Origin of the sequence: Pseudoduganella aquatica (assembly GCF_020865585.1) — a bacterium.
GTDB classification, from domain to species: domain Bacteria; phylum Pseudomonadota; class Gammaproteobacteria; order Burkholderiales; family Burkholderiaceae_D; genus Rugamonas; species Rugamonas aquatica_A.
Genome location: NZ_CP086370.1, coordinates 3,644,960 through 4,103,773, shown reverse-complemented (window position 1 = coordinate 4,103,773; position 458,814 = coordinate 3,644,960). Strand labels below are relative to the sequence as shown.

General features: G+C 65.0%; 403 protein-coding genes, 2 pseudogenes and 1 riboswitch (2 of these 406 only partly in view). Of the genes and pseudogenes, 210 read left to right on the top strand and 195 right to left on the bottom strand.

The window, feature by feature from the left end; genetic code table 11:
* Nucleotides 1-1,721, top strand: partial view of a PHA/PHB synthase family protein gene (locus KT882_RS18245; RefSeq protein WP_228892943.1) — the 3' portion only. It extends 31 nt beyond the left edge of the window; 1,721 of the gene's 1,752 nt are visible here — the last part of the coding sequence; its start codon lies beyond the left edge, outside the window; the stop codon is at nt 1,719-1,721.
* A gap of 23 nt (nt 1,722-1,744) precedes the next feature.
* Here the strand turns inward: KT882_RS18245 and KT882_RS18240 are convergent, their stop codons facing one another.
* Nucleotides 1,745-2,500 carry a LysR substrate-binding domain-containing protein gene (locus tag KT882_RS18240; protein ID WP_228892941.1) on the bottom strand — a complete coding sequence of 252 codons (756 nt, stop codon included), beginning with the start codon at nt 2,498-2,500 and terminating at the stop codon, nt 1,745-1,747.
* On the opposite strand from KT882_RS18240, the gene KT882_RS18235 reads away from it, so the two are divergent.
* Nucleotides 2,480-3,205, top strand: a complete 726-nt coding sequence (locus tag KT882_RS18235) for an oxidoreductase (RefSeq protein WP_228892939.1) — start codon at nt 2,480-2,482, stop codon at nt 3,203-3,205. The genes KT882_RS18240 and KT882_RS18235 overlap by 21 nt on opposite strands.
* Before the next feature lie 117 nt (nt 3,206-3,322).
* Nucleotides 3,323-4,183 (top strand): MBL fold metallo-hydrolase, encoded by an 861-nt coding sequence (locus KT882_RS18230; RefSeq protein WP_228896697.1) that lies wholly within the window; start codon nt 3,323-3,325, stop codon nt 4,181-4,183.
* A gap of 112 nt (nt 4,184-4,295) precedes the next feature.
* Here the strand turns inward: KT882_RS18230 and KT882_RS18225 are convergent, their stop codons facing one another.
* From KT882_RS18225 to pelA, 3 genes are read right to left on the bottom strand one after another with little or no spacing between them, the layout of a single operon-like run.
* Nucleotides 4,296-7,286 carry a TonB-dependent receptor gene (locus KT882_RS18225; RefSeq protein ID WP_161071167.1) on the bottom strand — a complete coding sequence of 997 codons (2,991 nt, stop codon included), beginning with the start codon at nt 7,284-7,286 and terminating at the stop codon, nt 4,296-4,298.
* A 25-nt stretch (nt 7,287-7,311) separates the two neighbouring features.
* Nucleotides 7,312-8,718 carry an oligogalacturonate lyase family protein gene (locus KT882_RS18220; protein ID WP_228892937.1) on the bottom strand — a complete coding sequence of 469 codons (1,407 nt, stop codon included), beginning with the start codon at nt 8,716-8,718 and terminating at the stop codon, nt 7,312-7,314.
* Nucleotides 8,715-12,683, bottom strand: coding sequence for a pectate lyase (gene pelA / locus KT882_RS18215; RefSeq protein ID WP_228892935.1), 3,969 nt, complete (start codon nt 12,681-12,683; stop codon nt 8,715-8,717). Before pelA ends, KT882_RS18220 begins: the two co-directional genes overlap by 4 nt.
* A 158-nt stretch (nt 12,684-12,841) precedes the next feature.
* On the opposite strand from pelA, the gene KT882_RS18210 reads away from it, so the two are divergent.
* Complete coding sequence (locus tag KT882_RS18210; RefSeq protein WP_228892934.1) at nt 12,842-15,190, top strand: hypothetical protein; 2,349 nt, start codon at nt 12,842-12,844, stop codon at nt 15,188-15,190.
* On the opposite strand, the gene KT882_RS18205 is transcribed toward KT882_RS18210, so the two are convergent.
* The 5 genes from KT882_RS18205 to KT882_RS18185 are packed head-to-tail and all read right to left on the bottom strand — an operon-like array spanning nt 15,185 to nt 22,246.
* Nucleotides 15,185-16,948 carry a glycoside hydrolase family 28 protein gene (locus tag KT882_RS18205; RefSeq protein WP_228892933.1) on the bottom strand — a complete coding sequence of 588 codons (1,764 nt, stop codon included), beginning with the start codon at nt 16,946-16,948 and terminating at the stop codon, nt 15,185-15,187. The genes KT882_RS18210 and KT882_RS18205 overlap by 6 nt on opposite strands.
* Before the next feature lie 17 nt (nt 16,949-16,965).
* Nucleotides 16,966-18,282, bottom strand: a complete 1,317-nt coding sequence (locus tag KT882_RS18200; RefSeq protein ID WP_228892932.1) for a TonB-dependent receptor domain-containing protein — start codon at nt 18,280-18,282, stop codon at nt 16,966-16,968.
* Nucleotides 18,283-20,727 carry a TonB-dependent receptor gene (locus KT882_RS18195; protein WP_228892931.1) on the bottom strand — a complete coding sequence of 815 codons (2,445 nt, stop codon included), beginning with the start codon at nt 20,725-20,727 and terminating at the stop codon, nt 18,283-18,285.
* On the bottom strand, nt 20,728-21,675 hold the full coding sequence (locus tag KT882_RS18190) for a FecR family protein (RefSeq protein ID WP_228892929.1): 948 nt from the start codon (nt 21,673-21,675) through the stop codon (nt 20,728-20,730). It abuts the gene before it with no gap.
* On the bottom strand, nt 21,662-22,246 hold the full coding sequence (locus KT882_RS18185) for an RNA polymerase sigma factor (RefSeq protein WP_161071172.1): 585 nt from the start codon (nt 22,244-22,246) through the stop codon (nt 21,662-21,664). Before KT882_RS18185 ends, KT882_RS18190 begins: the two co-directional genes overlap by 14 nt.
* Before the next feature lie 202 nt (nt 22,247-22,448).
* Between KT882_RS18185 and KT882_RS18180 the strand changes: the two genes are divergently transcribed.
* A complete protein-coding gene (locus tag KT882_RS18180; RefSeq protein WP_228892928.1) occupies nt 22,449-23,870 on the top strand; it encodes a glycoside hydrolase family 88/105 protein in 1,422 nt (473 codons plus the stop codon).
* 88 nt (nt 23,871-23,958) lie between these two features.
* On the top strand, nt 23,959-27,057 hold the full coding sequence (locus KT882_RS18175; RefSeq protein ID WP_228892927.1) for a glycoside hydrolase family 2 TIM barrel-domain containing protein: 3,099 nt from the start codon (nt 23,959-23,961) through the stop codon (nt 27,055-27,057).
* 10 nt (nt 27,058-27,067) lie between these two features.
* Here KT882_RS18175 and KT882_RS18170 read toward each other — a convergent pair whose 3' ends face one another.
* From KT882_RS18170 to KT882_RS18115, 12 genes are all read right to left on the bottom strand, one after another.
* Nucleotides 27,068-28,270, bottom strand: a complete 1,203-nt coding sequence (locus tag KT882_RS18170; RefSeq protein WP_228892926.1) for a YbfB/YjiJ family MFS transporter — start codon at nt 28,268-28,270, stop codon at nt 27,068-27,070.
* Nucleotides 28,271-28,279: 9 nt separating this feature from the next.
* Complete coding sequence (locus KT882_RS18165; RefSeq protein ID WP_161071176.1) at nt 28,280-29,689, bottom strand: aspartate kinase; 1,410 nt, start codon at nt 29,687-29,689, stop codon at nt 28,280-28,282.
* 49 nt (nt 29,690-29,738) lie between these two features.
* Nucleotides 29,739-30,461: a ribonuclease activity regulator RraA gene (locus KT882_RS18160; protein ID WP_228892925.1), complete on the bottom strand. Its 723-nt coding sequence runs from the start codon at nt 30,459-30,461 to the stop codon at nt 29,739-29,741.
* Complete coding sequence (locus KT882_RS18155) at nt 30,458-31,273, bottom strand: polysaccharide lyase family 7 protein (protein WP_228892924.1); 816 nt, start codon at nt 31,271-31,273, stop codon at nt 30,458-30,460. The genes KT882_RS18160 and KT882_RS18155 overlap by 4 nt, the downstream gene beginning before the upstream one ends.
* Complete coding sequence (locus KT882_RS18150; RefSeq protein ID WP_228892923.1) at nt 31,273-32,109, bottom strand: fumarylacetoacetate hydrolase family protein; 837 nt, start codon at nt 32,107-32,109, stop codon at nt 31,273-31,275. Before KT882_RS18150 ends, KT882_RS18155 begins: the two co-directional genes overlap by 1 nt.
* A complete protein-coding gene (locus tag KT882_RS18145) occupies nt 32,106-32,945 on the bottom strand; it encodes a GDSL-type esterase/lipase family protein (protein WP_228892921.1) in 840 nt (279 codons plus the stop codon). The genes KT882_RS18150 and KT882_RS18145 overlap by 4 nt, the downstream gene beginning before the upstream one ends.
* Nucleotides 32,942-34,222, bottom strand: a complete 1,281-nt coding sequence (locus KT882_RS18140) for an MFS transporter (RefSeq protein ID WP_228892920.1) — start codon at nt 34,220-34,222, stop codon at nt 32,942-32,944. The genes KT882_RS18145 and KT882_RS18140 overlap by 4 nt, the downstream gene beginning before the upstream one ends.
* Before the next feature lie 79 nt (nt 34,223-34,301).
* Nucleotides 34,302-35,249 (bottom strand): sugar kinase, encoded by a 948-nt coding sequence (locus tag KT882_RS18135; RefSeq protein WP_228892916.1) that lies wholly within the window; start codon nt 35,247-35,249, stop codon nt 34,302-34,304.
* 10 nt (nt 35,250-35,259) lie between these two features.
* Nucleotides 35,260-37,263 carry a DUF4962 domain-containing protein gene (locus KT882_RS18130; RefSeq protein WP_228892915.1) on the bottom strand — a complete coding sequence of 668 codons (2,004 nt, stop codon included), beginning with the start codon at nt 37,261-37,263 and terminating at the stop codon, nt 35,260-35,262.
* A 17-nt stretch (nt 37,264-37,280) separates the two neighbouring features.
* Nucleotides 37,281-38,036 carry an SDR family NAD(P)-dependent oxidoreductase gene (locus KT882_RS18125; protein WP_228892913.1) on the bottom strand — a complete coding sequence of 252 codons (756 nt, stop codon included), beginning with the start codon at nt 38,034-38,036 and terminating at the stop codon, nt 37,281-37,283.
* A 51-nt stretch (nt 38,037-38,087) separates the two neighbouring features.
* Entirely contained in the window at nt 38,088-39,140 is a 1,053-nt protein-coding gene (locus KT882_RS18120) for a LacI family DNA-binding transcriptional regulator (RefSeq protein ID WP_228892912.1), read from the bottom strand.
* Between the two features lie 19 nt (nt 39,141-39,159).
* Nucleotides 39,160-41,526: a TonB-dependent receptor gene (locus tag KT882_RS18115; protein WP_228892910.1), complete on the bottom strand. Its 2,367-nt coding sequence runs from the start codon at nt 41,524-41,526 to the stop codon at nt 39,160-39,162.
* 351 nt (nt 41,527-41,877) lie between these two features.
* Between KT882_RS18115 and KT882_RS18110 the strand changes: the two genes are divergently transcribed.
* The gene (locus KT882_RS18110; RefSeq protein ID WP_228892908.1) at nt 41,878-43,671 is read left to right on the top strand and encodes a DUF885 domain-containing protein; all 1,794 of its coding nucleotides are present in this window, start codon (nt 41,878-41,880) and stop codon (nt 43,669-43,671) included.
* Here KT882_RS18110 and KT882_RS18105 read toward each other — a convergent pair.
* On the bottom strand, nt 43,655-43,825 hold the full coding sequence (locus KT882_RS18105) for a DUF3606 domain-containing protein (RefSeq protein WP_161071188.1): 171 nt from the start codon (nt 43,823-43,825) through the stop codon (nt 43,655-43,657). The genes KT882_RS18110 and KT882_RS18105 overlap by 17 nt on opposite strands.
* Before the next feature lie 166 nt (nt 43,826-43,991).
* Here KT882_RS18105 and KT882_RS18100 point away from each other — a divergent pair, with 166 nt between their 5' ends.
* Together KT882_RS18100 and KT882_RS18095 are read left to right on the top strand one after the other, a co-directional pair.
* Nucleotides 43,992-44,327 carry a hypothetical protein gene (locus KT882_RS18100; RefSeq protein WP_228892906.1) on the top strand — a complete coding sequence of 112 codons (336 nt, stop codon included), beginning with the start codon at nt 43,992-43,994 and terminating at the stop codon, nt 44,325-44,327.
* Between the two features lie 78 nt (nt 44,328-44,405).
* Nucleotides 44,406-46,391, top strand: coding sequence for a TonB-dependent receptor (locus KT882_RS18095; protein WP_228892904.1), 1,986 nt, complete (start codon nt 44,406-44,408; stop codon nt 46,389-46,391).
* Here the strand turns inward: KT882_RS18095 and KT882_RS18090 are convergent, their stop codons facing one another.
* The 3 genes from KT882_RS18090 to KT882_RS18080 are packed head-to-tail and all read right to left on the bottom strand — an operon-like array spanning nt 46,392 to nt 49,427.
* Nucleotides 46,392-46,595 carry a hypothetical protein gene (locus tag KT882_RS18090; RefSeq protein WP_228892902.1) on the bottom strand — a complete coding sequence of 68 codons (204 nt, stop codon included), beginning with the start codon at nt 46,593-46,595 and terminating at the stop codon, nt 46,392-46,394.
* Between the two features lie 26 nt (nt 46,596-46,621).
* Nucleotides 46,622-48,283 (bottom strand): glycoside hydrolase family 43 protein, encoded by a 1,662-nt coding sequence (locus KT882_RS18085; RefSeq protein WP_228892901.1) that lies wholly within the window; start codon nt 48,281-48,283, stop codon nt 46,622-46,624.
* A 19-nt stretch (nt 48,284-48,302) separates the two neighbouring features.
* Entirely contained in the window at nt 48,303-49,427 is a 1,125-nt protein-coding gene (locus tag KT882_RS18080; protein WP_161071193.1) for an endo-1,4-beta-xylanase, read from the bottom strand.
* Nucleotides 49,428-49,524: 97 nt separating this feature from the next.
* On the opposite strand from KT882_RS18080, the gene KT882_RS18075 reads away from it, so the two are divergent.
* The 3 genes from KT882_RS18075 (at nt 49,525) to KT882_RS18065 (ending at nt 56,945) form a co-directional block, all read left to right on the top strand.
* Nucleotides 49,525-50,604, top strand: a complete 1,080-nt coding sequence (locus tag KT882_RS18075) for a LacI family DNA-binding transcriptional regulator (RefSeq protein WP_161071194.1) — start codon at nt 49,525-49,527, stop codon at nt 50,602-50,604.
* A gap of 172 nt (nt 50,605-50,776) precedes the next feature.
* Entirely contained in the window at nt 50,777-53,500 is a 2,724-nt protein-coding gene (galB, locus tag KT882_RS18070; protein WP_228892900.1) for a beta-galactosidase GalB, read from the top strand.
* A 259-nt stretch (nt 53,501-53,759) separates the two neighbouring features.
* On the top strand, nt 53,760-56,945 hold the full coding sequence (locus KT882_RS18065; RefSeq protein WP_228892899.1) for a TonB-dependent receptor: 3,186 nt from the start codon (nt 53,760-53,762) through the stop codon (nt 56,943-56,945).
* Nucleotides 56,946-56,952: 7 nt separating this feature from the next.
* Here KT882_RS18065 and KT882_RS18060 read toward each other — a convergent pair whose 3' ends face one another.
* Nucleotides 56,953-57,276, bottom strand: a complete 324-nt coding sequence (locus tag KT882_RS18060) for a hypothetical protein (RefSeq protein WP_228896833.1) — start codon at nt 57,274-57,276, stop codon at nt 56,953-56,955.
* On the opposite strand from KT882_RS18060, the gene KT882_RS18055 reads away from it, so the two are divergent.
* Nucleotides 57,157-57,972 carry a transposase gene (locus tag KT882_RS18055; protein ID WP_228896694.1) on the top strand — a complete coding sequence of 272 codons (816 nt, stop codon included), beginning with the start codon at nt 57,157-57,159 and terminating at the stop codon, nt 57,970-57,972. The genes KT882_RS18060 and KT882_RS18055 overlap by 120 nt on opposite strands.
* Before the next feature lie 137 nt (nt 57,973-58,109).
* On the opposite strand, the gene KT882_RS18050 is transcribed toward KT882_RS18055, so the two are convergent.
* The 3 genes from KT882_RS18050 to KT882_RS18040 form a co-directional block, all read right to left on the bottom strand.
* The gene (locus KT882_RS18050; RefSeq protein WP_161071198.1) at nt 58,110-59,132 is read right to left on the bottom strand and encodes a glycoside hydrolase family 43 protein; all 1,023 of its coding nucleotides are present in this window, start codon (nt 59,130-59,132) and stop codon (nt 58,110-58,112) included.
* 41 nt (nt 59,133-59,173) lie between these two features.
* Nucleotides 59,174-60,661 (bottom strand): MFS transporter, encoded by a 1,488-nt coding sequence (locus KT882_RS18045; RefSeq protein WP_228892898.1) that lies wholly within the window; start codon nt 60,659-60,661, stop codon nt 59,174-59,176.
* Between the two features lie 194 nt (nt 60,662-60,855).
* The gene (locus KT882_RS18040) at nt 60,856-61,017 is read right to left on the bottom strand and encodes a hypothetical protein (protein ID WP_161071199.1); all 162 of its coding nucleotides are present in this window, start codon (nt 61,015-61,017) and stop codon (nt 60,856-60,858) included.
* A 203-nt stretch (nt 61,018-61,220) separates the two neighbouring features.
* Here KT882_RS18040 and KT882_RS18035 point away from each other — a divergent pair, with 203 nt between their 5' ends.
* The 3 genes from KT882_RS18035 (at nt 61,221) to KT882_RS18025 (ending at nt 65,146) form a co-directional block, all read left to right on the top strand.
* Nucleotides 61,221-61,928: a hypothetical protein gene (locus tag KT882_RS18035; RefSeq protein WP_228892897.1), complete on the top strand. Its 708-nt coding sequence runs from the start codon at nt 61,221-61,223 to the stop codon at nt 61,926-61,928.
* The gene (locus KT882_RS18030) at nt 61,898-62,860 is read left to right on the top strand and encodes a hypothetical protein (RefSeq protein ID WP_228892895.1); all 963 of its coding nucleotides are present in this window, start codon (nt 61,898-61,900) and stop codon (nt 62,858-62,860) included. Before KT882_RS18035 ends, KT882_RS18030 begins: the two co-directional genes overlap by 31 nt.
* Nucleotides 62,855-63,072: riboswitch (cobalamin riboswitch) on the top strand. Its footprint overlaps the gene before it by 6 nt.
* Before the next feature lie 76 nt (nt 63,073-63,148).
* Complete coding sequence (locus KT882_RS18025; protein WP_228892894.1) at nt 63,149-65,146, top strand: TonB-dependent receptor; 1,998 nt, start codon at nt 63,149-63,151, stop codon at nt 65,144-65,146.
* Between the two features lie 4 nt (nt 65,147-65,150).
* On the opposite strand, the gene KT882_RS18020 is transcribed toward KT882_RS18025, so the two are convergent.
* The gene (locus KT882_RS18020) at nt 65,151-65,333 is read right to left on the bottom strand and encodes a hypothetical protein (RefSeq protein WP_228892892.1); all 183 of its coding nucleotides are present in this window, start codon (nt 65,331-65,333) and stop codon (nt 65,151-65,153) included.
* A gap of 151 nt (nt 65,334-65,484) precedes the next feature.
* On the opposite strand from KT882_RS18020, the gene KT882_RS18015 reads away from it, so the two are divergent.
* From KT882_RS18015 to KT882_RS17985, 7 genes are all read left to right on the top strand, one after another.
* Nucleotides 65,485-66,501 (top strand): IS30 family transposase, encoded by a 1,017-nt coding sequence (locus KT882_RS18015; RefSeq protein ID WP_267478617.1) that lies wholly within the window; start codon nt 65,485-65,487, stop codon nt 66,499-66,501.
* Nucleotides 66,502-67,869: 1,368 nt separating this feature from the next.
* A complete protein-coding gene (locus tag KT882_RS18010) occupies nt 67,870-68,331 on the top strand; it encodes a hypothetical protein (RefSeq protein ID WP_228892875.1) in 462 nt (153 codons plus the stop codon).
* A 257-nt stretch (nt 68,332-68,588) separates the two neighbouring features.
* The gene (locus KT882_RS18005) at nt 68,589-68,768 is read left to right on the top strand and encodes a hypothetical protein (RefSeq protein ID WP_161071202.1); all 180 of its coding nucleotides are present in this window, start codon (nt 68,589-68,591) and stop codon (nt 68,766-68,768) included.
* Between the two features lie 76 nt (nt 68,769-68,844).
* Complete coding sequence (locus KT882_RS18000; RefSeq protein ID WP_228892873.1) at nt 68,845-69,444, top strand: LysE family translocator; 600 nt, start codon at nt 68,845-68,847, stop codon at nt 69,442-69,444.
* Between the two features lie 72 nt (nt 69,445-69,516).
* Entirely contained in the window at nt 69,517-70,074 is a 558-nt protein-coding gene (locus KT882_RS17995) for a DUF1003 domain-containing protein (protein ID WP_161071203.1), read from the top strand.
* 115 nt (nt 70,075-70,189) lie between these two features.
* Nucleotides 70,190-70,651 (top strand): (2Fe-2S)-binding protein, encoded by a 462-nt coding sequence (locus KT882_RS17990; RefSeq protein ID WP_223149310.1) that lies wholly within the window; start codon nt 70,190-70,192, stop codon nt 70,649-70,651.
* 5 nt (nt 70,652-70,656) lie between these two features.
* Nucleotides 70,657-72,813, top strand: coding sequence for a xanthine dehydrogenase family protein molybdopterin-binding subunit (locus KT882_RS17985; protein WP_228892870.1), 2,157 nt, complete (start codon nt 70,657-70,659; stop codon nt 72,811-72,813).
* Nucleotides 72,814-72,821: 8 nt separating this feature from the next.
* On the opposite strand, the gene KT882_RS17980 is transcribed toward KT882_RS17985, so the two are convergent.
* The 3 genes from KT882_RS17980 to KT882_RS17970 all read right to left on the bottom strand — a co-directional run bounded on the left by KT882_RS17980 (nt 72,822) and on the right by KT882_RS17970 (nt 75,079).
* The gene (locus tag KT882_RS17980; RefSeq protein ID WP_161071206.1) at nt 72,822-73,229 is read right to left on the bottom strand and encodes a hypothetical protein; all 408 of its coding nucleotides are present in this window, start codon (nt 73,227-73,229) and stop codon (nt 72,822-72,824) included.
* Between the two features lie 66 nt (nt 73,230-73,295).
* Nucleotides 73,296-74,714, bottom strand: coding sequence for an amino acid permease (locus tag KT882_RS17975; RefSeq protein WP_321170261.1), 1,419 nt, complete (start codon nt 74,712-74,714; stop codon nt 73,296-73,298).
* A 152-nt stretch (nt 74,715-74,866) separates the two neighbouring features.
* On the bottom strand, nt 74,867-75,079 hold the full coding sequence (locus tag KT882_RS17970) for a hypothetical protein (RefSeq protein ID WP_228892867.1): 213 nt from the start codon (nt 75,077-75,079) through the stop codon (nt 74,867-74,869).
* Between the two features lie 223 nt (nt 75,080-75,302).
* Between KT882_RS17970 and KT882_RS17965 the strand changes: the two genes are divergently transcribed.
* Nucleotides 75,303-76,082 (top strand): Crp/Fnr family transcriptional regulator, encoded by a 780-nt coding sequence (locus tag KT882_RS17965; RefSeq protein ID WP_161071208.1) that lies wholly within the window; start codon nt 75,303-75,305, stop codon nt 76,080-76,082.
* Between the two features lie 375 nt (nt 76,083-76,457).
* On the opposite strand, the gene KT882_RS17960 is transcribed toward KT882_RS17965, so the two are convergent.
* The 4 genes from KT882_RS17960 to KT882_RS17945 all read right to left on the bottom strand — a co-directional run bounded on the left by KT882_RS17960 (nt 76,458) and on the right by KT882_RS17945 (nt 80,096).
* Nucleotides 76,458-77,231, bottom strand: coding sequence for a ferredoxin--NADP reductase (locus KT882_RS17960; protein WP_161071209.1), 774 nt, complete (start codon nt 77,229-77,231; stop codon nt 76,458-76,460).
* Between the two features lie 194 nt (nt 77,232-77,425).
* Nucleotides 77,426-77,650, bottom strand: coding sequence for a hypothetical protein (locus KT882_RS17955; protein ID WP_228892864.1), 225 nt, complete (start codon nt 77,648-77,650; stop codon nt 77,426-77,428).
* 73 nt (nt 77,651-77,723) lie between these two features.
* Entirely contained in the window at nt 77,724-79,088 is a 1,365-nt protein-coding gene (locus tag KT882_RS17950) for an amino acid permease (RefSeq protein ID WP_228892861.1), read from the bottom strand.
* A 72-nt stretch (nt 79,089-79,160) separates the two neighbouring features.
* Entirely contained in the window at nt 79,161-80,096 is a 936-nt protein-coding gene (locus KT882_RS17945) for a LysR family transcriptional regulator (protein WP_228892859.1), read from the bottom strand.
* Between the two features lie 103 nt (nt 80,097-80,199).
* Between KT882_RS17945 and KT882_RS17940 the strand changes: the two genes are divergently transcribed.
* A complete protein-coding gene (locus KT882_RS17940) occupies nt 80,200-81,060 on the top strand; it encodes a type 1 glutamine amidotransferase domain-containing protein (protein ID WP_228892856.1) in 861 nt (286 codons plus the stop codon).
* Nucleotides 81,061-81,187: 127 nt separating this feature from the next.
* Nucleotides 81,188-81,376 (top strand): hypothetical protein, encoded by a 189-nt coding sequence (locus KT882_RS17935; protein WP_161071214.1) that lies wholly within the window; start codon nt 81,188-81,190, stop codon nt 81,374-81,376.
* A 95-nt stretch (nt 81,377-81,471) separates the two neighbouring features.
* Here KT882_RS17935 and KT882_RS17930 read toward each other — a convergent pair whose 3' ends face one another.
* Together KT882_RS17930 and KT882_RS17925 are read right to left on the bottom strand one after the other, a co-directional pair.
* A complete protein-coding gene (locus KT882_RS17930; protein WP_228892791.1) occupies nt 81,472-82,431 on the bottom strand; it encodes an IS110 family RNA-guided transposase in 960 nt (319 codons plus the stop codon).
* Nucleotides 82,432-82,728: 297 nt separating this feature from the next.
* Entirely contained in the window at nt 82,729-84,078 is a 1,350-nt protein-coding gene (locus KT882_RS17925) for an MFS transporter (RefSeq protein ID WP_161071215.1), read from the bottom strand.
* A 128-nt stretch (nt 84,079-84,206) separates the two neighbouring features.
* Here KT882_RS17925 and cyoA point away from each other — a divergent pair, with 128 nt between their 5' ends.
* The 8 genes from cyoA to KT882_RS17885 are packed head-to-tail and all read left to right on the top strand — an operon-like array spanning nt 84,207 to nt 92,303.
* Entirely contained in the window at nt 84,207-85,208 is a 1,002-nt protein-coding gene (gene cyoA / locus KT882_RS17920) for a ubiquinol oxidase subunit II (protein ID WP_161071216.1), read from the top strand.
* Nucleotides 85,192-87,186 (top strand): cytochrome o ubiquinol oxidase subunit I, encoded by a 1,995-nt coding sequence (cyoB, locus tag KT882_RS17915; protein ID WP_161071217.1) that lies wholly within the window; start codon nt 85,192-85,194, stop codon nt 87,184-87,186. Before cyoA ends, cyoB begins: the two co-directional genes overlap by 17 nt.
* On the top strand, nt 87,179-87,790 hold the full coding sequence (gene cyoC, locus KT882_RS17910) for a cytochrome o ubiquinol oxidase subunit III (protein WP_228892854.1): 612 nt from the start codon (nt 87,179-87,181) through the stop codon (nt 87,788-87,790). Before cyoB ends, cyoC begins: the two co-directional genes overlap by 8 nt.
* Nucleotides 87,787-88,191 (top strand): cytochrome o ubiquinol oxidase subunit IV, encoded by a 405-nt coding sequence (gene cyoD / locus KT882_RS17905; protein WP_056390311.1) that lies wholly within the window; start codon nt 87,787-87,789, stop codon nt 88,189-88,191. The genes cyoC and cyoD overlap by 4 nt, the downstream gene beginning before the upstream one ends.
* Complete coding sequence (locus KT882_RS17900; RefSeq protein WP_161071218.1) at nt 88,188-89,018, top strand: SURF1 family protein; 831 nt, start codon at nt 88,188-88,190, stop codon at nt 89,016-89,018. The genes cyoD and KT882_RS17900 overlap by 4 nt, the downstream gene beginning before the upstream one ends.
* 48 nt (nt 89,019-89,066) lie before the next feature.
* A complete protein-coding gene (locus KT882_RS17895; protein ID WP_161071219.1) occupies nt 89,067-90,386 on the top strand; it encodes an ATP-binding protein in 1,320 nt (439 codons plus the stop codon).
* Nucleotides 90,387-90,390: 4 nt separating this feature from the next.
* Nucleotides 90,391-90,933, top strand: coding sequence for a response regulator transcription factor (locus KT882_RS17890; protein WP_161071220.1), 543 nt, complete (start codon nt 90,391-90,393; stop codon nt 90,931-90,933).
* Between the two features lie 56 nt (nt 90,934-90,989).
* Nucleotides 90,990-92,303 (top strand): TonB family protein, encoded by a 1,314-nt coding sequence (locus KT882_RS17885; RefSeq protein ID WP_161071221.1) that lies wholly within the window; start codon nt 90,990-90,992, stop codon nt 92,301-92,303.
* A 174-nt stretch (nt 92,304-92,477) separates the two neighbouring features.
* On the opposite strand, the gene KT882_RS17880 is transcribed toward KT882_RS17885, so the two are convergent.
* The 22 genes from KT882_RS17880 to KT882_RS17775 all read right to left on the bottom strand — a co-directional run bounded on the left by KT882_RS17880 (nt 92,478) and on the right by KT882_RS17775 (nt 120,718).
* The gene (locus tag KT882_RS17880; RefSeq protein WP_161071222.1) at nt 92,478-93,266 is read right to left on the bottom strand and encodes a trypsin-like serine peptidase; all 789 of its coding nucleotides are present in this window, start codon (nt 93,264-93,266) and stop codon (nt 92,478-92,480) included.
* A 20-nt stretch (nt 93,267-93,286) separates the two neighbouring features.
* Complete coding sequence (locus tag KT882_RS17875) at nt 93,287-93,640, bottom strand: hypothetical protein (RefSeq protein WP_161071223.1); 354 nt, start codon at nt 93,638-93,640, stop codon at nt 93,287-93,289.
* Nucleotides 93,641-93,747: 107 nt separating this feature from the next.
* Entirely contained in the window at nt 93,748-95,262 is a 1,515-nt protein-coding gene (locus KT882_RS17870) for an ATP-binding response regulator (RefSeq protein WP_161071224.1), read from the bottom strand.
* A complete protein-coding gene (locus tag KT882_RS17865; protein ID WP_161071225.1) occupies nt 95,259-97,064 on the bottom strand; it encodes an ATP-binding protein in 1,806 nt (601 codons plus the stop codon). Before KT882_RS17865 ends, KT882_RS17870 begins: the two co-directional genes overlap by 4 nt.
* On the bottom strand, nt 97,061-98,101 hold the full coding sequence (locus KT882_RS17860; RefSeq protein WP_228892851.1) for an ATP-binding protein: 1,041 nt from the start codon (nt 98,099-98,101) through the stop codon (nt 97,061-97,063). Before KT882_RS17860 ends, KT882_RS17865 begins: the two co-directional genes overlap by 4 nt.
* A complete protein-coding gene (locus KT882_RS17855) occupies nt 98,086-98,502 on the bottom strand; it encodes an ATP-binding protein (protein ID WP_228892850.1) in 417 nt (138 codons plus the stop codon). Before KT882_RS17855 ends, KT882_RS17860 begins: the two co-directional genes overlap by 16 nt.
* Complete coding sequence (locus tag KT882_RS17850; RefSeq protein WP_161071228.1) at nt 98,499-98,855, bottom strand: STAS domain-containing protein; 357 nt, start codon at nt 98,853-98,855, stop codon at nt 98,499-98,501. The genes KT882_RS17855 and KT882_RS17850 overlap by 4 nt, the downstream gene beginning before the upstream one ends.
* 7 nt (nt 98,856-98,862) lie before the next feature.
* Nucleotides 98,863-99,726: an STAS domain-containing protein gene (locus KT882_RS17845; protein ID WP_161071229.1), complete on the bottom strand. Its 864-nt coding sequence runs from the start codon at nt 99,724-99,726 to the stop codon at nt 98,863-98,865.
* Between the two features lie 138 nt (nt 99,727-99,864).
* Nucleotides 99,865-101,991 carry a TonB-dependent receptor plug domain-containing protein gene (locus KT882_RS17840; RefSeq protein ID WP_228892842.1) on the bottom strand — a complete coding sequence of 709 codons (2,127 nt, stop codon included), beginning with the start codon at nt 101,989-101,991 and terminating at the stop codon, nt 99,865-99,867.
* A gap of 103 nt (nt 101,992-102,094) precedes the next feature.
* A complete protein-coding gene (locus tag KT882_RS17835) occupies nt 102,095-102,934 on the bottom strand; it encodes a citrate synthase family protein (protein WP_228892838.1) in 840 nt (279 codons plus the stop codon).
* Nucleotides 102,931-103,788, bottom strand: coding sequence for a citrate synthase family protein (locus tag KT882_RS17830; RefSeq protein ID WP_228892835.1), 858 nt, complete (start codon nt 103,786-103,788; stop codon nt 102,931-102,933). Before KT882_RS17830 ends, KT882_RS17835 begins: the two co-directional genes overlap by 4 nt.
* A gap of 9 nt (nt 103,789-103,797) precedes the next feature.
* Nucleotides 103,798-104,547, bottom strand: coding sequence for an SDR family oxidoreductase (locus KT882_RS17825; RefSeq protein ID WP_161071232.1), 750 nt, complete (start codon nt 104,545-104,547; stop codon nt 103,798-103,800).
* A 10-nt stretch (nt 104,548-104,557) separates the two neighbouring features.
* Nucleotides 104,558-106,414, bottom strand: a complete 1,857-nt coding sequence (locus KT882_RS17820; protein WP_228892833.1) for a thiamine pyrophosphate-binding protein — start codon at nt 106,412-106,414, stop codon at nt 104,558-104,560.
* 215 nt (nt 106,415-106,629) lie between these two features.
* Nucleotides 106,630-108,741 carry a TonB-dependent receptor plug domain-containing protein gene (locus KT882_RS17815; protein ID WP_228892830.1) on the bottom strand — a complete coding sequence of 704 codons (2,112 nt, stop codon included), beginning with the start codon at nt 108,739-108,741 and terminating at the stop codon, nt 106,630-106,632.
* A gap of 126 nt (nt 108,742-108,867) precedes the next feature.
* Nucleotides 108,868-113,346 (bottom strand): EAL domain-containing protein, encoded by a 4,479-nt coding sequence (locus KT882_RS17810; protein ID WP_228892827.1) that lies wholly within the window; start codon nt 113,344-113,346, stop codon nt 108,868-108,870.
* Nucleotides 113,347-113,373: 27 nt separating this feature from the next.
* On the bottom strand, nt 113,374-114,528 hold the full coding sequence (locus tag KT882_RS17805) for an ABC transporter substrate-binding protein (RefSeq protein WP_161071235.1): 1,155 nt from the start codon (nt 114,526-114,528) through the stop codon (nt 113,374-113,376).
* A 180-nt stretch (nt 114,529-114,708) separates the two neighbouring features.
* A complete protein-coding gene (locus KT882_RS17800) occupies nt 114,709-115,668 on the bottom strand; it encodes an ABC transporter substrate-binding protein (protein ID WP_228892825.1) in 960 nt (319 codons plus the stop codon).
* A 103-nt stretch (nt 115,669-115,771) separates the two neighbouring features.
* Nucleotides 115,772-116,404, bottom strand: a complete 633-nt coding sequence (locus KT882_RS17795; RefSeq protein ID WP_161071237.1) for a hypothetical protein — start codon at nt 116,402-116,404, stop codon at nt 115,772-115,774.
* 40 nt (nt 116,405-116,444) lie between these two features.
* Nucleotides 116,445-117,305 (bottom strand): DMT family transporter, encoded by an 861-nt coding sequence (locus KT882_RS17790; RefSeq protein ID WP_161071238.1) that lies wholly within the window; start codon nt 117,303-117,305, stop codon nt 116,445-116,447.
* A gap of 9 nt (nt 117,306-117,314) precedes the next feature.
* On the bottom strand, nt 117,315-118,754 hold the full coding sequence (locus KT882_RS17785; RefSeq protein ID WP_228892823.1) for a PA domain-containing protein: 1,440 nt from the start codon (nt 118,752-118,754) through the stop codon (nt 117,315-117,317).
* Nucleotides 118,741-119,781, bottom strand: a complete 1,041-nt coding sequence (locus KT882_RS17780) for a choice-of-anchor J domain-containing protein (protein ID WP_228892820.1) — start codon at nt 119,779-119,781, stop codon at nt 118,741-118,743. The genes KT882_RS17785 and KT882_RS17780 overlap by 14 nt, the downstream gene beginning before the upstream one ends.
* Nucleotides 119,782-119,905: 124 nt before the next feature.
* Nucleotides 119,906-120,718: a crotonase/enoyl-CoA hydratase family protein gene (locus KT882_RS17775; protein ID WP_228892819.1), complete on the bottom strand. Its 813-nt coding sequence runs from the start codon at nt 120,716-120,718 to the stop codon at nt 119,906-119,908.
* 88 nt (nt 120,719-120,806) lie between these two features.
* On the opposite strand from KT882_RS17775, the gene msbA reads away from it, so the two are divergent.
* Entirely contained in the window at nt 120,807-122,651 is a 1,845-nt protein-coding gene (msbA, locus tag KT882_RS17770) for a lipid A export permease/ATP-binding protein MsbA (RefSeq protein ID WP_161071241.1), read from the top strand.
* On the opposite strand, the gene KT882_RS17765 is transcribed toward msbA, so the two are convergent.
* Complete coding sequence (locus tag KT882_RS17765) at nt 122,648-123,736, bottom strand: AI-2E family transporter (RefSeq protein ID WP_228892817.1); 1,089 nt, start codon at nt 123,734-123,736, stop codon at nt 122,648-122,650. The two genes, msbA and KT882_RS17765, sit on opposite strands and share 4 nt — an antisense overlap.
* Nucleotides 123,737-123,781: 45 nt before the next feature.
* Nucleotides 123,782-124,627 (bottom strand): c-type cytochrome, encoded by an 846-nt coding sequence (locus KT882_RS17760; protein WP_228892816.1) that lies wholly within the window; start codon nt 124,625-124,627, stop codon nt 123,782-123,784.
* A gap of 131 nt (nt 124,628-124,758) precedes the next feature.
* On the opposite strand from KT882_RS17760, the gene KT882_RS17755 reads away from it, so the two are divergent.
* Genes KT882_RS17755 through KT882_RS17745 form a run of 3 tightly spaced genes read left to right on the top strand, consistent with a single transcriptional unit; the run spans nt 124,759 to nt 128,632 of the window.
* On the top strand, nt 124,759-125,106 hold the full coding sequence (locus KT882_RS17755; protein WP_161071244.1) for a c-type cytochrome: 348 nt from the start codon (nt 124,759-124,761) through the stop codon (nt 125,104-125,106).
* 2 nt (nt 125,107-125,108) lie between these two features.
* Nucleotides 125,109-126,116, top strand: coding sequence for a cytochrome c oxidase subunit II (locus KT882_RS17750; RefSeq protein ID WP_228892814.1), 1,008 nt, complete (start codon nt 125,109-125,111; stop codon nt 126,114-126,116).
* On the top strand, nt 126,113-128,632 hold the full coding sequence (locus KT882_RS17745; RefSeq protein WP_228892813.1) for a cbb3-type cytochrome c oxidase subunit I: 2,520 nt from the start codon (nt 126,113-126,115) through the stop codon (nt 128,630-128,632). The genes KT882_RS17750 and KT882_RS17745 overlap by 4 nt, the downstream gene beginning before the upstream one ends.
* Before the next feature lie 6 nt (nt 128,633-128,638).
* Here KT882_RS17745 and KT882_RS17740 read toward each other — a convergent pair whose 3' ends face one another.
* Nucleotides 128,639-129,382 carry a DUF481 domain-containing protein gene (locus tag KT882_RS17740; RefSeq protein WP_161071247.1) on the bottom strand — a complete coding sequence of 248 codons (744 nt, stop codon included), beginning with the start codon at nt 129,380-129,382 and terminating at the stop codon, nt 128,639-128,641.
* A 104-nt stretch (nt 129,383-129,486) separates the two neighbouring features.
* On the bottom strand, nt 129,487-130,251 hold the full coding sequence (locus tag KT882_RS17735) for an SDR family oxidoreductase (protein ID WP_161071248.1): 765 nt from the start codon (nt 130,249-130,251) through the stop codon (nt 129,487-129,489).
* Nucleotides 130,252-130,360: 109 nt separating this feature from the next.
* On the opposite strand from KT882_RS17735, the gene KT882_RS17730 reads away from it, so the two are divergent.
* On the top strand, nt 130,361-131,290 hold the full coding sequence (locus KT882_RS17730; protein WP_161071249.1) for a LysR family transcriptional regulator: 930 nt from the start codon (nt 130,361-130,363) through the stop codon (nt 131,288-131,290).
* A 13-nt stretch (nt 131,291-131,303) separates the two neighbouring features.
* Here the strand turns inward: KT882_RS17730 and KT882_RS17725 are convergent, their stop codons facing one another.
* The 5 genes from KT882_RS17725 to KT882_RS17705 form a co-directional block, all read right to left on the bottom strand.
* Entirely contained in the window at nt 131,304-131,774 is a 471-nt protein-coding gene (locus KT882_RS17725) for an Lrp/AsnC family transcriptional regulator (RefSeq protein ID WP_228892812.1), read from the bottom strand.
* A 351-nt stretch (nt 131,775-132,125) separates the two neighbouring features.
* Nucleotides 132,126-133,424, bottom strand: a complete 1,299-nt coding sequence (locus tag KT882_RS17720) for an NCS2 family permease (RefSeq protein WP_228892811.1) — start codon at nt 133,422-133,424, stop codon at nt 132,126-132,128.
* A gap of 33 nt (nt 133,425-133,457) precedes the next feature.
* A complete protein-coding gene (locus KT882_RS17715; RefSeq protein WP_407682051.1) occupies nt 133,458-135,140 on the bottom strand; it encodes an ABC-F family ATP-binding cassette domain-containing protein in 1,683 nt (560 codons plus the stop codon).
* Between the two features lie 194 nt (nt 135,141-135,334).
* Complete coding sequence (locus tag KT882_RS17710) at nt 135,335-137,251, bottom strand: phytase (RefSeq protein WP_228892806.1); 1,917 nt, start codon at nt 137,249-137,251, stop codon at nt 135,335-135,337.
* The gene (locus KT882_RS17705) at nt 137,251-139,788 is read right to left on the bottom strand and encodes a TonB-dependent receptor (protein ID WP_228892805.1); all 2,538 of its coding nucleotides are present in this window, start codon (nt 139,786-139,788) and stop codon (nt 137,251-137,253) included. Before KT882_RS17705 ends, KT882_RS17710 begins: the two co-directional genes overlap by 1 nt.
* A gap of 163 nt (nt 139,789-139,951) precedes the next feature.
* Here KT882_RS17705 and KT882_RS17700 point away from each other — a divergent pair, with 163 nt between their 5' ends.
* The 3 genes from KT882_RS17700 (at nt 139,952) to KT882_RS17690 (ending at nt 143,828) form a co-directional block, all read left to right on the top strand.
* Complete coding sequence (locus KT882_RS17700; RefSeq protein WP_161071253.1) at nt 139,952-140,890, top strand: GGDEF domain-containing protein; 939 nt, start codon at nt 139,952-139,954, stop codon at nt 140,888-140,890.
* Nucleotides 140,887-141,921: an AraC family transcriptional regulator gene (locus KT882_RS17695; protein ID WP_228892803.1), complete on the top strand. Its 1,035-nt coding sequence runs from the start codon at nt 140,887-140,889 to the stop codon at nt 141,919-141,921. The genes KT882_RS17700 and KT882_RS17695 overlap by 4 nt, the downstream gene beginning before the upstream one ends.
* Nucleotides 141,922-141,983: 62 nt before the next feature.
* Nucleotides 141,984-143,828, top strand: a complete 1,845-nt coding sequence (locus tag KT882_RS17690) for a sensor histidine kinase (protein WP_228892800.1) — start codon at nt 141,984-141,986, stop codon at nt 143,826-143,828.
* Here the strand turns inward: KT882_RS17690 and KT882_RS17685 are convergent.
* Nucleotides 143,818-145,095: an iron-containing redox enzyme family protein gene (locus tag KT882_RS17685; RefSeq protein WP_228892797.1), complete on the bottom strand. Its 1,278-nt coding sequence runs from the start codon at nt 145,093-145,095 to the stop codon at nt 143,818-143,820. The genes KT882_RS17690 and KT882_RS17685 overlap by 11 nt on opposite strands.
* A 199-nt stretch (nt 145,096-145,294) precedes the next feature.
* Here KT882_RS17685 and KT882_RS17680 point away from each other — a divergent pair, with 199 nt between their 5' ends.
* From KT882_RS17680 to KT882_RS17660, 5 genes are all read left to right on the top strand, one after another.
* The gene (locus tag KT882_RS17680) at nt 145,295-145,654 is read left to right on the top strand and encodes an STAS domain-containing protein (RefSeq protein WP_161071256.1); all 360 of its coding nucleotides are present in this window, start codon (nt 145,295-145,297) and stop codon (nt 145,652-145,654) included.
* On the top strand, nt 145,651-146,616 hold the full coding sequence (locus tag KT882_RS17675; RefSeq protein ID WP_228892795.1) for an MBL fold metallo-hydrolase: 966 nt from the start codon (nt 145,651-145,653) through the stop codon (nt 146,614-146,616). The genes KT882_RS17680 and KT882_RS17675 overlap by 4 nt, the downstream gene beginning before the upstream one ends.
* 21 nt (nt 146,617-146,637) lie before the next feature.
* A complete protein-coding gene (locus tag KT882_RS17670) occupies nt 146,638-148,767 on the top strand; it encodes a CHASE2 domain-containing protein (RefSeq protein ID WP_228896686.1) in 2,130 nt (709 codons plus the stop codon).
* Nucleotides 148,768-148,797: 30 nt separating this feature from the next.
* A complete protein-coding gene (locus KT882_RS17665; RefSeq protein WP_228892793.1) occupies nt 148,798-150,468 on the top strand; it encodes an alkaline phosphatase family protein in 1,671 nt (556 codons plus the stop codon).
* Nucleotides 150,469-150,692: 224 nt separating this feature from the next.
* Entirely contained in the window at nt 150,693-151,652 is a 960-nt protein-coding gene (locus KT882_RS17660; RefSeq protein WP_228892791.1) for an IS110 family RNA-guided transposase, read from the top strand.
* An 84-nt stretch (nt 151,653-151,736) separates the two neighbouring features.
* Here the strand turns inward: KT882_RS17660 and KT882_RS17655 are convergent, their stop codons facing one another.
* Complete coding sequence (locus tag KT882_RS17655; protein WP_228892788.1) at nt 151,737-152,330, bottom strand: OmpA family protein; 594 nt, start codon at nt 152,328-152,330, stop codon at nt 151,737-151,739.
* Complete coding sequence (locus KT882_RS17650; protein WP_161071260.1) at nt 152,330-152,809, bottom strand: FecR family protein; 480 nt, start codon at nt 152,807-152,809, stop codon at nt 152,330-152,332. The genes KT882_RS17655 and KT882_RS17650 overlap by 1 nt, the downstream gene beginning before the upstream one ends.
* Before the next feature lie 39 nt (nt 152,810-152,848).
* On the opposite strand from KT882_RS17650, the gene KT882_RS17645 reads away from it, so the two are divergent.
* On the top strand, nt 152,849-153,298 hold the full coding sequence (locus KT882_RS17645; protein ID WP_161071261.1) for an ATP-binding protein: 450 nt from the start codon (nt 152,849-152,851) through the stop codon (nt 153,296-153,298).
* Between the two features lie 13 nt (nt 153,299-153,311).
* On the opposite strand, the gene KT882_RS17640 is transcribed toward KT882_RS17645, so the two are convergent.
* Both KT882_RS17640 and KT882_RS17635 read right to left on the bottom strand, forming a co-directional pair.
* Nucleotides 153,312-154,793: a methyl-accepting chemotaxis protein gene (locus tag KT882_RS17640; RefSeq protein ID WP_161071262.1), complete on the bottom strand. Its 1,482-nt coding sequence runs from the start codon at nt 154,791-154,793 to the stop codon at nt 153,312-153,314.
* A 121-nt stretch (nt 154,794-154,914) separates the two neighbouring features.
* Nucleotides 154,915-157,233 carry a diguanylate cyclase domain-containing protein gene (locus tag KT882_RS17635; RefSeq protein WP_228892783.1) on the bottom strand — a complete coding sequence of 773 codons (2,319 nt, stop codon included), beginning with the start codon at nt 157,231-157,233 and terminating at the stop codon, nt 154,915-154,917.
* 200 nt (nt 157,234-157,433) lie between these two features.
* Between KT882_RS17635 and KT882_RS17630 the strand changes: the two genes are divergently transcribed.
* From KT882_RS17630 to KT882_RS17620, 3 genes are read left to right on the top strand one after another with little or no spacing between them, the layout of a single operon-like run.
* Nucleotides 157,434-160,163, top strand: a complete 2,730-nt coding sequence (locus KT882_RS17630) for a polysaccharide deacetylase family protein (protein WP_228892781.1) — start codon at nt 157,434-157,436, stop codon at nt 160,161-160,163.
* Entirely contained in the window at nt 160,163-160,825 is a 663-nt protein-coding gene (locus tag KT882_RS17625) for an HAD family hydrolase (RefSeq protein ID WP_161071337.1), read from the top strand. The genes KT882_RS17630 and KT882_RS17625 overlap by 1 nt, the downstream gene beginning before the upstream one ends.
* 3 nt (nt 160,826-160,828) lie before the next feature.
* On the top strand, nt 160,829-162,022 hold the full coding sequence (locus KT882_RS17620; protein WP_161071265.1) for a glycosyltransferase: 1,194 nt from the start codon (nt 160,829-160,831) through the stop codon (nt 162,020-162,022).
* A gap of 2 nt (nt 162,023-162,024) precedes the next feature.
* On the opposite strand, the gene KT882_RS17615 is transcribed toward KT882_RS17620, so the two are convergent.
* The 3 genes from KT882_RS17615 to KT882_RS17605 form a co-directional block, all read right to left on the bottom strand.
* Nucleotides 162,025-163,092, bottom strand: a complete 1,068-nt coding sequence (locus KT882_RS17615; protein WP_228892779.1) for a coiled-coil domain-containing protein — start codon at nt 163,090-163,092, stop codon at nt 162,025-162,027.
* 76 nt (nt 163,093-163,168) lie between these two features.
* Complete coding sequence (locus tag KT882_RS17610) at nt 163,169-164,239, bottom strand: flavodoxin family protein (RefSeq protein ID WP_161071267.1); 1,071 nt, start codon at nt 164,237-164,239, stop codon at nt 163,169-163,171.
* Nucleotides 164,240-164,322: 83 nt separating this feature from the next.
* Nucleotides 164,323-166,026, bottom strand: a complete 1,704-nt coding sequence (locus KT882_RS17605; RefSeq protein WP_228892771.1) for a methyl-accepting chemotaxis protein — start codon at nt 166,024-166,026, stop codon at nt 164,323-164,325.
* Nucleotides 166,027-166,199: 173 nt separating this feature from the next.
* On the opposite strand from KT882_RS17605, the gene KT882_RS17600 reads away from it, so the two are divergent.
* The 3 genes from KT882_RS17600 to KT882_RS17590 all read left to right on the top strand — a co-directional run bounded on the left by KT882_RS17600 (nt 166,200) and on the right by KT882_RS17590 (nt 168,191).
* Nucleotides 166,200-167,579, top strand: coding sequence for a GAF domain-containing sensor histidine kinase (locus KT882_RS17600; RefSeq protein WP_228892767.1), 1,380 nt, complete (start codon nt 166,200-166,202; stop codon nt 167,577-167,579).
* 65 nt (nt 167,580-167,644) lie between these two features.
* A complete protein-coding gene (locus tag KT882_RS17595) occupies nt 167,645-167,833 on the top strand; it encodes a hypothetical protein (RefSeq protein ID WP_161071269.1) in 189 nt (62 codons plus the stop codon).
* Nucleotides 167,834-167,843: 10 nt separating this feature from the next.
* Nucleotides 167,844-168,191, top strand: a complete 348-nt coding sequence (locus KT882_RS17590) for a GFA family protein (RefSeq protein WP_161071270.1) — start codon at nt 167,844-167,846, stop codon at nt 168,189-168,191.
* An 8-nt stretch (nt 168,192-168,199) separates the two neighbouring features.
* Here the strand turns inward: KT882_RS17590 and KT882_RS17585 are convergent, their stop codons facing one another.
* The gene (locus tag KT882_RS17585) at nt 168,200-168,898 is read right to left on the bottom strand and encodes a LysE family translocator (protein WP_161071271.1); all 699 of its coding nucleotides are present in this window, start codon (nt 168,896-168,898) and stop codon (nt 168,200-168,202) included.
* A gap of 110 nt (nt 168,899-169,008) precedes the next feature.
* Between KT882_RS17585 and KT882_RS17580 the strand changes: the two genes are divergently transcribed.
* From KT882_RS17580 to KT882_RS30810, 10 genes and pseudogenes are all read left to right on the top strand, one after another.
* On the top strand, nt 169,009-169,932 hold the full coding sequence (locus KT882_RS17580; protein ID WP_321170260.1) for a helix-turn-helix transcriptional regulator: 924 nt from the start codon (nt 169,009-169,011) through the stop codon (nt 169,930-169,932).
* Between the two features lie 32 nt (nt 169,933-169,964).
* The gene (locus tag KT882_RS17575) at nt 169,965-170,732 is read left to right on the top strand and encodes a DNA/RNA non-specific endonuclease (RefSeq protein ID WP_161071273.1); all 768 of its coding nucleotides are present in this window, start codon (nt 169,965-169,967) and stop codon (nt 170,730-170,732) included.
* 11 nt (nt 170,733-170,743) lie between these two features.
* Nucleotides 170,744-170,995, top strand: a complete 252-nt coding sequence (locus KT882_RS17570) for a hypothetical protein (RefSeq protein WP_161071274.1) — start codon at nt 170,744-170,746, stop codon at nt 170,993-170,995.
* Between the two features lie 55 nt (nt 170,996-171,050).
* Nucleotides 171,051-171,527, top strand: a complete 477-nt coding sequence (locus KT882_RS17565; protein ID WP_161071275.1) for an Lrp/AsnC family transcriptional regulator — start codon at nt 171,051-171,053, stop codon at nt 171,525-171,527.
* On the top strand, nt 171,524-172,186 hold the full coding sequence (locus KT882_RS17560; RefSeq protein WP_161071276.1) for a LysE family translocator: 663 nt from the start codon (nt 171,524-171,526) through the stop codon (nt 172,184-172,186). Before KT882_RS17565 ends, KT882_RS17560 begins: the two co-directional genes overlap by 4 nt.
* Complete coding sequence (locus KT882_RS17555; protein ID WP_228892766.1) at nt 172,183-172,629, top strand: hypothetical protein; 447 nt, start codon at nt 172,183-172,185, stop codon at nt 172,627-172,629. The genes KT882_RS17560 and KT882_RS17555 overlap by 4 nt, the downstream gene beginning before the upstream one ends.
* Before the next feature lie 21 nt (nt 172,630-172,650).
* A complete protein-coding gene (locus KT882_RS17550) occupies nt 172,651-173,400 on the top strand; it encodes a YoaK family protein (RefSeq protein WP_161071278.1) in 750 nt (249 codons plus the stop codon).
* A gap of 21 nt (nt 173,401-173,421) precedes the next feature.
* Nucleotides 173,422-174,015, top strand: a complete 594-nt coding sequence (locus KT882_RS17545) for a helix-turn-helix domain-containing protein (protein WP_161071279.1) — start codon at nt 173,422-173,424, stop codon at nt 174,013-174,015.
* Nucleotide 174,016: 1 nt separating this feature from the next.
* Nucleotides 174,017-174,529, top strand: a pseudogene (locus KT882_RS17540) (N-acetyltransferase family protein); the annotation flags it as partial.
* A 57-nt stretch (nt 174,530-174,586) separates the two neighbouring features.
* On the top strand, nt 174,587-175,219 hold the full coding sequence (locus KT882_RS30810) for a GNAT family N-acetyltransferase (protein WP_321170367.1): 633 nt from the start codon (nt 174,587-174,589) through the stop codon (nt 175,217-175,219).
* A gap of 8 nt (nt 175,220-175,227) precedes the next feature.
* On the opposite strand, the gene KT882_RS17530 is transcribed toward KT882_RS30810, so the two are convergent.
* On the bottom strand, nt 175,228-178,062 hold the full coding sequence (locus tag KT882_RS17530; protein ID WP_228892764.1) for a M16 family metallopeptidase: 2,835 nt from the start codon (nt 178,060-178,062) through the stop codon (nt 175,228-175,230).
* A 145-nt stretch (nt 178,063-178,207) separates the two neighbouring features.
* On the opposite strand from KT882_RS17530, the gene KT882_RS17525 reads away from it, so the two are divergent.
* On the top strand, nt 178,208-179,914 hold the full coding sequence (locus tag KT882_RS17525) for a DUF4214 domain-containing protein (protein WP_228892761.1): 1,707 nt from the start codon (nt 178,208-178,210) through the stop codon (nt 179,912-179,914).
* On the opposite strand, the gene KT882_RS17520 is transcribed toward KT882_RS17525, so the two are convergent.
* The gene (locus KT882_RS17520; protein ID WP_228892758.1) at nt 179,911-180,900 is read right to left on the bottom strand and encodes a sensor domain-containing diguanylate cyclase; all 990 of its coding nucleotides are present in this window, start codon (nt 180,898-180,900) and stop codon (nt 179,911-179,913) included. The genes KT882_RS17525 and KT882_RS17520 overlap by 4 nt on opposite strands.
* A gap of 46 nt (nt 180,901-180,946) precedes the next feature.
* Nucleotides 180,947-181,723, bottom strand: coding sequence for a sensor histidine kinase (locus KT882_RS17515; protein ID WP_161071281.1), 777 nt, complete (start codon nt 181,721-181,723; stop codon nt 180,947-180,949).
* A 170-nt stretch (nt 181,724-181,893) separates the two neighbouring features.
* Between KT882_RS17515 and queE the strand changes: the two genes are divergently transcribed.
* From queE to KT882_RS17455, 12 genes are all read left to right on the top strand, one after another.
* Nucleotides 181,894-182,529, top strand: coding sequence for a 7-carboxy-7-deazaguanine synthase (gene queE / locus KT882_RS17510; protein WP_161071282.1), 636 nt, complete (start codon nt 181,894-181,896; stop codon nt 182,527-182,529).
* A 9-nt stretch (nt 182,530-182,538) separates the two neighbouring features.
* Nucleotides 182,539-182,985 carry a 6-carboxytetrahydropterin synthase QueD gene (queD, locus tag KT882_RS17505; protein ID WP_161071283.1) on the top strand — a complete coding sequence of 149 codons (447 nt, stop codon included), beginning with the start codon at nt 182,539-182,541 and terminating at the stop codon, nt 182,983-182,985.
* Complete coding sequence (gene tadA, locus KT882_RS17500) at nt 182,978-183,496, top strand: tRNA adenosine(34) deaminase TadA (protein WP_161071284.1); 519 nt, start codon at nt 182,978-182,980, stop codon at nt 183,494-183,496. Before queD ends, tadA begins: the two co-directional genes overlap by 8 nt.
* Nucleotides 183,497-183,590: 94 nt before the next feature.
* A complete protein-coding gene (locus tag KT882_RS17495; protein WP_161071285.1) occupies nt 183,591-184,403 on the top strand; it encodes an esterase/lipase family protein in 813 nt (270 codons plus the stop codon).
* Nucleotides 184,404-184,405: 2 nt separating this feature from the next.
* Nucleotides 184,406-185,317 (top strand): alpha/beta fold hydrolase, encoded by a 912-nt coding sequence (locus tag KT882_RS17490; protein WP_228892755.1) that lies wholly within the window; start codon nt 184,406-184,408, stop codon nt 185,315-185,317.
* A gap of 60 nt (nt 185,318-185,377) precedes the next feature.
* Complete coding sequence (gene ldcA / locus KT882_RS17485; RefSeq protein ID WP_228892752.1) at nt 185,378-186,295, top strand: muramoyltetrapeptide carboxypeptidase; 918 nt, start codon at nt 185,378-185,380, stop codon at nt 186,293-186,295.
* A gap of 73 nt (nt 186,296-186,368) precedes the next feature.
* Nucleotides 186,369-186,992, top strand: coding sequence for a hypothetical protein (locus KT882_RS17480; protein ID WP_228892744.1), 624 nt, complete (start codon nt 186,369-186,371; stop codon nt 186,990-186,992).
* 75 nt (nt 186,993-187,067) lie between these two features.
* Complete coding sequence (locus KT882_RS17475; RefSeq protein ID WP_161071288.1) at nt 187,068-188,669, top strand: ABC-F family ATPase; 1,602 nt, start codon at nt 187,068-187,070, stop codon at nt 188,667-188,669.
* A gap of 106 nt (nt 188,670-188,775) precedes the next feature.
* Nucleotides 188,776-189,912 carry a quinolinate synthase NadA gene (nadA, locus tag KT882_RS17470; RefSeq protein WP_161071289.1) on the top strand — a complete coding sequence of 379 codons (1,137 nt, stop codon included), beginning with the start codon at nt 188,776-188,778 and terminating at the stop codon, nt 189,910-189,912.
* On the top strand, nt 189,909-190,787 hold the full coding sequence (gene nadC / locus KT882_RS17465; RefSeq protein WP_161071290.1) for a carboxylating nicotinate-nucleotide diphosphorylase: 879 nt from the start codon (nt 189,909-189,911) through the stop codon (nt 190,785-190,787). Before nadA ends, nadC begins: the two co-directional genes overlap by 4 nt.
* A 267-nt stretch (nt 190,788-191,054) precedes the next feature.
* Complete coding sequence (locus KT882_RS17460; RefSeq protein ID WP_228892743.1) at nt 191,055-194,018, top strand: EAL domain-containing protein; 2,964 nt, start codon at nt 191,055-191,057, stop codon at nt 194,016-194,018.
* Between the two features lie 83 nt (nt 194,019-194,101).
* Nucleotides 194,102-197,188, top strand: a complete 3,087-nt coding sequence (locus KT882_RS17455; RefSeq protein ID WP_228892740.1) for an EAL domain-containing protein — start codon at nt 194,102-194,104, stop codon at nt 197,186-197,188.
* Nucleotides 197,189-197,254: 66 nt separating this feature from the next.
* Here KT882_RS17455 and KT882_RS17450 read toward each other — a convergent pair whose 3' ends face one another.
* Complete coding sequence (locus KT882_RS17450) at nt 197,255-198,958, bottom strand: MFS transporter (protein ID WP_161071293.1); 1,704 nt, start codon at nt 198,956-198,958, stop codon at nt 197,255-197,257.
* A gap of 223 nt (nt 198,959-199,181) precedes the next feature.
* On the opposite strand from KT882_RS17450, the gene KT882_RS17445 reads away from it, so the two are divergent.
* The 6 genes from KT882_RS17445 to KT882_RS17420 all read left to right on the top strand — a co-directional run bounded on the left by KT882_RS17445 (nt 199,182) and on the right by KT882_RS17420 (nt 205,530).
* The gene (locus KT882_RS17445; RefSeq protein WP_161071294.1) at nt 199,182-200,360 is read left to right on the top strand and encodes an acetyl-CoA C-acyltransferase; all 1,179 of its coding nucleotides are present in this window, start codon (nt 199,182-199,184) and stop codon (nt 200,358-200,360) included.
* A gap of 61 nt (nt 200,361-200,421) precedes the next feature.
* On the top strand, nt 200,422-202,302 hold the full coding sequence (locus KT882_RS17440; RefSeq protein WP_228892737.1) for an acyl-CoA dehydrogenase: 1,881 nt from the start codon (nt 200,422-200,424) through the stop codon (nt 202,300-202,302).
* A 33-nt stretch (nt 202,303-202,335) separates the two neighbouring features.
* The gene (locus tag KT882_RS17435) at nt 202,336-203,118 is read left to right on the top strand and encodes an SDR family oxidoreductase (protein ID WP_228892736.1); all 783 of its coding nucleotides are present in this window, start codon (nt 202,336-202,338) and stop codon (nt 203,116-203,118) included.
* A 10-nt stretch (nt 203,119-203,128) separates the two neighbouring features.
* A complete protein-coding gene (locus tag KT882_RS17430; RefSeq protein ID WP_228892733.1) occupies nt 203,129-204,124 on the top strand; it encodes an NADP-dependent oxidoreductase in 996 nt (331 codons plus the stop codon).
* 11 nt (nt 204,125-204,135) lie between these two features.
* Nucleotides 204,136-205,050 (top strand): SDR family oxidoreductase, encoded by a 915-nt coding sequence (locus KT882_RS17425; RefSeq protein ID WP_161071298.1) that lies wholly within the window; start codon nt 204,136-204,138, stop codon nt 205,048-205,050.
* 48 nt (nt 205,051-205,098) lie between these two features.
* Nucleotides 205,099-205,530, top strand: coding sequence for a GNAT family N-acetyltransferase (locus KT882_RS17420; RefSeq protein WP_161071299.1), 432 nt, complete (start codon nt 205,099-205,101; stop codon nt 205,528-205,530).
* Here KT882_RS17420 and KT882_RS17415 read toward each other — a convergent pair.
* A complete protein-coding gene (locus KT882_RS17415) occupies nt 205,481-206,887 on the bottom strand; it encodes an MFS transporter (RefSeq protein ID WP_228892731.1) in 1,407 nt (468 codons plus the stop codon). The two genes, KT882_RS17420 and KT882_RS17415, sit on opposite strands and share 50 nt — an antisense overlap.
* 129 nt (nt 206,888-207,016) lie before the next feature.
* Between KT882_RS17415 and KT882_RS17410 the strand changes: the two genes are divergently transcribed.
* Nucleotides 207,017-207,964, top strand: coding sequence for a LysR family transcriptional regulator (locus tag KT882_RS17410; RefSeq protein WP_228892730.1), 948 nt, complete (start codon nt 207,017-207,019; stop codon nt 207,962-207,964).
* On the opposite strand, the gene KT882_RS17405 is transcribed toward KT882_RS17410, so the two are convergent.
* Genes KT882_RS17405 through ygfZ form a run of 5 tightly spaced genes read right to left on the bottom strand, consistent with a single transcriptional unit; the run spans nt 207,917 to nt 210,538 of the window.
* On the bottom strand, nt 207,917-208,192 hold the full coding sequence (locus KT882_RS17405; protein ID WP_161071302.1) for a type II toxin-antitoxin system RelE/ParE family toxin: 276 nt from the start codon (nt 208,190-208,192) through the stop codon (nt 207,917-207,919). The genes KT882_RS17410 and KT882_RS17405 overlap by 48 nt on opposite strands.
* A gap of 2 nt (nt 208,193-208,194) precedes the next feature.
* Nucleotides 208,195-208,461, bottom strand: a complete 267-nt coding sequence (locus KT882_RS17400; protein ID WP_161071303.1) for a CopG family ribbon-helix-helix protein — start codon at nt 208,459-208,461, stop codon at nt 208,195-208,197.
* A 28-nt stretch (nt 208,462-208,489) separates the two neighbouring features.
* Nucleotides 208,490-209,239, bottom strand: a complete 750-nt coding sequence (locus KT882_RS17395; RefSeq protein WP_161071304.1) for an NRDE family protein — start codon at nt 209,237-209,239, stop codon at nt 208,490-208,492.
* A complete protein-coding gene (locus KT882_RS17390; RefSeq protein WP_161071305.1) occupies nt 209,230-209,520 on the bottom strand; it encodes a DUF4936 family protein in 291 nt (96 codons plus the stop codon). Before KT882_RS17390 ends, KT882_RS17395 begins: the two co-directional genes overlap by 10 nt.
* 1 nt (nt 209,521) lies before the next feature.
* On the bottom strand, nt 209,522-210,538 hold the full coding sequence (gene ygfZ / locus KT882_RS17385) for a CAF17-like 4Fe-4S cluster assembly/insertion protein YgfZ (protein WP_161071306.1): 1,017 nt from the start codon (nt 210,536-210,538) through the stop codon (nt 209,522-209,524).
* Nucleotides 210,539-210,655: 117 nt separating this feature from the next.
* Here ygfZ and mltG point away from each other — a divergent pair, with 117 nt between their 5' ends.
* The 10 genes from mltG (at nt 210,656) to KT882_RS17335 (ending at nt 218,321) form a co-directional block, all read left to right on the top strand.
* Nucleotides 210,656-211,642 (top strand): endolytic transglycosylase MltG, encoded by a 987-nt coding sequence (gene mltG, locus KT882_RS17380; RefSeq protein WP_187358623.1) that lies wholly within the window; start codon nt 210,656-210,658, stop codon nt 211,640-211,642.
* A gap of 15 nt (nt 211,643-211,657) precedes the next feature.
* Nucleotides 211,658-212,275, top strand: a complete 618-nt coding sequence (gene tmk / locus KT882_RS17375; RefSeq protein ID WP_228892729.1) for a dTMP kinase — start codon at nt 211,658-211,660, stop codon at nt 212,273-212,275.
* On the top strand, nt 212,272-213,297 hold the full coding sequence (locus KT882_RS17370) for a DNA polymerase III subunit delta' (protein WP_228892728.1): 1,026 nt from the start codon (nt 212,272-212,274) through the stop codon (nt 213,295-213,297). Before tmk ends, KT882_RS17370 begins: the two co-directional genes overlap by 4 nt.
* A gap of 11 nt (nt 213,298-213,308) precedes the next feature.
* A complete protein-coding gene (locus KT882_RS17365; protein ID WP_161071309.1) occupies nt 213,309-213,686 on the top strand; it encodes a PilZ domain-containing protein in 378 nt (125 codons plus the stop codon).
* 21 nt (nt 213,687-213,707) lie between these two features.
* Nucleotides 213,708-214,223 carry a GNAT family N-acetyltransferase gene (locus KT882_RS17360; RefSeq protein ID WP_228892724.1) on the top strand — a complete coding sequence of 172 codons (516 nt, stop codon included), beginning with the start codon at nt 213,708-213,710 and terminating at the stop codon, nt 214,221-214,223.
* Between the two features lie 95 nt (nt 214,224-214,318).
* Nucleotides 214,319-215,443, top strand: coding sequence for a tetratricopeptide repeat protein (locus tag KT882_RS17355; RefSeq protein WP_161071311.1), 1,125 nt, complete (start codon nt 214,319-214,321; stop codon nt 215,441-215,443).
* A 38-nt stretch (nt 215,444-215,481) separates the two neighbouring features.
* Nucleotides 215,482-216,261 (top strand): TatD family hydrolase, encoded by a 780-nt coding sequence (locus KT882_RS17350; RefSeq protein WP_228892721.1) that lies wholly within the window; start codon nt 215,482-215,484, stop codon nt 216,259-216,261.
* A gap of 16 nt (nt 216,262-216,277) precedes the next feature.
* A complete protein-coding gene (locus KT882_RS17345; RefSeq protein ID WP_228892719.1) occupies nt 216,278-216,940 on the top strand; it encodes an ankyrin repeat domain-containing protein in 663 nt (220 codons plus the stop codon).
* Nucleotides 216,941-217,022: 82 nt separating this feature from the next.
* Nucleotides 217,023-217,946 carry a methyltransferase domain-containing protein gene (locus KT882_RS17340; RefSeq protein ID WP_228892716.1) on the top strand — a complete coding sequence of 308 codons (924 nt, stop codon included), beginning with the start codon at nt 217,023-217,025 and terminating at the stop codon, nt 217,944-217,946.
* 129 nt (nt 217,947-218,075) lie between these two features.
* Complete coding sequence (locus tag KT882_RS17335; protein WP_161071315.1) at nt 218,076-218,321, top strand: hypothetical protein; 246 nt, start codon at nt 218,076-218,078, stop codon at nt 218,319-218,321.
* Between the two features lie 7 nt (nt 218,322-218,328).
* Here KT882_RS17335 and KT882_RS17330 read toward each other — a convergent pair whose 3' ends face one another.
* Entirely contained in the window at nt 218,329-219,312 is a 984-nt protein-coding gene (locus tag KT882_RS17330) for an NAD(P)H-dependent flavin oxidoreductase (protein WP_161071316.1), read from the bottom strand.
* 81 nt (nt 219,313-219,393) lie between these two features.
* Here KT882_RS17330 and KT882_RS17325 point away from each other — a divergent pair, with 81 nt between their 5' ends.
* Nucleotides 219,394-220,035 carry a TetR/AcrR family transcriptional regulator gene (locus KT882_RS17325; RefSeq protein WP_228892714.1) on the top strand — a complete coding sequence of 214 codons (642 nt, stop codon included), beginning with the start codon at nt 219,394-219,396 and terminating at the stop codon, nt 220,033-220,035.
* 133 nt (nt 220,036-220,168) lie between these two features.
* Nucleotides 220,169-220,369, top strand: coding sequence for a hypothetical protein (locus tag KT882_RS17320; RefSeq protein ID WP_161071318.1), 201 nt, complete (start codon nt 220,169-220,171; stop codon nt 220,367-220,369).
* Here KT882_RS17320 and KT882_RS17315 read toward each other — a convergent pair.
* Nucleotides 220,366-221,472: a phospholipase A gene (locus KT882_RS17315; RefSeq protein ID WP_228892711.1), complete on the bottom strand. Its 1,107-nt coding sequence runs from the start codon at nt 221,470-221,472 to the stop codon at nt 220,366-220,368. The two genes, KT882_RS17320 and KT882_RS17315, sit on opposite strands and share 4 nt — an antisense overlap.
* 170 nt (nt 221,473-221,642) lie before the next feature.
* Here KT882_RS17315 and fusA point away from each other — a divergent pair, with 170 nt between their 5' ends.
* Nucleotides 221,643-223,757 (top strand): elongation factor G, encoded by a 2,115-nt coding sequence (gene fusA, locus KT882_RS17310; protein WP_161071320.1) that lies wholly within the window; start codon nt 221,643-221,645, stop codon nt 223,755-223,757.
* A gap of 24 nt (nt 223,758-223,781) precedes the next feature.
* Here fusA and KT882_RS17305 read toward each other — a convergent pair whose 3' ends face one another.
* Entirely contained in the window at nt 223,782-224,231 is a 450-nt protein-coding gene (locus KT882_RS17305; protein WP_228892708.1) for a hypothetical protein, read from the bottom strand.
* Nucleotides 224,232-224,443: 212 nt separating this feature from the next.
* On the opposite strand from KT882_RS17305, the gene KT882_RS17300 reads away from it, so the two are divergent.
* Nucleotides 224,444-226,174 (top strand): methyl-accepting chemotaxis protein, encoded by a 1,731-nt coding sequence (locus tag KT882_RS17300; RefSeq protein WP_228892704.1) that lies wholly within the window; start codon nt 224,444-224,446, stop codon nt 226,172-226,174.
* 157 nt (nt 226,175-226,331) lie between these two features.
* Nucleotides 226,332-228,302: a family 43 glycosylhydrolase gene (locus KT882_RS17295; protein WP_228892702.1), complete on the top strand. Its 1,971-nt coding sequence runs from the start codon at nt 226,332-226,334 to the stop codon at nt 228,300-228,302.
* A gap of 146 nt (nt 228,303-228,448) precedes the next feature.
* Here the strand turns inward: KT882_RS17295 and KT882_RS17290 are convergent, their stop codons facing one another.
* The 6 genes from KT882_RS17290 to KT882_RS17265 are packed head-to-tail and all read right to left on the bottom strand — an operon-like array spanning nt 228,449 to nt 235,362.
* Nucleotides 228,449-229,828, bottom strand: coding sequence for an FGGY-family carbohydrate kinase (locus tag KT882_RS17290; protein WP_228892700.1), 1,380 nt, complete (start codon nt 229,826-229,828; stop codon nt 228,449-228,451).
* Nucleotides 229,825-230,847, bottom strand: coding sequence for an ABC transporter permease (locus KT882_RS17285; protein WP_228892699.1), 1,023 nt, complete (start codon nt 230,845-230,847; stop codon nt 229,825-229,827). Before KT882_RS17285 ends, KT882_RS17290 begins: the two co-directional genes overlap by 4 nt.
* A gap of 11 nt (nt 230,848-230,858) precedes the next feature.
* Entirely contained in the window at nt 230,859-231,863 is a 1,005-nt protein-coding gene (locus tag KT882_RS17280; protein ID WP_228892696.1) for an ABC transporter permease, read from the bottom strand.
* Nucleotides 231,860-233,482 (bottom strand): sugar ABC transporter ATP-binding protein, encoded by a 1,623-nt coding sequence (locus KT882_RS17275; RefSeq protein WP_228892694.1) that lies wholly within the window; start codon nt 233,480-233,482, stop codon nt 231,860-231,862. The genes KT882_RS17280 and KT882_RS17275 overlap by 4 nt, the downstream gene beginning before the upstream one ends.
* A gap of 12 nt (nt 233,483-233,494) precedes the next feature.
* Nucleotides 233,495-234,499: a rhamnose ABC transporter substrate-binding protein gene (rhaS, locus tag KT882_RS17270; protein WP_228892692.1), complete on the bottom strand. Its 1,005-nt coding sequence runs from the start codon at nt 234,497-234,499 to the stop codon at nt 233,495-233,497.
* On the bottom strand, nt 234,496-235,362 hold the full coding sequence (locus KT882_RS17265) for a DeoR/GlpR family DNA-binding transcription regulator (RefSeq protein WP_161072970.1): 867 nt from the start codon (nt 235,360-235,362) through the stop codon (nt 234,496-234,498). Before KT882_RS17265 ends, rhaS begins: the two co-directional genes overlap by 4 nt.
* Before the next feature lie 319 nt (nt 235,363-235,681).
* On the opposite strand from KT882_RS17265, the gene KT882_RS17260 reads away from it, so the two are divergent.
* The 6 genes from KT882_RS17260 (at nt 235,682) to KT882_RS17235 (ending at nt 244,946) form a co-directional block, all read left to right on the top strand.
* The gene (locus KT882_RS17260; RefSeq protein WP_161072969.1) at nt 235,682-237,781 is read left to right on the top strand and encodes a bifunctional rhamnulose-1-phosphate aldolase/short-chain dehydrogenase; all 2,100 of its coding nucleotides are present in this window, start codon (nt 235,682-235,684) and stop codon (nt 237,779-237,781) included.
* A gap of 71 nt (nt 237,782-237,852) precedes the next feature.
* On the top strand, nt 237,853-239,148 hold the full coding sequence (gene rhaI, locus KT882_RS17255; protein ID WP_161072968.1) for an L-rhamnose catabolism isomerase: 1,296 nt from the start codon (nt 237,853-237,855) through the stop codon (nt 239,146-239,148).
* 20 nt (nt 239,149-239,168) lie between these two features.
* Entirely contained in the window at nt 239,169-242,003 is a 2,835-nt protein-coding gene (locus KT882_RS17250) for a glycosyl hydrolase (RefSeq protein WP_228892690.1), read from the top strand.
* Nucleotides 242,004-242,011: 8 nt separating this feature from the next.
* The gene (locus tag KT882_RS17245; protein ID WP_228892689.1) at nt 242,012-243,448 is read left to right on the top strand and encodes a glycoside hydrolase family 28 protein; all 1,437 of its coding nucleotides are present in this window, start codon (nt 242,012-242,014) and stop codon (nt 243,446-243,448) included.
* Entirely contained in the window at nt 243,448-244,635 is a 1,188-nt protein-coding gene (locus KT882_RS17240) for a glycoside hydrolase family 88/105 protein (protein WP_228892688.1), read from the top strand. The genes KT882_RS17245 and KT882_RS17240 overlap by 1 nt, the downstream gene beginning before the upstream one ends.
* Nucleotides 244,632-244,946, top strand: a complete 315-nt coding sequence (locus KT882_RS17235; RefSeq protein ID WP_161072965.1) for an L-rhamnose mutarotase — start codon at nt 244,632-244,634, stop codon at nt 244,944-244,946. Before KT882_RS17240 ends, KT882_RS17235 begins: the two co-directional genes overlap by 4 nt.
* Before the next feature lie 242 nt (nt 244,947-245,188).
* Here the strand turns inward: KT882_RS17235 and KT882_RS17230 are convergent, their stop codons facing one another.
* Nucleotides 245,189-246,067 (bottom strand): alpha/beta hydrolase, encoded by an 879-nt coding sequence (locus KT882_RS17230; protein WP_228892687.1) that lies wholly within the window; start codon nt 246,065-246,067, stop codon nt 245,189-245,191.
* Between the two features lie 59 nt (nt 246,068-246,126).
* Here KT882_RS17230 and KT882_RS17225 point away from each other — a divergent pair, with 59 nt between their 5' ends.
* Complete coding sequence (locus KT882_RS17225; RefSeq protein ID WP_228892686.1) at nt 246,127-246,759, top strand: 3-keto-disaccharide hydrolase; 633 nt, start codon at nt 246,127-246,129, stop codon at nt 246,757-246,759.
* Between the two features lie 5 nt (nt 246,760-246,764).
* On the opposite strand, the gene KT882_RS17220 is transcribed toward KT882_RS17225, so the two are convergent.
* A complete protein-coding gene (locus tag KT882_RS17220; RefSeq protein ID WP_228892685.1) occupies nt 246,765-248,114 on the bottom strand; it encodes an oligogalacturonate lyase family protein in 1,350 nt (449 codons plus the stop codon).
* A gap of 124 nt (nt 248,115-248,238) precedes the next feature.
* On the opposite strand from KT882_RS17220, the gene KT882_RS17215 reads away from it, so the two are divergent.
* Genes KT882_RS17215 through KT882_RS17205 form a run of 3 tightly spaced genes read left to right on the top strand, consistent with a single transcriptional unit; the run spans nt 248,239 to nt 251,169 of the window.
* Nucleotides 248,239-249,972 (top strand): rhamnogalacturonan acetylesterase, encoded by a 1,734-nt coding sequence (locus KT882_RS17215; RefSeq protein ID WP_228892684.1) that lies wholly within the window; start codon nt 248,239-248,241, stop codon nt 249,970-249,972.
* On the top strand, nt 249,969-250,694 hold the full coding sequence (locus KT882_RS17210; RefSeq protein ID WP_228892682.1) for a DUF6250 domain-containing protein: 726 nt from the start codon (nt 249,969-249,971) through the stop codon (nt 250,692-250,694). The genes KT882_RS17215 and KT882_RS17210 overlap by 4 nt, the downstream gene beginning before the upstream one ends.
* Before the next feature lie 4 nt (nt 250,695-250,698).
* Nucleotides 250,699-251,169: a nuclear transport factor 2 family protein gene (locus KT882_RS17205; RefSeq protein ID WP_228892681.1), complete on the top strand. Its 471-nt coding sequence runs from the start codon at nt 250,699-250,701 to the stop codon at nt 251,167-251,169.
* 49 nt (nt 251,170-251,218) lie between these two features.
* On the opposite strand, the gene KT882_RS17200 is transcribed toward KT882_RS17205, so the two are convergent.
* From KT882_RS17200 to KT882_RS17180, 5 genes are read right to left on the bottom strand one after another with little or no spacing between them, the layout of a single operon-like run.
* Nucleotides 251,219-253,507: a TonB-dependent receptor domain-containing protein gene (locus tag KT882_RS17200; protein ID WP_228892680.1), complete on the bottom strand. Its 2,289-nt coding sequence runs from the start codon at nt 253,505-253,507 to the stop codon at nt 251,219-251,221.
* A 1-nt stretch (nt 253,508) separates the two neighbouring features.
* Nucleotides 253,509-254,210 (bottom strand): GDSL-type esterase/lipase family protein, encoded by a 702-nt coding sequence (locus tag KT882_RS17195; RefSeq protein WP_228892678.1) that lies wholly within the window; start codon nt 254,208-254,210, stop codon nt 253,509-253,511.
* A gap of 21 nt (nt 254,211-254,231) precedes the next feature.
* Complete coding sequence (locus KT882_RS17190; RefSeq protein WP_161072958.1) at nt 254,232-256,436, bottom strand: GDSL-type esterase/lipase family protein; 2,205 nt, start codon at nt 256,434-256,436, stop codon at nt 254,232-254,234.
* A gap of 30 nt (nt 256,437-256,466) precedes the next feature.
* Nucleotides 256,467-258,326 carry a rhamnogalacturonan lyase gene (locus tag KT882_RS17185; protein WP_228892676.1) on the bottom strand — a complete coding sequence of 620 codons (1,860 nt, stop codon included), beginning with the start codon at nt 258,324-258,326 and terminating at the stop codon, nt 256,467-256,469.
* Nucleotides 258,327-258,337: 11 nt separating this feature from the next.
* On the bottom strand, nt 258,338-259,495 hold the full coding sequence (locus KT882_RS17180) for an alpha-hydroxy acid oxidase (RefSeq protein WP_161072956.1): 1,158 nt from the start codon (nt 259,493-259,495) through the stop codon (nt 258,338-258,340).
* A 173-nt stretch (nt 259,496-259,668) separates the two neighbouring features.
* Here KT882_RS17180 and KT882_RS17175 point away from each other — a divergent pair, with 173 nt between their 5' ends.
* Complete coding sequence (locus KT882_RS17175; protein WP_161072955.1) at nt 259,669-261,228, top strand: alpha-L-fucosidase; 1,560 nt, start codon at nt 259,669-259,671, stop codon at nt 261,226-261,228.
* A gap of 114 nt (nt 261,229-261,342) precedes the next feature.
* Nucleotides 261,343-262,113: a fumarate/nitrate reduction transcriptional regulator Fnr gene (gene fnr, locus KT882_RS17170; protein WP_161072954.1), complete on the top strand. Its 771-nt coding sequence runs from the start codon at nt 261,343-261,345 to the stop codon at nt 262,111-262,113.
* Between the two features lie 34 nt (nt 262,114-262,147).
* Here fnr and KT882_RS17165 read toward each other — a convergent pair whose 3' ends face one another.
* A complete protein-coding gene (locus KT882_RS17165) occupies nt 262,148-262,411 on the bottom strand; it encodes a TraR/DksA C4-type zinc finger protein (RefSeq protein WP_228892675.1) in 264 nt (87 codons plus the stop codon).
* Between the two features lie 149 nt (nt 262,412-262,560).
* Between KT882_RS17165 and KT882_RS17160 the strand changes: the two genes are divergently transcribed.
* From KT882_RS17160 to KT882_RS17145, 4 genes are read left to right on the top strand one after another with little or no spacing between them, the layout of a single operon-like run.
* A complete protein-coding gene (locus tag KT882_RS17160; RefSeq protein WP_228892673.1) occupies nt 262,561-264,042 on the top strand; it encodes a sensor histidine kinase in 1,482 nt (493 codons plus the stop codon).
* Nucleotides 264,039-264,452 carry a response regulator gene (locus tag KT882_RS17155; protein ID WP_161072951.1) on the top strand — a complete coding sequence of 138 codons (414 nt, stop codon included), beginning with the start codon at nt 264,039-264,041 and terminating at the stop codon, nt 264,450-264,452. The genes KT882_RS17160 and KT882_RS17155 overlap by 4 nt, the downstream gene beginning before the upstream one ends.
* On the top strand, nt 264,453-265,952 hold the full coding sequence (locus KT882_RS17150) for a hybrid sensor histidine kinase/response regulator (protein ID WP_228892672.1): 1,500 nt from the start codon (nt 264,453-264,455) through the stop codon (nt 265,950-265,952).
* Nucleotides 265,942-266,580: a response regulator gene (locus tag KT882_RS17145; protein WP_228892670.1), complete on the top strand. Its 639-nt coding sequence runs from the start codon at nt 265,942-265,944 to the stop codon at nt 266,578-266,580. The genes KT882_RS17150 and KT882_RS17145 overlap by 11 nt, the downstream gene beginning before the upstream one ends.
* Before the next feature lie 4 nt (nt 266,581-266,584).
* On the opposite strand, the gene KT882_RS17140 is transcribed toward KT882_RS17145, so the two are convergent.
* Nucleotides 266,585-267,028 carry a universal stress protein gene (locus KT882_RS17140; RefSeq protein WP_161072949.1) on the bottom strand — a complete coding sequence of 148 codons (444 nt, stop codon included), beginning with the start codon at nt 267,026-267,028 and terminating at the stop codon, nt 266,585-266,587.
* Nucleotides 267,029-267,046: 18 nt separating this feature from the next.
* Complete coding sequence (locus tag KT882_RS17135) at nt 267,047-267,775, bottom strand: helix-turn-helix domain-containing protein (protein ID WP_161072948.1); 729 nt, start codon at nt 267,773-267,775, stop codon at nt 267,047-267,049.
* Between the two features lie 194 nt (nt 267,776-267,969).
* Here KT882_RS17135 and KT882_RS17130 point away from each other — a divergent pair, with 194 nt between their 5' ends.
* The 5 genes from KT882_RS17130 (at nt 267,970) to KT882_RS17110 (ending at nt 276,773) form a co-directional block, all read left to right on the top strand.
* Nucleotides 267,970-270,000, top strand: a complete 2,031-nt coding sequence (locus KT882_RS17130) for a putative bifunctional diguanylate cyclase/phosphodiesterase (protein WP_228892669.1) — start codon at nt 267,970-267,972, stop codon at nt 269,998-270,000.
* A 71-nt stretch (nt 270,001-270,071) separates the two neighbouring features.
* On the top strand, nt 270,072-272,654 hold the full coding sequence (locus KT882_RS17125) for an EAL domain-containing protein (RefSeq protein WP_228892667.1): 2,583 nt from the start codon (nt 270,072-270,074) through the stop codon (nt 272,652-272,654).
* A gap of 99 nt (nt 272,655-272,753) precedes the next feature.
* Complete coding sequence (locus tag KT882_RS17120; protein WP_161072946.1) at nt 272,754-273,296, top strand: TRAP transporter small permease subunit; 543 nt, start codon at nt 272,754-272,756, stop codon at nt 273,294-273,296.
* Nucleotides 273,293-275,065 carry a TRAP transporter large permease gene (locus KT882_RS17115; RefSeq protein ID WP_161072945.1) on the top strand — a complete coding sequence of 591 codons (1,773 nt, stop codon included), beginning with the start codon at nt 273,293-273,295 and terminating at the stop codon, nt 275,063-275,065. The genes KT882_RS17120 and KT882_RS17115 overlap by 4 nt, the downstream gene beginning before the upstream one ends.
* Nucleotides 275,066-275,093: 28 nt before the next feature.
* A complete protein-coding gene (locus tag KT882_RS17110; RefSeq protein ID WP_228892664.1) occupies nt 275,094-276,773 on the top strand; it encodes an FAD-dependent oxidoreductase in 1,680 nt (559 codons plus the stop codon).
* Nucleotides 276,774-276,788: 15 nt separating this feature from the next.
* Here KT882_RS17110 and KT882_RS30910 read toward each other — a convergent pair.
* Nucleotides 276,789-277,170: pseudogene (locus tag KT882_RS30910) on the bottom strand (NADPH-dependent FMN reductase); the annotation flags it as partial.
* An 89-nt stretch (nt 277,171-277,259) separates the two neighbouring features.
* Between KT882_RS30910 and KT882_RS17100 the strand changes: the two are divergent.
* The 3 genes from KT882_RS17100 (at nt 277,260) to KT882_RS17090 (ending at nt 279,134) form a co-directional block, all read left to right on the top strand.
* A complete protein-coding gene (locus KT882_RS17100; protein WP_161072943.1) occupies nt 277,260-277,814 on the top strand; it encodes a hypothetical protein in 555 nt (184 codons plus the stop codon).
* Nucleotides 277,811-278,317 (top strand): DUF4123 domain-containing protein, encoded by a 507-nt coding sequence (locus KT882_RS17095; protein ID WP_161072942.1) that lies wholly within the window; start codon nt 277,811-277,813, stop codon nt 278,315-278,317. Before KT882_RS17100 ends, KT882_RS17095 begins: the two co-directional genes overlap by 4 nt.
* A 73-nt stretch (nt 278,318-278,390) precedes the next feature.
* A complete protein-coding gene (locus KT882_RS17090) occupies nt 278,391-279,134 on the top strand; it encodes a DNA-binding protein (RefSeq protein ID WP_228892661.1) in 744 nt (247 codons plus the stop codon).
* A 111-nt stretch (nt 279,135-279,245) separates the two neighbouring features.
* Here KT882_RS17090 and KT882_RS17085 read toward each other — a convergent pair whose 3' ends face one another.
* Both KT882_RS17085 and KT882_RS17080 read right to left on the bottom strand, forming a co-directional pair.
* Nucleotides 279,246-282,395, bottom strand: coding sequence for a di-heme oxidoredictase family protein (locus tag KT882_RS17085; protein ID WP_228896679.1), 3,150 nt, complete (start codon nt 282,393-282,395; stop codon nt 279,246-279,248).
* Between the two features lie 277 nt (nt 282,396-282,672).
* Nucleotides 282,673-283,941, bottom strand: a complete 1,269-nt coding sequence (locus KT882_RS17080; RefSeq protein WP_228892659.1) for a glycosyl hydrolase family 8 — start codon at nt 283,939-283,941, stop codon at nt 282,673-282,675.
* Nucleotides 283,942-284,169: 228 nt separating this feature from the next.
* Here KT882_RS17080 and KT882_RS17075 point away from each other — a divergent pair, with 228 nt between their 5' ends.
* Both KT882_RS17075 and KT882_RS17070 read left to right on the top strand, forming a co-directional pair.
* Nucleotides 284,170-284,952 carry a helix-turn-helix transcriptional regulator gene (locus tag KT882_RS17075; RefSeq protein WP_228892657.1) on the top strand — a complete coding sequence of 261 codons (783 nt, stop codon included), beginning with the start codon at nt 284,170-284,172 and terminating at the stop codon, nt 284,950-284,952.
* A gap of 344 nt (nt 284,953-285,296) precedes the next feature.
* Nucleotides 285,297-285,800, top strand: coding sequence for a DUF2938 family protein (locus KT882_RS17070; protein ID WP_228892655.1), 504 nt, complete (start codon nt 285,297-285,299; stop codon nt 285,798-285,800).
* A gap of 95 nt (nt 285,801-285,895) precedes the next feature.
* On the opposite strand, the gene torT is transcribed toward KT882_RS17070, so the two are convergent.
* Both torT and KT882_RS17060 read right to left on the bottom strand, forming a co-directional pair.
* Nucleotides 285,896-286,966, bottom strand: a complete 1,071-nt coding sequence (gene torT / locus KT882_RS17065; protein WP_228892653.1) for a TMAO reductase system periplasmic protein TorT — start codon at nt 286,964-286,966, stop codon at nt 285,896-285,898.
* A gap of 173 nt (nt 286,967-287,139) precedes the next feature.
* On the bottom strand, nt 287,140-288,222 hold the full coding sequence (locus KT882_RS17060; protein ID WP_228892651.1) for a DMT family transporter: 1,083 nt from the start codon (nt 288,220-288,222) through the stop codon (nt 287,140-287,142).
* A gap of 77 nt (nt 288,223-288,299) precedes the next feature.
* Here KT882_RS17060 and KT882_RS17055 point away from each other — a divergent pair, with 77 nt between their 5' ends.
* The 6 genes from KT882_RS17055 (at nt 288,300) to KT882_RS17030 (ending at nt 294,230) form a co-directional block, all read left to right on the top strand.
* Complete coding sequence (locus KT882_RS17055; protein WP_228892649.1) at nt 288,300-288,962, top strand: response regulator transcription factor; 663 nt, start codon at nt 288,300-288,302, stop codon at nt 288,960-288,962.
* Complete coding sequence (locus KT882_RS17050; RefSeq protein WP_228892648.1) at nt 288,959-290,281, top strand: ATP-binding protein; 1,323 nt, start codon at nt 288,959-288,961, stop codon at nt 290,279-290,281. Before KT882_RS17055 ends, KT882_RS17050 begins: the two co-directional genes overlap by 4 nt.
* Nucleotides 290,282-290,448: 167 nt before the next feature.
* The gene (locus KT882_RS17045; RefSeq protein ID WP_228892646.1) at nt 290,449-292,017 is read left to right on the top strand and encodes an ArnT family glycosyltransferase; all 1,569 of its coding nucleotides are present in this window, start codon (nt 290,449-290,451) and stop codon (nt 292,015-292,017) included.
* Entirely contained in the window at nt 292,017-293,027 is a 1,011-nt protein-coding gene (locus KT882_RS17040) for a glycosyltransferase family 2 protein (RefSeq protein WP_161072932.1), read from the top strand. The genes KT882_RS17045 and KT882_RS17040 overlap by 1 nt, the downstream gene beginning before the upstream one ends.
* Complete coding sequence (locus KT882_RS17035; protein ID WP_161072931.1) at nt 293,024-293,422, top strand: GtrA family protein; 399 nt, start codon at nt 293,024-293,026, stop codon at nt 293,420-293,422. Before KT882_RS17040 ends, KT882_RS17035 begins: the two co-directional genes overlap by 4 nt.
* Before the next feature lies 1 nt (nt 293,423).
* Nucleotides 293,424-294,230 carry a ChbG/HpnK family deacetylase gene (locus tag KT882_RS17030; protein ID WP_228892644.1) on the top strand — a complete coding sequence of 269 codons (807 nt, stop codon included), beginning with the start codon at nt 293,424-293,426 and terminating at the stop codon, nt 294,228-294,230.
* 13 nt (nt 294,231-294,243) lie between these two features.
* Here the strand turns inward: KT882_RS17030 and KT882_RS17025 are convergent, their stop codons facing one another.
* From KT882_RS17025 to KT882_RS16975, 11 genes are all read right to left on the bottom strand, one after another.
* A complete protein-coding gene (locus tag KT882_RS17025; protein ID WP_161072929.1) occupies nt 294,244-295,476 on the bottom strand; it encodes a putative glycoside hydrolase in 1,233 nt (410 codons plus the stop codon).
* On the bottom strand, nt 295,473-296,303 hold the full coding sequence (locus KT882_RS17020; RefSeq protein ID WP_161072928.1) for a polysaccharide deacetylase family protein: 831 nt from the start codon (nt 296,301-296,303) through the stop codon (nt 295,473-295,475). The genes KT882_RS17025 and KT882_RS17020 overlap by 4 nt, the downstream gene beginning before the upstream one ends.
* A gap of 69 nt (nt 296,304-296,372) precedes the next feature.
* Nucleotides 296,373-297,560 carry a thiolase family protein gene (locus KT882_RS17015; protein WP_228892642.1) on the bottom strand — a complete coding sequence of 396 codons (1,188 nt, stop codon included), beginning with the start codon at nt 297,558-297,560 and terminating at the stop codon, nt 296,373-296,375.
* A gap of 201 nt (nt 297,561-297,761) precedes the next feature.
* Nucleotides 297,762-298,451 (bottom strand): ABC transporter ATP-binding protein, encoded by a 690-nt coding sequence (locus KT882_RS17010; protein ID WP_161072926.1) that lies wholly within the window; start codon nt 298,449-298,451, stop codon nt 297,762-297,764.
* Nucleotides 298,448-299,692: an ABC transporter permease gene (locus tag KT882_RS17005; RefSeq protein ID WP_161072925.1), complete on the bottom strand. Its 1,245-nt coding sequence runs from the start codon at nt 299,690-299,692 to the stop codon at nt 298,448-298,450. The genes KT882_RS17010 and KT882_RS17005 overlap by 4 nt, the downstream gene beginning before the upstream one ends.
* A gap of 10 nt (nt 299,693-299,702) precedes the next feature.
* Nucleotides 299,703-300,719 carry an efflux RND transporter periplasmic adaptor subunit gene (locus tag KT882_RS17000; RefSeq protein ID WP_228892640.1) on the bottom strand — a complete coding sequence of 339 codons (1,017 nt, stop codon included), beginning with the start codon at nt 300,717-300,719 and terminating at the stop codon, nt 299,703-299,705.
* A gap of 69 nt (nt 300,720-300,788) precedes the next feature.
* Entirely contained in the window at nt 300,789-301,520 is a 732-nt protein-coding gene (locus KT882_RS16995; RefSeq protein WP_161072923.1) for a lipid-binding SYLF domain-containing protein, read from the bottom strand.
* A gap of 48 nt (nt 301,521-301,568) precedes the next feature.
* Complete coding sequence (locus KT882_RS16990; protein WP_228892637.1) at nt 301,569-302,402, bottom strand: universal stress protein; 834 nt, start codon at nt 302,400-302,402, stop codon at nt 301,569-301,571.
* An 84-nt stretch (nt 302,403-302,486) separates the two neighbouring features.
* Nucleotides 302,487-302,906 (bottom strand): universal stress protein, encoded by a 420-nt coding sequence (locus tag KT882_RS16985; RefSeq protein WP_161072921.1) that lies wholly within the window; start codon nt 302,904-302,906, stop codon nt 302,487-302,489.
* 112 nt (nt 302,907-303,018) lie between these two features.
* Complete coding sequence (locus tag KT882_RS16980) at nt 303,019-303,798, bottom strand: Crp/Fnr family transcriptional regulator (RefSeq protein WP_228892636.1); 780 nt, start codon at nt 303,796-303,798, stop codon at nt 303,019-303,021.
* A gap of 140 nt (nt 303,799-303,938) precedes the next feature.
* Nucleotides 303,939-304,658, bottom strand: a complete 720-nt coding sequence (locus KT882_RS16975; protein ID WP_228892633.1) for a Crp/Fnr family transcriptional regulator — start codon at nt 304,656-304,658, stop codon at nt 303,939-303,941.
* A 216-nt stretch (nt 304,659-304,874) separates the two neighbouring features.
* On the opposite strand from KT882_RS16975, the gene KT882_RS16970 reads away from it, so the two are divergent.
* The 7 genes from KT882_RS16970 to KT882_RS16940 all read left to right on the top strand — a co-directional run bounded on the left by KT882_RS16970 (nt 304,875) and on the right by KT882_RS16940 (nt 309,122).
* Nucleotides 304,875-305,063: a YgaP family membrane protein gene (locus KT882_RS16970; RefSeq protein WP_161072918.1), complete on the top strand. Its 189-nt coding sequence runs from the start codon at nt 304,875-304,877 to the stop codon at nt 305,061-305,063.
* A 78-nt stretch (nt 305,064-305,141) separates the two neighbouring features.
* Nucleotides 305,142-305,594 carry an Hsp20/alpha crystallin family protein gene (locus KT882_RS16965; protein ID WP_228892631.1) on the top strand — a complete coding sequence of 151 codons (453 nt, stop codon included), beginning with the start codon at nt 305,142-305,144 and terminating at the stop codon, nt 305,592-305,594.
* Nucleotides 305,595-305,605: 11 nt separating this feature from the next.
* Nucleotides 305,606-306,655 (top strand): zinc-dependent alcohol dehydrogenase family protein, encoded by a 1,050-nt coding sequence (locus KT882_RS16960; RefSeq protein ID WP_161072916.1) that lies wholly within the window; start codon nt 305,606-305,608, stop codon nt 306,653-306,655.
* 12 nt (nt 306,656-306,667) lie between these two features.
* Nucleotides 306,668-307,105 carry a hypothetical protein gene (locus tag KT882_RS16955; RefSeq protein WP_228892629.1) on the top strand — a complete coding sequence of 146 codons (438 nt, stop codon included), beginning with the start codon at nt 306,668-306,670 and terminating at the stop codon, nt 307,103-307,105.
* Nucleotides 307,106-307,160: 55 nt separating this feature from the next.
* Complete coding sequence (locus KT882_RS16950; protein ID WP_228892628.1) at nt 307,161-307,775, top strand: LemA family protein; 615 nt, start codon at nt 307,161-307,163, stop codon at nt 307,773-307,775.
* 1 nt (nt 307,776) lies between these two features.
* Complete coding sequence (locus KT882_RS16945; protein ID WP_161072913.1) at nt 307,777-308,622, top strand: TPM domain-containing protein; 846 nt, start codon at nt 307,777-307,779, stop codon at nt 308,620-308,622.
* Between the two features lie 2 nt (nt 308,623-308,624).
* Nucleotides 308,625-309,122 carry a TPM domain-containing protein gene (locus KT882_RS16940; protein WP_228892627.1) on the top strand — a complete coding sequence of 166 codons (498 nt, stop codon included), beginning with the start codon at nt 308,625-308,627 and terminating at the stop codon, nt 309,120-309,122.
* 87 nt (nt 309,123-309,209) lie between these two features.
* On the opposite strand, the gene KT882_RS16935 is transcribed toward KT882_RS16940, so the two are convergent.
* From KT882_RS16935 to KT882_RS16900, 8 genes are all read right to left on the bottom strand, one after another.
* The gene (locus KT882_RS16935) at nt 309,210-312,266 is read right to left on the bottom strand and encodes a ligand-binding sensor domain-containing protein (RefSeq protein ID WP_228892626.1); all 3,057 of its coding nucleotides are present in this window, start codon (nt 312,264-312,266) and stop codon (nt 309,210-309,212) included.
* Between the two features lie 126 nt (nt 312,267-312,392).
* Complete coding sequence (locus tag KT882_RS16930) at nt 312,393-313,028, bottom strand: pyridoxamine 5'-phosphate oxidase family protein (RefSeq protein WP_161072910.1); 636 nt, start codon at nt 313,026-313,028, stop codon at nt 312,393-312,395.
* A 13-nt stretch (nt 313,029-313,041) separates the two neighbouring features.
* Complete coding sequence (locus KT882_RS16925; protein ID WP_228892624.1) at nt 313,042-313,722, bottom strand: isochorismatase family protein; 681 nt, start codon at nt 313,720-313,722, stop codon at nt 313,042-313,044.
* Nucleotides 313,723-313,732: 10 nt separating this feature from the next.
* Complete coding sequence (locus tag KT882_RS16920; RefSeq protein WP_228892621.1) at nt 313,733-314,632, bottom strand: alpha/beta fold hydrolase; 900 nt, start codon at nt 314,630-314,632, stop codon at nt 313,733-313,735.
* Between the two features lies 1 nt (nt 314,633).
* Nucleotides 314,634-315,368: an alpha/beta fold hydrolase gene (locus KT882_RS16915; RefSeq protein WP_161072907.1), complete on the bottom strand. Its 735-nt coding sequence runs from the start codon at nt 315,366-315,368 to the stop codon at nt 314,634-314,636.
* Complete coding sequence (locus KT882_RS16910) at nt 315,365-316,345, bottom strand: alpha/beta fold hydrolase (RefSeq protein ID WP_161072906.1); 981 nt, start codon at nt 316,343-316,345, stop codon at nt 315,365-315,367. Before KT882_RS16910 ends, KT882_RS16915 begins: the two co-directional genes overlap by 4 nt.
* 216 nt (nt 316,346-316,561) lie before the next feature.
* Nucleotides 316,562-317,206: a response regulator gene (locus tag KT882_RS16905; protein WP_187358728.1), complete on the bottom strand. Its 645-nt coding sequence runs from the start codon at nt 317,204-317,206 to the stop codon at nt 316,562-316,564.
* A gap of 835 nt (nt 317,207-318,041) precedes the next feature.
* A complete protein-coding gene (locus KT882_RS16900) occupies nt 318,042-319,058 on the bottom strand; it encodes a YeiH family protein (RefSeq protein ID WP_075791083.1) in 1,017 nt (338 codons plus the stop codon).
* 55 nt (nt 319,059-319,113) lie between these two features.
* On the opposite strand from KT882_RS16900, the gene KT882_RS16895 reads away from it, so the two are divergent.
* From KT882_RS16895 to sorB, 8 genes are all read left to right on the top strand, one after another.
* Nucleotides 319,114-320,088: a LysR family transcriptional regulator gene (locus tag KT882_RS16895; protein WP_228892619.1), complete on the top strand. Its 975-nt coding sequence runs from the start codon at nt 319,114-319,116 to the stop codon at nt 320,086-320,088.
* Nucleotides 320,089-320,169: 81 nt separating this feature from the next.
* A complete protein-coding gene (locus KT882_RS16890; protein ID WP_075791082.1) occupies nt 320,170-320,598 on the top strand; it encodes a nuclear transport factor 2 family protein in 429 nt (142 codons plus the stop codon).
* Nucleotides 320,599-320,626: 28 nt separating this feature from the next.
* Entirely contained in the window at nt 320,627-321,133 is a 507-nt protein-coding gene (locus tag KT882_RS16885) for an RNA polymerase sigma factor (RefSeq protein WP_075791081.1), read from the top strand.
* Complete coding sequence (locus tag KT882_RS16880) at nt 321,130-321,927, top strand: anti-sigma factor family protein (protein ID WP_075791080.1); 798 nt, start codon at nt 321,130-321,132, stop codon at nt 321,925-321,927. The genes KT882_RS16885 and KT882_RS16880 overlap by 4 nt, the downstream gene beginning before the upstream one ends.
* Nucleotides 321,928-321,932: 5 nt before the next feature.
* Complete coding sequence (locus KT882_RS16875) at nt 321,933-322,376, top strand: DUF305 domain-containing protein (protein ID WP_051306793.1); 444 nt, start codon at nt 321,933-321,935, stop codon at nt 322,374-322,376.
* Nucleotides 322,377-322,379: 3 nt separating this feature from the next.
* The gene (locus tag KT882_RS16870; RefSeq protein ID WP_075791079.1) at nt 322,380-323,774 is read left to right on the top strand and encodes a YVTN family beta-propeller repeat protein; all 1,395 of its coding nucleotides are present in this window, start codon (nt 322,380-322,382) and stop codon (nt 323,772-323,774) included.
* A gap of 119 nt (nt 323,775-323,893) precedes the next feature.
* A complete protein-coding gene (gene sorA, locus KT882_RS16865; protein WP_370660048.1) occupies nt 323,894-325,093 on the top strand; it encodes a SorA family sulfite dehydrogenase catalytic subunit in 1,200 nt (399 codons plus the stop codon).
* Nucleotides 325,094-325,104: 11 nt separating this feature from the next.
* Entirely contained in the window at nt 325,105-325,743 is a 639-nt protein-coding gene (gene sorB / locus KT882_RS16860; protein WP_228892616.1) for a SorB family sulfite dehydrogenase c-type cytochrome subunit, read from the top strand.
* A gap of 146 nt (nt 325,744-325,889) precedes the next feature.
* On the opposite strand, the gene KT882_RS16855 is transcribed toward sorB, so the two are convergent.
* The gene (locus tag KT882_RS16855) at nt 325,890-326,906 is read right to left on the bottom strand and encodes a tyrosine-type recombinase/integrase (RefSeq protein WP_083684450.1); all 1,017 of its coding nucleotides are present in this window, start codon (nt 326,904-326,906) and stop codon (nt 325,890-325,892) included.
* 186 nt (nt 326,907-327,092) lie between these two features.
* On the opposite strand from KT882_RS16855, the gene KT882_RS16850 reads away from it, so the two are divergent.
* Together KT882_RS16850 and KT882_RS16845 are read left to right on the top strand one after the other, a co-directional pair.
* The gene (locus KT882_RS16850; protein WP_228892615.1) at nt 327,093-328,061 is read left to right on the top strand and encodes a DNA-binding protein; all 969 of its coding nucleotides are present in this window, start codon (nt 327,093-327,095) and stop codon (nt 328,059-328,061) included.
* Between the two features lie 107 nt (nt 328,062-328,168).
* A complete protein-coding gene (locus KT882_RS16845; protein ID WP_228892609.1) occupies nt 328,169-331,129 on the top strand; it encodes a Tn3 family transposase in 2,961 nt (986 codons plus the stop codon).
* 8 nt (nt 331,130-331,137) lie between these two features.
* Here the strand turns inward: KT882_RS16845 and KT882_RS16840 are convergent, their stop codons facing one another.
* The gene (locus KT882_RS16840; protein WP_219881139.1) at nt 331,138-331,710 is read right to left on the bottom strand and encodes a hypothetical protein; all 573 of its coding nucleotides are present in this window, start codon (nt 331,708-331,710) and stop codon (nt 331,138-331,140) included.
* Between the two features lie 214 nt (nt 331,711-331,924).
* On the opposite strand from KT882_RS16840, the gene KT882_RS16835 reads away from it, so the two are divergent.
* From KT882_RS16835 to KT882_RS16815, 5 genes are all read left to right on the top strand, one after another.
* Nucleotides 331,925-332,656: a DUF6602 domain-containing protein gene (locus tag KT882_RS16835; protein ID WP_321170259.1), complete on the top strand. Its 732-nt coding sequence runs from the start codon at nt 331,925-331,927 to the stop codon at nt 332,654-332,656.
* A 226-nt stretch (nt 332,657-332,882) separates the two neighbouring features.
* Complete coding sequence (locus tag KT882_RS16830) at nt 332,883-333,425, top strand: hypothetical protein (RefSeq protein ID WP_228892606.1); 543 nt, start codon at nt 332,883-332,885, stop codon at nt 333,423-333,425.
* The gene (locus KT882_RS16825) at nt 333,422-335,449 is read left to right on the top strand and encodes a Mu transposase C-terminal domain-containing protein (protein WP_228892604.1); all 2,028 of its coding nucleotides are present in this window, start codon (nt 333,422-333,424) and stop codon (nt 335,447-335,449) included. Before KT882_RS16830 ends, KT882_RS16825 begins: the two co-directional genes overlap by 4 nt.
* A gap of 11 nt (nt 335,450-335,460) precedes the next feature.
* Nucleotides 335,461-336,438 carry an AAA family ATPase gene (locus KT882_RS16820; protein ID WP_228892602.1) on the top strand — a complete coding sequence of 326 codons (978 nt, stop codon included), beginning with the start codon at nt 335,461-335,463 and terminating at the stop codon, nt 336,436-336,438.
* A 170-nt stretch (nt 336,439-336,608) separates the two neighbouring features.
* Nucleotides 336,609-337,973, top strand: coding sequence for a hypothetical protein (locus KT882_RS16815; protein WP_228892600.1), 1,365 nt, complete (start codon nt 336,609-336,611; stop codon nt 337,971-337,973).
* Nucleotides 337,974-338,079: 106 nt separating this feature from the next.
* Here the strand turns inward: KT882_RS16815 and KT882_RS16810 are convergent, their stop codons facing one another.
* The gene (locus KT882_RS16810; RefSeq protein WP_228892599.1) at nt 338,080-339,354 is read right to left on the bottom strand and encodes a tyrosine-type recombinase/integrase; all 1,275 of its coding nucleotides are present in this window, start codon (nt 339,352-339,354) and stop codon (nt 338,080-338,082) included.
* 174 nt (nt 339,355-339,528) lie between these two features.
* Here KT882_RS16810 and KT882_RS16805 point away from each other — a divergent pair, with 174 nt between their 5' ends.
* Nucleotides 339,529-339,876, top strand: a complete 348-nt coding sequence (locus KT882_RS16805; protein ID WP_407682016.1) for a YnfA family protein — start codon at nt 339,529-339,531, stop codon at nt 339,874-339,876.
* Here the strand turns inward: KT882_RS16805 and KT882_RS16800 are convergent.
* From KT882_RS16800 to KT882_RS16785, 4 genes are read right to left on the bottom strand one after another with little or no spacing between them, the layout of a single operon-like run.
* The gene (locus KT882_RS16800) at nt 339,861-341,105 is read right to left on the bottom strand and encodes an MFS transporter (protein WP_228892598.1); all 1,245 of its coding nucleotides are present in this window, start codon (nt 341,103-341,105) and stop codon (nt 339,861-339,863) included. The genes KT882_RS16805 and KT882_RS16800 overlap by 16 nt on opposite strands.
* Before the next feature lie 31 nt (nt 341,106-341,136).
* Entirely contained in the window at nt 341,137-342,564 is a 1,428-nt protein-coding gene (locus KT882_RS16795) for an FAD-dependent oxidoreductase (RefSeq protein ID WP_228892597.1), read from the bottom strand.
* A gap of 11 nt (nt 342,565-342,575) precedes the next feature.
* On the bottom strand, nt 342,576-343,034 hold the full coding sequence (gene arsN2, locus KT882_RS16790; RefSeq protein WP_228892596.1) for an arsenic resistance N-acetyltransferase ArsN2: 459 nt from the start codon (nt 343,032-343,034) through the stop codon (nt 342,576-342,578).
* 46 nt (nt 343,035-343,080) lie between these two features.
* On the bottom strand, nt 343,081-343,395 hold the full coding sequence (locus tag KT882_RS16785; RefSeq protein WP_228892595.1) for an ArsR/SmtB family transcription factor: 315 nt from the start codon (nt 343,393-343,395) through the stop codon (nt 343,081-343,083).
* Between the two features lie 133 nt (nt 343,396-343,528).
* On the opposite strand from KT882_RS16785, the gene KT882_RS16780 reads away from it, so the two are divergent.
* The 6 genes from KT882_RS16780 (at nt 343,529) to arsH (ending at nt 347,384) form a co-directional block, all read left to right on the top strand.
* Nucleotides 343,529-343,858 carry an ArsR/SmtB family transcription factor gene (locus KT882_RS16780; protein WP_228892593.1) on the top strand — a complete coding sequence of 110 codons (330 nt, stop codon included), beginning with the start codon at nt 343,529-343,531 and terminating at the stop codon, nt 343,856-343,858.
* Between the two features lie 14 nt (nt 343,859-343,872).
* Nucleotides 343,873-344,373, top strand: coding sequence for an arsenate reductase ArsC (locus KT882_RS16775; protein WP_228892591.1), 501 nt, complete (start codon nt 343,873-343,875; stop codon nt 344,371-344,373).
* A 21-nt stretch (nt 344,374-344,394) separates the two neighbouring features.
* Nucleotides 344,395-344,874: an arsenate reductase ArsC gene (locus tag KT882_RS16770; RefSeq protein ID WP_228892589.1), complete on the top strand. Its 480-nt coding sequence runs from the start codon at nt 344,395-344,397 to the stop codon at nt 344,872-344,874.
* Between the two features lie 78 nt (nt 344,875-344,952).
* A complete protein-coding gene (locus tag KT882_RS16765; protein ID WP_228892587.1) occupies nt 344,953-346,233 on the top strand; it encodes an arsenic transporter in 1,281 nt (426 codons plus the stop codon).
* 13 nt (nt 346,234-346,246) lie between these two features.
* Nucleotides 346,247-346,675 (top strand): arsenate reductase (glutaredoxin), encoded by a 429-nt coding sequence (gene arsC / locus KT882_RS16760; RefSeq protein WP_228892586.1) that lies wholly within the window; start codon nt 346,247-346,249, stop codon nt 346,673-346,675.
* The gene (gene arsH, locus KT882_RS16755; RefSeq protein ID WP_267478616.1) at nt 346,668-347,384 is read left to right on the top strand and encodes an arsenical resistance protein ArsH; all 717 of its coding nucleotides are present in this window, start codon (nt 346,668-346,670) and stop codon (nt 347,382-347,384) included. The genes arsC and arsH overlap by 8 nt, the downstream gene beginning before the upstream one ends.
* A 33-nt stretch (nt 347,385-347,417) precedes the next feature.
* Here arsH and KT882_RS16750 read toward each other — a convergent pair whose 3' ends face one another.
* From KT882_RS16750 to KT882_RS16740, 3 genes are read right to left on the bottom strand one after another with little or no spacing between them, the layout of a single operon-like run.
* Nucleotides 347,418-350,585: an efflux RND transporter permease subunit gene (locus tag KT882_RS16750; RefSeq protein WP_228892584.1), complete on the bottom strand. Its 3,168-nt coding sequence runs from the start codon at nt 350,583-350,585 to the stop codon at nt 347,418-347,420.
* 36 nt (nt 350,586-350,621) lie between these two features.
* On the bottom strand, nt 350,622-351,827 hold the full coding sequence (locus tag KT882_RS16745; RefSeq protein ID WP_228892581.1) for an efflux RND transporter periplasmic adaptor subunit: 1,206 nt from the start codon (nt 351,825-351,827) through the stop codon (nt 350,622-350,624).
* A 3-nt stretch (nt 351,828-351,830) separates the two neighbouring features.
* Nucleotides 351,831-353,147: a TolC family protein gene (locus KT882_RS16740; RefSeq protein WP_228892579.1), complete on the bottom strand. Its 1,317-nt coding sequence runs from the start codon at nt 353,145-353,147 to the stop codon at nt 351,831-351,833.
* Here KT882_RS16740 and KT882_RS16735 point away from each other — a divergent pair.
* The 9 genes from KT882_RS16735 to KT882_RS16695 all read left to right on the top strand — a co-directional run bounded on the left by KT882_RS16735 (nt 353,146) and on the right by KT882_RS16695 (nt 364,965).
* Nucleotides 353,146-353,550: a MerR family transcriptional regulator gene (locus KT882_RS16735; protein WP_228892577.1), complete on the top strand. Its 405-nt coding sequence runs from the start codon at nt 353,146-353,148 to the stop codon at nt 353,548-353,550. The two genes, KT882_RS16740 and KT882_RS16735, sit on opposite strands and share 2 nt — an antisense overlap.
* 58 nt (nt 353,551-353,608) lie before the next feature.
* A complete protein-coding gene (locus KT882_RS16730) occupies nt 353,609-354,694 on the top strand; it encodes a cation transporter (RefSeq protein WP_228892576.1) in 1,086 nt (361 codons plus the stop codon).
* Nucleotides 354,695-354,749: 55 nt separating this feature from the next.
* The gene (locus KT882_RS16725; RefSeq protein ID WP_228892575.1) at nt 354,750-355,145 is read left to right on the top strand and encodes a hypothetical protein; all 396 of its coding nucleotides are present in this window, start codon (nt 354,750-354,752) and stop codon (nt 355,143-355,145) included.
* A gap of 72 nt (nt 355,146-355,217) precedes the next feature.
* Nucleotides 355,218-356,534 (top strand): TolC family protein, encoded by a 1,317-nt coding sequence (locus KT882_RS16720; protein ID WP_228892574.1) that lies wholly within the window; start codon nt 355,218-355,220, stop codon nt 356,532-356,534.
* Complete coding sequence (locus tag KT882_RS16715) at nt 356,531-358,048, top strand: efflux RND transporter periplasmic adaptor subunit (RefSeq protein ID WP_228892573.1); 1,518 nt, start codon at nt 356,531-356,533, stop codon at nt 358,046-358,048. Before KT882_RS16720 ends, KT882_RS16715 begins: the two co-directional genes overlap by 4 nt.
* A complete protein-coding gene (locus KT882_RS16710; protein WP_228892572.1) occupies nt 358,045-361,209 on the top strand; it encodes an efflux RND transporter permease subunit in 3,165 nt (1,054 codons plus the stop codon). Before KT882_RS16715 ends, KT882_RS16710 begins: the two co-directional genes overlap by 4 nt.
* Nucleotides 361,210-361,434: 225 nt before the next feature.
* Nucleotides 361,435-362,772: a hypothetical protein gene (locus KT882_RS16705; RefSeq protein WP_228892571.1), complete on the top strand. Its 1,338-nt coding sequence runs from the start codon at nt 361,435-361,437 to the stop codon at nt 362,770-362,772.
* A gap of 118 nt (nt 362,773-362,890) precedes the next feature.
* On the top strand, nt 362,891-363,562 hold the full coding sequence (locus KT882_RS16700) for a heavy metal response regulator transcription factor (RefSeq protein ID WP_228892570.1): 672 nt from the start codon (nt 362,891-362,893) through the stop codon (nt 363,560-363,562).
* Between the two features lie 17 nt (nt 363,563-363,579).
* Entirely contained in the window at nt 363,580-364,965 is a 1,386-nt protein-coding gene (locus KT882_RS16695; RefSeq protein ID WP_228892569.1) for a heavy metal sensor histidine kinase, read from the top strand.
* Here KT882_RS16695 and KT882_RS16690 read toward each other — a convergent pair.
* A complete protein-coding gene (locus KT882_RS16690) occupies nt 364,962-366,251 on the bottom strand; it encodes a type II restriction endonuclease (protein ID WP_228892568.1) in 1,290 nt (429 codons plus the stop codon). The two genes, KT882_RS16695 and KT882_RS16690, sit on opposite strands and share 4 nt — an antisense overlap.
* A gap of 128 nt (nt 366,252-366,379) precedes the next feature.
* Between KT882_RS16690 and KT882_RS16685 the strand changes: the two genes are divergently transcribed.
* Nucleotides 366,380-366,721 carry a CzcE family metal-binding protein gene (locus KT882_RS16685; protein ID WP_228892567.1) on the top strand — a complete coding sequence of 114 codons (342 nt, stop codon included), beginning with the start codon at nt 366,380-366,382 and terminating at the stop codon, nt 366,719-366,721.
* 29 nt (nt 366,722-366,750) lie between these two features.
* On the opposite strand, the gene KT882_RS16680 is transcribed toward KT882_RS16685, so the two are convergent.
* Nucleotides 366,751-367,179: a YybH family protein gene (locus tag KT882_RS16680; protein WP_228892566.1), complete on the bottom strand. Its 429-nt coding sequence runs from the start codon at nt 367,177-367,179 to the stop codon at nt 366,751-366,753.
* 625 nt (nt 367,180-367,804) lie between these two features.
* On the opposite strand from KT882_RS16680, the gene KT882_RS16675 reads away from it, so the two are divergent.
* The 10 genes from KT882_RS16675 (at nt 367,805) to KT882_RS16630 (ending at nt 376,344) form a co-directional block, all read left to right on the top strand.
* The gene (locus KT882_RS16675) at nt 367,805-368,149 is read left to right on the top strand and encodes a hypothetical protein (protein ID WP_228892565.1); all 345 of its coding nucleotides are present in this window, start codon (nt 367,805-367,807) and stop codon (nt 368,147-368,149) included.
* Between the two features lie 2 nt (nt 368,150-368,151).
* Nucleotides 368,152-369,522, top strand: a complete 1,371-nt coding sequence (locus KT882_RS16670) for a TolC family protein (protein WP_228896671.1) — start codon at nt 368,152-368,154, stop codon at nt 369,520-369,522.
* A complete protein-coding gene (locus tag KT882_RS16665) occupies nt 369,519-370,910 on the top strand; it encodes a multicopper oxidase family protein (protein WP_228892564.1) in 1,392 nt (463 codons plus the stop codon). The genes KT882_RS16670 and KT882_RS16665 overlap by 4 nt, the downstream gene beginning before the upstream one ends.
* A 30-nt stretch (nt 370,911-370,940) precedes the next feature.
* Nucleotides 370,941-371,270 carry a copper-binding protein gene (locus KT882_RS16660; RefSeq protein WP_228892563.1) on the top strand — a complete coding sequence of 110 codons (330 nt, stop codon included), beginning with the start codon at nt 370,941-370,943 and terminating at the stop codon, nt 371,268-371,270.
* A 16-nt stretch (nt 371,271-371,286) separates the two neighbouring features.
* Entirely contained in the window at nt 371,287-371,655 is a 369-nt protein-coding gene (gene copC, locus KT882_RS16655) for a copper homeostasis periplasmic binding protein CopC (RefSeq protein ID WP_228892562.1), read from the top strand.
* The gene (locus tag KT882_RS16650; protein ID WP_228892561.1) at nt 371,656-372,555 is read left to right on the top strand and encodes a copper resistance D family protein; all 900 of its coding nucleotides are present in this window, start codon (nt 371,656-371,658) and stop codon (nt 372,553-372,555) included.
* Between the two features lie 28 nt (nt 372,556-372,583).
* Nucleotides 372,584-373,105 carry a cupredoxin domain-containing protein gene (locus tag KT882_RS16645; RefSeq protein WP_407682015.1) on the top strand — a complete coding sequence of 174 codons (522 nt, stop codon included), beginning with the start codon at nt 372,584-372,586 and terminating at the stop codon, nt 373,103-373,105.
* Nucleotides 373,106-373,167: 62 nt separating this feature from the next.
* Nucleotides 373,168-373,551 carry a hypothetical protein gene (locus KT882_RS16640; protein WP_228892560.1) on the top strand — a complete coding sequence of 128 codons (384 nt, stop codon included), beginning with the start codon at nt 373,168-373,170 and terminating at the stop codon, nt 373,549-373,551.
* Between the two features lie 103 nt (nt 373,552-373,654).
* A complete protein-coding gene (locus KT882_RS16635) occupies nt 373,655-373,984 on the top strand; it encodes a four-helix bundle copper-binding protein (RefSeq protein WP_228892559.1) in 330 nt (109 codons plus the stop codon).
* Between the two features lie 143 nt (nt 373,985-374,127).
* Nucleotides 374,128-376,344, top strand: a complete 2,217-nt coding sequence (locus tag KT882_RS16630; RefSeq protein ID WP_407682014.1) for a copper-transporting P-type ATPase — start codon at nt 374,128-374,130, stop codon at nt 376,342-376,344.
* A gap of 97 nt (nt 376,345-376,441) precedes the next feature.
* Here KT882_RS16630 and KT882_RS16625 read toward each other — a convergent pair whose 3' ends face one another.
* The 3 genes from KT882_RS16625 to KT882_RS16615 form a co-directional block, all read right to left on the bottom strand.
* Complete coding sequence (locus KT882_RS16625; RefSeq protein ID WP_228892558.1) at nt 376,442-378,109, bottom strand: UvrD-helicase domain-containing protein; 1,668 nt, start codon at nt 378,107-378,109, stop codon at nt 376,442-376,444.
* Complete coding sequence (locus KT882_RS16620; protein WP_228892557.1) at nt 378,106-380,010, bottom strand: ATP-dependent nuclease; 1,905 nt, start codon at nt 380,008-380,010, stop codon at nt 378,106-378,108. Before KT882_RS16620 ends, KT882_RS16625 begins: the two co-directional genes overlap by 4 nt.
* A gap of 114 nt (nt 380,011-380,124) precedes the next feature.
* Complete coding sequence (locus KT882_RS16615) at nt 380,125-380,892, bottom strand: hypothetical protein (protein WP_228892556.1); 768 nt, start codon at nt 380,890-380,892, stop codon at nt 380,125-380,127.
* Between the two features lie 318 nt (nt 380,893-381,210).
* On the opposite strand from KT882_RS16615, the gene KT882_RS16610 reads away from it, so the two are divergent.
* The 4 genes from KT882_RS16610 to KT882_RS16595 all read left to right on the top strand — a co-directional run bounded on the left by KT882_RS16610 (nt 381,211) and on the right by KT882_RS16595 (nt 383,040).
* Complete coding sequence (locus KT882_RS16610) at nt 381,211-381,402, top strand: hypothetical protein (protein WP_228892555.1); 192 nt, start codon at nt 381,211-381,213, stop codon at nt 381,400-381,402.
* A gap of 44 nt (nt 381,403-381,446) precedes the next feature.
* Entirely contained in the window at nt 381,447-381,746 is a 300-nt protein-coding gene (locus tag KT882_RS16605) for a hypothetical protein (RefSeq protein WP_228892554.1), read from the top strand.
* 38 nt (nt 381,747-381,784) lie between these two features.
* Entirely contained in the window at nt 381,785-382,345 is a 561-nt protein-coding gene (locus KT882_RS16600) for a hypothetical protein (protein WP_228892553.1), read from the top strand.
* A 329-nt stretch (nt 382,346-382,674) separates the two neighbouring features.
* Nucleotides 382,675-383,040 carry a hypothetical protein gene (locus KT882_RS16595; protein ID WP_228892552.1) on the top strand — a complete coding sequence of 122 codons (366 nt, stop codon included), beginning with the start codon at nt 382,675-382,677 and terminating at the stop codon, nt 383,038-383,040.
* On the opposite strand, the gene KT882_RS16590 is transcribed toward KT882_RS16595, so the two are convergent.
* The 20 genes from KT882_RS16590 to KT882_RS16500 form a co-directional block, all read right to left on the bottom strand.
* Nucleotides 383,024-383,395, bottom strand: coding sequence for a DUF6232 family protein (locus KT882_RS16590; RefSeq protein WP_228892551.1), 372 nt, complete (start codon nt 383,393-383,395; stop codon nt 383,024-383,026). The two genes, KT882_RS16595 and KT882_RS16590, sit on opposite strands and share 17 nt — an antisense overlap.
* A gap of 102 nt (nt 383,396-383,497) precedes the next feature.
* The gene (locus KT882_RS16585; protein WP_228892550.1) at nt 383,498-383,662 is read right to left on the bottom strand and encodes a hypothetical protein; all 165 of its coding nucleotides are present in this window, start codon (nt 383,660-383,662) and stop codon (nt 383,498-383,500) included.
* A gap of 16 nt (nt 383,663-383,678) precedes the next feature.
* Complete coding sequence (locus KT882_RS16580) at nt 383,679-383,915, bottom strand: hypothetical protein (RefSeq protein WP_228892549.1); 237 nt, start codon at nt 383,913-383,915, stop codon at nt 383,679-383,681.
* A 3-nt stretch (nt 383,916-383,918) separates the two neighbouring features.
* Complete coding sequence (locus KT882_RS16575; RefSeq protein ID WP_228892548.1) at nt 383,919-384,206, bottom strand: hypothetical protein; 288 nt, start codon at nt 384,204-384,206, stop codon at nt 383,919-383,921.
* Nucleotides 384,206-384,541: a hypothetical protein gene (locus KT882_RS16570; protein ID WP_228892547.1), complete on the bottom strand. Its 336-nt coding sequence runs from the start codon at nt 384,539-384,541 to the stop codon at nt 384,206-384,208. The genes KT882_RS16575 and KT882_RS16570 overlap by 1 nt, the downstream gene beginning before the upstream one ends.
* Nucleotides 384,538-385,197, bottom strand: coding sequence for a glycoside hydrolase family 24 protein (locus tag KT882_RS16565; RefSeq protein ID WP_228892546.1), 660 nt, complete (start codon nt 385,195-385,197; stop codon nt 384,538-384,540). Before KT882_RS16565 ends, KT882_RS16570 begins: the two co-directional genes overlap by 4 nt.
* On the bottom strand, nt 385,197-385,985 hold the full coding sequence (locus tag KT882_RS16560) for a hypothetical protein (RefSeq protein ID WP_228892545.1): 789 nt from the start codon (nt 385,983-385,985) through the stop codon (nt 385,197-385,199). Before KT882_RS16560 ends, KT882_RS16565 begins: the two co-directional genes overlap by 1 nt.
* A complete protein-coding gene (locus KT882_RS16555) occupies nt 385,985-386,788 on the bottom strand; it encodes a hypothetical protein (protein WP_228892544.1) in 804 nt (267 codons plus the stop codon). The genes KT882_RS16560 and KT882_RS16555 overlap by 1 nt, the downstream gene beginning before the upstream one ends.
* A complete protein-coding gene (locus KT882_RS16550; RefSeq protein ID WP_228892543.1) occupies nt 386,785-387,162 on the bottom strand; it encodes a hypothetical protein in 378 nt (125 codons plus the stop codon). Before KT882_RS16550 ends, KT882_RS16555 begins: the two co-directional genes overlap by 4 nt.
* A complete protein-coding gene (locus tag KT882_RS16545) occupies nt 387,159-387,455 on the bottom strand; it encodes a hypothetical protein (RefSeq protein WP_228892542.1) in 297 nt (98 codons plus the stop codon). Before KT882_RS16545 ends, KT882_RS16550 begins: the two co-directional genes overlap by 4 nt.
* A gap of 1 nt (nt 387,456) precedes the next feature.
* On the bottom strand, nt 387,457-387,726 hold the full coding sequence (locus KT882_RS16540; RefSeq protein ID WP_228892541.1) for a hypothetical protein: 270 nt from the start codon (nt 387,724-387,726) through the stop codon (nt 387,457-387,459).
* Nucleotides 387,727-387,739: 13 nt separating this feature from the next.
* Nucleotides 387,740-388,591: a major capsid protein P2 gene (locus tag KT882_RS16535; RefSeq protein WP_228892540.1), complete on the bottom strand. Its 852-nt coding sequence runs from the start codon at nt 388,589-388,591 to the stop codon at nt 387,740-387,742.
* Nucleotides 388,592-388,855: 264 nt separating this feature from the next.
* Complete coding sequence (locus KT882_RS30665) at nt 388,856-388,987, bottom strand: hypothetical protein (RefSeq protein WP_267478615.1); 132 nt, start codon at nt 388,985-388,987, stop codon at nt 388,856-388,858.
* Between the two features lie 110 nt (nt 388,988-389,097).
* On the bottom strand, nt 389,098-389,721 hold the full coding sequence (locus tag KT882_RS16530; protein ID WP_228892539.1) for a hypothetical protein: 624 nt from the start codon (nt 389,719-389,721) through the stop codon (nt 389,098-389,100).
* Nucleotides 389,718-390,227 (bottom strand): hypothetical protein, encoded by a 510-nt coding sequence (locus tag KT882_RS16525; protein WP_228892538.1) that lies wholly within the window; start codon nt 390,225-390,227, stop codon nt 389,718-389,720. The genes KT882_RS16530 and KT882_RS16525 overlap by 4 nt, the downstream gene beginning before the upstream one ends.
* The gene (locus tag KT882_RS16520; RefSeq protein WP_228892537.1) at nt 390,224-390,544 is read right to left on the bottom strand and encodes a hypothetical protein; all 321 of its coding nucleotides are present in this window, start codon (nt 390,542-390,544) and stop codon (nt 390,224-390,226) included. Before KT882_RS16520 ends, KT882_RS16525 begins: the two co-directional genes overlap by 4 nt.
* Nucleotides 390,545-390,634: 90 nt before the next feature.
* Nucleotides 390,635-390,991 (bottom strand): hypothetical protein, encoded by a 357-nt coding sequence (locus tag KT882_RS16515; RefSeq protein WP_228892536.1) that lies wholly within the window; start codon nt 390,989-390,991, stop codon nt 390,635-390,637.
* Nucleotides 390,985-392,754 (bottom strand): replication endonuclease, encoded by a 1,770-nt coding sequence (locus KT882_RS16510; RefSeq protein ID WP_228892535.1) that lies wholly within the window; start codon nt 392,752-392,754, stop codon nt 390,985-390,987. The genes KT882_RS16515 and KT882_RS16510 overlap by 7 nt, the downstream gene beginning before the upstream one ends.
* A complete protein-coding gene (locus KT882_RS16505; protein WP_228892534.1) occupies nt 392,754-392,999 on the bottom strand; it encodes a hypothetical protein in 246 nt (81 codons plus the stop codon). Before KT882_RS16505 ends, KT882_RS16510 begins: the two co-directional genes overlap by 1 nt.
* A gap of 38 nt (nt 393,000-393,037) precedes the next feature.
* Nucleotides 393,038-393,253 (bottom strand): hypothetical protein, encoded by a 216-nt coding sequence (locus KT882_RS16500; protein WP_228892533.1) that lies wholly within the window; start codon nt 393,251-393,253, stop codon nt 393,038-393,040.
* 223 nt (nt 393,254-393,476) lie between these two features.
* Here KT882_RS16500 and KT882_RS16495 point away from each other — a divergent pair, with 223 nt between their 5' ends.
* A complete protein-coding gene (locus KT882_RS16495) occupies nt 393,477-393,806 on the top strand; it encodes a DUF3693 domain-containing protein (protein ID WP_228892532.1) in 330 nt (109 codons plus the stop codon).
* A gap of 230 nt (nt 393,807-394,036) precedes the next feature.
* Nucleotides 394,037-395,569, top strand: coding sequence for an alpha-L-fucosidase (locus KT882_RS16490; protein ID WP_161072905.1), 1,533 nt, complete (start codon nt 394,037-394,039; stop codon nt 395,567-395,569).
* Here KT882_RS16490 and KT882_RS16485 read toward each other — a convergent pair.
* From KT882_RS16485 to KT882_RS16410, 17 genes are all read right to left on the bottom strand, one after another.
* Nucleotides 395,566-397,770 carry an OsmC domain/YcaO domain-containing protein gene (locus tag KT882_RS16485; RefSeq protein ID WP_228892531.1) on the bottom strand — a complete coding sequence of 735 codons (2,205 nt, stop codon included), beginning with the start codon at nt 397,768-397,770 and terminating at the stop codon, nt 395,566-395,568. The two genes, KT882_RS16490 and KT882_RS16485, sit on opposite strands and share 4 nt — an antisense overlap.
* 62 nt (nt 397,771-397,832) lie before the next feature.
* Nucleotides 397,833-398,972 (bottom strand): tyrosine-type recombinase/integrase, encoded by a 1,140-nt coding sequence (locus tag KT882_RS16480; RefSeq protein WP_228892530.1) that lies wholly within the window; start codon nt 398,970-398,972, stop codon nt 397,833-397,835.
* A gap of 139 nt (nt 398,973-399,111) precedes the next feature.
* Nucleotides 399,112-399,531 (bottom strand): organic hydroperoxide resistance protein, encoded by a 420-nt coding sequence (locus tag KT882_RS16475; protein ID WP_161072902.1) that lies wholly within the window; start codon nt 399,529-399,531, stop codon nt 399,112-399,114.
* A 55-nt stretch (nt 399,532-399,586) separates the two neighbouring features.
* Entirely contained in the window at nt 399,587-400,510 is a 924-nt protein-coding gene (locus KT882_RS16470) for an NmrA family NAD(P)-binding protein (protein ID WP_228892529.1), read from the bottom strand.
* Between the two features lie 54 nt (nt 400,511-400,564).
* A complete protein-coding gene (locus KT882_RS16465) occupies nt 400,565-401,062 on the bottom strand; it encodes a MarR family winged helix-turn-helix transcriptional regulator (protein WP_228892528.1) in 498 nt (165 codons plus the stop codon).
* 6 nt (nt 401,063-401,068) lie between these two features.
* Nucleotides 401,069-401,974 (bottom strand): LysR family transcriptional regulator, encoded by a 906-nt coding sequence (locus KT882_RS16460; protein ID WP_161072900.1) that lies wholly within the window; start codon nt 401,972-401,974, stop codon nt 401,069-401,071.
* Between the two features lie 41 nt (nt 401,975-402,015).
* On the bottom strand, nt 402,016-404,313 hold the full coding sequence (locus KT882_RS16455; RefSeq protein ID WP_228892527.1) for an FdhF/YdeP family oxidoreductase: 2,298 nt from the start codon (nt 404,311-404,313) through the stop codon (nt 402,016-402,018).
* A 100-nt stretch (nt 404,314-404,413) separates the two neighbouring features.
* Nucleotides 404,414-405,949 (bottom strand): MFS transporter, encoded by a 1,536-nt coding sequence (locus KT882_RS16450; RefSeq protein WP_161072898.1) that lies wholly within the window; start codon nt 405,947-405,949, stop codon nt 404,414-404,416.
* Between the two features lies 1 nt (nt 405,950).
* Nucleotides 405,951-407,171 carry an HlyD family secretion protein gene (locus KT882_RS16445; protein ID WP_228892526.1) on the bottom strand — a complete coding sequence of 407 codons (1,221 nt, stop codon included), beginning with the start codon at nt 407,169-407,171 and terminating at the stop codon, nt 405,951-405,953.
* A 5-nt stretch (nt 407,172-407,176) separates the two neighbouring features.
* On the bottom strand, nt 407,177-408,631 hold the full coding sequence (locus tag KT882_RS16440) for an efflux transporter outer membrane subunit (RefSeq protein ID WP_228892525.1): 1,455 nt from the start codon (nt 408,629-408,631) through the stop codon (nt 407,177-407,179).
* Between the two features lie 52 nt (nt 408,632-408,683).
* Nucleotides 408,684-409,136, bottom strand: coding sequence for a MarR family winged helix-turn-helix transcriptional regulator (locus KT882_RS16435; protein WP_161072895.1), 453 nt, complete (start codon nt 409,134-409,136; stop codon nt 408,684-408,686).
* A 105-nt stretch (nt 409,137-409,241) separates the two neighbouring features.
* Nucleotides 409,242-409,451 (bottom strand): hypothetical protein, encoded by a 210-nt coding sequence (locus KT882_RS30905; protein WP_407682013.1) that lies wholly within the window; start codon nt 409,449-409,451, stop codon nt 409,242-409,244.
* Nucleotides 409,448-409,675: an FAD-dependent oxidoreductase gene (locus tag KT882_RS30900; RefSeq protein WP_407682012.1), complete on the bottom strand. Its 228-nt coding sequence runs from the start codon at nt 409,673-409,675 to the stop codon at nt 409,448-409,450. The genes KT882_RS30905 and KT882_RS30900 overlap by 4 nt, the downstream gene beginning before the upstream one ends.
* Nucleotides 409,676-409,870: 195 nt before the next feature.
* Entirely contained in the window at nt 409,871-411,052 is a 1,182-nt protein-coding gene (gene hmpA, locus KT882_RS16425) for an NO-inducible flavohemoprotein (RefSeq protein WP_161072893.1), read from the bottom strand.
* Nucleotides 411,053-411,095: 43 nt separating this feature from the next.
* Nucleotides 411,096-411,527: a hemerythrin domain-containing protein gene (locus KT882_RS16420; protein ID WP_161072892.1), complete on the bottom strand. Its 432-nt coding sequence runs from the start codon at nt 411,525-411,527 to the stop codon at nt 411,096-411,098.
* Nucleotides 411,528-411,550: 23 nt separating this feature from the next.
* Nucleotides 411,551-412,312: an aquaporin gene (locus KT882_RS16415; RefSeq protein ID WP_228892524.1), complete on the bottom strand. Its 762-nt coding sequence runs from the start codon at nt 412,310-412,312 to the stop codon at nt 411,551-411,553.
* An 81-nt stretch (nt 412,313-412,393) separates the two neighbouring features.
* Nucleotides 412,394-414,700 (bottom strand): PAS domain S-box protein, encoded by a 2,307-nt coding sequence (locus KT882_RS16410; protein WP_228892523.1) that lies wholly within the window; start codon nt 414,698-414,700, stop codon nt 412,394-412,396.
* 208 nt (nt 414,701-414,908) lie between these two features.
* On the opposite strand from KT882_RS16410, the gene KT882_RS16405 reads away from it, so the two are divergent.
* The 6 genes from KT882_RS16405 to KT882_RS16380 all read left to right on the top strand — a co-directional run bounded on the left by KT882_RS16405 (nt 414,909) and on the right by KT882_RS16380 (nt 421,316).
* Nucleotides 414,909-415,619 carry a YdcF family protein gene (locus tag KT882_RS16405; RefSeq protein ID WP_228892522.1) on the top strand — a complete coding sequence of 237 codons (711 nt, stop codon included), beginning with the start codon at nt 414,909-414,911 and terminating at the stop codon, nt 415,617-415,619.
* A 17-nt stretch (nt 415,620-415,636) separates the two neighbouring features.
* Nucleotides 415,637-417,106, top strand: a complete 1,470-nt coding sequence (locus KT882_RS16400; protein WP_228892521.1) for a right-handed parallel beta-helix repeat-containing protein — start codon at nt 415,637-415,639, stop codon at nt 417,104-417,106.
* Between the two features lie 97 nt (nt 417,107-417,203).
* A complete protein-coding gene (locus KT882_RS16395) occupies nt 417,204-418,631 on the top strand; it encodes a circularly permuted type 2 ATP-grasp protein (RefSeq protein ID WP_161072888.1) in 1,428 nt (475 codons plus the stop codon).
* A complete protein-coding gene (locus tag KT882_RS16390) occupies nt 418,625-419,587 on the top strand; it encodes an alpha-E domain-containing protein (protein ID WP_161072887.1) in 963 nt (320 codons plus the stop codon). The genes KT882_RS16395 and KT882_RS16390 overlap by 7 nt, the downstream gene beginning before the upstream one ends.
* A gap of 21 nt (nt 419,588-419,608) precedes the next feature.
* The gene (locus tag KT882_RS16385; RefSeq protein ID WP_161072886.1) at nt 419,609-420,412 is read left to right on the top strand and encodes a transglutaminase family protein; all 804 of its coding nucleotides are present in this window, start codon (nt 419,609-419,611) and stop codon (nt 420,410-420,412) included.
* Between the two features lie 73 nt (nt 420,413-420,485).
* Entirely contained in the window at nt 420,486-421,316 is an 831-nt protein-coding gene (locus KT882_RS16380; RefSeq protein ID WP_228892520.1) for a peptidase, read from the top strand.
* A gap of 1 nt (nt 421,317) precedes the next feature.
* Here the strand turns inward: KT882_RS16380 and KT882_RS16375 are convergent, their stop codons facing one another.
* The 3 genes from KT882_RS16375 to KT882_RS16365 all read right to left on the bottom strand — a co-directional run bounded on the left by KT882_RS16375 (nt 421,318) and on the right by KT882_RS16365 (nt 424,910).
* Nucleotides 421,318-423,510, bottom strand: a complete 2,193-nt coding sequence (locus KT882_RS16375; protein WP_321170257.1) for a heavy metal translocating P-type ATPase — start codon at nt 423,508-423,510, stop codon at nt 421,318-421,320.
* A 69-nt stretch (nt 423,511-423,579) separates the two neighbouring features.
* Nucleotides 423,580-423,750 (bottom strand): hypothetical protein, encoded by a 171-nt coding sequence (locus KT882_RS16370; RefSeq protein ID WP_187358727.1) that lies wholly within the window; start codon nt 423,748-423,750, stop codon nt 423,580-423,582.
* On the bottom strand, nt 423,747-424,910 hold the full coding sequence (locus tag KT882_RS16365) for a PepSY-associated TM helix domain-containing protein (RefSeq protein ID WP_228892519.1): 1,164 nt from the start codon (nt 424,908-424,910) through the stop codon (nt 423,747-423,749). Before KT882_RS16365 ends, KT882_RS16370 begins: the two co-directional genes overlap by 4 nt.
* Before the next feature lie 127 nt (nt 424,911-425,037).
* Between KT882_RS16365 and KT882_RS16360 the strand changes: the two genes are divergently transcribed.
* Entirely contained in the window at nt 425,038-427,224 is a 2,187-nt protein-coding gene (locus KT882_RS16360; RefSeq protein ID WP_228892518.1) for a TonB-dependent receptor, read from the top strand.
* Nucleotides 427,225-427,231: 7 nt separating this feature from the next.
* Here KT882_RS16360 and KT882_RS16355 read toward each other — a convergent pair whose 3' ends face one another.
* Complete coding sequence (locus KT882_RS16355) at nt 427,232-429,232, bottom strand: ATP-binding protein (RefSeq protein WP_228892517.1); 2,001 nt, start codon at nt 429,230-429,232, stop codon at nt 427,232-427,234.
* 231 nt (nt 429,233-429,463) lie between these two features.
* Here KT882_RS16355 and KT882_RS16350 point away from each other — a divergent pair, with 231 nt between their 5' ends.
* The 11 genes from KT882_RS16350 (at nt 429,464) to KT882_RS16300 (ending at nt 443,044) form a co-directional block, all read left to right on the top strand.
* The gene (locus KT882_RS16350; protein WP_228892516.1) at nt 429,464-429,952 is read left to right on the top strand and encodes a pyridoxamine 5'-phosphate oxidase family protein; all 489 of its coding nucleotides are present in this window, start codon (nt 429,464-429,466) and stop codon (nt 429,950-429,952) included.
* A gap of 312 nt (nt 429,953-430,264) precedes the next feature.
* On the top strand, nt 430,265-430,672 hold the full coding sequence (locus tag KT882_RS16345) for a hypothetical protein (protein ID WP_187358726.1): 408 nt from the start codon (nt 430,265-430,267) through the stop codon (nt 430,670-430,672).
* Between the two features lie 15 nt (nt 430,673-430,687).
* Complete coding sequence (locus tag KT882_RS16340) at nt 430,688-431,593, top strand: LysR family transcriptional regulator (protein WP_228892515.1); 906 nt, start codon at nt 430,688-430,690, stop codon at nt 431,591-431,593.
* Between the two features lie 64 nt (nt 431,594-431,657).
* Complete coding sequence (locus tag KT882_RS16335) at nt 431,658-432,377, top strand: YoaK family protein (RefSeq protein WP_321170256.1); 720 nt, start codon at nt 431,658-431,660, stop codon at nt 432,375-432,377.
* Between the two features lie 131 nt (nt 432,378-432,508).
* The gene (locus KT882_RS16330; RefSeq protein ID WP_228892514.1) at nt 432,509-433,168 is read left to right on the top strand and encodes a LuxR C-terminal-related transcriptional regulator; all 660 of its coding nucleotides are present in this window, start codon (nt 432,509-432,511) and stop codon (nt 433,166-433,168) included.
* Between the two features lie 9 nt (nt 433,169-433,177).
* A complete protein-coding gene (locus KT882_RS16325) occupies nt 433,178-434,620 on the top strand; it encodes a catalase (protein WP_161072880.1) in 1,443 nt (480 codons plus the stop codon).
* Nucleotides 434,621-434,822: 202 nt separating this feature from the next.
* On the top strand, nt 434,823-436,751 hold the full coding sequence (locus KT882_RS16320; protein WP_161072879.1) for a serine protein kinase: 1,929 nt from the start codon (nt 434,823-434,825) through the stop codon (nt 436,749-436,751).
* Between the two features lie 10 nt (nt 436,752-436,761).
* Nucleotides 436,762-437,925, top strand: coding sequence for a DUF444 family protein (locus KT882_RS16315; protein WP_161072878.1), 1,164 nt, complete (start codon nt 436,762-436,764; stop codon nt 437,923-437,925).
* Nucleotides 437,922-439,148 carry a SpoVR family protein gene (locus KT882_RS16310; protein WP_187358725.1) on the top strand — a complete coding sequence of 409 codons (1,227 nt, stop codon included), beginning with the start codon at nt 437,922-437,924 and terminating at the stop codon, nt 439,146-439,148. The genes KT882_RS16315 and KT882_RS16310 overlap by 4 nt, the downstream gene beginning before the upstream one ends.
* A 69-nt stretch (nt 439,149-439,217) precedes the next feature.
* Entirely contained in the window at nt 439,218-441,989 is a 2,772-nt protein-coding gene (gene prsT / locus KT882_RS16305; protein ID WP_228892513.1) for an XrtA/PEP-CTERM system TPR-repeat protein PrsT, read from the top strand.
* Nucleotides 441,990-442,138: 149 nt separating this feature from the next.
* The gene (locus KT882_RS16300) at nt 442,139-443,044 is read left to right on the top strand and encodes a PEP-CTERM sorting domain-containing protein (protein ID WP_161072875.1); all 906 of its coding nucleotides are present in this window, start codon (nt 442,139-442,141) and stop codon (nt 443,042-443,044) included.
* Between the two features lie 41 nt (nt 443,045-443,085).
* Here KT882_RS16300 and KT882_RS16295 read toward each other — a convergent pair whose 3' ends face one another.
* Together KT882_RS16295 and KT882_RS16290 are read right to left on the bottom strand one after the other, a co-directional pair.
* Nucleotides 443,086-444,735 carry an FAD-binding oxidoreductase gene (locus KT882_RS16295; protein WP_228892512.1) on the bottom strand — a complete coding sequence of 550 codons (1,650 nt, stop codon included), beginning with the start codon at nt 444,733-444,735 and terminating at the stop codon, nt 443,086-443,088.
* Nucleotides 444,736-444,737: 2 nt separating this feature from the next.
* A complete protein-coding gene (locus KT882_RS16290) occupies nt 444,738-445,484 on the bottom strand; it encodes an N-acyl amino acid synthase FeeM domain-containing protein (RefSeq protein ID WP_161073491.1) in 747 nt (248 codons plus the stop codon).
* Between the two features lie 288 nt (nt 445,485-445,772).
* Between KT882_RS16290 and KT882_RS16285 the strand changes: the two genes are divergently transcribed.
* The 5 genes from KT882_RS16285 to KT882_RS16265 all read left to right on the top strand — a co-directional run bounded on the left by KT882_RS16285 (nt 445,773) and on the right by KT882_RS16265 (nt 451,101).
* Nucleotides 445,773-446,702, top strand: coding sequence for an EDSAP-1 family PEP-CTERM protein (locus tag KT882_RS16285; RefSeq protein WP_161073490.1), 930 nt, complete (start codon nt 445,773-445,775; stop codon nt 446,700-446,702).
* Between the two features lie 135 nt (nt 446,703-446,837).
* Nucleotides 446,838-448,361 carry an XrtA system polysaccharide chain length determinant gene (locus tag KT882_RS16280; RefSeq protein WP_228892511.1) on the top strand — a complete coding sequence of 508 codons (1,524 nt, stop codon included), beginning with the start codon at nt 446,838-446,840 and terminating at the stop codon, nt 448,359-448,361.
* 12 nt (nt 448,362-448,373) lie between these two features.
* Nucleotides 448,374-449,159 carry an XrtA-associated tyrosine autokinase gene (locus tag KT882_RS16275; RefSeq protein ID WP_161073488.1) on the top strand — a complete coding sequence of 262 codons (786 nt, stop codon included), beginning with the start codon at nt 448,374-448,376 and terminating at the stop codon, nt 449,157-449,159.
* Nucleotides 449,143-450,294, top strand: coding sequence for a glycosyltransferase (locus KT882_RS16270; protein ID WP_228892510.1), 1,152 nt, complete (start codon nt 449,143-449,145; stop codon nt 450,292-450,294). Before KT882_RS16275 ends, KT882_RS16270 begins: the two co-directional genes overlap by 17 nt.
* A gap of 30 nt (nt 450,295-450,324) precedes the next feature.
* A complete protein-coding gene (locus KT882_RS16265; RefSeq protein WP_228892509.1) occupies nt 450,325-451,101 on the top strand; it encodes a class I SAM-dependent methyltransferase in 777 nt (258 codons plus the stop codon).
* On the opposite strand, the gene KT882_RS16260 is transcribed toward KT882_RS16265, so the two are convergent.
* Genes KT882_RS16260 through KT882_RS16240 form a run of 5 tightly spaced genes read right to left on the bottom strand, consistent with a single transcriptional unit; the run spans nt 451,098 to nt 458,546 of the window.
* Complete coding sequence (locus KT882_RS16260) at nt 451,098-452,270, bottom strand: hypothetical protein (RefSeq protein WP_228892508.1); 1,173 nt, start codon at nt 452,268-452,270, stop codon at nt 451,098-451,100. The genes KT882_RS16265 and KT882_RS16260 overlap by 4 nt on opposite strands.
* 2 nt (nt 452,271-452,272) lie before the next feature.
* The gene (locus KT882_RS16255; protein ID WP_228892507.1) at nt 452,273-453,778 is read right to left on the bottom strand and encodes an MBOAT family O-acyltransferase; all 1,506 of its coding nucleotides are present in this window, start codon (nt 453,776-453,778) and stop codon (nt 452,273-452,275) included.
* Nucleotides 453,768-454,886, bottom strand: coding sequence for a glycosyltransferase (locus tag KT882_RS16250; protein WP_228892506.1), 1,119 nt, complete (start codon nt 454,884-454,886; stop codon nt 453,768-453,770). Before KT882_RS16250 ends, KT882_RS16255 begins: the two co-directional genes overlap by 11 nt.
* A gap of 59 nt (nt 454,887-454,945) precedes the next feature.
* A complete protein-coding gene (locus KT882_RS16245) occupies nt 454,946-456,448 on the bottom strand; it encodes an oligosaccharide flippase family protein (protein ID WP_228892505.1) in 1,503 nt (500 codons plus the stop codon).
* 4 nt (nt 456,449-456,452) lie between these two features.
* Nucleotides 456,453-458,546, bottom strand: coding sequence for a glycosyltransferase (locus KT882_RS16240; RefSeq protein WP_228892504.1), 2,094 nt, complete (start codon nt 458,544-458,546; stop codon nt 456,453-456,455).
* Nucleotides 458,547-458,723: 177 nt separating this feature from the next.
* On the opposite strand from KT882_RS16240, the gene KT882_RS16235 reads away from it, so the two are divergent.
* Nucleotides 458,724-458,814, top strand: the 5' end (the start) of a protein-coding gene (locus KT882_RS16235; protein ID WP_228892503.1) for a tetratricopeptide repeat protein. Its footprint extends 542 nt past the window's final position; only the first 91 of its 633 coding nucleotides appear in the window; it begins with the start codon at nt 458,724-458,726; its stop codon lies off the right edge, out of view.

Genomic DNA, 458,814 nt, shown 5'->3' with positions numbered 1-458,814 from the left:
AGCTCGCCGCCCAGGCCGCCGCGCCGGCCACAGGCAGCCGCAACGCGCTGGATCTGTATCTGCAAAGCCTGGCCGCGCGCGTGACGGGCGGCATTTCGCCCATCGCCATGCAGCTGGCGTTTCAGGACTGGTGGCAGCATTTGGCGGTGGCGCCCGGCAAGCGCGCCGAGCTGGCCAGCGCCTGGTGGCGCATGCTGGCCATCCCGGTGCCCCAGGCCGACGCCGGCGCGGACAGCCGCTTTGCCGATTCCGCCTGGCGCGCCTGGCCGTTTGCCGCCTACGCCCAGGGCTTCAAGCAGCTCGAGCAGTTCTGGAGCCAGGCCACCAGCGGCGTGCCCGGGGTCGCCCCGCACCATGCGGACGTGGTGGCGTTCACCGCGCGCCAGCTGCTTGACATGTTGTCGCCGTCCAACTACCCGTGGACCAATCCCGAAGTGATGCGGGCCGCACAGGCCAGCGGCGGCCGCAGCCTGATCGACGGCGCGCTCAACTGGCGCAAGGACTTGTGCCGCCGCCTGGCTTTGCCCGGCGCGGTGGTGGCGGAACCCGTGGGCGCGTCCTATACGCCGGGCAAGGAGGTTGCGGTCACGCCGGGGCAGGTCGTGTACCGCAACGCGCTGATCGAGCTGATACTGTATGCGCCGCAGGGCGAAAAAGTGTACCGCGAGCCGGTCCTGCTCGTGCCGTCGTGGATCATGAAGTACTACATCCTCGACCTGTCGCCGCACAATTCGCTGGTGCGCTACCTGGTGCAGCAAGGCCATACGGTGTTGATGATCTCCTGGTGCAATCCCGGCGCGGAAGCGCGCGACATGGGCATGGAGGACTATTTGCAGCGCGGCCTGTTTGCCGCGCTCGACCAGGTCCACGCCCTGTGCGGCGGCGCGCCGGTGCACGGGGTGGGCTACTGCCTGGGCGGCACGCTGCTGTCGATAGGCGCCGCCGCGATGGACTCGGGCGAGCATCCCGCGCACGGCAAACTGGCCACGCTGACCCTGCTCGCGGCGCAGACCGATTTCAGCGACCCGGGCGAGCTGGGCCTGTTCATCGACGACAGCGAACTGGCTTTCCTCGACGCCCTGATGTGGGACCAGGGCTACCTGAACGGCGACCAGATGTCGGCCTCCTTCCAGCTGCTGCACGCGCGCGACCTGGTATGGTCGCGCATGATGCGGGAATACCTGCTGGGCGAGCGCAGCGCGCCGAACGACCTGATGGCGTGGAACGCCGACAGCACCCGGCTGCCGTTCCGCATGCACAGCGAATACCTGCACGGCCTGTTTTTGCATAACGACCTCGCCGAAGGGCGCTACCTGGTGGCTGGCAAGCCCGTCGCGCTGTCCGACATCCATACGCCGCTGTTTGTGCTGGGCACGGAGCGCGACCACGTCTCGCCCTGGCGCTCCGTGTACAAGATACATCTGCTCTGCGGCGCGCCGTTCGACTTTGTGCTGGCTTCCGGCGGCCACAATGCGGGTGTCGTCTCGGAGCCGGGCCATGCCAACCGCAGCTACCGCATCCGGCCTGCGCATCGGTCGCCGAACGGCTACAGCAGTCCGGACGAATGGCTTGGGCAGTCCGAGTCCATCGAGGGCTCATGGTGGCCGCACTGGCAGCAATGGTTGCTGCGCCATTCGGACCGGCAGCGCGCCGCGCCGCCGGTGGTGGCGCCGGAACAGGTGCTGGGCCAGGCCCCAGGGAGTTTCGTGGTGCAGCGCTGAGGCCGGCCCGCCGCGCGCGGCCCTCAGATGCGCATGTTCTCGACCATGTAATCGATGAACACGCGCAGCTTGGGCGAAGCGTAGCGGCTTGCGGGCCACAGCATGGAGAAGGTCACCGTCTGGTCCATATAGCCCTCCAGGATGGTCTGCACGCGGCCCGCCTTGAGGTCGTCGGCAATGATGAAAGTGGGCAGGAAGGCGATGCCTTCGCCGCGCAGCAGCGCGTAGGCGATGGCTTCGATGGTGCTGCAGGTCATGCGCTCCTTGAGCTGCGGCTCGGCCTCGCCGGCGGCCAGCTTGAAAGGCCAGCGCTCTATGCGTCCGCTGGCGGGGAACTTGTGCAGCAGGCAGGCGTGCTGCGCCAGCTCGCGCGGATGGGATGGCGCGCCGTGCCGCTGCAGATAGGCCGGCGCGGCCACCACCACCTGCGGGCAGCTGCCGTTGCGGCGCGCGGCCAGGCGCGAGTCCTCCTGGGTGCCGGTGCGTATCACGGCGTCGAAGCCTTCTTCTATGATGTCCACCATGCGCTCGGACAGGTCGATGTCCAGCGCGATGTCCGGATAGCGCTGCATAAAGCCCGTCAGCGCGGGCATCACCAGGCCGGTCAATTGCGGCGTGCTGACGCGCAGGCGTCCGCGCGGCGCGCCCGACATCTCGGATAGCTCCGCCTCCGCCGCCGCCACCTCGCCGAGTATGCGGCGGCAGCGCTCCAGGAACAGCTCGCCCTCCGTGGTCAGCGTGATGCTGCGGGTGCTGCGGTGGAACAGGCGCATCGCCATCTTTTCCTCCATGCGCGCGATGCTTTTGCCCACCGCCGAAGAGGACACGCCGAAATCGAAGCCCTGGTCGAGGCTTTCCGCCTGGCCGCCATCCGTGGCAAGGAGGCCGGTTTCGACGGCGTTGAAATCCACGCCGCCAACGGCTACCTGTTCGACCAGTTCCTGCAGGACGGCAGCAACAAGCGCACCGATATCTACGGCGGCTCCTTCGAAAACCGCGCCCGCTTCCTGCTCGACACCACGCGCGCCATCATCTCCGTCTGGGGCAGCGACAAGGTGGCCGTGCGCATGGGCCCGAGCGGCAGCTGGGGCGACATGTCGGACAGCGACCCGGAAGGCCTGTTCACCTACGTGGCGCAGCAGCTTGCGCCGCTGAAGCTGGCCTATCTGCACCTGATCGAACCGCGCATCGCGGGCAATATCGAGGACGAGAGCAGGGACCAGGCGCCGGTGGCCGCTCAGCTGATACGCAAGCACTACAAGGGCGCCATCATCGCCGCCGGCGGCTTCAGCCAGGCTTCGGCGGAAGCCATTTTGCAGGCGGGCGACGCCGACATGGTGGCTTTCGGCCGCCACTTCATCGCCAACCCCGACCTGCCCGAGCGCTTCCGCAACGGCTGGGCGCTGAACGACTACGATCGCCCCAGCTTCTTCGGCGGCTCGGAAATCGGCTACACCGACTATCCCTTCCACCAGGCTGCTTGAGTTGTGGGGGGGCGAGCCGTGTTTTGCCTTGGTGCTTTGTTGCGTATCAGGCACCACTGTGAGCCCCTGTACAGGCCTGCCGGCTCGCCCCCTTACTCTCTACGATGAAGACGTGCAATTTGTTGCCAGTCATTGCAGGTTGGCGAGATCGACGTGCTGGTGGTCAGCGACGGCGTGCTGCCGCTGCCCACCTCCACCATGGCCACCAACGCCACGAAGGCCGACTTGTCGGCCTGGCTGGATCACATGTTCATGCCGCAGGAGGCGTTCGACTGGCCGCTCAATGTGCTGGTGGCACGCAGCGGCGAGCAGATCATCCTGGTGGATACTGGTCTCGGTTCGCAGTTCTCCGGCTTCCCGCGCGCCGGCCAGTTCCCCGCGCGGCTGAAGGCCGCCGGCATCGATCTGGCGGCCGTGACGGACGTGGTCATCACCCATATGCACATGGACCACGTGGGCGGCTTGCTGGCCGAAGGCGTGAAAGAGCAGCTGCGCCCGGACGTTCGCATCCACGTGGCGGCCGCCGAAGTCGAATTCTGGGACGCGCCCGATTTCACCCAGACCGTCATGCCCACGCCAGTGCCGAACGTGCTGCGCTCAACGGCCGCCAGCTTTTTGAAGGAATACCGCAGCAATCTGCATATCTTCCAGGATCGCCATGAAGTTGCGCCGGGCGTGGTGGTGCGCCTCACGGGCGGCCACACGCCGGGGCATAGCGTGGTGGACCTGGCTTCCGAAGGCGAACTGCTGACCTTCGCCGGCGACGCCATGTTCCCGGTCGCCTTCGACCACCCCGAATGGCACAACGGCTTCGAGCACGACCCGGTGGAATCGGAGCGCGTGCGCGTGGGGCTGTTCCGCGAACTGGCCCGGAACGGCGGCCTGCTGGTAGCCAGCCACCTCCCATTCCCATCCGTCGGCCGCGTGGCCATCGACGGCGACGCCTTCCGCTGGGTGCCTGTCATCTGGGATTTCTGAGCGCCGGACGGCGAAACGCGCCGCCCAAAAAAAAGACGCGGGACTATGCCCGCGTCAAACACCGCCGAGAGGGAGTCAAGGCGGGGGACGGAAGATCTGTTCAGTGCTGCGCTCAGAACTTGTAGTTCGCTCCCAGCACATAGGAACGGCCGGATTTGCCGTACAGCAGAGTGTCGTTGCGCTCGGTGTCTTTGCCGTAGCGCAGCGGCTCGTCGGTCAGGTTCTGCGCCTCGAACGACACGCGCAGCTGCGGCGTCACGTTGTAGGACATGGACAGGCCAACCTTGGTCGACGGATCGGCGAAGGAGTGGTCGCTGCCGTTGGCGTTGCGCAGCACGTCGCGGATAAAGCTGGAGCGGTGCGTGGCCGACACGCGCGCGCTGAACTTCTTGTCCTCGTAGTATACGGTCAGGTTGTAGGCGTTGGGCGACAGGCCGATGAAGTTGGCTTCCTCGGTCAGCTGCTCGTTGGCCGGCGTGCGCGGATTGTCCACCCGGGTGATGTAGGTGATGCGCGATTTGACCTTGGTGTAGTTGGCCAGCGCGCCGAAGTTGCTCCATGCGCCGGGCAGGAAGGTGAACGGCACCTGCCAGTTCACTTCCAGGCCGTCCAGCGGGCCGCCCTTGGTGTTGACCATGCGGCTCACGCTGACCTGCGTGTCCGGCTGGATGGCGCAGGCCGGCACGGCGCCGGTGATCGAGCAGCCGGTGGCGGTCAGGTAGGAGTTGGACAGGCCGGTCTCGGCATACGTCATCAGCTCATTGGTGCGCTGGATGAAGGTCTTGATGTTCTTGTGGAAGGCGCCCACCGAAATCATTGCGTTCTTCGCGTAGTACCACTCGGCCTGCAGGTCGAAGGTGTTGGCGCGGATCGGGTCCAGCGTCGGATTGCCCACCGTGACCGACTGGCCGGTCAGGTTGATCGAGGCCGACGGCGCCAGGTCCACGTACTCGGCGCGCGACAGGGTCTTGCCGGCAGAAAAGCGCACCAGCAGGTCTTTCGGCAGCGTGGCGGTGATGTTGAACGCCGGCAGCCAGTCGCGGTAGCTGTGCTCGACCACGCGCGGCACCAGCTGGCCGGCCGGGTCTTTGATCAGCTGCATGGCGGTGGTGGTGGTGTCCGCGCCGCGCACGCCCAGGTTGCCGCGCAGCGGCAGGCCCCAGGCGTTGACCTTGAAGTCGCCCGACAGGTAGAGCGCGTTGATCTTCTCGTCCACTTGGCGCTTGACCTGGTTGGCCAGCACGTAGTCCGACAGCGGCACGGCGGCGCAGTGGCATTCGGTGTTGTAGACGGCCTGGAACTTGTCCATGTCGACCGCCGCCCACGACGACGGCACGCCCTCGCCCAGACCGCTGCCGAAGCCGGAGATCTGGCGCGTCAGGCTGGCCAGCGTGGTGCCGGCCGGCAGGCCCAGGGTGGGAATGCCGCCGGACGCCACCTCGTAGTTGAACCAGCTGTTGCGGCGCGCGGACAGGCCGGTGCGGACGGTGAACTTGTCGTTCACCTCCCAGGTCAGGTTGGCCGTGTTGGTTTTCAGCTCGTTCGAGGTGCGCAGGTAGCGGCCCACGAAGTTGCCGTGCACGGTGCCGTTGGCCTCCTGCGGGCCGAAGGAGAAGTTGTTCGGATTGGTGATATCCATGCCGAAGCCCAGCGCCGGCACGCCGCCCTTGGAGAAGTCCCAGGTGAAGCCGTTCACATTGGGCGCGTCGATCTGCACGGTGGTGCGGTGCGGATTGCTCAGCAGGGAGTTCGATACGCCGCTCATCACGTCCAGCGTCAGGCCTTCGGTCAGCTCGCGCTTGAGCGACAGCACGCCTTGCTTGAACAGCGTGCTGTATTCGTCCACCAGGCCTTCGCTGCGGATGTCCACGCCGTTGAATTTGCCGTACACCCAGCTGCCCTTGCTGTCGAACTTGGCATCGACGATGGAGGTCTGGCCCTTGCCGTTTTCCGTCATGTCGCGGCCGAAGGAGATGGCCTGGATGTAGTTGTCGTAGCGCTTGTTGTTGTAGCGGCCGCCCATCAGGTCCAGATTCAGCTCGGTGGCGCGGTCCGGGCGCCATTGCAGGGTGCCGGTCAGGCCGGTGCGGTCGTATTCGGTCTGCGAGCGGCGGTAGCGCGGAATGCGCGGGTGGAAGGCGCCCGAGCTGCCGGGGGGAGCCGCCACCGTGCCGCCGAAATCGTCCTTGCGGCTCATAATGTCGTTGTAGACGGCCAGGTTGCCCGAGCGCGGCACGCCGAAGCCGCAGTTCTGCGCGTCGATGCCCTTGACCGCGTTGGTGGCCGGGTACTGCGTGGCCGCGCCGATGGGCGAGCAGAAGCCGCCGTTGACGGAGCCGGCGATATTGTCCACCGACTCATAGCCTTCCTCGATGGCGCTGCGCTTGGCGTAGGCCACCGCCACCAGGGCGCCGACCTTGCCGATGGGCGTATCCCAGCGGTTCGAATACAACGCGGTCAGGCGTGGCTGGGTTTTGCGGGAAACCGTGTTGTACAGGCCCTGGCCGCCGATGCTGGCGGTCTCGCCCTTGAAGTCGAAGGGACGGGCGGTGCGCAGGTCCACGGTGGCGCCCAGCGAACCTTCCTCCACGCCGGCCTCGGAGGTCTTGCGCACGGCCAGGCTGTTGAACAGCTCCGCCGCGAACACGCTGAAGTCGAAGGCGCGGCCGCGGTTGGTGCTGCCGTTGATGTCGGACGCGCCGGTGGCCGTGGTGCCTTCAATGCCGTTGATGCGCACGCGCGTAAAGCCGGCGTTCAGGCCGCGCACGGTGATCTGCTTGCCTTCGCCGCCGTCGCCCTGGGCCACGGACACGCCGGGCACGCGCTGCATGGACTCGGCCAGGTTGGCGTCCGGGAACTTGGAAATGTCCTCGGCCTTGATGACGTCGATAATGCCGTCCGAATTCTTCTTGATGTTCAGGGCGTTGTTCAGGCTTTCGCGGAAGCCGGTGACGACCACCGTGTTATCGGCCGCCGCTTCCTTGCCAGCTTGCTGGGCCTGGGCCTGCGCCTGGGTTGCTCCCACCAGGGCGATAACGCCAAGCGCTATTTGCCGCAGCCGGGCGTGGGGAATCTGTGCCTTGGGGTGTGTTGCTACTGCCATGTTGTCTCCTCTTTTTTGTTATGGCTTAAATGCCGGCCTTGGCGGCCGGCGCGTGCGCCTCGACGGCGTAGACGTGGTTTGCTCCGTGCATATTGGAGGCGAACACCAGCCACTTGCCGTCCGGCGTGAAGCGCAGATTCGGCTCGAGCCGGTAGTCATGCGCGGACATGTCGACCAGCCGGGTCGACCGGAACTGCTCGATCGTGACCAGCTTGTCGTTGTAGGAATCCAGCTCGGCGTCGACGATGGTTTCCGCCTGCAGCAGCGAGATCCATTTACCGTCCGGGGCGTGGGCCACCATGTCGAAGTCTCCGCCGTCGCTGGCGAAGGTCTTGTTGTCCGGGGCGATATTGAAGTGCACGCCCCAGTCGTTCTGCTCCACGCGCTTCCACACGCGCTTGCCCGTGGCCAGCTCCAGCCCCGCCACCCAGAACACCTGGCCGCGCGGCGTTTGCAGGTCGTACCACAGCCACTTGCCGTCCTGGCTGAAGAACTCGTGGCCCCAGATTTCCATGTTCATGGTGCGGGTGTGGACGCTGCGCAGGCTTGTGCCGTCGGCCTGGATCAGCTTGATGCGGTCCACGCGGTGCCATGGGCCTTCCATGCAGAAGCGGATCAGCTTCGGGTCGGTCGGCGAAAACTGGGCGTGGCCTATCCATTCCTCGGTGGTGTACAGCACCGTGCGCTGGCCGGTCCTGATATCAAGCGTGAACAGCTCGGCGGGCACGCGCGAAGCCCAGCGTTCCAGCATGCGCACGCCCTTGGCCTTGGCGAAGTTGAGCGGCTTGCCGTCCGGGCCGAGGGCCGCGTATTCGGCCTTGCCGAACTTTTCTATGCTAGCGGCATCCCTGGGCTGCAGCGGCTTGGCTCCATAGGTGACGGAGCCGAGCAGCAGCGTGTCGTCCGCATTGGCGCCGCTGATGCCGCCGGACGGAATGCGGGCCAGCTTGCGCACTTTTTTGGTATCGACGTGGATGGCGTAAATGGTCTTGGGCCGCTCCGCCGCCTCGCCGTCGCCCGCGTCGGTGACGGCGTAGACCGCCTCGCGGGTGTTGCGCAGCATGAACAGGAGTTCGTTCTCCTTGCCCTTCACCAGCAGCGTGGTGCTCCAGTCATTCAGGCGCACGGCGGCGATGCCGGCGGGGGACTTGAGCACCATCACGTCGCCTTCGGGCGTGTAGGCCTGGCGGTAGAAATAAAGCACGCCCGAGCCTTCCTGGTCCGAAATGCGCAGGATGCGGCGGCCGGTTTTCGGGTCCGTCCATTGCTTGGGCGCCGGGCCTTGCGGCGCGGCCGGTGCGGCCTGCGCAGGCGATGCAGGCTGGTCAGCCTGCGCCATCGCCCGGCCCGGCGCGGACGCCATCGCCATCGGCAGCAGGGCGGATGCGCCCCACAGGCCTTTCAATACGGTGCGGCGGCGTGCTTGCGTCATGGCTGGCTCCTTGCTGGCTGCTTGAGCGCAGCCGGGTCATAGGCGAGGGCGCGCGTGGCGCGCATTTCCTGCTCGCGACGGGCTTTCTCGGCTTCGCCGATCACGGTGCGGGGAAGGACGGGCTGCGGCGTGGTGGCCAGGATGGTGGCTTCGTCGTCGCGCGCGACGGCCGGTTCGGGCAACGCTTGCACCGGGCCGTGCAGGTCCATCACTTCCAGCCCTGCCAGCAGGTAGGCGCCGGTGGCGTAAGGGCCAACATCGTCCGCGCTGGTCGGCACCGGGCGGTCGCCGGTCTTCTGCGCCGCGCCTATCAGGCCATTGGGCAGCACATGGCGGTTGAGCGCAGCCCAGCCTTTCAGTACGGCCGGCTGGTAGGCCTGCCTGTCCAGCAGGCCATGGTTGACGCCCCAGGCCAGCGCGTAGACGAAGAAGGCCGAACCCGAAGTTTCCGCCTCGGGGAAGCTCTTGGGATCGTTCAGGTCGCTGCGCCACAGGCCATCCGCCTGCTGCAGTTCGGCCACGCGGCTGGCCATCTTGCGGAAGATGCCGGTATAGAAATCGCGTCCCTTGAAGCTGGCGGGCATGGACTCCAGCGTGCGCGCCAGGCCGCCCATCACCCAGCCGTTGCCGCGCGCCCAGTACACCGGTTTGCCGCCGGCACCCTTGTGGTCCGCATCCTTGAAGCGTTCATCGCGCAGGAACAGGCGGTCCTGCTCAACCCACAGGCGGGCGGCGGTGCGGCGCCATTCCTTGTCCATGGCGCGCAGATACTTAGGGTCGCCGGTCAGCGCCGACTGCCGCGCCAGCACGGGTGGGGCCATGTACAGCGCGTCGCACCACCACCAGATCAGGGACGCGGTTTCCTGCGGACGGCTGAGATGGGGCGTCATGAAATCGAGGCGCTGCTGAAGCGGCATCAGCACGCCCTGCTGGCGGCGGCGCGCATACAGCTCCTGGTACAGATCGCCGATGGCCACTTCGTCGGCATTCAGCAGCGCGCGGTCGGCGCGCGCGCCCCGGAATGCGTAGTTGTAGTGCTCCGCCGTGGCGGTCAGGAAGCGCAGCGTGTTCTTGTCTTCGGAAACGCGCGCCAGGCGGGCTGCGCCCACGTAGAAGGTCGCGGCCACCCAGTTTGAGGAAATCTCGGACAGGTTGGAGCCGGTGGAGAGCTGGATGGGGCGGCGGCTCATGTCCGCGATCTGCGCGGCGGCCACGTATTCGAGCACCGGCAGCACGGCTGCGCGGGCGGGCAGCTGGTCCGCGGTGAAAGCCGTGTTGGGCCGCTTCGGCGCGGCGAGCCAGTTCGTTTCCACGCCCGCCACGTCGGCGGCGACGGGAGCGAAGCCGGTGATGTTGTCCGCGTCTTCCAGCGCGATAGGCACGCCGTTGCGGCTGACAATGCGGCTGCGCGCAAACTGGATATTGCGCGCATGGCGGATGGCGCCCAGCGCGTCCGCTTCCAGGTCCACGTCTTCAATGCGGATATTGTTCAGCGGCGCGTCGGCATAGCCTTCCAGCTCGACCGCCGTTTTCAGGCCCTTGGCCGTAACGCGGCTGATGCGGATGTCGCGCACCTGCGGCAGCCCCTGGGCGCGCGGCACCTGGGCCGTCAGCGTGTTCCAGTAGGCCGGGTAGTCCTTGATCGCGTCCGGAATCTTGGCGTAGCTATAGGCCGGGAACCAGTTCAGATTGATGCGGATGCCGGTTTCGGCCTGCTGCACGTCGACGTCGCGGATATCAATGTCCGAAGCGCCGCCGCCGCGCGTGGCGGCCGACTTGAACAGGATGCCGTAGCGTACCGGCCCCACCACCTTCAGGCCGTAGACCCGCACCTTGCGGATGCCGCCCGAGGTTTCCGAGCCGAAGGTCACGCCCGCATAGGCCGAGCGCACGGTCGAATTGCGGATGACCACATTCTCGGTGGGGCGGTTCACGCGCAGGCCGTCCGCATCGCGCCCGGCCTTCAGGCACAAGGCGTCGTCATTGGCGTCGATGTCGGCGTTCTCCACCAGCACCGTGTGGGAGGAGTCGATATCCACGCCGTCCGTCGAAGGGCCTTTGCCGTCGACGTTGTTGCGCACGGTGATGCCGGAGACTTTCACGTCGTGCGAATAAACCACCTGCACGGTCCAGAAGCCCGAGCGCTCCAGATTCAGCGGCGCGCCCTGCGGACCGTTGCCCAGTTCGATGCGGCTGGAATTGTAGACCTGGATCAGGCGCGGGCGCTGCGCGTCGTAGTCGGCGGCCCAGCGCAGGCCGCGCGCTTCGTAGTCGTAGCGAATGGCCTGGAAACGGTCCCAGAACACCTTGCCGTTGCCGTCCACCGTGCCTTCGCCATACACTTTGACGTCCTTCTGCTCGTAGATATTGAGCAGCGCCGCCGGCCAGGACAGCTCCACGCCCGCGATACGCGTCGGCATCACTGGATAAGCCTTGATGTCCTGCGCGCCCACCAGCTTCACGCCTTTGTCGATGCGCAGCGCCATGCCGGACTTGAGGAACAGCGAACCGGTAAGGTAGACGCCGGGCTGCAGCACCAGCGTGCCCTTGCGCGCCGCCGTCGCGTCGATGGCGTTTTGTAGCGCGGCCGTGTCGTTGCTCACACCGTCGCCCTTGGCGCCATAGGTTTCGGCGTGCACGATCACGCCGCTCAGGCCCTGCGGCGCGGCGATAGCGATGTCCTTGGCCGCCATCTCGGCGTGGACGTCCAGCGCCTTCTGCGGCGCGGCGTTGTACCAGGAATAGCCGTTGCGGCGGCCCTTGGAGATGTTGTTGACGTCGTCCTGTATGGACTTGTCCCAGTCGCCGAAGATAGGCTTGCCGGTACGGATGTCATAGTTGCGCGACCAGATGGGGCCTGCGCCCGGCTTGTCCACCAGCTTGCGGCCTTCCTCTTCGCTCACCTTGGTGAAGGCCTTGCCGTAGATGGCGTTCGCCTTGAGCCAGGCGATGCCCGCTTCCACCGAGGCCTTGATTTCCGGCGACGGATTCGGCTGGCGCATCAGGAACAGCAGTACCTCGCTGCTCTCCGCGCTGGCCAGCGAGCGCATCTCGTAGTTGCGCGCTGAAATGGGCTGCAGCGTGATGGCGTCCACCTGCTGCGGCCAGACGGTCTTTTTGCCGTCCACCACAACCTGCGCGTCAAGAATGGGTTTGATGGCGCGGGCGCTGGCGGCGCCTGCCTGCTGGCGCAGGTCCTGGGCCACAAAGGCGAAGTCCGCATGGCCTTCGGCGATATCCTCCAGGATCATGGCCGCTTCGGCCACCGCGTTGTCGTTGAAGGTGATGCCGTCGTGGAAGCCGCCTTCCAGCGGGTAGTTCTGCGGCCAGCCGCCGTTCGGGTACTGCGCCATCAGCAGATATTTGACGCCCTTGATGATGCTGGCGCGGTAGGCGTCGCCATCCTTGCCGGGGAAGCGTGCCTGCACGCGGCCCAGGAAGCGCATCTCGGTGGTGGTGGCGCCATTGTCCAGCGTGCCGACGAAGGTCCAGAAGCGGTCATGCGGCGCGTCGAAGCTGCCGGTGTTGAGCGCCATGGTTTCGGCGTCGTTGGCATAGCGCTGGCCGCGCAGGCGCGCAGGCTTGGTGCGGTCCTGGTTCTTGCTCCAGCCGCCCGACGGGGTCTGGAAGCTGGCGATGGTGTCCGCAATGGCGCGCGCTTCTGGCGTGCCGTACCAGGCGGCGTCTTTATTCAGCGGCATCTTGCTGCTGCCCGCCAGCGGAGGCGGCGGCGTCTCGCCGGGCTGGAGTTCGGCGGCCAGGGTGTCGCGGTCGTACCGTTCCTGCTTCTGCGACCGCGCAATATAGTCGGCCCACGCGGCGCGCTGCGAGGCGGGTAGTTCGGCCAGGCGCGCCGCCGTCACTTCCGGAGCGGGGGTGTTGATGCCGACCACCGCGCTGAACGCCGGTGCGGCGAGTGCCAGGCACACGGCGCCGAACGCGCCCGTCCTTGTTGAAAATATCATTCTGTCTCCATCATCTTGTGCCGGGAACGCTGCCCCGTTAAGAGATAAGACTAGCGAAGACGAAGTTTCCTCAACCAAAACAGCAAACACGCAAGAACTTGATTAATTGGAGCCCTGCAGCGTATAAATCTTCACTTTCCGGCGCGCCCTATGGTTGAATGGCCAGCCCTGAATTGAAGATCAAGGCCAGCGACATGCGTCCCATCCTGCTTTCCCGCCGCCGTCTCATGCTCACCGCCGCCGCCGCCGCGTCCGCGCTGGCCCTGCCTGCGGCCGGCCACGCCGCGGCGCGGCGGATAGGCCCGGGGGAGCGCATAGACCGCAAGGCGCTGGTCACGCGGCACAATCCGGTGCTCACTGCGGTTGACCGTTCGGCGCCGCTCATGCTGGGCAACGGGAATATCGGCTTCACGGCGGACATCACCGGCTTGCAGACCTTCACCGAGGCCTACAGCAAGATCGCGCCCCTGCTCACGGAAGCGCAGTGGGCCTGGCACAGCTTCCCCAATCCACAGGGCCATACCGTGCGGGACACGCAAATCGACATCCCCGTGCAGGGCCACACGCGCCGCTATGGCTATATCAAGGACTGGGCCGAGGCCGCGAACAACCCGGCAGTGGCGTGGATACGGGAAAACCCGCACCGCTACTCGCTGGGCCGCCTGTCGCTGGACCTGCGCGCGAAAGATGGCTCGGCGGCGCGCTTTGCCGACATCAAGGAGACGCACCAGTCGCTGGACCTGTGGACCGGCACGCTGACCAGCCGCTTCGTCTACGACGGCGAGGCCGTCACCGTCGTCACCCGCGTGCTGCCTGAGCAGGACACCGTCATGGCCGAAGTAAGCTCCGCGCTGGTGGCGCAGGGGCGCCTGGCCGTGGCCGTGCGCTTCCCTGGCGTGTCCAAAACGCTCAATCCCGACCCTTCGGACTGGAACAATCCGGCCGCCCACAGCACCAGCGAGCTGCCGGGCAAGGCCGGCGAGCTGCGCCTGCAGCGCCGGATAGACGCCACCACCTACTACGCGGCGATCGCAGCGCCGGGCGCAGTGATAGAACGGACGGACGCCCACGCCTACCGCGCCGGGTCGATATCCCGCACCCTGACGGTGATGGCGCAGTTCTCTCCCGAGCCCGGCGCCGCCATGCCTGCTCCTGCTGCTGCGGCGGCGTCCGTGCAGCGGCACTGGCTGGATTACTGGAGCAAGGGCGGCATGGTCGATTTCTCGGGCTCCGCCGATCCCCGCGCCCATGAGCTGGAGCGCCGCGTGATCCTGTCCCAATACCTGATGGCGGTGAACGCCGCCGGCAGTTTCGCGCCGCAGGAGGAGGGGCTGTTTTCCAATAGCTGGAATGGCAAGTCGCACCTGGAAATGCATCCCTGGCACTCGGCGCACTTTGCGCTGTGGGGCCGCCCGCAACTGCTTGAACGGAGCTTGGGCTGGTACGCCGGCTTCCTGCCCAAGGCGAAGGCGCGCGCGGCGGAGCAGGGCTTGAAGGGCGCCTGGTGGCCAAAAATGATAGGGCCGGATGGCGCCGACAGCCCATCCAAGGTCTCGCCCTTCATCATGTGGCAGCAGCCGCACCCTATTTATATGAGCGAGCTGCTGTACCGGGCCGGTGGCGGTGGCGCGCGCGTGCTCAAGGCTTACGGCGAGCTGGTGGAGGAAACCGCAGCCTTGCTGGCGACCCTCGCGCATCTGGATGAACAGAGCGGCAAGGTGCGCCTCGGCCCGCCCATCATCCCGGTGCAGGAAAACTTCCCGCCGCTGAGCACCTTCGATCCGGCTTTCGAGGTGGCCTACTTCCGCTGGGGTATCGAGACGGCGCAGGCCTGGCGCGAGCGCGCGGGCAAGGCCCGCCGCGCCGACTGGGACGCCGTGCTGGCAAACTGGCCGGACCTGCCGCAGAAGGATGGCGTGTACCTGCCGGTGCGCTCCGAGCCGGACTTCTGGAACAAGGCGGCGGGCGCCTGCAAGTCGAACGCGCTGGAGGAGGACTGCCAGAACCGCGACCATCCTTCCTTCCTGATGCCGCTGGGCTGGCTGCCGGGGCGCGGGGTGGACAAGGCCGCGATGCGCCGCACGCTGGACCGCGTGAAGCGCGACTGGGACCTGCGCCAGACCTGGGGCTGGGACTATCCGATGATGGCCATGACCGCCGCGCGCCTGAACGCACAGGAGGAGGCGCTGTCCTGGCTGTTCTTCGACGCGAAAAACAACCAGTTCGGCAGCAGCGGCATGACGCCGCGCGTGCACCTGGACGCGCACGCCGCAGCCTTCGTGCCCACGGCCACGGGCGCCGGTGCGGAAGCGGGCGCGCGGCAGGACGCCGGCCCGGACGGTCCCGGCTACCAGCGCGCGGCGGAGACCTACTTCCCGTCCAACGGCGGCCTGCTGCTGGCCGTCGCGCTGATGGCCGGCGGCTGGGACGGAAACGCGGGCGCCGCGCCGGGCTTCCCTAAAACCGGCTGGAAAGTCCGGGCCGAAGGCATATTGCCGTCGCTATGACAGCGTTTCGCTGATTGTCCTGCCGTTGATTTTGACGTTCTTCAGCACCACGTTGCGGGCGTTGTGCAGGAATACCGGCTGGCCGGCGTTGCGTGCGGTGCCAAAGTCGCAGTCGGTGATGGAGATGTTCGTCACCGGCAGGATGGCAGTTCCCGCCGGCCCGTTGAAGCTGGCCGCGACAGGACCGAGTATCACCACGGCCTGGTAGCAGGAGTAGTCGCCGTCCGCCATGTTGACCGTCCCGGCCCGCAGGTTGGAGATGTGCACGTCCGACACGCTGGGTGGCCGCGTGCGCACGCCGTCGTCTCCCGTTGCGTAGTTGCAGTCTATGGTGACGATGGCGCCGCCGCCGGTGGCCGGCTTGCCGCGCTTGTCGCGCGCGTCCACGCCATTGGGCAGCCGGACGTCGCGCACATACAGGTGGCGCAGGAAGCCGCCACGGTTCATATTCGTCTTCAGCCGGATCGCGCTGCCCAGCGGATCGGTGGCCCAGTGCGCATTGCGGAATTCGATCTTCTGCGCGTACACATGCTCGATGCCGGCCGCCATCTCGCTGCCCAGCGTTACGCCGCCGTGGCCGCTGTTCATGATGCAGTTCTGGATGACCACGTTGCGCGTCGGGCCGAACTGCGTGTCGCGGTTCTTGCCGGACTTGATGGCGATGCAGTCGTCGCCGGTGTTGAAGGTGCAGCCGTCCACCAGCACCGTGTCGCAGGATTCCGGGTCGAAGCCGTCGTTGTTCGGGCCTATGCTCTCCATGTTCACTTTGCTGAAGCGGACATTGCGGCAGTCGACCGGATGGTGCATCCAGAACGGCGACGCGACGGCCTGGTAGCCTTCCATCACCACTTCGCTGCAGCCGATGAATTCGACCAGGCATGGCCGCAAGTGGTGGCCCACGCCGAACACACGCCGCGCCAGCGGCACGCCGGCCTCGGACAGCGCCGGCAGGTAGCGCGTGTCGCCGTTCCAGCGCGGGTGCTCGCCCTGTATCAGCGCGCGTTCGGCAGGGCCCAGGCCCGGCGCCACCGCGTCGAGCGGCAGGTTGAGCGGATTGACGGTGGCGGCGCTGACTTCGTCGCCTCTGCGGTCCACCCAGCCCCACCAGGAGCTGTCGCCGGATTCAAACGGCACGCCGGCCTGCCCATTGAGCACGCTGGTCCAGTCGGCGCCGGTCAGGGCGATGTTGGTCTGCTTGTAGGCATACACCAGCGGCGAATAGTTGAGCACGTCGTTGCCTTGCCAGCGCGAGACCACCAGCTTGCCGCGTTCGCCGCAGTCGATATCGCCGTATTTTGCGTAGTCGGCCGGGTTGGCGCTGAAGTAGACCTGCGCGCCCGAGGCCAGGTGCACGTGCACATTGGAGCGCAGCACGATGGGGCCTTTGCAGTACCAGCTTCCCGCCGGGATCAGCACGCGGCCGCCGCCCGCCTGGTGGCAGGCCGCGATGGCGGCGGCGATGGCGGGATGGCAGTCGTGCGAACCGGGCGCGGGCGTCTTCACTTCCCACTGCACTTTGCGCCAGGTGGACGTGGCGGCCACCAGCCGGCAGGACTTCGCGCCGAATGCGGTGACAGGGAAGTCCTCGTTGCGGAAGCTGGGCGGCCTGCTGCAGCGGGCGATGATGTCCTGCGCGCGCTGCCAGGGATCCGCGCTGGACTGGGCCGAGGCGAAGGGAACAGCAGTTGCCGTGGCCGCCGCGAGGGCGCTGGCATTGCGCAGAAAGGTGCGGCGGTGCGGATTGCTTGCGTCGTTCATGGTCAAGGTGGCCTTGTCTACATGGTGCGGAAGGTGACGCCGGCCATGATGCGGCGGCCGGAGTAGTTAAAGTCGAGCAGGTTGGGCGTGCCGTCGGCAAAGGGGGCGAACCGCCCCTGGCTATTGGACGTGGTGGCGTTGGCCAGGTTGCGTCCTTCGATGAAGAACTCTATGTTGGGACGCCATTTGTAGGACAGCTTGGCGTCCACGTAGCGCGTGCCGTCCTTGAAGTTCGGCGAGCCCGGGTTGTAGGGGAAGCCGGTGCGCACCGGCGCCGCGTTGGGGTAGTTGTTCACGCCCGCAGCGCCGCAGGAGGCGATGCAGTTGAAGTAGGCCGCCACCGCCTGCACCGCCACGCGCGCGGCCAGCTTGCCGTCGTCGTACCAGAGCGCCCAGTTATAGGTGTACTTGGATTCGCGCGCCGGCGGCAGCGGTGCGCCGGTCAGCAGGTCCACGATGTTCTCGGTGCTCGACTTTGAGCGCTGCTTGCTGTAGTTGGCGTCGATGCCGGTATGGCGCAGCAGCGAGGGCAGGAAGGTGAAGGCGGTCTTGGCGCCCAGTTCCAGGCCGGTGCGGCTGGAGGCCGCGCCGTTCATCCAGGTGGAGTAGTCGAACAGCGTGTCCGTGAAGGGGGCGCCTGCGCCAGCCGCCAGCGGCGCCTGCAAGGGGACGTGCGATACGCCCTGCGGCACCGCCGCGCCAACCTTGCCGCGCTGACGGAATACGGCTGCGCTGAACATGGTGTCGCGGTTGGGATAGTATTCGAGCGAAAGGTTCTGGTTCACATTCTGCTGCGCCCGCAGCAGCGGATTGCCTATGGTGCCGGAGCACTTCTGGAACACTTCGCTGTCGTCCTCGCTGCGCTCGTCGAAGGTGCAGACGCCGGACGGCAGCAGGCGGGAGACCGGCGGCCGCGCCACGGTGCGGGCCGCGCTGTAGCGGGCCACCAGCTGGTCCGGCACCAGCCACAAGGCCAGGTTAAGGCTGGGCAGGATGTCGCTGGCCTCCGCGTCCGTCCGGGTGGCTTGCGAAACACGCGTGGTGACGATGCCGCCGGGCGCGTCGCGGTTGAGCGGGTCGTAGGCGTCGGTCTTGGTGATGGCCACGAAGGTCATCATGCCGGTGCCGTTGACGCGGGTGCGCACGTAGCGCACGCCCACGTTGCCGTCCAGTTCCAGGCCGAAGGGCAGGGCGCTGAAGTCGCCCATCAGGTAGAACGCGGAGGCGCGCTCCTTGAGCTGCGCGTAGGGCTGGTCGTAGACTTTGCCGTCGCTTGCCTTGCAGCGCTTCACGCAGTCGAAGTTGGCGTTCGGGATGCCCACCAGAGAGAACACCTATTCCACGTCGATCTGGGTCCAGTTGTCCATCAGCCCTTGCGGACTGTCCTTTGCGCCGTGGAAGAAGCTGGTGGGCGTGGCCTTGAGTATCATGGTCTGCCGCAGCAGGTCCATAAACTGCGGCATGGTCATGACGGCCAAACTGTCGAAGGCCTGGCGCGTGTTGTCCTTCATGATGAGGCCATACTGGCACTTGTTGCCGCCGGGCGCCAGCGAGCCAGGCGTGTCCTGGCAGCCGTACAGCGTGCTGCGCAAGGTGGGCGAAGGCAGCACCAGCGGCGCCACGTAGCCGGGCTGGCCGTACACGCCCACCGGATCGCGCAGGATGTAGCCGCCGTTGTTGATGGTCCAGCTCTTGCTGCCGGTGTCGCGCAGATTGAAGCCGGACTTGATGCGCTTGAAGAATGGGACACTTTCCGGCATGGCGTAGGCCATGTCCAGCTTCGCGGTGCGCTCCCCGCTTTCGCGGATCTGCGGCTCCCACGTCACGTTGGGCGACGAGGTTACCGCCTGCTGCTGCTCGGCGGTATAAGCCGGCACCGCCTGCGTATTGTAGGGACCGGGCAGGATGGCCGCGCTGGCGCCGTTCGGGAACAGCTTGGCGTAGCGCTCGAAACTCTGTTCCTTGATGGGGTCCGTCTCGGGGAAGTTGTTGCCCCACAAGCCGTTCGACAGCAGCCTGGCGGTGGCCGGGCCGTAGTAGTCGGTGAAGGAAAGGCGCTTGGCGCCGCGCCGGAAGTCGGAGCCCGCGTCGCCCACGAAGAAGTCTGCAGACAGGCCGCCGCGCTTGAAGCTGCCGCCCAGCTGCAGGTATTTCGCGGTGGTGAGGCCGATGTCGTGCAGCTGGTCGGTCCGCGCCGCGCCGCCCTGGAAGGTGTATTGCGTGAGGTGGTGGGCGGCGTCCACCACCACCGATCCCGGCACCGTGTTCGGCACGCCGTTGACGATGGCAAGGTTGCCCAGGCTGTAGGCCAGCACGTTGATGTCGTTGTGGCGCTTGTTGTAGCTGGCTTTGGCGTAGACGGTCAGCTCGTCGCTGACCTTGAAGTCGGCGCGCAGGTCGAGATTCTTGCGGCGGTCGATTTCGCGCTTGACCAGATAGCGCGGAGCGGACGGGGTGTAGTCGTTCCACTGGTTCAGGCACGTTGCCAGCTCGTTGCCGCGCTGGGTCTGCGCCGCAAGGCGGGCCGCCGGCGAGATGGCGTTCAGCTGGGCCGCGCCCAGGGCCGGGAAGGCGGTGGCGCAGTCTTCCTTGGTCCGCGCCGCCGCCGAACGGGTGACGATGTCCAGCGGGGTGCCCGAGTTGAAGAAGCCGCCGCCGGACAGCGGCGATTGCAGCAGCGGCGTGCTTGCGGCCAGGTCCGCCTTGTTGACGGTGCCGGGCTGGAAGCTGAAGGTCTTGTCCGGCGAGTTGTCGAAGTCATACAGGCGGAAATAGCCTTGGTTGCCGTTGCCTGCGGCCTGCGCCGAGTGGCCTTCGTTGAGCAGGGTGGTGCTGGAGGCGTTGAGCAGCAGGCCAAGGCGGCCGTCCAGGTACTTGTCCGACAGGATGACGTTGGCGTCCGGCTGCCACTGCCTGTTCAGCGAATGCTGGGTCGCGCCCAGGCGCAGCGATGCGTAGGGCTTCTTGAAATCCAGGCCGGTGCGGGTCTTGATAATGATGCTGCCGCCCAGCGAGCCTTCGACCATGTCTGCGGTGGAGCCCTTGACCACGTCCACGCTCTTGATCAGGTCCGCCGAGAGCTGGCGGAACTCGACGGCGCGGCCGTCGCCGCCGCCGTTCATGTCTGAGCCGCCGGCCGATTGCACGGCTTGGCCGTCCAACTCCACGCGGGTCAGCTCCGGGCCGTTGCCGCGCACCGCGACGTTCACGCCTTCGCCAAAGTCGCCCCGGTCCAGCGCAATGCCTGCCATGCGCGAGATGGCTTCGCCGATATTGCGGTCCGGGAGCGAGCCCACGTCCTCGGTGACAATGGAGTCCATGGCGGTGGCGGCGTTCTTCTTGCGCTCTATGCCCGACTGCTGCGCAGCGCGCGTGCCCACCACCAGCACCGGCGGCAGTTCCGGCAGCGCGGGCGCCGCGCCGCATGCCGTTGCCGCGTCGCTGGAGTCGGGTTCGGACGGCGCGCGCTTCAGTATCACCACGGTGCCGCTGGCGCCAACCCTGCCCGCCAGGTCGGTGCATGCCAGCAGCCGGGTGACAGCCTCGGAGGTGGTCAGTGCGCCCGCCAGCGCATTGGTAGCGACGCCGTCCAGAATGTCGGCCGACACCAGGATGTTGATGCCGGCCTGGCGCGCAAACTCCGGAATGGTGTCCGTCGCGGGGCCGGCCTGAATATTGTAGGGCCGCGCAGTCTCATGCGCTGCCTGGGCAGCCGCCGGCGCCGCGTGCGCCAGCGCGCCCACGGCGACGATGCCTACTTGCGCAACGATTGCACGCATTTACTGGCGGCCAATGAAAATCGTGTCCGCAGTAATGGTCACCGGCACCGCCAGCACCGTGCTCACATCGTTGGCGAACAGCTCGGGCTCGTCCAGCTTGTACTGCCCGAACAGGCGTTTTCCGCCCAACGCTGCATCGGCGATGACGATGGGTTTGGCGCTGTAGCGGTTGAAGTCGGCGACGGCGTCGCTCAGTGTCTGGTTCTTCAGTACCAGCTTCCCCTCGCGCCAGGCCAGCTTGCGGCTGACTTCCGCAGGCTGGCGGCTCACGGAAATGGGGCTGGCGCCAGGCGCCAGGAAGGCCCGTTCGCCCACGGTGAGCTGGCGCCGTTCCGCATTGCGGCCCTCGCTCCAGACCTCCACCGTGCCCTCGGTCACCAGCACTTCCGTCCCTTGCTCGAAGCGCCGCACCGAGAACGCGGTGCCCACCGCGCGGATGCGCGCGTCCCCCGATGCAACGATGAAGGGCTTGGACTTGTCCTTGGCCACCTCGAACCAGGCTTCGCCCTGCTGCAGTTCGATCTTGCGCTGGTGCTGTGTGAACTCCACCGCGATCCGGCTGCCGCTGTTGATGGTGGCAATGGACTTGTCCTGCAGCGGCACCTTGCGGAATTCACCCTTGGCCGTGGCCAGCACCTTGTCATCGTGGACGGCTGAAAAGCTCATCACGCCCACGGTCGCGGCGACGCAGGCTACCATCGCGGCCGCCATCCAGCCGCGCCGGGACGACAGGGGCCGTTTGGCCGCACGCGCGTGTTCCGGCGCAAGCGATTGCGGCGCCGTCGCGAGATCGATCGCGTTGTAAATTGCCATGGCGCGCACATACGCGCCCTGGTGCCGCGTATCGGCCGCATACCATGCGTTGAACTGGGCGCTTTCCTCTTCGCTGAGGCCGCGCGCAAATTTGCGCGTCACCCATTCGAAGGCTTCGTTGTCAATCTTTGGCATTGATTCTCTTGGCCGGGCGCTTGCCCGGGATGAAATTGCTGACCACAGCTTCCTGCTGCATGCCGTACTGGGCGATCATTTCCGACATCAGCCGCATGCCCTTCATCATCTCGTGTTCCACCACGCCGCCGGTCAGGCCCAGCGTTTCGGCGGTCTCCTGCTGCGAAAGGCCATGTATTCTACGCGCCCGGAACACGCTTTTGCAGCGGTCCGGCAGATTGGCCACCAGTCCTATCACCCATTCCAGCTCTGAGCGCGCAAATACCACGCGTTCGGGCGAGGGCGCCGTGTCCGCAATGTCCAGCTCTTCCAGGTTGGCCAAGGCCTCGATGTGGACCACGTTGTCGCGCTTGATGCGGTCCAGGACGATGTTTTTCGCGGCGCGGAACACAAAGGGCTTGGGATCGCGTACATGGTCCAGGCTGGGCATGGACAGGATGCGGTAGCAGGTCTCCTGCACCACGTCGTCCACCTCCGCCGGTCCAATGCAGACGCGGCGCAGCATGCGGCGCAGTTCCGCTTCATGCGGCAGAAAATGTATTGTCAGCCAGTCAACCACTTCAGTGTGCATAAGCCCGCCCATTCATGCTTCCCCGGATTTGCTTGCGCTTCCGTTTGCGCTTCCATTTAATGGCTATCATGCCCGTTTTTGTCCGCTCCTTATGAAAAGTGTCGCGGATATGATTCCATTAGTCATAAAGTTGATTGTTCTGATCATTTTTTGTGGCATATCCTTGGCAAACATTTTCATTCCAATCAAGGAGACGTATTTAATGAATGCCTCGAAGCTGCGCCGCTGTGTGACCAGTGCGCTCGTCGCCGGCCTGTTCCCGGCTGCGTTCAACGTATCGGCCCAGGAAGCGCCAGTCGCCCAGGAAAAAGGGCCGGCTGCGGCCGACGCCATGCTGCACGCGCTGGTGGTGGACTATCCCACCCCGTACCGCGCCATGGACACGGCCGAAGTGAAGGCGGTGCTGGACCGCGTGTTCACCTACCTGGACCGCACCACGCCGGCGGAACTGGTCCACAAGGCCGACGGCTCGCCGGTGACCGACCTGACCCGGCCCGATCCGGATGCGGTGATCAAGCCGGGCGACTTCCGCCTGACCAGCTACGAATGGGGCGTTACCTACATCGGCATGCTCGCTGCCGGCGCGGCCACCGGCGACAAGCGCTACACCGACTACACGATCAAGCGCCACCAGCTGCTGTCCCAGCTGACCAAGACTTACTATCCGGTGGTGCAGGCCGACCCGAAGAATGCGCACGCGCCCATCAAGAGCTTCCTGAACCCGCACGCGCTGGATGACGCGGGCGCGCTGTGCCACAGCTTCATGAAGGCCAAGCTGGGCGGCTCGACGGTCGATTACTCGCAGATGATAGGCATTTGCGGCGACTTCGTGACCAAGAAAGAGTACCGCCTCAAGGACGGCACGCTGGCGCGCGGCGGCCCGGATGGCAAGGGCGGCGTGAAAATGCGTCCGCTGCCGAACACCATGTGGCTGGACGATATGTTCATGGGCGTGCCGACCATGGCTTACCTGGGCGCCGTCACCGGCGACCGCAAGCACTTCGACGACGCCACCAAGCAGGTGCTGCAGTTCTCCAAGCGCATGTTCAATCCCAAGCTGGGCCTCTACATGCACGGCTACGTGGAAGGCCTGCGCGACCATCCTGAAATGCGCTGGGCGCGCGCCAACGGCTGGGCTGTGATGTCCATGGTTGAAATCCTGGAAGTGCTGCCGAAGAACCACAAGCAGTACAACGCGGTGCTGGAGCAGCTGCGCGCCCACATCAAAGGCCTGGCCGGATACCAGACCCGCGACGGCTTCTGGCACCAGCTGATCGACCGTCCGGACACCTACCAGGAAACCTCCGCCACCGCGATCTACACCTACGCCATCGCCCGCGCCGTCAACCGCGGCTACGTGGACGCGCAGATGTACGGCCCGATGGCCAACCTGGCCTGGAACGCGGTAGCCAGCAAAGTGACGGCCGTTGGCCAGATCGAAGGCATCTGCGTGGGCACCGGCATGGCGTTCGACCCGGCGTTCTACTCCTACCGTCCAACCAGCGTGAAGGCGGCGCACGGCTATGGCCCGGCACTGCTGGCCGGCGCCGAGATCATCGAGATGAACAAGAAATACAAGTTCGGCTTGAACGACAGCGGCCTGATGTTCCAGGGCGCGCGCTAAGCAGCCCGGCCGGCCCGGTATTCAACCGGGCCGGCTAGTTCGTGGCAACCAGCCGCCGCCTTGGCGGCTTCTTACTGGATTGCGTCACATGTTCCCCTTCAAACTCGCCCCGGTGGCGGCCATGCTGGCTGCCGCATTCATGGCAGGCGGCGCAGCTTCCGCCGCCACCTCCGCTTCAGCTTACCCCTCCAGCGAAGCCGCCTATACGCGTACACTGAACGGCAACTGGTCCTTCAAATACCTCCCCAGCCTGGAGATAGGCGCCGATGGCGGCTTTGCCGCGCCTCAGTTCGACGCATCTGCCTGGGCGACCATTCCGGTGCCCGCCAACTGGGAGCTGAAGGGCTTTGCCGAGCCGTCCTATGCGGACGAACTGAAGGACGGGCTGGGCCTCTATCGCCGCAGCTTCCGCGTGCCTGCGGACTGGCGCGGCCGGCGCGCCTTCCTGCGCTTTGAAGGCGTGGCCTTCGGCTACGAGGTCTGGGTGAACGGGAAGAAGGCGGGCGAGTCCTCTGCCAGCGCTTTCAATCGCCATACTTTCGACGTGAGTGCGCTGCTGCTGCCGGATTCCAATGCGGACAACGTGCTCGCCGTGCGCGTCACCACCAAGCCGCACGGCTTTGAATTCGACCTGAATGACGACTGGTCCTTGTCCGGCATCTACCGCGACGTTACGCTGTTCTCGCTGCCCGCCGTGCATTTGCAGGACTACAGCACCAGGACGCGCTTGCTGGACGGTGGCGCAGCCGAACTGACCGTGCAGGCGGAGCTGAGCCAGTCGGACGCCGACGTGCGCGCCGTGCTGCTGGCGCCGGACGGCCGCACCGTGGGCGAGTTCTCCTTGCCCCGTTCGGGCGACGCGCACCGCGCAGGCGTCATCCGCATTGCCGCGCCCCGGCTGTGGACTGCCGAAACACCGTCGCTGTACCGGCTGCGCCTTACCGTGTCCGCCGGCGGCAAGACCTTGCAGACGGTGGAGGAGCGCATAGGCCTGCGCGAAGTCAGCATAGCCAACGGCGTGCTGCTTCTGAACGGCCGCCCCATCAAGCTGCGCGGCGTGAACCACCATGATCTGGATGCCAAGACCGGCCGCGCCGTCACGGAAGCGCAGATGCGGCAGGACCTGGCGCTGATGAAGCAGGGGAATGTCAACTTCGTGCGCACCTCGCATTACCCGCCGCACCCGCGCCTGCTGGAACTGTGCGATGAGCTGGGCTTTTACGTGATGGACGAAGTGGCCATCGGCCATGGCGAGAAGAACCTGGAAAAACCGGATTACCGCGATGCCATCCTGGCGCGGGTGGAGCCCACCATTGCGCGCGACAAGAACCGGCCTTCGGTGCTGATCTGGAGCATAGGGAACGAGAATCCCATCACGGACGCGGAGATGGAAGCCGGGCGCATCGCCAAGCGGCTCGATCCGACGCGGCCCATCACCTATCCCAAAATAGGCAGCTACTTTGCCAAGAACTACGAGCGCATTCCGGATTTTGTGGACCTGTACTCGCCGCACTACCCAAGCAACGCCACGCTGGCGGGCTACGCGCAGAAGCTGAAGCGGCCCACCATACTGACCGAGTACGCGCACGCGCTGGGTCTGGCCACGGACCGCATCCAGGTGCAGTGGGACATCATCCAGGCCAATCCCGTCTTCGCGGGCGGCGCCATCTGGCACTTCCACGACCAGGGGCTGCTGCGCGCCAGCAGCCGGCCGGTGGACACCGGCAAGCCCACGCAGACGGCGTGGCTGGACCAGTATCACCACTACGACACCCACGGCCTTGATGGAGCGGACGGACTGACCTACGCAGACCGCACGCCTCAGGTGGACTTCTGGCAGATGCGCAAAGTGTATGCGCCGGTGCAGTTCGCCGAGCGTTCCGCAGCCGTGCGGCCGGGTGCGCAGGAGATCGCGCTGACGGTGGAGAACCGCTACGACTTCCGCGCGCTGCGCGGCGTAAAGCTGCTGTGGGCATTGCAGCGCAACGGCAAAAGCATCCAGCAGGGCAGCCAGGCCCTGAGCGCCGCCGCGCGCGGGCAGCAAACCGTGCGCATCCCGGTTTCCGTGCCGGCCGGCACAGATGGCGACGTGCTGGCGCTGCATGCGCGCGCCGTGGACGAGCAAGGCTTGCAGATTAACGAGCGCACGGTGCGGCTGGATCTGGCAGGCGCGCGCAGCGGCTGGACCGCCAGCTTACCGGTGCAAGGCGAACCGGCGGTGAGCGAAAGCGCGGACGGCGTGACGGTGGCGCTGCCGCAATGGACGCTATCCGTGCAGCGCGCTTCGGGCGAACTCACCATCCGCGACCGCGCGGGCAAGGTGCTGGTGGCCGGGATTTATCCCCACAGCGGCCGCAAGCCGACGATGGCGGAAGCGCTGCGCGCCAAGACGTCGCCCCTGTGGCTGTCGTCCACGCTGACCAGCCTGGAGCAGCCGGTGGTGAAAGTGGAGCAGGGGGGCGGCAAGGTGCGCCTCGCTGTTTCAGGCCGCTATCCGCTGCATGACGAAGCCGCCGCGCGCTTCGCCGCCATCCAGGCGGCCGCACCGGCGGCTGGCGCCGACGACCTGCTGCCCGGCGCAAGCGGCGCAGCCAGCGCGTCCAAACTGGGCAGCGGCAAGGGCGGCCTGGCAGGCGGCTATCAGCTGGAGATCGCCGCCAACGGCAGTATCGCGGTCAGCTACGATTACGCGTCGTTTGACGCCGTGGGCAGCATGTCCGAAGCCGGGTTATCGGTGCTCGCCCCCGCCGGTACGGACGAATTCCGCTGGATAGGCCAGGGGCCGTATGCAGGCTATCCCGGCAAGGACAGGCTCAACGAATTCGGCCTGTACCACGTGAACCGCGCCGACCTGCGCTTCCAGGGCAACCGGCGGGAGACCGAACTCGCCGTGCTGAGCACCGCCGGCGGCGCCGGCTTTGCGCTGGCAACGCCCGCAGCGGACGTGGCGGTGGAGCGCAATGCCGACGGCACGCTGCTAAGCCACAACACCCTGATCGCCAGCCCCGGCAACAAGGGCACAACGCCGGAAATCGCCATTCCGCTGGATGCGCCGCGCCGGATTGCAGGCTCGTTCACGCTGCTGCCCGTGTCGGACGCGTGGCCGTCGCCGCTGGTGCGCTGGTTCGGCAAGCCTGTCGCGGCCAAGGACGTGTTCAAACCCTTCGTCCACAGCTACGATCAATAAAGGGCAGGCGTCAAGGCAGGGCTTTTTGCCGCGACGCCAGCGCCGCGCCGATAAACAGGGCCACTGCGGAAGCAATGAGGCCGCGCTCCAGGCCGGACGGGCCGTCGGCAATCCAGCCCACCACGGTCGGGCCTATGATCTGCCCGAGCGCGAACACCGTGGTGAATGCGCTGATGCCCGCCGACCAGGATTCCTGCGGCAGGTTGTGCCGCACCAGCGCCGTGGTCGAGGCCACGGCCGACAGGAACACCCCGCCGAATACAATGCCGGAAATGAAGACGATGGGCGCCGCGCTGGTCAGCGCGGGCAGGATGGTGACTGCGCCGAGCAGGCCATTCAGTATCGCCAGCGACTCGCCGCCCTTGAAGCGGTCCAGCATGCCCGCCCAGATCCGCGAAGACGCCACAACCGCCAACCCCAGCAAGGTATAGAACAGCGTAATCAGATCGGCGCGCATGCCTTGCTGCTTGAGCAGGGCGATCACGAAAGTCATGTAGCCGATATAGCCAACGCCGAACATGAAGTAGCCGCTCAGGCCAAAGGCAAAGTCGCGTACCGCGAAGCGCTGCTTGCCGCCCTGGCCGGGCGGAGCCTCGCCGATGGCGCGCGCCGGGGCGGCCATGACGGCGGTCGCCAGCAGGCAGGCAATGCCCAGCGCCAGCCAGGGCCATTGCCACGCGTGCGCCACGCCGTGCTGCTGCGCGGAGCCCAGCGCCGCAGGCACCAGCAAGGCCGACAGCGCGATGCCGAAGCCCGTGCCGCCGTAATACAGGCCAATATAGAAACCCGCGCGCTCGCTGCGCATGGAGCCCAGCCGCGCCGCCAGCACGCCGCCCGCAATGAAGACGAAAGCGCTCGCCACGCCTGCGCACAGGCGCTGCAGGAACAGGGCTGCGGCGCCGGTCACCGCGCCGGAAACCAGCATGAACAGGCTGGCCAATATGCAGCCCGCTATCATCAGCCGCCACACGCCCAGGCGGCGCATCAATGCCGGCGTGGCCAGCGCGCCGAGGAAGTAGCCCAGCGCATTGCAGGTGTTCATTGCGCCGGCCTGCAGATAGGACCATTCCAGGTCCGCCCGCATGGGCGGCAGCAGCAGTCCATACGAAAAGCGCGACAGCCCGAGGGCGACGGCCGCCGCCAGCGACAGCGCGAGCGCGGTCATGAGCGGATGCGGCAGCGGGTTGGGCCGCGAGTGCGGGTGGCCAGTCATGCAGGCACTTCAGCCGGGCCGGGCGAAGAACTCGTCATGAATCAGGCGCAGTGCCAGGCGGCGGTCGTCGCGGTCCACCAGCATATAGGCCGCCACTTCGCTCGCTCCAGCAGCGGCCAGCGTGACGCGCACGCCGCCCGCCAGCGCAGCCGACAAAGCCCGGCTGGCGATCGCGCTGCCCACATTCGACGCGTCCAGCACGCCGTCGCCCACCACGGCCACGATGGCCACCGCGTCGTTGCGGCTCACTTCGACCACGCCAGCCAGGTGGTGCTCCATCAGCGCCTCGTAGGCCGCCTCCAGGTGGCCGCGCGCCAGCAGCACGTTGATGGCGGTCTGCGCCGTCAGCACGCTCTTGATGTTGATGCCGTGGCGGTCCAGCGTGGTGGTCACCTCGGCCAGGATGCCGGGCTTGAAACCCACGCCCGGACCATGCAGCTTGAGGATGGCAACGTCGTCGCTGGAAGACACGCTCTTCACCACGTCGTGCGTGACGGTGCGCTCGGCGTCGATGACGGTGAAGGGATGCAGGCCAAGTTCCGGCTTGGTGATGTTCAGGATGCGGATGGGGATGGCCTGGTCGAACAGCGGCTCCACCGTGCGCGGGTGCAGGATCTTGGCGCCGAAGTAGGACAGCTCGGCCGCCTCCAGATAATGCAGTTTGGCGATGGAGTGGGGCGCGTCCACGGCGCCTGGATCCGCGCTGAGGAAGCCGTCCACGTCCTTCCACACGTCCAGCGATTCCGCGCCGATGCAGCGCGCGATGGAGGCGGCCGAGTAGTCCGAGCCGCCGCGACCGAACAGGGTCGATTTGCCGTCCCGGCTCACGCCGTAGAAGCCCGGCACAACAACCACGCCGTCGCCCGCCAGCGCCTGCGACACTGGACCGGTGCTGGCGTCGAAATCGCAGGCGGCGTTGCCGAACACGCCGTCGGTGAGCAGGCCGATGTCCTCGGGTAGCGCTTCGCGCGCGGCGATGCCACGGCTTTGCAGCACGTCCGTGAGCAGCAGGCTGGAAAGCCGTTCGCCGTAGCTGAGGATGACGTCGTTGACGAAGTCCGGCACGTCGCCGATGTAGTGGATGCCGGTCAGGAAGCGCGTCAGCTGGTCCAGGCGGGCGTTCAGCGCGGCCTCGGTGCGGGCGCGCAGCGCGGGGTCTGCGATGTTCGCTTCAAGAATCTGCTTCTTCAGGGCGCGCAGCGCCAGCGTGTAGTCCTGGCTTTCGGCTAGCGCCGACATGGTGCCAGCGCCTTCGCGCGCGGCCTGCACGCAGTCGACCAGTGCATTGGTGATGCCGAAGAATGCGGACACCACCAGCACCAATGGCCGGTTGTAGGTTTGCACGACATGGACCACGCGGTCGATGTCTTCTGGCCGCCTGAGGTTGGAGCCGCCGAATTTGACAACGATTTTTTTCATGATTTGGATTCCCGGATAGACCGGGATATCATAGCCGATGGCGCGCCTGCTAGCCAGCGGCCTTCTGCGCCACCCATGCCTCGTAGCGCGAGCGGGTGTCGGGCGCCGTCGGCGGATACAGGCCGATGATGGACACGCCGCGCGCCACTTCCTCCAGCACGAATTCCTCGAAACGTTCCATCTCGACGGCCTCGCGCGCGAGTTCGCCGGCCAGATGGCGCGGGACGCAGACCACGCCGTCGTCGTCGCCCACCATGATGTCGCCGGGGTAGACCGGCACGCCGCCGCAGCCGATGGGCGCGTTGATGTCCAGCGCGTGGTGGCGTATCAGATTGGTCGGCGCCGAAGGGCCGGAGCACCATGCCGGCATGTCCAGCGCGGCGATGCCCGCCGCGTCGCGCAGGCCACCGTCCGTGACGATGCCGGCCGCGCCGCGCACCTGCATGCGCGTGGCGAGGATGCTGCCGGCCGACGCCACCGACACGTCGCCCCGGCAGTCCATCACCAGCACCGCGCCCGGCGGGACTTCTTCCACCGCCACACGCTGCGGATGGCGCGGGTCGCGGAATGCCTCTATGCCGTCCAGGTCTTCGCGCGAGGGGATGTAGCGCAGCGTGTAGGCCGGGCCCGCGAGGCGCTGGCCCGGCTTGAGCGGCCGTGCGCCCTGGATGAAGACGTTGCGGAAGCCGCGCTTGTACAGCAGCGACGTGAGGGTGGCGGTGCTGACGGTCTTCAGCGTTGCGAGGGTGTCGGGATGCAGTTCCTGGGTCATGGCTGGCTCCTGCTGCGTTGGAAAATGGTGTGGCTGAACTGGACCTGGCTGCTACCGATGCGGCTTTGCTGGTAGTACTGGTCCCATTTCTCGCGGCTGGTGGTGTGGGTCAGCGTGGCCGGATCGAGGGCCTGCAGGTAGTCGCCGAGCTTGAAGTAGATGTTTTCGCCGGTGCTCTTGATGCGCGTCGGCGCGGTCTGCATGGCGCCGTGCTGGGCGGTGCTGACGGCGACTTTCGCCTCGCCGCCGGAAAAACTGATGTCCAGGCCAAAGCTTTCGCCGGAGCGCACCGTGCCCAGTGCCGTCATGGTTTCCTTGGCGTCCGGGCCTTTGATGCGGGCCAGCACGTCGAACAGGCCATTGCCCGCTTTACCGTCGATGGCCTTGCTGTCGGCCGTGTCCTGCACGTAGACCTTGAGCAGCGTGTCCAGTCCTTCGGCGTGGTACTGGGCAACGATGGTCTTGGCGCCTGCCGGCAGAGTGGCGGTGACGATGGCGGAAAAGCGTTCGTCCGTCGCTGCCACGCCCAGCCTGTGCCGGGACATGACTTTCAGCTCATTGCGGTAGCCGTGGCCATGGCCGGAATCGTACTTCGACTGCAGGGCGCTGAAGGTGAGCGTGCCCGTGTAGGGCGACGGATAGGGCGACTTGCCTTCGGCTTCGAACATGGCCTGCAGCGCGGTGGCGGGCGTGAAATCCGCTGCGGCCGGCGCTGCGGACAGCGGAGTGCAGAGCAGCGGCATCAACAGCATCGGCAGCACGCGGCCGCGCACTGCCAGGCCCCCGGCGGGCGTGCGGCATGGCGCGCGCATCAGGCAACCACCTGGGTTTGCGTGCCCAGCTTGTCCATCGCCAGGCGGACCACGTCGCCGCGCTTCAGGTACTGGGGCGGCTTCAGGCCCATGCCCACGCCGCCGGGCGTGCCGCTGACGATCACGTCGCCGGGCAGCAGCGTCATGAACTGGCTGACGTAGGAGACGATGTAGGCGACGGGGAAAATCATGTCCGAGGTATTGCTGGCCTGCTTGCGTTCGCCGTTCACGCTCAGCTCCATGTCCAGCGCCTGCGGATCCGGAATGTCGTCGGCGGTCACCAGCCACGGGCCGATGGGGCCGAATGTGTCGAAGCTCTTGCCCTTGCACCACTGGCCATTGCGGTGGTTCTGCCAGTGCCGCTCCGACAGGTCGTTGGCCAGGCAATAGCCCGCCACGTGCTCGAGCGCCTTGTGCTGGGCCACGCTGCGCGCGGCGGTGCCGATGACGATGCCCATTTCAATTTCCCAGTCCGTATGCTCGGACCCCGGCGGCATGACGATGGCGTCATTCGGACCGCTCAGCGAGGTGATCGCCTTGTTGAAGACGATGGGCTCCGCAGGAATGGCCTGGCCGGATTCCTCGGCGTGCTTGCGGTAGTTCAGCGCTATGCCGATGAACTGGCGGATACCGGCCACGGGTACGCCGATGCGCGCGTCCGCGCTCAGCACCGGCAGCCGTTCGAGGTCGATGGCGGCCAGCGCCCGCAGTTTTTCCGGCGCCAGCCAGTCCGGCGTGAGGTCCGGCACCAGCGCGGACAAGTCGCGGATGATGCCTTGCGCATCCAGCGCCGCAGGTTTCTCGGCGCCCGGAGCGCCTACGCGTAGCAGTTTCATTTGTCGTCCTTTCTGGCGTCTTTCATCATGCTGTCGAGCAGCGGCTGCATGGCGTCGGCCCAGAGCTGGTAGCCTGCGGCGACGGGATGCAACTGGTCCGGCATGATGGTGTGCGGAATGCGGCCGTCCTGGCCCAGGAATACGGCGCCGATGTCGAGGAAGCGTATCGTCCTGCCATCGTCCAGCGTGGCCAGCTCGCGGTTGACTGCGGCAATGGTGGCCATGCGTTTCGCCGCTTCTTCCACCGCGGCAGGCGTGACAGGGCCGCCCTTGGCGTCGCGCGGGCCGCGCGGGAAGATCCCCAGCACGAGAACGCGGGTGTCCGGCAGCCTGGCGCGCACCATGGCGACGATCTTCCGGTTGGCGGCGGCGATTTCCTCCGCGCTGTAGTCAAGGCTGTTGTTGGTGCCCATCATCAGCACGGCCACCTTGGGCGCGATACCTTCCAGTTCGCCGTGCTCGATCTGCCAGATCAGGTTCTGCGTGCGCGCACCGCCGATGCCGAAGTTGGCCGGCTGGTACTTGCCGTAATAGGCATCCCAGATGTGCGGCGCGCGCTGCCAGCCCGCCGTGATCGAATCGCCAAGGAACAGCAAGCCTACGGGGCCGCTCTTGGCGCGCGCCAGGAAGCGCGCATGGTACTGCAGGAACTGGCCGTTGTCCTGCTTCTCGAAGGCTTCGGAGGCACTCAGGCGCTTGGCCGGCGCCGCTGCCGCTGCCGGGGCGCCCGGCTGGACGAGCGCTTGCGCCACGGCAGGCGGCAAGGTGGAGGCGACGGCGAGGGCGCACGCCGCTGCCAGCGCCGCCAGCAGATGCTTGCGTGGAAGGCGGCTCATCGCGCCACCCCGCTGCGCGGCTGCACCGGCGCCACTGCGCCGCCAAGCCAGATCGACAGGAACACCAGCGGCACCAGCAGCGCGCCCAGCACAAAGAAGGGCGTGTAGTTACCGCCGGCGGTGATCGACGGCACCAGCTGCATGCAGATGATCACGCCCAGCACGGCCGAGGTGCCGCTCAGGCCTGCCAGCGAGCCGACGGTTTTCCCGGAGAAGAAGTCGCTCGGCAGGGTCTGGATATTGGTGATGGCGGCCTGGAAGCCAAACAGGATGACCGCAATCGACAGCACGGCCAGCAGCGGCGTGTCCGCCGTTGCGCTGAACAGCAGGGCGGGCAGCATCAGCGCCAGCCCGAGGGCGATCACCGTCTTGCGGGCCCGGTTCACGCTCCAGCCGAGCTGCAGCAGGCGTCCGCACAGCCAGCCGCCGGACAGCGCGCCTATCGCGGCGCCTACATAGGGCACCCATGCGAAGATGCCGATCTGCTTCACGTCGAAGTGGAATTTCTCGTTCAGGTACAGCGGCAGCCACGCCACGAACAGCCACCAGATCGGGTCGATGAAGAAGCGCGCGGCGATCACGCCCCAGCTCTGGCGGTGGCGCAGCAGCTGCGGCAGCGTCGGCACGTATTCCGCCTGCCTGGCCGCTTCCGTTTTCTGGCCGGTGAGGATGTAGCTGCGTTCCTCCTCGCTGATCCAGGGATGGGCGGCGGGACCGGACTTGTAGATGATCAGCCAGGGCACGACCCATAAGAAGCCGAGGGCGGCGATCAGGATGAAGGTGGTTTTCCAGCCCACATAGGCGTACAGCCAGGCGATCAGCGGTGGCGCGATAATGGAGCCGAGCGATGCACCGGCGCCGAAGATGCCTTGCGCCAGCGCGCGCTCGCGGACCGGAAACCATTCGGCTACGGCCTTGGTGGCGCCGGGCCAGTTGCCCGCCTCGCCCACGCCCAGCAGCGCACGGAACAGGCCGAACGACAGGGCCGAGCGCGCGACGAAATGCAGGCCGATGGAGACCGACCATACGAGGATGGACAGGATGAAGCCGATCCGGGTTCCCAGCGCGTCGAACAGCTTGCCGAACAGCGTCTGGCCGATGGCGTAGCCGATCAGGAAGACGGTGACGATATTGGCGTAATCGCGCTTGTCCAGGCCGAGATCCGCGGCAATGCCCGGCCACATGACCGCGAGGGCCGAGCGGTCGATGTAGTTGATAATTGTTGCGGCGGCCACCAGCGTCATGACCAGCCAGCGCAAACCTTTAGTCGTTCTCATGCGCGCTTCTCCAAGATGTCTCTGTCTCTCTATTTTTTGTTCTGTGCGCCCGCCCTCGCCGGGGCGGTGCGCGCTCTTGTTATTGCAGGCCAAGCTCGCTGCGCGTCGGCAGCCCTTCACAGTCCCCCCGGAACTGCACCACGCGCGCGCCCACCGCGTTGCCGCGCGCCGCAGCCAGGGCCAGGGGCAGCCCTTCCAGCAGCGCGCTGATGACGCCCACCGCGAAGCCGTCCCCGGCGCCCACGGTGTCCACCACCTTTCGCACCGGCACGCCGGGCGCAATGCCCCGGCCTTCCGGACCGGCGTAGTACGCGCCCTGCGGCCCGAGCTTGACCACCACCTGCCGCGCGCCGCGCGCCAGATAGAAGTCCGCGATGCCGGCCGCGTCGCCGCAGCCGGTCAGTAGCTTGCCTTCCCCCAGGCCCGGCATCACCACATCGGCCAGGCTGGCCAGCGCGTTGACGGTTTCTATCATCGCCTCCTGCGTGGGCCACAGACGCGGCCTGAGGTTGGGGTCGAAGGTGACCATGCGGCCGGCGCCGCGCGCCTGCGCGGCCATGGTCAGCGCCATGTCGCGGCAGCTGTCCGACAGCGCCGGGGAGATGCCGGTCAGGTGCAGCAGGCGCGCCTGCTGGTAGGCGCCGGACGGTATGTCGGCGCGCGACAGGTGGCTGGCGGCCGAACCGCGACGGAAGTACTCCACTTCCGGATCGCTGCCGTCGAGCGCCATGGACTTGAGCATGAAGCCGGTCGGATGCTGCTGGTCCAGCCGCACATGGCGCAGGTCCAGGCCTTCGGCCTGCATGAAGTCCAGCAGGTTGCGGCCCAGGCTGTCCTTGCCCAGCGCGCTGACGTAGCCCACCTTGTATCCCAGCCTGCTCAAGCCCACCGCCACATTGAGCTCCGCGCCGGCGGTGGCGCGCTCGAACTCGCTCACCTCCGCCAGCGGCAAGGGCTGGCGCGCCATCAGCAAGGCCATGGCCTCGCCGACGGTCACCACGTCGGGTATCTGCAGCGTCTCGTCCATAGCGTGCCCCTCAGAACTTCATGCCGGTGACCAGCGTGGCCTGCCGGCTGGCCGGCAGCGAGATGCGCAGCACATTACCGCGCTGCTGCTTCGGCCCCTTGTCGACATTGCCCGGAGGGCCGGCGGAGACCACAAAGCCCGGTTCCACCACGGCTGCCGCCGCCTTGGTGCGCGCTTCCACCTTCAGCGCGGAGGGCTGGCCCTCCACAAGGAAGCTGCGTTCGTCCAGCTGCCTGATCTCGCGGTCGCCGTGCACTTGCGCCGTCAGCACCACCGGCTTGCTGGCCCTCATGGTGTCGCTGGTGGTCCAGGCGCCGCGCGCAAAGCTCAAGCGCCGCTCCAATTTCTCGATGCCCAGCTCCAGGCGGTAGGCGCCCGTCAGGTCGGCCACGATGTCGGCGTGGTCCTTGCCCAGCGTGAGCTTGGTGATGCGGATGCTGTCCAGGCGCGCATAGGGATAGCCCTCGAAAGCATCGTGGCCGCCGCCTTCGTTGGCCTGGCCCTGGCCGTCCACCAGCAGCGTGTTGCTGATTTTGCTGCTCGGGATGCCCGCATAGCCTTTCGGACCGGTCAGGTAGCTGCCGCCGCCAAACAGGATGAAACTGCCCGCGTCCGGGTGCGAATGGCCCATGGACAGGTGCCAGTCCGGCATCTTGCCGATCAGCGAGGCGGCGTGGTGGCCCTCCGGCGGGCCTGCGCGGAAGGCGAAGGCGGTGGCCTTGCTGCTCCAGTCGCTGCGCCAGTACACCGTGCCCAGGTCGTCGAAGTGGTGGTGCGGCGGAATGGCCGACATCGGCGTTGGCTTGATCGAAGGCTCGTACCATTGCAGTGACCAGAAGTCCTCCGCGCAGATATGGCCCAGCGAGTCCATCCAGGCCGCCACGCCCTGCGCCTCCGGATTGCCGAAGCGCTGCGCCAGGCGGTACAGCAGGTTGTAGTTGGAGTGCAGCTTGCCGCCCGGGTGGGTGCGGTCAGGCTCGTGGCCGACGCGCGAGCGCGTGACCGGACCTTCGAAGGCGTCGCCGAAGTCGAAGATGTCCTGGCCGTTCGGCGTGATCGAGTGCGCCATATAGAGGTGGGCCTTGCGCAGCGCGGGCAGGTCGTACATATCGTCGCCCGCCGCGTGGGCGAAGGCGTCCAGCCCGTGGATAATCCACGGCATGGAGAAGATCCAGTATTCCACGCCTTCGTAGAAATAGCCGTCCGGCGAGGCTACCGACAGTACTTGCGTGAAGATGGCGCGCGACAGCGCGGCCCAGCCGGCCGCCTCAGGCACTTCGTCGAACACCGCGTAGGCGGCGACGGCCAGGCCGGAGATGGGGATGAAGCAGTGGTTCTGGCTGTAGGAATACGACTTGCCCGGCTTGGGGCTGAAATGCGCGGCCATGATGCGCGCGTGGCGCACCAGCTTTTCGCGGTAGCGCGTGCGCTCTTCCACGCTCAGCACGTCGAACAGCAAGTCGTAGGCGGTGCCCAGGCCGTACAGCAGGTGGCCCGCCGCCAGGTCGATGTCCGGCTTGCTGAAGGTATAGCCCCAGACAGGATAGCTGACCGCCGCGTCCATATAGCGCTTGGCCGCTTCCAGGTAGCGCGCGTCGCCTTCTATCTTGTAGGCGAGGGCGGCGCCCACCATGCCGATGCCGACCGTGTTCTGCGCGCGGCGCGTCTGCGCCGGCGAGGCCTCCGGCTCGGCGCGCATGGCCACCAGGCCCGACAGCGCCTTCTGCCAGATAGCGCTATGGCTGCCGCGCGCGCGCTGGCGCAGCTGCTCCAGTCCCGCCGCCGTGGTGAACACGCGCGGATGCACGCCGCTCAGTTCCGCGCGCAGCGGCGCGGGATGCGCCTGCATCAGCTTCGTCAGCGGATGGACGCCGCCGGTGGCCGCGCCGCCCTGTTTGGTGCCCAGCGCCTCGCGCGCATCCTGCGCAAAGGCGGATGGGATGCCGCCACCGAGGGCTGGCAAGGCGAGGGCGGCGGTGCCGAGCAGGCGGCGCCGTTTGAAGTTAGGTTGCATGGGATCTCCGTTGCGGATCAGTAGATGCCGAGGCCGCCGTTGACCTGGATGATTTCGCCGGCCAGGAAGGCTGCACGCTCGGAAGCGAGGAAGACCACGACATTGGCCACGTCGCTGGGCTGGCCCTCGCGGCGCGCCGGGGTGCGCTCGGCGATGGCGAGGCGGTTGGCCGGGGTGTTGAAGGTGTCGTGGAAGCGGGTGGCGATCAGGCCGGGCGCGACGCCGTTCACGCGGATGCCCAGCGGGCCCACTTCCTTGGCCAGCGCACGGGTGAAGGTGGCCACGGCCGCCTTGGACGAAGCGTAGTGCGCCGAACCCGGACCGCCGCCGTCGAACGCGGCCAGCGAGGACATGGTGACGATCACGCCGCTCTTGCGCGGCTCCATGCGCTTCAGCGCGGCCTGGCAGATCAGGAAGGTACTGGTCAGGTTCAGGTTCATGGACTCGTTCCACAGCGACAGCGGCATGTCCACGATGCGGCAGCGCTGTATCAGGCCGCCGATGTTGGCGAACAGCGCGTCGATCTGGCCGATGGCCCCTTCCGCTTCGGCATATACCTGTTCGGCCGCGTCGGCGCCGGTCAGGTCGGCCTTGATAGCCTGGGCGCGGCGGCCCATGGCGCGGATCTGCGCCACCACTTCCTGCGCCTCCGCGTCGCTGCTCCAGTAGGTCAGCACCACGTCCGCGCCGGCTTCCGCCAGTGCCAGCGAAGTGGCTTTGCCGATGCCCGATGCGCCGCCCATGACGAGTGCGCGTTTGCCGATCAGTTCCATAATAGTCTCTCTTATAAGGTTAGGTTGTAGTTGCGTAGGGCGTAGGGCGGGTTAGCGCAGCGCGCGTAACCCGCCAAGCGGCGCCGCCGTTGACGCCCTGACGATCAGCTCCGGCGCAAACAGCTCGCCGCCCGGCGCCGCCGACGGCGCCAGGATGCGCTGCACCGCCGCATCCGCCATGGCCTGTATCGGCTGGCGCAGCGTGGTCAGCGGAGGGTCATGCGCGGCCGAGAAGAAAATGTCATCAATGCCGATCAGCGAGAAGTCCTGCGGGATGTGCCTGCCCAGCTGCTTCAGGCCGATGCCGATGCCGATCGCCATCATGTCGTTGATGGCGATGGCCGCCGTCGGCTTGCCGGGTGCCGCCAGCAGGCGCGCCGCTGCGCTGCGCCCCATTTCGAACAGCTGGGTGTCGCCGTGCGGATCGCTGGGCGCGTCGGTGGAATCCGCGATCACCAGTTCGCCCGCAATGCCGGCCTGCGTCACCGCCTGCTGGAAGCCGCGCACGCGCTCCTGCCGGTTCAGCGTGTACGGCGGCGGCGTGACCAGGGCGATGGAGCGGTGCCCTAGCGCCGCCAGGTGCGCCACCGCCATTGCGGTGGCGGCCGCGTTGTCCACCGAGATGGTGCTGATCTTCTTGTGGTGCTCGTCGGTCTGCTTGATGTCGAAGGCCACCACCGGGCAGCGCGCGGTGATCGCGGCCAGGTGGTCCGTGTCGCTCAGCGCCGAGCCGGTGATGATGCCTTGCACCCCGTAGGCAAGCAGGTCGGCCATCACCGCGCGCTCCCGGTCCGGATCGCGGAAGGTGCTGAAGGTCATGACGTGGCATTGATGCCGCGCGGCGGCGGCTTCCACCGCGCAGGCGAGCGAACCGAAAAACTGGTTGGCCAGGGATGGCACCAGCAGCCCCACCATTGCCGCCACCCCGGTCTTGAGCTGGCGGGCCGCGTTGTTGGGCCGGTAGCCCAGCTGCTTGATGGCCTGCTCGATCTTGAGCTGGGTGTCCGGCCGCATCTGTCCCATCCTGTTGTTCAGGTAGTTGGAGATGCTGGAGGTGGACACGCCGGCGAGGCGCGCTACATCCTGAATTTTTGGTTCGCTCATGATTCCCTTGATTGCTAGCTTAAAATGCCGCGTCCAGGCGGACAGTGAAATAGCGGAAGGCGTCGCGCGCAGGCTGCCAGCCTAGGGACTTGATGTCCGGACCGGAGGTCTTCTTGAAGTTCAGGAAGGAGCCCACGTTGCCCGACGCGTAGTGGTGGTCGGCCACGTTCTTCACGCCGACGGACAGCTTGTATTTGCCCTTGTCATCCGACATGGACGCGCCCAGGTCGACGATGCCATAGCCCGGGCGGTTCAGGCTTGGATCCTGGCTGATGGCGCCCTGCACGCGCGACTGGGTGCGCCATTGCACGTTGAAGGCGGTGCGGAACGGCAGCATGCCCTGCGGCAGGCGGTATTCGGCCCCCGTGCTCAGCTTCCACTTGGGCGCGTTCGGCATGCCGCCGCCGCTGGCGTCGCGCAGGAAGGCGCCGGGCACCAGCGCGTTCGGCACGGTGCAGTCGGTGGCGCCGCTGTAGCACGGCCCCTGCGTCCAGTTCAGGATGGTGGCGCGGGTGAAAGCCAGGCTGGCGTTCAGCTGCAGTTCGCGCGTCAGCAGCACCGTGGTGTCGGCTTCGAAGCCCTTGGTCTGCAGGGCAGGGATGCTGTACAGCACACTGGCCTGGCTGCCGTCGGAGAAGCGCTCGGTGGCCGAGGTCTGGTAGTCGTGGAAGCGGGTGCGGAAGGCCGCCGCGTTGAACGTGGCGCGGTTGTTCCACAGGTTGGCCTTGAAACCGAGCTCGAAGCTGTCCGCCGTTTCGGCGGCCAGCGGCAGGCGCTTGAACACGTTGACGTTGTTGGCGCCGCTGGTCATGTCATACGCCACGCCCTTGCGGCCGGTGGCGGCCGAACCGTAGGCCATCACGTCCGGAGTGAAGTGGTAGGTGTAGGCCAGCTTGCCCGTGATGCCGTTCTCGTCGTGCTGCGGCGCCACGTACATGTTCTCGCCGGTGTGGATGTTGTTCGGCGCGCTCGACGACAGGCTGTCGATGGTGTGGAACATATAGTTGTTCGATTCGCGGTTCAGGCGCACGCCGGCCGTCAGCGTGTTGCGCGATGCGAATTCCCAGCTGCCGTTGGCGTACAAGGCGCGGTTCAGGTTGGACGACGAGGTTTCGTAGTTGGTGAAGTTGGTCTCCTTCACGAACGGATTGCCGCGATAGTAGGTGCGGAACAGGCTGTTGCGCGCAAACCAGAGGCCCACCAGGTAGCGCAGCTGGCCCTCGTCCGGGGACGTGAGACGGAACTCCTGCGTGGAGGTCTTGCTGTCGCTGGTGCCGTTGATTTCGGCCTTGGCGTTGATGCCGGAAGGCTTGCCCGCGTGGTTCAGCTGGTAGAAGGTGGAAACCAGGTCGATATTGTCGTTGTCGCGGAAGTCGTTGGAGAGGTTTTTGACGACGGAGGAAATCGACGTCAGCGCATGTCCGGCCAGCGGTGTGCGTTCCGGGAACTGGTAGTTCACGCGCACGCCAACGCCGCGGTTGGTCGACTCCAGGCCGGACGGCGAATCGTTGCGGATGTCGCGGTTGGTCGGGCTGGGTGTGATGCCGCGCAGGACTTCGGTATTCGACAGCGCCGTATAGGCCTTGTTGTACAGGTAGCCCACGCCCGGATCGATCGAGGTGATGGCGGCGGTGTTGCCGGTCGAGAGCGAGTGGTCGTACTGCGGCGTGACCATCACGTCCACGTCGCTGTTGACCTTCCACAGGAACTTGGTGACGAAGCTCTTGCCGCCGGAGCCGTTCTGCTTGCGGCCGGTGGTGAGGTTGTTCAGCAGGCCGGGGAAGTTGGTCTTGCTGGCGAACAGGCGCATGGCCACGTCGTCGCTCAGGCGGCCGCTGAGGGCGGCGGTGGCGCGGTATTCGTCGTCGCTGCTGCGGAACAGGCTGACATTGGTCTTCATCGGACCGGCGCCGATAGGCTTGGTGGTCATCACCACCGCGCCCGCGATGGCGCTCTTGCCGAACATGGTGCTTTGCGGGCCTTTCAGCACCTCCACGCGGGCCACGTCGGCCTGGTCCTTGAAGGCCTGCTGCGGCTGGGCGTAGGGCAGGTCGTCGATGATGACGGCGATGTCGCCCTCGATGCCCAGGTTGTTGGACGTGGTGCCGATGCCGCGCATATTGATGCTGTTGGTGCCGACCTGGGTACCGACCGAAATCGACAGCGCGGGCGTGAGGTTGACGATGTCGTTGAACTCGCGCACGTTGTTGCGCTGCATATACTCCTCGCCCAGCACCGTGATGGACTGCGGCACGTCCTCCAGCTTCTCGATGCGGCGGTTGGCGGAAACCACCACGGTCTCCAGTTTCAGCGGCTCGCCGGCGGCAGGCGCTTGCTGCGCCCGGCCGGGTGCGGCCGCGCCCATCAGCAGCAGTGCGGCTGCCATGGCGATCGGGGTGAGGCGATGCTGCGTGGCATCTGGCCTTCCTTTACTTATCATCTCTGTCTCCCTTATAGGTCTTTTTGAATGAGTATAAGCTGCTTTGACCGTTTGTGTAACGGTTTACTGTATCGTTACAGTAAGGTGTTGAAAAAAAACCCGTTCAGGAAAAACTGACCTTCGACTTCGAAGATTTCCCTGGTGGGCAGTTGGTAAATCGTTTTACTGTAACGTTGCAGTGAATCTTAAAGCAAAGAAAAACGAAGTCAACAAGAATTTCGCAGGATGTTTTCTTGTTTCCACAATGATGGTTCTATGCAAATATATACAGTTCAGCCACTCTCACCGCTACCGCTCATGAAAATTTCGCTCTCCAGTCTCCTGTTCAGCGCCGGACTGCTCGCCTTTGCGCCGACGCTGGTGCATGCCGCCACGCCCGCCACGCCCGAGAAAATGAACCAGATCTACGCCGAGTACTGGGAGGAGTATTCGAAAGCGAACCCGATCAGCGCCACCTTCAACGGCGACAACCGCTTCAACGACCGCTTTGGCCCGGTGACCTCGCAGGAAGCGCTGGCCGAGCGCAAGCGCCTGGCGGACAAATACCTGGCCCGCACCGCCGAATACGACCCCGCCAAGCTGGGCGCCGAGGACCGCATCAGCTACGATCTGCTGCGCTACAAGCTGCAGCAGTCTCTGGACGACATGCGCTTCCCATCGCAGCTCATCCCCATCAACCAGACCTTCAGCCTGCACCTGCTGTTCGCGCAGCTGGGCTCCGGCAAGCTGGCGCAGCCTTTCGCCACGGTGAAGGACTATGACAACTGGCTGGCGCGCGCCGCCGCCTTCGCCCCGGCGGCGGACGCCATGATCGCCGACATGCGCGCCGGTATGGCGCGCGGGGTGGTCCAGCCCAAGATCGTCACCAAGCAGATCCTGCCGCAGCTGGAAAACCTGGGCACGGCCGACCTGGCCAAGAGCGTCTACATGTCGCCGGTGCGCCAGTTCCCGCAGGACTTCAGCGAAGCAGACAAGGCACGCCTGACCGCCGCCTATTCCAAACTGGTGAGCGAGCAGATCGCCCCGGCCTACCAGCGCCTGCTGGCCTTCATGCGCGACAGCTACCTGCCCGCCAGCCGCGAAACTGTGGGCCTGGGCGCGCTGCCGGAAGGGAAGGCGTGGTATGACTCTAAGGTGCGCAGCTCCACCACCACCTCGCTGACGGCGGACGAGATCCACACCATAGGCCTGATCGAAGTGACCCGCATCCGCGCGCTGTTCGAGCAGGCCAAGGAACGCGTGGGCTTCAAGGGCACGCTGAAAGAGTTCTTCGTGCACCTGAACACCGCGCCTGAGCAGCGTTTCAGCACCCGCGAGCAGATCCAGGCCGCCTACGAAGGCCTGCGTCCGCGCGTGGAAGCGAAGACGCCGCAGTTCTTCGGCAAAATCCCCAAGACCCCGTTCGAAGTGCGTCCGGTGGAATCGTTCCGCGAAGTGAGCGCCGCGCCGGCCCAGTACTTCGCCGGCCTGCCGGACGGTTCGCGTCCCGGCATCTTCTACTACAACGCCTACAAGCCGGAAACCCGCACCCGTTTCACGACGGTGGCTTTCTTCCTGCATGAAGCCATTCCCGGCCACCACTTCGAGATCAGCCTGGCGAAAGAGCAGACCGGCTTCCCGGCCTTCCGCCGCAACGAAGGCACCGGCGCCTTCAGCGAAGGCTGGGGCCTGTACAGCGAAATGCTGGGCCAGGAGATGGGCTTGTACGACGATCCGTGGCAGTGGTGCGGCCGCCTGTCGGCCGAGATCTGGCGCGCGGTGCGGCTGGTGGTTGATACCGGCATCCATTCCAAGGGCTGGACGCGCGAGCAGGCCATCGCCTACTTCGTCGACAACGTGCCGCAGAACGAAGTGGTGGCGGTGCAGGAAGTGGAGCGCTACATCGCCGCGCCGGGCCAGGCGCTGAGCTACAAGATCGGCGAACTGAAACTGCGCGAACTGCGCGCCCGCGCCGAGAAGCAGCTGGGCGCCAGGTTCGACCTGCGCGCCTTCCACGACGAAGTGCTGTCGCACGGCTCGGTGCCGCTCAGCGTGCTGGAAGCGGCCGTGGAGCGCTGGCTGGCCCGCCAGAAGGCTAGTGCAGGCTCTTAATCTTCCGCACCACGTTTTCCACTACCGGACCAACCTCGTTGACGATCTCAACGAGGGTTTCCCTCGGTATGCCGAGCTTCTTGCTCCAGTAGGCCACTTCCCATTCCTTGTCCACGTGAATGTGCGAGCGGTCCCGCTGAAACAGATCTACCAAATTTTCCGCCATGTGTGCTCCTGAATTTTGGGGCATCACTTTATCGCTGCATCCCAGCCGCTTCTGTGCGTTACCTCACATTGCGGGCATGCCGGTCAAAAGGCAAAGCACAGAAAGCGCAATCGCGGTTAGAATACGCGTTTTCCATCCCAGCGAATTGACCGACGTGTTACGCCGCATAGTGCCCCTGCTGATAGCTTATCTGTTGCTGATGTCGCAACAGGTGGCGATGTCGCACGGCTATACGCACTGGACGCCGGCGCAAAAAACCATCGCAGGGGAGTTGCTCACCGCTTCGGGCGCCACGTCCGACAGCCCGGTGGTCGACCACATCTGCCTGCAGTGCGTGGCCGCTGCCGAGCTGGCCTTCGCCATCAACGGCTCGCTGCTGCGCTTCGAGCCGCAGACGAGCAAGCCGCTGTTGCCTGCGCTGCTGTTCGTGCAGGCGCGCGAGCGCTTCGCCACCGTCGTATTCCAATCCCGGGCTCCCCCGGTCCTCTGACAGAAATCGCACTTAGCAAGGCTATGCGCGCCGGGAAGGCGCGCGGCCGCTTTACGTCAATTCTTGTTTGAGGTTCACATGATGTTCACCCGTACCCTGATCGCCACGGCGGTCCTGTCCACCATTTCGTCCATTGCTTCCGCCCAGACAAGCGACCCTGTCGTTCCCAAGGTCGTGGTCACCGCCAATCCGTTTAAAACCGCCGAGGGCGACCAGATCCTCACGCCCGCCAAAGTGCTGGCCGGCGACGAACTGCGCGACAAGATGGGCAGCTCGCTGGGCGATACGCTGTCGCAGGAACTGGGCGTGTCCGCGTCCGCTTTCGGCGCCGGTGCATCGCGCCCCATCATCCGTGGCATGGAAGGCGCTCGCGTGAAGATGCTGGAGAACGGCATGGCCGTGTCGGACGTGTCCGGCCTGTCCAACGACCACGCGGTGGCGGCCGAAGGCGCGGTGGCGCGCCAGATCGAGATCCTGCGCGGCCCTGCGGCGCTGCTGTACGGCTCCGGCGCCATTGGCGGCCTGGTCAACGTGGTCAACGAACGCATTCCCACCGCGCTGGAAAAGCAGCTCACCGGCCAGATCGAGGCGCGCTACAGCTCGGTCGATAGCGGCAAGAACCTGTCCGGCACCGTCGACGGCGCAGCGGGCCAGTTCGCGCTGCACGTGGACGGCAACCTGCGCAACGCGGACGACTACAAGATTCCGGAAACCCGCATCGCCAACGACCCGGCCTCGGGCTCCGGCCGCCTGGCGCATTCGGCTACGCGCGAACGCAATGTCGGCGCGGGCACTTCCTATATTGCCGACTGGGGCTTTGTCGGCGCGTCCGTATCCCACCTGGACAACATGTACGGCATCCCGAGCGCGGAAGGCTCGAAGATCGACCAGAAGCAAACCCGCTACGACGTGGACAGCCTGGTGCACAAGCCGTTCAGCGGCTTCGAGACCTTCAAGTTCAAGGCCGGCTACACCACCTACGAACACGCGGAACTGGACGAGAGCAATGCGCCGGTCGTGATCTTCAATAACCGTTCGCTGGAAACGCGCGCCGAACTGGCGCACGAGCCTATCGCCGGCATGCACGGCACCTTCGGCTTCCAGACCGAGAACACGCACTTTTCCGCGCTCAGCCCGGACGGTGCGGCCGACACCGTGCCTGTCACGCATTCCACTTCCACGGCGGGCTTCCTGGTGGAAGAGGCGAAAGTCGGCGCTGTGCTGCTCAGCGCGGGCGGGCGCGTGGAGTCCGTCAAGCGCAAGCCGGTCACCGGCCAGGACCGCTCCTTCAACCTGAACTCCGGTTCGCTGGGCGCGTTGTGGACCTTCACGCCGGGCTACGGCGCGGGCGCCACCTTCTCGTACTCCGAGCGCGCGCCGGCCACGGAGGAACTGTACTCCGGCGGCCCGCACGACGCCACGGTCACCTTCGACGTCGGCAACCCGGACTTCAAGAAAGAGGCTTCGCGCAATGTGGAACTGAGCCTGGAGAAGAACACGGGCCTGGTGCGCTGGAAGGCCAATGCCTACCGCAACAAGGTGCGCGACTTTATCTACGGGCATATCACCGGCAGGCTGCTGGATGAGGAAGGCAATCCGGGCGACGAACTGCGCGAGCGCATCTTCGAGCAGGCCAAGGCCACCATCAAGGGTGCGGAAGCGGAGATCACCTACAACGCGCAGGGCAGCGGCTGGTCCGGCCGGTTGTTCGCGGACACGTCCAAAGGCAAACTGGATGGCGCGGGCAGCCTGCCGCTGCAGCCTGCAACGCGCGTTGGCGCCAGCGTGGGCTACCGCGAAGGCGCATTGCGCGGCGGACTGTCGCTGGTGCATGCGAATGGCCAGGATCGTCTCGCATCCTTCGAGACCACGCCGACCGGTTCCTACAACCAGCTGAACGCCAACTTCTCCTACACGCAGCGCCTGGGCAGCCAGGATCTGACGTGGTTTGTGCTGGCGAAGAATCTGCTGAACGAAGACATCCGCATGTCGACGTCGGTGCTGAAGGATATCGCGCCTCTGCCTGGCCGCAATTTCGTGCTGGGCGTGCGCGCCAAGTTCTAACTAGGGTTTGGGGGCGCGCCTGCGCCTGGGCCTGCGCTTGGTGTAGGAACCCGAGCGCGGCGGTTTCTTCGCGCCGCCGCCTTTGCGGTGCGCGCGGTAGCACCACCATCCAAAAGCAAGGAACACCAGCAGCAGCAAGGCGGCGGACCAGTAAGTGGCCCAGATCATGGGGAGAGGGGGCATGCGGAACAGCTTCTTTTTCAAGAGGCCATTCTAGCATGCCCCCAATCTCAATTTGCCTTCGCGCGCCAGGTGTAGGGGCCGATGATGGTACCTACAAAACCGCCTGCCTTGCGGGTGGACAGGAAGGTGGTGTCCACCTTGTCCGCCAGCGTTTCGGTCTTGCCGCCTGCGGTGTAGCTGAACGCCATCTTGCCGCCGTCCGCCTGCACGGACAGCGCGACGCTGTCGCCTTCAAACGGAGCGCTGGCGACCAGCACATCCTCACTGGCCTTGGCACGCGTGTACAGGGCCAGCACATTCTTGCCCGCGATGCGGCTGATCCCATAGAACAGATACGACTCGTCGCTCTGGTAGGCCACCAGGCCGGCACGGTCGCCGTCCCGCTGCGGCTGGAAGCTCAGCGTGGTCGACACCTTGGCGATATGGTGCTGCTGGCGCCGGCCGATAAAGGACGGCGTGCTTTTCAGGTCGCCCAGCTGGCCGCCGGCCGTCAGCGCCAGTGCGCCTTGCTCGAGTTTGTAGAACGGCGCGGCGGGCGTGCGCACGCCTATCCATTGCGTTGACAGGGCGGCGCCGGTGAATTCGTCCGTGTAGGCGATGTCGCCGGACATGGGCAGCTCAGGGCGCGGCTGCTCCGGCAGCTTGGGCTTGGGCGCGGTGAAGGGAATGCGTTTGCCCGCTTCCAGCACCATAGGCCAGCCGTCTTTCCACGTCACCGGCAGCAAGAAGGTTTCGCGGCCGATGTTGTACAGGTCCGCGTCGTAAGGGCGCGTGGCCAGGAAGGTGGCCCACCAGTCGCCGTTCTGCGTCTGCACGAACTTGGCGTGGCCGGCCGACGTCACCGGGTTGGCGCGCTTGCCGTCCAGCGAGCGCTGGCTCAGGATGGGATTGTGCTCGTAGGGCTTGAACGGCCCGCGCACGCTGGAGGAGCGGAACACCACCTCGGAATGCTGGTCGCCGGTGCCGCCTTCGGCCGCGATCAGGTAGTAGTATTCGCCGCGCTTGAGCAAATGCGGCCCTTCGATCCAGATAGGCTTGGCGCTGATGTCCACGCCGCCGTTCACGATCAGCGTGCGTTCGCCGACCATGGACAGGGTCTTGGGATCGAACTCCTGCACCCAGATGGCGCGGTGGCCGTCGTAGCGCGGCTTTTCAATCGGATCGCCGTTGTTCACCATATAGGCTTTGCCGTCCGTGTCCCAGAAGATGGACGGGTCGATGCCGCCGAATTTCACCGGCTTGGGATCGGACCACGGGCCGGCAGGATTGGACGCGGTCATCACCACGTTGCCGCCGCAATCAACGCAGGTGGTGACGATGTAGAACACGCCGTTGCTGTAGGAGATGTCCGGCGCGAAGATGCCCCGCGAGGAGCGCAGGCCCTGGAAGTTGAATTGGCCGGGGCGGTCGATGGCGTTGCCGATCTGCTTCCAGCTCACCAGGTCGCGCGAGTGGAACACCGGCAGGCCGGGGTAGTGCGTGAACGATGAGTTGATCAGGTAGTAGTCCTCGCCCACGCGGGTGATGGACGGGTCCGGATAGTAGCCCGACAGGATGGGGTTGCGGAATTCGCCGGCGGCCGGCTGCGCTATCTCCTGCGTGCGGCCCTCGTAGCTGAAGCGCTCGAAGCGAGCGTCGCTGGCCTGGGCTGCGGTGGCGATCAGCGCGCAGGCGAGCGCTGTGTAGAGCGGTATGTTTTTAAGTCGCATGGTTGATGTCCAAGTGGTTTCAGGCGGCGCGCTGCGGCATGTCCTGCATGGCCTTGGCGATGGCGTCGCGCAGCGGCTTGGCGCGCAGCTGGTCGTCGAACGGGGCGGGGCGCTGGGCCTTGCCGTCCGGGCGTGCGGCTTCCTTCCAGGTCTGCAGCCAGTTCACGTGGTCCGCCATGCCCCACAGCAGGAAGTCGCGGCAGCGCGGATAGCTCAGCGTCAGGTCCAGGTAGTCGCGCGCCAGCGCGGCCACGCCTGCGTCGCGCTGGGCGAAATCGACAGGCAGCTTGCGGTCGTTCACGTCGAACTCCGTAATCAGCAGGTCGTAGCCCATGCCGGTCACTTCATCGAGGAACTTGCGCCATTCGCTGCCGGCGGCGGTGTTCGCAGGCGGCAGCGCGTCGCCGATATGGCTTTGCAGGCCGAGCGCGTGCACCGGCGTGTCGCGCGCGCGCAAGTCCTGCAACAGCTTGAGCACGCCCGCGCGGTGCTTGGCGCTGCCCGCGCCTGGGCCCATATAGTCGTTGTAGACCAGCTGCGCGTGTGGCGCGTGCTCGTGCGCCAGGCGGAAGGCCAGGTCGATCTCGCCGACTGCGCCCAGGCGCTGGCTGAACACGTTTTCGATCAGCGCACCGTCGGCGGGGTTGACCGCCTCGTTCACCACGTCGTAGCTGATGATGTCCTTGCCGAAGTGGCCGCACACGGCCTTGATATGTTCCGCCAGCAGGCGCTCGGCGGCCTGCTTGGGCTGCGCGCCGAAGTCGTAGGCGTTGACCCAGGCCGGCAGCCATTTCGGCGACTGCCAGATCAGCGTGTGGCCGCGCAGCGCCATGCCTTCCTTTTTCGCCCAGGCGAACATCTCGTCCGGAACCCCAAACTGGTGCGGACCGGGGCGCGGCTGTAAGGCTGGCCATTTGGTCTCGTTTTCGGCGACAATCAAATTGCACTCGCGCGCCATCAGTTCGCGGTAGGCCGGCCCGCCGACCTTGCCAAGCGCATTCCCGAAGCGCATGCCTTTCCTTGCGGCGATGTCTTTCAGCGGTTCGGGACCGGCGGCAGCGGGCGCCGCAAGCGCTGTGGGCGGCAGTAGAAGGGCGCCGGCTGCGGCGCCGAGCATGTGGAGGGTGCTGCGTCGGGTAGTCATATGTCTCCTTGTTGGATTTTTTATACGCAATGATAGCGCAATTCATTTTATTTCGGATTATGATGTTATATCAATTTTTTTCATAAAGATTTGCCGAATGGACTCGGAAAGCAAACGCATCCCCAACATGATGGATGTGGCCAAACTGGCCGGCGTGTCGCCGATGACGGTGTCGCGTGTCATGAACGGCAAGGACACGGTGCGCGGCAGCACGCGCAAGAAAGTCGCCGCCGCCGCCGCCGCGCTCAGCTACGCCCCCAATCCCGAGGCGCGCAGTATCGCTGGGCAAAAGCCCATACGCGTCGGTTTCCTCTACAGCAAACCGAGCGGCGCCTACCTGGCGGAATTCCTGCTTGGCTTGCTCAGCCAGGCCAGCCTGAATAATGTGCAGCTGTTTGTGGAAGCGTGCGAGGAGGGCGCACAGGCCCTGGAGCAGGCGCAGCGCTTCACCGACAGCAATCTGGACGGCATGATATTGCCGCCGCCGCTGTGCGACCGGGCCGACATCGTCGAGTTGCTGGCCGAGTCCGGCGTGCCGCTGGTGGTGGTGGCCTGCGGGCAGCCCGATCCCCGCGCCAGCGCCATCGGCATCGACGAGCATGCCGCCGCCTACCAGATGACGCGCCACCTGATCGAGCTGGGGCATGCGCGCATCGGCTTCGTGATGGGTAATCCGGCCCAGTCCTGCAGCGCGCTGCGGCTGGCCGGCTACCAGGCCGCGCTGCGCGACTTCGGCGGCCAGCTGGATCCGGAACTGGTGGTGCCCGGCCTGTTCAACTACCGCTCCGGCCTGGACGCGGCGGAGCGGCTACTGGCCCTGGGCGACAGGCCGACCGCCATTTTCGCCAGCAATGACGACATGGCGGCGGCCGCCGTGGCGGTGGCGCACCAGCAGCGCCTGGACGTGCCGGGCGACCTGACCGTGGCCGGCTTCGACGATACCGCGCTGGCCGTCACCATCTGGCCCGCGCTGACCACGGTGCGCCAGCCCACGGCGGCCATGGCGGAAGCGGCCGTGCGCTGCCTGGTTCGGCAGGTGCAGGCCATGCGCAACCATACACCGTGCCCGGCGGAGCAGCTGTCCGTCGATTTCACGCTGGTGCGCCGCCAGTCCGACGCGCCGCCGCGTGTGCGGCCGCCTGCGCGCGCCTATGCGCCCACGCTGTTGTCGTATTAATCGGCCAGCCGTCTTGACAAGCTCCCTTGCAAAGGAATAGACTGAAATGGTTGCGCTATCTATTTCCTGTTATTCCCAGATTTCTTGGGTGGTCGCGTAACTCATAAGGTCTTTTCGCCGGGTTGCCAGTCATGGCCCCGGCGATTTTTTTATCCGGACTGCCTGAAGAAAAATGAACCCACTATCCAACCGAAACATACTGGCCCGGCTGATGCTGTGCGCCGGCTTTTTTGCCATGGCCGCCACCGCCGCCACGGCCGCCGCCCCGCAGCGCGAACGCGTGCTGATCAACGCCGACTGGCGCTTCCAGATGGGCGACCCGGCCGGCACGTCCGATTCGCTGCGCTACGACGTCCGTCCCGAAGTGAAAACCAGCGAAGACGGCAAGGCGGCGGACGCCATGCCGGATGCCGCCGTCAAAGCCGGCGCCGCGCAGACGCCGGTGCTCAAGCCCTGGATACTCCCGAGCGGCAATGCCTTTATCCGCGACCCCGCGCGCCGCTACCAGCGCCCCGCGCAGGAGCCGAAGCTGGACGTGGCCTACCTGAAGGCGGGCTACGACGACAGCGCCTGGAAGCGCGTCAACCTGCCGCACGACTGGGCCATCGCAGGGCCGTTCCTGGAGCAGGGGCCGTACGGCGGCGTGGGCCGCCTGCCCAGCTGGGGCATAGGCTGGTACCGCAAGCAGCTCGCCATTCCCGCGTCCGACAAGGGCCGCTCCATCTTCCTCGACGTGGAAGGCGCCATGTCTTACGCGTCGGTCTGGCTGAATGGAAAACTGGTGGGCGGCTGGCCATACGGCTACAACTCCTGGCGCGTGGATCTCACGCCCTACGTGGTGCCCGGCGGCGCCAACACGCTGGCGATCCGCCTCGATAACCCGCCGGAGTCTTCGCGCTGGTATCCGGGCGGCGGCATCTACCGCAACGTGTGGCTGACCAAGACCAACCCTGTCCATGTGGGCCAGTGGGGCACGCAGGTGAAGACGGCCAATGTGGGCAAGGCCTCGGCCGACGTGGCGCTGGAAGTGGCGCTGGATAACGATTCGGTCGCCGCAGCCAGCGTGGAAGTATCGACCGCCATCTACAACCTGGACGAGAAGGGCGCGCGCATCGGCGGCGTGGTGGCGTCCATCGCGCCGCAGCGCATCGACCTGGCGCCGCACGCCAGCGGCAAGAGCACCGGTTCCGTCACGATCGCCAATCCCCGCCTGTGGGGACCGCCGCCCATGCAGCGCCCCAACCGCTACGTGGCCGTCACCACCGTGAAGCGCGACGGCGCGGTGGTGGACAGCTACGAGACCAAGTTCGGCCTGCGCGACGTGCGCATGGACCCGGACAAGGGCATGTTCGTCAACGGCGAGCATATCGCCTTCAAGGGCGTGAACAACCACCACGACCTGGGCGCGCTGGGCGCCGCCTTCAATGTGCGCGCCGCCGAACGCCAGCTCGAGATCCTGATCGAGATGGGCACCAATGCGCTGCGCATGAGCCACAACCCGCCCGCGCCCGAGCTGCTGGAACTGACCGACCGCATGGGCATCGTCGTCATCAACGAGATCTTCGACGTGTGGGAGCGCAAGAAGACCGCGCTGGACACCCACCTGATCTTCCCCGACTGGCACGAGCAGGACCTGCGCTCCATGCTGCGCCGCGACCGCAACCACCCATCGGTGCTGATCTGGAGCATAGGGAATGAAGTGGGCGAGCAGTATTCGGGCGAGGCCGGCGCGGTCATCGGCAGCAGGCTCACCGCCATCGTGCGCGAGGAAGACGCCAGCCGTCCCACCATGACGGCCATGAACTACGCGCGCGCCGACATGCCGCTGCCCACCACGGTGGACATGATCAGCGTGAACTACCAGGGCGCGGGCATCCGCACCAATCCCGGCCGCTTCCCCGAGTTCCGCGCGCGCTTCCCGGACAAGGTGATCTTCAGCAGCGAGAGCGCCTCCGCCTTGAGCAGCCGGGGCGAGTACCAGTTCCCGGTCACCGGCGCGCTCACGTCCCCGGTGCGCCCGGACGCGGGCGGCGACTGGACCACGCACCAGGTCAGCGCCTACGAGCTGTACGCGGCGGACTTCGGCACTTCGGCGGACCGCTCCTGGGCGGCGCAGGACCAGTATCCCTACGTGGCGGGCGAATTCGTCTGGTCCGGCTGGGACTACCTGGGCGAGCCCACGCCGTTCTACTCCTCGCGCAGTTCCTACTCCGGCATGATAGACCTGGCCGGCTTCAAGAAGGACCGCTACTACCTGTACCAGGCGCGCTGGCGTCCGGAACTGCCGCTGGCCCACATCCTGCCGCACTGGACCTGGCCCGGACGGGAAGGCAAGGTCACGCCGGTGCACGTGTTCACCTCGGGCGACGAGGCCGAGCTGTTCGTCAACGGCAAAAGCCAGGGCCGCAAGAAGCGCACCGAGTTCGAGTACCGCCTGCGCTGGGACCTGGTGACGTATGAGCCGGGCGAAGTGAAAGTGGTGGCCTACAAGCAGGGCAAGGAGTGGGCAACTTCCACCGTGCGCACCGTGGGCGCGGCCGCCAAGCTGGATGTGTCGCCGGACCGCAAGCAGATTGCGGCGGACGGCCTGGACCTGTCCTTCATCACCTTGCGCGTGGCGGACAAGGACGGCAGCACCGTGCCGACGGCGAACAACGCCGTCAAGTTCAGCATCGAAGGCCCGGGCGAGATCGTGGCGACCGACAACGGCGACCCGACCAGCTTCGTGCCTTTCCCCTCGGCCGAGCGGCCTGCGTTCAACGGCCTGTGCCTGGTCATCGTGCGCGCCAAGCCGGGGCAGGGCGGCGCCATCACCGTGCGCGCCGAATCGCCGGCGCTGCAAAGCGCCTCCGTCACGCTGCAGGCGCAGCCAGTGTCACACACCGGCAAGCGCTGAGTTCACTATCCGTGTCCATGTAACAACGCATGGACACGATGGTTGTTGACTCAGCATTGCTTAAAAGGTCACAATGAAATGGTAGCGCTATTCATTTCAATGTCGCTACCATCTGATTCTAACCGGGGAGGGTAAAAACAACTCACAGCGCAAGCATGGTTTGCGCAACCAACAATTTGCTTTTCCTGACATAAGAAGATTGATGCGCTTTGCGGCGCAGACAACCAAGGCACTAGAGGCCATAAATAGAGGAGACAGTATGAACAAGCATCTGGGGGGCGCCGTCCGGCGTCTGGGCTCGGGAGGAGAGGTCTTTGTCATGACCATGCTCGCGGGCTTGATTTCCACCGCCTACGCGCAGCAAACCGAGCCGGTGGCGCCGCCGGCAGCGGCCACCGCGGCGGCCGACAGCAAGGACACCGCCGCCGTCGCCAAATCGCCCGCCGACAAGGCCGTGGTCACAGTGAGCGGCTTCCGCAGTTCGCTCGGCCTGTCCGCGATGGAAAAACGCGACGCCATCGGCCTGAGCGACACCGTGTTCTCCGAGGACATGGGCAAATTCCCCGACCCTAACATCGCCGACGCGCTGGCCCGTGTGCCGGGCGTGACCGTGCGCCGCGCCGAGATCGACGGCGAAGGCCTGAACATCTCCATCCGCGGCATGGGCGCGGCCTTCACGCGCGTGCTGCTGAACGGCGCGCCGATGGCGTCGGCCTCGGCCGGCAGCTGGGGCGGCTCCATCAGCGCCAACCGCGAAGTGGACATGGACTTCCTGCCGTCCGAACTGTTCCGCAGCGCCAGCGTCTACAAGAGCCAGCAGGCCAGCCTGATCGAAGGCGGCATTGCCGGCACCGTCAACATGCGCAGCGTGCGCCCGTTCGACAAGTCCGGCTTCCGCAGCGCCTTCACCCTGAGCGGCAACTACCGCGAACAGAACAGCAAGACCGGCAGCACCGGCTCCGCGCTGATCAGCAACACCTGGAACGACAGCACCTTCGGCAAGATCGGCGCGCTGGTCGGTGTGGCCTGGGGCGACACCAAATACAAGACCGACGGCTTCCAGACCGTGGACATGCGCAACTTCCAGCTGAAAGCCAACCAGGCCACCGCAGCCGACAAGCCTAACAGCACCGGCGGCGGCAACCAGTCCACGCCGGACAATGTGCCGTCCGGCCTGGCGTACGGCTCTTTGCCGTCCTACGCCAGTTCCGTCCTGGTGGCAGGTAAGCCGATCGACCGCGCCATGCTGCTGGCGCTCAATCCCGGCGCCACCATCCAGCAGATCGACAACGGCCTGTTCGGCCGCCTGGGCCGCCACCTGGTCTACGAAGGCGAGCGCAAGCGCGCCGGCGAAGTCATCAGCCTGCAATGGCAGCCGAACGACATGTGGGACGTCTACCTGGACACCGTGCTGGCCCAGAAAAAGAACAGCATGGTCTACGAGGCGATGAACGCCGGCACCCGCGCCAACACCGTGATCCCGGTCGGCATGGAGTTCGACCGCACCGACTGCACCATAGGCTGCACCATCACCAAAGCCACCTTCGCCAACACCTTCTGGTCGCTGGAATTCCGGCCGATGGAAGAGAAGACCAACTTCCGCAGCTTCAACCCCGGCTTCGAGTTCCGTCCGTCCGACAAATGGACCATAGACGCGCACTTCAACTCCACCAACAGCACCTTCTCGCGCGACATGCCGACGGTGCTGCTGGCCACCACGTCGCCGAACTCGGTCATCAACTACGACAACACGGTGCCGGGCCGCGCGCCTATCTACACCGGCAACCTGGACATCAACGATCCGAAAAACTTCGGCTGGAACCAGGCAGGCCAGGGCCTGTCCGGCCTGCGCATGGACCTGTACGAGCGCAACAACAAGACCAAGGGCTCGCGCCTGAACGTCAACTGGGGCGACACCGCCTTCAGCGTCAAGGTCGGCGGTTCCTGGGACGACATCGAGCGCCGCTACCGCAGCTACTCGGTGGCCGACGCGTGGATGAATGTCGCTTGCGGCAACAACATGAGCTACCGCTTCTTCCAGCCCAACACGCAGATCCGCACCCCGGGCTGCGACGGCCGCAGCACGCCGGGCGCCGTGGCCGACGTGAAGACCGCCTATCCAGGCTACGGCACCGGCTCCACCGTGGGCGCCGCGCCGCTGACCTACCTGGGCTCGGTGGTGCCAAATTCCGCCGTCACCAGCTACGCCAAGCCATCGGGCAACGGCTTCATCACGGTGGACTGGCCGAAATTCGCCGCCGCGACGGACTACCAGTACTTCCGCGACAACATCTACAAAGGCTTCCAGAACGGCAGCGGCGGCTACATCCGCGAAGTCGTGAACGCAGCCTATGTGGAATCGACCGGCCGCACCGAGCTGTTTGGCGGCTTGCTGCGCTACAACGCCGGCGTGCGCTATGCCGAAACCAAGCAGACCATCGGCGCGCTGACGGTCGGCGCCGACCCGCGCAACGCCACCCTGCAGAACGGCGGCCTGTACGACAACATCGGCGTGTGGGCCTACGAGTCCACCAAGTACGGCAACGCGCTGCCGTCGGCCACGCTGGCCTACAACATCACGCCCAAGCTGATCTTGCGCGCCTCCGGCTCCAAGTCGCTGACGCGCGCCAATCCGGCCGACCTGCGCCAGACCCAGCTCACGCTGGGCGACCAGGGCGCGCGCCAGGGCAGCGTGACCAATCCGAAGCTGAAGCCGTTTGAAGCGCAGAACCTGGACATCGGTCTCGAGTACTACATGACACGCGAATCCTATATTTCTGCCAGCGGCTTCGCCAAGGACATCATCAGCCGTCCGGGCCAGCGCATCACCACCTACTCGCTGGCGCAGCTGGACCAGATGTTCGGCACCATCGGCCTGACGGACGCCCAGCAGCAGTCGGTGACCGCCAGCGGCGGCCGCGACAAGCACCTGGTCGAAATCACCGAGCCATACAACATCGACACCAAGCTGAAAGTGCGCGGCGTCGAGCTGACCTGGCAACAGCCGCTGGACATGCTGCCGGTGAAAGGTTTCGGGCTGACGGCCAACTTCACGTACGCCAAGCAGACCGACTCCGCGCTGAACGCGCCGCCGGTGGCCGGCGTGCCGCCGCGCACCAACAACCTGACCTTCTACTATGAGCGTGGCGGCCTGAACTTCCGCGTCTCGCGCCAGTACACGGCCAGCCACGTGGTCAACACCAGCACGGGCCTGAACGTGCCGGGCGGCGCCTACGCCTACACCACCGAACGCGCCCAGGTGGACGCCTCGGCCGGCGTGAACCTGAAGCAGATGTTCAACTTCCGCTACAACACCGACCTGACGTTCAGCGTCTGGAACGCCAACAAGGCGATCAGCCAGACCTACACCCAGTTCAGCAACGCCATCTTCGACGAGTACAAGCCGGGCGCGAGCTACACCGTGTCCCTGCGCACCTCGTTCTAAGCGCAAGCTAGTCCCCCCAGCCCGGCAGCTCACCCTGCCGGGTTTTTCCCATTGTGGGGTCAGTTCTCGCATCACGCCATTTGACGTCCGGGGTCAGATCCACCATCGCGTCACGAGCTGAACCGTAGCTGAGGCAGATCAAGATGTGATCGTTGCGCTGCTGTAACGTAGGCGCATGACACGCCCACTTCGACTTGAATTTCCCGGCGCGCTGTATCACGTCACAGCACGTGGTGACCGCAGCGATCTCGTCTTCCTTGATGACCAGGACCGCCTTGCCTGGCTCGATATCATGGCGCGTGTGTGCAATCGCTTCAACTTCGTCGTTCATGCCTTTTGCCAGATGGGTAACCACTACCACTTGCTGGTGGAAACCGTCGAAGCGAACTTGTCACAGGGAATGCGGCAGGTGAATGGGCTTTACGCTCAGCACTTCAATCGCCGGCACCAACTGGTGGGGCATCTCTTCCAAGGCCGCTATCACGCCATCCTGGTGCAGAAGGAGAACTATTTGCTTGAAGTTGCGCGCTACCAGGTATTGAATCCGCTACGCGCGGGCATGATCCGGGCGCCAGGCGAGTGGGCTTGGAGCAGCTACTGCTATATGTTGGGGATTAACGAAGCGCCTGAATGGCTGGAGACGGACTGGATGCTCTCGCAGTTCAGCTCGACGCGCGCCAAGGCCGTGCAGGCCTACATCCGATTCGTGATGCAGGGCATCGGCCTGAGCAGTCCGCTTCTACATGTGAGCCATCAATTGATACTGGGCGATGCTGAATTTGTGGAGCGGCATCGCGCCGTGGCTGGCGAGCTCCCCCTGCGCGACGTGTGCAAGGCCCAGCGGCGGACTGCTGCGCTCACCTTGGCCGAGTACCAGCAAAAATACCCGGACCGCGACGAGGCGATGGCTAGGGCCTATTTCTCCACTGTCTTTACGATGGCGCAAATTGCTGCGTTCTTCAACGTCTCCTTGAGCACGGTAAGCCGGGCAGTACAACATTTCGAGCGCAGGGACAATATGACGTGATGCGAGAACTGACCCCATGTATGAAATGACGTGATGATAGAACTGACCCCGGCAGTGACCGATGCCGGACCTGACCCAGGGTGAAAAAAAACCCAGCGGGCGCGGGCCGGCTGGGCTGAAACCACGTTGGGCCGCGTTTATGCGGCGTCGCCGTAGGGAGAGATGGGGAGGATGTTGCCGTTGGCGTCGTAGTGCAGCTCGGTCATCTTGACCGAACGCAAATGGGTCACGCCGTCCGACAAGCTGCTGTCGTGGTAGAACAAATACCAGCGGCCTTCGACTTCGCAGATCGAGTGGTGGGTGGTCCAGCCGATCACCGGGCTGAGAATGCGGCCTTTATAAGTGAACGGACCGTAGGGGCTGTCGCCGGTGGCGTAGCACAGGTAGTGCGTGTCGCCGGTGGAGTAGGAGAAGTAGTATTTGCCCTGGTATTTGTGCATCCACGGGCCTTCGAAGTAGCGGCGGCCGTGGTCGCCCGCCAGCAGCTCTTTGCCGTTTTCGTCGAGGATGACGACGGCGCGCGGCGCTTCGGCGAACTGCTTCATGTCGCCGCCCAGGCGGGCTACGCGCGCTTGCAGCGCGGGCTCATCGTCGGCGGGTTCTTCGTTTCCGGCGCCATACACGTTGTCGCGGTATTTCTGCAGCTGCCCGCCCCAGATGCCGCCGAAGTACATATAGTGCTCGCCGCCGTCTTCAAACACGGCCGGGTCGATCGAGTAGCTGCCTTCGATAGGCGCCGCTTCCGGTACGAAGGGGCCGGCCGGATCGTCGCCCACCGCCACGCCGATCTGGAAGATGCCGTCCGCTTTCTTGGCCGGGAAGTAGAGGTAGTATTTGCCGTCCTTGAAGGCGGCGTCCGGCGCCCACATCTGGCGCTCCGCCCAGGGCACATCGTTCACGTGCAGGGCCACGCCGTGGTCCACCGTCTCGGCGCCCGGCGCGTCCATCGACAGCACGCGGTAGTCTTCCATGGCGAAGTGGTCGCCGTTGTCGTTGAAGGCGATGCCCGCTTCAATGTCGTGCGAGGGGTAGATGTAGATGCGGCCGTTGAAGACGTGGGCCGAGGGGTCGGCCGTGTAGATGTGGCTGACCAGCGGCTGCGAGATGGCGCGCGCTTTCATTTGCTGCAGGTCGTCCTGCGTCAGTTCTTGTTCTGGCATGGTGCTTGTTACCCGGTTCTAAGTTGATATTTTTGCTTGCATTAGCGCTGCGCGGCGGCGCGGCGCAGGCCCAGTTCCTGTTCGATGGTGCGCTCGGTCGCCTTGCGGATGTCGTAGAACGCCAGGCTGGCCACGCCCACCAGGAAGGGGATGGAGGCGTAGATGCTGACCGACAGCTTGATGCCGTGCGCCACGCTCTCGCTTTGCACCGCTTGCAGCGCGTCGTAGCCGATCATGGACAGTAGGGCCGCGACCAGCGCGCCGCCTATGCTCAGGCCGGCTTTCAGGCCGAAGATCATGGCCGAGAACAGCAGCGCGGTGGCGCGGCGGTTGTTTTTCCATTCGGAGTAGTCGGCCACGTCGGCGATCATCGCCCACAGCAGCGGGATGGTGATGCCATAGAAGAAGCCGTGCAGGGTCTGGGACATGAACACCAGGCCGATGGAGCTGGGCGCGTAGCAGTAGAAGGCCAGCATGAACAGCGTGGACACCAGCAGCGCCGCGCCGAACACGTCGCGCTTGCCGTAGCGGTCGGCCAGCGGCTTGGAGAAGCCGATGCCGATGATCATCATCAGGATGCCGGCGGCGTTGAACAGGCTGAAGCCGGAGGTGGCGGCGTCTTCCGGCCATTGGAACTTGGTCAGGCCGACGCTGGTGAGCACGGAATTGAGGCCGTGGATGAAGCTGTTGAAGCCCACGTCTTGCAGGAAAGCGGCCAGCGAGGCTTCGTTCAGGTAGGTCTTGAAGTAGAAGATGTACATGCCGCCCTTGAGGGCCAGCGTGATGAAGACCAGGATGGTGAGCACCAGCATGACCACCCACGGGCGGTTGCCCAGCAGGTCGGCGATGTCCTGCTTGATGCTGGAGCGCTGTTCGGCGGTGGGCACGATGCGCTCGGTGGTGGTGAAGAAGGTGACCAGGAAGCAGATGGTGCCGGCCACGGCGAAGATGATCATGGTGTTCTGGAAGCCTTGCACCTTGTCGCCGCCGCCGAGGATGAGCACCAGCGGCAGCAGCAGCACCTGGATGATGAACTGCGCCACCATCACGGCCACGAAGCGGTAGGCCGACAGGCTGTTGCGCTGTTCCATGCTGCCGGTGAGCACGCCGCTCAGGGCGGAGTAGGGCAGGTTGTTGGCCGAGTAGATCAGCATCAGCAGCACATAGGTCAGCGTGGCGTAGATGAACTTGCCTTGCGGGCCGAGATCGGGGACGCTGAAGGCGAGGATGGCGACCAGGCCGAAGGGCACCGAGGTCCACAGTATCCAGGGGCGGAACTTGCCCCAGCGGGTCACGGTGCGGTCGGCGATCAGGCCCATGATGGGGTTGAAGCAGGCGCCGACCAGGCCGCCGACGAAGATAATGGTGGCGGCGGCGTTGGGCGCTATCTTCGCCACGTCCGTGTAGAAGAAGGCGATGAAGGTCAGCAGGGTCTGGAAGATCAGGTTGGCGGCGAGGTCGCCGAGGCTATAGCCGATTTTCTCCATCGTCCCCAGCTTGGCGGCGGAGCTGTCTGCGGTGCTTGTCATGTCGTCTCATTTATCGTTATCAGTGCGTAATTCGAAATGAATAGCGCAACCATTTTGCGATGGTGACTGATTTAGCACCGGGCGTCAACTATGCCGGCGATGAGAATTGCACATTTGCGAAGAAGGGGGCTGCCGCGCGCAGAACGCGCGCGGCCGATGGTGCTGAGTTGCTACTGAAGCGGGCGGTTTGCCGCTTAGAACGGAGGGTAGCGGCCTTCGACGAACGGCGAGCCGATGTGCTCGACGATCTTGCGCAGCTTGGCTTTCAGGATGCGCGTCCAGCGGCGCACGTCCGAAGGCGACGGGCTGTTGGTTGCTTGGGTCACGCCATATGGGCTGTAGGACGAGAAATTCATGCTGTTTCTCCTGCTGTTGGATTTCGATGTGTCCAGAATACTGCGCTGCAACATATAAATCCAATTGCATTTTTCGATGGCTGATATTCTCAGTGTGAATGCGATATTCAAACCGCCATTATGCTAAATTGGTCACATTGTATAAAAACTAAAGCGTGGAGGCGGCCATGCGGGCGAGGCAAGGGAATTCCTGGCGCTGGGCTATGCTGATGCTGGGCGTGCTGTACGCGGCCGCGGTGCTCTACGTTTTGCCCTTCGCCACCAATGACGGACCGGTGCATATGAGCTTCGGCCATATGCTCGGCGGGACGCCCGATGCCGGGGGATTGCAGGCGCAGCATTATCAGCGCAATGGCGCCCTGCATCCCAATCTCGCCGTGTACGGGCTGATTGTGCTGTTGCTGAAAGCCGTCGCGCCGGACGTGGCGGAGGCGGTGGTGCAGCTTGCTTGCCTGCTGGGGCCGGTGGCCGGCATGGCGGCGCTGCTCCAGCAGTTCCGGCGGCGCCAGGTCTGGGTGGCGCTGTTTGCCTTTCCGCTGGGCTTGCATCAGCTGTTCTTCCTTGGGTTGTACAACTATTGCCTGTCGGTGACCGGGTTCCTGTTGAGCATGGCTGCGCTGCTGTGGATGCAGAAGCGGGCCGGAGCCTGGCGCGCGGCAGCGCCGGTGGCGGCGTTGTACTTCACCCATTTTTCCCACGCGTCCGGCTTCCTGGCCGCCATGCTGGCGCTGGGCGTGCTGACGATGGTGTCTTGCGCGGCCGCCTGGCGCACGGGGGGGCGGTGCAGGCTTTGCGGGCGCATGCCCGGCACGCGGGGGTACTGCTGTCGCCGCTGCCTCTGGTCGTTCTGTCCTTGGGCGGAGCGCGTGGCGCAGCGGTCGTGTTCGGTGCGCCGCTGGAGGAGAGGCTGAAGAGTTTCGTCATCCTGTCGCCGCTGAACCTGCAGCACACGCCGATGGACCGCTACCTGGCCCCGGCACTGGCGGCCGCCATTCTCGCCAGCGTCCTGCTGCTCGCCCTCCGTTGCGCGATGGCGCTCGGCAGCCGGCGCGCCGATACCCGCAGTTGGGCCGCGCTGCTGCTGTTTGCATCCTTGCTCGCCCTGGCCTTGGCCTTCCCGGATACCATGGGCGGTGGCTGGACCCATTACCGCCGCATGCAGATGTTTCCCTATTTTGCAGGCCTGCTGTGCATGGCCTGTTTGCCCTTGCCGGCCAGCGCAAGGCGCGCAATGGCGGCGCTGGCCGTCGTGGTGTCGCTGGCGCTGATGGCGGGCGGCACCTGGCGCCAATACCGCATCAAGCAGCAGCTGGCGCCGTTGGCGGAGGTGGAACAGCTGGTGCCGCCGCATTGCACGGTGCTGCCGCTGGTGCTGGACGACGGAGGCGCCTGGGCCACGGGCATGTCCTTGCCGCCCAAGTATCGCCCGTTCTTCCAGGCCGCCAGCCGGCTGGAGTTGCGCGGCGACCGCGTGGCGCTGTTCAACTATCTGGCGCGGCTGCAAGTCTATCCGGTGCACTTCGTGCCGGGGCAGGACACGCAGGCGCTGCTGTTCCATTGGCGCCCGCAGCAGGAAGCCACGGACTTGGCGCGCATCGATATTGCGGGATACGAGCAGGCCAGCGGCCAGGCGGTGGACTACGTGCTGCAATGGGGCGCGCTGGCGTCGGCGCCGGCGCCCTTGCAGGCGGAAGTGCTGCGCGCCACGGCAAGCTACACGCCGGTCTATGCCACGCCTGACGGCAAGGTGAGGCTGTTCCGGCGCAATGCGGCCAGGGCCTCCTACGCCACGCCCCGCAGCCGCTGCACCGCACTGGACTCGCGCAGCTTGCCAACCGTATAATGCGCCCGCTCTGGTGCCCGCGCGCGAAATCTCGCCCGCAGTTAAACGGGAAACACAGGCTGCGCAAGCGGCCGGGTGTGCTGCCCCCGCAACGGTTAGCAAGCGCCGTCTCTTGACGGCAGGCTGTCTCTCTACACCACTGTGCTTAGGCATGGGAAGGTAAGACAGTCACGCTTGCGAGCCCGGATACCGGCCAGGGCAGGTGGAAGCGGCCGCGCAGGCGGCGCTTTCTTACGCAATCGCGCCTACGGGGAAGTGGGGAGGATTGCCGTTCCGTAGGATCATTCCATGTTAGATTTTCCAATCGAAGGCCCGGTTGCGACCGTGCAGGTGCAAGCGCATTACAACAACAGCGTCGGCACCTCGGACGCCGCCAGCCAGGGCGTCGTCACCGCCGCGCTGATCGCCAACCGGCCCGCACTGCGCCCCGGCGAGCTGCTCGAATTCGTGCCCGGCGTGATCGTCACCCAGCACAGCGGCGACGGCAAGGCCAACCAATACTTCCTGCGCGGCTTCAACCTCGACCACGGCACCGACTTCGCCACCTACGTGGATGGCATGCCCATCAACATGCGCACCCACGCGCACGGCCAGGGCTACACCGACCTGAATTTCCTGATCCCCGAACTGGTGGACCGCATCAGCTACAAGAAGGGCGCTTACTATGCCGATGAAGGCGACTTCGCTTCTGCCGGCGCGGCCCGCATGGCCCTGGCCAACAAGCTGAAAGACGGCACCGCAACGCTGACCGCAGGCGAGGGCCAGTACCTGCGCGGCCTGGTGGCCAACTCCACGCCGCTGGCAGGCGGCAACCTGCTGTACGCGCTGGAACTGGCGCACAACAACGGCCCGTGGCAAGTGCCCGAATCGTTCCGCAAGCAGGCCGGCGTGCTGCGCTACAGTGCAGGCCCCAAGGACGACCAGTACAGCGTTACCGCCATGGCCTACAAGGGCGCATGGTACGCCAGCAGCCAGATCCCGCAACGCGCGGTTGACAGTGGCGATCTCGATCCTTACGGCACGCTGGATCCTACAGACGGCGGCGTCACATCCCGCTACAGCCTGTCCTTCGGCATGAACAAACGCAGCGCCGACAGCCAGTTCCAGGCCAGCGCCTACGCAGTCCGTTCCGCCCTCACGCTGTACAACAATTTCACCTACTTCCTCGACGACCCGGTCAACGGCGACCAATCGCGCCAGACCGAGCGCCGCAAGATGCTGGGCTTCGACGTGTCGCAAACCTGGTTCGGCAAGCTGGGCGAGCGGGACATGAGCAACCGCATCGGCCTGCAGGTGCGCCACGACGGTATCGCACCGCTGGCGCTGTACAGCACCGTGCGCCAGCAGATCCTGCGCACCATCACCGAATCGGCGGTGAAGGAGGACAGCGCCGGTCTGTGGTTGGACAACACCGTGCAATGGACGCCCTGGCTGCGCACCGTGGCCGGCGCGCGCTACGACAGCTACCGTTTCGACGTGGCCAGCGACATCGCCGAGAACTCCGGCAAGGTCAACGCGCACATCGCCTCGCCCAAGCTGGCCGTGGTGCTCGGCCCATGGAAGCAGACCGAGTTCTTCCTGAACGCCGGCTCCGGCTTCCACAGCAACGACGCGCGCGGTACCACCGTGCACCTGACGCCCAAGGAGCGCGAGCCTGCCGAGCCGGTCACACCGCTGGTGCGCACGCGCGGCTCCGAAGTGGGCCTGCGCACCGAGCTGGTGCCCGGCCTGCAAAGCTCGCTCGCCTTGTGGCGTTTGCGCTCGGCCTCCGAACTGGTGTTCTCGGGCGACGCGGGCGACACCAGCGCCAGCCGGGGCAGCAAGCGTTCGGGCGTGGAGCTGAACAATCATTACATCGCCAGCAACTGGCTGCTGTTCGACCTGGACCTGGCCTACTCGCGCGCCCGCTACACCGAGCGAGACGAGGCCGGCGACTACATCCCCGGCGCGGTGGGCAAGGTGGCCTCGTTCGGCGCCACCATTACCGAGCTGGGCCCGTGGTCCGGCGCCTTCCAGATGCGCTACTTCGGCCCGCGCCCGCTGATCGAGGACAACAGCAAGCGTTCCGCCTCCAGCGCCATCGCCTACCTGCGCACCAGCTACCGCATCGACCGCCGCTGGCAACTGTCGCTGGACGTGTTCAACCTGTTCGGCCGCAAGATCAACGACATCGACTACTACTACGATTCGCGCCTGCCCGGCGAGCCGGCGGAAGGCGTGGGCGACATCCACTACCACCCCGCCGAGCCGCGCTCCTACCGCCTCACGCTGCACACCACGTTCTGACGCTTCACGCCCACAAGCGCCGGCGGATCATGCCGTGCCGGTCCAGGTAGGCGCTGGCGGCGGAATGGTACAGCGTGTGCAAGCTGGCGAACCAGTAGGAGTAGCGGTTGATGGCGGCGCCGCGCCAGTGCAGCACAGACCACAAGCCAGCGAGTGCGGCGATGCTGTAGGCGGCGCTGGTGATCATGACTGTTACCGTGAATGGCGATATCAGGCCCAATTCGCTTTCCAGTGGCTTCATGACTGGCAGGATGAATACCAAGACAGCCAGCTTTCGGATAAGCAAGATGGGTGTTCTCAAAGACCAAGTGCAACACCTTTTGCTGTAAGGTGCCGCCATGGCGAGAATCTACAAACATTTGACAACCCAGGAGCGCGCTGTCGTCATGACCATGCGCGACGACCAGTGCTCCACCCGATCCATTGCTAAACGCCTTTGTCGTTCTGCCAGCACGATCAGCCGCGAACTCAAGCGCACCAGCGGCGTCGGAGTCTATGACGCCGACGCCGCCCATGCGCAGTGTCAAGCCCGGCGCGTGCTGCCACGCCGCCTGCCGAAACTGCATCCGGACGGCGTGTTATTCCAGGTGGTCCGGCATCACCTGAATCTTTTCTGGTCACCGCAGCAAATAGCGCGCAAACTCAAGGCCCTTTGGCCAGACGACCCTACCGCGACCGTGTCCCACGAGACTATCTACAACGCCATCTACGTGCATCCGCGCGGTGAACTCAAGCGCGAGTTGATCGCCTGTCTGCGCCACCACAATCAAGTCCGCAAACCCCGCAGCCGGGGCACTGACCGGCGCGGCCAAATCCCGGATATGCAAAGCATCCATATCCGTCCAGCAGAGGTTGAGGACAGGCTCATCCCTGGCCACTGGGAGGGCGACCTCATCAAAGGCGCCGCCAACCGCTCGTCGGTCGGCACGCTGGTCGAACGCACGACCGGCTTTGTGGTGCTCGCCAAGATGGACAACGCCACCACCAAGGCGGTCATCGACAGCTTCTCCGCTGTGCTCAACCGCGAGCCGGCGGCGATGCGCAAGACCATGACTTACGACCAGGGCCGCGAGATGCACGGCCATAAAATCCTTACCGCGCGCACCGGTGTCCAGATCTATTTCGCCGACCCGCACAGCCCTTGGCAGCGCGGCTCGAACGAGAACACCAATGGGCTGCTGCGCCAATACATGCCGAAGGGGTCCGACCTGTCGATCTACTCGCAGGACGAGCTCGACGCCATCGCCTTATCGCTCAATACGCGCCCCAGAGCAAGGCTCAATTACGAATCGCCACTCGTCGTTTATACTCAACACATCGAACTGCTACAACATTCAACTGACACTGTTAATTAACCCAGTGTTGCGCTTGGTATTTGAAACCGCCATGTTATCCTTCATGGTCACCGGTCCCTTTCGGCCAACAGCCGACGTCGGCAATCAACAGTGTCCCTTCTTGTCTAACTGCCGATAATTATGATTTCACTCCTGATAAACAATCCGGTCGCCGATGCTGATGCAAGCGACGAAACTAGATTCGGCGGTCAACCGGCTGCACCGGAAGGGTTCTTAGAGTGGCCTACTTGTACTACATGCAAGGGGAATATGCAGTTTCTTTGCCAACTCCAGACACAAAGCCAAAGTTGTAGTAACTCGCTACTATTGTTATTCATGTGTCAGAATGACCCTGGGTTATGCGCCGAGTGGGATGCTGACGCAGGGGGAAATAAAGTGGTTGCGGTTGGATGCGAATCTCTGAAACTGGTTGAGCCGCCAGAGGTTGGTGAAGTCGTTCGTCCTCTTCGCCATGGTGCAAAAATTAAACGTATTGGCAGCGAGAGTTACGATAGCGCCCGGGAAGATTGGAGCAACTCGGCAGGCATAAATATGCGGGAGGTTCTCGGCCAAATGGGAGGGAGTCCTTCCTGGATTCAAGGTGAGGAAGTACCTTCCTGCAATTCGTGCGGTTCCCAGATGTCGTTTGTTGCTCAGCTAGAAGAAGGGCCGGATTGGAAAACAGCTATGAATTTCGGGGGCGGCGGTTGCGCGTATGTTTACCGGTGCAACTGCGACACGAATCAAGCGAAGTTGTTCTGGCAGTGCTGAAGAGGCGTCAATCGGCCAGTGGATTAGGCGCAATAAAGCGCATAGACTATTACAACGAATTCAAATCATGGCATTTTTCGATACTCGTGATCGGAATTTAAGAAGAGTTGGCGCAAACAAGAATGAATGATCGAGTTGACTTTGAGGGGGTGTTTCATTTATTGCCCGTTCATGGAGCGGTAAGGTCAGGTTATCGTCCCCAGCATTTGTTGCACGAAAATTACCAAAGTAGCGGCAATCACATTTATCCGGAACTGGAATTTGTAGAGCCTGGGCAGAGCACGCCCGTGCTGGTGCGCTTGATTACGCCGGAGGTCTATCCTTGCTGCATTTGGGAGGGACGCGCTTTATCGATATTTGAAGGCCCACGTCTTGTTGGGACACTAAGAGTAGACCGAATCATGAACGAAATTTTGCGGGTAGCTCCTGAGCACTATAACCCCTTATGGGTAGAGCCGTCGCACTTGTTTGAAAAATAGTAAGCCTGCCTGTGTGCATTGCCGCAGCAGGTATCCAGCCTACAATTAGGCCGAGTGCGGCCATTGCGGCTCGGCAGAGAACTGACCCATTGTTCCCGAGTTATTTGTCGGGACTAGTAGTACGAGTGGAGACCAACGTATGCCTAGAAGGGCTCGCCTGTCGAACATCGCCAGCGGTTTGTGCAACTCGTTCGCCAGCCGGAACAATGACCTGGATGGTTACTGGTCAATAGGAAAACTGTGTTTGCTGGCCGAGCAGTATGGTCGGCCCGCAGTGTCACTCGACCTATTGATGTCATCCATGCAGCCGTATTCTTCCGAGTTTGCTCCTGTATTCGCGCGTTACCGCCGTCTTCTTGAAAAGTTGGCATACATCTCCCGCATCCGACTTGAGGAAATAACGGCGGCACAAGTCACACTTGATTTTGCGCCGCCACCTTGGCCCAGAATCAGCTACTACATGCCGCATTGGGGCGAGCAGTTTGTCCTGACCGTGACTGTTAGCGCGGAAGGCAGGGCCGATGGCATCATGCGTCACGCTGGCTATTGCCGGCCGCACGATCCCGCCAGGGAGCGCCAGTCAACACGCCGGGCGTGCTAATGCGAAGACTGCTTTGGGGGCGGAAGGGGGCCGTGCCCTCAAGCAGGCCGCAAGTACGCGCCTTGGACGTGCAATTTCTGTAGCGATTACGAGTGGTCAACAAACGATGCGGCAAGTAATGGAGCATGTGCCCGCCGCTACTAGACGCGTTTTGAGGCATATCCATTTTGATATAGCTTATAAGAAAATAGGAATTGGTAAGACATACGCTGGGCTCCTAAGATGAAATCCGCAGCTTATGTGGATGGGAGACAGTGATGGCACAGCAGCAACAGCCGAGCAAGGAACAGATTCGGCAATATATGGAAGCGCGGCAGGCACAGCAGTGTCCGCCGCCGTCGATGCCGGAAATCCGGCGCCAGCTTGGCTGGGGATTGATCGCGGCAAACGAGGCGCCGGCCGAGGCTTGTATTGGCCGGGAGGCCAGTACGGTTTAGCAGGCTTTCTGGGAAAGTGTACCGGTACTGTATTGGATGGCTGGGCTAGCATGGGCTTCTTGATAAGGAGAGTTCCATGGACTTGCTGCTGCCGCTGGCCCCGCTGATGACGTTTGCTTTCGTTTCCTCCATCACGCCCGGACCCAACAACATCATGCTGGCCTCGTCCGGCATCTGGTTTGGTTTTCGCCGCTCCATCCCGCACATGCTGGGCATTACCATTGGCTTCGGCGTGCTGCTGGCGATCTGCGCGGTGGGCATAGGCACGCTGGTGATGGCGGTGCCGGCCATGCAGACCATGCTCAAGGTGGCGGGTTCGGCCTATCTGCTCTACCTGGCCTGGCAGATGCGCGCCATGAACTTCGACCGCGAGGCGGAGCAGGCACACCAGCCCATGGGCTTTATGGCGGCGGCCATCTTCCAGTTCGCCAATCCGAAGGCGTGGATCATGGCCATCACCGGCGGTTCGGCCTTCCTGCCGCAGATGGCGCCGGTGTCGCTGGCGATTACGGTGTATTGCCTGGTGTTCTGCGCGGTGAATCTACCGTGCATCTCGGTCTGGGCCGGCGCGGGCGCCTTGCTGCGCCGCTTCCTGTCCCGTCTTTTCTGGCAGAAGGTATTTACCGCCGTAATGATCTTGCTGACGGCGTATTCCGCGCTGGCGATCTGGCTCTAGCGCAGTCTGCGTGATTGCCTGCGATGGGGGATTGGATTAACCTGCATATCCATTCCCACTTCAAAGGACGCCATGAACCATTCCGTGCAAGCCCCTTCTTCCGGCCACGAGCCGTCCCACGCGGAGCTGGACGCCGCATGCAAGCGGGTGGCGCGGCACTTGGCGGCGCGCCAGCATGTTTCCCGCAACCTGGCGCGCGAGAGCGACGATAGCGCCACGCGCGGCCAGAAGGCGGCCGATGCGGTGGCCGCTTTCGGCGGTTCGTGGACCTTTATCTGCCTGTTTGCCGCCACGCTGGTGGCCTGGGTCGTGCTGAACTCGGTCATCCTGGTGCGGCACGGTACGCCTTTCGATCCCTACCCCTACATCCTGCTCAACCTGTTCCTGTCCATGCTGGCCTCGGTGCAGGCGCCCATCATCCTGATGTCGCAGAACCGCCAGGCGCAAAAGGACAGACTGAGCGTGGAGCACGACTACGAGGTGAACCTGAAGGCGGAAGTGGAGATCCTGCTGCTGCATGAAAAGATAGATCATCTGCGCGAGGTGCAATGGCGCGAGCTGCTGGCCATGCAGCAACAGCAGATCGATATGCTGAGCAAGATGACCGAGCAGCGCTCCGCCGGACGCTAGCGCGCGGCCCGCCTCTGTCAAAAGGCAGAGATGGCGCAAAATGGCCTTTTGATCCCGCCGGGCATCGTCCAATAATGTGTTTGCATGTGGACAATAATGCGAACCCCGGGGGATGATGATGAGCTATGTAATCAATGTGAACGGCAAAAACCGGACCGCCGACGTGGATGCCGACACGCCGTTGCTGTGGGTGCTGCGCGACGTGTGGCAAATGACGGGCACCAAGTTCGGCTGCGGTATGGCCTTATGCGGCGCCTGCACCGTGCACCTGAACGGGCAGGCGGTGCGCTCCTGCGTTACGCCCGTGAGCAGCGTGGGCAAGGGCAAGGTGGTCACGATAGAGACCATAGGCGCCACGCCGGCGGGCAAGCGCATCCAGGCCGCCTGGGTGGCGCACGACGTGCCGCAGTGCGGCTACTGCCAGTCCGGCCAGATCATGTCGGCCACGGCGCTGCTGGCCGCCAATCCCAAGCCCAGCGACAGCGATATCGAACAGGCCATGTCCGGCAATGTGTGCCGTTGCGGTACTTATGGCCGCATCCGTGCCGCCATCAAAACCGCTGCGCAGAAAGGGTGAACGCCATGGATACCCAAACTCGGCAAAGCACCGGCCGGCGCGCCTTCCTGAAAACCAGCCTGGGCACGGCGGGCGGCCTCGTGCTGTCCTTCTATCTCCCATCCGCCGGGGCTGCGGAGAAGATGGCGCCGGCCGCCGTCTTTGCGCCCAACGCTTATCTGCGCATCGCCGCCGACGGCGCTGTGACCGTGGTGTGCCCCTTCGTGGAAATGGGGCAGGGCGCTTACACCGCCATTCCCATGCTGCTGGCCGAAGAACTGGAAGTCGATCTGGCCAAGGTGCGCGTGGAGCATGCCCCCGCCGACGAGAAACTGTACGGCCACCCCCTGTTCGGCGCGCAGCTGACCGGCGCCTCGGCCAGCGTGCGCGGCGCGTGGGAGCCCATGCGCAAGGCCGGCGCGGCGGCGCGCATCATGCTGGTGTCGGCCGCCGCGTCCACCTGGGGCGTGGAGCCGTCCAGCTGCGCGGCGGCGCAGGGCGTGGTGACGCACCAGGCCAGCGGCCGCAAGCTGTCCTACGGCGAGTTGGCGGCCAAGGCTGCGGGCATGCCGGTGCCCAAGGACGTGCCGCTCAAGCCGGCCGCCAGCTTCCGTCTGGTTGGCACGGCGGCCAAGCGGCTGGATGTGCCGTCCAAGACCAACGGCACGGCCAAGTTCGGCATCGACGCGCAAGTGCCAGGCATGAAAGTGGCGGCGGTGGCGGCCTGCCCCGTGTTCGGCGGCAAGCTGGCCTCGGTGGACGACAGCAAGGCGCGCGCGGTCAAAGGCGTGCGCCAGGTCGTCAAGCTGGACAACGCGGTGGCCGTCATCGCCGACCATACCGGCGCGGCGCGCAAGGGCCTGGCCGCGCTGGCCATTACGTGGGACGAGGGTCCGAACGCCAAGTTCTCCGGCGCGGAATGGGAACGCCAGCTGGAAGCGGCCATGAAGGGCAAGGGGCAGATGGCGCTGAACGAGGGGGCCTACGCCAAGCTGGTGGAAGGCGGCGCGCGCCAGGTCGAGGCGACGTATGTAATGCCCTTCCTGGCGCATGCCACCATGGAGCCCGTGAATTGCACTGTGCAGGTACGCAAGGACGGCGTCGACGTCTGGACCGGCACCCAGGCGGCGGGCCGCGCGCAGGCTTTCGTGGCCAAGGCGCTCAATGTGGACCCGGCGACGGTGCGCATCAACAACTTCCTGCTGGGCGGCGGTTTCGGCCGCCGGCTGGAGGTGGACTACATCGTGCAGGCGGCGCTGATTGCGCGCCAGGTAGCATATCCGGTCAAGGTGATCTGGAGCCGCGAGGAGGACATGCAGCACGATCTTTACCGTCCGCTGTACCGGGACGAGCTGGCCATGGCGCTGGATGCGCAGGGTAAGCCGGTAGGCTTCCGCCACCGCTTCGCCGGCTCAGCCATCGAAGCGCGCTATGCGCCGATGTGGATGAAGGACGGCATCGACACCGACGCCATCGACGCCGCCGCCAGTCCCTACGACTTCGCCCACAAGGTGGTGGAGTTCCATCCGGTGGAAACGGCCGTGCCGACCGGCTTCTGGCGCGGCGTGGGGCCGACGCACAATACCTTCGTCATCGAAGGCTTCATGGATGAGCTGGCCGTCGCCGCCAAGGCCGATCCACTGGCCTACCGGCGCGCGGTGCTGAGCAAGGAGCCGCGCGCGCTGGCGGTGCTGGAGCTGGCAGCGCAGAAGGCGGGCTGGGGCAAGACCATGGCGCCGGGCAGCGGCATGGGCATGGCGTTGGCGGTGGCCTGGGGCAGCTACGCGGCCTGCGTGATCGAGGTGGCGGTGGACCCGGCCGGCCAGGTCAGCCTGAAGCGCGTGGTGGCGGCGATAGACTGCGGCCAGGCCGTGCATACGGACGGCGTGATTGCGCAGATCGAGAGCGGCAGCGTGTACGGGCTGACGGCGGCGCTGTACGGCAAGCTGACGCTGGAGAACGGCCGCGTCGCCCAAAGCAATTTCCACGACTACCCGGTGCTGCGCATGAACGAGGTGCCGCCCATCGAGGCGCACCTGGTGAAAAGCGGGGAGGCGCCCGGCGGCGTGGGCGAGATCGGCTGCGCCATGGTGGCGCCGGCGCTGGTGAACGCGGTGTTCGCGGCCACGGGAAAACGCCTGCGCCGCCTGCCGGTGGAGGCGGAACAGCTGAAACAGGCGTAAAGGGGAGCTTAGTCGCGCGGGGCTGCCGGCAGTTGCGCCAGCACCTTGCGCAGCGCGCCGTGGGCCATGGCGACCTCGGGCGAGTCGTGCAGCATGGCGTTGTAGCGCTGGCGGAAATCGTCGTCGGAGGCGGGCAGGGGGCCGACCAGGCCTTCGACTTCGGTGCGGAAGCGGCGTTCCAGGTCGACAACCAGCGCTTCCTCGTCGTCCAGGCATTCGTCCAGTGTGCTGATCACGCCGGACAGCTTTTGCAGCCAGGCGAAGTGCGGATGGCTGGTGACGAGCTGCAGGTGCTCCAGGGCGCTGCCCACATTGCCGAAATACTGGGTTTCCACATCGAGCAATGCTTTGTGCAGCGTCCTGAGGGCGCGCGACAGGTGTTGCAGGTCGCTGCGCAGGGTTTTTCCTTCGATCATATCCGGCTCCGGCTTAATGTTGACTGAACCGCCATCATAAGCCATCGCCGGATTTGCGGCGCTCTGCTATTTGGCAGGGACGCCGGCGGGCACGGTCTGGTTGAGCACCGAGTTGTGGCGCGCATAGCCGAAGTACACGGCCAGGCCGATGATCAGCCAGATGCCGAAGGCCACCCAGGTGAACCAGGCCAGGAAGCTCATCAGCGCCAGGCACAGCACCACGGCGATCGCCGGGACCACCGGCACGCCGGGGCAGCGGAAGGCGCGCGGCAGTTCGGGACGCTTCTTGCGCAGCACCACCACGGCGATGGACACCAGGCAGAAGGCGGCCAGCGTGCCGATGTTGATCAGCTCGGTCAGCACGTTCAGCGGCACCAGCGCGGCGATGCCGCCGAACACCAGGCCCACCATCCAGGTGGCGAAGAAAGGCGTATGGTGTTTCGGGTGCACTTCCGACAGCTTCTTCGGCAGCAGGCCGTCGCGCGACATGGCGAAGATGATGCGGGTCTGGCCGAAGGCCATCACGAGGATCACGGTGGTCATGCCCAGGATGGCGCCCATGTCCACAAAGCGGGCCACCCAGTTTTCACCGGCGTATTGCAGGGCCAGCGTGACCGGATGGTCCACGCCCAGGAATTTTTGGTAAGGCACGATGCCGGTCATGATGGCCGACACGATCACGTACAGCACGGCGCAGGCGCCCAGCGAACCGATAATGCCGATGGGCAGGTCGCGTTCGGGGCGCTTCACTTCTTCAGCGGCCGAGGTCACGGCGTCGAAGCCGATAAAGGCGAAGAACACCAGCGCGGCGGCGCTCATGATGCCGCTGGCGCCGAACGGCGCGTAAGGACGCCAGTTGCTCGGCTCCACGTGGCCGGCGCCAACGGCGATAAACAGCAGCACCACGCCGATCTTGATGGCCACCATCACGTTGTTGAGGCGGGCCGATTCGCGCACACCCAGCGCCAGCATGGTGGTCAGCGCCAGCATGATGAGCAGCGCGGGCAGGTTGAACCAGGTGGTCACGCCGGGCACCGCGCCGGGGGCGGCGGTCAGCACGGTGGGCAGCTTGTAGCCTACGCTGGCGAGCAGCGATTGCAGGTAGCCGGACCAGCCCACGGACACGGCGGACGTGGCAAGGCCGTATTCCAGCAGCAGGTCCCAGCCTATCATCCAGGCCACCAGCTCGCCCATGGTGGCGTAGCTGTAGGTGTAGATGGAGCCGGCCACCGGCACGGTGGAGGCGAATTCAGCGTAACAGAGGGCGGCAAAGCCGCAGGCGATGGCGGCGACCACAAAGGAGATGGTCAGGGCCGGGCCGGCGGTCAGCGCGCCGGTACCGGTCAGGACGAAAATGCCGGTGCCGACGATGGCGCCTATGCCCATCAGAATAAGGTCGAGGGGGCCGAGTACTTTGGCCAGGCCACCCGGCTTGCGGCTGGCGGCGACCATGTCGTCTAGATTCTTGGTTCTAAAGATGCTCACTATCTTGGTTCTCCAATGGGTCTCTGTCTTGAGATTTTTGTAAGTATGGCGGCCGTGCCAGATCATGGCCGGACGCTGCCGCATACTAGCATACGGCGCCGTGCTGGCACCATGACAAGAAAAGAGAGTTGGATAGCCTGTTGTTAAGCGTATCAGTGCAGCAGGCGGCCGGCCCGGTCCCCATAGCGGCTGGGCGCGGCTTGCGCGGCCAGATTGCGGTCCAGCCGAGCCTGGACCAGCTTCTGCCAGGCGCCGACCCAGCGCGAGGCCACCACGCACTCCTCGTTGGAGCGGGCGCCCAGCGTGCGCTCGACGGCGAGTTTCTGACGTTTCAGGGCGCGCAGGGCTTGAGAGTAGTTGTCCACGGAGATGTCCATCTTTGAGGCTCGGTGTGTTGGGCGTTGGGCTGCCATGAAGTGAATTATCCGCGAGGCCCGGGCGGCTGAATGTGCGTTACCTCGCACTACGTAGGAATAAGACGACATTTTCGCCTGCTTATGTACTACACGCGGCCATCTCCTCCTCCGATACTGCTGAGCAGCACTAACTTCTAAAGTGGAGCCTGAATAACAACAACACAGGTGCCCCATGTTCCAAGCCTACAATACCGTCTCCAGCGCAGCCTCCGCTCCCCTGGCCATTCCTGCCCCGGCCGCGCGCCGCACCGCCGCGCCTGCCATGTCGCTGACCGGCGCCCGCCAGAACGCGCTGCTGCAGGCTCTGCCGGACGCGGACCTGGAACGCCTGTTCGCGCACATGGAGCTGGTGCCGCTGAAAGCAGGCCAGCGCCTGTACGACTTCGGCGACCAGCTGGAATACAGCTACTTCCCCACCAACGCCATCATTTCCCTGCAATACATCAGCGAAGAAGGCTCCACCACCGAGATCGCCGTTGTTGGCCGCGAGGGCGTGGCCGGCGTGGCCATGTACCGTGGCGAACGCGCCAGCAATACCGCCATGGTGACCGGCGCCGGCTACGGCTACCGCCTGCGCGCCGAGGCCCTGCGCGGCATGTTCGCCGAGGGCGGCATGCTGGCGAACCAGCTGATGCGCTACACCAGCAGCATGTTCGCGCAGCTGGCGCAGAACGTGGTCAGCAGCCGCCACGCCAGCATAGACCAGAAGCTGTGCCGCTGGCTGCTGGAACGCCTGGACCGTTCGCTGGGCACCGAACTGAAAGCCACGCAGGAAAATATCGCCAACCTGCTGGGCGTGCGCCGCGAGAGCATTACCGCCAGCGCCGCCAAGCTGCAAGCCGAGGGCGCCATCCAGTGCCGCCGCGGCGTGATCGACGTGCTGGACCGCGCCATCCTGGAATGCAATGCGGGCGGCTGCTACTTCACTCCGCGCCTGGCTGACATCATGTAATTGAGCAGCCTCCGTCTGGAACCTTTCCGGGTTTTTGCTGTCTTACCTGGACAAGGAAAAAAACGGAGGCTGACATGGGCGCTGCATATAACGGACCCTGGGAAGGGGACGTGCCGCTGGCCTCAACGGCGGTGGTGAAACGCATCGAGGGCTTCTACGCCCATCCCTACGACGACAACGGCGCGCTGCCCGGCGGCTGCTGCGCTGGCGCTGGGCCGAGGCCGCCATCTTCTAGGGCATGGACGCAACGAACGCTTGCGTGCTGGCCTGGAGGAATATCGAACATCTTGAGGACTGGCCGCCGTTTGCGGCCTGACGCGCGTGGCGGGTTGCGCGTGATGCGCGAACCCGCCTACGGTGCGATTTGCGGTGCGATTATTTTTCGGCGAAGGCGCGCTCGATGACGAAGTCGCCCGGGGTGGACGTGTTGCCTTCGTTGAAGCCGCGCGCTTCCAGCATTTCCTTCAGGTCGCGCAGCATGTCGGCGCTGCCGCAGATCATGACGCGGTCTTCGTTCGGGTTCAGCTCCGGTACGCCCAGGTCTTCGAACAGCTTGCCGCTCTCGATCAGCGCGGTGACGCGGCCCATGTTTTTGTACTCTTCACGGGTGACGGTCGGGTAGTAGCGCAGCTTGCTGGTCACCAGCTCGCCCAGGAACTCGTGGTTGGGCAAGTGCTCCACCAGCAGGTCGTGGTAGGCCAGCTCATCGACCTGGCGCACGCCGTGCACCAGGATCAGCTGGTCGAATTTCTCGTAGATTTCCGGGTCGCGCACGATGCTCAGGAAAGGCGCCAGGCCGGTGCCGGTCGACAGCATATACAGGCGCTTGCCTGGCAGCAGGTAGTCGGACACCAGGGTGCCGGTCGGCTTGCGGCCGACGATGACGCTGTCGCCCACTTGCAGGTGCTGCAGGCGGGAAGTCAGCGGACCACCCGGCACTTTGATGCTGAAAAATTCCAGATGGTCTTCGTAGTTGGCGCTGGCGATGCTGTAAGCGCGCAGCAGCGGCTTGCCGTCGACGCGCAGGCCGATCATGGTGAAGTGGCCGTTCGAAAAGCGCAGAGCCGGGTCACGCGTGGTGGTGAAGGAGAACAGGGTGTCCGTCCAGTGGTGCACGCTTAAAACCTTCTCCTCGTTCATGTTGCTCATTGTCTGAATCCCGATTGACTTAATAGTGAAAGCACCAGGCCCCCGCGCACATGGGCGTTTGCTTGGCAATCGGCTGAGCAGGGGAAGGCGCCGTAGAAATTAGTGGCGTAGGCGGCATTGTAACGGATCGCGCCCCATCCTGTCTCGGGGGCGCTCCGACTTCATACTTATATGCTTATGTCCGGAACCCGGTGTTAGCGGCTGGGGATGGCGGCGGGAATGCGATCCATCGCGTCGCGCGCGGCGTCGCCGGACAAGACCGTCTGCTTGGCGGCCTTGTCCGGTCCCTTGCGCGGAATCAGGCTGCCGGTCGGCGTGTAGGCGTCGTTGTCGAAGCCTTCGTTGGCGTCGACCGGCGGGTTGATGGAGCAGGCGCCGAGCAGGGCCGAGGCGGCAATCATGATGCAAATACTTTTCATGCGAGTTTTCCTTTGGTGGGTGGTTGCGCTTAAATTGTAACTTGCAGTCACTTGCGATGCCAGCCTTTTAGCCTTACGCGCTGGCCGGCTGCGATTTACGCTGCTTGCTCCAGTAGCCCAGGCCCAGCGCCAGCAGCCATACCGGGATCAGGTAGACCGACAGGCGCAGGTCCGGCGTCAGGTACATCACGACCAGGATGGCGGCCAGGAAGCCCAGGCACAGATAGTTGGTGAACGGGTAGCCCAGGCTGCGGAAGGCGGTGGACTGGCCTTGCTGCTGCTTCTGCGCGCGGAAGCGCAGGTGTATCCAGCTGATCATGCCCCAGTTGATGATAAGCGCGGAAACCACCAGGCCCATCAGCATGCCGAAGGCCTGGCCCGGCAGGAAGTAGTTGACCGCCACGCAGATGCCGGTGGCCAGCGCGGACACGCCCAGGGCGGCCAGTGGCACGCCGCGCTTGTTGACTTTCAGTAGCGAACGCGGCGCGTTGCCTTGCTTGGCCAGGCCGAACAGCATGCGGCTGTTGCAGTACACGCCGCTGTTGTACACCGACAGCGCGGCCGTCAGCACCACGATATTGAGCGCGTTGGCCACGGCATTGCTGTTGAGCGCGTGGAAGATCAGCACGAAGGGGCTGCCGCTGGTCACGACCTTGGTCCACGGATACAGCGACAGCAGCACGCCCAGCGCGCCGATGTAGAAGATCAGGATGCGGTAGATGGCCTGGTTGGTGGCCTTGGGGATGGTTTCCGACGGGTTGCTGGCCTCGGCGGCGGTGATGCCCACCAGCTCCAGGCCGCCGAAGGAGAACATGATGACGGCCATGGCCATCACCAGGCCCGAAATGCCGTTCGGGAAGAAGCCGCCGTGCTGCCACAGATTGGCCACGGTGGCTTCCGGGCCGGCATTGCCGGAGCCCAGCAGGTAGACGCCGAAGCCGATCATGGCGACGATGGCCACCACTTTGATAATGGCGAACCAGAACTCCATCTCGCCGAAGGCCTTCACGTTGGACAGGCTGATGGAGTTAATGATGAGGAAGAAGGCCAGCGCCGACACCCAGGTCGGAATGGCGGGCCACCAGTACTGGACGTAGATGCCCACCGCCGTCAGCTCGGCCATGCTCACCAGCACGTACAGCACCCAGTAGTTCCAGCCGGCCACGAAGCCTGCCATATTGCCGCAGTATTTGTCGGCGAAATAGGCGAAGGAGCCGGCCACCGGCTCGTCCACCACCATCTCGCCCAGCTGGCGCATGATCAGGAAGGCAATAAAGCCCGCCACGGCGTAACCCAGCAGCACCGAGGGGCCGGCCATTTGTATGGTCTGCGCAATGCCCAGGAACAGGCCGGTGCCGATGGCGCCGCCCAGCGCGATCAGCTGGATATGCCGGCTCTGGAGGCCGCGCTTCAGTTCGTTCTTCCCGTCTTCAATCATGTCTCTTGGTCCCTGATTTTTTGAAAAGCGCGTCAATGTGGATAATCATGCAACACGCTGAAGTCAGTGATTCTAAAGCATAGGGAGCGCGGCGTGGGAAGCCAACATGCCTGCCTTGTCCGTCAGTGTTGCGATCAGCGCGCGGGAGGCGGCGGAAAGGCTGCGGTGCGGCGGGTAGATCAGCGAAAACGGCCTGCTGCGGCCCCAGTGCTGGGGCAGCACCGCCACCAGTTGGCTGCTGCGCAGGCGCTCGTCGGCCACGAAGCGGTAGGTCTGGCAGATGCCCAGGCCTTGCTGCGCCATGGTCACCACGCCCAGCACGTCGTCGGCGATATGCATGCGCGGGAGCGGCTGCCAGTCCACGTCCGCGCCCTTGTCGCGCAGATGCCAGGCGGCCGGCTTGCCGGTGCTGGGCATGGTGAAGGACAGGCAGGCGTGCCGCTCCAGGCTGGCGATGTCGGCGGGCACGCCGGCGCGGGCCAGGTAGGCGGGCGCGGCGACCAGGCAGAGCTGGGCGTCCTCCAGCGGCCGGGCGATCAGGCCGCTGTCCGGCAGCGCGCCCTGGCGGATGGCCATGTCGTAGCCCTCCTGCACCAGGTCCACATTGCGGTTGGCGATGCTCAGCTCGATCAGCACCTTGGGATGCAGCTCCATGAATACTTGCAGCAAGGGCGGCAGACGGTAGTGGCCGTAGGTGGTGGGCGCGCTGATGCGCACCGTGCCGGACAGCTCGCCGCCCTGGTCGCGCATGGAGCGCTCGGCGTCCGCCATCAGCGCGAAGGCGCTGCGCGACTGTTCCAGATAGGACTTGCCCGCGTCGGTCAGGCTCAGGCGGCGGGTGGTGCGGCGCATCAGCTGCACGCCCAGGCGGGCTTCCAGGCGCGCTACGGCGCGGCTCAGCACGGACGCGGTAGTGCCCAGCGACACGGCGGCGGCGCTGATCGTGCCTTTGTCGGCGATGGCGAGGAAGGCCTCCACATCGCCCAGGTAATCAAATTGGCGCGGCATTACACTCTCTTGAGAACAAATGATTTGATGTTTAGGTGGTTTATTGTTTCATGGGGCATGAATAGAGTAGCGGCTATCCACCAACCCTACAAGGAGTTCCGCAATGAAACCATTCATCCGCACCGCCGCCGCTGCCGCCGTTCTGGCTCTGAGCGCCGCAGGCGCCCAGGCCGCCAATGTGCTGGTCGTGCTGTCCGACGCATCCAGGCTGGAGCTGCGCGATCAGCGCAGCTACGACACCGGCTTCTACGCCAACGAGCTGATGCAGCCTGTGAAAAAGCTGCTGGACGCGGGCCACACCATCACCTTCGCCACGCCGCTGGGCAAGGCGCCGTCGGTGGACCGCAACTCGCTGGACGCCTCGCTGTTCGGCGGCGAAGTGGCCATGAAGGAGCACATCGCCCTGCTGGACAAGCTGAAGCTGACTTCGGTGTCCGCATCGCCGGTCGTGAGCCTGGCGCGCGTGGAACAGGGAGGCTACGCGCAGTTTGACGCGGTCTACATCCCCGGCGGCCACGCCCCCATGCAGGATTTGATACGCAGCCCGGCTGTGGGCCGCCTGCTAAGCTACTTCCACAACGCCGCCAAGCCGACCGCGCTGGTCTGCCACGGCCCGGCCGCGCTGGTGGCCACGCTGGACCAGCCGGAGGCGTTCGTGGCCAAACTGGAGGCGGGCGGCGCTACGCCAGCCAAGGGCTGGATCTACGCCGGCTACCGCATGACGGTGATCAGCAATGCCGAGGAAGAGGCGGGCAAGGGCTATTTGAACGGCGGCGTGATGAAACTGACCCCGCAGACCGCGCTGGAGCGCGCGGGCGGCAAGTACAGCAGCGGCCCGAACTGGGCGGCGCATACCGTGGCGGACCGCGAGCTGATTACCGGGCAGAATCCGGCCTCGGCCGTCGCCGTGGCGGACTTGTTGCTGGCGCGCCTGCCCGCAACCGCACTCAGCAGCACTAAATAGCAATCGCGTACTGACACCCGGGTGGGGGCGTGCTACTATTTTCAGGCGCCCAAACGACCGCGCATCCTCCGTGCCGAAGTAGCACATGCCTACCCAGCTCCGTAGGCAGTCCGAGGGAGTCAGTGCCATGTGCTGTTGCAAGAGAAGCGATCACGAGCTTGCCCAAATCATCGAAGAGGGCCGCCGCATCGACGCGGCGAAAGGCGCGGCCAACGCCTGGGCCTATTTGCTGGCCCATTCAGTCGATCCCCACACCATACTTCGCGTCCTGTCCGGCGCCGCCGTGCGCCGCGAGGAGGGCTTGCGGGTGGGCTGACGCGGCGGCGCTCGCGGGTTACGCAGCTTCGCTGCTAACCCGCCCTACGAGATAAGATCACGGACGTTTCGGTACCGTAGATACTGTTATGCCGGTCAAGCGTTTTGAAGCTCCTGATTGAATGGTTTGCCAGATTTTAAGACGCCGAAAGCAACGTGGACGAGCTTGCGCATCATGGCGCCGATCACCAGCTTGGCCGGCTTGCCTGCTGCTTGTAGGCGGGTGCGGAACTGGCGCCCCCAGTCGGTGCGGTACAGCGCCACCATAGCCGGCATGTACAGATTTTTGCGCAGATGCGCGTGGCCGATCTTGGACATCCGGGGCCGCTGCTTCACGCTTGATCCGGACTCATGTTGGCGCGGATCGAGGCCTGCAAAGGCGGCAGCCTGCCGACCGTTGTCGAAGCGCCCGGCATGCATGCCATAGGCCAGCAGTAACGCAATGGTATTGTCCCCGACACCGGGAATGGTATCGAGTAAGTCGCGTCTGCCGCGCATGTCGGGATCGTCGTTGATGTGATCACGTACGCGCTTGCGCAGCTGTTTAATCTGCTCGCCGAGCCAGGCAATATGCTGTTCGATATCGGCCCGGACCGATTCGCGCGCCACGTCCAGGCGGTTCGTTTCCTGCGTCTGCATGGCCAGCAGCGCATCCAGGCGCAGCACCATCGCTTTCAATTCCTGTTCGCTCAGCGGCGGCGGCTGCCATGCTTCCGGACCATGCTTGGCGCAGAACTCGGCAATGACCTTGGCGTCGACCTGGTCGGTCTTGGTGCGCACCAGCTGCGCCTGGGAAAACGCCTTGATCTGGGCCGGATTGACGACACTGACGCGGTAGCCCCGACGGGCAAAGAACTCCGCGATCGCCTCCCAATAGACGCCAGTGGCCTCCATGCAGATATGGGGCAACCCGTCCGTATGACTCTGCAGCCACGCTTCCAGTTTGGCAAAGCCAGCCTGGGTGTTTTCTACAACTTTCGCACGGTGTTTGCCCGTTTCCAGGCGCAGTGCGCAATCGACCTTCAATTTGGCGACATCTATACCAAGACACAACATTACTCTTCTCCTGATCAACCTTGCAAATGCGGGCTCACGGCACGCCGGGCCAAAGATACTGTTCGATCTTTAATGGAATAAGAGCAACTGCTGCGAAATCTACATCACGGTCTTGGCGACCAAGGGCGGGTACGGCATCCAGTTGCTCTGCCCCGACGTTCCGTTTTCGGGGCAGATGGAATAATACAAGGGCGGGTTAGGGCGGCGCAGCCGCACGTAACCCGCCGTGCTTGCGGACTGTGAAATGTAAAAAAGCCCTGCAGTGTGAATGCAGGGCTCTGATTCATGCGGCGGCGCTTAGTCGCGGATTTCCAGCGCGCGGTTCAGGCTCAGGGCGGCGAGGGAGCCGACTGCGCCGGACAGCAGGTAAAGGCTGACATAGGCCAGGCCGAAGTTGGCCGACAGGCCCAGCGCCACCAGCGGCGCGAAGCCCGCGCCCACCAGCCACGCCAGGTCGGACGTCAGCGCCGCGCCGGTGTAGCGGTACTTGGTCTGGAAGTTGGCGGTCACGGCGCCGGCGGCCTGGCCATAGGACAGGCCCAGCAGCGTGAAGCCCACCATCAGGAAGATGTTCTGCCCGGCTTCGCCGCCGTCCATCAGCATCGGCACGAAGCCGCTGAAGACGGCGATCAGCGCGGCCAGCGTGCCCAGCGTGGTGCGGCGGCCGAAGCGGTCCGCCAGCAGGCCGGAGGCGATAATGCCGCCCGCCGCCAGCACGGCGCCCACCATCTGCAGGCCCAGGAAGTCACTGATCGAACGCGTCGAATACAGATTAATCCAGGACAGCGGGAACACCGTCACCAGGTGGAACAGCGCGTAGCTGGCCAGCGCGGCCAGCGCGCCGATCAGCACGTTGCGCCCTTGCGAACGGGCCAGTTCCATCACCGGCGTGGCGTCCAGCTCGTGGTCGTCCAGCAGCTTGGTGTATTCCGTGGTGGACACCAGGCGCAGGCGGGCGAACAGCGCCACCACGTTGATGGCGAAGGCCACGTAGAAGGGATAGCGCCAGCCCCAGTCGAGGAATTCCAGCGTGGTCAGTGCCGACAGCAGGAAGGAGAACAGGCCGGCGGCCAGGATGAAGCCGACCGGGGCGCCCAGCTGGCCCAGCATGGCGTACCAGCCGCGCTTGTTCTGCGGCGCGCTCAGCGCCAGCAGCGAGGGCAGTCCGTCCCACGAGCCGCCTTGGGCGAAGCCCTGGCCGACGCGCAGCAGCGACAGCATGATCACGGCGGTCATGCCCCAGTCCGCATATTCGGGCAGGAAGGCGATGCCGGCGGTGGAGGTGCCGAGCAGGAACAAGGCCCCCGTCAGCTTGGCTTCGCGCCCGAAATGGCGTTGTAGCGCCATAAACAACACCGAGCCGATGGGGCGGGCGATAAATGCAAACGAGAAGATGACAAAGGAGTAAAGTGTGCCGTCGAGGCGGCTTTCGAAGGGGAAGAAGACCTGCGGGAAGACCAGCACCGAGGCGATGGCGTAGACGAAGAAGTCGAAGTATTCGGATGCTCGGCCTATCACAACCCCGATCGCTATTTCTCCGGGTTCGATGTGCCCATCCCTGGCATTGATATTCCGCGCCCCTTGACTGGTTTGACGCGATGGATGTTCGGCGGGAAGATCGCCGTTGAATGTTGTCGTCGTGGCCATATTCCTTGTCTCGCTTAATAGTTGTACAACGGTCCGCCCCCAGGGGTAGGACAAAGTGTCCAATGTCCAAGAGGAGCCGTTGTGGTTACAGTACCATGTTATTCATTTTATGTAACGTACATTACCGCATGAAATCTCCCTTGAACCATCGTGGATTGGCTCTTTTGCCACTGTTGTTGCTTGCAGGCTGCAACACCGTGGTAATGAACCCGTCCGGCGATATCGCCGCGCAGCAGGCCCGCCTTGTGGTGGTGTCCACTTTGCTGATGCTGCTGATAGTCGTCCCAGTCATCGCACTGACCCTGTTCTTTGCGTGGAAGTATCGCCAAAGCAACACTAAAGCCAAATATGAACCCGATTGGGATCATTCCACCAAGCTCGAACTGGTGATCTGGGGCGCTCCGCTGCTGATCATTATCGTGCTGGGCCTGCTGACCTGGATCAGCACCCACAAGCTCGACCCTTATCGTCCGCTGGACCGTATCGACGAGAAGCGTCCGCTGGCCGCCGGCGTCAAGCCTCTGGAAGTGCAGGTCGTGGCGCTGGACTGGAAATGGCTGTTCATCTATCCGGAGCAGGGCATCGCCACCGTGAATGAGCTGGTGACCCCGGTCGACGTGCCTGTACGTTACAAAATCACCGCCTCGAACGTGATGAATGCCTTCTACGTGCCAGCCCTGGCCGGCATGATTTACGCCATGCCGAGCATGGAGACGCAGCTGAACGCGGTCATCAACAAGCCCGGCGTGTACGACGGCTTCTCGGCCAACTACAGCGGCGCTGGCTTCTCGCACATGCGCTTCAAGTTCCACGGCGTGAGCAATGCCGACTTCGACGCCTGGGTTGCCAAGGTCAAGGCCTCCGGTTCCACCGGCAGCGTTGCGCTGGACCGCGCCAGCTACCAGGTCCTGGAAAAGCCGAGCGAAAAAGAGCCGGTGCGCTACTACAACGCCGTGTCGGCCGACCTGTACGACGCCATCCTGAACCGCTGCGTCGGCGACGGCGCCACCTGCATCAACAAGATGATGGCGGATGACATCGTTCGCGCGAAAACCGCGGCCGAGCTGTGCAATACGCCGACTCCCGTGCCTAATCTTTCCATGAAGAGCAACAATGCAACACGATACTGATCTCATCTTCGGACGGCTGAGCTGGGAAGCGATTCCCTTCCACGAGCCTATCCTGCTGGCGACCTTCGCCGGCGTCGTGCTGGGCGGCATAGGCCTGCTTGGCGCCATTTCCTACTTCCGCCTGTGGGGCAATCTGTGGACGAACTGGATCACCAGTATCGACCATAAGAAAATCGGCATCATGTACATGATCCTCGGTTTGATCATGCTGCTGCGCGGCTTTGCCGACGCGCTGATGATGCGCGCCCAGCAAGCCTTCTCCTTCGGCGATTCGGCCGGCTTCCTGCCGCCGCACCACTACGACCAGGTCTTCACCGCCCACGGCGTGATCATGATCTTCTTCGTGGCGATGCCGTTCGTGACGGGCCTGATGAACTACGTGGTGCCGCTGCAGATCGGCGCGCGCGACGTGGCTTTCCCATTCCTGAACAACTTCTCCTTCTGGATGACCGCCTTCGGCGCCGTCCTGGTGATGGCGTCGCTGTTCGTGGGCGAATTCGCCCGCACCGGCTGGCTGGCCTACCCGCCGCTGTCCGGCATCCTCGCGTCGCCCGACGTCGGGGTGGATTACTACATATGGTCATTACAGGTGGCCGGGGTCGGGACATTGCTGTCCGGCGTCAACCTGGTCGTCACCATCGTGAAAATGCGCGCGCCTGGCATGGACATGATGAAGATGCCAGTGTTCACCTGGACCGCCCTGTGCACCAACGCGCTGATCGTGGCCGTGTTCCCTGTGCTGACCGCCGTGCTGGCCATGCTGTCGCTGGACCGTACCTTCGGCACCAACTTCTTCACCAACGAGCTGGGCGGCAACCCCATGCTGTACGTGAACCTGATCTGGATCTGGGGCCACCCCGAGGTGTACATCCTGGTGCTGCCGGTGTTCGGCGTGTTCTCGGAAATCGTGTCGACCTACTGCGGCAAGCGCCTGTTCGGCTACACCTCCATGGTGTACGCAACCGTCGTGATCACCATCCTGTCCTACCTGGTATGGCTGCACCACTTCTTCACCATGGGCTCCGGCGCATCGGTGAACTCCTTCTTCGGCATTACGACGATGATCATCTCGATCCCGACCGGCGCCAAGATCTTCAACTGGCTGTTCACCATGTACCGTGGCCGCATCCGCTTTGAAGTGCCTATGCTGTGGACCATCGGCTTCATCATCACCTTCGTGATCGGTGGCATGACCGGTGTGCTGCTGGCGGTGCCTCCGGCCGACTTCGTGCTGCACAACTCGCTGTTCCTGATCGCCCACTTCCACAACGTCATCATCGGCGGCGTGGTGTTCGGCGTGTTCGCGGCCATCAACTACTGGTTCCCGAAAGCCTTCGGCTACAAGCTGAACAGCTACTGGGGCAAGTGGTCGTTCTGGCTGTGGTTCGTGGGCTTCTACTTCGCCTTCATGCCGCTGTACGTGCTGGGCCTGATGGGCGTAACCCGCCGCATGAGCCATTTCGACGATCCTTCGCTGCAGATCTGGTTCCAGATCGCCGCCCTGGGCGCGGTCATGATCGCCGGCGGTATCGGCGCCATGCTGCTGCAATTCTGGGTTTCGTTCCGCGACCGCAAGCAGAACATGGACGTCACCGGCGACCCATGGAACGGCCGCACGCTGGAATGGTCGACCTCGTCGCCACCGCCGGACTACAACTTCGCGTTCACCCCGCGCGTGCACGACAACGACACCTGGGCCGACATGAAGAAGAACGGCTACCAGCGTCCGCTGAAGGACTACGTCGCGATCCACATGCCGAAGAACACCTGGGCGGGCTTCGTGATCGCCGCGATCAGCGGCCTGATCGGCTTCGCGCTGATCTGGCAGATGTGGATCCTGGCCGGCGTGTCCTTCGTGGCCATGATGGCTGCCATCATTACGCATACGTTTAACTACAAACGCGACTACTACATTCCTGCGGACGAAGTTGTCCGTACCGAAGATGCTCGCACTCAACTGCTGAATGCCCATGTCTGACGCTACTTTGAACCCAAGCTCGCGCTACTTCGTGCGCGAGCACCATCCGGAAAACGGCACCTTGCTCGGTTTCTGGATCTACCTGATGAGCGATTGCCTGATCTTCGCCGTCCTGTTCGCAACCTACGCCGTGCTGGGCCGCAACTACGCGGGCGGCCCGACCGGCGCCGAGCTGTTCGACCTGAAGCTGGTGGCATTGAACACCTCGATGCTGCTGCTGTCGTCGATCACCTACGGCTTCGCCATGCTGGAAGCGGGCCGCAAGCGCCTGGGCGCCACCATGGGCTGGCTGATCGTCACCGGCCTGTTCGGCGCGGCCTTCATCTCGCTGGAACTGTACGAGTTCGTGCACCTGCTGCATGAAAACGCCGGTCCGCAGCGCAGCGCCTTCCTGACCTCGTTCTGGTCGCTGGTGGCCACCCACGGCCTGCACGTGACCTTCGGTATCGTGTGGCTGACCACGCTGCTGTTCCAGCTGAAGAAGCATGGCCTGACGCATGAAAACATGCGCCGCCTGACCTGTTTGTCGATGTTCTGGCACTTCCTGGACGTGGTCTGGATCGGCGTGTTCACCTTTGTTTACCTGATGGGAGTTCTGCCATGAGCGATCACAACCACGAGCACCATGGCCATGACGATCACGGCCACGGCCACCACGGCCATGACGACCACAACCACGGCAGCCTGAAGTCCTACACCATAGGCTTCATCCTGTCGGTGATCCTGACCGCCATTCCGTTCTGGCTGGTGATGGGCAATGTGTTCGCCAATCCGGCCACCACGGCCTTCACCATCCTCGGCTTCGCGGCCGTGCAGATCGTGGTCCACATGGTCTACTTCCTGCACATGAACGCGAAAGTGGAGGGCGGCTGGTCCATGCTGGCCATGATGTTCACGCTGATCCTGGTGGTTATCGTGCTGTCGGGCTCGATCTGGGTCATGTACCACATGAACGCCAACATGATGCCGGGCATGGACGCGCACCAAATGCGCAACATGCCATGATGTCCGCACCGCGCACTGCCGCCGCGCCGCGCCTGCGTTCCGCAGGCCTGCGCTACACGCTGGCGGCTTGCGCGGTGCTTGTCATCGTAGTACTGCTCGCGCTGGGCACGTGGCAAGTCCAGCGCCTGCAATGGAAACTGGCTCTGATCGAACGCGTCGACGCACGCGTGCACGCGGAGCCGGTTCCCGCGCCCGGTCCGCAGGACTGGGCCAGGGTGTCCGCAGACACCGATGAATACAAGCACGTCTTCCTGACGGGCAGATTGCTCCCCGAATACTCCACCAAGGCGCAGGCCACCACCGAGCGCGGCCCCGGCTATTGGCTGCTCACGCCGCTGTGCCAGGCCGACGGCGGCACCGTCATTGTCAACCGCGGTTTCATTCCGCTGGAGGCGGCTGCCGGGCTGGAAGGCAGCCTGAACGCCGTGGTCCCTGCCGGCACCGACGCCTGCGCCGCCGCCGCGCTGGCCGGCCGCGCCCCGGTGCGCCTGAACGGCTTGCTGCGCATCAGCGAAGTGGGCAAGGGGCCGATGGGCCTGCGCGCCAACGACCCGGCGCAGAACCGCTGGTATGCGCGCGACGTGCACGCCATCGCCACCGCGCGCGGCCTGCAGCCTGCGCGCGTGGCGCCATACTTTGTCGACGCCGATGCCGGCCAGTACGTGGCCGATCTTGCCGAACCGCTGCGCCCCTATGGCGGCATGACGGTTATTTCCTTCCCGAACAATCACTTGGTTTATGCTCTCACCTGGTACGCGCTGGCTGCTATGATGGCGGCCGCGCTGGCGTGGGTGATACGCGACGAGCGCCGCCGCGCCGGCAAGTAGCGCGGCAAGCAGGCCTGCACGCAGGCCGCATAACTCAGGCGAGGATGAATGTCGGGCCAACTACTTTCAATAGCAAAATTGCCGTCCTTCCTGGCGGCGGCCCGCGCCGGCCAGGCGGCAGGGCATCAGAACATGCAGCAGCTGATACAGCTGCGCTGGATCGCCGTGGCCGGGCAGATCACCACCATCCTCGTGGTGGCCTGGGGCATAGGCATCAAGCTGCCGCTGGTCTACATGCTGGAAGTGCTGGCCTGCCTGATCGCCTTCAACGTCGCCAGCCAGCTGCGCTGGCATGAGAAATGGGCCGTGTCGAACGGCGAACTGTTTCTCGCCATCCTGGTGGACGTGGCCAGCCTCACGGCCCAGCTCTACCTGAGCGGCGGCACCTCGAATCCCTTTGTCTACCTCTACCTGCTGCAGGTCATCCTCAGCGCGGTGCTGCTGGAGGCCTGGTCCACCTGGACCATCGTCGCCATCGCCAGCGCCTGCCTGGCCGGATTGTCCGTGTGGTCCAAGCCCATCGCGCTGCCGCTGTTCCACGAGCGTGGCTACTTCAGCCTGTATATCCAGGGAATGCTGATCTGCTTCGCGCTGAACGCCGCGCTGCTGGTGGTGTTCATCACCCGCATCATGAGCAATTTGCGCGCCGGCGACGCCATGCTGGCCAGCATGCGCCAGCGCGCCGCAGAGGAGGAGCATATCGTCCGCATGGGCCTGCTCGCCTCGGGCGCGGCGCACGAGCTGGGCACGCCGCTGGCCACGCTGTCGGTGATACTGGGCGACTGGCGCCGCATGCCGGAGTTCAGCAAGAATCCGGAACTGCTGGAGGAAATCGGCGAGATGCAGGCCCAGCTGGCGCGCTGCAAATCCATCGTCAGCGGCATCCTGCTGTCGGCGGGCGAGGCGCGCGGCGAATCGTCGGCGCGCACCACCATCAACACCTTCCTCGACGAGCTGGTGCAGGAATGGTGCGCCAGCCGGCCGGTGGCGTCCTTCGATTACCGCAACACCATCGAGGACATGCCGGTCGTGTTCGACACGGCCTTCAAGCAGATGATCTGCAATGTGCTGGATAATGCACTGGAAGCATCGCCCGAGTGGGTGCGGCTGGAGGCGCGCTGCGAGGACGGCGCCATCAAGCTGCTGGTCAGCGACAGCGGCCCGGGCTTCGCGCCCGACATCCTGGAGCAGTTCGGCAAGCCCTACAATTCAAGCAAGGGCAAGCCGGGCCGTGGGCTGGGCCTGTTCCTGACGGTGAACGTGGCGCGCACCCTGGGCGGCACGGTGGAGGCTGGCAACCGGCCGGAGGGCGGCGCCGCCGTCTTGCTGAGCTTGCCGCTGACGGCCATTGCAGTGGAAGAGGAATAGAGGAATGACCGAAGAAGAAGTACGCCAGCTCATCATCATCGAGGACGACGCCGCCTTTGCGCGCACGCTGGGCCGTTCCTTCGAGCGGCGCGGCTACCAGGTGCTGCTGGCGGCCAGCCTGGAGGAGGCCGAGGCGCTGCTCGAAGAGCATACGCCGGGCTACGCCGTGGTGGACCTGAAACTGAAGAACAACACCTCCGGCCTGCTGTGCGTGCAGATGCTGCACGCGCACGACCCGGAGATGCTGATCGTGGTGCTGACCGGCTTCGCCAGCATCAACACGGCGGTGGAAGCGATCAAGCTGGGCGCCTGCCAGTACCTGGCCAAGCCGTCCAACACCGACGACATCGAAGCCGCCTTTGCCCACGTGGCCGGCAGCGCCGAGGTGGAAATGACCAACCGCTCCACATCCATCAAGACGCTGGAGTGGGAGCGCATCCACGAAGTGCTGGCCGAGACCGACTTCAACATCTCCGAGGCCGCCCGCCGCCTCGGCATGCACCGCCGCACGCTGGCGCGCAAGCTGGAAAAGCAGCGCGTGAAGTAGACAGGGGCATATCAAGCCGGTAAGATGGTTTTTTTACTAACCGGCAGGGTGGCACCATGGATACGGCACGTTTGAAGCAAGCTGCGGCGCTGGCCGTGGCCATCTCCACCCTGCATGGCCCGGCCCGCGCCGAAACGCCCGCCGCGCCCGCCAAGGCGACCCGCGCCGTGGCCGATTTCAGCAAGTGCGACAAACCGGTCTGGCCGCAGGAAGCGCTGCGGCGCGAGCAGCAGGGCACCGTCACGATGGCGTTCAAGATCGGCGAGGACGGCACGGTGGTCGAGTCCAAGGTGAACAAATCCAGCGGCTATCCGCTGCTGGACGAGGCCGCGCGCTTCGGCCTGGCCAAGTGCAAGTTCAAGCCCGGAACGGTAGGCGGCCAGCCCACGACCACATGGATGCAGATGCAATACAAGTGGGTACTGGACCTGCCCGAGAAAGATCCCGCCTTGCAGGCGGCGTTCGCCGAGGCGCTGGCGGCGGCCGAGGGCGGCGACCCGCAGGCGCAATACAAGGTGGCGGAACTGATCCGTACCGGCAAGGGTGTGAAGCACGACGATGCGCAGGCGATGGCGTGGCTGAAGAGGGCGGCGGAAACCGGCTATGCCGAGGCGCAGTTCATGCTGGGCAGCTACTACCTGGCCGGCAAGGGCAGCGAAGCGGACGTCGCGCTGGCGCATCCCTTGCTGATGAAAGCCGCCGAGCAGGGCCATGCGATGGCGATGATGGCGGTGGGCGGGCAATATATGACGGGCAAGGGCGTCGAGCGGGATCCTGCGCAGGGCTATGCCTGGGTGCGCAAGGCGGCCGATGCGGGTTTGCCGATTGCGTACACCGGCCTGGCTTCCATGTACTTCGGCGGCGTGGGCGTGGCGCGCGACCCGGACGAAGCGCAGCGCATGCTGCGCCGGGGGGCGGAACTTGGCGAGCAGACCGCGCTGCAGGGGCTGGGCATGGAGCTGCTGCGCTCGCAGTCGCCACGCGACCAGGCGGAAGCCTTGCCCTTGCTGGAGAAGGCTGCGGCGAAGGGTTCGCCGGTTGTGCAGTACTTGCTGGGGAATGCCTATGCAGAAGGCAAGGGCACGGAGGCTGATACGGCCGTGGCTGCCGAATGGTACCGAAAGGCTGCTGCGCAGAGCTACCCGGTGGCGCAGTTCGCGCTGGGCGGCATGATGGAGCAGGGCAGCGGCGCGCGCAAGGACGAGGCGGAGGCGCTGCGCTTGTATGAGCTGGCCGCGCAGCGCGGGTATCTGCCGGCGGTGCAGCGCATGCTGAAAGTGGCGGAGCGCGGCGAACTGGGCCGTCCGGTGGATGTGGCTGCGGCAGCGCAGTGGCGCGCGCAGTTGAGCGGATTGAGCGGCAAGAAATAGCGGGGCGGCGGCGCTGGCGGGTTACGCGGCTGCGCCGCTAACCCGCCCTACGAGCCCGCAGAATTGGCGGCGGAATTGCGGCGGAATTGCGGGGGAATTGCGGCGGGATTGCGCTGGGCGTAGGGCGGGTTAGGCGGCGACAGCCGACGTAACCCGCCATGCCTGAGCCGCCGCTCAGCACCCCTGCGCCGTGCACAGCGTGGCGATATTCCCGCTGGTGAAGCGCGCGCCGTTGAAGGTCTGGCCGAAGGTGCCGGTGCAGCTGGCGCTGTCGTAGCCGTGCACCACCGAGTCCACATGGTTGCCGCCCCGGTAGTCGCGCAGCCACGGTCCGCCGCTGGAGCCGAAGGTCATCGAGCAGCCGGTGTTGAGCACCGAGGTGCCGCCGCAGCTCCCACTGGGACTGAAGCTCTCGGACGCGCAGGCCTGCAGCGTATTCCCGCCGCCCAGATTGCCCGGATAGCCCAGCGCATGCTGGCTGAGCACGCTTCCGTAATTCCACGACCGCCCCAGCCATCCCGTGTAGAAGGTCACGCCGCGCCCGGCCGAGTCGTTCTGCAGCGCGATCAGGCAGACGTCGGAAGCCACATCCCCATTATTGATCCAGCTGGTCAGTATGCGCGCCTGCGACCAGGTGAACATGCCGAAGGGCGCATTGCCGCTGTTGTAGGCCGGCGCGAAGGACCAGCCGCCTATCCAGTTGTTGCGCGAGCGGTCGTAGCAGCAGTGCGCCGCCGTCACGATGATGTTGTTGCCGCTGATGACGGACGCCGAGCAGGTGCCCGCGCTGGTGAACAGCTTGCCGATCGCGCGCGGCGTATTGGCGTTGTTCGTTTCCTGGTATTGCGTGAAGATGTCGACCGTGGCGCCGGCCGGGCCGGCGAAACCGAGCCCTGCCAATGCAGCCAGCGCCGCCCATGCCGCCGAGCCCGCCAGCGCCTTCTTGCCTGTGTGCTTGTCCATTTCAGATCTCCCTGCCGTGGTTAGCGTTGCTTTTGGTCCGCTGCCTTCCAGTCGTCCGGATGCAGGCGGCGCGCCTCCTCGTCCGCCTTGGGATCGGGCGCGCCGCCTTCGGACAGCTCGGGCTTGGCGCCGGCCAGCGCCTTCTTCTCGGCCGCCGTCTGCGACTGGCGTTTGGGCTTGCCCTTGGTCACGTTCCAGTCCAGCGGCTTGGCGCTGAGCCGCTCCTCGCGCGTCTGGTAGGACGGCTCGGCCGCGGCGCGCTGCGGGTCGGCGTCGCGCTTGATGCTGGTGGTGGTGTCCTGCGGCGCTGCAAAAGCCGAGCCCGCCATGAACAGGGCGGCCAGCGCAGCGTGGGATGGTGAGTTGATCAACATAGTCGCCTCCTTTAGGTGAAGCGGACAGGCCTGCCCCGCTTGCTAAAGTTCAGCCTATGCCGGCCCGGTGGATATGCAATGTTTTGTGGGGACTGCCTTGACGCAGGTCATGGCAAGTGCAGATCGCGCACCGCCGCTTCCAGCGCCTCGAATGTGGCCGGCTTGGTCAGGTGGCGGTCGAAGCCGGCGGCCAGGGCGTTTTCGCGGTCGCGCTCCTGGCCGTAGCCGCTGAGCGCCACCAGGCGCACGCCGGCCAGCTCGGGCAGCTTGCGCATGGCGCTGGCCGCTTCCGTGCCGGGCATGTCCGGCAGGCCGATGTCGAGGAACACCAAGTGCGGCCGGAACGCCAGCGCCAGGCGGATGGCGTCCGTGCCGGTGTGGGCGGTGACCACCTCGTGGCCGCAAAAGCTGAGCAGCGAGGCCACCATGTCGGCCGAGTCGACGTTGTCGTCCACGACCAGCACACGCCTGCTCGGCCCGGCTGCCGGGCTGTCTTCGGCGGCGGCGGTGCTCGCCACGCCCTCCGGCGCGGCGCACAGCGGCAGGCGGATCTCGAACGTGCTGCCCTGGCCTTCGCCGGGGCTTTCAGCGGCCACGCTGCCGCCGTGCAGGTCCACCAGCGTGCGTACCAGCGACAGGCCGATGCCCAGGCCGTCCTGCACGCGGTCCGACGCATGCCCGGCCTGCGCGAACAGCTTGAAGATGTTGCCGATCTGCGCGGCCGGAATGCCGATGCCGTTGTCGCGGATGCGTATCAGCGCCGTGTCGCCCTCGCGCGTCAGGCTGGCGGTGACGACGCCGCCCAGCGGCGTGAACTTGCAGGCGTTGTTGAGCAGGTTGCCGGCGATCTGCGCCAGGCGCACGCCGTCGCCGGCCACCCACAGCGGCTCGTCGGGCAGCTCGACGGACAGGGCGTGGCGCCGCCGCTCGCACGCCTCGCGCGCGGTGTCGAGCACCGAACGCAGCATCTCGCCCAGCTCCACCGGCGCCACCCGCAGCGTGATCTTGCCCTGCGAAATGCGCGACACGTCCAGCAAATCGTCCACCAGGCGCACCATGTGGTCGGTCTGCCGGATGATCATCTGGCGCGCGCTCTCCTGCGGCTGCGGCGCGTACGGGTCGAGATTGCGCAGCACCTCCACCGCGTTGCGGATCGGCCCCAGCGGATTGCGCAGCTCGTGCGCCAGGATGGCCAGGAACTCGTCTTTCAGGCGGTTCGCCTCGCGCAGCTCGCGCTCCGCCTTGGCCAGCCGCAGCAGGGCGCGCACATTGGCCACCAGCTCTTCCGGTTCGATCGGCTCGATCAGGTAGTTGTCGGCGCCGCTGTCGAGCGCCCGCACGCGGTCCGGCGAGGCCACGTAGGACGCCGAAGTCTGCAGCACCAGCACCATGGCGGTGTGCGGGTTCTGTTTCAGGCGGCGGCACACTTCAAAGCCGCTCAGGTCGGGCAGCTTGGTGTCGAGCAGCACCAGGGCCGGGTTTTCGCTGGCCGTCTTGGCCAGGGCCTCGCCGCCGCTGGCCGCTTCGATGACCTGGAATCCGGCGCGCTGCAGGATGCGCGACTTGGCGTAGCGCGCCGCTTCGGTATCGTCCACATTGAGGATCAGGTCGTGCGACATCATGGCGCCTCGTGCTGGTTGGGTGGCGGCGCGCCGGCGCCGGACGCAGCCAGGTAAAGGGCATTGAGCTGGGCCAGCAGTTCGGCGCGCGGCACCGGCTTGACGAAATAGGCGTCCGCCCCCAGCGCATAGGCTTTCTGGCGGTCCGCCACTTCGGACGCGATAATCACCGGCACATGGCGGCGCCGCTCGTCGTTCTTGGTCTGCGTCAGCCAGCGCCAGGTGTCGGTGCCGTTCAGGTACAGGTCGAGGATGACGGCGGCCGGCGGCGTGGTGTTCCAGACCTGCTCGGCCTCCCACAGGCTGCGCGCCCACACGGCGCGGTAGGGGGTGTTGCGGAAGAAGCTGCGGTACAGCAGCATGGCGGTGCGGTCGTCCTCGACCACCAGCACCGGGATGCCGCCGTCGGCGCCGCCGGGCGCAGGGCCGGCGGCCAGTCCATCGTGCAGCGGCGGAGCGGATTCGCGCAGCATGCGCGGCAGGGTGGCGAAGAAGGTCGAGCCCACGCCAGGCGTGCTGGTCAGGCCGACCCTGCCGCCCAGCAGCCCGGCCAGCTTGCGGCACAGCGGCAGGCCCAGGCCGGTGCCCTTGGCGCTGCGCTGCAGGTGGCCCGCCACCTGGCTGAATTCTTCAAACACCATCTGCTGGTCTTCGGGCGCGATGCCGATGCCGCTGTCCTGCACGGCAAAGCGCACGCCGGCGCCGTCCGGCAGCAGCTCGGCCGACACGCGCACCTGGCCCGCCTCGGTGAACTTGAGGGCGTTCGAAATGAAGTTGCGCAGGATCTGCGACAGCTTGGCCTCGTCGCTGAACATATGCAGCTCCGGCTCCGGCATGTCGAACACCAGGTCCACCTTGGCGCTCACCAGCAGCGGGCGCAGCATGCCGCGCAGCGCGCTGAACATCTCGCCGACGTCGAAGTCGGCGCTGTGGATGTCGATCTTGCCCGCTTCGATCTTGGCCAGGTCCAGCAGGTCGTCCACCAGCTCGGCCAGCGACTCGGCGCTTTTCAGGATGTAGCCGACCTGTTTTTCCTGCTCGCTGCCCAGGTCGCCGTCGATGCGGTCCAGCAGCAGCTTGGACAGCGCGCGTATGGAATTGAGCGGGGTGCGGAACTCGTGGCTCATATTCGACAGGAAGCGCGTCTTCATCTCGTCGGCGCCGCGCAGGTGCTCGGCTTGCTGGTCCAGCTCGGCGTACAGCGCCACCACGCCGCGGTTGGTGTCCTCCAGCTCGCGCGTGAGCTGCAGCAGCTCTTCCTGGCGCGCGTTCAGTTCGGCCAGCGTGGCCAGCAGTTCCTTGTTCTGCTGCTGCATTTCCGACAGCGCAGCGTCCGGCGGCAGGGCGTGCAGCTGGGCGCCGAGCGCGCCCACCGCCGCAGCCGTCAGCAGCGGCGCCTCGGCCGGCAGCAGCTTCTTCAGCAGGATCAAGGTGCCCTTGCCGGGCTCGGTATTGATGTCGCACTGGTCCATCAGGCGGCGCGCGCCCAGCAGGCCCATGCCCATGCCGGTGGGGGACTGGTAGCGTCCCGACAGCACCAGCTGCAGGTTGGCGATGCCCGGCCCCTGGTCCTCGATGCGTATCACCAGCAGCTGCGGCGCGGTGCCGCCTTCCACGCTGAACTCGATGCGGCCGCTGCTGGCGTAGTTGTAGACGTTGCGCGCCAGTTCGGACACGGCGGTGGCAATGCGGGTCTGGTCCTGGCCGCCGAAGCCGCACAGCGCGGCGATCTGGCGCGCGCGCTGGCGCGAGGCCACCACGTCCACCTCGGCCACGATGGCCATGCTGAGGATGCGCAGGCTCATGGCTGGCCTCCCTGGTGGTCGCGCAGCACCAGCACGGTGACGTCGTCGCGGCGGCGCGAAAAATCGCGGTACAGCACGGCGGCGATCACTGCGGGATGGCGCCGGGCCAGGCCGGGGTAGTCGTCCAGGTTCCAGCGAGAGCCCAGGCCGTCGCTATGCAGTATCAGCATACCGTCATGGTCCCAGGGCGCGGGGAATTCCTGCACCTTGCGCATATTGCTGCCGACGATGCCGTTGTGCGACACCAGCTGGCGCCGCGCGCCGTCGCTCCAGGCGTGGCAGGCAATATTGCCCACCCCGGCCAGTTGCAGCTGCCCTGCCAGCATGTCGATGCGCACCACGGCGGCGGCCGCGCCGCGCGTGGCGCGCAGCGCATCGTGCACGTCCCGCAGCAGCACGGAAGCGGGCTGGGCCGGATTGGCCAGCACAGTCTGCGCGGCCAGGCGCGAGGCGTCGGCCGCCAGCGGGCCGTGGCCCAGGCCGTCGGCCACCAGCACCGTGGCGCTGGTGGGGCCGCAGGCCAGGGCCCAGCCGTCGCCGCAGGCGGTTTCGCCGTGCATGGGCAGGCAGACCACGCCCACGTCCAGCGCTAGCGGCGGCGCGGCCGCGTCGGCCTGGCTCGGCTGCGGCCATAGCGTCAGCCAGACCACCGTGCCTTGGCCGGGCGCGCTGTAGGCGTCGAAACTGCTCGACAGGCGCTGCATCGCGCCCAGGCCCACGCCGTAGCTGCCCGCCGTGGTGCGCCCGTCCTGCAGGCTGGTGGCCAGGCTGGCCATACCGGGACCGTTGTCCAGTGCCAGCACCTCCACACCGGCCCGGCCGCCGGCGTGCAGCGCGCGCAGCAGGATCTCGCCGTGGCCGGCGTGTTTCAGGATGTTGCTTGCCGCTTCGGTCACCACGATGGCCAGCTCGCCGGCGCGCACCGGGTCCAGCCCGGCTTGCGCGCCCAGTTCGGCGGCGGCGCGGCGCGCGGCGGCCACGTGGGTGGCGTCGGATACCGGGCAGCACTGCTGCGGCGGATTTAGAAAGGTTTCCATTTGGTGATGCTGACGGTGGTGCCGGCGCCGGGCGCCGAAATAATGTCGAACTCGTCCGCCAGCCGCTTGGCGCCGGACAGTCCCAGGCCCATGCCGCCGCCGCTGGTGTAGCCATCGGTGAGGGCGCGGGGAATATCGTCGATGCCGGGACCATCGTCGGTGAACACCAGCTGCAGCCCGCGCCGCATGCCGTTGTTGACGTGGAGCAGGTGCGCCTCGCCGCCGCCGCCGTAACGCAGCGTGTTGCGCGCCAGCTCGCTGGCCGCCGTCACCATCTTGGTCTGGTCGACCAGGCTGAAGCGCTCCGCCACCAGCTGCTCGCGCACCTGCTGGCGCAGCCGCACCACGTCCTCGTCGAGCCGCAGCGGCAGCACCACGGCGCCGGGAGGAGGCGCGTTCATGCGATCTGGCGCTGAAGCAGCTGTACGCCTTTTTCGACGTTCAGCGCCGTCTGTACGCCTTCCAGCTTGAGGCCCAGCTCCACCAGCGTGATGGCCACGGCCGGCTGCATGCCCACCAGCACGGTGTGCGCGTCCAGCACGCGCGCCATGGCGGCCGTGTTGCTGATCATGCGGCCGATAAAGGAGTCCACGATGTCCAGCGTGGAAATGTCGATCAGCACGCCGCGCGCGCGGTCCTGCACGATGCGCGCGGTCAGGTCGTCCTGCAGGGTCATCGCCAGCCTGTCGTGCATGTCGACCTGTATGGTCACCAGCAGCAGCTGGCCCATCTTGAGTATCGGGATGCGTTCCATGCGGGCCTCACACTGCCTGGTGGTAGGTGACCGAGGCGCCCAGCCGCTTCATGGCGGTCTGGAAGGCGTCCGCCAGCGTGGCCTTGGTGGTCACGTCCTCCAGGTTCACGCCCAGGTGGACGATGGTTTGCGCGATCTGCGGGCGGATGCCGCTGATGATGCAGTCGGCGCCCATCAGGCGCGCGGCGGCCACGGTCTTGAGCAAATGCTGGGCCACCAGCGTGTCCACGGTGGGCACGCCGGTGATGTCAATAATGGCGATGGAGGCGCTGGTGTCGATAATCTTCTGCAGCAGGTTCTCCATCACCACCTGGGTGCGCGCGCTGTCGAGGGTGCCGATCAGGGGCAGGGCCAGTACGTCGCGCCACAGCTGCACCACCGGGGTGGACAGTTCCAGCAGCTCCTGCTGCTGGCGCAGGATCACGCCTTCGCGGTTGCGCTGGTATTCCTCGACGGTGTACAGGCCGAGGCGGTCGAACAGGTTGCCGGTCTCGGCGAGTTCCTCGCCCAGCGCGGCGCTGTCGTGCGCCAGTTCGGCACGCAGGCCTGCGAACAGCGGCTCTTTGAGCGAGAACACGAAGGTGGCCGTCTCGGTCGGGGTGTAGCCTTGACGCACGCGGTTGGCGGAGATATCACTGAGCAGCTGGCGCACCTCGCCCCAGGCCGGGCCGTCGATTTCATAGCTGGCGCCGGCTTCGGTGGCCTTGACCAGCAGCGGCAGCAGGCGCATGGCCTGTTGCCGCATTTCGGCCTCGGCCCCCTTGTCGCGGCGCACCGTGCGCGACAGCATGCCGCTCAGCCAGCCCTCCAGCAGTGCTTCCTGGTTTTTGCTCAGGATGTTGGCGAGATTTCCGGTGCTCTGCTTGCTCATGCGTACCCCACAAAAATGGATAAAGAGAAAACAGTCTAGCAGGAAAACTTTAAAACCTTGGTTAAATTGAAATGTGGCGTGCCCAGCCGCATACAGCGGCCGGGCAGGCAGGACGGGAGAGGGAAGCGGAGCGGGGAATTACAGCTTGTAGCTGGCCTGGACCGAGAACGAGCGCCCGGCCAGGGGCAGGTCGAAGGGCAGCGCCAGGCCCGGCGCCAGCGTCGGCTCGCGCGCGTCGGCGTCGAAGATGTTGCGCACGGCGGCCGAGAAGTTCCACTGGTTCTTGCCGCGCCGGGTCGACAGCGTCAGGTCGAAGGTGCGGTAGTCGGCGATGGGCTTGCGCAGGTCGCCGGTGGCGCGCTGGCGGCCGGCCACCCAGTTCAGCTGCGGCGACAGCGTGTAGTTGCCGCCGAACTGCCAGTCGGCGCGGCCGAACAGATGGTGGCGCGGCGCGTAGCCGGCGTCCTTCTGCGTGGCCTCGTCCACCGAGCGTTGCCAGGCGTAATTGCCCACCAGGCGCAGCTCGCGGTTGACGTTCCAGTTGCCTTCCAGCTCCATGCCGTGGCCGGTCTGGTCGCCCTGGTTGGCAAAGGTGGAGCCGGTGCCGGCCATCATGTTCGGCACCAGGCGGATGATGTTGCTCATCTCGTAGCGGTACAGCGTCAGGTTGATTTGCGCGTCCGCCTGGGCTTGCCAGGAGAAGGCCGCTTCCAGCGTGCGGTCGGTTTCCGGCTTCAGGTTGGCGTTGCCGCGCGCCACAGGGTTGGCCAGGCTGTAGGCCTCGTTGAAGGACGGCGCGCGGAAGGCGCGGCCGTACAGCAGCTTGGCGGTCAGGTCGAAGGTGGCGTCCCACACCAGCGCGAAGCGCGGGTTGGTGGTGCCGCCAAAGTCGGAATAGCGGTCGTGGCGCACGCCGGCGGTCAGGGTCCAGTCGGTGGCCAGGCGCCATTCGTCCTGCGCGTACAGGTAGTCGATGCGGCGCTTGTGCGGCCGCATAAAGGGATTGCTGTCGCTGAAGTCCGCCAGGCCCGGCAGCGGCACGGGGGTGCCGTTGGCCGTGTAGGTGAAATTGCGGCGCTCGCGCGTGCGGTACAGGTCCAGGTCGTCGTGGCCTATGCCCACGCGCACGTGGTGGTCCGCGAAGCCGCTGTAGTCGGCATAGGCGGTGAGCCGGGTCGAGCGCTCCCAGGTTTCCGGGATGCCTATCATGCCGTTCGGGAACAGCCCGGTCGGGAAGCGGGTGCCCGGCGGCAGCAGGATGTAGCCGTCCAGCTCCTGCGCGTAGGACTGGGTGCTGATGCTGGCCCCCAGGCCCCAGTTGCGGCTGAACTGCGCGTCCGCCCAGCCCAGGCTGGTGTTGATGCGTTCGCTGCGGCCCACGCCCACCGGGTCCAGCGCGGAGGCGATGCCGGCGCCGCTGCCCTGGCGGTCGCGCAGCTTGTAGCCGAAGCGCGCGCGCCACTGGCCATAGCCGGCTTCCAGGTTCAGGTCCACCGCGTCGCCGCCGGTGTTTACGCCGCCCGGGGCCAGGCTGGCGTGGGTGCCGAGCAGGGTGTCGTTGCGGGTCTGCGCGTCCGCTTCCAGCGTGCGGTGCTGGCCGTCGGTGGTGCCGGTGCGCAGGTAGGCGGCGATCTCGATGGGGCCGAGCTTGCCGCCGTGCTGCACCCAGGCGTCGCGCGCCTGGAAGGAGCCGAGGCGCAGGCCGACTTCGGTTCCCGCCGCTTCGGCCGGACCCTTGGTGATGATGTTGATTACGCCGGAGAAGGCGTCCGAGCCGTACAGCGCCGAGCCGGGGCCGCGTATCACCTCGATGCGCGAAATCTGCTCAACCGGGAAAGTACCCCAGACATTGCCTTTGTTGCCGATGTAGAGCGTGGTGACGGGCACGCCGTTCTGCAGCACCAGCACCTGCGGCGCATACTGGCTGAACACGCCGCGCATGATGTACAGCGGCGTGTAGCTGTTGGGGCTGCGGGAAATATGCAGACCGGCCACGGTTTCCAGCACATGGTCGAGGTCGGCGGCGCCCATGGCGGCGATGTCGGCCGCCGTCACCACGGAGGCCACGGCCGGCGCGCGGCGCAGCGTCTGCAGATTGCCGGTGGCGATGCTGACGCTGTCGGCGTCGCCATAGACCATGGTCAGTTCGTCTTCTTCGCTGCTGGGGCCGCCTTGCGTTTGAGCCTGGGCCTGGGTTTGTGCGATCAGGGCAGGCAGGGCGAAAGCCACTGCCAGCCAGATACGTGATGCGCGGGAAGACTTCAAGAGCTATCTCCAGAGTGTGATATTTTTCCCATTGTAGCGTGGCACGATTTGCTCATGGGACAAAAAAGCACGCACTGTTGCTAGCGTGCAGCTTGCAAGTTACTTAATTAGGCGAGGCAACCGTTCGCCATTCCCTTGGCGCGCGACCGCTGTACTCGACGGCGCTGCAGGGCGTGGCGAACAGCACGCGCTCCGGCTTTTCCGCTGCCTCCACCACGCAGGGAGCCATGCCTGCTATAAAGATAGGCATACGCAGCAGCTGCAGTTCGCGCACCGACATGCCCATGTCGGCAATGATGGCCGCATGCAGGCCCGAGTAGTTCATATGCAGCTGGGCGTAGCGGCTCAGCAGCACCCGCTCGACCTGCCAGGCCAGCGCCAGGTGCGGGCCGTTGTGCAGGCCCAGGCGCTCGGCCAGTTCCATAATGAAGGGAATGCGCTCGTCGTGCGAGTTGATGGGGCGGCCAAAACCGTAGATCTTGCTGCGCGCGGTTTCCTCCCACACCACGTCGGCCAGCGCCTCGCCGGCCTGCACGCGGCGCAGTGCGGTCTGCAAAAAAGTCATGCACAGCATGGTGGCCTGGCCGCCGTAGGTCGTCGCTTCCGACACGGCCATGCCGGCCACCATGGCCAGCGAGGCGCTGCTGCGCGCATTGCCGGCCAGCGCCGCCACGCGGTTGTTCCACAGGCGGGCGTCCGGGTAGGAGGTATGGGTCCACATGGCTTGCACCAGCTCGGCCTGTTCGGCGCTCAGGTGGCGGCCGGTGATGCCATAAGCGTAGAGCTGCACCCATTCCAGGCTGCACAGGTCGCGGTGCAGGTCGTGGCCGCGGAATACGGCGTGGCTGCCGGGGAAGGCGGCGCCCACCTTGGTGTGCAGGCGGCCTGCGTGGTGCTGCAGCAGGGCCGGGCCTTGCAGGACTTCTTTTAGGTGAGCGCTCATGCTGCTTCCTTTTCAATGGCGGCCGATGCCGGAACCGATACGGGCACCGGCGGCGTGGCGGCCGGGTCGAGTTCCAGCTTGTAGAAGGGGAAACGCTTGAAGCCGACGGCCTTCTGTTCCAGCGCGTGGGCGGCGGCGCCGGGCAGGCGCAGCAGCAGGTACAGCATTTCGCCTTCGTCCGGGCTGAAGCCCAGGTCGTGCAGCACGCAGGCGGCCACGCCGCACATGGCGAGCGGCAAGCCGGCGGCGGCGCGCGCATCTTCCAGGCCGGCGTGCAGCCAGGTCGTGCCGGGGCCGGCGCCCATGCGGTCCAGCGTGGCGAGCAGCTGGCGCACCGGCAGCGGGGTGGCGGCGCCGTGCGGATCGAAGCCCGGCAAGTGGCTTTGTTCGGGCCAGACGTCGACCGGGTCGTGTGCGCTGGCGGCGTGGAAGGCGCGCCAGGCGGCCAGGTCCGCGCCGCAGCGCTTCCACATGGTCATGGCGTCGTGCACTTCGCGCGCGCCGCCGGAGCGGCCGGCGCCCACGGCCAGCGCGGCCATCAGCGAGGAGGCGGCGGTCGAACCGCCCACGCCGCCGCACATGGCGGCGTGCACGGACGCGTCGCGCGGGCCGGGATTGGCCAGCGCCACGGCCAGCGCTTCCAGGATGTCCAGCTCGGGGCCGGCGGGCAGCTCGGCGCGCAGCAGCAGCCAGAGCATTTCCATCCAGCGCGCATTGCCGGCCATGGCGCCGTACACGTCGTAGCCACGGCAGTAGGCGGCGCGCGTGGCGAAGGGATTGTCCGCTTCCGGCGTTTCCTGCCAGATGGCGGTGTGGATCAGGTCTTTGGATGAGGGGGTTGCGTTGTTCTTCATGTTTTCTCCTTACAGCAGGCTCATGCCGCCATCGACCACGATTTCGTCGCCCACCATATAGGACGAGTCGTCGCAGGCGAGGAAGAGCGCGGCCTTCGCGACTTCGTCGGGCGAGCCGAAGCGGCGGCTGGGCGATTTCTCGGCAATGGCCAGCTTCTTGGCGCTGGCCACCTCGGCAGGCAGGCCCAGGCGGTCGAACATGGGCGTGGCGATGGGGCCGGGACTGATGGCGTTGACGCGGATGCCGCGCCCTACCAGTTCCAGTCCCAGCGACTTGACCAGCGAGCGCAGGCCCGCCTTGGCGGCGCCGTACACGCTGAACATTGGCGAGCCCATCTGGTTGGCGATGGAGGTGGTGACGATAATGCTGCCGCCCGCGCCAAACAGCGGCAAGGCTTTCTGCACGGTGAAGAACACGCCCTTGAGGTTGACGTTCAGCTGCTCGTCGAACGCCGCCTCGGTGGTCTGCTCAATGGGCGCAGGTTTGGCCACGCCGGCATTGATGAACAGCACGTCCAGGCGCCCGTAGCGCTCGCGCACCTGCGCCATCACGCTGTCGATGGCGGCCAGGCCGCCCGCGTCGCTGCGTATCAGCAGCGCCTTGCCGCCCAGCGCGGCGCCGGCCTGTTCCAGCTTGTGCGGATCGCGGCCGGTGATGGCGAGCTGCGCGCCCTGCGCCTGGAACAGCTGCGCGCTGGCCAGGCCGATGCCGCTGCTGCCGCCGGTAATGAGTACAACCTTGTCCTGTAGTTTGAGCATGGCCGTCCTCTTATTGTCCGTCGTCCATCAGCACGCGCAGGCGGCTGCCCATGGGCGGCACTTCCTCCGGATCGATGTAGACGTCCAGCAGGGTAGGACCCGGGTAGTTGCAGATGCCCTTGATGTCCAGCGCCTGCATGTCCTTGGCCGAGCGTATGGTGTGGCCGCGGCCGCCGAGCGCGCGCGACAGGGCGGCGAAGTCGGTGGCGGGCAGTTCGTAGCCGATCTGCTCGGCGCCGCCCAGGCGTTGGCCGTGCTTGACCATGCCCAGCGCGCGGTCGTTCAGGATGACGAAAATCACGCACTGCTGCTCGGCCACGGCCACCGACAGTTCCTGGCCGCTCATCAGCATGCTGCCGTCGCCGGTGATGCAGACCACGGGCACGTCCGGGTTGCCCGCCGCCGTGCCGATGGCCGCGCCGATGGCCCAGCCCATCGGCGCGAAGTGGCTGGTCAGGCGCAGCCAGCCGCCGGTGCTGCGGCGCTTGCCCAGGTCGCGCGCGCGCTCGCCGTCGGCGTTGCGGCGCTCGCCCATGCGGCGGTCCTGCGGCTGCAGGTAGTGCGCGGCCCAGGCGATGCTGTTGCCTGCGTCTGCCAGGAAGCGGGTGGTGGGCGGGAACAGGTCGCCCAGTTCCTTCATCAGGCGCTGCGGCTTGATGGGGGCGGCGTCGCTGAAATAGGCGTGCGGCGCTTCCAGCATGTCCGAGGTGCGCCAGGCCTTGAAGGACAGTTCGCGCATGGCGCGGCGGTGCGCGGTAGCCTGGTCGTCCTGCGGGTTTTCGCGCTGGATATGGCTCACCAGGCGGTCGAACACCAGGCCCAGGCTGCCGCGCAGGTGCAAGCGCGCCATCGGCGTGCGCGCCAGGTGCTCTTCGGATTCATCGATATGCACGAGGCGGTTGTTGAGCAGGCTGTCGCACCAGCCGCCGGTGTTCCATTCGCCCATGCTGGTGCCGGCCGCAACGATCAGGTCCACGGACGGATCGCGCAGCGCCGCCTCGGCCGTGGCATGGCCGCCGAAGCCGAATACGCCCCGGTACAGCGGATGCTGCGGGCTGACCAGGCCCTTGGCGTCCGGCGTGGTGACGAAGGTGGCGCCTTTCAGCGTGGCGAACTGCAAGATGGAATGGATGGACTCGCCGCAGCCGGAGCCGACCAGCACCACCACGTTGCGGGCGCGGGCCAGCAGGGCGCGCAGGCGCTCGATGCCGGCGTCGTCGATCAGCGCGGCGGGCTGGAGCAGGCTGTTCATGTCGTAGCTGGGGGCGCGCACATTGCTCGGCGCGCGGAACACGTCCACCGGCACGCTCAGGTGCACCGGTCCGGCGGGCGAGCGGGTTGCATGCTGCAATGCAGTAATCAGCTTCCATTCCAGCTGCATTGGGTGTGAAATCAGCGAGTTGTAGCGCGTGCAGTGGCGGAACATGCCCAGCACGTCGATGCCCGTGCAGGAGGACTCTTGCAGCGTGTGTTTGCCGAAGGAAGGCAGGGCCGGCTGGCCGGAAATGACCAGCATGGGCACGCCGTTGCCGTAGGCGGTGGCGACGGCGGTGAGCATATTGGTGGCGCCGGGGCCGGAGGTGGCCACGCAGACGCCGATCTTGCCGGTTTCGCGGGCGTAGCCGTCGGCCATGAAGGCCGCGCCAGCCTCGTGGCGGGCCACGATATGGCTCAGATTGCCGCCTTTGCGCAGGTTGCGGGCGATGGCGTCGTACAGCGGCTCGATGGCGCCGCCGGGCACGCCGAACACGTAATCCACGCCCATTTGTTCCAGGTAGGCGACCAGCAGGTCGGCCATGTCCATGGTGCGTTGGGCGGCGGCAGGACGTGACTTCTCCTGTCGATTGAATTCGACATTGTCAAACATATAAGCTCCTCAATATGGGCGAATCGGCTTTCCGATAAGCCGATATTTACTAGCGTTAAAGCAACAATGTATTCCTAAATGCAATAAATGTTGCAGCGCGAGATAATAGCTTAAATTTCAGGCAATGTGTGAGATTTGGAGAGAATTAGTTAAAAAATTCTATTGCCGATTTAAGAACGTGGCTTCGAGTGGATGGCCGGGACGGCCATCCATGTTTATTGCCGGTTCAAGAACACGGCGCGCACGTAGATCGAGCGCGGCGCCATCGGCAAGTCGTTGGGGATGACGCCGGGGGCCAGGCTGGGCTCGCGCACGTCGGCGTTGAAGAGGTTGCGCAGCGCGACCGAGATCTCCCAGTTGCGCAGCAGGCGGCCGCTGCTGAAGGCCAGGTCCAGGGTGGTGTAGTTCGGTATCGGCGGCCGCGTGTCGCCCGGCGCGCGGTGGCGGTCCGCCACGCGGTTGAGCTGCGGGCTGAACACGCCCATGCCCGGCACTTGCAGGTCCAGCCGGCCGTTGAGGTGGTGGCGCGGCGCATAGCCCGCGTCCAGGCCGGTGGCGGAGTCGATGGAGCGCTGGTAGGCGTAGTTGCCCGCCAGTTGCAGCGAGCGCGACGCCTGCCACACGGCCTCCAGCTCCAGCCCCTTGCTGCGCTGGTTGCCGGTGTTGTGGAAGGTGGCGCCGGTGCCCGCCTGCGGATTGGGCACGCCCCGGATAATGTCCTGCAACTCATTGCGGAACAGATTCAGGTTCAGCTGCAGATGCTGGCTGGCCTGCCAGCCCAGCGCCGCTTCCAGCGTGGCGATGCGTTCCGGCTGCAAGTCCGGGTTGCCGCGCTGGACGGGATTGTTGATGCCGTACTGCTCGTTGAAGGAGGGCGCGCGGAAGGCGCGGCCGTAGAGCAGCTTAGCGGTCAGGTCCAGCGCCGCGTCCCACACCACGGCCACGCGCGGATTGGTGGTGGCGCCGAAGTCCGAGTAGCGGTCGCGGCGCACGCCGGCGGTCAGCGCCCAGTCGCGCGCGAACTGCCATTCGTCCTGCACGTTGAAGTAGCTGACCTGGCGCCGCTGCGGCAGCAGGAAGGGCTGGATCCGCGAGTAGTCGATCACCGGGCCGGTGGGCACGGGCACGCCGGCCGGGTTGAAGATGTAGTTCTTGAAGGTGGCCGTGTGGTACATGTCCAGGTCGTCGTGGCCGGCGCCGAAGCGCAGCTTGTGGCCGCTGAAGCCGTGGTATTGCGCGAAGGCCGACAGCCGGATCTGCCGCTCGGAGGTGTCCGGGTGGCCGATAAAGCCGTCCGGGAACAGGCCGGTCGGGAAGCGGGTGCCGGGCGGCGACAGGCGCAGGTCGGTGGTGATGCGCTGCTTGAACTCCAGCACGCTGGCGGTGGCGCCCACGCTCCAGTTGGCGCTGAAGTCGGGCGCGGCCCAGCTCAGGTCGGCGTGGAGGCGCTCGCTATGGCCCTGGCCCACCGGGTCCAGCGCCGAGGCCGTGCCTGCGCCGGTGCCGATATGGGAGCGCAGCTTGTAGCCGGCGCGCAAGCGCCACTGCTCCAGCGCCAGGTCCAGGTTGGCGTCCACGGCGTCGCTGCCGGTGTTGACCGGGCCGGGCGCCAGCGAGGCGTGGGTGCCGAAGGTCTTGTCGCGCGCGCTCTGCGCATCGGCCGTCACCAGCGAGCGGAAGCCGTCCGTGCCGCCCACGCGCAGATAGGCCGCCACCGCCACCGGTCCCAGGCTGCCGCCGTGCTGCACACAGGCGTCGCGCGTGCCGAAGGAGCCGCCGCCGGCCGCGAAGTGCGTGCCCGGCGTGTCCGCCGCGCTCTTGGTGATGATGTTGATTACGCCGCTATAGGCGTCCGCGCCGTACAAGGCCGAACCGGGGCCGCGGATGATTTCGATGCGGGCGATATGCTCCACCGGATAGCCGGCCCACAAGGTGCCGCGGCTGCCGGTGAGCAGCGTGGTCATGGGCACACCGTTTTGCAGCATCAGCATTTGCGGATTGTTCACGCTGAAGATGCCGCGCGCGATATACAGCGGTTCGTAGTTGATGGCCGAGCGCGCCACATGCAGGCCGGGCACGGTCTCGAGCACCTGGTCCAGGTCGTTCGCGCCGATGGCGGCAATGTCTTCCGCCGTAATGACGGTGGCCACGGCGGGCGCGCGGCGCAGCGCCTGGGCCGCGCCGGTGGCGATGCTGACCGAGGATTTGTCGCCGTACACCAGGGAGAGTTCTTCTTCCTCGCTCAGGTCTCCAGGGCCAGCGGCCAAGGCGGGAGGGAAGGGCAGCGCCGCAAGCAGGAGCGCAGAAACGCAAGGCAGAAACCGCATGGCAGGAAGCAGTAAGGAAACCGGATTGGTCCCCTGCGATTTTCGCATGGTGCCCATGTTGCGCCAAGGACTTGATGTCAAAATACTACAACCCCTGGCGCATTTGCAATGTGCTTCAGTGCATGTTCAGTGTTTGAGCGGAATGGACTCGCGCTGCTGTATCAGGGCGGCGAACTGCTCGGCGGGGATGGCGGGGCTCAGGTGGTAGCCTTGCATCAGGTCGCAGTTGCGGCCTTTCAGGAAGTTCAGCTGGGCCTCGGTCTCCACGCCTTCGGCCACCACTTCCAGCCGCAGGCTGTGCGCCAGCGCGATGATGGCGGTGACGATGGCCACGTCGTCCGCATCCATCGGCACGTCGCGCACGAAGGAGCGGTCGATCTTGATGATGTCGACCGGGAAGCGCTTCAGGTAGGACAGCGAGGAATAGCCGGTGCCGAAGTCGTCGATGGACAGGCGCACGCCCAGGCTGCGCAGGCGGTGCAGCGCCTTCAGCGTGTCCTGCGCGTTTTCCATCAGCGTGCTTTCGGTGATCTCCAGTTCCAGCAGGTGCGGCGGCAGGCCGGTGTCGGCCAGCACGGCTTCCACGGTGGCGGCGAATTCCTTTTGCAGCAACTGGCGCACGGACAGGTTGACCGCCACGCGCAGCGGCGGCAGGCCTTGCTCCATCCACGCGCGCAACTGGGCGCAGGCGGTGCGCAGCACCCAGTCGCCGAGTGGATTGATCAAGCCGGTTTCCTCGGCCAGCGGGATGAACTCGTTGGGCGGCACCATGCCGCGCGTGGGGTGGCGCCAGCGCACCAGCGCTTCCATGCCCATGATCTGGCCGTCTTCCAGGCTGGCCTGCGGCTGGTAATACACTTCCAGCTGCTCCTGCTCCAGTGCGCGCCGCAGGTCGCTTTCCAGGCGCACGTGCTCGGAGATGGACTGCTCCATGGACGCTTCGTAGAACTGGAAGCCGGTGTTGGTCTTCTTGGCGCGGTACATGGCGCTGTCGGCGTGCTTGACCAGGGTGGCGACGTCCGCCCCGTCGTGCGGGTACATGGCGATGCCGACGCTGCTGGTGACGAAGATGTCGTGCCCGTCGATCTGGAAGGGCGCGGCCAGCACGCGGCAGATGTTGTGCGCGGCGGTGGCGGCGGCGGCCGGGCCATCGAGGTCGCTCAGCACCACGGTGAATTCGTCTCCGCCGAGGCGGGCCACGGTGTCCACGTTGCGCACGCTGTGGCGCACGCGCTGGGCCACGGCCACCAGCAGGCGGTCGCCCACGTCGTGGCCCAGGTTGTCGTTGACGTATTTGAAGCGGTCCAGGTCCATGAACAGCACGCCGAGCAGCTTGCCGTCGTTGCTGGCCTGGGTGATGCCTTGCGCCAGCAGCTCGAAGAACAGGGTGCGGTTGGGCAGGCCGGTCAGCAGGTCGTTATAGGCCAGGTGGCGGATGCGCTTCTCGGCGCGGTTGGCTTCGATAATGCGGCGCACGCGCTGCGACAGCACGGCGTAGTGGATGGGTTTCGGTATGTAGTCGCTGGCGCCGGCGGCGAAGGCGCGCTCCACCGAGGAGTTGTCCTGCAGCGCGGTGATCATCAGCACCGGGATGGAACTGCCGCCCGGCAGCTCCTGCAGGCGCGCGCAGGCGGTGAAGCCGTCCATCACCGGCATGACGGCGTCCATCAGGATCACGTCGGGATGGAAGCGCTTCAGCATGGCCAGCGCCTGCACGCCGTCGGCCGCTTCTTCCACCTGGAAGCCGTCGCGCTGCAAGGTATAGCGCAGCGTGCTGCGGGTGCTGCGGTCGTCGTCGACCACCAGCACGGAGGCCAGCTCTTCCTGCGGCGTGGGCGAGTCCTGGTTGTCGGCGCTCATTTCGGCGCTCAGGAAGCTGGCCACGGCGGCATATTGGGCGCGCAGCGCGGGCAGCAGCGGGCCGATCTGCGCCAGCTTGCGCTCGATGGCCAGCGCTTCGATCTGCTGCGCCAGCTGGGCCAGCGCGTTGGCGCCCAGGTTGCCGGACGAGCCTTTCAGCGCGTGGGCGCGGGCGCGCGCGGTGTCGCTGTCGCCGTCGTGGACGGCTTGTTCCAGTTCGTTCAGGTAGGCCGGAGAGTCTTCCAGGAAGGGCGATACGGCGTGCGGCAGGGCCGAGCCGAGGATTTCGCGCAGCTTGTCGAAGACGTCCATGTCGATGGGCGCGGAAGGCGGCGCGCTGAGCAAGCCGCCGGACAGGGCCTCGCCCTGCGCATCGCTTGCGGAGGCGCCGGGCGCGGTGCCGTCGGCGCCGTGCGGCAGCCATTTCTGCAGCTTGTGGCGCAGTTCGACCAGCGTGATGGGCTTGGCCAGGTAGTCGTCCATGCCGGCCGCCATGCATTTCTCGGCGTCGCCGCGCTGGGTGTTGGCCGTCATGGCCAGCAGCGGCGTGCGCAGCCCGGCGGCTTCCTCCGCCACGCGGATGTGGGCGGTGGCTTCGTAGCCGTCCATCTCCGGCATGCTGCAGTCCATCAGTATCAGGTCGAAGCGGCTGCGCTTGGCCGCTTCCACGGCTTCGCGGCCGTTGGCGGCGAATTCGCACACGCAGTTGTTCATGGCCAGCATGCCGGCCGCCACCATCTGGTTGGTGCGGTTGTCTTCGGCCACCAGCACGCGGAACTGGCGCACCGGCATGGCGCCGGGCGCTTGCGTGTGCTGCGGCTCGGCGCGGCTGCGTCCGGCCAGCAGTTCGTGCAGCGCGTCCAGCAGGCGCGCCTGGCGCAGAGGCTTGGGCAGCACGGCGTGGCTGCTGGCCTGCGCGCCGGGCGGCGTGCCGGTGCCGCCGTGGCGGTCCATCAGCAGCAGGTGCGGCGCCAGGCCGGCGGCGGCAATGCGGCCGGCCAGGTCGCTGCCCTGGTCGTCGGCCGCGCCGACGTTCATGATGACCACGTGGTAAGGCTGGCCCGCTTCGGCCGCTTCCTTCAGTTCCACCATGGCTTCGCGCCCGCAGCCGCTCAGGTAGCAGGTCATGCCCTGGCGCGTGAGGGCCAGCTTGAGGAAGTCCAGCACGGTGCTGCTTTCGTCCAGCGCCAGCACGCGCACATTCGCCAGCGCGGGGTCGGACTCGAAGCTGAACTGGGTCTGCGCGGGCTGGCATCGCACGCTGACTGTGAAGGTGGTGCCGGATCCCGGCGCGCTTTGCACGCTGATGTCGCCGCCCATCAGGCCGACCAGTTGGCGGCAGATGGCCAGGCCCAGCCCGGTGCCGCCGTAGCGGCGCGTGGTGGACGGGTCGGGCTGGACGTAGGACTCGAACAGGTGGTCCTGCACTTCCTGCGTCATGCCGATGCCGGTGTCGCGCACCTCGAACTGCAGGCCGAAGGGCGCTTGCACGCCGGCTTCGGTGGCGGGCGCCAGCGCCACGCGCAGCGTGACTTCGCCTTTTTCGGTGAACTTGACGGCGTTGCCCAGCAGGTTGATAAGGATCTGGCGCAGGCGCAGCGCGTCGCCGTTGATGCGTTCCGGGACGCCCGGCGCGATGAAGTAAGCCAGCTCCAGGCCTTTCTGCTGCGCCGGACGGGCCACCAGTTCAATCACTTCTTCCAGCAGCTTGCGCAGCTCGAAGTCGGTTTCCTCCAGGGCCAGCTTGCCGGCGTCCATCTTGGAGAAGTCCAGCACGTTGTTGATCAGGTCTATCAGCGTGCGCGAGGAGTTCCACGCCACGTCCACGCATTCCTGCTGGCGCTGCGTGAGCCGCATTTCCTTGAGCATGTCCAGCATGCCGACCACGCCGTTGAGCGGCGTCCGTACTTCATGGCTGACGGTGGCGGCGAACTGCGCCTTCATTTCCGCCATGTTGACGGCGGCGTCGCGCGATTCCTTCAGTTCGGCCTCGCGCTGTTCCAGCACGTTCATCATTTCGTTGAAGGCCTGCGCCATGTCGATCAGGTCGCGCGGGCCGGCCGGCGCGGCGCGCATGCCGGACTCGCCCGCCTCGGCGCGGCGCATCAGGTTGGACAGGGCGTTGAGCGGGTTGATCATGTGGCGCGTGAGCAGGCGCACCAGCGCCAGCAGGATGGCGGCAAACGACAGCGTCAGCGCCATATTGCCCACCAGCAGAGACCAGGTCAGGCGGTTCAGCGTGTCCTTGCCCACCTGGACGTGGACGTAGCCCAGCAGCTGCGGTTTTTGCTCCTGCATGTCGAAGGGCGAGGCTTCGCTCTGGCCGCCGTAGACCGGCGCGCCGAACAGCCAGGCGTCCGAGTTTTCGCCCACCATGCTGGCGCTGGCCGGGCTGGCCTGGGCCGCGTTCATGGCGGCCAGCTTGGCGCTCAGCGGGCCTTGCGACAGCAGCGGCTTGTGCTTGGCGTCGGCGATCTGCACGCCCACCACGTCGGGGAAGGCCAGCGTGGTGCTGACCACGTCGCGCGCGTTTTCAGCGGAATGGAACAGCAGCGCCAGGGTGCTCTGGCGGGCCAGGTTGTCGGCAATGCGCTGGCCTTGCTCGGTGAAGTGGTCGCGCATGCGGCCGCGCGCTTCCCAGGAGTTCATCAGCGAGGAGAACAGGGCCAGGCCGAGAATGGCGGCCGAAACGATGACGGTCAGCTGGCGGCGGAATCCTGTACGGCGCAAATAATTATGAAACATAGTCCACCGGAAGAAATCTTCAATAAATCAGGGCTGCGGAAACACGAAATCAAAATTGCGCTGCTGCTGGTGGCCCAGGTTCAGGCCCATGTGGCTGGCGGTGCGCAGATTGATGGCCGTCTGCAGTTCGCGCAGCGGCGTCAGGCTGCGGCGCTTGCCGTCGCCGGCGATCACGCCCAGCGCGGAGCTGGCCAGCGTGCGGCCCAGCTCCACATTGTTGGGCGCCATGGCGAACAGCGCGCCCTTCTTCACATGCAGCATATTCGACGAGAACACCGGCACCCCGCTGTTCCACGATTCCTTCAGCACCAGCGGCAGGATGGTGCTTTCCTCCACCGTGGTGCTGTCGTGCGGCAGCCAGAGCGCGTCGCGCCGGTTGTCGGCCGAACCGATCACTTGCGGATAGAGCTGGGCGGCCCGGGCCAGGTCGTTGGCCACGTGGGCCACCAGTTCCAGGCCCTGGGCGCGGGCGGCGTCGCGCGCCAGGCGTATCAGCCAATCGCTCTTGGCCGGGTCGTACACCACCACCACGCGGCGCAGGTCCGGCAGCAGTGCGCGCAAGCGGGCGAACAGCACCGCCGGGTCTGGCGTGAGGCTGATGCCGGCCACGTTCTCCGCATCCGACAGCAGCAGCACGCCGCCCACCAGCACGGTGATTTCACGGTCCAGGCCGGCGGTGGCGTTCAGGCCCTGGCGGCCCAGCGCGATCACCACCTTGGTGCCGTTTTGCTTGAGCGTGGCGTTCAGCTCGGCGATATCCATCTTGGGGTCGACCGGGTAGCTGCGCACGCGCAGCTTGGTGCGTTCCTCTATGCCCTGGATGATGCTGGTGAAAGCGGGCCGGAATTGCGGCTCCACGTTGGGGTAGAGCACGGCGATGGTGCCTTTGCCGATGGAGGCCTGCACTTCGGGGCGGCGCAGCTGGTCTTCCAGCTGGGCCAGGGTGATGGGGCGCATGAACGGCCGCTGGTCGGCCGCCGGCACGCTGCCGGACTGGATGCGGGCCATTACCTCGCTCACCGTGGAGCGCGCGTCGGCGCCCGGGCCGGGCAGCTCGATGGCGCCGTCGCCTTCGTCCAGCACAGCATAGGCGGCCTGCGGCGCGATGCCCATCCCCAGCGTCAGCAGCAGCGCGGCGCAGGCGCGCAGACGGCGGCTGGCGTTAATTGTCGTTTTAATCATTATTCTATCCGGTGCGGCCTCGGCGCGGTCTCATACAGCTAGCGCCATGCAACGGCCAAATTACTGCCGGTAGTATATTCCACTTAGCACATGGATTTCTTGGTGGATTGGAAAGAAATTCAATTGCCAAGAAGAATAATTAACAAATACAAAATATTTCTGCCTGGCAGGCCCGGTGGATCAAGGCTCGGGGAAAATCGAGTCAAAAGTGCGCTGTTGTCCGAGGGCAACGGAGAGGCCGAAGTGGCTGGCCGAACGCCAGTTGAAAGCGGTGCGCACGGCGCGCAGCGGGGTGACGCCGGGGCGGGGATTCTCGCCGTTCAGGACGCCGATCGCCAGGGTGGCCAGGTCGCGCCCCAGCTCGAAGTTGTTCGGGTAGAGCGCGAACAGCGCGCCCTTTTTCACGTGCAGGATGCTGCTCGAGAAGATCGGCACGCTGCGGTTCCATGATTCCTTCAGCACCAGCGGCACGATGGTCGATTCGTCCACCGTCACCGGGTCGGACGGCAGCCAGACCGCGTCGGTGCGGCTGTCGGCCGAGGCGAAGGCGCTTTCATAGCGGCGCGCGGCGATGGCCAGGTCGCCCGCTTCCAGCGCCAGCAGCTCCAGGCCGTGGCTGCGCGCCGCCTCGCGCGCCAGCTTGATCATGGCGGCGTTGGTCTGCGGGTTGTAGACCACGATGACGCGCCGCACATGGGGCATCATGCTTTTCAGGTTGGAAAACAGCAGCGCCGGGTCGGGCTGCAGGCTGATGCCGCGCAGGCGTTCGCTGTCCGGCACCGAGCTGACGCAGCCAACCACCACGCCGGTGGAGGCGTCGAAGGCGCTGGCCGCCTGCAGGCCCTGGCGGCCGAGCGCGATCACCACTTTGCCGCCGTTGCGCTTGAGCAGGGCTTGCAGTTCGGTGAAATCGGCATTGGCGGCCACCGGGTAGCCGCGCACGCGCAGCTTGGCCTGCTCCTCGATGCCTTCGATGATTTCGGTGAAGATCTTGCGGTGCGGCTGGCCGATGTCCGGGAAGATCACGGCGAGGGATTCCGCCGCAGGCGCGCCAAGCGCACGGCCGCTCGCCAGCACTGCGCACAGCGAAGGCAGCAGGGTCAGCACAAGACGGCGATGGCGAAAGTCCAGGTCAGGCAAGGGGCGGCGGCGGCGTTGTGGGGGTTGTCGTGTACAAAAATGTACCACGGCAGGGGCTATTGCTCAAAAACATCTTCATTTTGCTGTTGTATAGACATCCGGCCTACCACTTGCAGCCGGAGTCCTTTTTGTCGGTCAATATCATGACGGGCACGATAATGAGCGCCAGGATGCCGGTGCCGGCCGCCACGTTCTTGCAGTCGGCGCGGGCGGTGCGGGCCACCGAGCTGCCCAGCGGCGTGTCGCCGGGCAGGCCGTACAGGGGCTTGTCGTAGATTTGCGCCACCGGCGGATCGCCCTTGGTGGACTTGGCTGTGGCGAGTTTTCGGGCCGATTTCATGGCGGCGTTCACGTCGAAATTGCCCTGGGCCGGCGCCGGGGCGGCCGCGAACGGGTCGGCCGGCAGCTGGACTTCGGCCTGGGCCGGCGCTTGCGGCTGCGGCTGAGTTTGCGCTTGGGGCTGGGCGGCAGCCACGGTTTCTTCGGGCCGGGTGCTGCGCTGCTGCGGGCTCGTGCTAGTTTCTGCCTTGGGCTGGCGGACGGCGGCGACGGCTGGAGCCGGTTTGACCGGCTGGACCGGGGTAAGGGGCTTGGCGGGCAGATTCAGCCAGACCATCATGCGCCGCGCGTCGGCCTGCGGCTCGGGACGGCTGGGCGCGATGAACATGGCGATCAGCACCGCGTGCAGCAACAGGGAAACCGCCACCCCGGGCAATAGCGTCCGATTTTTAGCCATGATTCATCTGTGTCGTCTTTAATGGGACGTATTTTACCATTTAAACAAGTTTTTTCGGCTGAAGCGAGGACAGCAGTACCGCACCGACCACCAGCGCGCCGCCCAGCAGCACGGTCCCGCCGGGCGCGGCGCCGAACAGCAGCCAGGCCAGGGCGATGGCGTACACCGGCTCCATGCAGATAACGATGGCGGCGGTCTGCGCCTTCACCTTTTCCAGCGCATGGATCAGCATGGTGTAGGCCAGGGCGGTGCAGACGGCGCCCAGGCAGGCCAGCAGCAGCCACTCGCTGGCGGGCAGCGCGGCCGCTTCGCGCCAGCCGAAGGGCGCCAGCAGGCAGGCAGCCGCCAGGCACTGCCACCAGCACGACTGCGTGCCGCTCGCGGCGTTCGACAAATAGCGGTTGAATACCGCGATGCAGGCGTAGATGGCGCCGGAAAGGATGCCCCACAGCAGGCCCTCCGTGGATGCGTTGCGCAGGTCGAAGGCCGGGGTGATGAGGAACAGCCCGGCCAGCACCAGCAGCAGGACGGCCACGTCGCGGGAGCGCAGGCGCTCGCCGAGTATGGCCAGTTCCAGCAGCGCCACGAAGACCGGGAAGGAGGCGAAGCCCAGCGTGGCCAGCGCCACGCCGCCGCTGCGCACGGCCATGAAGAAAGTGACCCAGTGCAGGGCCAGCACCAGGCCGGCCGCGATCAGCCTGGCGATGTCGCGCGCCGCCAGGCCGTGCCACGGCGCGCGCCGGCCATGCAGCGCAAACAGGCCGAGCGCCAGCACCGCAAACGCCGTGCGCCCCAGCACGATCATGGTGGGGCTGGCGCGCATGGCGTGGCCGAAGAGTGCGGTACTGCCGAACAGCACGGCGGCGAAGTGGAGTTTGAACAGGGCGCTGGATCGGGACATGCGCCCATATTACCAGCCGATATCCTTCAGCAGCGGCAGGGTCAGGTCGCGCGGCGGCGCCACGTCGTGCGTCAGGTCGCCGTTGATGGCCGGTTCCATCAGCTGGTTGGGCTTGGCGGCGGTGCTGTAGTGCGAGACCGACGAGCCCGGCTCCACCGGGTTCGGCGCGTACATCAGGATGCGCTTTTGCGCGTCGGCCCCGGCCAGCTTGGCGGGATTGACGCCCAGGCTGGCCGTCACGCCGGACCGGGTGCGCGAACGCCGCTGCAACTGTGCGCGGATGTCATTGCCGTCCGCCTGCGACACGCGCACGGAGGGGATGGTGATGGCCGGGTCCGCGCCGCCCAGGCCGGTAACCGGTCCGGGCGCGTTGTCGACCACGATCATGGCAATGGCGCCCGCGTCCTGGACGTTGCGCGCCTTCAGCACGAAGGTGCAGCTGCCCCGGTCCACCAGCGCCACGTTGCCGTTGACGGCCAGCGCGTTGAGCGGGGACAGCGGGTTGCAGGCCAGACCGCGGCCGTCGGTCTGGTCCACCACCGGCATCACTTGGCCCAGCAGCGGCGGATTGGCCAGCGGCGGGCCGAAGGAGGCGTCGCCCACCTCGTAGTCGTGCGCGGCGGGGCCGGCCGCCGGCCCGGCGATGGCCAGCCGCGACACCGGATCCAGCACGCCCGGCACGGCGGCGGTGACCAGCGGGCCGTTCCACGACAGGCCGTCGCTGCTGATGGCCGAGGCGGCGCGCTGGCCCGCCGTCATTTCCACCCATTCGTGTTCCAGCCTGTTGTCCAGCAGGTAGTGGTCCCATATGGAGGGGGTGCCGGCGTGGTAGTCGCCGCTGGTCTCGTCGGTGAAGGTCTGGAAGCCCAGGCCGTGGCCCATTTCATGCAGCAGCACGGTAACGAAGTCGGTGCCGTTGCCGAAATTGCCGTCCAGGCCGAGGTAGAAACCGGCGCCGGGCAGGCAGTCCGAGGCCAGTCCGAGGCGGGAGTTGAAGGTGGCGCCGATGTGCGGGTCGCTGGGGGCGGACAGGTCGGCCCCGTGCAGCTTGTTGGCGAGTGCGGCGGGATACCAGGTGTTGGGCTTGGGCGCGCCGGGGAAGTCGGAGAACACGTCCCAGGCGCCGGCCGAGCCGAGCACGCCGCTGTTGACGGTGCAGGGCAGCGGTTCGAAGCTGGCCAGGATGCGCACCGGCACGCTGCTGGTGAGCTGGCTGCCCCAGATATTGGCGGCGTAGGTGAAAGCGATCAGGCGCTGCTGGCCCAGCGTGGTGCCGCTGTTGCCGCCCACCGGCGTGGCGGGCGTGGGATCGTTGAAGCCTACTCCCGGGCCGTTGCCGTTGATGATGACGATGGGCACGGCGGCCAATGCGGCGCCCAGTCCGGCGCAGCCCAGCAGCGCGGCTGCGGCCGCTGCGCGCAGGGTGTGCATGAAGTTAGCGGCGTTCATGGCTGTGCTCCCCGCTTTGATGCTTGCTTTGTTCTGCGGCGGGCCGGGCATCGCCCTTGCGCAGCGCCGCCTCGGCCGCCTGGGCGCCCTGCACGCAGATGCTGGAGATGGCGCCGTCGGCGCCGCGCGCGGCCACCGAATAGACGGCGCGCGTGCTGACGCGCGACTGCCGGGTTCCGTCCGAACGCTGCTGGACCTGGGGCGGTACTATCGGCCCGCGCAGCTGCTGCGCCCGCAGCGCCGCGAATTCGGCCGGCGTGGCGGGGCGCATGGCGCCCGTTTCCTCGTCGCGCACCATGATCATGCCGTCCTGACCGGCTGCGGTGGCGCTTGTAGCAGCTTGCGCGCCAAGCAGCAGCGCCGCAGCCGCAAACAGGCGTGTCGGCAGAGCTGCGCGCCGCCTTGCCCGCCATCGCACCAGCAGCAAGCCTGCGGCCAGCATCAGCCACTCGGCCGGTTCGGGCACGGCGTTCACCACCAGCGTGTCCAGCCCGATATAGTCGGCATTGGCCGCCGCGCCCGTGTAGCGGAAGGCAAAGCGCACGCTGCCGCCGGGATCGGCGCTCAGGGTGTATTGCTGCCAGTCAGCCGGATAAGCGCTGGCGCCGCCCACCGTCATCAGCAAGTGGCTGAAGTCGCCGATCGACGAGCCGCCGCTTGAATAGCGTATCTCCAGCTGGTCGCTGAAGCCCGGCGTGCCCGCGCTGCGTGTGTAGAAGCTCAGCGTGGCCGCGCCCGGCAGGCTCAGCTGCGGCGTGATCAGCCAGTTGTCTATGGTGCCGCTGCCTTGCGCGGCGCTCAGGAAGTTGGCGGCGGCGTAGGCGTTCCCGCCGCCCGCCTGGGCCGGGAAGATGCCGCCATTGCCCTGGAACCAGGGCATGCCGGCCGGCGAACTCTGGTTGACGAACAGCCAGCCGCTGAGCGCCCCCACGTTGTCAAACCCGGCGCTCAGGACGGTCACCCCGGCCTGCGCCGGCGGTGCGGCCGCCAGGGCCGCCGCCGCAATGAGCGCGTAAAATATTTTCATGATGCACTCTCCTTTTCACTGAGAAATTTCGCGTGGCGCAAGGTGCAGCGCTACGGTCCAGTGTGTAGGGAAGTGCAACGTTTATATATTGCTATTCGTCCGGTGTTTGAGGGAGATCAACTGATCAGTTGTCGAATACCGGGGCCTGCTTGCTCATATTGGCCATCATGGCCGCCTGCAAGTCGTTCGACATCAGCATGGCCGCGTTCCAGGTGGCGATATAGTTCAGGCCGTCGGTCACGCTGTGGTCGCGCGCGTAGCTGATCATTTCCTTGGTGCCGCGCACGGCCAGCGGCGACTTGGCGGCGATGCCGGCGGCGATCTCGCGCACCCCGCCGGCCAGCGCCTCGCGCGACTCGAACACGCGGTTCACCAGGCGGATCTCGCGCGCCTCCGCCGCGTCCACCTTGCGGGCGGTGTAGGCCAGTTCGCGCGCCATGCCTTCGCCGATCAGCCTCGGCAGGCGCTGCAAGGTGCCCACGTCCGCCGTCATGCCGATATCGATTTCCTTCACGCTGAACCAGGCGTCCGCCGAGCAGTAGCGCATGTCGGCGCAGGTGATGAGGTCGATGCCGCCGCCTATGCAGGCGCCGTGGATGGCCGCCAGCACCGGCTTGCGGCAGCGCTCCAGGCTGCTCAGGCAGTCCTGCAGGTCGAGGATGGTGCGGCGCAGGTTCTCGCGGGTGCGGCCGTCGCAGTCGTTGCGGATGGAGGCGGCCAGGCCCATCATCATCTGCAGGTCGATGCCGGAGGTGAACAGTTTGCCTTCGCCTTCCAGCACCACCGCGCGCACGTCCGGCGTGCTGTCGGCCCACTCGAAAGCGGTGCGGATGTCGTGCCACATGGCCAGGTTCATGGCGTTGGCCTTGTCCGGGCGGTTCAGGCGGATCACGGCGACATGCTGTTCCAGGGTGACTTGCAGGGTTTCGTAGGTCATGGAGGTCTCTTTTATTAGGATGATGGGGTGCCGTGGGCATTTTAATGCGATTACAATGCAGGCTTCCGTTATTAGAAACAGTGCTCTAGTGCAAAGCCGCCAACTCTACTTCCGCCTGCTCAGGCAGTTCCGTCCCTACCTCGGCGCCGTCCTGGCCACGCTGGCCGCCATCGGCGTGGCGGCTGCCACCGACGTGCTGTTGATCCGCCAGTTGCAGAATGTGGTGGACGCCTTGCGTCCGGCCGGTCCGGAGAGCGGTCCGCTGGGCGGCATCCAGGGTGCGACGGGCGGCATGATGCTGACGGTGCAGGGCTGGCTGGACTCGCTGTTGCCGGGCAACCCGACCGAGGCGGCGCTGTGGAGCATTCCGCTAGTCATTACCGGCCTGGCGCTGCTGCGCATGGTCAGCACGTTTTCCGGCGATTATGGCTCGGCCTGGCTGACCAGCCGGGTGCAGGCTAATCTGCGTGAAGAAATGTTTGCGCGCCTGCTGCACCTGCCCAACAAGTACTACGACCAGACCTCCACCGGCGCCACCCTGTCGCGCGTGGCCTACGACGCGGCCCAGGTGGCCCAGGCCGGGCTGAGCGTGCTGAACGTGTTCGTGCGCGATTCGGTGGCCTCGGTTGGCTACCTGATCCTGCTGATCAGCTACGACTGGCAGCTGGCCTGCTTCTGCTTCGGCCTGCTGCCGCTGGTGGCGGTGGTGGTGACCGTGGCCGGGCGCCGCATGCGCCGCCTGGCGGGCGACGCGCAATCGGCCATGGGCGAATTGAGCAGCGTGCTGGACGAAAGCATAGGCGGCCAGCGCGTGGTGAAGATTTTCGCCGGCGAGGAATATGAGCAGCGCCGCTTCCACAGCGTGGTCAAGCATAACCGCCACCTGGCGGTCAAGCACGCCGCCACCGCCGCCATCAACTCTGGCGCGATCATGATGCTGGTCGGTATCACGCTGTCGGCGGTGATCTATTTCGCGCTGTTGCGCGCCCGCGCCGGCCACCTGACTCCGGGCGCTTTCGTCGGCTTCATGGTGGCGCTGATGTCCATGCAGTCGCCGATCAAGAACCTGACCAAGATTAACGAGCCGCTGCAGCGCGGCCTGGCCGCGGCCCAGTCGGTATTCGGCCTGATCGACGCGCCGGCCGAAGTGGACGAGGGCAGGCGCGAGCTGAAACGCGCCAGCGGCGGCATTTCGCTGCAGGGCGTGGGCTTCCAGTACAACCCGGCGGACTCGGACGCGGCGCCGGCCCTGCGCGACGTGTCGCTCGACATTGCCGCCGGCGAAACGGTGGCGCTGGTGGGCGGTTCGGGCAGCGGCAAGACCACGCTGGCCGGCCTGCTGCCGCGCTTCTACGATGTGAACCAGGGCCGCATCCTGCTTGACGGCCACGACCTGCGCGACTACCGCCTGGCCGACCTGCGCTCGCAGATCGCGCTGGTGAGCCAGGACGTGGTGCTGTTCAACGACACGCTGGCCGCCAACATCGCCTACGGCGACCCGGCGCCGGATCAGGCGCGCGTGGAAGCGGCGGCGCGCGCGGCCTACGCGCACGACTTCATCATGAAGCAGCCGCAGGGCTACGCAACGCAGGTGGGTGAGAATGGTTCGCGCCTGTCCGGCGGCCAGCGCCAGCGCATGGCGATTGCGCGCGCGCTGTACAAGAACGCGCCCATCCTGATACTGGATGAGGCAACCAGCGCGCTGGATACCGAGTCCGAACGCCAGGTGCAGGCCGCGCTGGAAGTGCTGATGCAGGGCCGCACCACGGTGGTCATCGCGCACCGCCTGTCCACCATCGAGAAGGCGGACCGGATTGTGGTGATGGAGTCCGGCCGCATCGCCGAATCCGGCAGCCACGACGCGCTGCTGGCGCGCGGCGGCCATTACTCCCGCCTGTACCAGACGCAGAAACAGGCGCCGGTGCCGGGCTAGTCCTTTATCCGCGCGGGCGGCCGGGCATCGTCGCCCAGCACGTCCTGCACGTAAAGCATCACCACCAGCACCATCAGCACCGCCGTCATCGGCGTGGCCAGCGCCACGCCGGCCATGCCGAACACCGCGCCGAAGGTCACCTGCATGGCGATGGTGAGCGCGGGCGGCAGCGCCACGGTGTGCTGGTCGATCAGCGGTTCCAGCAGATAGCCCTGCACCAGCTGGATGCCGCCGAACAGCAGCAGCACGTAGAGCGCCAGCGCTGGGCTGTCCGGGAAGGCGATCAGCAGGGCCGGTACGCCCGCCATCAGCGGTCCCACATAGGGAATGAAGTCCAGCAGGCCCGCGATAATCCCCAGCAGCAGCGCCATCGGCACGCCGAGCAGGCTAAGGCCGATGGCGGTCATGGCGCCGGCCGCCACCATCGAGCAGGCTTTCCCCACCAGCCATTTGGACAGCGTGCCGCCGATTTCGTCGAGCACGGCGCGGGCGCGCGGGCGGCGGCTGGGCGGCACCAGCCTGACGATGCCGTTCACATAAAGCTGCGGGCGCATGGCGAAGTAGATGCCCACCACGATGATGATGAGGGCGTTGCCCAGCGCGCCGAATACGCCCGAGAAGAACAGGCCGGCGTTGGGCACCAGGGCGGACATCTGGCGCGTGAGCTCCTTGTTGCTGGGCAGTTCGCTGAGCAGGGCGCGCAGCCTGGGGTAGCGCGCCAGGTCGGTGCGCACCTGGTCGAGCGAGGTGGGCACCACCTGCGCAAGGTGGCTGGCCTGCTCCGACAGCTGCGGCGCCATCAGCCAGCCGCCCACGCCGAGCAGCAGCGCCAGCAGCGCCAGCACCAGCGCCAGTGCAAGGCGCTTTGATGGCAGGTGCAGGCGCCGGCAGGCGATGCGGGCCAAGGCGTTGAGCAGGATGGCGAACAGGATGCAGGCGAAGATGAGCAGCAGGGCGTCGGCCGCGAACCACAGCGCGGCAAGGGTCAGCAGGAAGAGGGCGGCGATGCCGTCCATTAGCACAACGCGGTGCAGGAAGCCGCGCTGGCCGGTATCGGCCGCCTGCGGGGGATGGTCGTTGCTCATCCGTATATGATTGCGCATTTCGCGAATGCGTGACGCACGGCGCGTTCAATACAGCGTTTGCAGGTAGGCGGCGATGTCCAGCGCGTCCTGTTCGGAGACGCCCAGCACGGGCATGGTGGTGTTGGCCTCGACGTGGCGCGGGTCGCGTATCCAGAGCACCAGGTTGGCCGTGGAATTGGGCAGGCGCCCGGCGATCAGCGCACGGCCGGCGATGCCTTGCAGCGGCGGGCCGACGTAGACGCGCGAGCCGGTCACGCCGGGAACCATGTGGCAGGCGTACTGCGTCAGCGCGACGCGTCCGCGCCCGGCCCGGCCGGGCAGCATCGCGGCCGGAGCTTGTGCGGAAGCGGGCGCGCGCGGCGGGCCGCCGCTGCCGGCGGTGCCGGCTTCCGCCATCCAGTTGCGGTAGCCGGCCTGCGTCATCCTGGGCAGCTCGGCCAGGAAGGCCACCGTGGCCCACAGGTCCTGCTCTTCCATGTGGTACTCCCACGCCGGCATGCCGCTCATCTTGATGCCGTGCCGGATGATCCAGTACATCTCGGCCGGGCGCCAGCGGCGCGCCGCGTCCACCAGCGGGCCGGGCACGGGCTGCATGCTCTGGCCGAACTTCTCCTGCGCCACACCGGGGCCGCCGTGGCAGGCCACGCAATGGCTGCGGTACATGGCCGCGCCGCGACGTATCAGCGCCGGCTCGTCCAGCGGCGGCGCGGCGATATCGCGCGCATGGCGCCGCACCGACGCGTGCATGGCCTGTTCCAGCACCATGTGCACCGGCTGCAGGTGCTGGCGGTTGGCGGCCACGTCGTACCAGCCGCCTTCCACCACCACGTAGGCCCCCAGCGCGCCAAGCGCAGCCAGCCCGGCCGCTGTCGCAGCCACAGTGTTGAGCATCAGCCGGCGCCGGTTGGATGGCATTGTGTGTGGTCAATAGAAATTAGCCAATTTTGGCATTCTTGTATTATAGCCAGTGACCTCATCAGCACAGGAGTTCTACGGTGCGCACCTACCGGACAGTCGGCTGCATGGCTTTGACCCTGGCTACACTGGCCGGGTGCGGCGACGACGGTCCGGCCGGCATTCCCGTGCCCGGTGGCAATGCAGGTGTGGGAAGGGTACTGCTGGAGCGCTACCACTGCGCGGCTTGCCACAGCATTCCAGGCGTCGAAGGCGCGCAAGGCAGAACCGGCCCGGCGCTGGATACCTTCGGGCGCGCGAGCTATATCGCCGGAGACCTGCCCAATTCGCCGGACGTGCTGCAGCGCTGGATTGCCAACCCTGCGGCCATGAAGCCCGGTACCGCCATGCCCGCCATGGGCGTTTCGCCGGCCGATGCGCGTGACATGGCGGCCTATCTTTACACGCTGCGCTGACCATGGACGGCGTCCTCGCCCCCGCCAGCGCCGATGCCGCCATCATCGCGCAGATGGCATGGGTGCTGATCGCTGGCGCCGCGCTGGTCTTCGGCTGCGTGATGCTGCTGATGGGACTCAGCCTGCGCCGGCGTGCCGGAACGCTGCGGCCTGGCCTGTGGATCGTTGGCGGCGGCCTGTTGCTGCCCATCGCCGTGTTGTCGGCCTTGATGGCCTACAATGTCCGGCGCAGCACGCAACTGGCCACGCAGACCTCGCAAGGCGCGCTGGTGGTGTCGGTGACGGCCAGGATGTGGTGGTGGGAGGTGCGCTACCGCGATCCATCCGGTGGCACGGACATCGTGCTGGCCAACGAGCTGCACCTGCCGGCAGGCCGCCCGGTGTACCTGGCCCTCACCAGCACGGACGTGATCCACAGCTTCTGGGTGCCCGCGCTGGCGGGCAAGATGGACATGGTGCCGGGCCGGATGACCGGCCTTGCGCTGCGGCCGTCCAGGCCGGGCGTGTATCGCGGCCAGTGCGCCGAATACTGCGGCCTCCAGCACGCCAGGATGGCGCTGCACGTGGTCGTCGAGCCGCCTGCCGCTTTCGGCGCCTGGCTGGCGCACCAGGCCCGCCCGCAGCCGTCGCCGTTCACGCGCGCCACGGCCGCAAATGGCCATGATGGCCGCAGCGTGGCGGACGGCGAAGCCAGCGCGCGCCTGGCGCTGGGCCGCAGCGCGTTCGAGCGGCATTGCGCCGCCTGCCATGCCGTCCGCACCGCCATCAGCAGGTCCGAATCTGGGGCAGCGCCGGCGCGCGCAAGCTTGCCCGGCGCCGGTCCGGACCTGACGCACGTGGCCAGCCGCATGTACCTGGCGGCCGGGACGCTGCGCAACGATCCCGGCGCATTGGCAGCGTGGATAGCCGATCCCCATGTCCACAAGCGGGGAGTGCGCATGCCCGCCGCCGCAGGCATGGACCCGGCATCGCTGCAGGCGCTGGCCGCCTACCTGGAGCAACTGAAATGAGCCGCCTGCCCAGCAGCCTCCCGCGCCCGCCCGGCGAACTGGAACAGCTGGAGCGCGTGTGGCGCACGCCCGCCGGCTGGCGCCACTTCAGCACCGTCAACAACACCAATATCGGACGGTTGTATCTTGCCACCGCGCTGCTGTTCTTCCTGCTGGCCGGCGTACTTGGCCTGCTGATGCGCCTGCAACTGGCCGTGCCGGACAACACCCTGCTGGACGCCGCCACCTACAACCAGGTCTTCACCATGCACGGCACGGTGATGATGTTCCTGTTCGCCATCCCCGTGGTGGAGGCGTTCGCCGTCTACCTGCTGCCCGCCATGCTGGGCGCGCGCGACCTGCCGTTCCCGCGCCTGTCGGCCTACGCCTACTGGGCCTACGCCATAGGCGGCCTGGCTTTCTTCTGCACGCTGTTTGCCGGCCTCGCACCGGACGGTGGCTGGTTCATGTATCCGCCGCTCACCGGCAAAGCCTGGTCGCCGAGCCTGGGCGCCGACTTCTGGCTGCTCGGCATAGGCTTCATCGAGATATCCGCCATCGCCGGCGCCATCGAGCTCGTGATCGGCATCCTGTTCACCCGCGCGCCCGGCATGACGCTGGCGCGCATGCCGGTGTTCGCCTGGGCCATGCTGATCGTCGGCCTGATGATCGTGTTCGCCTTCCCGGCGGTGATCGCCGGCACCGCGCTGCTGGAGCTTGAACGCGCCTGGGACTGGCCGTTCTTTATCCCGGAACGCGGCGGCGACCCCGCCTTGTGGCAGCACTTGTTCTGGTTCTTCGGCCATCCCGAGGTGTATATCATCTTCCTGCCAGCCGCCGGGCTGGTGTCCACCATGCTGCCCGCCATTGCCGGCACGCCGCTGGTGGGACGGCGCGCCGTGATCTGGTCCATGGCCGCCACCGGCATCGTCAGCTTCGCGCTGTGGGCCCACCATATGTTCACCGGCGGGCTCACCTTGCTGTCCGCCAGCCTGGTCTCGGCGGCCAGCATGGTGGTGGCGATACCCGCCTCGGTGCAGGTGTTCGCCTGGATCGCCACCATGTGGCGCGGCAGCGTGCGGCGCGGCGCGGGCATGAACGGACCCGCCTTGTTCATGCTGGGCTTTCTGTTCATCTTTGCGCTCGGCGGGCTGACCGGCGTGATGGTGGCGGTGCTGCCCTTCGACTGGCAGGCGCACGACAGCTACTTCATCGTCGCCCACTTGCATTATGTGCTGGTGGGGGGCATGCTGTTCCCGGTCTTCGCGGGCATCTGCTACTGGCTGCCGCTGCTGAACGGGCACACCATGTCCGAACGCTGGACGCGCTGGTCATTCTGGCTGATGTTCGGCGGTTTCAATCTCGGCTTCTTCACCATGCACATCACCGGCCTGCAAGGCATGCCGCGCCGGGTCTACACTTATCCGGCGGACCTGGGCTGGAATGGCCTGAACGTGGTGTCCACCATCGGTTCCTTCGTGTTCGCGGCGGGCGTGCTGCTGTTCACTGTGGACGTGGTGCGCACGCTGTGCCGCCCAAAGAAGGACAAGGGCAACCCCTGGGGCGCACCGACCATGGAATGGCTGCCGGAAAAGGAGTACGGTCCGCGCAGCATTCCGCTGGTGGCGTCCACCGAGCCGCTGTGGGAGCAGGAAGGGCTGGCGGAACAGGTGGAGCAGGGCGCGCATTTCCTGCCCGGCACCGCCACCGGGCGGCGAGAAACCATGTTCACGAGCTGGAAGGATGCCAGCCCGCGCTACCTGCTGGTGCTGGCGGGTGACAGCTGGTGGCCGCTGGCGGCGGCCGCCGGCACGGCAGGCTACTTCCTGCTGCTGACCGTGAAATGGACCGCGACGGCATGGCTGTGCGGCCTGCTGGCGCTTGGCGCGGTGATGGCATGGCTGTGGCAGACCGACCGCATTCCGCCGATGGCCAGCGCCAGGGTGGCCGACAATCTGCTGCTGCCGGTGGGCGAGCGCGGCGGCAGGGGACATGCGTGGTGGGCTTGCGTCATCATGCTGGTGGTGGACGGCTGCATCTTCGCCTCGTTCGCGTTCGCCCACATCCATCTGGCGATGCGGCTGGAGGTGTGTCCGCCGCCGGGCGCCAGCCTGGCAGGGGCGCCATGGGCATGGCTGTCCAGCGCATTGTGGCTGGCCTCGGCGGGTCTGATCGCGCTGGCGTGCCGTCCGGCGCGCATGCAGGAAGGCGTGTCGCAGCGCGGCTTGCGGCTGCTGGTGATGGCGGCGCTGGCTTGCACGCTGGCTGCCATGGGTTGCGATATCGGAAGCCAGATGGAAGCCGGGCTGTCGCCGAGGCGGGATGGGTGGAGTGCGTCGGTTGCGGTGCTGACTTCTTACCAGGGGCTGCACGTGGTGCTGCTGGCGCTGGCGGGGCCGTATCTGTGCGCGCGCTCCTGGCGCCGGCATCTCACCGCCGCCAGCCGGGCCACGCTGAACAATGTGGCGCTGATCTGGTACTGCACGGCGGCGCAGGGCGTGCTGGCGGCATGGCTGCCGCGCATGATGGCGGATTGATGGGACTTAGAACGAATACACCAGCGTCAGCGAGGTTTGCGTATCGGTATTCTTCTTCTCGTCGGGCACGTTGGTGTCGCTGCGGGCGCTGAAGGCGGCCTTCATCTGCATGGTGCCGTTGATCTTGGTGCTGAGCGCCGTTTCAGCCTGCGAGTGCAGGTTGGACGTGCCGCGTTCCATGCTCACCGTTTGCGTGAACATAGCCGAAGGGCTGAGCTGCCAGCGCATCGATGCCGCGCCGCGCACGGTCATGCCGTTCTCGGACTCGCCGGTGGCGCGCGTGCCGGTGAAGTAGCCCGGACCCAGCTCCACATCCAGCGTCTTGTCGCGCGATTTGTACCAGCGCGAGCTGTGACCGACCGACAGCGAACTGTAAGTGGTGTAGGCGCCGAACTTGTCGTCCACATGGGAGCCGAGCACGAACAGCTTCTTGTTATCGTCCAGCAGCTTGTACGCGGCCTTGGCGGACAGTGCGAAACGCTCGGCCGAGCGCTCGCGCAGCTTGCTGCCGTTGTCGGTGTGGGTTTCGTCTTCCTTGAAATAGCCGCTCAGGATGTACTCGTTGCTCCAGTTTTCCAGCTCCTGGCGCGCGTCGATCTTGCCGGTGACGGAGGTGCCGACGGTGTTGCCGGTGGTGGTGATGGCGCCGAGTTCTGCGGAGGTGGACCAGGTGCGTTCGGGAATGTCTTGGGCGGCTGCGCCGCCGTGCGCGACGGCCAGCGTCAGCGCGATCAGGGATATCAGTTTCATGTGCGAAGTGCCGTGCCGGCGGGCCGGTCTGAATACGGTGAGCCAGCATTGTACCCGATTGATACTGGCCCAGCCGCACATGTGACATTCCGTTACGATACTGCTTAGGCTGCGAAGCCGCCGTCGATGGTCAGGCTGGCGCCGGTGACGAAGGCTGCTTCAGGGCTGGCCAGGTAGGCCACCATGCCGGCGATTTCTTCCGGACGGCCGTGGCGCTGGATGGCCATCAGGGCGTGCAGGGCTGCGCCGAAGTCGCCGTTCTCAGGGTTCATGTCGGTGTCCACCGGGCCAGGCTGCACGTTGTTGATAGTGATGCCGCGCGGAGCCAGGTCACGCGACAGGCCTTGCACCAGGCCGGTCAGGGCGGATTTGCTCATGGCGTAGGCGGCGCCGCCGGCGAACGGCATGCGCACGGCGTTGGTGCTGCCGATGTTGATGATGCGGCCACCCTTGTCCATGAACGGCAGCACCGATTGCACCGCCACGAACACGGCGCGGATGTTGACGGCCACGGTGTCGTCGAAGTCCTTCAGCGAAAACTCGGCCACGTCGCCCATGCGCAGCACGCCGGCGTTGTTCACCAGGATGTCGATCTTGCCGAATTGCGCGGCGGTCTGCTTGATGGCGGCGATAACGGCATCGGAATCGGCTGCATCGGCTTTCAGGGCCAGCGCGCGGCCGCCGGCGGCGGTGATGCTGGCCACCAGCGCGTCCGCCACGGCGGACGAGGACTGGTAGGTGAATGCGACGGCGGCGCCGCCTTCGGCCAGGCGGCGGACGGTTGCTGCGCCGATGCCGCGTGCGCCGCCGGTCACGAAGGCGACTTTGTTAGCGAAGGTGGTAGCGGTGGTGATGGTTGCGGTGGTCATTTTGAATCTCCTTGGGGTTGGTTGATGAATCCAGTATGTCCCACGCATTAGGCTTGCGCTAGGTGGTAATCTGCCGTATCAGTTTCAACCAATGGTATAAAATAGCCTGATGGAACCGCTCAACTACCTTGAATCCTTCATCCAGGCTGCGGAAACCGGCAGTTTTTCGGCCGCCGCGCGCCGTTTGGGGCTGACGCCCGCCGCCGTGAGCAAGAACGTGGCGCGGCTGGAAGCTAGCCTGGGCCTGCGCCTTTTCCAGCGCAGCACCCGCAGCCTGACGCTTACCAGCGGCGGCGAGCGCTTCCTGCACCAGATAGGCGGCGCCTTCGCCACGGTGCAGGACGCCATCGTCAATGCGGCGGCGGACGAGGGCCAGCCTTCGGGTGTGCTGAAGGTGGGCATGGCGCTGGCTTTCGGCCGCGAATATGTGCTGCCCATGCTGGATGGCTTCCTGGAGCGCTATCCTGCCGTGCTGCCGGACTGGCACTTCGACAACCGCGCGGTGGATTTGATCGGCGACGGATTCGACGCCGCCATCGGCGGCGGCATAGAGCTGACGCAGGGCGTGGTGGCGCGCGAGCTGGCTCGGGCGCACGTGGTGGCCGCCGCGTCGCCGGCCTATGTGGCGCAGCGGCGCATGCCGGAGCACCCGTCAGAGCTGGCGGAGTTCGACAGCATCGTGCGCCGTTCGGCGGGCACGGGCCGCGCCAAGGTGTGGACGCTAAGGCACGAGAACGGCGACGAAGCGCTGGCCGCCGGCCGCCCCCGCATCATCTTTGACGACCCGGAAGCGATGGCCTACGCGGCCATGCGCGGCCTGGGCGTGGCGCTGCTGCCCATGCCGCATGCGGCGCGCTGGCTGAAAAGCGGAGCGCTGGTCAGGCTCCTGCCCGGCTGGCGCGGGGACGCGGGGCCGGTATCGGTCTACTACCCGAGCAAGAAGCTGCTGCCCGCAAAGACGCGGGTCTTTGTCGACCACGTGGTGGAGCATTTCCGGAAGCCGGAAATGGTGGCCTTGCTTGACAGCCGGAATTATTAGGCAGCCGCAACGCCTAAGGCTCCACCGAGTGCGCGCGCTTGAGGCAGCGCAGCACGAAGGTGGAGCGGCTGTGGCGCAGGCCGGGCAGCTTGTACAGTTTGCGGCGCAGGAATTCCTCGTAGCCCGCCGTACCCGCCACCGCCACCTTGATCAGATAATCGTACTCGCCGGTGAGCAGGTAGGCCTCGATTACTTCCGGCAGTCCCGCAAGCGCCTGGCCGAACTTCTCGAAGATGTCGTCGTCGTGCCGGTCCAGCGTTACTTCGATGATGACGGTATCCGGCAGGCCGAGCGCCTGCTGGTTCAGCACCGCCGTATAGCTTTCGATCACGCCGCTTTCCTCCAGTGCCCGCACGCGGTTCCAGCACGGCGTGGTGGACAGGCCAACCTGTTCGGCCAGTTTGGTGTTGCTCAGCCGCCCGTCGCGGCGCAGCGCGCGCAGGATGCGGCGGTCGGTTTCATCGATGCTTGGTGAACTATTCACGTTTCCGCCTGGAATGAAGAAGAATGTTCTTCATTCTAGCTAAAACTAGGTAATTTCAGGAAGCCTATTTTTACCTTGCGGCCGTATAGTTCTTACATGAACACATCCACCGCCACCGCCCTGAAAAACCTGCGCTTCACGATAGAAGCGGAAGCAGCCCTGTCCACGCTCGAGAACGCGCTCGCGATTGTGCGCCGGGCCGGCATTACCTTGCGCGACATGCGCATCAGCCAGTGTGCGCAAGGGATGGAGGTCTGGATGCGGCTGGCCGCGCCGGAGGAGGATCTTCTGACGTTGTGCCGCATGCGGCTGCACAACGTCGTCGGCATCCTGGCCATCAAGGAGACGGGATTAAGCCGGAAGGTAGGCGTACTTGAACGTGAACACGGCGGCGATGATCCACACAATGGGTTTCACCTCGCGGGCGCGGCCGGTCAGCAGCTTGAGCACCGCGTAGGTGATGAAGCCGAAGGCGATGCCGTGCGCAATCGAGTACGTGAACGGAATCAGCATGGCGGTGATACCGGCCGGCACGCTTTCCGTGGTGTCGGACCAGTCTATGTCCGCCAGGTCGCGCAGCATCAGGCAGGCCACGAACAGTAGCGCGGGCGCGGTGGCGTAGGCCGGCACGGCACCCGCCAGCGGCGCAATGAACAAACAGGCCAGGAACAGCGCGGCCACCACCAGCGCGGTCAGCCCGGTGCGACCGCCGGCCTGCACGCCCGCCGCGCTTTCCACGTAGGCGGTGGTGCTGGAAGTGCCCAGCAGCGAACCGGCCACGATGGCGGCGCTGTCGGCAAGCAGGGCCTTGTTCATGCGTTCCATCTTGCCCGGCACCAGCAGGCCTGCGCGGTTGGCCACGCCCATCAGCGTGCCGGTGGCGTCGAACAGTTCAACCAGGAAGAACACCAGCACCACGTTGACGATGCCGACTGACAGCGCACCCTTGACGTCCAGTTTCAGCAGCGTTGGATCGAGCGACGGCGGGGCGGAGAAGACGCCCTTGAACTGGTTGCCGCCAAAGACGAAGCTGAGCAGGGTGACCGCGACGATGCCGATCAGGATGGCGCCCCGCACTTTCAGCTTGTCCAGCGCGACGATGAGCATGAAGCCGAAAATGGCCATCAGCGCGGGCGGCTTGTGCAGGTCGCCGGCCGTGACCATGGTGGCTGGATTGGCGGTGACGATGCCCGCGCTCTTGAGCGCGATCAGCGCCAGGAACAGGCCCAGGCCGACCGTAATGGCGGTGCGCAGCGCGTGCGGAATGCCGTTGACTATCATGCCGCGCAGTCCGAGCAGGCTCACGACGACGAACAGGCAGCCCGAAATAAACACCGCGCCCAGCGCGGATTGCCAGGGAATGCCCATGCCCAGCACGACGGCATAGGCAAAGTAGGCGTTCAGGCCCATGCCGGGGGCCATGCCGATGGGGTAGTTGGCGTACAGCGCCATGACGGCGGTGCCCAGCGCGGCAGCCAGGCAGGTGGCGACAAACACGGCTTCCTTGGGCACGCCGGCGTCGCCAAGGATGGCGGGATTGACGAAGATAATGTACGCCATGGTGAGGAAGGTGGTGATGCCCGCCACCGTTTCCGTCCGCACGTCCGAGCCGGCTTCTTTTAGTTTGAACAGCTTTTCAGCGATGGACATTGCGGCTCCCGTGATTGTGTTGGAAGAAGCATATCATTTCCCGGCCAGCGACCAAATGCCGTTTTGGTAATTCAGCGCATGGGTAGCTCGCAGCGCTTCGAGGAAGCGGGCGTCGTGCGAGACCACGGCCAGCGCGCCGGTGTAGGCTTGCAGGGCGTGTTCCAGCGCCCGCACCGAGGCCAGATCGAGGTGGTTGGTGGGCTCGTCGAGCAGCAGGAACTGGGCGGGCTGATTGCGCCACAGGGCGCAGGCCAGGGCGGCTTTCAGTCTTTCGCCGCCGCTTAGACGTTCTGACGGGGTATGGACTTGCGCGGCGTGGAGGCCGAGCAGCGCCAGGCGGCTGCGCAACTCGCCTTCCGGCAGCGGGCTATCGAGCTCGCGCAGGCGCTCCAGCACCGTCATGTGCGCAGGCAGCAGCGCGGCGGCGTGCTGGTCCAGCCAGGCATGGGGCACGCTGACGCGGCAGGCGCCGGACAGCGGCGGCAGCAAGCCTGCCATTATCTTCAGCAGCGTGGTCTTGCCGCAGCCATTGGGACCAGTGATGGCCAGCCGCACAGGGCCGGACAGCGTGAAGTCCAGCGTTGCCGGCGCGTCGCCGAGCGAGCGCTGTTCGGGCGCACGCGGATCTCGCGGCAGAGGAAAAGGGGGCATTAGCGCGTCAAACTCGAGCACGCGTTTGCCCGGCGGGACTGTGCTCGCCGGCAGCAGCAGGGCCACCGGCGCAGGCGCGTTGACGCGGGATGCGGCTTCGCGCACCGCTTCGTCGTGCGCGGCGATGGTCTCCGCGCGGCGCTGCGTGTCGCGGCCCGCCGTCGCTTCGGCCTGGCGTTTCAGTTTGCCGCGCAGGATGGGGGCGATGTTGGCTTCCTTGCCGGCCCTGGCGTTGCGGGCGGCACGTGCCTGCTGCGTGTCGTGCTGCTTGCGCAGTGCGCGCTGGGCGGCGTCCCGTTCGTTGCGGGCGTGTTCCAGCGCGCCGTGCGCCGCATTTCCTGCCGCTTCGCGCTGTGCTTCATAGTGGCTGTAGTTGCCGCCGTAGCTGTGCAGGCCTGCGGCGTCCAGCTCCACGATGCGCTCCATGGCCTCCAGCAGTTCGCGGTCATGGCTCACGATGACGGCGCCGCCGCGCCAGGCCAGCAGGCGCGCCTGCAGCCACGCGCGGCCTGCGCGGTCCAGGTGGTTGGTCGGTTCATCCAGCACCAGTCCGTCCGCCTGGGACAGGAAGGCGCCCGCCAGCGCAATGCGCATCAACTCGCCGCCGCTCAGGCTTGCGGCTCTGTCGCCGGGCCGCAGACCGGGCATGCCGGAATCGGACAGCGCTTGCGCAAACTCGGAGGCGATGGACCAGCGGCCTTCCAGCAGGTCCAGGTCTTCGGCGCGGACCTCTCCTGCGTCCATGCGCGCCAGTGCATCGAACAGCGGGGCCAGGCCGGCGACTGCGGCCACAGTGTCTCCGGCAGCGGGGCGTACCTCCTGCGGCACGTATGCCAGGCTGCCGGACCGCAGCACCGTGCCGCTGCCGGGCGCCAATTGGCCAGCCAGCATGCGCGCGAACAGGCTTTTCCCCGTGCCGTTGGCGCCCACAAGGCCGGTGCGCTCGGCGTGGAAGCAGGCTTCCAGGCGGTCGAAAAGCAGCCGCCCTGTGGGAAGCGCGAAGGATACGTCTCGCAGGGAGATGGAGAACGCGCCCGAAAACGCGGGCGCATTGGATTGCGCCATTGCCACCGCAGCGGTGGCGTGGATATGATTTGCCATAAGTAAGCTCCAGACGGGTCATGCAGCCGCATGGTGCGGACGCATCGTCACTCGCATGCCGCGTTGCGGACTTGCGATCTCTTGCTGAGGGGGCTTACTTGCGCATCGGCGTTTACTCCTGAAAAAGCGCTGCCCGAAAATTGGGCAGCGCACGCATTCTAGCGCAGCTTCAGGGCGCTGGCAATGTCGGACCAGGCAACATACTTGAAGTTCTGCGGGCCGTCCGGCAGGCGCTTGTAGCCGTCCTGCACCACCAGCATGCCTTCGGCGTATGGCCCGCCCAGATTGGCCGAGCTGACATCCAGGCCATCGGTTTCCGACGCGCCGTCTATGCCCGCCGCCACGTTCACGCCGATGCGGAAGCTGCCGCGCACCTTGTGCGGCGCGTCCGCGTCCAGCACCACGTAGCTGTTGCTGCCCTGGCTGGAGACCACCAGGTAGCTCGCCTGTGCGCCGTGATAGAGCGACATGCCTTCCACGTCGGCGGTCAGCACGCCGCCCACCGGCAGTATCATGCGCATGGCCGAACCCTGGTCCGCCGCTGCGGGCAGCGTCCACACGCCGCGCTTTTCCTCGCCCACGAACAACCGGCCGCTGCGGTCGTCCGCGACGCAGCCTTCCGGCTGGGTGGCGACCTTGAAGCTGCGCAGCAGGGTGCTGGTAAAAGTGCCGTCCTTGCGGCCTATGCGGTAGTGCTGGAAGGTGCCGTCCTTGTCGTTGACGAATGCTTCCAGGCCGCCGCCCGCTGGCTGGTAGACGCAGATGCCGTAGATTTTCTCCAGGCCGGTGGGGAAGCGTACAGCCTCGGCCACTGTACCGTTGGGGTCTATCGTGAACAGCACCATGGTGTTGTCGTCGCGCTGGGTGGCCAGGGCGAGGTCATGGCGGGCGCCGTCCAGCAGCACGTTCTGGCGCAGGTCCACATTGTTCAGGCGGCCGGACTCCAGCAACTGGGTCTGTTCGCCTTGCATGTCGTAGACCAGCAAGCCTTGTTTCTTGTTGGTGCCGAGCACGCGCGACGCGGCAGGGCTGGATGGATGGACCCAGATGGCCGGATCGTCCGCAGCGTCGCCCAGGCGGGCCATGGGTTCGGTCTGTGCGCGCGGGAGCACGATGGCCGGCGCTGCGGAGGCAACTGCGGCGGTGCGGGAGGCGCCTGCCTGCGCTGGCAGGCCGGCGGGCACCGCGCGCCAATGTTTTGCGTCCTCGCTGTTCAGCAGCAGCTCGGCGGCGCCGGCGCCGGATATGCGGCTGGCCAGTGCGCGGCTGTTGGCTGCGTCGGCCAGAGCGCGTGGCGCCTGCGCCTGCCATGCGCCGTCGCGCTGGCCGAACACGTAGAGCTGCTTGCCCTTGGCGTCCAGCATGGCGACGCCGCCGGGCAGCAGCGCCAGCGCGCCCGGGCCGCCGGACAGTTTGCCGTAGGGCTGGCGCAGGGCCAGCACATGGCGCTCGCCCGCGCCTTCCGCTTCCGCCCGGTAGGCCCACAGGCCCATGCCGGATTCGCTGACGAACAGCGTGCCGGTGGCGTCGTCCACGCGGCAGTGCCGCACGTGCGTCGGCAGGGCGAGCTTGCGCACCAGCTTGCGCTCGGCGCCGTCCAGCAGCCACTGTTCGCTCTGGCCGTCCTTGGCGATCAGGAACTGGTAGCTGATGTCCTGGGCGTCGCGGTACAGGCAGGCCGCTTCGGCGGCGAAGGAGGGCGCAGGGAAGGGCGCTTGCAGGCGCAGCGTGCCTGCCGCCAGGTCCGCGTCGATGGCGACGGCGCGCTCGGTATTCGAGTCCACCAGCGTGGCGAGCACGCCGCCTGACTGGCTGCGCGTATCGAGCTGCTTGCCGCGCACGGCGTAGCGGGCGCGCTCCTTGCCGCCGGCGTCCAGCAGGCGCAAGGCGTTCTTGTCGAGCGCCAGCCAGCCGCCGTCGGGCAAGGCCGCCAGTTCGGCGGCGCCGGCCACGGTGCTGATGGCGGCGGCCACGCCGTTGGCCTGGGCGCCGGATGCCGCCGCCGGCTGCGCGGCGGCGATTCCGGACAGCGCAGCGATCAGCGCTGCAATCGTAGTTGTTTGAGTCTTCATCATCAGAACAGGTTGGCTTTCAGGGAGATTTTGTAGGTGCGGCCATACTGTTCGTACTGCGCGTTGTGGTTTTTCACGCCCTGGTAGACGTAGTACTTCTCGTTGTTCAGATTGGACGCCTCGAACTGCAGTTGCAGCTGTTTGCTGATCTGGTAGGCGAACGAGAAGTCGAGCTGCTTCTGGCTGTCCACGATGCGGTCCTGCGCCGGGTTCAGGATGTCGCTCCCCATTTCAAGCAGGTACTCGGACTTGTAGTTCAGCGCCAGGCGGGTGCTGACCGGGCCTTGTTCGTAGCCCAGCATCACATTCATCACGCGGTCCGACTGGCCCGGCATGGTGATGTTGCGCGACAGGACCTTGCCCGCCCTGGTGTCGAAGCGTGCCACGTTGGCCTTGGAGTCGCTCAGCGTGGCGTTCACGCCCGCCAGCAGGTTGTTGAACGGCGCCGGCAGCATGCGCAGCGGCTGGGTCCACGCCAGCTCCAGGCCCTTTACGCTGGCCTTGTCGCCGTTGGCGTAGGACGTGGCGGTGGTGTAGCCCACCCATTTGCCGGTGCCCGCCAGGTTGGTGGTGTAGGTGAAGTTCTTGATGTCCTTGTGGAAGGCATAGGCGGAAATGGTGCCATCGGTGCCGAGGATGCGTTCCACGCCCAGGTCCAGGTTGCGCGCCTGCAGCGGCGCCAGGTCCGGGTTGCCGATGGTTGCTTCGGTGGCGCTGGCCAGGGTCACGCCCGGGGCCAACTGGCTGAAGTTGGCGCGCACCACGGCCTTGGTGACGGCGGCGCGGATGCTGGTGTGTTCATCGGCGTCGTAGCGTGCCTGCAGCGACGGCAGCCAGTTGGTGTAGGAGCGCTCGCGGGATAATGGCGTAATGGCCGTGCCGTTGATCTGCGAGCCTGCGGCGTCGAAACTGGTGCGCTCGGCGCGCACGCCGGCCAGCACGCGCCATGCGTCCCAGGACAGCGTGTTTTGCGCATAGGCCGAATCGATGTCCTCGTTCATGCGGTAGTCGTTGATGGCGGACTCGGACGCCAGGCGTGCGGCGTTGCGGTCCAGGCCTGCGATGCGGGCGCGCACGGCGGCCGGGTCGATGGCGGCGCCGATGCGGCCCAGTTTATAGTCCAGCTCATTCGCGCCCACAAAGGCCGTCATGGCAGTCGAGCCCGTGCCCCAATAGTTGCCGCTGGTGGCCTTGCTGCTGTTGTAGGCCCACTGGTTGGTGTCGTTGGTCTTTTCGCGGCGGCTGGTCTTGGCGCCGACCTTCAGCGTGGAGCGCATTTCGCCCAGCGGGAAGGTGTGCGACAGGTCGATGCGGGCGTGGTGTTCCTTGTCTTCCGAGTAGCGCTGCTGCAGCGTGATGGCGTTCAGGCTGTAGTTGGCCGGATCGTAGATGCCGGCCGGCGCCACCAGCTGCGGCTTGCCGCCGTCGGTAAAGCCCACGCCTGCGAAGTTGGCGTTGCCGCGGAAGCGCGCGTCGTTGATGGATTCCGGCGTGTCCTCGTTGGCGCGGCTGGCGCCGCCCTCGACGTTCAGCTGCCAGTCGCCGAATTTCTGTTCCGTGCCCAGCACCGTGGAGCGGATCTCCTGCGTGTATTTGCGCTGGCGCAGGCGGCGTTCGCCGCGCGCGCCGGCCGTGGCGCCATCGGTGACGCTGCCGCCGGTGATGCTGCTGATGGTGAGGCGGTCGCGTACTTCGTCATCGCTGAAGCGGCTCAGCAGGTTGCGCATGAACCAGTTGCTGCCGGCGGCGGGGCGGTAGTCCAGATTGACGGCGGCGGCGCGGCGTTCGCGCACGGGCAGGTAGTCGCGGAATTCAAAGCCGCTCAGTTTGTCGCCGTCCCAGGCGCCGCCGGTTTCCACGTTGTCGGAGCCGAACTTGCGCTTTTCGCCGCTCAGTCCGACGGCCACGCCCAGCTTGCCGTCCATGAAGCGCTGCGCCCACAGCAGGCCGGCGCTCGGGCTGGTCTGCTCGGTGTTCTGGTCGCGGCTCGCCGCCGCCGTGACGGACAGCACTTTGCCCGGCAGGTCGAAGGCGGACAGCGATTTCACTTCCACGGTGGCGCCCAGGGAGTTGGCGTCCATGTCCGGCGTCAGCGTCTTGCTCACTTCCAGAGAGCGGATCAGGCCCGCCGGCAGGATGTCCAGCGCCACGGCGCGGCGGCCCGATTCAGGCGACGGCACCAGTGCGCCATTGATGGTGACGGCGTTCAGGTCCGGGCCGAGGCCGCGCACGGTGATATAGCGGCCTTCGCCCTGGTCGCGCTGCACCGACACGCCCGGCAGGCGGGCCAGCGCTTCGGCGGCGTTCTTGTCCGGCAGGCCGCCGATGTCGTCGCTGCTGACGACGCTGATGATGTTGTCGGCCTTGTCCTGCGCGGCGATGGACTTGCGCATGCTGGCCTGCTGGCCGGTGACGACCACGACGCCCGCAATGGCGGTCGATTCGACGACCTGGGCGTGCACGCCCAGGGAAGTCAGCATGGCCAGTACGCCCATGCTGAGGGCGGACAAGCGGAACGTTGGCGCAGTTGGGATATTCATGATTTTTTTGCTTGGTTGAATAGTTGAGAGAACGCTGCGCATTGTAGGAATCGAATATGTCGCTTCTGTTACAAAGAGGGGGCGGCGAGTGAGCCGTTTGCACCTCCCCCTTGTGTGACGAGGCTGTCACACTGCGGTCACATCGCGCGGCTATGCTGCCGCGATGCTAAAACTGCACCGTCCCTATCTGATCCTGTCGGCCCTTGGCCTGCTGCTGTTCCCCATGCTTTACGCCAGCCTGGGCGTGGCCAAGCCACTGTCGCACTGGAAGTGGCTGGATATCTTCTGCGAGGGCGGCACCGCCGCCATGGCGGGTATCTGGCTGCTGATTACCCTGAGCAGCAGGCCGGGCGGCCTGGTCACGCGCCTGCTGGCGCTGGGGCTGGCGGCCATCATGCTGGGTTCATGGGCGGACTGCCTGGACGAGTTTTTCCACATCGCCAAGGACCAGGTGTGGGACAACTGGCTGGAGGCGCTGATGCCGCTGGGGATGCTGACGCTGACGGCCGGCCTGTATTACTGGCGCCAGGAGCAGTTCAACCTGAACGAGCACTTGCAGAAGCGCGAACGCCTGTTCCGCGACCACCGCGCTTTCGACCGGGTGACGCAGCTGGCCGGCGCGGACTATCTGCGCGCGCAGATAAGGCTTGAGCACGAGCGCGCGCCCGGCACGGCCTGTGCGCTGGTGCTGCTGGATATAGACGGCTTCCATAAAATCAACCGCGAACTGGGGCAGCGCGAGGGCGACCGGGTACTGCAGGCGGTGGGCCATATGCTGCTGCTCAACCTGCGCAATGAAGACCTGCTGTGCCGCTACGCGGGGGACCGCTACGCCATCCTGCTGCCGGGGATGGGACAGGCCGAGGCGCAGGAACTGGCCGAGCATGTGTGCGCCATGGTGGGCAGCATGCGGCATTCGGCGCCGGGCGGGCGGGTCCGGGTCGGCCTGCGGCACGCCTGCACGATGGCCGAAGGCAATCCCGAGGCGCTGCTGGCCGAACTGGGCAAGGCGGTCGACCTGGCGTCCGCGCAGGCAAGCGGCAAGGACGGTGAGGCGGACCGCATGCACGCCGACGTGCGGCGCAAGCCGGCGATGGCGTGATCCACCCCGACGATGGCGCGGTCGCATATCACGGCGCCGGCGACGCGGTAATCCCTGCGCGGCACCAGCCCTGGCTGGTCCTGGACTACGCGGCGAGCCGCGACGCCGCCTTGCCTGCCTTGTGGCGGGGAACCGGGCTTGCTGGCCCCGAGCCGCCGCCCGAAGACCTGCAGCTGGCGCCGCAGCAGTACCTGCAACTGCTGCAAAACGCGGCCCGCGTGCTGGACAGCGCGGACACCGCCTTCATGCTGGGCCAGCACATGCTGCCGGGCCAGTACGGCGCGGCCAGCGCGGCGCTGCTGGCGTCGGGCAGCCTGCGCGAGGCGCTGGAGACGCTTGCGGGCAGCCAGCGCGCGCTCTCGCCGCTGCTGTGCCCACGCTTCCGGCAGGAAGGGGAACTGGCGGCACTGTACTGGACCGACTGTTATGGCGCGCCCAGCCAGCTAGCCTTCCTGGCCGAGATGCATATGACCGCGCTGGCGTCGATGTGCCGCTGGCTGAGCGGCGAGCGGCTGCCGTGGCGCTTCTGCTTCAACCGCACCCGCCCGCGCTACACGGAACAGCATGAAGTACACCTTGGCGCCGACCTGCGCTTCGACTGCCATCTGGACGCCATGCTGATCGACAGCGCCTGGCTGGACCGCCCGTGGCCCGCGACGGCAGCACCGGCGGCCCCGCCTGCAAGCCCGGCTTCAGCAACGCCCCCCAGCCTGCTGACCGCGCTTTATGACTACCTGCTGGCCCGTGTACGCACCGCGCCCACGCTGGAGCAGACGGCGGCGGACTTCGCGGTCAGCCCGGCCACGCTGAAACGCCACCTGGCGCGCCACAACACCCATTTCCAGGCCGAGCTGGACCAGGTGCGCACCCACGTCGCGCTCTACCTGTTCCAGACCCGCCGCGCCGACAACGAGGACGTGGCCCGCCACCTCGGCTTCCACGACGCCACCAACTTCCGCCGCTCCTTCAAGCGCTGGACCGGCCAGACGCCTGGGGTGCTGCGCGCATCCCTGCTGGGCGCCGCACGATAATCATCTCTGCGGCTGGGCTGCATTGTTATAGAATAGGCACCCACCCGAACCACGAAGCGGCGATGCGATTACGGACTCACTACTGGCTGCTTGCTATTTCCATCGTGCTGCCGGTGGCCGTGTTTTGCAGCATCGCCCTCGATATGCTGTTGACGGCACAGCGGGCCACGGCCATGCGGCATATCGAAGAAAGCGCGCGCTCCGCCGCGCTGGAGATCGACGCCGAAATCCGGCGCGCCCAGTCCGTACTGCGGGTGCTGGCGAATTCGCACTCGCTGGCCTCGGGCGATTTGCGCCGCTTCCACCAGGAGGCCAGCGCCGCCAACGCCGGCCACGGCGGCTGGATCATCCTCTACGAGCGCAGTGGCCAGCAACTGGTCAACACTCGTTTGCCGTTCGGCGGCCCGTTGCCCGTGCGGCCGGACCCCGGTGTGGTGGCGCAGCAGATCGATACCGGCAACGGCCTGGTGTCCGGCGTCAAATGGGGGCTGGACCTGAAACGCACTTTTGTCACCGTCGAACTGCCGGTGGTCACGGCCGCAGGCGACCGGCGCGTGATCGCGCAGGCATTTACGCCGTCCTACTTCGCGCAGAGTTTCAAGGGCCGCATCATACCACCGAGCTGGATGGGACGCGTGATCGACGGCAGCGGCGTGCTTATCGCGCAGGGCGGCGGAGTGGACGGGGTTTCCGGCATACGCATGCCTGCCGACCAGTTGGCGCGCCTGCACTCTGCGGCGGCCGGTACGCTGCGCCACGAGGCCGATTCCGGCACCGCCCTGGTTGCCTACTTTGTGCACTCGGCCTTGTCCGACTGGACGGTGATGGTGTCCGCCCCGGAGGAAGAGATTAACGCCGCCGTGGTGCAGGGCATGTCGGTGGCCATTGCTGGCTTTGTGCTCGCGCTGGGCATGGCCTTGTTGCTGGGCGTGTACACCGGGCGCCGGCTGGTGCGTTTTGTGTCCAGCGCATCGAAGGCGGCGCGCACGCTGGGCGGACCGAAGCCTGTGTCCGGCCTGCGGCATTCCAATATCGGCGAGATGGAAGCGCTGAACGACGCGATCCGCGACGCGGACATGCGGCTGCGGGCAGAGATGGAGACCCGCGCCAATGTGGAGCTGGAGCGCAACGAGCTGCTGGTGCGCGAACGGGCGGCGCGCGAGCACGCCGAGCGGCAGAACGCGGCCAAGGACGAATTCCTGGCGCTGCTGGGCCACGAGCTGCGCAATCCGCTGGCGGCCATCGTCAGCGCTGTGGCGGTACTGGACCACAGCGGCCAGGCGGGCATGCCGGCCCAGGCTGCGGATGCCGCGCGCGGCGTGCTGCGCAGGCAGTCCGCGCACCTGCGCTCGCTGGTGGATGACCTGCTGGAAGTCAACCGCGCGCTGATGGGCAAGCTGGCGCTGAACCGGCGCGAGCTGGACCTGGCGGACACCACGCGCGGCTGCCTGGAAACCCTGCAAACCGGCGGCCGGCTGGACAACCATAGCCTGGAATTGCGCGCCGCGCCGGCGCCGGTGTTTGCGGATGCAACCCGGCTGGCCCAGGTGATCGACAATATTCTGGACAATGCCCTCAAGTACAGTCCCGCCGGCACTGCCATCGAGGTTCAGGTGGCGCAGCAGGACGGCATGGCCGAACTGACCGTGCGCGACCAAGGCCTGGGGATTGCGCCCGAGCTGCTGCCGCATGTCTTCAATGCGTTTGTGCAGGGCGAGCAGACCTTGCAGCGCGCGCAGGGCGGGCTGGGCATCGGGCTGACGCTGGTGCGCCGCCTGGTGGAAATGCACGGCGGGACCATCAGTATCGCCAGCCCGGGGCGCGGACGGGGCACCAGCGTGGCGGTGCGGCTGCCGCTCCGGCCCGGGAATGGTTCCGAGCCGGAGTCCCGACCGCCTACAAATTGAACAGCTGCGTATAGATGCGCGCCGCCATCAGGCCGGCCGGGCTGTGCTGCAAGGCCGGGGCGAGCAGGCGCGATAGCGTGGCCATTGCTTCTTCCTTGCTGTCCGAGGCGGCCAGCCGCGCTTCCAGCAGGCGCAGTTCGCAGCCTATCGCTTCCCAGGCGTGTTCGTCGGCAGGGAAATGGTGGCGGATCACCGGCCGCTCGGCGCGTACGCGCTGCTGCGGCTCGGCTGCCAAGCCGTGCTCGCTGCTGCCCGCCTGCTCGGCGCGTCCGGCTTGCATGCCCGGCCCGGCTTGCGCGGCCTGGCCGGAGCGAGCGATGTGCGGGCCGTGATCGTCTCCGGCGGAGGCTTGCGGGGGCTGTGGGACGGGCGGCGGAGCCGCGCGGTCTGCAACGGCATCCGGCGGCAGGACCGGTTCGGCGCCCAGCGGCGCCATGGCGTCGGAGGCGGCGGGCAAGGGCAGGCGGGTGGCCAGCGCGTGCAGACGGTAGCCGTCGGCCACGCGGCGGTAGAACGCGGCCGGGTCGCCAACCCGCGCCATGATGCCGCGCAGGCTGAGCAACGCGGACGGCCCGCTGCCCGCCGCCACGCCGGCGGACGCAAAGGCATCCGCGTTCAGGCCCAGTTCTGCCAATTCGTGGCGCGCCACCAACAGATCCGTGCAAGGCTGCTGGCGGCCAAGGTTGTAGCCGATCAGTTCTGGCAGGAAATCCTCCCCGCTATGCGCCAGGGCCAGTTCCAGCGCTCCGCTGCGCCAGCGGTCCGGGGCCGTCGCGCCGCCGACCGGGCCGGCGTCCGCTGCGCCTGATCCCGAGGCCAGCAAATCGCGGTACAGCAGATAGCGGTTGCGGTCCGGCACACCGTGGCCCAGCTGCTCCAGATAGCTGGCGATCATGGGCTGGAAATCGACGTCGTCCCAGCGCTCCACCACGCCATACAGCGAGGCGCCGTCGGCCAGGCGGCCGGGAGCGGCTTCACGCAGGAAATGGCGTGCCTGCGCAATGGTGGCGAAATGGCGGCGCGGCGCACCGTACTCGCGCGCCACCTGGTAGCGGTGATAGGCGTCCGCCGCCGCCTGGGCATGGTGGCCGATCCACGCCGCCAGCTCATCGTAGCGCAAAGGCAACAGCGGCGGCTGGGCGGCCGCCGCGTTCAACTGGCTGCGCAAATAAGCGGCGGCATCGCCCACCGGCAGGGATTCGTTCGCCGAGGACAGCACGGCATAGATACGGGACGGTGTATCGGAGGAGGCAAGTTGACTCAGCATGAAGATCTCGCTCTGGCTAGAATTTTTCCAGTATGCAAAATTGTTGCGCCTGTGCGTAGCGGTGATATTCCCGCCACTCTGTAAGACTAGACTGACAATGGTAAAAAGTCATGTAAGGAAGCTATTTTCAGCGCGCCGGTGGTACACTTCCTGAGGGCAATCTATTCCCATACGCATACAAGCATAGCGAGGCAACATCATGGAACTCCGGCCTCTGGCAGCAGGCGGCGCGACCGTGCTGCGTCCGCAGGGACGCATCGACCACACCCATGCGGACGCATTCCAGCAGGCGCTCGCGCCGCATTTGCGCGATTGCATCGCGGGCGGCACCAGCCTGGTGATCGACATGGCGGACATCAGCTACATCAGCAGCATAGGCTTGCGCGCGCTGATGCTGGCGCTCAAGCAGGTCAAGCCGCAAGGCGGCCGGCTGGTGCTGGCCGGGCTTACGCCGCTGGTGCTGGAGGTGTTCAAGATCAGCCGCTTCGACCTGCTGTTCGAGATCTTCTCCGACCAGCAGGCCGCCGTCGCCGCGCTGACGGCCGGCCGCGCGGCATGAAAGCCCGCATCTGGGGCGCGCGCGGTTCGCTGCCGGTGGCGCTCACCCATACGCAAATCCGGGCCAAGCTGGTGGCCGCGCTGGAAGGCGCCATAGGCCGGGATCTGGACAACAGCGAAAAGATCGCCGGCTATGTCGACAGCCTGGGCTTCGACGTGCGCGGCACCTTCGGCGGCCACTCCAGCTGCGTCGAAGTGCAGGTATGGGATCCGGACAACTGCGCCGAACACGTGATACTGGACATGGGCAGCGGCGTGCGTCCGCTGGGCGGCGCCAAGCTGGCGTGCTACGGGCCGGGCAAGCCGCAGACCTACCATGTGTTCATGTCCCACCTGCACTGGGACCACATCATGGGCTTCCCCTTTTTCACGCCCGCCTACATCCCCGGCAACCGCATCATTATTTACGGCTGCCACGCGCAGCTGGAGACCGCGTTCCGCCGCCAGCAGGAGTCCATCAGCTTCCCGGTGAGCTTCGACCAGCTGGGCGCGAAGATCGAGTTCCGCCAGCTGGAGCCGGGCGTACCCATCGAAATCAACGGCCTGCGCATCACCGCCAAGCTGCAGCTGCACGCGGGCGACTCCTACGGCTACCGCCTGGAGCACGGCGGCCGCACGCTGATCTACACCACCGATTCCGAGCACAAGCTGGAGGACAGCGCCGCGCGCCAGGGCTTTGTCGACTTCTTCCGCAACGCCGACCTGGTGATCTTCGACGCCATGTACTCGCTGGCCGACTCCATTTCCGTCAAAGCCGACTGGGGCCATTCCAGCAACGTGGTGGGCGTGGAGCTGTGCCAGCTGGCGGGCGCGCGCCAGCTATGCCTGTTCCACCACGAGCCCATCTACGACGACGCGCAGATCGCGCGCGTGCTGGCGGAAACCCGGCGCTTCGCCGAGCTGACCGGCGAGGCGCCGCTGGACGTGGTGGCCGCCTACGACGGCATGGAAATTGAACTCTAGGGCGCCGCGCCCGTGGCCGCCATGCGCCGCTTCCTGAAGCGGCTGGTCATCGGCCTGCGCGTGCGCGGGCGGGCGCTGGCGCTGGTCCTGGCGCTGATCTTCGCCTGTATCCTGGCGGTTCCCGGCGACGGCCTGCTGCCAGGTTTGCGGCTGGCCTTGTTCGACGGCTACCAGCGCGCCATGCCGCGCGAGCGCCTGTCCGGCCCGGTGGAGATCGTGGCCATCGACGAAGCGTCGCTCAAGCGTTACGGCCAGTGGCCCTGGCCGCGCACCCGGCTGGCCGAGCTGATCGACCGGATGAACGCGCAGCGGCCGCTGGCGATCGGCCTCGACATCTTTATGCCCGAAGCGGACACCAGTTCGCCGGAAGCCCTGGCCGCGCGCCTGCCGGACGGCGAGGCGGCGCTGAAGGCCAGCCTGCTCAAGCTGCCCGGCTACGACGACGTGCTGGCCGCGTCCATCCAGCGCGCGCCGGTGGTGCTGGGCGCCGCCGGTTTCGACGTGCCCACGCCGGGCGCCACAGCGGCGCTGCGCACCTGGCCGGTGGTGACGCGGGGCGGCGAGCCGCAGCGCCATCTGCGCAATTTCCCGCTGGCGCTGGGCAGCCTGCCCGCGCTGCAGGCGGCGGCCAGCGGGCAAGGCCTGCTGTCGGCGGACCTGGAGCACGGCGTGGTGCGGCGTGTGCCGCTGGTGGCGCGCATAGGCGGGGCCGTGCTGCCTTCGCTGTCCGTGGAAATGCTGCGCGTGGCCACGCGCGCGCCGGCGGTCCGGCTGGAACTGGGGCCGGAAGGCGCGCGCAGCGTGAACCTGGGCGACCTGCACGTGCCCAGCCAGCCGTCCGGCACGGTGTGGGTGCATTTCTCGCGCCCCGCGCCGGAGCGCTATATTTCAGCCAGCGAGCTGCTGGACGGCAGCGCGCCGCCGGACTTCCTGAACAACAAACTGGTCATCGTCGCGCTGACCGGCCTGGGCCTGATGGACTACAAGACCAACGCGCGCGGCGACTTCATGCCGGGCGTGGACGTGCACGCGCAGCTGATCGAAAGCTTCTTCGACGGCCGCTTCCTGCTGCGCCCGGACCACATGCGCTGGGCCGAGTCGGGCGCGCTGCTGGCGTGCAGCCTGTTGCTGGTGTGGATGCTGCCGCGCCTGCGGCTGCGCTTCGCCGCGCTGGCCTGGGCGGCGCTGTCGCTGCTGCTGTTCGGCGGCGGCGCGTTGCTGTTCGCGCGCGCAGGGCTGCTGTTCGACGCGCTGGCGGTGTGGCTGGCCATGAGCCTGACCAGCGTGAGCCTGCTGGCCAGCCTGTTCGTCAGCGAGAAGGCCGCGCACCGGCGCAGCGACGCGGCCCTGCAGCTGGCGCGCGAGGGCGCGGCCAAGGCGGCCGGCGAACTGGGCGCGGCGCGCCGCATCCAGATGGCCAGCCTGCCGCAGGCGGCCAGCGTGTTCCCGGCCGAGACGCGTTTCGCCGTGGCGGCGCTGCTCGAACCGGCGCGCGAGGTGGGCGGCGACCTGTACGACTTCTTTATGCTGGACAAGGAGCACCTGTTGTTCCTGATCGGAGACGTGTCCGGCAAGGGGCTGCCGGCCAGCCTGTTCATGGTGGTGGCCAAGGCGCTGTCCAAGAGCATCGCGCTGCGCGAAACGGCCGCCGTGCCGGACCCTGGCGCCATCCTGAACCGCGCCAATCGGGAGCTGCTGCGGGAAAATCCTGAAATGCTGTTCGTGACCGCGATTGCGGGCATCCTGCACGCGGGCAGCGGTGAGCTGGTGCTGTGCAACGCCGGGCATGACGCGCCGCGCGTGCTGCGCGCAGGCGGCGCGCTGGAACGCCTCCAGGCTGCCGACGGCCCGCCGCTGTGCGTGATCGACAACTTCGAGTACCCGGTGCAGCGCTATCGCCTGGCGCCGGGCGATACCCTGTGCCTGGTCACCGACGGCATCCCGGAAGCGATGGACGAGGGCGGCAAGCAGTACGGCATGGAGCGGATGGATGCCTTGCTGGCCGGCGCGGGCGGCATGCCGCCGCAAGGGCTGGTGGACGCCATGCGAGAAGACGTGCGCAGCCATGTCGGCAGCGTGGAGCCGTGGGACGACATCACGGTGCTGGTGGTGCGCTGGCATGGTCATCATCCTGAAACATTGGCCGTATAACATCGCGCGCTAGTTCACCATCGAGCCACCATGATCCATAAATTTTCGCATTCTATTTTCGTAGCCGCCGCCCTGGCCGCTGCATTCCAGGCCCAAGCGGCTGCACCAACCGCCGCGCCGGCCCAGCCCAAGCTGGTCGTCGTCCTGGTGGTGGACGGCCTGCCCAACGAGCAAGTGCTGCGTTACCGCGACCAGTTCGGCCAGGGCGGTTTCCGCCGCCTGCTGGAGCAGGGCGCCTGGTTCAGCAACGCGCACCAGGCCCATGGCATCACCGTAACGGCCGTGGGCCACGCGGCGGTGCTGTCCGGCGCCTATCCCTACCAGCATGGCGTCATCGCCAACAATTGGATTGATGCAGCCACCGGCGAGCAGGTATATTGCACGGACGACGCGTCCTATTCCTACATCGGCGAAGAAACCAAGCGCCTGGACGGCACCTCGCCCGCGCGCCTGCGTGTGAGCACGCTGGGCGACGAGCTGCGCTACGCCAGCGGCAACCGCGCCAAAGTGGTGACCGTGTCCGGCAAAGACCGTGGCGCGATTCTGCTGGCGGGCAAAACCGGCACGGCCTATATGTACATGGACAAGACCGGCAACTTCGCCAGTTCGACTTACTATATGGCCCAGCATCCGGAGTGGGTGCAGCGCTACCAGGCGGGCAAGCCGCAGAACCGCTACTACGGCAAGAACTGGAATCTGCTGCTGCCCGAATCCGCCTACGCAAACGACATGCCCGACCCGGCTCCGGTGGCGGGCGGCGCGCGCAACGGCTTCCCATTCTCGTACTACAGCGAAAGCGGCGAGCTGGACAGCGGCTACTACGCGCGCCTGCGTACCGGTCCCTACCTGGACGAGCTGACACTGGAGTTCGCGCGCGCCGCCGTGGAAGGCGAAGACCTGGGCAGGAACGCGGCGGGCGTGCCCGACCTGCTGGGTGTGAGCCTGTCCTCGCACGATTACGTCAACCACGCCTACGGCCCGGAAAGCCGCATGTCGCATGACCACCTGCAGCGCCTGGACCGCATGATCGCCGGTTTCTTCAGCTATCTCGACAAGCGCATCGGCATGGATAACGTGATGGTGGTGCTGACCGCAGACCACGGCTTCGCCAACACGGCCGAGTTCTCGCAAGGCCGCCGCGTGGAAGCGCAGCGCATCGACGGCAACAAGTTGATGCAAGGCCTGGATGCGCAGCTGGCCAAGGTGTTCGGCGTGGAAAAACTGGTGGTCGGCTCCGCCAAGGGCAATGTACTGCCGAATATCTATCTGGACCACGGTCTGATGGAAAAGAACAAGCTCAAGCCGGACGATGTGGAGAAAGCCGCCGCCGCGTGGCTGGAAGCGCAGCCGGGCGTGAACGAAGTGTACCGCCGCCAGCAGATCGAAAACGGCGGCGCCAACGGCACCCGCCAGTCGCTGCTGATGCGCCGCGCCTTCAACCACCAGGCCTCGGGCGACCTGATCCTGGTGCACAAGCCGTTCTGGTACGTGGGATCCGGCACGTCCGGCACCACCCACGGCTCGCCATACGCCTACGACACCAACGTGCCGTTGATGGTGATGGGCAAGCAGTGGATCAAGCCGGGCGCTTACGGCCAATACGCGGAAGTGGTGGACATTGCGCCGACGCTGGCGCACCTGCTGCGCGTGCGTCCGCCCGCCGGCGCCGAAGGCCGCGTGCTGACCGAAACGCTGCGTTAATGCACTGGCGGGTTACGGCTCCGCCTAACCCGCCCTTGTATTATTCCATCTGCCCCGAAAACGGAACGTCGGGGCAGAGCAACTGGATGCCGTACCCGCCCTTGGTCGCCAAGACCGTGATGTAGATTTCGCAGCAGTTGCTCTTATTCCATTAAAGATCGAACAGTATCTTTGGCCCGGCGTGCCGTGAGCCCGCATTTGCAAGGTTGATCAGGAGAAGAGTAATGTTGTGTCTTGGTATAGATGTCGCCAAATTGAAGGTCGATTGCGCACTGCGCCTGGAAACGGGCAAACACCGTGCGAAAGTTGTAGAAAACACCCAGGCTGGCTTTGCCAAACTGGAAGCGTGGCTGCAGAGTCATACGGACGGGTTGCCCCATATCTGCATGGAGGCCACTGGCGTCTATTGGGAGGCGATCGCGGAGTTCTTTGCCCGTCGGGGCTACCGCGTCAGTGTCGTCAATCCGGCCCAGATCAAGGCGTTTTCCCAGGCGCAGCTGGTGCGCACCAAGACCGACCAGGTCGACGCCAAGGTCATTGCCGAGTTCTGCGCCAAGCATGGTCCGGAAGCATGGCAGCCGCCGCCGCTGAGCGAACAGGAATTGAAAGCGATGGTGCTGCGCCTGGATGCGCTGCTGGCCATGCAGACGCAGGAAACGAACCGCCTGGACGTGGCGCGCGAATCGGTCCGGGCCGATATCGAACAGCATATTGCCTGGCTCGGCGAGCAGATTAAACAGCTGCGCAAGCGCGTACGTGATCACATCAACGACGATCCCGACATGCGCGGCAGACGCGACTTACTCGATACCATTCCCGGTGTCGGGGACAATACCATTGCGTTACTGCTGGCCTATGGCATGCATGCCGGGCGCTTCGACAACGGTCGGCAGGCTGCCGCCTTTGCAGGCCTCGATCCGCGCCAACATGAGTCCGGATCAAGCGTGAAGCAGCGGCCCCGGATGTCCAAGATCGGCCACGCGCATCTGCGCAAAAATCTGTACATGCCGGCTATGGTGGCGCTGTACCGCACCGACTGGGGGCGCCAGTTCCGCACCCGCCTACAAGCAGCAGGCAAGCCGGCCAAGCTGGTGATCGGCGCCATGATGCGCAAGCTCGTCCACGTTGCTTTCGGCGTCTTAAAATCTGGCAAACCATTCAATCAGGAGCTTCAAAACGCTTGACCGGCATAACAGTATCTACGGCCTGCGGCGTCGATGTTTCGTAGGGCGGGTTAGCGGGCCTTGCCCGCGTAACCCGCCAGGCGGCTAGCGTACCCGCACCTCCACGCGCCGGTTTGCCTGTTCCGCCTTGCCGTCCGCAGTCTGCACCGCCAGCTCGCGCTCGCCGCGTCCGGACACGGCGATGGCGTCGGCCGGCACGCCGCCTTCCACCAGCCAGCGCTTGACCGACTCGGCCCGCTTCAGCGACAGCGCGTCGTTGAACGCCATGGTATCCACCCGGTCGGTATGGCCGATCACGAGCACCTCGGCGGCGGGCCGCGCCGCCAGTTCCGCCTTGATCTGCGGCAGGCGCGCGGCGGACTCCGGCACCAGGGTGTCGCCGCCCGTTTCAAAGAACAGCATGAACACCGCCGCGCGCTGCGGCAGGGCGGCAAGCTGCTCGCGGTAGCGCTGCTGGATATCGGCCGGGTTGCCCGCGCCCACCAGCAGCACGGCCGCGCCGTCCACGGCGGCGCTCTGGTAAGGCTGGTCCAGCAGGGCTTCGCCTTTGGACGAGGTCACCACCACGGCGCTGGCCCGCCCGTCCTGGCTGGGCAGCAGCGTGATGCGCTCCTTAGGCCCGCTGCCATGCTGCGACAGCGCGGCCACCAGGCAGACTATCCACAGTAGCGCGGCCATTATTGGCCGGCTCCGTCGCCCACCTCGATCACGAACTCAGTGCCGCGCACGGCCAGCACGGTGCTGGGCGTGGAAAATTTCACCGCCTTGGGCGACTGCTTGGACAGTTTGCCGGAAATGACGGCCAGCGTGCCGCGCCGCACCGAAGCGTCCAGTTCCCCTTCGTGGGTGGTGGCGTTGAAGGCGAACTTCTGCAGGGCCAGCGTGGTGTTGGGACCGAGCGCCAGCAAGGTCTCGTCGCGCAGGGTGATGCCCGCGCTGCCGTCGGTGCCGGTGATGACGGAGTCGCTGGCCAGCACGGCCGCACCGACCGGCGCGCCCATCTTCTTGCCTTCGCGCTCTATGCTGACGCTGCCTTTGGCGGTCTTGATCATGCCGGCCGGCTCGGCGGCCTGGGCGGGCAGGGCGGTAGCAAACAGCACTGGCAGTACCGGCGCCAGCAGCATGGCCGCGACAGTCCGCAGGTTTATTGTGCGCATGATGCCCTCCATCACTAGACATTCCGATAATATGCTTGAATGGAGGAAAAGGAAACCAATTCTGCCGCTGGCGGTTGTGAAATTGGCACGCGCTTTGAGGCCAGGCTGGCGTGCGTCCCAGCCGCCACGGCATGCCTTGTTGCAGGCATGCACGCCGCCGGCGCGCCTCCCGAAGCGGTGCTGCGCGCCGAGCTGATATTGGAGGAACTGGTGCGCAACACCATCCTGCACGGTTACCGGGGCGACAGCGGCCAGCCACTCTGGATCGCGCCGGATGCCGGCGGTTTCTGCTACACCGACGCGGCCCCGGCCTTCAATCCGCTGGCCGACGGCCCGTCCGGAATTGCGCCCGATCCGGCCAAACCCGTGGCGGACCAGCACGTGGGCGGCGCAGGCCTGCCTTTGATACGCCAGCTTTCATCCAGCATTGCTTATGAACGGGTAGCCGGATGCAATCGGCTGCGCGTGGCTGTATCGGCCAGCGCCTGAGGGCCGGCGCCGCTCAGAACTTGGTGAATTGCGACTCGTCCAGTCCGGCCGCGCCGGGCGCCAGGCCGGCTGGCTGCACGGCGCTGCGGTGCGCGCGCGGCTTGCCGGATTTGACCGAGCGCACATTGGAACGGTCCGGCTGGCCGTCGATGGCGTAGCGTTTGAACAGGGCCATCAGCTGCGCCAGGTGGTCGGCCTGGGTATTCATTTCTTCCGACGTGGCGGCCAGTTCCTCCGAGCTGGCGGCGTTGGTCTGGGTGGCCTGGCTGAGCTGCACCACGGCCGAATTGATCTGGCCCACGCCGGCGGACTGCTCCTCGGAGGCGGCGGCAATCTCCTGCACCAGGTCCGAGGTGCGGCGGATATTGGGCACCATGGCTTCCAGCAGCACGCCGGCCTGTTCGGCCAGCTCCACACTGTTGGCCGCCACTTCGCCTATCTCCTGCGCCGCCACCTGGCTGCGCTCGGCCAGCTTGCGCACCTCGGCGGCCACCACCGCAAAGCCTTTGCCGTGCTCGTGCGCGCGGGCCGCCTCGATGGCGGCGTTCAGGGCCAGCAGATTGGTCTGGTAGGCGATGTCGTCGATGATGCTGACTTTTTTCGCGATCTGGCGCATGGCCGCCGCCGTGGCTTTCACCACCTCGCCGCCCTTGGCCGCTTCCTGCGCCGCCTTGGTGGCGATGCCGTCGGTGACGCGGGCGTTCTCGGCGTTCTGGGAGATGGAGGCCGTCATCTGTTCGATGGAGGCGCTGGTTTCCTCCACGCTGGCGGCCTGTTCGCTGGACGCCTGCGACAGCGACTGCGCCGTGGCGCTGACTTCGCCGGAAGCGCTGGCCAGCACGGCGGCTACCTGCTGGATGTCGCGCACGATGCTGCTCAGGCTGCGCGAGATCCACACCGCCAGCCCGCAGCCCAGTACCGCGATCACCACCGCGAAGCCCAGGATCACGCGCTTGGCTTGCTGGGCTATGTCGCTCATCTCGTCGGACTCGGCCTTGGTCTCGGCGGCGTTGACCTCGCGCAGCCGGGCGCTGGCGCCGGTAATGGCGGCGTCCGCGCCTTTCACCGCCTTGTCCAGTTCGGCCACCGTGGCGCCTTTTTCGCGCAGCGCTTCCAGGTGCGCCATCTGCACGCTGTACTCCTTGGTTGCCGCGAGGATGTCATTGAGCAGGGTCTGCTCCTCCCGCGTGAGGTCGGTGCCGGACAGGTAGCCGTTGACGGCCTTGTCGATCTCGGCGATCTCCGCCCGGAACTTGCCTGCGTAGTCGCCGCCGCGCAGCACATAGTTCTTGAAGTTGTGAGTGGCGCGGCCGTGCGACGCCACGATGGCCATGACGGCGTCCTTGCGCGCCAGCGTCACCGTTTCAATGCTGTTCCAGTGGCCGTGCAACGAGGTCAGGCTGGCGAAGGCCGTCAAGCCCAGCAGGATGACCAGTATCACGATGCCGCCCAGCCCTACGTGCAGCCGGGTTTCCATTTTCATGTGCTTGAACATGCTTCCTCCTGATGGCGCGTGCCGGTGGGATCATTGTGACGCGTTCCGGAGGTACAAATATCACCAATTCTCACAGTGGCAGAATTACGTCACATTTTTACATTCGGCCACGGCGGGACCGTCACACCGCCTGCGCGTCCACCACGTAGCAGTCGCGCCCGTTGCGCTTGGCGGCGTACAGGGCGTGGTCGGCGCGCGCGATCAGGCCCGATTGCGTGTCGTTGTCGCTGCCGCCGTCAAACAGCGCCAGGCCCACGCTGGTGGTCACTTGCATGGCTGCACCAGCCACGGTGAAGGGATCGCGCACGGTGGCCACGATCTTGGCCGCAAGCTGGGCCGCTTCGCCCACCTCGTCCACGTTCTCGAACACGATAATGAACTCGTCGCCGGCCAGGCGGGCCACCAGGTCGACCACGCGCACCGCGCCGGTCAGGCGGCCGGCGAACTCCTTCAGCACCTCGTCGCCGGCGCCGTGGCCCAGGCTGTCGTTGATGGTCTTGAAGTTGTCGATATCCAGATAGGCCAGCGCCATGCGGCGGCCCAGACGCTGGCTGCGCGCCATGGCCTGCTGCAGCACTTCCTCGAACTTGCGGCGGTTGGCAATGCCGGTCAGCGGGTCGATGCGCGCCAGTTCGATCAGCTGCTGCTCGACCGCCTTGATGTGGCTCATGTCGCGCGTCAGCGAGTACACGCCGGCCACGCTGCCGTCGGCGCGCTGGTCGGGCACGAAGGTGGTTTCCAGCGTGCGCAGGTCGCCGTGCAGGCGCGCGCGGTGCTCGAAGCTCACGTGCACGCCGCTGAAGGCCTGCTCCAGGTGGGGCAGCGTCTTGGCAAAGGCGGTGGCGCCCATCACGTCCGCCAGCGGCCGGGCCACCAGGCTGGCAGGTTCCAGGCCCATCCAGTGCTTGAAGGTGGCGTTGCCAAAACGCAGCAGGTACTCGCGGTCGATATAGGCCACCAGCGCGGGCAGGTGGTCGGTGATGAGGCGCAGGCGCTTTTCACTGGCAGCCTGGGTCAGCTCGGCATTGCGGCGCTCGGTGATGTCCATCGACATCAGGTAGAAGCCCTGCACGGTGCCGTCGGCGTCCATGTCCGGCACCAGGTCCACCATCAGATGCAGCATGCGGCCCATTTCCAGGCTGTCGCGCTCCTCGTGCACGCGCTCGCCGCGCAGTGCAGCATCGATGCGGTCTTTCCAGTGCGCGTACACATCTGCGCCAAACACTTCGCTGATGGTCTTGCCCAGCATGGCGGCCGGGTCCACGCCCAGCAGTTGCTGATAGTGCTCGTTGGTGAAGCGGTAGCGCAGGTCGCAGTCGATATAGGCCACCAGCGCCGGCATATTGTCGGCGATCATGCGGCTGCGGCGTTCGCTGGCCAGCACGCGGTCCTGCGTGACGGCGCGCTCTGCGGTGAGCTGGTAGAACGCCTCGCCCAGTTCGCCGATCTCGTCCTTGCGCATGGAGCGCAGCGAGGCGATGTCGCCGCCGCCCTGGCGCAGCGTGGCCACCCGGCTGTGCAGGCGCTGCAGCGGCGCCAGCAGGCGGTGGATGACCAGCCAGGCCAGCAGCCCGGCCACCGCCGCGAACACGCTGGCGGCGAAGATGGCTTGCCGGCGCAGCTCGATCAGCGGCGCGAAGGCCTCGTCGGTGGGAAAGCGCGCGGCGACTATCCAGCTGGTGGTTTTCAGGCGTTTGTAGGAGTAGATGCCTTCGCTGCCGTCCTTGTTCCTGGCCTCGGTCCAGCCCTCAAAACCATTCAGCGCCATTTCCGTTGCGCGGTTGTGGCCGGGGCGTTCGTTAATATGGTGCAGCAGGCGTTCCTGCGTGGGGTGGTGGATCAGGATGCCGCCGGCCGTCATGATGAACATGAAGCCGGTCTTGCCGGGTTTGAGCGCGTTGATGGGGCCGAAAAAGTCGGACTGCTGCAAATCGATGCTGGCGGCGATCACGTAGGCCACTTCGCCTTGCTGGTCGAGCACCGGCTGGGTCATGACCACGATGGGGCGGCCGGACAGCCGGCTCATCAGCGGCGCGGAGATCAGCCCCTTGCGCTGGCGGATGGTCTGGTCGAAGTAGGGGCGGCCGGTGGCGTCCACGCTGGGCTCCTTGGAGTCCGAGCGCAGCGTGGCCACCATCCTGCCTTTGCGGTCGAACGCCACCACATTGTAGAACTCGGCGCTCACCGCAGGCCGCGCCAGCAGCAGGGCCTGCAGCGCGGACGGATCGCTTTGGGCGCCGGGCGGCAGGCCCTCGGGCAGGGTGGAGAGCAGGGCGCGCTTGGTTTCCAGCTGCTCGTCGACGTAGGCGGCTGCGCTGGACAGCACCGCGTATTGCTGGGAGCCGATGACGGCCTTCATGTCGCGCTCGGCCAGCATCAGGGCCAGGATGGTGACGATCGTGGTGGCAGCCAGCACCAACAGGATGACTACCGCGGTCATCCGGGATTTAAGGGTGCGTGGCAGGAAGCCGGTTGTGGCCATGTGTCGTAGCAAGTCGTTCGGTAGCGTGGAGTATTGCACACCCGGCCCCGGCTAGCTATGGATTTAGCAAGGCTGTGCACGCCGCAGGATTGCCAGTTTTGCAAAAAGCCGCGCATGCCATACAATTGCTGCACTGCATCTAAATCAGGTCATGCCCCGTGATTTCCAAGCCCAAGCTGTTGGCCCTTGTTGCCGCCGCCTCCCTGTCCGCCGCCGGCGCAGGGTATTTCTACACCCACCGCGCGCAGCCCGCGCCGGCTGAGGGGACGGCTTCCAGCGCCCCCGGGCTTGGCGGCGCCGCCACCGCGCAGTCCCAGCAGCAGGCCATCGCGGGCCAGCTTGGCGAGGTGCTGGCCGCCTACCGCAAGACCATCGTGCTGCTGGCCGACGAAAAATCGCTGGGCGAGGGGGAAAAGGCCCAGGCCAACCGTGTGGGGCAGGGGCTGTTCCATGACAACCAGCTGCGCATCGCCCGCGCGGACGAGGCGCTGGCGGCGCTGGCGGCCTCGCCGGACAGCGGCCGCTTCGCGTCCCTGGGCGCGCTGCTGGACTATATCGAGGCCGACCCCGGCCTGTACGACGCCGACCGCCTGGCCTTCCGCGAGCTGCTGCAAGCGCTGCGCGGCCATGTGGCCAAGGACGGCTCGCTGCCCGCCATCAAGCTGCACAAGCGCATTTCGGAGGATATGGACGCGCTGGCCGAGATCGAGCGTAATTACGACCAGGAGATCAGGCAGATCTTCGGCCGCTTCGAGGCGCGCGGCATAGAACTGAAGCGCGAGCGCTGGGAAGACTACGTGGCGCGCCTGAAAAAGCTGTACAGCCGCGAGCAGATCCTCAAGGAATACGGCGTGGTGCTTCCATACCCAACGCCCCCGGCTGCGCCAGCCGCCGCTTCCGCCGCCGGTGCCGAGGACGGCGAAATCTTCGGCAAGTCCCTGCCCAAAAAGACCGTGGTGCTGACCTTCGACGACGGTCCGCACAAACGCTACAGCGAAGAAATCGCCGCCATCCTCAAGCAGTACGGCGCGCCGGCGGTCTTCTTTTCCGTGGGCCGCAACCTGGGCAGCGTGGACGCCTCGCACCAGGCCAAGCTTAACAGCGGCGCGGAAGTGAGCCGCAAGCTCAGCGCGGCGGGCTATACGCTGGCCAACCACAGCTACAGCCATGCCCAGCTGTCCAAGGAAAGCGGCGACAAGCTGCGCGCCGAAATCCTCGATACCGACCTGCTGCTGAAAGCGGTGGACGCCGGCCGCTCGCCGCTGTTCCGCTTCCCGTATGGCGCGCGCAACGGCGAGGGGCTGGCCGCGTTGCATAAAGCCGAGCTGAAATCGGTCATGTGGAATATCGATTCGCTGGACTGGGCCGATCCGGTGCCCGCTTCCATCGCGGGACGGGTGCTGCAAGCGGTGGAGAAAGAAGGGCGCGGCATTATCCTGTTCCACGATATCCATGAGCGCACCGTGAAAGCGCTGCCCGTCATCCTGGACCGGCTGGTGGCCGAGGGCTACCAGTTCGCAGGCTGGGACGGCAGCACCTTCAAGGTGGCGCAAGGCACGCCCGCGCAGGGCCAGGCCGCAGCGGCGCCGGTGTCCGCCGGGTATGGCAATTCCTGGGCCATCGTGATCGGCATCGACGACTACGCCAAATGGCCCAAGCTGCAATACGCGGTGCGCGACGCGCAGGGCGTGCGGCAGACCCTGATCGACAAGTTCGGCTTCGCCGCCGAGCGCGTGGTGACGCTGAAGAATGGCGAGGCGACCCGCGCCGGCATCCTGGGCGCCTTCCACGACAGGCTGGCGCATGGCGGCGTGCAGAAGAACGACCGCATCTTTGTGTTCTTCGCCGGCCACGGCGCCACCCGCAAGCTCAGCTCGGGACGCGACCTCGGCTATATCGTGCCGGTGGACGCGGCGCCGGACCAGCTGGCCACCGATGCGATTCCGATGACGGAAATCCAGAACATCGCGGAAAGCCTGAGCGCCAAGCACGTGCTGTTCGTGATGGACGCCTGCTACAGCGGCCTGGGCCTGACGCGCGGCGGCTCCTCGTCTTCCTTCCTGCGCGACAACGCCAAGCGTATCGGCCGCCAGATGCTGACGGCCGGCGGCGGCGACCAGCTGGTGGCGGACGGCGGCCCGAACGGCCACTCGGTGTTCACCTGGACGCTGCTGCAAGGCCTGGGCGGCAAGGCCGACCTGAACGGCGACGGCCTGATCACGGCGACCGAGCTGGCGGCCTATGTGGCGCCGGCGGTGGCGGGCGTGTCCAGCCAGACCCCGGCCTTCGGCAGCCTGCCGGGGTCGGAAGGCGGCGACTTCGTGTTCGAGCTGCCGGCCGAAACGGAGTTCCTGGGCGCGGCCACGGTGCAGCTCTCCAACGACGCCATCGCGCTCAATTCCAAGCTGGACGTCAGGCTGGACGCCAAGCCGGACGGCAAGCCCGACGCCACGCCGGCCGCCGTCACGGTCAAAGACCTGCACGGCAAGGAGCAGGCGATTACGCCGCCGCCCGCAGTGCCCATATCCGCGCGCCAGCTTGCGCAGCGCGCCAACGACAGGGGCTTGCAGCTCTACAAGGAGAAGCAGTACGCGGCGGCCGAGGCGCAGTTCACCGAAGCGCTCAAGCTGCGCGCCGACTTTGCGCTGGCGGCGAACAACCTCGGCTTTGTGTTCTACAAGCAGGAGCGCTATCCGGAGGCGGCGCGCTGGTTCGAGAACACCATCAAGATGGACCCGTCGCGCGCCATCGCCTACCTGAACCTGGGCGACGCCACCGCGCGCGCGCGCGACGCGAAACGGGCGCAGGGCGCTTACAAGACCTACCTTGAGCTGGCGCCGAACGGCAGCGGCGCGGCTTATGCACGGCAGCAGTTGGAGAAGCTGTGATGCGGCTGGAAGGCATCCTGTGGGACAACGACGGTGTGCTGGTCGATACCGAGCGGCTGTTCTACCAGTCCAACCGCGAGCTGTTCCTGCCTTTCGGCATAGACTTGTCCGAGCTGGACTTCTTCAACTGGTATCTGGCCGATAACTGCGGCGCCTGGCATCTGCTGGAGCACCTGGGCATGAGCGGGGAACGCATCGCCGAACTGCGCGAGGGCCGCAACCGGCGCTACTCGGAGCTGCTGCTGGGCGCGGCCGTGGCGCCGATAGCCGGCGTGGCGCAGCTGCTGTCCGCGCTGTCGCCACGGCTGGCGATGGGCGTCGTGACGAGCTCCATGGGCAGCCATTTCGAGCTGATCCATTCCAGGCTGGACTTGCTGCGCCACTTCCGCTTCGTGCTGACGGCTGAGCACTACGCCAACAGCAAGCCGTCACCGGAACCGTATTTGCTGGGGCTGCAAAAGCTGGGGCTGGCGCCGGAGCAGTGCGTGGTGGTGGAGGATTCGCCGCGCGGCTTGCAGGCAGCCAAGGCGGCCGGCCTGCGCTGCATCGTGCTGCGCAACGAGCTGACGCGCCATTACGATTTTCCAGGCGCCTGGCGCATCGCCGACGACGTGGGTGCGCTGCATGCCGAACTGGCGGCGCTGGCTGACGCGGAGCACTGAACCGTGGCGCGCTTCCATCTGTGCTGGGAACTCGGCGGTGGCCTGGGACATGCCGGGCGGCTCAAATTGCTGGCGGCGGCCTTGCTGGCGCGCGGGCACGAGGTAAGCGTCAGCCTGCGCGACGTGGCGCAGGCGCAGGGCATGTTCGCCGGACTGAACACGCCTGTGCTGCAGGCGCCGCTCTGGCTGCACCATGTGGTGGGCCTGCCGCCCGAGCACGGCAACCATGCAGAGATCCTGATGGCTGCGGGCTACTGGCAGCCCGCGCCGCTGGCGGGCGTGGTGGACGCCTGGCGCGGCATGTTCAGCCTGCTGCGGCCGGATGTGGTGGTGGCCGACTACGCGCCCACCGCGATACTGGCTGCGCGCAGCATGGGTGTGCGCAGTGCGTCGGTGGGATCGGCGTTCTCGATGCCTCCCGCCGCGCAGGCGCTGCCGCCGCTGCGCGGCTGGGAAAACATTCCCCCGCAGCGCCTGGCCGCCGCCGAAGCGCACGTTCTGCAAACCGCGAACGCCGTGCTGGCGCACCATCGAGCGCCCTTGCTTTCCTGGGCCGCCGATCTGCTTGCCGGCGATGCCCAGCTGCTGACGACCTGGCCGGAGCTTGACCACTACGACCGCGCGGCAGCTCCCGTCTGGCTCGGCCCGGCCTTCCTGCCCGCTGGCGGGGAGGAGCCGGTCTGGCCTGCAGGCGATGGCCCGAAAGTATTCGCCTATCTGAAAGCCGGCCACGCCAGCCATGCGGATGTGCTGCTGGCCCTGGCGCAGGAAGGCTGCCGCGTGCTGTGCTATTTGCCGGAGGTGGCCAACGGCAAGGCGCCGCCGGTCGCCGCGCCCAATGTGTCTTTCGCGCGTAGCCCGGTGGCGTTGCGGGCGGCGCTGGCCGACGCGCAGCTGTGCGTCACGCACGCCGGGGAAGCGACGCTGGCGCAAGCCATGCTGGCCGGCGTCCCCATGCTGATGCTGCCGATGCAGCTGGAACAGTTCCTCACCGCGCGCCGCATCGCCAGCGCCGGCATGGGCGTGAACGCCGCCATGCTGGCGCAGCCGGTGGGCTGGCGGGAGGTCGTCCGCCACATGCTGGCAACGCCCGGCTACTCGGCCGGTGCCCTGGCATTCGCCCAGCGCACGCGGGGCTATCGGGTCGACGCCATGGCCGCCCAGGTTACGGGGATACTGGAAGGCATGGCGGCTTAACCTTAGTACAAGTTAAGCGCTTTGCCGAGCATACCCACGGCGGTGACGCTCAGCGTCGCCAGGATGCCGAACATCCAGCGGATACTGGTGCGGAATTCCGATTCCGCCGCAATACGCCGGTCCACTTCTCTGTCCCAGCGGGCTTGGCGTTCTTGCTCATGACGTTCGCTTCTCGCTTCGACCAGTTCAAATGCGTGGCGAGCCCGCTCCTCTGCCTTCTCGCTTTCGCTGCGGGCCAGCTCCTCCGCTTTCTCATGTGCGATACGAGCCCGCTCCTCCGATTTCTCGCGTTCGCTGCGGGCCAGCTCCTCCGCTTTCTCATGTGCGATACGAGCCCGCTCCTCCGATTTCTCGCGTTCGCTACGGGCCAGCTCCTCCGCTCTCTCGTGTGCGATACGAGCCCGCTCCTCCGATTTCTCGCGTTCGCTGCGGGCCCGCTCCTCTGCTTTCTCGCTTTCGCTGCGGGCCCGTTCCTCCGATTTCTCGTGTGCGATACGAGCCCGCTCCTCCGATTTCTCGCGTTCGCTGCGGGCCAGCACTTCCGCTCTCTCGCGTTCGCTACGGGCTAGTTCAGCTGCATTTTCACGTTCCCGTTGCGCGATTTCCGCGGCCTTTTCGTGTTCGTTTTTAGCCAGTTCGAACGCTTTCCACCAGCGCTCGCTTGCCTCCTCGCTTTCACGGAGGTGCTTTTCGTGCTCTCGCCGCCAGAACTCTGCGGCCTGTTCCCGATCTTCCTGCAGCTTGGCCTCCCACCGCAATGATTCGGCTTGTCTGGCGGCCGCTTGCTCCTTGCTTTCCTGGCGCCACCTTTCTTCCATGCGTAGCGCTTCCGTTTGCCTGGCCTCGACAAATGCGGAAAACTCCTTGCGCCATTCCTGGCGGTAAGCTTCGAGCTGTCCCTGAAGTGCGCGCAGGCGTTCGTCGACGCGCTGAAAACCGTCATCCATGCGCTGCTGCAGCGTATGTATCAGTGCAACGACGTTTTCCATATTTGCCTCTAGCCGGACTATCCGTGCTTCATGACCATCTTCGGCAGGGCGATTGTGGTTGTCAAGCTGGGCTGGACTCATGGCTGGGCTCCAACGAGGATAACACCTCACTGTCGCTCAACTTCGTTGCACTGCTTTGCGGCCGCGCAAGGTCTCTTCACTTAGGCCGGGGCGGAACCAGGCCAGAATCCGGCCGCAGGGGCTCGCCGGCGCGGAGGAGGGTGATGGCGTTGGCAAGGGCTTTGGCCACGGTGCGTACTTCTTGCTGGAATTTGTCGGCCTCATCAAGCACCTCGTGGCTCGCGGCGTAAGATTCGTAATAGCCCAGGTAGCGGTCCAATTCGGCCTGCCCGCCCGCGCTTGCCAAGCCCATCCAGCTGAGCCAGTCCGACAGATTGCGGCGCAGGCTTTCGGCGCCGGCCACGTCGCCGTGCACCACCAGGCCGTAGGCCCGCCCGGCCAGGTGCTTGGGATAGTCCCAGCCTGCCTCTTCCAGCGCCTTCGCTTCTTCAGCCTTCTTTCCGTGTGTGCTGGTGGGGTCCGGATTGCCGCCGTCTGCGCATACCAGGCGGTCTATCATCAGCTTTAGTGGACTTGGCGCCTGATACCAGTACACAGGCGTCAGGATGATGACGCCGTGTGCGGCAACCCATTTTTCGTAGATATCCGCCATCCAGTCGCTGGTCTGGCGCGTGGCGTGGTTGGGGTAGCAGCTGCATGGCCAGTGGCACAAGGGCATGGCGGTGGAGACGCAGCCTTTGCAGGGATGGATGTGCAAGTCGTAGCTGGAAGTGAGCAGGCTCAGGTCCAGGATCTCTGTTTCGACCTGCTGCGATTCGAGCGTTTCGCGCGCCCATTGCGCCATGCGCCAGGTTTTTGAGACTTCGCCGGGGCAGGTGCCGTCGTTGCGCGCAGCCCCTATGATGAGCAGCGCCCGCGACGGCGAGAGCGGGTCTTTCTGTCGGCGCTCGGCAGCCTGCAGCCGTTCCCGCGCCGCAAGCCAGTCGACCGACAATTCGTAGTCCGGATCCGCATAGCCCGGGCCGGCCGCCCGCGTGACAGGCGCTTTGCGGTGTGCATGGTAGTTGGCCCAGGCGACTTCCTCGACCTGGTCCAGCGCCTCGCGCACGGCGCTGAAAGCGGGATCAAGAAAGGAGCGTCGGAATTGTAGATGGAACTCGCCGCGCTCCAGCGGTCTGGGCGCTTGCCCCTTGCGTATTTCGGTCATCGCGGCCTCCTTGAATGGGCATCAGCTTGCCCTCAGGCCAGCTTGCCATCCTTTCGGCTGCCGCTCTGTACGCTGTCGTACCCTCAGAACTCCTGCCAGTCGTCGGCTTCGCCGCCGTTGGCGGTCTTGCGCGCTTTGGCGGGGGCCGAAACGGGAGCCGGCAAGCGTGCCGCCGGGCGGCGTTTCGGCATATGGCTGACCTTCGCGCCAGCCGAGGCAGGGGCGGCGCCATGCGCGCTGGCCGCGGCCAGCGTGAACACGCCCACGGTTCCCGACAGCGAAGCGGCCTGCTCGCGCATGGCCGTCGCTGCCGCCGAGGCCTGCTCCACCAGCGCCGCGTTGCGCTGCGTGGTCTCGTCCATCTCGCTGATGGCGGTGTTGATCTGCTCGATGCCATCCAGCTGCTCCTGGCTGGCCGAGGCGATCTCGCCGATGATGTCCGTCACGCGCTGAACGCTGGCCACGATCTCCGTCATCGTCTGCCCGGCCTGGTCGACCAGCTTGGCGCCGTCGTCCACTTTGTCCACCGAATCGGCAATCAGCGTCTTGATTTCGCGCGCCGCCGCCGCCGAGCGCTGCGCCAGGTTGCGCACCTCGCTGGCCACCACGGCGAAGCCCCGGCCCTGTTCGCCGGCGCGCGCCGCCTCCACAGCGGCGTTCAGGGCCAGGATGTTGGTCTGGAACGCGATGCCGTCAATGACGGCGATGATATCGACAATCTTGCGCGACGAGGCGTTGATGCCGGCCATGGTGTCCACCACCTGCGCCACCACCGCGCCGCCCCTGTCCGCCACGTCCGAGGCCGACAAGGCCAGCTGCCTGGCTTGGCGCGCATTGTCCGCGTTCTGCTTGACGGTGGAGGTCAGTTCCTCCATCGACGAGGCGGTCTCCTCCAGCGAGCCCGCTTGCTGCTCGGTGCGCGCGGACAAGTCCGCATTGCCCGCCGCGATTTCGGCCGAGGCCGTGGCGATGTTGTCCGTGCCCGCGCGCACCTGGCTGACGATGCGCACCAGGCTGTTGTTCATATCGCGCAGCGCCGCAGTCAGCTGGCCCGCCTCGTCGCTGGAGCGCACCTCGATGCGCGAGTCCAGATTGCCGTCCGCGACGGTGCGCGCGATTTTCACCGCATGGCTGATGGGGCCCACGATGCCGCGCGTGATGTACCAGGCCGTAAAGAGGCTGAGCGCGCCGCCGGACAGGCCAAGCAGCGCCATGATCAGCCGCGTGCGGCCGGCCGAGTCCTGGGCGGTGCGGCCGGAGGCTTGCATCAGCGCTTCCTGGAAGTCGATCAGCTTGTCCACGGCGGCAAAGTAAGCCAGCTGTTCGCCGCGCACGCGCTGGTGCATGGCGCTGATGGCGGCCTCCCGGTCGCCCGCCTTGATCTGGCCGAGCACCTGGGCTGCGCTGGCCGCATAGCTGGCGCGCGCGGCCTGTATGCGGCCCAGCAGGGCGCGTCCTTCCGGCAAGGCCACCACGGCATCGAGCTTGGCCAGGTCGGCATCCGCCTGCTTGCCGCTGGCAACCGACTGCTCCAGGGCCTGCTGCGCGCTGGCGGCGTCTGGCACCAGCAGCGCTTCCCGCAGGCCCGTTGCCTGGAGATTGGACGCGTCCTTGATGTCGTTCAGCAGGTCGATCTTGCTGTACCGGTCGCCTATGGTCAGGCCGATTTCATCGCTGACGGTTTGCAGGCGGCTGGCGCCGACGGCAACCACGATCGCTATCAGTACGATGGTCAGGGAAAACGCAATGGTGAGGCGATGTCCAATCTTGATGTCGGCAATCTTCATGGTGATGGCAATATGTTGTGAAAATGAAAAAATAGTGTAACAGTGCCATTTTTATTTGGATAGAAATATTTCTTGATAAGAAGTTGCAAAATCGATTGCTGCGGTGCAGAAGCTTGCCTGCGGGCAGGCGCCGGAGTATATTGATTAGGCAACTTTCACTGGAGGACAGGTCTGTGACCTTACACGCTAGCGCCATACCGGAAAGCTTCCTGGCCAAGTGGCAGAACACCACGGACGTCATGGCCGGAATTTTCGACGTGCCCGCCGGCTTGATCATGCGCGTGCTGCCGGAGCAGATCGAAGTGCTGGTTTCCAGCCACAGCGAAGGCAACCCCTACGAGCACGAAGAAAAGGCCAAGCTGAACACGGGCCTGTACTGTGAAACGGTGATGGCCACGCGCGGCCTGCTGCATGTGCCGGACGCGCTGGAGGACGAGGAATGGCGCCACAATCCGGATGTGGCGCTGAACATGATTTCCTACCTTGGCGTGCCGCTGCTGTGGCCGGACAACGAGGTGTTCGGCACCATCTGCGTCCTTGACAGCAAGAAGCGCAACTATCATCAAAAGTATGTCGAGCTGCTGTGGGAAATCAAGAAGAGCATAGAGCGCGACTTCGTACTGATGCAGCAGCAGGAGCAGCTGGTGGCCAGCAATACCGAACTGCGCCATGCGGTGCGCCAGCAGGAGGCCTTCTCGCTCAAGCTGGCGCAATCCAACCAGGACCTGCATGCCGCGCTCATGCGGCTGACCAGCTTGCAGGAAGAGCTGCTGCGCACCGAAAAACTGTCCGCGCTGGGATCGGTGGTGGCCGGTATTTCGCATGAGCTGAACACGCCCATCGGCAACGGCCTGCTGGCCGCCAGCACGCTGCAGTCGCGCGCCGCCGAGTTTGCGCTGGAAATGGAACGCGGCCTGACGCGCAGCCGCATGCGCGAATTCGCCGGCACGGTTGAGCAAGGCGCCGGCATCCTGATGCGCAGCCTGGATCATGCAGCCAAGCTGGTGGGCAGCTTCAAGGAGGTGGTGGACGAACAGGCTGCCGACGGCCGCCAGCGCTTCGACCTGGGCGAGGCGGTGCGCGACGTGCTGGCCGGCCTGGATGCGGTGCTGGACGACAGCGGCAACCGGGTGGTGTGCACCATTCCCGAGGGCATACAAATGGACAGCTACCCGGACCAGCTGCGGCAAGTGCTGGCGCAGCTGATCGCCAACGCGGTGCAGCACGCCTTCCTGCCCGGCTTGTCCGGCACCGTGACCATCGCTGCGAAGCGGGATGGGGATGGGCAGGTCGCAATCACCGTCAGCGACGACGGCATCGGCATTCCACCGGATAACCTGGCGAGGGTGTTCGATCCCTTCTTCACCACACGCATGGGCAAGGGGGGCAGCGGGCTGGGCCTGCACATAGTCTACAAGCTGGTGACCGCCAGCCTGCACGGCAAGATCGAGGCCGGCAGCGGCGGCGGCGCGGGCGCCTGCTTTACCGTCACGCTGCCCGTGTCCGCACCTGCGGCCCTGCGCAAACCGCAGGCGCAGCCGCTGCTGAGCTGATCAGTGCGCCACCTTTGATTGTGCCTATGTAAGATCGTTGCAACACCATTGCCGGGAGTACTGCCATGCCACGCGGAGCCAACGCGAAGCGAGAGCGCGAATACAACGAGCTCGAGGAAAAGTTTGAGAAGGAAGGGCGCTACAAGGGGCGCGAGTCCGAGGTGGCGGCGCGCATAGTTAACAAGCAGCGCAAGGAAAACGGCGAGACCAAGGAAGACGCAAAGAGCGCTACACCACCTCCTAAAAAAACCTGAGGAGACAGCCATGCAATACCTTGGAAGCTGCCACTGCGGCAACGTGAAATTCCGGGTCGAAGGCGAGATTACCAGCGCCGTGACCTGCAACTGCTCCATCTGCCAGCGCAAGGGTGTGCGCATGGCTTTCTTCCCCCGCAGCGCGCTCACGCTGCTCACGCCCGAAGACAAACTGTCCACCTACACCTTCAACAAGCACGTGATCCACCACCGGTTTTGTCCGGTGTGCGGTATCCATACGCATGGCGAGGGCGTGGATCCCAAGGGCAATCCCATGTCGGCCGTGAATATCAACTGCATCGAGAACATCGATGTCGACGCGCTGCCTGTGCAGCGCTACGACGGCCGCTCGCTCTGATCCCGTGCTCAGCGCACGGTATGGCCGCCCACCACCAGCATGACTTCGGAGGGCTGCCATTGCGGCGCCAGGCCGCGCACCGCCTGCCCGGCGCTGAGCAGTGCGGTCAAGACCAGCAGCACGCCCATGGCGCGCGCCGCCGCAACGGACGCGCGCGGATGCTGGTTGAACCAGCCGCTGGCCTGGCTGGATGCGAAGGCCAGCGCGCCGTAGACCCCTGCCTGCGTCAGTGCCGTGATGCCGCCCAGCACGCCCGATTGCAGCCAGAGCGGCCCCAGTCCGGGCTTGAGGAACTGCGGAAAAATCGCCAGCATGAAGATGTAGGCCTTGGGATTGAGCAGGCTGGTCATCATGGCGCGGCGGAAGATGGCGGGCGGCGCCAGCACCTGCTGCCGCGGCGTAGTGCTGGGACGGAACACGCTGTCGCTGCGCATGAACGCAATCCCCATCCACGCGATATATGCGGCGCCCGCCAGCAGCATCGCGTTGAACAGCCCCGGCCATAATTGCAGCACCACTGCGATGCCTGCGCTGGCCATGAGCAAATGGCACACGCCGCCGGCAATGATGCCGCCCACCGCCGCCAGCCCTGCGCGGCGCCCGCCCAGGATGGAGCTGGCCATCACATAGGCCATGTCCAGCCCCGGCAACACGATGATGCCGAATACAACCATAAAATACAGCCACAGATTGGTGCTTTGTTCCATGAGGGTCTCCTTGTGCGATGGGACCAGCATAAAACGCAAATAGGGCAGATTCCGCCCTGATTCTCTGCTATCTTTGCTGCATGTACCATCCCACCACCCGGGTTCTGGCTGTGCTCGAACTCCTGCAAACCCACGGCCGCATGAGCGGCGCCGAGATGGCCAGCCGCCTGGAAGTGGACGGCCGCACCTTGCGCCGCTATATCGTCATGCTGGAGCAGATCGGCATCCCCATCCTGAGCGAGCGCGGACGGCATGGCGGCTACGCCCTGATGCCCGGTTTCAAGCTGCCGCCCATGATGTTCACGGACGACGAAGCGTTGGCCTTGTCCCTGGGCCTGCTGGCTGCGCGCAGCCTTGGGCTGGCCGAGGCCGCGCCCGCCGTCGCCAGCGCGCAGGCCAAGCTGGAGCGCATCATGCCGGCCGGCCTGAAGCAGCGCGTGGGCGCCATCGACGAAACCGTGCGCCTGGACCTGGCGCGCGGCACGGCGCCACGGGACAACGCGGCGCTGGTAACGCTCAGCTCCGCCGCGCAGTCGCGCCGGCGCGTGCACCTGTGCTACCAGGCGCTGGGCAGTGCGGCGAGCGAACGCGGTTTCGATCCCTATGGCCTGGCCTTTCTCGACGGCTGCTGGTACGCGGTCGGCTACTGCCATCTTCGGCAGGACATGCGCACCTTCCGCCTGGACCGCATTGCGTCGGCGGCGGTGCTGCCGCATGGGTTTGAGCGGCCGGCCGGCTTCGACGCGCTGGCGCATCTGCGCACCTCGCTGGCGGCCATGCCGCGCGCCTTTGCCGCGACGGTGCTGCTGCATACCGACCTGCACACGGCGCGGCGCTTCCTGATGGACGCCATCGGCCTGTTTGAGCAGACTGCCGACGGCGTGCTGCTGCATAACCAGTCCGACGACCTGGGCTGGTTTGCGCGCCAGCTGGCGGCGCTGCCGTTCGGCTTCCGCGTCCTTGCGCCCGATGCTTTGCGCGCCGAGCTGGATACGATTGCGCGGCGCCTGTCGCAAATTGCCGCCGTCCGATAGAATGCGGCGGTTTTTTTACCGATTAGGGCTTTATGATTCAGAAGTTGATTGCCGCCGGCGCGTTCGCGCTGGCGTCGGGCTGGGCGCTGGCCGGCGCTTGCCCTTCGCATTATGTCGATGGCCGCGCGCCGGAGATACGCAACGGTAAGCTGGCTTCGGCCACCAGGGAATTGTGCTACGGCGTGTTTGGCGTCATGCATTCGGGGATCACGCGCACGCCGCTGTGGTCCGCCGAGCATCTGACTTCGGGCAATGTCGAGCAGGCGCGGGAGCTGGACCGGGAAAACTCCTTCCACCCCGAGCCGCGTTTGCCGCGCAGCGAGCGCGCGGAGCTGTCGGACTATGCGCGCAGCGGCTATGACCGTGGCCACATGGCGCCCAACGGCGACATGCCGGACCGCGCAGCGCAGCGCGACAGCTTCACGCTCGCGAACATGGTGCCGCAGGATTCGGACAACAACCGCCAGGTGTGGGCCGGCATCGAGCAGGCCGTGCGCAAGCTGGCGCAGAAGGAGGGCGACCTGTACGTGATTACCGGCCCGGCCTTCCTCGGCAGCGACTTGCGCAAGGTGGGCAATGTGCTGGTGCCCACCCATCTGTACAAGGTGGTGTACAGCCCGCGCCAGCGCGCAGGCGCCGCCTACTTTGTGGAGAACAAGGCGGACGTGCAGTATGTGACCATGAATGTGGCGCAGCTGGAGGCGAAGATCGGCATCGACCTGCTGCCGTCGCTGTCCGCGCGCCAGAAGGAAACCATGCTGCGCTTGCCGAGCGCGAAGCCGCGCAAAGATAAACGCTGAAAGGACATATCATGAGCAAGAAATTCATCCCCTACGCCAACGAGGCCGATGTGCTGCATATCGGCGGCCTGACCATCGAGAACCGCGTGGACCGCATCACCATCGCTGGCGATATCGATCTGACGCTGGACCAGGCTGGCCAGGCGGACGCCCGGGCGCTGCACAAGCTGCTTAGCGATGTGCTGGCCAAGCTCGACGCGCAGACCTTGCCGGCAAAATTGCCGCCCCCTGTGGTGCAAAGCGTTAAAAATCCTTTCGCGTAAGGGTGGATCAGTAAATATGCTTGCATAGTGATTAAGTTCAAGGCAGAATCACTGCATGGATACTCACGACCTGCAAATCTTACAGCTGATTCAGTCCGACAACCGGCGCTCCGCAGCCGAAATCGGGCAGGAAATCGGCTTGTCGGTTTCCGCCGTCAGCGACCGCCTGCGGCGGTTGAACACAACGTCCGGCGCCGTCGTTGCCAACCGGGCAGTGATCGACCCGGCGCGGGTGGGCATGACGGTATGCGCCTTTGTCTTCGTGGACCTGGAGCCGCGCGCGGACGAGGCCTTGTTCGCGGAGGCCGTGCGCTCCTTTGCCGAGGTGCAGGAGGCGCATCACATCACCGGCCCGCATTCCTGGCTGGTGAAGGTGCGGGTGCGCGATACTGCGGCCCTGCAGCTATTCCTGACGCAGCGTTTGAAGGCGGTGCCCGGCGTGCTGCGCACCGAGACCATTATCGCGCTCGACACGGCGAAAGAGACGTCCGAACTGGCGTTCGCTCCGGCGAACGGGGAGGGGGCGCCATGATGGAGTTCGCTTCCACGCTGGCGCGCGGCGCGGTGATCGGCTTTGCCATCGCGGCGCCGGTCGGTCCGGTCGGGCTGCTGTGCATCCGCCGCACCTTCGCGCACGGTCCACGCACCGGGATGGCCTCCGGCCTCGGCGCGGCAACGGCCGACGCCATGTATGGGCTGGTTGCGGCGCTGGGCGTAAGCGCCGTTGCGGCGCTGCTTTTGGAACACGCAGCCACGCTGCGCATAGTCGGCGGCCTGCTGATGGCGGTGCTGGGCGTGGCCGCCTTGCGCCGCGCGCGCGGTCCCGCGCAGCCGGTGGCGACGGGCGTGCCCCATGCGGCCAGTTCGGCACGTACGGCGACATCGCGAGGCCTGCTGGGCGCCTTCGGCACCACCTTCGCGCTGACTGCGTCCAGCCCCATGACCATATTGTCTTTTGCAGGCCTGCTTGCAGCGCTGGCGCCGCCGGACGGCAGCATGCAGGGCGGATTGATACTGGTGGCGGGCGTCTTCGCCGGCTCCATCGCGTGGTGGACCATGCTGGTGGGCGGTGTTGCCGCCAGCCGCCGCGCGGTGTCGGCCCGTATGCTGCGGACGATTGAAGCCGTCTCCGGTATCGCCTTGCTGGCGTTCGCCGCCTGGTCCATCTGCACCGGCGTGGTGATGGCATGAGCGCGCCGCATTTCGTCAGCGACGCGCAGATCGCCGCGATAGGAACGCAAGTACTGGCCCGCACGCTGCCCAAACAGGAGTGGACGCACGCGGCCCACCTGGCGGCGGCTGCGTGGATCATCAGCGAGCGCAAGGACTTGCTGCCCGCCCGCGATATGCCGGGCATCATCTCGGCCTACAACATAGCCAGCGGCGTCGCCAATACGGACACCGGCGGTTACCACGAGACCATTACTCAAGCCTCGCTGCGGGCGGTGGAGGCCTTCCTGCGCGCGCAGCCGGAAGGGACGGCGCTGCATGCGGCCTGCAACGCCTTGCTGGCCTCTCCCTACGGCAAGAAGGACTGGCTGCTGCGGCACTGGTCGCAAACGCTGCTGTTCTCCGTGGCGGCGCGGCGCACCTGGATAGAGCCGGATCTCGCGCCACTTCCATTCCCCGCCTGACTCCACCCGCGCTGCGCCCCAATGCCCATCCACTACGCCAGAAAACTGACCGGCAGCGCGCGCAGCGCGGAGGGCAACCGCCACCTCGGCGCCTTGCTGTGTTTCGTAGCCGGCGCCATCAACGCCGGGGGCTTCCTGGCGGTACGGCAGTACACCTCCCACATGACCGGCATCGTCTCATCCATGGCCGACCATCTGGCGCTGGGAGCCTACAGCCTGGTGCTGCCCGGCCTGGGCGCCTTGCTGTCCTTCCTCGCGGGAGCGGCCTGTTCCGCCATCATGGTGAACTACGCGCGGCGCAGGCGCATGCATGGCGAGTACGCTCTGCCGCTGTTGCTGGAGGCGGTGCTGCTGCTGGGCTTCGGCATGCTGGGCGTTCAGCTGGCCGATATAGACGGCTTGTTCGTGCCGCTGACGGTGATGCTGCTGTGTTTCATCATGGGCCTGCAGAATGCGCTGATCACCAAGGTCTCCAAGGCGGAAATCCGCACCACCCACATCACGGGCATCGTGACCGACATCGGCATCGAGCTGGGCAAAATGCTGTACTGGAACCGCGAGCACGAGGCGGGCCAGCACCGGGTCCAGTCGAATCCCGGACGCTTCGCATTGCTGGCAACGCTGGTGTGCGCGTTCTTCGCGGGCGGGGTACTGGGCGCGCTCGGCTTCCAGGCGCTGGGCTATGCGGCAACCATGCCGCTGGCGCTGCTGTTGGTGGCTGCTGCCATCGTGCCGGCGGCGGATGACCTGATGGGGCGGAAGCACAAGTAGCCGCTTGCAACAGAATCCAGTATGTTGGATAATCAATCCACCATGTCGGATTCCTCACTACACCTCCTTATTGCCCGGCGCGTGCGCGAACTGCGCGCAGCGCGCGGTTTATCGCTGGAAGCGCTTGCCACGCACTGCGGCGTGAGCCGCTCCATGCTGTCCTTGATCGAACGCGGCGAAAGCAGCCCCACGGCCGTGGTGCTGGAAAAGCTGGCCACTGGCCTGGGCGTGACGCTGCCTTCGCTGTTTGAAGCGCCTGCGGCGGCGGGAGACCCGGTTTCACGGCGCGGCCAGCAGCAATCCTGGCGCGACCCGCATTCCGGCTATGTGCGGCGCAATGTGTCGCCGGCCGGCGTGGGATCGCCCATCCAGCTGGTGGAAGTCGAATTCCCGCCCGGCGCGCGCGTAGCCTACGAAACCGCCGCGCGCGAGGCGCAAGTGCACCAGCAGGTGTGGGTGCTGGAGGGCGTTATCGACATCACGTATGGAGAGGAGGTTTTCCAGCTCGGCGCGGGCGACTGCCTGGCGATGCAGCTGGACCGTCCCATGGCCTTCCACAACCCAAGCGCAAGCACCACGCGCTACGCGGTTGCCATTACCACTATCAGGAGCTGAAATGCGTGACTACCAGGTGCGCCGGCTGACCTCCGTCAGCGCGGCACAAATTCAGGAGCTGGCCGCGTTGCTGGTCGACTGCGTTCAAGGCGGCGCGTCGGTCAGCTTCATGCTGCCGCTGGGGATGGACAAGGCGCTGGCGTTCTGGCGCGGCGTGGCGGACGGCGTGGAGCGCTGCGAACGCGCGCTGATCGTGGCGGAGGACGCGAGCGGCATCCTCGGCACTGTGCAGCTCGTGCTGGCGCAGCCGGACAACCAGCCGCACCGCGCCGACGTGTCGAAGATGCTGGTGCTGCGCCGCGCGCGCCGCCGTGGCCTGGGCGAAGCGCTGATGCAGCACGCGGAGCAGGTAGCGCGCGACTGCGGCAAATGGCTGCTGGTGCTGGACACCGCCAGCGCGGACGCCGAGCGCCTGTACGAGCGCCAGGGCTGGCTGCGCGTTGGCGTGGTGCCGGACTACGCGCTGATGCCGGACGGCGCGCTGTGCGCCACCACATTCTATTACCGCAAGCTGGAGCCGCTGGCGCTGGACAATCCGGTTTGGAGTGCGCTGGGCAGCGGGCACCGCGCCATGGCGCAGCGGAACGGCCTGGCGGCGCGCTACCCGCGCGACGTGTCCCCGCTGGTGGGCCTGCGCGAGCCATCGCCGCAAGCCTTCGCGGACTTGCGCGCCATGGTGGAAGTGGATGAGGAAGTGTGGCTGCTCACGTCCAATCCGTTGGAACTGCCGCCGGAATGGGAACTGGCGCGGGTGCGTTACATCGACCAGATGGTGTACGCAGGCCAGGGCCGCGCGCAACCGGTCGCGCATGCAGCGCCTTTGCTGGAACTGGGTTCGGACGATGTGCCGGACATGATCGCTCTGGCAGCGGAAACCAAGCCCGGTCCCTTCGTGCAGAAGACCATCACCATGGGCCGCTACCTTGGCGTGCGCGCAGCGGGCGGCAGCCTGTCTGCCATGTCGGGCACGCGCATGGCGCTGGGGGAGTTTACGGAGATTAGTGCGGTCTGCACCAGCCCGGCGGCGCGCGGCGCAGGCCACGCGCGGGCATTGATGCTGACGCTGATGGCGCAGATCCAGGCGTCCGGCAAGACGCCTTTCCTGCATGTGAAAACGGAAAACGGCGCAAAGCAAGTCTATGAAAAACTAGGCTTTGTCGTGCGCCGCGAGATCTGCTTCAGCGTGATACGCCGTATCGCGTAGATATTGGCTTAGTTGGCGAACACCTCGGCCGCAGGCGTGATCTTCACCGCCTCCGGCTTGATGTTCAGCTTCATATTGCCGATCACCTGGTCTTCGTCCAGCACTTCCTTAGGCTTGTTGCCGTCGTACTTGATAGGCGAAGGGGCGTCGCTGACCAGCTTTTCCTTCAGTCCGGCGGCGTCCTTGGTGATCATCACCACCGACAGGTTTTTGGCCGACAGGTGCTTCTTCATGGCGGCGTTCACGTCGTCCACGGTCAGCTTGGACAGGCCGTCGCGCATCAGTTTTGTGAACTCCGGCGTGTTGTACCACTGCGAGTCGAGCGCGTAGCCCAGCTGCTGGTCTTGCGTCGAGGTCATGACGAAGACGTTCTTCATCAGGTAGCCGCGCGTGATGTCGAACTGCTCCTTGCTCATGCCTTTGCTGAGCGCCTTGTCCAGCTCCGCCAGCGCGATGCGCAGCGCGAAGTGGCCGTTTTCAGGCGCCACGGGACGGATCCACACCTCGAACAGCTGCGCCTTGCGGCCCAGGTTGGGGTTGGGGAAGAACTGGAACATACCGCGCGGGAAAGCCTCGGTGTAGGCATAGTCGCCGTAATTCATGCCGCGCAGTTCGCGGATGCGCTGGTACAGCAGGGCGCTGGACGAACGGTGCTCGCCGAGCCAGGTTTTCACCATCCACAGCGCAGGGAAGTCCGGATGCGAACGCGTGACCGTCAGCGGCAGGCCGAAGGAAATCGCGGTGGCGCGGGTGTTCTTCTCGATGATTTCCACTTCCAGGCCGTTCGGCATTTTTCCAACCGGCGCCGTGGTGGCGGGCAGGCCCGCGCCTTCCGGCAGCTTGGCCAGCGCCTGCTTCAGCGTGGCGGTCATGGCGTCCGTGACGTCGCCCGAAATGCCGACGCGCACGGCGCCCTGGGTGTAGGCGGATTTCCAGAAGCTCTTCACGTCGTCCAGCGTAATGCTGTCCAGGCCCTTGACGGTGCCCAGCGCCGCGTGGCCGTAGCCGCTGCCCGCGAACACATTGGTCTGCAGGCGCTCCTTGCCCAGTTCTTCCTCGTTGTTGTCCTTCAGGTCCGTTTGCAGCGCGTTCTTCTGGGCGTCCTTCAGGCGGCGGAAGTCCTCCTGGCGGAAGCCCGGCGACAGCAGCATGGGCAGCGCGATCTCGTTGAAGGCGGTCCAGTTGTCCTTGTGGATGGAACCGGTGAAGGTGGTCATTTCCTTGTCGGTCTGCTCGGTGAAGCTGCCTGCCATCGGGAAGAATGCTTTGGCGATTTCGTCGATCTTGCGGTCGCTGGAGCCGGCTGCGGCCACCATCGCCGCAGTCAGCGCGGCCAGGCCTTCCTTGCCGGCCGGGTCATGCGCGGCGCCGGCCGAGAACAGCAGCTTGTAGCGGATTTGCGGCAGCGCGGACTTCTGCACCAGGATGTCGATATTGGCCTTGCCGGTCTTGGGCTCGAAGCTGGCCAGTTTCGGCAGCGTGGCGATTTCGGCCGGCAAGGTGGAGTGCGACAGGGTGGTGACCACCATGCCGTCGTCGGTCAGGAATTTGCGGCCGGCGGCCAGCAGGTCGGCCGGAGTCAGCGAGTCCAGCACACGGTAGTAGTTGTTGATGGTGCCGTAGGAACGGTTGAAGTGCACGAAGGAGGCCAGCGTGCCGGCGATCTGCTCGGTGTTGTCCAGCGAGCGGATCACGCCGTATTTCAGCGCGGACTTGGCTTCGGCCAGGGTCTTGTCGCTCACCGCTTCGGTGCGCGCCTTGGCGATGGTTTGCATGATGGCGTCGCGTACATAGACGGCGTCGTCACCGCGCTTGACGCGCGCGCCCACCATGGCCAGCGTAGGATCGACGCGGTTCGGCGTGCTGTCGAACAGCTGGTCCACCTTCTGTTCGTCCTGCACCAGGCGCTTGAACAGCGGCGAGGTGCGGCCGAAGGACAGCGACAGCAGCATGGACAGCGCGGCCTGTTCCCTGGCTTTCTCGGAGAAGGCCGGGGCGCGGAAGGCCACGGTCACCAGCGGCAGGGTAGGCGTGGCCCAGGGCACGTGCTTGTAAATGGCGCCTTTGGCCGCCGGCTCCACCGGCACGTCGGTCTTGTAGGTGCCGCGCTGCCATTTGCTCCAGTATTTCTCGACCATGGCGAAGGCCTTCTGCGGCTCCACGTCGCCCGCTACGATGATGGTGGTGCGCTCGGGGCGGTACCAGCGGTCGAAGAACACCTTGGAGTAGGCGTACTGGTTGGGCATGTCCTCGATGTCCTTGATGAAGCCCATCGTGGTGTGCTTGTAGGTGTGCTTTTCGTAGGCGGCGTCGCGCATCACCTCGAACAGCTTGGACATGGGATTGGCGCTGTTTTTGTTGTATTCACCCAGCACCGCGCGCGATTCGGTCTTGAACACGTCTTCGCTGTAGTCCAGGTGCTGGAAGCGGTCCGCTTCGACTTTCAGCACGGTTTCCAGGTCATCCTTGGCGAACGTGGTGTAATAGTTGGTTAAGTCGTCGCTGGTGTAGGCGTTCTGGCGCGCACCAGCCTTGGTGATAATGTCCTGGTACTTTTCAGGCGGGTATTCTTTGGTGCCCCGGAACATCATGTGCTCGAAGAAGTGGGCAAAGCCTGACTTGCCGGGCTCCACTTCGTTGCGCGAGCCTGTCTGCACGGGGATCTGCAGCGACACGATGTTGGGGAAGCCGGTTGGCACAACGATCACTTTCAGGCCGTTGGCGAGGGTTTTCTCGGTGGCTTTGAAGGGCAGCAGGTCGGCTTTGCCCGCGCCGCTCTCCGCCGGTGCGGCCATGGCCGGCACGGCTAGCGCCAGGGTGAGGAATGGTAACAACTTGGACACGTGGTTCTCTCCTTTTTATTATCAAATGCCGCTCGGTGGGTGGTGAGCGGCAACGCGGAAGAATAAAATATTCAAGCTGGAATGCCTAGGCATTTCGGCGTGCTACCATCAAAGTTAAATCGGTTCACCTTTCGCACGTCACATTATGAGTATGAGCAGCGGTATCAACAGCATAGACGCCTTGGCCTATAGCAGCTGGAACAGTGTGCCGGGGACGGCGGTAACGCTGACCTACCAATTCCTGCAAAGCCCCCCGCGCGACGCCACCAGCGACGACGCCAAGGGTTTCCAGGCCATGTCGTTCGCCCAGCAGCAGGCCACGCGCGCGGCGCTGAACGCTTGGGCCAATGTGGCCAATGTGTCATTTGTCGAGGTGACCAGCGGCGGCCAGCTGCGCTTCGGCACCAACGACCAGAGTGCGGACAACAGCAGCGGCTATGCCTACCTGCCCGAACCCGGCGTGGCGGCAGTGGACCTGTATCTGAACAACCGCGGCTACTACAACAGCGTATTTACCGCCGGGACCTTCGGCCCGGCCGTGCTGCTGCACGAGATTGGCCATACGCTGGGCCTCAAGCACCCCGGCAACTACGATTCGGCGGGCAGCAGCGTGGACGGCCCCTTCCTGCCCACCGCCACCGACAACACCGACTATTCGGTGATGTCCTACCGCTACTCGTCGGCCTTCAACAACCGCTACGACACCACGCCCATGCTGTACGACATACAGGCTATCCAGTACCTGTACGGCGCGAACATGAGCTACCACACCGGCGACGACGTGTATTCCTTCGGCAGCAGCCAGGCGCCGGTCTGCATCTGGGACGCGGGCGGCAACAATACCTTCGACTTTTCGGCCTGCTTCGGCGCCACCCAGATCGACCTGCACGCGGGCGCCTTCAGCGGCACCGGCAACGGCCTGGCCAATGTGTCCATCGCCTACAACGTAACGATACGCACAGTGGTGACCGGCGCCGGCGGCTCCACGGTCACGCTGAACGACGCGGGCAATGTCATGAAAGGCGGCAGCGGCGCGGACGTGGTGCGCGTGGGCGCGGGCGACGACATCATCAACACCGGCGACGGGATAGACACGGTGGTGTTCAGCGGGTTTTACGGCAATTACGCCATTGTCCGCACGGTGGACCAGGTGCGCGTGACAGGGCAGGGCACGGACTTGCTGTCCGGCGTGGAGGTGCTGCAGTTCGCCGACAAGCGCGTCAATGTGAGCGATCTGCTTCTGGCGGGCCAGGGCGGCCCCAGCAATGGCAACGACATCTTCACGGCCATGCCCGGCAATGAGTTCATCGACGGCGGCCTGGGGCTGGATACGCTGGTCTACAGCAGCGCGCGCGGCGCCTCCCAGATACGCGCGTCCGGCAAGGGCTACACGGTGACCGACGCCAGCGGCAGCGTGGATGTGCTGACCGGGGTTGAGCGCGTGCTGTTCAGCGACGGCGCCGTGGCGCTGGATATCGACGGCGCGTCCGGCCAGATTTACCGGCTGTACCAGGCTGCGCTGAACCGCGCACCCGACAGCGCCGGGCAGGGTTACTGGACCTGGGCCATGGACCGTGGACTGGCCCTGGTTTCCGCGGCAGCCTCCTTCGCGGGCAGCCCGGAGTTCATCAACCGCTACGGCGCCCTGGACGACACGCAATATGTCACCCTGCTGTACAACAATGTGCTGCACCGAGCGCCGGACGATGCGGGCCTGGCCTGGCACGTGGGCGTGCTGCACACCGGCCTGTCGCGCGCTGCGGAGCTGCTGAATTTTTCGGAGTCGCCCGAGTTCCAGGCCAGCGTGGCCGCACTGGTAGGCAACGGCATCGAATACACCCCCTACGGCTAGCCGTCCTGGACCTCCTGCGTGAGGCTGATGCGGTTGCGGCCCATGTGCTTGGCGCGGTACAGCGCGGCGTCCGCCGTGGCCACCAGCTGGGAGCTGTCGTTTTCCGGCGCGGGCAGGGCGGTTGCCGCGCCTATGCTGACGGTAACGAACTGCTTGCCCGAACCCAGGTTGGGCAGCTGTAATTGCTCCACGCGGCAGCGTATGCGTTCGGCCACGATGGCCGCGCCCTTGAGCGACTGGTTGGGCAGGATCACCGCGAATTCCTCGCCGCCGTAGCGCGCCACCAGGTCGTTGGCGCGCATTTCGCTGGCCACCGCCGTGGCGATGCGCTGCAGGCATTCGTCGCCGCCCAGGTGGCCGTAGGCATCGTTGTACTGCTTGAAGTTGTCCACGTCTACCATCAGCAGCGACAGCGGCTGCTGCTGGCGCAGGGCGCGCTGCCATTCCGCTTGCAGGGTGCTGTCGAAACAGCGCCGGTTCGCCAGGCCGGTCAGGCCGTCGCGCGTGGCCAGCTGCTCCAGCGCGATCTGGGCCTTCTTTTCGTCGGTCAGGTCGCGCAGGGTTTCCACCACCGCGACCAGGGCGCCGTCGCTGTCGCGGACCGCGCTGGCGTCCACCGCCAGGTAGCGGCGCCGGCCCAGGCGCGGCATATCGCACCAGTTTTCGGCCGTCAGGCTTTCCGCGTCTTCGGCGCGGCGTACGTGGCGGTCGTAGAGCTGGGGCGCGTCGCTGCTGCGGCCCTGCACCACCAGGTCGGCCAGCGTGGGGCGCGGCAGATGGTAGAAACTGCGCCAATGGTCGGCCGTGCCCAGCACTTCGCTGGCCGGCACCCCGGTCAGGCGCTCGCAGGCCCGGTTCCAGATCAGCACCCGCCCGTGCAGGTCCAGTACAAAAGTGGGGATCACCAGCAGTTCCATCAGCTTGAGCGCCAGGCCTTGATGGGGGCCGGCCTGGGCCGGGTCGAACAGAGGCAGAACCTGTGCCATACGATTCCTTATATTTGTTGCGTTTGGTTCATTGTGCGGCGGCAGCTCAGCGCCTTGCTTGATGCGGAACAAAGGATGGCTGATTGGCGGCAACAGGGGCGGTGGGAAGGGAGATGGTGAGCGCCGTGCCCCGGCCGGGCGTGCTGGCCAGTACGAAGCAGCCGCCGGCGGCGGCCACACGGTGTTCGATGCCGAGCAGGCCACAGCCCTGGCGCGGCGGACCGTCGCGCATGCCTACGCCGTTGTCGCGCACCGTCATGCTCAATTCGTCGGCGGTGCGGCACAGGGCGATGCGCACTTCGGTGGCGCTGGCGTGCCGCGCGATATTGGACAGCGATTCCTGCAGCACGCGGAACAGCGTGGCGTCTGCCGCGCAGGCCGCGTCGCTGCCGTATTGCGCCGCTTCGAGCTGGTACTGGATGCCATTGATGCGCGAGAACTCCGTCAATTGCCGTTCCACCGCGCAGCGCAGGCCGTGCTCCAGGCCCACCGGCCGCAGGCCATTGATAATGCCGCGCATGGAGCGCACGGCGGCGTCGGTGTGGCTGAGCAGGGTGGCGAGGTGCACCCGTGCCGAGGGCGGCATGCCGGGGAAGCTTTGCAGGGCGCCCAGCTCGATCTTCAGGGTCAGCAGGTTCTGGCCCAGGTCGTCATGGATATCGCCGGCGATGCGTTGGCGCTCCTCGTGCAGCACGCGGGGATGGCAGGCGCGGGCCGCCTCCAGCGCGCGCTGCAATCTGCTGCAGCGCCACAGCAAGGCCAGCGACAGCGCCGCCAGAAGCACGGAGCAGCCGGACAGGATATCAACGTGGAATGCGGTCATGGAGGCCTCCGGCTGTCGTAACAGCTGTCAACATATCCCGGAAGCAATATGCGCACTTTGCTAAATATCAAACTGTTAAGCGGCTTGCACATATGCCTGACAGTTTCGCCACACTATATGACCGCGCCGCTTTGCGCTATAATTGAAGGTTGACTATTGGGTTAATCATCGTGACTTACAGCATCAAAGAGATTTTCTACACCTTGCAAGGCGAGGGCGCCCACGCCGGACGTCCTGCCGTGTTCTGCCGCTTTGCGGGCTGCAATCTGTGGACCGGCCGCGAGAGCGACCGCGCCACGGCGGTCTGCCAGTTCTGCGACACCGACTTTGTGGGCACGGACGGCGAGGGCGGCGGCAAGTTCGCCACGCCGCAGGCCCTGGCCGAGGTGATCAACAGCCTGTGGCCTGAGACCTACCCTGCCAGCAAATACGTGGTGTTCACCGGCGGCGAGCCGCTGCTGCAGCTGGATACGGCCCTGATCGCCGCGATGCACGAGGTGGGCTTCGAGATTGCGATTGAGACCAATGGCACCCTGCCGGTACCGGAAGGCGTGGACTGGGTCTGCGTGAGCCCCAAGATGGGCTCCACGCTGGCGGTCCACAAGGGCAATGAAATCAAGGTGGTGATCCCGCAAAAGGATCAGGACCTGTCCGCCTACGAAGGCCTGGATTTCGAGAACTTCTTCGTGCAGCCGATGGACGGCCCGCTGGCCGAGTTCAACACCACCCTGGCGATCGAAACCTGCAAGCGCAATCCGAAATGGAAGCTGAGCCTGCAAACCCATAAACTGCTGCAAATACCTTAAGTTATTACTATGCTGACCATTACCCGCAAGCTGGAGTTCGACGCAGGCCATCGCATTCCCGACCACAAGAGCCAGTGCCGCAATCTGCACGGCCACCGCTACACCCTTGAAATCACGCTGACCGGCCAGGTCATCAATGCCGAGGGCAACTCGGACAACGGCATGATCATGGACTTTTCGGACGTCAAGACCATCGCCAAGGAACACCTGGTGGACGTGTGGGACCACGCCTTCCTGGTCTACGAGAAGGACCACGCGGTCAAGGAATTCCTCGCTTCGCTGCCCAACCACAAGACCGTGGTGATCGACCGCATTCCTACCGTGGAAAACCTGGCGGCGGTGGCCTTCGACATCCTGAAGGCGGCCTTCAAGGACCGCTACGGCACCGGCCTGCACCTGCACAAGCTGGTGCTGCACGAAACCCCGAACTGCTGGGCAGAAATTACCGATGCCTGATGTAACGCCGGCCCTTCCTGGCGATGAAGCCTTTATGCGCGAAGCGCTGGCCCAAGCGCAGTGCGCCTGGGACCAGGGCGAAGTGCCGGTGGGCGCCGTGGTGGTCAAGGACGGCGTGGTCATCGCGCGCGGCTACAACCAGCCGATAGGCAAGCATGACCCCACGGCGCACGCGGAGATCGTGGCGCTGCGCGCCGCCGCCGCCGCGCTGGGTAATTACCGCCTGCCGGGCTGCGAGCTGTACGTCACGCTGGAGCCCTGCGTGATGTGCTCCGGGGCGATGATGCATGCGCGCCTGTCGCGCATCGTCTACGGCGCGTCGGACCCCAAGACCGGCGCTTGCGGCTCTGTGGTCAATCTGTTCGAGCAGGAACAACTGAATCACCACGCCCAGACCGTGGGCGGCGTGCTGGCGGACGATTGCGCCGGCGTACTGAAGGACTTTTTCGCCGCCCGCCGCGCGGCTGCCGCGCAAGCGCGCAAAGCCGCCTTGCCGCCGGCTGTGGAATAAACGCCACTCTCTCCATTCGTGTTCGCCTGCTGCTGTGGGTTGGTGCTATGCTGATGCAAACAGCAACAGGCATTACCTGTAAGCAGGAGATTCAATGCGGTCCCCCAAACAAATAGAAGATGAGGGCGCGCCCGGCGTTGTGCGCCTGGCCCTGGAGCTGCGCGCACCCTGGGAACTGGGTGCGGCTTTGGCGGCTTACCCCTTCGCCCGCCTGGCTCCCTCTGGCGACGGCCATCCCGTCATGGTATTCCCCGGCCTGGCTGCAGGCGACACCACCACCATTGTTTTGCGGCGCTTCCTCAGCGAGCGTGGCTACGACACCTACGCATGGGAGCAGGGCCTGAACTTCGGCCCCAAGCCCGGCGTGCTGGAAGCGTGCATCGCGCGCATCGAAGAAATCCACGCGCGCACCGGCCGCACCGTCAGCCTGGTGGGCTGGAGCCTGGGCGGCGTGTATGCGCGCGAAATTGCAAAGATGCTGCCCGATAAAGTGCGCGTGGTCGTCACGCTGGGATCGCCGTTTACCGGCAGCCCCAAGGCTACCAATGCCTGGCGCGTGTACCAGCTGGTATCGGGTGAGAAGGAAATCGACTCGGCGCGTTTCGCCATGCTCAAGCAGCGGCCAGCGGTGCCCACCACCTCCATCTTCAGCCGCACCGATGGCGTGGTGGCCTGGCAGTGCAGCATGGAGGAGGAGACTGCCAGCTCCGAGAACATCGAAGTGCACGCCAGCCATGTCGGCATGGGCGCCAATCCCACCGCGCTGTTCGCCGTCGCCGACAGGCTGGCGCAGCCCGAAGGACAGTGGCGCCGTTTCGATCACGTGGCCCACACGGGCATCAAGAAGCTGCTCTATCTCGATCCCCAGCGGACGCCGTTTTTCCAAAACCTTTTTGGATGGTACTAATCATGCCCACCGCCCTCGCCAACGGAATCAGCATTGCGTATGAAACCAGCGGTGATACGGCGGGGCCGCCGGTGCTGCTGATCATGGGCCTGGGCATGCAGCTGATTTCGTGGCCGCAGGAGTTCGTCGACGGGCTGGTGGAGCGCGGCTGCCATGTGATCCGCTTTGATAACCGGGACAGCGGGCTGTCCACCAAGTTCGACGGCGCGGGCGTGCCGAATCTGCCGCTGTCCTATTTGAAGAACATCGTAGGCTGGCCGCTACGCCCAGCCTACACGCTGGACGACATGGCCGACGACGCGCACGGCTTGCTGGACCATCTGAAGATTCCGCAGGCGCATGTGATCGGCGTATCCATGGGCGGCATGATTGCGCAGCTGTTCGCGGCGCGGCACGCGCGGCGCACCTTGAGCCTCACTTCCATCATGTCCAGCAGCGGCAGGCGCAGTTTGCCGGGGCCGACGCGGGCGGCGCGCAAATCGCTGCTCACGCCGGCGCCGGAGGGCGGCAGCCGCGAGGAGCTGGTGCAGCACTTGGTGGATACCTTCCGCGTGATCGGTAGCCCCGGATTTCCCATGCCCGAGCATGATTTGCGGGCGCGCATAGGCCGCACGCTGGACCGCTGCGTATGTCCGGCCGGCGTGGCGCGGCAACTGGTGGCGATCGCCGCCAATGGCGACCGCAGTCCGCTGCTCCAGCAGATCCGCAAGCCCGCGCTGGTGATACACGGCGCCGACGACCCGCTGGTGCCGGTGGATTGCGGCATCGACACCGCCAGCCAGATCGCCGGTGCGGACCTGCACATCATCGAAGGCATGGGCCACGACCTGCCGCCCCAGCTGATAGGGCGGCTGCTCGCCTTGATCGATCCGCACGTGCAGGGTAAGATGGCCCGGCATTCCCAGGCTGCCTGAACGCCCGGGTGCGTCACCTTGGGTTGAGCGGATTTGAGTACTTCAAAAATAGGGAAGGGCGTGGGCATCGCAATCGCCGCGCCGGGCGGCTACGCGCTGGACGAAGAGGCGCTGGCGCGCGGCATCGCGCGCATGGAGGCGCAGGGTTTCGTGGTCCACAATTACTACGAGCCGGAGCTGAAGCACCAGCGTTTCGGCGGCACCGACGAGGCGCGCCTGGCGCAGCTCAACGCGGCGGCGGCCGACCCGCAGGTGCAGGTGGTGATGGCGCTGCGCGGCTCCTACGGCATCAGCCGCATCCTGCCGCAGATCGATTTCGGGGCCATGGCGGACAGCGGCAAGCTGTTTGTCGGCTACAGCGATTTCACCGCTTTCCATATGGGTTTGCTGCAGGCCACGGGCCGCATCAGCTTCGCCGGTCCGATGATCTGCGACGATTTCATCCGCGACGAGCCGGTGGACTACACGCTCAACCAGCTGTGGGACTGCCTGCGCGGCCCGGTCCATAGCGTGCATGGGAGCGGGGGCGGCAATCCCAAGGTGGATTTGCAGGGCACGCTGTGGGGCGGTAATCTGGCCATGCTGGTGCATCTGCTCGGCACGCCGTATTTCCCTCAGATTGACGGCGGCATCCTGTTCGTGGAGGACATCAACGAGCACCCATACCGCATCGAGCGCATGCTGCTGCAGCTGCTGCACGCAGGAGTGCTGGACCGGCAGAAGGCGCTGGTGCTGGGCGACGTGTCCGGCTACCGCCTGGCGGCCTTCGACAACGGCTACGATTTCGACGCCATGCTGGCCTACGTCCGCTCGCGGCTGTCCATCCCGGTGCTGACCGGGCTGCCGTTCGGCCACATCAAGGAGCGCTGCACCCTGCCTTTCGGCGCGCGGGCGCATCTGGCATCGGACAGCGCCGCCGCCGATGCTGGCAGCTTTACCCTGACGGCCAGCGGCTACCCGACCCTGGCGCCTGCCTGACGATTGAGCAAGCGCAAAGCGCCGGGCGGGTAGCAGGGGGATACTGACAATTCCCCGTACTCCGCCTGGAGCGATGATGAACTCCAACGACCAGCCCCCATCCCCGGGCTCGCTTGACTTCCAGCCGCGCCGTGCCAATGATAAAGCCATGCTCTCGCGACTTGCAAATGTGGAAAAGGATCTCCCCGTGGTCAAGACCACGGTTGAGGTGATTCGTTCCAACTATGTGACCAAGGGAGACTTGGCAATTGAGGTTGGCAAGGTCAACGACAGAATTGCCATGGTCAACGAAAACATGGCGCGTGAATTTTCGAATGTGCATGAGAAAATTGCCAGGGTTAGCGAAAACATGGCCCGCGAATTTGCCAATGTTCACGAGAAGATCGCCAGGACTAACGAGACTATGGTGCGGGAGTTTAGCAAGGCCAACGATTTCTCCGTGCGAGAGTTTAGCAAGATTAACGATTCCTCCGTGCGAGAGTTTAGCAAGATTAACGAGATCTCCGTGCGGGAGTTCAGCAAGGTCAACGAGTTCACGGTACGTGAAACCGCCAAAGCCAATGAAAACACGAGCAACTTGAGAGCTGAGATGCACGGTGAGTTCACACGCTATACCCGGCGCGTCATAGGCGCGATGATAGTCATTTGCAGCTCGCTAACGGCGGCTGTGTATTTCATCGCCAGAAACGTGCACTGAGCGTTTGGCTGACGCTGTGGCCATAGGGTGGTAAAATGCGAGGTTGTGAATTTACCGCTTTAAGGGCCTTCAGACGTGCTATCCACTGCAAACATTACGATGCAATTCGGCGCCAAGCCGCTGTTCGAAAACATTTCCGTCAAGTTCGGCGATGGCAACCGCTATGGCCTGATCGGCGCCAACGGCTGCGGCAAGTCGACCTTCATGAAAATCCTGGGCGGCGACCTGGAGCCGTCGGCCGGCAATGTGGCGCTGGACGTCAACGAGCGCCTGGGCAAGCTGCGCCAGGACCAGTTCGCCTATGAAGACATGCGCGTGCTGGACGTGGTCATGATGGGCCACACCGAGATGTGGGATGCCATGCAGCAACGCGACGCCATCTACGCCAATCCGGACGCCACGGACGACGACTACATGCGCGCCGCCGACCTGGAAGGCAAAGTCTCGGAATACGACGGCTACACCGCCGAATCGCGCGCCGGCGAACTGCTGCTGGGCGCGGGCGTGGACATTTCGCTGCACCAGGGCCCGATGAGCAATGTGTCGCCAGGCTGGAAGCTGCGCGTGCTGCTGGCGCAGGCGCTGTTCTCGAATCCGGACATCCTGCTGCTGGACGAGCCGACCAATAACCTGGACATCAACACCATCCGCTGGCTGGAAGACGTGCTGAACGAGCGCAATTCCACCATGATCATCATTTCCCACGATCGCCACTTCCTGAACCAGGTGTGCACCCACGTGGCCGACATGGACTACGGCACGCTGAAGATCTACCCAGGCAACTACGACGAGTACATGCTGGCGTCCACGCAAGCGCGCAACCAGCAACTGGCCAACAACGCCAAGGCGAAAGAGAAAGTCGCCGAGCTGCAGGACTTCGTGCGCCGCTTCTCGGCCAACAAGTCGAAGGCCCGCCAGGCCACGTCGCGCGCCAAGATGATCGACAAGATCAAGGTCGAGGACATGAAGCCGTCCTCGCGCGCCTATCCATTCGTGCGTTTCGACGGCGAGAAGAAGCTGCACCGCCTGGCCGTGGAAGCGGAGAACATCTCCAAAGCCTACGATCGCCAGCTGTTCAAGAACTTCAGCATCATGGTGGAAGCGGGCGAGCGCATCGCCATTATCGGCGCCAACGGCGCCGGCAAGACCACGCTGCTGCGCTGCATCGGCGGCGAGGACATCACCGGCCTGAACGCCGACACCGGCCGCATCAAGTGGGCGGAAAACGCCAACGTGGGCTACATGCCGCAGGATCCAACCGAGGACTTCGCCACCGACCTGACCCTCACCGACTGGATGGGCCGCTGGACCAAGGAAGGCGACGACGATCAGGCCGTGCGCTCCAGCCTGGGCCGCCTGCTGTTCGGCGGCGACGAGGTGAAGAAGTCCGTGCGCGTGCTGTCGGGCGGTGAAAAGGGCCGCATGATGTACGGTAAGCTGATGCTGGGCCGCCACAACGTGCTGCTGCTTGATGAGCCGACCAACCACATGGACATGGAATCGATCGAATCGCTGAACATCGCACTGGACAAATACGCCGGCACGCTGATCTTCGTCTCGCACGACCGCGAATTCGTTTCCTCGCTGGCCAACCGCATCCTCGAGGTCAAGGAAAACGAGATCGTCGACTTCCGCGGCAACTACGAGGAATACCTGACCAGCCAGGGCATCAACTAATTGCCCCATCTGCCCGGCCACTGCTTTCGAGCGGCGCCGGGCAGTTTTTTATTGTATGTGCGATAGTGTCGTCATTGTCGCCATCACGTCATCACCTCTAAGTATCATGCAACAGACTCTAGCCATCAAGCCAGTCGAGTACGAGCACCCGCAACAAGGAACCAGCTGCGTCGCGCATGCCTGGGCGCGTACCCCGGCCACCCCCAGCGCCGACGAGCGCGCCGTCCTCAAAGAACGCATCAAGCGCCTGCTGAAAGAAAAGCAGGCGGTACTGGTAGCCCACTATTACGTGGACGCCGACCTGCAAGACCTGGCCGAGGAAACCGGCGGCTGCGTTTCCGATTCGCTGGAAATGGCCCGTTTCGGCCGCGACCACAGCGCCAAGACCCTGGTGGTCGCGGGCGTGCGCTTCATGGGCGAAACCGCCAAGATCCTCAGCCCCGAAAAGACCATCCTGATGCCGGACCTGGACGCGACCTGCTCGCTCGACCTGGGCTGCCCGGCCGACGAGTTCACCGCTTTCTGCGACCAGCACCCGGACCGCACCGTGGTGGTCTACGCCAACACCAGCGCTGCCGTGAAAGCGCGCGCCGACTGGATGGTGACGTCGTCGATCGGCCTGGACATCGTCAAGCACCTGCACGAGCAGGGCAAGAAAATCCTGTGGGCGCCGGACAAGCACCTGGGCTCCTACATCCAGAAGGAAACCGGCGCGGACATGCTGCTGTGGCAGGGCTCCTGCCTGGTGCACGACGAATTCAAGGGCGTGGAACTGGATCTGCTGAAAGCCGAATACCCGAACGCCAAGGTGCTGGTGCACCCCGAGTCGCCGGCCAATGTGGTGGCGCAGGCCGACGTTGTCGGCTCCACCTCGCAGATGATTGCCGCCGCCGTCAACATGGACGCGGACACTTTCATCGTCGCCACCGACAACGGCATCCTGCACAAGATGCGCCAGGCCGCTCCGGGCAAGACCTTCATCGAAGCGCCCACCGCCGGCAACAGCGCCACCTGCAAGAGCTGCGCGCATTGCCCGTGGATGGCCATGAACGGCCTGCAGAACCTGGCGGACGTGCTCGAGAATATGAAGAACGAAATCCATGTCGACCCCGCCGTCGGTGTGCAAGCCAAGCGCTCCATCGACCGCATGCTGGACTTCGCCGCAGCCAGGAAGGCCAAGGTCGCGCCAAGCGCCGATCTGGCGCAAGAGGCAAAACTGTTCCAGGGTATAGGTCCGGCATGAGTACTTTACGCAATCCCCACGCGCCGTTCGACGCGCCGTTGAAGGCGGCGTTTGAATCCAACCTGCTGGCCGCGCTGCTGGAAGACGTGGGCACCGGCGACCTGACCGGCATGCTGGTTCCCGCCGAAGGCCGCAGCACCGCCCGCGTGGTGGTGCGCGAAGACGCGGTGCTGTGCGGCGCGCCCTGGTTTGAAGGCGTGATGCTGGCCGTGGACGGCGGCATCAGCATTACCTGGCACTACGCCGAAGGCGACATGATGAAGGCGGACAGCGCGGTCTGCACGCTGGAAGGCCCGTCGCGCGCGCTGCTCACGGGCGAACGCGCGGCGCTCAACTTCCTGCAGCTGTTGTCCGGCGTGGCCACGGCCACGCGCCGCTACGCGCAAGTGGTGGAAGGCACCGGAGCCCGCGTGCTCGACACCCGCAAAACGCTGCCCGGCCTGCGCCTGGCGCAGAAGTACGCGGTGCGCGTGGGCGGCGGCGCCAACCAGCGCCTGGCCCTGTACGACGGCATCCTGATCAAGGAGAACCATATTGCGGCGGCGGGCGGCATCACCGCCGCGCTGGTGGAAGCCAAGCGCGTGGCCGCCAAAGCCGGCGCGGGCGTGACCATACAGGTGGAAGTGGAAAACCTGGCCGAGCTGGAAGAAGCCCTGGCGGCCGGCGCCACCTCGGTCCTGCTCGACAATTTCGACCTCGACATGATGCGCGCCGCAGTGAAGCTCAACGCGGGCCGCGCGCTGCTGGAAGGTTCGGGTGGCGTCAACCTGGACACGGTGCGCGGCATCGCCGAAACCGGCGTGGACCGCATCTCCATCGGCAGCCTGACCAAGGACGTGCGCGCCACGGACTACTCGCTGCGCATTATCGGCTAAGCCGGCATGGCAATGCGGCGCGTGCTTGTGCGCGCCGCGTTGCCATCTTTTTTTCCCGCCGCTGAAAACGCGGTACTATCACTCCGCAGTCCTTCCTGCCAGCCTGCCTGAACTACAGGAGATGCCGCATGAATACCCTGAGTGTTTGTCCTGAACACGGCCACGCGGGCGCAGCCCATGGCACTGCTCGCTAACTTCCACGCCCGCCTTGCCCGCCTCAGTCTGCGCGCCAGACTACAAACTGTCATCAGTTGTTTGGCTATCCCCATGCTAGCCTCGGCGCTGGTGGTGGTGCTGCTGCATTTGTATGCCGCATCCGCCTGGCACGCCTTTGCCGAACAGGATCAGCGTGCGCTGCAACTGGCATTGCGGAGCAGCGCCGCGTTGCCTGCGCTGGATGTGGCGGCCACGCGCCGCGCCACGCTGAGCGGCTTGCGCGCGCAGATGCGCGACATCGCCGGCGTTAGCGGAGATGAGAACGTGCGCAGCGCAGCACAGGCAGTCGCTTTGCTTACCTATGAATACGAGACCACCCGGGCTGCCCGCGCCGCCGCACCCCCACCGCTGGCTCCCTTGCTCGACGAGCTGGCAGTACAGGCTACGGGCGCGTCCGCGCAGGCGCATGCGCACGCCGTGCTTGCGGGACGGGTGGCGCTGCTGGCGGTGGTGCTGCTGCCGGTGCTGGCGGCGGCGGGTGCGTTGGTGCTGGCCAGCGGCATTACGCGCAGCATAGACGGCACGCTGCGCGACTGCATCGCCTTCGCCGGCGAAATCGCGGCGGGCAATTTCAGCCACGGCAGCAGCCAGGCGCGACCAGCCGCCAGCGCGCGCCGCCTGGATGCGGACGCCGACAGCGCCAGCGAATTCGACATCCTGGTGCGCTCCATGAACCGCATCGCCGACGAAACCGTCACCGCCGCGGAGCGTACGGCCGCGCAGACCGCAAGGCTGGAGCGGGTGGAGCGCTCGTGGGCGCTGCTGTCCGCGTGCAGCAAGTCGCTGGCCAAAGCCGGCAGCGAGACGGAGCTGCTGAACGCCATCTGCGGGCATCTGGCGGAACTGGGCGGCTACCGCGTGGCCTGGGTGGGCTACGCATGCGACGACGAGTCCATGACCATAGAAGTCGCAGCGCATGCAGGCACCGATGCGGATTACGTGAACGGGTTGCAGCTGAGCTGGGGCGCGGACGTGCACAAGCAGGGCGGCTTCGGCACCGCCATCCACCAAGTGCGCACGGTGGCCACCAGCCAGCTCGCATCGGACCTGGTCTTCACATGCTGGCGCGAACTCACGCCGCCGCACGGCCTGGCGTCCGCGCTGGCGCTGCCGCTGATGAGCGATGGCGAAGGCGATGGTGAACGCACCGCGTTCGGCGTACTGGGCCTCTACTCCGAGCAGAGCGGCCCCGTGGAGGAAGAGGAGTTGCAGCTGCTGCACGACCTGGCGGACGATCTGGCCTTCGGCATCGTCAGCCGCCGCCAATCGGGGCAGCGCCAGCGCGCCGAGGCGCAGCTGGCGCGCCATGTCAATTACGACGACCTGACCGGCCTGGCCAAGCTGGAAACGCTGCAAGCACAGCTGCTGCAGCTGGCGGAACAAGCGCGCGCCGGCCGCAAGACGCTGGCGGCGCTGCACGTGGACCTGGACCGTTTCAAGGACGTCAACGACACGCTGGGCCGCGCGGTGGGCGACCAGGTGCTGGCGCAGGCCGCGCTGCGGCTGGTCCACTGCGCGGGTGAGGGGGCGGTGCTGGCGCGTCCGGGTGCGGACGAATTCGTCATCCTGCTGCCGGGACTTGCCGCGCCGGGCGACGCTGCAAAGGCGGCCAGCCGCATGGCGGCGCAGCTGGCTGAACCGCTGGCCGCCGGACTGCTGCCTCCCGGCGCGCCGGCCATACGCCCGCTCGGCTCCATCGGCATCAGCCTGTATCCCGACGACAGCGCCGAGATAGGCGACCTGCTGCGCAACGCAGGCCTGGCCATGCAGGAAGCGAAGCGGCAGGGCGGCAATACCTGCCGCTACTATGCGCCCGAGCTGAACGCGCGCATGGCTTCGCGCTTCGTCATGGAGTCGGAGCTGAGCCGGGCGCTGGAACGCGGCGAGCTGTCCATGCACTATCAGCCGCAATGCAGCCTGCAGACCGGCGTGGTCGTGGGCGCCGAAGCGCTGATGCGCTGGAAGCACCCCACGCGCGGCATGGTGGCGCCGGGCGAATTCATCAAGCTGGCCGAGGAAACCGGGCTGGTGCTGCCGATAGGCGCGTGGGCCATCGAGAACGTATGCGGCCAGCTCAAGGCCTGGCGCGACGCGGGCGTGAAATCACCGCCAGTGGCCGTCAACTTGTCCGCGCGCCAGTTCCAGCAAGCGGGCCTGGTACAGACCGTGCGCAGGGCGCTGGAAAGCAGCGGCGTGGTGGGGCGCCAGCTGGTGCTGGAGTTGACCGAGAGCGCGGTGATGCAGGACGTGGAGGCGGCCATCGTCACGCTGCGCGAACTGAAAGAGCTGGGCGTGGGCATCGCGCTGGACGACTTCGGCACCGGCTATTCCTCGCTGAGCCACCTGAAGCGCTTCACCATCGACCATTTGAAGATAGACCATTCCTTCGTGCGCGACATCACCACGTCGCCGGACGACGCGGCCATTTGCAACGCGGTGATCGGGCTGGCGCACAATCTGCGCGTGCAGGTGGTGGCCGAGGGGGTGGAAACCGTGGAGCAGATGAACTACCTGCGGCGGCGCTACTGCGACAGCATGCAGGGCTACCTGTTCAGCAAAGCCGTGCCGGCCGGCGCTTACGCCCAGTTGCTGGCAAGCGGCAACAAGCTGGCCTTGCCGGATGCGGCGGAAACCCCGCCCACCTTGCTGCTGCTAGATGACGAACCGAATATCATCCGCTCGCTGAACCGCGCGCTGCGGCTGGATGGCTACAAGATCCTGGCCGCCACCAGCGCGTCCGATGCGCTCAAGCTGCTGGCCATGAGTCCGGTGCAGGTGGTGCTGTCGGACCACCGCATGCCTGAAATGACCGGCATTGAATTTCTTAGCCGCGTGAAGGACCTGTACCCGGACACCGTCCGCATTATCCTGTCCGGCTATGCCGACCTGGACTCCGTGATCGACGCCATCAACCGCGGCGCCGTCTACCGCTACTTCACCAAGCCCTGGGATGACGAGCAACTGCGAGACTGCGTCCAGCAGGCGTTTCGCCACCAGCAGCTACTGGCGGCCTGAACTCTCCGCCCGAAGATAATCTTTCCATATGGCAAATTTCGGACTACTATGTTCTTAACTATTAGAACATGGGAGATGTCGAAATGTCACTGCTCGCGGAGTTTGACAGCCGCCTCGCGCGGCTAAGCCTGCACAGCAGGCTGTGGGCCGTTGTTGCCAGTTTGGCCATGCCCATGCTGGCCGCTGCGCTGCTGGCCGGTTTTGTCCACCTGTACGCGGTGCACGCCTGGCGCGCCTACAGCGGCCAGGAACAGTACGCGGTGCAGCTGGCGCACAAGGCGGGCGCGGATCTGCGCCTGCTGGACGCTCCCGCCACGCGGGCGGCGGCGTTGCTGGCCCTGCGCGCGCAGATGCGCGACGTGGCCGGTCTGAGCGGAGAATCGAGCGTGCGCCGGGCGGCGCAGGCCGTCACCGCCAGCAGCTATGAATACGAGGAAAAGGCCAAGGCCGGCGCGGCGCCGCAAGCTGCAAACACGCTGGCTCCGCTGCTCGACACGCTGAGCACCCGCGCCGCCGACGCGTCCGAACGCGCCCGCGAACGCGCGTCGCAGCTGGCCTTGACCGCACTGGTGGCCATGTTCCTGCTGCCGGCGCTGGCCACCGGCGCTGGCATCCTGGTGGCGCGGCGCTTCACCCACAGCATAGACGGCACGCTGCGCGACTGCATCGCCTTCGCCGGCGCCATCGCCTCCGAAAACTTCAGCCACGGCGGCAGCCACGCACGTGCCGGCGCCCGCGCCAAGCGGCTGGACGCGGACGCGGACAGCGCCAGCGAATTCGACATCCTGGTGCGTTCCATGAACCGCATCGCCGACGAAACCAGCATCGCGGCCAAGCGCCACGCCGATAACAACGCCCGCCTGCGCCGCCTGGAGCGCGCCTGGGCGCTGCTGTCGGCCTGCTGGCAGTCCCAGTTGCGGGCGCAGGACGAGAAGGAACTGCTGGCCGCGGTGTGCGCCCATTTGTGCGATCACGGCGGCTACCGCGCGGCCTGGGTGGGCTATGCGCGTCAGGACGAGAAATTCAGTGTCGAAGTCGCCGCGCATGGCGGCACGGACGCGAACTATGTGCACAAGCTGGCGCTGAGCTGGGGCGAGGAAGTCCACGAGCAGGGCGGCTTCGGAACGGCCATCCACCAGAACCGCACCATGACGACCAATCAGCTGGTCACCGACCTGGTGTTCAATGCGGCCGACCGCCCGGCCGTGCCGCACGGGCTGCTGGCCGCCGCAGCCTTGCCTTTGCGTACCGATCCGGAATCGGCGCCGTTCGGCGTGCTGGGCATCTATTCCGTGCACGCGGAAAGCTTCGACGACGAGGAACTCAAGCTGCTGCAAACCCTGGCGGACGACCTGGTGCTGGGCATAGGCCGCACCAAGCTGCATGCCCAGTGCGTGGCCGTGGCCGCAGCCGCCGAAGCGGAGGCCGAAGAGCGGGCTGCGCATCCCGTCTATTTCGACGACCTGACCGGGCTGGCCACGCTGGCGACCTTGCAGCGCAAGGTTGCGCCGCTGGCCGCGCAAGCCGCCGCAGCGCACCGCAAGCTGGGCGCGCTGCATGTGAACCTGGACAGCTTTGACATGATCAACGAAAAGCTGGGCCGGGAAGTGGCGGACCAGGTGCTGGTCCAGGCAGCGCTGCGGCTGGCGCAAGCAGCCGGCGAGAAGGCCGTGCTGGCGCGCCCCGGCGCGGACGAATTCATCGTGCTTCTGCCATGCTTGGTGTCGGCGGCGCACGCGGGCAAGATCGCGGCGCGCGTGGCCGCCGCGCTGGCCCAGCCGGTGGACGCCAGCCTGCTGCCGCCGGACACGCCGCTGCTCAAGCTGATGTGCTCCACCGGCATCGGCCTGTATCCCGACGACACCGGCGACGGCGACGATGGCGGTCCTTTGCTGGCGCACGCGGCGGAGGCCATGCAGCAAGCCAAGCAGCAAGGCGGCAATACCTACCGCTATTACGCCACCGCGCTCAATGCGCAGGTGGCGCAGCGCGGCGCCATGGAGCTGGAGCTTGGCCGCGCGCTGGAGCGCCGCGAGCTGCTGCTGTACTACCAGCCGCAAGCGAGCCTGGCGCACGGCGGCGTGACTTGCGCCGAGGCGATGCTGCGCTGGCAGCATCCGCAGCGCGGCGTGCTGGCGCCGCAGGACTTTATCCGGCAGGCCGAGGAGACCGGGCTGGTGCTGCCATTCGGCGCCTGGGCCATAGAGCGGGCGTGCAGGCAGCTGAAGGAATGGGCGGACCAGGGCTTGCATATGCCGCCGGTGGCGGTCAACCTGTCGGCCAGCCAGTTCTCGCTGCCCGGACTGGCCGACACTGTGCGGCATGCGCTGGAGAGCAGCGGCGTGCCCGCCGCTTCGCTGGTGCTGGAAGTGGGCGAGCAAGGCCTGATGCACAATCCGGACGCTGCGGCCGCCACGCTGCGGCAGTTGAAGGAGCTGGGTGTGGGCCTGGTGCTGGACGATTTCGGCAGCAGCCAGGCTTCGCTGTATTGCCTGAAAGAGTTCCCCTTTGACCGCCTGAAGTTGGACCCGGCGCTGGTGCACGAACTGGGCGTCTCGCCCGGCGCGGCCGTGTTGTGCGGCGCGATTGTGTCGATGGCGCATACGCTGGGCGGGAAGGTGCTGGCGGACGGTGTGGAGACGGAAGCCCAGCTCCACAGCCTGCAGCAGCGCCATTGCGACGCGGTGCAGGGCGCGCTGTTCAGCAAGGCGCTGCCGGCCGATGGTTACGCGGCGCTGCTCGCCTCCGGCAAGAAGCTGCCGGTGACGGCCAAGGCGACGCAGGCGCCGGAAGCCAGCGCCGTCACGCACACCTTGCTGCTGGTGGATGCGGAAGCGGCCACGCTGCGCGCGCTGAACCGCGTGCTCAAGGGCGACGGCAGCAAGATCCTGGCCGCGTCCAGCGGCGCGGATGCGCTGGCGCTGCTGGAAATTAATCCCGTGCAGGCGGTGGTGTGCGGCGAGCGCCTGTCCGATATGAGCGGCGTGGACTTCCTCGCCCAGGCGGCGGAGCAGCGTCCCGGCGCGGAGCGCATCCTGCTGACCGGCGACGACAGCTACGCGGCGGCGCTGGACGCCCTGAACAGCGGCGCGGCACGGCGCATCTTCCCTAAGCCCTGGAGCGACGCGCAGCTGCGCGACTGCGTCTATCAGCCGCTGCTGCAGGTATAAAAAAACCGCCCGGAAGGGCGGCTGGAAGGAACGCTGGCGGGGCGCTTGCCCCGCCGTACCGGGGAATCAGTCGGCGGCGTAGATGTCGTTGTGGATGGTCTCTTTCACGAACAGGGCGCCGATGACTGCGGTGATCAGCGCGATCACAATCGGATACCACAGGCCGTAGTAGATGTCGCCCTTGAAGGCCACCAGCGCGAACGAGATGGTAGGCAGCAGGCCGCCGAACCAGCCGTTGCCGATATGGTATGGCAGCGACATCGAGGTGTAGCGGATGCGGGTTGGGAACATCTCCACCAGCATGGCGGCGATCGGGCCGTACACCATGGTCACATACAGCACCAGGATGAACAGGATCAGTACCATCATCGGTTTGTTCATCTGGGCTTCGTCAGCCTTGGCTGGGTAGCCTGCGGCCTTGATCGCGCCGGCGACTTCCTTCTTCAGAGCCGCTTCGGTGTCCTTGCTGGCCTTGTCGAAGTTCAGGCCGTCAGGCGTCATGGTGGCGTTGAAGGCGCTGATTTCCTTGTCGCCCACCTTGATTTTGGCAACCGTGCCTGGCGCAGCTTCCACAGTGGTGTAAGCAACCGAAGCGCTGGACAGCATGCCGGTGGCGATGTCGCACGAGGATGGGAATTTCTTGGTGCCGGTAGGGTTGAACTGGAAGTGGCAGGAAGCTGGATCAGCCACCACCACCACTGGCGAGTTTTTCAGTGCGGCTTCCAGTGCAGGGTTGCCGTAGTGGGTCAGCGCGCCGAACAGCGGGAAGTAGGTTGCAGCAGCAATCACGCAGCCGCCCAGGATGATCCATTTGCGGCCGATCTTATCCGACAGCATGCCGAAGAAGATGAAGAACGGAGTTGCCAGCGCCAGCGACAGCGCGGTCATGATGTTGGCGTTGGGGCCGTCGATCTTCAGCACCTGGGTCATGAAGAACAGGGCGTAGAACTGGCCGGTGTACCAGACCACTGCCTGGCCCATGGTCAGGCCGACCAGCGCCAGGATCACCACTTTCAGGTTGCGCCATTGGCCGAAAGCTTCGCTCAGCGGGGCCTTGGAGGTTTTGCCTTCCGCTTTCATCTTGGCGAAGGCTGGCGATTCATTCATGGACAGGCGGATCCACACCGAGACGCCGAGCAGCAGCACGGAGACCAGGAAGGGAATGCGCCAGCCCCAGGCGTTGAAGGCTTCTTCGCCGGTGGCGGTGCGGGTGCCCAGGATCACCAGCAGGGACAGGAACAGACCCAGGGTGGCCGTGGTCTGGATCCATGCGGTGAAGGAGCCGCGCTTGCCTTCCGGCGCATGTTCCGCGACGTAGGTGGCTGCGCCGCCGTACTCGCCGCCCAGCGCCAGGCCCTGCAGGATGCGCAGCGTGACCAGGATGATGGGGGCGGCGATGCCGATGGCGGCATAGCCCGGCAGCAGGCCGACAATGAAGGTGGACGCACCCATGATCAGGATGGTGACCAGGAAGGTGTATTTGCGGCCGATCATGTCACCCAGGCGGCCGAACACCAGCGCGCCGAAGGGGCGCACGATGAAGCCGGCGGCGAAGGCCAGCAGGGCGAAAATGAAGGTGGTGGTAGGATCGCCGATAAAGAACTGCTTGGCGATGATGGATGCGAGCGAGCCGTACAGATAAAAGTCGTACCACTCGAATACGGTGCCCAGCGAGGACGCGAAGATGACTTTCTTTTCTTCCGCCGTCATGGGCGATACTTTGCCGCCCGTGTTGCGCAAGCCGTTGGCGGTGCCGGATGCTGTTGCCATGATTTGTCTCCATATAATTATTGAACCCGAAAGCCAATTCGTTGTTACTTCATTAGCTTGGATGCACTATGGACGCTTAACCTTACGTCATGCTTGCTTGAAACTTACGGCAAGCTTACAAGTGAGCAGGGCTGGAAAAGCACGCTGGAAAATTTGCGAACGACCGTACTAAAATATGATATTCTGGGTAAATCGACTATAAACATCTCACCAGGAGACAAAGATGACTGATGCCGTGATCGTTTCGACCGCCCGTACTGGCCTGGCCAAATCGTGGAAGGGCGCTTTCAACATGACGCACGGCGCCACGCTGGGCGGCCACGCCCTGCAGGCGGCCATTGCGCGCGCCAATATCGAGGCGGGCGAAGTGGAGGACGTGCTGATTGGCTGTGCCAATCCGGAAGGCGCCACCGGTGGCAATATCGCGCGCCAGATTGCGCTGCGCGCCGGTTGCCCGGTGACCACCGCCGGCATGACCATCAACCGCTTCTGCTCGTCCGGCCTGCAGACCATCGCCACCGCAGCGCAGTCCATCATTGCCGGCCAGGGCGACATCTTTGCCGCCGGCGGCGTGGAATCGATCTCCTGCGTGCAGCAGGAAATGAATCTGCATATGTACAAGGAAGTCTGGCTGTCGCAGAACAAGCCGGAAATCTACTGGAGCATGCTGCAAACCGCTGAAACCGTGGCCAAGCGCTACGGCATCAGCAAGGAGCGCCAGGACGAATACGGCGTGCAAAGCCAGCAGCGCGCCGCCGCAGCCCAGGCGGCAGGCCTGTTCAATGCCGAAATCGTGCCGATGACCACGGTCATGGGCGTGGCCGACAAGGCCAGCGGCATGCTGCTGAGCCGTGAAGTGACCATCTCGGCGGACGAAGGCATCCGCGCCGACACGACGCTGGAAGCCGTGTCCAAGATCCGCACCGCCATGCCGGGCGGCGTGATCACCGCCGGCAACGCCAGCCAGTTCTCGGACGGCGCCTCGGTCGCCATCGTGATGAATGCGAAAGTGGCGGAAGCCAAGGGCCTGCAGCCACTGGGCATCTTCCGCGGCTTCGCCGTGGCCGGCTGCGAGCCGGATGAAATGGGCATCGGCCCCGTGTTCGCCATACCCAAGCTGCTTAAGCAGGCCGGCCTGAAGGTGGAAGACATCGGCCTGTGGGAGCTGAACGAAGCCTTTGCCGTGCAGGTGCTGTACTGCGCCGACAAGCTGGGCATCCCGATGGAGCGCCTGAACGTGAACGGCGGCGCCATCGCCGTGGGCCATCCTTACGGCGTGTCAGGCGCCCGCCTGACCGGCCACGCGCTGATCGAAGGCAAGCGCCGTGGCGTGAAATACGTGGTGGTGACCATGTGCATCGGCGGCGGCCAAGGCGCTGCGGGCCTGTTCGAAGTCGTATAAAGCAGCAAGCACGGGCGCTCGGAGAAGCGCCCGTTTCATAATTAGATTCCTGAGACTACCTATGCAATCCAAACTCCTGTCGCGGCGCGACATCGATTTCCTATTGTATGAATGGCTGGACGTGGAGGCGCTGAACCAGCGCCCGCGCTTCCAGGACCACAGCCGCGAGACCTTCAACGCGGCCATCGATACGGCCGAGCAGATCGCCACCGACCTGTTTGCGCCCCATAACAAAAAGAGCGACCTGCAGGAGCCGCACGCGGTGCCGGGCGAGCATTGCCTGGAAGTGAAGATCATCCCCGAGGTGAAGGCCGCGCTGGACGCCTATGTGGGCGCCGGCCTGCTGGCGGCGGGCCAGGACTATGAGCTTGGCGGCATGCAGCTGCCGGTCACGGTGGAGAAGGTGCTGGCCGCTTACTTCACGGCGGCCAATGTCTCGACCACGTCCTATCTCTTCCTCACCATAGGCAATGCCAACACGCTGCTGAAGACCGGTACGCCGGAGCAGGTGCGCCGCTACGTGCGGCCGATGTTCGAGGGGCGCTTCTTCGGCACCATGTGCTTGTCCGAGCCGCAGGCCGGTTCCAGCCTGTCCGACATCACCACCCGCGCGGACGCGGACCCGGTGCAAGGCCTGGATGGCGAGCGCCAGTACCGGCTGAGCGGCAACAAGATGTGGATCTCGGCCGGCGAGCACGATTTGGCGGGCAATATCGTCCACCTGGTGCTGGCCAAGATCCCCGGCGCGGACGGCAAGCTGATCCCGGGCGTCAAAGGCATCTCGCTGTTCATCGTGCCCAAGTTCCTGGTCAACGAAGACGGCACGCTGGGCGAGCGCAACGACGTGGTGCTGGCGGGCCTGAACCACAAGATGGGCAACCGCGGCACCAGCAACTGCCTGCTCAACTTCGGCGAGGGCAAGTTCAAGCCGCAGGGAAAGGGCGGCGCCATCGGCTACCTGGTCGGTAATCCGCACCAGGGCCTGGCCAATATGTTCCACATGATGAACGAGGCGCGTATCGGCGTGGGCGCGGGTGCTGCGGTGCTGGGCTATACCGGCTACCTGCACTCGCTGGACTACGCGCGCAACCGTCCGCAAGGCCGCCACCCGGCCGCCAAGGATCCGGCGCAGCCGCAGCTGCCCATCATGGCGCACACCGACGTGCGCCGCATGCTGCTGGCGCAGAAGGCCTACAGCGAAGGCGCACTGGCGCTGGTGCTGTACAGCTCCCGCCTGGTGGACGAGCAGCAGACCGCCGCCACGCCGGAAGCGCGCGAACATGCGGGGCGGCTGCTGGACTTCCTCACGCCCATTACCAAATCCTGGCCTTCGCAATGGTGCGTGGAGGCCAACAGCCTGGCGATACAGGTGCACGGCGGCTACGGCTACACCCGCGAATACAATGTGGAGCAGTTCTACCGCGACAACCGCCTGAACGCCATCCACGAAGGCACGCACGGCATCCACGGCCTGGATCTGCTGGGCCGCAAGGTGGCTATGCAGGACGGTGCGCTGTTCAAGGCCTTCGCCGGCCAGGTGCGCAAGACCGTGGACCGCGCCGCGTCGGCCAATCCGCAGCACGCGCTGTCCGCCGAGCTGCGCGTGCAGGCGGACGCGCTGGCCGCTGCGCTGCGCCGCATCACCCACGTTACGCAGGCGCTGTACGCGGCGGGCGATATGAACAAGACGCTGGCCAACGCCAGCACCTATCTGGAAGCGATGGGCCATATCGTGGTGGCGTGGATGTGGCTGGAGCAGGCCGTGGTGGCCGCTGGCGCGCTGGCTGCAGGGGCGGCGGGCGATGATGCCAACTTCTACCAGGGCAAGCTGCAAGCCTGCCGCTACTTCTTCCGCTGGGAGCTGCCCAAGGTGCAGCAGCAGCTCGAGCTGCTGGAAAGCATAGACACAACTACGCTGGACATGCAGGATGCGTGGTTCTAACTAAAACGACTAAATCTGACCGGAGACCAAGATATGCGCACTACCCAAGAATTATTCAGCCTGCAAGGCAAAACCGCACTGGTGACGGGCGGCTCGCGCGGCCTGGGCCTGCAAATGGCGCTGGCGCTGGGCGAGCAGGGCGCCAAAGTGGTGCTGTCCTCGCGCAAGCAGTCGGACCTGGATGAAGCCGTGGCCATACTGGCCAAGCACGGCGTGACGGCCTACGCCATCGCGGCGGACCTGGCCAAGGAAGCGGCCGTTGGCCCGCTGGTGGACGCGGCGCTGGAAAAACTGGGCGGCCATATCGACATCCTGGTCAACAACGCCGGCGCCACCTGGGGCGCGCCGGCCGAGGACTACCCGCTGGAGGCGTGGGACAAGGTGATGAACCTGAACATCCGCAGCATCTTCCTGGTGTCGCAGGCTGTGGGCAAGCGTTCGATGATACCGCGCAAATACGGCCGCATCATCAACATCGCCTCCATCGCCGGCCTGGCTGGCAACCCGCCCGGCATGCAGACCATCGCCTACAACACCTCCAAGGCGGCGGTGATCAACTTCACCCGCACGCTGGCGGCGGAATGGGGCGTGCACGGCATTGCCGTCAACGCGATTGCGCCGGGCTTCTTCCCGTCCAAGATGACCGCTGGCCTGCTGGCCGCGCTGGGCGAGGAGCAGATGGCCGCCGAAGCGCCGCTGCGTCGCCTGGGCGATGACGAAGACCTGAAAGGCCCCGTGGTGCTGCTGGCGTCCGACGCGGGCAAACACATCACCGGCCAGACCCTGCCGGTGGACGGCGGCGTGTCCGCACTGTAAGGAGAACGGCATGAACACTTATCAGCGCATGGTCCTGGCCTCCCGCCCCAGCGGCGAGGTCCAAGCCTCCAACTTCCGCCTGGAGACGGCCGATGTTCCCGCCATTGCGGACGGCCAGATCCTGATCCGCAACCATTATTTGTCGCTGGACCCGTATATGCGCGGTCGCATGAGCGACGCCAAGAGCTACGCCGAGCCGCAGCCGCTGGACGCGACCATGATAGGCGGCACCGTCGGCCAGGTGGTCGAATCCAAACACCCCAAGTTCGCTGCCGGCGATTTCGTGGCGGGCATGTTTGGCTGGTCGGAGATCGGCGTGTCCGACGGCGCGCTGCTGCGCAAGCTGGACACCACGCATATCCCGCTGTCTGCCTATCTCGGCCCGGTCGGCATGCCAGGCATGACGGCGTGGTTCGGCTTCAACCAGATCATGCAGGCCAAGGCCGGCGAGACCGTGGTGGTATCCGCAGCCAGCGGCGCGGTGGGCAGCGTGGTTGGGCAACTGGCCAAGCTGCGCGGCTGCCGCGCAGTGGGCATTGCGGGCGGCAAGGACAAATGCGACTACGTGGTCAATGAACTGGGCTTCGACGCCTGCATAGACTACAAGGCCGGCAATCTGGAGGGCGACTTGGCCGCCGCCACCCCGGACGGCGTGGACGCCATCTTTGAAAACGTGGGCGGCGCCGTGTTCGACGCGGCGCTGGCGCGCACCAACGCCTTCGCCCGCGTGGCGCTGTGCGGCATGATCGCAGGCTACAACGGCGAAGACGTCCCCATCCGAAACGCGCGCGTGCTGCTGACCAACCGGCTGACGGTGCGCGGCTTTATCGTCTCCGAGCATATGGAGCTGTGGCCGCAAGGCTTGACCGAGCTGGGCGGGCTGGTGGCCACCGGCAAGCTGAAATACCGTGAATCGATAGCGGACGGCCTGGCCGCCGCACCGGAAGCATTCATGGGCCTGCTCAAAGGCAAGAACTTCGGTAAACAATTGGTCAAGCTCATCTAAGGCGGACATTCATGAAAAATTTCCAAGACAAAGTAGCCGTCATCACCGGCGGCGCAGCCGGCCTGGGCCGTGAGTTCGCCATCAAGGCGCACAAGCTGGGCATGAAGCTGGTGCTGGCCGACGTGCAGCAGGACGCGCTGGACAAGACCGTGGCCGAGCTGAAGGAGCAGGGCGCGCAGGTGATCGGCCTGATCTGCGACGTCCGCAAGGGCGAGCAGGTGCAGGCGCTGGCCGACGCCACCATGAAGGAATTCGGCTCGGTGCACCTGGTGTTCAACAACGCCGGCGTGGGTTCGGGCGGGCTGATCTGGGAAAACACGGTGGCGGACTGGGAGTGGGTACTGGGCGTCAACGTCTGGGGCGTGATCCACGGCGTGCGCATCTTCACCAAGCTGATGCTGGAATGCGCGAAGAAGGAAGAGGGCTACGAGGGGCATATCGTGAACACGTCCTCGATGGCGGGCGTGGTCAATCCGACGGCGATGGGCGTCTACAATGTGTCCAAGCATGCGGTGGTGTCGCTGTCCGAGACGCTGTATCACGACCTGAACTTGGTGGATGCGCCCATCGGCGCGTCGGTGCTGTGCCCGTTCTTCGTCCCGACCGGCATCAACCAGTCGCACCGCAACCGTCCGGACGACGTGAAAATGGACGCCAAGCCCACGCGCAGCCAGCTGGCTTCGCAGGCGATGACGGACAAAGCCGTCACATCGGGCAAGGTCACCGCCGAGGATGTGGCCAACATCACCTTCCAGGCGATCGCGGACGGCCAGTTCTACATTTACACGCATCCGCAGGCGCTGGGCGGCTTGAAAACGCGCATGGAAGACATGACCACCGGCCGCAACCCGACCGACCCCAACGATGCCACCCCGCACATCCGCCAGATGCTGAAGGACATGGTGAAAGGCGGTAGCGCGGGCTGAGGCCTGCATGCGACAATTGTGCTTTCGCATTCATGGAGCACAGCAGGCATGAGCACTCGGCACGATATCCGCTTCGGCGACTGGACCGAACTGCAGCGGGACGCGAAGATCATCCGCATGGAGGTCTTCGTGGTGGAGCAGAACGTTCCCGCCGAACTGGAGATGGACAACAACGACGCGGCCTGCCTGCATGCCGTGGCTTATGACGCGGCCGGCTTGCCGATCGGCACCGGCCGCCTGCTGCCGGACGGCCATATCGGCCGCATGGCGGTGCGCAAGGCGGGGCGCGGCACCGGCATCGGCGGCGCGCTGCTGGAGGGGCTGATGGAGCAGGCCAAGCTGCGCGGCCACAAGCGTGTAGTGCTCGGCGCGCAGACGCACGCCGCCGCGTTCTACGAAAAGCACGGCTTCGCCATCGTCGGCGAGGAATTCATGGAAGCGGGCATTCCGCACGTGGAGATGGCGCATTCCTTTGAATGATGCCTGCGGCGGCCAGGGACAGTACGGCGGCGACGCCGAACGCGGCCTGCATGCCGCCCAGCGCATACAGGGCGCCCATGGCCGACGCGCCGGTAATCAATCCCAGGTTGCGTGACAGATTGAGCAAGCCGGACACCACGCCGCGCTGGCTTGCTTCGACGTCCGCCATGACGGCGGTGTTGTTCGCCGCCTGGAACAGGGCATAGCCTGCGGTGATCAGCGCCAGCGGAGCGATGTAGCCCGGCACGCCGTAACTGGCGGCCATCCAGGGCAGGGCGGCTGCGCCCGCAGCCATACCAGCCAATCCGGCCAGGCCTGCGCGGCGCGCGCCCATGCTATCCACCAGGCGGCCGGCCGGGACGCCGCTCAGCGCGGCCACCAGCGGGCCGGTCGACATCACCAGGCCAATTTGCGCCGCCTCCAGCCCCAGCACGCCCCCAAGATAGAACGGCCCCACCACCAGCGTAGCCATGACCACCGTGGTCACGAGGGCGCTCGCAGCAAAACCCGCTCCCAGTACGGGATGGCGCAGCATCTCCATGCGGATCAGCGGCGAGGCGGACTTCTTCTGCGCCAGCGCGAACAGTCCGCCGCAGGCCGCCGCGCCCAGCAGCAATAGCGCATTCGTCCAGCCGAAGTGCCCGCGTCCCAGCGTCATGGCAAGCGAGAATGCGGCCAGCGTCAGCGCAAGCAGCAAGGTGCCCAGCTGGTCGAATTTGGGCCGGGGAGCGTCCGCAGCAGGGGCGTCGGCGGGCAGGAAGCGATAGGCGAGCAGGGCGGCGAGCGCGCCCAGCGGAACGCTGATCCAGAAAATCGCCGGCCACCCGGCAAGTGCGATCAACCCGCCACCCGCCGTTGGTCCGAGGGCCGTGCCGACGGCGGACATGGTGCCCAGCAGACCCATGGCGGTGCCGGTCCTTTCCCTGGGCACGGCGCTGGCTGCAAACGCCATCGCCAGGGACATCATGGCGGCGGCGCCCAAGCCTTGCAGCGCGCGCGCCGCGATCAGCTGCCACAGTTCCCCAGCCAGGCCGCACAAGGCCGAGGCCACCGTGAACAGCGCCACCCCGGCTATGAGCAGCCTGCGCCTGCCCAGCAGGTCGCCCAGCCGTCCCACGCTCACGATCAGGGTGGTGATAGCCAGCAGATAGGCCAGCACCACCCACTGAACCTGCTGGAAAGACGCATGGAAGCTGGCCGCCAGCGTCGGTAATGCGACGTTGGCAATACTGGTGCCCAGCGAGGACAGCAGCGTCGTCAGCGAAAGCGCGGCCAGCGCCTGCCGGGCTGCGGCCGTGAGGGGGATGGGGAGCGCGCCTGGAATCGCTTCCGGAAGCTGGATGGGCCGGGTTTTCATGCTGGTTCTCCTGCGGATTGGTCAGCATTGATCGTACCCGCGCGCCATAGATGGCGGAAGGCGCAGCGGTTGCAGCTTATTAGTGCACCGCACGCCATATACGCCGTGGTTCCGTGCTATCGTTGCCGCATGTCTACTCCGGATCTCAACCTGCTCATTACGCTGGACGTGCTGCTCGCCGAGGGCAGCGTAGCGCGCGCCGCCAGGCGTTTGCGGCTCAGTCCGTCGGCCATGAGCCGGGCGCTGGCGCGGCTGCGGGAGACTACCGGAGACCCGCTGCTGGTCCGCGCCGGACGCGGCCTCGTGCCCACGCCGCGCGCGCTGGAGCTGCGCGAGCGCGTCAGCCAGCTGGTTCAGGACGCTGAATCCGTCCTCCGGCCAGCGGAGCGGCTGGACCTTGCCGCGCTGGTGCGCACATTCACGATACGGGCGAGGGAAGGCTTCATCGACAATTTCGGCGCCGAGCTGATCTGCCGCGCCGCCGCCGAAGCGCCCGGCGTGCTCTTGTGTTTCGTGGACAAGCTGGACAAGGAAAGCACGGCCTTGCGCGACGGTACGGTGGATCTGGAAACCGGCGTGGTGGGCAAGGCGACCGGCCCCGAAGTGCGCACCCGCGCGCTGTTCCGGGACCGTTTCGTGGGCGTCGTGCGCGCCGGGCACCCGCTCAGTACAGGCACGGTAACGGCGGCACGCTACGCCGAAGGACGGCACGTTGCCGTGTCGCGGCAGGGACAGGAAAGAGGGCAGATAGACGAGGCGCTGAGCCGGGCCGGGCTGGAGCGGAAGGTGGCCACCATCGTCGGCAGTTTCTCGGCGGCGCTGGCGCTGGTGCGCGGCTCGGACCTGGTCGCCAGCGTCCCTGAGCGCCAGACCGGGAAGCTGCGCGACGGCCTGCACAGCTTCCCGCTGCCGCTGGAGGCGCCGCAAATCACGGTCTCCATGCTCTGGCATCCCCGCATGGATGCCGACCCGGCACACCGCTGGCTGCGCAGTCTAGTCCATGCGGTCGTTACAGCAGGGGGGAATCGATTACAGTTGCTCGCGGGTATGGCGAACGCGGATGATGGCAATAGCTGAATCCCGGATCTCGTAACGCAGTTCGTATTTGCCAACCAGAATGCGCCGCACTTCTCGATTCCCGAATCCAGTAAGCTGTTCGCCTATGCGTGGATTCGCGAATAGTTTTTCTGGCGCGGCGTAGAGTTGCGCCATCGCGCGAGCCGCCGCCGAGGGGTTGAGAGGGGCCAGAAACGCATACAGCCTGCCCAGGTCAGACTGCGCCTTGCTGGTCCATAGGATTTTCATGCTTAAGGCAAAGGTAGGGGATTTTCCGTATTCAGGCCCTCAACCCATGCTTTAATCACTGAATGGTCCACGACCCTGCCTGCATCAACATCCGCAAGACCTTCCAGGGTCATTTGATAAATCCGGTCCTCGCGTTCCGCCCACAGCACCAGGGCTTGCTCCACGATAGAGTCCACCGGTATTTGGGAACTGCTTGCCAAAGCAGAAATCCGCTCGGCGAGCGGCTGTGGGATGCGTACCGTCCAGCTCGTTGTGTCTCTCGTGTTCATCACTGCCTCCGTGCTGAATGCCGTCGCTTTACTGTATCAGCATTTCGTGCAGCACTGCGGGGCCATCGGCATAAAGCTTGACCACGGTCGAGGTGCGGGTGCCGTAGCCGGGGGACTCGATGCGGACGGCCGACAGCAGGCGCTCGACTTCCAGCGGCACGCCGGTTTCGGGCAGGCGCAGGTCGGGCGCGCGGGTGGTGTCGGCCAGCATTTCGAAGTAGGCGTCGTCCGGCGCACCCAGGCACAGCAGGCTTGCGAACTGGGCTTTGGTCTTCAGCACCTTGGGCCAGGGCGAATCCAGCGTGGCGTTGGACAGGCCGTAGATGCCCGGCGCGAGCGGCTGGCCGTTGCGCGGGTCGTCGCCGCCCTTGTTGGAGTACCAGATCAGGGTGTCGCGGTCGCCGATGACGAGGTTGAAGCCGTTGTAGGCATCCGCGCCGGCGCGGATATGCTCCACGTACTCGGCCGGCGACATGCTGCCGGCCAGGAAGCCGGACACCAGCTGGCCGCGCGAGGGCGCGTCGGCCTTGTGCTCCAGCGGCGCGCGGATATTGGTGATGGCGGCGAAGCGCGGCGATGCGCCGGCGGCTTCGGCATCGGTTTGAGCGACGCCCATCCAGCTGCCGCCCGCCTTCAGGTCGCGGCCCGCGTAGATGCGCGGCTGGTCCGGCCACGGCCCGGCCGGGGCCGCTTCGCGGGCGTAATATTCATCGCGGTTGGCAGCAGCGATCAGCGGCACGGCCGGCACCACTTGCCAAGCGAAAACGATCAAACACATGAGTTGAAATCCGTAAAAACTTCGGTGTGGCGGGGGCCGGCCGTGAGCGGCAGCAGCCCGGATTGCTGGACGGCGGCCGCCAGCGCGGCCTCGAACCCGTCCGGCACCGCCGGATAAACTTCCATCCAGGTCTGCAAGCCGTCTTTGGCCTGCGGACGGCGCTTCAGCTGCGGCGGCGTGCCGCAGGCGCTGGCCAGTCCGGCCTGCATGGCCGTGACCGCGCCGTGCAGGCTGGCCGTGTCGGCCTCCCGCACCTGGTAGTAGATGTACAAATCGGCCATGCTAGACGTCGAGCTTGTCCAGCACGTAGGGCATGGGCAGGAACTCCAGCTGCACGCCGTCCGCAGAACCCAGGCGCACCGCGCCCTGTTCCAGCGCTTCCAGTTTCATTTCCACCAGCGCGTCCACGCCGCCCAGGCCGTTCGGCGCGGCGTTCACCACCATGCCGCAAGGCTGGGACGGATCGGACTCGGCAAAGACTTCCGTGCCGGCCTTGGCATCGCCATCGGCCACGCGCACCAGCGCCGTGCGGCGCTTGAGCTTGCCCAGATACTGGCTGCGCGCGACGATTTCCTGGCCCGGATAGCAGCCTTTCTTGAAATTGACGCCGCCCAGCAGCTCGAAATTGATCATCTGCGGCACAAACTGCTCCTGCGTGGCGGCGCCGATTTGCGGCACGGCGGCATGGATTTCGGCCAGGCGCCAGGCCTCGTTGCCGCCCACGTTCAGCTTGTCCGCCAGCACGGGCGCGGCGGTTTCCGCGATCTCGGCCGACGTGATCCACAGGTAGCGCGGCGCGCCGAAGGCGTCCGCCAGGCGCAGCAGCGTGCCCAGCGGGTGCTCGATCTTGCTGTAAGGCTGCTCCGGCAGCGGCTCGAACCAGGTCTGCAGCACGGCCTCGGCCATGCCGCCGCCCAGGGCCAGCACCACCTGCGTGGCGGGCGCCTCGGTGGCGTCGGCCAGCTTGGTCTTGGCGCGCATCACGAACATGGACAGGCGTTTCTGCAGAGCGGGCTGGATTTCGCGCGGCAATTGCAGGAAGATGGATTCCTCATTGCGCCAGAGCAGGAAGGTGGCTTGCAGGCGGCCTTTCGGGCTGCAATAGCCGGCCAGGCGCACGTCGTCCAGGCCCAGGTGCTCGACGTCGTTGGTCAACTGGCTGTGCAGGAAACTGGCCGAATCCGGGCCGGTCAATGCGATCAGGCCCTGGTCGGTGACGGCGGCAACAAAGCCCACGGCCAGTTCGGTCGGGGTCAGCGGCTTGCCCTGCGGCGTTAAAAGTTGATTCCAGTTACTCATAAATTCCAATAATTTGACGATTAAAGCATTATCATTACGGCCTAATTATAGTGATGTAGAAGAATTCGCGCCGGACGCCGCAAAAAAGCGGTTTCCCCGCCTTAAAGTGGCTTGCAAATGGCATTCATAAAAAAGACGATTATGTTGGGCATCCTGGCCGCGGCGGCGGCAGGGGGCGGCTTTGCCTGGTGGGCAGGGCAGCCGATTATCACCGAAGAACCCGCCATCGAATTCACCATCGTGCCGGGCAGCGGCGCGCACGCGGCCGGCCAGCAGATCGCCGAGGCCGGCATTCCCATCCAGCCGCTGCTGTTCAACCTGCTGGCGCGCTTTACGCAAAAGTCGTCCAAGCTCAAGGCCGGCGCCTACGAGCTCAAGCCCGGCACCACGCCGCTGCGCCTGATCGACCAGCTGGTGCGCGGCGAGTTCGCGCAGGAGCAGCTGACCATCATCGAAGGCTGGACCTTCCGCCAGATGCGCCAGGCCGTGGCCGCCCACAAGGGCTTGAAGCACGACACCATCGCCCTGTCCGACACCGAGCTGATGGCGCTGGTGTCCCCCGAGTTCAAGGCACCCGAGGGTCTGTTCTTCCCGGACACCTATCTGTTCGCCAAGGGTTCCAGCGAGCTGGCCATTTTCCGCCAGGCGCACGCCATGCTGATCGCCAAGCTGAGCGACGCCTGGGAAAAGCGCGATCCGAATCTGCCCTACAAGAACCCGTATGAAGCGCTGACCATGGCCTCCATCGTGGAAAAGGAAACCGGCCAGAAGTCCGAGCGCAACATGATCGCAGGGGTGTTCGTCAACCGCCTGCGCCTGGGCATGCTGCTGCAAACCGACCCCACCGTGATCTACGGCATGGGCGCCCGCTACGACGGCAAGATCCGCAAAAAGGATCTGGAGACCGACACCCCGTACAATACCTACACCCGTGCCGGCCTGCCGCCCACGCCGATCGCCTTGCCGGGCGTGCAGTCGCTGACGGCGGCGCTGGCCCCGGCCAAGACGGCGGCGCTGTATTTCGTCTCGCGCGGCAACGGCACCAGCAAGTTTTCCGACAATCTGACCGACCACAACCGGGCAGTGAACCAGTATCAACGTTAAAGAATCAACAGTTACATGAAACACTACAGCGGCAAGTTCATCAGTTTCGAAGGCATAGACGGCGCCGGCAAATCCACCCATATCGGCTTTGTGACCGACTTTATCCGCGCGCGCGGCGTGCAGCTGGTCAGCACGCGCGAGCCGGGCGGCACGCCGCTGGGCGAGAAAATCCGCGAGCTGTTCCTGCATGAGAAGATGCACCTGGAAACCGAAACCCTGCTGGTGTTCGCCAGCCGCCGCGAGCACCTGGCGCAAGTGATCGAACCGGCGCTGGCCCGTGGCGACTGGGTGCTGACGGACCGCTTCACCGACGCCAGCTTCGCCTACCAGGGCGCCGGACGCGGCCTGGACCGCGCCAAGCTGGAAACACTGGCGCACTGGGTGCATGCGGACCTGGAGCCGGACCTGACCTTTTTGTTCGACGTGCCGCTGGAAGTGGCGCGCGCCCGCCTGGACGCGACCCGCGAGCTGGACAAGTTCGAGCGCGAGCAGGAAGACTTCTTCCACGCCACCCGCAACGAATACCTGCGCCGCGCGGCCGAAGCGCCGCAGCGCTTCCGCGTGATCGACTCCACCCGCAGCATCGCCGAGATCCAGCAGGAACTGGCAGGCATACTGGACGGGCTGGTATGACCACGGCCATCTACCCCTGGCAGGAAACGGCCTGGCAGCAGCTGCAGGCGCTGCGCGCCCGGATGCCGCACGCCATCCTGTTCCACGGCGCGGCGGGCACCGGCAAGGCGGACTTTATCGAGCATTTCGCCCAGTCGCTGCTGTGCGAAAACGCCGGGCCGGGCGGCCATGCCTGCGGCGCCTGCGTCTCCTGCGGCTGGTTTGCCCAGCACAACCATCCCGACTACCGCCGCGTGCGTCCCGAGTCCTTCGAGGACGAAGTGAGCGGCGAGGGCGAGGAGGGCGAGGAAAAGAAGGCCGCCAAGTCCAAGACCCCGTCCAAAGAGATCAAGATCGAGCAGATCCGTTCGCTGGCTGATTTCATGAACATCTCCACCCACCGCCAGGGCTTGCGCGTGGTGGTGCTGTATCCGGCCGAGGCGCTGAATATGCCGGCCTCGAACGCGCTGCTGAAAACGCTGGAGGAGCCACCGCCGGGCACGGTGTTCCTGCTCTCGTCAAACAGCCTGGACCGCTTGCTGCCCACTATTTTGTCGCGCTGCCGCAAGTTCGCGCTGCCCATGCCGGGCCACGAGGAGGCGCTGGCCTGGCTGAAGGCGCAAGGCGTGGCCGACGCCGACAGCTGGCTGCGCGAGCAGGGCGGTGCGCCGCTCGCCGCGCTGGCCCAGTCCGAGTCCGGCAGCCGCGAGGAAATGGACATGCTGCTGCAGATGCTGGCCCACCCCAGCGTGGAGGCGGCGCTGCGGGCGGCCGACAAAATGCAGAAAGTGCCGCTCGCTTCCCTGGTTTCCTGGTTGCAGCGCTGGCTTTACGATATGTTTTCCTACAAACTATCAGGCAACATCCGGTATTATCCCCGTTACCGCAAGGAGCTGGCCGGACTGGCGGACAAGGTGCACACCGCCAGGCTGATGGCGGCGATCAAGGGCGTCAACGAGCGCCGCGCGATTGCCGACCATCCTTTGTCGCCCAAGCTGTTCATTGAGGATATGCTGCTGGACTACACAGCCAGCTGCGCTTGAAAGGAAACGAATTGACCGGCAGCACCATCGATCCCAATGCCGTACCGATAGCGCGGCCCACCGTGCTGTCGCTGGCGATTAAGGAAAAGGCCGCGCTCTACGCGGCCTACATGCCGTTCCTCAAACACGGCGGCATCTTCGTGCCGACCCAGAAGCCCCACAAAATCGGCGACGAGATCTACCTGATCCTGGCGCTGATGGACGACACCGCCAAATATCCGATCGCAGGCAAGGTCGCCTGGATCACGCCGCCCAGCGCCGCGCACAACAAGGCGCAAGGCATAGGCCTGCATTTCCCCGACGATGAATCCGGCCACCGCGTCCGTGCCCGCATCGAGGAAATCCTCGGCGCCGCGCTGCGTTCCTCGCGTGCCACGCACACCCTTTAACCACCTCCACGTTTTTAATACATGTCCTACCGCCACCGCATCGCCACGCTCAACGACCTGCCCACCATCGTCGCCATCTACAACAGCACCATCGCCTCGCGCGAAGTGACCGCCGACACCGAGCCGGTCTCGGTCGAGTCGCGCCTGGCCTGGTTCCATGAGCACACGCCAGAGCGCCGTCCGCTGTGGGTCATTGAAGGGGCGGACGACAATTCGGCAGCGCCCGCCATCCTGGGCTGGATTTCCTATTCCAACTTCTACGGCCGCCCCGCGTATTCGGGCACGGCTGAAGTGTCGATCTACATCTCAGAAGAAGCGCGCGGCAAGGGCATAGGCCGCTACGCGCTGCAGGAAGCCATCGATTTCGCGCCCAGCATCAATGTGCACACGCTGCTTGGCTTCATCTTCGGCCACAACCAGCCCAGCCTGGGCCTGTTCTCCCGCTTCGGCTTTGAAACCTGGGCCAATCTGCCCAAGGTTGCCAACCTGGACGGCATAGAGCGCGACCTCATCATCCTGGGCAAGCGCGTCGCCTAAACCTTCAACCTCCTTCGAAAGCTGCCATGCTGCGTAAAATCATCCTTGTTCTAGCCCTCGGAATTTGCGCAGCACAGCCGGCAAGGGCCGTGCTGATGGGCAGCGCCGAAAGCCAGAAGCTGGTGTCAGAAGGCCAGGCCCTGCAGGCCAACGGCCAGTTCAAGGAAGCGCTGGAAAAATACGAGGCGGCGCGCAAGCTTTCGCCGGACGCTTCCAGCCCGCTGTCCTCGGCGGCCTACCTGCTGCAGGCGCTGGCGGGCGGCATGCCCGCCGAGTCCGCCGCCAAGGTGCGGCAGCAAGCCGAAGCGCTGGCGCGCGCGGCGCTGAAACTGGCCGCCAACGACCCCATGGCCGCCGAAGTGCTGCGCATGCAGTCGGACCCGACGGTGGTTCCCGCCTACAAGCCCAGCGAAGCGGCGGGCCAGGCTTATGCCGAGGGCGAAGTGCTGTTCCATAAAGGACAGTACGAAGCGGCGCGCGTCAAATACCGCGAAGCGCAGCTGGCCGATCCCAAGTTCTCCAACGCCTGGCTGATGGAGGGCGACACCTATTTCGTCGAAAAAAACTGGCCCGCCGCCGAAATGCTGTTCCAGAAAGCGGCAGCGGTCGACCCGCAAAACGCCCAGGCCTGGCGCTTCCAGGCCGACGCGCTGATGCGTCTGGGCAACCGCGCCGGCGCCGAGGCCGCCGCGCTGAACGCCGTGGCGGCCCAGCCCGGACAGCAGCCAAGCTGGGAGCGGTTGGCCATGATCGCCGAGCTGGACAAGCAGCCTTACGCGCGCCTGCGCCTGGAACGCAAGGCCTCGGTGTCCTTCGACGCCAAGTCCGGCAAGTCCACCGTGCAGATGGACGGCGAGTTCAAGGACGCCAAGGCCGAGGCCAACACCGACTACGCAATGTGGCTGACCTACGCCGTCGCCCAGGTGAACGCCCGCGCGGCCGCCGAAAAGGACGGCCGCAAGCTCTCGCCGTTCGCGCAGGAGCTGGCCGGCTGGACCACCGCCCTCAAGGTGGCCGACGAGCTGGTGCAGGCCGGCGGCCCCGCGCCGGTGACGCCCGCGCTGCAGGCGCTGCGCAAGCTGGCCGCGCCGGAACAGCTGGAGGCCGCCGTGCTGCTGCTGATGTACCGCGAAGCCTACCGCCCCGAGTTCGAGGCGTGGAAGCAAGCGCACCCCAACGGCATCAAGGCCTTCCTGGCGGCGAACCGGCTGATACCCTAGCCGTGGCGGCCTCGCCGCCGCTCGCGTACAATCACGGCATGTTTATCGATTCCCACTGCCACATCAATTTCCCCGAGCTGGCTGCTCGCATGCCCGAGATACTCGGCAAAATGGCCGAGAACAAGGTCACCCACGCGCTTTGCGTGTCGGTCGACCTGCCGGACTTCCCGCAAGTCCTGGCGCTGGCCGAACAATATCCGCACATCTACGCCTCGGTTGGCGTGCATCCCGACTATGAAGACACGCCGGAGCCCAGCGTCGAACAGCTGGTGCAGCTGGCCGACAACCCGCGCATCATCGCCATCGGCGAGACCGGGCTGGACTACTACCGCCTGGAAGGCGACCTGGAGTGGCAGCGCGAGCGCTTCCGCACCCATATCAGAGCTTCAAGAATCACGCGCAAGCCCTTGATTATCCACACAAGAGCCGCCAGCGCCGACACCATCCGCATCATGCAGGAAGAGGGCGCGGGCACCGACCAGGGCGGCGTGGCGGGCGTGATGCACTGCTTCACCGAATCGCTGGAAGTGGCGCGCGCGGCCATGGACATGGGCTTCTACATCTCCTTCTCCGGCATCGTCACTTTCAAGAGCGCCAAGGATTTGCAGGCCGTGGCCATGGAAGTGCCGCTGAAACAGATGCTGATCGAAACCGACTCGCCCTACCTGGCCCCCATGCCGCACCGGGGCAAGATGAACGAGCCCGGCTTTGTTGCCCACGTGGCTGAATACATCGCCAAGCTCAAGGGCGTGTCCGTGGAGCAGGTGGCGCAGCAGACCAGCGACAACTTCTTCAAATTATTCAACGTGGTACGTTAATCTTCTCAGGTAATACATGACCATCAAACGCCGGCTGCTGCTGTCCGCCATCGCCCTGATGCTGACCGTTCCGGCGTTTGCCGAAACCGAAGACCAGGTCGACTTCTTCCGCGCCGCCCAGGTGGACAACGTCATCGTCGTGCGCGACGTGCTCAAGCGCGGCCTGGACCCCAACCTGCACGAGCCGGAACGCGGCGAAACCGGCCTCATCGTCGCCATGCGGCACGACGCCAACCGCGTCTTCGCCATCCTGCTGCAGCATCCCAGGATCGACCTCGAAGCGCAGTCCGCCAACGGGAGCACGGCGCTGATGATGGCCGCCTTCAAGCACAACAAGGCAGCGGTGGCCGCCATGATCGCCAAGGGCGCGCAAGTGAACCGCAAAGGCTGGACGCCGCTGCACTTCGCGGCGGCGGCGGGCGACCTCGACATCATGAACATGCTGCTCGAGCACCACGCCTACATCGACGCCGGCTCGCCCAGCGGCCTCACGCCGCTGATGCTGGCCGCGCGCGAAGGCATGGAAGACGCCGTCAAGTTGCTGCTGGAGCAGGGCGCCGACGCCACGCTGAAGGACGGCGCTTACCGCGTGGACGCCGCCGAGTTCGCTACCCGCGCCGAAAAGCCCTGGATCGCCAAGGCCATCAAAGCCCATCTCGCCATGAAAACGGCAAAGTAGACGGTTTTTCCGGCGCAACTCGCCGCTTAGCTTTGCGCCTGCCGCAAAGATAATGGCTACGTTGCGCTAACAAGGAAAAACCATGCTGAACGAACGTGAAATAGAGAGCTGCTATCTCGGACAATTTATCCCTGTCCACTACCATCACAATATGCTGATGGACCAGAACCGCATGCACAGCTTCAAATCCGCCATAGCCTACGCGGTGAAGCCGGGCATGAAAGTGCTGGAACTGGGAGGCGGCACCGGCGTGCTTTCCTTCTTTGCGGCGGCCAAGGCCAGCAAAGTGTATTGCGTCGAATTCAACCCGGACATGGTCAAGGAAGCGCGCAAATTCCTCGCCATCAACCCGAACGGCGAGAAGGTTGAAGTCATCCACGCGGACGCCTTCGAATACTTGCCGCCCGAGCCGGTGGACGTCGTGATCTGCGAAATGATCCACGTCGGCATGCTGCGTGAAAAGCAGGTGGAAGTGATCGAATCGTTCAAGCGCCGCTACCTCGAGCGCTTCGGCGGCCCGCTGCCGGTGTTCATGCCCGAAGCGGTCATCATGGCGGTCCAGCCGCTGCAGCAGGAATACGACTTTGAAGGCTTCTTCGCCCCCATCGTGCAATTCCAGGAAACCCAGGTCATCTACGCCGGCACCGTGGAAATGGCGCAGCCCGCCGTGTACAGCGTGCTCGACTTCACCCAGCCCAACGACATGATGATAGGCTGGCAAGGCAAGTTCGTGGTCGAGCGCAGCGGCTGCGTGAACGCCATGCGCTTCGTCACCAAGAACATCCTCTCCGTGGTCCAGGAGCGCAACAGCACGATAGACTGGCTGAACCACTACATGACGCTGCCGCTGGCCAAGCCGGTGCAGGCCAAAGAAGGCGACGTGCTGGAAGTGAGCTTCCAATACCGCGCCGGCGGCTCGCTGCCCTCGCTGCAAGCATCGCTGCGCTGCGAAGTCCTGTACGAATCCGCCCTCCAGCCCCACCACTACGCGCCTGCCTACGCCTGAAACTCGTTGATCAACCCCGGGGTCAGTTCTGTCATTGCGTCAAAATGACGTGATGACAGAACTGACCCCGACGTGACCCCGACGTTGGGATGGCTGTATACTCGGGGTTTTAATTAAAGCGTATTTGCTATGGAACAAGAAGATCGCCGCTACATCATCCAGCAGAAGAAGATCGCCGACGGCGACAAGCCGCCTGTGTTTGCGAAGGTGATGCGCAGCAAGGAAGGCGTGTTCGAAGGGGTGTCCTTCATTAAGTCGAAGGAGAAGGCCACCATCCTGACCGTGCCGGAAGCCGAGCAGGCTATCGCCTGGGCTCAGAAGAAGAAGCCGAACGCAAAAGAGTACGAAACCAAGATCATTTGCGTCGGCCAGTAGGCTACTATTAAGCGGCGCGCAGGTCCAGCAGGCGGGCGCGGGCGCTGTCGTATTCCGCTGTCAGGCGGCGGACCAGCTCGGCCACCGTCGGCGCGTCTTCCATCAGGCCCACGCCCTGGCCAGCGCCCCAGATGTCGCGCCAGGCTTTGGCTTTGGCGGTGCTGCCGGAGCCGAAGTCCATGGCCGTTTTGTCGGCCTCGGGCAGCGCGTCCGGGTCCAGTCCGGCCGCCACGATGGATTTCTTCAGGTAGTTGCCGTGCACGCCGGTGAACAGGTTGGTGTAGACAATGTCCGCCGCCGTCGATTCGATAATGGCCTGGCGGTAGCCGTCGTCCACATTCGCTTCCTCCGTGGCCAGCCAGCGCGAGCCGATGTAGGCGAAGTCCGCTCCCATGGCTTGCGCCGCCAGAATGGCGTCGCCCGTGGCGATCGAGCCGGACAGGGCGATCGGACCCTTGAAGAATTTCCGCACTTCCCCCACCAGCGCAAACGGCGACAGCGTGCCCGCATGGCCGCCGGCGCCGCTCGCCACCAGGATCAGGCCGTCCACGCCCGCTTCCAGCGCCTTCTTCGCATGGCGGATCGACACCACGTCGTGCAGCACGATGCCGCCGTAGCTGTGGATGGCGTCCAGCATCTCTTTCGGCGGCGCGCGCAGCGAGGAAATAATGATGGGCACCTGGTGCTTGACGCACATCTCCACGTCATGCGCCAGGCGGGTGTTGGACTGGTGCACGATCTGGTTGACGGCGATGGGGCCGACTATCGCGTCCGGGTTGGCTTCCTGGTAGGCGGCCAGTTCGGCTTTCAAGTCCGTCAGCCAGGTGTCCAGCAGCTCGGCCGGGCGCGCGTTCAGCGCCGGGAAGGAGCCGACGATGCCGGCTTTGCACTGCGCGGCCACCAGCTTGGGGCCGCTGGCGATGAACAGCGGCGAGCCGATCACGGGCAGGGCCAGTTTGCGCAGTACCTCTGGGATGTGATTCGATGTCATGATATGCTCCTCCGGTTAGGTCTGATACGATGTTATCAGAAAAAACGCTGTTTTTTCCACTGAATTTTAGAGCATGACTTCATGACAAAAGCCAAAGTTGTCGATTTTCGCCAGGAACAGGAAGATTTGCGGGGGGCGCTGCGCCAGGGCATGCTGGACGCCGCCAGCCGTTTGCTGGTGGAGGAGGGGCCGGCCGCGCTCACCGTGCGCAAGGTGGCCGAGGCCGTCAATTGTTCGACCACGCTGCTGTATTCCATCTTCGGCGGCAAGGACGGACTCAGCAATGCGCTCTACCTGGAGGGCTGCGAACGCCTGAAGCGCGACTTTGAGGCCACCGAGGCGGAACTGGCCAAAGTGGATGCCGAACAGGGCGTGTGGCTGTGCGCACGCGCCTACCTGGACTTCTCGCGCCGCAATCCCAGCTACTACCTGGTGATGTTCGGCGACGCCATTGCCGGCTTTATCCCGCCGCTGGAGTCGCGCGTGTCGGCCTGGGGCACGTTCACGCCGCTGATACGCCAGTTCGAGCGCTGCATGGAGCAGGGATTGCTGCCGAAATCCAGTCCGACGGCGGCCGCGCGCCTGCTGTGGGCCGCGCTGCACGGCATCGCCAGCCTGGAATTGAAGGGTTTTTACCTGAAAAAGGAGCACCCGGACGAGCTGTTCAAGGCGGCCGTGCGCGCCATCCTGCTGTCGCTCAAGATGCCGGACGAATTGGGCTGACCGCCGGCGCGCCGTTCAGCCCCGGATTTCCACAATTGGTCGGTCCATGCTGCAGCTTGTCGCATGGACATAATTGGCGCGCCCAGTTAGGTTACATTAACGTTGTCGAAAACGTACCTCCCTGGAGCGCATCATGCTGAGTTTTATGCTGTGGCTGGTTCTGCTGTTTCTGTGTTGGCCGCTGGCCTTGCTGGCTTTGCTGCTCTATCCGCTGGTCTGGCTGCTGCTGTTGCCGTTCCGCCTGATCGGCATCGGCGTGGATGCGGTGTTCGGCCTGCTGCGCGCCATCGTCATGCTGCCTGCGCGCGTGCTGCGCGGCTCTCCCGGCCGCTAGAACTCCACCAGCACGCCTGCGCCCACGGATTTCTGGGCATAGTTGTAGTCGATCAGGCTCTGGCCATAGCCGGTGCTGCCTTGCAGATAGCCTTTCAGATTGTCGCGCAGCGGGAAGTGCCAGCCCAGCTGCAGGAAACCGTGATTGGTACTCAGGTTGCGCCGCGCCAGCAGCGCGTACTCGTGGCCGGCATTGCGGTAGGCCAGGCGCAGGTCGCCCCGCCCCATGAAGTCGCTGATGTCGATGTTGTCGTTGTCCGACTTGGCGTTGTCCAGCCGCTGCCACACGCGCAGGGTGGCGCTGAAATGCGGCCCCCATTCCCCGCCCACCTCGGCGTACAGCCGGTTCCAACTGCGCGACAGCGTCGACGTCTGGCCGTTGGACTGGTGCACCATGCCGAAATTCACATAGCGCAGCCGCGTCTCGCCGATGCCGGCGTTCAGCGGCGCCACCGCCATCAGCTCAGGCTGGTAGTTGGTTTCGCGGAAGGGGCTGGATGCCGAGCGGTTGTAGGCCTGCCAGAAGCTCTGCTGCGTGTAGGCGAACCACAGGTCGAAGGGGCTGGCGGCGATACTTTCCATCATCTTCATCTTGAAGCTGAGCTGGTAGCTCAGTTCCACGTGCTTGCTTTTCAGGCCGGCCGGCGTAAATTCCTTGAACGGCCCGTCATTGGTGCCGTTGCTGTAGTTGGCCAGCAGCAGATAGGTGTCGCGGTGCGGGCTGAAGGAGAACACGCCGCGCTTGGACGGCTGGTCCAGCTCCCACTTCTGCACCATGCGCGACAATGGCGGCTCCGGGACGGCGGCGGCCACCGCCGCCATGGCCGTGGATGCCGCCTCGGCTTTCGCCGCCGCGACGGCGGGCGCGATCACCGCCGCCGGTTCGGTAGCGGCCGCCGCACCGGCGGCGGGCGGCGGGGACGCCAGCGGGCCTTTCTTGGCCAGCGCGTCATAGCAGCTCAGGCGCATGCTGGGATCGCCCAGCACCGAGCAGCGCTGCAGCAGTACTTCGATTTCGGACGCGTCCTGGGCCAGGGCGGCCACTGGGGCCAGCGCGGCGAAGGCGATCAGGGATTGCATGGCCAGCGGGGTTTTGATCTTCATGGGTTGATGGGCTTAATATATTTATGGGCAGTCTATATTGATTGTTGGCAAATGCCGCGCACTTTTGCCAGCACGCACTTGAATTTGGCCAAGCACGCCATACTTCAGTGATCCATTACTGATAGAATCAACGACGACCCGCAGCCGGGCCTCGTTTCAAGGAGATTGTGATGACCCGCAAGACACCTATCGAGCGTTACCGCAATATCGGCATCAGCGCTCACATCGACGCCGGTAAAACCACGACCACCGAGCGCATCCTGTTCTACACCGGCGTCAATCACAAAATCGGCGAGGTGCACAACGGCGCTGCCACCATGGACTGGATGGAGCAGGAGCAGGAGCGCGGCATTACCATTACCTCGGCCGCCACCACTGCCTTCTGGAAGGGCATGGCGGGCAATTTCCCCGAGCACCGCATCAACATTATCGACACCCCCGGCCACGTGGACTTCACCATCGAGGTGGAGCGGTCCATGCGCGTGCTGGACGGCGCCGTCATGGTGTACGACTCGGTGGGCGGTGTGCAGCCGCAGTCCGAGACCGTCTGGCGCCAGGCGAACAAGTACAAGGTGCCGCGCATTGCCTTCATCAACAAGATGGACCGCGTGGGCGCGGACTTCTTCCGCGTGCAGCAGCAGATCAAGGACCGCTTGAAAGGCACCGCCGTGCCCATCCAGATTCCGCTCGGCGCCGAGGACAATTTCCACGGCGTGGTGGACCTGGTGAAGATGCGCGCCATTAACTGGGACGACGCCAGCCTGGGCGTGAAGTTCACCTACGAGGACATTCCCGCCGACTTGAAAGAGCTGGCGCAGAAGTGGCACGACCATATGGTGGAGGCGGCCGCCGAAGGCTCGCCCGAGCTGCTGGAAAAATACCTGGACGGCGGCGTGCTGACCGAGGCCGAGATCAAGCAGGGCCTGCGCGACCGCACCATCCGCAACGAGATTGTGCCCATGCTGGCGGGCAGCGCCTTCAAGAACCGGGGCGTGCAAGCCATGCTGGACGCGGTGATCGAGTATTTGCCTTCGCCTCTGGACGTGCCGGCCATCTCGGGCCACGACGAGCAGGACAACCCGATCGAGCGCCATCCGGCGGACGACGAGCCCTTCTCCGCGCTCGCCTTCAAGATCATGACCGACCCCTTCGTGGGTCAGCTGACCTTCTTCCGCGTGTATTCCGGCGTTGTGAATTCGGGCGACACGGTGTACAACCCGACCAAGAGCCAGAAGGAGCGCCTGGGCCGCATCCTGCAGATGCACGCCAATGAGCGCAAGGAGATCAAGGAAGTGTACGCCGGCGATATCGCTGCGGCGGTGGGCCTGAAGGCCGTCACCACCGGCGACACACTGAGCAATCCGGACCACGTGATCGTGCTGGAGAAAATGATCTTCCCCGAGCCGGTGATTTCGCAGGCGGTGGAACCGAAGACCAAGGCCGACCAGGAGAAGATGGGCATCGCCCTGAACCGCCTGGCGCAGGAAGATCCGTCGTTCAAGGTGCATACCGACCAGGAATCGGGCCAGACCATCATGTCCGGCATGGGCGAGCTGCACCTGGAGATCCTGGTGGACCGCATGCGGCGCGAGTTCGGCGTGGAGGCGACCGTGGGCAAGCCGCAAGTGGCTTACCGCGAAACCATCACCAAGAAGGCGACCGACGTGGAAGGCAAGTTCGTCAAGCAGTCCGGCGGACGGGGGCAGTACGGCCATGCGGTGCTGACGGTGGAGCCGTCCGGCGCCGGCAAGGGCTTTGAGTTCGTGGACGCCATCAAGGGCGGCGTGATTCCGCGCGAATTCATTCCGGCGGTGGAGAAGGGCATCCAGGAGACGCTGCAGAACGGCGTGCTGGCGGGCTATCCGGTGGTGGACGTGAAGGTCACGCTTACCTTCGGCTCCTACCACGACGTGGACTCGAACGAGAACGCCTTCCGCATGGCCGGCTCGATGGCCTTCAAGGAAGGCATGCGGCGCGCGTCGCCGGTGCTGCTGGAGCCGATGATGCACGTGGAAGTGGAAACGCCGGAGGAGTTCATGGGCAACGCCATGGGCGACCTCACGTCGCGGCGCGGCATGGTGCAGGGCATGGACGAGATCCCCGGCGGCGGCGGGAAGATCATCCGCGCGTCTGTGCCGCTGGCCGAGATGTTCGGCTACTCCACCACGCTACGTTCGCTCACGCAGGGCCGGGCCACGTACACCATGGAGTTCAAGCACTACGCCGAAGTGCCCAAGCATATCCTTGACCAGATCGCGGTCTCGGCCAAGGGCAAGGCCAACTAAGGCGCACTTAGGCGCCAGGCAGTCCTAGTCGGTCAGCTTGAATTTGAGCTGCACCGACAGGGCGCCGTACAGCCTGTCCTTGTAGCGCGGGATCACGGCGATATTGGCGCCCACGCGCTGGTATTCAAAACTCATCACCGGAATGGCGGCCAGGAACCAGCCGCCGTCGCGCATTTTCGGGTAACCGTTAAAGCCGCCCACCACTGCACCGAAACGCACCGGGCCGATGGCGAAGGGCTGGTAGTACACGCCGGCATAGTTGGAGTATTTGCGGTCGCTATTGTAGAAGCGGCCGACGGTGGCGGCGGCGACTGTGGAGAAGCGGTATTCCGCGCCGATGCCGGGATTGCGTTCGTTCAGATTGCGCTCGCGGTCGAAATGGTAGGAATAGAACCCGGGGTTGATCCACAGCTCGCTCAGCGGCTTGTCCTCGACCAATTCAAAGGGGTTCGCATCGCCCGCAGTGGCTGGCATGGAAAAAGCCGCTATCGATGCAAAGGCGAGGCAAGCCGCAACATGATGTGTCATCCCAACAGTCCTTGATAAAAGCCGTAGCGGCGGTCCGGGCATTATAGCCAAGAGTGGACACGGTTCGTTACAATTGAGTCTGAAATTACTTTCCTTGTAACAAGATAGTCATTTTTGATAACTATCGCCCGTATCAATCCACTCTGAGAAGAAACACCATGACCATTACCAAACGCCTCATGCTGACCCTGTCCGTGGCGCTGCTAGCGCTGCTCTTTGTCGGCATCAGCGGCGTAGTGCAGCTGCAGCGCGCCCAGGCCCGCCTGGACACCGTGCAGACTTCGCTCATCCCGAGCATCGCCGGCCTGAACATGGCAAAGAACGCGGTGTCCGACAGCCGCCTGGCAGGCTACCGCCTGTCGGTCTTCTCCGCGCCGGCGCCAGCCGAGTGCCCAGACCCATGCAAGATGCCGGACCGCGCCTCCCTGGTCAAAGCCTACAACGACGCCCACGGCAAGTTCGACGAGATCCTGGCCAAGTACGAAAAAGAAAACGCCACCGACAACACCGACCGCAAAATGGTGGAAGCGGACCGCGAAGCTATGGCTACCTACCGCAAGGCGCTGGTGCCCTTCCTGGAAGCTTCCTACGCAGGCAATATGGACGGCGTGCGCGCCACGCTGGTGGGCGGTTCGCCGCTGGCGGTTGGCGCGGCCGGCGTGAAGAAGGCGCTGGACGACCATATCGCCTACAACAACACCCTGATCGACAAGGTGCGCGAGGAATCGATCGCCGCCTACAAATTCGCCTTCAACCTGCTGGTGGGCGTGATCGTCGCGGCCCTGGTGGTCACCGCCTTGCTGGGCTTCCAGCTGTATAGCACCATCAGCGGCAGCCTGAGCAACATCCAGGGCACGCTGGAAAGCGTGAGCCAGTCGCTGGACCTGACGCAGCAAGTGCGCGTCGAGCGCATGGACGAAGTGGGCCACACCGCCGTTGCCTTCAACAAGCTGCTGAGCGATATCGGCGGCGTGGTCGGCAAGGTGCGCAACGCCACCGAAACCGTCAGCTCGGCCTCGCAGCAGATCGCGGCCGGCACCGGCGACCTATCCTCGCGCACCGCCTCGCAGGCGGCGGCGCTGGAGCAGACCGCGTCCAGCATGGAAGAACTGAGCTCCACCGTGGGCCAGAACGCGGACAACGCGCGCCAGGCCAACCAGCTGGCGCGTTCCGCGTCCGACGTGGCGGTGCAGGGCGGCAGCGTGGTGGAGCAGGTGACCATGACCATGTCCTCGATTAACGACTCGTCGCGCAAGATCGTCGACATCATCAGCGTCATCGACGGCATCGCCTTCCAGACCAACATCCTGGCGCTGAACGCGGCAGTGGAAGCGGCGCGCGCCGGTGAACAGGGCCGCGGCTTCGCCGTGGTGGCCACCGAAGTGCGCAACCTGGCACAGCGCTCGGCCGCTGCGGCCAAGGAAATCAAGGTGCTGATCGAAGACTCCGTGGACAAGGTAGGCTCCGGCACCAAGCTGGTGGAGCAGGCCGGCGCCACCATGAGCGAAGTGGTGACCAGCGTGCGCCAGGTGACCGACATCGTCGCCGCCATCAGCGCCGCAACCGACGAGCAGAACGCCGGCATCGCCCAGGTGCACCAAGCCATTACGCAGATGGATCAGGTCACGCAGGAAAACGCGTCGCTGGTGGAAGAAACCGCCGCCGCCGCCCAGCTGCTGCGCGACCAGGCTGAGGAGCTGTCCCAAGCGGTAGCCGCCTTCACCATCAGCGGCGGCCAGACGGCCAAGCCCGCCGCCCGCCGCAGCGCCAGCGTTGCGCCTATCGCCAGCGCCGCGCCGCGCGCGCCCGCGGCGCCCGCAGCGAAGCGTGCCGCGCCGGCCAAACTGGCCAACGCCAAACCGGCCAGCAGCGACTGGGAAGAATTCTAAGCATTCCCCCGCTCATAGCGCCCCTGAAACCGTGCCAGTGATGGCGCGGTTTTTTTACGCCGATCATCATGGTGATTCTTTGGCTCCGCGAGAAAATATGGCCCGGCGCTCCCCTAGAATGTGACGGTAAACCGTCCATTCAATCAATCAAAAACCGATGACATACAGACTAAGCCTCATCGCCGCCGCCGTGCTGGCGGCCCTGTCCTCGCCGGCATTCGCTGCCCAGGCCACGGAGGCGGGCGAGCCCGCATTTGCCAACCCGCTGGTGCGCCAGCGGGCCGACCCCCACGTCACGCTGCACAGCGACGGCTACTACTATTTCACGGCCACCGTGCCGGAGTACGACCGTATCGAACTGCGCCGCGCGCGCACGCTGGGCGAGCTGGGTACTGCGCAGGCGCAGACGGCCTGGCGCAAGCACGCCAGCGGGCCGATGAGCTATCACATCTGGGCGCCCGAGCTGCACCACATCAACGGCAAGTGGTACATCTACTTCACCGCGGGGCGCGCGGACGCGCACTGGGAAATCCGCCTCTACGTGCTGGAAAACAGCGCCGCCAACCCGCTGGAAGGCGAGTGGGTGGAGCGCGGCCAGCTGAAAACCGGTTGGGAAAGCTTCGCGCTGGACGCCACCACCTTCGCGCTGGGCAGCAAGCGCTACCTGGCCTGGACCCAGCGCGGCACCGGGGAAGGCTACAAGGGCACCAATATCTACCTGGCCGAAATGGACACGCCGCTGTCCATCAAAGGCCCGGCCACCATGCTTTCCCGCCCCGAATACGCGTGGGAAAAGGTCAAGTACGACGTCAACGAAGCCCCGTCGGCGCTGGTGCGCAATGGCCGCGTGTTCCTGACCTACTCGGCCAGCGCCACCGACGCCAACTACGCCATGGGGCTGCTCACGGCGCCCGCCGGCGCCAACCTGCTGGACGCCGCGTCCTGGCGCAAATCCGCCGAGCCGGTATTCAGGAGCGCCAACGGCCAGTACGGCCCCGGCCACAACTCTTTCACCACCACGCCCGACGGCAAGGCCGACGTGCTGGTCTACCACGCGCGCGATTACCGCGACATCCAGGGCGACCCGCTGCGCGATCCCAACCGCCACACCCGCGCCCAAGTGCTTCTCTGGCGCGCCGACGGCACGCCGGACTTCGGTGTACCCGTTGCGGACAAAGGCAAAGTGGCGGCCAAGCCGCTGTTCCGCGACCCCGTGGAAGACGGCGCGGCAGATCCGGTGGTGATCTGGAACCCGGCGCGCGGCAAATGGTGGATGTACTACACCAACCGCCGCGCCAAGTCCGCCGGCCTGCCCAATATCGCCTGGGTGCACGGCACCCGCATCGGCATCGCTGAATCAGATGACGCGGGCGCCACCTGGACTTATGCAGGGCTGGCCGACATCGAGCTGCCGAAGGAGTGGGGCGGTGCGGACGCAACCCACTGGGCGCCCGAGATCGTGCGCGGCGACGACGGCACCTACCATATGTATCTCACCGTGGTGCCCGGCGTCTTCACCGACTGGAAGCACCCGCGCCACATGGTGCACCTGACCAGCAGCGACATGCGCAGCTGGCGCAAAGCGGAAATGATCAAGCTGGCCTCCGAGAGCATCATCGACGCCTGCGTGGCGCGCCTGCCGGGCGGCGGGTGGCGCATGTGGTACAACAACGAAGCCGACAAGAAATCCATCTACTACGCCGACAGTGCGGACCTCGTGCATTGGACCGACCGTGGCCGCACCGTCAGCGACCAGGCTGGCGAAGGGCCGAAGGTATTCCAGTGGAAGGGCTCGTGGTGGATGATCACCGACGTCTGGCGCGGCCTGGCCGTGTACCGGTCGGACGACGCAGTGAAGTGGGTGCGGCAGGCGGACAACCTGCTGCAGGGCGCAGGGCAGGGCGCGGACGACCAGGTGCAGGGCGGGCATGCCGACGTGGTGGTCAGCGACGGCCGCGCCTACCTGTTCTACTTCACCCATCCGGGCCGCCGGGGCACGGACGCCAAGCTGGACGGTCCGGAACAGCGGCGCAGTTCGATACAGGTGGTGGAATTGCAGGAATACGCCGGCGTCCTGCGCGTCGAGCGCGACCAGCCCACTAATATTCTGCTCAAACCCGTCAAATAAGGGTTGCGGCGGCTCCGGCGGGTTACGCGGCTGCGCCGCTAACCCGCCCTACGGGTTCACGAGTCAACGTGTATCAAGGCGTAGGGCGGGTTAGCGCGGCGCAGCCGCGCGTAACCCGCCATGTATGCAATGCGGCGCTGCCGGAATCAAAGCGCCGCGAGCCAGCGCTCGCGGTATGCAGCCCAGCCATTCAATGCCAGGCCCGCCGCCGCGCCGGGGTCAGCGCCGGGGTCAGTTCTCGCATCCTGGCATTTCTCCACCCAATTTGCCAGCATCCAGGCGCCGCAGGTGGTGCCGCTGGCGTCGTCCGAGCAGTTGACGGCTTGCGCCGGACGCAGCGCGGCCAGCAGGGGGGCGAAGTGCGGATTGCCGGTATAGCTGCCTTCCACCACGATCGCGCCGCTTGCCGCGTTCAGCGCCGACAAACAGTAATCGCTCATCAGCACGCAGTACAGCGTGGCCAGCGCATAGCGCTCCTGCGCAGTTTGCGGTGCAGGACCGGTGATTTCTCCGGCGCGTCCGCCAAACGGCCCGCCTGCGGAGGCGAAGCAGGGCAGCGCCAGCGTGCCCTGATCGATCAGCCGCTGCAAATCCTCCACGCTGCACGTCTCAGGCGCAGCGCCGGCCAGCTCGCCGAACTCCCGCCCGCCCATAAAGCGCATGCACGCCACCGGCTCGCCCAGCGCATTGCTGTTCGCCAGCATGTCCGCTTCCTCGCGCAAGCCGTCCAGCGGCATGCCGATGGCGGCGGCGATTACCCAGGTGCCGGTGGACAGCACGGCGCGCGGGCCGTCGCCGTTCAAGTGCCGCAGCAGCGAGGCATTGCTGTCGTGGATGCCGCAGATAACCTGGCAATCCCACGGCAAACCCGTCAGCTCGGCCAGGTCCGGCTTCAGCGCGCCCAGCGGCGCCCACGCCGGCTGCATGGCGGGGAACAGGCCGCTCCAGCCCATGCGCTCGACCAGCGAGGAGTACTGCTGCCGCGCCGGCTGCCACAAATCGGTATGGCAGCCCAGCGACGTGACTTCGCTGGCGGCTACGCCGCTCAGGCGCCAGGCCCAGTACTGCGGATACATCAGGATATTCTGCGCGCGCGCGAACTGCTCGGGGAAGGCCTGCGCCTGCCACGCCAGCTGGCGCCCCAGGTTCAGTCCCGCCGGCAGCAGCGGCGAGTAGCTGGACGAATAGGCCGGCCGCAGTGCGCCATATGCCTCCTCCTGCTCGGGCGGCAGCTCGAACTCGTAGTCCAGCACAGGCAGCACCAGGCCGTGATCGTCGACCAGCGCAGCCGTGGCGCCGTGCGTTACCGGCACAATTGCGGTCACGTGCGCCAGCTGCGCAAAGGCGCGCATGGTGTCGAGCATCCAGCCCCAGATCCGTTCAGTGTCGTGATGCGGATAAAGCCCGTCGTTGACGATGGCGTTCGGGCTGCGCTGTTCGGCCAGTGTACCGCCCTCGCTGTCCAGGAGCGCGAGCTTGACATTGGTCTTGCCGATATCGAGAACGATGGTCGCGTTGCCCTTCATTTGGCCACCTTGCGGCCGCGCAGCAGGCGTGGCAGCGCAATCGTCACCAGCAGCAGCACGCCAACCACGATGGTCATGTAGATGCCGGGGATGTTTGCCAGCGACAGGCCATACGTCACGGTGCCCAGCGTGAGCACCGCCAGCAGCACGCCGCCTATGGTGCCCGCGCCGCCCGCGATGCTGACGCCGCCCAGGATCACCATGGTGATCACTTCCAGTTCCCAGCCCATGGCGATATTCGGACGGGTGCTGCCGATGCGGCCGGTGAGCAGATACGCGGCCAGGCCGGCCATGGCGCCCGCCACCATGAACAGCACCAGGCGGTAGCGCTCGACCGGAATGCCGGAGAAGCGCGCCGCGATCGGGTTGTTGCCGATGGCGTAGATGCGGCGGCCCCAGCTCGTTGCGTGCAGCACCACCGCGAAGATGGCGGCAAACACCAGCAGCACCACGAACTCGCGCGGAATCAGGTCGAAGAAATAGCCCTGCCCCCAGTCCATCATCAGCTGCGGATAGCCGGTGTAAGCCTGGTCGCCCAGCACCACGCTGGCCAGGCCACGGAACAGCGACACCGTGCCGATGGTGACCACGATGGAAGGCAGCGCCCAGCGCGTCACCAGCCAACCGTTAAGCCAGCCGCATGCCGTGCCGGTGGCCAGCGCCACGAACAGCAGGCTTTCCGGCGGCAGGCCGATGGACTTGGCGTAGCCCATCGCCACCGACGACAGCGCCAGCGTACCGGCCACCGAAATATCGATCTCGCGGCAAATGATGAGCAGCGCCATCGGCAGCGCGATCAGCGCTTTTTCGCTGAAGTTGAACGTGCCGTCGGCCAGGTTGTTCAGGTCCAGGAAGTTCGGCAGCAGAATACCGCAGACGATGAAGGCAGCCAGCAGCAGCAAGGCCAGCAGGCTTTCCCAGCGGCCCAGCGCCGCGCCCAGGCGGAAGCCCGGACGGTCCTGGATAACGTAGCGCGACGTGCTTGCCGCCGGTGCGGCGGCTTGTGTCGAGGTTGGCATAGGCGCTGGATTCACGCGGCACTCCCGGTAGATTTAATCAGATGCAGCGGCAGGATCTGGCGCCCGGCGCTCTTGTTGCCGCGCGCATTAATCATCACGGCGGTCAGGATGACAAAGCCGGTCAGCGCGCTTTGCCAGAACGGCGATACTTTCAGCACCGGCAGCGCGTTGCCGATCACGGCCAGGAACAGCGCACCCAGCACAGCGCCGGCCACCGTGCCGGTGCCCCCCGCGATGCTGATGCCGCCGATAACGCAGGCTGCAATCACGGTGAACTCGAAGCCATAGGCGATCTCGGTGTAGGCCACGGCGTAGCGCGCCACCCACAGGTAGCCGCACAGGCCCGCCATCAGGCCGGACAGACCGTAGGTCCACAGCAGGCGGCGTGCAATCGGAATGCCGACATAGCGCGCCGACGCAGGCTCGTTGCCCACGGCGTACAGGTCGCGGCCAAAGCGGCTGTGGCGCGCAACGAACACCGCCGCCAGCACGGTCGCCACGGCGATCCAAACCAGGTGGCTCACGCCCAGCAGGCGCGCCAGCGGGAAGGCGATGAAGTCGGCCGGCATCTGGTGCGAAGACACCCAGGCGCCGCCGGACAGCACGAACACCAGCCCCCGGTAGACGCTCATGGTGCCCAGCGTAACCACGATGGGCGGCAGTTCGAGGTAGCCGATCAGCCAGCCGTTGACCAGGCCAAGCAGCAGGCCGATGGCCACGGCGGCCAGCATCACCAGCACCAGCGGCAGTTCCGGATAGCGCGCCGCCAGCAGGGCCGACATCATGCCCGACAAGGCCAGGTTGGATGCTACCGACAGATCCACGCCGCGCGTGACGATGACCAGCATCTGCGTCAGCGCCAGCATGATCAGCAGGGTGCTGTCGGTCAGCAGGCCGGCCAGGCTGCCCCAGCTCAGGAACACCGGCGCGCGCAGGCCCACCAGCAGTATCAGGGCCACTATCATCAGCGCCAGCAGCGCCTCCCTTTGTTTCAGTACGCTTTTCAGTGCGTTCATGCGCATTCCTCAACTGGCAGCGCGCAGCCGGAAGCCGCCGCCACTACTTTTTCCGGCGTAGCCTCGGCCCGCTCGAATACATTGGTGATGTGCCCCTGGTGCATGACCACCACGCGGTCCGCCAGGCCCAGTACTTCCGGCAGCTCGGACGACACCAGGATGACCGACAGGCCCTTGCCTACCAGTTCACTGACGAATTTATGCACGGCGGCCTTGGAGCCGATGTCGATGCCCTTGGTCGGCTCGTCCAGGATAATCACGCGCGGATTGGTCGCCAGCCATTTGCCCAGCACCACCTTCTGCTGGTTGCCGCCCGACAGCTCGGACACCAGCTGCGTCAGGTGGCTGGCTTTCAGTTCCAGCTGTTCGCTGAAATGGCGCGCAATGCTGTTCTCCTGTGCGCGGCGTCCGCGCAGCAGGAAACCCACTTTATCCAGGATGGGCAGGGTGATGTTCTGCAGGATGGGCAGCGACAGGTGCGCGCCCTGGTGCTGGCGGTCTTCCGGCACGTAGGCGATGCCGTGCGCGATGGCGTCGGCAGGGCAGGTGATGCGCACCTGGCGTCCGCCCAGCCGCACCGAGCCGCGCACGCCGGTGCTCAGGCCGAACAGCGCCTGCATCACCTCGGAGCGGCCGGCGCCCACCAGGCCGTAGAAGCCCAGGATTTCGCCCTGGCGCAGCTTGAAGCTCACGTTCTCGAATTCGGTCGGGTGGCAGTAGCCCTCGACTTCCAGCAGCACCGGGCCTGGCGTGACGTCGGCCTTGGGGTAGGCCTGGTGCACGGCGCGGCCCACCATCAGCGCCACCAGTTCAGGCTCGGTGATGTCGCACAGCGCGCCCTCGGCGATGAACTGGCCGTCGCGCAGCACGGTGTAGCGGTCGGCCACGGCGAAAATCTCGTCGAACTTGTGCGAGATGAAGATGACGGCGGTGCCCGCTGCGCGCAGCTGGGCGATGATGCGGTACAGCTCCTGGATCTCGCGCTGCGACAGCGAAGCGGTCGGTTCGTCCATGATGACCACGCGCGCGTCCTGCGACAAGGCGCGGGCGATCTCCACGAAATGGCGCTGCGCCACGCTCAGGTCTTTCACTTTGGCGCGCACCGGCAGCGACACTTCCAGGCGTTCAAACAATTTTTCCGCTTCCGCTTCGATCAGGCGCCAGTCCACGCGGCCCAGCGCGCCCTTGCACGGCTGGCGGCCCACGTAGATGTTCTCGGCCACGGTCAGTTCGTCGAACATGACTGTTTCCTGGTGCACGGCGGTGATGCCGGCGCGCATGGCTTCCTGCGCGCTGGCGAAAGTCACCGGCTTGCCGCACAGTTCCATGCTGCCTTCGTCCGGGCGGTAAATGCCGGTCAGCGTCTTGACCAGCGTGGACTTGCCCGCGCCGTTCTCGCCGATCAGCGCCATGACTTCGCCCGGGCGCACGGATAGCGCTACCTTGTTCAGTGCCACGATGCCGGCGAAGCGCTTGCTGATGCCGGTCAGCGCCAGCACCGGCGCGGGCAGGGCGGCGCCCGCCGCAGCCGGCACCTGAGCCGTGGCGGCAGGCGACGCAGCCCGCTGTGCACCTGCAGGCTGCGGCAGCTCGCCGTTTGCTAACAAATTGAGTTGCATGCTACGTCCGCGTCAGAAGATTTTGGAGAACTTGTCGACGTTCTCTTTGTTGTAGGTGAACGGTGCGCCCATGGCCGCTTCGCCGTTCGCGTCTATCGCAATGGTGCCCATGCGGCCGGCCGAAACCGAGCCGCCTGCCTTGGCATTCGGAGCGCCTTTGACAAAGTCATACGCTGCGTAGGTGGCGGCGTAGCCCAGGTCGATCGGGTTCCAGATGGCGAACTCGCGCACCGCGCCGCTCTTGACGTGGCCCGCCATTTCGGACGGCAGCCCCAGGCCGGTCACGAACACTTTGCCCACCAGGTGCTCGTCCACCACGGCCTTGCTGGCCGCGTTGATGCCCACGGTGGTCGGCGCGATGATGGCTTTCAGGCCCGGATTGCTGCGCAGCAGGCCGATCGCTTCGCGGTAGCTCTTGTCCGACTGGTCGTCGCCGTACACGGTGGCCACCAGTTTCAGCCTGGCGAATTCCGGCTTGGCCAGCTCGGACTTCATCACATTGATCCAGATGTTCTGGTTGGTGGCCTGCGCGGAAGCGGACAGGATGGCGATCTCGCCGGCGCCGCCGATGGCGTCCGACGCCATCTGGATCTGCTTCTGGCCGATCAGCGCCGCATTGGACGGGTTCAGCTGCATCAGGCGGCCTTCCTGCGACAGGCCGCTGTCGAAGGAGATCACCTTGATGCCGCGCGCCATGGCCTTCTTGGCGATCGGCACCAGCGCATCAGGGTCGTTGGCCGAGATCACAATGGCGCTGACCTTCTGGCTGATCAGCGAATTGACGATTTCGATCTGGCCTTCGGCGCTGGGCGTGGTCGGTCCGGTGTAGATGATCTCCACATCCTTGAGCTGCGCCGCCGCCTCGTTGGCGCCGGCGTGGGCCGCGTCGAAGAAGCCGTTGCCCAGATTCTTCACCACCATGGCGATGCGTACCTTTTCCTGCTTCTTTTCACAGCCAGCAAAGGCGACGAGCATGCTTGCGGCCAGCGCCGCGATTGCGAGTTTCTTGAGCTTCAATGCGAGGTCTCCGATTGGAACAGGGCTGCGGACTGGAAGTCGTACCCTGGGTTGTAGTTAGGGGTGTTCATTTGCGGCGGCATGGCCTCCGGCTCCACGGTCACCACGCGGATGCCCGACTGCTCCATCAGCTGCACGGCCGAATCGGAAGCGTGGGTGTCGGTGATCACGGTGGAGACGCGGTTCAGGCCGCACAGGATCAGGCCGGCCTTCTTCTGGAACTTGGAGCTGTCGGCCAGAACGATCAATTCTTCGGCCTGGCTGATCAATCGCTTCTCGGCCTGGATCAGCAGCGGGTCCGCCTCCATCAATCCCAGCAGCGACAAGCCATACACGCTCATGAACATCTTGGCCGCGTAGTGGTGCTGGGTGATGTCGTTGTCGAAGGGGCTCAGGATCACGTTCTGCTCACGGTACACCTTGCCGCCCGGCAGGATGATCTCGTTCTCGCTCGAAATGAGCAAACGCTCAGCCATCAGGAAGGAATTGGTCAGGATCTTGAGATGCTGGTCAACCAGGAACTCGGCCATCATGAAAGTGGTGGTGCCACCGTTGATGATGATGGTTTCGCCCTCGGTGCACATGCCTGCCGCATAGCGCGCAATGGCGCGTTTGCGTTCGGCGTAGCACTGGATGTTGTTCTGGAAGGTTTCGCTGGTGAGCGGGAACCCGCGCTTTTTCTGTTGCAGATTGGTTGCACCACCCCGTGTGCGGGTGAGCAGATTGCGGCCGGCCAGCCAGCTGATGTCCCTGCGGACAGTAGCAGGCGAGGCGTTGAGCCACTCGACCAGTTGAGGCACGCTAGCCGTATTATGTTCGGCGAGCAGCTTCAACAAACGTTTACGGCGCTTGTGATTTACCATTTCTGTCTCCTCTTGTTTTGTGTCTACTCAAGTCGTGCCGGAGGATTTCGCCGCCGGTAGTGCCAGGTGATCACTTTATTAACGATAGAGACTAATCATTTTGGTCTGACCAGTCAATCAAGCTCTGCTCAATTAATTGATTATTTCCGCCGCATTGCAGCATTAACTGCGCGTTCCAATCAACGATATGATTATTTCGTTCTTAGTCATCATGTTGATTGCTTGCGCATTGACACTCCATACCCCGCTGATTTCTACTGATTGCAGTTGCCCCTGCGGCAAAAAATCAGCACACATACCCAACAACGGAGATCAGCAAATGAAAGACCCGAAGCAGAAAGAACCGATCGCTTCCCTTTGGAACGACAGCGCGGCGGCCGCCATGAGCGAGCCTGAACTGTTGCTGTACCGCTCCAACCTGTTGGGTTCGGACCTGCGCATCACCAATTTCGGTGGCGGCAACACTTCCGCCAAGGTCATGATGGCCGACCCGCTCAGCGGCGAACAAGTGGAAGTGCTGTGGGTGAAAGGCTCGGGCGGCGACCTGGGCAGTATCAAGATCGACGGTTTCTCCACGCTGTACATGGACAAGCTGCAAGCGCTCAAGCAGCGCTACCGCGGCCTGGCGCTGGAAGATGAGATGGTGGCTTATCTGCCACACTGCACCTTCAACCTGAACCCGCGCGCCGCCAGTATCGACACCCCGCTGCACGCCTACATCGACCGCAAGCACGTCGACCACATGCACCCGGACTCCTGCATCGCCATCGCGGCCTGCAAGAACAGCGAAGCCATCACCGCCAAAGTGTTCGAAGGCGAACTGGGCTGGCTGCCATGGCAGCGTCCAGGCTACGACCTGGGCCTGAAACTGGAAGCGCTGTCGAAATCGCAGCCGCAGCTGAAAGGCATCATCCTGGAAGGCCACGGCCTGTTCACCTGGGGCGACACCGCCAAGAGCTGCTACGAGACCACGCTGAACATCATCAAGCGCGCCGAAGAGTGGCTGGCAGCCAACGTCAAGCAGCCGGTATTCGGCGGCGCCGGCACCACTGCGCTGGCGGCGGAAGAGCGTTCCGCGCTGGCCGCGAAGCTGATGCCTATCCTGCGCGGCAAGATCAGCCAGGACGAGTACAAACTGGGCCACTTCGACGACAGCGACGCCGTGCTGGAATTCGTCTGCAGCAAAGACCTGGAGCCGCTGGCCGCGCTGGGCACGTCCTGCCCGGACCACTTCCTGCGCACCAAGATCCGTCCATTCGTGATCGACTTCGACCCGGCCAAGCCGGACTTCGACGGCCTGGTGGCCGGCCTGGATGAACGCCTGGAAGCCTACCGCGCCGACTACCGCGCCTACCACGAGCGCTGCAAGCACGACAACAGCCCGGCCGTGCGCGACGCCAATCCGATCATTTACCTGATTCCAGGCGTGGGCATGCTGTCCTTCGCCAAAGACAAGGCCACCGCCCGCATCGCCGGCGAGTTCTATGTCAACGCCATCAACGTGATGCGCGGCGCGAACGGCGTGGACACCTACGTCGGCCTGCCTGAGCAAGAAGCCTTCGACATCGAATACTGGCTGCTGGAAGAAGCGAAACTGCAGCGCATGCCGAAACCGAAAAGCCTGGCCGGCCGCATTGCGCTGGTCACCGGCGGCGCCGGCGGCATCGGCCAGGCGGTTGCACGCCAGCTGCTGCAGGAAGGCGCTTGCGTCATGCTGACCGATATCGACCCTGAAGCCCTGGAACAGGCGCACAAGGACCTGGCCAAGGCCGCAGGCAAGGACAGCGTAGGCAGTATCGTCGCCAACATCACCAGCGAGCAGGCGGTGGAAGACGTGATCAACGCCTCGGCGCTGCGTTTCGGCGGCATCGACCTGCTGATCTCCAACGCCGGCATCGCCTCGTCGGCGCCGCTGGACGAGACCACGCTGGAAATCTGGAACCGCAACCAGGACATCCTGGTGACCGGCTACTTCCTGGCCAGCCGCGCCGCCTTCCGCATCATGAAGCAGCAGAAACTGGGCGGCAGCATGGTGTTCGTGGCGTCGAAAAACGGCCTGGTGGCATCGGCCGGCGCTTCCGCCTACTGCACCGCCAAGGCGGCCGAAATCCACCTGGCGCGCTGCATTGCGCTGGAAGGCGCGCCGCACGGCATCCGCGTCAACGTGGTCAATCCGGACGCGGTGATACGCGGCTCCCGCATCTGGGACGGAAAATGGAAGCAGGAACGCGCCCAGTCGAATAAAATCGGCGCGGACGACGTGGAAGACTTCTACCGCCAGCGCAGCATGCTGAAACTGAGCGTGCTGCCGGAAGATATCGCGGAAGCGGTGTACTTCCTGTCGAGCGACAAGGCAGGCAAGAGCACGGGCAACATCCTGAACGTGGATGCCGGCAACGCCGCCGCCTTTACTCGATAAGCGCCAGGCGCTAAGCAACTCGGCTGGCATGCGCCGCATGCCAGCCTTCAGAAGAACAGATGGAGACTGGAATGAGCACTTTGATCGACGCTGGCCGCGTGGCCGAACACAACGCAAAACTGCAAGCGAACCTGCAGGCCGACTACGACGCGCTGGCCGGCGTGCTGGCCCGCCGTGGCCAGGACATCGAAAAACTGACCGCCGCCGCGCAGCGTTTTGCCGTGGCGCTCCCGAGCTGGGGCGTGGGCACCGGCGGCACCCGTTTCGCGCGCTTCCCTGGCAAGGGCGAGCCGCGCAACGTGTTTGAGAAAATGGAAGACTGCGGCGTGATCCATCAGCTCACGCGCGCCACGCCCAGCGTGTCGCTGCACTTCCCATGGGATAAAACCACCGACCCGAGCGCGCTGCGCCAGCAGGCAGAAGGCTACGGCCTGGGCTTCGATGCGGTCAACTCGAACACCTTCCAGGACCAGCAGGGCCAGGAACACAGCTACAAATACGGCAGCCTGACGTCGCAGGACGCGGCTACCCGCGCGCAAGCGGTAGCGCACAATATCGAATGCATCGAACTGGGCAAGGCGCTCGGCTCGAAAGGCCTGACCGTGTGGGTGGGCGACGGCGCCAACTTCCCCGGCCAGCACAACCTGCGCGGCGCGCTGGAACGCTACCTGGACAGCGCGCGCGGCATCTACGCGGCGCTGCCGGACGACTGGCAGATGTACATCGAGCACAAGCTGTTCGAGCCTGCGTTCTACGCCACCACCATCGCCGACTGGGGCACCAGCTTCGCCTGCGCCCAGCAGCTCGGCCCGAAAGCGAAATGCCTGGTCGACCTGGGCCACCACGCGCCGAACACCAATATCGAAATGATCGTGGCGCGCCTGGCGCAGTTCGGCAAGCTGGGTGGTTTCCACTTCAACGACAGCAAATACGGCGACGACGACCTGGATTCGGGCAGCATCAATCCGTTCCAGCTGTTCCTGGTCTTCAATGAACTGGCGGACGCCGAGCAGCGCGACGGCGCCGGCTTCAACCCGGCCTACATGCTGGACCAGTCGCACAACGTGACCGATCCGATTGAAAGCCTGATGAACAGCGCCGCCGAAGTGCAGCGCGCAGCAGTGCAGGCAGCGCTGGTGGACCGCGCGGCGCTCAAGCAGTACCAGGAAAGCAACGACGCGCTGCAATCGGCGCAGGCGCTCAAGCAGGCCTACCGCACCGACGTCAGCGCCATCCTGGCCATGGCCCGCCTGCGTTCGGGCGGCGCCATTGATCCGGTTGCCTGCTACCGCGCCTCCGGCTACCGTGAGAAAGCGGCTGAAGCACGTCCGGCAAAGGCAGGCGCCAGCAGCAGCGGCATCGTTTAAACGTCCGCCGGAGCCTATCGATGAGCAAGCGCACCATGCGCAGGACGGCGGCTACGCGTAACATTTCCTCAACATGGCTCGCCGCTACGGTGGCGGCGCTGGCCGCCAGCGGGGCGCTGGCCTCCGGCGGGGGCGCTGCTGGTGCGGCCGGCGCCGCTGCGGCCTACGTGCCGCCGGCGCCGGTGCGCTCCGACCGGCTCGCCGACGTGGCGGCCAGGCTGGCCGTCCCGCCGGACGACGCCAAAGCCCTGGTGCGCTGGTGGTGGTTTGGCCCGAACGTGGTCAAAACCCAGCTGGAACGCGAAATGCAGGCCATGAAGCAGGGCGGTTTCGGCGGTTTTGAAATCCAGCCCGTCTACCCCATGGAACTGGATGACCCCGCGCGCGGCATCCGCAACGTTCCCTATCTTTCCCCCGAATTCCTTGACGCCGTCAGCTTCGTCAACGTCAAAGCCCATGAGCAGAAGCTGCGCGTTGACATGACGCTGGCCAGCGGCTGGCCCTACGGCGGCCCCAACGTCCCCGTAACGGAAGCCGCCAGCCGCATGCGCGTGGCGGCAGTCGCCATTCCGGCAGGCGCCGCATCCTACGCGCTGCCGTCGGTCATGAGCGGCGAAAGCCTGGTGGCCGCCTTTGTGGGAGAGGGCAGCGACAAGCAGTACGACGCCACCAAGCTGCGCCTGCTGGACGCCAAGTCTTCCGCCACCGGCCGTGCCGCCGTGGAACCCGCAGCGCAAGCCCGCGTGGCGGTGCACTACATCGCCAGCCGCACCGGCCAGCAGGTCAAGCGCGCCGCACTGGGCGCGGAAGGTTTTGTGCTCGACCACTTGAGCCGCACCGCCATCGACCATCACCTGAATACGGTGGCCGAGCCGCTGCTGAAAGCCTTTGGCGACAAGCCGCCATACGCGGTGTTCTCGGACAGCCTGGAAGTCTACGGCACCGACTGGACCGGCGACTTTTTGGCGGAGTTCCAGCGCCGGCGCGGCTACGACCTGAAGCCGCACCTGCCTGCCGTCTACAGCGGCCAGGGGCCGGACGCCGCCGCCGTGCGCCACGACTGGGCGCTCACGCAGACGGAACTGGTCAACGAGCGCTATCTCACGCCGGTAAACGACTGGGCCACCGCCCACCGCACGCAGTTCCGCTCGCAGACTTACGGCGAGCCTGCGGTCTCCATGTCCAGCAACCGCCTGGTGGCGCTGCCGGAAGGCGAGGGGCCGCAGTTCCGCAGCTTCTCCTTCACCCGCCTTGCCACCTCGGCAGGCCATTTGTACAACCGTCCCGTGGTCTCCGCCGAGACCTGGACCTGGCTCAATTCGCCCGCCTTCAGCGCCACGCCGCTGGACATGAAGGTGGAAGCGGACCGCATGCTGCTGCAGGGCGTGAACCAGTTCGTCGGCCACGGCTGGCCGTACACGCCGCCGGGCGCGCAGGAGCCGGGCTACTCCTTCTACGCCGCCGCCGTGTTCAACGACCACCAGCCCTGGTGGAACGTCATGCCGGATGTGAACGCCTATCTGCAGCGCACCAGCTATCTGCTGCGCCAGGGGCAGCCGGCCAATGAAGTGGCGGTGCTGCTGCCGAACGACGACGTCTATGCCGCGCTCACGCCGGGCAAGGTATCGCTGTCGGCCGAAATGCACAAACACGTTACGCCGCTGCTGACCGAGCAGATACTCGACGCTGGCCACAACCTGGACTACGTGGACGCCGAATCCATCCTCGCGCTGGGTGTGAAGCATCCTGTGCTGGTGCTGCCGCATGTAACGCGGCTGGCGCCGGAAGTACTGGCCAAGCTGCAGGCCTACGTGCGCGGCGGCGGCAAGATCATCGCCGTCGGAGGCAAGCCTTCGCTGGCGCCGGGCTATGCCGACGCCGCGCACATCGGCGGCCAGGTGGCGGCGGCCTCGAAAGCCTTGTTCGCCTCCGGCGCGCAAGTGCAGGTAGTGGCGGACGACGCAGCCGTGGGCGCGGCGCTGAAGAAGGCGCTGCCGGGCGACCTGCGCCTGGCGTCCGGCCAGTCCGACGTGGGCTTCATCCGCCGCAAGCTGGCCGATGGCGACATCTACTTCATCGCCAACACCAGCAACCGCGAAGTGCGCACCACCGCAACCCTGCGCGCCACGCGCCGCTCGGCGGCCTGGTGGAACCCGCAGGACGGCAAGACCACACCGACCAGCGTGAAGCCCGGCTTCGCGCTGATCCTGGCGCCTTACGAGTCCCGCGTGCTCGTGCTGTCCGATGCGGCCCAGGCCACGGCGCCCGGCGCCGGCAGCAGCGTGGCCGCCGCCGGTGCGGGCACAGCCTCGGTACTGGCTGACCTGAGCCGCGACTGGCAGCTTGCCTTTGCCGGCGCCCAGCCGCAAGCCATCGCCGAACTGCGCTCGTGGACCGATACGGCCGCAACCCGCTACTACTCCGGCGAGGGCGTCTACACCAAGGACGTCACGCTGGCAACGGCGCCCGCAGCGAACGCCCGCGTCACGCTGGACTTCGGTCCCGGCACGGCGCTGGAAAGCACGCCCAAAGTCCCGGCAGGCATGCGCGCCATGCTGGAAAGCCCTGTGCGTGAAGCGGCCGTGGTCTACATCAACGGCGCGCGCGCAGGCTCCGTGTGGAAGCCGCCTTACCAGCTCGATGTAACGCAGTGGCTGAAAGCAGGCAGCAACCGCATCGAAGTGCGTGTCGCCAACCTGGCCCTGAACGGCCTGGCGGGCCAGGAGCGTCCGGACTACCGGCTGCTGTCCGCACGCTACGGCCAGCGCTTCGTCCCGCAGGACACCCACCTGATCGAGCCCAAGCCGTCCGGCATGCTCGGCCCTGTGCGCCTGCTGTCCGATCAAATCAAATGAGGAGCACCATGCAAGTGAAGTGGATACAGGCCGCGCTGGCCGCCGTGCTGGCCCTGGCCATGTCGGTCGCCGGCGCCAAGGACTACAGCGTGGACAAGTACGGCGCCAAAGGCGACGGAACGACCATGAACACCAAGGCCATCCAGGCCGCCATCGATGCCGCGGCCAAGGACGGCGGGCGCGTAGTGTTCCCGGCCGGGACTTATCTGAGCGGCTCCATCTTCGTCAAGAGCGGCGTTACGCTCAACGTGGGGAAGGGCGCCACCATCCTCGGCTCGCAGAACATCAAGGACTATCCCGTCATGCCCACCCGTATCGCGGGCATCGAGATGAGCTGGCCGGCCGCGCTGGTGAACGTCTACGAGCAGAAGAACGCCGTCATTGAAGGCGAAGGCACCATCGACGGCGACGGCAAAATCTTCTGGGACAGCTACTGGACCCTGCGCAAGGAATACGAACCGCGCGGCCTGCGCTGGGCTTCGGACTACGATGCGCAGCGCCCGCGCCTGGTGCAGGTGTTCAATTCGTCCCACGTCAAAGTTGGTGGCGGCCTGCTGCTGCGCCGCTCCGGCTTCTGGACGCTGCACATCTGCTATTCCACCGACATCACCGTGGACGGCGTTGTCATCCGCAACAATGAAGGCGGCCGTGGCCCCTCCACGGACGGCATCGATATCGACTCGTCCAAGCGCATCCTGGTGCAGAACGCCGACATCGCCGTCAATGACGACGCCTTGTGCCTGAAAGCCGGACGCGACTCCGACGGCCAGCGCGTGGCACGCACCACCGAGGACGTAGTGATACGCGACTCCATCGTGCGCGACGGCGCGGCTGGCGTGACCTTCGGCAGCGAGACGGCGGGCGGCTTCCGCAACATCGAAGCCTACAACATCACCGTGGTGGGCAATGTACCGGTCGGCATCCTGTTCAAGTCCGCGCACACCCGTGGCGGCTTCGGAGAAAACCTGCGCCTGCACGACTTCAAGATGACGGACATCCCGGTCGTCATGCGCATCACCATGAACTGGAACCCGAGCTACAGCTACGCCACCATTCCGCCGGAGATCAAGGACTATCCGCCGTACTGGAAAGTGCTGGCCACGCCGGTGCCCAAGGAAAAAGGCCGCGCCTACTTCCACGACGTGAGCATCTGGAACATCAAGGCCACCGGCGCCACCACGGCGTTTGAAGTGAGCGGCTACAAGGAAGTGCCGCTGGAGCGTTTCAGCCTGAAGAACGTGGACATTCAAGCCAAGCAGGGCGGCTTTATCCACGACGTGAAAGACTGGCAGTTCAGCGACGTGAAACTGGCACTGGGCGCACCGGTCGAGGTGGAAGACGGCGCCGCCGTGCGAGGCCTGCCTGCGGGCAGCACCGTTGTGGGCGTGGCCAAGCCCAAGGAAGACCCATCGAAGAAAAGCTTTGAAGAACAGGACAAGACCTAATGTTTAAGAAGACCGCACTTTTCATCTCGCTGAGCCTGGCCTTTGGCCTGGCCTCGTCGCAGCAGAACTACCCGCTGCCCACGCCGGCGCAGCAAGCCATCGTGGACAAGGACACCAACCGCAAATTCGGCGATGCGCCCGTTGACGGCGGCCCGCTGGCGACCGACCTGTCTCCGGCCCTGCAGACTGCGGCCATCGACAAGGCCTTGCGCAAAGTGGCGGACTGGCAGCTGGAGCGCACCATGCGCCACCTGGACAAGATCTGGACCTCGGCCGTGCTGTTCACCGGCTTCATGGCCGCCAGCGAAGCGACCGGCGACGCCAAATACCGCGACGCCATGCTGACCATGGCCAAGGGCTTCAACTGGGAACTGCGCACGCCATACCCCAACGCGGACGACATCAGCGTTGCGCAGACCTACCTGGAGCTGTACGCGCTGGACCCCACGCCTGAAAAACTGGCCGCCACCCGCACCCAGCTGGACATCCTGATCAACCTGAAAACGCTCAAGCCCGGCGATGACCGCTTGCCGTGGTGGTGGTGCGACGCGCTGTTCATGGCGCCGCCGGTGTGGCTGAAGATGTACAAGGCTACCGGCGACCGCAAGTACCTGGACTATGTGCATACGCAATGGCAGAACACTTACGATCTGCTGTACGACAAGCAGGAGCACCTGTACGCGCGCGACGCGAGCTACGTGGGCAAGACTGAACCGAACGGCAAGAGGATCTTCTGGTCGCGCGGCGAAGGCTGGGTGCTGGGCGGCCTGGCGCGCAGCATAGACCTCATTCCTGCGGACGATCCGAAGCGGCCGTTCTACATCCAGCAGCTGCGCGAGATGTCGGCGGCCGTGGCGAAAATCCAGGGACCGGACGGCCTGTGGCACGCCGGCCTGCTGGACCCGGCCACGTATCCGCTCCCTGAAACCTCCGGCTCCGCGCTGTTCGTCTACGGCATGGCCTACGGCGTAAACCGGGGCTACCTGGACGAGAAGACCTACCGCCCGGTGATCGAGCGCGCCTGGGCGGGCTTGCTGAAAAACGTGTACGCCGACGGCCGCCTGGGCGGCATCCAGCAGACCGGTGCGGAACCGGCGTTCTACCGGCCTGCGTCCAGCTATAACTACGGTGTGGGCGGCTTCTTGCTGGCCGCGTCGGAACTCAAGAAAATGGTGGCTAAAAAATGACCTCGCGCGCCTTCCGCATGAAACTCAAACCGGGCACGGTGGAGGAATACCGCCGCCGCCACGACGAACTGTGGCCGGACCTGGCGCGCGCGCTGCGTGACGCCGGCATCTACGACTACTCGATTTTCCTGGACGAGGAAACGCTGCACCTGTTCGCTGTGCTGAAGCTCTGGCCGGACAACAAGATCGCCGAGCTGCCGCAGAAGGAGGTGATGAAGCGCTGGTGGGATTACATGGCGGACCTGATGGAAGTGGAGCCGGGCAACCGGCCGCGAGAGTGGCCGCTGGAGCAGATGTTCCACTTTGCGTGACGGAGCCGGCGGGTTACGCTGTCGCTAACCCGCCCTACGCAATCCGCCATTCTCGGTAATGTATGCGCAGCGTAACGCACACGCAATCCGCCATTCCCGGTAATGCATGCGCCGCGTAACCCACACGCAGTCCGCCATTTTCGGTAATGCATGCGCCGCGCAACCCACACGCAATCCGCCATTCCCGGTAATGCCTGCGCCGCGTAGGGCGGGTTAGCTCCGCGTAACCCGCCGAGAGCCGCCTATCGCTTCGACAAAAGCCCCCGCGTGCGCAGCCATTCCTCCGCGCGCCGTGGCCAGTCGGACGAAGTCCCCAGCCCGTCCTTCATGCCCATCCCATGCCCGCCATGCTCGAACAGATACATCTCCGCCGGCACCTTGGCCTTGGTCAACGCCTGGTAGAACAGGATGCTGTTCTCAACCGGCACGGCCTGGTCCTCCTGCGTGTGGATCAGCAGCGTGGGCGGCGTGGCGGCGGTGACCTGCTTCTCCAGCGACATCTGCGCCACCAGCTCGGCCGACGGCGACTTCCCCAGCAGCGCCACGCGCGAACCCATATGCGCGGCCGCCGGGTCCATGGTAATGACGGGATACATCAGCATCAAAAAGTCCGGCCGCCCGCTGGTGCCGTCCAGCGCCGCCCCGGTGCGGCCCGCAGGCAAGTCGAACAGCGTGCCCGCGCTGGCCGCCAGGTGCCCGCCCGCCGAGCTGCCCATCACGCCGATGCGCGCCGGGTCAATGCCGAATTCCTTGGCGCGCGAACGCACCATGCGCACAGCGCGCAGCACGTCCTGAAGCGGCGCCGGATGGCCGAATTCCTGCATCCGGTATTTCAGGACAAAGGTCGTCACGCCCAGCCCGGACAGCCAATTGGCGTACTGCGTGCCTTCCCGGTCTGCGGAAAGCCGCACATAACCGCCGCCAGGGCATATGATGACGGCTGTGCCGTTCGGCCGGTCGACCGCAGGCCCCACCAGGGTGAGCGTCGGTTCGCTGACATTGGATATGCGTCCCTCCTTGAGCTGTTCCGCGCCGATATTGGCGCGCGCTCCCGGCACGCCTTCCGGCCATAGCGGAATAACAGGATTGGCGCAGGCCAGCGCCGAGATGCAACTGATCATTGTGGCAAGTATGAGTTTTTTCATGGTATTGGAGAGCGTATCAGATGAAGGATTTTAGAGTGAGCAAATTGTGGACCGCCTGCGTTGCAGGCTTGCTGCTGGCCGGCCAGGCCGGCGCCGTGGACCTTTTCAACGGCAAGGACTTCACTGGCTGGGAGCTGCAAACCACGCCCGCCGCGCCGCTGGAAAGCGTGTTTACCATGCTGCCGGGCGGCGTGGTCGCGTCCACCGGCAAGCCGGCCGGCTTCCTGGTCACCACCGCCAGCTACCGCAACTACAAGCTGCACGTGGAATGGCGCTGGAGCGGCAAGCCGGGCAACGGCGGCGTGCTGCTGCACATCAGCCCCGGCCCCATGGACCGCGTGTGGCCGCTAAGCCTGCAAGTCCAGACCAAGAACGGCAGCGTGGGCGACCTGCTGCCGATGGCGGACTACTCTTTCGAAGAACCGCCAACCAGCGCGGCCGGCACTGCGCCCATTATCAAGGCCCACATGGCCGCGGACAGCGAACTGCCTGCTGGCGAGTGGAACAGCGCCGACATCGTCAGCCGCGACGGCACGGTGGAGGTGACCATCAACGGCGTGGTGCAGAACAAGGTGACCAAGGCCACGCCGTCGTCCGGCCGCATCGGCTTCCAGCTCGAAAGCGCGCCTTACGAGCTGCGCCGCGTAACGCTGACGCAGCTCGACTAGGGCGGTTACTTCCGCTTCAGCCATTCCTCCGGCACCGGCACGATGCAGATATTCATCGTGCGGCCGTCCTCGGACAGCATGGCGGACTGGATCTCGATCTTGGTGCCGTCCGCATTGAAAGTAGGGTGCGGATGGTCTGCGGCGGTGTCCTTGTGGCCGGTGGTCAGCGTGATCATCTCGCGCGTCTTGCGGTCGATCAGGTAGACGCTGCGGCTGAAATCGTCGCCCACCGCCCAGCGTCCGTCGGAGGAACCGTGCACATGCCACAAGCCGCTGCCGGACGGCGTTTGGCCGGCGATGGTCATTTCGCGCGTGCGCAGGTTGACGATAGCCAGGCCGCTCGGCTTTTCGCGCGTGCCGCTTGGTCCCCATGCCGCGTCCTGGCCAGGATTGGCGCCGCCCACGTCGGTTGCCGGGGCGCCCACGCCGCCTGCGCCTTCGGGAATCTTGCGGTGGCCCATGATGGCCATCGCCACTTCATCCTTCGAAATCACCGCTTCGTGCGTCACCCACTCATACGGCGCTTCGGGGTACAGCGGGCGCAGGCCCGAGCCGTCGGCCTTCACGGTCCAGGTGCGCTGCGGCGACTTGCCGCCGGTCTCCCAGCAGAACACGATCTCGCCCGGATTGAATAAATTGGCCTGGATATGGCCGATCTGGAACGGCACGGACACCACGTGCTTGATCTCGCCCGTCTTCACGTTCATGCGCGCGATGCCGTTGGGACCAGCGCCCATGCCGCGCGGACCGAAAGGCTGCTCCGGCTTCACGCCAGGCGCAAGGTGCTTGCTTGCCTCGTCTTTGCCAACGCGGAAGTAGGCCCATTCTTCATCCGCGTCCAGCGCCATGTCGCCGCCGGCTTCCATGCCCAGCGGCGTGATGCCGGCGACGCGCTGGTATTCGCTTGCGGCCTTCATCGTGCCCGCCGCGCTGTCCGCGAACAGGCGGGCCAGGTCCACTTCCACGATCTGCAGCCGGCCCTTGGTGCTGTCCGGGCGCATGAAGTACAGCTTCATCGCCTTGCGCGCCAGGTTCAGCATGCCGGTGTAGCCGCCTTCGCTCACCTGGACGATGTCGCCGGTCTGTTCGTTCACCGCCAATGCCTCGCCGCCCGCGAGGCGAGACCGGAACACCACCCATTTGCCGTCCGACGTCCATTGCGGATGGGTGGGATAGATTTTGGAATCCCCATGCGGTTTGCTGGTCAGGAAGGTGAGCATGGTGCCGGTGACGGGGTCTTTCACGACCTTGCGCTCGGACGGGAAGCGCTTGCCGATCTGCGCGTGCGCCGTACCGCTGAAGGCGCAAGCCATCATGATGGCGGCCACGGTAGGCATGAGGAATCTGGTTTTCATATCTGGATGATTTCAGGTTGCGGGGTTCCGATTGTGTGCGCATTTTCACAGCTGAATTGCTCATCTTCCTGATTCTTTGCAAGCCACGCGAGGAGAGCGAAATTCATGGCATAAAATCGTCCCTATGAAACCATTCCTGAAGGCGCTGGGGCGCGCCGCTTCCATCCTGGCCTGCTGCGTCGCAGCATCGGCCTCCGCCCAGAATACTCCGGCCGCACCGGCTCAGTTACCGGCCGCCGTCAACACCGATCCCGCGCAGGCACGCCCGCAGTTGCCCGAACCGGCCAACGCGGCCTTGCCGTCGCTGATACTGATCGGCGACTCTACGGTGCGCAATGGCCGCGACGATGGCCAGGGCAAGGGCGCCGAAGGGCAGTGGGGCTGGGGCAATCCCATCGCTGCCTACTTCGATGCGAACAAGATCAACGTCGTCAACCGCGCCATCGGCGGCTTGAGCAGCCGTACCTACATCAGCGGCGGCCACTGGGAGCGCACCCTGCCATTCGTGAAGGCGGGCGACGTGGTGGTGATGCAGTTCGGGCATAACGACTCCAGCGCCGTCAACGACAACAGCCGCGCACGCGGCACCATCAAAGGCGTGGGCGAGGAAAGCCAGGAAATCGACAATATGCTCACCGGGAAGCACGAAACGGTGCACAGCTACGGCTGGTATCTGCGCCAGTACATCGCTGCCATCCGTGCAAAAGGCGCAACCCCCATCGTCTGCTCGCCCATTCCGCGCAAGATGTGGGATGCGGACGGCAAGGTCGGACGCGGCAAGGGCGACTACGCCGGCTGGGCGGCCGAAGTGGCGCGCCAGGAGCGCGTGGGCTTTATCGATCTGAACGAACTCGCGGCCCGCAAGTACGACGAATTGGGCCGCGACGCGGTGATGAAGCTGTTCCCGCTGGTGACGCCGGATGAACGCGTGCACACCAACCTGGCCGGCGCGGAGCTGAACGCGCGCCTGGTGGTGTCCGGCCTGAAAGCGCTGCGCCTGCCGGTGCTGCAGTCCGCGCTGGCCGCAAAGGCCGCCGATATCGCGCCTGCGGAGGACGACCGCCCTGTGGTGGACGGCGCCAAAATACGCGGCGACGTGCCGCGCGACGCAGCGCTTCCCAACGTCTTTATCGTCGGCGACTCCACTGTGCGCAGCGGCGGAACCAATGGCGCCTTCGGCTGGGGCGAGCGCATCGCGCCGTACTTTGACACCAGCAAGGTCAATGTGGTGAACCACGCCATCGGCGGCCGCAGCAGCCGCACCTTCCTCACCGAAGGCCGCTGGGACAAAGTGCTGGGCCAGATGAAGGCGGGCGACGTGGTGCTGATCCAGTTCGGCCACAACGACGGCGGCCGCATCGGCGATCCGGCCATGAAGGGCAGGGCGTCCGGCAAGGGCACCGGCCCGGAAACCGTGGAAGACACGAAGCCGGACGGCACCAAGGAGCAGGTGCACACCTTCGGCTGGTATATGGCCAAATACGTGGCCGACGCAAAAGCGAAGGGCGCTTCGGTTGTGCTGCTGTCGCCCGTGCCTCACAAGGACGCCTGGGAGCAGGGCCGCGACTTCGCCACCTTCGCGCAGTGGGATGCCGAAGTGGCGGCGGCAGGCGGCGCGCAATTTGTGGACCTCACGATGGTGGTCAGCGACGGCTACCGCCAGATCGGCGCGGCCGAAGTGGCCAGCCATTTCTCGGACGCCCGCACCCACACCAACGACGCCGGCGCGCAGTTCAACGCCCGCAGCGTGATCGCCGCGCTGAACGGCCTGCCGCGCAATCCGGCCGCGCCTTACCTGTCCCCGCAGGGCAAGGCTGTGGAGGGCCAGTCCGGTTCTCCGGCCAAGGGCAAGCAATGATGCGCGCCGCCGCGCGGGCCACGGTGCCCGCACTGGCGCTGGCCGCGCTGTCCATCCTGTGCACCATCCCGGCAGCGCATGCCCAGGAGTGCGGCAGCTGGGGCAGGCCCGGCGCGCTGCTCCATTCGGACGGCTTCGACAAGGATCTGTCGCAGTGGGTTGCCGAGTACCGCGCCGCGCCGGGCTCCAGCATCACCGCAGCCGGCGGCAAGCTGACCATGGACCTGGCGGGCGACGCCACGGTCTGGTTCAAACCCAGGCTTTCGGGCGACATCCAGATCAGCTACCGCCGCAAAATGCTGATGGCAGGCGGCGCCAACGACCGCCTGTCGGACCTGAACCAGTTCTGGATGGCCAGCGATCCGCGCAACGTCAACCTGTTCACGCGCGACGGCACGTTTGCGCAATACGACGCGCTGAGCCTTTACTACATGGGCATGGGCGGCAACACCAACACCACCACGCGCTTCCGCAAATACGACGGCAAAGGGCAGCGCGTGCTGCTGGGCGACCTGGCGGACAGCGAGCACCTGCTGCTGCCCAACCGCGAATACCAGATCGACATTGCTGTGTACCAGGGCTGCACGCGCATCCTGGTGGACGGCGAGCCGTACTTCACCTACCGGGATCCCGAGCCGCTGCGCAGCGGACATTTCGGTTTCCGCACCACGCACTCCAGGCAGGAAATCAGCGATTTCAAGGTCTACCAGCTGATAAAATAGCCGTATGAAATCCACTCTGATGCTACTGCTCTCCGCCGCCTTGCCGTTTGCCGCGCAAGGCGCATCCTGTTTGCCCGCTGCGGACCTGATCGCGCGGGACTCGCAATACGAGGAGGCCACGCGCGTCAACGACGCGGCCTTCGTTGAAAACTATCTGGCGGATGATTTCGTCTGGGTCCACAACCTGGTCTCGTCCATCGACGACAAAGCGGCTGTGGTGGCGCGCGCGAAGAAGGCCGCCACCGTACCCAAATCCCGCACCACCAGCGGCGTGCAGGCGCAGTCGCTGGGCGACACCGTGGTGCTGCGCGGCCAGAGCACGGTGGAAGCGTGGAATGCGGACGGCAAAACCTGGCGCAGCAACCGCTACCAGTTCATGCGCACCTATGTGAACACGCCCGCAGGCTGCAAGCTGCTCGCGGTGCAGACCATGAAAGTATGGTCCAGCGAAGCCGAGAAGGCCGCCGCAAAATAAAATGGCGCTCCCGTAGGGCGGGTTAGCGTAGCGTAACCCGCCAGCCCAGTCAGCGCCCACCGCCTCCAGAGCCCCGCTGGCCCTGTCCCTGGCCGCCACCCTGCCGCATGATAGAACCCGGTCCCGGCGTGAATCCGCCCAAACGATAGGACAAGCCCACATACACTATTCGTCCGTCGGAGCGGCGTATGCTGTTTTCCTTCAACGACGCCGTATCGGTGATGGTCTCGATGCGGTTGGCGTCAAACGCATCCGTCACGTTCAGCACCAGCGACAGTTTTGGCGTGAACGCATGGCGCATGCTGAAATTGACCGTGGTATTGGGCTGGCGCATGCCCTGGCCTATCAGCTGGCGGCCCATTGTTTGCACGGCCGCCTGCAGATCATCGTCCGGCGTGGCCTTATAGTTCAGCCGCAAGCGCCCGCTCAGCGAAGACGCGGTGCGCGTCGATGTGAAGCCGTATATATCCACCAGGTCCTGTTCCGTGTGTCCCAGATTGCCGCTCGCGTTGACGGACAGGGCGGGCGTGATCTTCCCGTGCACAGTAAATTCCAGCCCGCTCGCATTGCTGCGGCCTCCATTCGCGGGTGTGGTCAGCAGCACCGTGTCGCTGATGAAGTAGCGGCGTATCAGGATGGAGTCGCTGTCCCTGCGGTGGTAGGCGCGCAGATTCGTTTCCATGCCGGCGATACGGGTCTCGTAGCCGACCTCGAAGGAATCGGTCTTGGTCGGGCTCAGGTGCGGATTACCGGCCGAGACGTTGTACTCGTCCCGGTAGATCACAAAAGGATTGAGCTCGTTCGCGTTCGGCCTGCGCAGCCGGTGCGCGTAGCTGAAGCGCAGATTGGTATCGTCGGACCATTTATAAGTCGCGTAGGCGCTGGGAATGTAGCTGGTATAGCTGTTGGCCGCGCTGACATGGCTGGTCAGCTGCTCAACGTCCAGGTCCGTATGCTCTATGCGCAGGCCGCCCAGCACACCCCATTTGTCGTTCAGGCGGGTCTGGTAGGAGCCGTACACCGCCAGGTTCTTTTCATCCAGGTGGAAGCGGTTCGAGCGCTGCACGTTGACGTAGGGCTGATGCGAAACCGGATCCACGCTGGTGTACAGCGTGTCGAAGTCGCTGCGGTTGTCCGCCACCTTGTAGCCCAGTTTGATCATGGCGCGGTCCACCGGCAGCTCGTAGTCGCCCGTGAAGTCGACGATGCGGTTGCCGGTCACGTTGTCCTGATAGCTCTTCTGGTCCAGCGCGCCGACCGGCGTGATGGCGTAGACGTTCTGGTAGGCGTTGTTGAAGGTGTTGTCCGCCGACGTGACGCGCAGGTCGACCTTCATGCTTTCGCCGTCTATGCTGCCTTTGTGCTCCCAGCGCGCGCCCCAGCCGTAGTTGCGGGCTTCGCCGCCGCGATGCGTGCTGCGCGTGTAGTCGCTGTCCACGGCGCCCGCCGCGGCGTAGCGCTGGTAGCGGTCCTGCGAACTTTGGTCGTTGTCCCGGATCTGGAAGGACATGCTGGCGGCCAGGGTGTCCTTGGCGCCGATGTTGTAAGTGATGCCGCCGTTTCCGCCTTTGTTGTTGCTCAGGCCGGACATGCTGCCGAACTGGGTGCTGTGCACCATGCCGCCTGACAGGCTATCAATGCGGTCGCGCACCGTCTCGTTGGTGGAAGCGCGGCCGTCGTGGCGCACATTGAAGCCGCCCTGGAAACCGAAAACGCCGGAGTTATAGGTGCCCGAAACGGCGGAGTTGTAGCGGCCTGCCGTGCCGCCGTTGGCGTTGATGACGCCAAAGCCGCCCGGCCGGCGCGAGCGCCGCATCACCAGGTTGATGATAGGACCGCCGCCCGCCTCGTTGCCGAACTGCGCGCCGGGGTTGTTGATGACCTCCACCGATTCGATATCCTCGGCCGGGATGGCGTTCAGCGACGCGCCCCGGTTATCGCCCTGCATCATGGCCGAAGGCTTGCCGTCGATGAGGATCTGCACATTCGAGCTGCCGCGCAGCGTGACCGAGCCGTCCGGGTCCACTGCAACCGACGGCACGCTGTTCAGTGCATCCGCCGCCGAGCCGTTGCTGCTGCCCACGTCGGACTTGACGTCATACACCTGCCGGTCTATCCGGTTGGTGGGGCGCTCGGCCGCCACCACCACGCTGGGAACGTCCGCTTCTTCAGGCGGGGCGGCGGGGGCCGGGGTGGCAGGCGGCTCCGGCGGCTTCACCGGCGAAACATCCTTCTTGATGGTCACCACCGGCTTCTCCGCCGTCTGCGCCAGCGCCGGCCCGAACCCCATCGCCAGGCACGCGGCAATGACCGTCGGGCGGGATGCAAAGTTCGTCATACTATTTCTGCACCACGGCCAGCAAGGCTTCCAGCTCATCCGCCCACATGGTGTAGCCGGCGGTGGTGAGGTGCAGCTTGTCGCCGCTCAGCCCCTTCCAGTTGTCGCCTTCCGGCGTAAAGCGCGCAGCCAGGTTCAGATACCAGATGGTCTTGTTGTCCGCCAGCGGCGCAACCAGCTTGTTCACCTCGGCCATGCGCTGCTCGGCGCGGGAGTTCGGCAATATACTGACCACCACCACCTTCACGCCGGCGAACTTCTTCTGCGTGGCCGCAATCACGGCCTTGATGCCGGCGGCGGTGTCTTCCGCCTCGTTGTTGACGTTGTTGGTGCCGATCATGATGACCGCCACCTTGGGCTTCAGGAAGGACAGGTCGAAATTATCCAGGCGCCACAGCACATGCTGCGTGCGGTCCGCGCCCAGGCCGAAGTCGAAGGCGCGCTGCTCAAAGCGGCGGTTCCAGACCGAGGCGCCCGAGCCCCAGCGGAACTGCTCGGTGATCGAGTCGCCAATGAAGATGATTTCGGCCTCGCGGCCTTTGCGCAGCGCGAGGTAGTCGGCGAAATAGGTCTGGTAAGGCACGCGCGCCAGATAGTTCTGATCACTGGCGGTGGTGGTGGCCGGGTCCAGCGCGGCAGCAGGCAAAGGCAGACCCAGGCCCAGGCTGGCGGCGGTGGCAAGGGCGAGCAGCAGTCGTTTCATTCAAGTCTCCGTTGTGGTTTGTCAGTTTTGCGCGCGGAGCTGCTCGATCAGCGCGGCGGGTACGGCAATAGCGGTGCCATGACGCATGCGCACCGGCGTGCCTTCGTCGGGGAAGCTCATTTTAGCCGTCACATCTTCCCAGTTCACGAGATCGCGCGAGCGCATGGCCCCATAGTGCTTGGTGCGGTAGGCGTCATAATAGACGATCACGTCCTCGCCGGCCTGGATGGCGGTCGGTCCTTCCACCCACATTCCTTGCGGCGTGATGGGCGCACTGAGCTTGCCGAACGGCCCGCTCAGCGATGGCGCATCCGCCACCTGCAGGTATTTGCGGGGCGGATTCACGGTTTCGTCCTTCACCAGCAAGTGGTTCTTGCCGTTGACGCGCACGAAGGTCGCGTCGATCACGCTGAAGCCCGGGTCGTAGAACAGCTTGGTCGGGGTGAAGGTCTGGAAGTCCTTGGTGCTGGTCGAGTACAGGCGGTGGTTGTATTTCTCCTCCGAGGAACCTGCAGTCTCGGCGAACTTGCCCGGCACGGTGGAAGCCCAGAAGATCAGGAACTCGCCGCGCTGTTCGTCGTAGACGATTTCCGGCGCCCAGGCATTGAGCACGCCTTTTTCGTGCGCCATGACCGGCAATTCCTTCTGCTCGGACCAGTGGACCAGGTCTTTCGAGGATGCGTAGCCGATGTTGTTCTCTTTCCAGCCCGAGGTCCAGACCATGTGGTAGGTGCCGTCCGGGCCGCGCACGATGCAAGGATCGCGCATCAGTTTCGATATACCCACCTTGGGCGTGAGGTAGCTGCGGCCGCCGCCCAGCTTCTCCCAGCGGTAGCCGTCCGCGCTGGCCGCCAGGTGCAGGCCGTCCTCGCCGTTCTTGGTGAAGTAGGTGAACAGATAGCCGGTGGCGCCGGCGCGCGCCTGCGGGCCTGCGTTGGCCTCGTCGCCCAGCGGGCGCTCGTTGCTGAAGGTAGGGCTGCGCGGCACGGCGAAGCTGGCAACCGGGTCCGGCTTGGCGGGATTGAAGTTGCCGTAGCCGTCCGCGATGAAGGACGCGGCGGGCACGCCGGCCTGGCGCATGCCGGTCAGTACGGCTTGCGCCAGTTCGTAGGCGCCGTAGTTGTTGTGATGCGTGTTGTCGATGCGGCCGGGCTGCGGCTCGGCGAAGGCCGCCTTGGAGGCTTCCGTGCCCAGCGCTTCGTAGAACGGTTTGCTCATCGCATTCAGGTCGATGAAGGCCACGCCCAGCTCTTCGGCCGACTGGCGCGCTGCGGTGGCATAGTCGATCAGCGACGGTATGACCTTGCCATTCGCGTCGAATGCGCGGCGCTCCATGGACGAGATGATGACGGGGACGCCGCCACGGGCGCGCACGCCGTCCACGTGCTGCTTGATCTCGGCCTTGTAGGTGGTGAAGGGGCCGCCTTTGCCGTCCTTGATCTGTTTCTGGTCGTTGTGCCCGAACTGCATCATGACCGTGTCGCCGGGGCGCATGGCGCTCAGCACCTTGTCCAGGCGGCGGCGGGCCAGCGAATCGCGGTAGGTCTCCCCGGACTCGCCGTGGTTGGCGACGGCCACGCCGGGCTTCAGGAAGCGCGGCAGCATCTGGCCCCAGCTGGCATAAGGTTCGCCGGGCTGGTCGCAGACAGTGGAGTCGCCCAGCAGGAAGATGGTGGGTGTTTGCGCAGGCGCGATCTCGATGGAGCGCACGGCCGGCTGGCTGCCGTTGAATTCCAGCGTCAGGCGGCGGTCCCAGTTCCAGGCTTCCTGCACGGTCTCGCGCGGCACTTTGAGATTCACCGCGCCCGCCGCCAGGCCGCCTACGGCTGGAATGGCGGGCGTGCGGATGTTGACGGTGAAAGTGCGCGTTTCAGTCTTGCCCGGCGCGGTGCGCACGTTCTCCAGCATCAGGCGGCGCAGTTCGGACTTGATGGTGGTGGTCGATGCTTCCGGCGTACCGCCCAGCGTGACGGTGATGTTGTAGTTGCCTTCGGGGAGATCGACCGAGAAGAAGGAGGGCTTGCCTGCCGCGGCGCCGGGCTCGAAGCCGTAGCCCTTGCTGGCGCTGTATTCGGTGGTGACAGGGACGGCGGTGTAGCCGGCGGCCGGCTTTGCGCTGAAATCGAAGCGGCGCGCTTCACCATTTTGTGCGGTGGCGGAGAAACTGGCGGCCAGTAGCAAGGCCAGCGTGGTGGCGCGGCGCGCCGCGAGCAGGGAAGTCTTCATGGTCTCTGTTTCTGTTGTGTTGTATGCGTACTATTCTTGTGCGCTGAGCCGGGATGCGCCAGGCAAAGGCGCCATGCCTTCGCCCAGGTAGAAGGAAGGATGCGGCGGCTGGTTGTAGCCTGCATTTTGGCCCGCAACCTGCACGCGGTATTGCGCGTCCTGCATCAGCGCAGGAATGCTGTGGGTGGTCGGCGCGGTGGTACTGAACACCAGCAGGGAGTTGTTGTCCGCGCTGCGCCAGACCACTTCCTCGCGCCAGTCGCCAAAAAGGTCCGCCGACAGCACGGGCGTGGACTTGGTGCCGTTGTTGGAGGCGGCGCCGGAGTCCGCGCCGTTCAGCAGGAGCTGCATGTCCTTGGTGGCCGGGTTCCATTTTTCTATCCGCGTGCCGTCCAGCGACTCGCGCAGCAGGTCGCCGTCCCACCAGGAAGCGAAGTTGATGCGGCGCGGATGCTCGGGGGAGATCTGCACGCCGCTGGCGCTCATCAGGCCGCCGACCGAGGCCCAGCATTCCTCGCCCAGGTGGGCCGGATCGATATCCATGCATACGCCGCGTCCCACGTCCGCGCCTTTGCCGTCCAGGCTCCACAGGATTTTGCCGGTGGCCGCGTCGTGCATTTCTATGCCGTGCTTGCCGTAACAGCTGGGCGTTTCGTGCACCATGAAGACCTGTTGTCCCGGACGAAGCGGGTCCAGCTTGCCCACGTGGAGGGCGTCGCCATGGCACAGTCCTGTGCTGTATAGCATTTTGCCGTTGCTACCTATGGTGGCCGCGCCGTAGATGATGTCGTCCTTGCCGTCGTTGTCCACGTCGGCCACGGACAGCCAGTGCGCGCCCTGGTGGTTCACTTCGCCGCCCGCCACGTCGCTGTCGAACACCCAGCGGCTGCTCAGCTTCCCGCCGCGCCAGTCCCAGGCGGCGATCACGGCGCGCGTGTAGTAGCCGCGCGAGAAGATGGCGCTGGGGCGGGCGCCGTCCAGATAGGCCACGCCGCCGAGGAAGCGGTCTACCCGGTTGCCGTAGGCATCGCCCCACGCGGCCACGTCGCCACGCCCGGGCAGATAGGGCGCGCTGGCCATGGCGGCGCCGGTTTCGCCGTTGAAGACGGTGATGAATTCGGGGCCGGACAGGACGTAACCCTTGGGGTTGCGGTAGTCCGCGTTCGCGTCGCCGATCACCTTGCCTTTGCCGTCCACGGTGCCGTCGGCGGTTTTCACCATCAGCTCGGCCTTGCCGTCGCCGTCGAAGTCGTAGACCAGGAAGGTGGTGTAGTGCGCGCCGGCGCGGATGTTGCGGCCCAGGTCCACGCGCCACAAGCGCGTGCCGTCCATTTTGTAGGCGTCGATATAGGTGTTGCCGGTGTAGCCTGCGTGCGAATTGTCGTGCGCATTGGTCGGCTGCCACTTCACTATCAGCTCGTAGCGGCCGTCGCCGTCAAGGTCGGCCGCCGAACCGTCGTTGATCTCGTAGGTGTAGCTCTGGCCGTCGGGCGTGACGCCGCCTGCCGGCTTCTGGACCGGGATGGTTTTGTATTGCTGCGGCCAAGTGGCGCCGGCGCTGGCCAGGGGCTGCTCGCCGCCGCGTGGCAGGACGGGCCGCACCGAGTAGACGGCTGCGGCGGCGCCGGCCGGGTCCACGTAGTTTGTGCTTTTCAGCGGCTGCGTGTTCAGCCGCTTGCCGTCGCGGTAAAGGTCGAAGGACGTCCCGCCCGGGTCCGTCGCCAGCGCCCGCCAGCTGACGAAGACGCCGCCGTTCGCGGCGATGGCGAGCACGCCACGGTCCAGGTTTTCAAGCTGCTTGCCTGCTATTTGAGCCGGGGCGGCCGCAGCGCCGGCGCTCAGCGCCAGTGCCAGGGACGCTGCAACGCCAGCGATGCGGTAGTTGTGCATGGAAGTCTTGTTTACCAGTGCTTGGGCAATACGATGTGCGAGCGGTTCGCATCACGGATGTCGCGGATGCCGGACAGCGCCATCGACACGTCCAGCTCCTTGCGCATGATTTCCAGCGCCAGGCTCACGCCCGGCTTGCCCATGGCGCCCAGGCCGTAGATGTAGCTGCGGCCCGCCATCACGCCGCGGGCGCCCATGGCGCAGGCTTTCAGGATGTCCTGGCCGGAGCGGATACCGCCGTCCATCCACACTTCCATCTTCGGATTCTCGGCCTGCACCGCTTCCAGCACGCCGGGCAGGGCGCGGATGGAGCTCATGGCGCCGTCCAGCTGGCGGCCGCCGTGGTTGCTGACCACCAGCGCGTCCGCGCCGGTGCGGGCGGCCATTTTCGCGTCTTCCGGATCGAGGATGCCTTTCAAAATCAGCTTGCCGCCCCATTGCTTGCGTATCCATTCCACGTCGTCCCAGTTCAGCGTGGGGTCGAACTGCTGGCCCACCCAGGCCATCAGCGTGGACAGGCCCTGCGCGCCCTTGACGTGGCCGTCGAGGTTGCCGAAGGTCTTGCGCTTGCCCAGCAGGACGCTGGCGCACCACGACGGCTTGCTCAGCATGTCCGCGATATTGGACAGGGTAGGGCGCGGCGGCACGGTCAGGCCGTTGCGCAGGTCCGCGTGGCGCTGGCCCAGGATCTGCAGGTCCAGCGTGAGCACCAGCGCCGAGCACTTGGCGGCCTTGGCGCGCGCGATCAGGTCGGCGGCGAAGGCGCGGTCGCGCATCACGTAGAGCTGGAACCAGAACGGCTTGGTGGTGGCCGCCGCCACGTCCTCGATGGAGCAGATGCTCATGGTGGTGAGCGTGAAGGGCACGCCGAATTCCTCGGCCGCCTGCGCTGCCAGGATCTCGCCGTCGCCGTAGTTCAGGCCCGTCAGGCCTACCGGGGCCAGCGCCACCGGCATGGACGCATCCTGGCCGGCCAGCGTGGTGGCGGTATTGCGCTGGTCCACATTCACGGCCACGCGCTGGCGCAGATGGATGGCTTCCAGGTCGCTTTTGTTGGCGCGCATGGTGCCCTGGGTGTAGGAGCCGGAATCGACGTAGCCGAAAATAGCTTTTGCGACGCGACGCTTGGCCTGCAGGCGCAGGTCTTCAATCTCGGTGATGACTGCCATGGGGGTATTGTTATAGGTCTGATTAGGATGGCTTCCGAGTATCGATAGTCGTCACGCCAGTGTCAACGGCTGGCGCAATCTAATCATGTTTATGAGTGATACAAAGCGAAACGTGCGCGAAATGCGCCCGCGCGATACGCTAGTCGTCATTTCTATAATTACAGGGGCAAACCATGCTGCGCGCGCCATTGCTGTCCGGTCTAACCTTGGCCGTCCTCGCTTCCACCCTGACCGGTGCCGACGCCGGCCCCTTGCCCAAGCCGGACCGGGGCGGCGTGCCCGAGTCCAAGCTGTACGACTACGGCGTGATGGGGCCGCCCGCCACCCCGGCCACCGTGGCCGCTGCCGATGCCGCCGTCGCCACGCCGCTGCCGCCCGGCCCCTACGCGGCGGACTGGGAGTCTATCCGCAAGAATTACCGCACCCCGGCCTGGTTCGAGGACGCCAAGTTCGGCATCTTCATGCACTGGGGCGTGTACGCGGTGCCCGCCTACCACAACGAATGGTATGAAAAGCATATGTACGGCGCCGACCTGGCCTGGCACACCGCAACCTTCGGGCCGCCGGAACGCTTTGGCTACAAGGATTTCATCCCCCGGTTCAAGCAGGAGAAGTTCGACGCCGCGCAGTGGGCCACGCTGTTCCGCCGCGCCGGCGCCCGGTTCGTGATGCCCTCCGCCCAGCACCACGACAATTTCGCGCTCTGGGACAGCCATGTTACGCCTTTCAACGCCAAGCGCATGGGACCGAAGCGCGACCTGATAGGCGAACTGGCGGCCGCCGTGCGCAAGGAGGGCATGAAGTTCGGCGTGTCCAACCACGGGGTGGAGAACTTCACCTTCATCAACCCGCCCGAAGCGCTGGAAGCCCGCCTGAAAGCGGCCAAGGCCGACCTGTACGACCCGGAATGGGCGGCCTTCTACAACGTGGCCGATCGCAGCCAGCCCGCCATGGCGCGCTTCCTGACCGACTGGGTGAACCGCAACCTGGAGCTGATCGACCAGTACCAGCCCGACATTCTGTGGTTCGACAACGGCGTCAACCTGCGCGTGCTGGACCCGCTCAAGCTGCGCGTGGCGGCCTACTACTACAACCGCGCCCAGGCCTGGAACAAGGAAGTCTCGATCAGCACCAAATTCGTCGCCTACGCGCCCAGCAACGACGACGCCCAACAGGTCGGATCCATTATCGACTTTGAAAAGATAGGCGTGCGCTCGCCGCCGGACATCCGGCCCGGCCCGTGGATGGTGGACGACACCATAGGCAGCACGTGGGGCTACACCAACGGCATGAAGGTGGCCGGCGGCGCCGCCATTATTGGCCGCCTGGTCGACACGGCGAGCAAGGGCGGCTTCTACCTGCTCAATCTCTCGCCCAAGGCCGACGGCACCATCCCCGAGGAGCAGCAGCGCACCTTGCTGGACGTGGGCGCATGGCTGGACGCCAATGGCGAGGCCATCTACGGCACCCGCCCCTGGAAGCAGTTCGGCGAGGAGGGATGGCGTTTCACATCCAAGGGCACGGCGGTCTACGCCATCGGCGCGCCGCGCGACGGCTCGGTGGTGCTGCGCGTACTGGGACCGGGCGCCGGCAAGGTGAGGGGCGTGGAACAGCTGGGCCGCGACGGCGCGCTGCCATTCCGCCAGACCCAGGAAGGCCTGACGGTGGAGGGTATTTCCAGCGCGCCCGGCGCCTTGGGCGGCGCGCCGTCGGCGCTGAAAATCACCTTCTGAGCTGGCCTGTAGGGGATCCCCTACAGCAGCCAGCCGGAATACCCGATACCGCCCAGGCCCGGTGCGGGCGATACTGTCCGCATCGACAGCGCAGCCCATGCACCGGAGCCGACCATGACCACCGCCACCATCCACATCGCATCTTCCGCCCCAGCCAAGGCGCAGCCCCAGCCGCGCTGCGGCCTGTGCAGCTTCAACCGCCTGTGCCTGCCGCAGGGACTGGACGAGGATGCGATGCACCGCCTGGAGCAGATCATCTCGCGCCGCCGCAAAGTGCAGCGCGACGAGCAGCTGTTCAGCATGGGGCAGGGATTCGGCAGCCTGTACGCGGTGCGCCTGGGGCATTTCAAGACCGCGCAGGTGAACCAGCGCGGCGAGCAGCAGATTACCGGCTTCCACATGGCCGGCGACCTGCTGGGCATGGAAGCGATAGGCACCGGCCAGCACAGCTGCAGCGCGGTGGCGCTGGAGGACAGCGAAGTGTGCGAAATCCCCTTTGGCCGCCTGCAGGAGCTGGTGGCCGAAGTGCCCGAGCTGATGCACCAGTTCCACCGCGTCATGGCGCGTGAAATCCAGCGCGAACAGGCGGTTGCCCTATTTTTGGGCAATATGCGCGCCGAACAGCGCCTGGCCTTGATGCTGACCTCCCTGGGCGCCCGCTACGCGGCGCGCGGCTTCTCGCCTGCAAGCTTCCAGCTGCGCATGTCGCGCGAGGACATCGGCGGCTACCTGGGCCTGACCATCGAGAGCATCAGCCGCCTGCTGGCGCGCTTCCGCAAGGCCGGCTGGATCAGCCTGAACAACCGCGACCTGCGCATCCTGGATCTGGCCGGCCTGCAAGACTTGGCCGCCGGCCGCTTTGCCCCTGAGTGCGAAGCCGCCTGAGGCGCTGTCTGGCGCCCCGCCTGCTTCCCGTCCTCTATTCCTGTTCCACCTGGTAGCGCCGCTCGATGTTTTGCTGACAAGCCAGGCAGTGCGCAGCCGACGGCTGCGCCAGCAAGCGGGCCAGCGCAATGGCCGCGCCGCACTGGCGGCATGCGCCGTAGCTGCCGTCCGCCAGCCGCGCCAGCGCCAGTTCCACCACCTCCAGCTCCCACGTTGCCTGCTTGCGCGCCGCTCGCGCCCGCTCGCTCAACAGCATGCGCTCCAGTTCCGCCGCCGTTTCGCTGTCTACCGAGTGCATTGCGTTCTCCGCCGTTCCCATGGGTGTAACTGTATGGGAAGCGGGCGTTCCGCGTCAGTGGCTGGTTTGATCCAGGTCAAATTGCCGCCGAATTTCCGCTGCGGACACTAAGGCTTTACCGGGGCGGGCATCTTTCGTATGATTGCGGCATGCAAAATCCCCCCATCGCCGACCAAAGCCTGGCCTGGCTACTGGCAGCCGCCACCGATCCCGTCCTCATCGTAGACCGCGGCGGCGCGATTGCGCTCGCCAATCCGGCCCTGGAAGCGCTGTTCGGCTACACGCAGGAGCAGTTGCAGGGCCTGCCGGTGGAGACGCTGATACCCGAACGCTTCCGCCACGGCCACCAGGCGCTGCGCGAAGGCTACACCGCCGAGCCGCATCCGCGCGCGATGGGCGCGGGGGCCCAGCTGTCCGGCCGCCACCGCGAGGGACGCGAATTCCCGGTCGAGGTCAGCCTGTCGCCGCTGCGCAGCCCGGACGGCCAGACCATGGTGATGGCCACCATCCACGACATCAGCGCCCGCAAGGCCGCCGAACAGGCGCTCCAGGAGAGCGAAGCGCGCATGCGCGCCGTGTTTGAAACGGCGGTGGACGGCATTATCACCATCGACGAACACGGCATGCTGGAACGCCTGAACCCCGCCGCCGAGCGCATGTTCGGCTACCGCGAGGCGGAGGTGGCGGGCCGCAACATCAATATGCTGATGCCGGAGCCGCACCGCAGCGCGCACGACGGCTACCTGGCGCATTACCGCGCCACCGGCGAAAAACGCATCATCGGCAAGGGCCGCGAAGTGCAGGGCCTGCGGCGCGACGGCAGCGTCTTCCCCATGGACTTGTCGGTGGCAGAGATGACCTTGGGCGGCAAGCGCATGTACACCGGCCTGGTGCGCGACATCACCGAACGCAAGCTGGCCGAGCAGAAGTCCGAACAACTGCTGCAGGAACTGAGCAGCGCCAACGAGGAACTGACCAATTTCGCCTACGTGGTCTCGCACGACCTGAAGGCGCCGCTGCGCGGCATCGGCTCGCTAGCGGACTGGCTGGCCACCGACTACGCCGCCCTGTTCAACGACGAGGGCAAGGAGCATATGCGCCTGCTCATCAACCGCGTGCACCGCATGGGCGCGCTGATCGACGGCATCTTGCAGTACTCCCGCGTGGGACGGGTGCGCGAGGCCGTGGCCCTGGTGGACCTGAACAAGGTGCTGGCCGAGGTGCTGGACCTGCTGGCGCCGCCGCCCGGCATCGCCATCACGGTGGCGCCGGGCCTGCCCACGGTGGCCGGCGAACCGACCCGGCTGCAGCAGGTGTTCCACAACCTGATCTCCAACGCCATCAAATACATGCACCGTCCGGACGGCCAGGTGACCGTCAGCTGCGAGGACGACGGCAGCCACTGGCGCTTTGCCGTGACGGACAACGGCCCCGGCATCGAGCCGCGCCATTTCGAGCGCATCTTCCAGCTGTTCCAGACCCTGGCCCCGCGCGACCGCGTGGAAAGCACCGGCGTGGGCCTGGCGCTGGTCAAGAAGATCGTGGAAATGTACCGTGGCCGGGTCTGGGTCGAGTCGGCGCCCGGCGCCGGCGCCACTTTCTATTTCACCTGGCCCAAGGAATGCCTATGAAGAATGCCAGCAAGCCCATCCTCCTGGTCGAAGACGACACCGTGGACGTGATGACGATTAAACGCGCGCTGAAGGAAATCGGCGTGGGCAACCCCGTGGTGGCGGTCGAGCACGGCGAAGCCGCGCTGGATTACCTGCGCAGCGCGGACTGTGCGCGGCCCTGCATCATCCTGCTGGACCTGAATATGCCCATCATGAGCGGCATCGAGTTCCTGCGCGAAGCCAAGCACGACGCGGCGCTGCGGCCCATCCCTGTGGTCGTGCTGACCACCTCGGCCGAGCAGCAGGACAAGCTGAGCAGCTTCGAGCTGGGCGTGGCCGGCTACATGGCCAAGCCGGTCGACTACCGCGCCTTCGTCGAGGTGGTGCGCTCGATAGACCGCTACTGGACCGTCAGCGAGATGCCCTGAATGATGGACAAGCCGAACACCGCCGCCACGGAACCTGTGCGCGTCCTCATCGTCGAGGACGACATGGTGGACCGCATGGCCTGCCGCCGCGCCTTCCGCGCGGCCGGCGCCTATGCGCTGCTGGAGGCGGAAACCGGCCAGCAGGGGCTGGAACTGGCGTTGTCCGGCCAGGTGGACTGCGTGCTGCTCGACTACAACCTGCCGGACCTGACCGGCCTGGAATTCCTCGCCAGCCTGGCCAAGCTGGCCGGCGGCGAGGGCGCCGCGCCGCCGGTGATGATGCTGACCGGGGCCGACAGCGCCACCGTGGCGGCCGAAGCCATGCGGCGCGGCGCGCGCGACTACCTGGTCAAGGACACGGACGGGCGCTACCTGGAGCTGCTGCCGGCCGGCATCGAACGCATGCTGCGCGAACAGCGCCTGCGCTTGGACAAGCAGCAGGCCGAGACCCGTTTCCGTACGCTCGTCGAGCAAATCCACGCCGTCAGCTACGTGGCCGGCACCGGCGCCTGCGGGGCGCTGCAGTATGTCAGTCCGCAAATCCGCATGCTGCTGGGCTACACGCCCGAGGAATGGCTGGCCGACTCCGGCCTGCTGCGCGCCCGCATGCACCCGGACGACAGGGATGCTGCCTGGGCGGAAGTGTGCGCCTGCCGCAGCGCCGCCCGCGCGCTGCGCGTCGAATACCGCTTGCTGCCGCGCGGCGGCGGCGAGCTGTGGGTGCGCGACCAGGCCGATCCCGTGCCCGGCCCCAACGGGCCTGTGCTGCAAGGCATACTGATCGATATCTCCGCCAGCAAGGCGGCCGAGCAGGCGCTGCGCCAGTCGCAGGACGAGCTGCGCCGCCTGGGCGCGCACCAGGAACGCATCAAGGAGGAAGAGCGCAAGCGCATTGCGCAGGAAATCCACGACGAACTGGGCGGCCTGCTGACCGGCATCCGCGCCTACATCCTGGTGGCGCAGGAGCGCGCGGTGGCGGCGGGCAGCACGCCCGAGCCGCTGCTGGCGGACACGGCGGACCTGGTGCAGAGCGCCATCGAAACGGTGCGCCGCGTGATTACCGACCTGCGCCCCAGCGTGCTGGACCAGCTGGGCGTGTGGGCCGCGCTGGAATGGTATGCGGACCAGGTGGCGCTGCGGGCCGGCCTGCGCTGCGTGTGCCGCATCGACGCGCAAGCCGCCGCGCTGGAGCTGGACGCGGACCGCAGCACCATGCTGTTCCGCATCGTGCAGGAGGCGCTGACCAATGTGGTGCGCCACGCGCAGGCCACGCAAGCGACGATAGATGTGGCGTGCGAGCCGGGCGCGCTGCGGCTGACGGTGAGCGACAATGGCAAGGGCATCGCCGCCGAGGGGCTGCTAAGCCGGGAGTCCTGGGGCATATTGGGCATGCATGAACGCAGCCGCAGTTTTGGCGGCCAGCTGGCCATCACCGGCGGCCCGGACGGCACCGTGCTGATGCTGCGCCTGCCGCTGGAGGAGAATCAAGATGACGCATGACGAAATCACCGTCCTGCTGGTGGACGACCATGCGATTGCACGTAACGGCGTGCGGCTGATGCTGGGTACGGCCAGCGGCATCGCCGTGACGGGGGAGGCGGGCAACGCGCAGGAGGCCATGCAGCGCGTGGCCGAGCAGCAGTTCGACGTGGCGCTGGTGGACATCACCATGCCGGGCAAGAACGGCCTGGAACTGCTGAAGATGCTGCGCGCCGGGTGCCCGCGCATGGCGGTGCTGATACTGAGCACCTATTCCGAGGAAATTTACGCGGTGCGCGCCCTGAAGCTGGGCGCGGCGGGCTATCTGACCAAGGACGCGCCCACCGCCACGCTGGTGGAGGCGGTGCGCAAGGCGGCGGCGGGCGGCAAGCACGTGAGCCCGGCGCTGGTGGAAAAGCTGGCCATGATGGTGGGCGGCGGCGGGGCGGGCGACCACGAGGCGCTGTCCGACCGCGAGCTGGAGGTGTTCAAGCTGATCGCCGCCGGCGAGGCGCTGGTGCGCATCGGCGAACTGCTGCACCTGAGCCCGAACACGGTCACCACCTACCGCACCCGCATCCTGGACAAGATGGGCATGGCCAGCAACGCCGAGCTGACCCGCTACGCGCTGGAACACGGCATGATCTGAACGCTTACTCGGCGCGGAACACCAGCACCGGGACCGGGCTGTGCACCAGCACCTTTTGCGTCTGGCTGCCCAGCAGCGCGCCTTTCAGGCCCAGCTGGCCGTGGCAGGCCATGGCGATCAGGTCGCAGCCGCGCGCGTGGGCGGTCTCCAGTATCTTGCGGTGCGGCCGGTCGCCGCGCGCCAAGACGGTCCGGCACGGCACCTGCCTTGCGCGCGCCGCCTCGCTCACGGCGTCCAGCAGCGCTTGGCCCTGGGCCCTGCTGTCGCTCACGTTCGGCTCTGCCGCTTGGTCCGGTGCTGCAGGCCGGTGGCTGAAAGCGTGGTCGTCCGGCAAGACGTGCACCGCCGTGATGCTGGCGCCGTAGCTGGCCGCCATGTCCAGCGCCGAACGCAGCGACACCTGCGACGCGGGCGAGCCGTCTACCGGCACGAGTATGTGCTTGAACATGATGTCTCCATGGATGGTTCAGTTGGCGCTGTAGGCGGGCGCGGCGGCCACCGCGCGCAGGCCGGCGGTGTCGCGCAGCTCGATGGCGCGGTTGCTCACGGCCAGCAGGCCGTTCTGCTTGAACATGGACAGCAGCCGGCTCACGCTTTCCACCGTCAGCGCCAGGTAGGCCGCCAGATCCTCGCGCGACATGCACAGCTGGAAGGACGTGGCGGAACCGCCGCGCTCGCCGTAGCGGCCGCCCAGATCCAGCAGCAGCCGGGCCAGCCGCTGCGGAGCGCGCGCATTCCCCAGAAACAGCATCTGCTCCTGGCGCTGCGCCAGGCTGGCGCTCAGCAGGTGGGACAGCCGCCGCGCCAGCGCGGGCTGCTGCGCCATCAGCGTTTCCAGGCCGGGGTAGGGGATGGCGCAGATCACGCTGTCCGACAGGGCGACGGCGTCGCTGCCGTAGCGGCCTGGACCGATGGCGTCCAGGCCCAGCAGGTCGCCCGGCATGGCGAAGCCCAGCACCTGCACGCCACCGTCCGGCGCGGCGCGCTGCAGCTTGAACTGGCCGCTCAGCACCGCGTGCAACTGGCCGAACGGCGCGCCGCCGGTTTCCACGCACTCATGGCGCGCCACCGCCCGCCGCTGGGACACCGCGCGTTCAAATTCATCCAGCGCACCGCCCGCCAGGCCGGAAGGCAGGCACAGGGCGCGCCAGTGGCAATTGGCGCAGGTGGCTGGAGGGAGAGACGGATGATTCATTGTGGCAAGAAACCTTTCATACTTGAAGCCTCAGCATAGCAAGCGCTCCAGGCAATTCCTTTGATCCATATCAAAAATCCCATAGTCTACAGCCAAGGAGGCGCGCCGCCGAGCCCGGCAAATTTGATCCAGATCAATAAATTAGTTGCCCAAAATCAGTATCCTTCGAGGAATATTCTGGTACTGGAGTTCGCATGAAAGATATGGATCCCGCCTACAGCCTGGCGGCCAGCGCTTTGCTGGACGCATTGCCCGAGGAGATCGCCGTGCTCGGCCCGGATGGAAGTGCGCTGGCGGTGAACCGGGCCTGGCGCGCGCACGCGGGCAGGCACGCGGCAGCGCGCAGCGCGGAGGCGCATGAGGGGATAGAGGCCGTGCTGGCGGGAGCCAAGGCCCGCTTCGAAACGGAATACCGGCTGCAAACGGAGGAGGGCGAGCGCTGGTTCAGCATCTGCGCTACGCCGCTGGACGCGGAATGGCGCGGCGCCGTGGTGGCGCACGCGGATATTACGGCGCGCCGCCAGTCGGAGGCCAAACTGCGCATCGCCGCCATCGCCTTCGATTCTCCGGAGGGCATGATGGTGACGGATGCCGCCGGCGTCATCCTGCAAGTGAACCAGTCTTTCACCCGCATCACCGGCTACACCAGCGCCGAAGTGGTGGGGCACAAGCCCTGTGTGCTCAGCTCCGGCCGCCACGACGCCGAATTCTACCGCGCCATGTGGTCCGCCATCGGCATGCACGGGCGCTGGCAGGGCGAGATCTGGAACCGGCGCAAAAACGGCGAAGTCTATCCGGAGCTGCTGAACATTGCCGCCGTGCGCGACGCCGGCGGCGCCGTTACGCACTACGTCGCCTCGCTCAGCGACATCACGCTGAGCAAAGCGGCCAGCGACGAAATCAAGAACCTGGCCTTCTACGACCCGCTGACCCACCTGCCGAACCGGCGCATGCTGGTCGAGCGGCTGGCGCAGGCGCTGCCGGCGGCCTACACCAGCGGCCATTGCGGCGCGCTGATGCTGATCGACCTGGACAACTTCAAAACCATCAACGAAACCCTGGGCCACAGCAAAGGCGACATGCTGCTGCAGCAGGCCGCCGCCCGCCTGCACGCCTGCCTGCGCCAGGGTGACACCGTGGCGCGCCTGGGCGGGGACGAATTCGTGGTGCTGATCGAAGGCCTGAGCGGGCAACCGCGCGAGGCGGCCGCGCGCAGCGAGGCGCTGGCCGCCAAGCTCGCCGCCGCGCTGAACCGCCCTTACACGCTGGGTGCGCACCAATGCCACAGCACGCCCAGCATAGGCATTACGCTGTTCCACGCAGGCCTGCGCCAGCAGCCGGAGGAGCTGCTGATGCAGGCGGACATCGCCATGTACCAGGCCAAGGAGGCTGGCCGCAATGGCATGCGTTTTTTCGACCAAAGCATGCAGGACAGTATCAGCGAGCGCGCGCAGCTGGAGCGGGAGCTGCGCCACGCCATCGATACCCAGCAGTTCGAGCTGTACTACCAGGTGCAGGTGGACCACCTGAAGCACCCGCTCGGCGCCGAAGCGCTGATACGCTGGATACAGCCGGACGGCGGCGCCGTGTCGCCGGCCCGCTTCATCCCGCTGGCGGAGGAGAGCGGCCAGATCCTGGCGCTGGGACAGTGGGTGCTGGAAAGCGCCTGCGCCCAGCTGCGCGCGTGGCAAAGCGAGCCCGCCATGAGCGAGTTGGCGGTGGCGGTGAATGTCAGCGCGCGCCAGTTCCACCAGCCGGACTTCTGCGAGCAGGTGCGCTCGGTGCTGCGGCGCTACGGCGTCGACCCCGGCTTGCTGAAGCTGGAGCTGACCGAGGGCGTGCTGCTGGAGAACATGGAAGACACCATCGCCAGCATGCAGGCGCTGCGCGAGCTGGGCGTGCGCTTCGCGTTGGACGACTTCGGCACCGGCTATTCGTCGCTGCAATACCTGAAGCGCTTGCCGCTGGACCAGCTCAAGATAGACCAGTCCTTCGTGCGCGACCTGGCCATCGACGGCAACGACCAGGCCATCGTCCGCACCATTATCGCCATGGCGCGCAGCTTGAATCTGGACGTAATCGCCGAAGGCGTGGAAACGGACGCGCAGTGCGCCTTGCTCGGCCAGCTGGGCTGCCAGTCCTACCAGGGCTACCTGTTCGGCAAACCCATGCCGGCGCCGGCGCTGCCCGAGCTGATCAGGAGTGGCTTTTTAAGTGCAATTTGATGCACATCAAGGTTTGTTCGATCTATATGACATTACAGTGATGAATGTATAACAAACCTTGACGGTGAACAATGAACCGCACGACGTCCGAATACCTTGCCGCGCTAATCGAAGGCATGATGCCGGCGCCGGACGCGGTGCGCCAGCGCCTGGCCTTCCTGGAGTTCGGCCAGGAGGACGCAGCCTTGCTGCGTCAGGTGCACGACAGCCTGCAAAGGCAAGCCGGCCCGGTGGTGGACGCGTTCTACCGGCACTTGCGCACCGTGCCGGAGCTGGCCCGCATGCTGGCGGACGAGGCCCGCTTCGCTCGGCTGCGGCATGCGCAGGCGGACTATTTCAGCAGCCTGACCGGCGGCGCGATCGATGACGGCTACGTGCGGGACCGCGTGGCGGTGGGCCTGGTGCACCGCCATATCGGCCTGGAGCCGCAGTGGTATATCGGCGCCTACCGCAAATACCTGGACGCGATCGGCGGCGTGCTGCGCGAGGCGCTGGCCGGCCAGCCCGAACTGGCCTGGCAGACTTACGAAGCGCTGCTGAAAGTGGTGTGCTTCGACCTCGGCCTGGCGCTGGACACCTATATCAGCTCCGGCGAGCAGGAGCTGCGCCGGCTCAAGACCTATTCCGAGCAGGTAATCGACGGCATGCCGGCCGGCGTGATGACGGTGTGCGCCAACGGTACGGTGCGCACCGTGAACCGTGCCTGGCGGGCCTTGCTGTCGCTCGACAGCGGCAGCAAGGCCGGCCGGCCCTATGCCGCCTACGCGCCGCTGCCGCAACTGCAGAACTGCATCGCAGCAGGATTGATCAATGCCGACTACCAGCACGAGCTGGTGATCACGGCCGGGCCGGACGACCAGCCGCTGCGCTACCTGCGCTGCAAGCTCACCCGCGTGCCGCTGGACGGCGAGCGCATGCTGCTGCTGGTGCTGGAGGATGTGACCGCCTCGCTGCAGGCGCGCGCCCAGCTGCGCGCCAGCGAGGCACGCTTCCGCTCCGCCTTCGGCCAGGCGGCGGTGGGCCTGGCCCAGCTGTCGCCGGACGGGCGCTGGCTGCGCGCCAACTTCAAGCTGCAATCGCTGCTGGGCTACACAGAAGCCGAGCTGGCCGGGATGACGCTGAACAGCGTGCTCCCGCCGGAAGAGCACGCAGCCGAGACGGAAGCGCTGCAAAGGGTGCTAGCCGGCGAAAGCGACAGCCACTGCCGCGAGCTGCGCTACTGCCACAAGGCAGGCCACCTGGTCTGGGTGCAGGCCACGTATTCGCGCATGTACACCGAGCAGGACGGCGTAACACTGATCGGCGTGATCGAGGACGTGGCGCAGCGCAAGCGCTACGAGCAGGAACTGACCCAGCTGGCCAGCCAGGACGTGCTGACCGGCCTGGCCAACCGCGCGCTGCTGCTGGACCGGCTGACGCAGGCCGTGTCCTATGCGCGCCGCGCCAGCCGCTGGGTGGCGGTGCTGTTCCTCGACCTGGACCGCTTCAAGAACATCAACGACAGCCTGGGCCACGACGCGGGCGACCAGGTGCTGGTGGAAGTGGCCGCGCGGCTGCTGGCCTGCGTGCGCAGCGGCGACACCGTGGCCCGCCTCGGCGGCGACGAGTTCGTGGTGCTGCTGGCCGACGTGGCGCGCGGCGACGAGGTGGCGGCAGTGGCACAGAAGCTGGCCGATGCGCTGGCCCAGCCCATGTTCGTGTTCGGCCACGAGATCACCCCGGTGGCCAGTTTCGGCATCAGCCTCTATCCCAAGGACGGCGGCGACAGCCAGGCCCTGCTCAAGAACGCCGACGCGGCCATGTACAGCGCCAAGAAGCTGGGCGGCGCGCAGTTCCAGTTCTACGCGCTGGACATGAATCTGCGCACGCTGGACCGGCTCAAGCTGGAGGCGGCCCTGCGCCACGCGGTCGAACGCGACGAGTTCGAGCTGCACTACCAGCCCCAGCTCGACATGGCCAGCGGCGTCATAGACGGGGTGGAGGCGCTGGTGCGCTGGCGCCGGCCCGGGCACGGCCTGGTGCCGCCGGCCGAGTTCATCCCGGTGGCCGAAGAGACCGGCCTGATCATTCCCCTGGGCGACTGGGTGCTGCGCGCCGCCTGTGCGCAGCAGGCGGCCTGGCGCGACGCCGGCCTGGGCGACCTGCGCATGGCGGTCAACCTGTCGGCGCGCCAGTTCAAGCAGCAGGACCTGGCGCAAAGCGTGGTGCAGGCGCTGCACGACACCGGCTGCGCGGCGGGGCGGCTGGAGCTGGAGATCACGGAAAGCGTGCTGATGGAGCATCCGGACGCCGCCACCCTGGTCATGGAGCAGCTCAGCGACATGGGCGTGAAGCTGTCCATCGACGATTTCGGCAGCGGCTATTCCAGCCTGGCCTATTTGAAGCGCTTTCCCATCCACTCCCTGAAGATAGACCGCTCGTTCGTGCACGACATCAGCTGCGACGAGGACGACGCGGCCATCGCCAGCGCCATTATCGCGCTGGCCCACAGCATGAAACTGAACGTGATCGCCGAAGGCGTGGAAACCGGACAACAACTGGCCTTTTTGCGCCGCGAAGGCTGCGACCACGTGCAGGGCTACTACTTCAGCCGTCCGCTGCCCGCCGCCGAGCTGGCGCTGTTGCTGGCGAGGCCCCCGGGGCAGTTACCATAGGGGCCAGATTCATGTAATATCCTTGCAACAATCCTTTTATTTCCACAACGACCGGCTGGGCAGCAACCCTGCACAAAACGGCATAGGAGACACTAGTACATGCAAGGATTACTCCGCCTCTCGCACTGGCTCGACAAGATAGGCTACCGCTGCGGGCAACTGGCCAACCTGATGATCTTGGCTTCGTGCGTCATCAGCGCCAGCAACGCCATGATCCGCTACGGTTTCGACTGGAGCAACAACTGGCTGCTTGAGCTGCAATGGTATCTGTTCGGCGCCGCCGTCATGCTGGGCGCCAGCTACACCTTCCAGCGCAACGAGCACGTGCGCGTGGACCTGGTCTACGGCCACGTGTCCGAACGTAAGCAGCTGTGGATAGACGTGTTCGGCATTATCTTCTTCCTGATGCCGGCCTGCTTGCTGTTCGCCTGGCTGTCCTGGTATTCGCTGTTCATGCCCTCGTGGGACGTGCTGGAGCAGTCCAGCAACTCCGGCGGCCTGCCGCGCTATCCCATCAAGATCATCGTCCCCCTCGGCTTTGCGCTGCTCACGGTGCAAGGCATTTCTGAACTGATCAAACGCATTGCCGCACTGGCCGGCAAAGCCCAGCTCGACAGCAAGTACGAAAGGCCAGTGCAATGATTCCGCTCGAAATAATGCCGCCGCTGATGTTCGGCGGCCTGGTCGTGTTTATGCTGGTCGGCTTCCCGGTGGCCTTCTCGCTGCTGGCCGTGGGCCTGTTCTTCGGCCTGATCGCCATGTCCGAAGGCTTCTTCGGCGTGGCCTTCATGCAGGCCGTGCCGCAGCGCATATTCGGCAGCGTGCTGGCGAACGACCTGCTGCTGGCCATACCGTTCTTCACCTTCATGGGCGCGGTGCTGGAAAAGTGTCGCCTGGCCGAGGACATGCTGGACTCCATGGGCCAGCTGTTCGGCAAAATGCGCGGCGGCCTGGGCTACTCGGTCATCATCGTGGGCTTCATCCTGGGGGCCATCACGGGCACGGTGGCCGCGCAGGTGATCGCCATGGCGATGATCTCGCTGCCGGTGATGATGCGCTACGGCTACCACATGCGCTACGCCACCGGCGTGCTGGCCGCGTCCGGCACCATCACGCAGCTGGTGCCGCCGTCGCTGGTCCTCGTGGTGCTGGCAGACCAGCTGAAAACCCAGACCGCCAGCGCCGACGTGGGCAGCATGTACCTGGGCGCCTGGGGGCCGTCGCTGGTGCAGATTGGCCTGTTCGCGCTGTACACCTTCGTGCTGTCGCGCCTGCGCCCCGAGTGGCTGCCGGCCGCCCCGCGCGACGAAAAAACGCTGGAAGGCTGGGCCTTGTGGCGGCAATGCCTGCGCGGCATCATCCCGGCCGCCGTGCTGATCTTCATGGTGCTGGGCACCATGATGCTGGGTATCGCCACGCCCACCGAGTCCGGCGCCATGGGCGCGCTGGGCGCGGTCATCCTGGCGGTGATACGCCACCCGGAATTCACCGCGCGCGACAAGCTCGTGTTCCGCGCCGGCATGGCGGCAATGGTGGTGGCGGGCGTGATCGGCGCCGTCTATTACGAAAAGCTGACCGGACTGGCGCCGGCCGCCAAGCCTTATGTGCAGGCCGCGCTGGCGGTGCTCTACATTGCGGTGATCTGGCTGATCGTGCGCGCCAGCCGCATCAAGCCGCTGCGCGAACTGATCGTGCTGAGCTACCAGTCAACCATGCGCCTGACGGCGATGGTGGTGTTCATCCTGATCGGCTCCACCTGCTTCTCGGTGGTGTTCCAGGGCGTGGACGGCGGCCGCTGGGTCGAGCACCTGTTCACCGGCATTCCCGGCGGCTGGATAGGCTTCCTGCTGGTGGTCAACCTGTTCGTGTTCTTCCTGGCCTTTTTCCTGGACTTCTTCGAGATCGCCTTCATCGTGGTGCCCATGCTGGCGCCGGTGGCGCAGAAAGTGCTGGCGCCCGAGCTGGAGTCCATGATGGGCAGCCCCGAGGCCGCCGCCTCCGCCGCGCTGGTGTGGTTCGGCGTGATGCTGTGCGTGAACATGCAGACCTCGTTTATGCATCCGCCTTTCGGTTTTGCGCTATTCTATCTGCGCGGCGTGGCGCCCAAGGAAGTCAAGAGTTCCGACATTTACTGGGGCGCCTTGCCCTGGGTGGGCCTGCAAATGATCATGGTGCTGCTGGTGGCGGTTTTCCCGCAGACCGTGACCTACTTCCTCGACAAGGGCACGCCGGGCACCACAGGATCGGGCGATCTGATTATCGAACGTCCCGCCGGCGACACGGGGCAGGGCGCCGAGCCGGACTTCCAGGTGCCGCAGTTTGACGACAGCACCCCGGCCGAACCGGCCAAGCCGGACACCAAGCCGGCCACCAGACCAGACGCGCCGCCGCCGGCCCCGGACAAGAAGTAGGGACTGCGGCGTTCACCAGGAGAATGCCATGTCCGCCTCGCCGTTTGAACAGCCGCCGCTGCCAACCCCTGAGCTGGAGCGGCGCCGGCACCAGGTCTTCCCGGTGCTGAGCGAGGCGGATATCCGCCACGTGGGACGCTACGGCGAGGAGCGCCGTTACGGCAACGGCGAGGTGCTGTTCGAGGCCGGCAAGCCGACCCCGGGCATCATGTTCCTGCTGAAAGGCAGCATCGCGGTCTACCGCCATAACGGCTTCGACACCTGCGCCAGGATCTCCACCCTGCATCCGGGGCAGTTCAGCGGCGAGGTGGGCGAGCTGTCCTGCCGCCCCGCCATGGCCAACGGCATCGCCGTCGGCTCGGTGCGGGTGCTGCTGCTACCGGCCGAAGGACTGCGCGCCCTGCTGGTGGCCAGCACAGACCTGAGCGAACGCATTATCCGCGCGCTGATCCTGCGCACTGTCGCGCTGCTGGAACAGAATTCCGGCGGCCCGGTCATCATCGCGCCGCGCGGCCATGGCCGCGTCCACGCGCTGGAGAGTTTTTTAACCGCCAACGCGCACCCCTACACCGTACTTGATCCCGACACCGATCCGCGCGCCGTTGCGCTCGTGGCCGAGCATCAGCCGTCGGCGGAGGAATGGCCGTTGGTGCTGTGTCCGGGCGTGGGGCTGAAAAAGAATCCATCCATCGTGGAGCTGGGCCGCTGCATCGGCATGCTGCGGCCGCTCAGCGAAGAGAAGGTGTGGGATGTGATCGTCGTCGGCGCAGGTCCGGCTGGCCTGGCCACGGCGGTGTACGCGGCGTCGGAAGGCCTGTCGGTACTGGCGCTGGAGACGCGCGCCTACGGCGGCCAGGCCGGCGCCAGTGCGCGCATTGAAAATTATCTCGGCTTCCCCACCGGGATCTCGGGCGGAGCGCTGACCGGGCGCGCCTATGTGCAGGCGGAGAAATTCGGCGTGGAGATCGCCATTCCCGCGCCGGCCGGCCGCCTGGACTGCGCCAGCCAGCCTTTGCAAGTCGAGATGTGCGGCAGCCTGCAGTTGCTGAAGGCGCGCGCCGTGGTCCTGTCCTGCGGCGCCCGCTACCGCCGCCCGTCGCTGGCCAATCTGAAGCAGTTTGAAGGCAAGGGCGTGTATTACTGGGCCTCGCCAGTGGAAGCGCAGCTGTGCAAGTCGGAAGAAGTGGTGCTGGTAGGGGGCGGCAATTCGGCCGGGCAGGCCGCCGTGTTCCTGGCCGGCCATGCCGTCAAGGTGCACATCCTGATCCGCAAAGGCAGCCTGGCGTCCACCATGTCCAGCTACCTGATCGGGCGCATCGAAGGCACACCCAACATTGAGCTGCATACGCATTCGGAAATCGTCGCGCTGGAAGGCGACGACGACGGCTTGAAGCAAGTGAGGGTGCGCAATTCGCGCAGCGGGGAAGAGTTCGAATGCGATACCTGCCGCGTGTTCCTGTTCATCGGCGCGGACCCCAACACGGGATGGCTGAACGGCTGCGGGGTGGAAGTGGACAGCCACGGCTTCATCCGCACCGGATTCAATGCCGCGCTGCCTCTGCAGACCAGCGTGCCCGGCGTGTTCGCGATAGGCGACGTGCGCGCCGGCTCCACCAAGCGGGTGGCTGCGGCGGTGGGGGAGGGCGCCGCCGTCGTGGCGCAGATCCATCAGTTCCTGGCCGATCCGGCGGCGCCTCCGGGGCGCTAGCCGACCAGCTTGCACTCAAGCTGCGGCCAGCGCGGCGCGCCCTGCGGCCATCTGGCGTGCGGCCAGCGCCACGCGCGCGCCCAGGTGGGCGGAAGTTTTCAAGTCAGCCGGCGTGGCGCCTTCCTCCGCGCCCACATCCGCGTCGCTCTGCGCGGCGGCGCCGATGAAGAAGCCATGGCGGTTCAGGGTGTCTTCGCTGCTGGTGGAGGTGTTGTGGCCCGCGTGCAGGCCGAGGTTGACCCAGTTCATGCCATGCTGCGCGGCGAAGATGGCCAGTTGCTGCAGCGTCGCCAGCTTGTCCCCGGCGCGGCCGGCTGCGTTGGTGAAGCCGGCCGCGAGCTTGTCTTTCCATTTGCTGGCCAGAGGCGCTGCCCATGTACGTGGGGCAGCCGAACACTTGTTTGTGACAGCGCGGATACATTTGGATAGAATTGCCGGGCACAAAAGATGAAAGAATGACACCATGCCCATTTTGCCCATCTCGCCATGAACGTTTGCCTTTCAGACCATCCTGACCGGCTGGAACTCAGCATCTTCCGGGCACGGGGCGCTTTTGGCACCGTGGCGCACGGCAGCGCGCAGGAGGTGTACCGCTACATCAAGGCGCGCACCAGCCGGATCGGCGCCACGGGCGAGCTGCGGGAGTTGCTGGCCAAGCAGGGCGCGGGCAATCTGCGCACCGACGACGACGTGCTGCGCGAGGCGGCCTCGCAAGTAATGCTGGGCCGGCTGTTCCTGCTGCTGGGCGACCAGCGGCCCGCAATGAGCCCCGGCGCGGGCATCGCCGAACCGCCCGAGGCGCCGCCTTCGCCGCCCAAGCGGCCCGGCATGTCGCCGCCGCCGCCTTTGCCGCCGCCGCGCAAGCCTGCGGTGACAGAGGCGCCGGCGCCGGAACCGGAAATTACCGCCGCGCTGGCGCAGGACGTGCAGGCGGCGGCGCTGGAGCAGGCAGCCCAGGACGGCACCCCGTTCTGCGAAGTGTGCGCCAAGGCGGCTGCGGAAGCGCAGCAATCCGAATCCGAATCCGAGGGGCAGGCTTGACCGCCGCGCTGGATATGGTGGTGGCGCAGCTGTGGCCCAAGGGCGACAGCCTGACCGCGCCGCAAGTGCACATGCTGGTGGACGGCGCACGCGACGCGGCGATAGCGCCGTTGATTCGCTTCGGCAAGCTGGATTTCGACTGCCTGTTCGCCGAACCGCTGACGCCCCGCCTGCGCGCCGCCGCGCCTTACCTGGTGCACCTGGCCGCATCCTCCGCGCAGTCGCGCGAGATGCTGCGCCGCTGCGCCGGCGAGCACTGGGGCATTCTCGTCTCCGCGCCATCGCACGTCACCACGCGACAGTTGCGGCTGCATTTCAAAAAGCTGCTGTGGGTGCACGACGAACAGGGCCGCAAGCTGAACTTCCGCTTCTACGATCCCCGCGTGCTGAGCATATTCCTCCCCACTTGTACGCAAGAAGAGCGGAACATCTTTTTCGGGCCTGCCGAGGAGCTGTATTGCCTGGAGGGCGAACAGCTGCGCCGCTACACGCGCCGCGCTTGATCTAGGCCGATACCGTAATGTATTATGTAATTACGTATTACATACCACGTTACGGGGGCGGTGAATGGCAAGAATGGGACTGGAAAAATCGGATGTGCAACGCGCGCGCGACAGCCTGATCGCGCAATCGCAATACCCTTCTGTGGACGCCGTGCGTATCGCGCTGGGGAATACCGGCTCGAAATCCACGATACACAAATACCTCAAGGAGCTCGAGCAGGAGCAGGGCGGTGCGGCCAGCCAGAACTCCGTCAGCGAAGCGTTGCAGGATTTGGTTTCCCGGCTGGCGGCGCGCCTGCATGAGGAAGCAGACGAACGTATCGCCGCCAAGGCCAAGGAATTCGGGGAGCTGCGGGCCGGGCTGGAAAGCGGGCTTGCCCAGGTTCGCGCAGAGGCCGCCGGCCTGCGTGACCGGCTGGGCAAGGAGACCAAGGCCCACGAGCAGGCGCGGGCGCAACTGCAAACTGAAACCAAGGGCAGGCAGAAAGCCGAGCAGCAGGTGGAGCATCTCACCGAGCGGCGCGAGCACGTGCAGGCCGAATTGCGCAAGGCCCAGCAGGCGCTTGTGCTGAAGCAGGAAGATGTGGCGCGCTTGAGCCAGGAGGCAGCCAAGTCGGCCGCAGAACTCGCCCACGCCAGGCTGGCCGTGTACGACGCGCAACGGCAAACGCGCGCGCATGAAGCCAAGCTGGAACAGATGCGTGAAATGGAACTCGAATTGGCGCGCGCCAAGTCGGCGATGGAAGCGCAGTCCGGCATGTTGGCCGAACTGCGCAGTATGATGGACAGCCAGCGGGGCGCGGCCCGCAAACGCTAGCAGTGGCGGGTTACGCGCTCCGCGCTAACCCGCCCTACGCACATATGAGATGTACATCGCTTGATCGTAGGGCGGGTTAGCAGCGCAGCTGCGTTACCCGCCAAGCCCGCGTCACAGGGACTTCAAGAACGCCAGCAACGCATCCCGGTCCGCCTGCGAAAGATTTTCAAACCTTGCACGCGACTTGTCCGCCTCCCCACCATGCCACATGATGGCCTCGGTGAGATTGCGTGCACGTCCATCGTGCAGATAGCCCGCCTTCGCGCCGCCGCCCATCACCTTGTCCGTGTAGCCGATGCCCCACAGCGGCGCCGTGCGCCACATGCTGCCCTTGGCCTGGCCCTCAACCACGTTGTCCGCCAGCCCCGCGCCCATGTCGTGCAGCAGCAGGTCGGTATAAGGACGTATGGTCTGGTTGCGCAGCTCCGCGAACAAGTGGCCGTTACCGGTCTTCATTTCCACCGTATGGCAGGCCGCGCAGCGCATGGTCTGGAACAGTTTCGAACCAACGCCGACCTGCTGCGCGTCCACGCGGTGCTCGTCCAGTGGCGCAACGCCTTTCGGGAAGCCGCTAGGCAAGCTGCGCTGGGCGGGTACGGCCACCAGCGCCAGGTAGCGCGAGATGGACTGCAAGTCCGCTTCCGTAATGCCCTTCTGCGCAGGGGCGGTGGCGCAGCCCGCCGGATCCGTATTGCAGGAGCGGTTCGGATAGACCGGCGACGTCACAGCCATGTCCTGCAGCAGCGCCGCCGCAGCCTGATGCCGCAGCGTGGCCTTGGACGCCTTCCAGCCGAAGCGGCCCAGGCGCACCGCGCCGGATTCCGGATCGAACACCCAGTTCGGCACACCCTTCACGCCATCTGCGTCCGGCGTGGAGCCGGCGCGCGACAGGATGTCCACTTCGGGGACGGCTTCCAGCAAGCCCGTGCCTATCATCGGCTGGGCCGAGCGCAGGGAGTAGGATTCCGGCACCGCGCCTTCGAACGCCAGCAAAGGCTTGCGAAGTTCGACCGCCGTGCCGTCCGCCAGCTTGGCATTGCGGGTCTCGAAGCCGGACACGCGCACACCGGTGCCCCAGTTCTGCGGTGCGCCGCTGGCCGAGATGGCGTTCATCTGCACCGCGCTGCCGTACTGTGGATGCGGCACCTGCTGGCCCGCCGCGTTGGTGACGGCGACGCGCACGGACATGGTGTCCAGCAGCTGGTTGGCGGCCAGCGGCGCCGGGCTGCGGCCGTTGTTCACGTGGCAGCCGATACAGGCGGACTGGTTGAAGCGCTGGCCCTGCAGGCCCACGGCAGGCGTGTAGCGATCGTTGCCCTGCTCGTTGTGGTCGCCGGTGGTGAAATTGGTATGCACCAGGCGGCGCCCTTCAACAAAGCGCTGCACGTTCTGCATGCCGATGTTGTTGTGCGGCTGCTGGAACATGAACAGGCCGTTATCCGAGTAATTGTAGGACACCGAACCGTCGCCGCCGGACAGCGTTTCCGCCGGCAGCGGCACCGAGTTCAGGCGCGGCTGCACGCCGTACCACGGACGCAAGCCGGTGCCCACCACGTAGATCCATTCCGCCGAGTAGTAGCGCACGCCGCCGTTGTCGCCCTTGGACTGCATGGACTCGGTGGTGCTGAACATGGACGGCGAGACTTCGATCACGTCGCCCACTACCAGCGGACGGGCAGGGATGTCTTTGCCATTCGGGAAGCCGTTGGCGTCCAGCGCCGTCATGCCAGGGTAGTTCTTGACCTGGATGGTGCAGCCGCCGTTGATGCCGTTGACGTTTGTCAGCCGGTTATTGGCCGGGTAGGCGATGGGTTTGCAGATGTCGATATTGTCGTTGACCAGCTGGCCGGGTGCCATCCAGCCGTAGCCGGTGACGCCGGGCCGGTCGATGGCGCGGAAGAAGGCCACGCCGCCTTTCAGGAAATCTACCGCGGTGTACTGGTTCACTGTCAGCGTGGGCTTGGTCACGCCGGCCACGCGGCTGTTGTCGATCACCTCCACGCCCCAGGTGCGGTTCTTGAAGTACTGCGGCACGAAGGTCAGATAGTTGCCCGGGCCTTTGTCGACCGCCAGGCCGGTGACCGGGTCCACCGTTTCATTCGGGCCGTAGCCGATCTCGTTCCATTCCTCCCCGCGCTCGCGGCCGTGGCGGGCCAGGCCGCGCGCGCCGAAGCGGGTGACCAGGGTGCCGTCCGGCAGCGTGAACTGCAGCGATTCGATCGGTTCGGCGGCGGCCGGCAGCGGCGTCCAGCCGTTACCGTTGGCCGGGAATTTCAGGGCCGAAGTAACGGCGCTGCCCAGCGAGTTGTCGCTGCCCGGTGTCTTGAACTCCACTTCGAACAGCGAGTAGCCGTAGTTGGTGGCGCGCGCCACGCCCTGCAGGCGCACGAAGCGCGCATTGATGCCAAGGTTGAAGAACTCCTCCGTGCCGCCCTGGCCGTTGCCGACAAAGCGTGCCTGCGACCAGGTCTGGCCGTCGTCCGACACCTGCAGCGCGTACTGCTTGCCGTAGGCGTTCTCCCATTGCAGCTTCATGTAGCCGATTTGCATCTTGGCGCCGAAGTCGAACTGTATCCAGGCGCCGTTGTCCGGCTTGCTGGCCCAGCGCGTGCCGAGTTTGCCGTCGATGGCCTGCGGAGCGGCCAAACCGCCGTTTTCCGGCTCGGACGAGGTGGCCGCAACCGGTTTGAGGACGACGCCAGGTTTAGTGGTGTCGATCGGGCCGGGATCCGGCTGGGGCTGAGGCTGCGGATCCGGCTCCTGCGGCGCCACGCTGCCGCCCGAGAATGCCTGGATCTCGAAAATGGAATAGCCGTAGTTGGTGCTGCGCTTCAGGCCCTGCATGCGCAGGTAGCGGCCCTGGCCGGACAAGCCGGTCCAGTCTTCGCTGCCGCCCTGGCTGGCGTCCACGGTCTTGACGGTGGTCCAGGTGGCGCCGTCTTCCGAGGTCTGCACCAGGTATTGGGTGGCGTGGGCGTTTTCCCAGTCGATGCGGACGCGGTTGATGGCGACGGACTTGCCGTAGTCCAGCGTCAGCGACTGGTCGTCCGAGAAGGCGCTGCTCCAGCGGGTGCTGGCGCTGTGGTCGATGGCGGCTGCGCCGCCCAGGTCGCCGCGTTCGGCGGACGTAGCCAAGGCGTTCACCGGAGTCAATTCCACTTCGGGCGACGCGGCGGCCATTGCCATGCCACGCAGTGCGGGGCCGCCTTGCTTGGCCAGCGCGGCGCTGTCGCTGCTGCTGCCGCCGCAAGCGGCCAGCATCAAGGTAAGGGCGAGAGGTAGCCCCTGGATTGAAAGTTTTTGTAATTGCCCTGAGGTCATTCGACGTCGATGCGGCATTTTGTGCATGCTACCTCCCTTTGCTTTATGACATTGGTTCAAGTATTTATGACAACCATCATATTAACTTGCCAAGAAAAAGCCGCGTCGTAGGCGGCTTTCTTGGGTCGGAATCGTTACCTATTTTTTTCCGTACGGCAACTTTCGGTAACATAACTTGTGTCATTTCACATGTCAAGCGTAACATTTTACGTTCTTTTCAATATGCCTTGAAATTGCCGGAAACGTGCAGCATGCCCAGGAATTGGAGCAGACCGTTGTAATAACGCCATTTCCCTGTGGGCGGCTTGAGCTCCCACAAGTCGGCGATGAAGCGGCTGGGCGCGGGGCCGTTCAGCGCCAGCGTGGCCACGGCGTTGCACGAGATCAGGCCGGGCGAGCCCTCGCGGTCGATTACCGTGCCGTCCACGCTGTACAGCGAAGGGTAGGGGACTTGATCCTGGCGCGAGAAGAAGTCCAGCAAGCGGCCGCTGAGCACTGATGCGGAAGGGTTCTTGCCCCACCAGGCCTGATCCACGGACCAGTTGGCGGCGGTCCGGAAGGCGTCATACCGGAAGTCGCCATGGCCTTCCAGATGGCGGGGGCGGCCGTCGAATTCCGCGTAGTCGGGCGTCAGCGCGGTTTTGGGATGGCTGGAGATTTCAAAGTAGCGGCGGCTGGTTTCCGCAATGCGCGCCCATTGCTTGCGGTCGCGTTCCTGTCCGCCCTGCCAGCCGGCGGCGCGGCGCGCCCACAGTTCGTAAAAAGCGGGCAGATGATAGGACGGGTCGCTGAAATCGGCCGCGTCGCCGACCGGCACGAACACCACCTGCTGGTGCTTGGGCGAGAACATCGAGCGCGCGCCGTCCACCACGCCGCCGTTCATGTCTTCCTTGTGCAGCATGGCGTCCAGGATGGCGTTGGCCTGGGCGGAGTAGTTGTAGATGCCCTGGCCGTCGCCCCAGCGGCCGGCCGCCATCAGCAAGGCAGTGGCCATGTATTCCTCGCCGTCGGAGGCGGGCACCGCATCCTGATCGCAGCCCGTGGTCTTGCACTGCCAGCGGAAATAGCCGCGCCGCGGGCCGCTTTCATAGCGCATATGCGTGGCCGCCCAGTTCCACAGCGCGTCGAAGGCCGATTTTTTGTTCATCTGCACCGCGATCATCATGCCGTAGGACATGCCCTCGCTGCGCACGTCCTGGTTGCCGACGTCCAGGATGTAAGCGGAAGGGCCGTTCGCCGTGGCCGGCGCCGGGTAGTAGACGCGGCTGTCCTCGCCGCCCTCGAACAGCGAGCGCCAGTATTCGTTCAGCCGGGCGTTGACCGCCTGCTCCGTCAGCTCAGGCCGCCATTCGCGGAACACGTTGCGGTAATGCCCGCTGATGGCGCTCGGGGCGCTGGCGGCGATCGGCGGCGGCGTTGCTGGTTGCGCTCCCGCGCCGGCAGTCCAGGTCAGCAAGGAAAACAGCACGGCAGGTATTGCTTTCATCTACGGATCTCCATTCATGTGGAGCGATGATAGCGCAATCATCCAAACAATGGCTAGTGTGCGATATGTTTCCGCCATGGCCGCACCACGCCAGATTCGCCTTGTCGCAGACCGGCTAAGGCGTGATACCCTCTTGCAAAGAGCGAGGGCGCGCGGCGCCGCAATGCTGGCGAGCCGCTTGTTTTTACCGTCGGCCGCGGCCTGGCAATCATACTTTGGGAGGCGGGCATGGACATTCCACCGAGCAACGGTCTCAGATCAACAGGGCATGGCCGTATCCTGCTTTGGCGCGGCGGCAGTGTCTGGGTCGGCCGGGCTGAACGGTCGACGGATTTCCACGCCCATCATGCGATCCAGTTCACCTTGGCGCTGTCCCCGGGGCCATTGCATTTCCGCTCCCCGGGCGAGGCGTGGCAGGCCTATTCCGCAGCGGTCGTTCCCGCGCACCACCCGCATGCCTTTGAGGCGCGCGGCGAGTTGGTCGCCCTGTTGTTTGTCGAGCCCGAATCATGCGAAGGCCAGGCGCTGCGCGAACGCTTTCGCGATCGCATCGCTGCCTTGTCCGACGAAATTGGTCGCCTCCATTTTGCGGCGCTGGCCGCCGCGTACCATGAAAAGCACAGCGACCAAGCGCTGATCGCCTGCGCGCGCGCGGCGATCAGTGAACTGGCCGCGCCCGCGAACAAGCCGGCCTTGCCGCTCGACCGCCGCATCGAGCGTGCCATCGAATTGTTGCATGAACGGCTGGGGCAAGCCATCAACCTTGCCGATATCGCCGGGGCGGTGCATCTCTCACCAGAGCGTTTCCGCCATTTGTTCATCGCGCAAACCGGCATCCGCTTTCGGCCTTATGTCCTGTGGCTTAGGCTTGGCGCTGCGCTCGCATGTTATGCGGCCGGCGCGAATCTGACGGACGCAGCCCATGCCGGCGGCTTTGCGGATTCCGCTCATTTCTCACGTACCTTCAAGCGCATGTTCGGCGCCGCCCCCATCAGCATCAAGCCAGAATAGCCGTTTCATTCAAGCCCGGCCCGGCCGCGCGCCCTACACTGGGGACTCACATCAACCCAGAAGGAGCATCATCATGAACACAACCACGCCATCCCCTTGCAAGTGCCCATCCTGCGCGGGCGCGCAATGCCAATGCGGTTGCCAGACGCCGCCTAAAGCGCCGGCTTGCCATTGCGGCCCGCAATGCCGCTGCGGCGACAACTGCAAGTGCCCCAAGGCCTGAGCCGGGAGGGGCGACGGCCGGCGGCCCTGTGCTGGACCGCCGACCGTGCCCCTGCGGCGTTTGGGGGCAAGCAATTGCCTGTCTACATGTCAAGTGCATCGACGGGCAGAGGAGGAAGCAGATGGAAATCTTCGTTTGGGCATACTTGGGCGGCCTGCTTGGCGCCATACTGATGGACGCCGTGGAAAAGCTGGCCGCCAAGGCCGGCATCACCAGCGGCGTCAGCGTTGCCTTGGTGGGCCGCTGGTTTCTATGGCTGGTCCATGGGCGCTTGCTCCATACCAATATCGTTGGTGCCAAGCCATATCCTCGGGAGGCGCAAGCCGGGTGGGCGTTCCACTTTTTGCTCGGCGGTGGCGGCGTCGCGCTGTTCTATCCGTTTTTCTTCCATGCCCTCGGCGGCGGCACGCCGCTGGAGCACCTGCTCGGCGGGGTGTGCTTTGGCCTGGCCAGCTCACTGCTGCCCTGGTTCGTTCTGTTGCCCTCGTTCGGCTGGGGTATTGCCGGTTGGCGCGGCCCGCCTGGCGCCAGGCCACTGCTGGCCAGCCCACTGTCCCACTTGTTCTATGGTCTTGGTGTGGGCGTGATGGGCGCGTTAGGGGCGCTCAACCGGCAATTGTCTTGATGCGCCGGTCGGCGCCGTCACGCTGGCCGGGCACGAAGGCCAGCCGCTGGCCCGGAAACAGGAAGGGGACGTTCCACATCCGATATGCGGGCGGGCTAGTTCGCGGCCGGATCGTAGGACAGCACCGCCTTGTAGCCGGCCGGCGCAATCGAGGTGCTGAACGGATAATCGGCGAAATTGCCGTAGTCCACCATGCCCAGCTTGATCAGGATGGTGTGGGGCAGATCCTTGCTGCGCCCCTCAAGCAGATTGACGGCCGCGTTGATCACCACCCGCGCCTGGCTGACGCCCTTGGTATCCACCGCAGCGGCAATTTCCTTCTTGCCTATCATTCTGGCGATATCGCCCGTCAGGTCGTAAGCCACCAGCCGGACCTTGTTCTGCAAGCCGGCGTTGACCAAGGGCTGGTACGCGGCAGGGGCGCAGCCGGTGCAGCCCAGGATGTAGTCGAGTTTGGGGCCGTTCTTGGCCAGCACCTGCTCCGCCAGCCTGGTCTGGCCCTTGAAGTCGCTGTCGCCATAGCGCACGTCCAGGATATGGACTTTGATCGGCGCTTCCTCCGCCGCAATCCGCGTGCCGTCGACCTCGCCTTTCACCCAGCCAGCGCCAGCGGGACCGGGGAGGAGGGCGACATTGATAGATTTCAGGCCGCGCTGCTGCGCGTCGCGGATTACCCAGCGCATGGCCTCCAGCCCCATGCCGCGCAGGGACGTGGTGACCTTGATGCTGAGGTCGTCGCTGCGGCTGTCGTTCGCCAGCTGGAACACGGGAATGCCGGCGGCGCGCGCCTTGGCAATCGAGTGGTTGTTGAACGTCATGTTGATCGGCGAAATGACGATGGCGTCGTAGCGCGCCGCGATCGCCTCGGTCATCTGGTTCAGCTGGCTCGACAAGTCGTCATAGCCGGCGGCCGCAATGACGTCGACCGCGACGCCCAGCCTGCGCGCTTCGCTGATCACGCCATAATTGCAGCCGACCCAGTAGGGGTCTTTAAGATGGGGGAACAGGAATGCGATGCGCCACTGCCTGGTGGCAGGCGCGGCCAGCGCGTACGTTCCGGCCACCACCCGGCCGCTGGCCAGCGCGTCATCCGCCGTGCCGTTGGCCTGCAGCGGACGGAAGATGGACTGTATCGGTATTGGTGCGAATTTGACTGGCTCGGGCAATTTGTCCGCCCATGCCGCAGTCAACATCAGCCAAAGTACGCTCGAGACAGCCAGTTTCCGCATCAAGTGATTCTCCAACCCGCTCCAAGTCAGACCAAGAATTGGTCGATTTCGTTTCCAGTATAACACCGGATGTTTCCTGATCTACCAGAGAAAACTGCTTCGCGCCGCCCCTAATGTCCGTGCTGGTGGTGAATATCCGGGTAGTGCTTGTGCGCATGCCGCATCCGCTTGTGGCGATGCGGGAGCACATGGGGCTCATTCCCATCCCACGCGAAGTCGTGCTCGTGCTGGTGGTGCGCGTCGTGGCGATGGGCATGGGTATGATCCATGGCCTCGTGCTCATGCTCGTGGTCATGGCTTTCGGTCAGATGCAGCCAGATGCCGGCCCCCATCAGCAAGGCGGCCACCCAAAAGAACGGCCCAGGGTGCTCGCCGGGCACGACCAGGGAAATGGCGGCGCCAACGAACGGCGCGGCGGAGAAATAGGCGCCGGTGCGCGCCGTCCCGAGATGCCGCAAAGCGAGAACAAACAGCACCGGGCTCAAGCCATAGCCGCAGAATCCGATCGCGGCGGCGCTGAACATAACCGGCGGGGCCGGCAAACGCATGTCCAGCGCGGCGGCAATGGCGAGGTTGACCGCGCCCGCCGCCAGCCCTTTGACGCAGGCGATCTGCACCGCGTCGCTCGCGGATACTTTTCTTGTCAGGTTGTTGTCGATGCCCCAGCACAGGCAGGCGCCCACGATCGCGAGCGCGCCCAGCGGAATCCCGTGCACCGTCGCCTGGTCCCAGGAGAGCAGCGCGCCTGCCACGACAGTCAGCAGCATGCCGGCGAGGATGCGGCGGTCGAAATTCTCCTTGAAGAAGAACCAGGCGAGCATCGAGGTCAGCACCCCTTCCATATTCAACAGCAGGGATGCCGATGAGGCCGGCGTGGTGCTGAGCCCGAGCATCAGCAGCACCGGGCCGGCCACGCCGCCGGCCAGGATGGCGCCGCCTAGCCATGGCCAGTCCGTCCTGGTCAGCCCGGCTACCTCGGTATTGCCTTTGCCAAGGACCACGCCCCTCAGCAGGTGCAGCGCAAGAAGGCCCAGGCCGCTGCCAAAATAGAGCATGCCCGCCACGGCCACCGGCGCCGCGTGGCCGACGAGGGACTTGGCGAACGGCGTGCTGGCGCCAAACAAGGCAGCGGCCGCCAGCGCGTAGATGACGCCCTGGTGGAGTCCGGCATGGGAGGAAGGTTGATGGCTCATGTGCTAAGTCCCTGATGATACCAGCGCTGGCTGGAGTAAGATGGCGGCCAGAGTCAAACAACAGGCTGGAGATTGCGGTGCGCTTGCTGCTGGTGGAAGACGATCCGATGATCGGCGATAGTATTGTGGATGGATTACACGGCGAAAGCTATGCCGTCGATTGGGTGCGCAACGGGCACGATGCGGAGCTGGCCATGGCCGCGCAGGGCTACGACGCGCTGTTGCTGGACCTTGGCCTGCCGGGCAAGGAAGGCATGGACGTGCTGCATGCGCTGCGCACGCGCGGCGTGGACACGCCGGTCCTGATCATCAGCGCGCGCGACGGCAGCGCCGCCCGCGTGGCAGGCCTGGACGCGGGCGCCGACGATTTCCTCGTCAAGCCCTTCGACCTGGAGGAACTGCTGGCGCGCATCCGCGCCTTGCTGCGCCGCCGCGTCTCGCGCAGCCGTTCCGTGATTGAGCACGACGGCCTGACGCTGGACCTGGCCAGCCATGAGGCGCGCTTCAACGGCGCGGTGGTCAAGCTGTCGGCGCGCGAGTTTGCGCTGCTGCGTGTGCTGCTGGACAGCCCGGGCAGCGTGGTCTCCAAGCGCGAGCTGAAGGAAAAGCTGTACGGCTGGAACACCGAGGTGGAGAGCAACACCGTCGACGTCTACGTGCACCACCTGCGCAAGAAATTCGGCGCCGACTTCATCAAGAACGTGCGCGGCGTGGGCTACAAAGTGGCCGCCGCAGCATGATGACCATCCGCCGCCAGTTGCTGATCGGCCTGCTGTGCGCGCTGGCGCTGTGCGCGCTGGGGGCCGGCGTGGCACTGTATTACGCCATGCTCAAGGAAACCAGCGAACTGGGCGACCTGCAACTGCGCCAGGTGGCGGCGGCGCTGCCCAACGAGTTCGGCCCCGGCACGGCCTTGCCCGGCGCCGAGGATCCCGAGGAGGACGTGGTGGTGCAGGCCTGGGACGAGCGCGGCGCGCCGCGCCAGGTGGCGCAGGAGGTGCCGCTGCTGCCGCGCTACGACGTGCGAGGCTATAAGTCGGTCCAGTTCAATGGCGCCGGCTGGCGCATTTACGGCGAGCGCCGGCGAGCGCTGTACGTGCAGGTGGCGCAGTCGGACGCGGTGCGCGCGCAGGTGGCCACGCGGCGGGCGATGTACATCGGCTGGCCTGTGCTGGCCTGCCTGATCGTCCTGGCCGGTTTCATACTGATGGTGGTCGAGCGCGCGCTCAAGCCGCTGGACCGGCTGGCGCAGGCGGTGGCGGGGCGTTCGCCGGAGGCGCTGCAGCCGCTGCCGACCGATGCGCTGCCGCCCGAGTTGCGCCAGGTGGTGGATGCGTTGAACGGGCTGATGCGGAAATTCGAGCGCGCGCTGACGCAGCAGCGCACCTTTGTGGCCGACGCGGCGCATGAACTGCGCTCGCCGCTGACGGCCCTCAAGCTGCAGCTGCAGCTGGTGGAGCGCGCCGCCGGCGCGGACGCACGCACGGCCGCGCTGGCCAAGCTGGAGGAGCGGCTGGACCGGGGTGTGCACCTGGTGCAGCAACTGCTGAGCCTGGCACGCCACGAAGTCGGGCATCAGCCCGGCCAGCGGCTGGACATCGACCTGTCCAGCCTGTTGCAAGCGGCGGTGATCGACCATGAAGTGCTGGCCGCCAGCCGCGGCATCGACCTCGGCGTGGCCTCGGACGAGCACATCGTCATCGCCGCCGATCCCGAGGGGCTGCGGGTGCTGCTCAACAATCTGGTCGACAACGCGCTGCGCTACACCCAGCCCGGCGGCAGGGTGGATGTGCGCGCTGGCCGGCGCGGCGGCCGAGCCTGGCTGCAGGTGCAGGACAACGGCCCCGGCGTGCCGGAACAGGACCGCGCGCGCCTGTTCGACCGCTGCTACCGGCCCGCCGGCAACACCGTGCCCGGATGCGGACTGGGCTTGTCCATCGTGCGCAATATTGCCGATCACCACGGCGCCAGCGTGGAAATCGCAGCCGCCGACTGGGGCGGAGGCCTGTCCGTCACCGTGTTATTCCCCGCCGCCGACACCGCCGCCGATCTCCATTAATACAGCTTTAATGATGGACCAACGACACTGGCCCCGACGGTTGCGGCCGGGATGGATTCGGGATGGTTGCTTAACTTTTTCTTAACGTTCCAGCAGATAGTATGGGTTGTATGCCTGCGCCGCTTCCCCCCCTGAAGCAAGGATACGATATGCAAGAGTTGGCGGTCATGATAGTGAATTGGATGTGGCACCTGGACGCGCACGTGACGGCGGCGGTGCTGGGCATCGTGCTGCTGTCGCTCACGCCCGGCCTGGCGGCCTGGCTGCGGGCAAGGACGGCGGGAGGGGCGCGCATCGCTGGCATGCCGGGAGTGTCGGACATCCCGGACTGGCGCTACTGGCTGGCCGGCGCCGTGCTGCTCCTGCTAATGGCGCGCCTTGCGCTGATGGCGCTGGCGCCGCTGGCCGACACCACCGAAGCGCGATACGGCGAACTGGCGCGCCAGACGCTGGTCAACGGCTACTGGCTGATGCCGCACATGGACGCGCAAACGCCGTTTTTCGCCAAGCCGCCGCTCTCCACCTGGGCCAGCGCCGTGTCCATGGGCCTGTTCGGCGTCAATGAATTCGCAGCGCGCCTGCCGGCGCTGCTGGCCTCGGCGCTCACGCTCTGGATCGCCGCCGCCTTCGCCGGCCTGCACGGTGTGCGCCAGCGCTGGCTGGTGGTGCCGGTGCTGGCGGCCTCGCCGCTGTTCTTCATCAGCGCCGGCGCGGTCATGACGGACGCCATCCAGATGACGGTGGTGTGGGCCGCGCATTACTGCGCCTGGCGTGCGCTGCAAGCGGGCGAGCGCGCGCACGGCCTGCGCTGGCGCCTGGGCTTCTGGGCCATGGTGGGACTGGCGGCCTTGTCCAAAGGCTTGGCCACCTGGCTGCTGATCGCCATGCCGCTGGTGGCGTATGCGCTGCTGCAGCGCAAGCTGCTGCCCATGCTGCGCCAGGTGTTCGACCCGGCAGGCGTGGCGCTGGCTGCCGCGATCTTCCTGCCCTGGTATCTCGCGGCCGAACGCAGCTATCCCGGCTTCCTCAATTACTTCATCGTCGGCGAGCATTTCTCGCGCTTCCTGGTGCCGGGCTGGACGGGCGACCGCTACGGCACCGCGCACCGCCAGCCGCTGGGTGCCATCTGGCTGTTCTGGGCCGGTGCCGTGCTGCCCTGGCTGCACGTGTTCGTCAGCCAGCTGGCCGCGATGGTGCGCCGTCCGCAAGGCCCCAAACCGGCCGCAGGCTGGCCGACGATGCGCCCGCTGGCGCGCTTCCTGTGGTGCGCCACGCTGGCGCCGCTGCTGTTCTTCACCTTCAGCCGCAACATCATCTGGACGTATGCGCTGACGGCGGTGCCGCCGTTCGCGGTGCTGGTGGCCGGCTGGCTGGAAAACAGCGCGCCCGCCACGCGCCGCCGCGCCGGCTACGCGCTGGCTGCCTATGGCGCCGCGGCGCTGGCGCTGGCGCCGTTCATCCTGCACCAGGTCAACGCGAACTCGGAGCGCGAACTGATGCGGGCCTTTGAACGCCAGGCGCCAGCCGGCGCGCAGCTCACTTATATGACCCGTCCCACGTTCTCGTCGGCGTTCTACTCGCGCGGCGCGCTGGTGCAAGGAACGCCGGCCGTGCCGGTAGGATCTGCTGGCCGCATGTACGTGGTGATGGACAACCAGGAACTGCGGCGCCTGTCCATTCCAGCAGGCCGCGTCCTGTTTAGCGGCCAGCGCCGCTCACTGGTGGAGATGAACTGATGGCTATCCAACCTGCCAACCTGCACTGGAGCGGCCGCCGCTCGCTCTCCGTGGTGCTGCCGGTGCTGAACGAAGCGCCGTCGCTGGCCGTGCTGCTGCCGAATCTGGCCGCGACGCTGGCCCGGTGCGGCGTGGACTGGGAAGTGGTGGTCGTCGACGACGGCGGCAGCGACAACCTGGCCGAAGTGCTGCAGCAGTTCGAGCAGCATCAGGGCCACTGCAATGTGCAGCTGCTGCGCTTGTCGCGCAATTTCGGCAAGGAGGCCGCGCTGACGGCGGGCCTGGCCGCCACGCGCGGCGACGCCGTGCTGTGCATGGACGGCGACGGCCAGCATCCGGTTGAGCTGATCCCGACGCTGATCGAACGCTGGCGCAGCGGTTACGACATGGTGGCGGCAGCACAGACCACCCGCGCCCACGAGAGCGCGCTGCTGGGCTGGTGCAAGCGGCGCTTCTACGGTTTCATGTACGCGCGCGAGCGTTACGTCATCCCGGCCAACGCCGGCGATTTCCGCCTGATGGACCGGCGCGTGGTGCAGGCGCTGATGCGGCTGCCGGAACGCACGCGCTTCATGAAGGGCTTGTATGCCTGGCTGGGATTCAAGACCAGCATCGTGCCGTTCCGCGCCGGCGAGCGCACCGCCGGCGAGTCCAAATTCCGGCTGCGGCAATTGCTGGGACTGGCTGCGCTCGGCGTGACCGCGTTTTCGGTCAAGCCGCTGCGCATGGTGTCGGTAGCGGGCGCGCTCATCTCGGTGGCGGCCTTGTGCTATGGCCTGTACATCATGGCCGAGACCCTGATTATCGGCAATCGCGTCTCCGGCTGGGCCACGCTGGCGTCCGGCATGATGCTGCTGTCCGGCATACAGTTGCTGTGCCTGGGCGTGATTGCCGAGTACCTGGGCCGCGTGTTCGAGGAAACCAAGCAGCGGCCGCTGTACGTGCTGGAAGAACGGGTGGATCACAGCGCGCTGGGGCAGGGCGCGCCCGTGCGCCAGGTGGCGCCGTGACGGCCCCGCAAGCGCGACCTGCGGCCTTCGTGCTGGTGGGCGCGGCGGCGGCGGGCGTGCATCTGCTGACCGTGCTCGGCGCGGTGTCGCTGGCGCAACTGCGGCCGCAGCAGGCCAATATCGCCGGCTTTGCCTGCGCCTTCCTGGTCAGCCATGCCGGCCAGCGGAAATTTACGTTTGGCGCGGGGCGCAGCGCTGGCGGCAGCATGCTGCGCTGGCTGGCCGTGTCGCTGGCGGGCTTCGGCGCGAATCAATTCCTGTTTGTGGCGGCGCTGAAAGCCTTCCCGGCGGTTCCCTATCTGGCCTTGCTGGCGGCCGTTACGCTGCTCGTTGCGCTGGCCAGTTTTGCGCTGGGCAAGTACTGGGCGTTCAGCGCGGCCCGGCGGGCAGCCTAATATGCGCCGTCTCATCATCAACGCCGATGACATCGGCATGCATCCCGCCATCGACCAAGGCGTGGCCGCACTGGCGGAGCAGGGCGTGGTTACCTCGGCCAGCATCATGGCGCTGGGCCGGCCGGACCGCGACGCGCTGGCCACGCTGCGCCGCTACGGCGTGAACCTGGGCCTGCACCTGGACTTCACCAGCGCCATGGCGCACGCGCGGTATGGCCACCGGCGCGGCGTAGGCGCCACCATTGCTGCAACATGGGCGCGGCGGATGCCGCCGCAGCAGGCGCGCACGGTGGTGCTCGGCCAGTTGCACAGGTTTGGCGAGCTGACCGGCGCCATGCCTGCCTTTATCGACGGTCATGAGCATGTGCACCAGTTTCCGGTGATCCGCGAGGCACTGATGGAGGTGCTGGCGGCTGGCGGGGGGCATGCGGCCGTCTTCCTGCGCGATACCCGCCCCCGGCGCTGGCGCGGCGCCAAGGCGGCCTTGATCGGGGCGCTGGGCGCGGCCGAGCTGGCACGGCAGGCCAGGCGGCTGGGCTTGCGCAGCAACGGGGACTTTCTCGGCGTCTATGACTTGTCCGGGCAAGCGGACTTGCCGGCGCTGTGGCGCGGCTGGCTGGCCTCCATAGCGCCGGCCGGCGCGCTGGCCATGTGCCACCCGGCTGCGGCGCACCCGGCCCTGGAGCAGTTCCGCAGGCGCGAATTCCGTTTCCTGGGCAGCACGCAGTTTGCCGACATGCTGGCCGAATTCCAGGTCCAGCCGGCCTGCTGGGAAGACACGCCGCGGCATTTCCCGGTTGGCGGATGAGTTCGCCGCGGCCTCAGCGCCGACGCAGGCCCGCCGCCGTGTAGTCGTTGCGCGGATTCCACAGCATCCAGCCCGCACTGCCTGCCGACTCGGCCGCGTCGATCTGCGCCCGCACTTCGTCTTCGTCAAATGCCCGGCGGTCGAAAGCATAGTCGCGGAAGGCTTGCAACCAGGGCCGGAAACGCAAGGGATTGCCGCCCGTGCGCGCCAACGCCCGCCGCAGGGTTCGATGCACAATCTCCGCCGGGTGCTGGACGGGATTGCGGTAGCCGGGGATGCCAAACTGGAAGCCGGAAGGGTATAGCATGGGCGAGACGTAGTCGACGACGGCGGCGATCGCCGGCAGATCCTGGCCGATCTGGGTATCGTCGTCATTCCAGGCGGTATAGCCGAACAGGTCGGCGGCCAGGAACACATTGTGCGGGAGCAGGCGGGCGCGCGCGGACGCCAGGAATTCCACGATGGCGGCGACGCGGTTGGCGGTGCTGTTCGGCAGCGCGAAGCGTAGGCCCCCGCTGTCGGGGAAGCGCACATAGTCGAACTGGATTTCATCGAAACCCATCGCCGCTGCCTCCTCGGCCAGATCAAGGAAATACGGCCACGCTTCGCGCCGGAAGGGATCGATCCATGCCATGTGCTCGCGGTCCCGGAACGGCGTGCCGTCTTCGCGCTGCACGCGCCATTCCGGATGGGCTGCGGCCAGCCTGTCGTCCTTGAAGGTAACGATGCGGGCAATCAAATAGACGCCTGCCTGCTTGAGCCCGGCCACCAATGCCGGCATATCTTGCACGGTGGTGACGCTGCGGGCACCGCACTGCGCCGCCAGCGCCACCTTGCTGGGATAGGGCACGATGCCGCTGTCGCCCTTGAGGTCGATGACCAGAGCGTTGAGCTCGGTATCGGCGAGCAGGCGCAGGGCGGACTGGCGCAAGCCGGCATCGCCGATGCCGTAGACCGACAGATAGAGCGCCTTGGGGCGCAAAGGCAGCAGGAGCAGCGGCGCGGCGGCGGCCTGGGGCAGCCTGGCGGAGACGCGGCTGTAGCCTATGGCACGGGCCTGCAGCACGGTCCCGGTGGCGTTGAGATGGTAGCTGCCGTCCGGGCCGGTGGTTGCGGCCTTGCCACCGGCCGCCACGACGGCACCGGCGATCGGTTGCCTGCTGACGGCGTCGAGCACCCGGCCATCGAGCGGCTGCGCAGCCACCGGCGCGCACAGCAGTGTCAGCAACGCGAGACGGCTGATCATGGCACGCAAGCCGGACCGGTGGCCAGCCGCCCGAGCAAGCCGCGCACGCCGACAGCGTCCGTGATCAAGTGCCGTGGCAAGGCATAGAGATCGTCGCCGGCGCTGGCATTGCGGTTTCCCAGTGCCAGCGCCGCCGTATAGCCGCTGGCCCGCGCCTGGCGGCGCAGCTGCTCGTCGCTGATGCCGTACGGCCAGGCGAGCACCGGCGCCGACACGCCGAGTTTGGCGTGCAGTACCTCGCGCGGCCGGGCCAGTTGCAAGGCGGCCAGGGCGGCGTAAGCGGCCGGGGCGAGCCCTTGATGCTCCCTGCGGAAATCCGGATGCCAGTAGGTATGCGAGCCGATCTCGATGCCAGGGCTGGCGGCCAGCGTCCGCAGTTGCGCCCAATCCAGGGCGTAGCGCGCGTTGCCGATGGCGGACGGGTAGATGAAGAGCGTCACCGGAACGCCGAGCCTGCCGATCAGCGGGTAGAGATCGGTGTACACGCTGCGATGGCCGTCGTCCACCGTGATCGCCACCAGGCTCGCCTCGGGCGGCACGCGGCCTTGCAGGGTGCCGATCAGCGCGGCCAGCGTGACGAGCCGGTAGCCGTGGGCGCGCAGCGCCAGGATCTGCTGTTCCATGACTGTGGTCCGGGTCGTCATGCTGTCGGCCGCGACCGGGCCGAAGCGGTGGAAGACCAGGATGCTGCAGGTAATCGGGGGCGCAGCCACGGCGGCACCGATCCAGACGCTCAATAGCAGGGCTAGCACGAGGGCTCCAAGGCGAAGGTTAAGCTCGGCAAGACTACAGCGCCGGCGCTTGGCAAAGTCGCTGAGCGCGATCACTTTCCGTCCGCACCCGCGGCGCGCGCGAAGATCCCGGCGGCCACCGACAGTTCCAGCTCCATGGCGGCGTCAATCCAGCATTTCCAGCGCCAGGGCGATGCCTTGGCCGCCGCCGATGCACAAGGTCACCAAGCCCCGCTTAAGACGGTCGCGCCGCATCGAGTGCAGCAGGCGCGTGGCCAGCACGGCGCCGCTGGCGCCGATCGGGTGCCCGTGCGCGATGGCGCCGCCTTCCACGTTGACTCTTTCCTCGTCCAGGCCCAGTTCCCGCAGGCAGGCCAGTGCGATGGCGGCGAAGGCTTCGTTGATTTCGATCCGCTCGACTTGCTTGATGGTCCAGTTCGCCCGCCGCAGCGCCTGGCGGACGGCCGGGACGGGGCCGAGTCCGAACATGCCGGGTTCCACCGCCCCCACGCCATAGGACACCAGCCTCGCCAGCGGCGCCTGGCCGTTGCGCCTGGCCCAAGCGCCTTCGGCGACGAGCATGGCGGCGGCGCCCGCGTTCAGTCCGGGCGCGCTGCCGGCCGTGATGGTGCCATCCTTGCGGAACGCCGGTTTGAGCCTGGCCAGGGACTCGGCGTTGGTGTCCGGGCGATTGTGCTCGTCCTTGTCGAACAGGGTGGGAGCCTTGCGCCCCGGTATGTCGAGCGCGGCGATTTCGGCCACGAAGCAACCTGCCGCCTGGGCGGCGGAAAAGCGCTGCTGGGAGCGCAGCGCCCAGCGATCCTGATCCGCGCGCGAGATGCCCTTCTGCTGCACCAGGTCCTCCGTGTGCCAGCCCGAATGCTGGCCGGAGAAGGCGTCGTTCAAGCCGTCGTGCAGCATGCTGTCAAGCAGGGCGACGTCGCCCATGCGCGCGCCCCAGCGCCCCTGCGGCAGCAGATACGGCGCGCGGTCCATGTTCTCCATGCCGCCGGCGATGGCGCAGTCGCTCATGCCGGCCCAGACCTCCAGCGCCGCGCAGGCGATGGCCTGCGCGCCGGATCCGCAGACGCGGTTGACCGTCAGCGCCGGCACGGTGACAGGCAGGCCGGCAGCGATGCCGGCCTGGCGGGCCGGGTTCATCTTGGCCCCTGCCTGGATCACGTTGCCCATGACCACGCCCTGCACCTGTTCCGCGTCAAGTCCGGCGCGGGCCAGCACGGCGCGGATGGCCGCCGCGCCCAGGTCGGAGGCCGGGATGGCAGCCAGGCTACCGCCGAATGTGCCGATGGCGGTGCGCACCGGCTCGCAGATTACGACCTCTCTTTGGCTCATGGCATTGCTCCTGCTTGGGTTCGGACATTGCTCGATGGGGCCGGATGCACCGCCCGGCCGCCGGCACCGGCGTCGGCGCAGCGCGGCGGCCGGGAAGGCATGCGTCAACAACGATGTTCCGTTTTACAGCGGCGCGGCCGCAAAATCCCTGATCCAGGTCAAGTGCGGCGGTCTTGCCGCCAGAGAGGGACCGGCGCCGTCTCAGGACTGGTGGGCGCCGTCCGGTGCCAGTTTGCCGTCGAGCAGGTGGATGCGGCGGTCGGCCGCGGCGGCAAATGCCGGGTCATGCGTGACCGCGATCACGGTCTGGCCACCGTCGGCCAAGCCGCGCAGCGTGCGCTGCACGTTCTGCGAGGCGGCCGAGTCCAAGTTGCCGGTCGGCTCGTCCGCCAGGATCAGCAGCGGGGCGTTGGCCAGGGCGCGCGCCACGGCGACCCGCTGCCGCTGGCCGCCGGACAGCTGCGCCGGCAGCTTGCCGGCATGCCCCGCCATGCCGAACTGCTCGAGCAACCCCATGGCCCGCTCCAGGGCGGCGGCATCGGTCAGGCTGCCGAGCCGGCGCATCGGCAGCGTGACGTTCTGCAGCACCGTGAATTCGGCCAGCAGGAAGTGAAACTGGAACACGAAGCCGAGCTTGGACAGCCGCAGCGCCGCCAGCTGGTCGTCGCTGCAGCGCGAGAGCTCCTCGCCGTCGAGCCACAGGCGGCCCGCGTCGGCCACATCCAGCAAGCCGAGCAGGTAGAGCAGAGAGGACTTGCCCGAGCCGGACGGTCCCATGATGCAGACGAACTCGCCTGCAGCAATACCCAGGCTGACGCCATCGACCAGCGTCACCGGCACGGCGCCGGGCAGCGTGCGCACCAGCCCTTCCGCGCGCAGCAGGGCACTCATGTCGCGCCCCTGAGGATGTCGACCGGGCGCAGCTTGCCCGCCTTGCTGGCGGGCAGGTAGGCCGCGCCCAGGCAGGAGGCCATGGCGAAGCCGGCGGCCAGCAAGTACTGGTCGACGCCCCACCACACGGGCAGCCTGACCACTTCGCTGACCCCGGGCGGTTTCAGCTCGATGATGGCAAGCACGCGCATCAGCGCGTTGCCCAACAGCAGGCCAGCGACGCTGCCGAGCAGGCCGATGATGCCGCCTTGCCACAGGAAGATGCGGCGCATGTCCGCGCGCCGGAAGCCGATGGATTTCAGGATGGCGATGTCGCGCGTCTTTTCCACCACGATGGTGAAAATGGTGTTGTAGATGCCGAACGCGGCCACCACCAGGATGGCCGAGACCACGCTGTACATGATGATATTGCGCACCAGTAGCAAGTTGAGCAGGTCTTCCGAGGCCTCGATCCACGAGACCGACTTGTAGCCGATGCTACGCTCGATGGCGGCGGCCACGCCGACGGCGGCGTGCGGGTCGGCCAGCTGGATGATGAAGCGGTTGACGCGGTTGGGACGGTCCAGTATCGCCTGGGCGCGCTTGAGCAGGGTGAAGGTTTCGGTCTCGTCGTAGGCTGCGTTTCCGGTCCGGAAGATTCCCACCACCTTCATGACCCGGCTCCCGGTGCCGGCCGAGACCACCGTCAGCGTGCCGCCCATGCGCAGGCGGAACTTCGCGGCGAGGCCCTCGCCAATGATCACCCCGTTCGGCGTGGCGCCCAGCTCGTCCAGCGAGCCGGCGACCATGTGCCGTTCGATGGCCGAGACCAGCTTCATGCGCGGCGGTTCCACCCCCGACAGGCTGATGCCTTGTTGCTGGCCGGCGAACACCAGCACGGCGGACCCGTGCAGCAGGGGCGCCACCCGTATTCCCGGCAGTGCCTCGATCTGTTCCAGCTTGCTGCGATAGCCGCGGATGCCGCGCGTCTCGACCAGCGGCTTGGCATTGCTGACCGAGACCACCGCCTGCGGCCAGCGCAGCTCGGCCGGCTGGGCCTGCTGCGTCCGGTACTGGTCGTAGACAGTGATGTGGGGGCTGTTGTCCACCAGGCGCTGCAGGAAATCCTGCTCCGAGCCGCGCATCAGTGCCGAGACGGCCAGGAAGAAAGCGACCCCGAGCGCGATGCCGCCCAGCGAAACCAGCGTCGAGCGCCCGTGATGCCGCAAATGGGTACAGGCGATGTCCAGGTGAATCGGCATGGCGCCCCCCTCAGCGCGCGGCCGGCCGCGCCCGCCGGTTTTGCCGCAGGCCCGCATGCGGCTGCAGAACCACGGTTTCATCGCCGGCCAGGCCGCGCACGATTTCGCTGCGGGTTGCGTCCCGTATGCCCAACTGCACCGCGCGCCGCTGCAGCCGGCCCTGGGCCAGGAGCCACACCGCGCCGTCCAGAACGGCGCTATTGGGCAGCAGCAAGGCGTTCTCGCGCCGGGCGACGATCAGGTTCGCCTCGACCGTCATGCCGGGGCGCAGCGCGCCGGGCTCGGCCAGCCGGACGCGGACCCGGTAGCTGCGCGCCACCGGGTCGCCCTGCGGCGTGATGTCGGCCACCGTGCCGTCGTACACCGTGCCGGGCACGGCCGGCGCCCGCAGCAGCACGGGCTGGCCCACCCGCACGCGGTTGATGTCCTCCTCGTCGATGTCGGCGCTCACGCGCAGCGGCGCGCAGCAGGCCAGCACGAACACGGCCTGGCCCGGGCCGATGTACTGGCCGGGTTCGCCATCCCGGCGGATCACGGTGCCGTCGGCCGGCGCTGTCAGCGCCATGTAGCCGCGCTGCGCCAGGGCGCGCCGCAGCGCCGCTTCGGCGGCCGCGAGCTCGCTGCGGCTGCGCTCCCTCTCACCGGCGGCAACGAAGCCGCGCTCGGCCAGCGCGGCAATGCGGGCGTGCTGGCTGCGGGCGTACTCGGCGCGCGCGCGCAGCTCGTCGACCGTGCCGGCCAGGTCGGCGTCGTCCAGGCGCGCCAGCACCTGGCCTTTGCGCACTTGCTCGCCTTCGTCGGCCAGCCGTTCGGCCAGCCGGCCGCCCACGCGCGGCGCGATCGGCATCTTCACGGTCGGCTCCACGCTGCCGGCGGCGTAGACCGCGTCGACCACGCTGCCGCGCTCGGGCCTGCAGGTGGCCAGCGTTTCCGGGGCCGTGGCCCAATAGACGGCGGCGGCCACGGCCAGCAGCGCGGCGGCGGCCGCGAGGCGTGGCCAGCTGAGGCGGGACGGGAGGCTGCTCATCGCTGTCGCGACACGCTTGACGGCGGCCCGGCGCGCCAGGGCGGCGGTACCGTCGGCACGCCGTGCGCCTCAGCGCGCAGGGCTGCCCGCAGCGGCCAGAGCCTGCTGCAAGGCCAGGGCTTGCACGTTCTCGACCTGACCCGAGGTGACGTCGCTGGCGGCCAGCGTACGACGGTAATAGGCGTTGGTCAACGCCGAGTTGTAGTGGATATCGCTTACGCCCACCGCGAGCAGGTCGCCGAACAAGCCCCTGGCCGAGGTCCAGGCGATGACGTCGCCACTGCCGACGCTGCTGCGCGCCAGCCTGTGCCAGCTCAGTAGCGTGAGGCCGGCGTCGGCGCCCAGCGAGAAATTGTGCTTGTTGGTGAATTCGGCGGTGGCCTTGTCATTCATCAGCACCAGCGCGACCGGGCCGCGCTGGGCGCCGGCCTGCAGCCCGACGTCCAGCGCGCCCAGCGTATAGAACACGGGCGCGCTCCACTGACCGTCGGGTCGTCTCAGCAGCATGACGCCGCCACCACCGCCGCCGCCTACGCCCACCGCTGCCCTGCGGTAGACGGGCACGATGAACACGCCATTTGCCAGGCGCAGCGCTTCGGCGATGACCGGATCGCCGGACATGGTGTGCACCACAGCCAGCGCCTGGTTCACCTGGCTCACCGCATGGGCCCACTGCTGCGAGACGTCGCTGGTGCGGTCAGGCGCGGGCGGGGCGGCCTGGCTGGTCGGCGCGGGCTGCCGGGCGCTGACATAGGCGCTGCAGCATAGGAGCAGGGTCAGGGAAAGGTGACGGGGACGCATGGCGACTCCTCAATGGGTGAGCAAGGCAAGTGGTAGGGCCGGCCAAGGTCAGTGCGTCATCAACACGGCGACCTCGTCCTGGTCCAGCAGGCAGGCTGTGGTGCTGCCAAGTATCCATTCCCGGAAGCGGCTGTGGCCGTAGGCGCCCGCCACGATCAGCCCGGCGCCGCTGCTGCGCGCCAGGTCGAGCAGCGCTTCGCCGGGGTCGGCAGAGGTGTTCTCGTTGATCACGGCGACATTGCTGCAGTGGCGCGCCAGATAGCGGGCCACGTCCGCGCCCGGCTCGTCGCCGTGCAGGTGCGGCCCCTGGTCGGGATTGAAGACGGCAATCTGCACGCGCGCAGCGCGCCGCAGCAGCGGCAGGGCGGCAGCCGTGGCGCGGCTGGCTTCGGCCCCGCCGTTCCAGCCGATCACGACGGTGCCGTCCAGGCGCGGTTCGGCGCGGGTGGCAACTTGCAGTACCGGCCGGGTGGCATGCAGGGCCAGGTAGCCGGCGAGCCGTCCCGGCAGCAGCGGTGACGCCTCGGTCGTGGCGCCGCCTGCCACCAGCACCAGGTCGCAATAGCGCGACTGCAAGGCCAGGGCGTACTCGGCGGCGTCGTCTATCACGCGCGACTCGACCGATCCGAACGCGTACCCGGCTGCGGCCTGCTCGTACTCCTGCAACCGCTGCCGGGCTTCGGAACGGAATTGGTCATAGCCGATGGGCGGGTACAGCCCGAACGCGCCGGCGCCGGCGGCCGAATTTTGCAGCACCGCATAGCCGGTGCTGGCCAGTCCGATCAGGTGCGCCTCGTGTTCCTTTGCGAGGTCCGCGGCAGCGCGCATGCCGCGGCGCCAGGTTGGCGGCCGGCCGATGTGCAGCAGGATAGTTTTGTACATGGTTGCCTCCGCGTGTGTGGTGGACCCCGGACCGGCGCACGGCGCGTGCGGCGCTCCGGCTGTTGTATTGTGATACGCGCCGGCTCACGGCGGCGCGCCGGCCGCCACGGCGATGCCCGACTGCTGCAGCGCGGCCCGCTCGGCGGCGTCCGGCATGCGTTCCATGGCGTCGGGAAACACCAGGTCGCACTGGCGTTCGCGCGCCGCCGCGATGATGGCAGTGTAGGGCGAGTCGGCGCAGCGCGTCAGCACCGTGCAGGGCACCCCTGCCGCGGCGGCGGCCGTTTCGAGCGCGCGCAGCGTATCGCCGGCGTGCACGACGCTCGATGGCCGCTCCTGTTCTTGCACATAGCTGTCGTCTTCCGGCACCGACAAGTCCTCGCACGGCAGCACGTACAGGCCGACAACGGCGGCCGCGTTGGCGCGGGCCAGCCGCATGCAGCGCTCGATGGCCGGGGCGGCGCGCGGATTGCCGTCCGTCGGCAGCAGGATGGTGTGGGGCATGCTGTTCTCCTTGGTGATGGGCAGGCGTCTGTGATGGCGTACTGCCATTGTCGGCCGGCGCGGGGCGCGCCCGCTTTGACCTGGATCAAATTCGCCGGTCATCGCGCCAGCGCTACGCGGTGCGCGGCCGGCCGGCCGGCATGCGGTCTTTGCCAGCGGCCATGCGCTCGAGCCGGGGCTGGTCGGCCAGCACAACATGGCGCCGTGCCACCTGGAGCGCGCCCTCGCGCTGCAGGCGCAGCAACTGGCGCGTGACGGTGGCGTCGGTCAATCCGAGATAGTCGCCGATGTCCTGCCGCGTGAGCGGCAGTTCGACACACACGCGGCCGCCGTCGCGGTGCCGGCTGCCCCACGCCAGCTCCAGCAGGTAGCAGGCCAGCTTCTGTTCTGCACGCGCATAGCCCAGCATCATGGCCAGGCCGTGCTGGCGCGCAAGTTCCCTGCTCAGCATCTGTTCCAGGCGCCGTTCCAGCGCCGGGAACTGGCGCGCCGCCTCCAGCAGGCGCGGGTGGGATAGCTCGCACACCACGCTATCGGACGTGGCGGTGGCGGCGCTGGCGTGCCGCTCCTGGCCCAGCGCTTCGAGGCCCAGCAGCGTGCCGCGCCCGGGCAGGCCGGTAATGCGCTGGTCGCCGCCGGGCGTCAGCCGGTAGCACTTGAAGTGGCCGCTGCGCACCGCGTAGACGCGGCCGCGTACCGTCTCGTTGATCTGGTGCAGGTCTTCGCCGCGCAGTAGCCGGTGACGCTGCAGCACCAGCTGGTCGACGCGGGCGCAGTCGGCATCGTCCATGCCGGCTGGCAGGCACGCGGCGCGTGCCTCGCAGCTCAGGCAGGACATGGCGCGGGTGTCTGTGCGCAGGGGGATGACGTTGTGGAATTTGCTGGAGATCATGGCCGTGCCTTTCTGGCGCAGGGAGGCGCCGCCGCACCGGCCCCGAGCCTGGCGGCAAACGAGTGCATGATGCATGGTAGCCATGATCGTCCGCGCAAAGGTTTGATTTGGATCAAATTCGCGCCATGCGGTCTTGGAAATCAGGTCGTGCGCGCCGGCGCGGCCAGCGCCTCCAGTGCGGCGCGGTCAAGCAAGGTAACGTCGTGGCGTGCCGCTGCGAGCAAGCCGAGCCGGCGGAAGCGGCCGAGGAGCCGGCTCAGGCATTCCGGGGTCAGGTTGAGAAAGGCAGCAATGTCCTGGCGCGCCATCGGCAGGCGGTAGCGCAGGCCGGAGCAGCCGCGCGCTGCATGCCACGCCGACTGGCGCAGCAGGAAGGCGGCCAGGCGCTGCTCGGCCGTGGTGCGGCGCTGCTGCAGCAGCACGTCCTGCATGTCGCGGATGCTGTGACTGATAATGCCCTGGAAAAACTGCGCCTGCTCGCGCATGCCGCCATAGCCGATCTCGCACACCTCGCTATCCTCCAGCGCCACCGCGCTGCAGTCGTGGTGAACCAGGCCGATCGCTTCCAGCGCCAGGAAATCGCCGCTGCCGGGGAAGCCGAGGACGACGCCGGCGCCGCTGCGGTCCCTGCGGCTGAGCTTGAAGCAGCCGTAGCGCACCACGTACACATAGTCGCCGACCAGCGCGCCTGCGGTGTACAGCGCGGCGCCGCGCGCGACGCGGATGCGGCGTACCGGCGCACGGTCGGCCGCGCCCAGCGGCGGGAGGCAGGAATGGCGCGCCATGCAGGCGTCGCAGCCGATGGGCCGGCCGGCTGCCGGCGGGGCGGGCGGCATGGCGGTGGTAAGCAGGGTAGTCATGGCATCGGGGCACGCCTTGCGGGCGGCGGCTGGTTATCGGTCTGACCGTCAGTGTGATCCAGGTCGGTGCCGGTGAACAGGTTGCCAGATCAAGTTTTGCACAAAAAAGGGAAAGCGCAAAGAATTGCGCGCGAACTTGTTCCAGGTCAGTTTTGGGGCGCGCGCGCGGCCGCGCCTTGCTGCAGAATCCAGCCATCGACAACACAGGAGAGACACATGCAAACCAACATAGGGTCGCTGGACCGGGGACTGCGCATCGCGCTCGGCCTGGCGCTGATCGGCGCGGCGCTGGGAGGCTGGATAGGGCCATGGGGCTGGCTGGGGCTGGTACCGCTGCTGACAGGCCTGTGGTCACGCTGCCCGCTGTATACGCTGCTTGGCGTGCACACCGGCCGGAGTGGCTGAGCGCGCTGTTCCATCCCGCGGGCGATGGCCGGCGCCCGCCAGCACTTGCCGGCCCCATCCACATTCCAGGAGAACACCATGGCACACCATCACGTGACGCATTTCGATCCCTTCCGCGACTTGGCGCGAACCGACCCGCTGCGCGGCGTCGAGGACTTCTTCCGCGACATGGGCTTCAAGCACGTGCTGCGCGACATGGCCGGCCCGCCGCCGATCCGGCTCGACGTCAGCGAGAACGAGCACGCCTATAACGTCAAGGCCGAGCTTCCCGGCGTAAAGAAGGAAGACATCTCGGTGCAGATCGCCGGCAGCCAGGTTTCGATCTCGGCAGAATCCAGGCGCGAGCACGATGAGAAGAAGGGCGAGACGCTGCTGCGCAGCGAACGCTACGTGGGCCAGCAGCTGCGCAGTTTCACGCTGGGCCAGGACGTCGACGAGGGCAAGGCCCAAGCCAAGTACCACGACGGCGTGCTCGAGCTGACCCTGCCCAAGCGGGCCAATGGCGGCGCCAAGAAGCTGCCCATCAATTAGGAGGGGAGGCCATGCGCGCGCTAGTGTATGAAGGACCTGGCCAGCCGGTGCTGCGGGACAAGCCGGTGCCCCAGGTGCAGGCGCCCACCGACGCCGTGGTGCGCATCACCCGCACCACGATCTGCGGCACCGACCTGCACATCCTCAAGGGCGACGTGCCCACCTGCCTGCCCGGCACCACGCTGGGCCATGAGGGGGTGGGCGTGATCGAGGCGGTGGGCGCGGCCGTCTGCGGCTTCGCGCCCGGCGACGCCGTGCTCATTTCCTGCATCACGTCCTGCGCGCGCTGCGAGTACTGCCGGCGCGGCATGTATTCGCATTGCGCCAACGGCGGCTGGATATTGGGGCACAAGATAGACGGGACCCAGGCCGAATACGTCCGCATCCCGCACGCGGATACCAGCTTGTACCACGTACCGGCCAACGCCGAGGAGGCGGCGCTGGTGATGCTGAGCGATATCTTGCCGACCGGCTTCGAGTGCGGCGTGCTCAACGGGAAGGTGGCGCCGGGCAGCAGCGTGGCCATCGTCGGCGCAGGGCCGGTCGGCCTGGCCGCGCTGATGACGGCGCAATTCTACAGCCCGGCACAGATCATCATGGTCGACATCGACCCGCACCGGCTCGAGCTGAGCCGGCGCTTCGGCGCCAGCCACACGGTGCGCGCGGTGGACCGCGCCGCCGTCAAGGCGGTGCTGGAGCTGACCGGCGGCGTGGGCGTGGACACGGCGATCGAAGCGGTGGGCGTGCCGGCCACCTTCGAGCTGTGCGCCGACATCGTCGCACCGGGCGGCACGGTGGCCAACGTCGGCGTGCATGGCTGCAAGGCCGACCTGCATCTGGAGCGCCTGTGGTCGCACAACATCACCATCACCACCCGCCTGGTCGACACTGCCGCCACCCCGCAGCTGCTGCGCGCGGTACTGGCGGGCCGGATCGACGCGGCCGGGCTGGTGAGCCACCGCTTCCGCTTCAGCGACATCCTGCAGGCCTACTCCTGCTTCGGGGAGGCGGCCGCCAGCGGCGCGCTGAAGGTGCTGATCTCGGCCGACCACCTGACCTGAGGAGGGGTGCACATGAAACGCATGGGATGGAGGGCCACATTCGCCAGCGCGGCCGTGCTGGCCGGCTTGGCCGGGGCGGCAATCGGCATGGCCACCGCGGCGCAGGATGGGCCGGGCGCCGCCTATTTGAACGGCGGCGCGGGTGAGGAAGAACGCCAGGAACTGCAGCAGCAGGGTGCGGGCTACACCTTGTTGCTGCGGTTCGCCAACCGGGGTAGCGGCGCCTACCGCGCGGATGTCGATGTCGAGATCCGCGACGCCAAGGGTGCCGCGCAACTGCAGCTGGCGCAGGCCGGGCCGCTGCTGTATGTGCGCCTGCCATCCGGAAGCTACCAGATCACGGCGCGCGCCGCCGGCCAGACGCAGACGCGGCGCATCAGCGTGGCCGATGGCGCTCAGCGCGAACTGGTGCTGTACTGGGCCGCGCCGCCGGACGAGCAAGAACCCTAGCGGCGCCATCGTCGGTTCTCCTGGGGATGGATGCCGGATTTATTGGGGGGAAATTGTGCGAAGAACATTCATACTGTTGTGCCTATTGTTTGCGGCGGCCTTGAGTGGGTGTGGCTACAACACGCTGCAGTCAAATGATGAACAGATTACGGCCAGTTGGTCTGAAGTAGTGAACCAGTACCAGCGCCGGGCCGATCTCGTGCCGAACCTGGTCAATACCGTCAAGGGCTATGCAGCTCACGAGGAGAAGGTGCTGAACGATGTCACGCAGGCGCGTGCGGCGGCGGGCTCGATTCAGGTCACGCCTGCGGTGTTGAACGACCCGGCGGCATTCGCCAAATACCAGCAGGCGCAAGGTGCGTTGAGTGGCGCGTTGTCTCGCTTGTTGGCGGTAAGCGAGAATTATCCGCAATTAAAAGCGGATGCGGGATTCCGTGATTTGCAAGCTCAGCTTGAAGGAACCGAGAATCGCATCGCGGTGGCGCGTAACCGTTACATCAAAGCAGTGCAGGAATACAATGTGACGGTGCGTTCCTTCCCCAGCAATCTGACGGCCAAGGTATTTGGCTTTCGCACCAAGCCCAACTTCACGGTGGACAACGAGAAGGCGATCACCCCGGCGCCAGTCGTGTCCTTCGGTACTGCACCGAAACCTGCTGTGGAGAAGTGAGATGGATACGCGCAAGCTGTGGCGCTGGCTATTGCTGCTGTGTTGGGCATTGGCCGGCTGCGCGGCTGGCCAGGACGGATTAGTTCCCATTCCACCGCTCAATTCACCTGTCACGGATGTGGCGGGAGTGCTCGATGCAACGCAGATCCAGCGCTTGGAAGCCGATTTGCGTGCATTCGAACAACGCAAGGGAAGTCAGATCGCCGTGCTGATTGTGCCGACCACCCGGCCCGAAGCGATAGAACAGTACGCGATGCGGGTCGCGGAGCAGTGGAAGTTGGGCCGCAATAAGATCGACGACGGCGCCATCCTGGTGGTAGCCAAGAACGATCGTTCTCTCCGGATAGAGGTCGGCTACGGCCTGGAGGGGGCGCTCAATGACGCCACAGCTAAGCGCATCATCGACGAAATTATCGTCCCTCGCTTTCGTCGCAATGACTTTAACGGCGGCATCGTCGCGGGCGTCGACAAGATCATAAGTATCGCCGACGGGGAGTCGTTCCCGGCTTATGACGGGGACCGCCGGCGTGACAAAGACAGCCCTATGAGACAACTGTTGCCGTTGGTGCTGATCATGGCGGTTGCGTTGGGGGCGGTGTCGCGCGCCGTCTTTGGCAGGGTTGCCGGCTCAGTCGTGGCAGGGGGAGTAGTCGGGGGAGCGGCATGGCTTTTGGCCGGAAGCGCCGCCGCCGCAATGGCGGCGGCCTCGCTGGCCTTCGCGGTGACATTGATTGGCGTTTCGCGCATGGCCGGTCTCTATCTTGGGCGCGACGACGGGCAGCGCGGCGCTCGCTGGGGGGGCGGGGGAGGTGGTTTTGGTGGCGGTGGCGCATCGGGGAGATGGTGAAGATGAATTTCATGCGCATGGCAAAGCACTTCGCGACCACACACAGATCGATCAGACAGCGTTTCCCGGAAAGCTCCCTGGCGGAGATCAAGCACGCAATCATGGTGTCGGAACAGTCGCACCGGGGCGAGATACGCGTTGCCATCGAAGCGGCACTCCAACCGTCCCAGTTGTGGCAAGACATGTCGCCGCGCGAGCGGGCGCTCGAATTGTTTGCGAGCATGCACGTCTGGGACACTGCCGACAACAGCGGCGTGTTGATCTACATATTGCTCGCTGACCGTTCCATCGAAATTGTTGCGGACAGGGGCGTGTGTCCAGCAACCGGAAACGCCACCTGGCGGGACATCGCCGACGCAATGCGCAAGCACTTCGCATCCGGTAGCTATACGGAGGGCACGCTAGCCGGAGTGGAGGCGGTCTCGCGGGAACTGGCTGCGTTAGTGCCGGAAAATCGGTTTAAGGTCGATGAACTACCGGATGATGTCACGCTGCTGTAGCTGCCAGCATGAACAGCCGCCGCTGCAGCGGCGTCCTCACACGGCAGCACATATAAAACCACCACGCTAGAACGGGCCGCGCGATCCTTATGGCTTGTTAAGGCGCTTTCTGCGAAAAAATCCGCTATCCCGTCCAACGTTCGCTAGCGTCACCACCACGCTGGTGCCGACGCCGGTGGTGCTGTGGATCGCGAGCTTGGCGTTGATCTTCCTGGCCCTTTCCCGCATGCCGGCGATGCCCCAATGCCGATCTCGCTGTCCCGTTTGACGCACCGTGTCATCCAGCCCCTTGCCGTGATCACACACCTCCAGCGTGAGACTGTTGGCGCCATATCTAATATTGACGGTCACCGCCGGGCTTCCCGAGTGCTTCAGCGCATTGCTGACTCCCTCCTTGGCAATGGCGAACAGCTCTTCCTGTACGTCGGCCTGCAGCTGGCACCGTGTACCTTCTTCGTTCAAAGAGAAAGCGACACCATAGAGAGCTGCAGCATTGCTGCCCACCGTTTTCAGGGCGGAAGCCAGATCGCCCTGGCGAAGATGATTCACGCGCAGATCCATCAGTTGCACCCTGCCTTCTTCCGCTGCAGCGTCCGCTGCATCAAGCGCGTCGTCGATCTTTTTCTGAACCGCGTCGTCTTTCGGCAACTCGGCCTTGATACTTTGGAAGCGAAGGCTTAGGCCGTGCACGCTTTGCAGGAAAGTGTCGTGCAGGGTGCGGGCAATGCGTTCCCGCTCCTCGATGCGCGTGCTTACGCGTTCGATCACGCGTGCAGTCATCCGTTCCAACCGTCGCAGGTATAGCAGGTAGACGCCAGCAGCCAGCATGGACAAACACAGCAGTTTGAACCACGTGGTCTCGTAAAATGCTGGCGCAATCTGAAAGCTCAGACTGGCGGGGGCATCGCTCCAGACACCGTCTTCATTGGCAGCCATGACTTCAAAGCGGTAATCGCCCGGGCCAAGATTCGTATAAAAGGACTGGCGCAAGCCGCCCGCGTCGCGCCATTCATGGTCCTGGCCTATCAGTCGCGTGCGGAAGCGCGCCCGTTCCGGAATCGACAGTACGGCGGCGGTAAAATCGATATGCAGGTTATGGGTATGTTCCGGGAGCTGAAGGCCGTTGCTGGCGCGGTGCCGCTCAGAGGGAGTGCTAAGCCAGGTGATGAGCGGCGTTGGCGCCACCAGATTGCGGGCGATGCGGCGGGGATCGATGAAACCGACGCTGCTGGAGGTGGCGTACCACAGCCGGCCATCATTCGACTCGACCAGTGTATTCAGCGGACGTAGCTGTGGGCCGGCACCAGCATAGCCGTCCAGATAATCGAAGCGTTCGACAGCTGCACGGCCAGTGCCGCTGCGGACAGCGGCCAACTGTGGGGCGCTAATTCGGACCAGTCCTTTGGCGCAATGCATCCACAGCTCGCCTTGCGCCGTCTCGACAATCCCGGTAACACCGGCAAACGGGCGTCCGGCATCGTCGTTGACAGCGATAAAGCGCCCTTGGTGAAAACGCGCCAGGCCTTGGTCGCCACCAATCCAGAGTGTGCCGCGTCGACTGTACATTGCAAGCACGTTGCCGACCGCCAATCCGTCGTCGGAGCCGAAGTGCTGAACTTTATCGTGCAGCAGCATTGCCATTCTATTGCCGGTGTAGCCGAGCCAGAGCCGAGCCTGTTCGTCGGCATGAAGCGATAATGCGGTACGATCGGCCAACTCCGCGTGGCCGCCGCCTGCCACCCAGGCGCCATTACTGAAAGTGTGCACCCCGCGGCGCGCAATCGACACCCACAGCAGACCATCAGCAGCGACCGCGAGGGCTTGCGTCGCTTGATTCTTCAACTCCGCCGGCCGCAACCAGCGGCGCACCTTGCCGTCGCGCCGGGACCATATGTAATGAGGATCACCGAACCACAGGGTGCCATCCGCCGCGCGCGCGCCGGCGGTGGCAGACTCCATGTCGCTGGCGATGCGCCGGCCATCGGGCGCGATGGCGAATGTCGGGGGAGAGATCGGATCCTTGGAGGAGTGGCTGCTGATCCAAACTTCGCCGTCCGGACCAGGCATGATACTGAAATCCGTGCTGCCGGCAGGCATGTCCTGCACTAACAAACGCGTTTCCCGTATGCGGTCAACCCCATTCTCGGTGATGAACCAGAGATTGCCTTCACGGTCGTTAACCGGCGGCCGATAGATGCGCACAGCGCTGAAGTCGTGCGGCGCCAGAAATTGCTTCTTCAGTTGCAGGTCCGGGGTGTACAAGCGCATGCCGTCCCCCTGGCCTATCCACCATGCGTTACGGTTATCGCGATGAACGCTGTACGGCATGCCGCCGTTCGTGGGGAGCGTCTGCGGCATCAGGCTTTCGGTCGCGGGGTCATACACGCGTAGCGTCTCGCCAAATTTGAATATATTCAGTTTGCCGTCAGCCTGGACCTGGCTGGGCTGCATGCTACCAAAGTCACCTACGCGGCGGAAGTGGTGCGTACCGCGGACGTTGCGATACAGGCCGGCCATGTGCGTGACCATGAGCCCGCCATCTTGGAGCACGTTGAGGGTGGACTGATCACCTTGCGGCAAACCATCAGCCGGCAAAACTTGTCGCCATCGTTGGCCATCCAGCCAATATATGCCGGCAGAACTGGAAAACCACGTCATGCCATCGCTGGTTCTCCCAAACTGCGAGATCGCGCTGGGGGGAACGCCCTCCGCTTCGCGGTAGTGCCGCACCGCGCCATGATCGAACACCGAGATTCCACCATGTTCGTACCCCACCCATAGCGCGTCATCGAACAAGGCCAGCGAATACACATTAGGGGACAGCAATTGATGACCGGCGATATTGTCCATGCGTTCAAACCGCACGCCATCGAAGCGGAACAAACCATCGACTGCACCAAACCACAGCATGCCAGTGCGGTCCTGCACCATGGCTTTGGCATCGGACGGTGCTCCGTCGCGGTCGATCCAGGCCTGGTGCGACAGGGCGGATCGCCAGAAAGGCAGCGGCTCAGCTGCCGATATGGCGGACGCAGGAAATGCACAAAGTACCCCCAACATACGGAGCAAGACTAGCCATGGCTTAGGCAAACGGAAAACCAAATAGCCGGTGCGGCGTGGAACAAATGCATAGTTCAATAACAAAGACCGCATCCTTTCATGCAATTATAAAAATGATTATAGCTACATTTTTGATAATGAATGAAAGCAGGCGATGGCGGCATGCCATCGCCACCCAAGACAAGCTTAGGCAGCGAGTTACATGATCTCCTATCCCGGTGGCGCGCCTCCAGGGCCAAATCTCGCCTGCAATGCGGCGTTTTCCCGCTCCAACTGCGCAATGCGCTCACGGAGCGGTTGAGCCACGGCGGCAATCTGCGTTTCGGTGTAACGCCTGGTGATATGCTGGGGGCAGTTCCAATCGAATGCCTGCAGCCGCAATCTGAATAGCCGTTCCGGCTTCGCCCCGTAACCCTTGTCTAGCACGCGTTCTGTCAATTGCGGTTCGGCATCCAGCGCCAACGTCTCCGCGTGGACGTAAATTTTAAGCCGGGCACGCCGGGCGTAGTCGACCAGTATCATGCAGGCACGGTCATGGGCTTTGACATTCCCCGTGCTGATGTATTGCCGGTTGCCCCGGTAATCGGCGAAGGCCAGGGTCTGGTTGTCGATCATCTTCAAGAAACCGGGAGGGCCGCCGCGGTGCTGGACGTAAGGCCAGCCGGTTTCCGAGACCGATGCCAGGTACAAGGTATCCTGCTGCGCGATGAACCCGGCTTCCTGCTCGGTGAAGCGATCGAAGTCGCGGTGTCCTTCGAAGTCCGCCCAGAGGTGATCGGCACCCATCTCGGCCTGCGCAGCACGCACCGCCGGCGTGCGCGCGATATCCATAAATCCGTATGCCATGGCGGCCGCCTCCCTAAGCATTGTCTCTGGCGGCTTGCTGCGCGCGCGCATAGCTCTCCATCACGGCCGCATAATTGGGCGCGGCCAGCGCGTACAACTGCGCCAGCTCGGCCGCCTCCGGACGCGCCCAGGTACGATGCATTTCAGACAGCAGGGCGTTGGTACTGGTTGGCTTGACGCCGCCCTGTACGAAGCGGGCCAGCGAGACGCGGGACGCCATCTCGCTGGGGTCGCCGGAGGCGTCGATAACGGCGTATACATCGTAGCCCGCAGCGACGGCGTCGAGCGCGGGAAACATCACGCAGACACTGGTCCATACGCCCGCCATGACCAGCGTCTTGCGGCCAGTCGAGCGGACCTGCTCGACGAAGTCTTCATTGTCCCAGGCGTTCACTTCGCCCTTGCGCGCTACGTAGACCGCATGCGGCGCCAGCTCGTGGATCTCCGGCATCAGCGGGCCGTTGCTGCCTGCGGGCTCCGAAGCGGTGGTGATGACCGGGATCTTCAGCAAGGTGCACAGCCGGGCGATCATTGCCACGTTGCGCCGCAAGTCGGCCACCGGGATATCCTTGACGGTCTGGAACAGGCCGGACTGGTGGTCGAGCAACAGCACCACCGTATCGGCGGGATTGAGGAGGCGGGCGCCGCCGCCAGTGGCCCGCACGCTGGTTTTTTCGGTTGAAATAGCTTGCATGTGATTCTCCTTAGTTGGGTAAGTGCCTGTGTAAGTGCCGTCCGAGGAATTGGCGGATGAGCGGTACCATCTCGTCCGCCTTGTCTTCCAGGGCGAAATGCCCGGTGTCGAGGCGATGCAGTTCCGCCTGCGGCAAATCGCGCCGGAAGGCTTGCGCCCCTTCCGGCAGAAAGATGGGATCGTTGATTCCCCATAAAATCAGCGCGGGCGGTTGAAAGTTCCGGAAGTAGTCGTGGAACGCGGGATACAAGGCGACGTTGGTCCGGTAGTCGTACATGATGGCGAACTGGATCTCCTCGTTACCCGGACGGTCAAGGAAAAACTGGTCATGTATCCAGGCCGCTGGATCGATGCGGGCCACGTCCCGCACCCCCGCCACATACTGGAAGCGGGTGGCCGCCAGCTTCAGGAAGGGCCGCATCGCGTCGCGATTCGCCGCGCTGTTGTCGGCCCACAGCGCACGTGTCGTGGCCCAGAAATCTCCCATGCCGGCCTCATACGCGTTGCCGTTCTGTATCACCAGCGCCGACACGCGTTCGGGATGCAGGAGTGCCAACCGAAAGCCGACCGGCGCACCGTAATCCATCACGTACAGGGCGTACTGCTCGGCGCCCAGCTGCACCAGCAGCTGATCGATAATGTCCGCGAAGGCTGCGAAACTGTACGGGAACTCCGCCGGCGGCGGCATGTCCGACAGGCCGAAGCCTGGCAGATCCGGCGCAATCACGCGATATTGGTCGGCCAGCGCCGGGATCAGGCGACGGAACATATGCGACGAACTTGGGAAGCCATGCAGCAGGACCACGACCGGCGCATCGGCAGCCCCGGCTTCACGGTAGAAGACCGTGAGGTCGCCGACCTTGTTCGAGCGGTGGTAAGTCACTGGAGGGAAGTCCGGGGAGGCGCTCATATCAGGCCTCCGGCTTGGTGGCGCACTCGATGAACGCCGCCACTTCGCTTGGCCGCGCCAGCATCACCGCGTGACTGCTCTCCAGCTCCACCACCCGGGCACCGGCCCTGTCGGCCATCCGGCGCTGCGCGCTGGGCGGTATCATCAGGTCATCCGTGGCGATCAGATAATGGACCGGCTTATTGCGCCACGCCGCAAGCGTCACTTGCCCGGTGACGGCGCCGAGTCCCCACGGCACTTGCGAGGCCGCCATGAAGCGCGTGCGCTCCACACCGACGTCCGCGCCAAAGGCCGCTGGAAAGCGCGCGGGGTCGACCATCAGGAAGCCATCCTGCGGCGCCAGCACCGGCGCCGTGGCCTCGCCAGCCTCGACCGGATGCTGGTTCAGTGACGCCACCGACTCGCCCACGTCCGGGACGAACGCCGCGAGGTACACCAGCGCCAACACGCTCGGATTGGCGCCGGCCTGGGTGATGACGGCGCCACCGTAACTATGGCCAACGAGCACCACCGGGTGGCGCGCCTGTCCAATGACGCGCTCGGTCGCGGCCACGTCGCCCTCCAGTGTGATCGTCGGGTTTTGCACCACCAGCACCTCGTAGCCGCGCGCCGAAAGGATCGCGTGGACCGCCTGCCAGCCGGAGCCATCGACGAAGGCGCCGTGCACCAGCACGATCGACACAGGTGCCGCCGGCGTTACGCCGGGCGATGAATTAATCGCGCCGCCCTGGCTCATTTCGCATCCTTGCAGACCTTGCGGTCGAGGAAATTGTGGATCAGCGGCGCCATCACGTGCAGTTGGTCTTCCAGTGCAAAGTGGCCACTGTCCAGGATGTGCATTTCAGCCGCGGGCAAGTCGCGCAAGTAGGGATGGGCGCCTGCTTCGGGGAATATCTTGTCGTTCTTGCCCCAGACGATCAAGGTCGGCGGCTTGCGCGCACGGAAGAAGGCCTGGAAGTCCGGATACAGCGGCAGGTTGGTGCCGTAGTCGAGGAACAGGTCGAGCTGGATCTCGCGGTTGCCGGGCCGGTCCAGCAACGCTTGGTCCACCATCCAGTTGTCGGGGCTGATGCGGGAGACATCGCTCATGCCGTCGGTGTACTGGAACTTGGTGATCGGCAGCGTCACCAGGTTAGCGATCGCCTCGCGGCGGGACTGCGAGCCATCGGCCCAGTAGGCCTTGATCGGATCCCAGAATGCACCCAGGCCCTCGACGTAGGCATTGCCATTCTGGACGACCAGCGTCTGCACGCGCTCGGGATGCTTGATCGCCATCCGGTAGCCGACCGGGGCGCCGTAGTCCATCATATACATGCTGTATTTCTTGACGCCGAGTGCCACCGTCAGCTTATCGGTAACATCCGCCAGGTTGGCGAAGGTGTATTTGAACTTCGAGCGGTCGGGCGAGTCGCTTTGGCCAAATCCGGGAAAGTCCGGCGCGATTACGTGGTAGCGGTCGGCCAGCAGCGGGATCAGGTTGCGGAACATGTGCGACGATGTCGGGAAGCCATGCAGCAACAGCAGCACCGGTGCGCCGGCTGGCCCGGCTTCACGGTAGAACACATTGATACCGTCGATATTTGCCGTCTTGTAGTGAATCACGGGCACCGCCCGCGCAGCCGTAGCCGACGCTACTTTTGGGCAGGCGTCCTGTGCAAATACCGGGTTGCCCGATACCAGGCAAACAAGGGCCAACAAGCTGAGTTTGTTCATGATTTCTCCAAAGTGGGGTGGGGGAGTAGTGCACGAAAGCAGGCAGCGGGAGCCGCTTTCAGATAATCAGCTTGCCTGATTTAATTGCCGCCGGACCGTGCCGGGGAAAAGATTGCGCCGCGTTTCCCCCCCGAAAAGGGGGGCCTTCGGCGCAGGGCGCGCAGCGCTACCTCGATGGAGGTAGGTGCGCCTACCGCATTGTGCAGAGGCACGCGGTCAGAGGCTGAGGATGCCCCGTTCCAGGGCGATCATCACCGCATGCGCGCGGTCGCGCGCCTCCAGTTTAAAAAGGATGCTACTCATGTGGCCCTTGACCGTTTCGCAGGATAAGCCCAGCGCCGCAGCAATCATTGGATTGGAGTTGCCACGTGCCACCAGCTTGATGACATCGACTTCGCGCGAAGTGATTGCATTGCCGCCGCGCGTGCCGGTCAGCGCGTCCTGCAGCGACTGCGGAATGCAACGCCCGCCACGGTGGACGCTACGTAGCGTTTCAAGCAGGTTCTTGCGTACCGTGCTCTTGTAGATGACGCCGACCGCGCCGGCCTTGATGGCGCGTGTCGCATGCATATCGCCGTCCAGCGTGGTCAGCACCACGATGCGCGCGGCCGGAAATTCAGCACGGATGGCGGAAATGACTTCGACCCCGCCCATGTCTGGCATTTGCAAGTCCATTAGCGTGACAGCAGGGCGCAACTGGCGGTACATTGCGATCGCGTCGGCACCGCTGCCGGCTTGCCCGACCAGATAAAGATCGGGTTCGGCGTTAATAACGCTGGCGATACCCTGTTGGAACAGCGGGTGGTCGTCCACGGTCAGGATCGAGATCGGCAGCGGATGAATGGGAGTGGTCGGGGTCAAGGTAGACGTAGTTAGTTGATACTAAAAGCAGCCTACAACAGGGCTGGTTTTGTTTCAATCTCTCGAATGCCTAGTTGAAAAGCCGATGGCCGTACGATGAAGCAAAAGTGTGACTCCTTCGCTTTCTCTCTTTCGCTCTGACCTACCCGCTTGTAGTTCATTCAAAGTCACACTTTTGCTTCATATCGCATTGAAGCAAAAGTGTGACTTTACGAATGCGAATTCTTTGCTGACTGGCCACTTTCCCGAGTCCCTCATCCCTCAGTTTACCTTCGCTAACGTTTATGCTATGTGGCGGTACATTAATTATTCGGCCGAGGAAAGAACCCTTACTTGGCCATACTTAGAGTTGATACCGGGATGAAACGCTTCAAACATGAGCATGGCACGCGCAATCCGGGGAGAATAGGGAAAACGGAAAAAATCGGGCGCTAAGCCCTGTTACCGATTCTTGAAGTCCGCAGCGGCCGATATTTTTCTCATCAACCTTCTTGCTCTTCCTTCAAATGTAATATCCGGTCCCGTAGATGTGCTCCCAGGCCAACGAGGACACGAAACTGCAGCATACTGGCGTCGGGGAGCTGCCAGGACCGCGCGCAACCTGTGTCGCCCGCTCCAGAAACACCGCATGCAAAGAACGATGGCGCCCGTCACCAGGTTTAAGCCGCGGTCGCACATATCACCTAAGCGATGAATCAAGACCGCTCTGGCAAGCGCATTGCGCGACTGCTTGCCAAGCGTATCAGACTGTAACTTTCTGCAATACCACCAAATTTCTCGTATTAAAAAATACAGATCCTCGATTTCTAACGGTAGCCGCTAATCGGGCAGTGCTTCAAACGATGCCGAGCATTTTTATCAGGAAAAAACTGATGACTGCCAACGCCAGCAGCGACAACACGACAACTGCGGCGACCCGGCAACCGGCCCGCATGACTGAGCGCGCATCGACGCCGAGTCCGAGTGCGGCCATCGACATAATGGTGAGGAAATTCGCCGTCACGTGCATCGGCGCAATTGCCGCCTCTGGAATGGCGCCGAACGAGCGCAAGGTCAGCAGTAGCAAAAAGCCGACGATGAACCACGGGACCATATGCGACAGCGCAGGACGACGACCACCTTCGCGCCGACCAATCAGCGACAGTACCAGCACGACTGGGCCCAGCATCAGCACCCGCACCAGTTTCACCAGGGTGCCGATGTGGACGCTGCTAAGCGATATCGATGAGGTCGCGGCCAGCACCTGGGGCACCGCGTAGACGGTCAGCCCGGCAAAGACACCGAACTGCGTTGGTGAAAACGACAACAGTGACACCATTAGCGGCAGCACCAGCACCACGACAACGCCAAGCACGGCAGTGAAGGCGATCGCCGCAGCGACGTCCTTTCCATCCGCATCGATAACCGGGGCCACCGCGGCAATGGCAGAGTTACCGCAAATCGAATTGCCGCAGGCAATCAAGATGGCCATCTTGCGCGGCAGACCAAAAGCACGGCCAAGGGCAAAGCTGAGCGCAATCGCGATGGCGACCACTGCCGCGATGCCGCTCATCAGACCGATGCCGTTTTCGAGCAGCGCACCGGCGCTGACCGAAGCGCCCAGCAGCACGACCGCGATTTCCAGCAATAATTTCGCACCGACTTGGATGCCGTCTTCGAAGCGAGTATCGAGCCGATGCACCGTCCGCACGGCGGTGCCTAGAAGAATGGCCAGCACCAGGCTTTCGAGCCATGCGTGGCCAAATAAAGCGCTTTCGATGTTTTCCATTGCGTAAGCTATCGCAGTAACCACAGCGCAAAGTGCCAAGCCTGGCAGCGCGTTGCGAACGAGTTTTAGTGGTTGCTTGACCATTTGCCGCTCCTGATTCTCGAATTCAATAGAACGATTATCAAGTCGACAGATTGTTATGTCCATCTTACAATATCGAATATATCGTTCAATAGAATTGAACAATCAGATGACACTAGAACAATTGCGGATTTTTGTTGAAGTCGCCGAGCGACAGCATTTGACCCAGGCCGCCGCAGTGTTGGCGCTCACCCCTTCAGCGGTAAGTGCTTCGATCAAGGTGCTGGAAGAACGCTATGGTACTGCCCTATTCAATCGCGTCGGCCGCGGCATCGAGATCAGCGAAGCGGGCCGTATTTTCCTGATAGAAGCACGCCGCACGATCGCCAGCGCGCGCGCCGCCGAACTGACATTGGCCGAGCTGGGTGGAATGAAACGTGGCACGCTGACCATTCATGCGAGTCAGACTATCGCCAGCTATTGGCTACCCGAGTACCTCGTGCAATTTCGCCAAGCGCATCCGGCGATCGCACTGAGCGTGACCATCGATAACACCCATAATGTCGCCCAAGCAGTGCTTCAGGGGGGCGCCGACCTTGGCTTTGTCGAGGGCGCCATCGACGAGCCGACACTATCGGTCGATGCCATCGCATCCGACCAGATCGTCGCTGTAGTCGCAGCGCACCATCCATGGGCTTCAGGGAGGAGGCTGCTGCACGCGGATCTTCTTGAGGCACAGTGGATCTTGCGCGAAAAGGGGTCCGGCACGCGCTCGGCGCTCGAGTGCGCACTTCAGGCGATGCATGTCGACTTCGATGCACTCGATATCGCACTCACATTGCCGTCCAACGAAGCGGTCCGCTCCGCTGTGATGGCCGGCAAGTTCGCCACCGCCATGTCGGAACTGGTAGTAGCCTCGCATCTGCGGGCAGGTTTGCTGGCGAAAGCAAACATCGACTTGCCGGAGCGCGCGTTCTACATGTTGCGCCATCCCGAACGGTACAAGACAAAGGCATCTCTGGCGCTGGAAGCGATGATCCGCCTCTCCCAAATAGCGCGCGACGAAACGCCTGCGAAAATTAATTTGAAATAGATGGAATAAATCATCCGCAGATCCGTTCACCTCGATAACACCGGTTTTTTCCGTCCGACTGACCCAACCAGGGAGAATTTCATGAAACAAGCGATCTTCGCCGTCATCCTCGCTATTGCTTCGATCGGCAGCGCTGTCGCCAGCCCGATGAGCGATGCCGCGCAGATTCACTTTAGCGCCATTGGCGCCGGTGACACGTCCGTCATCATGCGTGGCTATGCCGACAACGCCCAGCTGACATGGGTCGGCGGGCCGCTTGACGGCATGTACGCCGGTTCCGATGCCATTCGCGCCACCTGGGAAAAGTTCGGCAAGGCTGTCGGGCCGGCGCGCGTGACTGTGCTTGCTCTGGAGGAATCGGCGAACCCAAAGGGTGCGACGATCGTCGCCAAGGTGCAGTTCGAAGGCAAGGCACAGGTCAATGTGCGCTATGTGCTGACCTACCGCGATGGCAAGCTGGTCAACGAAACCTGGCAGATCGATCCGAAACTGACCGCAGCAGCTTATTGATTAATCGACCGATACTCCAGTGACATCCATGCCCAATTCGCGCGACCAGCTGCTGGCCTGCATTCCCCGTCTGCGCCGCTATGCGCGGGCATTGGTCGGCGATCGGGCCGGCGCCGACGACCTGGTGCAGGACACGGTCGAGCGCGGATGGGGGAGACTGGCGTCATGGGAGGGTGGTAGCGATATGCGCGCATGGTTGTTCAGCATCATGCACAACCTGCGTATCGACCAGGCGCGGCGGCCTTCAGTGCCGACGGAAGCGCTCAACGAGGAGACATCGATGGCACTAGCACCTGGCAGTCCTTCAAGCGGACTCGAACTGCGCGACATGGAAACGGCCTTGCGTGCGCTGCCAGAGGAACAGCGTGAAATCCTGCTGCTGGTGGCCTTGGAAGAAATGAGTTACGACGACGTCGCGCAAACGCTCAAGATTCCCATCGGTACGGTCATGTCGCGCCTGTCGCGCGCGCGTGAAAAAATGCGCGCGAATATGGAAGGGAGAGCGTACATCGCACCCTTGAAGGTGGTCAAATGAATACCCTACCCATCACGGAAGCCGACTTGCACGCCTTCGTCGACGGCAAGCTGCCTGCCGCGCGCCGACTCGAGGTCGACGCCTATCTGGCGCAGCGCCCGGAAGAGGCGGAGCGACTGCGCGCCTATACAGCGCAAAACGATGAACTGCGCGCGCTTTTCAATCCCGTGCTCGACGAAGCGGTGCCGGAGCGCTTAAGCGCAGCGCGACCGCGCCAGTGGCAATGGCAGCGGCTGGTAGCCGGTCTTGCCATCGCCCTGTTCAGCGGCACGACAGGGTGGCTGCTGCATGGCCAGCAGGCAGGCGAGATTCAGTACGCCCAAGGTGATTCCATGCAGGCCAGGCCGGCGCTGTACGTTGCCGGCTTGGCCCATCAGGCCGCAATCGCCCACGTTGTCTATAGCCCGGATGTCAAGCGGCCGGTGGAAATCGGGGCTGACCAGGAAGAGCAGCTAGTGGCATGGCTGTCCAAACGCCTCGGCACGGCAATTCGGCCACCCCGGCTGGGCAAACTCGGCTACGAGCTGATCGGTGGTCGCCTGCTCCCTGGCGCCCAAGGCGCGGTGGCGCAGTTCATGTACCACGACGCGACCGGGCAGCGCCTCACCTTGTACGTGTCGACCGACCAGGCGCACAACAAGGACACAGGTTTTCGCTTCGCCCAGGAGGGACCGGTGAATGTGTTTTATTGGATCGACGGCAAATTCGGCTATGCGCTGTCGGCTGGAATTAACAAGGCCGAACTGGCGCGCGTTGCCACCGCCGTGTACGACCAACTGGAGAAACCGTCATGACCTTAATGAACCGTCCCTTGTACCTTCGACGCTTGGCCACGTTCGCCGTTGCCGCCCTGATTGGCGCTAGTGCTCTCGGACAGGCCATGGCCCACCATCATGGCCAGTCGCCAGCGGCAAAGCCCCCCGTATTTATCGCCAGCACGGCCAAGCCGTTTGCCGCGCTGACGGACGATGCCATGGCCGTCATGGATGACGGCATGAAGCGCGCGCCAATGAATGGCGTTGCGGAACATGATTTCGTGACGATGATGATTCCGCACCACCAGGGCGCCATCGACATGGCGAAAGCGCTCCTGCTCACCACCAAGGATCCTGAATTGCGCAACGTCGCCCAAGGCATCATCACGGAACAGCAAAACGAAATCAACATTATGCAGGCCTGGTTGCAGCGCTACCAATCGGCTCAGGCAAAAGTTGCTCCCACTTCGATCACCAAGAAAGAATAAATCATGCAACTCCGTCACTGCGTTTTCTCGTTGACCGTCAGCAGCCTGCTCACCGCCTCCGCGTTTGCCGCTCCTGGCGCGCAAGACCGCGTCTACACCGCTGACCAGAATACCAATACCGTTTCAGTGATCAACCCGGCGACCAATTTGCTGCTCGGCCAGATCAAACTGGGCAACCAGCGTCCCGACGTGTTGTCGCCGCTATACAAGGGCGAGATCAATGTGCACGGCCTGGGCTTTTCGCCCGACCACAAGACCCTGATTGCCATTTCAAACGGCTCTAACTCGGTGGCATTCATCGACACGGCGACCAACAAGGTCAAAGGAATCACCTATATCGGTCGCTCGCCCCATGAAGGGTTTTTCACTGCCGACGGCCGCGAAGTCTGGGCGGTGGTGCGCGGCGAAGACTACATCTCGGTGATCGACCCGGTCACCTTCAAGGAGAAAAAGCGGATCGAGACGACCGCCGGCCCCGGCATGGTGCAGTTCCTGCCGAACGGCAAGCTGGCGTTCGTCGTCTCCAGCTTCAATCCCGTGGTCGACGTGATCGACATGAAGTCGCACAAGGTCATCAAGCACATTAAGGTCGTCAGCCCGTTCTCGCCGTTCCTTCAGTTCACCCCTGATTTCAAGGAAATGTGGATGACGCACAAGGATGCCGGCAAAGTGACGCGCATCGATACTGCCAGCCTGGAAGTAAAGGGCGTCATCGATACCGGCTTCATTACCAACCACTTGGCGTTCGCGAAGACTGCGGCTGGCACCCGTGCTTACGTAACGATCGGCGGTGAGAATGTCGTCAAGGTGTACACCACCGACGCCACGCCGACGCTGGTTGCGACGATCCCTACCGGCGCGTTGCCCCACGGCATCTGGACCTCCGACGACGGCACACGTCTGTATGTGGGACTTGAAAACGGCGACGCGGTCGATGTCATCGACAGCGCCACCAACAAGGTGATTGCGCGCGCACCGGTCGGCCAGGCGCCGCAGGCACTGGTGTACGTTTCGAACGCCGTGCCGCACGGCGACGGCATGACCAACCTGGTCCCGCGCGCCAACAGCGAGCCAATCAACATTGCGCTTAAACCCGCTGCCGGCGAGGCCAAGGGATTCGTTGTGGCCCGTAACCTGGGCGTGGTGGACGCGCTGGAAGTGTCGCTGTTCAAACTCAAGCCGCAGACCGCGTACAGCGTGTACGTCACCGGCCAGGCCGCGCCGGTGGCCAGTTTCAAGACGAATCCGATGGGGATGGCGAACGGCACTGCGATCGGACCGATGCGCGCCGTGAGCAACGGCCTCAACGACAAGGCCGCGACGGCGAGTCGCATCCTGGTGATGGAAGGGGACGTGGCCGTCGATCCACAAAAAGCCGTATTGAGTAGCGTGCAGTAAGCAAATCACGACAATACTGTGGCAGTATCGAGCTAACCGATTTCACAATAATAACGGAGACCAGTATGGCGAAGAACTCGTTGATATTGACGGCGGAGGCGTTGCGGCGCCGTTCCTTTATGAGGCAGGCCGGCACGCTCGGTGCCGCCGGCGTGTTCGGCAGTCCGGTATTGAGCGCGCTCGCGGCGGAGGCAGGCCACGTCACGCTGCCGTTTGAAAACGGCGAGCGCGAACTGGTCGTGTATCCTCAAAAGCGGCCGCTGATCCTGCTGACCGCCCGTCCGCCGCAGCTGGAAACTCCGTTCAGTGTGTTCAACGAATCGGTGATTACGCCGAACGATGCGTTTTTCGTCCGATATCACTGGAGCGGCATTCCCACCGCGATCGATGCGCAAACATACCGTCTCAAAGTCGGCGGCAATGTTAATACGCCGCTGGAGCTCTCGCTCGCCGACCTCAAGCAAATGGCTGACGCCACCGAACTGGTTGCCGTGAACCAGTGTTCCGGTAACAGCCGCGGCCACCTGTCGCCGCGCGCCAACGGCGGCCAGCTATCGAATGGTGCCATGGGCAACGCACGCTGGACTGGCGTGCCGCTACGCAAGGTGCTGGAAAAGGCCGGCGTCAAGGCCGGGTCGGTACAGGTCTCGTTCAACGGCCTTGACACGCCGCCCGTTGGCGACGGGCCCGATTTCATGAAGGCGCTCAATATCGACCATGCGCTCGACGGCGAAGTCATGTTGGCCTGGCAAATGAACGGTGCCGATCTGCCGATGTTGAATGGCTACCCACTGCGCCTGGTGGTGCCCGGCTACTACGGCACCTATTGGGTCAAGCATCTGTCCGACATTACCGTGACCGACAAGGTATTCGACGGATTTTGGATGAGCACGGCCTATCGCATCCCCGACAATCAGTGCGCCTGTACCGAGCCGGGAAAGGCGCCGACCAAGACCGTCCCGATCAATCGCCTCAACGTGCGCTCGTTCGTGACCAGCCTGACCGACGGCATGCACGTCAAGGTCGGGCGCCAGACGGTGGTGCGCGGGATTGCGTTCGACGGCGGCTACGGCGTGAATGAGGTGGCGTTTTCATCCGACGGTGGCAAGAACTGGCAAGCCGCACAACTGGGCAAGGACCTGGGGCGCTACTCTTTTCGAGAGTGGAGCGCGGCGTTCACGCCGAAACAAAAAGGAAACCACGAACTGCTGGTTCGGGCGGGCAACCGGATCGGTCAAGGCCAACCCGCGAGCGCCCTGTGGAACCCTGCCGGCTACATGCGCAATGTGGTCGAATCGACGCGCGTCGTCGCGGTATAAGGGGAACCACATTGAAACATCCACTGATTTGCTCTCTGTTCACCATCAGTCTGATGGCTGCGGCCCCAGCTTTCGCCCTCGACATTCAGCTTCCGCCTGAAACTGCTGTCTTCAAACCCAGCGAGTTGCCGGGATATGCGCTGGCCCAGCGCAACTGCATGACATGTCACTCGGTCCATTACATCCAGTCGCAGCCCACGACATCGCCGCGCGGCTACTGGGATGCCACCGTGAGAAAGATGAAGAAACCGTTCGGTGCGCAATTCTCAGACGCGGATATCCCGGACATGGTCGATTACCTGGTCAAGACCTACGGTGCTGAACGCAGTAACGCAGTGCCGATTGCGAACGCGGCGATAAAGCCAGCTGCAGTTGCACCGAAGGCCGGCGCCACCGCAGCAATCGATACGAAAGCGTTGCTTGCCGCAAATGCTTGCATGGGATGTCATTCGATCGACAAAAAGGTCGTCGGGCCGGCATTCAAGGAAGTGGTGGCAAAGTACAAGGGCAAGGCAGACGCGGTATCACTGGTGGCGAGGAATATTCGAGCGGGCGGCGCTGGCAAATGGGGGCCTGTACCGATGCCAGCTTTCTCCCAACTGAGCGAGGGCGAAGCGATGGCCTTGGCGCATTATGTCCTGGCGCAATGAATTTGATGCCATCCCCTTCCTGTAGACGCCTTTACTGAGCATGCCCGCCGGGGACGTGCTTCGCGCCATGCCGTCGCTCGCCCCGGCACAGCCGGGGGCCGGCCGGTGCTGCTTTTCAACAACGGGCAAGCGGGCGCTGAGACAAATCAGGCCGGTTTGACCCGCTTACGCAACAGACTGCCGGCCGCGTTATCCTCGAACCGGCTGGCCTCCTCAATGTAGCCATGGACCGTGCCGTCGTGGCGCCAGCCTCCTTGCTTCTTGATGTCGCGGAAGTCGGCGCCGGCGCGGTGCGCGCTGGTGGCCATGCCACGCCGCAGACTGTGACTAGACAGGTCTAGCACGTAGTCGAGTTTGACCAGTGTCGCGCAATCCTCCAGGATCGTATTCACGCTGCCCACGCCCAGAGCGGCGCTGGCCACCGTCCCCCACTTGCTGATAGACCGAAACACCGGTCCGGCCATGATGTCGGCGGCGTCGAGCCAGGCGCGCAACGCCGCCGCCGGGCAGCAAGGGCCGTCGCTGTACGGGATCGCCTTGATGATCCCTTCGCCCAGTTGGTCAGTCTTCGAGCGCGGCAGCATGATTTCGATGCCCTCGGGTGTCCAGCCAATATGTCCGACCTCGATGGCGACCAGCTCGCTGCGCCGCAATCCGCCGAAAAAACCGATCTGCAAAAGTGCGTTGTCGCGCGTCGCCTTCAACGTGCCGGCGCTGACCAGCTGCACCACGATACGTTCCAGGTCCTCGATTGGAAGGGCCTTGGCCCTCTTCTTCGGGCGGCCGTGCGTGCGTGCGATCCCCGTCAGTGTCTTGCGCACGGTCGGTGTCGAAGCCGGATTGGGGAAGCCCAGGTGGACGTGCCACTGCGACAGTGCCGTCAGGCGCAACGCCAAGGTGCGGGGATTGAGGGTCGGCGCGTAGGTGAGCAGGTATCGGATGATCGCCGCTTCGTCGGCCGGCAACACGCCGCCCCACGCCAGGTAGTGGTTTACGGCGGACCGGTACGCCCGGCGCGTGTTGTCGGCCGTGGCGGCGGCCAGGACGGCGCGGTGCTGGGCTGCGAGCACGGCGTCCACAGCTGTAACGGCAGAGTGCAGCGCCGACGCTGGGTGTGCATCGTTATTTTCGGCGCCGTTGTCGGCGGGTTCGGGGGTGGCCATGGCTGTGTTGCTCGCGGTCGGGCTTGTAACGGGGGTTACGGCAGGATAGCACGCTGCGGATCGACATCGGTGTCGATAATCTACATTATCGAGCCTAATTATTCACTCATTTCGGATCGATTTTATATCGTAATATAACGTACCATTACGTATTACACCGCACGTTATCTTATCCAAGGAGCGATCATGGCCAGAGCCGGTATCCTGTACTCCCACGTCGCCAAGGCGGCCGCCCAGCTGACCGCCGCCGGCAAGAACGCCACCGTCGACACCGTGCGCGAGGCCTTGGGCGGCACCGGCAGCAAGAGCACGATCGCGCCAATGCTTAAACAATGGAAGGCGCAGCACGAAGGCGAGGTCGCGGCGGCGGGCGCGGGCGTGCCGGCCGATCTGCTGGAGGCGATCAAGGGCGTCTACGACCGGGTGCAGGTAGGCGCGCAGGTTCAGGTCGAGCAGCTGCGCATTGAGCACCAGCTGGCGGCACATAAAGTCGCACAAGCGGCGGAGGCGCTGCGCGAAGAGGTGCGCCAGCTTGGCATAGAGCGCGAAGCCCTGAAAGCCGAACTGCACAGCGTAATGGCGGCGTTCGCGCGCGAGCAGGCTGCCCGGCATCAAGATGCGGTGGCGATCGCCGCCCTGGAATCAGAAAAGGCGGGGCAGGCCCAGCGCCTGGCCGACCGCACGGCCGAGGTCCGGGAGCTGGCGGACCAGCTGGCGCAGGCGCGGCGCCAGTTCGAGCACTTCCAGGAGGCGAGCACGGCCCAGCGGCAGGATGACAAGCACGCCTACGAAACGCGGATTGCCCGCGCCGAACAGGAGGCGGCCACGCTGCGCGCCAACTTCCAGGACGGCCGCGAGGCGCTGGCCGTGCTGCGGAGCGAAAAGGCCCAGCTGGAACACACATTGCACGAGCAGCGAGACGCGGCCAGGGAGCAAGCCCGCAAGCTGTACGAGGCCACGGAAGGACTGACGGCGACGCGCGAGTTAGCTAGCAGCAGGCAGTTTGAACTGGAAATGGTGGTGGAACGCCTGGAGCATGCCCACCAGGCGAATGAGCGGCTGGAGGCTCGCGTTAGCGAGCTGGAGGGCGAGAACGCGGATTTGAAAAAGAAACCGGCCGCAGCCAGTCCGAAAACACGGAAGACAAAAACGTAAAGCGCTTTACCTTTTTAAATTTAATGGGTTCGAATGATGCGAACCATTGTCACAGCGATCCTTCTACCGGCGCACCACACAAACCTTTCAGCGAAGGATCGGACCGAATGCCACGCCGCTCACTGCTGTCCGATACCGAACGCGACAGCTTATTGGTATTGCCACAAAGTCAGGATGATTTGATTCAGCAATACAGCTTCACGGATGCCGACCTGGCGTTGATCCGGCAGCGGCGCGGGGCAGCGAATCGCCTTGGGTTTGCGGTCCAGATGTGCCTGTTGCGCTATCCCGGCTACGCGTTTGCCAGCGACACCGCGCTGCCGGATTCGGTGTTGCACTGGATCGCCAAGCAGGTGCGCAGCGACGCCGGCGCCTGGCCGGAATACGGCGAGCGGGAGAAGACGCGCAACGAACACCTGCACGAGCTGCGCGCCTACCTGGGACTGTCAGTCTTCGGCCTGCCGGACTTCCGCAAGCTGGTGGACAGCCTGGCCGACCTCGCTATGCAGACCGACAAGGCGATGGTCCTCGCCGCGCATTCCCTTGAAACGCTGCGCCAGAAGCGCATCATCCTGCCGGCGCTTACTGTCATCGAGCGGGCCTGCGCCGAGGCCGTGACGCGGGCCAACCGGCGCATTTACCGCGCGCTGATCGATCCGCTGGAGCGGCACCACAAGCGCTCGCTTGACAACCTGCTCAACGTGGCGCCTGACATGAGCATCACCTGGCTTGTGTGGCTGCGCCAGTCTCCGCTCAAGCCCAATTCCCGCTACATGCGCGAACACATCGAAAGGCTCAAGGTGTTTCAGTCTCTGGCACTGCCGGAGGGGCTTGGCCGCCAGATCCACCAGAATCGCCTGCTGAAGATGGCGCGCGAGGGTGCGCAGATGACGCCGCGCGACCTGGCGAAGTTCGAGGATGAGCGGCGCTATGCGACACTGGCGGCGCTGGCCATCGAAGGCATGGCCACCGTGACGGACGAACTGGTCGACCTGCACGACCGCATCATGATCAAGCTGTTCAGCGCGGCCAAGAACAAGCATCAGCAGGACTTCCAGAAGCAGGGCAAGGCCATCAACGACAAGGTGCGCCTGTACAGCCGAATCGGGCGCGCGCTGGTCGAGGCCAAGGAATCCGGCATGGACCCGTATGCCGCGATCGAGGCCGTGCTGCCGTGGACAGACTTCACGCAAAGCGTGACCGAGGCGGCAGAACTGGCCCAGCCCGAGACGTTCGACCACCTGCACCTGGTGGGAGAGCAGTACAGCACCCTGCGGCGCTATACGCCTGAGTTCCTCGATGTGCTTCGGCTTAAAGCTGCGCCGGCGGCGCAAGCGGTGCTGGACGCGATCGACGTCCTGCGCGAGATGAACATGACCGGGGCGCGCAAGGTGCCGGACGATGCGCCGATCGCGTTCGTGAAGGCGCGGTGGAAGCCCCTGGTCATCACCGACGACGGTCTTGACCGCCGCTTCTACGAGATTTGCGTCTTGTCGGAGCTGAAGAATTCGTTGCGGTCGGGCGACATCTGGGTGCAGGGTTCGCGCCAGTTCCGGGACTTCGAGGAATACCTGCTACCCACGGAAAAGTTCGGGGCGATGAAATCAGCGCGCGAGCTGCCGATCGCGGTCAACCAGGACTGCGACCAGTACCTGCACGACCGCTTGCTCTTGCTCGAACAGCAACTGGCCACCGCCAACCGGCTCGCGCTGACGAACGAACTGCCCAATGCGATCATTACTGAGACAGGACTGAGGATCATCCCACAGGACGCCGTGGTGCCGGACGAGGCCCAGGCGCTGATTGACTTCGCCAGCGGCATGCTTCCCCGGATCAAGATCACCGAACTGCTGATGGACGTGGACGACTGGACCGGTTTCACGCGCCACTTTGTCCATCTTAAGAGCGGGGAGCAGGCCAAGGACCGGACGTTCCTCATGTCCGCGATCCTGGCCGACGCCATCAACCTCGGCCTGACCAAGATGGCGGAATCGAGTCCCGGCGCCACTTACGCGAAACTGTCCTGGTTGCAGGCCTGGCACATCCGGGACGAAACCTATTCGGCCGGCCTGGCTGAACTGGTCAACGCCCAGTTCAAGCACGCCTTCGCTGCGCACTGGGGCGACGGCACAACGTCGTCGTCGGACGGCCAGCGCTTCCGCGCGGGCGGCCGGGCCGAGAGCACGGGCCACATCAACCCCAAGTACGGCGCCGAGCCCGGCAAGCTGTTCTACACCCATATTTCCGATCAGTACGCGCCGTTCAGCACCAGAGTGGTCAACGTCGGCGTGCGCGACTCGACCTATGTGCTCGACGGCCTGCTGTACCACGAATCGGACCTTCGCATTGAGGAGCACTATACCGACACCGCCGGCTTCACCGACCACGTGTTCGCGCTAATGCACCTGCTGGGTTTCCGCTTCGCGCCGCGCATCCGCGATCTGGGAGACACCAAGCTGTACGTGCCGGCCAAAGTGGGCGATCACCCCGCCTTGCGCTCGATGATCGGCGGCAGCCTGAACGTCAAGCATCTGCGCGCACACTGGGACGACGTGCTGCGCTTGGCCGCCTCGATCAAGCACGGCACCGTCACAGCGTCGCTCATGCTGCGCAAGTTAGGCAGCTACCCGCGCCAGAACGGCCTGGCGATCGCGCTGCGCGAGCTGGGGCGGATCGAGCGCACGCTGTTTATCCTGGACTGGCTCCAGAACGTCGAGCTGCGCCGACGCGTACACGCCGGTTTGAACAAAGGCGAAGCGCGCAATGCGCTGGCCAGGGCGGTATTCATCCACCGGCTGGGCGAGATCCGCGACAGGTCGTTTGAGCAGCAGCGGTACCGCGCCAGCGGCCTGAATTTGGTGACGGCCGCAATCGTACTGTGGAACACGGTCTACCTGGAGCGGGCGACGCAGGCCTTACGTGAGAAAGGCAAGTTGCCAGACGACGGTATGCTGCAATTTTTGTCACCGCTGGGCTGGGAGCACATCAACCTGACCGGGGACTATGTGTGGCGCCAGCAGCGTATAGCCGAAGGCGGGTTCAGGGAGCTGCGCAAGCCCCAAGAGTAGGAAATATTCTAGAAAAGGGAAGATTCAGTTCGCGGCTGCGTGAATCGATTCCCCCGCCCCTCACGCAAGATTCTTAGCTTCTCTAAATAAACCAAGCCCTGCCAGCCTGGTGTGGCCAGATTGAGCCCTGGGTATTGCCGGCGGCAGTTTTCCAGGGCAGGCGACTGAGCATTGCGTTCTTCGTCACGCAGCGTATCCGAGGCGCCTCTGATAATTCGTGCAGCTTCCTCGCGCTCTCGCTGTTCTTCTTGTCTAGCGCGTAAATCCAGTGCTCGGGCATGCTCCAGTTGAAGCCGCTGTACCTCCAGCATGGCAATGAAGCGTTCAGTGTTTTCGGCTAGTAGCTGACGCTCGGCGTCGGTAAGAAGCTGGCCAGCGCTTGATCCATAAACGGGCACCGCCCCGGTGTCATAGGAGCCGTATAGGAGCTTGAAGCACTCGGAGCCGAGGACGGTGAACCGCCCATTCTCCCGCACGATGTGGATGCGTTTGTACACGCTGTGGCGACAGCCGTCGCGCTGACAAATTATCCGATCTCCTTTGTCTACCTCGACTACTGCCATCAGCTGCGCGTTCGACATCTTTTATTTTTCCAAGCAAAGACCGCCCCCGGTCATAAATGTCGACTATACAGTATAGGGTCAGGGCGTTTGCAAGTCGACTGCGCGGAATGGTTTGCGGGCGATATGCTCGGCCAAATCGCCTTAGCGCCCGATTTTTTCCGTTTTCCCTATTCGCCCCAATCCGATTATCGCTCAAGAAGAGCAGGCCATCTTACTTGCCGTCGAGCGCGCGTTGGCATCGTCATCGAACTCGCAAACCATTGGTAGAAATGGTGAGCTGCCATTCTTGAAATTCCTCCAGCGATATCTGCCGTTCACCTTAAGAGCCGTGTCGGGCCATTTTATTACCCCCTCCGGGAAGCTGTCGCCTCAGCTTGACATCATTGTCGTCGATGCGAGGTATCCTTTGCTGGCGGAAAATGACGACGGATCGGCCCTGGTGATGCTTCATTCTGTCATTAGAATCTACGAAATCAAGACCAATCTTAAGATCAAAGATATGCACGCAGCGCTGGCTGCAGCGAAGACCGTCAAGGCGTTATCACGTCAAGTAGCGGAGTTTGGCGACATTGACGGGTTCGGCTTCCCGCAATATGTCCTGTGTGCCTACCATAGCGCTGCCCGGCTTGAGTCACTAAAGCAGGTTTATTTTGCTGACGTTGATGTCGACCGAGTGCATATGGATGCAGTCATCCTGCGGTACCACCCGTCTGATAGGCCAGGGGCCGACGACGCGCTGGGCGGGGAGCTGCATGTCGAACCGCCGTTCTCAGATGATCCTGCTTGCCGAGGCCCGCTTCCTGGCGGCGGATATCCCGTGTCCCGCCCGATGCATACGCCGCTGTCGGATCTATATTATTCGTTGGTCCAGGACAGTTACTACGTGCTTGGTGAGCGGCGCTTTTCGTTTGATGCGCTTGGTGCTCACTTTAACGAATATATGAATTGGTCGACTGCCTTGTAACGCAGCGCGAGAAATCCCGGTGAGCTAGGTACCGGAAAGGTCGGATCGCGATTTCCGAGTCACTGTACGTTACCGAACGAATCGTGCGCCACTGTTCAGTTAAAGGCATAACATAGGTTCCTCTTCCAGCCCGGGAGACACTATTGTGTTATCTCCTCGCTATAAAGTCCCGTCATTTAATCGGAAGCCTTTTGGCAGCCACCAATTTGACGTCTACTCGCCAAAGATGTCGCGTCAACTGGTGCTTTTTGGTTTGCCAGCATTAAATCTATGGACGACGCTTGAGGCAACCCCATCCGTTCTAGCTTTTTGCGAGCGCCCCCTCCAGTTTCCTAATGCCAAGCCAAGGCGGGCAATTGATTTTTGGGTGAAATCTCGCGATAGCGAAGAGTTCTTGATCATTGCCAAGGCTCCTGCACTGGATAGCGATGACGGCGGAGGCGCCATGCCGACTGAGCTTGACGGCATTCCCTTGCGTTATGTGTCAATTGACGAAATGGGGCCAAACGCGACTGAATTGAAGAACTGGGGCTGGATCATCAGGGACCTGTCGGCGTTTCAGCGCTTCGTACCGGAGCCGCTTTGCAAAGAAGTCCTAGCTACCGTAGAGTCGGGCAAGTCCATCGCACAGCTGCAAGCGGAGCTGCCCGACCAGGATAGTTCGATTGTCAAGCTCGCCGTCTATGTGCTCTTACATCGTGGCCAGGTTGTGTGCAACGAGCTGAAGACGCAATTGCTTGGCCCCAGTCATTTCATTGCATTGCCATGAACACGCCAATGCTAGATCGCTTTGACCGGCGCAAGCTGATGATGGCCGCGCCGCCTGTCGAGTTGTGGCCCAGCATTGACTCGTCACACCTTGAACCGACGGAACAGGGCAGGGTGCAGCAGCTATGCTCTGCACTATGGGATTTGTTTTCCGAGGGCGATATGTCCGTCAAGGCGATCATGATTCGTTATGGGGTGCAGAAACAGGCCTTGTATCGAGCAGCCCGACGATGCATCGAGAAACACCCCGACGGCGGAATCTACGGCTTTCGTGCCGTCCTTCCTTATATGCGGACGAAAGATTATGAGCGCCAGATTCCGCCCACGCCAGTGCCCTATGAACGAACAGGGTGCACTGGCGCCCTGGCCCAGCTCTTTCGCGATTATCCCGACATTGAAAAGTGCATTCGCACCGCAGTGCGCAACCGTAGCCGGCCGGTCAAGCCTGGCGGCCAAGTCCGCCAGCCAATACAGGCAATCCATCGCGATTTTATCAAGTCGTGCCGAGACGCTGGAATCACAGCGGACAAATATCCACTGAACACAAGCCGCATGGGCATTCGCTCATTGCATTCGTACATAAAGCGCGTGATGGAAAAGGATTTTGACATGGCAGTTTCCCATGCTGGCGGAACACGCTCTAGCAAGGCGCCGAGCGAGCGGGAACAGGCGCCGGCGGCAACGCGGCCGTTCGAGGTGGTGGAATTCGATGGCCATAAAATGGACATACGCCTCACCGTACGAATGGTCGATCCCTTTGGCATGGAGCAGATACTTCAATTGCACCGCATCTGGATTCTGGTGTTGCTCGACGTGTACACCAGAGCAGTCATTGGCTACCACATCGCGCTGGGGAAGGAATATAACAAAGACGATGTGGCAGCAGCGCTTCAGGCCTCGCTTAGTCCTGCGCAGCCGAGGCACTATATTATTCCGGAGCTGATGGTGAGCGAAGGCGGCGGTCTACCCTCCGCTGTTTTGCCTGAACTGGCATTTGCATGCTGGGACTGGTTTCGCATGGACGGTGCAAAGTCGCACCGTGCGGGCGACACGCTGATAAGGCTCAACCAGATCGTGGGCTGCTGGACCGACAATGGGCCACCTGCTACCCCCAATGATCGGCCCTATATCGAGCGGTTTTTCCACGTGGTCGCAAAGCATTTTGCACACCGCTTGCCTGGCACGGTTGGCAGTTCGCCTGATTCGATCGAGAAGGCATTGAGCGATCCGAAGGGCGATCTTAGCCTGAGCGTCGAGTTGCCCGAGCTTGAGGACATGATCCATGTGCTCATATCGAACTACAACGGTAATCCACATCCAGGTGTTGGTGGGAAGACGCCCCTGGAAGCGTTGGCCTATTCGCTGCGCTCAAAAAACAGTTTTATCCGAACCTTGCCAATGCCCATTCGTAGCAATCTATGCTTGATGCAGGAGGCGAGGGTCGTTCCGATCAAAGGCTCAGCACGCGACGGAGTACGACCGCATATCAATTTCGCCCACGTTAGATACACCGCACCGGTCCTGGCGTCGAATGCGGCATTGATTAACCGCAAGCTGCGAATTTACTACGATGTACGTGATATGCGAGCGGTCAAGGCATTTTTTGAGGACGGCACCGAACTGGGGGTTCTCACCGCGGCACGACCGTGGAATATCACACCGCATTCACTACGCCTGCGACAGGAAATTCACCGCTTGATCGCAGAGGGTAAGCTCAAAATGACGGCCGATGAATGTCCCGTGACGGCCTGGTCGCGTTTCAAGTGGCGGACCGCAAAGAAAGACAAAAAATCGGCCAATGCCCTGGCTAAGGCGCAGGAGAACGCTGCATCGGTAGAACAATCGCCGCCCGCCTGGCATGGCGAGAACGGGGCGCATACACAGACGGCGCCGTCGTCAGGTTTGAACGACGAGCCGCCGCCAGCCGGGCTATCGAGCCAGCCCGATGGGCCACCACCACCGGAAGCGCCACCCGATCCGCCGAAGCCAAAGTCACTCCAGGTTCGACGGGTCGTCACATTCTAGCGAGGTTTTTCATGTCCATCTTTGACAGCCGGCCTATCGTCGTTGACCAGCATCCAGTCACAAAACACCAATACATCGTGCCGACACCGAGCATCGACGCGATGATGCAGAAGATCAAACGGCTGATCAAAATGCACACGCCGGGAGCGCTGATTTTCGCCCATCCTCGATTTGGCAAGACGTACGGTATTCGTTATGTGATTAACGCATTGCAGGATGACTATCCGGGAGTCGTTTGCCTCAGTTGCGGTACAGAGGCGAAGAAGGCGCCGGTGGAGGATGCTTTCTTCACCACGCTCCTAGAGGCTACCGGCCATCTCGGCGCCTTGACCGGCTCGGTGACGCGCAAGCGCCGGCGCTTGATTGAACGGATAGCCGAGCTTGTCGATACCTCTGGATACAACTGGTTTGCCATCTTTGTCGACGAAGCGCAGCGGTTGGAGGTGATCGAGTACGAATGGCTTCGCGACGTCCACGACATCCTGGAACGCAAGGGAATCCGGATGATCACGCTCCTCGTTGGCCAACCCCAATTACTCAATCAAAAAACCGCGTTCAGGAAAAGTAACCATACCCAGATCATCTTGCGCTTTATGATTGCCGAAATGCGATTTGACGGGGTCGCTGACGCCGATAGCGTGGCGACCTGTCTGCAAGGATACGATGAAGCAGTCTTTCCACCAGAGTCGGTCTGGACGTACACACGCTTCTTTTATCCTCAGGCCTACGATGGCGGCCTGCGCCTCGTTAATGAAGCGCAGTCGGTCTGGGACGCATTCGGCCGTGCGCAGGAGCGCGCCCACCTCAACATGGCAGTGGAAATTCCGATGCAGTACCTGGCGCATACGGTCGAGATCGCATTGGAAACCAACATGAAGCGTGACAGCACGGACTTCAAGTTCACTGCGGAGATGTGGGATTTCGCCGTCAAAGAGTCGTTTTACATCGAGGCTTTAGAAGAACTGTATCGCGGGATGCCATCGAATTAAGTGAGGCTGCAATGACCGCACCAGGGCAGATACTACTTGACACTTACGGGAGGCAACCCGAGCAGTGGTGCTGGCGTCCCGCCTGGCACGTACATGGGGAGTCGGCCTGGAGCCTGTTTGCAAAATTCGCGCTCCTGAACCAGCTTACTGCACGCGAGCTGGTTCAATTGGTGATCAATACCACCTGCCGCAAACGCACCGCGATCTGCACCAAGCCAGACGTCGATCTGCGGGATGGCACCGTGTTCGATCTCGGGCTTCTGACAGAACTGTTTCGCGTACCGGCATCGCACATCCGCCATGCCTTCTTGTTTGAGACATTACCGGGCAGCGTGCTGCGGTCTTACGATCATCTGCGTTGGTGTGATCAATGCATGGGCCGAGGCTTTCATTCGCCGCTGTTCCAGATGAAGATGACGCGCCACTGCCCGATCCATGGCCGTGCGCTGCAGGATCGCTGCGCTCGGTGCGACCGGCAAATTCCATATCGGCTAAACAAGGAGTTTATGCTCCAGCCATTTACCTGTCCGCACTGCGCACACGACTTCGCACCAACAATGTCGCAGGCGCGACCGGAGATATTGCGTCTGCGCGAGGGCGAAACAACACGCTTGGCCCTTTTGCTGAAATTTCATAAAACGACCAATGCAGACCTCATCTCGGTCAGCGATGCGCAAGGGTTGTTCAGGAATGCGAAGGAAGCCGGCATCGCCCATATCAGCATTCACGAGTGCGACGTCCATGCGAAATATGCCAGCTTTATCACCCAAGTGCTAGAGGACGTCGCCCCTGGACTAAGGGCAAGACAGAAGGGCCTACGTTTCGAGCCGATCATGCGACAGGTTTGCGGAAACTGGCGTGCGTTGTCCTTCGAAGACGATGATGAATACTGCGATTGCGCCGACACCGACAGCGGAGAAGGCTCTCTGACCGAATCACAAAAAAGCCTAGCTTCGTCGATCGATACTTACAAGGCCATTCGGCGCCACCTGTGGCGCAATACCTTCAAAAAGCATCAGCGATGTATCCGCTCAGCGGCGAACCGCTTGTGGTGGCACGTCCACGGCGAGCAAACCAACGGATTTTGTCCGCATGCCCTGGCATTTATTCGCTGGCGGATGCTGTGGGAAGGCTGTGGAACACCTTGTTATCTTTTCGCGCATAAGGCGAGGGACTACCACGGCATCATCGGATGGCACCTCGCCAGGCCGTCACCGGCGCCGAAACATTGGTCGGTTGGAACCAAAGCATGGATCAGCGGCCATATATTCGGATCAACCTGCCTTTTGGCGCTTGGTGATATTCAGAGCTGGGCAAACAGTATGGTGCAGATTGGCGCGGTGGACTGGAATTTACAAAGAAGTCCTGTCAGCTACACGTGCTTATGGGCAGTGGCAGGACAAGACTGCCGGGACCGGCCGGCGATGGTGTACCTACGACGTGCAGTCGACAAGGCCACCAATTGTGAGGAGCCGAGCGATTTTGGCGCGCACTGGCGTCATCACCAGGCCAGCATATCCTTACTCCGCAGGTAGTGCAGGGCACTGACGGGTTGCCGGCTAGCTTACTGAGGCTGGAAAGTAACGCACGCCAGCGAACGGGCCATCAGCAAGAAACGAAAGCCTCATGAACTGAGGCATGCTACTCGGAAGCGAGAAAGCCTGGCCTGTTGTGGTTACTCGCGCGGATCAGGTCGAGTGCTTCCTGCTCGGTATAGATCATGGTTGTGGCCAGGTCACTGTGGCCAAGCCACGCGGCAACGGTGCGCACGTCCTGTCCCGTCAGGAGGGCGGCCTTGGCAAAGGTATGGCGAAGCCAGTGTGTCGAGGCGCGGCGCAAATGCGCAGCGCGTTCAGGCTCACCCATCTCATCGAGTATTTGGGCCGCCTTTTCGAGCCGGCCTTTGACAATATGGTAAAGGCCGTGACGGGTGGTGACAGGCAGCCATGCCTGGAAAAAACGCCGGGACTCAACGTCTTTGATGACGCGCCCGCTGGCATGGGCTTTGGTACGATCAGTCTTGACCGACAGGATCAGCGAAATTTCCTCGACGGGGGAAGGTTCAGTGTCCATGCCGAATGCCTCCCGATACACGCCCAGGGCGTCCATCACCACTTTCGGAACGGGCAACTTGCGTTCTTTGCGTCCCTTGGAGGTTTCCTCACCGATCCGCATGACCCAATACGTCACTTTATCTTGCGGGTCGGACAGCTTATAGAACGCTGACATGCTGGCCTTGATTAACTCGCTGGCGCGAAGGCCGAGCTCGCGCAGTGCGATGAGAATAAAGCGGTCACGCGCCGCCAGTTGCCTGGCGGTGAATGTCCGCTTTTCCTCCGCATCCATCGCCTCAAACACCATATCGTAAAGGTCGATCGACACGGCCCGCTCCGGGTTAATCTTGCGCATGGTGCCGGCGCCGTGCAAGGCCATCGGGTTGATGTGGATGTAGCCCATGTCTCGCCAGGCGCGAAACAGCGCGTGCACAAACCGCTTGATGTCGGCCTGGCTACTTGCGGCCGGCTGCTTGCGAAACGGCGAATATCCCAGATCGAATTTGCTGGCGAAACCCCCAGTTATTGGATCGCGGGCGCAAATTGCTTCTTCGGGAAGATCCGCCAGGTATTTGCAAAACACGTCAACGTCCTGCATTGACCAGCGGGAGGGGGTAACGAAATGAACGTTTTCACAGAACCAGCGCAACTTGTCGAGGTGATACCCATATGTCGCGACCGTTTCAGCCGAGTTTTTACGTCCCCGCGTTGCAATGGCGTCGAGCCAAACCTGGGCCGCTTGCCAGTCGTCGGCTACCGGCCCTAGCCCGTGGGCATGCGTGGCCGTCACCAAACGGTCGTTGTGAACACCCACCGGAACCAAATCTGTCACGTGCGCTTTCCTTCTCAAAAATCCAACCATCGAATGTCTTCTGCCGAGAATGTTCCGGCATCATAACTTTAGCGCTTACCAGCTCATGCGCAAGTGCTTTAACAGCCGACGACGTCATCAGCCCAAATCCGGGGGGCTAGCGTATCATCTTGCCTCCCCCGAATGAACCGTGACGGCATTCACGACTATGGAGTTGAAACGTAAATGACTATGGATTCGATCGCGCTCGCGCGCACTTTTGGCTTGTTCTTTGCCACGGCTATTGCTGAACTGCTGGGTTGCTATCTCCCGTTGTTATGGCTCACCGGCCGAGGCCCGGCGTGGCTCACGCTGCCCGCAGTGCTCAGTTTGATGGTGTTCGTCTGGCTCTTAACACTGCACCCTGACGCGAGTGGGCGCGTGTACGCCACTTATGGCGCCATCTACATCGCGACAGCGATAGGATGGTTGTACTTTGTTGACGGTGTCGCTCCGACATGGAACGACTATTTAGGCGTCACTCTGGCGCTCGCCGGTGCCGGCATTATCGCCTTGGGTCACCGGCCGGCTTGATCCTCCGTCCTGCCGTCGATCGCCAGTTCTCCAGATGGGGAAAATTGCGTGGTTTCTTTGCCTCGGTTTTTCAACGCGCCCAAATAAAACGCCAGCGAGATCACCGACATCCCCAGCAGGATGACTAGCAGCATTGCGGGTCTGGGATAGGCGCGCAGAATGGCGGCGGCAACGAGCGGCCCCGCCGCCTTGGCAAGTAATGAAGGGCCGGCCATGGCGCCTGAAATCGCTCCATAGTTCTTCCTGCCAAACATCGCCTGCGGAATGGTGCCACGAACGATCGTCAGGATACCGTTACTCAGGCCGTACAGGATACAGAATGCTGCCACCGACCACGCATCGGCACCAAATAACAGCAGCACCAACACGGCGGCGGGCAGGGCGGCGAAGGTAAATTTTCCGACTGTCTGCGGTGCCGCATTGCGCGCAAAAGTGCGCTCACCGATGCGCCCTGCGACCTGCATTGGACCAATCAGGGTCGACATCAGCACCGCCAGCGCTGCCGTATGGCCTAAGTCCCTCAGTAGCGGAATCAGGTGCACGGACAACGCCGAAAAAATGAACATGTTGGCGGAAAACGCCATCGCCAGTTTCCAGAAAGCGGGATGGCGCAATGCCTCTTCCAAGGTGTGGCTGTGCTCCGGCGCCTCAGAAAGGGCATGGGCAACCGGCCTATCGCGACCCAGCATCAAGTGCATCGGCAAGCAAAGCAGCAGCTGCGCGGCCCCGAACCATAGGTACATTTCACGCCAGCCAATAACGGCGCTCAGCTTTAGCGTCAACGGCCAGAACACCGTGCTGGCAAATCCGGCAAACAACGTCAACGTTGAAATCGCCTGGCGGCTGTTCTGATGGAACTTGCGGTTGATTGTGGCAAAGGCGGCTTCATACAGCGTCAGGGACATGGCCACGCCGAGTACCGTCCAGGCTCCGAAATACGATAACGCGCCGTTTGCTCTACTCAGCCAGATCAAGCCGGCACCGCAGACCAGTGACCCCGCCGCCATGACCCAGCACCCGCCACATCGGTCCAGCAGAATACCGGTCGGCGTCGCGACGAGCCCCGCCACCAGCAGGCTCCAAGAGAAAGCGCCATACACCAGTTCGGGGCGCATTCCCAACGCTTGACCGATGCTGGGCGCCACGATGCTGAACGCATAATATAGCGATCCCCAAGAGACGATCTGGGTGAAAGCCAGTATGCCGATGGTGCGCCAAGGATGATGCATGGGTCTTCCTCGTATCAATGGACAACCGCGCCTACGTGCAGCATGATTTCGCTTTCGGCGCCGGCACCGGATCACTGCAGCCGCAGCCTGCCTGTCCCTGCGCTTTGGCATCGGCGTCCTGCAGGCAACAGGCGACGCTCGTGGCCGGCGCCGGACCGCCACAGCAACTGGCGGTTGCCGGCTCTGCTCCGTATGCCTGGCGAGTACTGCAAACACCTGTTTCGGGGAGTTCGAGCTGCACGTCGTCGGCCTGCACCAGGTCGCCGGCAAGCGCGGCCACCACGGAGCGTACTTGTTCGTAGCCCGTTGCCATCAGGAAGTTGGGCGCGCGACCGTAGCTCTTGGCGCCGACCGCATAATACCCCGGCTCCGGGTGTGCGAGCTCCCGGTGACCGTGAGGGCGAACCGTGCCGCAACTGTGCTCGTTGGGATCGATCAGCGGCGCCAAGGCGTCGGTGCTTTCGAGCCAGGGATCGTGCCGTACCCGTAGCTCACGAGTTAGCGCCAGGTCCGGCCGCGCACCGGTCGACGCCACGATCGCGTCGATGGCTTCAATCACCGGACGCACGCCGCCGGTTTCCTCGCCGGTCACACGCAACGCGTCGCCCTCAGCTTCCAATGCATGGATGCGGAACCGAGTGTGGATCTCCAGCGCCCCGGACGCCTGCAGCGCTTTTAGACGTGAGCCCAAAGTGCCGCGCGCTGGCAAACCGTCGGCGTCACCTCCACCGAATGTCTTGTCCAACGTTGCACCCCTCACCGCCCACACGATGGACGTGCCCGGCGCTTCGTCCGCCAGTTGCGCGAGGGCCAGCAGCGTCCCCGCAGCCGAGTGGCCGCTGCCGACAACGAGCACCCGCCGGCCCGCGTAACGCTGGCGGTCAACGCCCAGTACGTCCGGCATGCCATACGCGATGCGCGACGCGCTGTCGACCTCTCCGACGGCATTGATACCGTTCGCGCCCAATGGGTTGGGATGGGACCAGGTTCCCGTCGCATCGATCACGGCACTGGCGAAATATTCCCGCTCGCCCTCGGTGGTCTGCGCACGCACCAGAAAAGGCGCTTGTTCCCGGCCCCGCGTGGTGACTTTGTCGAATCCCAGGCGCGATACTTGGGTTATACGGTGCCCCAGCTTCAGATGCGAAGCGATCGCAGGCAGCTCCGCCAGGGGCCGCAAGTAGCGGTCAATGATTTCGCCGGCGGTCGGCAATTCATCGGCCGCAGGTTGCGACCAGCCGGCTGAGGCTAGCAACTGCCGCGCCGCTCTATCTATGTTGTAGCGCCACGGGGAGAACAGGCGTACCTGGCGATAGCTGGCCAGGTTGCCTGCGACACCATCGCTCGCCTCGAAGATCAATGGCGTGAAGCCGCGCTCGATCAGGTGCGCGGCGGCCGCGAGGCCGACCGGCCCTGCGCCCAGCACTGCCACTGGAAGGGAAATGTCAGATACGTTCATCGCGACTCCAATCACTTCAAAGACAGCCACATCAACGTGGCGGAAGCGGGACAGGCCCCCTGAAATTCGTGTGATGCCTGCAGTGCCGCCGGCACCGTCTCGCGCGCAACGACGGCGAAACCACGCTGCGCGAAGAACGGCGCCGCCGTTGTCGTCAGCAGGAACAGCTGGTCGACACCGCGCGCTTTCGCCATGCCGCTCACCTCGTCAAACAATATCGCACCGAATCCTGAGCCACGCCGATTTGCCGACACAACGACCGAACGCAGCAACGCCGCCTCCCCGTAGGGCTCCAGTGCACCGGCACAAACAATTACGCCTTCGAGTTCTCCCACGATGAAGCTGGCCAGATGAGCATGCGAACCCTCCAGTGGGAGGCTAGCGTCCGTCAACAAGGCTTCAATCGTCCCCCAGTCGTCAGCAGCGGCTGGGCGGAATGCAGGGAATTGGGGTTCTGCGCTTCTCATCATTGCTCCTATTTGTTATTCGTCGAATGACGAAATAAAAGAGAAAAAATTACAGGCCACCGATCAACAGCTTCAGTTGCGCCAAGCGCTCAGGATTGACGCAATAACACACCCGCTGCTCATCCGACGAGCCGAGGATAAGTCCCGCTTGCTTCAGGATCGTCACGTGCTGCGAAATCGTCGACGCTGCGAGCGGCAGCACCTCCGCCAGACTGCCGAAATAGCACGCGCCATACGCCGAGAGGTATTTCAGCAGTTGGACGCGCGCCGGATGGCCCAGTGCTTTGCACATCAGTGCAAGCTCGCCGGCATCAATTTCAAGAACGGCGGCGCCGGCCGCCTGGGTATCACAACAAGTTTTCATAGGTTCATTCGTTAATCGACGAATAAAGAATAAGCCGTTGTCATCAAGCTGTCAAGATACTTCGATATTCTTTGAAATGTCGTAGCTTATGCGCTATCATATTTCAATACTTACTGAATCGTGGAAGCATCAAATGGAAACCAAGGAAGTTTTGGCCGCACTGGCGGCGATCGCACAGGAAAGCCGGCTGGCCATTTTCCGGCTGCTGGTGCAGCTCGGCCCAGACGGCATGGCCGCCACCAAGATCGCCGAGCAGCTCGATATCGCGCCTTCCTCGCTGTCGTTTCACTTGAAGGAGCTCGTGCACGCCAAGTTGATCACCTCGCGCAGCGAAGGCCGTTTCGTGATTTATGCCGCCGACACTATGGTGATGAATGGGCTTATTGGCTACCTGACCGAAAACTGCTGCGGCGGTATTCCTTGCGGGCCAGCTGGCTGCGACACGCCATCCACATCCACCTGAACTGGAGAATTCCTATGCAAGATAAAGTCTACAACGTACTGTTCCTGTGCACCGGCAACTCGGCGCGCAGCATCATGGCAGAAGCCCTGGTGACGACGATGGGGAAGGGCCGCTTCAAAGGGTTCTCCGCCGGTAGCCACCCTGGCGGAACGGTCAATCCGTTTGCCATCGAGCAGGTGGCCAACACCGGGTACCCTGTCACCGACTTGCGCAGCAAGAGCTGGGACGAGTTCGGCACCCCCGACGCCCCGCACATGGATTTTATTTTCACCGTTTGCGACAACGCAGCAGGTGAGACATGCCCGTACTGGCCCGGTCACCCGATGTCAGCACACTGGGGTTTTGAAGATCCCGCCGCAGTGGTGGGTACCGACGAAGAAAAGCGTGCTGCATTCCACCGCATCTTCCGTCAGATCATGACCCGCATGAACATTTTCGTCAGCCTGCCGCTGCACATGCTGGAAAAGAACGCCATCCAGCGTGAAATCCAGGCGATCGGCGAAACCTCCGTTTAATTTTTTTACCTCACGCTCACCATGAATATCCTGTTTCTCTGCACCGGCAACTCCTGCCGCTCCGTTCTCTCCGAAGCGACCTTCAACCACCTGGCGCCCGCCGGCCTGAAAGCGATCAGCGCTGGCAGTCAACCTGCCGGCAAGCTGCACTCACGCGCCGTGGCGCTGCTACACAGCAAAGGGATTTCCACCGAAGGCTACTACAGCAAGTCTTGGGACAACCTGCCGGTGACGCCGGACATCGTGGTCACCGTCTGCAGCAGCGCGGCCGGCGAGACCTGCCCGGCCTACCTGGGCCCGGTGCTGCGTACCCACTGGGGCGTCGACGATCCCGGCCACGTGGTGGGCACGGAGGAAGAGATCAATACGGCGTTTGAGCAGACCTACCGGATTATTCGCGCTCGCGTTGAAGCGTTCCTGGCGCTGCCGCTGGCCGAACTGACTAACGACAAAGCCAAGCTGAAGATCGAGCTCGACAAAATCGGCACCATTCTGGCCTGAGTTCGCTGGAAGGTACTCAACCGGCGCGACCAGCCGGTTTTCTCTCTTTACCGTTGACATCTCCAACAAGGACTAGCCGTGCTTATCGCATTCCTGATCTTCCTCGCCACCTTGATCCTCGTTATCTGGCAGCCACGCGGCCTGGGCATCGGCTGGAGCGCTTCCGCCGGCGCCGTCGTCGCGCTGCTGGCGGGTGTGATCCATACCGCTGATATCCCCGTGGTCTGGCACATCGTCTGGAACGCGACCGGCACCTTTGTCGCGGTGATCATCATCAGCCTGCTGCTGGACAAGGCTGGCTTCTTCGAATGGGCTGCGCTGCACGTCGCCCGTTGGGGGCGCGGCAGCGGCAAACGCCTGTTTGTGCTGTTGGTCCTGCTGGGCGCAGCGGTGGCGGCCTTGTTCGCCAATGACGGTGCGGCGCTGATCCTGACGCCGATCGTCATCGCCATGCTGCGTGCGCTGCGCTTTTCGGCCAAAGCGACACTCGCCTTCGTGATGGCCGCCGGCTTCATTGCCGATACGGCCAGCCTGCCGCTGGTGGTATCGAACCTGGTTAACATCGTATCGGCCGACTATTTCAACATCGGCTTTGCGCGCTACGCCGCGGTCATGATACCGGTGGATCTGATTTCCGTGGCGGCCACGCTGGCGGCCCTCATGTGGTTCTTCCGCAAGGATATTCCAGCCAATTACGACCTGGCGCAATTGAAAGCGCCGGCAGAAGCGATCCATGACCGCGCCACCTTCATCACCGGCTGGTGGGTATTGGGCCTGCTGCTGGTCGGCTTCTTCTGGCTGGAGCATTTGGGCGTGCCGATCAGCGCCGTCGCGGCGGTGGGTGCTCTATTGCTGCTGGTGGTGGCCGCGCGCGGCCACAAAATCTCCACACGCGAGGTGCTCGGTAACGCGCCTTGGCAGGTCGTGATCTTCTCGCTGGGCATGTATCTGGTCGTCTATGGGTTGCGCAATGCCGGCCTGACCGACTACCTGACCGGTGTACTCAACGAATGCGCGGCCTATGGCGTTTGGGGCGCCGCGCTCGGTACCGGCTTTATCACCGCAATACTGTCCTCGATCATGAACAACATGCCCACAGTTTTGATCGGCGCGCTGTCGATCGACGCCACGACGTCGCAAGGCGTGGTGCGCGAGGCGATGATTTACGCCAACGTCATCGGCAGCGATCTGGGTCCAAAAATTACGCCGATTGGCAGTCTGGCGACGCTGCTGTGGCTGCATGTCCTTGCGAGCAAGGATATTCAGATCTCATGGGGCTACTATTTCCGAGTCGGCGTGGCATTGACCTTGCCGGTTCTGTTGATCACGCTAGCGGCGCTGGCAGTACGCCTGGCTTAATGGAACTTTTATTATGACCATCACGATCTATCACAATCCCGAATGCGGCACCTCCCGCAATACCCTGGCCTTGATCCGCAACGCCGACATCGAGCCTGTCATCATCGAATATCTCAAGCATCCGCCAGACCAGGCAACGCTGATCGATCTGATCGCCAAATCAGGACTGACGGTTCACGAAGCAATCCGTCAAAAAGGCACACCGTATTTTGAGCTCGGACTGGATTCGCCGTCCAAAACCAAAATGGACTTGCTTGCGGCGATGGTGGCCCATCCCATTCTGATCAACCGCCCATTCGTCGTGACGCCACTGGGCGTGCGACTGTGCCGGCCATCGGAACTCGTGCTCGATATCCTGCCGCAGCCGCAGCGTGGCGCTTTCACGAAGGAAGACGGCGAGCGCGTGATCGACGAAAATGGGGAGCGTATCAAGCATGGATAAGATTGCCAATCTGCCCAACATCAATCCCGATCAGTTTGATATCCCAAACATGGACAAGCTCGCTCAGGTCGGCGAAATGAACCACCCGCCACGTATTCTGATGCTCTACGGTTCACTACGCGAGCGCTCGTTCAGTCGCTTTCTGACGGAGGAGGCGGCGCGTATCCTTGAGCACTTCGGCGCCGAAGTGAAGATCTTCGATCCGACGGAGCTGCCGATGGCCGGCAGCGTACCCGAGGACCATCCGAAGGTAGTTGAACTGCGCGAGCTTTGTTTGTGGTCTGAAGGGCAGGTATGGTGCAGCCCGGAGCGGCATGGCGCCATCACGGCCGTCATGAAAAACCAGATCGACTGGATACCGCTGGAAATGGGCGCGATCCGCCCCAGCCAGGGCCGCACGCTGGCGGTCATGCAGGTCTGCGGCGGCTCCCAGTCCTTCAACGTGGTCAACACGCTACGTCTGCTGGGGCGCTGGATGCGCATGTTCACCATTCCAAACCAGTCCTCGGTGCCGATGGCATACAAGGAGTTCGACGAAGCAGGGCGCATGCGCCCATCGGGCTATTATGAACGCGTTGTCGACGTCATGGAGGAACTGTTCAAAATGACGCTCCTGCTGCGCGGCCGCAGCGACTACCTGACGAGCCGCTATAGCGAGCGCAATGAGCGGCACATGAAGGCGATCGATAGCGTGATCAAGAAAATCTAGTGCGCTGCGCGCGGTGTCGCGCAGCGCTTCGCTTCAATCCGCCTGCGTTCCCCGTCCTACCTTGGCATACAGGGAAGGCAGTACAAACAATGTCAGGAGGGTCGCCGAGAACAGTCCGCCGATCACCACGGTCGCCAGCGGACGCTGCACTTCAGCCCCTGCACCATTCGCCAAGGCCATTGGAACGAAGCCCAGCGAAGCGACCAATGCCGTCATCAACACCGGACGCAGACGGTATAACGCACCGGTTCTCACGGCTTGCTCCCACGGCAGCGTTTTTGACAACGCATCGATCGACCCCACCATCACCAGGCCATTGAGCACGGCCACGCCGGAAAGGGCGATGAAGCCGACTGCTGCGGATATGGAAAACGGCAAACCACGCAACCACAGTGCGACGATGCCGCCGATCAGGGCCAGTGGCACGCCGGTGAAGACGACGGCGGTGGTGCGCCACGAACCCACGGCCGAGTAAAGCAGGCCGACAATCAGGATGAAGCATAACGGCACCACGACGGCCAGTCGTAGGCGCGCACGTTCGAGGTTCTCAAATTGGCCGCCCCAAGTCAGCCAGACACCGGGCGGGCGGACAACCTTGGCGTCAATGGCGGCCTGGGCTTCACGAACGACGCCGGCAATATCACGGCCGCGCACGTTCGCCTGCACTACTACACGCCGTTTGCCATCTTCGCGGCTGATCTGGTTGGGCCCCTTGGCGAGCTGCAGCGACGCGACAGTCCCCAGTGGGACGAAGCTGCCGGAGGGCGTCAGCACCGGCAAACGGCGCAGCGTGTCGATATCGTTGCGTCCAGCATCGTCGAGCTTTACTACCACATCAAACCGGCGGTCGCCTTCGTACACGGTGCCGGCTTCGCGCCCGGCCACAGCCGCGGCCAAGGTATCGAATACATCCTGCGCCGTGAGTCCAACCCGCGCCATTGCGTCGCGATCCGGCCTTGCATCAAGCAGCGGCAATCCCTGCACCTGCTCGACGCGCACATCCGTTGCGCCTTCGACGGCGCGCAGCTGTGCGGCCACCTGTTCGGCTGTACGCACCATGGTGGAAAAATCGTCGCCGTAGATCTTGACGGCGATGTCACCGCGGACACCGGCCAGCAGCTCATTAAATCGCATCTGAATGGGCTGGGTCAGTTCGTAGTTTTGGCCAGGAATATCGGCCACCGTGCGCTCGATCTTTTCCACCAGCTCCGCCTTGCTCATCTGCGGCTCGGGCCACTCGGCACGATCCTTAACGATGATAAATGTATCGGTCATGTTAGGTGGCATGGGATCGGCTGCCAGCTCGGCGGTACCAGTGCGGGAAAATACCAGCTTCACCTCCGGTAACTTGGCCACGGCTTTCTCCACCAAAAACTGCATCGCTTGGCTTTGATCGACCGAGGTGCCGGGGATACGCGCCACCTGCAGGAGCACATCTTGTTCATCCAGCGTGGGAAGAAATTCCTGTCCCATCGTCTGGAACAGCAGCAGTGCGGCGGTGAGGGCTCCCGCCGCGAGACCAACCACCAACTTTGGCCGGGCCATTGCGCGTTCTAGCCAAGGCCCATAGACCTTCGCGGTGGCCGCAACGATCCGGTTTTCCTTGTGTTGAACCGGACTCGATAGCCACAGCCCAATAGCCGCCGGCACCATCGTCAGGGACAGCACGAAGGCGAACGCCAGGGCCAATATCACGGTGACCGCCATCGGTGAAAACATGCGTCCCTCCACCCCTTGGAACGATAACAGGGGGACATACACCAGCATGATGATGGCCTGGCCGTAGACGCTGGGGCGTACCATCTCGCGGGCCGCACTCGCGACGACGTCGCGCCGCTCGGCCTTGGTCAAGGTGCGCCCGGCATCTTGCTGGCGCTCTCCAAGTCGGCGCAAAGCATTTTCTACAATGATGACGGCGCCATCGACAATGAGACCGAAGTCCAGAGCCCCCAAGCTCATGAGATTGGCGGACAAACCTACACGCAGCATGCCGGCCGACGTGAGTAGCATGGTGACGGGAATGACCGCAGCGGCGATCAGTGCGGCCCGCAGATTGCCGAGCAGTGCAAACAGTACGGCGATGACGAGCAACGCCCCTTCGGTCAGGTTGGTCGCCACGGTAGCGATCGTAGCGTCAACCAATCGGGTACGGTTCAGGACAGGCTTGATGATCAGTCCCGGCGGCAACGAGCGGGCGATCTCCTTTAAGCGCGCATCGACGGCTGCCGCCACGGTGCGGCTGTTCTCGCCAATACGCATTACGGCCGTGCCCACCACGACCTCGACACCGCCTTCGGAAGCGGAACCAAATCGCATTTCCTGGCCGATGCTAACGGTGGCCACCTGCGACAACACGACCGGCACGCCCTTGCGGGTCGCAATCACGGTTCTGGCCAGTTCCTCGCTGGATATTACGCGCGCGTCGGCCTGAACCGTCAATGCTTCGCCGTTCTGCACCAGCACACCGGCGCCGGCGCTGGTATTGTTGCGTTCAAGCGCTTCGGCCAACGCTGGCAGACTGATGCCGAATGCGGCGAGGCGCTCGGCGTCAGGTGTCACCACATACTGTTTTACATAGCCGCCAATGACGTCCACGCCGGCCAGGCCTGGCGTGTTTTTCAGCTGCGGCGCCACAATCCAGTCCTGCACTGTGCGCAGGTAGGTGGCCTTTTCCTGCTGCGTTCGCAGAACCTGTCCCTCAGGCGTGACGTAGCTACCGTCCGGCGCCATGCCGGCACCTGCCTTGCCGGTATGGGTGTTGGTAAATTCAACGGTCCACATGAAAATGTCACCCAGGCCGGTGGCGATCGGCCCTACGGTCGCCCGTGCACCCGGCGGCAGGGAACGCTCCACCGCGCGCAGGCGTTCTGCGATTTGCTGGCGCGCGAAATAGATGTCGGTACCGTCCTTGAAGATGATTGTCACCTGCGCAAAGCCGTGGCGCGTGAGCGAGCGCGTCGAGTCCAAGCCCGGAATGCCCGCAAACGCTGTCTCGATCGGGTAGGTGACTTGACGCTCGACGTCGGCTGGCGCCAGCGCAGGCGCCACAACGTTGATTTGCACCTGGATGTTGGTGATATCGGGCACCGCGTCGATAGGCAGTCTACTCAGCGCGAATGCCCCAAGTGCGGCCAGCAGCAGGGTAGCCAATAGCACCTGCCAAGGGCGCCCCACGGAAAAGCTGACAATACGCGCGATCATGCCTGCCACCCCGGCTGCGCTTTCATAGCATCGTGGTCAGTCATGATCTTCTCCTGCTTGCCCCTTGCCGTGCTCGGCTTTGAGAATATAACTGTTGCTCACTGCGATGCGTTCAGTACCGTCGAGTCCGGATTGCACGGTGACGTAGCCGGCCGCCGCAGGCCCGAGTACCACGTGTCGAATCGCAAACCCTTCTTTTGTCCGCACGAAGACGCTGGGCTTGTCTTCGATGGTCTGTAGCGCTGTACGCGGAATGGCCAACTGGGCGCCCACTTGCTTGTCGGCCAGCGCAACTGACACGCGAACGGTCTCGCCGATCCGCCAGTTACCGACTGGATTGGGCAGCGATGCGATGGCGCGCACCTGCCTGGTGGCGGGATCGATCACACGCGACAGGCTGACGATGCGGCCGTTGCCGCTGCGGTTGTCTGCCATAACGTCGACCGCTGCGCCCACGGCGAGACGTGCAGCGTCAGCCGGTGCCAAAGACAGCTCGACGGACAGGGGATTCAGGTTGACCACCTCAAACAGCTTGGCATTCGCTTCTGCCATATCGCCCAGGGCAATCTGTCTTGCGGTGATGACGCCGTCTATTGGCGCGCGCAGACTGACCCGGCTGGACTGGGTTGCGCCGCCGGCGTTGGCAAGCTGCTGCTCCGCCAGACGCAGCCGGGTGCGGCTATCCTCCAGCGCGGCTTTGGCTAATTCGTAATCCTGGCGCGACGACACCTTTTCGGCAAAAAGGCGCTCTTCGCGACGGAAGGCGGCTTCGGCCAGTTCCATCTGCCTGCGCGCAATAGCGACGTCCGCTCCGAGTTGCGCCGCCTCCCGGCTATCGATGATTGCCAGCAGCTCGCCTTTCTTCACGGTGTCGCCTAATTGCTTGCGGATCTCGATCACGCGGCCACCAACGGCGCTCACGACCAGCGCGGAAAGCTGCGGGTCTGCCGCGACGACCGCTGGCGCCTCGATAGCACCAGCGAACCCGGCACGCACCGCCGCGACCTCGATGCCCGCATCACGAATCTGTTTCTCGCTGAGGGCGATCGCGTCGGATTTCTCGCGCTCCTCGCTTTCCGGCTTGGTGTTTGACGCGTCTTTGGTCGGTAAAGTGGAGGCAGCTGCTTTCGGCGCCTCGGCATGCCCGGCTTCTGGCTCTCGGTGCTCACCTGCAGGGCCACGAGAACAGGCGGCAAGGGCGAGTAGAGCGGCACAGGCGCTCCATCGAAGTAACAAGTGCATGGGTTAGTCCTTGTAGATAGGGTTGGGGTTGCCTTGCAAGCGAGCGAGGCGAGCCTGCGCCAGATGAAACGCCCCCAACGCATCGATTGCCGCCTCGCGTGTCTCGGCCAGCGAGCGCTCGGCTTCAATCAGTTCGAGTTGCGCGAACTTACCTTCGGCATAGCCGATGCGGGCGATCCGGGCCGCTTCTTCGGCGGCGGCCAACGCAGGGCCATTGCTTGCCCGCGCCGCAGCCTCTGCATCAGCGACCTCGGCATAGCCATGTGCAATCGCCTGCTGAGTGTCGAGTACCACGGCCTCACGTTCAGCTTGCGCGCGGTCGTACTCGGCGCGTGTGCGTGTCAACGCAGCCGTCCCTGAATTGAATAGGGGCAGCGGAACCGATAGCCCCAGTACCATTGCCCGATCCGAGCTATCGCCATAGCGGCGGGTGCCTACCGTGATGGTCACATCCGGAATGCGGTCCCGCTTTGCGACCTCGATCCTGGCGCCAGCGGCGTCAAGTTGCGCTTGCGCTGCCGTGACGGACGGCGCCACCCCAGCACTACCCATCGTGGGTACCGTGCTGGGGATCGCAAACCAGCCGGCACGAATGGCGGTATCCGATTGATCGCCGGTAAGGCGCACCAGATCAGCGTGCGCCAATGAGAGTGCTCGCTGGGCCTTTCCCAGTTTGACGCCAGCGTTGATCAGCACGACCCCGGCCCGTTGCTCCTCAATCGGTGAGGCCTTGCCGGTGCGAACCCGTTCCCGCGCGGCGTGAGCAGCCTGAATGGCCAAATCGTTGCCGTTTCGGGATACCACCAGTCGGTGTTCGGCCGCAGCCAACGCGATAAACGCCTCCGTCACCCGATAAGTGACATCGAGTCGCGCACTGCTAGCACCCAGACTGGCGGCACGGCGATCTGCCTCGGCAGCGGCTATGCGCGCCTCACGCTTTCCGCCCAATTCCAGTGGGACTGACAGCGACACCGTGCGCTCGCTGCCGCCAAAACCGGCGTAGCGCCCTGACCCCATTGCGCCTTCGGCCTCCACGGAAAGTGACGGGTTGGGCCGCAAGGCGGCAATAGAAACCGCGGCGTCTGCCGCTTGCATGGAGGCGTCGGCGCCGCGTAGCGCAGGCGCGTTCTGCAGCGCTTTGGCAACGGCGCTGTCGAGTGTCAGGGGAATACCCTGAGCGTAGAGCGCTGACGCAGGCATTGCCGCGAGCATCGCCGAAAGCAGCGCAACTGGGGTTTTGAATGGCATGGTAGAAAAGCGCTTGACGGATTGATAAGCACACTTTATAAACCTTGAAGTCACTTTAAGGTCAAGCGCCATGTCTACTTCTTTTACTATCGGGCAGCTAGCGAGTGCGGCAGAAATACCCGCAGCCACCATCCGCTATTACGAAAAAATCGGGCTTTTATCGGCACCAACCCGATCGGATGGGAACTATCGCCTGTACGACCAGCTGGATCTGGCCCGGCTTTCTTTCGTCAGGCGCGCGCGCGATATCGGATTTACGATCGATCAGGTGCGCAGCCTGCTGGCGTTTTCCGACCAGCGCGAGACGGACTGCTGTGAAGTGATGGCAATGACAGCGGAACATTTACACGCCGTCGAACAGAAAATTGCCGATTTGACGGCGCTGAAAGATCGCCTGGCGAATCTACTCGCCTCCTGTCAGGGCGGGCTGGTGGCGAACTGTCGCATTATCGATGCGCTGCAACCTAAGCAGTAGTAGGGTGCGCGCGTCTTTCTCTTGACGTTAAAGCGGCTTTAACGTTTAACCTTGCATCATGAGCAAAGACTATTCCCTTATTTCCTCGCCAATGCCCACCGAGACGGAGCGGCGCCGCAGCACCTTATCGGTGCCCAAAATGGACTGTCCTTCGGAAGAGAACCTGATCCGGATGGCGCTTGCCCCAGTTGAAGGCATCCTCGCCATAAAGTTCGACCTCGCGGGAAAAACGGTCACCGTTGATCATGTCAACGATGCCCAAGCAGTGCTCGATGCATTGCTGCCGTTAAAGCTTGGCGCGCAGTTGCATTCCAGTGCACCTTGGGAGGAGAGTGGCGATACTGGTTTCATTTCCGTACTCGCCATTCCAAAAATGGATTGCCCGTCCGAAGAAAACATCATCCGCATGGCACTGTCTGACCTTGGGGCGATACGCACGCTCGAATTTGACTTGGCCAGGCAAACCTTGAAGGTGGCACACCAAGGCGCCGCCGATGCCATTGTCGACCGACTAGCGCCGCTGGGGCTCGGAGCCAAGCTGATCTCGTCCGAATCGGCGGATCCCGACAAACTTCGTCGCCCGGAACCCAACGATGATGCAGGCGAGGCGCGCACGCTACACTGGCTCCTCGCGATCAATGGCCTTATGTTTTTCGTCGAGATTATTTGGGGTATGCTGGCCCAATCGACCGGACTGATTGCCGATTCCCTCGACATGTTCGCGGACGCCGCCGTCTACATCCTTGCCCTGTATGCGGTTGGCCGTTCTGCGCAGCTAAAGAAGCATGCCGCACACGCTGCTGGATGGTTACAACTGGTACTGGCGCTTGGCGCGCTAGGCGAAGTGCTGCGCCGAGGTATTACCGGCAGCGAGCCGGAGTCGGTTGCCATGATGGGAATCGGCGCTGTCGCGCTGGTGGCCAACGTTGCTTGTCTGGTGCTGATTGCTAAAAAACGCCACCTCGGCGCTCACATGAAAGCGAGCTATATTTTCTCGGCGAACGATGTCATCGCCAATCTGGGCGTTATCGTCGCCGGGGCTTTGGTCACCTGGACGGGATCGCGCTATCCGGATCTGGTGGTCGGACTCATCATCGGCGTGATTGTGCTGAACGGTGCCCGCCGAATCCTGCGCCTAAATTGAACGTCGTTGGGCTGACGGCACGACGAAGGCGCCTTGTGCTACTATCTGCGTCATCATGAAACTGTCCCGGCCTACGCGTCTGATCGCGGCGATCATTATGCTCTTCAGCCTGCTGTTTGCGCAGCTGGCTGTGGCGGCTTATGCCTGCCCCGTGCTGATCGGGCAGCAAGCCCCGGAGGCGGTCAGCATGCCCGACATGCCCGGCTGCACGGACATGAGTATGGATAAGTCCAGTCCGTCGCTGTGCGCCGCGCATTGCGATGCTGGCCACCAGTCCGCAGACACTTCTAGCACACCGGCTGTTCAGGCATTTGTCCCCTGCGAATTGGAGTTGGTGCTTCCCCGCATCGAACGCTCCGCCCCTGCGCTCGCATTTTCACGTGAGTCCGTCCCCTTGACTCGCGCCACCTCGCCGCCGTTGGCCATCCAGCACTGCTGTTTCCGCATTTGACACTCCTTATCGCTTAGTTCGCCATCGCCGCTTGTTTGCGGTCGGTGTGGTCTATCGTTTTACGGAGTGGTCATGTCCTATCTATTTCTTCGTCCCTTGAGGACGCGGCGGCTATGCGCTGCCACCCTTGCGTGCGTATGCGCGCTGCTGGTAGCTTCGTCTGTATCGGCACAAAATCTGACGCTGGCCGAGGCCCAGCGCCTGGCGCTGCAGCGCTCGCGTCAGCTAAGCGGCGCCGATTTCGCTATCGACGCGGCCCGGCAGTTGGCGGTCGCAGCAGGCCAGCTTCCCGATCCTGTCATTAAGGCCGGTATCGATAATTTACCGGTGTCCGGCGCCGATCGATACAACGTGGGCAGTGATTTCATGACCATGCGCAGAATTGGCCTGTCGCAGGAACTGACCGCCGCTGACAAGCGCCGCTTGCGCGCGCAGTCTTATGAATTACTGGCGGAGAAGGAGTCTGCGGCGAAGGATGCCACAGCCGCCGCCATCGAGAGAGACACTGCGCTGGCATGGCTGGACGCCCATTTCGCGCGGGAGATGGCCAATGTTGTCAGCGAGCAGCTGGCTCAGGCCCGCGATGCCGTCAGTGCAGCAGAGGGCGCCTATCGTGCTGGCCGCGGCAGTCAGTCCGACGTCTTCGCCGCCAGATCGGCCGTGCTTTTGGTTCAGGACCGTGCCAGCGACGCCGAGCGCCGCGTACGCAGTGCAGCGACCATGTTGTCGCGCTGGACTGGCACCGATGCGACGCCGCTTGCACACTTGCCGGACCTGGACAGCATCGCCCTTGATCCCGCCGCGCTCGGCAGCCAATTGGCGCACCATCCCGAGATCGCCGTGCTTGCGCGCCAGGTGGCCGTCGCCCGAACCGAGGTCAAGCTAGCCGAGGCCAATCGTAGCGCCGACTGGAGCGTAGAGGTCGCATTCCAGCAACGCGGATCGGCGTATTCCAATATGGTCTCCTTCGGCGTGTCCATCCCCCTGCAGTGGAATCGCAAAGACCGTCAGGATCGCGAGCTCGCCGCAAAACTGGCGGCATCGGGACAGGCCCAAGCTGACCGAGAGGAAGCACTGCGCGCTCACGAGGCTGAAACGCGTTCGATGATCCTCGAATGGGAAAACAACCGTGAGCGCTATAAACGCTATCAGCGAGAATTGCTGCCACTGGAAAACGAGCGCGTGGACGCAACACTGGCTGCATATCGCGGCGGTAAAGCGTCGCTGGCCGACGTATTAACCGCACGACGAGGACAGACCGACACCCGCCTTCAAGTGATCCAGCTCCATGCCGACGTGGCGCGATTGTGGGCGCAGCTTAACTTCCTCCTTCCGACTACCGGCACGGGTGTACACGCGGCAGCCATCTCCAGCAGGGATATCAAATGAAAAGCAACAAGATCATCACGGCCGCCGGTGTGGCGGCACTGAGCGTCGCCGCCGGCGTCGGCCTGTACTTGGCCGGACTGCATCATGGACAACAGGCCAACTCGACAGGAACTGCGCCAGCTGCGCACGCTGAGGGCGAGAAAAAGGTCCTGTACTGGCACGACCCGATGGTGCCGGGTCAAAAATTCGATAAACCCGGCAAATCACCCTTCATGGACATGCAACTGGTGCCGGTGTATGCGGAGAACGCCGGCGACGCCAGCGCGATCCGCATCGATCCCCGTGTCCAGCAAAACCTCGGTATCCGCACCGCGAGCGTCAGCAAGGGGATGTTGTCCTTGCCGCTGGAGGCGGTCGGTAGCGTGGCCTATAACGAGCGCGATGTGGCGCTGGTGCAGGCACGCAGCAATGGCTATGTGGAGCGGCTGTATGTCCGCGCGCCACTGGATCCGGTGCGCAAGGGCCAGGCGCTGGCCGAGCTCTACGTCCCGGATTGGGTCGCCGCGCAGGAAGACTACCTGTCCGTCAAACGCATGGCGCGTGCCGATGTGGCGCTGCTGGATGCGGCCCGCCAGCGCATGCGGCTAGCCGGTATGACCGACGAGCAGATCAGGATCGTAGAGTCGAGCGGTGCGGTTCGCGCCAGACTGACTGTTGCCGCACCCATCAGCGGCGTCGTGACAGACCTCGCGGTCCGCGAAGGGATGACCGTGGCAACCGGCGCACCAATGTTCCGCATCAACGGCATGTCCAGCGTTTGGATCTTGGCGGAGGTGGCGGAAAACCAGGTGGCACGGGTGAAGCCAGGCAGCGCGGTGCAGGTGCGTACGCCGGCCTTGCCCGGTTCCGTCTTCAGCGGCAAGGTCGGCGCGATCTTGCCTGAGGTGAACGCGACTACGCGAACCGTGAAGGCGCGCATCGAGGTGGCCAATCCGGCCGGACAACTGACTCCCGGCATGTTCGTATCGGTGGCGCTGAGCGCCGGCGATCGCGTCGACGTCCTGCTGGTGCCCACCGAGGCAGTGATTCAAACCGGTACGCGCGCGGTAGTGATGGTGGCAGAGCCCGGTGGCAAATTCCGGGCGACCGATGTGGAGGTTGGCGTTGAAGCGAACGGCCAGAGTGAAATCCGAAGCGGCCTGGAAGCAGGACAGACAGTCGTGGTCTCTGGGCAGTTCCTGGTCGATTCGGAAGCCAGCTTGAAGGGCACCGCCACGCGCATGGCGCCGACCGTTCCGGCACCTCCCGCAGCGGTCACGGCGCCCGTGCACCGCGGAGAAGGCAAGGTCGAACGTATCGGCAAGGACGAAGTGACGCTATCGCACGGCCCCATCGCCAGCTTGCAGTGGGGCGCCATGACGATGGGATTCAAGCCACCTGCCGCCGGGGTACCGGCCGGGCTTGTCGCGGGCGACACCGTCACGTTCGGGATTCGCCAAGAGGACGATGGCATGTACCGGATTACCGATATTGCCAAGCGCGGCACGCCCGCTAGTAGCGGGAGCGGAAAATGATCGCCAAGTTGATACGTTGGTCCATCACCAACCGTTTTCTGGTCCTGCTGGCGACGGTGCTGCTGGCTGCGTGGGGCGTATGGTCGCTTTCGCGCACGCCGCTCGACGCCATCCCGGACTTGTCCGACGTGCAGGTCATCATCCGCACCAGCTATCCCGGCCAGGCACCGCAGATCGTCGAGAACCAGGTCACCTATCCGCTGACCACGACCATGCTGTCGGTGCCGGGGGCAAAGACGGTGCGCGGCTATTCGTTCTTCGGCGATTCCTTCGTCTACATCCTGTTTGAGGACGGCACCGATCCGTATTGGGCGCGTTCGCGCGTGCTGGAATATTTGAGCCAGGTGCAGTCGCGACTGCCAGCGCAGGCAAGGCCGGCGCTCGGCCCCGATGCGACCGGCGTCGGCTGGGTCTATGAATACGCGCTGGTCGACCGCAGCGGCAAGATGGATCTGTCCCAACTTCGCGCGCTGCAGGACTGGTTCCTGAAGTACGAGCTGAAGTCGGTGCCCAACGTGTCGGAGGTGGCCAGCATCGGCGGTATGGTGCGCCAGTATCAGATCGTGCTCGATCCGGACAAGATGCGCGCCTATGGCATTACGCACGATATGGTCATCGACGCGGTGCGAAAGGCGAATCAGGAGACCGGCGGCTCCCTGTTGGAGATGGGCGAAGCGGAATATATGGTGCGCGCCTCCGGCTATCTTAAAACGCTGGATGACTTCCGCCAGATTCCGCTGACGACCTCCGTCGCCGGCGTGCCGGTACACCTGGGGGACGTCGCGCGGATACAGACCGGACCGGAGACGCGGCGCGGCATCGCGGAACTCAATGGCGAAGGCGAGGTGGCTGGCGGCGTAATCATCATGCGCTCCGGGAAAAACGCGCTGGAGACCATCCGCGCGGTGAAGGCCAAACTCGACAAGTTGAAGGCCGGATTGCCTGCTGGCGTCGAACTCGTCACGGTGTATGACCGCTCGCACCTGATCGAGCGCGCGGTCAGCAACCTGCAGGGCAAGCTGGTCGAGGAATTCGTGGTCGTGGCAATCGTCTGCGCCATCTTCTTGTTTCACCTGCGCTCGGCACTGGTGGCCATCGTCACGCTGCCGATCGGCATTCTGATCGCCTTCATCATCATGTACTACCAGGGTGTCAACGCCAACATCCTGTCGCTGGGCGGCATCGCGATCGCGGTCGGTGCAATGGTCGATGCGGCCGTGGTCATGATCGAAAACACCCACAAGCATATCGAGGCATGGAACCACCAACATCCCCAAGGCGTGCTGGCGGGCGAAGAGCGCTGGCGCGTGGTGGGCGACGCAGCCGCGGAAGTGGGGCCGGCGTTATTCTTCTCGCTGCTCATCATTGTGCTCTCCTTCATTCCGGTTTTCACCCTGGAGGCGCAGGAAGGGCGGTTGTTCGCGCCGCTGGCCTTTACCAAGACCTATGCGATGGCCGCCGCAGCAGCCCTATCCGTCACGCTCATTCCGGTTCTGATGGGCTACCTGATACGCGGCCGTATCCCGGACGAGCGCGACAATCCCCTCAACCGGGCCCTCATCGCGTTATACCGCCCGGTGCTGGACGCCGTGCTGCGCCGTCCTGTCGGGACGCTGGTCGTCGCCGCCCTGGTGATGCTGCTCACCTTCTGGCCGGCTAGCCGGCTTGGCGGCGAGTTCTTGCCGCCGCTCGACGAGGGCGATGTGCTCTACATGCCGTCGGCGCTGCCGGGCATCTCGGCGGGCAAAGTGGCCGAACTCCTCCAGCAAACCGACCGTCTCATTAAGACAGTACCGGAAGTACAAACCGTGTTCGGCAAGGCTGGGCGCGCGGAAAGCGCTACCGATCCGGCGCCACTGGAGATGTTCGAAACCACGATCCAGTTCAAGCCGCGCGACCAGTGGCGTCCAGGGATGACGACCGATAAGCTGATCGATGAACTCGACCGCATCGTCAAGGTGCCGGGCCTGTCGAATATCTGGGTGCCGCCGATCCGCAACCGCATCGATATGCTGGCCACGGGCATCAAGAGCCCGGTGGGAGTGAAGGTGGCCGGCACCAACCTGCAGGACATCGACCGGATCACCGGTGAGATCGAGCGGGCGGTCAAGACGGTGTCCGGTGTCTCGTCGGCACTGGCCGAACGACTCAATGGCGGCCGCTATGTCGATATCGACATCGACCGCACGGCCGCCGCCCGCTACGGCCTGAACGTCGCCGACTTGCATAGCGTGATCACCGCCGCGATCGGTGGCGACAATATCGGCGAGACCGTGGAAGGCCTGCAGCGATTCCCGATCAATGTCCGTTATCCGCGCGAAGTGCGCGACTCGGTCGATAAGCTGCGGCAGTTGCCGGTGCTCACGGGCCGCGGCGCCCAGTTGCGCCTTGGCGATGTCGCGGCGATTCGCATTGTCGACGGGCCGCCAATGCTCAAAAGCGAGAATGCCCGCCTGTCGGGCTGGGTCTATGTCGATATCCGGGGGCGCTCGCTGACCGATGCCGTGCACGACATGCAAGCTGCCGTGGCGCGTGAAGTGAAGCTGCCAGCTGGTTATTCGGTCTCGTGGTCGGGGCAATTCGAATATCTGGAGCGGGCCACAGCGCGGTTGAAGGTCGTCGTGCCGGCGACATTGCTCATCATTTTTGTGATGCTGTATCTGACCTTCCGAATGGCGGATGAAGCGCTGTTGATCATGGCCACGCTGCCGTTCGCCCTGGCTGGTGGTATCTGGCTGCTGTGGCTGCTCGGCCATCACCTCTCAGTCGCCAGTGGCGTCGGGTTCATCGCGCTCGCTGGCGTCGCAGCTGAGTTTGGCGTCATCATGCTGCTGTACCTCAAGCACGCGTGGGACGCACGCCAGGCCGACGGGCGGGGCAGCGAAGAGGATCTGGTCGCTGCCATTCGCGAAGGCGCCGTCCTGCGCGTGCGGCCGAAGGCGATGACGGTGGCGGTGATTGTCGCCGGCCTGGTGCCGATCCTGATCGGCGCCGGCACCGGTTCGGAAGTGATGCAGCGCATCGCCGCCCCGATGGTCGGTGGCATGGTCACTGCACCGCTGCTGTCCATGCTGGTCGTGCCGGCGGTTTTCCTGCTGCTCCGCCGGAGGTCGATCCCCGCTCGCCAATCAACAGCCCTCTCCCAACAACAAAATAGGTGATCAGCTCCGCACTTGTCGAGATCAATCTGTTGCGGGCAGGGCGCCTCAAACGCCCTCCACGTTAAGCGGTTGGCAAATATTTGCCATTCAATTCGTTTGCACCAAGAGAGCGTGAAACGGACGTCGCGCGTTTTGTGCGCCGGCGCACCGTTGGCCCGACAGGAGTGACCGTAGTCTTCTAGATTCAAGCTCGAAGCCGGGCTACGTTTGCGGAGGACTATATTGATGAAAATACTATTCACATCGTTGTTGGCGGTTTCCTGCATCGCCAACGCACAGGATGCGCCAGCAGACAACATGGCGGCGCCGCAGCCTCAGGAACAGATGGATCACCGTAACATGGACCATGACCGGAAAAGCATGTCGGCCATGGACAAGGGGGACCATGACACTGGGATGACCGGCATGTTTGGCTCCTATCCCATGACGCGTGAAGCGTCGGGGACTAGCTGGCAGCCCGACAGCACGCCAATGGAGGGGATCCACGCGATGCGCGGTGACTGGATGACCATGGCACACGGCTACGTCAACGCGGTGTATGACCATCAGGGCGGACCGCGCGGCGATCACCAGGCTTTCGCGGAAAGCATGTTGATGGGAATGGCGCAACGGCCGCTGGGTGGCGGTACTTTGGGTTTGCGGGCCATGATTTCGCTCGATCCGACCATCGGCAAGGCCGGTTACCCACTGTTGTTCCAGACGGGGGAGACCGCCGACGGCAGGCAGCCATTGATCAACCGCCAGCACCCTCATGAACTCTTCATGGAACTGGCGGCCAGCTACAGCTATGCCATTGGGAAGGACAGTTCGGTCTTTGTGTACGGTGGCCTGCCGGGGGAGCCGGCGCTGGGTCCGACCGCCTACATGCATCGCGCCTCGGGCATGGATAATCCCGAGGCGCCGCTGACGCATCATTGGCTCGATTCCACGCACATTACCTTTGGCGTACTCACCGCCGGTTATGTATGGCGCAATGTAAAGCTGGAGGCCTCGGCATTCAATGGCCGCGAACCCGACCAGTTCCGATGGAACATCGAAACTCGCAAGCTGGACTCAGCCTCGGCCAGATTGTCGTGGAATCCGACGCCGGCGTGGTCGCTCCAGGTCAGCCACGGCCGACTGGATAATCCCGAGCTGTTGGAGCCCGACGTGTCGGTGAAGCGAACCACCGCGTCGGCATCTTACGAGCATGCCTTCGGTTCTTCGACGTCGCAAACGACCTTAGCCTGGGGACGCAACCGGAAGGATACCGGCCCTTCGACAAATGGCTTCCTGCTCGAATCGGCCTTGCACGTGACGGCCAAGACGACGGTATTCGGGCGATTCGAGAAAGTGGACAATGACGAGCTATTCCAGGAAGACGCGCCGCTGCATGGACAGGTGTTCAACGTCAGAAAGCTCAGTGTGGGCGTTGTGCAGGACCTGTTCAGCGCGGGCAAGGTAAAGTTTGGCGCCGGCGCGCTGGTGAGCAAGCACTGGGCGCCCTCGGCGCTTGACAGCGTGTATGGTTCCAACCCATCGTCCTACATGATATTTTTCCGCGCTAAACTGGCCATGCGGTGACGCCGGGGTTTCTGACAAGGTTGTAATCCTCCCGCCATTCCCACGTCACTTTGCTGCGGTACACTCACGCCCAAGGGCCGTGTACCACCCGCGATTGATTTTATTGCAAAGGAATGACATGCGCTTGCTCGTGGTGGAAGATGAACAAAAGGCTGGCGAGTACATCCAGAAGGGCCTGACGGAGTCCGGTTTCGTGGTTGACTGGGCGAAAACGGGGCCCGAGGGCCTGCACGCGGCAACCAGTAGCCATTACGATCTCATCGTGCTCGACGTGATGTTGCCCGGCATGGACGGCTGGCAGATCGTTACCGAACTTCGCAAGACGGTAGAGACTCCGGTGCTGTTTCTGACCGCCCGCGACGCACTCAACGACCGTATCAAGGGACTGGAGCTGGGCGCGGACGACTACCTGATCAAACCCTTCGCGTTCGCCGAACTGCTCATCCGGATCCGCACGCTGCTGCGCCGTGGGCCGATCAAAGAGCCGGAAATATTCCAGATCGCCGATCTGGAGATCGACGTCCCAAAGCGCCGCGTGTCCCGCGCAGGACAGCGAATTGATCTCACTGCAAAGGAGTTCGCCCTGCTGCATTTGATGTCCAAGCGGGTCGGCCAGGTGCTGTCGCGGCCACTGATTGCCTCGCAAGTCTGGGACATGAACTTCGACAGCGATACCAATGTCGTCGACGTGGCGGTGCGCCGCTTGCGCGCCAAAATTGATGAGCCTTACCCGGTCAAACTGATACACACCATTCGAAGCATGGGCTACGTGCTGGAAGACCGCAGATGAGGCGGCGTAGCCACTCGTTGACGGCGCAGCTGGGCGTGTTATTCGCCACGGTGGCGGTCATCGTTTTCTCGGCGGTCGGTTTCTATCTGTATCAGGCGTTGGCCCTGCAATTGCAGGATCGGGACGACGTCGACCTGGTGGAGCGGATGCTGCAGATCAGGCATCTGCTGGAGGAAACGTCGACTACCGAATCCATTCGGCTCGATCCGCACCGATTCCTCGACGCGGTCGATCTGCGCCGCGGGCTACTGCTGGTGATCGAGGACAGCAGTGGCCGGGCATTGGTGCACAACACCGCCGAGCGTAGATTTGCACAGGGCGGCTTCGTGATCCCCGCAGACGCTGTGCCATCAACCGCTGATACCCGACCAGGGGCGTTGGCCGACGGCGCCAACCTGCGGGTGATCAGCGCGTCCGGCAGGATCGGCGCAGGCGATCAGCTGGTGCGCGTCTCCTTGGCACGCACGGCCGATGAGCGATTGGCGGTATTGCGTGCCTACCGTCTCAAGGTGTGGGCGGCGGCCATCGCCGGCGCTGTACTGACCGCTGCATTGGGATATCTCCTGGCACGCCATGGACTGTCGCGGGTCAAGGCCCTCGCCGGACAAGCGCGACAGGTCACTGCCCACAATCTGGAAATGCGCCTCGATGCGGACGCGGCCCCGGCCGAGTTGCGCCTGCTGGCCGATTCATTCAACGCGGTGCTCGATCGCCTGCAAAGCAGCTTCAACAACCTGTCCCAGTTTGCCGATGATCTCGCACACGACCTGCGCACCCCGCTGAACAATTTGATGATCCAGACCGAAGTGGCTTTTTCACAGCCACGCGAAAGCGAGGAGTACCAGCGCCTGCTCTCGTCAAACTATGAGGAATTCGGGCGACTGGCCAGGATGGTCGAGAGCATGCTGTTTCTGGCGCGGGCCGATCACGACCAGATCGCCCTCAGCACAGAGCGCCTCGATGCGGCGGAACAGCTTGCGGTGATAGCGGAATACTTCGAGGGAGTGGCTTCGGAGGCGAACGTCTCGTTCGAGATCAACGCCACCGGCGTGGTGTGGGCCGACGCCAACCTGTTGCGCAGGGCGGTCAACAACCTGGTCGCCAACGCGGTCCGCTACACGCCTGCCGGCGGCGTCATCGGCCTGGAGGCCGTGCAAGGGGCGGAGGGTGTGACGATATCGGTGGCCAATCCCGGCGCCGGGATCGGCGCCGAGCATCTGCCGCGGCTGTTTGACCGTTTCTATCGCTCCGACGCGTCGCGCTCTTCCGAGTCGAGTTCGGCGGGTCTGGGACTGGCCATCGTCAAGTCGATCATGGCGCTGCACGGCGGAATGGCCAGCGCGACGAGTGAACGCCACGGGATGACGCGGTTTTCGCTGTTTTTCCCCACCGTGCGGGCCTAGTTTGCCAAAGGTTTGGAGATCGCCAGAATGGCCTTTTCGCCGTTGCCGAACCGGGCGATCGCATCCCGGTGCCGTGCCAGTTCGCCGTAACCGATGTAGCGCACGTTAAGCTCCCTGACACGCGAGAACGCCGGTCTGGCGAACTGGTCGCGCACATCGCTTTCGCGCGCATCAGGCGCCACCAGGAAAAATGCCGCGCCCTCGTGCTCAGGCACGCCAAGTGCGAGATCGAGCATGCGCACGATGCCCGAATAGATACTGGTACTGTGCTCGACTTCGAACGCCATGCTGATTTTGCCGGACACGGCGTCGAGCCAGAGCACGTCGATGAGGGCAATGGTGTCCGCAGCGCCGCTGCCACGAATGGCTGCCGGCAGGGACGCGATGCATCCGTCGCCCAGGCGCCCGCCGCCGTAGGAGCGGCCTTTGTCGTTGTTGGCGATCCAGACCTCGAAGCCCAGGGCCTTTCCCAGATCCCTGAGCCAGCCTTGTACCTGCGTATGGGTCTGGTCATTTTCGCTGGCCGCCAGGCGCGCTTTGTTCGCCGCAGCGGTTTCCTCATGCACTTTTGCGAGATCGGCTTCCCAATCGACTGCGATGGCGCTGGTCGCACCGATAGAGTAGCGCCCGGAGCCGATGTCGAACAGGAACCCGGCCACCGCCCCCAGGTCGTTTGACAGCCATTTCCGATGCACCGCATTGAATTCCAGGATGCGCTCGCGCATCGCCAGGTATTCATTCCATCGTCCCAGTTTCACATTCGCCCCGAAGAAAGCGTTGAACCCTTTGACGATTGCGGTGTTGTTCGGCGGAACCAGGGTGGGGTGCAAAAAATACAGCAAATTGGCGCAAGCCGGTCCCAGTCCCTTGATCTGCCTGGCGTCGAGCTGGCGCACCGCATCGACGACTTCCGCCTCGGAATCGCAACACAGACACATATCAAGAAAACGGGCGAACGCCAGCTGATTGCCGCGGTCTTCATAAATGTCCGGAATCCGCAACTTGGGCTTCCACAGGAATGCGTGGTCGGCCCCTTTGAAGATCTGGCGCTGTTCGGCGATTGAGTGGACAACCGTTTCCAGCGACGAACCACGATACGCAACGCCAAAGGTGTCGTCTCGGATCTCCTTGACCACAGCGTGCAGCCCACGGCGAATCGAGCGGAAGTTCTTAAGCCGCTCCTCCCACAGGAACCAGGTGCGGTACGTCGCCACCGGATCGGCCTTCCATTGATCGAGTAGGTGTTGCTGCTCTATAAGCGCCGGTACGGGGATATCGGGATTCAAAAAAGCTCCAGTGGGCAGGCTGTAATGTAAATGTAATCTTTCGGTCATGCGGGTGTGCGGGTCGCCTCCGTAGAATAGCCACATCGACTTCCAAACGCATCAAACCCAAACCGACAAAGGACCAAATCATGCAAACCATCAAAACTAAAATCGCCGCAGTTATCGCCGCCGCCCTGATGCCGTTCGCCGCCATGGCGCATCAACCCGGTATGCAGGCCAATCCAGCGTTGGGCAGCGCGGTGGTGGCGCCGGCGGCAACGCGTACCATCATCGTCTCGCCGGCGACCAAAGCGATCAATGTCGACAAGGGCGAAGTCGTTACCATCGAGGTCGAAGGAAAATCCTTTACCTGGCAGTTCGACACGCTGCGCGACAGCGACAGCTTCGCACTGGCGGCGATTGCTCCCGAAGGCATCAGTACCCACGGCGTATGGGTGTATGTGGCGCCTAACCCGCTCTACACGAACTAAGCGACCGCCTGGCGGCATACTGTCAGTGTCTACTTAGCCTTCCTCGACGACCAGTGGATATGGACGATGACCCAGTTGTTGTCCTGTTGCTCCAGCAGGGCGGTTTCGGTGCCGAACAAATGGACAGGCTTGCCTTTGAAGGTGCCGGTGGTTTCGGTTTCCTGCATGACCACGGCAAGCTTACCCTCGGTGCGCTCGCTTTGTTTCAGCACTTTATTCTTGGTCGCTTTCGCAAATTCGATATCGGACTTGAGATGGTGGCCGGTGTATTGCTCACGCGAACGCTCGACGTAGCCTGATTCGTAGATCTGAATGCCGGGGCTCAGCAATGCGCTGGCCTGATCGGATTGTCCAGCAGCCAGCGCCGCGTGAAACTGGGCGACCGTCTCCAAGGGGGTGGCTGCAAACGCCGGGATGCTCACGGCGAGCAGGGCGATGAGCGAAACAGGTAGGCGCATAGGGTCTCCGATTAGAATGAATGTTAAAAAACCGCAATTAAATCAGTCGCCGACACCGCTTGCAAGACTGTGCACAAAAATCTGAGTGTCTGATGAATTTTCCTTGACCTTCCTCCCGTGGGAAGGTGTAGTGTACAAAACTTGGCATTTCAAAAACGCCTGCGGTACTATTTATCCCTATGCGCTCATTCGTCCGTTTCTTGCTCTGGCTTTTAATTGCAGCTCTCCCGCTGCAAGGGGGAGCGGTCGCTTTCATGTCATGCAGTGACATGGCTGGCAGTATCGGCACACCTGCGCATCACGTGGAAAATGCCTCGCCGGCCCCGGCGATGGAGCATGAGCACTGCGGCACCGGCGAGCGCAATCATGACGCCGGTGCGCACGGTAAGTGTAGCCAATGCGCGAGTTGCTGTGTTGGCGCCGCCGCCGCGCCCACCATGTCCAAGCCAGCGCTGCCACCCGGTTTTTCCGCTTCCGCCATCGCCGCCATCGAACCTGCGATGACCATTCACTTCCCTGCCGCGCTAGAGCGTCCGCCCCGCCGCCGCGTCTAAGCACGCTGCGATGGCGGGATCGCTGCCGCCCGGGCAATAACGCCCTGTACCAGTACATTCTGAGGAAAATCATGACACGCTTACGCCTGCTGCTTCTGGCGGTAACAAGCGCGCCGATGTTCGTCCATGCACAGCCCGCGCACGTCGCGGCCGCTGTCACGGATGCGGACGCCGCCGTGCCGCCGCCCCAATATCAATCCGCCTACGCCGGCTACCTGCGCGCCGAGGAAATGTCCGTCTCGCCCGACAAGGTGTGGGTGCGGGCCAATCGGGAAGTGTCCGGCCAGCCTGAGCAAGATGCGAAGGCGCCGGTGCCGGCCTCTGCAGCACCACCGTCCGCCGTACCGGGCGTACCAGCCAAGGACGCCCCTGCCGATCCACATGCGGGACACCACATGAACAAGAAAGGGCAATGATTATGTTGCGAGCACCTTCGCCAATTTTGAGCCGCACAGCGGTCGGACTGACTGCCGTGTTTCTGGCAGGATGTGCGAGCCTGTCGAACGACGGTGGGCTAGCCGACGTCTCCGCGCTGACCGAGGCCCGCGTGGGCCAGGCTGTTTCGTTAAACAAGACGACGTCCAACGACCCGAACGTCAGCAACCTGCTGACCCAGCCTTTGACGGCCGAGTCGGCGGTGAAGATCGCGCTGCTTAACAACCCGGCCCTCAAGGCTTCATTCGCCGAACTCGGCGTTGCCGAGGCCGACTTTGTCCAGGCGGGGCGGCTGCGCAATCCCGGTTTTAGTTTTAGCCGGGTGCGCGGTGGCGGTGAGACCGAAATTGACCGCGGCGTCATGTTCGACATTGCTGGATTGCTGACGCTGCCGACCCGCTCCCGTATTGAGAAAGGACGCTACGAGCAAGCCAAGCTGCTCGCCGCCGCCCAGGCCGTACAACTGGCGGCCGACACGCGCCGGGCCTATTTCACTGCGGTGGCGGCCCAGCAATCGGCGGCGTTCGCGCAACAAGTGCTGGGCGCGGCCGAGGCATCGGCACAGCTGGCCGACAGCATGGCCAAGGTCGGCAACTGGAGCAAGCTGGATCAGGCCCGCGAGCGCGCCTTTTACCAGGACGCGGTAACCCAGCTGGCACGGGCGCGCTTGGAAGCCACCTCGGGCCGCGAGCAGCTGATCCGGCTGCTGGGCCTGTGGGGCGCGCAGCAGCAGTTCAATTTACCCGACCGACTGCCGGATCTGCCCGCGCAGCCTCAGGACATGAACAATGCCGAAGCGCTGGCGATGTCGCGGCGCCTGGATGTACTGGTCGCGCGCCGCGACGTCGACTCGACCGCGTCCGCGTTGGGGCTGACCAAAACCACGTCGTTCATCAACGTCTTCGACGCTGGCTACGTCAATAAGAGCACCACCGGTGCGCCACGCGAGAACGGCTACGAGGTGTCGCTGGAGTTGCCGATCTTCGATTGGGGCGGCGCCAGGGTGGCGCGGGCCGAAGCGCTGTACATGCAGTCGGTGCACCGGACCACCGACATTGCGGTACGCGCGCGATCCGAAGTGCGAGAGGCTTACTCGGCTTATCGCACCACCTATGACATTGCCCGTCACTATCGCGATGACGTCGTGCCACTTCGCAAAAAGATTTCGGACGAGGTTCTGCTGCGCTACAACGGCATGCTGGCCAGTGTGTTCGAGCTGCTGGCCGACTCGCGTGAGCAACTCAACAGCGTCAATACGGCGATTGAAACACAACGCGATTTCTGGATCGCGGAAAGCAGGCTGCAAAGCGCCATCAATGGCGGCAGCAACACCGACACGAGGACCATGCCATGATTTCACGCAGAGACTTTTTCAAGGGCGCCGGCGCGGTCGCGGTCAGCGCCGCCGCCGTCAGCAAAGCTGGCGCCGCATCGTTACCCGAAGCGGCCACCATGAGCAGCGCCGATACGCACGTCCCGCCGCCACCGCCGAACGGGCGGCCGTTCAACCCGGTCGTCACGCTCAACGGCTGGTCGCTGCCGTGGCGTGTGAACAACGGGGTCAAGGAGTTTCACCTGGTCGCCGAACCGGTGGTGCGCGAGCTCGCGCCGGGCATGAAAGCGAATCTCTGGGGATACAACGGCCAGTCGCCCGGCCCGACCATCGAAGTGGTGGAAGGAGACCGGGTGCGTATCTTCGTCACCAACAAGCTTCCTGAACACACGAGCGTGCACTGGCACGGTCAGCGACTGCCCAACGGGATGGATGGCGTCACCGGACTGACCCAGCCGGGCATCGCTCCGGGCAAGACCTTTGTGTACGAGTTCGTCGCCAAACGCCCTGGCACATTCATGTATCACCCGCACGCAGACGAGATGGCGCAAATGGCGATGGGCATGATGGGTTTCTGGGTAACCCATCCCAAAGATCCGTCGCTGCACGCGGTTGACCGCGACTTCGTGTTCCTGTTGAACGCTTACGACGTTGAGCCAGGCAGCTATACGCCGAAGATCAACACCATGCTGGACTTCAATCTGTGGACGTTCAACAGTCGGGTGTTCCCCGGCATCGATTCGATGCCGGTACGTCAGGGCGACAAGGTACGCATCCGCGTGGGCAACCTGACGATGACGAATCACCCGATCCACCTGCATGGCCACGAGTTCATGGTCACCGGCACCGACGGCGGCTGGACGCCACCGGCCTCGCGGTGGCCGGAAGTGACGACCGACATCGCCGTCGGCCAGATGCGGGCGATCGAATTTGTCGCTACCGACCTGGGCGATTGGGCGTTCCACTGCCACAAGTCGCATCACACGATGAATGCGATGGGCCACGACGTACCGACGATGATTGGCGTCGACCACCGCGGCGTGGCCGAGAAGATCAACAAGATTGTGCCCGACTACATGGTGATGGGCGACAAGGGCGGATCGATGGGCGGCATGGAAATGCCGATTCCAGAAAACACGCTGCCGATGATGATGGGGGAGGGACCGTTTGGCGGCGTTGAAATGGGTGGCATGTTCACCGTATTGAAGGTCCGCAAGGATCAGAAACGGGGCGACTACTCGGATCCGGGCTGGTACAAGCATCCAGCCGGCACCGTTGCGTATGAATGGACCGGGACGCTGCCCGAACCGGAGCGCCGCACCAGCGCCGGCGGGCAGTCGATGCCCGCCATGAACAAGCCCAATGTGGAGGTAACGGTGCGCAAACCGACCGGCCACGACGGGCACTGATTTTTGCTGTTTAACTTGAAAGGAAACATCATGCGATATCTGAAACAAATTATCCTGGCCGCCGTCACTGGCTTGTCGCTCGCGTCGATCGGAACGCCGGCTTTTGCACAGCAGAACGCCGCGTCGAGCCCTCAGGCGGCGATGAGCGACGGAGAAATCAAAAAGGTCGATAAAGAGGCCGGCAAACTGACCATCAAGCACGGCGAACTGAAGAACCTGGGCATGCCGGGCATGACGATGGTGTTCAAGGTTCAGGATCCGGCCATGCTCGACAAAGTCAAGCAGGGCGACAAAGTGCGCTTTGTTGCCGACAAGGTGGGCGGGGCACTGACGGTCACCGCCATCGAAGCAGCCAAATAAACAAGGAGAACTGAACATGAAACGACTGCACACCATCATTGCCGCCACCGCTGTGGCCGTGGCCACGCTCGCCAGTCCGATCGCTTCGGCGCACGCCAGCCTGAAGAGTTCCAATCCAGCAGCCGGCGCGACACTCGATGCGGCGCCAAAGGAAATCGCGCTCACCTTCAATGAAAAAGTGGAACAGGCGTTCAGCTCCATTTCCGTGGCCGACGGCCAGGGCAAGGAAGTCGCGGCGGAAAAGGCCAAGGTGGACGCGGCCAACCCGGCGATCCTGCGGCTGGACGTGCCCGCGCTGTCGAGCGGCACCTACACCGTCACCTGGGCGGTGGCCGGGCATGACGGCCACCGCCGCAAAGGCGAATTCAAGTTCACGGTGAAATAAATGGATGCAGTCGCGTTGCTGCAGGTGGGCTCGGCATTTTTGCTCAACGTCGGTTTCACCTGGCTGGTGGGATCATGGTTCGCCCGCCGCTGGCTGCGCTCGAACGGCGCCGGCGGCACTGATGCTGAGCCTGGGCTGCGCCGGTACGACCAGTTGGCGGCGGGACTGTGTGCGTTGAGCAGCGCGATCGCGTTGCTGGTGGCCACCGCGGTAATGGGCGATGTCGGTCTGCGCGAGGCATGTCCGATGTTCTGGATGATGTTGACCAGTACGGACTACGGACACGCAGGCAGCATCACCGTCGCCGCCATGCTGGCATTGCTGCTTGTTCGCGCGTTTGGCAGCGACGGTCGCGCGAGCGATCTCGGCGCCGCTCTGGCATTGACGTTGTTTGCAGTGACGCGTGCCTCGATGGGGCACGCCGGGGAGGACGGCTTTCTGTCGGTCGCGCTGGCGGCGGAGGCAGTGCATTATGCCGCCATCGGGCTCTGGACCGGCGCAGTGATCGTCTCCGCCTGGTGCGCGCTGAGCGAGGCGCACATCGGTACTGCCGCCATTGGCGCGTATGACCATTACCTGGATCGGATGTCCCAGGCCGCCATGGCGGCAGTCATTGCGATCTTCGTCACCGGCATCTATAGCGCCTGGCACAGGGTTGGCACGGTCGACCATTTGCAGCATACGTTTTACGGACTCACCTTACTGCTGAAAGTGGCGCTGGTCCTGGTCGCCATCGGGCTGGGGGGATACAACAAGTTTATCGGTCTGCCCGCCGCGTCACGCTCCGCCCAAGGGCTGCGCAAGGTGTGCTTTGCACTGCGGATCGAAAGCGTCGTACTGCTCGCTGTGGTGCTGGCCGCTTCTATTCTGACCTCGCAACCGCCGCCGGCCGCAATGTAGGCGGCACCGACATTTTATTGGAGAAACTATGAACAGGTTCTATGGCATGATGTCCGCGATGTGGTTCTCGGCCATGTTGTCAACACCCGCCGGTGCAGCCACCGGTGACCAGATGAAAGACGCCAGCGGCGCACATACGCACGCTTCGCACGCGATGAACGAGCACGGCGAGTCGGCTGTCGGCAAGGCTGGCGACCCGGCCAAGGTGACGCGCACCGTTACGATCGACATGAACGACTCGATGCGCTTCTCACCCGCCGTTATCGCCGTCAAGCAAGGCGAGGTGCTGCGTTTCGTGGTGAAAAACTCTGGCAAGCTGAAACACGAGCTGGTGATCGGTTCGGCCGGCGAACTCAAGGAGCATGCGCAGATGATGGCGAAATTCCCCGAAATGGAACATGCAGAGCCCAATCAGGTCACTTTAGCGCCAGGCACGACCGGGACGATGATCTGGCAATTCGACACGGCGGGCACAGTTGACTTCGCCTGCCTTCAGCCAGGCCATTTCGAGGCGGGTATGAAGGGACAAGTGCAGGTGGCGAAACGGTGAGGCTACCGTTGCATCAATGAAAGGTGCGAGTGTGGCTCGACGCAAGGTGCTAGAGTGGGCAAATGAACAAGGGTTTTGTCCGTCTTGTGTTGGCCTGTCTGCTCGTCGTCGCCGTTCCGCTGCAGGGATATGCCACGACGCTGGGTATCTGTTGCCTGCGCATGCAGCAACTTATTCAGGCAGAACAAACTGCGCAGCCGCCTTGCCACGATGAGACGGCGCGCGCCGCGACCGAGGATGGTGGCCGAAAAGCGACTGCGCAGCATGGGCATTGCAAGACGTGCACATGCGTCATCGGTGTTCTTGCACCGCCTTCCGCGCAGGGACCGGCCATGCCGGCGATGGCGTCCAGCGTGTCGCGTGTTGTTGCACCGAAGCCTGTTCTGAGCTTTATTCCCTCCGGACTTGAACGTCCCCCCAAGTCCCTTTTCGTTCGCCTCGTGTAGTCCTGCCTCATCGGCCTGCGGATGGCCGGCATGTGCCGTATCGTCCGCACTGGACATGAGATTCGCAATGTACAACCAACGACCTAAACGAAAAGGAACTGCCATGAACCAAAATAATTTTCAAAGCTGCATCGATGCCTGCAACACCTGCGCCGACGCCTGCGACTTCTGCGCCGCCTCCTGTCTCCAGGAAGAGGACGTAAAAGCCATGTCCCGCTGTATCGCGCTGGACATTGATTGCGCCCAGATCTGCCGGGCGGCTGCTGGATTGATGGCGCGCGCCAGCGGACATGCCGCCGACCTTTGCCGGCTGTGCGCCCAATTGTGCCGCGCCTGCGCCGAAGAATGTGGCGCGCACGCAATGGCGCATTGCCAGCAATGCGCCGAGGCCTGCCGCCGCTGCGCAGACCAGTGCGAGCAAATGAGCGCCTAATGACGGTGTGACCACCAAGTAGGTTCCGCGCTCAAGGCGCGGAACCATGCAAGCTTGACCTTGCCACCGAGGGAAGGTTTAAGGTGGACTCGGGCACAAGCAATACATCGACATCAACCAAGCCGATCGGCTGGGAGAAACGCATGCGCAACAGCGACATTGGGACCGGCGGGCACGCAGGCGGCCACGGACACGATCACTCCGGCCATCATCACCACGGCAAGAACCATCATGCAGATCAACCGCCGCCAACGCGGCCAATGGCGGCGGGTGAGGCAACGCTGTACACCTGTCCGATGCATCCGGAAATCCGCCAGGCAAGCCAGGGTAGCTGTCCGATCTGCGGAATGGCATTGGAGCCGGTCATGCCCGCCTTGGATGAGGAAGAAAACCCGGAGCTGGTCTCTTTCCGGCGCCGCTTCTGGTGGACATTGCCTTTCACCTCCGCCGTATTCATCCTGGCCATGTTCGGCCATATGTTGTTGCGCGGGTCGTTACCGGGGCAGAATTGGATCGAGTTCGCGCTGAGCACCCCCGTGGTGCTGTGGGCAGGCTGGCCTTTCTTTGAGCGCTGGGCGCAATCACTGCGACATGCCAGCCCGAATATGTGGACGCTGATTGGCACCGGTGTCATCGCCGCCTATGGCTACAGTATTGTTGCAACGGTGGCCCCGCACGTATTTCCACCGAGTTTCGCCGCGCATGGTGACGTTGCGGTGTATTTCGAGGCGGCGGCGGTGATCGTGTCGCTGACGTTGCTGGGGCAGATTCTGGAACTGCGGGCACGCTCGCAGACCTCCGCCGCCATTAAGTCGTTGCTGGGACTGGCGCCCAAGACCGCGCGACGCATTCGCGACGACGGGACTGAAGAAGACATACCGCTTAACCACGTACACGTCGGCGACACGCTGCGTGTGCGCCCGGGGGAGAAAGTGCCGGTCGATGGCGTTGTCACCGAAGGCGAAAGCGCGCTCGACGAATCGATGCTGACCGGAGAACCCTTGCCGGTGACCAAACGCGCCGGCGATCACCTGATCGGGGCCACGCTCAATACCAGCGGCAGCGTGATCATGCGGGCCGAGAAGATCGGCAGCGACACAATGCTGTCGCAGATTGTGCAGATGGTGGCGCAGGCACAGCGTTCGCGCGCTCCCATGCAACGACTGGCCGACAGCGTGGCCGGCTACTTCGTCGTGGTCGTGGTGGCGATTGCCGTGTTGACGCTGCTGGGCTGGGGCTTCTACGGGCCCGATCCCAGTTGGGCGTTCGGGTTTGTCAATGCCGTGGCCGTACTCATCATTGCATGCCCCTGCGCGCTGGGACTGGCCACTCCCATGTCGATCATGGCAGCGACCGGCCGGGCCGCAACTATTGGCGTGTTGTTCCGCGACGCGGCAGCGATCGAGGAACTCAAACGAGTCGATACGCTCATTGTCGACAAAACCGGCACCCTTACCGAAGGCAAACCGGCGTTCAGCCGGGCGGTCGCGGCCGCCGGCTTCAACGAAAACGATGTACTACAGCTTGCCGCCAGCCTGGATCAAGGCAGCGAGCACCCCTTGGCGCACGCCATTGTCAGCGAGGCGCTGCGCAGACAACTCCCGCTTTCCCGGCCCGAAGGTTTCGAGTCCGCCAGCGGGATCGGCGTGCGTGGTGTCATTGGCGGTCGTAGCATCGCTTTGGGCAATACCGCATTGATGGATAGCGATGGCATCGAGTGGACGCCGCTGGCCGACGCCGCCGAGCGCATGCGCGCCGAGGGTGCCAGCGTGATGTACCTTGCTTCTCAAGGCCGGCTGGCGGGGCTGATCGCGGTAGCTGATCCCGTCAAGGCCAGCACCGAGGAAGCGTTGCGCGGCTTGCGACCGGACATCAAGGTGATCATGGCCACCGGTGACGGTGGCACCACCGCGAAGTACGTTGCGGGCAAGCTTGGCATCGACGAGTATTACGGTGAGGTCAAACCCCAGGACAAACTTGCATTGGTCGAGAAGCTTCAGCGCCAGGGCAGGGTGGTGGCGATGGCCGGCGACGGCATCAACGACGCGCCTGCCCTGGCGAAGGCGAACGTTGGTATTTCCATGGGGACGGGAACCGACGTTGCCATCAACAGCGCGCATCTGACCCTGGTCAAAGGCGATTTACGCGGCATCGCGCAAGCCCGCGCGATCTCAGTGGCGACCGTGCGCAATATGTGGCAAAACCTGGGCTTCGCGTTCGTCTACAACGCACTGGGGATACCGCTGGCGGCCGGCGTGCTTTACCCCTTCACAGGCCAGTTGCTCTCGCCGATGATCGCGGCGCTGGCCATGAGCCTGAGTTCCGTTTCGGTGATTGCCAACGCCTTGCGCCTGCGTTGATTTCAGGCGATGAACCACCACGCCGGGGCAAGCGACGAACTGATTGAGCGCGTCAGTTCGCCACGCTCCCAGCATCGTCCCGGACAGTTCTGTTCGACTAATTAGGGGCTATGAAGGGGGCCGCGTACCTAAAGAACTCACTGTATGGGCGACGGATGACATCCCACCGCTTCTGGTAGTTCTCCGGTTTAGGCCTCTGATCGGCGTATGTAAGCACCAGTCGCCGCTTTGCCCGCGAGACGCCAACGAAGAACACACAACGCTCGTCGGTTGCATTGCCGAAAAAAACCTCCTCCTCAATCCCAAGCATGATCACCGAATCAAATTCCAAGCCTTTGCTCTTATGGATCGTCAGCAAACGCACCGCCTGATCGTCAGCAAAGCGATTCAGGGCAGATGGTAGCACCGGTTCGAGCTTGAGCAACTCCTCGATCTTCGTCTTTGTCTGCAGGATCACCTCTTTGAGCCGGGCGTGCGCTTCATAGTCCGGCGACAGAGCTACCAGCGTCTCCAAGCCGACGACGCCGAGAAATTTGGTCGCGCGCTCCCACCAACCATCGTACGGTTCACCCAGTAACTGCGCAACCGCGACCTCGTTGCGCTGCGTCTTCACAAACCGGTGAAACGCGCGGCGCTTGGCGGACTGCAGATCGTCATCGTCGTATGGCATCAGCTGCTCCGATAGCCGAATCCAAGCCTTCGGCTCTCGCTGACCATAAAGGCAGGCGAGGAAATCGACAATCAACCGGGCCGCCGGCTCGGTCGATATGTCCTGCAGTTGCGTTTCGTTGCGATAGGGGATGCCCAAGCGCGTGAGCGCGTCCATTAAGTCGTAGGCATATTGATCCGGCAGTTTAGAAACCAGTATCGCGACCTCGGCGTAGGGGAGCTTGCCGCCTTGTGTCCAGCCTGCGATCAGGTTGGCAAGATACTGTGCCTCTTGGCGGCTATCGGCAAAACGCCAAGAAAAAATTTCGCCACCTTCGCCGGCCAGTTGCTCTGGAGGCATCACTGAGGCGGGGTCGAGAACACGAATGATTTCGTTCTGCATGCGCAGGAGCTTCGGTTGCGAGCGAAAATTGCGGTACATATTCAGTGGCACTGCCGCGAAGTCGTGCGCATACAGTTGAAAAATCCCCTCCAACGCCCCAGCCCAGCCCATGATTTTCTGCTTGACGTCACCGACTGCGGTCATGCGGATCGCCGTCCCTTTGAACGCTACTTTGATCAGCTCGTACTGATCGCCCGTGCAATCCTGGAATTCGTCAAGAAACACATCGGTGTAGGTTTGTCGAATGGCATTGCGTGCACTTGGGGACTGCCGCAAGATCTTGATGGCAAGGGGTATAAGGTCTTTGAACTCGATTTGCGAACACGCGACGCGACTGTTTCCAATCTGGTACCCAGGATCGAGGGCGTCGGCGCCGGTGAGCACCGGACGAAACCGGTCGATAATGCGCTTGGCAAAGGCGTGGAAGGTATGACTGTCAAACCGGCGCCCCAATGCGATGCCACAGCGGCGCTTGACGCGCTCTTTGAGGTTGGAGCTGGCGTCCACCTTGAACGATATGGCGAGGATGCGCTTGGGATAGCGGCACACGCCGGTGCGCAACAGGAAGTCTGCTCGCTGCGCCAGCATCTCCGTTTTGCCGGCACCAGGTCCCGCTGTCAATGCCAGGTTCGTTTGCCGCTCCCTTGCCGCGCGCAAGGCGTTCGGTTCCAGTGTCAGTCCGTCGGCCGGCGCCCATGCATCTGGTGCGATCATTCCGGTAACTCCCCCAGGCGCGCAATAACGGCGTCGGCGAGCCGCGCCAACGATGGCGGCATGGCCGCCAGCAGCGCTGCATCGGTAATGTTCGCCAGCGCCTCGATGTGCGCGGCGGGTTTGCTACCGACTTTGAACAGGCTGTGATACGTGCCAAATAGCTGTTGCTGCGCTTTCGTATATTGCTCAGAACCGTGGTGGCTTTTGCCCAAGACAGCCTTGACCGTATCATTGTCCGGGTCTTCTAACTTTGCGCCATACTGAACGGGAAAGGCCGCGAGCAGCGCGAAGTCCAGATCCATGGGAGAGGAGAAATAAACACCACTTTTTTCCAGTAGGCCGAGGTAATGCGCATATTCCATCAATTTCTCGGTGTCGCTGTTCCAATTGGGTATGCCGTGATCAGCGGGCAGTTGCTTGGCTGGCTCATGCTGTCCCAGTTGATCATTCACGTACTTGACCCGGCCCCACCCGCCGCCGAACCGCGCCAGATCCAGATCCAACAAAGTGAGGTAGGGGATTTGCAGTTCGGACAGCAGGCGCCAGAAGTGATTGACGTGGCGCCCGCCGAGCGGTGCCACCGACACACCCGACTCATCGATGGGCGCCCCTTTGGCACGCAGCAGCCTCGGCAGAACAATTTCCTCGCTGTCGCCTTCGCCGAGCACGACCAGACGCGAAAAATAGATCTCGGGGAAGGCCTGGACGGCCTCCCGGACGAATTTGTGCGCATCGTCCTGGGCCTCTGGCAGGCGTATGGATCGCACTTGCGTTGTGCGCGCCGCGTTCAAGCGAAGGTACCGGATGTTTTCTGGCGGCACGCGCCGCAACATCGAAGGCGCATGGGTCGCGATCAGCGCCTGGGCGTCACCGTCGCTGGTGATCTTCGATAAGGTGTTGACGATGCGGCCGAGAAAATGCGGCGATAAGCTGTTCTCAGGCTCTTCGATGGCGATGATGGTAAAGACCGGGGGACGCAGTTTCTCGACATCGAAACTGGTGTCTTCTCCTGCCAGCACCTTGCGGCCGATGGCGTGGGATGACACCACCAGGGAAAGGTACAGCATGGACTTCTGGCCATCGCTCAGCCGGGAGAAATCAGCAACGCGATCATCGTGCGCAGGGGAGAAGGAGATCGACAGATGGCGAAGTAAGGCTTCCACTTCGGACGCCGCGAAAGTGATCTTCGGATCGGCAAAGTAACTCCCCTTGTGCAGCGACGTCCACGTCTCGGAAAGACAGTCGCTAAAGGCGTTGATGGACGGGTTGCTGGACAGACGCTCGGTGATCTGGTCTGTCAGTTCCTTGATGTCGGCCCGTTCATTGTCCCAGTTGACCGCCCGCAGCATCCTGCCCAGTAAAGCGTTGGCGCCATACGCGATGTGATCCGCCGGATCACGGCGTGCCGGCAGATAATGAACGTGAATTTCGTTGCGCTCGGCCTTGGGTACCTGGGCGGTACTAACGATGGTGCCATCCTCCTTCACGTCGAGGACGTAGACCAGCGACTCATCGATTTCACCGGCGTCCGACAGTGTCGCTTCCAGGCGGAAGCGCACGCGCACCAGGCCATCGGCCTCGTCGAGCCGCATGTGGCCGAAGTTGGGTGCGACACCATCGCTCTCTTCACCGTCTTCCAGTTCCGGGAACACGAAATCGACCTCAATCCAGAGCTTGCGTTCGGCCGGCACTTCGGCTTCGTCGTGCGGGACGTGAAAATCGGACTTTTTGATCCGGCGCAGGGCCGGGTCAAACGCAAACAGTCGGCAGAGCGCTTGCAGCGCGGCGGTTTTTCCCGAGCCATTGGGGCCAATGAGGTAGCACAACTCGGGGACGGTGAAGCTGACGGGGGCTGGGCCGAAGGATTGAAAATTCGACAGGCGAATGTGGTGCAGGTGCATGGCTGGGCGCTCGCTAGATTGGATGAGTGTTTTTTGGTTGTTGTACTTGCCAGAGGGAGAGTATTGAGGAAAAGCGGTGTTCCAATTCTCTCCATTCGTCACACCCGGACCTGTTTATGTCTTTTTGAGGAGTTCGGGAATATCGGCGCCGTTGCGATACGCCTTCTGGCGGAACGTCTCCAGGAGCCGGCTGTCGAGCTGACGCTGGCTTTCAAGATACGCGGCGCGATCCTTCCAGGTCCGTGTTTCGCCCCGCGCGTCGTCGATCGCGACTAGCGCGAACTTCCTCAGGTCGCTCACTTCGGCAGTCAGCTTGGTGATGGCCTCGCTCTGCGCGGACACGATGCCGCGCAATTTCTCAGCTTCTTCTGCCTGCTGTGCCGCAGTTTCCCGGCACTGGTTCAACGCCGCCAGCAGCTGCGCGGCATTCAATCTCTCAGTACGCAGTTCCAACTCGGTTTCGCGGAGCCGGTCTGCGTAAAAAGCAGCCTGAGCCGCGGCGCCCCCATCCACGCGGCGACTCTGGGCCATCGCGTCGGCAACGACGTTGGCGATCAAGGCGGGCAGGGCAGATGGCACCGAAAGTGGCGCCGCCGCCTCGGATGCCGGTTCAACGGGCGTGGTTTCAGCGGCCAGCGCGGCCTTTTCGGCGGCGAGCGTGGACGTCGACGGCCGCCGGTGCTCAGCGTAGGCGCCGAGCAAGCGCCGGTAAACGGCGGGGCTGTAGAAGCGGCCAGTTGCCGAGTGCACCAGCCGGATAAAAGCGCGCACGAAAGGGCGGTGATTTTGAGGATCGATCGGATAGTCCAGCTCCAGCTGGGCGACGCCGGCGGAAATGACGCGGGCTTGGTTATCCGTGAGGGAAAAAGGTGGGCGTGGCATACGGCTTCCTGAGGTTGACATAGGTACATTAACAGGTATATTTATAACTGTCAAAATACACTATTTACCTTAATATGAATTAAGGTAAATGATTTAGACAAACGGCCCATCGGTTTCACGCTCGGGTTTTCGCCCGGTTTCCATCGTTTCGGCTCGCCTAGTTGCCGTCGCGAGTAAAAATTCTTGCAATATCCCATCCACAAGCTATAGTGCCTTTAGCGGTAAATTTCACTACATATAGTCATGCAAGATATTTACGGAGGTTTCATGGCAGGCAAATCTACAGGCGGGAAGGTTGCGTCGACCGCAGGACGCACGTTGTCGAATCCAAATGCGTCGGCCATCCAGCGCAGTCTGGCCGGCAGCGCCCTGGCACAGGCAGGAACCAACAAGGCCACGGGCAAGGCGATGGAAGCGAAAGCGTCGGGCGCCCTGCATAACCCGAATTCCAGCGCCACCACGAAGCAGCTGGCCGGCTCGGTCACCTCGCAATCGATCAAAAAACGCTGACGGCCGGCGCTACGCCGGCAGCTGTCGTTCAGCAAGGAGGCAAGATGCGGTTCAACTACATGCTGGGTCCAGATGACCGCCGCTTGGCCGAGGCCAAGATGCTGGGCCATCTGGCCCACGTGACCCTCTGGGCGGGTACGTACGACCAGGCCAGGGCGGTGCATTTCAATCTACAGTTCGACGACGCTTGGGCTGAACAAGCCGGTGACGAAAAATGCCACGACGCGGCTAGGGTGGCGATCGCGCACGTCCTGGAACTGCCTCCAGCGCCGGGCGCAATCATCGACCTGTCCGTGGAACCCACCGTAACGCGGTGGCCGGGGCGGCTCGACGTCGTGGCCTGAGTTAGGTGAGCTTTTGCGGGAGGCTGGTCATCAATTTCATGCTGAACACCATACTCGATAGTTTTGCAAATGACCTGTGCCGCAGCTTGCTGTCGCCGCGTGTGCTTGACCAAGGCTATCAATCTGGCGTGTTTATTTCGGCGGAAGATAACGCGGCGCTACAAATGCCTTTTCTCGATGCACTGGCTGGCAAACTGGGTAAGGCGGGCGCCCAGATGGTGCGCGTGCGCGCGGACGAGCTCTGCGGCGACGACGTGCTCGAAACGGTGGCTGCGGCTGCCCACGCTCAGACAAAGGGTGACCAGAGGGAGCAACGCACGGCTCACTTAAAAGACCTGGTGCGCCAAATTACGCACGGCGGGACGCCGTTCGTCATGCTGATTGAAAACATCGACGCCTGGGTAAATTCTGCGGACGGCCAGCGCATGCTGTGCGCATTGAAGGCCGCCCGGGACGCCACAAATCTGCCGCCAAGTCACAGCGGGAAGCTCCTCGTGGTGGGCATTGGCACTTCACCCCAAATGATCGCGCTGACGCAAGACCAAAGCCAGACATTCTACGGCGCGGTCGATCTCAAGCTGCCAGAACAAACACGCTAATAGGACGCGGCCGGGCGAGAGAAGCGGCCGGAACGGAGGCGGCGTCGACTAGCTTCATAGGGCGTGATCGAGAAAAGTCACACTTTTGCTTCATATCCGCCGGGGAGTCACACATTTGCTTCAGAAAGAGTCACACTTTTGCTTCATCGTACGATGGCGGACTGCGTATCCAGGGAAGGCCCCAACCGATTGCCGAACATGACATTTGACATAATATAGATTATGCGAAGTTGAAAAGCGGTCTCATCTGTAGCTGCGATGTTACTTTCAAGCAAATAGTGATACGGGCCGGATACGATATCCGGCCTTTTTTTTAGGCAGGCAAAACCATGCGATACCCAAACCGCCGATACGGCAACCCCACAGAATTCGCCTACTACGTTGCCACGCACGGCGACGGCGTCAAAGGCGTGGCGCGCACGCTGCGGCGCGACGAGCGCACTGTGCGGCGCTGGCTGAACCAAACCGCCAAGCTGCCTTGGTGGGTTCCCGAAATCCTGCGCCTGCAGCGTATGGAGTCCGCTGAGATCGTCCGCCAGATGACCGGCCACTACCCGCGCCGCCTGGCTGTTGTCACGCATGATGCTCAGCTTGAACTGCGCCGCCAGGCGGAAAAAAAGCCGCAGCCAATGGAGGCGCTGCGGCTTGATGAGTTCGACCAGATGGCCCAGGGGCTGATTACCCGCGCTCAATGATGGCGGCATTGATAGCGTCCACGACGCCGTGGACAAAGTCCTTGTACTTACTCGTCAAGGCCTTTGTGTCGCCGGACGCGCTCCCAATTGCAATTGAGAAGCGCGAGCGCTGTATCAGTAGCCAAGCGACGCCAGGCAAAACAGCCGCAGCGCACACCCAGATATTCAGGCCCAAGCTTCCCGCGCCTACCGCGCCACCAATCGCCAGCGCTACCGGCAAAAGCCTGTTTGGCTTCTCTTCTACGAAACTCACCGACGTGATTCCGCTCATGGCGTAGGTTTGGTTTAACACGACAACACGGCTGTTCGTCACCTTCACTTTGCCGTTATCGAAATACACGCGCTCTTGATTCATTCCCGCCCCTAAGTTTCAAAGCGGAAATAATACCATTCCATTACTTCGTTTTGCGTTTTTTGAACCGGCCATTGGCGCGGCGCGGCGGGGTCCGGCGGGCCATTATTTAGCCTCCGGGGTCACACCAGCCAGCGTCGCCAGCACGGTAGACATGCAGTCCACCACGGCATGGTACTGCGGCGGCGCAGCGCTCTTGGCGATTTGCAGAATGATGCCGATGGCCGCCCAGGTGGACGGCTCCTTGATACGAGCTTTCAAAAAGTTCATTTCCTTCCTTTCGTAGTTACATCATGGGGTTCCACACTGGCAGCCCGTCCTTGTAGTAGGTGCCGTATGGGTCAATCGCGGTGCCATCGGTGAAATAGCGCCAGCCGTGAGCGTCGCCGTCCACGCGGATTTCCTGCGGGCCGCTGGCGGCAGGCGTCTTGGTCGGCGTGGTGGTCTTCGCCGGGGTCTTCATCAGGTACGCCGCAGCGCCCAGGCCCACCAGCAAAATCAGGTAAGAGTCGTTCAGTTTCATTTTTCAGTTCACCATGTATTTAAGCCAAGTTCCAGCTGGGCACGCGAATGAGGCATCCCAACTGCGCCCTTCCCGCATGGCCTTCTCACACTCCGTTTCGTCGGTGCGTGGAATGCCCAGGCTGTCGCCGATGCCGATCACCACGCCCGCTCCCGCATCAGCTACGACGTGCGCTACAGCCGCACCCGCATTCAGCGCCGCGCCGGGCTCCATCAGCTTTTTTTTTAGCAGCACCACGCCCAACACGCCAGCGACGATCAGGACCGCTTCCAGTTTGCCCAGAGCGAACATCAGGCCATCCCCGCATAGAAGTTTTCAAACGGGTCGGTCTCCATGGCGTCGCCGGTCAGCGGCACGGTGTCCTGCAGGACCGGCGGAACATTCGCATACGGCGCGGCGCTACCGCTGGAGCCGTTCACCCATTCCGGGATATGGCTCGCGAGCGCGCCCAGCAGGCCGCCCACAAGCTGGGTCGTGCCGGTGCCGACGCTGCCCGGCATGCTCGATGGGCCGCGCGGGTTGTACTGCGCCGCCGTTCCGGCCGCAGCGGTGCGCGGGCGGCTCAGCAGCATGAAGCCGACTACCGCGACAGCGGCAATCATCAGTGGATCGGTTTCTTTGCTCATGCAATCACTCCGCCGTTCTCGGTAAAGGTTTGGGCCAGCGCGGCATAGGACCGCGTGGGCTGGTTGACGTTCGAATTGGGCAGCGACGCCCACACTTTGCGCAGCTTGTCGATGGCGACGGCCAGGCGCCCGGCCTGCACATCGGCCAGCGCGCCGCGCTCGGCGATCAGCAAGACGGCCATGTCGTCCTGCGTCTGCGGATCGAAGCCACGGCCCCGCAGTTCCGGATACTTCTTCACCAGGGCGTCGTAGGTCGTGCGCGTGATTTGGTACGCTCCCGCCGCGCTGGTCTGGATGGTTTCCCCTGCCAGGTTCGTGTACGGGAACAGCAAGCGCGGGTGGTCCGCGAAGCTGTCAAAGGTGCGCCCGTTGCCGGGCCGCCAGCCGAACAGCGCCCGGTAGCCCTCGTCGCTCAGCGTTCCCTCCGCGTAGCGCAGCATGTCGAGAAACGCCTCGATGTTGTGTCGTGCTTGTTGCATATCCATTCCGTCTATCGCGTCCTGCGTCATATTGAAGATGTCGGCCAAGCTGGGCAGCCGATCAAGAAAGCTGCCGGTCTGGTCTTGCTCGCCCTCGTCGGCTTGGTCGCTCAGCCACTTGTGCAGCATGAGCGTGACCATAGCGACGAGCGCGATGTTTGCGAGCTGGCGATCCATCACAGCACGGTGAACAGCGCGCTACGCAACGACGCGCTATCCACCTGAAAGCTCATGTACCAAAGGGCCAGGCCCGCAGGGATTTTGACGCGGCCATTCTTTTGCAAATCCATAGACACGTAAGCATTCCCACTCGCGTTACTTCCGTAGACGACGGTGCCATCGGTTGGGCTAACGGGCGCCGTGGCCTTTGCCAGTACGACGAATGTGCAGCTTGACCCTGCCAGCAGGTCGAATTTTTCCAGCACCACGCCGTTGACGTTGGTCGCCGCCGTGAGCAGCTCAATGGGCGTATTCGCTGCGCTGGACGCGTTGGAGATGTATTTATGCGTATATGCCACGGTGCTTCCCGATGCGATGTTGAGGGCCAGATTTGGGTCAAGTGCCACCGGCACCCGGTTGGCTGATGTATTGCCCACGGTGATAGCGCCGAAAGTCACAGGTAATGCTTCGGCGGGCGTGTTGCTCACTTTGACCGTATTGGAGAAGGTGCCGTCCAGCTTGAAGGTGTTAAGCGTATTGGCGTCGTCGAACTCACCCGAGCCGATGACGATCTTGCCGGTCACGGCGCTAACGCCGTCCTTCACCTTGAGCGTCCAGCGGGTGGGCTTGCCGGGCAGCCGGATACGCTGGCCGGGGATCAGGTCGACCTCGCCGCCAATGTCCGACTTCACGGACAGTTCGGCGTTGCCGGTAGAGATGCCCTTCTGGTATACGAACAGGTCGCCAGCAACCGCGATGGTCACGCTGGGGTTGGTCGCGTCCAGGGCGAATGGATAGCTTTGCATCAGTTTCCTTTCAATGCGAAGGCAATGCCGACGACAGCGACGGCTGCCAGCGCATACATCACGTTCTTCGAGTCGCCGCCGTCTTTCGCATCAGCGAAAGCCGACTGCGTAGCGCCGAGCGCTTGCTTAGCGAAGCCCAACACCTCGTTGCTGGTGGTCAGCGAGTTGGCGCTGTTCTTTCCGGCGAAGTCCAGCACCGCGCCCAGGGACGCTAGCTGGTTAGCGCCGGTGCTGTTCAGGCTCTTGATGGCCCCGTCGATGGCGCTGCCGCTCAGGCCCAGCGCCTGGCTACCCATCATTCCCATGCTGCCCAGCGACGCGTTTATCGCCCCGAAATCGGTGGAGGTGGACGAGGAAGTGAAATTCGTCACCGTCGTGTTTCCCGAATTCTTGACGCTGCTGTCCGAGAAATTGGTCGAGTTGTTGGTGTTGTCGGTAAAGTTGGTGGTCGAGTTCCGGACGCTGCTGTCCGAGAAATTCGTGGAGTGGTTGCTGCTGTCCGCGAAGTAGGTCGAGTGGTCGCTGCTATCCGAGAAAAAGGTCGAATGGTCGCTGCTGTCCGCGAACGAGGTCGAGGTGCTGGTGTTCCGCACGCTGCTGTCCGAGAAATTCGTGGAGTGATTGCTGCTGTCAGCGAAGCTGGTGTTGTTCGTCGTCGTGTCGTTGCGCACGGCGGTGCTGCCGCCAGTCGCCGCCACGGCGGCGTCGGACGCCACCACGCGGCCATCCGTGCTCGTGATGGTCTCGTTGACGTTGTTGGTCGTGTTGGTGCTGCTGTCGCTGTTGCTGCGTCCGCCGCTCATTTCAGTTTCTTCCTCATGATGTAACCTGCAATTTCATAGCCTTGCGCAATGGCCTTCTTCACCAGGCCCTTGCGCTGCGTCTGGAAGGCCACCGTATCGAACTGCCGCGCCTGGCTGTCGATCAGGCCGTTCAGGACTACCGACAGATCAAACGCGGCGCGCCCGGCGGCGGCCGTGACGAAGACCTCACTCCCCTCCGCAGCCAGGATGTACGCGCCGACGATGGAGCCGTCGGCGGCCAGCACCTTGAAGCACTGGCCTTGTGCCGCCAAACCGTCCAATGTGTATTTGCCCACCGCATCGCACTTAGGCGACACGGCGGCGGCCAGCACCTGGCGCACTTCGTCCAGCCCGCAGGCGGTAGCCCGAATCAACGGCGCACCAACAGCAGCAGCACGAGCCCGCCAGCCGCCAGCAGCGGCAAGTTCTTGCTGCCGATCAGGGAGTCCAAGAGGCCAGTACCGGCGATGCCGTTTGCGTCCGTGTTCCCGGTGGCCGACTGGGTCGCGTTGCCGTGCATGACCACGTTCCATCCCGAATGATCCAGGTTGACCGGCAGGTTGATAGGCAGGTTCACGCCCGCGTTGCTGCCTGCGCTCGAAGGCCCGGCGCTGCCGCCAGTGAACGAGAGCGGCGGCAGGCCTGGCATGCTGGGAATGGCTGCCATATCAGTCCTTCATCAGCAGCACGGCCAGGCCGATCAGCAGGAACATGTTCATGCTGGCCGGCGCGGAGACCGTGACCGGCGCGACGCCATATTGCTGCTGCTTGTCCGCCACGGTTTGCTCGATGCGCGCCTTGATGATCTGCTGGAGACCATTCGCCGCCACCGTGGCCCAGTCGTTCGGGTCCACGGCGTTCGCGTTCAGCGACTGAGCATCCATGTAGCCGGGATTGCTCATGTTGCCGAACAGCGCCATGTTGTTGTAGTTGCTCATGGTCGCCGCCCGCTTACAGGTTGGTTACGTCGTCCAGCACTTCCACAACGACAGTCGATGCGGTGCCGCCTGGGTCGGTCAGGTAGGCATTGATCTCGAACGAGTCATACATGTACGACTTGTCTTCCAGCTGACGCATGGAGGCCACCTGGGCGAAGTGGTTGTTGTCGATCAGGTAGTCCACCACGTAGAGGCGGGACTGCGGCACCTTCTTGAACTGGGACTGGTCGAAACGGTTGTCGGTGCAGTTCTGGTCGAAGAACACCACGCCGTTTTTCTTGCATTCGATACGGGACACGTTGCCGTCGGTGGTGGCGGTCCAGTCGGTGCCGGTGTAGAAGTTCAGCAGACGCTTGACCATCGCACCACGGAAGGACAGGTTCAGCGTTTGCTTGCCTGCGAAAGCCTGCGTTTGGGTGAACGGCATGTACTTCACGACGACCGTATTGCCCTGGCGCTGCTCGAAATAGCCGATGGCGTCGATGCGCGGCGCTACGGCGCTGGCATTGATCGTTAGTTCTACCGTGACCTTGCCCACCGGCAGAACCGCCATCAGGTCGATGCCGCCGATTTCCTTCACCGGGAAATTGGCCTGGTCGCGCTCCACGAAGTCCAGCCACAGGTAGCGGGTGTTCACCGCGCCGTTTTTGTAGGCGTTGATGGCGGCCAACTGCGCGCCGGTCAGGTCCCAGATAGTCTTGGGGCCGATCTTCACTTTCACGCGATCGATATGCGAGGTGTTGAAGGTGGTGCCGGTCAGCTTGAATTTCAGGTTGACCAGGGTGGCCGATTCCGCGTCCAGTTCCAGGGTTGCGACGCCGCCAGCGGCCACGCCAATTACTTGTTTCAGGGGTTTATTCCACATGCGTTTTATTGTCCGGTGAGTGCGCGCTGTACGAGGTTGCGCGTGATGTTGATCTGGTTGAGGCCCCAAATCACGGCCAGCGTTACCGCCGTGCTCTTGAGCATGTTCTTGAAATCCATGCGGCTCCCTTAAGGCAGGAACTGCTTGATGGCGTCAGGAATGGGCACGCTGCCCTTGGCGAATTTCGCTACTGCTACGACGGCCAGCACGAATGCGGCTTGCTTCAGGTAGGTCTTCATGTATGTCCCGGTAGGGTTGATAGGGTCAGGACTCGTACTGCTTCACCAGCGCCTTAAGTGCCGGATTTTTCGACACGATGTAGGCGACGCCTACGACGGCGATGGCGGTCGCAATGAGTTCCTGGGCGATCTTTTTTAGGCTGGGCAGGTAGTCCATGAGCCGGAAGTTACCGGCAGACTGGAGAGGCGAACAGAGGCGGCGACGCCGCTAGAACTACCACTACCCCGGGGTAGTGGTAGTGGCGGATAAGCCAGGGTACGGAGGGGTTACTTGCGTGGGATTTTGGCTACTACGGGGGTAACCGTGCGGGCGTCACGGTCGAAGTGCAGAAAGTGAAACTGGCGCAAATCTTTGATGCGGTCGGGGTGGATGTCCAGCTTGCGGGCCATGACCTTGCGGTGGTCTTCCTCGCCCAGAAAGCCGCACCAGATTTCTGTGGCGTTGCCAAGAAACGCCTTGTCGAGCTGCGCCGGGAACTGGCTGGCGGCGATGATGTGCAGGCCGTCATGGCGGCCATCGTTGCAGCAGTCGGCCCAGGCGGGCGGCGCGTAGCTTGGCGTGGTGTAGCTGCCCAGTTCCTCAATCAGGTAGGTGCAGTTCCCGGCCTCGCTGGCAATCCGGCACAGTTCCTCGAATTCGGCGCGGCGGTTCTTGGTAGTGTCGGCGCGCAGCTTGTAGCGCACGGCGAACTGCTTTTTCAGCGTGGCCCGCTTCACCTCCACCAGGCTGTTGACCATCGGCGCAAATTCGCCGTTCTCGTCCTTCTTGTCGATGATGAGGATGCGCTTGGGTTTGAGGCGGCGCAGCGCCGCCTTCATCAGCACACCCTTGCCCTGGCCGGATTGGGCGATGAAGCCCCAGATTTTGGCATCGTTCTGTACGCCCATCATGCCTCCTGCTGTTCGGAGTCGCCGCCCAGTGGTTTGATGGGCTCTTTCTTCCGGCGGAACCACTTGAGCCAGAACGGCAGCTTGTTCTCGATGGCGCGCTGGCGGAAATAGTCCCGGCCCATCATCACAGCCATGATGGTCGGCGGAAGCGCGACGATGGCAAGCTGGGCCTCTACGCTTAGTAGCGCGCGGGCATTCCAGCCGTGTTTCTGCTCCACGGCGGTGTAGGCCAGGCCGATGCGCTCAACGACGGCTGGCGGGTAACACTCGGCCAGGAACGGGGCCGCCGGGGTCAGCATGCCCACCAGCAGGCCCAGGATGGCGACGTTTTCGGCTGCCGCATCCATCGGGGATTCTGGCTCGGGCAACGGCAGGCCGTCCTCGCCTACCGCCGGGGGCGCAATCTCTGCCTCCAGGCGCTCCACTCGCGCCAGGGCGGCGGTTTGTTCTGGGGTCAGCGGTTCGTCAGCCGCGTGGCTGCCGCTTTTTTGTTCTTGGTCGCTCATGCTGGAACCCTCGCGCCAAGAATAATCTTGAATGAAGCCGTTTCCGGGGCCGCCACGGCCTTTTCAGTCGCCTGCGGCTGACTAGGGTCAGGAGTCGGCACCATCACGGCGCTGGGGGCCTCCTGTACGACGGCTGGCGGGTGGCACAGCTTGCCGATCAACTTGTCATGTTGTGCCTGGCTGCGCGCGTAGTACTGCGAGCCGCAGTCAGGGCAATAGCGATAGGCTTTGGTGTTCTCGCCTTCTTTTTGTTTTACGTGTGCATGTGCGAAGCCGCATTCAGGGCATGCGGTGCGCCCGAGCATCTTGGATGCCATGGTGAAAACCCTTTCTCCCGGCGGCGGTAACCGCCGGGGTAGTGGTAGCCGGGGATACCCTCGTGAGGTAGCCCGGCCAGGTGGTGAAATTTACGCTGCTGCGGGTGCGTCTACTGCTGCGGCGTTTGCTGCTGCCGGTGCTTCGGGTTCAGGGGCGGCCTGTGGCGCGGGCGCCATCACCGCCTGCGCCAGTTGTTCAAACTGCGCTTGCAGCGCGGCGAATTCGGCACGCGTCACGGTGTCCACGACGGGCGCTGGCGCGGCGGGCGCAGGTTCGGCTGGTGCAGCCGGTGTCGCTGGCGCGCCGCCCCAGCCGCCCAGCAGCTTGGACAGCAGCACCAAGATGCCGCGCGCCTCCATGTCTTCGGCGGTGTCGGGCCGCAGCAGCGATTGCAGGCGGACGGCCTTGTCGTTGATGTCGATGATTTCCTGTTGTGCGACTACCATGTTTTCTCCTTGGGGTGGTGGTTTTGATACTCGGGGGTGTCGAAGTAGGCGAAATCGAAGCTTGCGAAGTACTCCGAGTCGTCATGCGGCGCGATTTCTACCGGCCAGGGGGCATCAACCTCCCAGAACGGCGCGGCCACGGCCAGGGCCTGCGTACAGTTATTTACAGAGCTCCAAGGGCGGCTAATCGCCGCCGCGCCGCAGCGCTGCCACTGGTGGCGAGTGCTGGCGAACACGGCGTCCGGCATGGTCTTGCAGAAGATGCCTACTGGCGCGGGGCGCAGCGCCAGGCCGTAGCGGCCCTCGCGCATTTCAGTGCGCGCGGCCAGGCCGATGCGGTACGCGCGGCCCTGGTTCACGCCGCCCTGTGCGTTGATGTAGGCGGCGAAGTCTGCCGCCTGCTCTACGATCACTTCGCCCGTCTCCGCGTCGGTGGTGGTCACGCGCTGGCAGGCCGCCCAGGCCGCGCGCACATGCTCCGGGGCGTCCGCCACCTGTTCGGCGGCGACGCGGCGCAGTTCGCGCCACACCGTTACCGGCGGCTGGCCGACGGCCTGGAATTGGCGGATGCCCCAGGCGCTGGCCCAGGCTTCCACGCGCTGGCACGGCTGGATGATCTGGTCGCCCACGAGGTCGGCGGCGATCACGTTGCCGTCGGCGTCGATGTGTTCGCCCAGGTGGGCATCGTCTATGTTCTTCGCCACGTACTTAGCGATGTAGCCCACGGCAGAGCCCTTGTCGGCTTCAATGCGCACGATCTTGATACGGTTGCGGGCCGCGCCCGGCTCGTCGCGGTCTTCGGCCAGCGCGTAGGCGCGCAGGTTGCGCTGCAAGCGCGTTACCTGCGCCGCTGGCACGAACAGCAGCAAATGCCAGTGCGGGCAGCCGTCGTGGTGCGGCTCGGCGATACGGAAGCCATACGGTGCCAGGCCGTCCCGGTGGTTCTTCGCGCGCACGCACGCCCACACATCCATAAGCGCGGCCTGCGCCTCGCGCGGCGTCGCGCCGTTGTAGTTCGGGTTGATGGTGCCGGACTTCGCCAGCACGGCGTGGTATTTGCTCGGCGCGGTCAGCGTCACGAAAACGCCTACGTGGCCCAGCGTCTGGGCAATGGCCTCGCAGCCCGCCATGCGCAGCATAAGCTCGCCGCGCCGTATGGCCTTGTTGCCGACGCCGCGCGCCGCCAGTTCGGCCAGGGTGAACAGGTCGCCCGCCTCATTGACCATGTTGGTTGCGGCCAGGGCGCGCGCGTTGCGCAGGTTCTGCGCCTGGCGGCGCTGCACGGTCTCATTGCTGGCGTATGCGCCCGCACGGATAGACACGAAGCCCAGGCGGATCGCGGCATGCTCAAAAGTGCGGCCATGCACGCGGCGCAGGTTGCGACGCCACCAGGCCGGGTCCACACAGCGCAGCATGAATTGTCGATCATCGGCCACTCGCGGCGGCTCCAGCCCGGCGTTGACGACCATCCAGGCCAGGCGCGCGCGCAACGCTGCGGTATCGTGGATCATGGCCGTGACGCTGGCGCACTCGTTTGCCCGGCGCTCGGCGGCGATGCACAACTGTGCGTCGGTGGAGTCCAGGGGCAGCGGGGCGCTGGTCACGCGATCCAGTAGCGCCGACAGTTCTTTGTAGCGCGCGGGCATATCACCCAGGATTTGGCCGGCGCGCGCGGCGGTCAGTTCGGTATACGCGCGAATGCCCCAGCGGAGGGGCAAGCCCGCCACCGTCTTGCGGCCGTTTTCTTGCTGGATTACCGGCATCAGTGCAGCAGAACGGTATGGACCGGCGCGGTGTCGCGCATGCACTGCTGGGCAACTGCCAGGTGCGCAATCATGGTGCCCACGGCCAGGTCTATGGCGTGGCGCTCGGCACGGGTGAAGCTGGTCAGCGGATCATATGCGCGCTCGTGCGGGAGGCGTGCGGCCAGCATGACGGCGACGCGGGCTGGAACGGGGACGAGCGCCCAGAAGGCGGCGCGGTCATTTTCGCGGGATTCCGCCGCCACCAGAGCGGCGACGGCTGCGGGGCCAGTGATAGCGGCCTTCATGCATCGGCCTTTGCTGCTTGGCAGGCGTTGAGCATTTCATGGAAATTGGAGGCATAGGCTACGCGCTCGCCGAATTGTTCCGGGTCGCGGGTGAACGCTGCTTCAACGTAGGCTATGGCCTTGGCCGTTGTCAGGGCAACTTCCAGCTGGGGCAGCAGTTCGGCCCGGATCGAAAGATTGACGGTTTTGTAAACGTTTGTAACCTCAGCCACGGCGTCTCCTAGCCTTGCTCTCCAGGGTGAAACGTCGGGCGGAACCGTATGCCTACGGGGTTTGCTAGGAGAGCGATGGGGAATTTCCGCCCGACAGAGCGCATTCTAGTTCGGGTATGCCGAACTAGTCCAGAACTTTCCGAACGTTCCGTTTTTTCTTGACTATGCTATATTCGGCAAATCCCGCCTAGGCATAGGCGGGGCTACACCCTAGGAGAGCCATATGAAAACACCTGAATACTTGGACTTGGTCCGGGAGCGGCTGCAACTGCCGTCCGACTACGCTCTGCAAAAACCGCTGAATGTATCGAAATCTCAGCTGAGCGCATACCGCACCGGCAAGGAACCCATGAGCGACGCTATGGCCCTTCGTGTAGCGGAGATATTGGGAGTGAATCCAGGCGCGATCCTGCTGGACATGCACATCGAGCGCTCGAAGACGCCCGAATTGCGGGCCGTTTGGTCGGGCCTTCTGGACAAATTGTCCGCGTCTTTCACTGACCTCCTATTGGCACATGGTCTGCGCAACTTCGCAGGAGTTGCGCGCCGGTAGGTAGTAGAAGACCGCTTTTCATCGCGACTCCCCGCTCGGGGAGTCCACCAAAAACGCATAACAGAAATATAGATTATGCGAATTATCGGATCAGCACACCCGGTGGTTTATGCCGCTTGAAATCGATGCGGACTTCCGGATTTTCATCGCATTTTTGTTGTCCGCAATAGCAACCGCAGGTTAAATACGTGATAACGTTAACACTCCACCTTAACCAAACCAAACGACTCATGGACTTTTCCCAACGCCTACGGCTGGGGGCCGCCTTGCTTTGCTGCGGCCTGAGCGCCGCCAACTCCGTCCACGCCCAGATCACCGATGCCAAAGCCCAGCATGGCGCGATCGGCATCGTTGAAGACTTCAATCCGGCCCCGCACTCCAGCCATCCCGATGCACAATGGTTCGGGCAAGCCGGTTTCGGCCTGTTCCTGCACTGGGGCGTCAGCAGCGTCTTCGACGCGCGCGGACAGCGAGTCGGCGACTTGTCGTGGCCCATGATGGTCGGCGCCTGGAAGAACAAACAGTTCAACGATCCAAAGGATCAGGAACGCATCATCCGCGAAGCCGACTGGAACTTCGACGGCAAGCCGCCCGTCATTACGCCCAACGCGTATTGGGCAGCGGCCAGGGACTTCAATCCGGACAGATACGATCCAGACAAATGGGTCGCTGCGGCGAAAGCGGCCGGATTCACCTATGTGGTGCTGACCACCCGCCATCACGAAGGCTTTGCGCTGTGGCCCAGTGCGTATGGCAATTTCAACACTAAAAACTACATGGGCGGACGCGATCTGGTGCAGCCCTTCGTCGAAGCCTGCCGGAAGTACGGACTGAAAGTCGGCCTCTATTACTCTCCCCCGGATTGGTATTTCGACCGCGAGTTCACGAATTTCATGTACTACGGCACCGCGCGCCTGAATCCCTGGCTGCCTGAACTCGATGCGGATCTCAAGCCGCGCAAAACAATCAAGACCAAGGAAGAAAAAGCCCGGCACCTGGTGGAATACAACGCCATGGTCAAAGGCCAGGTTGAGGAATTGCTCACGCGTTACGGCAAGATCGATATGCTGTGGTTCGACGGCGCCATTCCCGCGCCTGAGGGCGACGCACCGCGCCTGACGCAGGCACGTGTGCGCGAACTCCAGCCCGGCATTGTGCTTTCGCCGCGCTACTTCCACGACGGCGACTTCGTCACTTTCGAAGGCCCCACGCTCAAAACCAGCCAGATCGCGCGCAAGCATTGGGCCGAATGGTGCACGACATGGACCAAGGGGTGGGCCTATAACGACGCGCCGTTCTACGCCAATGGCTACGAACTGGGCAATCTCGCGCTTGCCAGGTCGCTCAATATGAACTTCCTGATCGGCGTTGGCCCGGATGCGCGCGGCGAACTGCACCCTGAGGCATACCGGAGCATGGCCGAGGTCGCTGGATGGATGAAGCTGAACCGGCCAGCCGTGCAGGCCGCCGCATTGCCGGAGGGCGAAAAGGCCAATGTGCCCGCCACCGCCGCCGGCAAGCAGCGCTTCCTGTTTGCGGTGCCCGAGTTCAAAAAGGAAGACCGCGCGCTCGATTCCGACCTGGTCCCGGCGGTTGACAAGGACCTTGTGCTGAATGGCCTGGCCGCCGCGCCGCTCACCGTGGTGCTGCTAGGCGACGGAAAGCCGGTAAAAAGCGCGTTCAAGGACGGAAAGCTCACCGTCCACCTGCCCGCAACCCGCCGCAGCAAGTTGCCGGACGTGGTTGCGGTGCAGCTGCCTTAACGCGATGCTGCCGCCGCCTTGGCGCGGGCGGCGTGCAGCTTTTTGTAGCTGTCGATCAGGCGCTCGTGGCGCTCCAGGCCTTCCAGCTTCATGCTGGTTGGCGTCAGGCCGTAGAAGCGCACGCTGCCGTCCACCGAGCCCAGCACCGCGTCCATGCGCTCGTTGCCGAACATGCGGCGGAAGTTGACCTCGTAGTCTTCCAGCTCAAGGTCGTCGTCCAGCTCGACTTCCAGCACTACGTTGAGCGCCTGGTAGAACAGCCTGCGCTCGACCGTGTTGTCGTTGTACTGCAGGAAGGCTTCCACCAGTTCCTGCGCTTCCTCGAACTGCTGCAAGGCCAGATGGATCAGCAGCTTCAGCTCCATGGTGGTTAGCTGGCCCCAGACCGTGTTTTCGTCGAACTCGATGCCGATCAGCGTTGCGATGTCGCCGTACTCGTCCAGTTCACTGTTCTCCAGGCGGTCCAGGAGGGCTTCCAGGCTGGCTTCGTCCAGGCGGTGCAGGTTCAAAATATCGGAACGGAACAGCAGCGCCTTGTTGGTGTTGTCCCAAACCAGGTCTTCCACCGGGTAGATTTCCGAATACCCTGGCACCAGGATGCGGCAAGCCGTGGCGCCCAGGTTGTCGTACACCGCCATATAGGCTTCTTTGCCCATGTCCGCGAGGATGCCGAACAAGGTTGCGGCCTCTTCGGCATTCGAGTTCTCGCCCTTGCCGGAAAAATCCCATTCCACGCAGTCGTAGTCGGCTTTGGCGCTGAAGAAGCGCCACGATACGATGCCGCTTGAATCGATGAAGTGTTCGACGAAGTTGTTCGGCTCGGTCACGGCGTTGCTGGCAAAGGTAGGCCGTGGCAGATCATTCAGGCCCTCGAAACTACGGCCCTGCAGCAATTCCGTCAGGCTGCGTTCCAGCGCCACTTCCAGGCTTGGATGCGCGCCGAAGGAGGCAAACACGCCGCCCGTGCGCGGGTTCATCAAGGTGACGCACATGACCGGGTAGGTGCCGCCCAGCGACGCGTCCTTCACCAGCACAGGGAAGCCCTGTTCTTCCAGGCCGCGTATGCCGGCCAGGATGCCGGGGTATTTCGCCAGCACTTCCTGCGGTACGTCCGGCAGCGCGATTTCGCCTTCCAGGATCTCGCGTTTCACAGCGCGTTCGAAAATCTCGGACAGGCATTGCACCTGCGCTTCGGCCAGCGTATTGCCGGCGCTCATGCCATTGCTGACGAACAGATTTTCGACCAGGTTGGACGGGAAATAGACTTCCTTGCCGTCGGAAATACGCACATACGGCAGCGAACAAATGCCGCGTTCCGTATTGCCGGAGTTGGTGTCGATCAGGTGCGATCCGCGCAGTTCGCCGTCCGGGTTGTAGATTTCAAGGCTGTATTCGTCCAGGATTTCCGGCGGCAGCGCATCTTTGCGGCCAGGCTTGAACCAGCGCTCGTTCGGGTAATGCACAAACTCCGCGTGGGCAATGTCTTCGCCCCAGAACGAGCCGGCGTAAAAGTGGTTATTGTTCAGGCGTTCGATGTATTCGCCCAGGGCCGACGCCAATGCGCTTTCCTTGGTTGCGCCTTTGCCGTTGGTGAAGCACATCGGCGAATGCGCGTCGCGGATATGCAGCGACCACACATTGGGAATGATATTGCGCCACGACGCGATCTCGATCTTGATGCCCAGGCCGGCCAGCACCGACGACATATTGGCGATGGTCTGCTCCAGCGGCAGATCCTTGCCCAGGATGTAGGTGCTGGCGTCGGTATCCGGCTTCAGCGTCAGCAGGGCCTGCGCATCGGCGTCCAGGTTCTCGACTTCTTCAATGATGAATTCGGGGCCTTGCTGCACCACTTTTTTCACGGTGCAGCGGTCGATCGAGCGCAAAATACCCTGGCGGTCTTTGGCGGAAATATCCGCCGGCAGCTCGACCTGGATCTTGAAAATCTGCTGATAACGGTTTTCCGGATCAACGATATTGTTCTGCGACAGGCGGATATTTTCAGTCGAAATATTGCGCGTGTCGCAGTACAGCTTCACGAAATAGGCGGCGCACAGCGCCGACGAAGCCAGGAAATAGTCGAACGGGCCAGGTGCGGAGCCATCGCCTTTATAGCGGATGGGCTGGTCGGCAATCACCGTAAAATCATCGAATTTGGCTTCCAAACGAAGCTTATCGAGAAAGTTGACCTTAATTTCCATGGGGGAGTTCCAATAGTGTTCTGTGAATTGGGCACCATTATAGGCTGCCGGCCGGTTTGCGGCTAAGGCTGCTCGGCCCTTTGGCCGCTCACCGAGGCCATGATTTCGTCGTGGCGCTGGTTGTCGGTCTTGTGCAGATAGGCTGCGGTGGTGGCGATGCTGGCGTGGCCGGCCGTGTCCTGCAGGGTCTTGAGCTGCACGCCGTTGTTGGCGTGGTTGGTCAGCATGCTGTGCCGCAGCCAGTGCGCGGACGCCTGCCTCAGCGTGGCCGCCATGTCGCTGTCGCCTTGCGCCGCCGCCGCGCCGGCCGCCGCTGCGAACACGGCTTTGAGCGCGTTGGATGCGGCTTCGTCGGTCAGACGCGCCGGCTCGCGGCTGCGGCTGGACAGCACCAGCGGCGTGGTGTCGGCGCGGCCGGATTGCGGCAGCATGCCGTAGGCCTGGCGGTAGGCGCGGTAGGCGTCCAGCAGCTCGGGCGGCACTGGCACGCGGCGCGGCTTGTTGCCTTTGCCGAGCAGGTCCAGCCACCAGCGGCCGCCGCCTTCGGTGTACAGGTCGCCCATATTCGCGCTGACGATTTCGTTCAGGCGCGCGCCGGTGTGCGCATAGGCCAGCAGCAGGAACAGGTCGCGCGCGCGGCGGCGCATTTCGGACGGCAAATCGGCGGCGCGGCTGGCCACGGTCGACAACGCCAGGCCGATCGCATCCTGGCTCAGATAGCGCGTAATCCGGCTGCCGCCGCGCGTCTTTACATGCTTGACCAGGGCGCCGGGATCGCGCCGCAGATAGCCTGTTTGTTCGGCAAACGCCATCAGCCCCTTGACGGCGATCATGGCCTGGCGCCGGCTCGGGTCCGACAGCGGCCCGGTGAACGGCCTGTAGCGCGGGTCCGTGCGTGGCCATTTGGTGGTGGAAATCCAGTCCGGCGGCGGCTCCCGCAGGAATTCCTTGTAGGCGTTCAGGTCCGCCACTTGCAGCTGCCGCAGCGACTTTCCGGCTTCCTCGCGGCACCAGGTCAGGAAGCGGAACAGCTCTTTTTGCGTGTTGGTGCGGGATTTGGCGCTCAGCTCGCCGTGGCCGATGAACTCGCGCGCAATTTCGCTGTCCGTGCGCGCGTCCGTCAGCGCATCTTCCGGCATTTCACGGTAAGGATACAAATCCGTTCGCGGGGCCTGCCCGGTCAGCGGTTCCAGGTTGATCAAGGAAAATTTACTGGTCATAAACACAGTATAACATACAGTATTTTGTACAGTATTCTTACTCGACAATATAAACAGTAATCTCGAGTTTAATATTTTCCGAAATCGGACCGGAAGCCGTGGCCTCCGGTCCGGGCATGCATCAGGCCAGCGTGGTCTTTACATTGGTGCTGGCGTACAGCGCTTTCGAGTACGGGCAAGTCGCGTGCGCGCGGTCGATAATCTTCTGCGCCACTTCCCTGTCCACGCCCGGCAGGCTCACGTGCAGGCGGGCTTGCAGCTGGAAACCTTCATCGCCCTTGGCCAGGTCTACTTCCGCGTCGACTGCGGCGCCGGCCGGCACGGCCAAGCCCAGCTCGGCGCTAGCCTTCCCTATCGCGCCCAGATAGCACGCGGACCACCCCGCCGCCAGAAGCTGCTCGGGATTGGTCCCCTCCCCCTTGGACCAGGGCGCGCTCAGCTTCACGTCCAGGCGGCCGTCTGAGCTGCGCGAGGCGCCGTCGCGCCCGCCGGTGGTGCGGGTCTTGCCGGTGTACAGTACTTCCTGAATCTTGTTGCTCATGGTGATGTTCCAATATTTTGAAAGTTAAGTGGATGCTGCTTATTCCGCAGTGGGTTTATCCCTGCGTGAATTCTTTTGCGTGGCTGCGGACAAAGTCGCGCGCGCCCATGGGCTCCTGCCCTGTCAGCTGGAAGAAGTCGCCGCTCATGCGGTCATAGCGCCCTTCCAGATGCAGTTCGGCCATCACGCCCAAGTGGCTCAACAAGTGCTGCGGCACGCCCAGGCCGCGCAGTTTGTCGGTCCACGCCGCCACCGGCACGTTCACATAGCTGATGGTGCGGCCCAGCGCCGCGCTGAATTCGTGCGCGTACTGCTGCAGATCCAGCGATTCGGGGCCGGTCAGGTTGTAGATGCGGCCGACGTGGGGCGCAGGGTCCGCCAGTATCACGGCGGCGGCGCGCGCCACGTCCACGGCGGAAATGGGCGAGGTTTTGCTGCTGCCCAGAGGCAGAACCAGCTGGTCGCGCTCTTTCACGCCGGCCGCTGCCAGACGCAGGAAGAATCCCTCGAAAAACACCGTCGGCCGCAGCGTCACCACCGGCAAGCCGGACCATGCCAGCGCCTGCTCTGCCAGCCAGTGCAGCTTGTGCTGCGGGCTGCCGGTGGTTTCGGTGATGCTCATCTGGGACACCGTCATCTGCGACATATTGACGATGGCTTCCACACCGTGATGACGCGCCACCGCAGTCAGGTTGACCGTCGCTGCCAGGTAATCCGCCGAAACCGACATGCCGAAGTAGATGCGCGCGCAGCCTTCCACCGCGCGGTGCATGTCGTCCAGGCTGGTCAGGTCTCCCACCACCACTTCGGCGCCGAGCTGCCGCAGGGCTTCCGCGCGCTCGTCTTCCCGCCGCACCAGTGCCCGCACCTTGTGGCCCTGGGCCAGCAACATGGCCGTGAGATGGCGGCCAATGGCGCCGACGTCGCCCGCCGCGCCTGTTACCAGTATGGGTTTGCCCTGCTGCGCTTGCGTGTTCATGACTGCTCCTTCCTTATAATGTAGATACACCATTGTGGGTAAAAAAATGAAAGACTACTCCGGCGGCAGGCTGTCCGCCACACTAACCAACGACGCGGCCCCCTCCTCGCCCAGCAACCGCCGGGCCTTTGCCTGCGCGGCTCGCCAGGCCGGGCCTGCCGCATGCAGGAGCGCGCGGCCCGCCGGGGAGATCAGGATGGGCCGGCTACGGCCGCTATCCGGCGTCACCTCCTCCGCCCAGCCCTCGTTCAGCACCACTTGCAGGTTGCGGGTGGATGTGGAGCGCTCCTGGTGGCTGGCGCGCGCCAGGTCCGCCCTGCTCGCGCCCTTCATGCGCGCAATCCGCACCAGCAGGGAAAACTGCGACGAAGTCAGGCCATGGGGCCGTAACTCGCTGTCGTAAATACTCGTGATGACGCGGGAAATCGTCCGCGTCCTCGTCAACAGGCAATGGGCGACCACGTCTTCCATCAGACTGGCGTCGGCTTGCGGTGTGGAGGCGGTGTTTTTCATCATGAAAACCAGTATGGTGCAGATACACCATACTGTCAAGCGAATTTAGTTGGGCGACGATTCGGTCATCAGCTCGGCCACCCAGTCGATAAAGGCGCGCACCGTGGGCGACAAATGGCGGTTCTGCGGATACATGACGGAAATGGGCACGCGCGGCGACTGGTAGCCCGTCAGCAGCGGCATCAGCGCGCCGGACAGTATGTGGGGCCGCAACAGGTAGGATGCAGTGCAGATCAGGCCCAGCCCCTGCAGGCCCGCCTGCACATAGGTGCTGGTGTCGTTGGTGGACATGCGGCTCTTCACCGGAACGCTGATGGTGGAATGGCCCTCGCTGAACACCCAGTCCATCTCCCGGCCCGTTCGGCCAAGCAGATAGCCCACCGCATGGTGGTCCTGCAGGTCTTCCAGCGTCTGCGGCGCGCCGTATTGCGCAATATAGGACGGCGCGGCGCACACGGTCCAGCCGAAGCTGGCAATCCGGCGTGCCACCAGTGACGTGGAATCCTCGGGCTGGCCGGCGCGGATCACGCAGTCTATGCCCTCTTGCACCAGGTCCACCGGCCGGTCGCTCACGGTGACGGCGATCTGCACCTCCGGATAGCGGTCCAGGAATTGCCCTACCGACGGAATCACGAAGTTGCGCGCGAAAGACGGCGTCATGTCCACCCGCAGCTTGCCGCGCGGCCGGCCCACATTGCCCGCAAAGCCGGACTCCACTTCATTGAGTTCATCCAGCAGGCGGCGGCAATGGGCGTAGTAGATGCTGCCGTCGGGTGTGAGGCTGAGGCGGCGCGTGGTCCTTTGCAGCAGGCGCACGCCCAGGTGCGACTCCAGTTCCTTCAGCGCGCGCGTGACTGTCGACGGCGGCAGAGACAAGCCCTCGGCGGCCTTGTTGAAGCTGTTGACTTCCACAACCCGCACAAACATGCGCATGGCTTCCAGCCTGTCCATTCCCGCTCCCGCAATACTGGTTTATCGGCTGCGCCGCTTGATCAGCGCTCGATCAAAATAGGCACTTGCTTGAAGGCTGGCGTGTTCGAGCCGCGCGCAGTCAGGTCCGGCGAGGACAGTGGCGTCAGCTCTGGGAAGTAGCCAAACACATCGTCGCCCCGGATAGGATACTCGACCAGGCGGTAGCCTTCCACCACGCGTTCGATTCCGTCGACCGACGCGGCGCGCAGATTGACCGTGTCTCCGTCCTTGAAGCCCAGCCGCGCCAGCGTGGCCGGGCCGATGAACAGCACCTTGCGCGTGCCGTGCACGCCACGGTAGCGGTCCACTTCCCCCGTGGGGTCGTGGTACACCGTGGTGTTGTACTGGCGGTGCGCGCGCACCGTGGCCAGGCACACTACCCTGTCGCCATGCACGGCGCGGGCGCGCTGCATGATGCCGTCCTGCGGCAGCGCGTGCGGCGCGAAGTTGGCCTTGCCGCTGTCCGTCTTCCATTCCCTCAGCGCCGCCGTATTGGGCAGGTGGAAGCCACGCTTGCGGCGGATGTTGGCGTTGTACTGCTCAAAGCCCGCCACCGCGCCTTGCGCCACGCGCTCGATCAGATCGCGCGTCAGGTCGTAGTCGCGGCCCATGCCGGCCCAGTCTATGGTGGACCCGGGCAGCGTGTGGCGCGCCAGTTCGGTCACGATATGCGGCTCCGAGCGCAGCTTTTCGCTGGCAGGCCGGTTGCGGCCGGTGGACGCGTGCACCATGCTGGCCGTGTCCTCCACGCTGACGAACTGCTGGCCGCCGGCCTGCTCGTCATGTTCTGTTCGGCCCAGGCAAGGCAGCAGCAGGCCGGTCTGGCCGGGGTACAAATGGGTGCGATTGAGTTTGGTGGCGATGTGCACCGTCAGCTTGCAGCGCGACAGCGCGTCCAGCACGCGCGGGCTGTCCGGCCCAGCCACGGCGAAGTTGCCGCCCAGGCTGGTGAAGGCGTGCACCGAACCGTCCAGCAGGCCACGAATGACGGACACCGCGTCCAGTCCCGGTGCGGACGGCGGCGTGAAGCCGAACACGCGCTCCAGGCCTTGCAGCCATTCGGCTTTGGGCCGGCTGGTCACGCCCACCGTGCGGTCGCCTTGCACATTGGAGTGCCCACGCACAGGCATCAGGCCTGCACCGGGCTTGCCGACGTTGCCGCGCAAAAGCATCAGATTGGTCAGCATCTGGATGGTCTCGACTGCGTACTCGTTCTGGGTCAGGCCCATGCACCAGGTGCTGATGGTGGCGTTCGAGGCCGCGTACAGCTGCGCGGCCTGCTCCATCTGGGCGCGGGACAGGCCGCTGCTGCGTTCAATCTCTGGCCAGTCCTGGACGCGCACCACGGCTTCCAGCGCTTCAAAACCTTGCGTGTGGTCGGCGATGAAAGCGCGGTCCAGCAAGCCGGGCGCGCGGCTGTCCGCCTCCAGCAGCGCCTTGATGATGCCGGTGATGGCCGCCAGGTCGCCGCCCACGCGCACCTGGTAGTACTCGTCCGCGATGGGCGTACTGCTGCCGGTCAGCAGTTCGCCTGCCGCCTGCGGGTCGGTGAATTTCTGCAGGCCGCGCTCCAGCAGCGGGTTGAATACCACGATTTTGCAGCCGCGCAGCTTGGCATGGCGCAGGTCGCCGAGCATGCGCGGGTGGTTGGTGGCAGGGTTCTGGCCGAATACGAAAACGGCCTCCGCATGCTCGAAATCCTCGCGCGTGACAGTGGATTTTCCCACGCCGATGGACAGGCGCAGTGCGTCGCCGGAAGCCTCGTGGCAGTAATTGGACGAATCCGGCAGATTGTTGGTGCCGAACGCACGCGCGAACAGCTGGTACGGGAAGGCCGCTTCATTGCTGCTGCGGCCGGACGCGTAGAACACGGCACGGTTCGGACAGTCCAGCGCACGCAGGGAGGCGCCGGCCAGTTCGAAAGCCTGTGCCCATTCAATTTCACGGTAAGTGTCGCTGGCGCGGTCGTACAGCATGGGCGCGGTCAGGCGGCCGAGCGCTTCAAGCTGCCATTCCTCGTTCTTCCGCAATTCGCTGACGGTATGCGCAGCGAAATGCGCGGGCGTAGCGCGCTTGGGCGTAGCTTCGTGCGAAATCGCCCAGGCGCCCTGCTCGCAGAAATCCACCGCCTTGTCGGTAGGCGAATCCGGATAGGCGCAGCCGGGGCAGTCTATCCCCTGCGGCTGGTTCACGTGCGCCAGCGTTTGCAGGGCGGGGAAAGGGCCATAACCGGTGAGCGCGCGGGCCGTGCCGCGCAGGGAGCCAAAGCCGCCGGCAGGCTTGCCGTAGGCTTGAATGGGAATGAATTTGTCCGACAAAGCAGAAACTCCAGTGACGCCGAAAGCCGCGAACTTTACCACAGGGCCGCGCGCGCACAAATACGTGCGCGGCGCCCTGCCCTGCGTCCGCGTTTCCGTGTCAGCGCAGCACGCGCTGCACCGCCATCAGCAGCCCGGCGGCCACGGCGAAGACAGCCAGGAAGCCGAAGTAGTCCAGTGCGGACAGCATGGCGGCTTGCTGGTTCAGCTGCTGCGCCAGCGTGGCCACCGCCATTTGCGCGGACTGCGCGCCGTGGCTGGCTGCGAACTGCCCGCCAAGCTGGTCCACGGCTTCGCTGAACGCCGCGCCGCTGCTGCCGAATTGGCGCGCCAGCACCGCCACATGTTCGCTGGTGCGCCATTGCAGCGAGAGCGCAGCGCCGGCCGTTCCGGCGGCGAGGCCGAATTGCGACAGCATGTTTTTCAGTTGCTGGCCGTGTGCAAAAGCCAGTTCGTCGCGCTGCAGGTCTACAAAGGTCTGGATCGCCGTGGTAGCCATGACCAGGATGATGAACACGCCATACGCTGCAATCGCAGGCGCCACGTGTGTCCACAGCCCCGCCTCGCCGCTCAGGCGCGCCAGCAGTATGCCGCAGGCGGCCAGCGAGGCGAAGCCCGCCACGTAGAACTTCTTCGGCGACGGGAACTTGGGCAGGATGGTGGCCATGATCCAGAACGCGGGCAGCGCGGCCATCAAGCCGGTGGCCTGGACCTGGCCGATCACTTCCCAGGGGAAGCCGAGCGCGCGCTGCATAAGCACGGGCAGCATGGTGTTGTTTGCGCCCAGCACCACGTAGCACAGCGTGAACAGGCCCAGTCCGGCCAGGTAGCGCGGCTTGAACAGGCGATTCAGCACCAGCAGCGGGCTGGCGTGCTCGTACTGGTGGCGCGCAAAGTACAGCAGCGCCGCGCTGCCGGTCAGGATGGCAAGCACCAGCGGCAACGCATCGGCATAGAAGTCATACGTGGCGCGCTGCAGGGCGTACAGACTCAGTAGCGCCCCGCCCAGCATCACCACCAGCTGCAACGGATGCGCTTCCGTGCGCTGGGCATCCGGCGCCGGGTCGGAAGGCAGGCAGAAGCCGGCCAGCAGCGCCGCCAGGGATGCGAGCACGGACAGCAGCACGAAGATGGCGGGCCAGCTGTCCTGCGCCACGGCGATGGAGGCGAACCAAGGCGCCAGCGCATTACCGATGGCGAGCGCGCTGGCGAATACCTTGATGCCGAGGAAGCGGCGCGGGCTGGGCGGCATCAGGTTGATCATCAGGCGCGCGCTGGTCATGAAGGCTGCGCCGCCCATGCCCATGACCGCGCGGCCGAGCAGGAATTGCGGGAAGGAGCCGCTGCTGGCGCAGACCGCCGCACCGGCGACGAACAATGCCGCCGACACCTGGATGAACAGCCGCCAGCCCATGCGCTCCACTAGCCAGCGCTGCTTGGAGATCGCGGCGATGGCCACCACCGCATACACTGCCGTGACGATGGTGAATTCCTCCGGCGTGGCGCCTATGCCGCCCATGATGGGGCCTGCGCCAAAGGCGATCATGCCGGCCTGGAGAAATTCAATCGCGTTCAGCACGAAGATGGTGGCCAGCAGCGTGCGCTCGTGGGGATGCCGGGGCGGTGCGGGCTGCATGTCAGTCCACCAGTGCCAATGCTGCAGGACGTGCGGCTGGGCGGGCTGCAGGCGGCACCGCGCCGCCCGCATTGGCGGCGATAATGCGCTGAACCAGTTGGTCCGCCTGTTCCAGCTCGTGCTCGAATACGCCGGTCTTGTAGGCCGCGCGGCGGGTGGCCGTGCTGGTGGCTACCGCGCCGCTGTGGTCCGCCGTATCCACCGACACATGCATGGACAGGCCCAGTTTAAGCGGGTGCGCGGCCAGTTCTTTCGGATCGAGCGCAATGCGGATGGGCACGCGCTGCACCACCTTGATCCAGTTGCCCGTGGCGTTCTGTGCCGGCAGCAGCGAGAAGGCATTGCCGGTCCCCGCGTCCTGGCCGATGACGCGGCCCGTGTAGCGCACCTCCTTGCCGTACACGTCCGCGCTCAGCACCACCGGCTGGCCTATCCGGATATCGCGCAGCTGCGATTCCTTGAAATTGGCGTTCACCCACATCTGCTCCGGCGGCACGATGGACATCAGCGCCGCGCCCGGCGCCACGCGCTGGCCGAGCTGCACATTGCGCTTGGCCACCAGCCCGCTGACCGGTGCGCGCAGCGTGGTGCGGGCCGAGGCGACGTAGGCGTCGCGCAGCTGGGAGCTTGCGGCCTGCACGTCCGGATGATTAGAGATGCTGGTCTGGTCCACCAGCGCGCTGGTGCCGGCAAGCTGCTGCTCGGCCACCGTCAGGGCGGCGCGCGCCGTCTTCACGGCGTCTTCAGCGTGTTCTATGTCCTCGCCGGATACGGCGCCGCTGTGCGCAAGCGCTTTGCGCCGGGCCAGGTCGGCGGTGGCGCGCGCCAGGTCCGCCGCGCGCAGCGTGACGTTGGCGCGGCCCTGGCTGGCGTTGGCGAACTGCGCCCGCACCTGCCGCACGGCCTTGGACAGCTGCGCTTCGGCGCGTTCCAGCGCAAGCTTGGCGTCCACTTCGTTCAGCTGCACCAGCACCTGGCCGGCCTGCACATAGTCGGTATTGTCGGCGCCGATCTCGGTCACGCTGCCGGACAACTGCGGTGTTACCTGCACCACGTTGCCTTCTACGTAGGCGTCCTCGGTCACCTGATGGCCGTTTGGCGCCAGCATCAGCCATGCGGCGCCAGCGGAACCGGCCAGCAGCGCGGCTGCGGCGATATTGGTGAAGGTTGCGCGCTTGGCCGGAGCCGGAGCGGTTTGCGCTGGGGGAGTTGCTTGGGTCATGATGATCACCGCGAAGTCAGAGGAATGGAGTCCTGGCGGTAGCCGCCGCCAAGGGCGCGCGCCAGTTGCATGTCGAGGTCGAAGGCGCGCGTGTCGAGTTCAATCTGCGCGCGCTGCTGCGCCAGCACCTGGATTTGCGCCGCCAGCACCTGCAGATAATTGCCGACGCCCGCGCCGTAGCGCTGCACCGACAAGTCGTAGGCCTGCTGCGCCGTGGCGAGCGCCTCGGCCTGCAGGGCGTTGCGCTCGCCCAGCCACTGGATGGACACCAGCTGGCTGACCACGTCGCGCAGCGCGTCGGCCAGGGTCTGGTTATAGGCTTCCACCGCCAGGTCGTAGTCCGCGTTGCGCAGCGCGAGATTGCCGCGCAGGCGGCCGCCGTCGAAAATGGGCAGGCTCAAGCCCGCGCCCGCGCTGGCGATGCTGCTCCCGCCTTGCAGCAAGGCGCTGAAGCCCAGGCTTTGCAGCCCCACCAGCGCGTTCAGGTTGATCGTGGGGTAAAACTGCGCCTCTGCCACGGCGATGTCGCTGCCCAGGGCTTCCACCCGCCAGCGCTGCGCCACCACGTCCGGGCGGCGCGCAATAAGTTCACTCGGCAGCGTGCTGGGCACGGCGGCCGGACGCATCTTCAGCAACTGCGGACGTGCAATGGCCAGGCCACGGTCCGGCCCAGCGCCCAGCAGCGCCGCCATTTGCGCGCGCACCAGGGCCAGTGCTTCGTCGGCCACGGCGATGTCGGTGCGGGCAACGGGGATGGCCAGTTCGGCCTGTTTCAGCTCGGCCTGCGAGTCCAGCTTGGCCGCCACGCGCTGGCGCGTCAGTTCCAGCACGTGCTGGCGCTGTTTCAGCACCGCTTCGGCCAGGTCGCGCTGGGCGTAGAGCTGCGACAGCTTCAGGTAGGTTTGCGTTACGCCCACCGTGAGCAGCAGGCGCGCCGCCTCGTTTTCCACTTCGGCGGCTTTCTGCCGGCCCAGCGCCGCGTCCACGGCGGACTGGTTCTTGCCCCAGAAGTCCAGTTCATAGGAAAAATTCAGCGTGGCCTCGTTGCTCCACTTCCACGATCCGGCAAGCGGCTTGGGCACATTGCTGTTTTCGCTGAACTGCACGCGGTTGCTGCGCGCAGCGCCGCCCACTTGCGGCGACAGCGACGCCTCCGCGATGCCGGCCGCGGCTGCGGCTTGCCGCACCCGCGCGTCGGCCATGCGCATGGTGGGGCTGGAGGCCAGCGCTTCGTCCACCAGGCGGTTCAGCTGTTCGTCACCGTAGCGCTGCCACCAGTCATAAGCGGGCCAGGCTGCCGGTGACAGCGAAACAGGCATGGGCGCCAGCGTGGCGGCGGCCTTGAGCTGGTTCGCCTCGTGCAGCCGCGCCTGCGGTTTCAGGCCGCCGTCGCTGGCGCATCCCGCCAGCAGTGCCAGCGTGGCCGCTGCGACCAGTTCCGGCATACGTAGAGTGTTCATCTTGGCATCCTTGAAAAGTACTTGCCTAGGCAGGCAAATCCGTAAAAAAATTTCAACGGCGGTTAGAGGCGATAATTCTTTGCAAAAAACCTTGCAGCTGGGTCGCCTCTTCCGGCGTAAAACCCTCCAGCGAGCGGGCGTGCACCTTGCGCACCGCCTCCATAATCTGCGGATACAGGGCAACGCCCTCCTCGGTCAGTTCGAGGATCTGGCTGCGGCGGTCCTCCAGCGAACGCACGCGGCGGATAACGCCCTTCTCCTCCACCCGGTCCAGCAGGCGCTTCATGGCGCCGCTGTCGTAGCCCATGAAATCGCAAAACTCCGTCAGCGTGCTGGCGCGCTCGTGGGCAATGCCCACCACCACCATGAACTGCGCCGATGTGATGTTCAGCGGCGCCAGCTCGCGCTCCATATCGGCCAGAAAGCCGCTGCGCGCCTGGGTCAGCAAAAAGCCGAGGCCACCGCTAAACATCTGGTTCCAGGCTTTGGATGTGTCGAATTTCATGCCGCTTGCTCCTGTTTGAAATTACCTGCCTAGGCAAGTAACTGTATTATACGAGAACTTTCGCCAGACGCAAGCGGCCAATCAACTCAGCTTACAGGAGGCCAATCAGGCGACGACGGAGCGCGCCGGGTCGGCGCCGGTCAGCTTCACTTCGCGATGCCAGCCTTCGGTGTACACCGCCCCTGCGCCGCCCAGGTCCAGGCAGGTCACGTAGAACGGCTGCTGGTACGGCATGGTTGGCAGGCCCAGCAGATCCGCCGCGACGTTGTGGCCCGCGTAGCGCCCCATGTCGATGGCGTGCTGGCAGGCCATCATGGCGTGATTGCCAGGGTTACGTCGCCTGCGGCGTAGACGTGGGCTGCGCCGGTCACGCTCAGGTCGAGCGCGACGTGCAGGCGGCCGAGCGGATCGCGCTGCCCCGACACCTGCTCGGTCAACGCGCTGGCGCGCATGCCGCCGGTCCAGATTACCGTTCCTGCGGCAATGCGGCTGCCGTCCGCCAGCTCCACGCCGGAGCTGAGCAGGCGTGTGACCTTCATTTCATTCAATCACGGGACGCGGACCCGCGCCCAGTTCCGGGCCGATGCGCCGTGCTGGCGCAGCACACGCTGGCCGACCTCGCGCGCCGCGTGGAAACAAAAACGCCGCCCGGTTACGGGGCGGCGACGATACAGTGGCTCGGCAGCCGGACGGCAAGCCGCCGCCCGGGCCGGGGCTCGTAGCGAGCCGCCGGATTACTGCAGCGCTTCGGCCGGGCCGAAGAACTCGTAGTAGGTCTGCGCTTCCGGCACACCCAGTTCGCGCAGGTGCGTCTTCATGGCCTTCATGAAGGGCGTCGGGCCGAGGAAGTAGGCTTCCACGTCGCGCGATTCCGGCAGCCAGTCCGCCAGGTGCTCCTTGCCGATGTAGCCGGTGGCGTGCGCCTTGACGTCGCTGCCGTGGTCCTGCTCGTACACATAGTAGCGGCTCAGCTGCGGGTGCTTCTCGGCCAGTTCGTCGATATGGCTGCGGAAAGCATGCACGCCGGCGTGGCGCGCCGCGTGGATGAAGTGCACCGGACGGCGGGTGCGCAGCGCCGCGCCCAGCATGGCCAGCGTCGGGGTGATGCCCACGCCGCCGCTGATCAGCACCAGCGGCTTGTCGCTCTCGGCCAGGGTGAAGGCGCCCGACGGCGGGAACAGGGTCACGCTGTCGCCCACGTTGACGGCGCCGTGCAGGTGGTTCGAGACCTTGCCGTTCGGCTCGCGCTTGACGCTGATGCGGTAGGTGGCGCCGTTGCTTTCGGCCGACAGCGAGTACTGGCGGCGCATTTCCGTGCCGTCCACCGTCACCAGCAGGCCGATGTACTGGCCCGGCAGGAAGGACACCACTTTGCCGCCGTCCGCCGGGGCGAACACGAAGGACGTGATCTCGTCGCTTTCCACGGTCTTGGCCGCCACCTTGAATTCACGCGCGCCGCGCCAGCCGCCTTCGGCCTGCTCGTTCGCGGCGTAGATCTGCTCTTCGGCGCCGGTCAGGATTTCCACCAGCTGGCCGTAGGCCGAGGCCCAGGCGTCGATCACCGCGTCGGTGGCCACTTCCGCGCCCAGCACTTCACGGATGGAGCCCAGCAGCGCTGCGCCGACTTTCGGATAGTGCTCGGGCAGGATTTGCAGCGAAGCGTGCTTGTTGATGATGGTGTTCACCAGCGGGCCGAGTTCCTGCAGGCGGTCGATATTGGCCGCGTACATCAGGATGGAGTTGGCCAGGGCGCGCTGTTGGGTGCCGCCGTGCTGGTTGGCCTGGTTGAAGAACGGAATCACTTCCGGGAAATCGTTGAACAGCTTCAGGTAGAAGTGGCGCGTCAGCGTCTCGCCGCCGGTTTTCAGGATGGGCACGGTGGCGGTGATGATGGCGCTGTGTTCTGGGGTCAACATATTGGTTTGCCTTTGCTAGTGGTTGATCAGGTGAGTTGGGGAGTCAGGCGGCCAGGCGCTCTGCTTCGAGCGCTTCCACGGCCGGATAAAATTCGTGGTCTTCCTTCTTCATGCGGTCGTAGACGCGGCGCAGCACCGCGTTGGCCTGGGCGCGGAATTTTTCCGGCTCGGCCAGCAGATGGGCGGCCGAGTTCCAGGTAGTGGCGAAAGCCATGTAGGCAGCCACAATGCCGTTCATCTCGAACTGGTACAGATTGCTCATGCGGGCAATGGCGGCGTCGCCGCTGGCGCGCAGCGTGGGGTACAGCACCTTGTCTTCCACAGACAGATGCAGCTTGATGTTGCCGCTCATGCCGATAATGCGCGCCGCAATGCGTTCGGCGTTCGCTTCGATGCCGCCGTGGACCAGTTGGCGCAAGGCGTCGATGTCGGCGAGAATGTCCTCGTGCTGGTGCTTGAATTTGTCGATGTTCATGGCTTTCGCTCCGGATTTCGCTATCAATGTGACTGAACTATAGCCGGTTTTCCATAAACATGCAATCTATCTACATCTTTAATTTGGAGCGCTGGTTTTCGGCGGAACAGCATGGTGGCGGCGGCCGCCCCCGCGATTTGCGCAAGGATGCAGGCTGGGGCATCGGCCAGGCGCAGGCCGCCGCTGCCCAGGGTGCGCGCAAGCGTCATGGCCGGGTTCATGTGTGCGATCGAGGGGCTCCAGCTGCAGGCCGCCATGACGTAGGCCGCCACGGCACACGCCGCGACTGCGGGACGGCAGCGTCCGCAGTTGATGAAGACGGCCAGCAGGCCGAATGTGGCGGCAAATTCGCCCAGCAAGGACGCCGCGCCGCTGTGGCCCTGGCTGGCGGCCACCAGCCAGGGCATGCCGAAGATGGCGTGCGCGCAGGCCGCGCCCAGCATGGCGCCGGCGCCCTGCGCTGCGGCGTAGGGCAAAGCCAGTTCCGGTTCCAGGCTGCCGCGCCAGGCTTGGCTCAAGGCCAGCAAGGGGTTGAACAAGCCGCCGGAGACAGGGCCGAAGAGCAGTATCAGCAACGCCAGGCCCGTGCTCGATATCGCCGATGCTATTGCCGGCGCCCATGCGGCGTCGGCGCCTGCCAACCGCGCCGCCGCAAAACCGGCGCCGCAGGAAATTGCCAGCAGCAAGGCCGTGCCGGCGAATTCGGCGGCCAGGCGCCTGGCGATGAGCGCGCCCCGCCCTGCGCCGGCCGCTGCTACCGGGTGCTTGATTGTTACCACCATCATTACACTTCTCCCTCATCGAACGAACAACCCTCCAATGTACGGAGGGCTGGCCGGGACGAGGTCTGCGCGCGGCGATAGCTGCTATAGCGCCGAGGCCTTGCCGTTGCTGCGCACAATGGCCAGTGCGGCGTCGAGCCCGTCTTGCAGGGCGTTGATGTCGATGGGCTTGGTGAAGTAGCGGAAGAAGCCCGCGTCCAGCGCGGCGTCGATGTCCTTGCGCATGGCGTTGGCGGAGATGGCCAGGACCGGGATGGACGCCGTGGCCGGGTCCTCGCGCAGTTGGCGCTGGATTTCGCGGCCGCTCAGGCCGGGCAGATTCATGTCCAGCAGTAAGATGTCCGGAAGCTGGCGGCGTGCCATGTCCAAGCCTTGCACGCCATCCGTGCACGTGATCAGCCGCAGGTCGCTGCGGAAACTGAGCACATCTTCCACCAGGCGCAGATTGGTTGGGTTGTCTTCCACATACAGCAGCAGCGGCAAGCCGCCGCGCTGCTGGGTCGGCTGCTCGGCCGCAGGCATGGCCGCTGCGGCAATGGCGGCGCGGGCGCTTTCCGGCGCCGCCGTCGCCGGCAGCTCGACCCAGAACATGCTGCCCGCTCCCGGGGTGCTCTGCACGCCGATGGCGCCGCCCATCAGCTCCACCAGCCGCTTGGTCACCACCAGGCCGATACCGCTGCCCTCCTCCGTGCCGCCTTCCTGGCCCAGCCGGTTGAAGGGCTGGAACAAGGCATCAAGCTGCTCGGGCTTGAGGCCGGGGCCGGTATCCTGCACCGACACGCGGATTTTGTCCACGCCGGCTTCCGCGCAATCGACCACGACAGCGCCGTATTCGCGGTTGTATTTGATAGCGTTGGACAGCAAATTGAGCACGATCTGCTTGAGCCGCGTGCGGTCGGCTTTCACATACATGTCCACCGAAGGCGCCACGATAACGCGCACGCCGCGCTTGTCGGCCGCCACGTCCACCATGCGGTGAGCCTCCTGCAGCAGTTCGGCCAGGCCCACCGGTTCGATCGAGAGCATCACCGTACCGGATTCGATCTTGGCCAGGTCGAGGATCTCGTTAATCAGCGTCAGCAAATGCTCACCGGCCTTCAGAATATGTCCCATGAAAGTCTTGCGCTGCAGCTCGGTGACGGGCAGCTTCTCGTTATTGAGCAGCTGGGCAAAGCCGAGGATGGCGTTGAGCGGCGTGCGCAGCTCGTGCGACATGCTGGCCAGGAACAGGTCCTTGGCCTTGTTGGCCCGCTCCAGCTCCAGCTTCTGCTGCTGCAAGGCGCGTTCGATGCGCTTGCGCTCGGTAATGTCGCGGATCGCGCTCGAGACCAGGATCTCGCCCTCGGTTTCCAGCGGGCTGAGGCTGATTTCGACGGGGAATTCCGTGCCGTCGCGCCGCAAGCCGTACAGTTCCAGCCCGGCGCCCATGGCGCGCGGACGCGGCGCGTGGAAGAAGCTGCTGCGCTGTTCCGGGTGGCCGGCGGCAAAGCGCTGCGGGATCAGGACTTCCATGCGCTTGCCCAGCAGCTCGCGCCGCTCGTAGCCGAACAGCTGCTCGGCCTGCGAGTTGACCAGCACGATGTCGCCCTGGCGGTTGACAATGACGATGGCGTCCGGCGCCGACTCCAGCAGACCCCGGAACTTCTGCTCGGCCTTGCGGCGCTCGCTGATGTCGCGGATGGCGCTCATCACCAGCTTGCCTTCCTCGGTGGTGATAGGGCTCAGGCTGATCTCGACGGGAAACTCCACCTTATCCTTGCGCAGCCCATACAGCTCCAGCCCGGCGCCCATGGTGCGCGAGCGCGGCTGCACGAAGTAGTTGCTGCGGTGGCTGATATGGCCGTTGCGGTAGCGCTCCGGGAGCAGCACTTCGATGGGCTGTCCCTTGAGCTCGCCCGGTTCATAACCGAACAGCCGCTCGGCCTGGGTGTTGGCCAGCACGATCAGGCCGGTGGAGTTGGCCATGACGATGCCGTCCGGCGTGGACTCAAGCACGTCGCGGTATTTTGCCTCCACATGCTTGGCGTCGCGCAAGGCTTTCTGGCGCGTGATGTCGTTTTTGGAAAGGAGGATGAACTCCTTGCGCTCGGGGCCATCCTGCACGATCTTGCTGGCCACGTTGACGAAGATAGGTGCACCGCTTTTCTGGCGGCGCAGACCCTCGTAGTCATAGGCGCCGCCGTTCCTGGCCAGTTCGGCCAGGAAGGCCTGCCAGTCTGCGGTGCTCTCGCCGGTCAGCTCATAGATATAGCGCCCTATGGCCTCGTTGGCCGTGTAGCCAAATAGTTGCTCCGCCCCGCCGGTCCAGTGCGCCACCTTGCCGTGGCGGTCGGTAACGATCACGCCGCCGGGCGCCTTGTCCAACACCAGCTGATCGAAATCGGTTGTCATCACACGTCCCGAAGCAAGAAGTGGCCCTGAGTATAGGACTGGACGCTCGGTGGCACAAGCATTGTGACATGTCATTTCACTACCATTTTGGTAGCGATGCCGCTCTGCGCCGGCAATCCTTGACTTTCGGCGGCGCAATTGCTCCAATGCCAAGATGCTTGTACCTTTTACCATTTCGCAATTCGCCCACGTAGTCCTGCTGCCGCCGATGAGCCTGTTTCTCGCCATGCTGGCGGGCTGGCTGCTGCGCCGCCGCTGGCCGCGCACCGGCCGCGCATTGTGGGGCGGCGGACTTGCCGCACTGGTGGTGCTGAGCACGGACGCGGGCGCGCGCCTGCTGGTGCGCCCGCTGGAAAACCTGACCGCGCCGCTGGCGGCCGGGGCAGAGAAGCAGGCGCAGGCGGTGGTGGTGCTGGCCGCCGGCAATATGGAGCATGCGCCCGAATACGGCGGCAACAGTCCGGACAGCATTGCGCTGGCGCGCCTGCGCTACGGCGCCCACTTGCAGCACAGTAGCGGCCTGCCGCTGCTGGTCACGGGAGGCAACGCGATTCCAGAACGTGGCGTGCCGCCCAAGGCCGAGGCCATGGCGCGCGCGCTGCGCGAGGATTTCCGCACGCCGGTGCAATGGGTGGAGTCCGCTTCCGCCACCACGGCGGAGAACGCCGAACTGTCGGCCCGGCTGCTGAAACCGGCCGGCGTGCGCACCGTGCTGCTGGTGACCGACGCCATGCACATGCCGCGCGCTCGGCGCGTTTTCGAACGCGCCGGCCTGCAAGTGGTGGCCGCGCCCACCGTATTCCGTGCCTGGGGGCCGCTGTCGGCGTCCTCCTTCCTGCCGAGCGCGGACGCGCTGGCATCGTCCTATTACGCCGTCTATGAATGGATAGGCCTGGCGTGGTACCGCATTAAAGAATAACCCTCTATCGGAATTTTATGTCCCGCACTAAACGTTCATCGTCCCGTAAATCCTCCAGCCGCCTGTTGCCGCTGGCCATAGTCGCCCTGCTCGGACTGGGCGTGGGCGCCGCTGCCGCCTTCTACGCCGTCAACCAGGTGGGCATGGCGCCGCGCCAGGTGGGGCCGTATGTGGAGCGCCGCGCAAGCGGCCACAACAATATTGTGGAAGGCCTGGGCCGCAAGCTTGCCGCCACGCTGGCCGGACTGGACGGCGGCGCCGCCAGCGCGCCGCCGCTGCCGGCCTGGAGCGCCGGTGCACAGGCCGCAGGCACGCAAGTCGCCCCGTCCGGCAATGCGGTGCCAGTGTCCAATCCCGGCGCGCTGGTGCAGGCCATGGCGCAGGCCCGCGCGGGCGATGTGATTACGCTGCAGCCGGGCACCTACAGCTTCAGCGGGGTGAACTTCATCGCGGCAAGCGCGGCGGGATCGAAGGAGCGGCCCATCACGGTGCGCGCGGAGCGCCCGGGCACGGTCCATATCGAGTTCAAGCTGAGCGAAGGCTTCCTGGTCAGCGGGCCTTACTGGGCCTTTGAAAACCTGGCCATACGCGGCGCCTGCACCGATACTGCGCAGTGCCAGCACGCCTTCCACATTGCCGGCCGCGCCAATGGCTTTGTGGCGCGCAACAACACCATCAGCGATTTCAATGCGCACTTCAAGATCAATGCCCAGGGCGGCAGCGCGCCCGACGACGGCGTGATTGAAGGCAATACGCTGAGCAACACCGCCGCGCGCAAGACCAGCGAACCGGTGACGCCCATCGACCTGGTGGCGGGCAGCCGCTGGGCCATACGCGGCAATCTGATCTCCGATTTCATCAAACAGGGTGGCGACGGCATCAGCTATGGCGCCTATGCCAAGGGCGCCGGCTCGGCCAATCTGTTCGAACGCAACGTGGTGCTGTGCGAGCACAATCTGCGCGGCTACAGCGGCCAGCGCGTGGGCCTGTCGCTGGGCGGCGGCGGTACCGGACTGCCCTATTGCCGCGACCAGCGCTGCATTACCGAACAGGACGGCGGCGTTATCCAGTCCAACCTGATCGCCTCCTGCTCCGACGAAGGCATTTATTTGAACCGCGCCGCCACCAGCAAGGTACTGCACAACACGCTGATCGACACGGCCGGCGTGATGGTGCGCTACCCGGAAAGCAGCGCCCAGGTGGAAGGCAACATTATCGACGGCCGCGTGCGGGCCGACCGGGGCGGCATTATCCATGCCGGAGACAACCTGGAAACCGGCCTGACCCGCCTGTTCATGGGTTCGCATCCGCAGCGCGCCCTGTTCCGCGACGCGCTGGGCCTGGACCTGGCCTGGGCCGGCGAGGCCCCGCGCCGTGTTTCGGCGGCGGAGCCAGCCGCGGCCCCGGCGGACCTGTGCGGCAAGTCCCGTCCCGCGCAGCCCGCTTACGGTGCGGTGGAGAACTTCGCGGCCTGTTTGAAGCGCTGAAGCTGCACTAAAGCGGTGCAACCGCTGGCGCATCCGCGCTTGTAATGCTGGCACGTTTCTTGTTACTACAAGTTTATCGCAGCCACGGAACAAGCAGATGCCTACCTTCTTCAATGAAATGCATGCCGACGGCGGATTGGAAGTGCGCGAGCACTACCGCGAATTCTGCCGCTGGCTGGCCCAGCAGCCGCCCGAAACCATAGAGCGCAAGCGCGCCGAAGCGGATTTGATGTTCCGCCGCGTCGGCATCACTTTCGCTGTCTACGGCGACGACGCCGGCACCGAGCGCCTGATTCCCTTCGACATTGTGCCGCGCATTATCCCGGCGGCCGAATGGAGCCAGCTGCAAACCGGCCTGGTTCAGCGCGTCAAGGCGCTGAACATGTTTATCCACGACATCTACCACGGCCAGAACATCATCAAGGCCGGCATTATTCCCGCCGAGCAGATCTACCGCAACGCCCAGTACCGGCCTGAGATGCAGGGGATTTCGGTGGCTTCCGACATCTACGCCCATATCGCCGGGGTGGACATCGTGCGGGCCGGCAAGGGCGAGTTCTACGTGCTGGAGGACAATCTGCGGGTGCCGTCCGGCGTGTCCTACATGCTGGAAGACCGCAAGATGATGATGCGGCTATTCCCCGAGCTATTCGCCCGCAACAAGGTGGCGCCGGTGGAGCACTATCCCGACCTGCTGCTGGACAATCTGCGCTCGGTTGCCCCCATGGGCGTGGACGACCCCACCGTGGTGGTGATGACGCCCGGCATGTACAACTCGGCCTACTTCGAGCACGCCTTCCTGGCGCAGCAGATGGGCGTGGAGCTGGTGGAGGGCAAGGACTTGTTCGTGGCCGACAACTCGGTCTACATGCGCACCACGCACGGCCCCAAGCGCGTGGACGTGATCTACCGCCGCCTGGACGACGACTTCCTCGACCCGCTCGCCTTCCGGCCCGATTCCTCGCTGGGCGTGCCCGGCCTGCTGTCGGTCTACCGCGCCGGGCGCGTCACGCTGGCCAACGCCATCGGCACCGGCGTGGCGGACGACAAGTCCATCTACCCCTACGTGCCGGACATGATCCGCTTCTACCTGTCCGAGGAGCCCGTGCTCAACAACGTGCCCACCTACCAGTGCCGAAAAAAGGAGGACCTGCAGTACACGCTGGCCCACCTGTCCGACCTGGTGGTGAAGGAAGTGCACGGCGCGGGCGGCTACGGCATGCTGGTGGGGCCGGCGTCCACGCGCGAGCAGATCGAGGACTTCCGCCGCCGCCTGATCGCCAAGCCGGACGGCTATATCGCCCAGCCCACGCTGGCCCTGTCGAACTGCCCCACGTTCGTGGAAAGCGGCGTGGCGCCGCGCCATATCGACCTGCGGCCTTTCGTCCTGTCCGGCAAAACCATCTCCATGGTGCCGGGCGGCCTGACCCGCGTAGCCTTGCAGGAAGGCTCGCTGGTGGTGAATTCGTCGCAAGGCGGCGGCACCAAAGACACCTGGATACTGGAAAAGGATCAACCATGCTGAGCCGCACCGCCGACCATTTGTTCTGGATGGCCCGCTACACCGAGCGCGCCGAGAACACCGCCCGCCTGCTGGACGTAACGGTGCAGACCTCCATGCTGCCGCTGTCCGAGCAGGACGCCGCCCAAGGCTGGCGCGCAATGCTCGGCATTTCCGAACTGCAGGCCGCGTATGACCGCAAGCACAACACGGTGGATGCGCGCTGCGTGATCGATTTCATGGTGCGCGACCCGTCCAACCCGTCCTCCATCGCGGCCTGCCTGAAGGAAGCGCGCGAAAACGCCCGCGCCGTGCGCGGCACGCTGACGACCGAGGTGTGGGAGATCCAGAACCAGACCTGGCTGGACCTGAACAAGCGCCTGGGCAACGGCGTGCTGGACCACGATCCCAGCCAGTTCTTCGAGTGGGTGAAGTACCGCTCCCATTTGTCGCGCGGCGTCACGCTGGGCACCATGCTGCGCGACGACGCGGTGCATTTCATCCGCCTGGGCACCTTCCTGGAGCGGGCCGACAACACGGCGCGCATCCTGGACGTGAAATTCCACGGCGCGCGGGATGCAAGCGAGGGCGGCGAGTCCGGAAGCGAACAGACCCAGCGCGACTTCTACTACTGGGCCGCGCTGCTGCGTTCGGTATCCGGTTTTGAAATCTACCGCAAGGTCTACCGCGACGTCATCACCCCGGCGCGCGTGGCCGAACTGCTGATGCTGCGCGCCGACATGCCGCGCTCGCTGCTGGCCTGCATGGATGAAGTGGTGCAGAATCTGCAGCATGTGCGCAACGACCTGTCCCGGGATACCGAGCGTTTTGCGGGCAAGCTGCACGCTGAACTGCAATTCGCCCGCATCGACGACATCCTGCAAGCCGGACTGCACGACACGCTGACCGAATTCCTGCAACGCATATACGAACTGGGCAACCGCATCAGCCGCGATTTCCTGGTACCGCTGGCCGCTTGAGCGTACGCCTGAAAGAACACTATGCAACTATCGATACGGCATGAGACGAGCTACAGCTACACGGCGCCGCAGGCTTATTCCATCCAGCAGCTGCACCTGACGCCGCGCGCCGAGGCGCACCAGCACGTGCTGAACTGGCACTTGAGCACGGTGGGCCAGATCCACGGCTATACCGACGCCTACGGCAACCTGTCGCACATGCTGACCATTAACGCGCCGCACTCGGGACTGGCCATTATCGCGCAGGGGCTGGTGGAGACCACCACGCCGCCCGGCGGCCGCATTCCCAACGGCGACACGCTGTCGCCGCTGATCTACACGGTGCCGACCCGGCTAACGGCGGCCACGCCCGGCATCCTGGAGCTGGCAGCGGCCGCCCTGCCGGACGGCAAGGCGCAGACGCGGCAGCTGATGCAGCTGGCCGAGCATATTTTTGGTGCGGTGACCTATATCACCGGCTCCACGGAAGTGAGCACAACGGCAGGTTCGGCCCTGGCGCAAGGCAGCGGCGTCTGCCAGGACCATGCGCACATCTTCCTGGCCTGCTGCCATGCGCGGGGCATACCGGCGCGCTATGTGTCCGGCTACATCGACCCCGGCAACACCAGCCACGCGGCCAGCCACGCCTGGGTGGACGCCTGGGTGGAGGATGGCGGCTACAGTGGCTGGATCAGCATCGACGTGACCCACGCGCGGCTGATGGACGACAGCTATTGCCGCCTGGCCATCGGCCGCGACTATGACGCGGCCGCCCCGGTGCGTGGCATGCGGCGCGGCGGCGGCGGCGAAACCATGTCGGTCCAGGTCAGGATTGTGCCGCAATAGCACGCCGGCGGGCTGATGATAAAATTGATTCCTTGAACCAATACATTGTTATCAAATGACTTATTGCGTAGGAATGCGCCTGGATGCGGGCCTGGTGTTTTTGTCGGACTCGCGCACCAACGCGGGCGTGGATCAGGTCAGCACGGCGCGCAAGCTGAACGTGTTCGAGCTGCCGGGCGATCGCATGATGGTGCTGATGACGGCGGGGAATCTGTCGATTTCCCAGTCGGTGCGGCAACTGCTGTCCGAGCACGTCGGCGCGTCCGGCTACAGCATCTGGAACGCGCCCAATATGCACGAGGCGGCCCGCCTGGTGGGCGAAGTGGTGCGCCTGGTGCACGAGCGCGACGCGAAGGCGCTGGCCGAATTCGGCATCGATTTCAATGTGAGCCTGATTTTCGGCGGCCAGATCAAGGGCGAACGCTGCCGCCTGTTCCAGGTCTACTCGGCCGGCAACTTCATTGAGTCGCACAACGAGAACACCTATTTCCAGATTGGCGAGGCCAAGTACGGCAAGCCGATTATCGACCGCGTGGTCACGCCGGAAACCGCGCTGGACGAAGCCGCCAAGTGCGCACTGATTTCCATGGATTCCACGCTGCGCTCCAATGTGTCGGTGGGCCTGCCGCTGGACTTGCTGGTCTACGAAAACAATGCACTGGCGGTGACGCGCTTTGTGACCATCGACGAGCGCAACGAATACTTCCAGATGATACGCAGCACCTGGGGCCAGCAGTTGAAGACCATCTTCGAAGGCATCGCGGCGCCGGTGTGGGACAGCTCGCCGCAGGCGCGGGTGAGCAAGCCGGTGCGGGTGCCGCTGCCGGAAAGCCTGGCGTCCGGCACGCAGCCGCCCGCCGCGCCGCAATCGTTTGCGCAGCAGTTCGACAACAAGCAACAGTAAGTTACAGCGGCCGCCAGCGCTTCAGCAGCAGCGCGTTGCTGATGACGCTGACTGAGCTGAATGCCATGGCCGCGCCCGCCACCACAGGGCTGAGCAGGCCAGCCGCCGCCAGCGGTATCCCCACCAGGTTGTAGATAAACGCCCAGAACAGGTTCTGGCGGATTTTGCTGTAGGTACGGCGCGAGATATCGATGGCGTCCGCCACCAGCGCGGGCTCGCCGCGCATCAGTGTAATGCCGGCCGCGTGCATAGCGACGTCGGTGCCGGTGGACATGGCGATGCCCACGTCCGCCGCCGTGAGCGCGGGCGCGTCGTTGATGCCGTCGCCGACCATGGCCACGGTTTCGCCCGCCGCCTTCAGCCGCGCCACTTCCTGCGCCTTCGCCCCCGGCAGCACGTTGGCAATAATCCGCTGGATGCCCAGCGCGCCGCCAACCGCTTGCGCGCTGCCCTGATTGTCGCCCGTGAGCAGCACGGTCTTGATGCCGAGCGCATGCAGCTTGTCCACGGCGGCGCGGGCGTGCGGCTTGACCTCGTCGCCAAAGCCGAGCAGGCCGAGCAGGCGCGGCGGCGTGCCCGCAGCCGCTATCCACGAAACGGTATTGCCCGCGTCTTCCAGTGCCTGCGCCCGGTCTTGCAGCGGCGCCAGGTCGACGCCGGACTCCTGCATCAGCCGCGTGCTGCCCAGCAGCAGCGGCTGTCCATCGACAGTTCCCGCCAGACCACGGCCCGGCAGGGCTTGCAAGTCCGTCGCCGGCGCGGGCGCCATGCCGCGCGCTGCGGCCAGCACTTTGACGGCGCCGGCCAGCGGATGCTCGCTGCCCTGCTGGAGCGACGCGGCCAGGCGCAGCAAGGCTTTCTCGTCCTCCACGCCGGCGGCGGCCGCCAGTCCGGTGACCACAGGCTGGCCCACCGTCAGCGTGCCCGTCTTGTCGAACACCACCGTGCTGACGCGATGGGCGATTTCCAGCGCCTCCGCGTCCTTGATCAGGATACCGTGCCGAGCACCGGCGCCGGTGCCGGCCATCATCGCCGCCGGCGTGGCCAGCCCGAGGGCGCATGGGCAGGCAATGACCAGCACCGCGACGGCATTGATGATCGCTGTGCCCGCCTCAGCTCCCGCCAGCCACCAGCCGGCAAAGGTGAGCGCCGCGATGACCAGCACAACGGGCACGAACACGCTGCTGACACGGTCCACCAGCCGCTGCACCGGCGCTTTTTCCGCCTGCGCGCTTTCCACCAGGCGGATAATGCGCGACAGCGTAGTTTCCGAACCGACCGCGTCGGTGCGCACCAGCAGCAGCCCTTCGGCGTTGATGGCGCCGCCGGTCACCCTGGCGCCGGGATGCTTGGCAACCGGCAGGCTTTCGCCGGTCAGCATGGATTCGTTGACATGGCTGGCGCCCTCGGTGACGGTGCCGTCGACAGGCACGCGCTCGCCGGGCCGGACCACGACCACGTCGCCCACGCGCACCGCGCTGATGGGCATGTCCTGCTCCACGCCGTTGCGGCGCACGCGCGCCACGTCCGGCCGCAGCGCTTGCAGGGCGCGGATGGCGTTGGTGGTCTGGCGCTTGGCGCGCGCCTCCAGCCATTTGCCGAGCAAAACCAGGGTGATGACGACCGATGCGGCCTCGAAATACAGGTGGGGCATGGCGTTGCCGGAAGCGAGCAGCTGGTAGACGCTCAGGCCGAAGGCGGCGCTGGTGCCGATGGCGACCAGCAGATCCATATTGCCTTCCCCTGCCCGCGCCGCCTTCCAGCCCGCGATGTAAAAGCGCGCGCCCAGCCAGAATTGGACCGGCGCGGCAAGCGCCAGTTGCAGCCAGCCCGGCAGCATCCAGTGCAGGCCGAACAGCTCCGCCGCCATGGGCACGATCAGCGGCAGCGATAGCAGCGCGGCGATGCCGACGCGCACGCCGTCGCGGTCGATTTTGTCCGCTTTGGCGGCATCGGGCGCGGTGTCAGCTGCGGCATCGGGTGCGGCCTCCGGCGTGGCTTGATATCCAGCAGCTTCGATAGCGTCCAGCAGCAGTTGCACGTCCACGCCCTCGCCCGCCTCCACGCTGGCGCGCTCGGTTGCGAGGTTGACGCTGACGCTGTCCACTCCCGCCACTTTCCTGATTGCTTTTTCTACCCGGCCCACGCAGGACGCGCAGCTCATGCCTTCAATGTCGATGGAGTGTGTTGCCATGATAAAGTCCTTAACCCTGATCTGGCCTCCAGTGTAGGCCTTCCCATGATGGGAAGGTCAAGCGCAATGTCAGCGGCGCCGCAGGCCGTACCAGGCGCAGGCGGCCACGGGCGCGCCCAGCGCCGCGGCGGACAGGTAATCCCATACGCCGTCCCCCACCAGCGCGGAGACCAGCCCCATCGTGGTCAGCACGCCGAACAATATCGGCGCGCCCCACATGCGCATGAACGGTCCCTTCATTTGGACGCCCCCTCGCCGGCGAGCGCCAGTTCTTGTGCTTCCTCCGCCGGCGCGGACTGCGCGCTCGCCCTGGCCGTATTGCCGCGCTTAAGCCACAGATACAGCCCGCTGCCCAGCACGACAATGGTCGCGATATCGAGCATGGCCCACAGGAATTGCATCCATGCGCCGCCGTAGTCGCCGAAATGCAGCGGCTGCGAGATCAGCAGCGCCGTCAGGTACCACGGCAGCTCGCGGCGGTCGGTGATCTGCGCTGTTTGCGCGTCCACCAGCACCGGCTTGTACAGGCGCGAGGTCAGCGCCTCGTTACCGCGCATGAAGATACCGTAGTGGTGCGCGCTGGTGAACGGCGTGCCAGGGAACGCGACAAAGCCTATCTTCATGCCTGGCTCGGCGGCCAGCGCGCGTGACATGGACTGTTCCATGGATGCCAGCGTGGTCGGCGGCGGCAAGCCCTTGTAAGGCGCCACCATTTCCGCCATCTCGGTGTACTGCCAGTATTTCAGCAGCAGGTCCGCCCAGGTATTGATCATGCCGGTGGCGCCCACCACCAGCGCCCACACCAGCGTGACGATGCCCAGCATATTGTGCAGGTCCAGCCATTTCAGGCGGGGCGCGCGGTCGCGGCGCACGGTGCCGAAGTCCAGCTTGCGCATGAAGGGCGCGTACAGCACCACGCCCGACACAATGGCGATCACCAGCAGCAGCCCCATAAAGCCCAGGAACAGCTTGCCCCACAGGCCGGCGTACAAGTCCACGTGCAGGTGGAACATCACGCCGACGAAGGAGTCCTCGAAATTCGGCTGGGCCAGCACCTTGGCCGTGCGCGCGTCCACCGCGATGGGCTTGTATTCGGGATCGTTCGGATGGTCGCCCATCGTCAGGTTCCAGATATTCGGCTCGTCCGCTTCCTGGGACATATACATCATGACCTTGCCCGGATACAGCGCTTTGCCGGCCGCGATTACCCGGTCCAGGTCCGCCTTGGGCGTGCCGGGGGCCATGGCGGGCGCTTCCACGTCGTTGCCCAGCAGGTGGCCAATCTCATGATGGTAAATCAGCGGCAGGCCGGTCAGGCAAAGCAGCAGCATGAAGATGGTGCAAACCAGGCTGCTCCATTTGTGTATCCATGCCCAGCGGCGGGTAGTGGCGGGTGTCATTGCAATGCGGCACTTCTATCGTAAAGATTGAATAGTAATGCAAACCATTCTCATTTACTAGACAAAAACCATCTCTCAGTCCCATAATATTTGCTTCGACGACCAAATGTAACGCTCTCCAAGACCTATGCCTCAATTCCAGCTCACCCCTTTCGCCCTCGCAGCCAGCCTTTTTGCCTGCCAATTTGTAAGCGCTAGCGCAACTGCGCAGACCACGGACAGCGCGCAGCCGGCCGCTCCGCTTGCCACGGTCGTCATCAGCGCCTCGGCCGATGCGTCCGCCGAAGGGCTGCCGAAAGCCTATGCGGGCGGCCAGGTGGCGCGCGGCGGCCGCCTGGGCCTGCTGGGCAATGTGGACATGATGGATACGCCCTTTAACACCACCAACTACACCCAGTCGCTGATGCAGGACCAGCAAGCCCGCTCGGTGGCCGACGTGCTGCAGAACGACCCGTCGGTGCGCGTGGCGCGCGGCTTCGGCAACTACCAGGAGCTGTACGTGATACGCGGCTTCGCTGTGAACTCGGACGACCTGGCCTACAACGGCCTGTACGGGCTGTTGCCGCGCCAGTTCGTGGCGACCGAGTTGCTGGAGCGCGTGGAAGTGTTCCGTGGCGCGAATACCTTTATCAACGGCGCCCAGCCCGGCGGCGGCGGCATCGGCGGCACCATCAACCTGCTGCCCAAGCGCGCCGGCGCGCACGACCTGACCTCGCTCACGCTGGGCACCGAAAGCGGCGGCCTGGGCTACGCCGCGCTGGACCTGGGCCGCCGTTTCGGCCCGGACAAGAACACCGGCATCCGCATTAACGCCGTGCGCCGCGACGGCGACACCGCCGTGGACCGCGAAGGCCGCGAAATGAGCTTGCTGTCGGTCGGCCTGGACTTCCACGGCGAGGGCTACCGCCTGTCCGCCGACGTGGGCTTCCAGGAGCACAAGCTGCAAAACGCGCGCCCCAGCGTGACGGTGGCCGGCGGCATCGCCCTGCCCTCCGCGCCGGACGCCAGCCGCAATTTCGCCCAGAACTGGACCCACTCGAACGAGCGCGACACTTTCGGCACGCTGCGCGGCGAGGCCGACCTGGGCTCCGGCGCCGTGGCCTGGGCCGCGCTCGGCGCCCGTTCCGGCAAGGAATCGAATGTGCTGGCGGCGCCCACCGTCTCCAACACCAAGGGCGACGCCATCATGTACCGCTTCGACAATGAGCGCAAAGACAGCGTGCGCACCGGCGAGGTGGGCGTGCGAGGCAAGCTGCGCACCGGCAGCGTGAGCCACAGCCTGAGCGCCACCCTGTCCGCCTTCCACGCCGAGTCGCGCAATGCGTATGCGATGAGCGACTTTTCCGCCATCGCCACCAATATCCACGCACCGGTGGACAAGGCGGCTCCCCCCACCATCTACTTCGGCGGCAATCTGGGCGATCCGGGGCTGACGCGCAAGAGCGAGCTGTCCAGCTACGCCGTGGCCGACACCATGGCCTTTGCCGACGACAAGGTGCTGCTGACTGTGGGCGTGCGCCGCCAGACCATCAAGGACTATGGCTACGACTATGGCACCGCCGAGGAGAACGCCTCCTACAACCAGAGCGAGCTGACGCCGATGGCCGGCCTGGTGTACAAGCCGTATAAGGGCGTGTCGCTGTACGCGAACTACATCGAAGGCCTGCAGCAAGGCGCGGTGGCGTCCGGCGCGGACGTGCTCAACAAGGGCGCCATTTTTGCGCCGTACAAGTCGCGCCAGAAGGAAGTGGGCGCGAAATACGACACCGGCTCGCTGGCGTTCAGCGCCGCGCTGTTCAGCACCGGCCAGCCGTCGGGCTATGTGGAGAACGGCTACTTCGGCGTATTCGGCGAGCAGCGCAACCGGGGCCTCGAGCTGTCCGTGTTTGGCCAGCCGATGCGCGGCCTGCGCCTGCTGGGCGGCCTGACGCTGCTGGACGCGGAGCAGAGAAAGACCGAAGGCGGCAGGAACCAGGGCAAGGATGCCATCGGCGTGCCTGATACGCAGCTCAATATCGGCGCTGAATGGGATGTGGCCGCCGTGCCGGGCCTGAGCGTGAACGCGCGCGCCCTGCACACCGCCAGCCAGTTCGCCGACGGCGCCAACCTGCAGCGGCTGCCGTCCTGGAACCGCCTGGATGCCGGCGTGAGCTACGCCACCCGTATCGCCGAGCGCAACGTGACGCTGCGCGCCCGCATCGACAACCTGACCGACAAGAACTACTGGGCTTCGGCCGGCGGCTACCCCGGCTCGGGCTACCTGGTGCTGGGCGCGCCTCGCACGGTGACCGTGTCGGCCACGGTGGACTTCTAAACGCGGTTCAGCGCTTCTCCATGCCGCTCGGCAGGGTCATGGTGAAGCGCGTCCCTTTGCCCAGCTCGCTCTTGACGTCGATCTTCCCGTCCAGCACGCCGTACACGATGTTGTAGACGATGTTAAGGCCGAGCCCGGAACCGCCCCTGCCCAGCTTGGTGGTGAAGAAGGGGTCGTAGATGCGGCTCATGTTTTCCGGCGCGATGCCGCCGCCGTTGTCCACCACGCATACTTCCACCTTGCCGCCGTCCACACTGTGCGCGCTCACCACCACTTCGCCCTCGCCGCGTCCGTCAAAGCCGTGGCTGAGTGCGTTCGTGATGAGGTTGATGAGCACCTGGCCGAAGGGGCCGGGGTAGCTGTTCATTTCTATTTCTTCCGGCACGTCCTGGCGCACCGTGATGCCGGACTTCTTGAAGGTGGGCATCAGCACCAGCAGGATTTCGCTGACCAGCTCGGCCAGCAGGAAGACCCGGCGCTGCGAGGTGGTGCGGTCCACCGCCACCTGCTTGAAGCTGGCCACCAGGTCGACCGAGCGGTGCAGATTGCGCAGCACGATTTCTGCGCCGGCATTGATATCCGTGACAAAGGTATCCAGCGTGGAGCGCTTGAGGCCTGCGGCGGCCAGCTTCTGGAAGTCGCGTGTCTGGTCCATCAGCGTGCTGACGGCCAGCAGGCTGTTGCCAATGGGCGTGTTCAGCTCGTGCGCCACGCCTGCCACCAGCGCGCCCAGCGCGGCCAGCTTCTCGTTGCGCACCAGGTCGTCCTGCGCGCGCTGCAGCGTTTCCAGCGAGGCGGCCAGGCCACGGTTGGCCTCCACCATCTGCCCGGTGCGTTCGGCCACCTCCAGCTCCAGCCGGTCGCGGTACTCCAGCAGCTCCAGTTCGCCGCGCTTGCGCTCGGTGATGTCGGTGGACACGCCGCCCAGCGCCCAGGTGTGGCCTTGTTCGTCTATCAGTGGAAATTTCTCCGACAAATAGGTGCGTTCCTCGCCGTGGTGGTCGGGCAGCGTCTCCTCATAGGCTTTGGCGTGGCCGGTGCTCAGCACTTCGTGGTCGTTGGCGCGCAGCGGACTGCCCGGGCTGGCGCCGAACAGACGCACATCGTCCTGGCCGATCGGATCGGGCGCACCAGCCGGCAGCGTGACGCGGAAGCGCTCGTTGACCAGCATGTAACGCCCTTCCAGGTCCTTGATGAAGATAATGGCGGAGGACTTCTCCACGATGTTTTCCAGCTGCGACTGGCTGCGGCGCAGCGCGGCGTCGCGCGCGGCCAGGGTGCCCAGCATGGTGTTGATGGCCTCGGCCAGCTGGCCTACTTCGTCGTGCCCGGCCACTTCGGCGCGCAGGTCGTAGCGCTGCTCCTGCGTGACGCGGTGCGCCACCGCCGAGAGGGCCAGCAGCGGCCGCGTGACCAGGCGCAGCACGATGATGGCCTGCAGCAGGCCGCCCACGGTGAGCGTGAGCAAGACCACGGCCAGCACCGGGCTGTAGCGCTGCAGCCGCTCGGCCAACGCCGGCAGCGTGTATTCCACCTGCAGGTAGCCCACGGTCTCGTGCCCGAAGCGCACCGGCGCCATCATGGCCAGATAGGGGCCGGCGAGCTGCTGGCCGGATGGCGAGGGAGTGGCGGGCCAGGCGCAGTTGGTTGTGCCATTGCGCCGGTAGTGCGCAAAAGGCTGGTGATGGGCGTCGAACAGGCAGGCGCTGTGCAGGTCGGGCGTGCCGCGCAGGGCGGCCAGCGTGCGGGTGGCGGCGTTGCGGTCGCCGAAGTTCAGGTCCGCGTCCAGGTTGAGCGCAACCAGCTCGACACGGCTGGCCAGTTCCGACACCAGCCTGGGCTTGGCCACCGCCACGTCATAGGAAGCCAGGGCCACCAGCGCCGCCAGCAGCGAGATGCCGGCCGTGATGACCGACACCAGCAGCAGCTTGCGCTGCAGCGCCATATCCGTGAGCGCGCCGCGCAGCGCCGCCGCCCAGGATACGCCGAAGCCGGGCATCTTCCTCATGCCCGGCCAGTCCCGGCCTGCTGTTTCGTGCCCGCCATCGCTAACCTCGTATCGGTAGGAAACATCTTTGATTCTAGCGCAAGCTATCCCGCCTCCTCCAATATTCCGGCGTTCAAAACAACAAATGAAAATCCGCGTTCGTTTGATCTTGCGCAAAGCCGAAATCCGGGCGGCTTTCTAGCATCGGAACTCCGGTGCGCATGGCGCGCACTTCCACTGCAAGGAGGCCGTATGCAAACGCTGGATCCCACCCGCCGGGTGTTTGTACTCAAGCTGCTGTCCGCCACGCACGACTTGACGCTGGCCACGCTGCGCCCGGACGGCTATCCGCAGGCCACCGTGGTGAGCTACGTCCACCAAGGCCTGATTTTGTACGCCGGCATCGGCCTGGACAGCCAGAAGGCGCATAACATCCGCCAGAACAACCGGGTCTCGGCCACGGTCACGCCGCCCTATGCGGACTGGCAGCATATCCGTGGCCTGTCGCTGGGCGGCCTGGCGGAGATAGTCGGCGATGCCGACGAATCGGCGCACGCGGCCGACCTGATGCTGTTCCGCTTTCCGCAGTTGCGCCAGATGGTGCATGCGGGCAGCGCAACATGGCCGGGTTCGGTGTTTGTGCGCATCACACCGTCGGTGATTTCGGTGCTGGACTATGAGCAAGGCTTCGGGCATACCGAGCTATATGAAGTGCCAAGTAGCATGCATGGCACTTATTGATGTGCACTTGATACATGCACCCTATGAATAATCCGTTCACAATAGGGGAATGATGTAGGTCTATTCCTACGGTGCGTTGAGAAATTTCACATGTGGTTACAATTGTTACCCTGATTTGTGGGAATGTGTGCTTTTTGCGCAAAATGAGCATGCTAATATCCCCTTCGCTTTGCATGCAGCCTCAGAAAAGAGGATGATGTAATGCACTGCACCAAATAGCAAAAGCACACAATATTTGTTGTCTTTTGGAAATAAGTGGTATCATAGCGTCCCCGTTGTCCGATCGAGCGACACGCATAAAGGTTCTCAAAGATGGAATTATTCAACAAGTCCGGCGTTTTGGTAGCAACGGTCCTGGTTACCGTGGGCGTACTGATCGGCGTACAGGCTAAAGACGACATGGTCCCGCCTGCACCGGTTATCGAAGCGACGGCACTGCAAATGAATAAAAACGGGAATTTTGCTGCGGAGCGGCGACTGCGCGAATGGGCTGAACAGGGTTCCGCCGTGGCGCGCCGCGAACTGGCCCGCCAATACCAGGCGGACAGCAACCGCCGCGACGAAGCCATCAAATTATTCGAAGACGCAGCCCGCGCCGGCGACAGCCAGGCCGCCACCAAACTGGCCGAAATGCAGCGCGAAGCGCGTGATGCCGAACTGAGCAATATCAAGGAAGCGGCCGCCACCCGCACCGCCGCCAACACCTGGAACCGCTACTAAGCTGCGCCCCTGTCCATGGATAGACTGCGCGCACTGGAAGTGTTCGTCGAGGTCGTCCGCAAGGAAGGCTTTGCCCGCGCAGCCGAAGCCCTCGACACCTCCCCCGCCAACGTAACCCGCTATATCAGCGACCTGGAAGCGCACCTGCACACGCGCTTGCTGAACCGCAGTTCGCGCCGCATGTCGCTCACCTCCAGCGGCGAGGCGCTGTTTGAACGCGCCAAATCCATCCTCGACGAAGTGGCCGAGGCGGAAGCCATCGTGTCCTCCGCCACCATGCAGCCGCGCGGCTTGCTGCGCATTAACGCGCCGCTGAGTTTCGGCGTGCTGCAGCTGGCGCCGCTGTGGCCGCGCTTTATGGAGCTGTATCCGGACGTGCAGCTGGAGGTGGCGCTGATCGACAGGGTGGTCGACATCGTCGAGGAAGGCTATGACATGGCCATCCGCATTTCACGCGCGGGTTCCACCTCCCACGTGGCGCGCAAGCTGGCCAGCTCGGTCAACATGCTGTGCGCGTCGCCGGCCTACCTGGCCAAACACGGCGCGCCCGCCACGCCGGCCGATCTGCCCAAGCACCACTGCATAGGCTACAGCTACAACGCCACGGATGAATGGCAGTTGCTGGATGCGGACAACAAGCTGCATACCGTCAAGATTCCTTTCATGATGCGCACCAATAACGGCGATACCGCGCGCGCCGTGGCGCTGGGCGGCCAGGGCATCATCTGGCAGCCCACCTTCCTGGTTGGCGCGGACCTGCGCGCGGGCCGCCTGGTACAGGTGCTGCCCGACTACAGCCTGCCGGATATCGACATCCAGGCGGTCTATCCCAGCCGGCGCCACCTCAGCGCCAAGGTGCGGGTCATGATCGATTTCCTGGTCGAACAGTTCAAGGACACCCCGCCTTGGGACCGCCCCTAGGGCATAAGAGAGAGCGCGTTTGCCGGTGCACTGCGCTAAAGTGCCTCCATTTACAGGATGGAGCATGACAATGGCAGACAGCGTGGCAGACAGCGTGGCAGACAGCAGCACTGAATTACGGGCATCCCGGCAAGCAGTTGCACTGGGTTTTTTAGGTGGTTATGTGGACACGCTGGGCTTTGTCGCCCTGTTCGGCCTGTTCACCGCCCACGTTACCGGCAACTTTGTGCTGATCGGCAGCGAGCTGGCCCGCCCCAGCGGCAACAGCGTGCTGATCAAGTTCCTGGCCTTCGGCGCCTTTGTTGCGGCCGTAGCCTTTACCCGGCTGTACATCCTGTCGCTGGAACGGCGCGGCAAGGCGCCGCTGCGTTCGGTTTTCTCGCTGCAACTGATCTTGCTCATTGGCTTTATGCTGGCCGGCCTGGCCGCCGTGCCGCTGACCACGTCGGACGCGCCGCTGGCCCTGCTCGCCGGCGCGATAGGCGCGGCCGCCATGGGCGTGCAGAACGCCGCCGCCAAGCTGCTGCTGTCCCATCTGACCCCAACCACCGTCATGACGGGCAATGTCACCCAGCTGGTGATCGACCTGGTGGACATTGTGCGCGGCGGCGCGGACGCATCCGTCCATCGACGCTGCGCCAAATTCCTGTGGCCGATACTGGCCTTCGGCGCCGGCGCCATAGGCGGAGCGTTTGCCTATATTTACGTTGGATTCTACGGTTTGCTGCCGGCGATAGCGCTGCTGGCCTGGCTCGCGTGGGGCGCCAGGCCGCAGCCAGCCTAGCTGGCGCGTGCTTGCAAAATTGGTGTTAACCGCGTTTAACATCTCTTAACTTGATCTGCCTACCTTGTCCGTACATCATAAATGTATGAGAAGCAACAGCGCTCGCTGCTGCAGTACGTAGGAGATCCACCATGCAGCCAAACACCATCAACATCCACATCATGCATGAAGACCCCGTCATGGCGGCGGGGTTGCGCGCCATCCTGGGCGAGCATGCAGAGTTTGCCGTTTCCACCCACGCCGCCTGCCCGCAGGCGCTGAGCGTGGCGCATGTGGTGGTCGCAGACTACCAGAGCGGTATTGCCGCCGCCCGCCAGGCGCCCCAGGAACGCTACAGCCCCGCCCGCCGCGTGCTGATCGTGACCCAGTTCGACAAGGAATGGGAAGTGCGCATGGCCATGGACAGCGGCGTGCACGGCTATCTGCTGCAGGGATGCAGCGCCGAGGAGCTGGTGAAAGCCGCCCGCTTGCTGAGCCAGGGCCTGCGCTACCTGAGCGAGTCCGTCACACGCTGCGTGGCGGACAGCCTGAGCCGCGAGTCGCTGACCGGCCGCGAAACCGACGTGCTGCGCCTGCTGGCCCAGGGCTGCTGCAACAAGTCCATCGCGCGCGAACTGGGCATAGGGGTGGGCACGGTAAAGACCCACGTCAAAGGCTTGATGAGCAAGCTGGACGCCACCGCCCGCACCCACGCGGTGGTGGTGGCCACGCAGCGCGGCCTGATCAGCGCCAGCCAGCGCGCCATGGCCCGCCCCCAGAACAATGGCTTTCACAACGCAGCATTTCAGTAAGGATCTACAATGAACAAGCTGACCACCGCTTTCGGTGCCCCCGTCCCTGACAACCAGAATATCCAGACCGCCGGCCCGCGCGGCCCGGCGCTGCTGCAGGACGTGTGGTTCCTGGAAAAACTGGCCCATTTCGACCGCGAAGTCATCCCCGAGCGCCGCATGCACGCCAAGGGCGCAGGCGCTTACGGCACCTTCACGGTAACGCATGACATCACCAAATACACCAAGGCATCGCTGTTCTCCAGCATCGGCAAGCAGACCGAGTTGTTTGTGCGCTTCTCGACCGTAGCCGGCGAGCGCGGCGCGGCCGATGCCGAGCGCGACATCCGCGGCTTCGCCATCAAGTTCTACACCGAGCAAGGCAACTGGGACCTGGTGGGCAACAACACGCCGGTGTTCTTCCTGCGCGACCCGCTCAAATTCCCCGACCTGAACCACGCCATCAAGCGCGATCCGCGCAGCGGCTTGCGCAGCCCCAACAGCAACTGGGACTTCTGGACCCTGCTGCCCGAAGCGCTGCACCAGGTGACCGTGGTGATGAGCGACCGGGGCATTCCGCGCAGCTATCGCCACATGCACGGCTTCGGCAGCCATACCTTCAGCTTCATCAACGCGCAGAACGAGCGCTACTGGGTGAAGTTCACGCTCAAGACGCAGCAGGGCATCGCCAACCTGAGCGACGAGGAAGCGACCGCCAGCATAGGCGGCGACCGCGAAACCCATCTGCGCGACCTGTACGAGAGCATAGAAGGCAAGGATTTCCCCAAATGGAAGCTGTTCGTGCAAGTGATGCCGGAGAAGGAAGCCGCCACCGCGCCATACAACCCCTTTGACCTGACCAAGGTCTGGCTGCACAAGGACTACCCGCTGATCGAAGTGGGCGTGCTGGAGCTGAACCGCAATCCCGAGAACCATTTCGCCGAAGTGGAACAGGCCGCGTTCAACCCCGCCAATATCGTGCCCGGCATTAGCTTCTCGCCGGACAAGATGCTGCAGGGCCGCCTGTTCTCCTACGGCGACGCGCAGCGCTACCGTCTGGGCGTGAACCATGCGTCGATTCCGGTCAACGCGCCGAAATGCCCCTTCCACAGCTACCACCGCGACGGCCAGATGCGGGTGGACGGCAACCAGGGCGGCGCCACGCCGTATGAGCCCAATAGCTACCAGGAATGGGTGGAGCAGCCTGATTTCCGCGAGCCGCCGTTGTCCATCGAGGGAGCGGCCGACCACTGGAACCACCGCACGGACGACGACTATTTCAGCCAGCCGCGCCTGCTGTTCCAGCTGATGACGCCCGCCCAGCAAACGCTGCTGTTTGAAAACACCGCGCGCGCCATCCATGGCGCGTCCCAGCAGGTGATAGACCGCCACGTGGCCAATTGCACCGCTTGCGATCCGGCCTACGGCGCGGGTGTGTCGGCCGCCATCGCGCGCATCCACAACGTAAAATAGACGACGCCCCGGCGGGTTACGCGGGCAGAGCCCGCTAACCCGCCCCACGCGAAACTACCCATGCGGCGCCGTAGGGCGGGTTAGCGCGCAGCGCGTAACCCGCCAGCACCGCAGCTGCAAAAAGTTCCCCTCCACTCCTTGACGCGCCTCATTCCGCACATCTCCCCCGGGCAGATACTGTAGCCAACCTGAGGAGAACGCCGTGCGCGCGCATCAGCAATTCCTGGACAGCCTGCAAAGCTACACCCGGCAGCATCGCGCCGAGCCCTGGCGCGGCCCCTTCGCCCAGTTTCTCGGGCAGATTTTGCCGGCCGCCCCCACCCTGCTGGCGCGCAACGCCCACCAGTACATCTGGGACATGCTGCGCTGGAGCCGCGCGGGCGCCGGACAGGATTTGTTTGCGGGCGAACTGTTCGGCCTGGACGACGCCCTCGCCCGCGTATGCGCCTACTTCCAGGCTGCGGCGGCGGGCTCCGAGGTCGGACGCCGCTTGCTCTTGCTGCTCGGCCCGCCATCCGGCGGCAAGTCCACGCTGGTGATACTGCTCAAGCGCGGCCTGGAGGAATACAGCCAGACCGACGACGGCGCGCTGTACGCCATCGCAGGCTGCCCGGTGCACGAGTCCCCGCTGCACCTGCTGCCGCACAGCATGCGCGGCCATTTCCGCGACACTTACGGCGCCGTGGCCGAGGGCGAACTGTGTCCGCACTGCAGTGCCCGCCTGGAGCAGCAGCATGGCGGCGACTTTCTGCAGATGCCGGTGGAGCGTCTGTTCCTGGCCGAGGCGCAGCGCTGCGGCGTGGGCACATATGCCCCGCACGACCCCGCCACCGCCGACATGGCCGACCTGGTCGGCTCGGTCGACCTGTCCAAGGTGGCCGAGGTTGGCGACGAAGGCGATCCGCGCGCCTGGTCCTGGTCCGGCGCCGTGTACGCGGCCAGCCGGGGCGTGCTGGAGATGATAGAAATCCTGAAGGCCAAGCGCGAGTTCCTGCATCTGCTGCTCACGCTGACGCAGGAGAAGAACGTGAAGGTGGCGCGCTTTCCGCTGATCCATCTGGACCTGGCCATCGTGGCGCACACCAACCTGGCCGAGTTCCGCCGCTTTGTACTGGAAAGCGAAAACGAGGCGCTGCTGGACCGCATGGTTATCGTGCAGGTGCCGTACACGCTGGACTACCGCGCCGAAGCGCGCATTTACGCCAAGCTGATCAAGTCGGCCGCACCGGCTTTCCGCGACGCGCATCTGGACCCGCACGCGCTGCACGCCGCGGCCGTGTTTGCCGTGCTGAGCCGCCTGCCGGACAGCGAGGGCAAGGACGACGAGCTGGTGCGCGCGGTGCGCCTGCACGCTGACGAAGACGTGGGTGGCATGCTGCGTCCCGAAGCGGCGCGCACGCGGGAGGGCGCGCCGGGAGGGGAACAGGATGCGGCGCTGGCGGGCGTTTCGCCGCGCTTTGTGGTCAACGCGCTGTCCCACGCCATCATCCACGCCAGGCAGTGCGGCCATGCCAGCCTGGGCGCCATGGAAGTGCTGCTGGCGCTGAAGGATGCGATCGAGAGTGACGCACGTATCGAGGCCCGCAAGAAGCGACGCTGGCTGGAGCACCTGGCGCTTGCGCGCAAGGCTTTCTACAACGTGTGGGTGAAGGAGGATGTGCACCGCGCGCTGTTTGTGGCCTTCGAGCGCGAGGCCGACGAGCTGCTGGAGAAGTACCTGGACGAAGTGGAGGCGATGCTGGACAACCGCCAGGTCAGCGATCCCATCACCAGCGATGAGCGGCGGCCGGACGAGCGCTTTCTGCGCGCGGTGGAGGAGAAGATACACGTGAGCGAGGCGGGCAAGCAGTCCTTCAGGCAGGAGGTGGTGCGCAAGGCGATGGGCGCTTACAAACGCGGCGAACAGTTCAACCTGGCCAGCCATGCGCCGCTGCGCGAGGCGATACAGCAATACCTGTTCGAGCAGCGGCGCGATGTGCTGCGGCTGGTGAGTTCGGAGCGGCGTCCGGACGAGGCTGTGCGCGGACGGCTAAGCGCAGTGGAGCAGCGCCTGGTGGACGAATACGGCTACGACGCCCACAGCGCGCGCGAGGCGCTGGCCTATGTCACCACTTTGCTGGCACAGGAATGACGGGGGCGCCATGGCAGACCAGTCCCGATGGTATGAGCTGTTCTCGCGCGGCGAACGCGACTGGCTGCGGCACAACCAGAAAGTGCGCCAGGCGGTGCTGGCCTATGTTCCGCAATTTCTGGAATGCCCGGACCTGATTTCCGGCGACCCGCGGCGCCCGGTCCGCGTGCCCTTGCATCTGCTCGAGCACGCGCGATTTCGATTGGCGGATGCGCCCGACGGCGGCAGCGGCGCCGGCCACGGTCCCGGCAGGCCTGGCGACATGCTGCGTGCAGGGCGAGAACCGGCGTGCGCCGGCAGCGCGGAGTCTCTCGCAGGGGACGACGGCGTGCGCATGCAGCTGGAGTTCACCGCCGGCGACATTACGGACTGGCTGTGGGAGGAACTGGAACTGCCCTTGCTGGCGCCGGAAACCGGCCCCGGCAAGGAGCCGGCGAACATGCGCAGCGGCTGGAACCGGCAAGGCGCGCTGTCGCAACTGGACCGGCGCCGCACCGCCATGCAGGCAGTGAAACGCCGAGCTGCCCAAACGACGCGGCCCTCCCCTGCACCCGGCCTCGCCTACATCAACGATGACTTGCGGTTCCGCCAGCAGCAGCCCCGCCGCCATGCGGCCAGCAAGGCAGTGGTCCTGTTCGCGCTGGACGTGTCCGCCAGCATGACGCTGCCCGAACGCAAGCTGGCCAAGACCTTCTTCCATTTCACGCTGCACGGCCTGCGCCGCCGCTATCAGGACGTGGCGGTGCGCTTCCTCGCGCACGCCACCCGCGCCTGGGAGTTCTCCGAACAGGAGTTCTTCCAGATTTCCGGCGAAGGGGGCACGCAGGCATCGTGCTTGTTCCAGCTTGCGCACGACATCCTGCGCGCGGACTACGGGGGCGGGCACCACAACGCCTATCTGTTCTACGCGTCCGACGGCGAAAACTACAGGGAAGACCGCGCAGCCGCCAGCACCGCGCTGGCGGCCCTGGCGCCGTCGCTCAATTTCATGGGCTACGCGGAAACCGTGGTCGGCGCATCACGCGCCAATGCGGCCCAGGGCAGCGAGCTGCAGCGCCTGTTCGCCGCCCGCCAGCATGCCGGCGACGCGGCGGCAATCTGCACGCTCGCGCAGCCGGACGACGCATGGAACGCCATCCGCAGCTTCTTTGGCCACGGCGCCGCGCGCAAATGAGCCGCCATCTCGCCGCCATGGAGGCGCTGGCCGCCGAACTGGGCCTGGAATGCGGACCGGTGGATTTTGAGCAGGTGCCGGAAAGCTTCATGCTCGAAATCGCCATCTACGGCTTGCCCGTGCGTATGCGGCACTGGTCGTTCGGCCTGCGCTACCTGCGCCAGATGACGGCGCGCCACATGGGCCAGTCCCGCATTTATGAGGTGATGTTTCCCGGCGCGCCATGCCGCGCCTTCTTGGCGGACAGCAACACCGAAGCCGAGAATGCGCTGGTCGGCGCCCATGTGCTGGGCCACGCCGATTTTTCCCGCCGCAATGCGCTGTTGCGCGGTTTCACGGATCCGGGTGGCAGCGGCATCCTGGAGCGGAGCGCCGCCCATGCCAGGCTGGTGGAGCGCGCGGCGCTGCTGCACGGCCAGGCGGCGGTGGACACGGTGCTGGATGCGGCCCTGGCGCTGGAGGCCCAAGTCGACGTGCACGCCGGCGTGCCGGAGCGTGACCTGCTGCTGTTCATCGCGCGGAACGCCCCGGAACTGCAAGACTGGGAGCGCGGCATTCTGCTCGCGGTGCGCGAAGAGGTGTGCTATTTCCATCCGGTGCACGCATGCCAGATCATGAACGAAGGCTGGGCCTGCTATTGGCATGCGCGCCTGCTGCGCGAAGCGGGCTTCCTGGCGGCGCCGCTGTACCTGGAAGCGATTCGTGTCCATTCCGACATCGTGCGCCCATGCGGCGACGGCCGCCTGGCTTTGCAGCTGAATCCCTACCACCTGGGATACGCGCTATGGGACCACATTATTGAACGCCGCGGCTTGGCCGAAGCACGCCGCATCTGCCGCGACGAGGACGATTTCGGCTTCATCCGCAATTACCTGGACCGCGACGTCGCCGCGCAGTTGCAGCTGTTCGCCTACATGCAGGACCGCGATGGCGCCGCCTGGCTCGCGAGCCGGGACTTGCCCGCGCTGCACGAAGCCATCCTGGCGCCGCGCTACAACTATGGCGCGCCGTCGATCCGGGTGGCGGGCGTGGGCGCCGGCGGCAGGCTCGCGCTGGCGCATGACCACGACTGCGACGGGCGCGGCCTGGCCCAGCCGCAAGCGGAACGGGTGCTGGACTATATCGCCCGCGTGTGGCGCCGCCCGGTGGAGCTGCACACCGTGGACCAGCGCGGCGCGGCCCTCTGCCTGCAAGCAAGCCCGCAGCCTGATGCAGTTCATTGAGGCCGATCAACAAGCCCCGGGCCGCGAACGCCTACGCTGGAACTCTACGCCCGTCCCCCGGAGAGATCTATGTCGAATTCGTCCCTGCCCCGCGCCAGCCGTGCCGCCGGCGCCATCCTGGCCGCCGGTCTGCTTGCCGCCAGCCTGCCCGCCTGCAAGCACAAGCCGGATGGGCCGGCCCTGATCGCGGAAGCGCAAGCCTACCAGAAGAAAGGCAATACGCGAGCCGCCGTTATTCAACTCAAGAACGTGCTGCAAGCCAACCCCGAGCACAGCGCCGCGCGCGCCTTGCTGGGCGATTTCTATCTGGAATCGGGCGATGTGCAGTCGGCTGAAAAGGAATACCGGCGCGCCCGCCAGGCCGGCATGGCGGAGGTCGAGATCCTGCCGCGCATTGCGCGCGTGATGCTGCTGCAACAGCAATTCGACGGCTTGCTGGCCACGCTGCCCGCGCGGGCGGCCACCGCCGATATGATGGCGCTGCGCGCCTACGCGCTGCTCGGCCTGAACCGGCGGGCCGAAGCGGAACAGCAGCTCGACGCCGCGCTGGCCAAGCAGGACGGCAACAGCCTGGCGCTGCTGGGGCGGGCTCGCCTGGCCCTGCTGGACAGCGAGCAAGCGCGCGCCCTGGCGCTGGCGGACCAGGCGCTGGCGCTGCATCCCGGCGACGTGGACGCACTGCGCTTCCGCGCCGACCTGCTGCGCGTGCAAGGCAAGCCGGCCGAGGCGCGAGCCAGCTACGAAAACATCCTCAAGCTGCGCCCGGCCGACCTGCAAACCCGCATCGACATCGCCAGCCTGTTGATCCAGGCCGGCAAATTCGCCGACGCCAAGGCCCAGCTGGCCCTGGCCCGGGCCGCCGCGCCCGCCAGCCTGCCGCTGGTGTTCACGCAGGCCTTGCTGGACTTCCGCGAGCAGCGCTATCCGGCGGCACTGGAACAGCTGCAGCTGGTGCTGCGCGCAGCACCGGACTATATGCCCGCCGTGCTGCTGACCGGGGCCGTGCAGTACGAACTGAACCAGAACACCCAGGCCGAGCAGCAGTTGCGCCGCTTCCTGGAAAATCTCGCCGGCCACCTGTACGCGAGCAAGCTGCTGGCTGCCACGCTGTTGCGCAACAACAAGGCGGTCGACGCGATTGCGCAGCTGAAGCCGCTGATCGAAAAATACCCCGGGGATGCCGAGCTGCTGGCCACGGCAGGCGACGCCCATATGCGCTTGCAGCAGTTCGGCCAGGCGGCCGACTATTTCCAGAGGGCGGTGGAATTGGCGCCCGGTACGTCCGCACTGCATGCGGCGCTGGGCGCGAGCCGGCTCGGCCTGGGCGACAGCCAGCGCGCAATCAGCGAACTGGAGCGCGCAAGCACGCTGGACGCCAAGGCGCCGCGCGCCGGCATCATGCTGGTGGTGGTGCATCTGCGTAACAAGGACTACGCCAAGGCGCTGGCCGCCGTGGCGGCGCTGGAAAAACAGGGCAACAATCCCGCCGTGCAGAACCTGAAAGGCGGCGTGCTGCTCGCCAGCAGCGACTTCTCCGCCGCGCGGACGGCGTTCCAGGGCGCGCTCTCGCTCGATCCGGCTTACTTGCCCGCACTCGACAATCTGGGCCAGCTCGATGTGCTGGAGCACCAGCCCGAACGCGCGCGCCAGCGCTACGAGGCGGCGCTGGCCAAGGATAAGAAAAACATCGCGGTCATGACGGCGCTGGCGCGGCTGGCCACCGGCCAGGGCAAGACCGCCGAGGCGATAGGCTGGCTGGAGCGGGCGCAGCGCGAAAATCCGGACGCCCTGCCCCCGGCGCTGCTGCTGGCCAACTACTACCTGCGCGCGGGGGAAACGCCGAAGGCGCTGACGCTGGCGCAAAAGCTGCATGGTAGTAATCCCGATAACGCGGACGTGCTGGCCGTGCTGGCGCAGGCGCAAACCGCCGGCAACAGCCACGAGGCCGCGCTGGAGAGTTATACCAAACTGGCCGTGCTGCAGCCCGATTCGCCCATGGTGCAGATGCAGATCGCCGGCGCCAACCTGGCCTTGCGTCAACTGCCGGATGCCTTGGCCGCGGCGCGCAAGGCGCTGGCGCTGCAGCCGGACAACGGCCTGGCCCAGCTGACCACGGTGCGCCTATTGACCGAACAAGGCAGCTGGACCGAGGCCTTCGCCATCGCGCAGCAGGCGCAGAAGCGCAATCCGCAGCTGCCGCTGGGCTACCGCCTGGAAGGCGACATCCTGATGGCGCAAAGCCGCGCCGTGCCGGCGCTCAAGCTGTACGAGCGCGCCTATCTGCTGGAACCGAGCGGCCCGGCCGTGATCGCCATCCACCGCAGCCTGGCGGCGCAGGGGCGCAAGCAGGAGGCCACCGAGCGCGTGCTGCACTGGCTGCAGCAGCATCCGCGCGACGCGACCGCGCGCCTCTACCTGGCCAGCGCGCTGATGAGCGCGCAGGACTACGCGGGGGCGGCGGCGCAGTACGAGAAAGTCATCGAGGCCGACGCCGGCAACGTGGTGGCCCTGAACGACCTGGCCTGGACGCTGCAGCAGGTGAAGGACAAGCGCGCGCTGGCGTACGCCGAACGGGCGCACAAGCTGGCCGGCGGCAATCCGGCCGTCAAGGACACGCTGGGCTGGGTACTGCTCGAGCAAGGCCAGGCCGCGCGCGCCGTGCCGCTGCTGAAACAGGCCAGCGACGCGGCGCCGCAGGCCAGCGAGATCCGCTACCACTACGCCACCGCGCTGATGAAGACCGGCGACAAACCCGGCGCGCGCCGCCAGTTCGAGCTGCTGCTGGCCGACAAGACCTTCACGCGCCAGAGCGAAGTGCGGGCACTGCTGCCGCAGCTGTGAGTTCGGCCGTGGGCTCGGCTGCACAGCGTCGCTTTTGCTTACACGCATGCCCAGCGCCGGACCGGCAATCCGGTCCCTGCCCCGCAAACCGCCGCGTGGCCCGCATATTGCTATGTGTGTAGTGAGCAACCCAACCACAGGAGTTCATCATGCAGAGCTTGACCGTATTGCGCCGCACGCTGTTTTGCCTGGCCGCTGTTTGCGCGCCGCTGGCCATGGCGGCGCCGCTGGCCCCCTTCGTCCTGAGCAAACCGGGCCTGGTGGAAATCAAGTACACCGGCTACCAGGCGCGCAGCAGCGACGCGGGCAAGGCCGGCACGCTGAAGGAGTCCACTTTCGCGGCCGGCTATATGACCTCGATCAACGAGGTTGGCAACGCCTCCGACAGCTACTGGCAGCAGGGGCTGAACAACCAGAGCATCTCCTTCATGATGTATGGCGCAGGCGACGCCAGCACCGCTGCCGGCACCGGCGGCGTGGGCAAGCGCATCTTCAGCGCCGGCTGCACCAACGCGGCCTTTGGCTGCGACGGCAAGATACACCTGGACTTCTACATCGATAAACTGAGCGGCGGCACCAACCCCGGCTTTGGCACGGGCGGGCTGAAAGCGAGCGACCGCACTGCCTTCAACAAAATCAAGGGCATCACCGACGGCGAATTGCTGATGAGCTGGGAGTTCACGCCCGGCATGGTGACCGGCCCGGTAGCCGGCATGAGCAATGTGGCGTTCAACCCGCTCAACACCACGCTGTTCCAGGAAACCGACGGCCTGCCCACGCCGGCCTTCGGCACCGGCACCTATTTGGCCAATTGCATGTCCGGCCCGGCCTGCATTTACTTCCGCAGCGCCAGCCAGGCCGGCGGCAGCGACTTCTTCGGCATTAACACCATGACCAGCATACTGGCCACTTCGGCGGTGGGGAAAAACGGCTGGGGCTGGCGTCTGGCCGACCCCGTGGTCGCCCTGGTGCAACTGCCCGAGCCCGGCGTTCTGGCGCTGCTGGCCGCAGGGCTGCTCGGACTGGCCGGCCTGCGCCGGCGCGGCAGCGCCTGATGGATGCCCCCATGCCGCTGCAGCGTATGCCAGGTCCGGCGCTAAACCCGCGCCGGCGGCTGGTAGCGGCCGGGCGCGATAATGCCTTGCGGGTCCAGCGCGGCCTTCAGGCGGGCGGCCACGCGCCAGTAGCTGTCGCCGCCGCTGTCGAGATCGGCCATGGACTGCAGGCCGACGCGGTAGGGAATGTAGCCGGCCTCCATGACGGTGTCGAACAGCTGGCGGTAGCACATCATGGCGCGCGCGGTCTCGTCCGGGCTGTCCTTGTCGTAGGCCACGGTGATCACGCCGCCCAGCGCCCGCTCGTTGATCATGCTGAAGGTGGCGAACAGGTCGAAGCCGTGCAGGCGGAAGATCGGCTCGGCCAGCGCATGCACGCGCAGCAGGTCCTCGCCGCACATGGGCAGCACGGGCGACACCCACAGCAGGCCGCAGTTGTCCAGCGCCGGGTTGGCGCCGCCGGGAAAGCCCGGCGGCAGGCCGCCGCGCCTGCGCCAGTAGGCGCCGGCCAGGAAGCGTCCGTTGGGTATGCCCTTGTTCATGTCGAACAGGGAGCGGCCCAGCGCCACCTTGGCGCGCAGCCGCCGGCCGGCCGGCCGCTCGCCCAGCAGGCCGGCCATCCAGCCGGCCACGGCCAGCTTGCGCTCGTCGATGAACTGCGGCCTGGCGCCGGTGTGGCGCAGCGCCTGCCGCACCGCGCGGCGCGCGCACGCCACCTGGCAAGCGCTGCCGTACAGCGCGCCGGACACGGTCCAGGCGCCCACGCCGGCCTCGCGGCGCAGCTGCGCCCGCAAGGCGGCCGGCAGCGGCGAGGCGCCGCCGGCCCGTTCGTGCGGATAGGTGGCGCCGCCGGAAATCACGCGCAGGTCATTGCCGATATGAACAATGCTGCGCAACGTGCCGTCCAGCCGCAGGGGCCGCAAGGCGTCCACCACCGGCGCAATGTCCTCGTGGCGCTCCACGCTGCACAGGAAATGGTTGATGGCCCCGGTTTTCGGCATCAGCCACAGGCCGACGCTGGTGACGATGCCGAAATTGGACTGCGTAAACAAGCCGTCCAGCCACGGCCCCAGGCCGTAGGGAAACACGCGGCTGTTGCGGCTGGCGGGAAAATGGCCGAAGCCGGTCTGCAGCACCTCGCCGCCGGCCAGCACGATTTCCATGCCGCACACATTCTGGAAACGGTTGCCATAGGGACTGTGGCCAAAGCCGCGCTCGAGGATATTGCCCATCAAACTGGTGTCCGGCCCGGCGCCCGTGCTGTCCATCCACAATGGCAAATTCTCCGACAGCAAATATTGCGACAGCTGCTGCTGCGTCACGCCGGGCTCTATCACCACGTAGGCCAGCTTCGCATTGACTTCGCGGACGCGGTTCATGCCGCTCAGGTCGACGATCACCTGGCCGGCCGTGGCCGCGCACGCGTCGCCATAGCCCCAGTTCCTGCCGGTGCTGATGGGGTACAGCGCAATCCCCCTGGCCGCCGCGATGCGCACCAGCGCTTCCACTTCGCCGCGCGTATGCGGCCGCAGCACCGCAGCCGGCCGGGCGCTCCATGACGACGTGCTGCTCGCATAGGCCGCCAGCGTGGCGCCATCGTCCAGCACGCGCTGCGGCCCGAGCAGCATGCGCCATTGCGCCAGCGCCTCGGCCAGGCCCGCTGCCTGTCCGGCAGCTTGCGGAACGCTCATGGCTAATTCCTCCCCTGCACCAGGCGCGAGGTAATGCCGGGCTCGTCCCAGATGGGGAAGAAATACGGGTAAAAGGAACGCTCGGTGGTCTGCTGCTCCATCAGGCCGCCGAATTTGCGGATCTGCTCGCCCATATAGTCCAGCTCCAGGCGCAGCAGCACGGCCGGCGCGCCGACCCGGCTGCATTCGCGCTGGCCGCCGAAGTCCTGGAAGCCCAGCATGCGCTTGTAGAACATCACGTGGCGCGGGTTGACCTCGATGACGTAGTCGGAGAATCCGTGAATGTTGTGCGCATAGATATAGGAGATATGGATCAGCGCGGCGAACACGCGCTTGGATACGCCCTTGTCTATCGCCAGCCGGGACGGCTCGCACAGGCGGCGCTGGCGGACCCGCAGGCCGTCCAGCTTGTCGCGGAAATTTTCATCGGCCGGCAGGCCGAGCTGGGGATCGTCCAGGCACAGCGACATGGTGCCGACGGTGACGCCGCCGGTTTCCGCGTACAGCGTAATGCGGTTCAGCACGTGGTGCGCCGACGGGTCGACGTCGTAGCCGCGCCAGCCGTACATTTTTTTCAGCAGCAGCGTGGCCGCTTCGCGCCGGCCGCGTGAGTTGGCCATGCGGATATGAAAGATTTGCTGGTCGATCGGATGGTCCAACTCCGGGGTGGCCAGTCCTTCGCCGATGACAAGGTCGCTCAGCCCCGTCGTCGCGTCAAAGGAAATGATGGTGTCGTCTTCTTGGTGCACGCTCGCGCTCCTTTGCTAGTCAATTCGCGGCCGGCACGTACAGCGAACCGGGCTCAGTTCTTTCAGACAAGCAGATCCGGGAAAAGTTCCCGTCGGGTCCAAATTGTTTGCCGAGGCCGCCTGCGGCCAGTGTCGCTTTCCTTGGCATAGCCCCCGCCGGACGCCGCATCCAATACGCAAGCCGTTGATTTATATCGATAAATTTGCTTGGCACGGATGCTGCTGTTAAAGGTGTAACGGCCCCCTCCCAGCCGTCAACCCGGAGTTCACTCAAAGGAGTAGCACGTCATGAACATCATCAAAAAAGGTTTCCTGCTCACAGCCATGGCAGCCAGCCTGGGGCTGACCGCCGCAGCGCCGGCCCAGGCGGCAACGTTCGCCTCGTCCATCCTGAACATCAGCAACTTCCGCCTGCTGCACTCGAGCGGCGTGGCGTTCAGCACGGCCGACTTCTCCACGCTGACCGGCACCAACGATGCCCACGCCACCGCCGGGCTCAACAACGTGTTCGCCAACGGCGCCGATTCGCGCCCCATCCAGAACCCGGTGCCGCCCAATGTGGCCCAGCAATGCGTCGGGCCCTGCCCTGTCGCGCCGGACACCTATACGCCCATCGCCGGCATTCCGCCCGTGACCAGCACCTACGGCCACGCCGACCAGCGCCTGACCGGCGCCTCCATCATCGTCGGCGCCACCCCGGCCGGGGCCAACGCCTCGACCCGCGCGGATGCCTCGACCGCCGTCAACGCGGTGGCCTCCGGCAATTCGGACGTCGGCACCTCCACCACCTTCGCCTTCGTGCTGGGCGCGGCCGACACCATGACCATCGCCTTCGACGGCGATCCCTACACGCGCGCCCTGGTCACGCCCGGCGCCGGTCCGGTCTCGAACGCCAATGCCCGCCTGTCCTGGTCGCTCAGCATCGTCAACATCACCACCGGCACCACGGTGCTCAACTTCGCGCCGAACGCGCTCAACGCGGCCAGCACCGTCAGCGCCACCGACGGCGCGCCGAACGACCTGATCTACGCGCCGGGCTCGGCCTTCTTCACCGCCACCACCGGGCTGCTGGCGGTTGGCCAGACCTACCAGATCACCATCCAGCACAACTCGCTGGCCAACGCCTTGCAGCAGGAACTGCCCGAGCCGGGCACGCTGGCGGTGCTCGCCGCCGGGCTGCTGAGCATGTCGCTGCTGAGCCGCCGGCGCCAGCACTAGCGGGGGGCGGTGCGATCGCAACGCGACTTCTTGATGCGGCTCAAGCCCAGCGCAGTTACAGCCTGGGCCGCAGCAGAGCGCTCCTATAATCGGACCAGCAGGACAGCATCCGCCGACGTTCAGGAGCCCCGTGCCATGGAAGAGTTAATCAATCAGCTGCTGACCCACATACGCGGCATCTGGAAGTACCGCTGGCCCGCCATCGCGGTGGCGTGGCTGGTGGCCGTGGGAGGCTGGATCAAGGTCGCCACGCTGCCGGACAACTACCAGACCTCGGCGCGCGTCTTCGTCGACACCCAGACCGTACTCAAGCCACTGCTGTCGGGCATGACCAGCGTGCCCAACGTGGAGCAGCAGGTGGCCATCATGAGCCGCACCCTGCTGAGCCGGCCCAACATCGAGCGCGTGATCCGCATGGTGGACATGGACCTGAACACCACCTCGGCGCGCGACCACGAGCTGCAGATCGAGGAGCTGCTCAGCAAGATCAAGATCGCCAGCACCGGCAGCTACGACATCTACACCATCACCTACAACAGCCCCAATCAGCGCCTGGTGCGCGACGTGGTGCAGTCGCTGCTGACCATCTTCGTCGAAGGCAGCTTCAAGGGCAAAAAGGGCGAGTCGCAAAAGGCGGTGCAGTTCATCGACGACCAGATCAAGTCCTACGAGGACAAGCTGGTGGCGGCCGAGAACACCGTCAAGGAGTTCAAGATGGCCCACAACGCCCTGCTGCCGCGCCAGGGCCTGGACTACGGCTCCCAGCTGCTCATGTCGTCCGACGCGCTGAACGGCGCCAAGCTGGAGCTGATGGAGGCCGAACAGTCGCGCAACGCCATCCGCGCGCAAACCACCGGCGACGAGCCCATCCTGGGCGATGTGGCCCCGTCCGCCATCGACAACCCGGAGATCGACGCCCGCATCACCGCCCTCAACAAAAACCTCGACGCGCTGCGCCTGCAGTACACCGAACTGCATCCCGACATCGCCTCCACCAGGCGCCTGGTCGCGCAGCTCGAGCAGCGCAAGCTGGAAGAGAGCAAGAACCGGCCCGCGTCCAGCGACCCCGGCAAGAACTTCAGCCCCATGCTGCAGCAGCTGAAGGTGGCGCTGACCGAGGCCGACGCCAAGGTGGCCGCGGCCAAGGTGCGGGTGCAGGAACTGGCGGCGCGCCACGCCAGGCTGGAGGCGCAGAGCCAGGCCGTGCCCGAGGCCGAGGCGCAACTGGCGCAGCTGAACCGCGACTACCAGGTCAACAAGGACAACTATGAAAAGCTGCTCAGCCGGCGCGAGGTGGCCAAGCTGTCCGGCGACCTCAGCTCCACCACCGAAATGATGAGCTTCAAGATTATCGACCCGCCCACCATCCCCATGCGCCCGGTCGGGCCAAAGCGCGCATTGCTGTACAGCGGCGTGCTGGTGGCCGCGCTGGCGGCGGGCGCCGCCGCGGCGCTGATGATTACCCAGGTGCGCCCCACCTTCCTCAGTCCGGCCGAACTGCGCATGTTCACCGGCATGAATGTGCTGGGCACGGTCACCATGAACTGGACCCCGGCCCAGCAAATCAAGCGGCGCCGCAGCCTGGCCGGCTTTGGCGCGGCGCTGGGCTGTTTGCTGCTGTCCTATAGTGGCGTGCTGACGGCCGCCTTGCTGCAATAACCCGGAGATCCCATGACACTATCCGACAAGCAGGGCGCGGCGGCCGAACTACTGCCTGCCGGCAGCCCGGCGCGCGGCCAGCGCCACGTCGAGCTCGACCTGGAACGCCTGGCCCAGATGGGCATGGTCACGCACGAGGGCGGACGCACGCCGGCGGCGGAAGACTTCCGCATCATCAAGCGTCCGCTGCTGCGCAATGTGCGCGGCGACAGCCCGTCCGCCATCCGCAACGGCAACCTGATCGTGGTCACCAGCGCGCTGCCCGGCGAAGGCAAGACCTATTGCGCCATCAACCTGGCCATGAGCATCGCCATGGAACGCGACATCACGGTGCTGCTGGTGGACGCCGACGTGGCCCGGCCCTCGGTGCTCAAGGTGCTGGGCCTGGGCGCCGAGGCGGGGCTGATGGACATCCTGATCAACGACGAACTGGAACTGGCCGACGTCATCCTGAAGACCAATGTGCCCGCCCTCAGCATCCTGCCGGCCGGGCGCAGCAACCGCCACGCGACCGAACTGCTGGCCAGCCGCAGCATGAGCACCCTGCTCAGTGAAATTTCCAACCGCTATGCGGACCGCATCGTCATCTTCGATTCGCCGCCGCTGCTGATCACCACCGAGGCCAGCGTGCTGGCGGCGCAGATGGGCCAGGTGGTGCTGGTGGTGGAGGCCGAAGCCACCACCCAGAACGCGGTGCGCGAGGCCCTGCGCCTGCTGGACTCCTGCAAGCACATCGACCTGATCTACAACAAGATCAAGGCTTTTCCAGGCACGGAATATTATGGCTATTACGAATAGTGCCAGGCCCGCCGCCAGCCGCGCCGCCGCGCCCGGCATTCCCGCCGAAGCGCCCCTGGTGCTGCACCTGCTCGACCGCCTGCCCGGCGACGGCCGCGACGACAGCCTGTTCAAGCTGCTGCGCATGATGCCCGCCGGCCGCTACCGCCACGTGGTGCTGACCCTGCAGGGCGACCTGGACTGCGAGTTGCGCCGCAACGGCGCCGCCGTGCAGGTGATGAGCTTAAGCCGGGGCAGCGGGTTGGGCTGGTCAGCCAGCTTGCGCCTGTACCGGCTGCTGCGCCGCCTGCGGCCGGACCTGGTGCACAGCCGCAGCGTGCGCGCCCAGCTGCTGGCGGCGCTGGCCGGTATCCGCATCCGCCTGCCCAACGCCCAGCCCGCCGACAGCCTGCCGCCGCGCCAGGGCTGGGGCGCTAGCCTGGGCCGCTGGCTGGGCGAGGTGCTGGGCGCCTGCCAGGTCCGCATCCATCCGGCCCACGGCGCCATCGACAGCACCCAGTTCCACCCGCGCCTGGGCCTGGCGCCGGCCACCGTGGGGCCGCCCGACTTCCTGTGCGAGCACGCCTTTGTCGTCGGCGCGGCCGGTCCCATGGACAGCGAGCAGGACCATGTTTCGCTGGTGCGGGCCTTTCAGCTGATGGTGACCGAGCAGGACCGCAACGACACGCCGCTGCGCCTCATTATCGCCGGCGACGGCCCCTGCCGCGACATGTGCAAAGCCATGCTGTGCGCGGCCGGCATGGCCCACCTGGCCTGGCTGCCCGGCGCGCGCGACGATACGGCGCGCCTGATGCGCTCGATGGACGTGTTTGTCGCGCCCGCCCCCGCGCCGGCGCCCGCGTGCGGCGCCAATCTGCGCATCCTGGAGGCCATGGCCAGCGGCTTGCCGGTGGTGGCCGTGATGGCCGGCGCCAATCCGCAGCTGGTGCAGGCCAGCTGGACCGGCACCCTGGTGCCGCCCGGGCAGCCCGAGCTGCTGGCCGACGCCATCGCGGACTATTACCGCATTCCCGGCCTGGCGCGCCGCCACGGCCAGCGCGGACGCCGCCTGGTGCTGACCCATCACAGCCTGGCGGCGGTGGCCGACCGTTACCTGACCCTGTACGACACCCTGCTGGCGCGCGCGGCGCGTTGACGGCCCAACCTCCCTCGCTGAAAGGCAGCCATGCTCTCCTCCACATCCTTCCTGTTCGTGCTCTTCATTCTGCTGCTGTGCGGCTACACGCTGCACAAGGTGCGCCTGGTCCACCTGCTGCTGCACGAAGTACGCGACCATGCGCTGCGCGAACCGGCAAGCCTGTATCGCCAGCTGGAGGCCCTGCAAGGTTTGTACGCCGAGCTGAACCTGTGCCGCAGCCTGCCCGCCACGCGCGGCTGGGCCGCGTCGCCCGACCTGTTGCTGGAGCTGGCGCGCCACGCGCAAGCGGCCTGCCCGCAGGTGGTGCTCGAGTGCAGCAGCGGCACCTCGACGCTGGTGCTGGCGCGCTGCATGCAGCTGAATGGTTCGGGCATGGTGTATAGCCTGGAGCACGACCCGCTGTATGCCCAGCACACGCGGCGCGAACTGGAGCGCCACGGACTGAGCGCCTGGGCGCGGGTGCTGGACGCGCCGCTGCAGCCGCAGCAGTTCGGCGCCGCCACCTGGCCCTGGTATGCGCCCGACGCGCTGCGCGGCGCATTGCCGCAGCCGGCCCAGGTCGATCTGCTGGTGATCGACGGGCCGCCGCAAGCGACCCGCCAGCTGGCGCGCTATCCAGCCGGGCCGGCGCTGTTTCCGCTGCTGGCCGACGGCGCCGTGGTCTTCCTCGACGACAGTGACCGTCCCGGCGAGCAGCGCATCCTGGCGCTGTGGAGAGAGGAATTTCCTGAATTCGAACACAGCAGCAAACCATGCGAAAAAGGCTGCGCCCTGCTGACGCGCCGCGCCGGCGGGCACGGCTAGGGCGTCTTGGCCGCCAGCGCGGCTTGCCTGGCGAGCGCGGTCTCGGGTGCATGCTCGGCGTGATAGCGCTCGCGCGCCACATGCATGGCCGACAGGTGCTGCTCCACATTGGACGGCATCAGCTCCGCACCGAAACCGTCCGGCGCGGCGGACGCGCCGCCGAACAGGCGGGCCAGTATCATGCGCCCCACATTCTCGCGGTAATGCGACGGCTCCCAGTAGTAGCCCATGTCCGCCCCGCCGCCGGCCTGCGGCAACGGCTCGGTGGTCACGCTGTTGTAGCCTGAGAAATCATGCAGCGTCACATCGCAGCCAGCCGCCCGCCTGCGGGCCGCCGCCGCCGTCAGCGCGCGCAGCCAGGCTTCCGCCGGCTCGGCCTTCCCTGCCCAGTACAGCGCGTCCTGCATCAAGGCGTGGGTGGGATTGACGTACAAGCGCACCCGCGTTCCCAGGCTGCACAACTCGTCCAGACGCCGGTGGAACACTGCGAGGGCGCCGGCGGCCGGCCCTTCGCCGCGCACAAACTCGCCCAGCCTCGGCAGTACAGCGGCGGCCTTGCTGCCTCGTGTGGCAAAGCGGTGCATCAGGCAGGCCGCATCGCGCTGGCCCAGAAAGGCCAGGCTGGAGCGGCACACCGGCTCGTAACTGCCGCTCAGCACGCGCAGCGCATCGCCCGCCATCTCCAGGCTGACCGCGCGCTTCAGATTCAGCAAGCTGCGCCGTGCCAGATAGCCCGGGCCGTCGGCCAGCAGCGCCTCGTCCAGCTCGGTGTTGCCGGTCCCGAGGTGGAATGAGGGCGCGTCCAGGCCCCACACCAGCGTGTCCACCTTGGCCACCTGCACGGCGTGGTGCGCCATCATGCCCGCGTCGTTCATGGTCGCGCCCGAAAGCGCGGCATTGAACACCGGCCGCCCGCCGAACAGCGAGGGATGCGCAGGCAAGGCCACCTCGGTGCGCGAATTCCCCACATACACCAGCGCCGGCCGGTAGCGCGCCAGCGCATAGGTCTTGGCCCACGGCCCCAGCCGCTCGCGCATCGGGCGCAGCAGCTGCACCGGCGGCGTATTCCACTGGTGTGTCAGATAGGGATCGACCGCGTAGTTGAGCGCAGCCACCGCGCCCACCACGCCGGCCGACAGGCCGCAGAACAAGCTCAGATAGGCGCGCATGGTCAGAATTGGAAATAGAGGAATTCGGAGACGCGGTTCATATTGAACACGCAGGAGATGAACAGCGCCGCCAGGGCCAGCCCCCATCCCGGGCTGGGCCGCCACGCCCGTCCCGGCATGGTGCGGAATATTCTTTCAATGCAGGGCTGGTAATGACAGAATATTTCCTGCGTGTTGGGCGCAGCGAACGCCAGCACGGCCGACAGCAGCAGCACGGGCAGGCCAGGCCCGTCCAGCTCCATCCAGCGCAGGCCTTTGAATTCCGGATGCATTCCCAACTGCGCAAGCGGCGCCGCCACGCCTTGCAGCGCGCGCGGCAAGGACACGCCGTTGGCGCCGGCCAGCGCACCCAGCAGGTCGCCGGCGGTGGCCAGATCGGGGGCGCGGAACACCACCCATGCCAGCATCACGGCCAGGAAAGTCAGGGGCGCGCCCCACCAGGCCGGGGCGCTGGCCGCCGCGCCGCGCCAGCGCAGCCAGCCCTGATGCAGCACCAGGTAGCCGCCGTGCATGGCGCCCCAGGCCACAAAGGTCCAGCCGGCGCCGTGCCACAGGCCGCCCAGCACCATCGTCGCCATCAGATTGGCATAGCGCCGCGCGCGGCCGGCGCGGTTGCCGCCCAGGGCGATGTAGAGATAGTCGCGCAGGAAGCGCGACAGCGTCATATGCCAGCGGCGCCAGAATTCGCTGATATTGCGCGCCTTGTATGGCGAGTTGAAATTGAGCGGCAGCCGCACGCCGAACAGCAGCGACAGGCCGATGGCCATGTCGGAGTAGCCGGAAAAATCGAAATACAGCTGGAAGCTGTAGGCCAGCACGCCGGTCCAGGCCTCGACCAGCTGCGGATGGGCGCCCGCCGCGAAAACCGGGGCAGCCAGCGGCGCCAGCGTATCGGCCAGCAGCACCTTCTTGGCCAGGCCCAACACGAAGATCGACAGGCCGACCGCGAAATTGGCGCTGCGCGGACGCGCATTGTCCGGATCGGCGAATTGCGGCATCATTTCCTTGTGGTGCAGCACCGGCCCCGCCACCAGGTGCGGGAAATAGCTGACGAACAGCATATAGTGGATGAAGTTGCCGTCCCTTACTTCGCCACGGTAGCAGTCGACCAGGAAAGCGATCTGCGTGAACGTGAAGAAGGAAATGCCGATGGGCAGCACAATGTCCCAGCCGCGCCAGTCCGCGCCGGGCTCCATCAGCGCGGCGGCAAAGAAATTGGCGTATTTGTAGTAAGCCAGCAGCAGCAAGTTGGCGCACAGGGCGCCGCACAGCCGGCGTTTGCGGGCCGGGCCGTGCGCCCGCGCGATCAGCAGGCCGGCGCAGTAATTCCCGCAGATGGATGCCAGCAGCAAGGGCAGGAAGCGCACGTCCCAGTAGCCGTAGAAGAACAGCGAGGCGGCCGCCAGCCAGGCCGCCGCCCAGCGCGCATGGACGCGGCCAAGCAGAAAATATCCTGCCAGCACCGCCGGCAGGTAGAGGAACAGGAAGCCGAACGAGTTAAACAGCATGCCCTGCTCCCGGCGCCGGCCGCCCGCCGTCGGCCGCACTGCACGCCGCGTCCCCATGCCAGGCCGCCGCCCTGCCGTTGGCCCGTTCGGCGGAGATCAGTTCGGCGTAGCACGGCGCAATCTGCGCCGCCACACGCTGCCACGTATGGTGCGCCACCAGCGCCCTCACCGCCCGCCGTTCCGGCCGCGCGGCCATCAGCGCCAGGACGGCTTCGCGCTGGCTGGCGCCGTCGTCCCACGCTACTTCCTTGAGCGCAAATTCGCTCTCTGGCAGATGCAGGGCGTTGTCCTTGGTCAGCACCACCGGCGTGCCCGCCGCCAGCGCCTCCAGCGCCGACAAGGGCTGCACTTCCCCCTGGCTGGGCAAAGCCACCACCGACGCTGCCGCATAGGCGCTCGCCAGCAGCGGATCGTTGTGCGGCAGTTCGCCCAGCCAGCGCGCCCACGGCATGTCAAGGATGGTTTTCAGATAGGGCTGGAATTCGCGCGACGCATGGCCGATCAGCACCACCGGTATGCCGCAGCCGTCCAGCGCCTGCACCAGGCCCAGCTGGTTCTTGTATGGCGAAATGCTGCCCGCCATCATGACGAACGGCCCCACCAGTCCAGTGCGGCGCCGGAACAGCTCGGGCTCGGCGCGGAAGAACTGCGGTCCTATGCCGTTGGGGAAGACGCGGATTTTGGCGGCATCGATCTGGAAGCCGGCCATGATGGCGGAGCGTTCCGCGTCTCCCAGCGCGATCACCAGCTGCGCCAGCTGCAGCGCGCTTTTCATCTGCGCGTAGCTGGTCTGCACATTCCAGGCGGTCAGCCGCCCCGCCAGGCGGTCAGCCATGCGCGCCTGCATGCCGTTGGCCCGGTTCCAGCCCGGCGACACCAGCGGCGACAGCACCACCGGCACCGCCATTTCCCGCGCCGCCTCCACCACGCGATGGTTGCCATTGATGGCGGCAAACACATGTATCAGGTCGTATTCATCCAGGCGCTTGCGGTTCGGGTCGGCCAGCTCGACCTGCAAAGCGCGTCCATTGACCTGGCCCAGGCTGTTCAGGGCCGCGATGGTTTCGCGCACCTGCACCTGCAGGCCGCCCTCGCGCTGGAATAGCATTGGATATGACAATATGCCCACGCGCATCGCGGCCTCCCCTTGTTGACGTCCGATGACGCCTAATTGACCTTCCAGAAGCGCCATCGGTGCCCGGCCAGCAGCCCTTGCATCCGCCGCAGCTCGGCCGCCAGCTCGTGTTCCAGCCACAGCACGCCCGCCACCCACAGCAGCAAGCCCCCGGCGCCGGCCGCCAGCAGCTGGAATGGCCCGGACGGCAAGGTCATGCGCGCGGCCAGCGGCGCCAGCGAGCTCAGGCCGGCCAGCACCGCGCTGCGCGCCACGGCCGCGCACTGCGGCCCCAGCGCTAGCCCGCTCAGCCGCGCCAGGCAGCGCCATGTGAACCAGCTGCGCCCCAGCGCGCCTGCCAGCAGGCCCCAGGCCACATAATCGAGGCCGAACGGCGCGGCCAGCAGCACCGCCGCGATGCGCACCGCCACCGACATCGCGTCCAGCCGGGCCTGCTCCCGCACATGGCCGCCGGCGAGGAACAGATAGCGCGCCATACTGAACATGCTATAGAGCGCGGCCCCCAGGGATATGACCTGGATCAAAGGGACCGTTGCATCCCATTGATCGCCGTACAGCAAGCGCACGACAGGCTGCGCCATCAGGCCCAGGCCGGCAAAAAAAGGCCAGGCCAGCGCCGTCATGCAGCTGATGGTTTTCAGGTAGGCTGCGCGCGCGTCCTGCCCGGCGCGCGCCTGCGCCGCATACAGCGAAAACGCCACCGGCGAGACGGCGCTGGTGATGGCCTGGTTGAACAGATTGATGACGCTTTGGGCCTTGCCGTAGATACCGGCGCCGGCCACGCCGATCAATTTGCCCACGATCAGGTCGGGCGCCGCCACGCCCGCCTGGTCGATCAGCCCGCCGCCCGCCGCGTAGCCGCCGTAGCGCAGCACAGTACCGGCGCCACGCCAGTGCGGCAGCCACGGCAGTCCCGCCGGACGCAGCGCCACGCTGGCCAGCAGCGCGGCCGCACTGCCCGCCGCCGCGCCGCAAGCCAGGCTCAGGCTGCCCCAGCCGCGCCACGCCAGCCACACCGAGCAGGCCAACTGCACGCAGGCGGCCGCCGCATTGACCAGCAGGATGGAGGCGAAGCGCATCTGCCGCCGCAGCATCGATACCGTGAGCGAGGTGAACGGCACCATCAGGAAGTTCAGGGCCAGCAATTGCAGCACGGGCCGCAACTGCTGCGCTTGGTAGAATGCCGCCAGCGGCGGCGCGGCCAGCAGCACCAGCAGGCCCAGCGTCCAGGCGCTGCCCACGGACACGCACAGTGCCGCGCGCAGCTTGGCCGGCGTCAAGTCCTTTTCCTGCACCAGGTACTGCCCCACGCCGAAGTCGCGCAGCACTTGCGCCAGCCCGGCCAGCACGGCGGCAACCGAATACACGCCGGTCTCGGCGGGCGTGAGCAGGCGGCCCAGCACCATGCTGCCGGCCAGCGCCAGCAGCAGCAAGGCGTACTTCTCGACAAAGGACAGCGCCAGCGAGCGCCTCAAGGGCAGCGGCCCCGGCGCTGCGGCAGCGACGGCTGCCTGGCTGTGCGCGGCGTCCGTCATGGCTTTACACCAGGCCGCGATAGAAGGCTTGCACCATCTCGCCCACTTGCTCCTGGCTGTACAGGCGTTCCGCCTCGTGCCGCCCGCTCTGCCCCATACAAGCGCGCCGCGCCGGATCGCGCAGCAGCGCGGCTACCGCATGGCGCAGCGCCTCCGGCTCGTCCAGCGGCGCCAGCACACCGCCCGCGCAGCCGCGCAGCACGTCCGCCGTACCCGGCACATCGGTGCCCACGGCCGGCACGCCGCAGGCCATGGCCTCGATGGTGGCAATGCCAAAGCCCTCGTTGCGGCTCAGCAGCACGTGCACATCCATGCCCGGCAACAAGCGTTCCACCTCGACCTGAAAACCGGTAAACACCACGTAATCGGCCACGCCCAGTTCCTGCGCCTGGCGCCGCAGCGCCGTCTCGAGCGGCCCGTCGCCCACCAGCACCAGATACAGATGCGGAAACTCCACCCTGAGCGCGGCCAGCAGCGCCAGCGCCGCCTGCGGCCGCTTTTGCTCGGCCAGCCGCGCCACCGAACCCATTACCAGGCTGCCCGGCGGTATCGCCCAGCCACGCCGGGCTTCGGCGCGCAGGCCCGGAGACGGCCGGAAGCGGCGCGTGTCGACGCCGTTGGGGATCACCGCCAGCCGCGTCCCCGGCTGGATATAGGGGTGGTACAGCGCCATAAAGTGCTGCAGGGCAGACTCGGACACCGCGTATATCCCCTTCACCGCGCTGAAAGCCTGCGCCAGCAGGCGCCGATGCCAGGGGCCGTACTCCACCGGAGGAAAGGCGTTGTGCACGCTGACCACGGCAGGCAAGCCGCAGCGCTGCGCCAGCCAGAGCGCGGACGCGCCATAGCCGGTCCAGCAAAACGCCACATGGACCAGGTCGGCCCTGTGGCGTTGCAGCGCGCGCCGCGTCCACAGCATGGCGCGCCAGCGGTTCAGGCGCCGCCAGCGCCATTCCTCGAAGAACAGCGGCATGGTCAGCTCGGACGCGGCAATGCGTTCGGCCCGCAAGGCTCTGCTCCAGGCCGCGCTGCCCGGAAAACGGTGCAGCGCCAGCGTGGTGTCGCAACCCGCCGCATTCAGGAAGCGCGCCTCCTGCGCCATGCGCAATTCCATGCCGCCCAGGGCGCCTGAGTAGCCGGTAATCAGCACCCGCCGCCCGCCGACCGGCGGCCCGCGCCACGCCTCCCGGATATATCCGCGCAAATAGGCGCTCTCCCAGCGCCGGAGGAATTGCTGGTCGGCATCGCCCCGCAGCAGCGCCAGCGCCAGGCCGCCGCTCTCCAGCAGCAGCCGCTTCCACATCCAGCGCGGCACACGCAACAGATAAGGATACGGCCCGCGTCCGGCCTGGATGTCCTGCCGGCACTTGCCGCGTCCGAAACTCCAGGCCCGCTGCAGGATATGCCCGGCCTCGGTCTGGTGCGTGCGGATGTGGTGAGCCACGCGCGCCGCCGGACAAAACCACGGCAGATAGCCGGCGCTGCTCAAGCGCCGCGTCAGCTGGGTTTCGCTGCCCATCGCATAGGCCCCGCCATTCGGCCCCACCTGCTCGTCGAAACGGTAGCCCGCCTCGAACACCGCGCGCCGCACCGCCATATTGGCGCCCCAGACCAGGCCCGGAAACACCGGCCCTTCCGGCAGGCTGGGCGAGGTGATGCCAAAGGTCATGCCCAGTGGCGCCAGGCGCAGCACCCAATCCGGCGGCGGCTCCGCCCAGTCCGCCACAATACTGCCGCCGAAGACCGCGTATCCCGGCTGCGCCTGGGCCGTCTCCGCCAGCCGCAGCAGCCAGTCGGACGCGGGCGTGGCATCGTCGTCGCTGAAGACGAACAGTCCGCCTTGCGGCTCCGCCAGTTCGAGCGCCGCCGCCAGGGCACGGTTCAGCGCCACGTTTTTGCCCGGTCTGGGCTCGTGCAGGCAACGCAGCGGCAAGCGCCCGGCGTAGCTGTCGAGTATGGCGCGGGTACTGTCCGTGCTGCCATTGTCGACCACCAGCATGCGCCAGCCTTGCGCCGGCTGCGCCAGGCCGCAGTAGGCCTCCAGCACGCGCGGCAACGTGGCGGCGCCATTGCGGCTTGCGATGATTACAGTGAGCACGGCGCGTCTCCTCGGCGGATGGTGTCCTCCAGTCTAATAAGGGGCCGCCCGACGCTTCTTGACCTTTCTCAAGCACCTGCTTGCGCCATCGCAATGTCCAGTCCTGCGGGACGGGTTCAAATGGACTGATGAGCATAGCCATGCCGCCCTTGTCCAACCCAAGCTTGCCGACTCGCCATGAAACCCAATACCGCCATCCTGCTTGCCTCCGGCCTTGCCCTGCTGGTCCTCGTCACCGCTGCCGCACCGGCCCGTGCCGACTGCCCGC

What these genes read in the sequence shown, in the direction of transcription:
- KT882_RS18240 (WP_228892941.1), bottom strand. Translation starts at nt 2,500, where the DNA reads ATGGCGATGCGCCTGTTCCACCGCAGCACCCGCAGCATCACGCTGACC.
- KT882_RS18225 (WP_161071167.1), bottom strand. Translation starts at nt 7,286, where the DNA reads ATGGCAGTAGCAACACACCCCAAGGCACAGATTCCCCACGCCCGGCTG.
- KT882_RS18220 (WP_228892937.1), bottom strand. Translation starts at nt 8,718, where the DNA reads ATGACGCAAGCACGCCGCCGCACCGTATTGAAAGGCCTGTGGGGCGCA.
- pelA (WP_228892935.1), bottom strand. Translation starts at nt 12,683, where the DNA reads ATGATATTTTCAACAAGGACGGGCGCGTTCGGCGCCGTGTGCCTGGCA.
- KT882_RS18210 (WP_228892934.1), top strand. Translation starts at nt 12,842, where the DNA reads ATGGCCAGCCCTGAATTGAAGATCAAGGCCAGCGACATGCGTCCCATC.
- KT882_RS18205 (WP_228892933.1), bottom strand. Translation starts at nt 16,948, where the DNA reads ATGAACGACGCAAGCAATCCGCACCGCCGCACCTTTCTGCGCAATGCC.
- KT882_RS18195 (WP_228892931.1), bottom strand. Translation starts at nt 20,727, where the DNA reads ATGCGTGCAATCGTTGCGCAAGTAGGCATCGTCGCCGTGGGCGCGCTG.
- KT882_RS18190 (WP_228892929.1), bottom strand. Translation starts at nt 21,675, where the DNA reads ATGCCAAAGATTGACAACGAAGCCTTCGAATGGGTGACGCGCAAATTT.
- KT882_RS18185 (WP_161071172.1), bottom strand. Translation starts at nt 22,246, where the DNA reads ATGCACACTGAAGTGGTTGACTGGCTGACAATACATTTTCTGCCGCAT.
- KT882_RS18180 (WP_228892928.1), top strand. Translation starts at nt 22,449, where the DNA reads ATGAATGCCTCGAAGCTGCGCCGCTGTGTGACCAGTGCGCTCGTCGCC.
- KT882_RS18175 (WP_228892927.1), top strand. Translation starts at nt 23,959, where the DNA reads ATGTTCCCCTTCAAACTCGCCCCGGTGGCGGCCATGCTGGCTGCCGCA.
- KT882_RS18170 (WP_228892926.1), bottom strand. Translation starts at nt 28,270, where the DNA reads ATGACTGGCCACCCGCACTCGCGGCCCAACCCGCTGCCGCATCCGCTC.
- KT882_RS18165 (WP_161071176.1), bottom strand. Translation starts at nt 29,689, where the DNA reads ATGAAAAAAATCGTTGTCAAATTCGGCGGCTCCAACCTCAGGCGGCCA.
- KT882_RS18160 (WP_228892925.1), bottom strand. Translation starts at nt 30,461, where the DNA reads ATGACCCAGGAACTGCATCCCGACACCCTCGCAACGCTGAAGACCGTC.
- KT882_RS18155 (WP_228892924.1), bottom strand. Translation starts at nt 31,273, where the DNA reads ATGCGCGCGCCATGCCGCACGCCCGCCGGGGGCCTGGCAGTGCGCGGC.
- KT882_RS18150 (WP_228892923.1), bottom strand. Translation starts at nt 32,109, where the DNA reads ATGAAACTGCTACGCGTAGGCGCTCCGGGCGCCGAGAAACCTGCGGCG.
- KT882_RS18145 (WP_228892921.1), bottom strand. Translation starts at nt 32,945, where the DNA reads ATGAGCCGCCTTCCACGCAAGCATCTGCTGGCGGCGCTGGCAGCGGCG.
- KT882_RS18140 (WP_228892920.1), bottom strand. Translation starts at nt 34,222, where the DNA reads ATGAGAACGACTAAAGGTTTGCGCTGGCTGGTCATGACGCTGGTGGCC.
- KT882_RS18135 (WP_228892916.1), bottom strand. Translation starts at nt 35,249, where the DNA reads ATGGACGAGACGCTGCAGATACCCGACGTGGTGACCGTCGGCGAGGCC.
- KT882_RS18130 (WP_228892915.1), bottom strand. Translation starts at nt 37,263, where the DNA reads ATGCAACCTAACTTCAAACGGCGCCGCCTGCTCGGCACCGCCGCCCTC.
- KT882_RS18125 (WP_228892913.1), bottom strand. Translation starts at nt 38,036, where the DNA reads ATGGAACTGATCGGCAAACGCGCACTCGTCATGGGCGGCGCATCGGGC.
- KT882_RS18120 (WP_228892912.1), bottom strand. Translation starts at nt 39,140, where the DNA reads ATGAGCGAACCAAAAATTCAGGATGTAGCGCGCCTCGCCGGCGTGTCC.
- KT882_RS18115 (WP_228892910.1), bottom strand. Translation starts at nt 41,526, where the DNA reads ATGGCAGCCGCACTGCTGCTGATGGGCGCGGCCGCACCCGGCCGGGCG.
- KT882_RS18110 (WP_228892908.1), top strand. Translation starts at nt 41,878, where the DNA reads ATGAAAATTTCGCTCTCCAGTCTCCTGTTCAGCGCCGGACTGCTCGCC.
- KT882_RS18095 (WP_228892904.1), top strand. Translation starts at nt 44,406, where the DNA reads ATGATGTTCACCCGTACCCTGATCGCCACGGCGGTCCTGTCCACCATT.
- KT882_RS18085 (WP_228892901.1), bottom strand. Translation starts at nt 48,283, where the DNA reads ATGCGACTTAAAAACATACCGCTCTACACAGCGCTCGCCTGCGCGCTG.
- KT882_RS18080 (WP_161071193.1), bottom strand. Translation starts at nt 49,427, where the DNA reads ATGACTACCCGACGCAGCACCCTCCACATGCTCGGCGCCGCAGCCGGC.
- KT882_RS18075 (WP_161071194.1), top strand. Translation starts at nt 49,525, where the DNA reads ATGGACTCGGAAAGCAAACGCATCCCCAACATGATGGATGTGGCCAAA.
- galB (WP_228892900.1), top strand. Translation starts at nt 50,777, where the DNA reads ATGAACCCACTATCCAACCGAAACATACTGGCCCGGCTGATGCTGTGC.
- KT882_RS18065 (WP_228892899.1), top strand. Translation starts at nt 53,760, where the DNA reads ATGAACAAGCATCTGGGGGGCGCCGTCCGGCGTCTGGGCTCGGGAGGA.
- KT882_RS18060 (WP_228896833.1), bottom strand. Translation starts at nt 57,276, where the DNA reads ATGAACGACGAAGTTGAAGCGATTGCACACACGCGCCATGATATCGAG.
- KT882_RS18050 (WP_161071198.1), bottom strand. Translation starts at nt 59,132, where the DNA reads ATGCCAGAACAAGAACTGACGCAGGACGACCTGCAGCAAATGAAAGCG.
- KT882_RS18045 (WP_228892898.1), bottom strand. Translation starts at nt 60,661, where the DNA reads ATGACAAGCACCGCAGACAGCTCCGCCGCCAAGCTGGGGACGATGGAG.
- KT882_RS18040 (WP_161071199.1), bottom strand. Translation starts at nt 61,017, where the DNA reads ATGAATTTCTCGTCCTACAGCCCATATGGCGTGACCCAAGCAACCAAC.
- KT882_RS18035 (WP_228892897.1), top strand. Translation starts at nt 61,221, where the DNA reads ATGCTGATGCTGGGCGTGCTGTACGCGGCCGCGGTGCTCTACGTTTTG.
- KT882_RS18025 (WP_228892894.1), top strand. Translation starts at nt 63,149, where the DNA reads ATGTTAGATTTTCCAATCGAAGGCCCGGTTGCGACCGTGCAGGTGCAA.
- KT882_RS18020 (WP_228892892.1), bottom strand. Translation starts at nt 65,333, where the DNA reads ATGATCACCAGCGCCGCCTACAGCATCGCCGCACTCGCTGGCTTGTGG.
- KT882_RS18015 (WP_267478617.1), top strand. Translation starts at nt 65,485, where the DNA reads ATGGCGAGAATCTACAAACATTTGACAACCCAGGAGCGCGCTGTCGTC.
- KT882_RS18010 (WP_228892875.1), top strand. Translation starts at nt 67,870, where the DNA reads ATGCCTAGAAGGGCTCGCCTGTCGAACATCGCCAGCGGTTTGTGCAAC.
- KT882_RS18005 (WP_161071202.1), top strand. Translation starts at nt 68,589, where the DNA reads ATGGCACAGCAGCAACAGCCGAGCAAGGAACAGATTCGGCAATATATG.
- KT882_RS18000 (WP_228892873.1), top strand. Translation starts at nt 68,845, where the DNA reads ATGGACTTGCTGCTGCCGCTGGCCCCGCTGATGACGTTTGCTTTCGTT.
- KT882_RS17995 (WP_161071203.1), top strand. Translation starts at nt 69,517, where the DNA reads ATGAACCATTCCGTGCAAGCCCCTTCTTCCGGCCACGAGCCGTCCCAC.
- KT882_RS17990 (WP_223149310.1), top strand. Translation starts at nt 70,190, where the DNA reads ATGATGAGCTATGTAATCAATGTGAACGGCAAAAACCGGACCGCCGAC.
- KT882_RS17985 (WP_228892870.1), top strand. Translation starts at nt 70,657, where the DNA reads ATGGATACCCAAACTCGGCAAAGCACCGGCCGGCGCGCCTTCCTGAAA.
- KT882_RS17980 (WP_161071206.1), bottom strand. Translation starts at nt 73,229, where the DNA reads ATGATCGAAGGAAAAACCCTGCGCAGCGACCTGCAACACCTGTCGCGC.
- KT882_RS17965 (WP_161071208.1), top strand. Translation starts at nt 75,303, where the DNA reads ATGTTCCAAGCCTACAATACCGTCTCCAGCGCAGCCTCCGCTCCCCTG.
- KT882_RS17960 (WP_161071209.1), bottom strand. Translation starts at nt 77,231, where the DNA reads ATGAGCAACATGAACGAGGAGAAGGTTTTAAGCGTGCACCACTGGACG.
- KT882_RS17955 (WP_228892864.1), bottom strand. Translation starts at nt 77,650, where the DNA reads ATGAAAAGTATTTGCATCATGATTGCCGCCTCGGCCCTGCTCGGCGCC.
- KT882_RS17950 (WP_228892861.1), bottom strand. Translation starts at nt 79,088, where the DNA reads ATGATTGAAGACGGGAAGAACGAACTGAAGCGCGGCCTCCAGAGCCGG.
- KT882_RS17945 (WP_228892859.1), bottom strand. Translation starts at nt 80,096, where the DNA reads ATGCCGCGCCAATTTGATTACCTGGGCGATGTGGAGGCCTTCCTCGCC.
- KT882_RS17940 (WP_228892856.1), top strand. Translation starts at nt 80,200, where the DNA reads ATGAAACCATTCATCCGCACCGCCGCCGCTGCCGCCGTTCTGGCTCTG.
- KT882_RS17935 (WP_161071214.1), top strand. Translation starts at nt 81,188, where the DNA reads ATGTGCTGTTGCAAGAGAAGCGATCACGAGCTTGCCCAAATCATCGAA.
- KT882_RS17930 (WP_228892791.1), bottom strand. Translation starts at nt 82,431, where the DNA reads ATGTTGTGTCTTGGTATAGATGTCGCCAAATTGAAGGTCGATTGCGCA.
- KT882_RS17925 (WP_161071215.1), bottom strand. Translation starts at nt 84,078, where the DNA reads ATGGCCACGACGACAACATTCAACGGCGATCTTCCCGCCGAACATCCA.
- cyoA (WP_161071216.1), top strand. Translation starts at nt 84,207, where the DNA reads ATGAAATCTCCCTTGAACCATCGTGGATTGGCTCTTTTGCCACTGTTG.
- cyoB (WP_161071217.1), top strand. Translation starts at nt 85,192, where the DNA reads ATGCAACACGATACTGATCTCATCTTCGGACGGCTGAGCTGGGAAGCG.
- cyoC (WP_228892854.1), top strand. Translation starts at nt 87,179, where the DNA reads ATGTCTGACGCTACTTTGAACCCAAGCTCGCGCTACTTCGTGCGCGAG.
- cyoD (WP_056390311.1), top strand. Translation starts at nt 87,787, where the DNA reads ATGAGCGATCACAACCACGAGCACCATGGCCATGACGATCACGGCCAC.
- KT882_RS17900 (WP_161071218.1), top strand. Translation starts at nt 88,188, where the DNA reads ATGATGTCCGCACCGCGCACTGCCGCCGCGCCGCGCCTGCGTTCCGCA.
- KT882_RS17895 (WP_161071219.1), top strand. Translation starts at nt 89,067, where the DNA reads ATGTCGGGCCAACTACTTTCAATAGCAAAATTGCCGTCCTTCCTGGCG.
- KT882_RS17890 (WP_161071220.1), top strand. Translation starts at nt 90,391, where the DNA reads ATGACCGAAGAAGAAGTACGCCAGCTCATCATCATCGAGGACGACGCC.
- KT882_RS17885 (WP_161071221.1), top strand. Translation starts at nt 90,990, where the DNA reads ATGGATACGGCACGTTTGAAGCAAGCTGCGGCGCTGGCCGTGGCCATC.
- KT882_RS17880 (WP_161071222.1), bottom strand. Translation starts at nt 93,266, where the DNA reads ATGGACAAGCACACAGGCAAGAAGGCGCTGGCGGGCTCGGCGGCATGG.
- KT882_RS17875 (WP_161071223.1), bottom strand. Translation starts at nt 93,640, where the DNA reads ATGTTGATCAACTCACCATCCCACGCTGCGCTGGCCGCCCTGTTCATG.
- KT882_RS17870 (WP_161071224.1), bottom strand. Translation starts at nt 95,262, where the DNA reads ATGATGTCGCACGACCTGATCCTCAATGTGGACGATACCGAAGCGGCG.
- KT882_RS17865 (WP_161071225.1), bottom strand. Translation starts at nt 97,064, where the DNA reads ATGAGCCTGCGCATCCTCAGCATGGCCATCGTGGCCGAGGTGGACGTG.
- KT882_RS17860 (WP_228892851.1), bottom strand. Translation starts at nt 98,101, where the DNA reads ATGGAAACCTTTCTAAATCCGCCGCAGCAGTGCTGCCCGGTATCCGAC.
- KT882_RS17855 (WP_228892850.1), bottom strand. Translation starts at nt 98,502, where the DNA reads ATGAACGCGCCTCCTCCCGGCGCCGTGGTGCTGCCGCTGCGGCTCGAC.
- KT882_RS17850 (WP_161071228.1), bottom strand. Translation starts at nt 98,855, where the DNA reads ATGGAACGCATCCCGATACTCAAGATGGGCCAGCTGCTGCTGGTGACC.
- KT882_RS17845 (WP_161071229.1), bottom strand. Translation starts at nt 99,726, where the DNA reads ATGAGCAAGCAGAGCACCGGAAATCTCGCCAACATCCTGAGCAAAAAC.
- KT882_RS17835 (WP_228892838.1), bottom strand. Translation starts at nt 102,934, where the DNA reads ATGAGCGCTCACCTAAAAGAAGTCCTGCAAGGCCCGGCCCTGCTGCAG.
- KT882_RS17830 (WP_228892835.1), bottom strand. Translation starts at nt 103,788, where the DNA reads ATGAAGAACAACGCAACCCCCTCATCCAAAGACCTGATCCACACCGCC.
- KT882_RS17825 (WP_161071232.1), bottom strand. Translation starts at nt 104,547, where the DNA reads ATGCTCAAACTACAGGACAAGGTTGTACTCATTACCGGCGGCAGCAGC.
- KT882_RS17820 (WP_228892833.1), bottom strand. Translation starts at nt 106,414, where the DNA reads ATGTTTGACAATGTCGAATTCAATCGACAGGAGAAGTCACGTCCTGCC.
- KT882_RS17815 (WP_228892830.1), bottom strand. Translation starts at nt 108,741, where the DNA reads ATGCGGTTTCTGCCTTGCGTTTCTGCGCTCCTGCTTGCGGCGCTGCCC.
- KT882_RS17810 (WP_228892827.1), bottom strand. Translation starts at nt 113,346, where the DNA reads ATGTTTCATAATTATTTGCGCCGTACAGGATTCCGCCGCCAGCTGACC.
- KT882_RS17805 (WP_161071235.1), bottom strand. Translation starts at nt 114,528, where the DNA reads ATGATTAAAACGACAATTAACGCCAGCCGCCGTCTGCGCGCCTGCGCC.
- KT882_RS17795 (WP_161071237.1), bottom strand. Translation starts at nt 116,404, where the DNA reads ATGGCTAAAAATCGGACGCTATTGCCCGGGGTGGCGGTTTCCCTGTTG.
- KT882_RS17790 (WP_161071238.1), bottom strand. Translation starts at nt 117,305, where the DNA reads ATGTCCCGATCCAGCGCCCTGTTCAAACTCCACTTCGCCGCCGTGCTG.
- KT882_RS17785 (WP_228892823.1), bottom strand. Translation starts at nt 118,754, where the DNA reads ATGAACGCCGCTAACTTCATGCACACCCTGCGCGCAGCGGCCGCAGCC.
- KT882_RS17780 (WP_228892820.1), bottom strand. Translation starts at nt 119,781, where the DNA reads ATGAAAATATTTTACGCGCTCATTGCGGCGGCGGCCCTGGCGGCCGCA.
- KT882_RS17775 (WP_228892819.1), bottom strand. Translation starts at nt 120,718, where the DNA reads ATGACCTACGAAACCCTGCAAGTCACCCTGGAACAGCATGTCGCCGTG.
- KT882_RS17765 (WP_228892817.1), bottom strand. Translation starts at nt 123,736, where the DNA reads ATGAGCAACGACCATCCCCCGCAGGCGGCCGATACCGGCCAGCGCGGC.
- KT882_RS17760 (WP_228892816.1), bottom strand. Translation starts at nt 124,627, where the DNA reads ATGCTCAACACTGTGGCTGCGACAGCGGCCGGGCTGGCTGCGCTTGGC.
- KT882_RS17755 (WP_161071244.1), top strand. Translation starts at nt 124,759, where the DNA reads ATGGCTTTGACCCTGGCTACACTGGCCGGGTGCGGCGACGACGGTCCG.
- KT882_RS17750 (WP_228892814.1), top strand. Translation starts at nt 125,109, where the DNA reads ATGGACGGCGTCCTCGCCCCCGCCAGCGCCGATGCCGCCATCATCGCG.
- KT882_RS17745 (WP_228892813.1), top strand. Translation starts at nt 126,113, where the DNA reads ATGAGCCGCCTGCCCAGCAGCCTCCCGCGCCCGCCCGGCGAACTGGAA.
- KT882_RS17740 (WP_161071247.1), bottom strand. Translation starts at nt 129,382, where the DNA reads ATGAAACTGATATCCCTGATCGCGCTGACGCTGGCCGTCGCGCACGGC.
- KT882_RS17735 (WP_161071248.1), bottom strand. Translation starts at nt 130,251, where the DNA reads ATGACCACCGCAACCATCACCACCGCTACCACCTTCGCTAACAAAGTC.
- KT882_RS17730 (WP_161071249.1), top strand. Translation starts at nt 130,361, where the DNA reads ATGGAACCGCTCAACTACCTTGAATCCTTCATCCAGGCTGCGGAAACC.
- KT882_RS17720 (WP_228892811.1), bottom strand. Translation starts at nt 133,424, where the DNA reads ATGTCCATCGCTGAAAAGCTGTTCAAACTAAAAGAAGCCGGCTCGGAC.
- KT882_RS17715 (WP_407682051.1), bottom strand. Translation starts at nt 135,140, where the DNA reads ATGGCGCAATCCAATGCGCCCGCGTTTTCGGGCGCGTTCTCCATCTCC.
- KT882_RS17710 (WP_228892806.1), bottom strand. Translation starts at nt 137,251, where the DNA reads ATGATGAAGACTCAAACAACTACGATTGCAGCGCTGATCGCTGCGCTG.
- KT882_RS17705 (WP_228892805.1), bottom strand. Translation starts at nt 139,788, where the DNA reads ATGAATATCCCAACTGCGCCAACGTTCCGCTTGTCCGCCCTCAGCATG.
- KT882_RS17700 (WP_161071253.1), top strand. Translation starts at nt 139,952, where the DNA reads ATGCTAAAACTGCACCGTCCCTATCTGATCCTGTCGGCCCTTGGCCTG.
- KT882_RS17690 (WP_228892800.1), top strand. Translation starts at nt 141,984, where the DNA reads ATGCGATTACGGACTCACTACTGGCTGCTTGCTATTTCCATCGTGCTG.
- KT882_RS17685 (WP_228892797.1), bottom strand. Translation starts at nt 145,095, where the DNA reads ATGCTGAGTCAACTTGCCTCCTCCGATACACCGTCCCGTATCTATGCC.
- KT882_RS17680 (WP_161071256.1), top strand. Translation starts at nt 145,295, where the DNA reads ATGGAACTCCGGCCTCTGGCAGCAGGCGGCGCGACCGTGCTGCGTCCG.
- KT882_RS17675 (WP_228892795.1), top strand. Translation starts at nt 145,651, where the DNA reads ATGAAAGCCCGCATCTGGGGCGCGCGCGGTTCGCTGCCGGTGGCGCTC.
- KT882_RS17670 (WP_228896686.1), top strand. Translation starts at nt 146,638, where the DNA reads ATGCGCCGCTTCCTGAAGCGGCTGGTCATCGGCCTGCGCGTGCGCGGG.
- KT882_RS17665 (WP_228892793.1), top strand. Translation starts at nt 148,798, where the DNA reads ATGATCCATAAATTTTCGCATTCTATTTTCGTAGCCGCCGCCCTGGCC.
- KT882_RS17660 (WP_228892791.1), top strand. Translation starts at nt 150,693, where the DNA reads ATGTTGTGTCTTGGTATAGATGTCGCCAAATTGAAGGTCGATTGCGCA.
- KT882_RS17655 (WP_228892788.1), bottom strand. Translation starts at nt 152,330, where the DNA reads ATGGCCGCGCTACTGTGGATAGTCTGCCTGGTGGCCGCGCTGTCGCAG.
- KT882_RS17650 (WP_161071260.1), bottom strand. Translation starts at nt 152,809, where the DNA reads ATGCGCACAATAAACCTGCGGACTGTCGCGGCCATGCTGCTGGCGCCG.
- KT882_RS17645 (WP_161071261.1), top strand. Translation starts at nt 152,849, where the DNA reads ATGGAGGAAAAGGAAACCAATTCTGCCGCTGGCGGTTGTGAAATTGGC.
- KT882_RS17640 (WP_161071262.1), bottom strand. Translation starts at nt 154,793, where the DNA reads ATGTTCAAGCACATGAAAATGGAAACCCGGCTGCACGTAGGGCTGGGC.
- KT882_RS17635 (WP_228892783.1), bottom strand. Translation starts at nt 157,233, where the DNA reads ATGACCGCGGTAGTCATCCTGTTGGTGCTGGCTGCCACCACGATCGTC.
- KT882_RS17625 (WP_161071337.1), top strand. Translation starts at nt 160,163, where the DNA reads ATGCGGCTGGAAGGCATCCTGTGGGACAACGACGGTGTGCTGGTCGAT.
- KT882_RS17615 (WP_228892779.1), bottom strand. Translation starts at nt 163,092, where the DNA reads ATGAGTCCAGCCCAGCTTGACAACCACAATCGCCCTGCCGAAGATGGT.
- KT882_RS17610 (WP_161071267.1), bottom strand. Translation starts at nt 164,239, where the DNA reads ATGACCGAAATACGCAAGGGGCAAGCGCCCAGACCGCTGGAGCGCGGC.
- KT882_RS17605 (WP_228892771.1), bottom strand. Translation starts at nt 166,026, where the DNA reads ATGAAGATTGCCGACATCAAGATTGGACATCGCCTCACCATTGCGTTT.
- KT882_RS17595 (WP_161071269.1), top strand. Translation starts at nt 167,645, where the DNA reads ATGCCACGCGGAGCCAACGCGAAGCGAGAGCGCGAATACAACGAGCTC.
- KT882_RS17590 (WP_161071270.1), top strand. Translation starts at nt 167,844, where the DNA reads ATGCAATACCTTGGAAGCTGCCACTGCGGCAACGTGAAATTCCGGGTC.
- KT882_RS17585 (WP_161071271.1), bottom strand. Translation starts at nt 168,898, where the DNA reads ATGGAACAAAGCACCAATCTGTGGCTGTATTTTATGGTTGTATTCGGC.
- KT882_RS17575 (WP_161071273.1), top strand. Translation starts at nt 169,965, where the DNA reads ATGATTCAGAAGTTGATTGCCGCCGGCGCGTTCGCGCTGGCGTCGGGC.
- KT882_RS17570 (WP_161071274.1), top strand. Translation starts at nt 170,744, where the DNA reads ATGAGCAAGAAATTCATCCCCTACGCCAACGAGGCCGATGTGCTGCAT.
- KT882_RS17565 (WP_161071275.1), top strand. Translation starts at nt 171,051, where the DNA reads ATGGATACTCACGACCTGCAAATCTTACAGCTGATTCAGTCCGACAAC.
- KT882_RS17560 (WP_161071276.1), top strand. Translation starts at nt 171,524, where the DNA reads ATGATGGAGTTCGCTTCCACGCTGGCGCGCGGCGCGGTGATCGGCTTT.
- KT882_RS17555 (WP_228892766.1), top strand. Translation starts at nt 172,183, where the DNA reads ATGAGCGCGCCGCATTTCGTCAGCGACGCGCAGATCGCCGCGATAGGA.
- KT882_RS17550 (WP_161071278.1), top strand. Translation starts at nt 172,651, where the DNA reads ATGCCCATCCACTACGCCAGAAAACTGACCGGCAGCGCGCGCAGCGCG.
- KT882_RS17545 (WP_161071279.1), top strand. Translation starts at nt 173,422, where the DNA reads ATGTTGGATAATCAATCCACCATGTCGGATTCCTCACTACACCTCCTT.
- KT882_RS30810 (WP_321170367.1), top strand. Translation starts at nt 174,587, where the DNA reads ATGGCGCAGCGGAACGGCCTGGCGGCGCGCTACCCGCGCGACGTGTCC.
- KT882_RS17525 (WP_228892761.1), top strand. Translation starts at nt 178,208, where the DNA reads ATGAGTATGAGCAGCGGTATCAACAGCATAGACGCCTTGGCCTATAGC.
- KT882_RS17520 (WP_228892758.1), bottom strand. Translation starts at nt 180,900, where the DNA reads ATGGCACAGGTTCTGCCTCTGTTCGACCCGGCCCAGGCCGGCCCCCAT.
- KT882_RS17515 (WP_161071281.1), bottom strand. Translation starts at nt 181,723, where the DNA reads ATGACCGCATTCCACGTTGATATCCTGTCCGGCTGCTCCGTGCTTCTG.
- queD (WP_161071283.1), top strand. Translation starts at nt 182,539, where the DNA reads ATGCTGACCATTACCCGCAAGCTGGAGTTCGACGCAGGCCATCGCATT.
- tadA (WP_161071284.1), top strand. Translation starts at nt 182,978, where the DNA reads ATGCCTGATGTAACGCCGGCCCTTCCTGGCGATGAAGCCTTTATGCGC.
- KT882_RS17495 (WP_161071285.1), top strand. Translation starts at nt 183,591, where the DNA reads ATGCGGTCCCCCAAACAAATAGAAGATGAGGGCGCGCCCGGCGTTGTG.
- KT882_RS17490 (WP_228892755.1), top strand. Translation starts at nt 184,406, where the DNA reads ATGCCCACCGCCCTCGCCAACGGAATCAGCATTGCGTATGAAACCAGC.
- KT882_RS17480 (WP_228892744.1), top strand. Translation starts at nt 186,369, where the DNA reads ATGATGAACTCCAACGACCAGCCCCCATCCCCGGGCTCGCTTGACTTC.
- nadA (WP_161071289.1), top strand. Translation starts at nt 188,776, where the DNA reads ATGCAACAGACTCTAGCCATCAAGCCAGTCGAGTACGAGCACCCGCAA.
- nadC (WP_161071290.1), top strand. Translation starts at nt 189,909, where the DNA reads ATGAGTACTTTACGCAATCCCCACGCGCCGTTCGACGCGCCGTTGAAG.
- KT882_RS17460 (WP_228892743.1), top strand. Translation starts at nt 191,055, where the DNA reads ATGCTAGCCTCGGCGCTGGTGGTGGTGCTGCTGCATTTGTATGCCGCA.
- KT882_RS17455 (WP_228892740.1), top strand. Translation starts at nt 194,102, where the DNA reads ATGTCACTGCTCGCGGAGTTTGACAGCCGCCTCGCGCGGCTAAGCCTG.
- KT882_RS17450 (WP_161071293.1), bottom strand. Translation starts at nt 198,958, where the DNA reads ATGGCAACAGCATCCGGCACCGCCAACGGCTTGCGCAACACGGGCGGC.
- KT882_RS17445 (WP_161071294.1), top strand. Translation starts at nt 199,182, where the DNA reads ATGACTGATGCCGTGATCGTTTCGACCGCCCGTACTGGCCTGGCCAAA.
- KT882_RS17440 (WP_228892737.1), top strand. Translation starts at nt 200,422, where the DNA reads ATGCAATCCAAACTCCTGTCGCGGCGCGACATCGATTTCCTATTGTAT.
- KT882_RS17435 (WP_228892736.1), top strand. Translation starts at nt 202,336, where the DNA reads ATGCGCACTACCCAAGAATTATTCAGCCTGCAAGGCAAAACCGCACTG.
- KT882_RS17430 (WP_228892733.1), top strand. Translation starts at nt 203,129, where the DNA reads ATGAACACTTATCAGCGCATGGTCCTGGCCTCCCGCCCCAGCGGCGAG.
- KT882_RS17425 (WP_161071298.1), top strand. Translation starts at nt 204,136, where the DNA reads ATGAAAAATTTCCAAGACAAAGTAGCCGTCATCACCGGCGGCGCAGCC.
- KT882_RS17420 (WP_161071299.1), top strand. Translation starts at nt 205,099, where the DNA reads ATGAGCACTCGGCACGATATCCGCTTCGGCGACTGGACCGAACTGCAG.
- KT882_RS17415 (WP_228892731.1), bottom strand. Translation starts at nt 206,887, where the DNA reads ATGAAAACCCGGCCCATCCAGCTTCCGGAAGCGATTCCAGGCGCGCTC.
- KT882_RS17410 (WP_228892730.1), top strand. Translation starts at nt 207,017, where the DNA reads ATGTCTACTCCGGATCTCAACCTGCTCATTACGCTGGACGTGCTGCTC.
- KT882_RS17405 (WP_161071302.1), bottom strand. Translation starts at nt 208,192, where the DNA reads ATGAAAATCCTATGGACCAGCAAGGCGCAGTCTGACCTGGGCAGGCTG.
- KT882_RS17400 (WP_161071303.1), bottom strand. Translation starts at nt 208,461, where the DNA reads ATGAACACGAGAGACACAACGAGCTGGACGGTACGCATCCCACAGCCG.
- KT882_RS17395 (WP_161071304.1), bottom strand. Translation starts at nt 209,239, where the DNA reads ATGTGTTTGATCGTTTTCGCTTGGCAAGTGGTGCCGGCCGTGCCGCTG.
- KT882_RS17390 (WP_161071305.1), bottom strand. Translation starts at nt 209,520, where the DNA reads ATGGCCGATTTGTACATCTACTACCAGGTGCGGGAGGCCGACACGGCC.
- ygfZ (WP_161071306.1), bottom strand. Translation starts at nt 210,538, where the DNA reads ATGAGTAACTGGAATCAACTTTTAACGCCGCAGGGCAAGCCGCTGACC.
- mltG (WP_187358623.1), top strand. Translation starts at nt 210,656, where the DNA reads ATGGCATTCATAAAAAAGACGATTATGTTGGGCATCCTGGCCGCGGCG.
- tmk (WP_228892729.1), top strand. Translation starts at nt 211,658, where the DNA reads ATGAAACACTACAGCGGCAAGTTCATCAGTTTCGAAGGCATAGACGGC.
- KT882_RS17370 (WP_228892728.1), top strand. Translation starts at nt 212,272, where the DNA reads ATGACCACGGCCATCTACCCCTGGCAGGAAACGGCCTGGCAGCAGCTG.
- KT882_RS17360 (WP_228892724.1), top strand. Translation starts at nt 213,708, where the DNA reads ATGTCCTACCGCCACCGCATCGCCACGCTCAACGACCTGCCCACCATC.
- KT882_RS17355 (WP_161071311.1), top strand. Translation starts at nt 214,319, where the DNA reads ATGGGCAGCGCCGAAAGCCAGAAGCTGGTGTCAGAAGGCCAGGCCCTG.
- KT882_RS17350 (WP_228892721.1), top strand. Translation starts at nt 215,482, where the DNA reads ATGTTTATCGATTCCCACTGCCACATCAATTTCCCCGAGCTGGCTGCT.
- KT882_RS17345 (WP_228892719.1), top strand. Translation starts at nt 216,278, where the DNA reads ATGACCATCAAACGCCGGCTGCTGCTGTCCGCCATCGCCCTGATGCTG.
- KT882_RS17340 (WP_228892716.1), top strand. Translation starts at nt 217,023, where the DNA reads ATGCTGAACGAACGTGAAATAGAGAGCTGCTATCTCGGACAATTTATC.
- KT882_RS17335 (WP_161071315.1), top strand. Translation starts at nt 218,076, where the DNA reads ATGGAACAAGAAGATCGCCGCTACATCATCCAGCAGAAGAAGATCGCC.
- KT882_RS17330 (WP_161071316.1), bottom strand. Translation starts at nt 219,312, where the DNA reads ATGACATCGAATCACATCCCAGAGGTACTGCGCAAACTGGCCCTGCCC.
- KT882_RS17325 (WP_228892714.1), top strand. Translation starts at nt 219,394, where the DNA reads ATGACAAAAGCCAAAGTTGTCGATTTTCGCCAGGAACAGGAAGATTTG.
- KT882_RS17320 (WP_161071318.1), top strand. Translation starts at nt 220,169, where the DNA reads ATGCTGAGTTTTATGCTGTGGCTGGTTCTGCTGTTTCTGTGTTGGCCG.
- KT882_RS17315 (WP_228892711.1), bottom strand. Translation starts at nt 221,472, where the DNA reads ATGAAGATCAAAACCCCGCTGGCCATGCAATCCCTGATCGCCTTCGCC.
- fusA (WP_161071320.1), top strand. Translation starts at nt 221,643, where the DNA reads ATGACCCGCAAGACACCTATCGAGCGTTACCGCAATATCGGCATCAGC.
- KT882_RS17305 (WP_228892708.1), bottom strand. Translation starts at nt 224,231, where the DNA reads ATGCCAGCCACTGCGGGCGATGCGAACCCCTTTGAATTGGTCGAGGAC.
- KT882_RS17300 (WP_228892704.1), top strand. Translation starts at nt 224,444, where the DNA reads ATGACCATTACCAAACGCCTCATGCTGACCCTGTCCGTGGCGCTGCTA.
- KT882_RS17295 (WP_228892702.1), top strand. Translation starts at nt 226,332, where the DNA reads ATGACATACAGACTAAGCCTCATCGCCGCCGCCGTGCTGGCGGCCCTG.
- KT882_RS17290 (WP_228892700.1), bottom strand. Translation starts at nt 229,828, where the DNA reads ATGAAGGGCAACGCGACCATCGTTCTCGATATCGGCAAGACCAATGTC.
- KT882_RS17285 (WP_228892699.1), bottom strand. Translation starts at nt 230,847, where the DNA reads ATGCCAACCTCGACACAAGCCGCCGCACCGGCGGCAAGCACGTCGCGC.
- KT882_RS17280 (WP_228892696.1), bottom strand. Translation starts at nt 231,863, where the DNA reads ATGAACGCACTGAAAAGCGTACTGAAACAAAGGGAGGCGCTGCTGGCG.
- KT882_RS17275 (WP_228892694.1), bottom strand. Translation starts at nt 233,482, where the DNA reads ATGCAACTCAATTTGTTAGCAAACGGCGAGCTGCCGCAGCCTGCAGGT.
- KT882_RS17265 (WP_161072970.1), bottom strand. Translation starts at nt 235,362, where the DNA reads ATGGTAAATCACAAGCGCCGTAAACGTTTGTTGAAGCTGCTCGCCGAA.
- KT882_RS17260 (WP_161072969.1), top strand. Translation starts at nt 235,682, where the DNA reads ATGAAAGACCCGAAGCAGAAAGAACCGATCGCTTCCCTTTGGAACGAC.
- rhaI (WP_161072968.1), top strand. Translation starts at nt 237,853, where the DNA reads ATGAGCACTTTGATCGACGCTGGCCGCGTGGCCGAACACAACGCAAAA.
- KT882_RS17250 (WP_228892690.1), top strand. Translation starts at nt 239,169, where the DNA reads ATGAGCAAGCGCACCATGCGCAGGACGGCGGCTACGCGTAACATTTCC.
- KT882_RS17245 (WP_228892689.1), top strand. Translation starts at nt 242,012, where the DNA reads ATGCAAGTGAAGTGGATACAGGCCGCGCTGGCCGCCGTGCTGGCCCTG.
- KT882_RS17240 (WP_228892688.1), top strand. Translation starts at nt 243,448, where the DNA reads ATGTTTAAGAAGACCGCACTTTTCATCTCGCTGAGCCTGGCCTTTGGC.
- KT882_RS17235 (WP_161072965.1), top strand. Translation starts at nt 244,632, where the DNA reads ATGACCTCGCGCGCCTTCCGCATGAAACTCAAACCGGGCACGGTGGAG.
- KT882_RS17230 (WP_228892687.1), bottom strand. Translation starts at nt 246,067, where the DNA reads ATGATCAGTTGCATCTCGGCGCTGGCCTGCGCCAATCCTGTTATTCCG.
- KT882_RS17220 (WP_228892685.1), bottom strand. Translation starts at nt 248,114, where the DNA reads ATGAAAACCAGATTCCTCATGCCTACCGTGGCCGCCATCATGATGGCT.
- KT882_RS17215 (WP_228892684.1), top strand. Translation starts at nt 248,239, where the DNA reads ATGAAACCATTCCTGAAGGCGCTGGGGCGCGCCGCTTCCATCCTGGCC.
- KT882_RS17210 (WP_228892682.1), top strand. Translation starts at nt 249,969, where the DNA reads ATGATGCGCGCCGCCGCGCGGGCCACGGTGCCCGCACTGGCGCTGGCC.
- KT882_RS17205 (WP_228892681.1), top strand. Translation starts at nt 250,699, where the DNA reads ATGAAATCCACTCTGATGCTACTGCTCTCCGCCGCCTTGCCGTTTGCC.
- KT882_RS17200 (WP_228892680.1), bottom strand. Translation starts at nt 253,507, where the DNA reads ATGACGAACTTTGCATCCCGCCCGACGGTCATTGCCGCGTGCCTGGCG.
- KT882_RS17195 (WP_228892678.1), bottom strand. Translation starts at nt 254,210, where the DNA reads ATGAAACGACTGCTGCTCGCCCTTGCCACCGCCGCCAGCCTGGGCCTG.
- KT882_RS17190 (WP_161072958.1), bottom strand. Translation starts at nt 256,436, where the DNA reads ATGAAGACTTCCCTGCTCGCGGCGCGCCGCGCCACCACGCTGGCCTTG.
- KT882_RS17185 (WP_228892676.1), bottom strand. Translation starts at nt 258,326, where the DNA reads ATGCACAACTACCGCATCGCTGGCGTTGCAGCGTCCCTGGCACTGGCG.
- KT882_RS17180 (WP_161072956.1), bottom strand. Translation starts at nt 259,495, where the DNA reads ATGGCAGTCATCACCGAGATTGAAGACCTGCGCCTGCAGGCCAAGCGT.
- KT882_RS17175 (WP_161072955.1), top strand. Translation starts at nt 259,669, where the DNA reads ATGCTGCGCGCGCCATTGCTGTCCGGTCTAACCTTGGCCGTCCTCGCT.
- fnr (WP_161072954.1), top strand. Translation starts at nt 261,343, where the DNA reads ATGACCACCGCCACCATCCACATCGCATCTTCCGCCCCAGCCAAGGCG.
- KT882_RS17165 (WP_228892675.1), bottom strand. Translation starts at nt 262,411, where the DNA reads ATGCACTCGGTAGACAGCGAAACGGCGGCGGAACTGGAGCGCATGCTG.
- KT882_RS17160 (WP_228892673.1), top strand. Translation starts at nt 262,561, where the DNA reads ATGCAAAATCCCCCCATCGCCGACCAAAGCCTGGCCTGGCTACTGGCA.
- KT882_RS17155 (WP_161072951.1), top strand. Translation starts at nt 264,039, where the DNA reads ATGAAGAATGCCAGCAAGCCCATCCTCCTGGTCGAAGACGACACCGTG.
- KT882_RS17150 (WP_228892672.1), top strand. Translation starts at nt 264,453, where the DNA reads ATGATGGACAAGCCGAACACCGCCGCCACGGAACCTGTGCGCGTCCTC.
- KT882_RS17145 (WP_228892670.1), top strand. Translation starts at nt 265,942, where the DNA reads ATGACGCATGACGAAATCACCGTCCTGCTGGTGGACGACCATGCGATT.
- KT882_RS17140 (WP_161072949.1), bottom strand. Translation starts at nt 267,028, where the DNA reads ATGTTCAAGCACATACTCGTGCCGGTAGACGGCTCGCCCGCGTCGCAG.
- KT882_RS17135 (WP_161072948.1), bottom strand. Translation starts at nt 267,775, where the DNA reads ATGAATCATCCGTCTCTCCCTCCAGCCACCTGCGCCAATTGCCACTGG.
- KT882_RS17130 (WP_228892669.1), top strand. Translation starts at nt 267,970, where the DNA reads ATGAAAGATATGGATCCCGCCTACAGCCTGGCGGCCAGCGCTTTGCTG.
- KT882_RS17125 (WP_228892667.1), top strand. Translation starts at nt 270,072, where the DNA reads ATGAACCGCACGACGTCCGAATACCTTGCCGCGCTAATCGAAGGCATG.
- KT882_RS17120 (WP_161072946.1), top strand. Translation starts at nt 272,754, where the DNA reads ATGCAAGGATTACTCCGCCTCTCGCACTGGCTCGACAAGATAGGCTAC.
- KT882_RS17115 (WP_161072945.1), top strand. Translation starts at nt 273,293, where the DNA reads ATGATTCCGCTCGAAATAATGCCGCCGCTGATGTTCGGCGGCCTGGTC.
- KT882_RS17110 (WP_228892664.1), top strand. Translation starts at nt 275,094, where the DNA reads ATGTCCGCCTCGCCGTTTGAACAGCCGCCGCTGCCAACCCCTGAGCTG.
- KT882_RS17100 (WP_161072943.1), top strand. Translation starts at nt 277,260, where the DNA reads ATGAACGTTTGCCTTTCAGACCATCCTGACCGGCTGGAACTCAGCATC.
- KT882_RS17090 (WP_228892661.1), top strand. Translation starts at nt 278,391, where the DNA reads ATGGGACTGGAAAAATCGGATGTGCAACGCGCGCGCGACAGCCTGATC.
- KT882_RS17085 (WP_228896679.1), bottom strand. Translation starts at nt 282,395, where the DNA reads ATGCTGGCCGCTTGCGGCGGCAGCAGCAGCGACAGCGCCGCGCTGGCC.
- KT882_RS17080 (WP_228892659.1), bottom strand. Translation starts at nt 283,941, where the DNA reads ATGAAAGCAATACCTGCCGTGCTGTTTTCCTTGCTGACCTGGACTGCC.
- KT882_RS17075 (WP_228892657.1), top strand. Translation starts at nt 284,170, where the DNA reads ATGGACATTCCACCGAGCAACGGTCTCAGATCAACAGGGCATGGCCGT.
- KT882_RS17070 (WP_228892655.1), top strand. Translation starts at nt 285,297, where the DNA reads ATGGAAATCTTCGTTTGGGCATACTTGGGCGGCCTGCTTGGCGCCATA.
- KT882_RS17060 (WP_228892651.1), bottom strand. Translation starts at nt 288,222, where the DNA reads ATGAGCCATCAACCTTCCTCCCATGCCGGACTCCACCAGGGCGTCATC.
- KT882_RS17050 (WP_228892648.1), top strand. Translation starts at nt 288,959, where the DNA reads ATGATGACCATCCGCCGCCAGTTGCTGATCGGCCTGCTGTGCGCGCTG.
- KT882_RS17045 (WP_228892646.1), top strand. Translation starts at nt 290,449, where the DNA reads ATGATAGTGAATTGGATGTGGCACCTGGACGCGCACGTGACGGCGGCG.
- KT882_RS17040 (WP_161072932.1), top strand. Translation starts at nt 292,017, where the DNA reads ATGGCTATCCAACCTGCCAACCTGCACTGGAGCGGCCGCCGCTCGCTC.
- KT882_RS17030 (WP_228892644.1), top strand. Translation starts at nt 293,424, where the DNA reads ATGCGCCGTCTCATCATCAACGCCGATGACATCGGCATGCATCCCGCC.
- KT882_RS17025 (WP_161072929.1), bottom strand. Translation starts at nt 295,476, where the DNA reads ATGATCAGCCGTCTCGCGTTGCTGACACTGCTGTGCGCGCCGGTGGCT.
- KT882_RS17015 (WP_228892642.1), bottom strand. Translation starts at nt 297,560, where the DNA reads ATGAGCCAAAGAGAGGTCGTAATCTGCGAGCCGGTGCGCACCGCCATC.
- KT882_RS17010 (WP_161072926.1), bottom strand. Translation starts at nt 298,451, where the DNA reads ATGAGTGCCCTGCTGCGCGCGGAAGGGCTGGTGCGCACGCTGCCCGGC.
- KT882_RS17005 (WP_161072925.1), bottom strand. Translation starts at nt 299,692, where the DNA reads ATGCCGATTCACCTGGACATCGCCTGTACCCATTTGCGGCATCACGGG.
- KT882_RS17000 (WP_228892640.1), bottom strand. Translation starts at nt 300,719, where the DNA reads ATGAGCAGCCTCCCGTCCCGCCTCAGCTGGCCACGCCTCGCGGCCGCC.
- KT882_RS16995 (WP_161072923.1), bottom strand. Translation starts at nt 301,520, where the DNA reads ATGCGTCCCCGTCACCTTTCCCTGACCCTGCTCCTATGCTGCAGCGCC.
- KT882_RS16990 (WP_228892637.1), bottom strand. Translation starts at nt 302,402, where the DNA reads ATGTACAAAACTATCCTGCTGCACATCGGCCGGCCGCCAACCTGGCGC.
- KT882_RS16985 (WP_161072921.1), bottom strand. Translation starts at nt 302,906, where the DNA reads ATGCCCCACACCATCCTGCTGCCGACGGACGGCAATCCGCGCGCCGCC.
- KT882_RS16980 (WP_228892636.1), bottom strand. Translation starts at nt 303,798, where the DNA reads ATGATCTCCAGCAAATTCCACAACGTCATCCCCCTGCGCACAGACACC.
- KT882_RS16975 (WP_228892633.1), bottom strand. Translation starts at nt 304,658, where the DNA reads ATGACTACCCTGCTTACCACCGCCATGCCGCCCGCCCCGCCGGCAGCC.
- KT882_RS16970 (WP_161072918.1), top strand. Translation starts at nt 304,875, where the DNA reads ATGCAAACCAACATAGGGTCGCTGGACCGGGGACTGCGCATCGCGCTC.
- KT882_RS16965 (WP_228892631.1), top strand. Translation starts at nt 305,142, where the DNA reads ATGGCACACCATCACGTGACGCATTTCGATCCCTTCCGCGACTTGGCG.
- KT882_RS16960 (WP_161072916.1), top strand. Translation starts at nt 305,606, where the DNA reads ATGCGCGCGCTAGTGTATGAAGGACCTGGCCAGCCGGTGCTGCGGGAC.
- KT882_RS16955 (WP_228892629.1), top strand. Translation starts at nt 306,668, where the DNA reads ATGAAACGCATGGGATGGAGGGCCACATTCGCCAGCGCGGCCGTGCTG.
- KT882_RS16945 (WP_161072913.1), top strand. Translation starts at nt 307,777, where the DNA reads ATGGATACGCGCAAGCTGTGGCGCTGGCTATTGCTGCTGTGTTGGGCA.
- KT882_RS16940 (WP_228892627.1), top strand. Translation starts at nt 308,625, where the DNA reads ATGAATTTCATGCGCATGGCAAAGCACTTCGCGACCACACACAGATCG.
- KT882_RS16930 (WP_161072910.1), bottom strand. Translation starts at nt 313,028, where the DNA reads ATGGCATACGGATTTATGGATATCGCGCGCACGCCGGCGGTGCGTGCT.
- KT882_RS16925 (WP_228892624.1), bottom strand. Translation starts at nt 313,722, where the DNA reads ATGCAAGCTATTTCAACCGAAAAAACCAGCGTGCGGGCCACTGGCGGC.
- KT882_RS16920 (WP_228892621.1), bottom strand. Translation starts at nt 314,632, where the DNA reads ATGAGCGCCTCCCCGGACTTCCCTCCAGTGACTTACCACCGCTCGAAC.
- KT882_RS16915 (WP_161072907.1), bottom strand. Translation starts at nt 315,368, where the DNA reads ATGAGCCAGGGCGGCGCGATTAATTCATCGCCCGGCGTAACGCCGGCG.
- KT882_RS16910 (WP_161072906.1), bottom strand. Translation starts at nt 316,345, where the DNA reads ATGAACAAACTCAGCTTGTTGGCCCTTGTTTGCCTGGTATCGGGCAAC.
- KT882_RS16900 (WP_075791083.1), bottom strand. Translation starts at nt 319,058, where the DNA reads ATGGTCAAGCAACCACTAAAACTCGTTCGCAACGCGCTGCCAGGCTTG.
- KT882_RS16895 (WP_228892619.1), top strand. Translation starts at nt 319,114, where the DNA reads ATGTCCATCTTACAATATCGAATATATCGTTCAATAGAATTGAACAAT.
- KT882_RS16890 (WP_075791082.1), top strand. Translation starts at nt 320,170, where the DNA reads ATGAAACAAGCGATCTTCGCCGTCATCCTCGCTATTGCTTCGATCGGC.
- KT882_RS16885 (WP_075791081.1), top strand. Translation starts at nt 320,627, where the DNA reads ATGCCCAATTCGCGCGACCAGCTGCTGGCCTGCATTCCCCGTCTGCGC.
- KT882_RS16880 (WP_075791080.1), top strand. Translation starts at nt 321,130, where the DNA reads ATGAATACCCTACCCATCACGGAAGCCGACTTGCACGCCTTCGTCGAC.
- KT882_RS16875 (WP_051306793.1), top strand. Translation starts at nt 321,933, where the DNA reads ATGAACCGTCCCTTGTACCTTCGACGCTTGGCCACGTTCGCCGTTGCC.
- KT882_RS16870 (WP_075791079.1), top strand. Translation starts at nt 322,380, where the DNA reads ATGCAACTCCGTCACTGCGTTTTCTCGTTGACCGTCAGCAGCCTGCTC.
- sorA (WP_370660048.1), top strand. Translation starts at nt 323,894, where the DNA reads ATGAGGCAGGCCGGCACGCTCGGTGCCGCCGGCGTGTTCGGCAGTCCG.
- KT882_RS16855 (WP_083684450.1), bottom strand. Translation starts at nt 326,906, where the DNA reads ATGGCCACCCCCGAACCCGCCGACAACGGCGCCGAAAATAACGATGCA.
- KT882_RS16850 (WP_228892615.1), top strand. Translation starts at nt 327,093, where the DNA reads ATGGCCAGAGCCGGTATCCTGTACTCCCACGTCGCCAAGGCGGCCGCC.
- KT882_RS16845 (WP_228892609.1), top strand. Translation starts at nt 328,169, where the DNA reads ATGCCACGCCGCTCACTGCTGTCCGATACCGAACGCGACAGCTTATTG.
- KT882_RS16840 (WP_219881139.1), bottom strand. Translation starts at nt 331,710, where the DNA reads ATGTCGAACGCGCAGCTGATGGCAGTAGTCGAGGTAGACAAAGGAGAT.
- KT882_RS16830 (WP_228892606.1), top strand. Translation starts at nt 332,883, where the DNA reads ATGTCGCGTCAACTGGTGCTTTTTGGTTTGCCAGCATTAAATCTATGG.
- KT882_RS16825 (WP_228892604.1), top strand. Translation starts at nt 333,422, where the DNA reads ATGAACACGCCAATGCTAGATCGCTTTGACCGGCGCAAGCTGATGATG.
- KT882_RS16820 (WP_228892602.1), top strand. Translation starts at nt 335,461, where the DNA reads ATGTCCATCTTTGACAGCCGGCCTATCGTCGTTGACCAGCATCCAGTC.
- KT882_RS16810 (WP_228892599.1), bottom strand. Translation starts at nt 339,354, where the DNA reads ATGGTTGGATTTTTGAGAAGGAAAGCGCACGTGACAGATTTGGTTCCG.
- KT882_RS16805 (WP_407682016.1), top strand. Translation starts at nt 339,529, where the DNA reads ATGACTATGGATTCGATCGCGCTCGCGCGCACTTTTGGCTTGTTCTTT.
- KT882_RS16800 (WP_228892598.1), bottom strand. Translation starts at nt 341,105, where the DNA reads ATGCATCATCCTTGGCGCACCATCGGCATACTGGCTTTCACCCAGATC.
- KT882_RS16795 (WP_228892597.1), bottom strand. Translation starts at nt 342,564, where the DNA reads ATGAACGTATCTGACATTTCCCTTCCAGTGGCAGTGCTGGGCGCAGGG.
- arsN2 (WP_228892596.1), bottom strand. Translation starts at nt 343,034, where the DNA reads ATGATGAGAAGCGCAGAACCCCAATTCCCTGCATTCCGCCCAGCCGCT.
- KT882_RS16785 (WP_228892595.1), bottom strand. Translation starts at nt 343,395, where the DNA reads ATGAAAACTTGTTGTGATACCCAGGCGGCCGGCGCCGCCGTTCTTGAA.
- KT882_RS16780 (WP_228892593.1), top strand. Translation starts at nt 343,529, where the DNA reads ATGGAAACCAAGGAAGTTTTGGCCGCACTGGCGGCGATCGCACAGGAA.
- KT882_RS16775 (WP_228892591.1), top strand. Translation starts at nt 343,873, where the DNA reads ATGCAAGATAAAGTCTACAACGTACTGTTCCTGTGCACCGGCAACTCG.
- KT882_RS16770 (WP_228892589.1), top strand. Translation starts at nt 344,395, where the DNA reads ATGAATATCCTGTTTCTCTGCACCGGCAACTCCTGCCGCTCCGTTCTC.
- arsC (WP_228892586.1), top strand. Translation starts at nt 346,247, where the DNA reads ATGACCATCACGATCTATCACAATCCCGAATGCGGCACCTCCCGCAAT.
- arsH (WP_267478616.1), top strand. Translation starts at nt 346,668, where the DNA reads ATGGATAAGATTGCCAATCTGCCCAACATCAATCCCGATCAGTTTGAT.
- KT882_RS16750 (WP_228892584.1), bottom strand. Translation starts at nt 350,585, where the DNA reads ATGATCGCGCGTATTGTCAGCTTTTCCGTGGGGCGCCCTTGGCAGGTG.
- KT882_RS16745 (WP_228892581.1), bottom strand. Translation starts at nt 351,827, where the DNA reads ATGCACTTGTTACTTCGATGGAGCGCCTGTGCCGCTCTACTCGCCCTT.
- KT882_RS16735 (WP_228892577.1), top strand. Translation starts at nt 353,146, where the DNA reads ATGTCTACTTCTTTTACTATCGGGCAGCTAGCGAGTGCGGCAGAAATA.
- KT882_RS16740 (WP_228892579.1), bottom strand. Translation starts at nt 353,147, where the DNA reads ATGGCGCTTGACCTTAAAGTGACTTCAAGGTTTATAAAGTGTGCTTAT.
- KT882_RS16730 (WP_228892576.1), top strand. Translation starts at nt 353,609, where the DNA reads ATGAGCAAAGACTATTCCCTTATTTCCTCGCCAATGCCCACCGAGACG.
- KT882_RS16725 (WP_228892575.1), top strand. Translation starts at nt 354,750, where the DNA reads ATGAAACTGTCCCGGCCTACGCGTCTGATCGCGGCGATCATTATGCTC.
- KT882_RS16720 (WP_228892574.1), top strand. Translation starts at nt 355,218, where the DNA reads ATGTCCTATCTATTTCTTCGTCCCTTGAGGACGCGGCGGCTATGCGCT.
- KT882_RS16715 (WP_228892573.1), top strand. Translation starts at nt 356,531, where the DNA reads ATGAAAAGCAACAAGATCATCACGGCCGCCGGTGTGGCGGCACTGAGC.
- KT882_RS16710 (WP_228892572.1), top strand. Translation starts at nt 358,045, where the DNA reads ATGATCGCCAAGTTGATACGTTGGTCCATCACCAACCGTTTTCTGGTC.
- KT882_RS16705 (WP_228892571.1), top strand. Translation starts at nt 361,435, where the DNA reads ATGAAAATACTATTCACATCGTTGTTGGCGGTTTCCTGCATCGCCAAC.
- KT882_RS16700 (WP_228892570.1), top strand. Translation starts at nt 362,891, where the DNA reads ATGCGCTTGCTCGTGGTGGAAGATGAACAAAAGGCTGGCGAGTACATC.
- KT882_RS16685 (WP_228892567.1), top strand. Translation starts at nt 366,380, where the DNA reads ATGCAAACCATCAAAACTAAAATCGCCGCAGTTATCGCCGCCGCCCTG.
- KT882_RS16680 (WP_228892566.1), bottom strand. Translation starts at nt 367,179, where the DNA reads ATGCGCCTACCTGTTTCGCTCATCGCCCTGCTCGCCGTGAGCATCCCG.
- KT882_RS16675 (WP_228892565.1), top strand. Translation starts at nt 367,805, where the DNA reads ATGACACGCTTACGCCTGCTGCTTCTGGCGGTAACAAGCGCGCCGATG.
- KT882_RS16670 (WP_228896671.1), top strand. Translation starts at nt 368,152, where the DNA reads ATGTTGCGAGCACCTTCGCCAATTTTGAGCCGCACAGCGGTCGGACTG.
- KT882_RS16665 (WP_228892564.1), top strand. Translation starts at nt 369,519, where the DNA reads ATGATTTCACGCAGAGACTTTTTCAAGGGCGCCGGCGCGGTCGCGGTC.
- KT882_RS16660 (WP_228892563.1), top strand. Translation starts at nt 370,941, where the DNA reads ATGCGATATCTGAAACAAATTATCCTGGCCGCCGTCACTGGCTTGTCG.
- copC (WP_228892562.1), top strand. Translation starts at nt 371,287, where the DNA reads ATGAAACGACTGCACACCATCATTGCCGCCACCGCTGTGGCCGTGGCC.
- KT882_RS16650 (WP_228892561.1), top strand. Translation starts at nt 371,656, where the DNA reads ATGGATGCAGTCGCGTTGCTGCAGGTGGGCTCGGCATTTTTGCTCAAC.
- KT882_RS16645 (WP_407682015.1), top strand. Translation starts at nt 372,584, where the DNA reads ATGAACAGGTTCTATGGCATGATGTCCGCGATGTGGTTCTCGGCCATG.
- KT882_RS16640 (WP_228892560.1), top strand. Translation starts at nt 373,168, where the DNA reads ATGAACAAGGGTTTTGTCCGTCTTGTGTTGGCCTGTCTGCTCGTCGTC.
- KT882_RS16635 (WP_228892559.1), top strand. Translation starts at nt 373,655, where the DNA reads ATGAACCAAAATAATTTTCAAAGCTGCATCGATGCCTGCAACACCTGC.
- KT882_RS16630 (WP_407682014.1), top strand. Translation starts at nt 374,128, where the DNA reads ATGCGCAACAGCGACATTGGGACCGGCGGGCACGCAGGCGGCCACGGA.
- KT882_RS16625 (WP_228892558.1), bottom strand. Translation starts at nt 378,109, where the DNA reads ATGATCGCACCAGATGCATGGGCGCCGGCCGACGGACTGACACTGGAA.
- KT882_RS16620 (WP_228892557.1), bottom strand. Translation starts at nt 380,010, where the DNA reads ATGCACCTGCACCACATTCGCCTGTCGAATTTTCAATCCTTCGGCCCA.
- KT882_RS16615 (WP_228892556.1), bottom strand. Translation starts at nt 380,892, where the DNA reads ATGCCACGCCCACCTTTTTCCCTCACGGATAACCAAGCCCGCGTCATT.
- KT882_RS16605 (WP_228892554.1), top strand. Translation starts at nt 381,447, where the DNA reads ATGCGGTTCAACTACATGCTGGGTCCAGATGACCGCCGCTTGGCCGAG.
- KT882_RS16600 (WP_228892553.1), top strand. Translation starts at nt 381,785, where the DNA reads ATGCTGAACACCATACTCGATAGTTTTGCAAATGACCTGTGCCGCAGC.
- KT882_RS16595 (WP_228892552.1), top strand. Translation starts at nt 382,675, where the DNA reads ATGCGATACCCAAACCGCCGATACGGCAACCCCACAGAATTCGCCTAC.
- KT882_RS16590 (WP_228892551.1), bottom strand. Translation starts at nt 383,395, where the DNA reads ATGAATCAAGAGCGCGTGTATTTCGATAACGGCAAAGTGAAGGTGACG.
- KT882_RS16585 (WP_228892550.1), bottom strand. Translation starts at nt 383,662, where the DNA reads ATGAACTTTTTGAAAGCTCGTATCAAGGAGCCGTCCACCTGGGCGGCC.
- KT882_RS16580 (WP_228892549.1), bottom strand. Translation starts at nt 383,915, where the DNA reads ATGAAACTGAACGACTCTTACCTGATTTTGCTGGTGGGCCTGGGCGCT.
- KT882_RS16575 (WP_228892548.1), bottom strand. Translation starts at nt 384,206, where the DNA reads ATGTTCGCTCTGGGCAAACTGGAAGCGGTCCTGATCGTCGCTGGCGTG.
- KT882_RS16570 (WP_228892547.1), bottom strand. Translation starts at nt 384,541, where the DNA reads ATGAGCAAAGAAACCGATCCACTGATGATTGCCGCTGTCGCGGTAGTC.
- KT882_RS16565 (WP_228892546.1), bottom strand. Translation starts at nt 385,197, where the DNA reads ATGGATCGCCAGCTCGCAAACATCGCGCTCGTCGCTATGGTCACGCTC.
- KT882_RS16560 (WP_228892545.1), bottom strand. Translation starts at nt 385,985, where the DNA reads ATGCAAAGCTATCCATTCGCCCTGGACGCGACCAACCCCAGCGTGACC.
- KT882_RS16555 (WP_228892544.1), bottom strand. Translation starts at nt 386,788, where the DNA reads ATGAGCGGCGGACGCAGCAACAGCGACAGCAGCACCAACACGACCAAC.
- KT882_RS16545 (WP_228892542.1), bottom strand. Translation starts at nt 387,455, where the DNA reads ATGGCAGCCATTCCCAGCATGCCAGGCCTGCCGCCGCTCTCGTTCACT.
- KT882_RS16540 (WP_228892541.1), bottom strand. Translation starts at nt 387,726, where the DNA reads ATGAGCAACTACAACAACATGGCGCTGTTCGGCAACATGAGCAATCCC.
- KT882_RS16535 (WP_228892540.1), bottom strand. Translation starts at nt 388,591, where the DNA reads ATGTGGAATAAACCCCTGAAACAAGTAATTGGCGTGGCCGCTGGCGGC.
- KT882_RS30665 (WP_267478615.1), bottom strand. Translation starts at nt 388,987, where the DNA reads ATGGACTACCTGCCCAGCCTAAAAAAGATCGCCCAGGAACTCATTGCG.
- KT882_RS16530 (WP_228892539.1), bottom strand. Translation starts at nt 389,721, where the DNA reads ATGATGGGCGTACAGAACGATGCCAAAATCTGGGGCTTCATCGCCCAA.
- KT882_RS16525 (WP_228892538.1), bottom strand. Translation starts at nt 390,227, where the DNA reads ATGAGCGACCAAGAACAAAAAAGCGGCAGCCACGCGGCTGACGAACCG.
- KT882_RS16520 (WP_228892537.1), bottom strand. Translation starts at nt 390,544, where the DNA reads ATGGCATCCAAGATGCTCGGGCGCACCGCATGCCCTGAATGCGGCTTC.
- KT882_RS16515 (WP_228892536.1), bottom strand. Translation starts at nt 390,991, where the DNA reads ATGGTAGTCGCACAACAGGAAATCATCGACATCAACGACAAGGCCGTC.
- KT882_RS16510 (WP_228892535.1), bottom strand. Translation starts at nt 392,754, where the DNA reads ATGCCGGTAATCCAGCAAGAAAACGGCCGCAAGACGGTGGCGGGCTTG.
- KT882_RS16495 (WP_228892532.1), top strand. Translation starts at nt 393,477, where the DNA reads ATGAAAACACCTGAATACTTGGACTTGGTCCGGGAGCGGCTGCAACTG.
- KT882_RS16490 (WP_161072905.1), top strand. Translation starts at nt 394,037, where the DNA reads ATGGACTTTTCCCAACGCCTACGGCTGGGGGCCGCCTTGCTTTGCTGC.
- KT882_RS16485 (WP_228892531.1), bottom strand. Translation starts at nt 397,770, where the DNA reads ATGGAAATTAAGGTCAACTTTCTCGATAAGCTTCGTTTGGAAGCCAAA.
- KT882_RS16475 (WP_161072902.1), bottom strand. Translation starts at nt 399,531, where the DNA reads ATGAGCAACAAGATTCAGGAAGTACTGTACACCGGCAAGACCCGCACC.
- KT882_RS16470 (WP_228892529.1), bottom strand. Translation starts at nt 400,510, where the DNA reads ATGAACACGCAAGCGCAGCAGGGCAAACCCATACTGGTAACAGGCGCG.
- KT882_RS16460 (WP_161072900.1), bottom strand. Translation starts at nt 401,974, where the DNA reads ATGGACAGGCTGGAAGCCATGCGCATGTTTGTGCGGGTTGTGGAAGTC.
- KT882_RS16450 (WP_161072898.1), bottom strand. Translation starts at nt 405,949, where the DNA reads ATGCAGCCCGCACCGCCCCGGCATCCCCACGAGCGCACGCTGCTGGCC.
- KT882_RS16445 (WP_228892526.1), bottom strand. Translation starts at nt 407,171, where the DNA reads ATGACCCAAGCAACTCCCCCAGCGCAAACCGCTCCGGCTCCGGCCAAG.
- KT882_RS16440 (WP_228892525.1), bottom strand. Translation starts at nt 408,631, where the DNA reads ATGAACACTCTACGTATGCCGGAACTGGTCGCAGCGGCCACGCTGGCA.
- KT882_RS16435 (WP_161072895.1), bottom strand. Translation starts at nt 409,136, where the DNA reads ATGAAATTCGACACATCCAAAGCCTGGAACCAGATGTTTAGCGGTGGC.
- KT882_RS30905 (WP_407682013.1), bottom strand. Translation starts at nt 409,451, where the DNA reads ATGATGGCCTGCCAGCACGCCATCGACATGGGGCGCTACGCGGGCCAC.
- KT882_RS30900 (WP_407682012.1), bottom strand. Translation starts at nt 409,675, where the DNA reads ATGAAGGTCACACGCCTGCTCAGCTCCGGCGTGGAGCTGGCGGACGGC.
- hmpA (WP_161072893.1), bottom strand. Translation starts at nt 411,052, where the DNA reads ATGTTGACCCCAGAACACAGCGCCATCATCACCGCCACCGTGCCCATC.
- KT882_RS16420 (WP_161072892.1), bottom strand. Translation starts at nt 411,527, where the DNA reads ATGAACATCGACAAATTCAAGCACCAGCACGAGGACATTCTCGCCGAC.
- KT882_RS16415 (WP_228892524.1), bottom strand. Translation starts at nt 412,312, where the DNA reads ATGATGGTGGTAACAATCAAGCACCCGGTAGCAGCGGCCGGCGCAGGG.
- KT882_RS16410 (WP_228892523.1), bottom strand. Translation starts at nt 414,700, where the DNA reads ATGACAACCGATTTCGATCAGCTGGTGTTGGACAAGGCGCCCGGCGGC.
- KT882_RS16405 (WP_228892522.1), top strand. Translation starts at nt 414,909, where the DNA reads ATGAGCCTGTTTCTCGCCATGCTGGCGGGCTGGCTGCTGCGCCGCCGC.
- KT882_RS16400 (WP_228892521.1), top strand. Translation starts at nt 415,637, where the DNA reads ATGTCCCGCACTAAACGTTCATCGTCCCGTAAATCCTCCAGCCGCCTG.
- KT882_RS16395 (WP_161072888.1), top strand. Translation starts at nt 417,204, where the DNA reads ATGCCTACCTTCTTCAATGAAATGCATGCCGACGGCGGATTGGAAGTG.
- KT882_RS16390 (WP_161072887.1), top strand. Translation starts at nt 418,625, where the DNA reads ATGCTGAGCCGCACCGCCGACCATTTGTTCTGGATGGCCCGCTACACC.
- KT882_RS16385 (WP_161072886.1), top strand. Translation starts at nt 419,609, where the DNA reads ATGCAACTATCGATACGGCATGAGACGAGCTACAGCTACACGGCGCCG.
- KT882_RS16380 (WP_228892520.1), top strand. Translation starts at nt 420,486, where the DNA reads ATGCGCCTGGATGCGGGCCTGGTGTTTTTGTCGGACTCGCGCACCAAC.
- KT882_RS16375 (WP_321170257.1), bottom strand. Translation starts at nt 423,510, where the DNA reads ATGGCAACACACTCCATCGACATTGAAGGCATGAGCTGCGCGTCCTGC.
- KT882_RS16370 (WP_187358727.1), bottom strand. Translation starts at nt 423,750, where the DNA reads ATGAAGGGACCGTTCATGCGCATGTGGGGCGCGCCGATATTGTTCGGC.
- KT882_RS16365 (WP_228892519.1), bottom strand. Translation starts at nt 424,910, where the DNA reads ATGACACCCGCCACTACCCGCCGCTGGGCATGGATACACAAATGGAGC.
- KT882_RS16360 (WP_228892518.1), top strand. Translation starts at nt 425,038, where the DNA reads ATGCCTCAATTCCAGCTCACCCCTTTCGCCCTCGCAGCCAGCCTTTTT.
- KT882_RS16355 (WP_228892517.1), bottom strand. Translation starts at nt 429,232, where the DNA reads ATGAGGAAGATGCCCGGCTTCGGCGTATCCTGGGCGGCGGCGCTGCGC.
- KT882_RS16350 (WP_228892516.1), top strand. Translation starts at nt 429,464, where the DNA reads ATGCAAACGCTGGATCCCACCCGCCGGGTGTTTGTACTCAAGCTGCTG.
- KT882_RS16345 (WP_187358726.1), top strand. Translation starts at nt 430,265, where the DNA reads ATGGAATTATTCAACAAGTCCGGCGTTTTGGTAGCAACGGTCCTGGTT.
- KT882_RS16340 (WP_228892515.1), top strand. Translation starts at nt 430,688, where the DNA reads ATGGATAGACTGCGCGCACTGGAAGTGTTCGTCGAGGTCGTCCGCAAG.
- KT882_RS16335 (WP_321170256.1), top strand. Translation starts at nt 431,658, where the DNA reads ATGACAATGGCAGACAGCGTGGCAGACAGCGTGGCAGACAGCAGCACT.
- KT882_RS16330 (WP_228892514.1), top strand. Translation starts at nt 432,509, where the DNA reads ATGCAGCCAAACACCATCAACATCCACATCATGCATGAAGACCCCGTC.
- KT882_RS16325 (WP_161072880.1), top strand. Translation starts at nt 433,178, where the DNA reads ATGAACAAGCTGACCACCGCTTTCGGTGCCCCCGTCCCTGACAACCAG.
- KT882_RS16315 (WP_161072878.1), top strand. Translation starts at nt 436,762, where the DNA reads ATGGCAGACCAGTCCCGATGGTATGAGCTGTTCTCGCGCGGCGAACGC.
- KT882_RS16310 (WP_187358725.1), top strand. Translation starts at nt 437,922, where the DNA reads ATGAGCCGCCATCTCGCCGCCATGGAGGCGCTGGCCGCCGAACTGGGC.
- prsT (WP_228892513.1), top strand. Translation starts at nt 439,218, where the DNA reads ATGTCGAATTCGTCCCTGCCCCGCGCCAGCCGTGCCGCCGGCGCCATC.
- KT882_RS16300 (WP_161072875.1), top strand. Translation starts at nt 442,139, where the DNA reads ATGCAGAGCTTGACCGTATTGCGCCGCACGCTGTTTTGCCTGGCCGCT.
- KT882_RS16295 (WP_228892512.1), bottom strand. Translation starts at nt 444,735, where the DNA reads ATGAGCGTTCCGCAAGCTGCCGGACAGGCAGCGGGCCTGGCCGAGGCG.
- KT882_RS16285 (WP_161073490.1), top strand. Translation starts at nt 445,773, where the DNA reads ATGAACATCATCAAAAAAGGTTTCCTGCTCACAGCCATGGCAGCCAGC.
- KT882_RS16280 (WP_228892511.1), top strand. Translation starts at nt 446,838, where the DNA reads ATGGAAGAGTTAATCAATCAGCTGCTGACCCACATACGCGGCATCTGG.
- KT882_RS16275 (WP_161073488.1), top strand. Translation starts at nt 448,374, where the DNA reads ATGACACTATCCGACAAGCAGGGCGCGGCGGCCGAACTACTGCCTGCC.
- KT882_RS16270 (WP_228892510.1), top strand. Translation starts at nt 449,143, where the DNA reads ATGGCTATTACGAATAGTGCCAGGCCCGCCGCCAGCCGCGCCGCCGCG.
- KT882_RS16265 (WP_228892509.1), top strand. Translation starts at nt 450,325, where the DNA reads ATGCTCTCCTCCACATCCTTCCTGTTCGTGCTCTTCATTCTGCTGCTG.
- KT882_RS16260 (WP_228892508.1), bottom strand. Translation starts at nt 452,270, where the DNA reads ATGCGCGCCTATCTGAGCTTGTTCTGCGGCCTGTCGGCCGGCGTGGTG.
- KT882_RS16255 (WP_228892507.1), bottom strand. Translation starts at nt 453,778, where the DNA reads ATGCTGTTTAACTCGTTCGGCTTCCTGTTCCTCTACCTGCCGGCGGTG.
- KT882_RS16250 (WP_228892506.1), bottom strand. Translation starts at nt 454,886, where the DNA reads ATGCTATTCCAGCGCGAGGGCGGCCTGCAGGTGCAGGTGCGCGAAACC.
- KT882_RS16245 (WP_228892505.1), bottom strand. Translation starts at nt 456,448, where the DNA reads ATGACGGACGCCGCGCACAGCCAGGCAGCCGTCGCTGCCGCAGCGCCG.